The sequence below is a fragment of the Rhodococcus sp. P1Y genome, assembly GCF_003641205.1.
Classification (GTDB): domain Bacteria; phylum Actinomycetota; class Actinomycetes; order Mycobacteriales; family Mycobacteriaceae; genus Rhodococcoides.
In genome coordinates this window covers 2064530-2525902 of sequence record NZ_CP032762.1, presented here as the reverse complement: position 1 = coordinate 2525902, position 461373 = coordinate 2064530, and the positions used below count along the sequence as shown (strand labels likewise).

Here is a 461373-nt window from a genome sequence, read left to right as displayed (position 1 = left end):
GAGCTCCTGCGTCGGCTTGCCGCTGATGTCGACGTCGTCGTCGAGAATTTCAGCCCGGGCGTCCTTGCACGATGGGGGCTCGACTACGAACAACTCCGCAAGATCAACCCCCGCGTCGTGTTGGTGTCCATGGCCGGGACCGGCCAGACGGGACCGTGGCGCGATGCCGTGACCTTCGCCGACACCCTCGCAGCGATGTCCGGACTGACTGCAGAGACAGCACGGCCCGATCGCGATCCACAGGGGCTGACGTTCGGACTCGGCGACATGGTTGCTGCGAATTCAGCTGTCATCGGCGCACTCGAACTGCTGTATCGCGGTGAAGGCGGCCACGTCGACCTGTCGCAGCTCGAAGCGATGGCGTCACACCTGGGCTCCGCGGCACTCGAAAGCCAAATGGCAGAGGTAGTTCCGACCGATGCTGCCGCACGAATCCTGAAGTGTCTCGGTGAAGACCGATGGATAGCCGTCGGGGGCGGTACTACTCCCGACACACTGCGCGAGGCGCTCACTGCGATCGGGATAGACGCCGGGCACGATCCGTCGGACGCTCTCACTCGTGCAGCCGCGACGATGGACGCCGACGCGCTCGCGGAGCGCCTGCAGGGCCAGGGAATCGCCGCATATCCCGTACGTGACGGTCGCGAGCTGGTGGACACGGACGCACAGCTGCGGGCCCGCAATTTCTACCCCACCCTCGACCACCCCCTTGCCGGATCCGTTGCGCACGAGGGACTCGTGGCACACCTGTCCACGACTCCGGGAGCATTGCGCACAGCGGCACCACTTCTGGGCCAACACACGGACGACATCCTCGTCGAACAGCTTGGTCTCACTCCGGACGAGCTGGCCGACCTGCACAACGAAGGAGTTCTTTCATGAGCATCGAACCGACCGGTCACCGCTACGAGCGCGACGGCGACATCGTCACCGTCGTGATCGACCATGGGCCGATCAACATCGTAGATCCGGAACTCATCGAATCGATGATCACCCATCTTCCCACCGTCCTGGACGACCCGACCGTTCGATGCGTGGTAGTTCGCGGCAAGGACCGAATCTTCGTAGGCGGAGCGAATCTGCGCGTCATGCAACGACTCGACCCCGACACCTACCGCGACATGCGCCGGTGGGTCGTGGTGCAACGCCTTCTCGAGTTGGCTCCCAAACCTGTGATCGCAGCGCTGAACGGCCATGCCCTCGGTGGAGGTGCCGAGTTGTCGCTGGCCTGCGACTTACGAATATTGCACGCGAAAGCCTTGTTCGGATTTCCGGAGACCGATCTCGGGATCTTTCCCGGTGCCGGTGGATCGCAGCGTCTTCCCCGATTGGTGGGCGCACATCGGGCCAAGCGATTCATCATCGACGCCACCAAGTTCACCGCAGAGCAAGCTCTGCACGAAGGGTTGGTCGACCTGGTCGCGGGCGAAAACTTCGAGGACGTCGTTGCCCGCGAAGCACGTCGACTCGCCGATCGTCCGACTGCCACAATCGGGTTGGTGAAGTCCGTGATCGATCGCGGCCGACACCTGTCCATCGACGAGGCTATGGAGGTCGAGGAACAGCACGTTCTGGCCAACCTCGAATTGCGCGACGCGGCCGAGGGCATCGGATCGTTTCTCGACAAGCGCGCTGCGCAGTTCGAAGGTCGTTGATCTGTCGAATCAGTTGACCGCGCCGGTAGCAGACACGTTGTCGCTCAGCGACTTCACCAGCGCGGCCAACTGCGGCAGGTCCGCGCGGGCGGCCGACGCGGTCAACGACACTGCCGCCAACAGCAGGCCGGTGGGCCCGAAAATCGGTGCTGCAACCGAGCAGTAACCCGCGGTCATCTCTTCCCGCTCGGATGCGTACCCATCCGAGCGCGCTCGACGAAGTTGTTCGGCCAACATGCCCGGTAGGACGATCGTCGCCGGTGTCACCCGCTCCAGCGGGCCCCTGGCGAGCAGATCGTTGAACAGCTTCGGCTGCCCGAAAGCGAGCAGCACTTTCCCGGTGGCCGTCGAGTGCAACGGAAGCCGCCCCGCGATCCGTGACGGGCGCGCGGAAGTGGGACCGCCGGCGACCTTTTCCAGGTACAGCACTTCGTGCCCGTCGAGCACCGCCAGATGCACTGTCTCATGAGTGCGGTGATGCAGTGTCTCCATGAACGGCCGGACGGCGTCGCGCAGAACCCGCAATCTCGGGACACGGCTACCCAACTCGAAAGCTCGCATCCCGAGGCGATATTCGAGGCCGGACCGCTCCAGCATTCCCCACTCGAGGAGTTCACGGCTCAGCCTGTGGACCGATGCCTTCGATATCTGTGTGCGCTGCGCCAGTTCGGTCAACGTGAGACTGTCGTCGTCGAGTCGAAATGCTTCGAGAATCAACCGAGTCTTCCCCAGCACGGAGTTCGCGACGCTGGGTGTGGCGCAGTCATTCCGTCCGGGCACTGTCGGCTTTCGAAGGGAGAAGGAACACGGTCCGGATCAGAATCTCTGCCAACCGCGCCATCTCCCGGACGTCGACCAGGTTCATGCCGCGCGTGAAGTCGATGCTCGAACCATCCGGCACCGCAGCCACTTTCGGCATCCCGACCCTGGCGGTGGGCACGCCGCGCATGCGTAGAATGTTTGCGTCGGTTGCCCCGCTGTTGTCCATGACGACCTCGTGAGGTGAACCGGACACGGTCTCGAACGCTTCGATAGCCGCCGCGATCACCGGCGAGTCGGGGGACGTGCAGGTCGCAGGAATGGCCGCCACCGCTCGTGCGGACACCTCTACGCCGAGCTGCTCGCTCACACCGGCCAACATGGCGCGCACTTCCCGCAGCACCGTGGCCGGCGTCTGCTGGGTCGTCAGCCTCAGATCGAGCCTGAGCGTCACTGCAGCAGGGGTCGACGCCGCGAGTCGTCGCAGGCCGCCACTGATCGACGAAACCACTCCTTGCGGCGTCATCGTCGCGTATCGGTGGCGCTGTGCGTACCCCTCCAGCCAGTCTTCGAGGGCGATGGCCACGCGGCCGGCCGACGCGACCGCATTGCTGTACGGAATTCGATGGCGGCTGCCGACGTAGGTATGCCGCCCGTGCACGGTCACGTCGATCCACACGAGCCCGACCTCCTCGTGCAGAACCGTCCAACCGGGCTTGGCTATGACGGCGAAGTCGGTGGTGTAGCCGCGCTCGAGCATAAACCCCGCGCCGACCCCGTGACCGGTGTTCGTGCGGTCCGGCGCGCCGACTCCCGACACTGCGAAACTGGGCATTCCGCCGGCTCCGAAGCCTCCCACGACGTCTCCGGGCGGAGCGACGCCGGCTGCGTGCAACGCATGCAGCACAGCCAGCACCACAGCCCCGTGGCCCTTGGGATTACCGGCTCCGAGTCCCTCGACGATGTCGCCCGAGACCACCGACTGCGGTGCAAGATCCGGCCGCCACGACACCGCCGCGCCCGGGATGTCGAGCGAGGGGTCACCGGTGGTGAACGTATCGATCGGGGCGTAGAGCAGAAGGGACGGTCCGTCGCTGCCGGGGATGGTCGCGACGGCGTTCGCCTGGCTCGCGTCGATGCGTTGAACCTCGGCATCGACCCCGGCCGACGCCAGATTCGACGTGATCCACTCGGCCAACGGCGCCTCCCCGCCCGTGGGGCTGGCAATGTCCACCATCGCACGGACGGCAGCGAGCAGACGTTCTCGCGTGAGATGTGCGAGAACGCGCTCGATTGCGTCGTCGGCGGAGTCCCTTCTGCTCATTGTCGTCACTTGGGAATGACCACCGCTCGTCCACGGACCTTTCCTGCGCCGAGCTTGTCGAGCGCGATCCCGGTCTCGTCCAACGTGAAGCTCTCGTAATCGAGCGTCAGATCTCCCGCCGCCAACAGAGCAGCAAGTTCGGGAACTGTGGCACGCGCCGACTCCTCGCGACGAATCATGTTGACCGGCAACAGTGCAACGTCGTCGAGCAGCCAGTTCGACAGCCCGATCGACACGTCGTTGCCGGTGACGTATCCGATCGAAACCGCGCGGCCGCCGGGGCGCACCCAACGGGATCGGACGATGAGATTAGACCCGCCCAGCGTGTCCACCAGCAAGGTGGCCGGGCGTTGCTTCGCCAGTTCGGCGAACTGCTCGTCATCGTCGGCGACCAATGCGGTGGCTCCGTCAGCGACTCGCGAAGCCTGCTCGCGGTCGGCCACGAGGGCCGTCACCTTGGCTCCGTGTCGCAGGGCCAACTGAGTGACCATCGAGCCGACGGCCCCGGCGGCACCGGCCACGATGACGTGTTCCTCGGCCGCGCTGCCGACATCGGGCAACCACGAGCCGAGTCGGCCGACGTCGACGAGTGCAGCGTGGGCGGTCGTCGTCGGTACCCAGAACGTCGCAGCGACCTCGGGCGAGAGACCCTGGGGCACCTCGACCAACGCCTTGTCCTTGACGACGACGTACTCGGCCCAGGTTCCGTTCTTGAACAGTCCCAGGCCGCCGCCGCGCAGTACCACTTTGGTTCCGGGCTCGAAGACGGCCGACTCGACGACGACGCCGCTGCCCTCCACGCCTCCGGTGTAGGGAAGCGTCGGCTTGATACCGAACTCACCACTGGCGACGGTCACATCGAGGTGCGCCACCGATGCGGCCTCGACGCGGACGAGCGCCTCCCCCGGTGCCGGTACGGGTACATCGACGTCTTCGACGACAGGTGCCTGTCCCCACGCGTGCACACGGGCTGCGCGCATCGTTCCACTCATGCGATCGGGTGCTTCTCGAGGAACGCGAGACTGGCCGCGTTGTACTCGTCCGCGTGCTCACGCTGGGGCCAGTGTCCACAGTTGTCGAACAACAGAAGCTCGGATCCGGCGATGTTCTGGTGCATCGCGTTTGCTTCCGGGATGTCCCCGAACGGGTTGTTGCGACCCCAGACGACCAGTGTGGGAACTGTGATCTGGGCGAGGTCCTCGGGTGTGAGGATGTTCCGCAGCCGAGTCTCCATGTTCTGCAACGACAGGAGATTGTCGATACCTGCGACGAAATCAGGCTGGTGGTAGATGGTGTGACGAACCGAGATCAATTCCTCGCTCGCGTTGGCCGGGTCGTGCATGAGCAACTGCATCCGACGGCGTGTGAGCTCCACATCGTCGGTCTCGACGGCCTTTCGCGTGCTCGTGCGAATGCGATCCATGACCTCCGGGTTGGCCACGGTTCCACCGGCTGCGATCATCTGCAGCGAGGCGATGCGTTCGGGATTGTCGATTGCGGTCCTGCCGCCGACCCAGCCTCCCAGTGACTCTCCCCCGATATGCGCCTTGTCGATACCGACGGCATCGAAGTACGCGAGCAAATGATCGCGGTAACGCGGGATTTCGTACGGGTAGTCCGGCTTTCCGGTGTAGCCGTGGCCGAGCATGTCGATTGCGTGAACGGTGTAGCGCTCTGCGTGTGCCTTGATGTTCTGGGCGAACGCTTCCAGGTGACCGCTGGTGCCGTGTAAGAACACGACGTGCTCGGCACCGTTACCGGCCCGAAGCGATCGAGTGGGGATGCCACCTGCGTCGATGGTGCTGACACTGAAGTCCAGCCCCGCCAGTTCAGTCCAAATTGTTCGTGCGAGTTCCTGCGTCACGTTGGATGCTCCTACTCAGTCGATACGGTGCTATTGATTGATGCGATGTACTTGGGTGTTGACGCGAGCCAACGGGTTCGGGATCAGACGCTGGTGGGTGGCCAGGCGACCGCTGAAGTAGCGCAGTGCGCCGAGCGCCGAACCGATGGCAAGCGGTATGTACAGAATCTTCACGACGGTGTCCTCGTTCGCTCGATCAGGGATGTTGGCTGGCAGTGAAGAATCCATTGACCACGGCGTGGTACGCCGCGGGTCGCTCTTCCTGCAGATGGTGCGAGACGTTGTCCATGACATGCAGATTTCCGCGCTTGATCATGCGTGCGAGCATCATCGGATAGTCGGGCGTGAGGAATGCATCCTCGCGGCCCCAGATGAACAAGGTGGGTGCCTCGATCAGGCCCAACTGCTGTGTCAGGTCCTGCCATTCGCCGCGCGGGCTGTCCGACATCGCCGCCAGTGCCGTTTCCTCGGGATCGAGGCTCTGCTGGTAGCGCATGTCCAGGGTCTCCTCGGGGAGACGATCGGCGTCACACCATTCCAGACGAGTGATCAGTGTCCGCATCTTCTCCCGTGTAGGGCCCTCACCGCCGTAGTAGACGTCCCGTGCTGTCCGTCCGCGATGACCGCGCTCGGGGAGTGGGGCCAACGGACCGTAGAACACCGGCATACTGCCGGTGATGACCAGTGAGCGAACACGTTCGGGGTACAGCGCCGCCACGTTCAGCGCGATCGTTCCGCCCCATGAGTTACAGACGAAGTCAGCTTGTTCGATGCCGAGTGCGTCCATCAGCGCCACGGTCTTGGCCGCATGGAAGTCCCACATCGGGCCATTGATCAGGCACTTCTCCGACTGCCCGTATTGCAGGATGTCGACCAGGACACAGCGTCGGTCTGCCTCGAAATACGGTGCGACGGGACCGAAGTCACTCCACGCGGTGCATCCTGGGCCGCCACCGTGCAGGAAGATCGTGTCCTGCCCGGTGCCGATGTCGTAGTAGTGGTAGGTGGCACCGTCCGCTTGGATGAAGCGGCTTTCCGGGGGTGCCGAAGCGGCGGGCGACTTCTCGACCGCAACCGGTGATGCGACAGTCATGAGTTCTTCTCTCCTGGCAAGGATTGGGGTTCGATCACGGCCACGCCCATTCCCGTCAACCATTCGGGCATCGGCGAATACGCAAGAGTCTTGCCCGGCGCGAAGCCGAGAGCAGCAGCCATCATCAGCCACGTTCGTAGCTCTTGGCCACCGTTTCCTGCGTTTTCGGCGATCTGCTCGGATGTCCACTGGGTGTACTTCTGCAGATCGCCGTGTTCGAGGTCGCGCAGAAACTGTTCGTCGAATTCCGGGAATATGGTCGGTTGCGCACCGACGATGATCTCCCGTCGCCGCTTGTCGTATCGCTCCCACTCGCCGCGCCCGTTCAACCAGGCCTCGACCAGGAACTCCTCGTCCTCTCCCTCGGGAGCGGTCCAGTCACTGGGCCAGGGCAGCTGATGTGACAGTCCGCCCGACGCGACGACGACGACACGGCGATCACCGATGCTCTCGATGGCCCGTGCGATATTGCGACCGAGCTCAGCAACGCGAGGAAGTGTCGGCAGGGGCGCAGCAAAGACGTTGACCACCAACGGCACTACCGGAACGTCGATTCCGTCGAGTAGGTACTGGATTGCGTGGGACTGTCCATGGTCGATCTGCAGGCGTGCCGAAATGGCGACCTCGGTGCCGGCATCGACGAGGTGCTGCGCCAACGTACGAGCGAACTCGGGATCGGTCTTCTGCGGCCCCTTCGGTGTTCCGCCGTCACCTGCGGCAATCACCTCGCCGACGCCCATGGTGAACGACGGAATCAGGTCCAGCCAGAAACCCCGGAAGTGATTGGATCCCACCAGAACCACGACGTCCGGACGTGCTTCGACGATGCGGTCGCGGGCCGTCGCCAGTCCGTCCCGAAACGCCTCGGCGCGGTCGGTGTGAACCACCTTGTCCCAGTGGGTGTTCATCAACGTGGAATGAGACGCCCCGATTCCCAGCACGATTGACATGTTTTGCTCCTTCGGTCGAGCTCGGATCAGAGGATGAGATCAGTTCGGGGTCGGTACGTCGATGCCCTGTTCGGCCAAGGCATCGATGCGGTCCTCTGTCGTGTCCTCGGCGAGCTTGCGCCACTGCAGCAGCGAGTCGTCCGGCCGGTACAGCTTCTCCGGCGGCGCATCGGTCACCTCGACCATCCACTTGTCCTGGCTCGAGAACTGACCGTGGAACAGCCACCGGACCGCTCCGAGATACTTGAAGTAGAAGGGGATGGTCTTCCACCCCTTCTGGAAGTCCGCCATCACTCCTACGTAGAGGTGGTTGTCCTCGTCGACCGGCACGTAGAACTCGTAGTGAATGAAGGTGGGGTAGGCAATCCGCAGAACGCCCGGCATACTCACCGACGCGAAACCTGGGAACTCCTGTGCCGCAATCACTTCGTTCACCTCACGGTGCGAACCGGTGTTGCCGATGTTCGTGGTGGTCTTCGGCGGATTGCTCTTGAACCAGGCCTTACCGGTCCACTTGCCGAGCCCGGGGAAGTCCGCATCCCAGAACTGTTCCAGCTGGACTCGGTAGATCCAGCGACCTCGCTTGACGATCTTGGTGGTGTTCCACACCGGCATGGCCTTGAACAGTCGCCACAGCGCCGTTCGGTGCAGGTATTTCGCGTGCCCCTCGTCGTAACCGTTCTCGCAGGCGAAGCGCCAGTTACCTTCTCGCGGCATGATCCGCGAACCGATCACGGCCGCGTTGCTGACGAGTTCCTCGGGCAGCTGCTCGTCGATGGGGTGTGGCTCTTCACCGTCGCCGACGAAAATCCACACCATTCCCAGTCGTTCCTCGACGTGGTAGGTCGGTTGGGTGACCTTGCCGCAGATCGGCGACTTGGGACCATCGGTGATTGCGGCCTTGAGGTCGCCGCTCTCGAGGTCGAAGGTCCAGCCGTGGTAGACACACGAGATCGTGCCGGGAAACTGCTTGTTTCCGTAACTCAGCGGCACTCCGCGGTGGGGGCACCGGTTGGCCATTCCTCGAACGACGCCGCGGTCGCGGATGACGAAGATGTCCTCACCGAGCAGCTTGACCCGTACGGGACGCTCGCCGACCTTGGACGAGAACACCACGGGGTACCAGTAGCCTCGGAAGCCTGCTCCGGCTGCCTGATACAGGGGCCAACTCGACCAGTCCTGCCTGCCGGGCAGGTTGCCGTCCTTCTTCTTCTGGGCCGGCGTCTTCACTCGGTCCGCTTCTTTCGGCGGTTGCGCGACGGTAGGGCGCGATACCGTCGACGCCGCGCGGGGTTCCAGCGTCTCGCTCATAGGTGCTCTCCAGGTGCAGTTCACTCGTATCGTGGGAAGCGATCGACTTCTCGTCTGATCGCTCCGAGTCGGCACAGCACATCACTGCGCTGCGGACACCACAATCGAAGCGGTCCGCCTACCGGAATTTGTCTCCGCACCCGGCGTCCTCGGTCGAAGAAGACCTCCCTGTTCCGCTCAGCGGTCCAATCCACGTGATGTATCCGACGGTGGCTCCTACTGTCCGTTGGACACAACGAACTCGAAGGAGACCCGATGACCATTCAGCCCTCGGTCGTCACGACCGACGTCGCCATCGTCGGCGCTGGCCCGACCGGACTCTACGGCGCGTATTACGCCGGCTTTCGCGGGCTGGAGACCGTAGTCATCGACGCACTCCCCCAAGCGGGCGGGCAGGTGATGGCCCTGTACCCGGAGAAGCAGATTCGAGACGTGGCCGCCCTGCCGTCGATCCGGGGCCGTGATTTCGTCGCCAATCTCGTCGAACAGGCAGGTGCCTTCTCGCCGACCTACCTGCTCGGCCGCCAGGCAATCGAGCTCACTCACGAAGACGGCCTGCCGGTCTTGACACTCGACGACGGCACAATCGTTCGTGCCGGTGCCGTGGTGCTGACGGCCGGTATCGGTACCCCGACGCCACGGGCGATGGAGACCGGTAGCGAATGGCTCGGATCTGCGCTCTCCTACTTCGTCACCGATCCCACCGTTCATGCCGACCAGGATGTAGTCATCGTCGGTGGTGGCGACTCCGCGCTCGACTGGGCCGATGCTCTGGCTTCGATCGCCCGATCGGTCACCCTGGTCCACCGCCGAGCCACGTTCCGAGGTCATGCCGCGACTCTCGACCGCGTCCGTTCGGGCAAGGTCGCGATCCACACGGACACGGAAGTCCTTGCTCTGCTGGGCGATCTGGAAACGGGGTCTCTGTCGAAGGTGTCGCTGCGGGCGAAGAGCGGCGAGGAAACCGTCGTCGCGGCCGATCATGTGATCGCTGCTCTCGGCTTCATCAGCAATCTCGGCCCGATCCGCGAGTGGAACCTCGAACTGCGGGGTCGTTCCATCGCAGTGGACCGTTCGGGGCGAACCAATCTGCCGCGCGTCTACGCCGCCGGTGACGTGACCGACTACGACGGAAAGGTCAAGCTCATGTCGGTCGGATTCGGAGAGGTTGCAACCGCGATGAACCATGTTGCGGTCGACCTCGACCCCGACCTCGTGCTCTTCCCCGGACATTCGACCGACGGCGCTTGAGCGCCGCACTACAGCAGGAGGAACAACTATGTCGTACGTCATCGGAATCAATTGCATCGATCAGCTCGATCGGTCGTGCATCGAAGTGTGTCCTGTGGACTGCATCTACATCGGCGACCGCCGCAGCTACATCAACCCCAACGAGTGCATCGACTGCGGCGCATGCGAAGTGGAGTGCCCGGTCGACGCGGTCTTCGTAGACCGAAAGGCGCGCAAGGATCCCGAGCTCGCAGAATTCGTCGCGGATTCGATCGCTTTCTTCAATGAGCCGTTGCCAGGACGAAGCGAAGCGATCGGCGATCCCGGCGGATCTCAGAAATTGGGGCCGTTGGGAGTCGACACCGAATTCACGGCTAATCACTGATCGATCGGCTCGTCGCCAGGCGTCTGAGGACCTCTCGCAGCTGCTCCAGCAGCTGCGAGGTTCTGGCGTCGTCGGAGAACACCATATGCTGCATCACCAGTCCATCCAGCGCCGAGAACACCAGCTCGGAGATGCTGCCGTCGGGGTCGGGCACGCCGGCATTGTCGAGCGTGTTTCGGACTTGAGCCGCGTATCTCCGGTACAGCCCACGGACATTTTCGATCGGTAGGTTACCGCGGACGGCCTGAGTGGTCTCGTCGTATTGAAGCAACTGGCGTTTACGCGAAGTATTCAATGTTGGAACAAGATTGGAGGCGAACTCGTCGATCGAGTTCGCCTCCAGTCCTACTTCGTCCGAATCCTGCGTCGCCGCGCGACGAAATGCCTCGATCAGCAACTGCTCTCGGGTGCCGAAATGATGCCGGACCAATCCGTGCGCCATACCGACACGGGCTGCCACTGCTCGGTAGGTGACAGCCTGCACACCCGTCTCGCCGGCGATATCGATGGCTGCATCCAGCAGACGATCTCTGGTGGACTGATCGGATTCATGTTCCGTCGAGTCGTCGGCAACGTTCATACCCACAGCAAATCACGCCACCGACGACCGCGTCGCTACTGCCCGGCCAATCCCCACAGCGGTGGCCGATCGCCTCCGAGATCGATGTTGACCGACTTGACTGCGGAGTACTCACGCAGCGTCTCGAACGACAACTCACGTCCGAACCCACTGTCACCCCGGCCGCCCATCGGCATCCCGGGCGGCAGATCGAACCATCGGTTCACCCACACGATTCCTGCGTCCAATTGATCTGCGAACTGGTGTGCGCGGCGCAGGTTCTGTGTCCACACTCCGGCCGCCAAGCCGTACGGCGATGCGTTTGCGCGGGCAATCGCTTCCTCGTCGGTTCGGTATCGTTCCGCGACGGTGACCGGACCGAAAACCTCGGTTCGCACGATCGTGGCCTGGCCCTTCGGGTCGGCCAGCAGGACCGGCCGATGATAGAAACCGCCGCGCAGGGAGTCGTCGAGGTCCAGAGGTTCGTCTCCGACGACTACGGAGACCCCCTCCGCGCGCGCCCGTTCTACGTGCCCGCTGACCAGTTCGAGTTGACGACTCGACACGAGCGGCCCCATCTCGCTGCTCGGATCCGTCGCATCGCCCACCTTGATCTTCCGTGCCACGGCAGCGAACCGCTCGACGAATTCGTCGTGAATCTCGTCGTGCAGAAGAAGACGTGAGGCCGCGATGCAGGCCTGTCCGTTCGCAAGATAGATCCCCATGAGCGCGTCTTGAACCGCGAGGTCGAGGTCTGCGTCGGCAGCGACGATCATCGGCCCCTTACCGCCGAGCTCCATCAAACTCGGCCGCAATGTGCGGGCCGCAGATCCGAGAATTGCTCGCGCGGTTTCCGGTCCGCCGGTGAACGTGATCTTGGCTACATCGGGGTGCGAGACCAACGCCGCTCCGGTCTCGGGGCCGAGACCGGTCACGATGTTCAACACACCCGCCGGCAGTAGGTCCCCGATCAACCGGGTGAACTGCGAGAATGCTCGCAGACGCGTACTCCGAGGGCTTGACGACCACGGTGTTGCCGGCGGCGAGTGCGGGTGCCACCTTGTTGGCGAAGGTGATCAACGGCGAATTCCACGAGATGATCGCCGCGACCACGCCGAGGGGTTCACGCTTGGTGTAGAGCAGGGTATCGGCGTTCGCCAGCGGAATCTGCTCGCCGTTGAAGGCGCGGATGACGCCGGCGTAGAATCTGAAAATTGCTGCTACCGTAGGGATGTCGGCAATACCTGCTTCGCGGACCGGTCGTCCGTTCTCGGTCGCCAGCAAGGCGCCGAACCGTTCGCCGTCGGACTCGAAGCGATCCGCGATCGACAGCAGGATTGCCTGTCGCTGATCCTGCGTCGTCCTGCGCCACTGGCCGAAGGCACGGACGGCGGCCGACACGGCAGACTGCGCATCCGCGGCCGTTCCCTGCGGCAGGACAGCCCAGGCACTACCGACACTGGGGTCGATCGCGTCGAAGGTGCTGCGGCCACTGACCCAGTCGCCACCGATGAACTGCTGATACTCCCCACTGGGGACGAAAGCCGCGCGTGCGGTTTCCGAGAGGCGAATCGACGACATTGTTCTCCTTCTGACGTGACACGTTGTGAGTGCAACCCGCTCCCGGAGTTCGATACACGGAAAAGGGTTGTCCCGGTTTACTACTGGAAGGAAGCGCTCACCGATCCGAGGCCGCTCAGGGTTGCCGTGACCGACTGCCCTGCTGCGACCGCACGCATCGGACCCAGAGCTCCGGACAGAACGACCTGCCCAGCACGCAGAGGGCGGCCGAGATCGCTCGCGGTCTGCGCCAGCCACACCACGGCCGCAACCGGATCGCCGAGGCAGGCGGCACCTGTGCCCTCGGACACCTGAGATCCATCGATGGACATGGTCATCGCTACCTCGGTGAGGTCCAGATCCCCGAGGGGCACTTTCCGCTCACCGAGTACGTACGCGCCTGCCGACGCATTGTCGGCCACGGTGTCTGCAAAACTGATGTCCCAATTGGTGATTCGGCTGCCACAGACCTCCAGTGCGGCGACCACGTAGTCCGTGGCACGCCTGACACGATCTGCATCGAGGGGCCCGTCGGCCAGGTCTTCGCGCAGCACGAAGGCGATCTCGGCCTCGACACGCGGCTGCAACACCCGTTCGGTGGAAATGACGGAGTCGGCGCCGTAGGCCATGTCGTCGAACAGCATTCCGAAGTCGGGACGATCGACACCCAATTGCGCCTGAACAGCTTTCGATGTCAAACCGATCTTTCGGCCGACCACTACCGCTCCGGAATCCAGGCGCTGAGTGTTGAGAATTTCCTGTACCGCATAGGCTGCCGTCACGTCGTCGCTCCCGATCAGGTCGCGGACCGGTTGACAGGGCTCGCCGCTGAACGCAGCGTGAGTCAGCCGCTCGGCGGCGGCCTCGATGTTGTTCTGGCTCACAGTCACGACGCAAGCTTCGGACACGAGGGCGTCACCGGCAACAACCGCGTCTCGCTCAGCGGTCCTCGACGATGGCGTGGTGCCGACGAGAACCAGCACCAACGCTGCCGACGCCGCGAAGGCCATCATCGATGCCACTGCGAGGGCATCGTTGCCGAGCAGGCCGACGACGGGGGCAGCTGCCGCCGCGAACGCGAACTGGACTCCGCCGATCAAGGCCGACGCAGTACCGGCCACGGAACCGTAGCCGGCCAGTGCTTGCGCCGGGGCGTTCGGCAGCACCGAGCCCATCACGGCCAGCATCAGCAGCACCGGCACCGCGAACCCAGCCAACCCTCCGGCACCTGTCGCGGCCAGGATCACGAACACGACAGCCACGACGGCGCCGATCAGCAGCGCGAAGACCAGAACGGTTCGCGTTGTCCATCGACGAAGGACGACGACGTTGAGCTGCGACGCTCCGATCAACACGACAGCGCCTACCGCGAAGGCGATTCCGAACTGTTGTGGTGTGAGGCCGAAGCTTCCTTGCAGGACGAACGGCGATGCCGAGATGTACGAGAACATCACCACCCGGCCCAGGCCGCACACGAGCACCATCGAGACGAAGGCTCGATCCGTGCCGAGGTGGGCATAATTTCGCAGTACGGTGCGCGCACCGTTCTGCTGCCGGGCAGCAGGGGGCAATGTCTCGGGCATCGCGAACACCCCGATCGCGACAGCCGTCAACCCCAGAACTGCGAGAACCACGAAGATGACGCGCCACGTCGAGAGGTCGACGACCAGGCCGCCGATCGACGGTGCCAGGATCGGGGCCACACCCATCACCAACATCAGCCGAGACATCATGACCGCAGCCGCGTTGCCCTGGTAGAGATCTCGTACCACGGCCATGGCCAGGACGGCCCCGGCTGCACCTCCGAAACCTTGCACTACCCGAAGTACGGCCAGCACCTCGATCCCCGGTGCGACTACGCACCCGAGCGAGGCAGCAACGTGCAGCAGCGACGCCACGATCAGTGGACGCCGCCTACCGAGCGCGTCCGACATCGGACCGATCACCAGTTGGCCGACGGCGAACCCGATCAGAGTGCCGGTCAGGGTGAACTGCACCGCCGTCTCCGATATGGCGAATTCGGTTGCGATGACCGGAAAAGCCGACAGGTACATGTCGACGGTGAACGGGCCGAGCGCGGTGAGGGCACCGAGCATCACGACCAACCGGAGACGTCCCCGACCCGACGGTGCCGTCGCCGCGGACGCGGAAACTCCGGCGCCGTCGGCGCCGGAGTTTCCGCTGTCGCGCTCGGTCGCGGCGATGAATTCACTCACCGCTGGTACGCAATGCACGCACCGCTGCGCCCACTGCCAACAGGACCTGAACAGCTGCGAGGAACAACCCGGCCTGCATCAACAGCTCGAGCTGCCCTCCGGACACGACACTGCCGGAGCCTGCCATGTCCATCGCCCCGTGACCCACGGTCCCGTGACTCATCGACCCGTGACCCATCGAGCCCTGACCCATCGCCGCGTGATCCATTGCAGGACCCTCAGTCGCCATGTGGTTCGAGTGGCCCAGCGACGCCGACGTCAAAGCCCAGTGCGCAGCGAGCATGGCAACTCCGAACCCTGCGGTCACCGCGTAATCACGAACTCGGTGGCTATTGCCCTTCCCGCACGTGAACGCAACGCACAGGCTGGACAGCACGAGCATCGGCACGACCATGACGAGCATCGACGTTCCCGTGACGACAAGCAGAACGACGTGCACCACAAGGCACAGAATCGCAACAGCGGGGAGAGCTGTATCGACGAGATCGGTTCTGCTCTCGCTCCGTTCGCGTCCTACCGGCGCGTTCACGACAGACGAGGCCGGCCCCGCTGTCAGTGACATGACGGGCCGTCCGGCTGGTCGTCCGCAGTTTTCTCGCCGTGTGCAGTCGACGAGGCCGGCACGTCCAATGCCGGGTTCTCGTCGAAGAAGTTGACCGGCAGCAGATGAAATCCCACGACCTCGGTCGGCATGACCGGCCAGTCCTCGGCGCGCGGGATGTGTGTCACTCCCAAGGTGTGCCACAGCACCACGTCCGTGTTGTCGGTCGCGCGGTTTTCCGCAGTCCAACGGGGAAGACCGTCACCGGACCGGCTCTGGTTCGGGAAGTCACCCGAGGGGCGCATTTCTGCGGGCGAGTACGGCGTCACCCACATGTTGCGGGTGGCGAAGCCGGCTCGCTTGGCAATCAGTGACGGAGCCTGCGCCAGCATGGTCGCCGACGACCAACCGGGCAGGAACTTGTAACTGACCGGATTGCCCCACGCGTTCTGCTTGGAGGTGTTCATGACCGACCAGCTGCGAGACGACTGCGGGTTGGTGTGGTCGTCTCCGGTCAATTCACGGTCGATAACCGTTCGGTTGACACCGATTGCGTTGCCGTAGGGATTCTCCGGGCCGACCGGCACGCCGTAGGCATCGTTCTGAACGACAGTGTTCTGCCACCCGTCGATTTCGGGATCGAGCCGGAACGAGAACAGATGCTGGTGGTAGCTGGACACGAGGTTCTTGGCGATGCGGGTGCCGTGCGCAGAAGTCTCGCCCTCTTCGACGGAGCGGGTCTGCACGATACCGAGCAGCTTGACCTCCATTTGAATGGACGCGTCCTGGTAGAAGTTCCAGTAAAAGCCGTAGTGGTAGTTACCGACTGTTGCGATGAAGCTGACGACCAGGCGGCGTGAGCGACGTACGTCGACCTTGCCGGTCATCCAGTCGGTGTGCTTCCACAGAATGCCCGCGTCCTCTTCGTGGATGCAGATCGCGTTCTCGATAGTGGTCGGCTCACCGTTCTCGCCGGCGTTCTCCGCGTCCAGGTAAACGATTTCACCGAGGCAGTCACAGCCGAGTCGCAACGAGTTGGCAAGCTTTCCGAGTCCGAACTCGCCAGCATCGAATGCGCTGCGCCAGAAGTGCTCCTTGGAGGGATCGCCGTAGGGCACGACCATCTCTCCCAGAGACGCGCGGTGCAAGACCGAGCGGTAGTTGTCGCCATCGAGGTATTCCACCGCGTGGAGGACCAGCCCCTCGAGCGGATGCCAGTTGATCCGGAAGCGCCACTTTTGCCAAGTGAGTTCGCGGCCGTCGATCTTGAAGCCGACACCCTCGGGCTGAGTGATGACGAGCGGGGCGACGTCCGAGCGCATCGGCTGGTTCGCGTCCGCCGTGTAGTTGGCCTGCTCGACGTTCATCGGCCGCACGCCGAAGTCGTGGACGTCGACCACCTTCAGCGTCACCAGGTCGACCACAGCGATGACACCTTCGATGGGGTGCGCGTACCCGTTGTCGTCGGCGAAATCGCGGTAGTACGAGACCGAGCCTGCCAGGCGTCGACCGTCGACCGGGTAATCGAGCACACCGGGGACAGCCATGTTGCCGACACCCCACGGATCGATCTGAACCTTGTCCATGTCGGTGATGCCGCGCAGCGCCAGCGCCTCGACGTAACGTGGATCCTGTTTGATCAGGTCCGGAGCGAGGTCGAACTCCTCGAGCAGGACGGGTGCCGCACCGTCGGTGATCACCGAAGACGAGACAACCGCGTCGGCATCGAGATCGACGACGACATCGTGCGTCGCACCGGACGCGCGATCGACCAGCAAGACCCTTGCGCGACGTGCGATCTCGTGACCTTCACGGAGCAGTCGCTTGTCCGGCTCGTCGGTGTAGACCGCGGCGAACCCCGGCCTTTCCGCGATGGCCTCACGACGAACGACATCTGCGACGCGGCGAAACTCGTCGGATGTCAGGGAATCGAAGAGGGGATGACGCACGGGTGTTCCTTTCATAGCATTCGTCTGGTCGGGATCTTGATTCGCCAGCGTGTGCTTCACACACAACCAGCGCGCGGTCGAGCGCGCAGCTCTATGTTTTGCTCAGCGGTCCTCGAAACATTCGGGCATCTCTTTCGCGAGCTCCGCACGGGCCTTCGCCGCACGCAGTAACGCGGGAATTTGTCCGATCACCCTGCACGAGTTCGTTCACCGATACGCATACCGATTGTGCCTACCTCGGACTGCACCGAGTGGTTCGCTCACCGAGACCGCGGAGACCTGCGATCGACAACTGAGGTGAACACTGGCGCATTCTTACCCAAAGGAGTTCTGGTGCCTGTCGATTCCGCACAACCATCCTGGAACCGCCGTATCTTGGCCGCACTCTGCGACACCTTGGTTCCGCGAATCTCGCCGCCCGATTCGGCTTCGATCGACGAACAAGTGTTTTGGAGCACGAGTGCCTCCGATCTTGCCGTCGACCAGATTCTCGACTCCGTCCTTCCCCTCTGGGCCCCCCACGTGAAGATCCTCGTAGCACGGGCATTGGACGGTCTGTCGGAATCGTTCGCGGACAACCCCCCGGACCGCCGCGCCGAGCAATGGCTGACGGTGCTTGCCGACCCGTCGACTCGTCCTGGCGCTCTGATACTGCAGAGCACGGTGTTGGCAATGTTCTACACCGCGCCGGACGAGGCGTCGCAGAACCTGACGTGGCCGGCACTCGGCTTCCCCGGTCCGCTGCTCGAACCGCCGACTGCAGTGCAGTTTCCGAAGACTTTGAAACTGGCCGAGCTATCCGAACACGGGTCGACCACAATGCAGGTCGACGCGGTGGTCGTAGGTTCCGGTGCGGGCGGCGGCGTTGCTGCGGCACGTCTTGCGGCCGCGGGCATGAAGGTACTCGTCCTGGAGAAGGGGGCTTACCGGAACGAGCCCGATCTGCCGCAATTGGAGGCGTTGTCGTTTCCGAATCTGTATCTCGGCGGTGGCTTCGTCTGGTCCACCGATGCCAGCGTCGGCCTGTTGGCCGGCTCGACTGTCGGAGGCGGAACCACGGTCAACTCCATGGCATGTCTCGAGACACCCGAGTACGTACTGGCGGAATGGGCCGAGGAAGGCATGGAGGGCGCGTCCTCGAACGAGTTCGGCCCCCACATCGAAACGGTGATGCAGCGGATAAACGCTGTTCCCTCGAATACCGTTCACAACAGCGTCAACCGTATTCTCAATCGTGGCCTCGACGCTGCCGGTCTCAACCGAAACACCCTTGCACGCAACGCCAAAGATGATGACGACCGCTTCTGCGGCGAGTGCAATGCCGGTTGCCTCGTGGGATGCAAACAATCCACGATGAAAACCTTCCTTCAGGATGCCAGCGACTCGGGTGCCGAGTTGCTGCCCAACTGCGACGTACGCGAAATCGTTCACGCCGACGGTCGCGCCGTCGGCGTCCGTGCGGTTGTGAGTACTGCCGACGGAGACCGCGACGTAGTCGTCGAGGCACCGATCGTCGTCGTCGCCGCGGGCGCACTCGCCTCACCCGTCCTGCTGCTCCGTTCCGGGCTGGGCGGACCGAGCGTTGGTCGCAACCTGCACGTTCACCCCTCGTACTTCGTGAGCGGAGTGTACGACGAGGTCGTGAAGGGTTGGGCCGGACAGATTCTCACCAGTGTCAGTCATGACTTCGAGCACGTGGAAGGCAAACACGGATTCGTCGTGGAAGCCGCTCCCATGGGTCTCGGCTTCTGGACAGGTCTCACACCATGGCACTCCGGTGAGCAACACAAGAGAGAGCAGTTGCGCCTCGAGCACGTCTCCGGAGTCTGGGGCTTCGTTCGAGATCACGGTTCTGGACGCGTGGAGTGCGATGCAGACGGAATGCCTGTCGTCACGTGGGGTCTGGACGATCCAGTCGACTTGGCAGTCGTCCGTCGTTCGCATCAGGAACTCGCCCGCATTCTCCGGGCTTCAGGGGCAAAGGAGATCTTCACATTTCTACCGTCCGACCCTCGCTGGCGTCAGGGCGATGACTTCGATGCATTTCTCGATACGCTCGGCAGCCTGGAAGCCGCAGACATCCTGACGTTGTCAGCACACCAGAGCGGCTCCTGCTCGACCGGTTCCGACCCCGCGACGTCGGTGGTGAACGGCCGTGGTCGCCTCCACGATTGTTCTGGGGTATACGTCGTGGACGCGAGCGCACTACCCACTGCGCCTGGCGTGAACCCCATGGTGTCGATCGAAGCCTACGCAAGCCGAACCGCGCACTTCATCGTGCAAGAGTGGGATGCGGAGATTCCCCAGGGGTGACCTGAACCGATTCCTCGGAGTGCGGTGGGCGGGCACGTGCTCGCCCACCGACGTAAAGAAGCTGCGAACGCTGATGTGCTCTCCGCACACCAACGTTCGCAGCTTCTTTTGTTTACGGTCAGCGACCCTCGGGCGTGTGCGTATCGAGAAAGCCGATTACAGCGGCGGCAACAGGTGTCGGGAGTTGCTCCAACATGGGAATGGTGCCTCCCTCGACGACCACGATGTCGACCGTCGCTGCACGCACGAGGCTGTCTCGCACGACATCGACATCGGGGAAGGAGAACGGGTCTGCGTCTCCACCGAGGATCAGAACCGGAGCCGTCACCTGACCGATGCGATCTTCCATGACGTACCGCGAACAGGCGATATGCCCCTCAGCCGGATCCACTCCTGGCGCAAGCGCATCGCGTACGAAACGATCGAGTAGGTCCGGACGATTCGGCGGATAGTACGGTTCGCGCTGTCCCCACCACGTCGTGAGGTGGCCACCGTGCAGGTCGATTTCCGCGACATCAACCCCTGGGCCGTCAGCGTGGCCGGCACGATATTCGGACCCGGTGTACGACGGAGACGACAGGATCACCGACTTCACCCGACCCGGTGCGGCACTGGCAACCTCTACCGCGACCACGGCCCCGGTGTGGTGACCCATCACCGAGAAGTGTTCGAGACCCAACGCGTCGGCCAGGTGCAGCACGCCTGACGCGTACTGCTCGATCGTCTGCGGCCCGACGGGCTTGGCTGATTGGCCGAACCCGTACATGTCCATGGCGATGATGCGACGGAACGGCCCGACGAGGGGCATCAACTCAGCGAATTCGTCGCACGAGCGCGGGGTCTGGTGCAGGCAGATCAGCGGGATACCCTCGACTCCCGCTTCTGCGTAGTGCAGTTGTCCGAGCGGGGTATCGACGTAGCCGAAGCGCACGCGTGGTGCGGTGTCGTCGAGCACGGATTCAGTCGACAAGGGTTCGTCCCATATTCGCGTAGGTTTCCTGCCGGTTCTTGCGTGCATACAGCGCAACCCCGATTGCCACCACTATCGTCGCGAGATGCAGCAACGGCAGACCATTGATGATCACCGAATCGGTCCCGGTGATGGCCGGAAAATTGGAGAGCGCGAAATACGTGATTGCTCCGAAACCGATCAGCGCCAGGGCCGGCGCAACCGTTTTACCCCAACCGAATTGACGTTGCCGAGCGAAGAACACCAACACTGCCAGAGATGTCGTGGTGATCAGGACCATCAGACCGACCGCTCCGAAACCGGTCAGCGCGGACGTGAGAGTCGTCAAAGGGTTGAGCCCGGCGACTGCGAAGGCTATGACGACCACCGTCTCGATCACATAACTCGTCGAACCGGCAACCACCGGCGACTGATGGCGCGGATGCAGGGTGCGCATGGGCCGCGGCAAGAAACCATCCCGGCCCAGTGCGAACAGGTACCGTGACGCTGCGTTGTGGAAGGCAAGCACTCCGGCGAAGCAACTCGTCACGATCAACGCCTCGAGTGTTGTCGTCCACGCGGAACCGACGAACTCGTCACTGAGGTCGTAGACGAATGTGCCCGGGCTCGCGGCGGCCGCGGCGGTGGCGCCACTCGAACTGGCCAGGAAGGCCCAGGACGTCAGGACGAAGAAGAAGCCAATGCACCCCATCGAAATGTACGTCGCACGAGGAACGGTGCGTTTCGGATCGCGTGCCTCCTCCGCGTAGATCGCTGTTCCTTCGAAACCCTGGTAGCACGAGAAGGCGAAGATCATCGCGACGCCGATGGCTCCGGGAACGAAAACCTGACTGGGGCTGAACGATTCCAATGGAAGGCTGCCGAATCCGTTTTGCGCGATAATCGCGACGTCGAGCACCAGAATGACCACCAGCTCGACGACGAGGGCAACTCCGAGTACGCCTGCGGCAAGCGTGATCTTGCGATAGCCGAGCAGGAACACGATGACAAGACCCACCAGGGTGTACACCCACCACGGAAGATCGATACCGAAAATCTTGTTGGCACTACCGGCCGCGAAGAAACCCATCGCGCCACTGGTGGCGCATGCCAGTGCGATATAGGCACTTGTAGCAATGTAGGCACCGGCCAAGCCGACAGGCCGTCCCAGACCTCGCACGATGTAGGCGAAGAAGGCTCCGGCGTTCTGCACATAGGGAACCATCCGCGTGAAGCCGACGGCGAACAGGAGCATGATCACCAGCACGAAAACGTACATTCCTGGTGTACCGACACCTACCCCCAATCCGATCGCAAGGGGCAGAATCGCGACCGCGCCTCCGGCGGGCGCAACCGTGGCCATCACCATGAACACGATGTGCGCGACATTCAGGCTCCCCTGCGCGAGCTCGGTCTGCCCCTCAGTCGTGGATGCACTGTTCTGCGTACGTGGCACCATAGATTTCAACTCCTCCTGCGAACACAAAGGACGACGAGCGCCGTCGAATAGCAAACAGTGTGGGGAGATATTCACCTCATCGCCATGCGAAAGGTCCACTCAGCGACACCGAGGCCGACCTCGATCCACCTCGAACCCGCCATGAGCACCCGGTTTCGACGATTTCGAAAATTTCGGACCGTTTGCCAGCGGTTTGCTGACCGGAATTACGCCACCACGGTCACGCCCTCCTCGCTCGGGAGATGTTCACGCGTCAACCGTACGCCCGGCCTTCCGTGGCCCCGCGAATCGCCGCGCACCATCACGCGTCCCCGAATCCGACAAGCAGCCATCCGGGATGCCCTATGACAGGTCAGACCCTTGCCATGTCTTGGATGCACTGTGATGCCGGGAACGATCGGGGTGTGAGTCGAGTCCGCACCTTCCGGCAGGCTTTGGTTCGCGGACGCTTTTCGGATTCTCAGATTGCCGGAGACGGCTTCACTGTTTCCGCGAACAACGCTGCCACTCCAGTTCGACATGGAAGCGGCGTTCGTCCGGCGCGGTTCGCGGTGAACCGATGATGCTCAACCGGTCACCCTCGATTCGGACCGAGCGCTCTTGCGGCGCGCCCTGCCAATCGGTGAACAGTGCGACCTCGATGTGGTGCGTAACGGTGCCGCTGTCCGAGTCCACAGTGAATGGACCGGCGTACGCGATAAACCCCTGGGCCATGTGGACGAGTTGCGCGTCGGATGCTCGCTGCGGATCGGTTGCGCCGCTCCGTGGTCGCTCCATGTTTCCCAGGACAGCCAAGACGATCCCATTCGGGCTGTACGAGAGGTAACCGGCAGCATGCGGTCCGAACTCGGGTCGACGTTCACCGTCGTCGAACACTTCGACGGCACTTTCGAAGGTCCACGCGCCGATCAGATCTTTCTGGGAGAGCGCCATGTCATGCCTCGTTTCGAACGTAGTCGATGCTGAAGTCGGTGGTGCTGATCAGCCGGGCACCGAACCGAGGGATGCACTGACTCTTCCGTGCGAGCAGGCGGCCCGCTGTCCCATCGGTGGTGCCCGGAACTAGCTGTGTCGGCGACGGGCGTTCGTGCCCTCGGCGTCAGGCGTTGACGGACGCTTCGGCGGCGCGAGCCTTGGCGTAGTTGGCGATGCTCTGAGCGTAGTGCGGGGTTTCGAGTTCGCAATGCTGCCCCGAGGCCTTCTGGCGTGCTGCCGCTGCGTCTTCGAAGCTCTGGCCACTGGCGGTGATGAATTCGAGGAATTCCTCGGTGGGGTGGGAGGTGACGGTGTTGATGTAGCGCAGATTGTCACCGTCGAGCTGTTCGATGCCCAGCTCCCAAATCACCTGTGTCGTTGTCCATCCCGCGGCAGAGAAGACGTCGGAGATCGACACCATCTTGCAGTAGTGCTTGCTTGCGACCTCGAAACGGTACTGCTGGATGACCAGGCCGGTGCCGATCATCTCGACGTTGATCGACATCGGGGTGCCGTCGTCGTCGACGGTGTAGCCGGCTGCCTTGTGATCACCGGGGGCACAGCGCTGGTACTCGTGCGTGGGAAGGGTTTTGAGCCACTGCTCGATATCGACGTGCTCGTACGGTGCGGTGACATCAGCTGTGACCACCGCGTGCGAGAGCTGCAGGTCGGGACGGGGAGTTGCACTCATGATGTTCTTCTTTCTTCTGTTGTGCCGGATCCCCGGCGGAACAAGGTGACAAGAAGAACTTTGACGCAGCTCGGGCCCGGATGCATTGAAGGTTTCATGACATGTGCGTTACCGGTTGCGCTACTCGTTCACTACCAGTTGGCCGGTAGTGAACGTCAGGGCAGTTCGTACCATGCGTCCGTGAGAGGATCATGTGATGAGTGCAATTGTATTGGCACGTCACGGGCTTGACATGCGCCGCACATCTTGAAGGCGATCGCTGTCGTCGTGCTCTGCGCCATCGCCTGGGTGTCTTTCACGGGCCTGTCCACATTCGATACGTCCTTGTGGATTGCGTACGCGGTAATGGCCGCGATCGAACTGGTCATGGCCGTCGCGTTGATGTCCACTCGATGGAGGAACAGGCCGGCAGCGATTGTTCTGGCGATGCTGGCCGTGTTCCAAACCGGACAGAGTTACTACAACGAGCAAGTCCGCTACTCGCGGAACGATCCGGTTATTGCACTCGACAATTTCGGGGTACTTCTTCTGTGCGTGCTCGCCGTTGCGTTGATCGCAGTGGGGCTACCTTGGCCGATCCGTCGGCGTTCCTGATGGGCGAGCGCTCTGGCGAACGGTCCTCAGGCTAGCGCGGCCGGACCAACTGTGGGTCGTGGAACAGTTCGCTGAAAGGCCGCGATGATCGATCCGAGGACGGCCATAGGAAGAGCGAAGATAAAGAGACTCGTGTACGAGTCGGCGGTGATACGCAGTACACCGGCGACAAACAAGCTCACGAGAACGGCGACGGCCAACCAGGAAACCCACTTGCGCAGTGCGATCGCCGCCACCACCGGTGGCGACGCGAGCGTTAGACCTACGCCGACAAGTGGCCACACTCCCAGTACGTCGATGGCTCGGTCACTGCACTGGTAGGAGCTGCCCTCGCCGATTTTCGAGCATGACATCGACATGTCGAACATGGTCAACGACGTCGCGTTCCACGCGGTGAGGGCCACCGCGGCAACGGCCAATACCCACCATGCTGATCGCACCATGTCCGCAGCCTAACCCCCGGATGCGGACGAATCAGACCGCACACGCGCCGTTTCAATCCCACTTCACTGTAACTGTGTGATGGGGTCTTGCGGCAAGGCCCCCTGAAGCGTGCACAATCGCTCGGCACATCACTTTCATGAAGGGGTTTTCGATGGCAGACATGGCAGACACACCCCCGCAGTTCCAGGTGCATGAGTCGGGTGCGTATTTCCACGGCACCAAAGCCGACTTGCGGGTTGGGGACTTCCTCACCCCGGGGTATCGCTCCAACTACCGTTCCGAGCTCATCTCGAACAACGTCTACATGACGAAAGTGTTGGACAACGCGGTTCTTGCAGCCGAGATGGCAACCGGGACGGGACGTCCTCGCGTGTACGTCGTCGAACCTGACGGCGACGTCGAAGACGACCCAAATGTCACCGACAAGAAGTTTCCCGGCAACCCGACTCAGTCGTTTCGAAGCCCTCACCCAGTGAAAGTCGCTGGGGAGATCCATGATTGGGTCGGGCACTCCCCCGAGTATCTCCGCGAGTTCCGGGCAGGCCTGGAAGAGCTGCGGCGAACGGGAGCCGACGTCATCTACGACTAGTCCCCCCTCCTGTTCAATCCCTGTGTGCTGTAGGCACGTTCAGGCGCGCAGCGCCTTGGGGAATCCCGTCCATCGCAGATCTGGGCGGAGGTGGCTCATGTCGTTGAACATGACGACGCTCGGCGGCAGCTCGGGTCGGTTCTCGATCACGGTCAGCGCCGCGTTCGCGCTGTCGAGTCCGAGCCATCGCACCGCCGGGCTGCCCAGTGCGTGACGGATGAGCCACGCGATCGGGTATGCGTGGGTGATGAGAACTTCGTGAACATTGTCGTCACCATCCGGCGGTACAGCGAATCTCGCAGTGAGACTGTTCGCGATCTCGTGCCCTGCTGCTGCTTCCTTGGCGTCGTAGCCGTCGAAGAACGGCACCCACGACGGCGGAGTCTCCTCCACTGACGGTACGTAGGGCACGTGATCGATCAGCTCGGCCGCGTCGCCGACAGGGGCGCTGCCGCTGAGGAAGATGTTCAGCTCTCGGGCGCTGTCGGCTGCCCGCGAAAGCGGCGAATGCCATACGGCGTCGATGGGCAGATGCGCCAAGCGCTTGCCGAGCGAACGGGCCTGCTCACGTCCGATGTCGGTGAGGTTGCCGAACGCGTCGGCGTCGCCGTGGCGTGCGATGTAGAGATACCTCGTAGCCATGAGTGCGTCAGGGGCATCATGGCGATGCCCCTGCTCTCCTTTCTCTCGGGGTCAAGGTTCGGGTCAAAGGACGGTGATCGTTCCGGCTGTGCCGTTCAACGTGATCCGTGCGCCGTCTTCGATCCGAGTAGTGGCGCTGTCGACGCCGAGCACGGCGGGGATGCCGTACTCACGGGCGACGATCGCCGCGTGCGAGAGTGCGCCGCCGGTCTCGGTGACAACCCCGGCCGCAATGGTGAACAGGGGCGTCCAGGCCGGGTCGGTGTAGGGGCAGACCACGATGTCGCCTCGGTGGACGGAGGAGAAGTCCGAGGGGCTGCGCACAATCCGCGCTACCGCCGTGACCTGTCCGTGCGAACCTGGAGTGCCGTTCAAATCCTCCGCATGGTCGGCGGAACCGTGAACTCTGCTGGCGGGAAGCGCTGCTGTGATCGGGCGTGCCTGCAGAATCCATACACCGCCGTCTTCGACGGACCACTCGATATCTTGGGGCCCGTCGAGCATCGTGGCAATACGACCTCCCAGGTCGACCAAGGCTGTGATCGTGGCGTCGTCCAGGGCACGTGCGGTGCGCTTGTCAGGCGCGACCAGGCTCGTGGCGACACCGCCGCGCTCGTGATCCAGGTCGATCCGGGTCTGTTTGCTTCCCACTACACAGCGGATAGTTCCGTTCGAGGTGACCTCGTAGGTGTCCGGCGTAACCGTTCCGCCCACGACGGCCAGACCCAAGCCCCAGGATGCTTCGATCCGAGTCGGTCCCCCACGCTGCGGCGTGAACATGACTCCCGACGCATCCGCCTCGATCACCGGTTGCACGAGCACCGCCATGCCAGGCGTGTGGGGCGACGGGCCGAGCGCGTGGCGCGACGGGCCACCGGTTCGTCTCCAGTAGTCACCCACTCGTGCTGCGAGGGCCGATTTCCGACATGTCGCGATGGCCTGGCATACGTCATCGACGCTGTGAACGCCGATGATGCTCTCGTACTGACCCGCTGCCGAAGCATCCGCACTGTCCTCGCCGGCCGCCGAGGAGCGCACGGCCACAATTGGATTACCCAATTCTTGGAGCTCGAGAGCAACGACGTCACGAAAGGAGTGCGCGGCCACAGAGCTCACCGACTGATCGCCGTCTGACACGACGAACCCGTCGGGCACTGGCATGCCTTCGCGCAGCAACACACCGAGCACTGACGCTTTGCCACCCGAGGTCGGCCAAGTCGCTTCGGAGAGCTTCGTCAACATCGCACACCTATCAACAAAACATTGACAACATTATGTTGATCGTAACAGGATGAGTGGCATGGAACGCAAGCACGACGTCGACCGTGCCAACGGCGCCGACCACCCGCACGCTCGACGTGAGCGCGACGCGCAGGTCCGGCTTCTCGACAAGGGCGCCGACCAGATCGCACCGCGGCCGTGGCAGCCCGAGGCTGGGGCCACGCCTTCGGCAGTCGATCTGACGCAGTACGCGCTTTGGCGCGCTTCCGAGCTGACCCAGGATGAGCTTCTGGGGGCACTGTCTTTGCTCCCTTCGGCTCGCGCCGAGGTCGAGAACGTGGAGGTCGCACTGCTCTTCGTCGCTCGTAGCGAGGGGCTGACGTGGGCACAGATCGCCGAGGCCATGGGATTCCGCTCTCCCCAGGCCTGCCAGCAGTACGTGAATCGGCTCAGCGCCAGGCAGGATGGACGAGCATGACGCATCAGTCCGAGCCGGACATGCTCGTGCTGCACGCCGTGCGACTCGTCGGCTTCGCCGACAGTGGCGAGGTCGCGAAGCTGGCGGGAACGAGTCACGCAGAGGCGCTTCGGGTGCTGACCGAGTCGGAGCACGCAGGCTGGGTGCAGCACGACGCGTTCGCCGACCTCGACGGCTGGTCACTTACCGAATCCGGCAAGGTGGAGAACGAGCGACAGCTCGCGGCAGAACGCGTAGTTGCCGACCCCCACGACGTGGTGCCGGCCGTTTACCGCAATTTCCTTCCTCTCAATGCTCGACTGCTCCGCGCCGTCACCGACTGGCAGATCAAAGCCACCGATGCCGACCAATTCTCCCCCAATGACCACACCGACCTCGTATGGGATGAACGCGTTCTCGATGAACTCGCTGCACTCGGCCGCGAACTTGCTCCCCTGATCGAACGTCTCACAGAGGTGCTGTCGAGATTCGACGGCTACACGTCCCGGTTCGATGCGGCTCTGGTCAAAGCGAAAGCCGGCCAGCAGGACTGGGTCGACAAATCGAGCGTGGACTCGTGCCACCGAGTCTGGTTCCAACTCCACGAAGATCTGATCGCCACACTCGGCGTCGACCGAAGCAACGAAGGCCTTACGGGTTTCGAGTAGCCCGCCTGGCGGCACTGGCGACGACGCCAACCTGCTGTGACCTACTACTCATTTCGTTGTAAGTATGTTAAGACATATACACAACGTTTGATGTAGTCCGCTCCACACATCGCCAGCCACCGGTCTCGGAGGACCACATGTCTTCAACATCGCCCACGTCACGAAGTACTCTGCCCCCGGACGCTCCGGGAAGACACTCTCGCAGGCTGGGCGTCATCGCCGTCGTCGCGACGTTCGGCGGGCTGCTGTTCGGCTACGACACCGGCGTGATCAACGGCGCGCTCGAACCCCTCAAAGAAGACCTCGCGCTGACGTCCTTCACCGAGGGCTTCGTGGTCAGCATTCTGATTTTCGGCGCTGCGATCGGCGCGCTGGTCGGCGGCCGACTGTCCGACAAGTACGGTCGACGCCACAACATTCTGCTGCTGTCCGGCATTTTCGCCCTGGGCACGATGGGATGTGTGCTGGCGCCATCGTGGGAGGTACTCGCGGTCTTCCGCTTCGTTCTCGGGTTGGCGGTGGGCGGTGCATCCGCGACCGTGCCCGTCTACCTGTCCGAGGTCGCTCCGTACGAGCGCCGCGGATCACTGGTTACCCGGAACGAGGTGATGATCGTCGGCGGCCAGTTCGCTGCTTTCGTCATCAACGCCATCATCTTCAACGTGTGGGGTGACCACGACTCGGTATGGCGCTACATGCTGCTCGTCGCCGTACTCCCGGCAATTGCTTTGTTCATCGGCATGCTCCGCATGCCCGAGAGCCCGCGGTGGCTCGTGCTGCAGAACCGAGACGACGAAGCGCTCGCCGTGCTCAACCAGGTTCGCTCGCCCGAGCGAGCCAAGGCCGAGATGGCCGAGGTACACGCACTCGCCGAGGAAGAGCGACTGTCGCAGACGGGCGGCCCAGCAGACCTGTCCGTACGTTGGATTCGGCGGCTGATCTTCATCGGCGTCGGCCTCGGCGTCTTCCAGCAGTTCACTGGCATAAACTCGGTGATGTACTACGGCACACAGCTGTTGAGCGACGCCGGCTTCTCCGACAGCGCGGCCATCATCGCCAACACCCTCAACGGACTCTTCAGCGTTCTCGGAATTACTGTCGGCCTCCTCATCATGAACAAGGTCAACCGGCGGACGATGCTCATCGCAGGCTTTTCGTTGACGACCTTCTTCCACCTTCTGGTCGGACTGTCCGCGCTACTGCTGCCCGACGGCGATGCCAAGGCGTACTTCATCCTCGTCTTCGTCGTCCTGTTCGTCTTCTGCATGCAGGGCACGATCGGCCCTTTGGTCTGGCTCATGCTCGCCGAGATCTTCCCACTCAAGATCCGCAGCTTCGCCATCGGCGTCTGCGTCTTCATGCTCTGGATCGCCAATGCTGCAGTTGCACTGGCTTTTCCGCCTGTGGTGGCGGCATTGGGCATAGCACCGACATTCTTCATCTTTGTCGGGCTCGGCCTGTTTGCGCTCGTATTCATCGTGACGCAGGTACCCGAGACCCGCGGAGAAACTCTGGAAGGACTCGAAGCCAGGTTCCGTCGCGAATACTCGTGAACGGTAGGTGCATCGGAAGGAATTCGACATGGCCATTTTGGTAGCAGTATCCGACAGCGAAGAAGGACGCCACGCCCTGCGCATGGCAGTCGATGAGGCCGTCGGTGCGAAGACCGACCTCATCGCAGTGAACCTGACGCTCGGAGCACTCGACGTCAGCGAGCACGACAGCAAGGTCTCGATACGCGTCATCGACAGGGCAGGCCGCGCCGATCGGGACCCGGCAACCGCCGTACTCGACGAGATCGATGCGCACCCCGACGTGACGCGCCTGGTTATCGGCCTGAAGCGACGCAGCCGGGTAGGGAAAGCCCTGCTGGGCAGCGTCACTCAGCGCCTGTTGATGACCTCGCCGGTCCCGGTGTTGAGCGTGCAACCGAGCGCATGAGACCATGACTTCGACCACAGAGTTGCTGCTTCAGCCCTCGCGCGTCGCTTCGCCCGTCGACGCACCCGCACTGCGGTGGGGCATCCTCGGTCCGGGCTGGATCGCCGCTCGGTTCGCAGAGGCGCTGCGTCACCACACTTCTCAGAAGATTGCGGCTGTCGCTTCGAGAAACACAGAACGCGCCGCGGCATTCGCGGCCGACTGGGAGATCCCGTTCGTCCACAGCAGGTACGACGAGCTCGTTGCACGTACCGATGTCGATGTCGTGTACATCGCCACCCCGCACACTCTCCACTTCGAGCACGCCGCTCTGGCACTCGAAGCAGGCAAACACGTCGTGGTGGAGAAGCCACTCGCCCTCAACGCCCACCAGGCCCGCGGTATCGCCGAGCTCGCCCGATTCAAGGGTCTATTCGCAATGGAGGCCATGTGGTCTGCCTTCCTGCCGAAGTTCGACGTGATCGACCAGATCTTGTCGCACGGAATGCTCGGTGAGATCGGTACCGTCATGGCCGACCACGGCGAGTACTTCGACGCCGATCACCGCATCTACGACCCCACACTCGCCGGCGGGCCGCTACTCGACTTGGGGACCTACGTCGTATACTTCGCCCAGAAGGCGCTGGGTCAGCCGGTCGATCTCACTGCGGTGGGACAGCAGGCAAACTCCGAGCTGAACGGACAGATCTCGGCAATCCTGACCTCGCCGACAGGCGCTCACGCCGTTCTCAACACCACCATCCTGGCCGACACACCGAACCTCGGCGCAATCTGTGGCACGGCAGGCATGCTCCGCACGGAGGGCGTGTTCTACCGACCGGGCGACTTCACCGTGTCCCTGCGCGACGGCAGATCGGCTCGTTTCGTCGACGACATCAGCGGTTACCCAGCCGGACTTGCATACGAAGCTGCGGAGGCCGCCCGTCGCATCGCTGGCGGACAGCTCGAAAGCCCCAGTCGTACAATGGCTGACACTGTTTCCAACCTGGAAACACTCGACGAACTACGACGCTTACTGGGGATCGAGTTCCCTTCCTGACCACACTTGGGCAGGGCCGCCCGTGTCAGCGAATCATTTCCTCCGGCACTCTCAGAGAATCATGGAAGTACAGGTCTCGGATGGCGGCGATGTCGTTTGTCGCACACACGATGGCGAGCTCGTCCAGGAGCAAGTCGTAGTCCGGGCCAGTCTTTCCGTCGTACGCCTCGGTCATACGACCCCATTCGTCCCACGGCAACATCTCTACGCTATTGACTGCAGCGAGATCTTTGACTGCATTTCCTCGGATCTCGGCAGGTCCCCAATTTTGGGTCCCGTAGACGCCGAACTGGGTCCCGTCGATCTCACCACGACGATAGGCAGTCCAAGCTTCGCCGCCGCTCAGGAAGTCGCCGGGCATCAGATCATGCGCATGGGGTATGACATCTTTTCCGAGAACCTCGGAGTCGATTCGGATCCACCGCGCGCTGTCGTCGTCCCAATACTCGGTGATCCAGTGGTCGACTCCCTGCCCTGGTTGAAAATAGGTAGCGAAGCCGCAGCGGACCCGTGCTGCGAAACCTCGGTAGCGCAGCAGCGCGCAACTGATGACAGCGAAGTGCCGGCAGGTTCCGACAACGCGGTCGGCTGGTTGCCTGCCACTTGTCAGCGGCGACGGATCCATAGCGAGCAGTAGTCCAAGTAGCGCATCGGTCGATCGGATTTGGTTTTCGACAAACCGATCTTCAGGCAGTTTCAAAGACTGGGCATCGGTGGGCTGAATGACCAGTTCGGAGACAACTTCGCAGATGGCAACTGGATCGGCACCCAACGGTTCGAGCGCACGTACGTCGACGCCGTCGACGCGAGTCAGTGGGCCAGGCGCCGTGTAGTCGAGAACTTTCCCCATGGCAACTAAGACTAGTGCGAATTCCTGACGGCAGAGGCCGGATTTGCCGTGCCGAACCAACGACTCCGACCGTGGTGTGACAGCATTCCCCTGATGCGAGAGGCGCTGTGCGCTTGGAACGCTCATGGGTGAAGGAGAGCCATGTCCATCCAGCTAGTAGTCTTCGGCGACAGCTTGAGCGACTCCGGATCGTTCGGTCTCCGCTTTACCACTCAACCGGGCGTTACGTGGGCCGAGATGGTGGCTCGCCGTTTGGGATGCGAAGTCACACCGTATCTGTCGGCTCACTTGGACAACGCCGCCGACGGATCGTCGACATTGTTCACTGTTCGCGGTGGATACAATTATGCGCAGGGCGGTGCGCGGATAAGTCAACCTTACTCACTCGAAGCGGCCTCGGACTCGGTCTTTCCCTGGTCCACTGCGAAGCAAATCGACGCTTTCCTGCAAACGCACGGCGCTTTCTCTGAGGATCAAACCATGGCGCTCTTTGCTGGAGCGAACGACGTAACCTATCGATACGACCGTGCAATCGATCCAGCCCTGGCCGAGTCCTTGAGAGCTGACGTGGAACCGAATAGCGCTCTCCTACAAGACGAATTGGACCGGTTGAGTGAAGCAGCCCAGCATGCCGTCCAATTGGTCGAGCGCATGCGGGAGGCAGGCGCCCGCAGAATACTACTGTTCGAAGTATACGATCTTGCCCTCGCTCCGTGGTTCGATTCCAGCGCGTCTCGCCGGTACATATCCACCTTGAGCTCATCATTCAATTCTACTTTGCGACATTCGGTTCAGAATCTCGGAAGTTACGTTGAACTTGTGCATCTAGCGTCTGCGGTCGACGTATGGGCAAACCAGCCGGAGAGTTACGGACTCGAATTCGGGCGCGGGGCCGATGCCTGCCGGACAAGAGGTGAGAACTTTTGTAGCGTCGACGATCAAGTGTCAGCCACTGCCCACCACGACTATCTATTTGCCGGATCTGTACATTTCACCACTGCCGGGCACCGCCTGATCGCCGAATATGTGTACCGACACCACCTTCGAAATTCGACGAATCAACAATGAGAAGTTCGGGAATGTATGGCCGCGCGACGATCCGCGTGCGCCGGTTAGAAGTGGCGGTCGGCCTGCCGCGATTCGGCCAAACGAATGGATGTCTGCACGAACGACTTAGCCAGGGGATGAGGTCGTGCAGACGGCCATGCCACAACGACAGGAATGGTTTGAGCATCTATCAGTCGGATGTATTTGATACCCGGGTGGACATACAGCCGGCTGGTCGACTCAGCAGTCACCCCGATTCCGCGTCCGAGCGCGATCGCTTCCAGCCACTCCTCCAGGTTGTGCGTTCGCACTGTGGCACGGGACCCCTCACTGTCGGGCCATAGATCGGGGGTGGTCACCCCTGACACAGTATTGACGACTAGAGGATCGCTCTTGATGTCGTCCAGGGACAGCGAATGCCGATCCGCGAGAGGATGTGTGGGGTGGAGAGCGGCCACCCGTCGTTCCTCGAACAGGATGGTCGATTCAAGCGCAGGGTGACCCCGACCGCCCCGCAGGAAGGCAATGTGTGTTCGTCCGTCGATCAGCCCCGCGTAAGAATCGTCGCATTTGCGGGGTTCGACCTCGACGCCAGGATGTAGTCGCTCGAATTCGCGGATGATCAGTGGCGTCAGTTCGAGTGCCGCTGACCAGGTGAATCCAACGCGCAGCGTCGCATCGCCACGGACGGAGGTTACAGCCTCGCTGAACGAGAGCAGAGCATTGCGGCAGTACGGCAGGAATTCGATCCCACTCGGTGTCAGTTGGACACCGTGAGTGGTTCGATCCAGAAGCCGAACACCCAAGCGCCGCTCCAACTGAGCGATACATCGGCTCAAGGCAGGCTGTGTGATGTGGAGTCGTTGGGCTGCGCGCGTGAAGCTCCCGGACTGTGCAACCGCGTGAAACATGCTCAGGTGGCGAATCTCGATGTCGCCCGAAGCAATGCAAAGGGGCGATCCCGCTGCGTGCAGTGGCGTCTGCATGTCCGCTTCCCGTCTGCACCGGCAGGAGTTTCCTCGTAAGTGCTGCTTCCTCCAGGCTATGTGTCCTGCGGCGGCTCGAGAAGGATCCATGTGTGGCACAGATGGCAACGGCACTGCCCAACCTGGCCAGTACGACAAGAGTCCGCGCGACTAGAAGTCGTGATAGCGGTTCATCTGCGGCGCACGGACGATTGCAAGCGATCGAACTGCAACGTTGAGTCGGAGCCTTGTCTCGTGGTCCTCGAGGGACCTGCCCAGAATTTTCTCGATCTTCTCCAACCGGTAGTACAGCGACCGTCGGTGTACGAATAGCTTCGTAGCAGCGTCGCTCTTGTTTCCGTCGCAGTCGAGATAAACGGTGAGAGTCTCCAGCAAGCCCTTCTCGTTGGATGCTTCCGCGTCGAGCAAAGGTCCCAGTTCTTCTTCGACGTACTGGTCGAGCTCGGGGCCGCTCGCCAGCGACACCAGCAACCGGAGCAGGCCGAGATCGTCGAAGAACTGAACTGGTTGGCGGGTCGATGCAGCAGTACGTGCCTGATCTACCGCTGCAGGTAGATCACTGGCTTCAGCTACTTTGCTGAAGCCGATACATCGGTCTTGATCTCTCAGAAGTTCTGCGATGTCGTGGAGCTCTGTACCCTCCTTCAGCGCGATAACAGCAAGGAGTGACTGGCCCACATCGGCTATCACGGCAGGGAAATTCTCGTCCCGAAGCAACGTGACGATCTCGGGCTGGACCTTTGCCGATGACCGTGTCTTCGATCCAATGACCGCCACGACCAGCGCCTTACCGCGCAGGTCCTGTCCTATCTGCAGCGCACGCTGCACAAATCCAGTTCCCGACAGATCTCCGACCATGAGCCGATTGACCAGGACACTTTGGTGATGGGCAGACCGGACACGTGTGACTCGGGAATTCAACAGACTGATGGCAATCGCCGACGCGGCATGGTCCAGGGCGATGTGGTCCATACGGTTGTCTGCTTGCCCGAGTGATGGCAGGTGCAGCCAACCCCATTCCGTACCTTGTAGAACGATGGGTACCCTGCGGCAAGCAGACTCGGGTGCAGCGTCGCGCGAATGAATGTCGATCGCACGGCTGTGCGTTTGCCAGTCCGCGATGATGTCGCCGTGCGCACCCCCATCGTCTCCGCCGTAGTAGGCCTGTATTTCGTGAGCGATCGATTCGAGGACTACCGGCCGGTCGAGCAGTCCTGCGAAGTCGTGCACCAGTGCTACCGAATCGGCACCGGTCAGAAGCCGTTCGATGAGGAACCGATTGATCTCGTCCGACCGAGCATGTTGTTTGGTTGCGATGTCGGTCAGCTGTTGCAGAACCTGAGCTGATGCCTCGACGAAAGCAATCTTGATCGGCAGACCGATGATCGGGAGATCCAGCTTGTTTGCCTCCTCCACGACAGCGTGAGGCATTTCGGTGAACACGCGCCCGGCTAGCTCGATCGCCAAGGCCGAGACGCCGACGTCAGCCAGTGCCGCAATGAACCGTCGCTGCTCCGTGGGCGTCGAACCGATCCCCTGCCCCGAGGTGAGGAGCAACTCTCCTCCGCTGAGAAAACTGGCGATGTCGCTGCTTTCACCCGAGTGGACCCACCGAACCAAGCGGTCGAGCCCGCCTTCGCCGGCAGCTAGATAGGCTCCCGACCTCTGAAAAATCTCGAGTTCGAGGATGCTTGCCACTGATGCTGACTGCCACATGCCACTCCCGTAGATATTCGACACAGGGCCTCCCAGCAACGGCGCAAGCGCCCCGGATCGGTTGAACGCCGCAGACCGGACAGCTACTTCTTGCCTGCAACGAATGAAGTCCAACGTACTGCCCGTCGAAATTCGATCGACACACCGCACTCGCGGTGTCGCCGAGGCTGCATCGTCTGAACAGGTAGTCACCAGATCGATCATGCACAGATGGCATAGCCCCTGCGTTATCGGCATTTCCACCGGAGGCACGCGAACCGTCACAATTAGAACTCAGCAGCCGCCTACCGCACTCGCGATTGGTCGGTCGCCCGTGCGGCCACAGACGGTAGAGGTTTCGACCTCGTAACGAAGGAGTACATCGTGCCTACGAACACCACCCCGCAACGCGGCTTCGGAAATTCCGATTGGAACGCTATCGCAGCCCAGTACCCCGAGCTGGCTGGTAAGACGGCCGTGGTCACCGGCGCAGCACAAGGCCTCGGTGCGCAGTACGCCGAGGGCTTGGTCGCACGCGGAGTCAATGTGCTTGCCGTCGACGTCGCCGAGGAGACGCTTCGCGATCGGGTGGCGTTGATCAGCGAAACCTACGCAAGCGAGGACGGATCGTCGGGTCGTATCGTCGCCGATCGGCTCGATGTCACGGATCAGGCTGCTGCGCGTCGGGTCGCGCAATCGGCGTTCGACACGTTCGGCCGTCTCGACTACTGGATCAACAATGCGGGGATCTTCCCCACCGCCGCTGCGGAGGACATCACCGATGATCAACTTGCACGCACTCTCGGAGTGAACGTGCATGGAGCCTTGTTCGGCGCCCAGGCAGCAGCTCACATCATGCGTGAGCACGGCGGTGGAGTCATCATCAATATGGGTTCGGTAGCCGCCAACCGTGCCCGTCTGAAACACGCCGACTACTGCGCGGCGAAGGCGGGCGTGGAACACCTGACTCGCTGCCTTGCGGTCGAGTTCGGTCCCTACGGTATTCGAGTCAACGGCATCGGACCGGGCGACATCGACACCGACATGCTCCGAGATCTTCGTGCAGACGAGAAGGCTCTCGAATCCGTCATGTCCGGCATTCCACTGGGCCGCATCGGCTCTCCTCCGGAGGTGCTGGGCGTGCTGCTCTTCCTGCTCTCGGACGGGGCGCGCTACGTGACAGGACATGTCGTGTCGGTCGACGGCGGATCGAGGCTCGTCCGATGACAGCCGACGACCGTCGAATCGTCGTCATCGGCGCAGGAGTTGTCGGCCTGAGCGTCGGGTACAGCTTGATGAAGCGAGGGGCGAAGAATGTCGTGATCACCGACCGCGAGCACGTTGCCGCCGGTAGCTCGGCGCTCTCGGTCGGGATGGTCGAAACGCAGTTCTTCGATCCAGTCGACGTACATGCCCGGGTACTCGGTCGCGAGATGATCGATCGGTTGGTCGCCGACCACGAACTGCACTTCGTGCGTAACGGGTTCTTGCGCCCGACGACCAAGAACGAACACGTGGAACTCTTCGAGCGCAGCGTAGAGGTCCAGCGCGATTTCGGCGTCGACGATGCCCGTGTTCTGACCGCGCAGGAAATCGCCGAGGTCGCCCCGCCTGTCGACACCAGCAATCTGGTTGCCGGACTGTGGCGCCCGAGCGACGGCTATCTCGACGGATACCTCTACGCCTCTCTCCTCGCTCGCTTGACAACCTCCTTGGGCGGCAGAATTGCCCAGCAGCACCGGCTGGTCGGGGCCGAGAAGAACTCCGCTGGATGCTGGCAGCTGAGCTTCGAAGGAAAACCCGGTATGGAAGCCGACGTCGTCGTCAATGCAGCCGGGCCGTGGGCGGACTCCGTCGCCGAACTACTCGGCTCGACCGTCGAGGTCAAACCTGAACGGCACCAAGCGGTCACCATCGAGCTCGGCAGTACCCCGGATTGGCGACTGCCGTGTGTCGTCGAATACGTACCGGGTTCGACCGAGGACGGGCTGTCACTCCGGCACGAAGGCACCCACCAGTTGTTTGCGTGCTTGCACAACGAACGGTCGGTGTATCCGCGTACCGACCCCACGGAGTGCAACCCACGAGCCGACGAGGCATTCATCGAGGCGATCGCAGAGCTGATCATGGACCGGTGTCCCAGTCTCGACGAATGCGGGCTGGGGCACGGCTGGGCCGGCCTCTATCCGATGACGCCGGACGGATACCCGATCGTCGGAAGCACCTCGAGCGATCCATCTCTGGTGCACGTGGTCGGCGGCGGCGGCAGTGGAATTCAGTTGTCGACAGCCATGGGTGAGGTGGGCGCCGACTGGGTCCTCGACGGAAAGTCCACCCTCCTGACCGACGGTGAGCTGTGGCATCCAGAGCGAGCATCTCTGTCAGCAACTGGCAGATGAGCAGTTTCTGGGCGCCGATGGCTACCCAGTACGTCGATACACCAGAGCTTCCAAGCATTCGGCTACTAAATACGAGCTCGACATCTTTGCTCTCATCGATGTCGGCGTGAACAGACTAGGACGACATACACCGAAATGAATGAGCAAAAGATTGCGCTTGTGACCGGCGGAGGAACCGGCATCGGTTACGCATGTGCCCGAGCCTTGGCCGCAGAACACTTCACCGTCGTCATCGCAGGACGGCGCGAGGCGGTGCTGCAGGATGCGATCACTCGTATCGAGCAGGAGTTGCCCGCGGCACACGTTGTGGCGATTCCGGCCGACCTCGGTACCGCCGAAGGCCCTGACGATTTAGTGGAAACAGTGGTCGAACGATATGGACGCGTCGACGTCCTGGTGAATGCAGCAGGGACATGCAGTCCGGTGGCCACCGCGGAGATGACCGCTGCGGCGTGGGACAGCATTGTCAATGTCGCGATGCGTGGTGCCGCGTTGTGCTCGGTCGCCGCGGCCCGGCACATGAGCCCCGGCAGTCGAATCATCATGATCACATCGATCGACGAGGTCCAATCCGAACCCAACGTAGCGCACTATTGCGCGGCCAAAGCCGGACTCGGTGCATTCGCTCGTTCGTTTGCAGTCGACCTGTCCGGCTTGGGAATCGGCGTCAACAACGTTGCACCTGGATGGGTCCGAACCGACGCAGCATCCGTGCGTCTCGACAAAGCCACCGAAGAATCCATGGCACGTCTCAATCCGCTCGCACGCGCCGGCAGACCTGACGAAATAGCCTCGGTCGTAACCTATCTCGCGACATCCGCACCTGCGTATTTGACCGGCTCGACGATCACAGTCGATGGCGGCCAGACCGTCATGGCAACAATGCCCTGACCTCGACCAACACCCTGTCCTCACACCGTCATCTACGGAAAGCATCCAATCATGGAAGAGCACGAACGACGGCAGATCAACAGTCCGTCAGTCGCGGCACCCCGCGGACACTTCAGCCACGCAGTCGTCGCACAGGACACCATCTACGTATCAGGCCTTCTTGCGTTCGACGACAAGGGTGTGATCACAGCGCCCGGTGATGTCCGAGGCCAGACCCAGCGCATCTTCGAGATCCTGGAGCACATTCTCCACGAAGCTCGCGCAACCCTCGCCGACACTGTGCAACTCACCACGTATGTCACGGACATCGGCCAACGTGCACCTGTCAACGAAGTGCGCAAGCAGCTCTTCGGGACATGCAGGCCAGCCAGCACTTTGGTGGAGGTGAGCGCCTTGGCGGCCGAAGGCGCGGTCATCGAAATCGACGCTATCGCCGTTCGTACCCGGGCCTGAACGATCCGCACACCCTCCACAGAACCGACCTAGTGGGCGTAGTTCGGTTCGGTGGAGGGTGTGCGTCTCATCGATTTCGTGCGTGGGCGGAACCAACCGATGCCGATTACGGCGACCATAGCGGCAATACACAACCAGGCAAAGGCCATCGAAAGTGTGTGAGGCACGCTCGGCGCCCCGAGGACAACTTCAGAGACCGCCTGAATACTCGACAGTCTCTGACGAACCTGACGCCACGGAAGCCCTGGCAGCGAGGGTCACTGCGAGCGAAGCCACTCCATCCCCGCCAGTGGCCAGAGGCGTTCCGTGTCCGCGGGCAGCTGACGTGAATCGTTGCAGCGCGTACTCGTAAAGGCCGTGATGTTGCACATCCATCGCGCGCTCGCCACGATCGTCTACCAGTGTCACCGTTCCCACAGGTTGCTGCGTCAGAACATCGTTGGCTCGGATGGTTCCCCGAGTCCCGTGAATCGTCACGCCGGTGCCCCCGTAGGGAACATTGAACGTGTCGATTATGTGGGCAAGGACGCCGCTGTCGAACTTCAGCACTGCGACCATGCCCTGTTCTATCGGATAGTGACTGTCAGCCATGGCGCTGACCTCGACAACTTCTGAATCAAGTATGTATCGCAGAGTATCCGCGTCGTGCCCAACCAGATCGAACGCGACACCTCCGCCGGCGGCCGAGTCCTCCAACCTCCATCCACGAAGGTCCGGCGGAAGCTGACAAACATGAGCAACTTCCGCGTACAGAGGCGTTCCTACTGCCCCTTCGACAACGAGGTTTCGGATCTTCTGGATGGTCGCCGCACCACGAAGGTGGTGATTCGTGCCCAACACTACATTTCCGACTTCGGCCGCTTCCACCATCGATCGCGCATCATCGAGCGACATTGCCAGAGGTTTTTCACACAACACGTGCTTTCCTGCACGAATTGCTGCAAGTGCCTGACTCGCGTGATGCTGATTGGTGGTGCTGATGTAGACAGCATCGACGAGATCGTCTTCGAGCAATTCCTCCAGTGAGGTTGCGACTCTTGGTATGTCACATTGCGCGGCGAATCGCTCGCCTCTCTCGCGATCACTGCTGACCATGGCCGCGACATCCGATCCTGACTGGCTTCGAATAGCGTCGATCACGTACTCGCGAGCAATCGTACTGGCGCCCACGAGGCCCCAGTTCAAACCCTGTACGTCTTCCATAGCCGACCTCACTGCCAAGAGTTGATTTGTTCTAGGACGGTTGTCCGACGGGTCCGCGTCGGTGCTTGGAAGACGAGGAATCCAGCGCAACATCGATATCGCCGAGAACCTCGGCGAACACATCCACCACCAGGCGAACGTCCTCGTCGGTATACGGCGCAATCGGCCCGAATGTTCGGCTGCTGATGGCAAGTCCGCGGTTCGTGACACCCAGACACATCAAGCGCCACAGATGCTGGTCTGCGTCGCCTGCCACCCGTGCGTTCACGACCTCGTCCGAGGTGAAATGAATTCCACAGCAGGGCCCGTCACCCGTTACCTGAACATCCAGACTCAAAGACTCAGCTGCTGCCCGGATACCTTCGCGGATTGCGGTTCCTTGCTGACGTACCTGGACGAACACCTCATCGGTGGCCAAATCGAAGTTGGCAATCGCCGCCGCAATAGTAACGGGATTCTGGGCGTGCGTGTTCGAGGCACTGATCGGCTGTTCGAGATGGTCGGCGTTGCCGACCACGGCGGCTACTGGTAAACCCCCGCCGAGCATCTTGCCCAAGACCGTGAGGTCGGGTGGAGGCGTCAGACCCAGGTACGCGCTGGCGCCTCCAGCGGAGAACCGCCCACCGGCGATGACCTCGTCGAGGATGAAGGGCACGCCGTTTTCGAGTGCAAGTGTGCGAAGTTCTTGCACGAAGTCGTTACGTTGATGCACGGCACCAGGAATGGTCATGATCGGCTCGACGATCACCGCTGCCAACTTCGTGCCGTGCTTGTCGAAGGCTTGCCGCGCACTGATCAGATCGTTGTAGTCGATGTCTATTTGGTTCGTGGACGCAGCTGACGGTAAACCGCGCAACGATGATCCGCCCTGCAGCAAATAGTCGTTCTGTCCGTGAAATCCACCGGAGATCCGCATGATCAGCTGGTTGCCGGTAATGGACCGAGCCAGCCGCAATGCGTACGTGTTGGCCTCGGAACCCGAGGGCGCGAAGATCACTCGCTCGGCACCAGGGACCCGGTCGCACAGTCTTTCTGCGAACTCGTCACGGTTGGGCGACGGGTGCATCGCCCCTCCAGGGGCGCCGATCTGGCGGGTTGCCCGTGCGACCGCGTCGGCAATATAGGAATTGCCTCGCCCGAACATCGACGCGTTCCAGCCCGCGTTGCAGTCCAGCGCGCGATTACCGTCGATGTCGGTGAACCAAGCTCCCGAACCGGATTCGATGTAAACCGGATGTGGCATACCGGAACTGAACCGGGTGCGTTGTCCTGCCGCGATCGATCGCGCTGCAGCACGGTCAGCTGCAGCCGACGAACTGTGCTTGTCCTCGAACTCTACGCGCCAGGCGGATTCGAGATCCTGTAGTGACGCATGGTTGATTGTCATAGCCTGTTGCCCCTTGCGAAGGTGGAGAGAAGACGGAGTGATCAATCCTCGGAGATCACGGTGCGGCTCTGCTCGCGCAGATACTGCTGGAGGTAGTGCGGTCCGGCTGTGCCGCGGCCGGTGTTACCGGAGTGCTTCCAACCACTGATCGGTTGCCGGCCGGGCCATGCGCCCGTCGTCGAACCTGAACGTCGATTGACATAAACCACTGAAGATTCGATGGCATCGAGGAACTCGGCGATTTCCGCCTCGTCCTTGGTGAAGATTCCTGCAGTCAGTCCGTAGTCGGAGTCGTTCGCCTGCCTGATGGCGTCTTCGAGGGTAGAGACACTCTTGATCGCCACAATCGGCAAGAACAGCTCGTCTCGCCATGCACGGGCATCGCTCGGAGCCTCGACCACGGTTGGTCGGACGTACGTTCCCCGGTCGTAAGGTGCCTCGGAAATCACGGTACCGCCGGCCAGCACAACGCCACCGGCACCAACGATCTCGTCGACTGCTGCGGTGAAGCGTTCACCGGCGGCGGCGTTGATGACCGGACCGACAGATACGGCTTCGGTGCTCGGGTCGCCGACCGTCATGGCCTCCGTCCGCTCGACCAGCTTCTTCTTCAGCTCGTCGTAGACAGACTCGTGCACGAACACCCGTGAGCACGCCGAACACTTCTGCCCGCTGTATCCGAACGCCGAGCGAGCGATCCCTTCGGCGGCAGCATCCAGATCAGCCGACGCACCGACGATGGTCGGATTCTTGCCGCCCATTTCTGCCACAACCGGCTTGCTGTGCGGTGCGAGCGCGGTAGCAATTGCTGATCCGACTGCGTAGGAGCCGGTGAAAGTGACGCCGCCCAGCAACGGACTGCTCGTGATGGCAGCACCCACCTCGGCGCCTCCGGTCAACACCGTCAATGCGTTCGGCGGCAAACCTTCGGCGATCAGCGCATCACGCAACACGGTGGCAGCAAGCTGTCCGGCAGGCGAGGGCTTCACAACGACGGTGTTGCCAGTGACCAGTGCCGCCGCTGACGGTCCGGTCGCGAGGGCAAGCGGGAAGTTCAGTGGCGAGATCACAGCCCACACTCCGTACGGCCGCATCACACTCACGTTGGACTCGTTGTCCGCATCGGCCGGCATTTCGGTGCGGAATCCATTGGTGCGCTCGAACTCGTCGCAGTAGAGCCGCAGGAACACCGGAGCCTCGTCGGCCTCTGCCAGGGCTTCTGCTGGAGTCTTTCCTGCTTCCAACACGATCTGACCTGCGAGCACGAACCGATCTCGTTCCAGACGGTCGGCTGTCCGGCGGAGAATATCGATACGCTCCGCCACATCGACCTTCGACCACAACGTGAAGGCGGCCGACGCGGCTGTCAGCGCCCGCTGAGTCTGCTCGGCTGTTGCCCAGCCGAACCGTCCGATCAGCAGAGTGTTGTCGATAGGGGACCACTCCTCGTGCCACTGGTCGACTTCGGCGCAAATCTCGGTGCCGATGCGGACGGGATGATCCTTCCCGAGCCCCGCTCGGGCCTGCGCGATTCCCTTTTCGAGTTCCGACGCGTACGTGGCCGTTCCGTTGACCAGACTGGCATATGTGACAGGCATGTTCATCCATTCAAATCGTGTTTTTGTTTCGAAATTCTGGAGTTGCAACAGTTGCTGCGTGTCGCTCACCGCTCGGATATGTGTTCGATGCGTCTAGTTTTCTCGACCCAAGGGCACCTGGAGAGACGTGCCGCATATGCCGAACATTGTGTCCGGCCCGATCTTTCGATAACAGGAGCGTGAAATCGATTTTAGACCGGACGCCAACGGAACCTCAATCGGCAACGTGTGCAGACCCTTGCTTCGACATGCACGACGTGTGGTGGATGCCGACTTCCGACGGTCCATCGGATCAGCGGACTGGATTGTGGTTGACTCCAGTGAGCAGAAGATGTCCTGCATCTACGGGAATAGTGGCACCTGTAACGGATGACGCCAGAGCCGAATTGAGGAAGATCGCGGTATTCGCGATTGTCTCCGGCGGCAGGACGGTGTTTCCCTTCAGAGCATGGTAGCTGTAGCCCGCATTGATCATGTCGTCGGCGGTACCGCCCTCGTGACCGGCAAACATGTCCCAGGCTTTTTGCTGGTTCGTCATGGGAGTCAGAACCGAAGCAGGACAGACTGCATTGCAACGGACTCCATGAGGCGCGAGCTCCAGCGCGATGTTCTTCATCAAACCGAGCACACCGTGTTTGGCAGCTACGTAGTGCCCGTAATTCATACCTGGCTCGACTGCATTGACCGAAGCTGTGATGACGATCGAGCCAGTTTGACGCTCGATCATATGCGGCGCCAGTGCTTTCGCCGATTTCCAGACGCCAGTCAGGTTGACGTCGATAGTGTCGTTCCACGCTGTTTCCGACAACTCCCAGAACGGAGCGCGCGCCCAGATGCCGGCGTTCGCAATCAAGGCGTCGATCTTGCCGAATTCATCGATGCCTGCCGCTACCGCAGCGTCGAGTTGCGCCTGGTCGCGAACGTCCGCGTCGAACGTGAGAACCCGGCGTCCCAACGCTTCGACCTGGCTCGCGGTCTCGGCCATGTCGGTTGCGTTGGCCAACGGATACTCGACCGTTTCGATGTCTTCGGTGATGTCGAGCAGAATCACATCCGCACCGGCGCGTGCAGATTCGACCGCGTGAGCTCGACCCTGGCCGCGGGCTCCGCCGGTGATCAATACGACATGTCCCTCTAACAATCCCATGAACTTTCTCCGTATTCTCTTGTGTTCTCTGTGTACCGTTGTGCGTTACTCGTCATTCTACGAATTTTCGAGTTGTAGAATATGCGCGGCGCGTAGCCTCCTGCACCGACATACTGCGCACCTCGGCAGAGATCAGTTCGACTCCCCAAGGACCGCTGAAGCCAGTGGATTTGATCGCAGAAACGAACCCGGCTATATCGAAGGTTCCCTCTCCCGGGAATCGACGATGGTTTACGGTGTCATCGAGCAACGAACCGCGAATTTCGGCGTCTGCGTCGTCGATTTCGACTCCGACAATTCGGTGGCCCGGAATACTGCGAACGTACGAGAAGTCTATGCCAAGCCGTTCTGTATGCCAGATGTCGATATAAAGACCACCGGCTGGGTGGTCGGCAAGTTCGATCACGGCCATAGCTTGCTGGGGAGTCTGGATCTCACGGAACGGCGCCGGTTCGATCCCGACGACCGTGCCCGCGTTTGCCGCATCCTGCGCGAGTCGTGCGAAGTGTGGTGCGAGTAGTTCGGCATCGAACTCCTCTCGGTGGAACTTGCCGCCCGTCTTCAAGACTCGGGCGCCGAGAACTTCTGCCGCAGTGAGAAGTTCTCGGCGAGCAACATCGGACGCGACGCGTTCGGGGCCGTCGGTGAACCAGTCTTCGAGAAACTCGACCTCGACGGTACTGATCCCGTTTCCGTCGAGTACCTTCCGAAACTCTTCGTACCCGATGGTGTTACGCACGACTGCGAGATCCGTGTGCTGGATGCCGAAGCCGGTGAAACCGGCGTCACTGACGGCTTCCACACGCTCCCGAATCGATACCGGACTTCGCTCGTCGTCGGTGCAGGGTGCTGCGGCCCCAGCCGAGGTCCAACATGCGGCGATCAGATCCACACTCGTCATTTCCATGCCTTTCGAGAAGTAATGAGGTTCCACCGATATATTTTCGACCGCGGAAGCTCAGGCCACTATCTGGTGGTCGACTCCCGTGATCATCGCGATGATCTCCTCTGCGGTCGTCTCCGCTGCTGCTCGGCTTCCGACCATCTCACCGCGCCGTAAGACCCAAATCGTGTCCACGAGGTCGAAGACTTGGCGCAGATTGTGGCTGATGATTATCACCGCCATTCCTCGACTCCTCAGATCGCGAATGATGTCCTCCACAGCGGCAGTTTCACGCACGCCCAGCGCGGCAGTGGGCTCATCGAGGATGATCAACCGGCTCTCCCACGACGCACCCTTGGCGATTGCCAGACACTGGCGTTGGCCACCGGACATCGCACGCACCGGCTGGCGTAGATCGGGAATATTGACTCCCGTTTCAGCCAGCATTTCCTTGGCGCGCTTGCGCATCCCACGCCGGTCGGGAACGCTCAGCCAGCCCAGCGACAATCTGGCCGTTTCGCGCCCCAGGAACATGTTCTCGACGACGTTGAGATCGTCGCACAGGGACAGATCCTGGTAGACAGTTTCGATGCCCATAGCCCGGGCCTGCTGTGGTGTCGCGAAGTGCCGCGGCTCGCCTAGAACTTCCAGCACACCCGAATCGGGTTCGTGGACACCGGACAATGTCTTGATGAAGGTGCTCTTACCTGCGCCGTTGTCACCTACCACTGCTACCACTTCGCCAGCGCGAATCGAGATGCTGGCGTCACGGAGGGCCTGGACACCGCCGAAGCTCTTGGCGAGATTTCTGGCCTCCAAGATGATTTCTTGTGCCATGTGCGTTCTTCTTTCATGAGATGGGGAGGTAAACCACGCGCCCAACGCTCGAGTCGACACGTGGTGCAGATGTCGTCGGTCAGAGTTCAGGCTCGACTGAGTCGACATTCTCCTGCGTCACGGTAAGCAAAGGAAGATGGTCGTTCGGCGTCTTGACCGCATCTCTGTTGCACGAGAGCCAGTTGCCCACCGCTGTCGTGACTTCCTCGGCCTGCAGACCCATATCCTGCATTACCGTTCCCAGAACCTGTCCGTTCTGGAGCAGCGGGACAATGTCGTTGATGAGGTCACCGAAAACCCACTTCACTTCTGGGCGTCCACTGTCGATAGCGTTCTGGACGGCGGTTCCGGCGTGCGGCCCCTGGGTGACGATGACATCCAGTCCGCCGGCGGGGAACTTCGTCAACCAGTCGCGCGAGATCGACAACGACCTGGCACTGTCCCAGTTATCGGGTTCCTGTGCGACGATCTGGTAGCGGGGATCCTGGGCCGCGAGATCTTCGACAGCTCTGGTTCGCTCGATCTGCGCGGTGGTTCCCATCTGGCCCATCAGAAGTCCAATTTTTGCGCCGTTGGGGAAGTTCTTCTTCACCAAATCAACTTGGTGTTGACCGAAATCGTAGTTGTCCGGCCCGACGTAAGTCACCAAAGAATCTGTGTTCTTGAGCGCCAGATTCAGCGCGAAGACTGGAATCCCGGCCTGCCCGGCTTCGTTGAGTACCGGGGCCAGACTCTCGGGGTCGGGCGGGTAGACGATGATCGCTGCGCTCTGGTCAGCGATGAATCCGCGGATTGCCGCAATTTCTGTGTTGATGTCGTTCTTGCCCTGCTGGATATTCATGTCCAGGCCCAGCGCCTCGCCGCGTTCTTGGATCCGGTTCTGCATCAAGGCGGCATCCGGTCCGACCGCGGTGTCGAAGAACAGCACACCGACCTTCTTGTTGTCGGACGGTTCACAATCCGTCTTCGATGTCACCGCTTTGGCATCATCGGTGCTCGGCGTGGTGCACCCGACTACGAAGGTGGACAGAGAAATTGCTACGCCGAGCGTGATTGCACGCTTGATCCGTAGGCGGTTTCGTAAACTCATTGTTCCCTCTTTCAACGGTTCGGATAGCGGACGGTCAAGCTGCCTGTTTACGGGTGTAACTTTCGAATCCAACGGCGAGGAGGATGACTGCGCCGGTGACGGCCGGCACGAAGTACGGTGACAAGCCAAAGATGGTGAACGCGTTGGTCATTACTCCCAAAAGGAGGGTTCCCACTATCGCAGACCGGACAAAGCCGGCCCCGCCGCGTAGTGAGGTGCCGCCGAGAACCACAGCTGCAATGGCCGTCAAGGCCCACGTTGCGCCTGCCGACGGTGTACCGGTTCGCGACAACCCGACCGAGAGCACGCCTCCCAGGCCTGCACACAGTCCGCAGATTCCGTATACCGCGACGAGCATCCATTTGACCGAGATTCCCGCGCGGGCTACGGCTACCGGGCTGCTACCCACGGCGTACACGTACAGCCCGAAACGCGTTCGACGCAGAATCCACCAGATAGACACCATCGCGATCAGCCAGATGACAACAGGCATCGGAATGCCGAGCACCTTTGCGAAGCCGAGATTGATCCACGCCTCCGGTAGTCCGTAGATAGGAATTGCATCGGTTGCGATGAACAACGCGCCGGTGACCACTGACCCGACGCTGAACGTGGTGATGAAGGGGTTGATTCCGACGACGCCGATCAGGAATCCGGAAGCCATCCCCACCAAGAGAGAGACACCGAGAGCGACCACGATCGCGGTGGCAAGTCCGCTGCCGATGGACATGGCGCCTGCGATGCAGCCGGAGGCGGCTCCGACGGCTCCGACCGACAGGTCGAAGCCCGCGGTGATGATCGTCAGCAGCATGCCTAGTGCGACAATGCCAATTACTGCGCTCGACGAAAGTACGTTGAGGAGATTGGAGGTACTGCGGAAGGCCGGCGAAGTAGCGCATAGCACGACGGTTGCAACGATGAGCACCACCACCATCAGGTACTGAATCAAATTCTCTGGGTTCCAGACCAACCGGGATTTCCAACCACCCCGAACCGCGACATTCTCAGGTTGAGCGCTCGTCGTCGCCGGTGAGTCCGGTGCCTCTTGGGTGGTTTCCGCACGTCGGTGATGCGGCGGCCCGAGATTGGTTGTCGTGGTCGAACTGTTCTCAGTCATGTCTGAATTTACTCCGAATCCGAAGCCAATGGTGTTGTCGACGATCGCATTTCGTCGCATCATGTTCGATCTGCTCGATCAGGTCCGTCATCGGACTCCGCCTGCGAGGCCCGAACTTCGATATGGATCGGCTGGCTCGTACGCCGATGCATCTCTTTAGAGAGACTATGAGGAGCGTCACGCCGACGCGACCGGCACTATGTGAGATAAACCAGGAAAAAGGTGTCGCAGTGTGCACATCGGGCGCTGACCCTCCGTACCGCCTGGTCGGCTTCGGCGAAGCTCCTTAGCACGGATTCTCAAAACCGCGGCCGGAATTCCGACAAAGGAATTTTTCGGAGGCCGAAGTGTCCAGCCAAGGCGGGCTGCCACCTGGTGTAGAGGTCACCGTCGGGTGTCGAATCCCCGATGGGCGCATGCAGATTGCCACATGCGAGGGTGGCGCCCCGGTGCACAGATCGCGCTCTCAGCCCGTATCCGTTTCACACGATGACGGTATCGCCTTCAAGCGATGTCAAATATTGTCTAAAAATGGTCGAACACTTGAAAAGTGAGGAACGAATGAAACTGACTGGCGCAAAAATCATCGCTCGAACGCTGAAGGAGTTCGGTGTCGAGTACGTCGCGGGAATTCCCGGACATGGTGCATGGACATTCCTGGACGGATTCCTCGATGACGAATCCAAGATTCCCGTGATTCAGGTGTTCCACGAGCAGAGTGCTGTCCACCTCGCGGACGGTTACTTCCGCGCGACCGGTCGCCCCATGGCCGCCTTCACCTCGATCGGCCCGGGTGCTACCAACACTGTAATCGGAATGGCCACGGCCTACGCCGATTCCTCGGCAGTCCTGCTGCTGACCGGCGGACCGCATACCCACATGGTCGGCAACGGCATCATGCAAGAACTCGAGCGCAAACAGGACAACGCTTTCCCGGAAGTCCTGGCACCGGTGACGAAACGCCACTGGGTAGCGAACCGTGCAGACAAGCTCCCCTCGATTCTGCATCGCGCCTTCAGCGCCATGCTGACCGGCCGGCCGGGTCCGGTTCATATCGAAATTGCGATGGATGTGCAGGCCGACGCGGCTGACGTCGAGATTCCCAAGCTTCACGAGCGTCTTCCCGTCGGCAAGATCTACCCCGATCCCGAGGCAGTCAGCCAGGCGGTGGCGCTCCTCGCCGGAGCGAAGCGCCCTGTCATCGTCGTCGGTGGCGGTGCCCTTCTCGGAAATGCCTCCGAGGCTGTTTTCGAACTCGCCACAAAGCTGAAGATCCCCGTGGTCACCACCTACAACGGTAAGAGCACGTTCCCCGAGGACCACGAGCTGTTCGGCGGAGACATCGGATACATCGGCAGCACTTCTGGCAACAAATTGTCCGCGGATGCCGACGTCGTTCTATCCATCGGAAACCGCTTCACCGACTGGTCGGCTTCGAGCTACCGCAAGGGCGCAACGTTCTCCTTCCCACCCGCCAAACTGATCCAGATCGATATCGATCCCCACGAAATCGGCAAGAACTACCCAGTCGCGGTGGGCATCGTCGCCGACGCCGTACCAGCTGTATCGTTGATCGCCGCGCAGAGCGAAGCTGTGGCCAACCGTGACGATTACCTGGCCGAGGTCGTACGACTCCGCCAGGAGTGGAAAGAGAAGCTAGCACCGCGTCTCGACAGCGACGCATCTCCGATGACATCCCAGCGTCCACTCAAAGGACTTCGCGAGATCCTCCCGCGCGACGCCATCGTCGTGGCCGGCTCCGGAAATGCGCAAGGCACAGTCAAACAGACCTTCGAGGTGTACGAGCCCAAGACGCACTTCACGTCCGGTTCGTTCTCCCCTATGGGTTGGGCGGTACCAGCTGCAATGGGCGTGAAGCTGGGCCGACCCGACAAGACCGTCGTATGTATCGTCGGGGACGGGGAATTCCTCATGGGAATTCAGGAAATCGGTGTAGCAGTTACACACAACATCCCCGTTGTCTTCCTGGTGCAGAACAACTCCGGCTACATCTCGATCCGCGGCGGCCAACGTAAGATCACCGGTCGCTTTGTCGCATCAGAGTTCGCAACAGCCGACGGCAAGCCGTACTCCCCCGATTACTTGGCCATCGGCAAGGCCTTCGGACTCAAGACCTGGCGCGCAGAGACACCCGAGGAGGTCGATCGCTACCTCAAGGAGGCCATCGAATCAGGTGAACCAGCAATTGTCGAAGCAATGACAGCGCGAGATGCTGCAGGTCCGTTCGTTCCCGGATGGTGGGACCTGCCAGTCAGCGCCGACATCACCGACGAACGGCAGGATGAGTACTGGGAGGGCCGAAACCTCCAGCAGCACCTGTAACTTGCTGTGAAGCAGTCTGATTGATTCTGGAACGTTGCCCGGGCGGACGCATGATCGCACCTATCCGTCCGGGCAACTAGGTCAGCCGATGAGAAAGTTGCCTATCGTGCTTCCGTGTTGTCGGCTCGGTCGGTTGGGGCCCAGTCCGATATTGTCGATGTTGACCGAGGCCAACGACATTCTGCTCAACCACCCGCGCAACGCTCGTAACACCGAGCTCTGCCAGGCTCTCGTCGAAGAAGCGATCCGCCATCTTTCGGAAGCGGCGACACACGAACCTGATTGTTCGACAAGCAAGCTCACACGTCGCGAGAAAGAGATCGTCGAGGCAATCAGTGCGGGATTCTCCAATCCCGACATTGCGCAGACGCTGTTCGTTTCACGAAACACGGTCAAGTTCCATGTCGCCAACATCTGTCACAAACTCGGTGCCAGAAATCGAGCAGAAATAGCCGCCATGACCAGTCGATGCGACTGCAGCATGGTCAACGGCGCAGGACATCCAGAATGCCGACGAACAGTGCACGTTCGTCCTCAGTCAGTCTCCCGAGCGGACTGACAGATGCAAGCGCCCGTCCCAGGCGTCTCCGGGCACGTACACCTTCGGCAGTCAGTCCGACGAACTTTCGCCTTCCGTCTGCCGGGTCGGCTGTCCTTTCGACGAAACCGCGAGCTTCCAACTGAGTCACGATGAATGTGGCATTCGAGGCATTGCATCTCAGCTGTGCGGCAACTTCGGACATCGTCAGGTCGGTTCGATCTGGGTACACGTTCCAGAGGGCATGCGCTGTGACGAGTGTCAGGCCCTCTCTTGTGGCAGACGGCAAAAAGTCTTCGTTGATCCGAAGAGCAAGCTCCTGCATTCGAAGAGTCGCGTCGAGGATGTCCACATCTACAGATTAGCAGTAGTTCGAGTCTTGAAGTATCTTGATAGTTCAAGACTTGAAGGAGATGCGGATGTTGTTGGAACTGGGGCGACTCGACGGGCGCACAGTCGCCGTCACGGGCGCTACGTCAGGAATCGGGTACTTCATCGCGGAACAGCTCGCTGCGCTCGGCGCCGAGATCATCGTCGTGGCGCGTTCGGAAGAGCGAAGCCGACATGCCATCAGCCTCTTACCCCACTCCGGTGCTCACCGGTTCCTCGAGATGGACCTCGCTGACGTCGACTCCGTCCGTCGGGCGGGTGAAGAGTTACGGGATACGCCTCAGCTCGACGGTGTGGTGATGAACGCAGGCTTGATTGCTGCCCCGAAGTCATTCGAGGAGGGCCCTTTCGGCGTTGAGTTGACCGTGGGCACAAACTTTCTTTCACATGTCGAACTCCTGCGTCTCGCTCTCCCATCGCTGGAGCGTTCATCAGGCGGCGCCAGAGTCGTGAGCATGGGAAGCATGCTCACGCAACGCATTCCGTTCGATCCGAACAACTGGTTGTCTCAGGAGTCCTACCGCCCACGCGCAGCGTATGCCATGTCCAAACACGCGACGGAAATTCTCGGCTTCGAACTCTCCCGCGCACTTCGTGCCCGAAATTCTTCGGTCACGTCGATCGTTGCCCATCCAGGCGGAGCAATCGATGTGCTAACTGCCGATCGGCCGGGTATCCATACTCGGCCAGGCATTGTTCGAGCCGCTGCCCGGGTACTCAGGCCTGCATTTTCGTCGATCGTTCAGGGAAAGGATTCGGCGGCAGCTTCCGCAGTCGCGGCAATCGCGGCAATCGATCTACCAACCGGTGAGGTCTACATCGGTCCACGAAGCAATGCTGCAGGCCCACCGATGATCACAGAACCTGTCGCCACCAGCCGTGATCCTGAGCTCGGCAGACTCCTCTGGACCGAAACCGAACGCATCCTCGGGGCCCCCATCATCACGTGAAGGGCCCCCCGAGGATGCTCGTCCCGCTGGCTCAGCTTGCGGCGAGGGCTTCTGCGTCCGCAACCAGTGTTGTGGCTATCCAGAACGCGTCGTAGTTGTGCACGAACGCCGGATCACCGTAGGGCTCGTCTAGCAGCTCGGGCTGCGGTAGGCGGCGGTTGATGATGAAGGGGATCTGCAGTTCACCGAGAGCTCCGTGGGAGCGGAGCGGCGCATCCAATCCGCTGAGGTCGTGCCAGTCGGCATACCGGCCCACCGCTGTACCGGCTTCGGCGAGCAGAATGATGTCCCCGATCCGGTCAGCTGGCTGGTGGTAGACGTCGACCGCTTCCTCTCGGGTGTGGACTGACTGCACCCCGTCCAACTGTCGGAGTTGTTCGATGACCAGATCTCGGTCCGCGTCGCCGGGCAAATAGATGCTGGCGAACGAACCGAGAGCGCCGTGGTGCACTGTGTACGGGTCGGTGATCGGCAGGATTACACGAATACCATCTGCGCCCGCATTGCCGGCATCTGCCGGCGGGGCTCCCAGAATGCGGCGGACCTCGTCCTCGACGTAGACCACACGCGTGATACCGGCGTGGTCGGTCTTCGCACTCATGCCGTGGTCGGCAGTCAGCACGACAACTGCTCCCAGCGCATCCAACCGAGCGGCATAGGAATCGATCATGGCGTAGAAGTCATTCGCGACATCGGTCCCAGGGGCATGCTTGTGCTGAATGTAGTCGGTCAACGTCAGGTACATCAGGTCCGCACCTCGGGACTCGAGGATCTTGACTCCGGCCGCCAGCGCGAATTCGGACAAATCTGCCGAATAGACCTCGGGAAGCGGCTTGCCGACCAGTTCGAGTACGTTGTCGATTCCGTTGTCCGTCAATGTGGCCTGATCGGCCTTCTCGGCAGAGAAGCAGATCCCGGTCCGGGAGGGCATGTCGAACGTCGCGCCTCCGTTCATGCTGGGTCCCTCTTCGACAAGACCGGCACCCAGCAGGCGTCGTAGCTTGTCCTTCGCGGTGACTACGACGACGTCGAGGCCGGCTTCGTTGGCTGCCGCGAAGACGCTGGGCGCTCGCAGGAATCGCTTGTCGTTCATCAATACTTCTTCACCGCTTGCGGTGTCGAAGATGTAATTGCCGCTGATGCCGTGAACCTTGGGGGGATGCCCGGTGGCAATGGAGACGTTGTTCGGGTTGGTCAACGCCGGCATCGCGCAATGCGCGGGCCAAGAACTCGACTCACCGTCGAGAATGCTGCTCAGCCACGGCATCACCCCAGCCTTCATCGCCTCGACGTGGTAGTCGGGCTCGCTGCCGTCGATGCAGATCACCACCACCGGCGCCTGGGGTAGGACGTAAGTCCGAGAGTTGACGCTGAACGTACGTGACTTCATGGTGTAGCTCCTTTTCGTAGCTGTGCCGTCGGTGGAATGCCGTCGGCGACAAGGGCGAGAAAATGTTCTTCGACTCGGCTCAGGTGGCGGTCGTTGCGGTGAATCACGCAGACCGGCCGAGCCGGTGGCGGCGGGTCGAGGCTCAGCTCGGCAATCCTGCTCGACGTCAGAGCATCCTGGCACGCCACTCGGGGCAGACAGGATGAACCCAGGCCTTCCGCCACGGCGGCCACGATCGCGCCAGTACTTGCAAGAGTCCACGTGCGAACCGACGGAATCCTCCATTTTTCCAGCAATGATTCCTGGAATTTCCTTGTTGCCGAGCCATGTTCACGCAGAAGGACAACCGAGCCGCGCATCGCACGAGGATCGACCGACGAACCTGCCAAAGGGTGCGCGCTGGAGACGATGACGATTTGATCCTCCGGCGCGAGCGGAATGACGGTGAGCGCAGGACTGTCCACCTCGTCGGCGAGAACCGCAACGCCGACGTCGCCGTCGAATACATTGCGCAGCAGCGTCGTCGAGTTCTCAACCCGCAGATCGAGCGTGACCTCGGGGAAGGCAGCTGTGAAGGCGCGCAGCGCAGCGGGAAGGAACGAGCCTTCGGTGGTAGTCGTCGTTGCCCCTACTACGAGAGCTCCTGTCAAGGGCCGAAGACTCATCTTCGCCAAATCATCCACGGCTTCGTCGGCAATGGCGATCATGGAACGAGCGTGTGCGAGAAGGACGGCGCCTGCCTCGGTCGGCACGAAGCGTCGGCCGGTTCGATCGATGAGCAGTGATCCGACCTCGACTTCGAGCTGCCGGAGATGGGTCGACGCCGTGGATTGGGTGATTCCCAGAACACGCGCTCCGGCGGATACGCTTCCCGCGTCCACGATGCCCACGAACACCCGCAACCGGCGCAAGCTGGCGAGCGTCATCGCGACGACGAGACAGGTTGCGGATCCGGGAGAATAAATGCGTCGTCGAAAGCCGTCGGTTGGGGATTCAGTTCAGGAACGAACCCAGGTCGATGTCCGGCCATGATCGCGTGCACCTGATCTGGTTCGATTTCGCCCTGCCAGCGGGCGACAACAATGCCGGCCACTGCGTTGCCGAGCGAGTTCACCACCGCGCGACACTCGGACATGAACCGGTCGATTCCGAAGACCAGCATGACTCCAGCCACCGGTATCAGGTTCGTCGCGGAAACACTCGTGGTCAGCATCACGAATCCCCCGCCGGTGACCCCCGCAGTCCCCTTGGACGCCAACAACATCACCAACAGCAGGATTACCTGCTGACCCAATGAGAGGTCGATGCCGAGTGCCTGAGCGATGAATACCGTCGTCAAAGTGAGATAGATGCAGGTGCCGTCGAGGTTGAAAGAATATCCGGCGGTGACACTGATGCCCGCCGTGCCTTTCTCGACGCCGATATTCTCCAGTTTGCGCACAATTCCGGGTAGCGCGACCTCCGAAGACGACGCACCGAGAGCAAGTAGAACCTCGTCTTTGAGGTAACGCAGCACTCGCCAGGGACGTAAGCCGACCAACATGAGGATGCCGCCGAGAACGAAGACGACGAACACCAGGGACGTGGCGTAGAACGTCGCTATCAATTTTGCCAGCGCACCCAACGACGCGGCACCGAAATTTCCAGCCGTGAATGCCATGGCCCCGAAGACCCCGACCGGTGCCGCCCACAAGACGATCCTGACAACCTGAAAAAGTGCCTCACTCAGCCGCTCCACGCCGCGCGCGATGTCGCGACCGCGCTCCCCCATCAGCTGAAGGCTGACGCCGAAGACAATTGCGAAGAAGAGGACCGGGAGGATGGCTCCTTCTGCCAAACTCGCAATGATGTTGGACGGGATGATCTGGAGGATGTAGTCGTACCAGGACAGGTCCCCGCCGGCAGCGATTCCGTCTGCGACCTTGTCAGTGACCTCGAGCGAGTCGACGTCTGCATTGAGGCCTGCGCCTGGCTTGATGACGTTGACGGCCAGCAATCCGAGGCCGAGGGCAATCGAGGTTACGACTTCGAAGTAGATTATCGATCGCAAGGCCACTTTGCCGACGGAGCCGAGATTCGCGACGGCCCCGATGCCTGCAACGACCATGCACAGCACGAGCGGCGCGAGTGTCATCGTCAGGAGGCTGACAAATGCGTCCCCGAGCGGTTTGAGTGCCTTGCCGGTCGTCGGCCAGAGAAGGCCGACTGCGGTGCCCAGTGCCATGGCAGTGAGGACCCAGACGTACAGATGGCGGTACCACGGGGTTCGTTGCACCGCGGCGATTACCCGTTCCGTGTTCGGTGGGTGTGACATGGTCCCGTCCTCCTCGTGGCGATTCGGTACCGCCTAAGACCACCATCGTCTGAAGTGAATCGGGCGCTCTTGTGAACGAACTATGGCCGAAGCGTGAACGAGGCAACCTATCTGGCCGACGACCCGATGGTCCCCCATCGCTGAATCAGATGGGCACCGCTGGAACCCTGGAATATTCCACCTGTCGTCCCCGAAGCCGTCATCAGCCGGACCTCGCGAATACCGCTTCAGAGCGTGCTGCGCCGGGTGTCGCACCACACGGGTGAGGTCTTCTGATTGAATGTTGAAGTCACTGCGGGAGTAACGGGGTTGGCTCGGTAGTCCTACCGCGCCACGGTGGCGCTCCTTCTGATGCAACAAGGCGCACCCGAGAATGCACATGCTTCATCGATGGTGGACACAACCGTCCGATTTCGCGTGGACCACCGCCTATCACCGCACCAACCCGATACTGCAGCGCGCGCACATCGCCGTCGGTATCTGGTGCCTGCTCTACTCCGCACTCTGTGTGCTCGCAGCGCACACCCCGGCAGGGATCGGCGAGCCATCCGAATACGCCGCCGGGTATATGCTCGCCGGGATCGCAGGAATCGTCGGGGCGGCCTGGATACGGGGACCGTGGCCCAGTGAGACCGTCTCGAAGATGTTCGTGGTGTATCTCGAAGCCAGCTCTGCTGGAGCGTTGCTGATGCTCAGCGATCCGATGGTGGCGCTGCCCTGTGCAGCCGCGCTAGGCGTCAACGGCAGCTACATTGCGGCATTTCACAGCCCGAAACTGTTCTTCGGACATCAATCGTGGGCGATCGTGATCTCGGGGATCTTGTTCACCAGAGCGGTGACGGCGCCTGATGCCGATGTAGTACTGGCCAGCGCATACCTGGTCATGCTGACGTTGGTGTTGTTCTCCGCGCCGATCCTGACCCAGTCTCTACTGGTGTTGCTACGCCGCGACGCGGCCACTGCGTTCTTCGATCCGCTCACCGGATTGCGTAACCGGCGCGGGTTGGCCGCCGCACTTACCGAGACACTGCCCGCGGGAGGTTCGGCTGCGGTCGTGGTCATCGACATCGACAACTTCAAGAAAGTCAACGACCGATACGGACACGCCCAGGGCGATGCGGTACTGCGCCGAACTGCATCGGCGATCAGCGGCACCTTTGCTGCGCCGGCCATTACCGCACGCACCGGAGGAGAAGAGTTCGCTGTTCTCACCTTCGTCGAGCCCGCGGCGGCATTCGCCTTCGCGGACACATTGCGGATAGCACTGGCGGACGGCGTAGGTTCCGACCCAGCGGTGACGGTCAGTATCGGCATCGCCCACACAACGGCGAACACCCTCCCAGCTAGCTACGATCAGGTGTGCCGCTGGGCGGACACGGCGATGTACGCAGCCAAACGGGCTGGCGGAAACACAATCGTCACCAATACCAACCCGGAGGGCGCTTTCCCCTGCTGATCGACGATATCCACGGTGGCACTGACCTGTTCACCGATGTTGATCCCCAGCACCGTCGCCCACCATTGCTCACCATCCGGGTCATCGCGCCACAGGAACGAATCGATCACGTCCATCACCGACATTTCGCTCGCGGGCGGTAAGACCTCCCCAAATGCCGTACGGTTCATGAACCGCCACGGCATGCCCCAGGCAAGCTGCGCGCACCGGGCACGGCACGCACACCAACTTCGCCGCGGCTTCGTACCGTGTCAGCGAATGGCCCCGGAGCCCGTGCGGTGGGTAAAAGATCGACACGGGCATCGATCGACACTGTGCGCGGAGTTGCCACTCCCACTGATCCAGCCTTCCGCCGGGCAAAATCGGGTTGCGAGGGCTTCGATCCACCATCGTCTGTTCTCCTGTGCGTGGGCTACATCGTGGGCTCGAGCACGGGCTGCAGCTCCGGGAAACCTGTGAAGCGCTCGTCGTTCGAGAAGTTCGACAGCAGGTCGAGGAGTTCCTGGTTTTGCTCGATCTGGCCGAATCCGAGGCAGTCTTCGTACTTTCGAAACAGCTCGTCGCGACTCAGAGGATTGCGACAATCTCCCCGAGGAATGTCAACGCGTTCGACCACAGTCGATCCGTCACTCAATTGAACATCCACCACGGCATACGCCTGATCCCATTCGGCCTCGCCGGACGGCGGTACGGAGTCTTCTGCGACGGTCACTAGCTTCAGCATCCTCTGCACTTCGGACCGTTCGACCATATCGGTCGTGTAAGTATCGAGGTTTATTCGCTTGTCGAGCAGTGACGCCACGACCGCGTATTCCGCGCTGAACTTTCCCTCCAGGCCGGTGCTAGGACGGTGGTGAATCAATGGATCCAGGCCGCCCGGTTCGACCGTCAAGCGTACTGCGGTGACCTCTGAGGCTGCGCTGTGGATCCTTTCGGCCATCAACAATCCAGCATCTAAAGTTCGTTGTGTGTTGTAGCACGCGGGGTACTTCTTGACATTGATCCGATGCTGGAGGATCGATTGGCCTGGTGGGACTTTCATCGCCTGATCAATATCATGAAGTCGGGACTGATCGCCGAACAGCGCAAAATAGCCGAGCGGACCCTCTAGCTGTTCGGGATCCGCTGTGAACCCGTCGTGCGCGAGTGTCGCCGACATGACCGCGTCCCTGGCCGCAAGACCAGCATGCAGCGGTTTCGTCATACTGCCGAAGTTCTGGCGGCTACCGCCTGCCGCTGTGGCCGCGATGCCCAGCGCGTGAGCCGTTTGCTCCGCGGTGCTGCCTATGAGGCGCGATACTCCTGCTGCCGCTGCGACAACACCGAGTGTTGCTGTCGAGTGCCAACCCTGCGAATAGTGATCGCGCACTGTCAGGCCTGACGCAAGCCCGATCTCGATATCGAAGGCGATCAGGTACGCGTCGAGGAGTTGACGCGTCGAACTGCCGACATCTTCACCGACAGCTAGTAAAGCCGGCCACAAGACGGCACTTGGGTGGCCGTAGATGAAGTCCACGACGTCGTCGTAGTCCAGCGCATGGGCGGCAACCCCATTGACCAGTGCAGCATCGAGAGGGCTGACTTTCGTGCCGTCGCTGAGTACGGTGCTGCTTCCGTGCTGGTGCGTGCCGACGAGTTTCCGTACCTTGGCTACCGCGGCCTCGTTCCGTCCGCCGATCGTTACTCCGACGGTATCGATGAGGGTGCGCACCGCTTGTTCGATGGCCTCGTCGGGCGTGTCGCTCAGGTCGGTTTCGATCGCGTACGCGGCAAGAGTACGAGTGGTAGAACAGTTCATCGAAGTTGTATCCCTTCTCTGGTCAATCGGGTCTGTAGATCGAAGTGATCGGTGTTCGCCATGGCCGGATCGGGCCGGCATACGCGTCCCCGCCCAAACGGAAGTGCTGCGCCTGAGCCAAGGTTTCGATGAACGGAAGATCCATGGGATAACGGCGTTCGTGCGCAAGAGGCAGGGGCCCGGATTTCGATACGTGGCCATACAGCGAATGCCCGACGATTCGTTCGGCGAGCACGACCACGTCGATGAGTCGATCCATGTCGATGCCAGTCCGATATCCCATGCCCTCCAACAAATGAACTATGTCCTCTGTGGGTGACAACGTCGCTGCACGGCCGTTGCCGCAGTAGGGGCACCCCGCCATTCCACCGATACTGGTATCGACAACGGCGCGGCGACCGGCGCCCAACGCTTCCAAAGCTGCGTAAATCGAAACGGGCGCGCAACCGCGCGTGTTGTGGAGATGAAGGTGGAAGGTAGTGATCTGTGGCCAACGTTCCAGGATTGCCTTGATATCGCGGGCTACGGCGTTGGGTGTGTTCCAACCCATCGGGTCCCCGAGGAACACTTTCGTGACGCGGATACCTCGGGACTCCCACACGCGATGTTGTTGTTCCAAGAACTCGATACGTTCGTCTAGGTCGAAGGGGCCGAGCCAATTGGAACCCCACGCGGCGTTGACTCCGATTTCGGCCTCCGCCGCACCGGACTCGACAGCCCGGTCTGCTGTTTCTGCCCATGAGTCGATCTCGGCTTGACGTGTGCGGTTGGTGTTTCGCTGCGCGAACACGTCGCACAGGTGCAATCGTGTCGACGGGCGGTTGTCGTCGAGCGACAATGGAACAGGAATATACGCCGCCCGCCGTTCGACGCCAGTCTTGTTGAGGGCGAGCGCCGTGTACACCACGTCCGGGTTGGGGCTGAAACCTTCTACTATCGTGTCGATTTCGGCCATCTGTGGTGTCCATTTGGGGCTTACGAAGCTACCGACCACGATGCGCTTCAAGCCTGTCCAGGACAACTCGTCGAGTAGGTGGATCTTGTCCGCGACGGGAATGCGGGGGTTCTCGATCTGCAGCCCCTCTCGGAGGCCTTCTTCCACGAGAATCACATCCGGGAGACCCTGCGGGCCCTGCATTACATCAGGTTTCATCTCTCGAACCCGTCCGTGGAGTCAAGCCAACGAGGCTGATGCTCGCCCAACAATGGGGCGGGTAACCGTAGTTGCGGGTACCGTCCGTTGTTGCGCATCGGTAGTTTCACAGTGCGAAAATCCTCGATGTTCGGATGTTCGATCGCACCGAACGCCTCGATAGCTGCCACGTGTTCGTGTTCTGCGACCTGGTCGAGTGAATGAATAGGTGAGCAGGGCACCCCGGCGTGCGTCAGCGCATCTGCCCAGCACGCCGTGGTTCGACCGGCCAGGGCGGCGGCTATCTCGTCGGAAAGTTCATTCCTATGGGCAACCCTGGCAGGGTTGTCAATGAACCTCGGATCGACCGCGAGGTCCGGCCGCGCCAGGACCTCGCAGAGCGCGAGCCAGAGCGACTGATTACCTGCTGCAATCACCAGCCAACCGTCGTCTGTGGGAAACGCTGCGTACGGATAGATTCCGATGGTCCCCGACCCCAACCTTTGCGGAACTGTGCGGTCGGCGAAATAGTTGCCGAACTGCGCCGGTTGCCACATCAGCGCCGTATTCAACAACGAAACTTCGAGATGGGTCCCGACACCGGTACGCTCGCGGTCTCGTAGCGCATCGAGAACGGCGATCGCAGCCCACATACCGGTCCCCTGATCGAGGATGGAGACAGGTATCCGGGCAGGCTCGCCATGTTCGTCGCCCGTCATGCTCATGAGGCCGCTGAACGCCTGCATGAGGGGGTCGTATGCCGGGAGGTCCGACAGCGTTCCGCCAGATCCGAACCCCGTCATCTCGCAATAGATCAAGAGGGGATTGCGTTCCGCGCACGCGGCATAACCGAAGCCGTTGCGAGCGAGCGCCCCCGGCCGGAGATTCTGTATCAATACATCGGCCGTATCGACGAGCGACCCGAAGACCGACGCATCCGACTCATCTTTCAGATCCAGTGTGACACTGCGCTTGTTGCGGTTGAGTGCTGTGAAATGCGGGCTTTCACCGTTCCAGAACGGCGGACCCCAACGCCTTGTGTCGTCACCCGACACCGGCCGCTCCACCTTGATCACGTCTGCGCCTAAATCGCCGAGAATCAGAGTAGCGAATGGTCCGGCAACGCTGGTCGTGATATCGAGCACGCGCAGTCCAGTCAACGACGTCATCAGCCGAACACTCCCTTCTCGAGTACCTCGGGATCGTGGCTCGGTACGACTACGGCATCGAGCGTTTCGATCTTGGCGAAGCTGGCCATGTAGTCACTCAAGTTCACGAATGAACCTGACGGGATGTGCGCTGAGCGCGAATCCCCCTCCCAGTTCGCTCGCGTGTCGATGGTGTCTCCGGCGATCAGATGCTTACCGGTGTCGGTCTCCACGAGAACGCCTTGGGAGCCGGGCGTATGTCCAGGTAGCGAGATCAGACTTACTCCTGGAGCGACGGCTGCATCACCTGAGACCGTCCGGAAGCGATTGAGCATCGGTGACCAGGTAGGTGCGATCTCCTCGGTGTTCTCGAAGGCTCGGCGGGCGGGTTCCAGCGGATCGACAGCGAAGTGAAGCTCCGCCTGTTGCACGACGAAGTGGGCGTTATCGAACAGATCATTGTTTCCACAATGATCCCAGTGCAGATGCGTATGGATTACAAGGCCCACGTCAGCAGGGCTAACGCCGATATTGCGCAAACTTTCCCGCGGGTGTTCGCTCGGCGCGCGTTCGAAGTCGTAGCCGTGATGCTTGCGGACGAATTCCGGTTCGGGCGTTCCGCTGTCGACGACGATGGGAAACTCACCGCCGGTGATCACGAACATGATCATCGGCGTGTCGTGGGTGACACCGAAGCCGCGTTGGTACTGGACGGCTGAGACCGGAAAATCACGAATGACGCCGGCTGGCAGCGCATGAATCTTCAGACTCATTGTCTTCTCCTACGACTTGTCGTCGCCGCCGTCGGCGACCAGGATTGCGCCGTTGACGAACTTCGAGCGGTCGGACGCCGCATAGACGATGAGGTCGGCAAGTTCTTGCGCAGTTCCCCATTCCTTGTTCGGCCGAGCGATTCCAGGAGCCCACGACCTCATCTGAGCTCGAACGTCCTCGGGAGAGGAATCACCCAGCTCTGCTTGCCATTTCGCGAAGCGCTCGTCGGTGAGAACGTACCCCGGTACTACGGCATTCACTCGAATTCCGCGTTCGCCGAACTCGCTGGCCAGGATCTTGGTGAGCCTGTTCTCGGCCGACTTCGATGGTCCGGTACACGATGAGAGGAATGGTGGTGTTGTGACTCGAATCCCGGTCTCGCCAGTTACATTGACAATAACCCCCGCGCCGTTGTCGAGCATCAGTGGAACGACACGTTGGGTCAATCGGAACTGTGCGAAGAAATTGACGGCGGTGCCGTGAACGAGTTCTTCGTCGGTAACGTCCAGAAATGGTTTGTACACACCATCACCGGCGTTGTTGATCAGTACATCGATTCGTCCGTGCAGATCTATTACCGAATTCACGAGCCGATCGAGATCGGCTGGTTCACGCACATCGGTCTCCACCCAGTCGACCTGTGTTCCCGTCGATTGGGATATCTGATCCGCTGCCTCGATGAGCACTTCCTTGCGGCGTGCCGCAATGACGACGCGAGCGCCCTCTTCCGCAAAGGTCCGGGCGGTAGCCAGCCCGATACCACTGCTGCCGCCGGTGACGATGACAGACTTGTCTTTCAGATTGAGATCCATTGGTTTTCCTCTAATTCTTCAGTAAGACTTGGGCATGCCGAGTACTTGGTGGCCGATGTAGGCCAAGATGAGGTTGTTGTTTATCGGAGCGACGATAGGTAGGCGCGCTTCTCTGAACTTTCGTTCGATTCCGTACTCTTCGGCCAATCCGTATCCACCGAAGGTGTCCATGGCGGCGTTCGCCGCAGCCCAACTGGCCTTGGAGGCCAGTAGTTTTGCGGCGTTCGCTTCGAAACCCGGCTGCTGTCCGGATTCGAACAGGGCGGCAGCTTGAAATCGCATCAAACTGGCGGCACTGAGATCCGAATAGGCTTGTGCGAGTGGAAACTGCACACCTTGATTCTGGCCGATCGGACGACCGAAGACAACGCGTTCACGAGCATATTTCGAAGCCTGTTCGACGAACCAGAACCCGTCGCCGAGAACCTCGGAAGCGATGAGGATCCGCTCCGCGTTCATCCCGGACAGGATATATTTGAATCCCTTGCCTTCGACTCCGATGAGATTTTCAACGGGTACCCGCAGGTTCTCGATAAAAATCTCGTTCGTCTCGTGAGCAGTCATGGTCCGAATCGGACGGACGTCGATCGATTCCGTGGCGTCGCGCAGATCGACCAGCAACACGGAAAGCCCGTCTGTCTTCTTCACAACATCGTCGTACGGCGTTGTTCGTACGAGAAGTAGCATGTAGTCCGAGTGCTGGTACCGGGAAGTCCAGATTTTGGACCCGTTCACGATGTAGTGGTCACCGTCCCGTTTGGCAAAGGTTCTGATTCGAGTCGTGTCGGATCCTGCATCTGGTTCTGTTACCCCGAAGGCTTGTAGGCGGATTCGATTCGCGGCGATCTCGGGCAACAGCCGGTTCTTCTGCTCGTCGGTTCCATGCCGCAAGATTGTCCCCATGGTGTACATCTGGGCGTGCGCCGGAACCCCGGTCCCTCCCGATCGATTGATGGCCTCCAGAATGATGGAAGCGTCGGTCAAGGTCCCGCCTCCACCGCCGTACTCCTCGGGTATCAGCACGGACAGCCAGCCTGCTTCTCCGAGAGCGCGTACGAAGTCTTCTGGGTAGGCAAGTTCCGAATCACATTTCTGCCAGTACTCCGCTGGGAATTTGGCGCATAGTTCGGTGACGGCCGAGCGAATGGCGAGTTGGTCTTCATTCAAAGCGAACATTCGAATCTCCAGTGTTTCGGTTGTCAGCGGTTCTGCCAACGAGGTGAGCGTTTTTCGAGGTATGCACGGATCCCCTCTTCGCGATCGGCCGATGCGTAGGGGTTCGGCCCGACGTTCATGCGCAGCGCGTTGTGGACGGGGATCTCCCAGGTCTTGGTTGCCATTTCCTTGTAGCGGCGAAGTGTGAGCGGTGCATTTTCGACCAGCGCGGAGACGAAACTGTTCGCGGTCGACGCCAGTTCCGTGGCGTCCACGACCCGATTGAACAATCCGTAGGCGAGTGCTTTCTCGGCAGTGATCGGTTCACCCAGATAGAGCATCTCGAGGGCAACTGCCCGTGGCACGAGACGCGGAAGTAGAACCGATGCGAAATTGGCGCCCATTCCGCGTTTTGCCTCAGGCATCCCGATGGTGGCGTGGCGAGCGGCGATTCGTAGATCGCACGCCAAAGCGAGTTCGCATCCGCCGGCGATTGCGGGGCCGTTGAGGATGGCCACTGTGGGTTTGGTCGTTTCGAGAACGACCTCGTGCACGTTGCGTTGCGTTCCAGTCATCGGGGCGGGAATCTGACGTCCTGCGCGTGCGATGTCGTCGAACTCTTTCAGATCGGCGCCGGCACAGAACGCGTCCTGGCCACTGCCTGTGACCGTTATCGCCCACACATTGGTGTCAGCTTCGGCAGTGCCGAAGTATTCGATCAGGGTTCGACTGACCGACAGGGACATTGCATTACGACGTTCCGGTCGGTCGATGATGATGTGAGCCGTGTGGTTTCGGACTTCGTAGTGGACTTCGTTTGTGGTCATCGGAGTCCGAGGTCCTTGGTTTCGGGTGTGCACAGGGTGGCGATCAAGCCGATCAGTGCGAGAACTACGGTGTACACGCCGAAGACCCATTGCAGATCGTGACTGGACAGCCAGGTCAACAGGTACGGAGCGGTGCCTCCCAGGACTGCGATTGTCACTGATTGACTGACACCGACGCCTGTTGCGCGCACCTGGGCTGGGAACAACTCGGAGAAGAACGCGGGCATCGGTCCGACGAATGCTCCGATGAAGAACAGAGCTACCGCCATCAACAGGCCCAGTCGAAGCGCCGATGCGTTCAGCAGGGAAAGCAGTGGGTATGCGAGCACTGCCATCGAGACGGCGTACCCGATGAAAACTCGGCGCCGACCGTAGTGGTCAGCGAGCCAGCCCCAAAGCGGCAATGTCAGCATGAAGAATACGTTCGCGAATACAGTCGCCCAGAGAACGGCCTCGGCGTCCGCGCCCTTTGCGCTGATCGCAAACCCAGACGCACCTACGGCCCAGATGTAGTAGACAACCGTGACGCCTGCCGTCATTCCCATGATCCTGAACACGCTCAGTTTGCTACGCGCCAAACCTCTTCCGAGCTCACGCAATGTCTGCGGTTTGTGGTCCGCCTGACGGAACGAGTCCGTCTCTTCCAGCGATCTGCGGAGATACAAACTCACGACCCCAAGCAGGCCACCGAAGACGAATGGAATTCGCCACGCCCAGTCGCGGAGTTCGTCTACACCGAAGATCGACGACGCTGCCGCGCCGATGAGCGAAGCTCCCAGGATCCCCGCCGTGATCGAGATGTACACCGTTGTCGACCACAATCCGCGACGATGAGGCGGAGCGACCTCTGCTATGTAGGTGTACGCAGCAGAGATTTCACCCCCGTGCGCCAATCCCTGAACCAACCGGGCAAACACCAGAATCACCGCAGCCCACACTCCGACTTGCGCATACGTGGGTGCGACACCGACAAGAAGGCTTCCTGCTGCCATCAACAGCATGGACGTCGTCATTGCAAACTTGCGACCTCGCCGGTCGGCCAACGCCCCGAAAACGAAGCCTCCGATCGGGCGCATGAGGAATCCGACTGCGAATACGGCAAGAGCTGACAGAACGGCTCCGGTCCCGCCATCGTCGACGAAGAACTGGTGAGCAAAGAACGACGCGAAGATGGCGTAGACGCTCCAGTCGTACCACTCCAACATGTTCCCGACACCCGCACCTAGCAGGGTTCGGAGAGTCCCAGGCCGCTTGCGCGAGGCTTCCTCATTCCCGTTCAGGCCCGATTGTCGAGCTAGGTCCGGTCTGTTCATCTTGTCTCCATCGCAACGAGTGGTTTGGGCATGTTCACGACCTGAAAGTGAGCTAGGTCATGATCTGAAGCAAGCATGACCGCATGGGCCCAACCACAACATCCGTGTTAACCCCTACTCGTCTACCTAGTCGTTGTGCGCTCGTGCGAATGTTGACCTCACGGGATCATCGGCGTTAGGTTTTGAGGATTGTGAGCACATCCAGACGGTCACCTCGACGAACTGGAAACTTGCCCGCGGAGCTGACGAACTTCGTCGGCCGCCGTCGAGCCCTCGAATCCGTCACACAGCTGTTGTCGTCCAATCGGCTCGTCACCCTTACTGGCCCAGGTGGGGTAGGCAAGAGCAGGCTCGCCGTAGAGGTAGCGGAGGGCATACGACGGCGTTTTCCAGATGGTGTCTGGCTCGTCGAGTTAGCTGAAATCGACGACCCGCTTGGCGTATCGCGAACGATTGCTCGAGTGCTCGATGTGCGGGATCAGTCCCATGGCGACCCGATCGACACGCTCGGCGGCTACCTGCAATCACGACGGGTGTTGCTCGTACTCGACAACTGCGAACACTTGGCCGCCGCAACTGCCACCGTGGCTCACACCTTGTTACGATTCGCGCCACAGCTGAGAATCCTGACCACTAGTAGGCAAGCACTCGGGGTCAACGGTGAACACGTCCACGTTCTGCCACCCCTGACGAGCCCCGCCGGAGCAGAGGATGCAACGGTGGCCGAGTTACTCGAGTTCGAGGCGGTTCAGCTGTTTCTGGACCGTTCACGTTCTGTAGCACCAGATTTCGAGATCACTGACGAAAACCGGTCCGCTGTCCGGGTACTTTGCTCGTGTCTCGACGGCATTCCACTCGCCATCGAGCTGGCCTCAGCCCGCCTGCGCTCGATGACCATCGAACAGATTGCCAGCCGAGTAGAGGATCTGCCCGACCTATTGTCGAATGCACACGGCGCAACAGGGCGCCAACAGGCGCTGAATGCTCTCATGAATTGGAGTTTTCAGCTGTGTACACCCGCGGAACAGGAGGTATGGACGCGAGTATCGGTCTTCGTCGGATCCTTTGACCTAGCCGCTGCCACGGCAGTCTGCGAGCGCACGAACTTGACATGTCCTGACGTGCTGGCAGCTCTCGCTGGTCTTGTCGACAAGTCAGTACTGGTTCTGGCAGTGCACCCCGACGCGTCCTATCGTTTCTTGGAACCAATCCGTCAATTCGGACGCGCCGAACTGAACCACGGCGGCAAAGAATCCGAGACACGGCAGCTGCACTGCGGGCACTTTGCGAAGTTGGTCGCGCAGTCGCACTTGGAGGAATTTGGACCGAACCAGCTCCCGCATCTTCGACAAATGAGGCATCACCATGCCGATATATGCTCGGCGATGCAGTTCGCGATGCTCAGTGGTCGAGTTGAAGCAATAGTCATAGCGGGAGCCCTACGAATCTACTGGCACTCGACAGGATCGCTGACGGAAGGGCGAAGTTGGCTAGCCGCTGCGCTGGATCAACATCCAGACGCAGATTATGTCCGCGCACAAGCCCAATGGGCGGACACATGGCTGGCGCTGATGCAGGGTGACACCGATTCGGCTGTCGCCGAAACTGCTGCAGGGCTTGTACTTTCACAGAAAATTGAGAGTGAGCATCTCCGTCACAGATTCGGCCTGGCCTCCGGCGTTGCGTCACTTCATTCAGGTGACTTGACGACGGCAGCCGAGACGTTGCAGGCAGCCTATCTTGGATGTGAATCTCGAGATGACCTCGTTGGTATGTCGATTGCGTTGGTTCAACTTGCTTTGACATCGATAATGCTGGGTGATTACGAAGCCTCGAGTGCGTATGCGTCGAACTCTGTACAGCTGAGTGAACGTAACGGTGAATCATGGTACAAAGCTCACGCGCATTGGGCGCTGTCGATCTCGCTGTGGCGTCAGGGCAAACCAGAGTCAGCTGTCATCGAACTCAACACCAGCATAGAGTTGATGACCGAATTCGGTGAGCGATTGGTTTTGGCACGGTCGTTCGAAGTGCTTGGTTGGATCGCAACGGATTCGGGCGAATTCATCAGGGGCGCACAGCTGATCGGTATGTCCACTCGCTTGTGGGATGACACGGGTGCAGCGTTGTCAGCCTTCGGTCGTCTCGATTTTCTGCACGAAGAGTGTGTCGCGAAACTCGACGAAGAACTGGGGACCGCAGGCCTCCGGGAGGAGATGAGACATGGCGCCTCATCCAGCCTGCACGACGCAATCAATTTTGCATTGAATAGGGGCGCTGATGCACAAGACACCGCCGAATACGTCGCCAGCGGTCTCACAGCAGAGCCAGAAATGACCAAACGGGAGTCACAGGTCGCTGAACTCATCGCAATAGGAAAGTCGAACAAAGAGATCGCAACTGCTTTGTCGATCTCGATAAGGACGGTCGAGGCGCACGTCGAACACATCTTCAACAAGTTCGACTTCACCTCACGCACCCAAATCGCAGTCTGGCAGCACGCGCGCAAATAGGCTGGGAGGGTTATGTCTGGTTGAAGTCTGCATGGTGCATCCATTGACGACGTCGACCGCACCTGCCGCGCGGCCAGCAAGTTACAGCCAATCCATGAGCGCCGACGCAGGATTGACCCGAAGCTTCTGGCATTGGCGGGATACACGCTGGGCTGGCTGACCTCCAGCGGTACTGGTCCAGGGAACCACAACAACGGCAGTGCGACCGTCCACCGAGCAGGGATGAAACAGGCGCGAGAACGTTCACTGAACGGACGTAGATCGACCTATTAGTCCACGCAACGATCGATTCCGCTAGGAGGCTCGCAATAAAGCCCCAGTTCAAAGTTAACTGGGCGTATCGAGCTGCAGTTTGCTGAGTGGACACCAAGAGGAGAGCAAGTCGATGATCGAGAAGTCCGGAATCGAACTCGAGTGGGTTGTGTCGTGACCGTCTCTGTCATCGTCGCCGGGGCTCGTACCCCGGTCGGTCGACTGTCCGGATCGTTGAAGGACTTCTCGGGTTCCGATCTCGGCGGGATCGCGATCAAGGGAGCATTGGACAAGTCCGGTGTAGCACCCGAGCTCGTCGAGTACGTCATCATGGGCCAGGTCCTCACCGCAGGCGCCGGCCAGATCCCCGCTCGTCAGGCAGCAGTTGCCGCAGGCATCCCGATGGACGTCCCCGCCCTGACGATCAACAAAGTGTGCCTGTCGGGCGTCGACGCCATCGCCCTGGCCGATCAGCTCATCCGTGCTGGTGAATTCGAGATCGTCGTCGCAGGCGGTCAGGAATCGATGACGCAGGCACCGCACATGCTCGAAAAGTCCCGCGCCGGATTCAAATACGGCGACGTGACCATGAAAGATCACCTCGCGTACGACGGGCTGTACGACATCTTCACCGAGCAGGCCATGGGCGGGCTCACCGAATCCCGCAACGACGGCGCGGTCGCCAGCACCCGCGAAGAGCAGGACGCGTTCGCCGCAGCCTCACACCAGCGGGCAGCGACGGCCTGGAAGAACGGCAACTTCGACGACGAGGTCGTGCCGGTCGAAATTCCGCAGCGCAAGGGCGATCCGATTATCTTCTCGCAGGACGAGGGCATCCGCGCAGACACCACCGCAGACACCCTCGCCAAACTCCGCCCGGCCTTCTCCAAGACCGGCACCATCACCGCGGGCAATGCCTCGACCATCAACGACGGCGCCGCCGCCGTCGTCGTGATGAGCAAGACCAAAGCCGAAAGCCTCGGGCTCACGTGGATCGCCGAAATCGGTGCACACGGCGTCGTCGCCGGCCCCGACTCCTCGCTCCAGTCTCAGCCGGCACGCGCGATCGTCAAAGCCTGCGCGAAGGAAGGAATCGACCCCAAGGACCTCGATCTGATCGAGATCAACGAAGCCTTCGCGGCCGTCGGGATCGCCTCGACCCGTGAACTGGGAATCGACGACAGCAAGGTCAACGTCAACGGCGGCGCCATCGCAATCGGTCACCCACTCGGCATGTCCGGCGCCCGCATCGCGCTGCATCTCGCACTCGAACTGCAGCGCCGCGGCGGCGGAATCGGCGCAGCAGCACTGTGCGGCGGCGGCGGACAAGGCGACGCACTGATCGTGCGCGTTCCCAAGCAGTAAAGAGCCACCACAGCCAGCTCGGTCCCTACGCGGAGTCTGATCGTCTTTTTGACGAGTTCATGTCCAGTCGAGCCGTCGAGAGTCCGCCAGACTGTCGAATGGACAAAATCCAGTTACCTCCGCTGAAATCTCAGCCGTTCACCGAACGAACGTCCCCGCATTGCTCCTCGATGCCGAGGGCACCGAACGCCATGCCTCGGAGGACCGAACGCGCACCCCGAGATGGACTTCGTCCCGCACTGTACGGAGTGGAGTTGATCAGACCGAACAGCGCGTGAGCCTGCGTCCTGGCATCGGACTCACTCAAACTCGAATCGACTGAACAGAGCGTCGATACCCACAGCTCCACGTACTCGCGCTGCATTCTGCGGACTTTGCGCCGGGCGGATTCGGGCAGATTTTGCAGGTCCCGATCCTGGATTCGAATCAGAGCAGGCGAGCCGACCGCGAAGTCCAAGTGGAACTCGATCAAATCCCTCAGTGTCTGCCCGCCCTCACCTTCGTCGTCCACCACCCGCCGTCCTCCCGCAAGCAAGAACGCCGAAATATCGACCAGCAGTTCGACCAGAACCGCCTCCTTGTTCGGAAAATGCCGATACACCGCTGGCCCACTGACACCGACAGCTGCGCCCAAGTCCTCCAGGCGCACCGATGTGAATCCTCGGTCCGCGAACATCGATGCAGCTGCAGCCAGCAGCTGCTCGCGCCGCTCCGCCTTTTTCTGCTCTCGCAACGTCATCGGCTTGTCCTCGACGTCCGGCGTCGACTGCGTGGTCACGGCACTCCCCTCGTTCGATACTGGACTCTCGGTTAATCGTAGTTTACTATAACTTCAGTTAGTAACTGTTAACTCAAACGTCAACGCTCCGACGTTCCACTCGTAAGGCGTGCATCTCAATGGCGATCGAAACTTCTGCCAACCGAGCAGACCACGAACTCCTGACCGGCCAACTCGCCGAGAAGCTCGCGCTCGCAGCACTCGGTGGCAGCGAGAAATCCCGAGAACGGCACATCGCCCGAGGCAAGCTGCTCCCACGCGACCGTGTCGACGAACTGTTGGATCCGGGCAGCCCGTTTCTGGAAATCGCGCCGCTGGCGGCAAATGGTCTCTACGACGACGAATGCCCCGGCGCAGGTGTCATCGCCGGTATCGGCCGCGTCTCCGGTCGCGAATGCATCATCATCGCCAACGATGCCACCGTCAAGGGCGGCACCTACTATCCGATGACGGTGAAGAAGCATCTGCGCGCCCAGGAGATCGCTCTGCAGAACACGCTGCCGTGTATCTACCTCGTCGACTCCGGTGGCGCCTTCCTCCCTCGCCAGGACGAGGTGTTTCCCGACCGCGACCACTTCGGACGTATCTTCTTCAACCAGGCAACCATGAGCGCCAAGGGAATTGCTCAAATCGCAGCCGTGATGGGCTCGTGTACCGCAGGCGGGGCATACGTGCCGGCAATGAGCGACGAGGCCATCATCGTCAAGAATCAGGGCACGATCTTCCTCGGCGGGCCGCCATTGGTGAAGGCCGCGACCGGTGAGGTCGTCACCGCCGAAGAGCTGGGCGGCGGAGATCTGCATTCGAAGGTCTCCGGCGTCACCGACCATCTTGCAGAAGACGATCGAGACGCATTGCGCCGCGTCCGGAAGATCATCTCGACCCTTGGGCCCCGGACTACGCGGCCGTGGGACGTCGTTCCCACACGCGACCCGATCGCCGACCAGACGGAGATCTACGATGTCGTCCCCACCGACCCGCGCACGCCGTACGACGTCCGAGAGGTAATCACTCGGGTGGTCGATGCAGGCGAATTCGACGAGTTCAAAGCCGAATACGGAAAGACGCTCGTCACCGGATTCGCCCACATCCACGGTAATCCCGTCGGAATAATCGCCAACAACGGTGTGCTGTTCGCCGAATCTGCCATGAAGGGCGCACATTTCATCGAACTCTGCGACAAGCGCAGCATCCCGCTGGTGTTCCTGCAGAACATCACCGGCTTCATGGTCGGGCGCGACTACGAAGCGGGGGGCATCGCCAAGCACGGCGCGAAGATGGTCACCGCAGTGGCCTGCGCCCGCGTCCCCAAACTCACCGTCGTCATCGGCGGCTCCTACGGTGCCGGCAACTACTCCATGTGCGGCAGAGCGTATTCGCCACGCTTTCTCTTCATGTGGCCCAATGCCCGGATCTCGGTGATGGGCGGAGAACAGGCAGCCTCCGTGCTGGCCACCGTACGAAGCGAACAACTCGACGCCGCATGTAAGCCATGGTCCGACGAGGATCAAGAATCGTTCAAGGCACCGATTCGCTCGCAGTACGAAACCCAGGGAAACCCCTATTATTCGACGGCTCGACTGTGGGATGACGGCATAATCGACCCCGCCGACACCAGAACTGTCCTCGGGCTGGCCCTGTCGGCGTGCGCCAATGCGCCGCTCGAGCCGGTCTCCTACGGCGTTTTCAGAATGTGAGTGCCCCTTCATGAGCAGCCAGATCAAACATATCGACACCATCCTGATCGCCAACCGCGGAGAAATAGCCGTGCGAGTGGCACGCACGTTGCGGCGCATGGGTATTCGGTCGGTTGCCGTATACAGTGACGCCGACGCCGACGCCCGCCATGTCTCCGAAGCGGACATCGCGGTACGACTCGGACCGGCGAGTGCCCGAGAGAGTTACCTATCGATACCGAAGGTGATCGACGCAGCAAAATCAACCGGTGCACAGGGAATTCATCCCGGGTACGGGTTCCTCTCCGAAAATGCCGACTTCGCCGCGGCCTGCGCGGCAGCGGATATCGCATTCCTGGGTCCCCCAGCTCGAGCGATCGAGGTGATGGGCGACAAGATCGCCGCCAAGGCGGCCGTATCCGGGTTCGGTGTTCCCGTCGTACCCGGCATCTCCCGCCCAGGCCTGACCGACGCCGACCTCGTAGCGGGAGCCGAGGAGGTCGGGTTCCCTGTTCTCGTCAAACCGTCCGCCGGCGGCGGAGGAAAGGGAATGCGTCTCGTCGAGCGCACCGAGGACCTACCCGCCGCCCTCGCCAGTGCCCGCCGTGAAGCGGCCTCCTCGTTCGGCGACGACACGCTGTTTCTCGAGCGATTCGTGTTGCGGCCCCGGCACATCGAGGTACAGATCCTCGCCGACGGGCACGGCAACGTCATTCATCTCGGTGAACGCGAATGCAGCCTGCAGCGACGGCATCAGAAGGTTATCGAAGAAGCACCGTCCCCGCTCCTGGACGAGGCCACCCGTACTCGCATCGGAGAAGCAGCGTGTAACACTGCCCGCAGCGTCGACTACACCGGCGCCGGTACCGTCGAGTTCATCGTCTCAGCCGACCACCCCGACGAATTCTTCTTCATGGAGATGAACACCCGGCTCCAGGTCGAGCATCCCGTCACCGAACTCGTCACCGGGCTCGATCTGGTCGAGTGGCAGGTCCGTGTCGCCGCCGGCGAGCCACTGTCCTTGGCACAAGACGAGGTAACGATGACCGGTCACGCCATCGAAGCTCGCGTGTATGCCGAGGACCCGGGTCGGGGCTTTCTCCCCACCGGCGGCGTGGTGGTCGGATTGCGGGAACCCGAGGGCGACGGTATCCGCGTCGACTCGGGCCTCGCAGTCGGTACCGAGGTCAGCAGCAACTACGACCCCATGCTCTCGAAGGTCATCGCCCACGGCGCCGATCGCACGACCGCGCTACGTGCGCTCGACCGTGCGCTGGCAGACACCTCGGTACTCGGCGTCGTCACCAACATCGAATTCGCACGATTTCTGCTTGCCGACGTCGATGTCCGGGCCGGCCGACTCGACACAGGCCTTCTCGATCGCCGGCTCGAAGACTTCACTGCCGCGGAAGTTTCCGGCGAAGCCTTGATCGCCGCCGCTGCAGTGTCCTGGTTGACGACCTGGCAGTCCGGCACGGACGACATCTGGTCGACGCCCACCGGATGGCGCGTCGGTGCGCTGGCCCCCTACACGGTTCGTCTGGTTGCAGGTGAGCGATCGGAACACGTGGCGATCACCGGAACACCCGCCGCAGCCAAGGTGGAGATCGGCGACGGTTCGCCGTCTCTTCTCAGTGCGCAGATCGACGGGGACACGATCACCATCGTGGTCGACGGTAGGAGGGAAACCCTACGGTTCGCTCACGACGGAAACGCAGTGTGGGTATCGAGTGCACGCGGAACCTGGGCCGTACGAACCGTCGCCGAACCCAGTGTCCGCGAGGACGACACGCAGTCAGGTGACGCAGAGATCCTCTCACCGATGCCGGGTTCGATCATCGCGATCGGAACCACTTCCGGTAGCGCCGTGACCGCAGGCACGGCTGTCGTCGTCGTCGAGGCCATGAAGATGGAGCACACCTTGACCACGCCCATTGACGGCACCGTCGAACTCACCGTCGCTGTCGGGGATCAGGTTCGTGTCGACCAGGTCCTCGCCCGCATCGTTCCCACCGATACCGAGAAGGACAAGTCATGACCGAGCATCTTTCGTCGTCGAATCTTCCCGACGAATACCAGCAGCTGATCAAATCCGTTGCGGACTTCACCCGGACGGTGGTCGCGCCGGTGTCGGCGAAACACGATGCCGAGCATTCGTTTCCGTACGAGGTCGTCGCAGGCATGGCGGAGATGGGACTGTTCGGTCTGCCATTCCCCGAGGAGTACGGCGGCATGGGCGGCGACTACTTCGCACTGTGTCTGGCACTAGAGGAACTCGGCAAGGTCGATCAGAGCGTCGCGATGACTCTCGAGGCCGGAGTGTCGCTCGGTGCCATGCCGGTGTACCGCTTCGGCAACGAGGAGCAGAAGCAGCAATGGCTGCCCAAGCTGACTGCCGGCAAGGCCTTGGCTGCGTTCGGGTTGACCGAGCCGGGCGCGGGGAGCGATGCAGGCGGCACCAAGACCACCGCCAAGCGCGACGGCACCGACTGGATCATCAACGGAAGCAAGCAGTTCATCACCAACTCCGGCACCGACATCACCGAACTGGTGACCGTCGCCGCGGTGACCGGAGTGGACGAAGCAACCGGACGCAAACAGATTTCGTCGATTCTCGTTCCCACCGATACCCCGGGGTTCGTCGCCGAACCGCCGTACAACAAGGTCGGCTGGAATGCCTCGGACACCCACCCGCTCAGCTTCACCGACGTGCGCGTGCCACAGGAGAACCTCCTCGGACAGGAAGGCCGCGGGTACGCGAACTTCCTGCACATCCTCGACGAAGGCCGCATCGCGATCGCTGCGGTATCGGTCGGTGCCGCGCAGGGCTGCGTCGACGAGAGCGTGAAGTACGCCAAGGAACGTGAAGCGTTCGGCAGCCCGATCGCCCGCAATCAGGCGATCTCGTTCAAGATCGCTCGCATGGAGGCCCGCGCGCACACCGCACGGACCGCCTACTACGACGCGGCCGCACTGATGTTGGCGGGCAAACCGTTCAAGAAAGCGGCGTCCATCGCCAAGCTCGTGGCATCCGAGGCTGCGATGGACAACGCGCGCGACGCGACACAGATCCACGGCGGGTACGGCTTCATGAACGAATACGTGGTTGCCCGGCACTACCGCGACAGCAAAATCCTCGAGATCGGTGAAGGCACCACCGAGGTTCAGCTCATGCTGATCGCCCGGAGCCTGGGACTATGAGCAACAAGCGGATTCGCCAACGCGGCCTCTGGTTCGAGGAGATGGAACTGGGCACCGTCTATGAACACCGGCCAGGTCGTACCATCACCGAGGCCGACAACACCCTGTTCACCACCCAGACGATGAACACTCAAGCCTTGCACCTCGACGCGGCCTACAGCGAGACAACAGCGTTCGGGCAACGACTGGTGAACTCGATGTTCACCGTCTCCACGCTCGTCGGGTTGTCGGTGACGCAGTTGACCCAGGGCACCATCGTGGCGAACCTGGGCTTTTCGGAGGTGTCGTTTCCCAAGCCGCTGTTTCACGGCGACACGTTGTACGCCGAGACCGTGATCTCGGACAAGCGTGAATCGAAGTCACGCCCCGGCGAAGGCATCGTGACGTTCACTCATACCGGCCGAAATCAGCACGGAGACATCGTCGCAATTGCAGTTCGCAAGACGCTCGTCCGAATGCAACCACCGGAAGAGGCGTCGTGAATTGGGTTCCGCCGGGGCCGGCGTGGCTGTTCTGTCCTGCCGATCGGCGCGACCGGTACGACAAGGCCTCGGCCCGAGCCGATGTCGTCATCCTCGACCTCGAAGATGCTGTCGGTGCTGCGGACAAGGCCGGCGCTCGCGAGTCCGTGGTGTCGACTCCGCTCGACCCGTCGCGCACGATCGTTCGAGTCAACGCGCACGGCACCGACGATCAGGCCGCCGATCTCGAGGCCGTGAAACAGACCGAATACACGACGGTCATGCTGCCCAAATGTGAGTCCGCCGAACAGATCAACGCACTGGCACCACTGAATGTCGTCGCACTGATCGAGTCCCCGCTCGGTGCGATGACGGTGTTCGACGCCCTCGCCGCCGAGAATGCGATCGGTGCCATGTGGGGCGCCGAGGATCTGGTAGCCGCCATGGGCGGCAATTCGAGCAGACTGTCTGGCGGCCAGTATCGTGCTGTGGCGCAGCATGTTCGGTCGCAGACCTTGCTGGCAGCCAAGGCACGCGGGGTGTTTGCGTTGGACTCGGTGTTCCTCGACATCCCCGATCTCGACGGTGTCCGCGCGGAAGCCGACGATGCCGTGGCCGTGGGCTTCGACGGCAAAGTGGCCATTCACCCGAGCCACATCCCCGTCATTCGTGATGCCTACGCCCCGACGTCCGACGACATCGAATGGGCCACCGCCGTTCTCGACGCCGTCGCCCGGAACCGCGGAGTCTTCGCTTTCCGAGGGCAGATGGTCGACGCCCCGATACTGGCGCATGCCCGACGGATCGTCGCTCGTCAGGGCTGACCACAGTAGACACAACCAACTTCCGACGGCGGATGTAGCCCGCAGGGGGGGTCAACGCTCGGGCGGGTCTGTACATGACATCCGATCTATCTGGACTCCGGCGCGCCCACGGTCGTCGTCGGCGACGCGAACGTTGGTCAGACAGCCGTGCCGGGTCCGTCGAGGGTTAGGACCAGTTCCATGCACCGCATGCGAGCAGGGGAAATGTCGTAGGGCATCATCCGGACGGCCTCGGCCAGGCTCGTCGATCCGCACGCCGAGCCCGCGTCGGCACCGTCGTCGGCTGACGCTGGGTGCAGCTCGTCCCAGGCGTCGAACCGGGCGTCGTCGGCCTGCGCCAAGCCGGAGCTCTCGATGACTGCGCGGAGGGCAGTCTCGAAGGTGTGCCGTTCGACGGCCACCTCCGCCACGCGGGGGTCGTCGACGGCGACCGTGTCGTCGAGCGCATCTTCGGCGGCGTCGACCCGGTCGGAATCTTGCCGCAGATCCGGGTGGGTGGCCAGGGCAATGAAGCGCGACGCCTGGATGGATGCGCCCATCGCGCCGAAGATCCGCTCGGTCACGAGCAGGGTGTCCAGGTCGTCCTGCCGCAGCGACTCCTCGGGTAAGTCTGAGAGGCGGTCACTCACGACATCGGAGAGCAGTCCCAATCTGCTCCCTTGCGTACGCATACGCTGCACGTCGATCCGCTGCCGCTCGAGCTCGGCCTGCCGGGCGACGATTGACCCCTCCAACCGGTCCAGGATCCGCGCAACGTCGCTGTCGGCGGTGCCGGCCGCGTCCGCGAAGGCGTCGCGGATGTCGTCGAGGGCGATGCCGGCGTCGGCCATCCGGCGGATCCACAGCAGCCGGATCATCTCGTCGTAGCCGTAGCGGCGGCGGTCGTCGCTCCCCCGCTCGGGCTCCGGGAGCAGACCGATCTGGTGGTAGTGACGGATCGCTCGTGGCGTGGTGCCGACGAAGGCGGCGGCACCCCCGATCGTCACTCGGCGCGGTGGAATGAAAGACGAGAACATCTGCGGGCCTTCCTAGGTGGGCGGAATACGTCCACTGCACCACATGACGCTACGGAAGGTGCAACTCCGCCCTGCCGCCCTCTTTCGTTCGGTAGGTCATGTGCCACTTCACGATCGTGTCGTCGATAGTGCCCGCGATCGACGTCAGACTGTTCCCTTCAGCCGTCGTCAGCCGGTCAGGACTTATGGGGTGTTCGAGTGGAGTCGTGCGCTGACTGCCCTCAGCGAGGAAAGGTAAGCGACGAAGGCGTTGGCTGCGGTGACGCCGACTGCCAGCACCAGCGTTGCGGGTAACCCGATCGGCCCCACCAGGGCTCCGGCGATGCCTGCACCGATGGGCGCTCCGCCCCAGGCCAGCATGCGGGCTGTGGTGTTGACGCGGCCCTGAAGCTCGTCCGGGGTCACGAGATGGCGGACGGTGATGCCGTTGATGATGACCGTCGAAGCTGCAGCTTGGAAGACCACCAAGGCGCACACTCCCAACCTCGGTGAGGTGGCCAGCATCCAGACGCTGATGGCGCCTGCTTGTACGAGTAGCCCTGCGATGGCGATCGTGCCTGCAGTGAATTTTCGGGACAATCGCGGTAGCAGTGCAGTCGAGATCAATGTGCCTGCACCGAGGGCTGCGAAGAACAAGCCCAGTTCGCCGCCATGCTCGTCGACGCCGTATCGCTGGACGGCGGTGACGACGAGGAGTCCGGTCATGATGCCGCCGGCGACACTGTTGCCGGTGCCGATCAGGGTGAGCAGCCGTACCAGCGGGTGACCGAAGATGAACCGCACCCCGTGACCGATATCGCGCCACAGGTGAGGTTGTTCCGTCCGCGGCGCGGATGGAGGTTCGCGTACCCACAGGAGCAGGATGCCGGTCACCGCGAACGTGGCGGCGTTGAGGGCCAGTGCTGCGAACGGCGACGATGCGGCGATGAGCACACCGCCGAGCGCTGGCCCGGCCATGGTAATAGCCGTCGCCAACGCAGTTTGTTGCCCGACCGCGTCAGCGAGGCGCGCGCGTGGCACCAGCGAGGGCAGCAAGCCGAAACCGGCGGCGTCGAAGAACACCATTGCGGTTGCGCTGACGAACGCCGCAACGAACACATGTGCAGTCGATAGGGTCGCCGCCCAGTACGCCAGAGGTATCGATGCCGTTGCAGCGCACGCGACAAGAGCAGTGACGACCATCGTCGGACGACGCCGCCAGCGATCGGCGACGGCGCCGGCGAACAACCCGAACAGCAGGTACGGTGCCGATTCGACAGCAGTGAGAAGCGCAGTGGCCGCAGCACTTCCGGTGGTGCGGTAGATGACGAGAGGGAAGGCGACCAGCGCGACGGCGGTTCCGAACCACGCGACTGTACGTGCGAGCACCATCAGTCGGAACGCGGCGCCCAGCGACGTCCGAGCGGTCGTCGAGCTCACTTGCCGAACACGTTGTCCGCGGTGTTCTCGATGGCGTCGACGATGCGGACTCCGGCAGCCTGGAAGTCGGCTTCGTTCTGCGGGTACACCCTGGAGTTCCGCACCGCTGGTGAGTTCGCGAGCAGAGCCGATATATCTGTCACGGCCGTCGCGGCGTCCGCTTCCGATCCGGCGTACTGCACCAGGACGACGTCAGGTGCGGCGCTCAAGGCTGCCTCTGGGGTAATCTCGGCGAAATTGCCGTCGATGCCCGAGAATTCGTTGGTCATGCCGAGTGCGTCGACGACGGCGCTGTAGTAGGACCCGCTCAGGGCGTAGAGCTTGCCGTCGAAGCTCTGGACGACCGCTGCCGACAGCGGCGCAGTGTCGGTGTTCTTCGCTCGTGCTGCAGTGACGCGGTCGCGAAGCGAAGTCACGACCTCCGCCGCCGTGTCCGGGACGCCATAGATGGTGCCGAGGTGCTCCACGTCGGTGTAGACGGCATCGATTGTCGTGGGTGCGGGCGTGTTCTGGCAGTATTCGCCGAGGACGTAGAGGTTGCCTCCTGCGGTGTTCAGGTCGTCCGGGCTCGCCGATCCTTGGCCTCCGAGTTGTCCTTCGTCGTTGGACAGGAACAGATCCGGTGATGCGCCGATGAGAAACTCCCGCGAGGGCGCGTAGTCCTCGGTGTTGGAGGTCAGGCCCGAGAACTGGTCGATGCCGTCGAATGCGTAGCTGCCGTTGGTGTATCCGATCGCGCTATCGGCCACGCCGAGTGCATCGAGGGTGGCGATGACTCCCGGGGCCCCGAGCAGTACCCGCTCGGGTGGGGTGTCGTAGGTGTAGTCGACGCCGCAGCTGGCCACGGTCACCGGGTATGCCGCGGTGCCGCTCTCGGCCTCGGTGCCCGCGGCAGTGGTTTCGGTCTGTCCGCTCGAGCAGGCGGACAGCAGGAGAATGGTTGCAGCGGCGCAAGTTCCGGTACGTACGGCGATCTTCATGGTTGGCTACTTTCGGTGCGGGTATCGAAATTGGATCGAGTGTCGGTGCGGCTTCGGGTGGCGGGGCCGAAATGGACGCAGGGTCGGCCGGTGATCGGGTTGACGGCGATGACCGAGTCGACGCCGTAGACCTCGCGCAGCATGTCCGTTGTAAGAACGTCGGTGGGGGTTCCGTGGGCGACGAGGGCCCCGGATTTCATGACGAACAAGGTGTCGCAGTAGGCGGCGGCGAGGTCGATGTCGTGTAGTGCGACGACGACGGTGGCCTCTGTTGCGGTGAGTAGTTCGAGGAGGTCGATCTGCGCCGAGATGTCGAGGTGGTTGGTGGGTTCGTCGAGGATCAGTACCGGGGCTTGTTGTGCGAGGGCCCGAGCTACGAAGACGCGTTGGCGCTCGCCGCCCGAGAGAGTCGAGACCTGACGGTCGACGAGGTGCGCGACCCCTGCTGCCATCACGGCGGCGTCCACCGCGGCGACATCGACCGCACCGAAGCGTCGCAGACCGGTGTTGTGCGGGATGCGTCCGAGTTCGATGATCTCACGCGCGGTGAACTCGAATTCCGGTGAATCGTCTTGAAGCACTACCGCGGTCCTGGTCGCCGATTCGCGGGCGCTGAGGCGGCGAAGGTCGTCCTCACCCAGCACGATCGTTCCGGCCGACGGTGCGAGGGCTCGGTAAAGCGTGCGCAGCAACGTGGACTTTCCGCTGCCGTTCGGTCCGAGGAGGCCGACCACCGAACCTGATTCGGCGTGAACGACGCCGTCGGTCAAGATCGCGGTGCCGTCGATGGCAACGACGACGCCCTGTGCATCGAGTTTCATCGCGACGTGGCCGTCCGCCCGGATGAGACCAGCAGGTAAAGGAAGAACGGGGCACCGATGGCCGAGGTCACCACCCCGATCGGAAGTTCGGCGGGGGCACGGAGCACCCGGGCCGCGATGTCCGAGAGCGGTAGGAAGCACGCGCCGAGCAGTGTCGCGGTGGCGACGACGCGGCGGTGATCGGCGCCGACGAGGAGCCGCGCTATGTGCGGGATGACCAGGCCGACGAACCCGATGCCGCCAACTTCCGCAACGATGACGCCGGTCAGGATCGAGACCACGACCATCAGCGTCATCTGGAACCGTGCGACGTCGATGCCGAGGGAGTAGCCGAGGTCGGTGCCGGAAGCCAGAGCGTTGAGCCGGGCACTGTTCCACATCAACCACATCGTGGCCGCCCCGATGACGACCGCGGGTAGCAGGAGACTGTCCCACGATGCTCCGGCGATGGAGCCGAGGCTCCAGAACAACACGCGCTGAGACTGATTCGGGGTCGCGATGGTTTGGAAGAAGAAGGTGAACGAGGAGACGAGGTACCCGACGGCGACTCCCGCCAGCACGAGCCGGGTCGGTGGCCATTGCCCTCCGCGGCGGGCGAAAACGAACACCAGCGCGAACGCCAGGAGGCCACCGATGAAGGCTGCCGCGGACAGCGACACACCGCCGAGCACCCCAGCGCCGAAGACGATGACGATGACCGCGCCCAGACTCGCGCCCGGCACGATGCCGATCAAGTATGGGTCGCCCAGTGGGTTGCGCACGACGACCTGGATTACGACGCCGGCTATCGCGAGACCCGCGCCGACGACGATGGCAAGGATGGTGCGTGGGACGCGGACCTGCCAGACGATCTGATGGTTGATCGGCGTCGACGATTGTGTGTTCGCCATGCCGAGGTGTTGCGCGACCGAACCCCAGATGTCGCCGAGTCCGATGGTGACAGCGCCGATGCTGACCGACGCCGCCGCGATGACCACGACGACGCAGCCCAAGATCCCCAGCAACGCGCGGAAGCGCTGCGGCGAGGCGAAGGGCGGTGCGCCAGTGTTACGCACCGCAGTGGTCGGCGATTGTTTCATCCGAGCGACATCCCTGGAGTCTTGTTGTTAATGACAATCAGTGTCGATACTGTAGCGAACACAGTGCGGTGACGTCACCTCGGTCGGGTTGTCGCATTCGGAAACGAACAGTCGCAGGTGCAACGCTTCGGCGTAGGTCTTTTCCGCAGCGCGTACGGCGTCGGTTCCATCCCCATCCCGAGCGTCGGAACCCGGTGGAGAGGTCGCGCCCTAAAAACCCGAGTACCGGAATGCCGAAGTCGGTAGGTCCGCTACGAGCTCGAAACCATGTGTATCGACGGAGGACAGGGACTGGCTGCGGTTTTCGAGCGCACTGCGCCGTGATCAGGAGTCGCCGGTCGTCGAGTTCTCGCCTTCGATCGCGCCCGAGCAGCCGTATGCTTACGCAGATATGTGGATCGGATGGATAGAAGTAGACGTCCTCCTCGGCGACGTACATTCGCTCAAGGAGAAACGATCGGTGGTGCGCCCTGTCGTCTCGGAGTTACAGCGGAAGTTCGCGATTTCGGCCGCAGAAGTGGACTACCTCGACCTGCACCGCCGAACATGCATCGGAGCCTCGGTCGTAGCGGCGGACGCGAACCACGTCACCGACGTCATCGACCGAATCGAGAGATCCGTCTCGAGCCGACCCGAACTACAGGTAGTCGCTGTACGACGACGAATCATCAAAGCGGACGACGTCTAGCGCCCAGTTCGCGACTACCTTGTGATACCGAAGCTCGCCCGCAGCCAGCGTGCGATAGTCAATCTGTCCCTGAACTGGTGACATGCAACTATTGGACCCGGTCACCGACCTCGATACGCGGACCTGAAATCTTTTGCCTCAGTTGTCCACTTAGATCCTGGATCCTGGATCCAACGGGCTCCAGCGCCCCCACTGGGAATCGAAAAGGCGTACACTGCCGCGCACGAACGACGGCGTACTCGAGGGCACCGAGACGTCAGACAACGGGCGTACCAGGCAGGGTCAGGCGAACCCTGGGCAATGGTGGTGGCCGGTGTTCTCCGGGTGAGCCGCAAGCGCGGCATCGTCCGGGGTGACGAGGGTGTTTGCAGAATCTATGCACTTAGGTTGTAGCGTCCGCCGCACGCGGCGATGAACGGCACGCCGCTACTGGAAAGGCGCGCCCCACCCCATGACACCAACCACCTGGCGGACACGCTTGACCCGCACCGCTGCACTCGGCGCGCTGACCTTCGCGCTGACCAGCAGCCTCGCCGCGGCCCCCGCTTCAGCAGGCCCCACGAACGACTTCCTCACCGCCATCGACACTGGCTCGGCAGGTTTGTCGACACCGGGACCGACCACACCACCGACCGGCGCACCGCAGTCCTACACCTTCACGATCACAACTAGCCCCGAATACTCCAGGTTGAACATGATCGCGAACTTCTGCGCCGAGGTGACAAGAACGCTCAACGGACAGCCCATAAACGACTACACGGACATCCCACCCAGCTCGGTGACTCAGTGGACCATCGCACACGACTCGGATCCCGATTCGGGATGCACTTTCACCACTCCTTCGATCAACATCGCCTACACGCGACTTGGCGCGGCGGTCAACAAGCGTGCGAATCTCGACGTGGGCATCAAGTGGACAGGTGTCGGGTACGTCAAATGCGTTACGGGCGCCTGCACCGTCGGCCCCAACGGTCTGTTGGTCGGTTGGTGAACGGCGTTCGTTTCGCGAGCATCCATCTGAGCAGCACAGACGCTGTCAGTCCGGGCCGGTGCCCAGTGTCATGCATGGACGGTCGCACAATTACCGCACAACGATTACCGCGCGTGCTCTGAACTGTCCGTCAGCAGCTCAGCGAATTGTTGGTCAGATGGCGCTCGCGCGAGGCCAACGTGGAACGAAGCAAGGTGTGTCGACGGTGCTGGCGGGGTTCGCTCTGCGCTGGAACGAGAAGGCGTCCGAGCGGACGCGCGAAACGGTGCAGCTCGAGAGCTGTCCACGTTGCCGTCCGCTCAACCTCGGAGTAACAAGCTCTGGATTCCGATCGCTGTATGGCGGCGGTCTGTGATCATTCGGAGGTCGCCGATCCCGACGCTGACGAATGACCGATGGGGACAGGCTGTCGGGCAGCGTCGAATTGTGCTTGATGTGCCGACACGTCGTCGCGGTGGCTCTCGGACCAGAGCTTGAGCTGCCGGACCGTCTGATGCAGGGAGAGCCCGAGGTCAGTTAGTTCGTATGTCACGGTCACAGGAACGGTCGCGGCCGCAGTCCGGTCGACTAAACCATCGCGTTCCAGTGATTTCAGCGTCTGCGTCAGCATCTTCGGGCTGACACCGGCCAGAACTCTCGCCAGTTCGGAGTAGCGCATCGGTCGCGGCTCGCCGTCGCAATTCGGTCCGCTGCCCAGCGCGGACAACACCAGGGTGACCCACTTGCCGGACACCTGCGCAAGCAATTGTTGACTCGGGCAGGCAGCGAGGAACGCGTTGTACTGCGTCTTGGCGGCTGCCTTTTTATCTGCCGCTGTCATGGTCGCCACAATTCGCCCTCCGGGTATCAACGCACTTCTGAGTAACTACTTCCGATTAGATAGCAGCACATCCAGAATGGACCACGGCGTATTCATCCGCAAGCTCTGGAAGGCACACCCATGACCACCACGATCGAACTCCCCGGCGGAACCTGGACCCTGGGTGACCGAACTGTTTCCCGTTTCGGGTACGGCGCCATGCAGCTGGCCGGCCCCTGGGTCGTCGGCCCGCCGAAAGACCACGACGCCGCGGTCACGGTTCTGAGACAAGCTGTTACGAGCGGCATCACTCACATCGACACCGCCGAGACATACGGGCCTCGCGTCGTCAACGAACTCATCCGCGAAGCCCTGCACCCTTATGCACCCGAGCTCTTCATCGCGACCAAGGCAGGTGGGCGCCGGGATGCGAAGGGAGGCTGGCCAGCTGCACGCAAGCCGGACGAGCTCGAGACACAGATCGACGACAACCTTGAAACGCTCGGTGTCGAAACGCTCGACTTGGTGCACTTGCGCCTGGGCGACGCGAACGGTCCCATTCCGGAGGACATCAGCGAAGCGTTCGAGACGCTCGCAGGCCTGCAGCAGCAAGGGCTGATTCGGCACCTCGGCGTCAGTAACGCCACCGCCGAGCAAGTGGCACAGGCACAGTCGATCGCTCCGATCGTCTCTGTGCAAAACATGTACAACCTAGCCAACCGGGAGGACGACACGCTCGTAGATCGACTCGCCGGCGAGGGGGTCGCCTACATCCCGTTCTTCCCTCTGGGCGGATTCAGTCCGCTTCAGTCCGATGCTCTCTCCGCCGTCGCCGCCCGGCTGGGCGCATCCTCGATGTCAGTTGCGCTGGCGTGGCTGTTGCGGCGCTCACCGAACATCCTGCTGATCCCCGGCACGTCGTCCGTGGCGCACCTGCACGAGAATATCGCCGGAACCGCCCTCACCCTCTCCGACGACGACCTCACCGAACTCGACCAGATCGCCGAATAGTCAACACAGCTCGCATGACGGGTACGCCCGCTGCACCCGCCATGCACCCACCGAAGGATCGGCCTAGGGCATCTGAACAGCGTAGGGATCGCCGCAAAGGTCCGCTCGATGTCGTGGCCGGCGAGGAGCGAGAAAGCGACCGGGATGCGGGTCTCGGCGCGCCCACGCCAACGCGCTCGAGTCGATCACGGTGCGTGGGCGTCTCAGCGGACGATCGTTTACTGAGACAGGCACGGTCGCGGGACCTGACCCAACTGATGCGATACGCGGGTTGAACTGCGGAAATAGCGTGCCCCAGTCGGACTCGAACCGACACTGTGCGGATTTCCGGAAGGACGGATTCTGATGGACTCCCATGAGAATACATATTTTCCGCGTCACAACAGTTACCACACCGCCAAGAAACATGGCCCTTGTGACTGATGTGTGGGTCATCGGCGGCAGGGCAGCGACGGTCGGGATCCTCCCAGGGTGAGCATCAGCGTTAGGGTCGACTCGTGCGCTAACCGAACCCGGTGACGGTATGCGCTACGGTCCCGCCTTGTCTCAGACGGACAGCCTGACACAGGTCATCACAGCTAGCGGACGAAACCAGCACCACCTCGGGACAGTCTGGACGAACTGATAGCCGAGCCCTCGAGCAGTTCCAAGCCTTTGACTGTCAACAGCAAGCGCTGCCGAGTTTCCGGTTCGTCCAACGACTTTCCAAGGATTTTGGAGATTCGAGCGAGCCTGTTGTACAGCGTTCGGCGTTGCACGTACAACATCTCAGCAGACTCGGTCTTGCGGCCATCTACGCTCAGAAAGGCGCGCAACGTCGGCAAAAGCGGGGTCGAGGACTGAGCGTCTTTGGTCAGCAACGGACCCACCTCGCCCTCGAAAACGTGGGGGCCCTTCGGTAGCCCGGGGAGCTGTGACCATAGACGGGAAATTGTGTCGAACACCGACAGCGGTTGGTCTGCACACCGCACGCAAGTGTTTGCCTGTTCACCCCACCCGATCCAAGCGGACGGTCGTGGACCGTGGGGTGCGGAGGTGAACGAGAGGGACCGTACGTTTACTCGCTGGGCTGCCGGCGGACTTCGGCGAGGAACATTCCGACGACCCGACGCGCCTGCGCAACCCAGCGATCGCCACCGGGGTCGTTGGCCACTTGCTGGCGGGTCAGCCCTGCGCATATCGCGGTGAACAGATCGACGTCCTCCGCGCGGCTCACGCCGGCCACCTGCAGTAGCGCCGCGTACAGCGACGGCTGGCGCAGATCCACACGTTCGGCCAGATCGCGCATCGAGATTCCAGCCAACCCGTCTGTTCGGCTGAGCGCCCAGGTCTGATGAACGATCGTCGCGATCTTCGCGGCCCGGCGCAGGGCGCGACGGTCTGGTGCGGAGGGCTCGACCCCGACCGGTTCCGCTGCTGACGCGTCGACACCCTATCCACGATAGAAAAACTATGAGCGATCGAAACATCATACGAGCGCACGCTTCGTCCAGAACGAACACCTTGTGTACCTATCAGCGATAGATTTACGGTCCGTCGCGCAGCGATGTCGCCGATCGCCGATCGAAAGGAAGTTCAATGCCCGGAGCCGGATTGGACACTCGACCCGAGGATGTGCGCGTGCTCCTGCGGCGCTTCATCGGGGAGGTGATCAACGGGCGTGATCTCGACCGGGCGATAAAAGACATCGTCGCCGAGGACGACCGCATCATGGCGCACTCGACGTGGACCGGAACGCATCGCCGCGAGTTCATGGGTATCCCGGCGACGGGCCACTGAGATGACGAACACGAGAAGTCGAGCCGTCTTCGCGATCGCCGCGGTAGCAGTACTCGCCATGAGCGCATGCACGTCGCAGCAACCGACCACCGGCACACCGACGACGGCGACCGATCCCGACTACGCGGCCCAGCTGCGGAACGCCATCCCGACAGTCATGACTGACAACGCCATCCCGGGCGTCGTCGTCATGGTCCAATCGCCCTCCAAGGGGGACTGGACCTCGACGTTCGGCACGGCTGAGCTCGGCCAGGATGTGCCGATGGCAGTCGATGACTACCTGCGCATCGGCAGCAACACCAAGACCATGACCTCGACCGTTATCCTGCAACTCGTGCAAGAGGGCGCACTCTCACTCGACGACCCGATCTCGAAGTTTCGGCCCGATGTGCCGGGCGGCGACGACATCACCATCGCCGATCTTTCCGAAATGCGCAGCGGGCTCTACAGTTACACCTTCGACCCGGCATTCAATGCCACGCTGGATGCGGAGCCGCAGAAGGCCTGGACGGCGGATGAGTTGCTCGCCATCGCCTTCTCTCACCCGGCCAATGCGGCTCCGAATCAGGTCTTCGACTACAGCAACACCAACATCGTGCTGCTCGGGGTGGTGATCGAACAGCTCACGGGAATGTCGGCCTCGGAGGCGTTCGACAAACGCATCTTCGAACCACTCGACCTCACGCACACTCACCTGCCGGTGCCAGAGGATTCGTCGATTCCCGACACCCATCCGCAGGGCTACCAGTTCGGCACGAACGTCGAGACCATCGACTCGTACGCCGTTCCCGCCGCGCAGTTGCCCGAGGCACTCAATGGAACCCTGAAGCCGCTCGACCAGACGAATGCGAACCCGTCCTGGGCGTGGACGGCCGGCGGCGCCATCTCCACCCCCACCGACCTCGCTGCCTACGTGAAAGCCCTTGTCGGCGGCGGCTTGCTCGACGAGAACACCCAGAAGCTGCGCCTCGACAGCGTGCAACCGATGAGCTCCGGCTCACCGAAGGGCCTCGGCTATGGCCTCGGGATCGCACAGTTCGCACCCGGCATCTTCGGGCATGACGGTCAACTGCCCGGCTTCTCCTCGTTCATGGCGTACAACCTCGACACGGGCGACACCATCATCGTCGGCACGAACCTCTCGGCCTCCCCTGTCGACGGACAGAACGCCGCAGTAGTTATAGCGAAGTCAATCATCGGCACGCTCTACGGATCATCCGACGTACCTGGCGGCTCGGCCGCCACCGCGCCGACGTCGACCTCGGAAGCACCCAAGTGACAACGACACTCTGCAGCAACGCCGAGGCCGGTCCGCGTTCGAGCATGATCGGGCCGTTCGCAGTTCGGGTTGCCTGCCGGTTCGGTAGCGGACAGCCAACAAAATTGTCTGCCTCCCGACATCGCCGACGTCGTCGACGACCTCTGAAACGAATTGACCTCCCCGTAGCGCTGTCAGTCGGGTCTGCGAGTACCGTTGCCGTTCTCGTCAACGGCGCAGGCCCTCTCCCCTGCCTCGGTGCGGGAGTCGGCGACGACGACGAACGCGGCAAAAAAGTCAGCGCGGCGATGTTTCGACAACCCGGTGCGGTGCAATCAACCCAGCGCGGGAGGTACCTCGTTCGAGGAATTCCACGCGCTGAACGTCCGGTGTCCGGTAACGGACTTGTCGCAGGAGAGTCGTATGTCCCGTGTATCTGCATGGTTCGTCGCCATGGTTCTACTACTTGCAGCAGCCGTTGCGGCACTGATCTCGAAAGAGACGGTCCTGGCGTTGGCGTGCCTCGGGCTTGCGCTCTGCATGGCTGGCATGGGAGCTTCCGAGCGCAAGAAGAACCCGCGATAAAGTATCTACCGCACCGTCGAAGGGTCCTACCGGGCACCGCTAGCGGCAGTGACGCGCGGGAACCGACAGTCGAGGCGGTTGCGGACGTCGTCGAGCGCGCGGCGCTTCATTGCCGAGACCCCGGCGTTCCTGCTGGCCACGCTCCAGATCGGTGGCAGTGTTCAACAACTGCACGATCGGTGGCACGGTCATGAGAGCCGGCCCTACCGGCCGTCGAAATCGTGTGCGCGGGCGGCCCGCTCCAAACGCCCGCCAGGCGAGGTGCGCGTGGTCGGCCGGGAAGCCAGGATGGCCCAGTTCTGCTTCGTCGCCCACTGTTCGAGCGTGAAATCGACCCTCGAACTTGCGACACTCTCCTGGCACCGAACACCCGTCGACTTTGCGACTTTATTGCGCGGTTAGCCTCCGCAGTGACGTGCCACCTTGGAGTATTTTCGCTGGCCCTGGTCTGCCGCTCGACACCGCCAGCTAAATCTCATCGCCCAGTGTTCAAGTAGCTTGTGGCATTCGGTGACACTGAACCGAACATTCCGGCCGAAAGTGCTTCCACAGACGCGTCTCCACCAACCCTTTGAATCTGAACACGCCATTTCCGTGACACAGAGTCGAATCCGCTGCTCAACAAGGTCCATGCGCGTTCGTCCAGCACATCGACAACCGCCGAAACCCGCAGTGTTGCAGTCGGTAATGAATCCATATGGACTTACGTGCCCCCAGTCGGACTCGAACCGACACTGTGCGGAGTTTAAGTCCCTAGAAGTGGATTCACCTGAACGAAGCTGGACTCCCGGTCTATTTATTCGCAACGCTTTTCGTGCATCATCGTCCGGGCCAGTCCATGCCCGATCGTACCGACTTGTGACACTCTCGTGACACCAAACTGCCGCCGATTCTCCGACACCGGACAGTCCTGATCGGTGTCGGACAGCCACGGTATCGGGCGGACGGAGAGTGTCCTGGCGCACCGACGCTCCGTGCGGACTCGTGACAACGAGACTTATTCGTCGCGAACCAACATCACCCTCGAGTCAGTCGAAAAGTGCAACGGCGAACCCCACTGCATTGGTCCAACGGCTTGTTGGACAAATGCTGCTCCAGGCGAGGCGTTAGCCATCCGGCGATGATGCTGACAGAGGCGAACTATCGCCGAGTTGCCAACAGCAGACACGATGCCGCCGACCACATCGCGCGAAAACGAGTGCGGAGCGCAGCGGAGCTCGATTCGGTGGACACCGCAGGCGGCGGACTGATCAGAGCCGAACAGAAGCGCAATTCGTGAACATGCCAGGCGTAGGCTCCTGGCATGTCGTTCAGAATCCTTCACTCCGACCACGTCGGCTTCGCCGTCGGTTCCCTCGATGACGCCCTTCGGTTCTGGATCGATGGTCTCGGCGCGGTCCTCGAACGCACCGGTGAGATGGGTGGACAGTTTCTGGGAGAGGTCACCGGAGCGCACGGGGCTGCAGTCCGGATGGCGGTGGTATCCGTCGCGGGTCAGACGATCGAACTGCTGGAATATCGCAACGTCCAGGAAGAGCAGGGATACTCTCGACCCCACGATCCTGGTTTCGCGCATCTTGCCTTCGAGGTCGACAACATCGACGCGGTCCTGACGCGAATCGCGGACTTCGGGTGGACGGCGCAGGGAACTCCTCAACGTATTGCCGGCGGGGCAAAGGTGGGCACCCGCGTGATGTACGCGGTGGGTCCACACGGAGAGACGATCGAATTCATGGAGCCACCGCAGTGACACGATTACTGGCCTCTTGGGCGTGATTGCGTTGAGCGACAGCCTGTTCCCATCCCTGCCGCTGCTGTTAGTACATCGCCTGCGCTTGCTCCACAGCTGCGACATGGCGCTTTCGTCCCCCCAGTAGAGAGCCGAGACCCTCGGGTGCCGTTGGTTCGACGTAGACCGGCCCCGGCGGGAGCGGTAGAGGTAGAGGCGGGGTTGTCGGAGTAGTCAGATCCGGTCGATCGAACGGCGGATGCTCGATCCTCTGCCGCAAAGCGTCCAGGTCGACGTAATCGCCCACGTCCCGTGTGGCCGCCAGAATGCCATCGATCGCCTCGTACTTTCCGCCAAGGCGGCGTTGCGCACCTCGACCTCAGCGAGTTGAGCCTCCACGGTGCAAGCGGGCGCGTTCTTTCACCGCCGCTGCCGAAGCTTTATTCGCCGCGCGGTCAGCAGAGGCGCAGCGCGCTCCCAATCGCGCCGAGCCTTCTCCGACAACCGCACCGCGCGAGCAGTCGCCTGCGCGTGGGCCCGTGCTTGCTGGCGGTCACGTTGTTCGCGTAGCCGGTTCTGGTGCTGCATCTCCGCGAAAAAACCTCGACGCTTCGCCACCCATGCCACCTCCGTTTTGATCGTCGCGAGTACCTGCACTGTAACGACCCATCCAGACAAATCCGGTGCCCTTCGACGTCGTCCGGCGGCCCCTTCATCTACTCGAATGACACTTACGGATGACATGGCCGCGACGGATCGAGTTACCGGCAAAGCCAGTTACATGGACGGATGGACTCGTGCCGCACGCGTCCAGTTCGTGATGACTTATGACATTGGGTGACACCGAGCCATGACACTCGTGGCGTTGCCTACTCATACGAAAGCGCACTGAGCAGCACAGACTCGGCCGAACGCACGATTTCTGTGACAACGAACAGAATCCGCTGCTCCACGAGGTCCATACACATCCGCTAGCGTCCACCCAAAACACCGACGCTCATCGAAATATGCTGTGCCGCAATCGAGAATGGATCCACATGGACCGTGGTGCCCCCAGTCGGACTCGAACCGACACTGTGCGGATTTTAAGTCCCTAGAAATGGATCTACGTGAACTCTACTGGACTCGATATTCGTTTGTTTGCAACAGTTTTCGTTCATCACCGTCCGAACGAGTCCATGCCCGAACGTACCGACTTGTGACACTCTCGTGACACCGAACTGCCGCCGATCCTCCGACACCGGACAGTCCTGATCGGTGTCGGACAGCCACGGTATTGGGTGGACGGAGACCGTCCTGGCGCACCGACGCTCTGTGCGGACTCGTGACAAGGAGACTTATTCGTCGCGAACCCATATCGCCCCTAATTCAGTCGAAAAGTGCAACGGCGAACCCCACCGCATTGGTCCAACGGATTGTTGGACGTGCTCCTCCGGGCGAGGCGTTAGCCATCGGCGATGATGCTGACGGAAGCGAACAATTGCCGAGTTGCCATCAACAGACACGACCCCGCCGACGACATCGCGCGGAAACGGCAGTTACCGCACCGTCAAGGAATGGTTGACGCATGCCGTTACCGCCGCGGCGGGCCGATACGTAAGCAGTCTGGCTACCGCTTCATCGGCACGTGCCATGCGAGATCACGTGGATGTCGGCGAGGGGAGAGTGGCGCTTGCCCTTCGGCCCATCGTGGGCCAGTGGTCGACCGTGGACATCTCGGCCATGCCGGGGGCATAGGCAGCAACGTCTTCGGGTCTGGCCCGGCCGGCGCCGCCTGAGGTATACGCACCTCCGTCGATGCCTAGGTTCAACCCTGTGACCCATGAGGCCTCATCCGAGGCTAGGTACACCGCAGCGCTAGCGACATCTTCAGGTTCTCCGAGTCGCGGAATCAGGTTCGGCGTCAGTGTGACTCGGCGTTGTTCCGTACCGTGTGTGCCGTAGAACAGCAGGCCGTTCGGGGTTGCCACACAACCGGGAGAAATGGTGTTGACTCGAATATTGGCGTTCGCCAGTTCGTTGGTGAGGCAGCTGGCAAGACGGATGACACCGGCCTTGGCTACCGAATAGGCCTGGATGATAGGGAGGTTGGCCGGATAGCCGGTTCCGATGTTCGCTCCTGCTATCGAACCCATGAAAATGATGCTTCCACCACCACGTGCACGTAGATGCGGGATCGTGTGCTTGGTGACCAAGAAGGGCACCGTCAGGGTGTGATCGAGGGTGAATTGCCAGTCGGCGAGGCTCGAGTCTTCGACTGACCCCAGTCTCAGTTGCATTGCGCTGTTGTGCAGAATGTCGATGCCGCCGAATGTGTCGGTGGCAAATTCGGCTAGTGCGTGTGCGTCGTCTTCGTTGGTGAGGTCGATCGAGTGCAGTGATTCCATTCGACCGCCCGCTGCGCGCACGATCTCGAGTGTTTCCTGCGCAGCGTCGGCATCGATATCGCATCCAACGATCGACGCGCCCTCCGCTGCAAAACGTAACGCGACCTGGCGCGCCATTCCGCGGCCGGTGCCTGTGATTACTGCAACCTTGCCTTGCAATCGACCAGTCATCGTGGTCCTTTCATTCATCGAAGTCGAGTTCGGGGGTTACGGTGTTCGTCCGTCGAATGTTTGCGGGTGGGTCTTGCTGAGTCCGTGTGGGCGGCGACGGACGTAGACATCCATTTCGAGGGTCAATACGGGTCGTCCGTGTTCGGTCCCGAGTACTCCGTCGAGCGTGACTCTTCCCCATCGAGGGTGGTCATTGCCTACCTTCGTGATGGTCATCGACCCACGGAGGTGGGTTCCAGCCCGAACGGGTGCGAGGAATTGCACGTCGCGCAGGGCTCGACCGGCCACGATGTGCCAGCGTGCGAAAACAGCACTCACAGCCAGCCTCTGGAAGACCGCGAGTGTGTGCACGCCACTTGCGATGATCGATCCGAAGTGACTGCTGCTCGCGAGGGCGCCGTCGGTGTGGATATCAAGCGGATCCCAGTGAGAAGCAAAGTCGGTGATCTCCGTAGCGGAAACAAGATAGTCGCCGAGATCGTAGTCGGACTTCGCCGCAAGGTCCTCGACAAATTTGTGGTCGTCGTGGTGGGAATGGAGGTGTGTCATACGGATGTCTCAGGTCGCCAGATCGAGTTGGGCTCCGCCTCGAATCGCGCGTGGTGGCCGGTCACTGGTGCCTCACGCAATTTCAGTATGCCGCGACGGCTCGACGCTGGGTGCGGACTTCGACCGGGTTGCCCGGAGTAGTCCGTACGAACAGACGCCCGCGATGGCGAGAGGGACGAGGACGGCGATGTACAGGTCTTTGGGCGACATGAAGCCGATCGCGTATCCACCGAGAATCGGCGACACGATCGAGCCCACACGTGCGACACCGAGCATCGTTCCGAATCCTTTGGCCCGAACCTGGATCGGATAGACAGTGGTAGCGATCGCGGTGAAGGCGGTGAGAGAAACAAATACGAACAGCCCGAGCAGTAAGGCCATGGCCAACGCGATGGCCCCTTGAAGGGTCAGTGCGAACGCAATCAGGGCCGCGGATCCGAGCACCATCGATACCCACGAGATTTGAGCAGACGGCCGTCGAAGGCCGACTATCCCGTACAGAATTGCGCCGATCATTGTTCCGACCGACAGCATAATTCCTACCAGGGCCCCGCTTGCGGCGTCGCCGGTTTCGTTCTTGATGATTTGAGGCGTCCACGAGCCGATGAAATAAAATGCGGCCGTGCAGAAGCCGTAGCCGAACCACAACAACAGAGTCGTGGTCTTCAGTCCGGGCCCGAGCAGTTTGGTGTTCGGTCCACTGTCGGTCGCGCCGACCGGGATATCGCTGTCGCGCGGAATGCCTTCTTCCAGATTGACCCTCGCGGACAATGCGTCGGCCAGTTCCTGAGCGGTGTCGTCCGAAGTACCCCGAAGATATTCGACGGTTTCCGGGATCAGGGTGACGACGACCACGGTCACGAGCGCACTGAGTCCGAAGCCCAGCCAGAACAGACCCTTCCAACCGCCTGCCGCCTCGATCACCGATGCGCCTGCCAGCCCTGCCACGAAGGTGCCCAGCGGGTATCCGAAGAGTACGACGCCAACCGAAAGACTTCGGCGTGAGGGAGGTGACATCTCTTGCGCGACCACCATCGAGATGGCGCCGAGGACACCGATAGCCACACCGGTTACGAACCGAGATGCGATCAACACCGAGTAGTTGGGCGCTATCGAGGACACCAGAAGTCCGGCGGTGTTGAGGACCAGTGCACCGATCAAGATCGGTCGACGACCGTGAACGTCTGCCAGTCGGGCCAGAAAGAAGGCACCGACGCCGATACCGAAGAGGGCTGCACTGACCAGGTATCCCTTCGCGGCAGATGTTGCATACCCGTCAGGGATGTGTGGGAGGGCGTAGCCCATGACGAACAGGTCATAGCCGTCGAGTAAGTTGACCAACGAGCAGACGGCTACGATCAGAACTTGGTATGGCGTCATGGCCGTCATGACTTGAATTCGGTTGCGATTCACAATATCTCCTATCGATCAGCTAGGTAGTTGACGTCGATGCTCGATCATGATCGGCGTGTGTCGGGCGTAGGAGCTCGAGGGCGGTGATCTCCAGCTCCGCTTGCAACAAGGCATCGCTGTCGGCGAAGAATGCCTTCATGTACGGCTGCTCGAGGTGTTCTCGAATGGCGGCGCCGTGCGCATAGAGTTCGTAGAACGCGATGCAGTCGGGACGTGTTGTGTCGTGGTGTATTTCGTAGACCAGGATTCCTGGCTCTGCGCGGCTCGGTTCTCCGAGAGCGAGCATGCGCTCCAGGAGAACGTGCCGAGCGCCTTCTTTTGCCTGCGCGTAACCGTAGAACGCGACGGGACCTTCGCTGGACAGTAGTTCGGCGTCGACGATATCTGACACAGTTTGCCTTTCGTTCGGACGCAGCGGCTACACAAGCCGGTGTGGTGTTTGCAAATGTTCTGCGGGACAGAAATTTCGAGATCAATCAGGTGTCGGTTCATGCCTACAGAAGTGGGTAGCCGGCGGTTACCTCCAGTTGGGTACCGGTCACGTAGCGACCACTCTCCCCGACGAGGTACAGCACTGCGCGGGAGATATCGGCCGGATCCACCCAGGGTGTGTCGAGTGCTGCAAGTGTCTTGAACACAGGTTCCACGCTGCCGCGGTTCGGTTGGTCGACGTCGGGCGCGAAGAGGTCGTAGATCATCGAGTTTTGAATCATCGGCGTGTCGCAATTGGTCGGATGAATGACGTTCACTCTGATTTGATGACGCGCTAGTTCTTTCGCTAGAGCTTTGGCCACGCCGACGACACCGTGTTTGGAGGCGATGTAGTGAACCATCGATTCGACGGGCGTAAGTGTGCTGGCCGACCCGACGAAGACCATCGAGCCGCCTCGGCGTCCGTCGAGGATGTACTTCATTGCTGCTTGCGCGGAGAAGAACGCGCCCGACAAGTTGGTGCCGATCACCGTGTTCCACTGCTCGGGTGTGATTTCTGCCGCCGGGGTGATTTCGCAAACTCCGGCGTTGAGTACGGCGATGTCCAAGCGTCCGAGTTCCGCCACCGCCTTGTCGAGATGTTCCGCGATCGCGGCAGGATCACGAACGTCGCACTCGATGCGGTAGGCACGGCGGTCGTGTTTCTCGATAAGGGCGACGGTCTCGTCGAGGTCCTCAGACGTTGCTGTGGGGTATGGGACGGTGTCGACTTGATTGCAAATGTCGAGCACGATGACATCTGCTCCTGCTTCCGCGAGGAATGCGGCGTGTGATCGGCCCTGTCCCCGTGCAGAACCGGTGACGAATGCGACCTTACCTGTCAGATCGTGCATTTTTTCTCCTTGCGTGAATGGGTCTCGGTGACTGATTCGAATCGACTGGTCATGGGATAGCCCGTCTCGCGTGCGATGTCGTACGACCCCGGTGGCAGCTGGCGTTTTGCCGGGTCAGGCGATGTTGTTGGCTGTCAGCCCGGCCGACACGTGCAAAACCTCGCCGGTGACCATTCGTGCGTCGTTGGACAGCAAGTAGAGGTACGCGTTCGAGACGTCCTGCCAGTCGACTCCGGGGACATCGAGTGTGTGCATGAACTTCATGCGTTCGATCATCTGCTCGCGGGTGGGGTTTTCGATGTCCGGGCAGAAGAGTTTGTACGCCTCGGGGTTGTTGTTCATCGACGGTAGATCGCCTGAGTTGATGTTGGTCGGGGCGACGCAGTTTGCTCGAATGCCGTATTCGCCGTATTCGACGGCCAGGGTTTTCATCAGTCCGATGACGGCCCATTTCGAGGCGCCGTAGTCGGAGATGTTCGGGTATGCGGCACGTCCTGCGGTCGATGAGGTGATGACGATGTTGCCAGTGCGCCTCTCGACCATGTGCGGCAACACGGCTCGGCACACGTTGTATACGCCAGTCAGATTGGTGTCGATGACCGTGCGCCACTGTTCCGGTGAGATATCGGCGAGCTTGCCGAATTGCAGAATGATGCCGGCGCTGCTGACAAGATGATCGATTTTTCCGAGTTCGTCGATGCTGCGCTGGGCAGCATCGACCATCTCGTCGGCGGAGCGGACATCGGCGACAATAGTGATGCATCGACGGCCCGCGTCGGTAACGAGCTTGCGAGTGTGCTGGAGTTCTTCTTCGGAGCCTCCGGGGTAGTTCTGTCCCGGTACGTCGGCCACACAGTTGTCGACCAGCGCTATGTCTGCGCCCTCTCTGGCAAGGGTGATGGCATGAGAGCGCCCTGATCCTTTAGCCCCGCCGGTGATCAGTGCGACTGTTCCGTCGAGTTTGCCCATGATTCGATTCGCCCGTTCCCAAGAATGTGTGATGTGGTTCCCGTTCGACAAGCATTGCGCCGATCACCAGATGGCCTGGTCTGGGCGATGTCGGTCGGGATGGACTGGCGAGAAGTCGACTGGATGCTCCGGAGGAAGGCGCTCATCAGCCAGACTTATCGGTCGGAATATCGACTCTCCGGTTAACAAGCTAGCGCGGTCGGCCCTATGTGTCAATGGTCACAACATCACCAGATGCGGAGAATGGTGGCGAAACGAGCGTTCGCCGACGATCAGTGCAACGAAATACGCCGGGCGAATCCCTGCACGCGAATAGTTCTGTCACGTAGAGGGATTCGCCCGGCGTCTTGTTCGCCCGGATCCGACGGGGTGCCTCAGGTGGCGGACATACCGCCGTCGACGAGAACAGTTTGACCAGTTACATACCCAGCGGCTGGCGATGCCAGCCAAATAGCGGTCGCCGCTAGTTCTTCGGCTCTTCCGGCGCGTCCGAGCAGGAACCTGGGTTCGAGCGTGTCGGAGATGTAGTTCGGTGCGTACGACTCCGTCATCTCGGTTTCGAAGAAGCCCGGTGCAAGCGAGTTCACCCTGATGCCCGGGTTTCGCCCCCACTGTGCCGCAAGATCGCGTGTGAGACCGACCAAGCCTGCTTTGCTGGCCGAGTATGCGGCCTGAGGCAGGCCTGCGGTCGTGAACGCCAGCACACTCGAAATGTTGATAATCGAGCTGCCCTGTTTCATGACAGCAGCGGATGCTTGCGCAAGCCAGAAGCTACCACCGAGGTTGACGTCCACCACGGATCTGAAGGCTGCAGGATCCTCTCGCGTCGCAGGGACTGCACTGGCCAATCCGGCGTTGTTGACAAGTGTGTCCACTCGCCCGAACTTGCGCATCGCCGCGTCGATCACTTCGCGGCACTGCCGAGGATCGCCGACATCAGCGCTGTGTACCAACGCTTCTCGGCCCAGAGCGCGGACTGCATGGGCTGTGGATTCGAGTCGATCGGTTCGGCGTGCTGCGAGCACTACGTTGGCGCCGGCGCTGGCGAAGGCCTTCGCCAGAGACACTCCTAGTCCTGCGGAGGCGCCGGTGACGATCGCGACCCGGCCGTCGAGCCTGAACATGCCCGAGATGGCATCGGCGGTGGTCGATGAAGCGTGGTCGAGCATGCAGCTTCCTTCCCGTGAGGCTCCGGACGGAGGACCGATGGATGAATCACACTGCTGCAGCGGGCTCACCGCGCCGATCGAGGAGGCGTTTGACCTTACCTTCGCCGCCTAGTCCGGTCTGCGGTGCCAATGATCCCGCTGCGACGATCGTGACGTCGACGGAGACACCGAAGGTCGACTTCAGTCGTTGCTTCATGTCTTCCTGCAATGCGTGCGAGTCGTCCTCGCGCGCTTGTTCGATCAGCACCGTCATGCGTTCGCGCGAGCCGAGTCCTTCGCCGACGTTTTCCACCACACACAGGAATTCGCCTGTCGAGCGTGCGTCACCTTGGACAACGTCTTGTGCTGATCGCGGGTAGACGCTTGTCGCTCGGAGCTTGACCATCTCGTCGAGGCGGCCGAGGAACCCGGACAGCTTGGTGGTGCGCGCGCCGCATGAGCAGACTGTTCGCTCGGTGCTGCGCATGCGATCTTTGAGGTCGTACCTGATGATGGGTGGGACCGAGCGATGCAGGCTTGTGACGACGATGTCCCCGTCGTGTCCCGGGCCGAGGATGCGCCCGGTTTCGCTATCGGCGATTTCGATCAGTGCGGTGTCGTCGTTGACGTGCAAGCCGTTCTGGGCGACGCATTCGTACCCGATGAGGCCCACCTCGTGGGTGCCGTAGTTGTCGTACACGGGAACGCCCCAGGCCTCTTCGAGGAGCCTGCGTAGGTGTCCTTCTGTGTCGACGCCGAGATATGTGTGAATGAACCGGGTGGACAGATCCTTTCTCAAGTCGATTCCTGAGCGTTCGGCTTCCTGCGCGAGGATCTTGAGGTACTCGCCGAAGGCGACCCACCCTCTCGTCCCCCACTCTTTCGCCAGTTCTAGCTGTCGTCTGGAGCTGGTGACGGCCCCGGATCCTGTGGTCAACGGAATCATCCCGCACCAATTCATCGCTGCTGTGGACGAACACCAGGCAGTGTTGGCGAGGCTGTTGGTGAGCGTGATCTGCAGGATGTCGCCGACCTCGCCGCCCTGCGCGACGAACGCACGCGCGAATTGGATGGCCTGGACTTCCCACGCGATCGGATCGAACAGGGTCGGTCTGGGCAAGCCCGAAGTACCGCCGCTGGACTGAATCTTCAGCGGTGTCCGCATTGCATCGAACGCGAAATTCTGATGGTCGCCGAACGGAGGGTGCGCTTCGATCGATTGCTTGATGTCCTCGCTGGTGAAAGTCGGGATCTTCTCGAGATCGTCCATTCCTCGAATGTCTGAGGGCTCGAGTCCCGCCGCCGCCCATCGGTCTCTGTAGAAAGGAATCTTCCACGCATCGGCGATACGATCCAAGAATCGGGCATTCTGGATCTGCCGCATCTCGTCGTCGGAGCGTGCTGCCATCACGGAATCGAACAGCGGCGGAGGTGGGAAGTCCTCGGTAAGTTTACGCCAGTCGATACTCGACCAGTAGTAGGGGATTTCAGTCTTGGACATCGTGCTCCTGTGACGATAGAGGTGTTTCGTAGTGCAATTGGTTGGGGCGAATGCTAGATCGCGGCGAACTTGTATGCGTCGCCATCGCTGACGATCCGGCCGACGCTGTGCCCGGCGAAGTGAGTACCGAACACGACCACGTCAGTGTCGGCTACCGAGTCCATGAATTCCACGCGCCGCTCGGAGGACAGTTCGCGGTTCCAGTCACCGCGTGAACTCCAGGTCGGGCGCGCAGCTTGAATGGGGTGGTGAACGAAATCGCCTGTGATGAAGCCGGTCTGACCGCCAGATTCGATGGTCAGGCTCGAGTGGGACTTCGTGTGCCCCGGCGTGGAGGTGTAACGGACACCCTCGCAGATAGTGTGATTCTGCGGCACCAGATCCACAAGGCCCGCGTCGACGCATGGCTGCAACGACTGCTCGAACACCAGTGAGGTCTGTTTGTGAATGTCGGGGTCGGCGCCGTTGTAGGTGACCGCGTGCCCCAAGTCCTCTGTCACGGAGGCACCGTGCGTCAGACTCTTGTGGTACTCGAACTCGTCTTCGACGAACGTATATCTGGCGTTGGGAAATGTCGGTACCCACCGGTCGCCGTCGAGAACGGTGTTCCACCCCACGTGGTCGAGGTGTAGGTGAGTAATCGCCACGTAGTCGATCTGTTCGGGCTTGTATCCGGCGTCGGCGAGCCGATCGAGGTACGGGGTGTCGAGCCCGCCCCACGCGGGGATGAGCGGAAGGTCCTTGTGGTTGCCGCACGCGGTGTCCACGATCACCACCGACGATCCGGTGTCGACCACGAAAGAGTGTACGCTCCACAGCGTTTGCCCTTGGGACGTTGCGTAATCGGGATACAACCACGGTACGGACTTGACTGCATCCGGGGTTGCCTCCGCGATCAAGCCATCGAGTTCACCGACTGCGACGGCGAACTCGTTGATCTGGCTGACTTTGATGTCGCCGATGTTCCAGCTTTGCGTCATGAATGTCTCCTCCTTGTCGTTCCAGGTTCGTGGCGTCAGACGCCGCGTCCCGCCATTTCACCTTCGTAGATCGCCTCGTCGACCCGACGTGGCGCCAAGCAATCACCGATGACGGTGACATCGAATCGTTCTTGCAGGGGCGGAAGCAGCGCGGTTCGAGCGTCGCGGAGCATGACCGTCACCACCGAGTCGGCAGGAATGGTTCGTGACGCCCCGTCCCAGATGCGGCTCACCACGACACCGTCCGACTTCACCTCGGCCACGATGTGTTGGGGCGTCAGGGTGACCCCGAGCGCGTACAGGCGGGGGTACAGGTGCCCGACGTCGAGATTGAACAAGGTGTTGTCACCGAGGAATAGCTTCGAGGAAACCACTTCGACGTTTTTCCCCGCTGTCGCGAGAAGTTCGGCGAGTCCGAGCGCTGTGTACTCGCCCGTGTCGTCGACGATAACGACGTTGTCTCCGCAGGCATCCGGATCGTCGATCGCTTGAATCGGGTCGAGTACGCGAATGTTCTCCAGTCCTGGAATGGACGGGCGGGCAGCGATAGTGGCCGAAAAGCCGTCGACGCGCCACGTCGAGCCGGTGGCGAGGATGACGTGGTCGGGTTCGAGTGCGTTCACGGTGTGGATGTCTGCGGCGGTGTTGAGCCGGATGTCGACCTTGTATTTGTCGAGCATCTTCTCCATGTCGTGCACCATCACCGACCACCTGCCCCGAGTTGTCAGTCTGGCTGCTGATCGAAGTTGTCCTCCGAGTGCGCCGGACTGCTCGAGGAGTACGACATCGTGCCCGCGTGATGCTGCCACCTCCGCGGCCCGCATCCCTGCGGGCCCGCCGCCGATGACGAGAACCCGTCGTGGGTCGGTTGCCATCGCGAGAGTGCCGCTGCCCAGGCTCTTCTCTCGTCCAGCGGCAGGGTTCTGCGTGCAGGTGAGCTCCCACCCTTTGGACATGCGTCCTATGCAACCCTGGTTTGCGCGTACACAGTGGCGGATCTCGTCTTCTCGCCCGGTCAGCGCTTTCTGCACCAGATGCGGGTCGGCGATGTGCGCTCTGGTCATGGCGACCAGATCTGCCTTCCCCGAGGTGACGATCTCGTCGGCGACTGACAGTTCGGTGATTCCGTTCGCTGTCACCACTGGTAGATCGCCTACAACGGCCTTCGCCAAGGCCGCCAGTTCCACCAGTTGAGGACCGGGCATGCTCATCGGTGAGACGACGCGGTCGAAGGTCGAGGCATTGCCTGCGCTGATACTGAAATAGTCGAACAATCCCGAATCGGCCAGGTTCCGAGCGATCTCCACGCCTTCGTTTTCGTCGATTCCGCCGGGGGTGTACTCGGTGAGCGACAGGCGCACGCCGACCGCGAAGTCCGGCCCGCATTCGCGGCGAACTGCTTCGGCGCATTCCCGTACGATTCGACAGCGATTTTCGGTGCTTCCGCCGTACTCGTCGGTGCGTCGGTTTGTCAGCGGGGACAGGAAGCTACACAACAGGTATCCGTGTGCGGCGTGTACTTCCGCTCCGTCGATCCCGGCGATCTTGGCGTTCCTGGCGCTGCGGCCGAATCCAGCGATCAGCTGTTCGATGTCGTTGTGCGACATCGCCTTGCCGATCTCACCGTAGGTCGTAGAGGGCAGTCCAGACGGGCTCCACAGTGCTCGCCAGTTCTCCAGGAACATGCCGTTGTAGTCCTCGACACCGAAGTGCGAGAGGTCGACGAAGATTTTGGCGCCGTGCCGATGGACCGCTTTTGCCAGGCGCTCGTACACCGGAATGACCTCGGTCTTCCATCCCTGGTGCGTGCGGTATCCGAGGCCGCGGCTGGTGCTGTGCACCGCTTGCGCCTCGGTGAGGATCAAGCCGGCACCTCCTTTAGCGCGTTCTTCGTAGTAATCGACGCTCTGCTGGGTCATCAGATTGTCTTTGTCGCCGTACATCAACGCATGTGCGGTGACCACGATGCGGTTCTTGACGCTGACCGGGCCCAGTTCGATGGGCTGCCACAGCGCAGAGTGCTTGGTCATGTTGTTCCTCGTCTCGTCACGGTTCGACTGACAAAACCCGGGGGCTGACCGGGGAGTCGAAAACCCAACCGATGGTTCGTGTTCGATCATGGCGCAGGTCACACAGGAATGTCAACAGGTCCGTCTTTGGTTCGCCCTGTTCGGGCGCCGGTGCCTGCAATGTCCGCAATGCGTTCTGGCGCATCGCCGAGCACTCTCGACGCGGCGCACATTGGATAGCGGATCGGCGGACGACAGCAAGGCGCCGGTTCGAATCGTCTACTTCCGTGATCGAACGTTCCGATGATTGATTTGGGTGTGAACAGCTGCGTCTGAGCAGCTTCTTTCCGGGCTTCGCTCGGGACAATGCACCGATACCGCGGACATGTCTCCTGGAGGCGTGTTATCACCACGGCGCCGCTGACTGCGCACATCTGGCCTGGCAACATCCTCGACCATCGCGGCAGCCTCTACGACGGAACCACCGTCAGCGCTGTGCCGACGATCGACAGGTTGTCCGACGCATGAAGTCCGTCCCACATGGCGTTGTCCAGCCGCCTCGGTGCAAGGCAGTCGCCGATGCGCACCACTCGGTCGTCGGAGCCCAGCGCGTTGTACAGCCGATCGTCGACAGAGCTGCCCGTAGCAAGAACCACCGAGTCGAAATCCCCGAGATCGACGGTCTGCCCCGAGAAGACGTCATATGCCTGGACTGATCGTTCGCCGATGGCATCGAGCCACGTATGTGCCCGCAGTTCGACGCCGGCACGGCGCAGTCGTTTGTACAGGAATTCCTGACTGGCCCCGCTCCACACACCGACGGACGTCGACCTCGACACCAGGGTCACAGTGTGCCCGTTCTGTGCGAGAAATTCCGAGGCCGTGGTTGCGTGACCTTGGAATTCGTCTTCGGCGATCAGTACTCGGTGTCCAATGTGCTGTACGCGCTCGAACGCGTCCACGGCTGTGAAGACATGGGGGAGGTCGTGGCCGGGAATTGCATGAACGTCGGGGCGGTGTGTGGAGAAGCCTGTCCGCCATGGGATCGACCCTGTTGCGAGAAAAATGTGGTCGAACGGATCGAGATCGGCGACGGTCGCAGAAACCCCCAACCGTACATCGACATCCAGCGCAGCAAGCCGCCGTTTCAGATGCTCGACCAGCAAGCCGAACTCAGCCCGCGACGCGGCGCGGGAGGCCAGCTCTATCTGTCCTCCAAGAAGGTCTCTGGACTCGAACAGAACCACGTCGGCGCCGCGTTCAGCACTGACCACCGCCGCTTGCATCCCCGCCGGACCGCCGCCGACGACGGCCACGGACTGCCGACCAACGCGCCCCTGAATCGTTGTCCCTTCGAACCCGACCCTGGGGTTGACGGTGCATTCCATCTGACCGCCTGCCGCTGTCTTACCGACGCATCCTTGATTGCAGCTGATACAGGGTCGGACCTGACTGAGGTGGCCCGACTCGATCTTGTTCGGCATCGTGGGGTCGGCGATCAATGCACGGTTCATTCCCACCAGATCAGTTGAACCTTCCGCAAGAACCGACTCGGCGATGAGCGGATCCTTGATTCGCGTGGCGACCATCACCGGAATCGACACTTCGTCCTTGATCTTGCGTGCTGCGTCGACGAACATCGCTGTGTCGTGGCCCATGTCCGCGATCCAGAGCGGATAGTTCTCGTTGCTTGCTCCGCTGACATTGAGGTAGTCGACGCCGCCGGTCGCCTCCAGGAGCAGGGCCGTCGCAACGGCATCGTCCGGAGTGTTACCGCCGGCGATCATGTCGTCGCCGTTGATGCGGACTCCGACCAGGAAGTCTTTCGTCACTACGGACCGGATCGAGCTCACGATCTCGGTCACCACTCGCACTCGGTTCTCCGGGGTTCCTCCCCACCGGTCTTGTCGGTGGTTCATCTGAGGCGAGAGGAACTGCGCGAGCCCGTACCCCTGTGCCGCAAGCAGTTCGATCCCATCCCATCCGGCCTGTTCCAGCAGTGCTGCGGATCTGGCGAAACTGGAGATCATGTCGGCGATCTCGGATTCCTCGATCTGTTTGGGGATCTCGCGGACCACGGTGTCCGGGAGCGGCGAGGAGGACAGAAGCGGTAGATGGCTCGCGCGTGACGAGCCTTGGCGCCCCCCGTCCCATAGCTGCGCCAAAAGTAGTGTTCCGTGCTCGTGTACTGCATCGGCGAGTCGGCGATGGCCGTCCACTGCGTCCGGTGAGAACGCGTAGTTCTGTCCGCCGCCGGTCTTCGATCGGCTCCACGCGGACATGTTGCCCACGACGATCATCCCCACGCCGCCGGCAGCGCGTTCGGCGTAGTAGTCCACTTGCTGGTCGGTGACCCGACCGCCTGCAGCGAAATACGTGCCGTGCGGCGGCGACACTATTCGGTTCTTGACCACTCTGGATCCGATTCGCGTCGGGCTCATCAGCAGGGGAAGGCGCAGACCGTCCGTCCATGTATCGATCATTTATGGTGTCCCTTTCGAATCAGGTTCGTTCAACAGCGTTCTGGCAATTGCGACGTGTTCGACGACATCGTCGATGGATGCATCAGTGAAGGGGGAACGAGGAAGCTCGCCTTCGAGCAGTCGAACGTCTTTGAGCAGTAGTTCGACCTGGTTTTCGGTGAGTGTCGCGAGAGAGTCGCCCGCGACGGTGGATCCCGAAGAAGCACGGATGACCTGGTGGGCGAGACCGGTGTCGATTCCCGCCTCTTGGGCGGTCTGTAATGCAACAGAGGCGTTCAGTGCGCTATGGGCCGCGAGTGTGTTGTTGATCAATTTGACGAGCGATGGATGACCTGCCTGTTCGAAGGTGAACACCGTTGCGAACAGCTCCGCCAGCAGGGACGACTCGAAGGCGTCGGGTGCAGGGCCTGCGAGCAGACCCGTGAGTTCACCGTTTCTGGCTCTGACCTCGCCGCCCGAAACCGGTACCTCGAATCGCCGACCTTCGAGGTCGGCGGCGGTTATCCGCTGGGCGTCATTCGGGGTCAAGGTGGTGACGACGAACAGGGTCGCCCCGCGGCCCAGCGCCGAGCTGATGTCAACGTCGGCCAGTACGGCCTCGACCTGAGCGGCGGTGCGGACCGCCACCACGACGCATCCGACCGAAGTCCACTGAACTGCATCGAAACTCGAGACCGCCGTGCTGCCCGATTCAACCTCCCAGTCATCGGCTCGCTTCGAGTCGAGGTCGACGCCAATTACCGCACGGCCACGGTCGACAAGCCGATGAGCAATCCCTCCTCCGATTCCGCCTAGACCCACCACGACCACATGACCGTCCCGTTTTGACCGTTCATCGACCTGCGTCATTGTTGTTCCTCTCCGGTAGGTGAGCCCCTGTCTTGCGCGACATCTACACAGCTTTGGTCTGGGTATTGTCAACGCGCACAGCATGAAACGTCGATTGCGGCATATCCGTTCCATCCACGCCGAGCCGAGTATACGTCGACTACCAACTGTTGGGTCAGAAAATCAACCAACGAGTCGTTTCGTCGACGACCCCACTTCCATTCGCAGGACCCCCACGGACTCGGAGAACTTCAAAAATCGACCCACCTATTGAAATACTGACTCGACAGTCGGTATGGTCGCACAGAGCGGGCATCCGGCTCCCGCGCGGCGCTGCTGCCGACCACGGTCGGCGTCTGGTTGCGCCTATGGATCTTCGGTGGCGGAATTCCCGTACACCATTGTCAGAAGGAGCGAACGTGAGTCTTGCGGTCAACGGAATCAACATCGCGGTCGAGGATCTACCCGCGGCGACGACGCGCTACGAGCGCCTCTTCGGCGTCACGGGCGAACATGTGGGGCCGGAGGGGTTTGCGTTTCCCGGTCTGGAGGGAACGAGGCTGAACGTAGGTGGGTTCATCATCAGCTTGATCACCTCCACTCAGGACGGAACCTCGGTGGCGCGCTTCCTCCAACGGCACGGAGAGGGTGTATTTCTTTTCTCGGCGAAAGTCCACGATCTCGATGCGGCCACCGATGAGTTGAAGCAACAGGGACTGATCCCGCTGCTCGACGAGGCGGTACGCGGAGACTTCGGGGCGGTGAACTTCTACCATCCGAAGGCACTGAACGGCGTACAGCTCGAGTTGATCGAGCAGGCGTAATCGTCCGACGTAGGGGCCGGGCCGGCCGTTTTGCGTGCCACAGCCCAAGGCGGTGAGGGAAGGTGTTTATCCTCGGTGACTATGACAACTGCTTCTGAGCGTGCGGATGCGGCGACGGCCAAGAGCGCAGGCGGCTCTGTACGCAACTCGGTGATGCGCGAACGCATCACTGAGAGCGCCGCCCGCCTGTTCCAGACCCGTGGCATCAACGGAGTCACGATGCAGGAAGTCGCAGCAGAGGTGGGTTTGTCGAAGGCCTCCATCTACCACTACTACGACAGTCGTGACGATCTCCTACGTCACGTTTTCGGCGATTGGGCCCGTAGCGAGGTCGAGAAGGCGCGAGCGATCGCTGCGTCCGAGGACGATCCGGCCACGAAATTGGCTGCATTCATCAGATTCCACCTCAATTCCCTGGTCGATCACCTCGACTTGTACGCGCTCTCGTTCCGTGAAGAGAGCGAGTTGCCTGCCGATGTTCGCGACGAGTTCCGGGCGTTGAAGCGTGAGCACGATGTGCTGGTTCGTCAGATACTGCGTGAGGGTGTCGAGGCTCGCGTATTCGAGCCGGTGGACGAAACACTTACCGCTTTTGCCATCGACGGGATGTGCAATTGGATTTGGAAATGGTATCGACCAGGAACGGGCGGCAAGCCAGCCGACGACATCGCCGAGACATTTGCTCATCTGATTCTTCGTGGAGTGATGGCTGGCGATTCGTCCGTGAATGCTGGGTGGAACGACGAAGTCCGCGATACCGACGCCGCACTGGCCTATCACGCGCGTGAAATTCGCCATCACACAAGCCAACTCGAGCTCCTGCTGAAGGCTCGATAGAACCCGGGGAACGTATCGAAACCGCACACCATACCGAGCTGCATCCCACGCAGCGGGTTGCCCACTTGCATGTCCATCGGCAAGCGGTCGGCAGTCGGCGGTAGGCAGCCCTGTAGCTGCGGTCCTGCAGGAGCCTCCCGGTCGTCGCGCACGGCAATAGAAGCGTCGCGAGTCTGATTCCACCCTGCATCGGCAACATACGCGCGCCCCGCACCGTCAAGTGGGCCCGAGTGAAGAGCCGGCCGGCTCACGCGGCCACCCAGCGTCTTGCCTCGGCGCATTCAATTTTTGGCCTTTCTTTCGGAAATACCTCCCTACGGGCTCGTGTAACTGCCTGGTGCGCAACGATGCTTGCCTGCGCCGGCGTCTCCTCGTCGACACTTGACCGTCCGTCCTCACCCAGTCATACTGCGATAAGCAGACCCTCTGATCGAAAAACCGACTCTATGGTCGAACAACTTAGAATGGAATCCGAAAATCATGCCTGAAGCAGTCATTGTCTCCGCGGCTCGATCCCCCATCGGCCGGGCCGTCAAAGGTTCTCTACGCGAGATCCGTCCCGACGATCTGGCGGCACAGATGGTTCAAGCTGCGCTGGGCAAAGTCCCTGAAGTCGATCCGCGCACCGTGGTCGACCTCATGCTCGGTACTGCTCAGCCAGCTGGCGAAGGCGGTTACAACCTGGGACGCGCGGTCTCAGTCCTTGCCGGCATGGACCATCTGCCAGGTGTGACGGTCAACCGGTACTGCTCTTCGAGCCTGCAGACCACACGCATGGCGCTGCACGCAATCAAGGCTGGTGAGGGCGATATCTTCATCTCCGCCGGCGTCGAGACAGTCAGTCGATTCGGCAAGGGAATGGCAGACGAGAACCCCGACACCCACAACAACGTCTTCGCCGACGCAGAGGCTCTCACTACGAAGCGCGCCGAAGGTGAGGGTGACCGCTGGCAGGATCCGCGGACGGTGGGCGAGCTTCCCGACCTCTACATCTCCATGGGACAGACCGCGGAAAACGTCGCCGAACACAGCGGAATCTCACGACGCGAACAGGACGAATTCGGCGTCCGCAGCCACAACCGTGCCGAAGCTGCCATCGCACAGGGATTCTTTGCGCGTGAAATCACCCCTGTGAACTTGCCAGACGGAACCTTGATCGGTGCTGATGATTGCCCTCGCCCCGGAACCACGTACGACAAGGTCAGCACCCTCAAGCCCGTGTTCCGCCCTGACGGCACTGTGACAGCAGCAAACGCGTGCCCGCTCAACGACGGCGCCGCGGCATTGGTGATCATGTCGGATACCAAAGCGAAAGAGCTGGGCCTGACACCGCTGGCTCGCATCGTCTCAACCGGTGTCTCCGGACTATCCCCGGAAATCATGGGCCTCGGCCCGGTCGAAGCGACCCGGCAGGCACTCGGTTTCGCCGGTTTGACCATCGATGATATCGATTTGGTCGAAATCAACGAAGCCTTCGCCGCTCAAGTCATACCCTCGGCACGCGAACTCGGCATCGACGAAGACAAGCTCAACATCAACGGTGGTGCTATCGCTCTGGGGCACCCGTTCGGTATGACCGGAGCCCGGATCGCTACCACCCTGATGAATTCACTGCAGTTCCACGACAAGCAATTTGGACTCGAGACGATGTGCGTCGGCGGCGGACAAGGCATGGCCATGATCCTCGAACGGCTGTCCTGACAACCACCCCACGGGCGATCCGAAAGCAAGGAAATCAATGAGCAACATCTCGTACGACTTCACCGGCAAATCCGTGATCGTCACCGGTGCCGCCCGCGGCATAGGCCAGGCCATTGCCCGACACTTCGCCCAAGCGAACGCCACCGTGTACATGGTCGACTTCGACCAGGACGAACTCACCAAGTCAGCCGCCAACGTCGGCGCAGTCGGAATACCGGCCGATGTCGGCAACACCGATGACGTCGAGCGTGTCGTATCGACCGTCGTAGCCGACACCGGCCGGGTGGACATCGTCGTCAACAATGCAGGAATCCTGCGGGACAAGGTTCTGTGGAAGCTTACCGACGACGACTGGGATCAAGTGTTGAAGGTGCACGCGGGAGGCACATTTCGATTCACCCGTGCCGCTGTCCCCCACTTCCGCCAGCAACAGTTCGGTCGCGTCATCAACGTCACCTCCTACACCGGTCTGCGTGGCAACCGCGGACAGGCGAACTACGCCACCGCCAAGGCTGGAATCATCGGGTTCACCAAGACCTCTGCCAAAGAGCTCGCTGCGTTCGGGGTCACGGTGAACGCGATCTCACCCAACGCGGCCACCCGCATGACGGCCACGATCCCGGACGAGAAGCTCGCCGAACTTACCGGGCCGATCGCCCGACTTGCGGATCCATCCGAAATGGCCGACGCCATATGCTTTCTCGCATCGGAAGAGGCCGGATACATCACCGGCGTTGTTCTTCCCGTCGACGGCGGGGTATCGATGTGACGGCGCGACTCGATCGGAGTTCGCGATGACCGACGTCCTGTCACGACGCGACATGGACTTCCTGCTCTACGAATGGCTCGACGTCGAGTCCCTGACGTCCCGCACGCGATTCTCCGAACACTCGAAAGACACGTTCGACGCGGTGCTCGATCTCAGCGCGGACATTGCACACAAACACTTTGCGCCGCACAACAAGAAGTCCGACGCGAACGAGCCGACGATGCGGCCGGACGGATCGGTCGAGATGATCGGTGACATCAAGCAGGCGCTTGAGATCTACTCTGCCGCGGGCCTGTTGGCGGGACCATTCGACGAGCGGGTCGGCGGAATGCAGTTGCCGACGACTGTATCCCGCGCGGCGATGGCGTGGTTCCAGGCGGCCAACGCATCGACCGCGTCGTATCCGTTTCTCACCGCGGCCAACGCCAATTTGATCGCGGCATACGGCACCGAACAGCAGATCGACGACTATGTCCGCCCGATGATCGAGGGACGATATTTCGGGACCATGTGTCTGTCAGAACCGCAGGCCGGCTCATCGCTGGCTGACATCACCACTCGCGCCGTGAAGCAGGACGACGGTCGGTACCGGATCACCGGCACGAAGATGTGGATTTCAGCCGGGGACCATGACCTGACTGAGAATATCGTCCACCTCGTCTTGGCCAAGGTCCCGGGTGGTGGACCAGGTGTGAACGGGATTTCGTTGTTCATAGTCCCGAAGTTTCTGCCAGGCCCGGACGGTGGCACACGAAATGATGTGGCGTTGACCGGTCTGAATCACAAGATGGGCTTCCGCGGAACTGCGAACACTCTGCTCTCGTTCGGCGATGGCACCCATTCGCTGGATGGTGCGGCCGGGGCAATCGGGTTCCTCGTCGGTGACGAAAATCGTGGCCTGAGCTACATGTTCCACATGATGAACGAGGCACGGATCGGCGTCGGGTTCGTCGCTACCGCTTTGGGTTACGTCGGCTACCTCAAATCCGTCGACTACGCGCGCACGCGAACACAGGGGCGGCGAGTCGGCGCGAAAGATCCGTCCGCTCAGCCGGTCGCATTGATCGAACACGCCGATGTACGCCGGATGCTTCTTGCGCAGAAATCCTACGTCGAAGGCGCCCTAGCGCTGGGCCTGTACTGCTCCTTCCTGGTGGACGAGCAGGACAGCGCCGACAACGAGGCGGATGCGGTGAACGCAACGCTACTGCTCGATGTTCTGACCCCGATCGCGAAAAGTTGGCCGTCTCAGTGGTGCTTGGAGGCCAACAATCTCGCAATACAGGTTCACGGCGGGTACGGCTACACCCGGGACTACGACGTGGAACAGTACTATCGCGACAACCGATTGAATCCAATCCACGAGGGCACCCATGGCATCCAGGGCCTCGACCTGCTCGGCCGCAAGGTCACGATGCAGGACGGAGCCGGATTGAGGCTGTTGGACGCAAAAATCTCGGCAACAGTGGACCGAGCACAATCCGCCGGCGGGGATACTGAAGGCTACGCAGCCGATCTGACTTCTGCTTGGGCTCGCCTCGTGGACGTCACCTCCGTGCTTTGGGCGTCGGGAGATGCCGCTGTTGCATTGGCAAATTCGTCGATATACCTCGAAGCCGTCGGCCACACCGTCATCGCGTGGATGTGGCTGGAACAACTCATCGCCGCGGATCGCCGGACCGGCGATTTCTACGATGGCAAACGCCAGGCGGCCCACTACTTCTTCGCCTACGAACTACCCAAGGTCGGACCACAGGTTGATTTGTTGGCGAGTCTGGATCGGACCACACTAGACATGAACCCTGCGTGGTTCTGAGCCAACGGAGCGCAGCCAATGACTATTCTCGACAAATTCCGCCTCGATGGCCGAATCGCAATCGTCACAGACGGCGCGTCGGTGCTCGGTGGTGCCCTCGCCCGAGGGCTGGCTGAAGCGGGCGCGGATCTCGTTCTGCCCGCACGTCACACCGACGAAGTCGAGAGGACATCAGACCTGCTCGCTGGCATGGGCCGACGTGTAATGGTGGTCGAAGCCGATGTTACAAATCCAGCTGACTGCACCACCGTGGTCGAGGCAGCGGAACGCGAGTTCGGGAAAGTCGATGTCCTCGTCAACAATGCCGAAATAGCAGCCGCAGGGAAAGCCATCGACACGACCGTCCTTGACTTCCGGTCTGTGATCGACAACAACCTCCATGGCTCTTACTGGGCAGCGCAAGCATGTGCGCGTGTCATGCTCCCGGGTAGCTCGATCATCAACATCTCGAGCATATCGGGCCTTACAACGACCGGTATTCCTCAGGCTGCCTACAGCGCAAGCAAGGCCGCGATAATGGGGCTCACGCGAGACCTCGCACAGCAGTGGGGCATTCGCAAGGGCATTCGCGTCAACAGTATTGCGCAAGGGTTCATCGACGGGGCGAACAACGCGGGCGGTTGTCCTGCCGAAGGCCACCTCGAACGGACCTTGCTCGGACGTACCGGCGGCCCCGAGGAGATAGCCGGCACACTGGTATGGCTCGCATCCGAGGCAGGAGGCTACGTCACCGGACAGACCGTGGTTGTCGATGGCGGGGTGACCATCACGTGAGACCCGCAACAGCCAAGGACGGTTCCCGACGCCAGAGCGACGGGTACACGAAGATCACGTGCTTCTCGAACGCAGTCGCTCCTGCGTCCATGGTGACCTTCGGTATCACCAAGGCCGCCTTTGGCAACGGACTGGATGATTTTCGCGGCAGGCGGCGTCAGGGCCGTGACGGTCGGGTAGGGAGCGGTGCGACGAAAGACGCCATTCAGAGTGAACAGCAGGGGGCATCTGCCAAATCGCTCGATTGACATTGCCCTACTAGTTGGAGAGCCCCGGGAGACTGGGTATGCAAGGTTGACTTAGTAGGATCGGGTTTTTGAGGATGCACACGATGTTGATCCAGTATTGGCCCATTCCTGATGCAGACTTTGGTGGTCTGTGTCCAGCCTGTGGATGCTCATGTTCGGCTGAGACCGTTCGACGCATAGTCTCGAACGAAGAACACATTACGGCCGACTACGCGGCATGCCGCAAATGCCCATGGGAGGGATTCGCCGATATGACTCGAGGTCGAAGCGCGGTGTGAGTCAACGCAGTAGGCCCGTGCGGCACGGCCAGCTGCAAGTACCGGGATTGCGGGTTGTCTAGCGTTCCGCCATCGGTAGATGACATCAGTCCGCAGAGTTCGCCTGCTCTGGACGGTGAGAGCTGCGGGTCGGCTCAGGGTGTGAGGGGCACGGAGTCGGACGTTGAGTCATTCGAGCCGTGGCGCCCCTGTCCAGGCGAGATGTCAGTCGGATCGACGCGGGATTTGCTCTGGAGTACTGCGCGCAAGTTTCGGGCATTAGATACCGCCACGCTTCAGGAAGACGGGCGTGACGTACCCGCGCTTGGACGTACGGATCGAATCCATAATGCAGCCGTAGGTTTCCACTGCTTTCGAGGTCGTGGTGTGTGGCAGCGCGGGTTGTGCCAATTCGTTTCTACTGCAACACACGTAAGCTAGATTTCTGCATCGGTTCTGCGACTCTCGTTCGCCGCTTCTGCGGGTTCTGACTCCACGACCAGCAATCGCAACAAGCCTGGGAACCGCTGATCGATCTCTGCCCTGCGAAGGCTGATGCCCTTGCGGTTTCCGTAGTCGACGTAGTCGATCAGACCTGCGTCACTCAGGGTTCTGAAGTGATGCGTTTGGGTCTGCTTGCTCACAGGCAGCCCGAACGAGTTGCACGTCCGTTCGGGATCATTACTGTCCGCTGCCAACTCGGCTATCACTGCCCGGCGATTCTCGTCGGCGAGGGCGCGGAGAACCACACCCAGGTCGAGATCTCCAGTCGCGGAACCCTCGTTGGCCGTCATCGAACCACCTCCCTCGTGTACGACTTGCATAGTACCTCGTTCTCATGGTTTTCTGTGTACGAAATATTTCGTACCTAGGAGGTTTTGTGTCGACACCGGTGGCATCACAAGCGAGACAACCAGTTCCATCACGGCTGCTTGCCCCTATAGTTTTACTCGGCGTGTTCCTCATGCCCATCAACATTGCCGGAGCGGCAGTCGCGGTACCGGCAATCTCGGACGATTTGGGTACCGACGCGGTTGCACTGCAGGGAGTGGTGAATGGATTCAATATCGCACTCACTGTTGCGGTTCTGGTGTGGGGAAAACTTGCTTCTCGATTGGGTAGTCGCAGATCCTTCGTCGCCGGCCTGATGATCGTCGCAATTGCGTCGGCGCTCAGCACTGTGTCCGTGAATCTATGGATGCTTGATCTTGCCAGGGTGGTAGCCGGCATAGGAGCCGGTGCCATCGCGATTGGCGGTACGACCATACTGTCGCAATCGTATTCCGGCGCACAGCGTACTCGGATGTTCACGCTGCTCGGCACGATTGTGGGCGTGGGACTGGCAGCAGGGCCGACCTTCAGCGGCCTCCTCATCTCCGGTCTGGGCTGGCGGGGGTGTTCGGGGTGACGGCAGCGCTTTCCGTCCTCACTCTGGTTGCCACCGCGTTCAATACTCTGCCCGCATCCGAGCCCCCGACCCACGCCCAAGGAGGCAAAGTCCTCGACCTGTCACCGCTGAAGTACCCACGCTTCGTCGCACTGGTGCTCGTGCCAGTCGCGGGATCGATCGCGTTCGTCTCCGTGCTCACCTACCTACCCGTCGCATTGAGCGCAGTGCACGACATCGGTTCCGCCGGAGCCGGAATGGTCATGCTGCCGCTCACCCTGCCGGTACTCGTTGCGCCGATGGTGGCAGGGTTCTTCGTTGCTCGACTCCCTCGCGTAACTTCCGCCGAAGTCATCACGGCTTCTCTGATCATGCTGGTAATCGGTGGTGTGCTCTTCTTTCTGCTCTCGCCCGACGTTCCGGTCGCCCTGCTTATAGTTCCTATGCTGCTGCTCGGATTCGGATGGGGTTTGCCTCTTGGACTTGTCGACGGTGAGGCACTCGGATCAGTCCCCCACGATAAGGCGGCCGCGGCCGCAGGACTGCTCAACTTTCTCCGGCTGGGCAGTGAAGCAGTGGCCGTCGCGGCGTTCGGTGCAGCTATGAGCACCGTCTTGGTGACCAAGCTCGGGACCAGCGAACTGGCAGCGTCGGTGGCTGCAGGATCCGCCGGTCATGCGGACGCCTACGCGAGCGCCTTTCATATGGTCATCCTGGTGACCTCCGTCCTGACGTTGCTGATCGGAATCGTCATAGTCACTTTGGGCCGCACACGCGAACCAGCTCCGGCTGAGCAGTCCGTGAGCATCGATGGACAAGAACCCGCCGTCGTCACCGAATCGACGTCCTGACATGACCAAGAACCTCGGATTGCTCTCGTTCGGTCACTATCAGGATATTCGTGGATCACAAGCTCGAACAGCGCGTGACGCATTGACGCAAGCCATCGACATCGCGGTGGGTGCAGAAGACCTCGGACTGGGCGGCGCCTGGATCCGCGTACATCACTACCAGCGGCAATTCGCCGCACCGTGGGCGCTGCTCTCGGCGGCGGCAGCACGAACGAGTCGAATCGAGCTCGGCACGGCTGTCATAGACATGCGATACGAGAACCCTCTGATCATGGCAGAGCTCGCCGCGGCAGCTGATCTCATCAGTGGGGGCCGACTTCAACTCGGACTCAGCAGAGGGTCGCAGGAACCCGCATTGCGTGGATACGAGGCGTTCGGAGTACACCCGTCGTCGGAGACATCAGTGAGCGACATCGCCCAGCGGCACACTGCTCGGTTCCGTCAAGCGATTTCTGGTAAGCCGATGGCTGTGAGCGACCCGGAACAGACGAGAAGATCTGTGCCGCTGCCGATTGAGCCAAGATCGAAAACCTTGCCCGATCGGATCTGGTGGGGATCTGCCACCCGTCGCAGCGCGCATTGGGCGGGAACGCAGGGAATGAATCTCCTGAGCAGTACACTGCTGTCGGAAGACAGCGGTGCGCCGTTCACCCAACTGCAAGCTGAACAGATCCGCGCGTTTCGTTCCGCATGGAGCGAGGCAGGGCACGTGGGCGCACCGCGCGTTGCCGTGACCCGAAGCATCCTTCCTATCGTCTCGGTACGTGACCGCGACATGTTCGGCACTTCTGCCACCGAAGAACACGTCGGCATCCTCGGCGGTGCGGTGTCCCGGTTCGGGAAGAGTTATGTCGGATCGCCGGATGTGGTCATGGCGCAGCTAGCGGACGATGAGGCGGTTGCAGCGGCGGACACCCTACTCATCACAATCCCCAACCTGCTCGGAGTATCCGAAAACTTACGCTTGCTGCGCAACATCGTCGACCACGTCACACCAATCCTCGGGTGAGACCGGCGACGGGAGGAGCAACGCTGGACGGGAAGTATAGAAGCGAAGTCGAAGGCGAGACCGAGTATTTTTGGACAACCTTTGCAAAATCATCGGTCTCCGCACAGTTGTGGAGGTTCGATGTGTGAAGTGCTTGTCCCATAGCTCGGTGGTGACGTCCGGTAGCCGAGCCACTGCGTGGTGAGGCAATCGGTCTCGAGTCCACCTCTAGGAAATGGCGGTAATCAGCCGCATCTCCTCCTCGTTCAGACCAATACGTGCAGATTCGATATTTTGTTCGAGATGCGCCCTTTGTGCGGTTCCCGGAATGGGGACGATATTCGGTCTCAAAGCTAACAACCATGCGATTGCGATCTGCCCGACAGTGGCGTCGTGGCGTGCACCGATTTCCGCGAGTACCTTCACCGAGGAGGAAAGTTGCCCGGCTGCCATCGGAGCCCACGGAATGAATGCGATGCCAGCCGTGTAGCAATAATCGACGACACTTCGCGAGGAGCGATCGGTTACATTGAAACGATTCTGAACGGACTCGATGTTTGTGATCTTTTGTGCCTGAATTATTTGTTCGACGTTGACCTGGGACAGTCCAACGGACCGAATCTTTCCTTCTTCCTGGAGCGACTTCAGTTCTCCAACTTGATCGTCCAGAGGAACCTGCGGATCGACTCGATGCAACTGAAAAAGATCGATGTGCTCGACCCCCAACCTGCGCATACTCAGTAGTGCCTGCTGACGTAGGTATTCGGGACGACCGACCGGGGGCCACGCTTCAGGACCAACTCTCATCGGCCCTTGTGGTGTATCTATCACATCGGGGCCGTTGCGAGTGAGCCCAGCTTTGGTGGCAATCAGGATGTCGTCCCGGTAGGGGTGGATAGCCTCCCTGATGATCTCTTCCGAAACGTGGGGTCCATAGGAATCGGCTGTGTCTATGATCTGAACACCGAGTTCGACGGCTCGCCGCACAACGGCAACGCATTCGCTCCGGTCGGAGGGCGCCCCCCAAATACCGCGACCTGTCAAACGCATTGCGCCGAAACCTAGACGAGACACTGTTTTACCCGAGATTGTAATTTCACGACAATTATCGGTAGACCTGCCGGATTGGGTCATTACTAATCCTTTTCTTTTTGAGCCGCAAACGTGCTTCGTTGATTTCAGCGCTACCGGCAGTGGCAGTTCGGGCATTGTTACGGTACAAACAATGGAGGGTCGCCGCATTCATCATTTCGAACATTTTTAAGGTCGGGATGGTCCGTTCCCGCAACTACAGTTCACCGGTCGACTTCACGACGATTACCGGCGATCTCATATACGGACAGGTTCATCTGAGCCAGCGACAGAAGCGGCGTGTCGATTTCGAATCCACTTGCCCTGGCGGTGAGATCACCCAAAATCTGGTCTGCCTCCAAACGGCGGTTCTGTAGCAGATCGCGATAAAGCGAGGATGTGGTCGACGCATCTGGGTCGGTCAGCGCGTCCTGCATATCGCGAAGGCATTGCGGCCGAGGAGGGTTACCCGACGCGTTAGCGACGGTGACAACCTCATCGATGACTGCTTTTACCAGGTCTGTTCCTCCAGAGGTCGAGTTGACGTCCCCGATCGACCCTCGCATCAAGGTGCAGATTGCGCCCAGTGCGGCTAGAAACATCCACTTCTCCCACATATCCTGGTAGATCGTGTCTGAACATTCTGCGTCGAAGCCTGCTCCGGTGAGGGCGGTTCGGATGCTGGGAAGGCGGCCGTCGTTGCGGCCGTCGAGTGTCCCCCATCGCAGCGACTGCGGTGTTCCCAGCTGCACGATGTCGTTGCGGTCGTTCGTTTGGGTTGCAAGCCGACACGTCCCTCCGTAAATTTCACCGGTTCCGAGAGCATCGCTGATCTTGTCGAGGTGTGCGATGCCGTTGAGAAGAGGAACGACGACGGTATCGGTGCTGACCGCTGGTTCGACGTCTGCGAGAGCTGCGGGTAAAGCGAACGATTTGACGGCCACAATAACGAGGTCGTAGGCGCTGTCGATGTTATCGGCTGTAATTGTTCTTGCCGGCACAGTCTCGATACTGCCGTCCATCTTTACTATCCGGATACCGACGGAGCGGAGTTGTTCGGCGCGCCGCGCCCTGGCAAGAAAGGTGACGTCGCGGCCAGACTGGATAAGCCGCGCCCCGAAGTATCCTCCGACGGCCCCAGCGCCCAGGATCAGAACTTTCACGTTTTTACTTCCCATTTCGTTGGCAGCGACGCCCAGCGGTTCGCTTCACACTAGTTTCCGGCCTTTGGTTTCAGGGGTGAGGACGGTGGTGATCAGGCCGATCGCGGCGAGGACGATCGTGTAAAGGACAAATATCCATTCAAGATCTTTGCCGGCGAGTGAGGTGAGTACGTAGGGCGCTGTACCTCCGAAGATGGCAACGATGAATGAGTAGGGGACTCCGATTCCTGACGCGCGGACGGCGGTGGGGAATAATTCGGCAAAATAGGCAGGCATGATGCCGACAAAGGCACCGAGGAAGAACAGCGCCACCATCATGACGAGAGCGAGCCGGACCGGAGAGTCGTCGAGTGATTCGAAAAGGGGATACGGCAGCACAATGAACGCGATACTGAAGGTGATGAAGATCGGTTTGCGCCCGAACCGGTCGGACAGTAGGCCCCAGACCGGGAGGGTCAGCATGAAGAAAATATTTGCAATCACGCTGGCCCACAACGCTCCCGATGCCGGTACGTCCTTGGCGCTGATGGCAAAGCCCGATATGCCGATGGCCCAGGTGTAGTACACAACGGTCACACCGAGTGTGAGTCCCACGATCCGTACGAGACTGACTTTGTTCGCCGCGAGACCGCGTAGGAGGTCTCGGGTCGATTGGAGTGACTGCCCTGTCCCCTCGCCGGGCAGCTTGGCTTCTTCGGTGAATGCTTCTGTTTCCGGGAGCGTTCGTCGCAGGTACAAGCCGACGAGACCGAGCAGGCCACCGAAGAGAAACGGGATTCGCCACGCCCAGTCCCCGATAGCGGCGTCACCCAGGGTGCTTGTGATGCCTGCACCGATCAGCGTGGCGAGCACGATGCCAGCAGTGACGGACACGTACAGACTGGTCGACCAAAGCCCTCGGCGTGCTGGCGGAGCGATCTCGGCAATGTACGTGTAGGAGGCTGCGATCTCCCCTCCGTGCGCAAGCCCCTGCGAGAGCCTCGCGGCAACGAGAATTACTGCTGCCCATATGCCGATCTGGGTGTGATTCGGTGCGACACCGATGACGAGGCTCCCCGCCGCCATGAGAAGCATCGACGCGGTCATCGAGAACCGGCGCCCCCGACGATCGGCCAACCACCCGAACAAGAATCCACCGATCGGCCGCATGATGAAACCGACTGCGAAAACAGCGAGTGTGGACAACAACGCTGCGGTTGGGCCGGCGCCGACGAAGAACTGCGTTGCGAAGAACGGCGCGAAAATTGCGTAGACACTCCAGTCGTACCATTCAAGGGTGTTACCCACACCCGCACCGATCAAAGTGCGAAAGCGCCTTATGGGAGCACCGATCTCGGTCACTCGGGTCGAGTTCAAGCTGGACGATGGCACTGGGGCCTCCTTGCGAGGGTACTGGGGCACGTCACCGCGTAAATTGCAGCCGACGCTCGCGCTGCACTCGCGATACGCAGTGCGCGCGAAATAGTTCATTGGTGCGAACGAGGCAAATTTTGACTACCCAGAAAGTGACGTCGACGCGAAATCACCTATGCGCTACTGGTTTCAGTCAAGGACTCGAAGCCGTCGGTCTGTCAACTATGACGGTAGACACACCTGCAAGGTCGGTCAATCGTTTGATATCAACGGTACGTCCGTCGTAGATCGATAGTGCTCAAGGAACACGCGCCGCCGCGGTCGAATCGCGCAGTAGCAGTTTGGGAGGCTCTGGAACAACGATACGGCGGGGTCCCTCCTTCGGTGAGAACCACCGCCAGTTCGACTGCCTCGGCGCCCAGTTGCCGGGTCGGTAGGGCGACGGTCGACAAGCGCGGAGACAGAAAGTCAGCAAGCCTGTCGGTATGCAGGGCAAGAATGGAAAAATGTTCGGGGACACAAATTCCCGCATCTCGGGCCGCCGCGAGAGCGCCGACACCCATAGGGAAGGTGCCGGCAACGAGTGCAGTCGGCGCCGAGTTGTGGCGCAGCGCGCGCAGGGCTCCCTCGTATCCGGCGGCGTAGTCGCGATCCCTGACTTCGATTGGCGTCCCAATGGCTGCGTGCTTTGCGCAGGAGGCTACGAAGCCGCTTTTACGGCGAACCATCGTGTCGAGTGTGTGCGAACCAAAAATTCCGCAAATTGAGCGGTGACCGAGCTGGACCAGGTGGTTCACTGCCAGAGCAGCGGCATCACTGTCTCGTAGGACGACGCTGGCCGATACACCTCGAACCTGACGATTGACCAGAACGACTGACCTCGGTGCTTTTTCGACAAGTTCGCGTAACGACCCGTCTTCGATATGCCCGGAGGCAACCATTATTGCGTCCACGCGGCCGTGCATCAGCATGTCCGTAATGGTCTCGTGCGGATCCCCGGCAGCGTGGGTACCGAGGACAAGTCCGTACCCACGTTTCTTCGCCTGTTGTTCGACACCCTGTGCGATCGAGGCGTACACAGGGCTGGTGAACCCTGGCAGCAGCAAGCCGAACGTCTTCGTCCTGGAATTTCTCAGACCCCGCGCCGATGCGTTGGCGCGGTATCCGAGTGTCTCCGCGGCATGCTTGATTCTGGCGCGGGTGTCCTGTGATGCGAACCCCTTCGGATCGTCGCGGAGAACCCGCGAGACCAAACTGACATCGACCCCCGTCAGTCGAGCGACATCGGCCAGCGTCGGACGTCGTCGAGGGTCTGCGTCTTCGCTGGGTGGCACGGCTCCGATTCTTTCACTCACCAGAGAGGGTCGCTCCGCGCACGGTCACGGCTCGAATGGCAGCGCGGAGACAGCGCGGAAGGCAGGCGAGGTGGTGGGGTAGTCGAGGACATTGATCAACACCCCGTCAGGGTCGCGGACCATGGTGGATCTGAGTCCATCCGCCGACAGCGTCTGTATCTTCCATTCGAACTGTACGCTGCACGTTTCCAGATAGGCAGTGATGCCTTCGAGGTCGTCGGTGCGAAAAACGATGGCTTTGAGACCGCTGGTTTGCAGGTGCGGACCCGGAACGATCGGTGCGTCGGGATGCTCGCGTGCGCCTCGCTGTGCGAGCAGCTCGATTCGAGCCGCGCCTCGCTCGATGATCACGAGCTCTGCATCCACCACGGTGCTGAAGGTTCGGTAAACCACTTCGAATCCGAAGACGCGTTGGTACCATTCAAGCGATTTCGTCAGATCCGTGACGGAGACGGCGACGTTGTCGAACTCCAAGCCCTCGATAGTCATAGAACTACTCCACTCTGCTAGGTGCATCTGTTCCCCACCCGTCTCGGGTAGGTGTTTCACGTGATGGCTGCAACTTTTGCGGTGCGACGGACTCGAGTTGCTCGGCAGGCCATCTCCGGAGTTTCTGCCCCGGGCCGCACACTCTATGGATACCGCGAGCGATTGGGTGTGGTTGGACGCCTCCACCTGATCCTCGGCTGAGAAGAACACGCGGCTCCGGCACTGTTCTCCGACCCGACCACGTCAATCGCCTTGCTGCATGATCTGCGAGGCGCGCCTGACGCCGCGGACAAAGTTCTCGTAGCCGGTGCATCTACAGAGGTTTCCACTGAGAGTGTCTCGAATCTCGGCATCGGACGGTGTCGGTTGCCGATCCAAAAGTGTTGTGGCCGAGAGGATCATGCCCGGCAGACAGAATCCGCACTGAAACGAGTAGCACTCCATGAAGGCCTGCTGCACCGGGCTGGGATCGTCCACGGTGCCCAAGCTCTCGATGGTTCGGACCGATTGTCCGTCGGCTCGTCCAACGAAGATCAAGCACGTCTTCACACAGTCGTCGTCGACATATGCCGTGCATGTGCCGCAGTCACCGTTGCGGCAGCCAACGCGCACGCCCTTCAATCCGAGGTGCTCGCGCAGAACATCTACAAGGATGGCATCGCTGGGAACCGTGACCGCCTGCGCCTCGCCATTGACTATCAGGTTCACATGCTGGTCGGTCATCGTGTACCTCCTGGTGTTGTCAGTGCCGTCCGCAGAGCACGACGGGCAATCTCTGGTGCAACGCGGCACCGGTAGTCAGCTGAGGCTCTGAGATCCGACCAAAGATCGCCAGAAGGAACGCATCCGATCGCGGCGCGCACCTGTGCGATCGCAGTATCCTCGTCGAACGTCCCTTCATTCGCTTCGATGGGAATTACTAATGGAACCGTCGCCAACCCGCCCACCACCAACCGTCCAGCGGTGCCCGAGCCATCGACATCGGCTGGAGGAAGAAGGCACGACGCGGTGACCACCGGCCACGAGGATTCGGCAAACTTCAACTTGTAGTACGCGGCGCGCATTGTGCCGAATCGCCGCGGAAAGCTGATTCCGGACAGGACCTCGGACTTGCTCATGTCGTTGCTCTCGGCGCCGACAAAGAAGTCGGCCGCTGCGACGACGCGCTGCGCCGCAGCAGATTGCACGATCATTTGCGCGTCCAACGCGACCAACACCGCCGGTGCATCGGAATGTGGCCGTGCTGCGCACCCTGCACCACCGAGAGTTCCTTGGTTGCGGATCTGGATGCCGCCGGTGATACCGCTGGCCATCAGGTGCAGGAGGCGTAGTTCCCGGCGGACAGTCGGCGACACGATCAGTTGCTGGTAGGCCACCAGTGCGCCGACATGGATTTCACTGGCGCTCGCCCTGATCTCGCGGGCGTCGATCCGTCCGAGGTCGATGATTCTGGAAGGCGTCGCATAACCATGAGACAGAGAGGGAATGGTAAGCGTCCCGCCGCCGATCACCATCGTCGTATGCCCGACCGAGTGGTGTCGTTGCAGTAGCTGCGCAGCTTCTACGGCACTGCGAGGAAAGTCGACACGGCGCGTAGTCATCGTTCATCGCAATTGAAGTCGAGCATGTCCAACACCCGCGGGGGCGTGAGTGGGAAGGTCTTCGCCTCGACGCCCCATCGCGCAAGGGCATGATCGACTGCATTGGCCACTGCCGCCAGTGCTCCTCCTACTCCGGCCTCCCCCGCACCCTTCGCGCCGAAGAGAGTGTTGGGAGAGAGTGTTTCGAAGTGACCGACAGTAAACGGTGGTAGGTCGTTCGCCCGTGGAATCAGGTACTCCTTGAACGACCGCGACCGAGGATCGCCCTGGTCGAATTGGCTGTGTTCGAACAGCGCTATTCCGACGCCCATAGCCATCGCGCCCTGTAACTGCCCCTCTACCAGGGCCTCGTTGATGACGCGGCCGCAATCATGTACGGCAGTCAAGCCTTGCAGCGTGATCTTCCCAGTCAGCGTATCCACAGCCACGTGTGCGACGTAGGCGCCGCTTGAGAAGTATGGATAGCTGTACCGATAGGGCGCCGTCTCGTCGGGTCTGGTCGTATTGACGGGACGATAGGTCCGTTCGTGCCGCAACGCCGATGGATCCAACGAGAGTGCGTGTGCACTGATGGCCGCGAAGGGCAGCGGTGGGTGTTCCGCTAACTCGACGTGTCCGTCGACGAGTCGAATTCGAGAGACGGGAACACCCGTGAGAGCTGACGCATGTTCGGTCAATTCCGTTGCCAGGTCTCGTGCGGCGAGCACGACCGCTGCACCTCCGACCGCTGTGCCGCGGCTGCTGGCGTTACCGGTCCCGGCCGGGACGATGTCCGTATCGCCCTGCACTATTGTGACGTCACCTCGGGTAAGCCCGAGCACGTCGGCGGCTAGCATCGCGAGGGAGGTTTCCCCTCCCCCGCCAGGGCTGGTGACACCGCTGTACACATGGACGTGACCGTCTGAATCCATGGAAATCGTCGCGGCCTCATCTGCAGCAATGGTCGGCACCACATTCTCCGCGAGCCGACCCGACGCGTGCCCTCCTCCTTCCGGAGTGATTTCGAAAGCGATGCCGACGCCTTCGAGGATCCGGGTGTCGGTGTCCGTGCGAACGGCATCGCAGAGCCCGTCGTAATCGGCGAGCGACAGCACCTCGTCCAGAACGCCTGCGAAGTCGCCACTGTCGATGAGGTATCCGGACGGCATCCTGTGCGGAAAAGCGTCCTTGCTCAACAAATTCCGGCGCCGCACGACCACCGGGTCCAGATCGAGAGATCTAGCAATCAGATCCATGGTGCGTTCCATCACCAGAATTGGGCCTTCTTTGCCGAAACCACGCAACGACTGCCATGGCGGTTCGTTCGTCTCGACCACCAACGACTCGATCGCGACGTTCCCGATGCTGTACGCAGTGGGGAAGCTGGCTGCTGCGACGAACGCCTGGCGCCAGCCGGGCGAGGTCGATTCGGCACCGACCGGAATGACGATCTTGTCATCGAATACGGTAACGATGCCAGATTGATCGAAACCGACTGTGACGTCGTGCAATTGCTCGCGGCCGCCGCCCAGGAAGCATTCGCCGCGGCTTTCCATCCACTTGACAGGACGGCCGGTCAACAAACTCATCAAGCACACGAGCGGCTCCTCGACCGGTCCTGTCATCTTCAATCCGAACGAGCCGCCCACGGAGGGGACAACGACACGAATCGCACTCTCGTCTATACCCAGAACCGTCGACAACTGGCCCCTCAACTGGAAAGGCTGCTGGTGTGAGGCATGGACCGTCAAGCGTCCGTCGCCTTCGGACCAGGATGCGACGTAGCCGCGGGGTTCCATCGGCGCAGTCGAGCTTCGTTGCATCGAAAAGCGATAGTTCCTGGTGTGAACGGCCGCGGCGAGCGCCGCGTGCGTATCGCCGCACTCGAAGACGTTCTTCGCGATGACACGGTCCGCGAGTACCCGCGTCAGTCCACCAGCGGCGCCCCGCTGCTTCTGAAACACTGCGGCGTCGAACACGCCAGGTAACGCTTCGTACACGGCGGTGATTGCTGCGGCTCCCTCCGCGGCCGCGCTGCGAGTCTCGCCGACCACCACCGCGATCGCCTCGCCGACGAACCGAACTTTCTCGGTCGGTAGTGCAGTCATGACGCTTCGTCGTCCACCGATCAACTCGGGCTCACCGAAGCTGTACGGCAGAGGACCCAAGTACGTGGCAGCCTCTTGCCCCTCCAAGACTCGCACCACACCGGCGACCCGGCGCGCGTCCGCGACGTCGACAGCAACCAAGTTCGCGTGTGCCATTGTGCTTCGAGCAACCGCCATGTATAGCATGTTCGGCAGGCGCACGTCGTCGACGTAGGTAGAGGTTCCGCTAACGAACGAGAACGCGTCGGTCTTCGGATACGGTTGAGGCTTTTTCACCATCGAAATACGGCTTCCGGTTCGAATCGTCGTGGAAACAAGAGATGCTCAACCCTTCATTCGCGCGAGCCCTTCGAGAGCAAGTCCGTATCCGAGGAGTCCGTGTAGGCGAGCTCGTAGATCCTCGGTGAGCACGGTTCTGGTGTATCGACGGACCAGCCTGGGCTGGAGCATGAGTTGCTGCGCGAGAGCGCGGGCGCGATCCAGGACCTCCCCTTTCGGCAACACTTCGTTGACCAACCCGATCGATTTCGCCTCGGCTGCGTCCACTTTTTGCCCGGTCATCAAGAAGTAGCGCCCGCGAGTCATCCCCATCAGCAGGGGCATCACTATGTGCATGCCGTCTCCCGGCACCATGCCTCCGGCGAAGTGCGCGGTGTCCTGGAAGTACGTGTCATCCGATGCAAGGACGATGTCCGAGACGAGTGGTATTTCGGCGTGTCTGACTGCAGGACCGTTGATCGCGGAAATGATGGGGGCTTCGATCGACAGGAGGTTCGGCAGTAGGTGCTTGCCCTCGAAGTAGATGGGGTCGTACGCATCTGGGGTCATCGTGTTGCGGTTGGGGTGCTCTCCGGGTTTGATTGCCGGCCCGCTGAAGTAGTCGCCTACCCCGGTGAGGATAACGACTTCGTTGTCACGATCTCGGCCGATCTGCAGAAAGGCATCCTCGAGCTCATTGTGTGCGAGCAGGCTCCATTGCAATGGCCCACCGTTCGTCTGGAGGGTGACTTCGAGGACACCATCATCGGATCGGGCCATCGAGATGCTTCGATACTTGTTTTTGTAGCTGTCGAAATTCGACGCTGCTCGTTCGAGGTGGCTCATGCTCGGTGTGCCAACGGTCTCTGTCATGAAGGTTCGCTCCTTAGTGTTGTGCGGCGTCAGCTCTTGTCAGGGCTCGTCAAAAATCGCTACAGCGCGGGTCCAACCGCCCGAAGCGGCGAAGATCTTGACTGGAAATGCGGCTATCTGGAATCCGTGCGAAGGGAGCTGTTCGAGATACCGAAGCTTCTCGATCTGGCAATACTCGACCGTGCGTCCGGCTTTGTGTCCTTCCCAGATAATCGAGGGGTCACCGTCGCGGGCGTACCGTTCTGCCACATACTTGTATGGCGCATCCCACCCCCAGGCATCTGTTCCAACTACCCGCACCCCCTTTTCGCAGAGAAAAAGTGTTGCTTCTCTACCTACGCCACAACCACTTTCGGCATAATGTTCTGTTCCGAATTTCGCTGCAGCCGAGGTGTTGACCACCACGATGTCGAACGGTCGCAGCGAATAGTCGATCCGGGCGAGTTCCCGTTCGATATCTTCGGCAGTGACCACGTACCCGTCGGGTAGATGACGGAAATCGAGCTTGACACCTGGCCGGAAGAACCAGTCCAGTGGCATTTCGTCTATTCCACGGGGCTTGGTCCCGTCTTCGAGCAGCGAAGAATAGTGCCACGGTGAGTCGACGTGCGTCCCGTTGTGGGTCGAAAGATTGACAGTTTCCAAGGCGAAAGCTTCACCGTTGGGAAGATCGGAGGCTTGAAGACCAGGGTAGCGACGCTCGAGCGTCGGCACGGTATCTTGATGGCTCGTGTAGGCGATGGAGTACTCGTATCCAGGTGGGTCCGAGGGAACGTCGTTCTGCAGGGTCATCGACAGGTCGAGGATTCGTCGCATGAAAATCCGTTCATTGGAGTCGCATATCGTTGCAGGCGTCAACCTGCAGAGAAATAGGAAGACGGCGCCTGCCAAGTGGACTTCTAGCTTGGGGGTTCGACAGTCGCACGCCTGTTGACGTCGAGTCAAACGTTTGATATCAAATCGTCCGATGTGCATACGGATGGCTTCAGCCGAAAGTGAAAAGGACAACGAACGACGCATTTTGATGAACGAGTGGTTCCGCTCGCCATCGTGAACGCGGCGTTCGCAGCGTCGTTGCGACACAACACACGTGGTGCGCGAGCGACGGTGACACTCACTCTCAACGTGTTAAACGCCGCGATGCGAGCTGCGCGGCCGAATGCATAGTGTGACTGGAGCACGGCACCGATAGCGAATGTGCGATGCAATCGATGAGATCGTCGGCGCCGGCAGTGAAGCACCCCTGGGGGGGATCTCTCGTCCTCCCATCCGACAGCCGATCGGGTTGCTGCCGAACCGGGATTGGAAGGCGATCACGCTACAGCTGGTTGTCAGTGTCAACCAGCTGTAGTGTCGGTTGACACCGACAACCATGGAGGAAGAATATGCCGACGGTACTCATCACCGGAGGGCATTCCGGGATTGGGCTCGATTGCTCGAAGGATCTTGCAGCACGAGGGTTCGACCTTGTTCTCGCAGGCCGGAGCCCGGCACGGATGCAAATTGTTGCGCAGGAATTGCGATCAGCGCACAACGTCGACGTGCTGTTGGTCGAGCTCGACACCTCGTCGCTCGCGTCCGTTCGCACGGCTGCCGATGAATGCCAATCGCTCCTGCAGCGCGGCGAGATAGGCTCGCTGGTCGCCGTCATCTGCAACGCGGGCGGGCGCTTCGACGGGGATGTGCGATACAGCGAAGATGGTTACGAGCTGACATTCGCAACGAATTGCTTAGGGCACTTCCTTCTGGTTCAGCTCACTGTGCCACTGCTGGCCGCGCGCGGCCGTGTCGTCTTCACTGCCAGCGGCACCCACGATCCGGACACGATGGACGGCAGGATGGTCGGCGCCGCCATGAAGCCCGACGCTTTCGCTCTCGCGAATGACGGCAAGGACGGATCGAGGCCCCTCTCCGCTGGTAAGCGCTACTCGACGTCAAAGCTGTGCGATGTGATGTATGCTTACGAGCTCGCACGTCGTCTCGAACGTGCGGGCAGCTCCGTCTCGGCCATATCGTTCGATCCCGGCTCCATCCCGAGCACCGGCTTCCTACGGGACATGCCGAAGGCCATGCAGTGGCTAGCCAACACCCGGCTCTTCGGCTGGGTCAGTAGGCGTATGGGGGTCGTCACGTCGACCTCGAAGTTCTCAGGAACTTCGCTCGCGCAGATTGCGACCGAGGACCAATACCCGACTGGCTCGTACCTTCAGGCCAACGCCGGCACCCTGACGAAGGTACGGTCATCAACAGTCTCGTACGACGAACAGATCGCAGTGACCTTGTGGAATGATTCAAAGGACCTGGTTGGCCTCATCCCAGACGAGGAACCCGCTGAGCTGCGATGACGACTGGCAAGAAATTGGTATCAGCTGCTACCGCGTTGGTAGACGCCGGAGGGGAACAAGCCGTCACCCTTCGAGCCGTCGCGGCCGCAACAGGTCTCTCGCACAATGCGCCGTACAAGCACTTCGCGAGCCGCGACGCGCTACTCGCTGCAGTCGCAGCACAGGACTTCCGCGCCTTCCGTGGGATCTTCAGGGACGCTCAGCGGGCAAAGCAGGCCCCAGAAGGTCAGCTCACTGCGGCACTCGAGGACATAATCGCTTTCAGCGAACAGCACCCGGGTAGGTATCGTCTGCTGTTGAGCAATCCGATAGTCGCCTCCCAAGAAGGCGAACTACGAGACGCCGCCGGAGACGCGTTCCGGACGTTCACCGAGATCATCGATTCCTGTCAGACGGTGGGTGTGTTACCTGCCGCGCCGAACGAAATTCTCGCCGGGATCGTGTTCGCGACCATGCACGGGTTGATCGACGCACAGTCGAGCGGACGCTTACAAGCTGGGCACGGTGTTAACGACGTGCGAACAACTCTGCAACTATTCCTTCGACTTCTGCAGCCACGCGAGGTCTGAGATGGTCCGGCTGCCGAACCTCAACGACCAGCCGGAGCCGTTCGAACCTACGCGAAAAGGAGGGCGCTGCGCGACAGCAGAAGTTTGCTCATGAGTATGGGGCTGCTGGGCATCGCTATTTCGGGTCACCGTGAACCGGGGCTGTTCCTGACCACCGCACACGGCCCCGCACTCCTCACGGGCGGGACATTCGGACTCGAAGCCTCAATCATCCCCGTTTTCGTCGGCGTTACTTTGGCGATTCAAATGTTCATTGGTGCGCGTTTGCGAACTCAGCACGTCTGATCTCGGTGCAGACGCGACGCACCAATCTCCCACTACAGTGCATGCCGGTCCGACAGTCTTCTCGAGACGATCTCGTCCGTAGTGCTGCAATCATCTCTCTGTTCAAGTTCTAGGGTTACTACAGCCGAACCACCCACAGTAAGTCGAGTTGCGATCGACTAACGGTCCCGGTTCGGCCGTCCTGTCGCTACACCACCCAGCCCGCAGCGCTATCAGACCGACAGCGTTGGACGGGCCTGAGGCAGTGCACGACAGCATTCTCAAGCAGCCCTAATCAATTGGTTCAGGGCCCTGCTCGCACGTACCGCAAGGCCGCAGGTGCCGGATGCTGGCACCTAGCTCTTAGTTGATCCGCCCTACCATGTCCGGTTCTCTGCCAGAGCTCGTTCGAGGTAGTCGAGGTTTTCGCGAAGCATGGAGATGGCTCGCTCCGTACCCTCCTGTGCGGGAGCCGAGCTATCTGCCGACGCGACTGCTCGTACGGCCATGTCGGCCAATTGGACCGCCACCGCACGGTCGCTGTCCGAGTCTCCCGTCGGCTGCCACCAGGCGACCCAGTTCAGCATGCCGATGATTCCGAGTGCTGCGGTGCGCGGATCGACGGGCCGCATCTCTCCCGCCCGAATGCCGCTCTCGATGACGACGACGAACTCTTTGAGCACGTGCCGCCGGCTCAGTTGGTGAGTACGTGAGAGCTCGTCGGGTAGATCGGTCTCGGATCTGATGATCAGCTTGAACCGGTCGGAGCTCTGAGCTTGATTCAAGGCGATCGAGGCGGCCATCTTCCGTAGCTTCTCGGTCGGTCCGAGATCGGTACGGTTGTTTATCTCGTGTAGCACCGCCGCCGGGGTCTCCGTGGTCTCACTGAAGAGCTTGGACAGCAGTTCGTCCTTGTTTGCAACGTAGTGATACAGCGCAGGCCGCGTCAGGCCGGTGGCGTCGGCGACGTCCTGCAGCGTGGTGCTGGCGAAGCCCTTCTCCGCGAACAGACGCGTGGCCTGATCGAGGATTTGCTTCTCGACCAGTTCGCGCCGCGGGTTCTGCTTGGATCCGCGTGGTGCATCCTCGCGTGTCATGAACGAAGAATAACCGTCACGTCCGTCAACCTCCCACCGACACGAGGTGAGCGCGGCCGCTGACGAGTCCGGCGACCGCGTCGGGCAGGCAGGACTTGGGGACGTCGACGACGACGAGTGCATCAGAACTCTGCATCATCCGCTCGGCCACATCGAGCCGATCGAGGACGTGTGCGCGTTCCACCGGACCGGTCAGCCACACCGTGGCACTCGCCCGCGCCTCGTCGACGAGTGCCGTCGCTTTCTCGTTCCAGGCCGATTCGACGTCGACCGTCAAGACATTGGTCGTGGGGTCGTCGCGCAGGGCGTCGGGTGCCAGGCGTGTGTCGAACGATCCGCGTGCATGCTCGAGTTCGCGACCGAGGACCCAGGCCGAGACGTCTTCCGGAGGCCCGGAATCGACGTCGGCATTCCCGTAACTCGCGATGCCCTTCCACGCGACGTCGGGGGCCGACTCCAGGAACCTGTCGAGGCCGACCTTCCCTGCCCGGGTCATGTACGCGAGCATCAGCTGCTCCACTGGGAGGTCCATCCGGTGCGGGAAGGACTCCCACCACTGCTCGCTGCGCAGCGCAATCTGCTGCAGGTGATCGACCGCGGGACGCCTGACGCGCTCGTACTCCACCAGGGCGCCCTCGACGGTGTCCGACGACGACAGCGCCGCATCGAGCGCGATGGCGTCCTCCATGGCCAGTTTGGTGCCGGACCCGATCGAATAGTGCGCGGTGTGTGCGGCGTCGCCGAGCAGGACGACGTTGCCCGCGGACCAACTCCGGCACGTGACGGTCCGAAACTGCATCCACCGGGTGCGGTTACCGATGAGATCGTGACCCTGCAGCGTGTCGGCGAACGCAGTCTTTAGGTAGCGCAGTGACACTTCGTCGCTGTCGGCGGCCTCTGTCGCCTCTGTAGAATTGTCGAACCCTGCACGGCGCCACGTTTCGACGTCCGTTTCGATCAGAAATGTGCTGCGATCTACAGCGTATGGATACGCGTGGGCCACGAACGTCCCGTGCTCGGTGATCGCGGGTACGAAGATGGCACTGGGCAGCGCGAAATCGGTACCGCACCAGAGATAAAGACCTGATCCGGTAGTGATGTCCGCGCCGAACTCGGGGTTTGCCGTGCGCGTTGCACTGTTGATCCCGTCGGATGCGATGACGAGATCGGCATCGAGCTCGGCCGGCTCGCGGCGTTCACCGAATACGAGCCTGACCCCCGCATCCCGTGCCTGCCCCTGGAGGATGGACAGCAGGGTCGTACGGGCAATGGCCAGGAGATCGCCGTGCGCCAGACGCGCGGTTGCGTCCCCGACCTGCATCGACATCTCGTGCGAATAAGCCTGAGCAACAATTGCATCGAGCGATACCGCGTCGGCCAGGCGTAGGTTTCGCTGCGTACGTGAGGCGAGTCCGACGCCGAATCCGAACGTGGTGTCCGGTGAACTCTGCTCGTAGACAGTGATATCTGCGGCTGGATTGGACAGTTTGAGCAGCCGTGCGGCGTAGAGACCACCCGGGCCTCCACCGATGACAGCGACGCGATCAACTTTCATTCTTGCCTCTCGAGTTTCGCGGTGATATCCAGCCGCAAACTTTTCTTGTCTATTTTGTTGACGTTGGTTCTCGGCAGATCCGCCATCCATTCGAGGCGCTCGGGCCACTTGTACTTGGCCACCCCCAACTCGGTGAGATGATCCTGGATTTCGGCCATCGTCAGTGGCGTCCCGTCGGTGACGAGATATGCACATGTCTTCTCGCCGAGTCGGGGATCGGGCATCGCGACGACGGCCGCGCTCACGATCGCCGGATGGCCGAGGAGTAGGAGCTCGAGCTCCTCGGCGTTGATCTTCTCGCCGCCGCGGTTGATCAAGTCTTTGATTCGTCCCTCGATGGTGATGAATCGCTCGGATTCCACCACCGTGATCGACGCCAGATCTCCGGTACGGTAGAAGCCGTCCGAGGTGAAGGCGATCCGATTGTGTTCGGCCGCAGCGAAATACCCGGTGATCGTGTATGGTCCGCGGCAACACAGTTCGCCGACCTGACCGTCCGGCAGTTCGATCTCGGTGCCGGGGTCGAGGATACGAACCTCGTCGTCGGTGGAGACCGGAGTGCCGACGGTCGCGATCCTGGCATCCCGTGGTGACGGCACCGGCGTGACGGTGAGTAGTCCCTCGGACATGCCGAACAACTGCCCTGCCCAATGATTCTCGCCGTCGTCGACGCGATCCATGAGCTCGGGCGAGACCTTCGCGCCGGACAGGATGACGTGTCGCAATCGCCCACGGACACGGTCGAACTCCGGACCCATGACGGCCTGGTAGTGGCCGTGGCCGATCAGGACGTCGGTGGCCTCCGCTCGGTCCATGAGCTCGAACGCGGAACGGGCGTCGGCGGTCGCGAGAACCAGGCACGCGCCGACCGAATGAGCGGCGTGCAGGCCACACGCTATGCCCGCGTTGTGTACGATCGGGATCAAATGAGCGACCCGGCTGTCCGAGTTCCATTCGAGCCGCTGGGCATACATGAGCGCGTTGTTCCAGTACTCGGCATGAATACGCGGAATGACCTTCGGCACTCCCGTTGTTCCACCGGACAATTGGAAGGCCACCACGTCCTCGGGGTCGGTCTCGGCCTCGATGGCCTCGACCGCAGCCCTGGCCTCGGCTGGGTCGATACCGAGGCCGATGTCCTCGAGTCGGAGCTCGCCTTCCCCGCCGACGGTGATGACCTGTCGAACGGTCTCGCTGGTCGCGGCATGGCCCCGCGCGAACTCGACAAGATCGAACGACGGCAGACCTGCCTCGACGATGTGCAGGGCAGCACCGACCGCCGAACTGACGTGTCCGATCTCGTGCAGACGATGGGCGGCTAACGTCGCCACCGGGACCAGGCCGGCTTTGACGCAGCCGTACCAGGCGAGGACGGTCTCAAGTCGGTTCGTCAGCTGGAACAGGACGGGTTCCAGCCGCGCGAAGCCCAGCTCGATCAGTCCGGCTGCAATGGCGTCTGTGCGACGGTCGAGTTCGGCGAACGTCATCGAGCCCTCCGCACTGATGATCGCGGGTCGGTCGGGATAACGGAGTGCAACGTCGTGAAGTCTCGAGCCCGTGGGCTTCGAACTCCACGCCCCGCTCAGTCGATAGTGCTCGGCCCTGTCTCTCGGGTACGGCACAAGACGCCCACCCCAATCCGAACAGGTCGCTTCGGTGGTCACCGTCATCGCTCGGCCACCGCTGGAAGCAATCGAGAGATCTCCAACGAATGATCGGGGTGATCGGCAGGCACAATTCCCGAGTACACGGCCGTCCAGCACCCCGGGCAGCACAGCTGACGGAAGACGATGGGCGTATCGACGTATTCGGCAGGATCGGACGTCACCTGCGGTCCCGCTGCCGAGGACGGTCCCTCGTAGCGAGCCAGATCCAGCACACCGCTTGATTTTTCGTCACCGAGGAGTCGGCCGCATTGCGCACACGCGATGACGCGAACGTCGCCGACGGTGACCTCGGACAGGTTGTCGTCGAGCCGTCGTCCGAGCGAGAGATCCATGATGGGGGCATCGGAGTGCGCGGTCGACCGGGTTCGCCTGTCCTCGAACAGCTCCCGACGCCTACGTGCAGTGGCTGCGTTGTCGACCACACCGTCGCCGATGACGACGCCGTAGACCGCTTCGGCTCCCGCAGGGGTGACCTTTCCTTCCCGAAGGTCGACGACGACGGCATCGGGGTCACGGTGCAGCGGATCGCCGTATCCGCCGCCGCCCTGCCAGTGCATGTACAGAACTTCGCCTGGCGCGACGTAGCTCTCGGCGTAGCAGGCGCCGAATTCCTTTCCGCCGCCCAGCTCGTCGAGTGCTCCTGGAATCTTGCCCGCTGCGAATTGTTCGATGACATCGGTGCTGCGAGCGAGGATCTCGAGTCCCGTGTTGCCCGGGTACCCGCCCGCGAGACCGTTGTTCTGTGCGACGGCCTTGCCTGCCGAGGCGAGGACGAGGCCCATCGGTAGGGAGGTTCCGTACGGCGTGACGGCGAGTGATGCGCTGACGCCGCCTCGTTGGCGGCCTGGTCCGCCGGAGTCGGGCTCCTCGCGTCGCCACAGCGTGAGGAGTGGGTACAGGAACTCCGTCATCTCGGTGTCGGGGATGCGCCCCATCGGGATGCAGAACAGCCCGCCGGTATCCATGCCGTCGGCGGTAGGCCGAGCGCCATACCCTCCTGCCATCGGTTCCATCATGATGTTGAGGAATGGAACGGGCTGCTCACCGCGTTCGTCGAGTCCGGCGATGACCGCAGTGTCCCAGGTTCCACAGCACGCGGCCTGCACGCTCTTACCGAGGTCGACGGACCGATCGAGCATCTGCGACAGGCACTCCGCGATGAGTGTTCCCGTGAGCCAGGCTGGTCCGATCGGACCACGACTCACCGCCGCAGGGAAGCTGGCGTTGTTGATCGTTCCTTCTTCGGAAACCAGGTCGAAGCATCGCATCAAGCCACCTGCGGACCAGGGAATGTCTCCGGCGAGGATCGGTAGGAGGGCGAGCATGACGCCACCGCGCATGCCGGCGTACGTGCAGTTGATGACGCCGGTCTGCTTGTCGGTGCCGGTGAAGTCGAAGGTGAGGTGATCGGCGGTCTTGCTCATCGCGACGGTGATCTTGTGGACGCCGCGATCGCCCGCGTGTGACTGGTCCTGGTAACCGGTGGCCTTCCAGGTCCCATCGGGCAATGAGCTCAGCTTGCTGCGCAGGCGTCCTTCGGCGTCGGTCATCATGCGCTTCATCACGGCCTTGACGGTGTCCGCGCCGTACTGCTCGATGACGGCGAGCATCCGGTTGCGGCCTACGGTGTTCGCTCCGATCTTCGCCCGGAGGTCGAGACCGACCAGCATGGGAACCCGTGAGCGCCGCACCCAGAGATCGGAGACGTCACGCTGCAGCTCGTAGTCGCGAACGACCTTGACTGGAGGCGTCGGAAGCGACTCGGAGAACACGTCTTTCGCCGAAGGGTCGAACGATCCGAGTCCGGAGCCGCCGAGGTCCGGCTCGTGGCAGATCGCGCTGGTCCAGGCGAACAGCTTGCCCTCATGGAAGATCGGCTGGTAGACGATCACGTCGCTCTGGTGCAGTCCGCCGCCGACCCAGGGGTCATTGCAGAGGAACATGTCGCCTTCGGTGATTCCAGGGTTCGTGGCCCGGTGTTGCAGGGTCCAGTAGATCGCGAGGTCCACCGCACCGACGAGCATGGTGTTGTACAGACCGACCTGAACTTCCTGTCCCAGTTCGTCACTGATCGCGAAGTCGAAGTCGTTGGCGTCGGTGACGATGGGCGAGCCGGACATTCGTTTGAGCGCTTCGCCCATCTCGTCGGTGACCGACCAGAGCCGGTGACGAATGACCTCGTAGGTGAGTGGATCGAGATCGTCGATCTGCTGTTGGGTGACGGTGTGGACCGGCAGGGTCGGTGGGAGGGAACGGGCGAGTGCGTCGGGGTCTACGGGTCGAGAGGAGAAGATCTCGGACCCGGGTATGGCTGAAGTCATGCTGATGCTCCTAGGCGCAAAGAACTACTGGGCGACGATGTTGAGGTTGCCGAGGCGGTCGACGGTGCCGGTGGTGCCGTGGGGGACGACGACCGTCGTGGTGGGGACTTCGACGATCGCCGGTCCGGCGAGGACGTGCCCGGCGGCGAGCTTGCTGTAGTCGTAGATGTCGGTGTCCACGTAGCCGATTCGTCCGTCCAGATTCACCTTTCGGGTCCCGATACGAGCCACCGAGGCATCTGCGGAGTCGGCCGATTTCAGTTCGGGAAGTGTCGGCGAGAACGGCAGCACGCCCGTTGCGCGGACGCGGTAGGTGATGGCCTGAATACCGGCCTCGCGGAATCCGCTGTCCTTGCCGTACAGGTCGGCGTACCGCTGCTCGAACAGGTCGGAGGCAAGCGCGACGCTTGCCGAGTCCAGCGTGCCCTCGGGAATGGCAGTGGCAACCTCGGCCAACTGCATCGTGTACCGCATGTCGATCTCACGCTCGACCTCGACACTGGTGAACGACAGTCCCTGTCGGCCGAGGGCCTCACGGACGCGCTTCTCCAGGCCGTCGAAGTTGGCCTCCGCGCGGGCGGGGTCGAGTGGCATGGCGACCGGATCGGACAGTTCGGCGGCGAGCACGATGTTCGACGACGCGAGACCGTAGGCCGAGAATGCCGACGCAACCTGACCGAGCGGGACGATGACTTCCTTGACACCGACCTCGGCTGCGTAGGCGGCACAGTGCGACGGTCCTGCCCCGCCGAAGGCGTAGAGCACGAAGTTGCGCGGATCGTGGCCTGCCTCGACGACCGTCTTACGCAGCAGGTCTCCGGTCTGCGCGTTCTGGACGGCATAGATCGCGGCTGCCGCGTCCTCGATCGAGAGGCCGAGCGGCTCGGCGATTCGGCGTCGAATAGCCTCGCGGGCCAGCTCTTTGTCGAGTGGTTTGCGTCCACCGAGCAGTCCCCGTTCGGGCAGGATGCCGAGAACGAGATTGGCGTCGGCGTTGGTGGGCTCGGTGCCGCCCTGACCGTAGCAGGCAGGTCCTGGCACGGCCTGGGCGCTGTGCGGTCCGATCTGCAGGTTGCCGCCGGCGTCGACCCACGCGATTGCTCCGCCGCCGGATCCGATGGCGTGCACCTGCAGGGTCGGCACGTTGATCGGGTGGTGGTTGATGATGGTGCTGGACGCCCGTACAGGCTCTCCGTCGACGACAAGGCCGACGAGGAAGGTAGTTCCGCCGACGTCGGTGGCGATGATGTTCTTGTGACCGAGCTGCTTGCCGAGCGACACGGCGCCGACGACGCCGCCGGTGAGAACCGATCCGACCGTGCTGATCGCGTTCTTGGGAGCCTCCGCTGCCGCGACTGCGCCGCCGTTGCTCTGCATCACCAGCAACGGACCCTTCAGGTCGAGCGCGCGAAGCTTCGATTCGAGCGACCCCAGGTAGTCCCGCAGGCCGGGTCCGATCTGCGTACTCATGATCGTCGTCGCGTTGCGGGCGAACTCACGGATACGCGGGCTGACCTCGGAGGACAGCGATACGAACATGTCCGGGTCGATCTCGTGGACCAGTTCGCGAATCCGCTGTTCGTGCACGGGATTACGGAACGACCAGAGCAGCGAGACGGCGATGCCGGACACACCGTCGTCGACCAGGCTGCGGATCGCGACGCGGGCCGAGTCCTCGTCGAGCGCAACGACGACGCTGCCGTCGCGGTCGAGCCGTTCGGTGACTTCGAGTGCATGGCGCTTGGGGACGAGACCGTGGGATTTGCTTTGTCCGAGGACGTTCTGTAGTTGCTCGGGAGATCCGCCGAGGTAACGACCCTCGACATTCATGATGTAGATCGAATCCCGATGGCCCTTCGTGGTGAGGAAGCCGACCGGTGGGACGTTGCCCATCACCAGTGCGTTGAGCGACGACGTGGTGCCGTGCGCGATGTGGTGCGTGTTCGCAAGCATCTCCTGCACGGGGGAACCCAGCTGCTCGGCGAGAGCCTCGAGCACGTCGATGACCCCCTGCGAGTAGTCAGGAGGCGTCGAGGGGGATTTTGCGGCAACGACCGTGCCGGAACTGTCGTCGAGTACTGCGTCTGTGAACGTTCCGCCGACGTCCACTCCGATCACGTAGGCCATGCCGGTGTGCTCCTTCTAGTCCGAGTCGAAAAACTTCCTAGCGGCCGCGGGGTGAGACACCCTCCGGAACCGCTGACGTCTGTGTCGAGTATTCGACGTGAACGAAGACATGTCAAGCACAAACTGTGAGTGCCGTCACCACATTCTGTGCCGACTGCCGGGCGCATTGGCGTCGATCGGCTGGTCGGGGGGCGCTTGACGAATCGTCGCAAACGTCGAATACTCGTCATCAACGTCAAATACCCGAAGGGACCTAATGAGCAAATATCGAATCGGACTGGTCGTACCCAGTTCGAACGTGACCGTCGAAACTGAGATGCCTGCGCTTCTGGGCAGGCACTCGGACGCCGAGTTCTCATTCCACTCGTCTCGAATGCGGATGAAGGCGGTGTCGCCCGAGGAATTGCGCGCCATGAACGCCCAGCGAGAACGGTGCATCCTGGAGATCGGTGACGCAGGCGTCGACGCGATTCTGTACGCGTGTCTGGTTGCGTTGATGGCGGCGGGTCCCGGAGAGCATCAGCGCGTCGAGGGCCTGGTCGCCGAGCAGCTTGCGACCGGCGGATCCGATGCCGCCGTCCGTTCGAGTGCCGGCGCGCTCGTCGAGGGCCTGCGTGCGCTCGGCGCGTCCAACGTCGTGCTCGTCACCCCGTACATGCGGCCGCTCGCCGAGAAGGTTGTCGAGTACATCGAGGCCGAGGGCTTTCACGTGCTCGATTGGCGCGCGCTGGAGGTGTCCGACAACGCCGAAGTGGGGTGCATCCCAGGGGACCGTGTGATGGCTGCGGCGCGCTCGCTGGACCTCACAGGCGCCGACGCGCTCGTCATCTCGGCGTGCGTACAGATGCCGTCGTTGCCTCTTGTGCAGGCGGCTGAGGACGAGTTCGGAATGCCCGTGCTATCTGCGGCCACTGCAGGCGCGTACAGCCTGTTGCGTGCTCTCGGTTTGTCCATCGATCTACCCGACGCCGGTTCGCTGTTGCGGACCGACGCCGCAGTCACTCTGTAGGAAGGAAGTTTCATGTCCGACTTGCCACACAAGGTTCGCGGCGTCGACCACGTCGCCTACCCGACGTTTGATCCGGCCGGCACCGTCGAATTCTACCGCGACGTCCTCGGATTCCCCGTCGTTCATTCCATCTGCGCTGCAGGGTGGGGTCCGGAGAAGCACCCGGACTTCATCCACTTTTTCTTCGACATCGGTAACGACGATCGTCTCGCGTTCTTCTACTACTTCGGGCTCGAGCCGTTCGAGGGTGGCCCGCAGGGCGATTCGTACTCCAAGTTCGCCGAGGACGTTCCCGTCTTCTTCATCAGGTCGCGGCACCTGGCCATCCATGTAGACAGCGAAGAAGATCTTTTGGAGTACCGGCGTCGCCTCGACGGCAGTAGCTGGCCTGTGGAGATGCAAATTCAACACGAGACGATCGAATCCATCTACACGCACGATCCCAACGGCTACATGATCGAGCTCACCCGCGCGATGCGGCCCGTCACGCCGCAGGAGGATCTTGACGCCAACTTGACCATCGACGCGCTCATCGACGTCGTCCGTGGCGCGGACCCCTCCATGGCGAGCCTGTTGACGCGCAAAGCAGAGTTGATCGTCGAGCGCGCAGCCGACTGGTCGGCAGAGCACGAGGTCGGAGTCTCGTGACAATTTTGTACGTACTCGACATTCCGGAGAACACCACCATCGCGTCCGTCGCCGAGATCGATCCCGCCGTACGTGTAGATCACGTCGGACCCTATTTCCGCATCGTCTCGGACGGGGACATCGTGATCGACCGTCGGGCCACTGGATGCCGACACGCGGTGTGGTACAGCAGCGTCTCGGGTCTCACCGACTCACAAATTTTGCAGTGGGACAAAGACGCGATGCGTGTAGTGGGCTCATGACGGAGACGAAACTGGGTGCAGGTCGGTATATCGACGCGGCTGAAGCACCGTCGAACACGGTGACGTCGGTGCACGAGCTGACGACCGCCGACGGCGCGAAAGTCACCGGCGTGCTCCGGACCGTCCCGGGCGCCGCAGTCGTCGTCGCGTTGATGCATCCACGGCAGGATCTGACGCATCACGTTCTCGTACCCGAGTTGCTCGCGCGCGGGTACGCGGTCTGGACGCAGGGCACCCGCTCGGTGAACAACGACATTTCTCTGGTGCATGAGCAAGCGCTGCTCGACGCGGCCGCCGGCCTCGTCTTCCTCCGGAATTACCCCTTCGATCACCTTGTAACGCTCGGGCATTCCGGCGGCGGCACCTTGTATGCCTTCTATCACGAGCAGGCCGGGTTGGCAGCCGAGAATCGATTGGCTCGCACCCCCGCCGGTCGGCCCATCGATCTTGCATCGGCCGAGATGCCGGTCCCCGACGGCGCGATCTTCATGGCGCCGCACCCAGGCCAGGGTGCACTTCTGCTGCGGTTGATCGACCCATCCGTCGTCGACGAATCCGATCCGATGTCGGTCGATCCGGCGCTGAATGCGTTCGATCCGATAAACGGATTCGCAGAGGCGCCCAAGAGTTCCTCGTACAACGAGAATTTTGTCGAGCGATACCGCCGCGCTCAGCACGCCCGAATCGCAAAACTCGACGCTGTCGCACGCGAGCGAGTCGCCGACGCGACAAATGCCCGCCGCCGGTTCGGGGCAACCGCCGATCCGGTCGACCGTCGAAGTGCACTGGCACCCCGAATCATGACGGTATATCGCACCGACGCAGACCTCAGGTTCACCGACCTGTCGCTGAGCCCGAACAAGCGGCCCTACGGCTCGCTGTTCGGCCGCCGACCGGATCTGACCAACTACGGGCTCGTCGGCTTCGGACGGTTGTCCACTCCCGACGCCTGGCTGTCGACCTGGTCGGCGGTGTCCACGAACGCAGACTTCCTGCGGTGCGCACCTGCCGTCGTGGCGCCGTCACTATTCATCGAACTGACCGGTGACCAGGCATGTTTCCCCGAGGATGCACAGCGCATGTCCGACGCCCTTGGAGCCACCGACACGACCCGCATCGCCGTGGAAGGCACCCACTTCGGCGGGCCCATCGCCGACGGTGCGCCTACCGGTGCGTCACTGGCCGCCGCCGACATCGGCGACTGGTTGTCCGAACTGTTCACCTGACCCTCTCCCGAGCGGAAGATCATGTCACCTCGTCTGGCTCTGTCACCTCGCCTCGCTCTGTCGCCCGTTGTCGTCCTTTGCCTCCTGGCATTGACGCTGGAAGGGTACGACCTTCTGATGTACGGGACGGTCGTGCCGTCACTACTTACGTACGAGCCGTGGAATCTCGACCCCGCGACCGTTGGTGTGCTCGGATCCGTGGTTGGGGTCGGAATGCTCTTCGGAGCGTTAGCGGCCGGAAGTATCGCCGATCGATGGGGTCGGCGACGAACCTTGATCGCCGCGGTCACGGTGTTCTCGGCGGCGATGGGATTCTGCGCCGTCGCACCTAGCCCAGAAGTGTTCGGAGTGGCGCGTTTCGCGGTCGGGGTCGGGGCGGGAGTTCTCATGCCGACGGCGGCGGCGATGCTGATCGAATTCTCTGGTCAAGAGTCCAGAGCCCGTACGGTAGCAATGGGATTCGTCGGCACCAGCGTGGGAGGTATCACGGCGGGACTCCTGTCCCTATGGCTCGTTCCACCCTTCGGCTTCCGGGCCATGTTCGCAGCAGGAATGATTCCAGCACTGTTCATTCTGCCGCTGATGGTCAAATACCTCCCCGAATCTCCGGCATTTCTCACGGCGCGTGGGCAGGCTGAGGCAGCAAAAGGAATATCAAAGCGGTACGGACTCGAACAGCCACACAACGCGAGCACCGTCCAGGAGTCGTCCGATCGCGGATTAAAAGCACTCTTCACCGCGAACCGCGCCAGGGTAACGCTGACCTTCTGGGCTATGACACTCTCTTGCTTGCTAGTGCTGTTCGGCGTCGCGACCTGGCTTCCAGCGTTGATGAGGTCGGCCGGTTATCCACTCGGTGCGGCTCTGTCCTTCTTGCTCGTGCTCAACGTCGGCGGTGCCATCGGAGCGCTCGGGGGCGCGTCCCTGGCGGATCGATTCGGCATCAGGCCCGTCACGGTGATCGGATTCATCTGTGCAGCAGTGTCGTTGACGCTGCTGACCACCACGCCGCCAATCGGAATCGTGTACGTCCTGGTTCTATTCGCCGGAGTTGGCACCACCGGGACCCAGATTCTGCTCAACACGTTCATCGGCGGCTACTACCCAGCCTCCTGCCGGACTACGGGATTGGGGATCGCGCTCGCGGTGGGCCGCCTGGGCGCCATTGTCGGACCTACATACGGTGGCCTATTCGTGGCTGCTGGTGCGGGTACTACTACTCAACTGCTGGCGTTCGCACTACCGGCAATCGCTGGCGCGGCCGTCACAGTGTCGGTGCCTGCCGGTCGAAGGATACGGTCCAAGGCCTCTTCAACATCAGACAAGTCGACCGCGCTGAGCTGACGCGGGGCACAGACACTGCACCCCCACGACATATTGACGAGGCCGCTGCCGATAGGCCGGTTTTATGTCAAGCCGAGGCGCCGTTGAGGAATCGCTAACAGCGGCTGCGTCCCCAGCGTCGGAGCGCGGAACGCTACGGTCACTCTTGATATGTAGGATCACCAGTAGCAGCGAAAATCGTTGTCCCTGGGGCACTTACGCGAAGTGACATCGTGGCGCGAATGCAGTTCGGCGTTGTCGACGTAGGCTGCAGGCTACGAGTTGACATCCTTACCGTCGCCGACCGAACCCCGACGCAAGGACTGAGTCAGGTACTACCCTGTAAGCGCATCCTGTACGACTTGCGCACGACGGAAGAGTGGCCGACGTGGGTTCTGTCAGTCAAATGGCGATCGATACCGGCCCTGGTCTCTCTGTCGCCTCGTACGGAAACCTGCTCGACACCATCCGCCCGCACACCGAAGAACATCGCGCCTACGTGGTGCTCAAGTTCCCGCAATCCGATGCGTTCGACACTTCGAGGTCATAAGACCAACCTGCAGCCCGTGATCTCCGAGATCGGAGGCATTCCCGTCCAGAGACTGGTCAAGGGTGACGTCGACAATTTGGTGAAGGCACTTCGCAAAGGCGGCCTTCCGCTGTCCAATGGTCGAGTTCGAAAGCCTTGGTCGGCCCGCACAATCAACTACATGCTGAGCTTGTTGACGGCGATCCTCAACGACCAAGTCAAGCAGGGAAGCATCGTCCGCAACGTGGCGGCGATGGTTGACCGTCTTCCCACTGAAGCCACCGAGATGCAGACTTTGTCGCAAGCTGAAGCCACCCGCCTACTGAAGCACGTCGACAAGGATCCGATGGCGCACGCTTGGCATCTGGCCCTATCCGGCCTGAGGCGCGGAGAGATCGCCGGCCTCCGCTGGTCCGACGTCGACTTCAAGAAGAACACCGTCAACATTGCCAACAGCAGGGTCGCAGTCGGGAGCAAGATTGTCGAAGGCACTCCAAAAAGCCGTCGCTCCAAACGACGCCTACCGCTTCCAAAACCCCTCGCCGCGGCATTGAAGGCTGCAAGTGCTCAACAGGCGCAGGACAAGCTGCTGCTGGGCGTCCACTACGTCGATTCGATTTACGTTGTGCGCCTCCCCTCGGGTGAGCCCGTACATCCGAACCTGTTGACATTCCGATGGGGGAAGGTTCTGAAGGCTGCGGGCCTCAAAACCGTTCGACTGCACGACGCCCGACATACGTGTGCGACCCTCATGCACCTGCAGGGAGTGCCAATCGCCGTGATTGCTGCGTGGCTAGGGCATGCGTCTGCGGCCTTTACCCTCAGCGTGTACGCCCACTCGCAAGAAGACGCGTTGTACGAGGCTGCAAAAAGCTTCGACACCGGAACAATGTGAGGTAGCGGACCGCGAGTGCTCGGACCAACCGCGCGGTTGGGTATGGTTCCTTCACAACGGCAACCTGACGAGATTGGCGCACGCTACGAATGACCATCCCCGACCTCGATCCGGGCACCGGCCATTTGCCCCTTGGCCGACATGTCTGCGCCATTTCTGACGTACGTGAACACTTCGTCGACCACCCTCGGTTCGCGTCCTCCACACGGCGAGCCGGGCTCTTCACAAGGCTCGGCAGATACTTGCTCGACTGGCAGTACGCACAATCGCTCGTGGGGGCAGACGACATCCTGCGATCCATCTGGATCGCCGGCAGCTTCGCGAGCGGCGAATTGGATCCCGACGACATCGATGTCTCGCCAATTCTCGACGGGCCAAAGCTTCAGGAGATCAAAGGACGAGTGGGAGCGGGGCGCATCGCCGAACTGCAGGGGGCACGACGCGAACGTATGGTTAAGGAGTACAGCGTCGAACCCTTCCCGATTACGTGGTGGCCAGTGACCACATTGCGTCGAGGCGATCTGTCGCTTGTCGAACATGATTACATTGGAACCCGCGGACTCATGGACGATGTATGGCAGAGAACGCATTCGACGGGGCCAAAGGGCGCGTTTACAGTGGATACAGCGGTACCCCGACGCGGCTACTTGGAGGTGGTCTTGTGAACATCGCAGACCAATTTCCTGAGCTTCACGGTAGGAAACTCCCTAGCTGGCTTGGACAAGAAGTTGGTGATGATGTCGACTTGGTAGCAAGTGCCAGGAAGTCTCTAGCAGAGTCACTTCGTGGTCTCGACCTGGCCGCCACGCTTCCCGGTTTGATCGACGTCCGGTTCTCCGGCGGAGCGGTCCTTGAGGGCGGCTCGCTCAGTGCCGATATGAGCGGCCTGATCAAGAAGTTCCAAGCTGAATTGCAAGCTGCGATGCCTACCGCGCACGCCGAGGCTGGGCTCGCTGACCTCAATATCTCAGGGATCAGCGAGGGCAGCGTTGTTGTTCACCTCAGGCCTCGTGTCGCGGGTCCGGCCGATCAATCGCTTGTACCTCATCTGCAGCCGGATGCATTCGAGGAAGCGTTGAGCACGATCCTCAGCCTGCACGACGATTTCGAGCATGGAGACGCATGGGGGCGTCTACTGGAGCAACCCGACGCCTTGCTTGATTCCGTCCGAAAGTTCGTAGTCGCCCTCGACGAGTTCCACGCTGATGTAGAAGTTGATGCATACGTCACGAACGGTGACCGGTTGCATTCGTCGCTAACGGAACGCGGTCGTGCGGACGCAATCAGATTCTTTGCGCACCGCGAAAAGCTTCTTGACGATCAGGTCATCGCCGGGAACGTCCGAGGTTTGAGCGACGCCGGCTGGATTGAAGTCGTAAGCCAGGGCAAACGTGGAAAACGACGGATCAAAGATGTTCCAGCCGAACTACTTGATAGTGGACAGCTAGCGTATGGAAAATATGTCCGCATCAGAGTCTCAGAGCAGACCGCACCTCAAAAGAAGACAATCTACAGGTTCAAGGAGCTACTGAGACACGACGCGACAGGTAGTGCTGGGGCGCAGTAAACCTTCGCCGTTCGGGAGCGACTACGAGGAAGAGCGCGATTTCACAGCATCGATCGGCTCCTGGCCGATAGGTGAAAGGCTCAATTCCCGTCACAGCGATCGGCCAGGAGCACGATCTGGGTGGAACCATGAGGGACCACCCACATCCAGAACTGGCAGTTATTCTGAGTTGTGTCAGTTTGTGTCACTCTTGCGAATGTTCGAACGTCCACTCGCGTACACCACCACCTCTGACCTGCGAAAACATGGTGCCCCCAGTCGGACTCGAACCGACACTGTGCGGATTTTAAGTCCGCTGCCTCTGCCAATTGGGCTATAGGGGCGACCGCGGGAACCTTCGGCTCCAGCGGTGACGATCATATCGGTCGCGCGCTACCCCGGGATCACCGGCGGCACGAAGTCGAAGGTCGTACCGAGCAACCACACCAGAAGCAGGACCACAGGGAAGTGGAAGATGAACTGCAAGAACGTGAATCCGATCAGATCACGCGCCCGAAGGCCCAACACAGCGAGCAACGGAAGCATGAAGAACGGGTTGATCAGGTTCGGTAGAGCTTCGGCGACGTTATAGATCTGGACGGTCCAGCCGAGGTTCATCTGCACGTCGGTGGCGGACTGCATCACGTACGGCGCCTCGACCAGCCACTTACCGCCGCCCGACGGCACAAAAAGTCCGAGAATCACGGTGTAGACCGCAATGACCACGGCGAATCCGCCGCCGCTCCCGATGTCGGTGAAGAAGTTGGCGAGGTGCTCGGAGATCGTGACGCCTCCCCTGCCCTTTGCCTTGGTCAGGATTGCCGCCATCGATGCATACAACGGGAACTGCACAAGTATGCCTGCGGTCGCGGGGACCGCCTTGCTGACGGCGTCGAGGAATCGTCGGGGCGTCCCGTGCAACACCAGCCCGAGAATCAGAAACACCAGCAGGTAGCCGTTCAACGAGCTCACCACGGACAGCACCGGCAGCGTCAACAGTTGCGAGACAAGCCAACCCAGCGTCATGGCGCCGATCAACAAGGGAAGAATTCGGCTGTACTCGAGCCACTCACCGGGCCGCGAGCGCGGCGCCGGTTCTTTGATGGTGTCGTCGAGGTCGATCCCCATGCTTTCGGCGGTCTTGATCGCTGCACCCTTCGGCGCCGACAGGTGCGCGATGACGACGGTGATGACGATGAGAATCAAGCACGTCAGCAGCGACTGCCACGTGAAGATCGTCTTGCCGAAGTCCAGCACTCCGGTGATCTGCAGGAGCGGCCCGGGAAGTGAACTCGCCGTTGCCTGCAACTGCGCCGCGGACGACGACATCCCCAGCGCCCACACCGCCCCGAGGCCCATGAACGCAGCAGCACCGAGCGCGCGGTAGTCCGCTCGGAGATCCGACCGTCGTGCAATCGCCCGAGCCAGCAAACCGCTGAACACAAGGCTGAGTCCCCAGTTGAGGAACGAGACCGTGCACGACAGCAGGGCCACGAAACTCACTGCACTACTGGGACTTTTCGGCAGCAAGGCCAGCTTCGTGATCAGCCGGGCCACGGGAGGCGACGTCGCAACCACATAGCCCGTCAGCACCACCATCGCCATCTGCAGCGTGAATGCAGTCAGGTCCCAGAACCCATTGCCGAACGCGTCGACCACGTTCTGCGGAGACGAGCCGTTCGCGAACGCCGCCACCGCAACGACGATGACGCCTACCAGCGCGAAGATGTACGCGTCGGGAAACCATTTCTCGGTTGCTTTGGCCAACCCTTGCGCCAGCCGCGCCAGACCCTTCTCAGCGGGTGCCTGCGTCGTCGTCATCGGTGATCCTCGTTTCGGCGTCAGTGACCCAGCCCTGCCGTGTCTCACGTCACAGAGTTCACCGAGTCGGACACCGATGCAAGGCGCATCGCCGCAGGTGGGACCTGCGATTCTGCAGAAACCGCAGGTCACCCTCGGTGAGCGCGTAGTTACGTCGGGCGGTAACTACGCGCGCACGGGCGGCGGAGCCGCTACACGCTCAGGGCGATCCCGTCGAGAATGTCGTGCTCACTGACTACAAGAGTGCTGACAGCCCCGCGACGCTCGAACTCCTCGGCCAACACGCTACAAACGATCGATCCGCCTCCGATGACATCGACCCGTCCAGGATGCATGGGGCCCAACGCTGCTCGCTCCGCGCGGGTCATTCCGACGAGTCGATCGCACACCTCGAACAGGTCCTCGAACGACACTCGCGTCAGGTGCACCTTCTCCGCGTCGTACTCCGGCAGACCCGACGCAATCGCCGCGATAGTGGTCATGGTGCCCGCCACGCCGACCCAGCTGGTCGCGTCGCCGATGGGGACGTCCTCGAACGCTTCCTCCAGCTTTTCGCGGGCATACGCACGTGCAGCGGCGATCTCGTCGGCGGCGGGAGGGTCGCTGTACAGGAACCGTTCGGTCAAGCGGACGCAGCCGATGTTGGCGGAGTATGCCGCTCGAACACCCTTACGGTCGCCCAGAACGAGTTCGGTCGAGCCGCCTCCCAAGTCCACGACCACGAAAGGTGCACCGGCAGCATCGAGTTCGCCGACCGCACCGGCGAACGACAGTCGCGCCTCTTCGTCGCCGGTGATGACCTCGGCGACCGAGCCCGGCACGATCGGATCGAGAATGTCGCGCGTCATCGCGAAGAAGTCGTCGCGGTTGGACGCATCGCGAGTGGCCGAGGTGGCCACCATGCGCAGCGCGGACGCACCTGTCTCACGGATGATCCCGGCGTATTCTTCCAGCGCCACTCTGGTGCGCTCGATCGCCTCGGGTGCAAAGGCACCCGTCGCGTCGACGCCTTGGCCGAGCCGCACGACGCGCATCTCGCGGGCCACATCCGTCAGGACACCGTCTTTGATGTCGGCGACGAGGAGCCTGATGGAGTTGGTACCGCAGTCGATGGCTGCTACCCGAGTCATGAATTCTCTCCGCGTAGTTCGGCGATGGTGGGCCAGTCGGCCGGAATAGCGGTGCCCCGCAACGAGTTCTCGGCGGCCAGCGCCACCGATTCGTCACCGAGCGGGTTCAGACCCGGGCCCTTCGCGAGCGAATGCGCGATTAGAACGTGCAGGCATTTCACTCGATCGGGCATTCCGCCGCCGGTGAAATCCGTTCCGAGGGATTCTATGTCGTTACGCTCGGCCAAGTACGACTCGTGTGCGCGCCGATATCCGGCCGCCAATTCCTCGTCCTCGGACAACCGCGACGTCATCTCCCGCATGACACCGGCAGATTCCTGACGGCTCGCCTCGGCCGTCAGCCGCGGATCGGTCAGGTAGAACAGCGTGGGAAACGGGGTGCCGTCGGGCAGCTTGGGGGCGGTTTTCACGACGCCGGGGCGACCGTCGGGAGACCGGTACGCGATCTCCAGCACGCCGCGAGGTTCACGTCCGAGTTGAGCCGCTACGGCGTCGAGATCTTCCTTCGAGACTGCCGAGCTCACCCGACCGGTCCTCCTTCGATTTCGGGAGCCGGCTCGGGAAGTACAGCCCGGTCCGGCACCAATTCTGGTTCTTCGACTGGTCCTTGCGGTTGCACCGCGGATTCCCACAGGTCCCGGTACCAGGGACCCTCGGACTTCTTGGCAGCGTCGGCCTCTTCTACGGTCGGTCCGACGTCGCCCGGCAGCTGAACCGTGTACGGCGTCTCCCCCGGCATGACCCACCGCAACCGAGTACGAGCCTCCGCGGCAATGCGCGTCGGGTCGTTGAGTTGAGTCTTTTCGAGCGCGAGCGCGTCGACCTGAGCTTGAAGGTCTTTACGCTCGGCAGCCACCTGATCCAATTCCGCCCGCTGCGAGAAATACGTCCGGAGTGGCATTGCCAGGGTCAACGCCAACGCGCACACCACCACCGCGAGGATGACGGCACGAGCCGTCGAGAGCCCGAAGAATGTGCGCTCGCCTCCGCCGGAGGAATCGCGGGCTGCGACACGCCTGGGTGCTGCCTTACCCCCGACGACGGCGTCGCGCGCCTGGTCGGAAGGTTCGGGAGCCGGTTGACCGGAGCTGGGTTGGTTTCCCGACGCAGCCCAGGCCGACCGATTCCGCGAAGCCGAGCGGCCACGAGGCCGAGGATCAGGTCCGTTCGGACTTGTTCCTGGTCTTCCTCGTCGTGCCGCCATGACCCACCTTCGCGCATCTCACTTCAAAGCCGAGCTGAAAACTATCCCTCGTAATTGAACCGGGGGAAAGCCAGCTCGCCCGAGTAACGCGCCGCGTCACCGAGAGCTTCTTCGATTCTCAGCAACTGGTTGTACTTGGCGACGCGCTCGGAGCGAGCGGGTGCGCCGGTCTTGATCTGGCCGCTGCCGACGGCAACTGCCAGGTCAGCGATGGTGGTGTCCTCGGTCTCGCCGGACCGGTGGCTCATCATGGTCTTGTAACCGTTGCGGTGAGCGAGCTCGACTGCGTCGAGGGTCTCGGTCAGGGTGCCGATCTGATTGACCTTCACCAGCAGTGCGTTGGCCGCGCCCTTGACGATGCCGTCTTCGAGGCGCTCCGGGTTGGTGACGAACAGATCGTCGCCGACGAGCTGAACCTTGTCGCCGATTGCCTCGGTGAGGGCAACCCAGCCGTCCCAGTCGTTCTCGTCGAGCGGATCCTCGATGGAGACGAGCGGGTAGGCGTCGACGAGTTCGCCGTAGAACGCCGACATCTGCTCGGCCGACTTGGTCTCACGCTCGAAGGCGTAGCCGGTGCCCGCGGTGTAGAACTCGGTGGCCGCGACGTCGAGAGCCAGTCCGATGTCCTGACCCGGCTTGAGACCGGTCTTCTCGATGGCCTCGAGGATGAGGTCGAGTGCTGCCCTGGTGCCTGCCAGATCGGGAGCGAAGCCGCCCTCGTCACCGAGACCGGTCGACAGCCCCTTGGCCTTGAGGACGCCCTTGAGCGAGTGGTACACCTCGGCGCCCCAACGCAGGGACTCCTTGAAGGTGGATGCACCGATCGGCGCGATCATGAATTCCTGGACGTCCACGCCGCTGTCCGCGTGCGCGCCGCCATTGATGATGTTCATCATCGGGACGGGCAGGATGTGCGCGTTCGGGCCGCCGAGGTAGCGGAAGAGCTCCAGACCTGCGGATTCCGCAGCAGCCTTGGCGACGGCGAGCGAGACACCCAGCAGGGAGTTCGCGCCGAGACGAGACTTGCTCGGGGTGCCGTCCAGATCGAGAAGAACCTGGTCGACAGCGCGCTGCTCGATGGCGTCGAGGCCGATCACGGCGGGCGCGATCTCGTCGAGAACCGCATTGACTGCCTTCTCGACGCCCTTGCCGCCGTAGCGATCGCCGCCGTCACGAAGCTCGACGGCCTCGTGCTCACCGGTGGATGCGCCGGAGGGTACCGCCGCGCGGGTCAGGGTGCCGTCGTCCAATGCGACCTCGACCTCGACCGTGGGGTTGCCACGGGAGTCGAGAATCTCGCGAGCTCCGACCTGCTCAATGATGGCCACGAATGCTTCTCCTAAAAACCGGGGACGGGCGGGTAAGTGCCGGTTGTCAGACTAGCCGCTCTGCCGTCACGCTCGCGCCTCGCGGGAGCGGAGCCTGCGGAGTGACCACTTTTTGTCAGGCGCTGGTTCCAACAGAGTAAGCGGCTGCCGCGTCGCGCACATCTCGGAGATAGACGCCGGATTGGTTGTAGGCCAAGAGGGCCCGCTCCCAACCTTCCGCTGTCTTCAGGTCCCCGCCGCGGGCGCACAGGTATCTCGCCGCTGTGAGTGCTGCGTCGTCGAGGTTGTCCGGATTGGCGATGCCGTCGCCGTTGGCGTCGACGCCCCATTTCTTCCAGGTCTCCGGGATGAACTGCATCGGCCCCATGGCCCTGTCGTGGACTGGGTCGCCGTCCATCGCACCGCCGTCGGTATCCGGAATTTCGGCGACGCCGGGGCCGCCGTCGAGCGGGATTCCTCGAATAGGAGGAGCGACGGTGCCGTCGGGCGCGACGGACGAACCCTGGTACGTGCCGTGCCTGCTCTCGATGAAGCCGATCCCGGCGAGGGTTGTCCAGGCGATGCCGCAGCCAGGCGAAGTATCGGACATGATTGCTGCCGCGTGGCCGTAGGCCGCCAGGGCCGGTGTGGAGATGTTCAGCGCGTCCCCTTGCGGTTCCGCCCAAGCCAGCAGTAGATCAGCCGTCCGGCCCATCGCGTTGAAATCGATCTCGGGGACGGGCGTTCCTGCCCCCGGCGGAATGCCCTCGGGGATGACGCGAGGCGGCTCCGACGACCCGCAGGCGGCGACCATCAGTCCCGCCGAGAGCACAGCGATCATCCAGCCAAGACGGTTCTTCACTCCACCCATCCTGCACACCAAAGGTAATAAGAACCTAAAGAGCCGTGTAAGAGCAGGTCAAACCAGGTTTGCACTTCAATCGAGGGTGTATGTTTTCAATCATCCACATGAGGGTCGCCTACCCTTGTTTCCATTTTCCAGGAGCACTACCCGTGTCCGTACTCGCTGCCGGTTCGGCGCCTTCGATCGCCACTCAGATGTTTGGAAGTGGGTTGATCGGGCTCCGCGAAGGACTCGAGACCGGGATCGTCGTCATGATCCTGGTGGCGCTTCTCGTCAAAGCCGATCGTCGCGACGCTCTGAAATGGGTCTGGCTGGGTGTCGCAACCGCCGTCGCGATGGTCGCGCTGATCTTCTTCGTCATCCACTACGGCACCTCGACGGTCACCGGTCTCACCGCAGAGATCATCGCGGGCCTCGCCTCACTGGTTGCGGTCGCGATCGTCACCGCCATGGTCCTGTGGATGCGAACGGCAGCCAAGGACATGTCGGGCGAGCTTCGCTCGGGCATGGAGCGAGCGTTGACCGTCGGGCCGATCGCGGTACTGTCGCTCGCGTTCTTCGCCGTCGGCCGCGAAGGCGTCGAAACCGCATTGCTGATGGTCGGGTACGCGGAGAACGCGAACGGCAGCCTGTGGCCACTGCTCGGACTTCTTCTGGGAATAGTCGTCGCCGCAATCTTGACGGTCTTTCTGTACTTCGGCGCCATCCGCATCAACTTCGCCGTGTTCTTCAAGTACACCGGCATCTTCTTGATCGTCGTAGCGGCGGGCATCCTCGCGTACGGAATCCGTGCGTTGCAGATCGGCGGTTTGCTGCCTGGCGGCAGTTCCATCGCGTTCGACATCACCGCGCATTACGACGCCTCGAGCTGGTACGGAACCGTGCTCGCCGGCATCTTCAACTTCCGGCCCGAGCCGACAGCGCTCCAAGCCGTCGGCTGGTTCTTCTATCTCGTCATCGTTCTCTTCCTGTTTCTCCGACCGGTTCGCGTTCCAGCGACCGTCTCTTGAAAGGCATGTCCCCGATGCGTCGTACCACTTTCGCTCTGGCCGCAGTAGCGGTCCTGCCGCTCGCACTGGCCGGTTGTACCGAGAAGTCCTCGTCCGAGGCGAGCGCGGAGGACATTGCCGTCACCGCGACGGACACCACGTGCGATGTCGCGAGCGCCGAGGGTGTCACCGGCAACTCGACGTTCCAGATCACGAACAACGGCAACAAGGTCACCGAGTTCTACGTCTACGGCGAAGGCGACCGCGTCATGGGTGAGGTCGAGAACATCGGACCCGGCCTGACGCGTCAGCTCATCGTGGCACTTCCCGACCCGGGCACGTACCAAACCGCCTGCAAGGCAGGCATGGTCGGCGACGGCGTCCGCGCGGACTTCGTCGTCACCGGCGACGCAGTTCGCCAAGCCGACGACGACGGCTTGCTCGAGGAGGCGGCGTCCGGCTACAAGCGCTACGTCGTCAGCCAGGTCGACGCACTCCAGGAGACCACCGCGCAGTTCGTGGCGTCGGTGAAGGAAGGCGACATCGAATCCGCCAAGGCTCAGTTCCCCGTCGTTCGTAGCTACTACGAGCGCATCGAGCCTGTCGCCGAGAGCTTCCCGGACGATCTCGACCCGCGCATCGACCTCCGCGAGCCCGATGTCGAGCCCGGTGCCGAGTGGACCGGCTTCCACCGCATCGAAAAGGACCTGTGGACGCAGGGACTTCAGCCCGATACCAATGCGATGGCCGATCAGCTTCAGGCCGACATCACCGAGCTGGCCGACAAGGTCAAAGCCGAAGACTTCACGGTCGACCCGATTCAGGTCGCCGGCGGTGCCCAAGGGCTGCTCGACGAGGTCGCGAAGACCAAGATCAGCGGCGAAGAGGACTTCTTCTCCCACACCGACCTCTGGGACTTCCAGGCCAACGTCGACGGCTCGCAGGCAGCGGTCGCGGCAGTCCGACCCATCATCGACCAGAACGACGCACAACTCGGCACCACGATCGACGCCCGCTTCGCCGAGCTCGACGCCGAACTGGCCAAGTACCGTAGTGGTGACGGCTTCGTGTTCTACGACACCGTGACCGAGCCACAGCGCCAAGAACTTTCAAACAAGATCGACGCATTGTCCGCCGAAGTGAGTCAGGTGCAGGGTGTCGTTGCAGGACAATAATTCTGAGTCAGGTCCAGCCGGAGAGCCCAGCTCTCCGGCTGCGACTTCGGGCTCCGGTTTTTCTCGGCGACGCCTGTTCGGAGCCCTCGGGACCGGGGCGGCTCTCGTCGGCGTCGGGGCCGTCGCAGGTCACGCGGTGGCGTCGGGATCCGAGCCGCCGGCAACCGACGTCGTCGAATTTCGGGGTGCCCACCAGGCCGGCATCGTCACGCCCGCCCAGGACCGGATGCACTTCGTGGCCTTCGACATCACCACCGATTCTCGGGACGACTTCGTCGCTCTCCTGAAGGAGTGGACCGCGATGGCCGAGCGGATGGTCCGTGGCGAAGAGACATTCGACGACGGTGCCATCGGGGCAGGCGAATACAAACCGCCCACCGATACCGGTGAAGCACTGGGGCTTTCGGCGTCATCGCTGACACTGACGATCGGGTTCGGGCCGGGGTTGTTCTCGCGGTTCGGTTTGGAATCTTTCAAGCCTGCCTCGTTGGCCGATCTCCAACACTTTCCAGCCGACAACCTCGATGCGCGACGCTCCGGCGGTGATCTCTGCATCCAGGCGTGCGCCAACGATCCCCAGGTCGCCGTACATGCCATTCGCAACTTGGCGCGCGTCGGGTTCGGAACCGTGTCGGTAAAATGGTCGCAGCTCGGGTTCGGGCGGACGTCGTCGACGTCGACAACGCAAGCCACCCCCCGAAATCTCTTCGGATTCAAGGACGGAACGGCCAACCTCAAGGCCGAGGACCCCTCCCTGCTCGACGACTTCGTGTGGGTTTCGGAAGCCGACGACCAACCCTGGATGGCAGGCGGCTCGTACCTGGTTGCTCGACGGATCCGCATGCTGATCGAATCCTGGGACCGAACGACTCTGAAAGAGCAAGAACGAGTCATCGGGCGTAGCAAGGGAACTGGTGCACCGCACGGACTGAAGGACGAGTTCGAGCCGCTCGATCTGGAGTCCAAGGGCCCGGACGGCCTGCTGATCGACAAGGACGCACATGTGAGGTTGGCGTCGAAGGAAGAACTCGGCGGCATCCAGATCCTGCGTCGGGGTTACAACTTCACCGACGGATCCGACGGTTTCGGCCACCTCGACGCCGGGCTGTTCTTCATCGCCTACTGCCGGGATCCATTGACGCAGTTCGTGCCTCTGCAGTTGGCGCTGGCGCGCAAAGACCTGTTGAACGAGTACATCCAGCACGTGGGGTCGGCTGTCTTCGCCTGTCCCCCGGGGTTGGGCGAATCGGACTACTGGGGTTCGACGTTGTTCGAGTGAGCGCTGCGTGTGTTCCGCATCAATGTCATATTGCAACGGTTAGACAGTTGCGATGCCGCATTCATGCGGGAGGGGCGATGAGTTTACGACGTCGGCCCGGTCTACCCTCGGACAAGCAACGTCGACGGCGGGAGCACACGTGGAACAGCTACTTCGGGTACAGAATTTCACCATTTCCAGTGACGGGATCGCGGCCGGGCCCGACCAGAGCTTCGAGAGTCCGTTCGGCCTGGACCATCTGCGATTGATGGAGTGGTTCTTCGCCACAGCGAGCTTCCCTGGTAACGCCGGGTCCGGTGGTTCCCGTGGTTTGGACGACCACTTCGCGCGCGATTTCGGAAACAACATCGGCGCCGAGATCATGGGCCGGCACAAGTTCGGACCTCAGCGTGGTCCGTGGGCCGATCACGAATGGCAGGGATGGTGGGGAGATGAGCCACCCTTCCACACACCGGTCTACGTACTCACTCACCACGAGCGCCCATCGATCACATTGTCCGATACGACGTTTCACTTCGTCGACAAGGACGCAGCACAGGTTCTCGCGGATGCGAAGATTGCGGCAGACGGTAAGAACGTACGTCTCGGCGGCGGCGTCACCACCATCCGAGAGTTCCTCGACGCCGACCTCGTCGACACCATGCACATCGTCGTCGCACCTATCGAGTTCGGGACCGGTCTGAAGCTCTGGGATGCGCCGGACGAACTGAACGATCGCTTCGAACACGAAGCCATCCCTAGCCCCAGTGGCGTCACCCACCACCTTTTCTGGCGGAAGTAGGGCGTCGCCGATCGCTTGAATGGTCCATTCATACGAACAGATGGCTTGAATGTGACGTTCAAGCGATCGGAGCCCGGTCCGCTGATCGCTTGGATGGTCCATCCATACGATCAGATAGTTACAACGGTCCATTCAAGCGAACAAACCACCCAACCGCGAAAACTACCGCCGACCCCAGTTCTCGATCCACTCGATGGCAGTGAGATTCCCCGGCCGAGCCCCGTGCACGATGGCCGACTTCTCGGCTTCGCGGATGCGGCCGGCGAAGGACAGAACGTTGCGCCGCAACAGATCTTCCGCGCTCTCACCGCCGTGGCTGTGATCGACACCGATGTGAACGACCCGCAGGTCGTCGGGAACGAGCTCGTCGGGCAGCCCGGCCTTACTGGCGCGCGAGATCACCTTCTGCGTCAACGCCAGTGCCGGCTGCGCCAAGGCTATTCCGTCGAGGCAGGACCCTCGCGCCTTCTCCGACGCCTTCTTCTCTTCCCACGCTTTCTCTTGCGCCACAACATCGATCGGGCCGGTCGAACCGTCGCTGAGGTGCGGACTCCGATGGGTCAGTTTCGTGACCAAGCCGGCGGCGACACCGTCGATGTCGAAGGAATCCACGGGATAGTCCTGCGCAATCCGCGAGTGGAACAGCACCTGCAACAAGATGTCGCCGAGCTCCTCCTTCAGGTCGACGAGATTGCCGCTGTGGATGGCGTCGAGGAGCTCGTACGTTTCCTCCAACAGGTAGCCGCTCAAGGAGGCGTGCGTTTGCTCGCCCTCCCATCCGCCTCTGGTACGCAGCCGATCCATCAGCACCACTGCAGCGATCAGGTCGTCACCGGGCAATTTGGGCGACGAGATGACGCGCTCGCCTCGTCGAACACGTTCTTTCACGTCTGGATTCGATGGATCGGTACTGACCAGCACCTCGGTCGAACCATCGGTGCCCGAGAACAGCCACCGAGTCCGCACGGGAACCTCCTCGGTGAACTGCACTACACCACTGAGGAATTCGATCGCCTCGGCTGGCACCATTGTCGGCCGGACAGGATCGAGCAGCACAACCGTCATCACACCCCCACAGTCTGCTCCAACAACACCGAACGAGACGGCTTGCCGTCGAGCGACAGCATGAGGTCGGCGATGTACTGAATCAACTCCACATCGCGCACACGGGCAGCCCCGACGCCACCGCCTTCGACACGCGGGAGCGGCAGCTGAACCACTCCGGTGGTGGCACGGTAGGCCGCGTTCGGGTAGAGCCGCTTTAGCCGGATCTGCTTGGAATCGGGCAGATCCATCGGCGCGAGCTTGATCTGAGTACCCGAGACGTTGACGTCGGTGAGGCCGTACTCCTTCGCGATGAGTCGCAGTTTGGCCACCGACACGAGACGCCCGACTTCCTCCGGTAGCGGACCATAGCGGTCGACCATCTCGTCGATGACCGCGGTGATGCCATCCGAATCCACTGCGGCCGCCAGCTTCCGGTAGGCCTCGAGCCGCAGGCGATCACTGGTGACATAGTCCGGCGGGATGTGGGCGTCGACCGGCAGATCGATGCGGACCTCCTTGGGAGCCTCATCCGTCGTGATGGGCTTGCCGTCCATGACCGCTCGATACGCCTCGACTGCCTCGCCGACCAATCGAACGTACAGATCGAACCCGACGCCGGCCACGTGGCCGGACTGCTCGGCGCCGAGAACGTTACCAGCACCGCGGATTTCGAGGTCCTTCATTGCAACGGCCATACCTGCGCCCAGGTCGGAGTTCTGCGAAATGGTCGCGAGCCGGTCGTACGCCGTTTCGGTCAGCGGCTTCTCCGCGGGGTACAGGAAGTACGCGTACCCACGTTCGCGGCTACGTCCGACTCGCCCGCGCAACTGGTGCAGCTGCGACAGGCCGAGCGAATCGCTGCGTTCGACGATCAACGTGTTGGCGTTGGAGATGTCGAGACCGGTCTCGATGATGGTGGTGCACACCAGGACGTCGGTCTCCCGCTCCCAGAATCCCGACACCGTGCGTTCGAGGGTCTCCTCGTTCATCTGACCGTGCGCCGTGGCCACCCGAGCCTCGGGCACCAGATCACGAATCTTTTTGGCTGCCTTGTCGATCGAGCTGACCCGGTTGTGCACGAAGAAGACCTGGCCGTCCCGCAACAACTCACGTCGAATAGCGGCCGCGACCTGCTTGTCGTTGTACGCACCGACGTACGTCAGGACAGGGTGACGCTCCTCGGGCGGGGTGAGGATGGTGGAGAGCTCGCGGATACCGGCGAGGCTCATCTCCAACGTACGAGGAATTGGCGTCGCCGACATCGTCAGGACGTCGACGTGCGTACGAAGCGACTTGATGTGCTCCTTGTGCTCGACGCCGAAGCGCTGTTCCTCGTCGACGATGACAAGCCCGAGGTCTTTCCACGTCACACCGGTCTGCAACAGCCGGTGGGTGCCGACGACGATGTCGACGGTGCCGTCGGCGAGACCTGCCATGACCTGCTTCGAATCGGCGCCGTGCGTGAAGCGCGAGAGCCCCCTCACCGTGACCGGGAAGGACGCCATGCGAGCAGTGAACGTCTGCAGATGTTGTTGCGCCAGAAGGGTGGTCGGCACGAGCACTGCGACCTGCTTACCGTCTTGGACGGCCTTGAATGCGGCACGGACAGCGATCTCGGTCTTGCCGTAGCCCACGTCACCGAGGATGACTCGGTCCATCGGTACCGGTTTCTCCATGTCGGCCTTGACTTCGGTGATAGCCGTCATCTGGTCCATGGTCTCGGTGAATCCGAACGCGTCTTCCATCTCGAGCTGCCATGGGGTGTCCGGTGCGAACGCATGACCTGGCGCGGCCTGCCGTGCGGCATACAGCTGCACCAACTCGCCGGCGATCTCCCGAACAGCCTTGCGCGCTTTACGTTTGGTGTTCGCCCAATCGGATCCACCCAGTTTGCTCAGCGAGGGCAATTCTCCGCCGACGTAGCGGGAGAGCTGATCGAGCGAATCCATCGGCACGAACAAGCGGTCGCCCGGCTGCCCGCGCTTGCTCGGCGCGTACTCGATGACCAAGTACTCACGACGAGCACCGCCGACGGTGCGTTCGATCATCTCGACGAACCGACCGATCCCGTGTTGATCGTGCACGACGCTGTCGCCGGCGACCAACGCGAGCGGATCGACTTGATTGCGCCTCTTGGCGGGCAACTTTCGACCCTCGGTCGCCGACACTCGGTTGCCGGTGAGATCACTCTCGGTGACGACGACGAGCCCGGCGTCGCGCAGAATCAAACCCTCGTGCAGCGAACCGCACAGCACGCTGACGACGTCGGGGAGCGGCTCTGCCCCCGATTCGATATGTGTCGCAGGCACTTCGGCTTCACCGAGACGCTCGATGATCCTCGTCGCGGTTCCCGCTCCTGCAACTGCAATGACCGCACGGCCGCCGGTGGACACGTGGGCCCGCAGCATTGCGAAGACACCGGTCAACAATTCCTCGGAGCCCCGGACTTCCGGAACCGACTCGACCGCGAGTTCGACCTCGGTCTCGCTCCCCGAGGCGAGCGGACTGATGGTCCACCACGGCCTTCCCAGTGCCTGGGCCGATTCACGAATTTGACGCAGCGAACGATACGCAGACGCACCTAGATCCAGGCTTACTCCCCCGAGGCTGTCGGTGTTGACTGTCGCCGTGTCCAGAGGGGCGGCGCCGCCGACAGACGCAGCCGTCCACGACGCCTCGAGGAACTCTTGACCCGTACGCACCAAATCGGTTGCCCGCGTGCGGATTCGCTCCGGATCACAGAGCAGGACGTGAGCCCCGGCCGGAAGCACGTCAGCGAGCAACTGTAGCTCACCCGGCTGCAGCAGCGGAAGGAGCGCTTCCATGCCCTCCACCGGTATACCTGCCGACAGCTTGTCCAGCATTTCCACGAGCGCAGCGTCTGCCTGATTGTCGCCCGCGAGGATGGCGGCACGGTCGCGGACGGTCTGAGTAAGTATCAGTTCACGGCAGGGAGGTGCGATGACCGAAGTGATGTCGATGTCGGGGATCGATCGCTGATCGGACACCGAGAAGGCGCGGAGCTCAGTGACCTCGTCACCCCAGAACTCGACGCGGACCGGGTGATCGGCCGTCGGCGAGAAGATGTCGAGGATGCCGCCTCGGACGGCGAACTCGCCGCGCTTGCCGACCATGTCCACCCGCGTGTACGCAAGCTCGACGAGGCGATGGATCAAGCCGTCGAAATCGATCTCGACGCCCACCTTGAGCCCGATCGGCTCGATCTCACCGAGACCGGGCGCCATCGGCTGGACGAGCGAACGGACCGTGGTGACGATGACCTGAAGCGTCGGGCCGTAGTCCGTGTCGTCCGGCCGTGCGAGCCTTCGCAACACTTCCAACCGGCGGCCGACCGTGTCGGCGCTGGGCGAGAGGCGCTCGTGCGGAAGCGTCTCCCACGACGGAAACTGTACGACGGTATCGCCGAGTATCTGCTGCAACTCCGTGGTCAGGTCGTCGGCTTCGCGGCCCGTGGCTGTGACGACGAGAACCTGGGCGCGCTGCGCGATGGCCGCCGCGACGAATGGCCGGGATGAATTCGGTGCCACGAGGGTGCGCTCGGCGGCTCCAACAGCCTCCGTCACCGATGTCAGCGAAGAGTCCGACAGTGCTACGCGCGCAAGGCCCGACAGGTGAAGCGAGGAATCGGAAGACAACGGCGAGGCTCCTGAAAGAAATCGGCACGACTTATGCCCGGAAACTACCCGCAGACGCGGACCAGAAACCGGCGGTCGCGATCGATCCTATCCGGCTGCACCGACAAAGGTCAGTGGCGGATGACGCGCCGAGCGGCGAACTCGCGGAAGTACTCGACCTTGCCCGCGGTGACGAGCGAGGGCAGCAGGTAGTACCAGAGACGCTCCATGCGCGACGGCAACTCGTTGGTGGTGGCAGTTGCAACGGCAACCATGTGGACACCGGTGAGAATCTCGAGCACCAGTGAACCGATGATCGAGGGATCGGCGTCGGCAGCGAGGTCACCCTGTTTGATCGCCTTGGCCGCGAGCGAATTGAACGCTTCGCTCCACCCGGCCATGACGTTGCCCTGGGTGCCTCGGTAGTCGCCGATCTGGTGGCTCAACCGCAGCATCGCCGACACCATGGGGTCGCTGACCGACATGTCGACCACGATGTAGGAGATACCGATCGCAGCTTCGAGCGCCGGAATGCGTCCGTCGTTGAACTGCTGGCACGCAGCGGTGAGACGGGCGTTCCCCTCGTCGATGACCGCGCGAGCCAGTTCTTCCTTGGAGCCGAAGTGGAAGTACAAGGCGCCCTTGGTCACCTGAGACTGAGAAATGATCTCGCTGAGACTCGCGTTCGCATAACCGAGACGCAAGAACACGTTCGCGGCACCCGACAGCACGGTGTCGCGTGTGATTTCAGCGCGTGCCTGTCTGACCATTGGATCCGCCTTCGCAATACTGGACTGCCACTGCGCAAATTACGAGCGAACGGTACCACCCAGTGGCATTCACACCTCGGTCAACGTGCGCACGGTCCGAACAACTTCGGTAGGACCGTGTGAAGTAAGTCTCACAACAACAAACCAAACTCTACCCGCTCTTTCCCCAACAGGTGTGGAAATCGTCGGCTCATTCGCGACCCAATTGGGGCGCGGCCTCCAGATTGGTGAGTCCGTTCCAGCACAGGTTGACGACATGAGCTGCGACAACTTCCTTGGAAGGTTCTCGCACGTCCAGCCACCACTGCGCAGTCATGGACACCATCCCGACGAGCGCCTGCGCGTAGAGCGGTGCAAACCCTGCATCGAATCCTCGGCGGGTGAAGTCACCCGCCAGGATGTGCCCCACTTGCCCGACGGCCTCGTTGAGTAGCGACGAGTAGGTCCCGTCGGGAGCTGCCACGGGGGAATCGCGCACCAGGATGCGGAACCCGTCGGTCCGCTCCTCGACGTAGGTCAGCAGCGCCAGCGCGACCCTCTCGACCCGCACGCGCGAGCGATTCTGGGACAACGACGAGGTAATCATCTGCAGTAATGCCGACATCTCGCGGTCGACGATGACTGCGTAGAGGCCCTCTTTACCGCCGAAATGTTCGTAGACGACGGGCTTGGACACATTGGCCCGTCCGGCGATTTCCTCGACCGATGCTGCCTCGTACCCTCGTTCGGCGAAGAGCGATCGACCGACCTCGATGAGCTGTTCGCGGCGCTGCGTACCGGTCATACGAACGCGCGGCGCTCGCTCGGGCTCCGACATGGCGTACCTCCCACTGATCTCGCGTGCACCGCGGTCCTGCCTGCACTGCTGGGCGAACCCTCACGCGGTCCCCGACCGCCGAGCCTAATGGGACGAATGACACCGATCGGATGGAGCGGTTCGACCTACGGCCACATCTCATGCGAGACTCGTTGCGCTCGGTGGGAGAACCGTGGCCGTAGTCTTGTGTACCGAAGACTCGACCGTCGGTGAAACCGCTGGTCACACAATCCGCCGTGGTGTAATGGCAGCACCTCTGATTTTGGTTCAGATAGTTCAGGTTCGAGTCCTGGCGGCGGAGCGAGAGATTTCTGCCTTGAAGTAGTAGTCACGCGAATGTCGCCCGAGGAGCTCAGTTGCCGTTGCACACCGCCGTGGTCGTTCTCGCAGCCGGGGCAGGTACCCGGATGAGATCGAAGACCCCGAAGGTTCTGCATCCTCTCGCCGGGCGCACGATGCTCGCCCACGCCCTCCACGCAGCTGCCGATCTGGGACCCGACCACCTCGTCACCGTCGTCGGACACGATCGTGAACGCGTCACCGAAGCGATTGCCGAACTGAGCGTCGAACTCGGACGAACCATCACCACGGCCGTCCAGAACGAACAGCTCGGAACCGGCCACGCGGTTCAGTGCGGACTGGCCGCACTTCCCGACGACTTCGACGGCACCATCCTGGTCACGGCTGCCGACGTACCGCTGCTCGACGGCCACACGCTCAAAGCACTGCTCGACGAGCACCTCAGTGCACCGTTACCCGCGGCCGCCACCGTCCTCACCTTCGTTCCCGACGATGCCAACGGATACGGGCGCATCGTGCGAACCGAGGACGATCAGGTCGCCGAAATCGTCGAGCACGCAGACGCCAGCCCAGAGCAAATCCTGATCGACGAGGTGAACTCCGGCGTGTATGCCTTCGACGCGGAGGCCCTCCGGTCGGCGCTCGGCAAGCTCAGCACCGCAAATGCACAGCACGAGCTGTATCTGACCGACGTCGTCAAGATCAGCAAGTCCAGCGGTCTGCCCGTGTACGGCACGCAGCTCGCCGATCCCGATCTGGTGATCGGCGTCAACGACCGCGTCCAGCTCGCACACGTCACCGGAGTGCTCAACCGCCACATCGTGGAAAAGCACATGCGCGCCGGAGTCACCGTCGTCGATCCGGCGACCACGTGGATCGACGTCGACGTCACGCTCGGTTCCGACGTCCGCCTCGAGCCGAGCGTGCAGCTCCTCGGCAGCACGCACATCGGTGAGGACGCAGTCGTCGGACCCGACACGACCCTGCGGGACACCATCGTCGGAGAACGCGCATCCGTCGTACGTACCCAGAGCGAGAAGTCCACCATCGGGCCCGGCGCTACCGTCGGGCCTTTCGCATATCTTCGTCCAGGTTCGGACATCGGCGTCAGCGCCAAGGTCGGAACGTTCGTGGAAACCAAGAACTCCACCATCGGCGATCACTCGAAGGTCCCGCACCTGACGTATGTCGGGGACGCAACCATCGGTGAGCACTCCAATATCGGAGCGTCGAGCGTGTTCGTCAATTACGACGGCGTCAGCAAGAGCCGAACCGTGGTCGGATCCCATGTTCGAACCGGATCGGACAACATGTTCGTCGCGCCGGTCCGTGTGGGCGACGGCGCATACACCGGAGCAGGCACCGTGCTCCGCAACGATGTACCACCGGGGACGCTGGCCGTCTCCGCTGGTTCCCAGCGCAACATCGAAGGCTGGGTGGAGAAGAAACGTCCGGGCACGGCAGCAGCGGAAGCTGCGGCACGTGCTCAGGCAGCCGAGTCGGCACACGCGCACGAATCAAAGGACGGCGAACAGCAGTGACCACCCCGAACTGGATCGACAACCAGAAGAACCTCATGCTCTTCTCGGGTCGAGCGCACCCCGAACTCGCCGAGCAGGTGGCGAAGGAACTGGGTATCGAGGTAACCCCGCAGACCGCACGTGACTTCGCCAACGGAGAGATCTTCGTTCGCTTCGAGGAGTCGGTTCGAGGATCCGACGCATTCGTGCTGCAGAGTCACCCGTTCCCGCTCAACACCTGGCTGATGGAACAGCTCATCATGATCGACGCGCTCAAGCGCGGGTCGGCCAAGCGCATCACCGCGATCCTGCCGTTCTACCCGTATGCACGCCAGGACAAGAAGCACCGCGGACGCGAACCCATCTCGGCCCGCCTCGTCGCCGACTTGCTCAAGACCGCAGGTGCCGACCGCATCATCACCGTCGACCTGCACACCGATCAGATCCAGGGCTTCTTCGACGGCCCAGTCGATCACATGCACGCGCACAGCCAGCTCGCCGAACATATCCGCGGCAAGTACAGCCTCGAACACATCACGGTTGTCTCCCCCGACTCGGGGCGTGTGCGTGTCGCCGAGAAGTGGGCCGACAGCTTCGGCGGTGCACCGCTGGCCTTCATTCACAAGACGCGCGATCCACTGGTGCCCAACCAGGTCAAGTCCAACCGCGTCGTCGGCGATGTCGAGGGCCGCACCTGCATCCTGATCGACGACATGATCGACACGGGCGGCACCATCGCAGGCGCCGTCAAGGTCCTCAAGGAGGCGGGCGCCGGAGACGTCGTCATCGCCGCCACCCACGGCGTGCTCTCCGACCCTGCAGCCGACCGGCTCGCGAACTGCGGTGCCAAGGAAGTCGTCGTCACCAACACGCTGCCCATCACCGACGAGAAGCGCTTCGACACGCTCACCGAGCTGTCCATCGCACCGCTCCTCGCCCGCACCATCCGCGAGGTCTTCGAAAACGGTTCGGTGACAAGCCTGTTCAACGGTTCAGCGTAGGTCACTCCGCAGGCTCCGCTCCCGCGGCTCTGCATAGGTCACTCCGCAGGCTCCACTCCCGCTCCGCCACATCTTCCCGACGCAATGAGTTCGGTCACTATCACGACCGTAGAACGCAGCTCGTCGGGGAGGGGTGTGCGGAGCGGGTTGCGTTGTAACCTAAGATGACTCGTCGTGATCGACGCACAAACTATGGACAGTCCTGCCACTACTTCTACCGTCCGTATCGCACGTTGGACCCCTGGTGGGTGCGTCTGGTGCGGGAGCACCGACTCGATCGAGACTTATCGCAACGAGCCGCGCTGCGGCTTGTGCCGCGAGAAGGAAGCCGTCATCGACGAGGCCAAGCACTTCATCGGGATGTACGGATTGCGCCCACTCGGCGGAACCCTTGCGTCCGACGACGAGGAAGAGCGCGAGTACCGCGTGACCGCTCGTGACGCCCGCGAGGTCCTGAACCGCATCCGCCTCGAAAAATTGCCCGACCCGGCCGTCGTCCGCAAAGCATTGCGCCCCAGGGCTGCTGCTGCAGTAGCCGCACCCGCGACTCCGCGCCCGGCCAGCGCGTCGGCTCCGGCAAAGGCCGCACCGACGAAGAAGTCGCAGGCGGGTGTCACCGGGATCGACGCCATCGAACTGCAGTCGCGGGTGGAAAAGCTTCTCGGCCAGCTCACCGCCGTCGACGAACAGATCTCGGCTCTCGACGGCGCACAGGGCCTTCCCGCGCGTGCCCGACTGAAGGACCTCGACAAGCAGCGCACGACGGTCCTCTCCACCCTTGCGGCTCTCGAGAAGGCGCGTCGCCGGCAGTAACCTGGTGTGGTGGCATGGAAGCGACTCACCTCACGTCAGGCGGTCGACACCGCCTATGCGGTCGTCTTCGTGCTGGTTCTGTTCCAAGCCACCGTTCGCGGCGTGTCCGGATCACCTGGTCTCGCCATCCTTGCCGGGTTCGGCCTTGCCCTCGCGATCCGGCGTCGATCGCCACGGCTGTCGCTCGCGCTGGCCTGGGCCCTGGCCGTCGTGCAGATGGCCGGCTCGGTACTCGTACTGTCCAGCAACGTCGCAGTCTTCGGCATCCTGTATTGCTCGGCTGCATACGGCGATCGACTGCTTCGACGGCTCGGTCTCGCATCCGCGGTCGTCGGCGGAATCGTGGCGGCGTGGTATCTCACCTACGTCAGCCATGACCCGTTCGTCAGCGGCGACGAAGCCGTCGGGAACCTGCAGCAGTTCGTCATCGTCCTTGCCGCCCTGTGGGCGGTTCTCGGATTGTCGTGGGCACTCGGTCGTCTCTCCTACGCCAGACGCAGTGCCATCGAGGCGGCGCACGCGCAGGAGCTCGCCGAATTGGAGCAAGCGCGAGCGCAGAACGACATCGCAATCGAGCAGGAACGCAACAGAATTGCCCGCGACATGCACGACATCGTCGCGCATTCCCTCGCGGTGGTGATCGCACAGGCAGACGGTGCCCGGTACGTCCGCGCGGTCGATCCCGAAGCCGTGGACACAGCGCTCACGACGATTTCGGCCACGGCCCGAGATGCGCTCGGCGACGTACGAATACTTCTCGCGCAGCTGCGTCACAGCGAAGACGATCTCCCGACGCCTGCGCTGACCGACATCGGCCGCTTGCTCGACCGCATGCGCGCCGCCGGCCTCCGCATCGACGCCTCCCTGTCCGACGCTCCGGTGACCATCGGCGCCGCGGCTCAGCTCGCGCTCTATCGCATCGCGCAAGAGTCGTTGACCAACGCGTTGCGTCACGGCGACACCGAGCGACCGGTCTCCTTCACCGTCGAAACCGATTCCACCGGCGTCGAATTGATCGTCGTCAATTCGCTGACCACGTCGAGTCATACAGAGCACCACGGTCACGGCGTCGTCGGGATGCGTGAGCGGGCGGCACTGTCCGGCGGCGTGTGCACTGCAGGCGCCGCCGACGGTCGATGGACCGTCCGAGTTCGGATTCCAGCAACGAAGGGAACGTAAGTGAACGAGACCCCCATCCGGGTGGCACTTGTCGACGACCAACAGTTGTTCCGAGCGGGAATCCGAATGCTGATCTCCTCGCAACCCGATCTCGAGTTCGTCGGCGAAGCGGGCGACGGCGCCGCCGGTGTGGAGCTGGTTGCGCGCGAGCATCCGGACGTCGTGTTGATGGACATCCGGATGCCCGAGGTCGACGGCATCACCGCGACGGCTCGCATCGTCGACGAGATGCCGTCGCCGCCCAAGATCTTGGTGCTGACCACATTCGATCTCGACGAAAGTGCAGCGCGGGCGATCCGGGCAGGTGCCAGCGGCTTCGTACTGAAGGACGCCGACCCCGAGTTCCTCCTCGCCGCGATACGCACTGTTCACGCCGGAAATTCGGTGATCGCGGCGTCGGCGACAACAGCGTTGCTTGCGCACTTCACCGAGACACCTGCCGAACCCCACGCTCCGGCAACATTTTCCCGCCTGACCTCTCGCGAGAACGAAATCTTCCTACTTGCCGCACGAGGGCTCAGCAATTCCGAGATAGCGGCACAGGAGTTCCTCAGCGAAGCGACCGTCAAGACCCATATCAGTCGAATTTTCACCAAGCTCGATCTGCGTGATCGGGTGCAGCTGGTGGTCTACGCGTTCGAGCATGGGTTGGTGCGCTGAACAGGGCATTCGTACAGCGCGATCAGGGCAGCGGCACGGTCGTGCAACGCGGACCGCAATGATCGAGGGCCGAGAGCTTCGGCGTCGATGCCGAGTTGCCACACTGCCCACTCAGCATGCCTGGCGTCCTGGAACGTCACCTCGAGACGAAGCCACCCGTCTGCGTCGGCGATCTCGGTGAGAACCGCCAATGCAGTACCGACCAGTTCCTCGCGCCGCTTCGGGTTCAGCCGAACCTGCACCAGGACTTGCGAATCGCCTGCTCGAAAACGAGCACTACGCTCATGCCACAGTCGTTCGAGTTGAACTCGATCCGGTCGCTCTGCCGGTTCGGTCAGCGACTCGGTGTCGGCGATCCGGGACAGTCGATACGTGCGATCCTCACCATCGCGCATCGCCAGGAGGTACGCCCGTCCGCGAACCGTGACCAATCCGACTGGATCGATAGTTCGCCATTGTGGCTCTCGGCCTGCCGGCGTGTAGAGGATGCGAAGCTTGCGGCCGTCCAACACTGCGCGACGAACGTTCCGCATCACCGAGGCCGGTACGTCCTCTGTGGTTGATCGACGCGCCAGCAAGTCCGCTTCGGGTTCTATGAGAAAACGCGACGCCGCATCGTTCGCGGTGACTCTACTGCCGTCGGGAAGCGCGTCCATGACTTTGCGCAGAGCCGAGGCCAATGCAGAACCGAGACCGAATACCTGCTCACCTGCCCCCGCTGCCGCCACCAACGCCAGCGCCTCGTCGTGATTGAGCCCGGTCAGTTCGGTTCGGAAGCCCGGTAACAGTGCGAAACCGCCGTGACGGCCGCGCTCCGCGTAGACCGGAACGCCCGCCGACGACAACGCCTCGATATCGCGGACGACCGTTCGCGTGGACACCTCGAGTTCCTCAGCCAGGACTTCGGCCGTGGTCAATCCGCGCTGGCGCAGCAGAAGTACCAGCGAGACCAGCCTGTCGGCGCGCATATCCGTAACGCTATCCGAATACATGACAGGAGATGTCGTCTTTACCTGTGAGGCTCACCGAGTACTCGACACACGACGAAAGCGGAGCACCATGGCTATCGAACGAACAGCAGTGAACCCCGTGACCTGGTCTCAGGAACTGGGCTTCAATCAAGGCGAGGTGGTGTCCGGGCACACCCGAACCCTGTACATCTCCGGTCAGACCTCGACGAGCGACGCCGGCTCGCCCGTGCACGGCGACGACATCTCCGCTCAGCTCGCGCGCAGTATCGACAACCTCGAAGCCGTTCTCGCCGCGGCGGGTATGTCGCTGGCGAATCTTGTCAGGCTGAACGTCTACACCACCGACGTCGACGCGTTGTTTCCCCACTACGGCGTGCTGGCATCACGGCTGGGCGCCGCCGAAGTTGCACCCACCACCACCATGCTCGGGGTGACGAGACTCGCAATTGCGGGCCAACTCGTCGAATTGGAGGGAACGGCCGTCGGGTAAGGCCTCGCCTGTGAGTGGAAAGTCCGCCCAGACCCGGACTTTCCACTCACGAGAAGTCATCCTCGAGGTGTACACGGACGAGACTCCAGCCTGATTCTTCTGCGGCCTAACGCTCATAGCGTCTACAGACATGACCAACACACCTCCCCCAGTTGCCCGTGTGCACCGGGTACGCAAGAGCTACGGCGATACCTCGAACATCGTTCACGCTCTCGACGACGTCTCGCTGGACGTGCGCCGCGGCGAGTTCACCGCGATCATGGGCCCGTCCGGTTCCGGCAAATCCACCCTCATGCACGTCATGGCCGGTCTGGATTCGGTCACCTCGGGCCAGGTCACGCTCGCCGACACCGACATCACGGCCCTGGGTGACGACGCCTTGACCGAACTTCGGCGACGGCAGATCGGATTCATCTTCCAGGCGTTCAATCTTGTTCCGACGCTCGATGTTCGGTCCAATATTCTGCTCCCGTTCGAACTGGACGGGCGCCCGCCGACGGATCTGGAGTCTGCGTGGGTGGAACAGTTGATTTCCACGCTCGGCCTCGGCGGACGCGTGAACCACCTCCCGCACCAGCTGTCGGGCGGGCAGCAGCAGAGGGTTGCGATCGCCCGGGCACTCGGTTCGCGGCCGCACCTGATCTTCGCCGACGAACCCACCGGAAACCTCGATTCCAGAACGGGCCGCGAAGTTCTCGCACTTCTCGCTGCAGCCGTTCGAGAGTACGGCCAGTCGATCGTCATGGTCACCCACGATCCAGTGGCTGCCAGCTATGCGGACCGCATCGTCTTCCTGGCCGACGGCCACATCGTCGACGAACGACGCCGGTCGACCCCGGAACAGATCTCCGGTTACATGCTCGCCATGGAGCAGGTCGCATGAGCGCCCTCACCGCATCTCGGCGCAGTGAACACGGTGCGAGCATCCTGGTGACGGCATTGGCGTCGTTCTTCGGAGTGGTGCTGATCCAGGCGACGGCCTTCCTGCTCGACATCTTCGGCGACGACGGCCAAGGTGCTGTTGCCGTTGCGCTGTACTGCGTCGCGATGGTGTTCATCCTGCTCGCGTTGTACGTCGCCTCGGTCGTCACCGCTAACACCTTCGGAACCATCGTCGCGGGGCGAACGAAAACAATTGCGCTGCTGCGACTTCTGGGGGCCTCGGGACGTGAGCTGCGAAAGTCCGTGGCCCGCGAGGGCCTCACGGTCGGATTGTTCGGCGCTGCGGTGGGACTCGTGGTCGGCATAGCACTGAGCCATCTCGCGCGCGCACTCGCAGTATCGGCAGGCAAGCTCCCCGAGGTCGCTTATACGACGGTTCAACCGCTGGTCGCGCTGCCTGTCGTGATCGTCGTCGGGACCACGTGGGCGGCGTCGCACATCGGTGCGCGCAGGGTACTCGAGGTGACGCCGATCCAGGGCGCCGGCGCCGCGATACAAGCCCCCGACAGTGTTCGTCAACGGAGAACTACGATGGCCGTGGTGCTGATCTCCTCGGGCACGGCGCTTCTCGGGCTCGGGGTGATCGTCGGATCCGTGACTCCCGCGGGCGTTCTCGTGGCGTTCGTCGGCGGTGCGGTGTCGTTCACCGGAATCATGGTGGGAGCACACCGGATCGTGCCGTGGACTCTCCGCGTCGTCGGTCGAGCGTTCGGTTCCGGTCCTTCGGCCCGACTGGCTGCCGCGAACTCGACCAGATACCCCGAGCGCAGCACACGAACCGCTCTCGGCCTGCTCATCGGCGTGACACTCGTCGTGACGTTCGCGGTCGCGATGTACAGCTACCGAGCCATGCTGCAGAACGAGTTCAGCGAAGAGTCTCTCGATCAGGTCTTGACGGTGACGGTTGGAATCATGACGGGGCTGATCGGCTTCTCCGGTGTCATCGCGGCAGTCGGCATGGTCAACAACCTCTCGCTGAGCATCATCCAACGCACACGCGAACTCGGGTTGTTGCGTGCATTGGGCTTCACTCGCAAACAGATTCGGGGAATGATCGTGTCCGAAAGCGCTCAGATGGTGATCGCATCGATGGGATTCGGGCTGCTACTCGGCATCGTCTACGGCTGGGCCGCCGCACAGTCGTTGCTGGGTTCGATTGCGCAGTCGGGGTTTCAGCCTCCGACTCTGCCGTGGGCAATCATCGTCGGCACCGTTCTGTGCGCCGCACTCCTTGCCCTCATCGCGTCGCTGGTCCCCTCACGCCGGGCCAACGCCATCTCCCCGGTAGTTGCGCTGAGTGCGACTTGATCGCCCGTGCGTGCGTAGTTACGGCAGAACGTAATTACGCACGCACGGGTTGTACCTATCGGCGAGCAAGAATCAGCGCGAATCTCTCCTCCGGATCGGTCCAGAACTCGTCGACGCGAAAGCCTGCGTCGGCGAGTTCGCGGGCGATGCCGTCACGTCGGAACTTCGCCGAGATCTCGGTACGGAGTTCTTCGCCCTCGTCGAACGACACATCGAGATCGAGATCGGCGATATGGACCTGCTGCGGAATGGTGGCGCGCAGGCGCATCTCGATCCACTCCTCCTCGGCGTTCCACAGCGCAACGTGCTCGAACTTCTGAGCGTCGAAATCGGCACCGAGCCTTCCGTTGAGCACAGAGAGCACGTTCGCGTTGAACTTCGCCGTGACACCCGCCGCATCGTCGTAGGCGGGGACCACGACGCTTTCGTCGACGACCAATCCGACACCCAGCAGCAGAAACTCACCCTCGACCAAAGCTTCCGCGACGTCGGCGAGGAACACGGCACGCTCGTCGGGAATCAGGTTTCCGAGAGTCCCGCCGAGGAAGGCGATGGTGCGACTGCCGTCGGCGGGTAAATTCTGGAGCGTGTCGGTGAAATCGCTGACAATTCCTTGCACTTCGAGTGATGGGAACTCGTGCGAGATCTGTGCGATCGCCCCTTCGAGGGCCGACGGCGACACGTCCTGCGGCACGTACTTGTGCAGCGACCCGTATTTGGTTCCGGCTTCCAGCAGCAAACGTGTTTTTTCCGAAGAGCCCGAGCCTAGTTCGACGAGGATGGCCGCGTCGGTACGTTCGGCGATGTCGAGCGCGTGGGCCTCGATGAGCGCCCGCTCGGTTCTCGTCGGGTAGTACTCGGGCAGTTCGGTGATCTGCTCGAACAGTTCACTACCCGTCGCGTCGTAGAACCATTTGGGCGAGAGCCACTTCGGCGTCGCCGTCAATCCTTGCCGGACATCCGACCGTAAATCCTCCAGCAACTTCTCCGGCGAAATGTGAACGTCCAATGCGATGTCGGACACGTGTGTCTCCCTTAATCGAGGTCGGTGATGTCGACGTGCCCGGGGCTCGCGACTACGAATTTTCGGTCCGATACCGCAACCCATGCGGGATCGTCATCGAGCGGTTCGGACGCAACGAGTACCGAATCGTCCGTCTTCAGAACGGAAAGCGAGTGATACAGCGTTGTCGCGTACAGCGTCGTGCCGTCGCCGAGCAGGAGGTTCAGACGCGGGCCGGGCGACGATTCTTCGACACGAGCGACGAGCATGCGCAGAGCCTTTTCCGGTTCGTGCTCAGTGAGTAGATGCTGCAACACCACCCACAAGGCCGCGGAATCAGTCGGCGCTTGTAACGCCAGCAGGTTCTTGGTCGGAACCTCGGAAGCTACATCGACGAGAGCGTCCGGCCATCCGAACACGACGCCGTTGTGACTGAAGGCCCAGGTGCCATCGGTGAACGGCGCACACGCACTGCGTTCGACCGGCATGCCTACCGTCGCCGAGCGAACGGCAGCCACGACAGCCGTCGACCGGGCGCCCGTCAGCACCTCGTCGACTGCAGGATCCGACCAGATCGGCATCGAGTTGCGGTAGCTCACCGCACTACCGCCATCCCACCACGCCGCACCGAATCCGTCGGCGTTGATGGTGCCCCCGCCGCGCATCTCCTTCGGCGCCCACGATTGCACGCGCAGAGAGTTGGCACCTCTGGTAAGCACGTCACCGACACTGCGCGACGGGCCGAGATAGCCGAGATGCCTACACATCTGCCACGTCTCGGGCACATCTGAAGCCGGCGAAGATCTGCCGACGAATGGGGTGATCCCAGTTGCGGAACGTGCCGCGGCACGCAACCTCGTCGGTTCCGAACGAGCCGCCGCGCAATACCTGGTAGTCACCACGCAGAAAGACCTCGGAGTACTCGGCATACGGAAACGCCTCGAACCCCGGGTACGGCCCGAAATCCGAGGACGTCCACTCCCAGACATCACCGATCAACTGCTGAACCCCCTGCGGCGACGCGCCTGCCGGGTAGGCACCGACGTCGGCGGGCTCGAGGTGACGCTGACCGAGATTGGCGTGCCTTTCGGTGGGCTCGGAATCGCCCCACGGGTACTTGCGAACAGTGCCCGTGGACGGATCGAATCGCGCGGCCTTCTCCCATTCCGCCTCAGTGGGAAGGCGTTTGCCCGCCCACTTCGCGTAGGCCTCGGCTTCGAAGAAACAGACGTGCACGACGGGCTGGTTCGGTCTGATCGGTTCGGTAACCCCGAAAGCCCGACGCCACCAGCTCCCGTCGACGTCGCGATCCCAGAACTGTGGCGCCCGAAGACCTTCGGCGGTGCGGTGTGCCCAGCCGCGTTCACTCCAGAACTCCGGGCGGTCGTAACCGTCGGCGTCGATGAACTGCTGGTACTGACCGTTGGTGACGGGTGCGATGTCGATGGCGAAGGTCGGAACGTACGCCGGGTGGGCAGGGCGTTCGTTGTCGAGAGCCCACGGGTCGAGCGTGGTTCCCATCGAGAACTCACCGCCCTCGATGACGGCCTCACCCTCGGCGGCCACGCTGGGCCCAGGCGGTCGCGGCGCATGAAGAACCGCAGGGCCGGTACGTAATTGGTGGGTGGCGAGCATCGTCTCGTCGTGCTGCTGCTCATGCTGCGCAACCATTCCGAATGCGAAACCGTCGCGTTCGAGCCTACGACCGTCGAGCGGACTCGAGCTGAGGATGTCCCAGACCTTGTCGCGCACGGTCGACACGTAGTCGCGCGCCTCGTCGGGGGTCAGCAGCGGCAAGGACCGCCTGCTCGACCGAGAGTGCTTGAAGGCGTCGTACAGCTCGTCGATGTCTTGACGCACGGGTTCGCGGCCACCGACGTCCCGAACCAGCCAGAATTCTTCCTGGTTGCCGATGTGCGCGAGGTCCCAGACGAGCGGGCTCATCAACGGTGAGTGCTGTGCGGTGAGATCGGTGTCGTCGACGCTCTCAGTGAGGACCGCACTTCGGGCTCGACTGCGGGTGAGAACGGATTCGACCTTTTTTCTGAGTTCTTCGGTGCTGGTCACGCCGGCTCCTTCTCGGTCGACTCGACCGCGGCTGTGGGTGGTTCTGCTCTGCGACATCGGTCTGCGGCCTGCGCCAATTCGTCCGCGTGGTCGAGCGACGTGGACGCGGCGAGATGCAGCAACTCTTCGGCGGTGGACCGAAAGTCGCTGTCGGCCAGACCGTCACGTGCGGCGTCGATCCATCGGCCGCTCGTGCTCTGCGCGATTGCCGACGCCTGTGCGGTGGTCAGCGGGTCGGCGAGCAACGCGTCGAACGCCGCTGTGGGTACGACCCACTGTCCATCGGGTTGAGCGTCGAGATAACGAATCTCGAGATGCCCGCACGCCCGTACATGGGGGAACAACGTGGTCAGGTGATACTCGAGATCTGCTGTCGTGGCGGGGCGGCCGACGACGGCGTCGTCGTCGAGCCAGTCCGCGAACGTCGTTCCTGGTGGAGCCTCCCAGTTGTCACCATCACGGCGAATACACAGCAGCGGCACGTCGAGGGCCCACCGCGCGTAGTCGGAGATCGGATCGCCCGTGTTCGGGACTTCCGTTCGGCTGCCGTCCAATTCGAGCCAGGTCCGCATGCGCTGTGACGCCCATGCGCCCTCAGGTGCTCCGCGCAGCGTCGGCGAGCAGGCGAAGGCTGCCACGAACGCCGGGCCGACGGCGTGGAGCATGTCCCACCGCCTGGCCACCTCGGCTCGGTCTCGGCCGGCATCGACGCTGACCTGGTCGGACGCGGTGTTGCACATCATCAACTTGCCGAACGGCCCGATGGCGGTGAAGCGGTTTTCCATTGCGCAATAACGCGGCAAGACCAGCAGCCGTTGCGGGTCCCGCTCGCGGTCGGCCGGAGCGGACAGCAGTCCGATGCGGGCCGCGGCCATCAACTGCGTCAGGGCTCGGGCGTCCGCGTCGACTGCTCGCTGGAGTTCCGGCACCGAGGCGAAGGGGGCACTGGATATTTCGATTTGGCCGCCCGGTTCGATCGTGACGGCACTTCCGCCCGGTAGCGACAGGGCGGGTGAGCTGGGGGCGATGCTTTTCGGGGCGTACTCACCGAGCGCGACGGCAACGCTGTCGAGTGAAGGCCTGTCACCGTTCTCGGTGTGCGTCAGCCATTCCAACTCGGCTCCGATGAGTTGCGGCGGCCCGAGCTTGAAACACACCTTCGACACAAATGCCTCGGCGGCTGGGCGTGAGCTCAGCTCCAAGGACTTCTCGTTGGACGACACAGTTGCCTCCTCAGGTCTCGGCCACGCGTACCCGGGCTGGTTCGCGCCGAAACGGTCTGCCTATGACAGCCTTGCTATCGACAGTAACCAGTAGTCCAACACAGCGCACCGACAAATTTCTTCCAAGGAAGGCGCCGACATGTTCGACCTCGACCGAGTCCGCCGCGATACCCCAGCCGCAACCGCGACTGTGTTCCTCGACAGCGCGGGATCCTCGCTCCCACCGGATCCCGTCGTCGACACCGCCGTCGCGCATTTGCGTCGGGAATCGGTCGTCGGTGGATACCGCGCTGCGAACGAGCGGATGGCCGATCTCGCTGCCGTCAAGAGCTCGATCGCGAGATTGGTCGGGGCACAGGCGTCGGACATTGCTTTGAGCGACAGCGCAACTCGATCGTGGAGCGACTTCTTCTATTCCCTCCCGTTGGCCGCAGGCGACCGCATCCTGCTGTCCGAGGTCGAATATGCGTCCAACGCAATCGCGGCGTTGCAACGAGCCGCTGCCGTCGGAGCCGTCGTGGAATTCGTACCGAGCGACCCCTCGGGGCAGATCGACCTGCACGCGCTCGACGAGATGCTCGACGACCGCGTCCGAATTGTCTCACTTGTCCACGCCCCCACCAACGGTGGGCTGATCAACCCGGCACGAGAAGTGGCGGAACTCGCGCACCGATACGGCGCCTTGGTACTGCTCGACGCGTGCCAATCGATCGGACAGATACGTGTCGATGTGAGCGAACTCGGTGTCGACGCCCTGAGCGCAACGGGCAGGAAGTGGTTGCGCGGACCACGGGGAACCGGTTTTCTGTACCTGCGCCCGGAGTTGGCCGCGACGCTCGAGCCACCCGCGCTCGATCTGCACAGTGCACAGTGGGTCGGCGAGAAGGAGTTCCAACTCGCGGCCGACGTGACGCGGTTCGAGTTCTGGGAATGCGACGTCGCTGCCCGTCTTGCGCTCGGCACAGCCGTCGACTATCTCCTGGATATCGGAATCGACGCCGTCGAAGACGCCGTGCGCGAGAGGTCCGAGTATCTGCGGACTGCGTTACGCGGCGTCGACGGGGTGACCGTGCACGATCTGGGTGCGCGCAAAAGCGGCATCGTGTCCTTCACCGTCGACGGCATGCTCCCCACCGACGTGCGCGACGCCTTGGCCGAGAAGGACATCACCGTCACCGTCAGTCATCGCCGTTCGACACTGAAGGATATGAACCGGCGTGGGCTCGACTCGGTGATCCGGGCGTCTCCGCACTACTTCGTGACGTTCGAGCAGCTGGATCTGATGGTCGCCGCGCTCCGCGCCCTGTGAGCGAAAATACATAGCGAGATATGTATTTCCATTCGCATACGGCGGCCAGGGTGACGGCAAGACCGAGCACGGCCAGCCAGGTGACGGGCTCGCCGAACTTCAACAACGCCCACACCATCGTCGTTGCGGGTGTCAGATACAGAAGCGCGCTGACGCGCGTGGCCCCGCTGCGCCGCAGCACGAACATGTAGGTCCCGTACGCGCCGAACGTTGAAAGCCCGATCACCCACGCGACCGCGGTCCAGAACGCCGTCGTCATCGGCGGCCGGACGTCCCCTGCGATCAGAGACCAGCCCGTGAACAGAATTGCCGACACGACGCTCTGGATGCACAACGCGAGCGCGATCGGCTCCGTCGTGCGCAGCTTCCGTTCGAGGACAGTGCCCGAGGACAGTGCCACCATGCCTGCGAGCGGCAGCAGATAGGCAGCCCACGAGGCAGACCCTCCGCCCATGTCCCCCGACACCACGATCACGACGCCCGCGAAGCCGACGGCGAGAGCAACCCTCTTCCCTGCGTCGAACTTCTCGCCCAGGAAGCGACTGGCCAACGCGGCGACGACGAGGGGCTGCATCGCCGCGATCAATGCCGCTGTTCCCGGCGAGACCCCCAGTCCGACTCCGGTGATGAGAAGCCCGAGGTACAGGAACTGACAGAAGAATCCGAGCACCGCCTGTCGCTTGATCCCGGCAATTGTCGGACGCAAGCCGCGGTACCAGCACCAGGCGATCAAGATCATCGACGCGGCGAGATATCGCCAGGCCAGCAACGTGTGCGCAGGCGCTTGCGCGGTTCCCAGTTCGGCGCCGATGAATCCCGAGCTCCACAGGACGACGAGAGCTACGGCTGCGACGGTGTCGGTGCGCTTCATGACGAAGACGTAACCATACAGGTCTGTATACTCGCAGTAGACCTGTGATCGGAGACACATGAAAACACTGACACCCGCCGGCGAACGTCTACTGACCGTGGCGAGCGCACTGTTCTACGAGCGCGGCATCCGAGCAGTCGGCGTCGACCTCATCGCCGAGGAAGCAGGAACGACCAAGAAGACCTTGTACGACCGCTTCGGATCGAAGGACGGCCTGGTCGTCTGCTACCTGGAACGTCGGTACGAGCGGTGGTGCGCCTTCGTCCTCGCGCATCTCGAGGGTTACCCAGCGGGTCGCGGACGGATCTTCGGCGTCTACGACGCACTGGAAGCCTGGATGCGCGCAAACGACCGCGGCTGCGGTTTCGTCAACGCCTACGCCGAATTCGGCGGGACCGACCATCCTGCGCTGGAGATCATCCGCTCCGAGAAGGAGTGGACTCGAGCTCTGTTCGTCAGGCTGGTCGCGGAAGCGGGTCTCGGGGATGCCGACGATGGGGATGCTGACGAACTCGGGACGAAACTGTCCCTGATCCACGAGGGAGCCGTGATCATGAGCACCGCCGGAGACCGCGCCGACGCGATCGACATGGCTCGGTCGATCGCTCGGACCCTGGTGGTGTAAAGTCTTGCGGGTTGTCTCGGCGAGGGTAGATCTGCACAGGATTTACCGTGATCGACGCGGCTCGGCCCCTGGCCTTGCTCGTACGTGTCCGCCCCGACGAGCCGTGTCCACCACAGATCCAGGAGCTCATTCTCAATGGCTAACGAAGTAAACAACCTCAAGGCACTCGTCCGCACCGAATTCGGCAAGGGCGCTGCACGCCGCACCCGTCGTGACGGCCAGGTCCCTGCCGTTCTGTACGGACACGGCAGCGACCCCCAGCACCTCGCACTGGACGCTCGCGCATTCGCTGCCGTCCTGCGTAACAATGGCACCAACGCTGTCCTGACGCTGGACATCGACGGCGCAGAGCAGGTCGCACTGACCAAGTCGGTCGTCGTCCACCCGATCAAGCGCAGCATCGAGCACGCCGACCTCCTCGTCCTGAAGAAGGGCGAGCGCGTCACCGTCGAGGTCAACGTCATCGTCGAAGGCGACGCGGCACCCGGCACCCTCGTCACCACCGACTCGACCGCTGTCGAGATCGAGGCCGACGCACTGTCGATCCCCGAGAACATCACCGTCGACATCGAAGGCGCCGAGATCGGCACCCAGATCACCGCATCCGGCCTGGCTCTTCCCGAGGGCGTCACCCTGATCTCCGATCCCGAGCTGCTCCTCGTCAACGTCGTCGAGGCTCCGTCCGAGGAAGACCTCGAAGCAGACGGCGAAGGCACCGAGGACATCTCCGAGACCGGCGAAGCCGAGACTCAGGAAGAGGCGTCCGAGGAAAGCTCCGACGAGAGCTGATCTCCCCCTTTCCACACGAGAACGCGTCGCTCCCTCTCACAGGGGCGGCGCGTTCTTCGTTTCGCCCCCGAATGGAAGAATCCAGCTCGTGAACGCAACGCCAGATTCGACAACCGGGCCAGCTCTGATCGTCGGCCTCGGCAACCCGGGACCTCAGTACGAGACGACGCGCCACAATGTCGGATTCATGGTCGCCGACGCCCTTGCCGGCCGAATCGGCGCGAAGTTCTCCTCGCACAAGAAGTCGAACTCCGACATAGTGCAGGCACGCTTGGCCGAGCGCTCTGTGATCGTCGCGAAGCCTCGTACGTTCATGAACCTGTCGGGTCAACCCATTGCTGCGCTCGCACGGTTCTTCTCGGTGGAGCCCGGGTGCGTGGTCGTCGTACACGACGAGTTGGACCTCGACTTCGGAACCATCCGGCTCAAACTCGGCGGCGGCGAAGGCGGACACAACGGATTGCGCTCCACCACACAGCATCTGAGCACCAAGGACTACCTGCGCATGCGCGTCGGGATCGGGCGTCCTCCCGGCCGGATGGATCCAGCGTCGTATGTTCTGAAGCCCTTCTCGGCCGCTGAGCGCAAAGACCTGGGCGTCATCGTCGAGGAAGCAGCGGACGCAGCCGAACTGGTCCTGCGCGTGGGTCTGGAGGCTGCGCAGAATCAGGTTCACTGACCCCGCCCGTGCGCGATGAATTACCGCCGAACGTAACTACGCCCTCACGGGGGCTGACCTGCCCCTCAGCCCAACAGCGACGCCGAATTCGCCCGACGCAATTTGCCCGACGACGTCTTGGGGATCGACCCCGGCCCGAGGACTGCGACGGTGCGAGGACGAACACCTACCTCCGAGTGCACTGCGTGTACCACCTCGTGCTCGATACGCTTGACCTCGTCGGGGTTCTGGAAGTCGTTGGTTTCCACTGCCACTGCGAAGCTTTCCCGTTTGTCGCCCGCGTCGAGTCGGATAGCGACGGCGTTGCCGGGGCGCACACCCGTCACCGATCCCGCCGCACGTTCGATGTCCGTCGGATAGATGTTGCGGCCGCCCATGATGATGACGTCCTTGATCCGGCCGCAGACGACGACGAGACCGTCCTCGGTGAAGTATCCGACGTCGCCGGTGTCGAGCCAACCCTCGGAGTCCTGAGTCTCGACGGGGCCGTCGACGGTGATGTAGCCCGGCGTCACGGCCTTCCCGCGCACCTCGATGATCCCCACACCACGGGCGGTGAGGACCTGACCTTCCTTGTCCACGACCCGCCCTTCGAGATTGGGCACCATCTTGCCCAGCGTCGCCAACCGTCGAACGTTGCCCTTGGTCGCCGGTACGGCGCGGCCCATGGCTTCGAGCAGATCCGCGTCGACGACGTCGAGAACCTGGCCCTGATCCGGGTCGGGAATGGACACGGCAAGCGTCGTTTCCGCCATTCCGTACACGGGGGCGAGCGCGAGTGGATCGAGCTTGTACGGCCTGCCTGCCTCGGCCAACGTCGTCATCGTGTCGGGGTCGACGGGTTCGGCGCCGTTCCATGCGTACCGCAGTGAACTCAGGTCGAGATCCAGGTCGTCGTCGGCCTGGGACAGTCGGCGAGCGAGCAGCGAGTACGCGAAATTCGGTGCTGCCGTGACGGTTCCGCGGTACTTGTGAATCAGCTTGGCCCACAGCAGGGGTGAACGCAGGAAGTCGAGCGGCGTGATGGAGACGACCTCGGCACCGACCTGCATCGGAACCGTCAGGAACCCGACCATCCCCATGTCGTGGAAGAGCGGCAACCAACTGATCATCACGTCGGAGTCGACGTCGAACTTGATCCGGTCGATCATCGCGTACGCGTTGACGTAGAAGTTCTCGTGGGTGATCCGCACAGCCTTGGGTGAGCCGGTCGACCCGGAAGTCAGTTGCTGCAAAGCGATGTCGGACTCCGAGGTCTCCACGGGGTCGATGTCGCGGCCCGCGCGCATGTCGTCGACCTTCAGCACGGTGATTCCGCGCTCTTCGAGAATCGGAGCGGCAACATCGAAGGGCGCACCGAGAATGACGGCCTTCGCCTCGATCATGTGCACGACCGTCTCGGTGTCCTCACCCCACACCGCAAGATCGGTTCGCGGCGTCGGCTGATGCAGCATCGTCACCGACCCACCGCGCATCCACGTCGCCTGACACGCAGGGGCGATGTCGACGGGCTGGCCGGCCAGAATTCCGATGGCGTCACCGCGGTCTATGCCTGCATCGGCGAGCGCTCCTGCCATGTTCCGCGCAACCTGGTGAATTTCGCCCCAGGACTGGCGCAGCGCAGCGTCGGGCTCCCCCGTGACGAGCCCGCGCTCACTGCTGCGAGCCGTTGCGAACATCTCTTCGGTGAACTTGCTCAATGCTCAACTCCTGTGCGAAAGACCGACCCGCGTCCACGCTATTCAATCCGGACTTCGGCGGTGACCGTTACCGCCGAAAAGGTCCGAGTACCCTGGTACCGGCAACATTGCCCCCATAGATGTAGAAGAGGTTCCCTTGAGCACGCCCGATTCGGTAGACGTCAGCACTACCCCCGCCGAGTCGGTACCGCGGAACGCTCACAAGGAACTCGGCAGTGAGGTTGCCCGCCGCCGCACCTTCGCCGTCATCTCGCATCCCGACGCCGGCAAATCGACGCTCACCGAGGCACTCGCACTCCACGCCCGTGTGATCTCCGAGGCCGGCGCCATTCACGGCAAGGCGGGTCGACGCTCCACGGTGTCCGACTGGATGGAGATGGAGAAGGCCCGAGGAATCTCGGTCAGTTCCACTGCGCTGCAGTTCAACTACCAGGTAGATCCGACGGCCGAGACGGTCAACGTCATCAACCTCGTCGACACCCCCGGTCACGCAGACTTCTCCGAGGACACCTACCGCGTTCTGACGGCCGTCGACGCAGCCGTCATGCTCATCGACGCCGCGAAGGGCCTCGAACCGCAGACACTCAAGTTGTTCCAGGTGTGCCGGCAGTTCGGCATTCCGGTCATCACCGTCATCAACAAGTGGGACCGTCCGGGTCAGTCGCCATTGGAACTTCTCGACGAGATCGAGCGGCGGATCGGCCTGACACCCACTCCCCTGTACTGGCCCGTCGGTATCGCCGGTGACTTTCGCGGATTGCTCGACGTCCGAGAGGGCAACTACATCCGCTTCACCCGTACCGCGGGCGGCGCGACCATCGCACCCGAAGAACTGCTCGACGCCGACGCCGCTGCCGCGCGCGAGGGCTCCGAGTGGGAGACCGCGCTCGAAGAGAGCGAACTGCTCGTCTCCAGCGGTCAGGGGCACGATCAGGAACTGTTCCTCGCCGGTCAGACCTCTCCGGTGATCTTCGGATCTGCGATGCTGAACTTCGGTGTCCGCCAGATCCTCGACACTCTCGTCGCGCTCGCGCCGGCACCCGGCCCACGTGACGACATCAAAGGGACGGTTCGTGAAGTAACCGACCCCTTCAGCGCCGTGGTGTTCAAAGTCCAGGCCGGCATGGACACGGCGCACCGCGACCGGCTTGCGTTCATGCGCGTCGTGTCCGGGGTGTTCGAACGCGGCATGGTCGTCACGCACGCCCAAACAGGAAAGCCCTTCACGACGAAGTACGCGCTCACTGTGTTCGGCCGTGAGCGCACCACCGTCGAGAACGCCTACCCCGGCGACGTAGTCGGCCTGGTCAACGCGACCGCCCTCGCGCCGGGACACACGCTCTACACCGACAAGAAGGTCGAGTACCCGCCGATTCCGTCGTTCGCGCCCGAGCACTTCGCCGCGCTGCGCGTCGACAGCGCCGACAAGTACAAGAAGTTCAGGCGGGCCGTCGAGCAGTTGGACTCCGAAGGAGTCGTTCAGGTGTTGCGCAACGACATTCGAGGCGACGCCTCCCCCGTGCTCGCCGCGGTGGGACCGATGCAGTTCGAGGTGGTCACGGCCCGTATGAAGACCGAGTTCGGCGTCGACGCGCGGCTGGAGCCACTCGGGTACTCGGTGGCACGCAGGACCGACTCCGAATCGGCCGTCGAACTCGGCCGTCAGCGCGGCGTCGAGGTGTTCACCCGTACCGACGGTGCGCTGCTCGCCCTCGTCAGCGACAAGTGGCGCTTGCAGTACCTCGAGAAGGAAATGCCGGAACTGACGCTCGAGCCGCTTGTCGCCGCGGGCGAATAGTGCTTGCCGCACTGCTCGACGCGCAGATCTCCATCGCGGGCCACCCGATTCTGTGGCGAGAGATCGTCGGCAACGGCTTCGGATTGGCGTCGGCGATCGGCGGAATGCGGCGAGTGGTCTGGGCGTGGCCGGTGGGAATCGTGGGCAACGCGCTGCTGTTCACGGTGTTTCTCGGCGGCGTGTTCCACACTCCGCAGGCCCTCGACCTCTACGGGCAGGCCGGACGGCAGCTGCTGTTCATCGCCGTCAGCACGTACGGGTGGGCAAGGTGGCTGCAGACTTCCCGAACCCGCAGTTCGGCAGTGCTTCCCCGGTGGGCAACTCCGCACGAGCGGTTGCTCATGGTCGCCGTGATGGTCGTCGGCACCCTCGCGTTTGCGCAGTTGTTCGACTATCTCGGGTCCTACGGCAAGTGGGCCGACGCATGGATTTTCACCGGATCGTTGCTGGCGACATTCGGTATGGCTCGCGGTGTGACTGAGTTCTGGCTGATCTGGATCGCGGTCGACATAGTCGGAGTGCCGCTACTCTTCCGAGCCGGCTTCTACCCTTCCGCGTTCCTCTACCTGGTCTACGCAGCCTTCGTGATCTGGGGTTTCACGGTCTGGGTGAAGGTGCAGAAAAAGACAATCTCCATTAAATAGCGGCATAAACAGGTGGAGTGTTACTCTTCGTTGGTCCGAACGGACTTCGAGTAGGTTTTTCGATGACGAATCGAAGAGAGACACAGGGTTCGCTATGACGCAGGGATCCAGCTATCCGCTGGCAGGAATCAAGATCGGTCAGACACCGGCTCATCGCCTGACCACGCAAACACCGAAGTTGGCTGCCGGGGTGTTTCCGTCCACGTCCAACGCACCTTCGGAGAACGCCACGTCCTCAGCCGCGGAACCGGCCACCGTCACCGGATCGGCATCTGCAGTCGAGCCCACCGCGAAGAACTCGAAGTCCGCAACGAAGCAGGACCCCGAAAGCACCACTCCGAAGCAGCCCTCCCAATCTTCGAACGAGGTTGAAGTGACTACCAGCGATCAGATCTCCGAGCACGGCCTGCCCACCAACGGCCGTTCCACTCATGCGTCGAGCACGAGCCCTTCCGCTACCGGCGGCGGACGCAGCGGCACTCCGGATCGCCGCACCGCCATGGGTGTCGCGTCGGTTCGCATCGCCGGACGCCTCACCCAGAACGAGCTCGGCAGCCGCACCGGGGACATCCGCACGCCGGACACCTCCGTCGGTCCCGACGAACTCCTGCAGCTCCTCGGCGAGTACCTCGTCTCCGGTGGACTGCAGAACCCGGAGATCCACGTCCGGTCCAACGGCCAGACCATCGTTCTCGATCTGCTCAACCCCGCCAAGGGCTACCGCTGATCGTTCGTCACCCACCCGTGTGTGCATGTTCTCGCGCACACGGGTCGATTCATTCTCGCTCCACGACCTTGGACGGAATCGCATTCTCGGGGATGTCCGATACCGCGCACGGTCGATCTTCTGCTGTGAACCACCCGTGATAGTGGAACAGCGTGCCCAACAGTCGACTGGTCACCTCGATCTGAATCCGGTGTCGCTGCTCGTCCTCATCCCACCACTCACGCGCTGACGTGAGCGCGGAGGCCAACTGCGGGATCTTGACACCCAGGACCCGAGGCGCATCACTCTCGAGTACAAGGCCGCCTTCTGCATCGACACTGCACGTGGTGTGCACAGCCATGTCCGAAGCGAATCCCAAGTAGTCGATCGCAAACTCGGGATCCGTTGTCTTCGCGGGCGTCACCATGATCGAGTTCATCCCCTGCGGCTTGCCGACGAACGCGAACCTGCGCACGAAAGCGAGTGTCTCGCGGCCGATGTCGTCGACGTACGCATAGTTGGCGATGGTGAACGGCACGTCGACACCCTTGCCGCCGGGAAACAATCCCCGCCGGGCGCCGAGCCACAGGATTGGCGGCGGAACGAGCGCGGAGTGGCGCATCTCCTCCATCACGCCCACGCCCAGCTGGCAACGGTTGTCGCCCGACGACAGACCGAAGCGCCACTGAACTTTCGGATGCAAGTTCTCGAACTCCGACCCGAGCGCGGCACGGACTACTGCGGTTCCCATATTTACACCGTACGGACTACAGGCTCTTGCGCATGTGGATCGACGTTTCACGGTAGTCGAGCGAGTCGTAGAGGGCCTTGGCGACGTGGTTGCCGCCGAACACATTCAGCCCCAACGAGGCCGCCCCCTCCGACCGCGCGCGCTCTTCGGCAAGAAGCATGGTGGCGCGACCCAACCCCCGGCCGCGGAACTGTTCGTCGATCTCGATATCCCAAACCCACCAGTGCGCGGGTTCGGCGTCGTCACGCGGGGCGATCCAGAGTAAACCAACCACGGTTCCGTCGACGAGCACGTCGAAGATGCGCTGACTTGGCGTCGGAATTCCGCCGGGGAACGTTGTCTCGTACGAACTAGCAGCGTTGGCCTCGGCCTCGGCTTTCGTTTCCCCGGCCTCCATCCGCTCTGCCACGTACTGGACCCTGGCGGCGGCAAGCCACCGGCGCATCCGTTCGGGTTCCATCGTGACCAGCGTGGGCGTCATGAGGACCACCCTATGGGGCCTAGTCCAGCTCGGCCGCCAATTCCATCCACCGCTCCTCGGCGACGTCCTTGTCCGCAACGACCTTCTTGAGCTCGGCATCGAGGTCCTGCAGCTTGCCCGAATCCGTCGCCGCTTCCAGCAGTTCGGCATGGAGGGCGATTTCGCGATCGGACAGCCGGACGACGAGCTTTTCGAGCTTGCTGAGTTCCTTCCGTGCCGCACGCTCGGACGCCGCGTCACGTACGGCCTTCTTGGCTGTGCCGCCGGTAGTCAGGGAATCCGGTGTCGCCTCGGCCGCCATCACAGCGCGCCTCCGCAAGTAGTCCTCGATACCGCCGGGCAAGTTGGTCAACTTCCCGTCGCCGAAGAGCGCCCACGTCGAATCGCAGATGCGCTCGATCAGGTACCTGTCGTGCGAGATCACGACGAGCGTGCCTGCCCAGCCGTCCAAAATGTCTTCGAGTTGCTGCAAGGTGTCGATGTCGAGATCGTTGGTCGGCTCGTCGAGCAGCAGAACGTTGGGCTCGGCCATCAGCACACGGGTCAACTGCAAACGGCGTCGCTCACCACCGGAAAGATCGCCGACGGGTGTGCGCTGGCGAGCGGGCGTGAAGCCCAACCGTTCCGCGAGCTGTCCAGCCGAGATCTCCTTGTCCCCCAGTGTGATCCGCTCGGCAATCTCCTTGACGGCATCGAGGACTCGGAGCTTCTTGGGGAGATCGTCCAATTCCTGCTTGAGCCAACCGATCTTGACGGTTTGGCCCTGGATGCGCTTACCTGCGGCCGGTTGCAGTTCGCCGGCGAGTGTACGGAGCATGGTGGTCTTGCCGGAACCATTGACGCCGACGAGTCCGACTCGCTCACCCGGCGCGAGTCGCCACGTGAAGTCCTTGACCAACTCACGGCCGTCGGGAGTCTCGAGACGAGCATCCTCTAGTTCGATGACCACTTTGCCCAGTCGACGTTGAGCAAAAGAGGACAGCGCGACCGAGTCGCGAGGCGGGGGAACGTCCGCGATGAGGGCCTCGGCGGCCTCGATGCGGTACTTGGGCTTGGACGTTCGCGCCGGCGCGCCGCGGCGCAACCACGCGAGTTCCTTACGGGCAAGGTTTCGACGCCGCTCTTCGGACGCATCCGCCTGACGGGCGCGTTCGGCGCGCGCGAAGACCCAGTCGTTGTATCCGCCCTCGTACGTTTCGATGCCGCCGCCGACGACCTCCCAGGTCTGATTGGCAACGGTGTCGAGGAACCACCGATCGTGGGTGACGACGACGAGCGCGCTTCGTCGCGAAACAAGGTGCGCTGCAAGCCATTGCACGCCTTCGACGTCCAGATGGTTGGTGGGCTCGTCCAGAACCAGCAGGTCGAGATCCTGAACCAGCGCCGCCGCCAACGCAACACGGCGACGCTCACCACCGGACAGGTTGTCGATCGGAGCGTCCAGGCCCGAGCTACCGATCGGACCGAGATCGGCGATGCCGATGCCCGTCAGGATATTTCGAACTCTCGAGTCGCCGGCCCATTCGTGCTCCGCCATGCCCAGCGGATCGAGAACGACCTGCCCGACGGTCGATCCGGGTGGCAGCACTCCGCGCTGGGTCACCACGGCCATCCGCAGCCCGCCGACTCGCGACACACGGCCCGAGTCCGGTGGTTCGAGACCTGCGAGCACTTCGAGTGTCGTGGTCTTACCGCCGCCGTTGAGGCCGACCATGCCGATGCGTTCACCCTCCTGGACGCCGAGGGACACACCGTCGAGCAGGGGTTTGACGCCGAAGGACTTCGAGACGTTTTCGAGGTTGACGAGATTGACCATCAGGAGAAACCAATCGATTCACTAGTAACCACGCGAGCACCGGGAACGGGACCGCTCGCAACACGCACGGTGCGGCAGACGCCTGCACCGGACAATTCAGCGCCGACGGACACCGCAGCGTCGGCGTCGGCGCACAGGAACGCGCAGGTGGGGCCGGAACCCGACACGATGCCCGCGAGGGCACCGGCCGCCACACCGGCCCGCAGCGTCCGACGGAGTTGTGGGAGCAACGACACTGCGGCAGCCTGGAGATCGTTGCCGAGCAGCGGGGCCAGCGCATGCGGATCGCCGCTGGCGAGAGACTGCATCAGCGCATCGGGCTCGCCGAGCCTGGGCGGCGAACCCTTGGCCCTGAGTTCGTCGAGTTCGGCAAACACCGCCGGGGTCTGCAAACCACCTTTGGCCAGCGCGAGTACCCAGTGAAAGCTGTTGCGTGACAACACCGACAGCAACTTCTCTCCGCGACCGGTGCCCACGGCGGTACCGCCGTGCAGGACGAACGGAACATCGCTGCCCAACTGCGCTGCCAGGTCGGTCAACTCGGCGCGGGATAGGTCGAGCTTCCACATCGCGTCGAGCGCAACGAGCGTCGCTGCAGCATCCGAACTGCCACCTGCCATGCCGCCCGCAACAGGAATACCCTTGTCGATGGTGATCTCGACCAGCGGCTCACGTCCTACCGCGTCGGCCAGAAGAACCGCAGCCTTCCACACGAGGTTCCGCTCGTCGGTCGGCACGGACTTGGCATCGCCGCCCTTGACGATCACACGCAGACCCTGAGACGGAACCACCGAGACTTCGTCGGACAATGACAGAGCCTGAAACACCGTCGTCAGTTCGTGGTAGCCGTCTTCCCGGAGGTCACCGACCGACAGGTGCAGATTGACCTTGGAGGGCGCCCGAACGACGACGGGACTGTGGACGACTGAGAGCACGATAGTCAACAGTAGTGGAGGACCCGTTCGAGGACAGCATTCGTCCGCGATAGCTGGGATCATCGGTGGTATGCGGGAAACTTCGGCACGGCTGCTCACACTGCTGTCCCTGCTCCAGACGCGCCGCGACTGGGCCGGGTCGGATCTGGCGGATCGTCTGAACGTGACGCCTCGCACCGTTCGGCGCGACGTCGACAAACTTCGCGAGATCGGCTATCCGATCAACGCGACACCGGGTGTGGGCGGCGGGTACCAGTTGGGTGCCGGTGCCGAAATGCCGCCCCTGTTGCTGGACGACGACGAGACCCTCGCTGTCGCCTTCGGGTTGCAATCTGCAGCGGGTGGGTCGGTGGCGGGCATCGGAGAGGCGTCGCTGCGCGCGCTGACCAAGCTGCGCCAGGTGATGCCGTCGCGCATACGGCACCGGCTCGACGCCCTGCGCGTCGACGTCGTCGAACGCCCCGCGCGCTCGGCGGTGGACGCCTCCGTCCTGTCGACCATCGCGGGCGTCTGCCACGGACGCGAGCGCCTACGGTTCGACTACCGCACGCACGACGGCACCGAGGCACGCCGGGAGGTCGAGCCGTACAGCCTCGTCCGGGCAGGCGCCCGCTGGTACCTGCTCGGATGGGACGTGATGCGGGAGGACTGGCGATCGTTCCGCGTCGACCGGATGGAACCGAAGATTCCCACGGGACCACGATTCACCCCGCGCGAACTCCCCGAAGGCGGAGCAGCGGCATTCGTCGCCACGGGAATCAACAGCACCTTCAACCGCGTGCAGGCACGAATCCAGCTGCACGCGTCCATCGACACCATCGCTCCGATGGTCGACGAGCAGTGGGGAACATTGGAGTCCGGCCCAGGGGGCACGTGCACGATTGTGCTGGGCGGTGACTCCCTCCCTTCCATCGCACACTGGTTGTCGGCCTTCGACACCGATTTCACTGTTCTCGATCCGCCCGAATTGCGCGACGAGTGCACACGAGTGGCGCAGAAGCACGCACTGATCAGCGAGCGGTACCTGGCGAGCGTCCGTCGTACACCGTCTTGATGCCCGATCGTTACCCGGACTACATAGTTGCGCGCTTAGGCTGACCCGATGCCTCGTACTCGAAACAGCCTGCTGCGTCGAATGTTCGGTGTTCTGCTCATCTCCCTGATGATGTCTGTCGGACTGCTGAGCGGCGGCGGTACCGCCTCGGCAGCGTTGGTGAACGTCGCCACACCGAGCCCGTACCCCTGGGAAGCGCCGATTCCGCTCGACTTCAACGGCTACAGCGCCCAGCTGTCGGTTGCCGAAGGACCGTACGTAGCCAAGCTGGGCATCAGCGTCGCGCCACCCACCACCGATCCGATCTACTCACAGCAGTTCCGACTGCTCACCTACTCCTCGCACACCGAGATCAATTGGCGTAACGCATCCACCGGCGCCTCGGGTACAGCATTCTCCGACGAGGGCGGCCGCTACCCGTCGGCCTCTGCTCTGATCGACACCGGACTCGGGTGGGTCGACTACACCATCGTCATCACGACAGGCGCGTTCATACCTCAGTTGAATCCGCAGACGGTGTCCGTATCGGGATCGGTGGAAGTCGTGCCGTGGCCGTACGGACCTGCTTGAATGTCGCCCGCTAGCTATCTGATCGTATGAATGGACCATTCAAGCGATCGGGAAAGTACCCTCAGGGCGTTGTGCCCGCCAACCGGACGAACGCCGCGGCGTCGATGGTCTCCCCCCGCGCCGAGGGGTCGATGTCGGCTTCCCTGAGGCGACGTTCCGCTTCGACGGGAGAGCCGGCCCAGCCGGCGAGTGCTGCGCGCAATGTCTTGCGGCGCTGCGCGAAAGCTGCGTCGACGACGGTGAACACCTTTCGCCGGTGCGCGTCGTCCATCGACCACGGCGGCTCGGGGTAGCGGTCGATTCGGACCAATCCGGACTCCACTTTGGGAACCGGCCAGAACACCGAACGCCCCACCGAGCCCGCGCGTTTGACCGTCCCGAAGAAGTTCGCCTTGACGCTGGGAATGCCGTAGATCTTGCTGCCGGGATCGGCGGCCAGCCGATCGGCGACCTCTGCCTGCACCATCACCAAAGCCGTTCTCAGCGAGGGCAGTTCGGAAAACAGGTGCAGCAGAACGGGTACTGCCACGTTGTACGGCAAGTTCGCGACGAGTGCCGACGGCTCGCCGGGGATGTCCGATGCCTTCACCCGAAGTGCGTCGGCTTCGACCACGGTGAGTTGATCTGCGTGCGACGGTGCTCGCTCGGCTACGGTTTGCGGCAGCCTATCGGCGAGCTTCGGGTCGATCTCGACGGCGATGACCGCGTCGGCGACGTCGAGAAGTGCCAGCGTCAGCGAACCGAGACCGGGGCCGACCTCGAGAACAGTGTCCGCTCCCCCGACACCGGCCGAGGCGACGATCCGTCGCACGGTGTTGGCGTCGTGCACGAAGTTCTGTCCGAGCTGTTTGGTGGGTCGAACGTCGAGTTCGGCGGCGAGAGATCGCACTTCCGCGGGCCCGAGCAGCGCCGCGGGTTCCCTCACATCATCAGGCACTGTGAAAACACTACGCACCAGGATCGGAGCCGGTGAAAGGACCTGGTCGATGTTCACCGGTAGCCGAGTCGGGAGGTGCATGCAGGCCAGGCGCCCCAGCCCTGCGAGCGCTGAGTGACCGACCCGATGGCGATCTGCTCTTCACGCGTCGCAAGGTCCGCGCGCGGCGCGTACTTGAGGCCGCCCTGGCGTTCCCAGGTGTTCTGATCGAACTGGATACCGCCGTAGAAACCGTTGCCGGTGTTGATGGCCCAGTTGCCGGTCGCCTCACACTGCGCGAGGGCGTCCCAGGTTGCACCGTTCTCGACCGGCGGGACCTCGGTGCCAGGCTTGGCGCCGACCCGAACCACCTTGGGCTGCGCGGGCACCTTGACGACCTCGTCGACCTGCTCGCGACCGACCTCGGCGCCGTTGACGGTGTTGACGTTCCAGGTGATGTCGGAAATACCCGGTGCACCTGGATTCTCGACGACAGTACGGCTCATGTTCATCGTCGGATCCTCGATGCGCTGCTCGGGTGGCGCGACATCGGTGGTTTCGGTCTTGGTCTCAGTGCGGTCGCGAGTGACGACGATTTCGACGCCGTCGGTGACGGTTGCGTCCGGCGCCGGGGTCACGGTGTCTGCCTGCTCGAGTGGCGCGCCCGCTTCTGCGAGGAACTCGCGAACCGTCGGGGCAGCCAAGGTGACCGGCGCGGGTGCAGTCGATCCGTCGACGAGCGAGACCTGCTTGGGCAGGGCTACGTCGAGTTCGGTGCCTTCGAGGGGAAGCCGCTCGCCTCGGGAAGCGCTGACGTGCACGTCCTCGGCGAGGTCCATCTGTTGAAGCGCCTCGTCGACGGTCAACGCCGTAGTCCAGATCTGCTGGGGCTGGCCGTCCACCGTCACGCTCAATTCGCGAGCGCGCCGAAGGACGACAGTTTCGCCATCCGACAGCGACGAGTCTGCAGACGGCGCCACGAGATCCTTGTCACCCGGTTCGTATCCGGCCGCCTGCAGTGCGCCGTTGACGTCGGACGTCATCGTGCTGAGCGTGATCATTTCGCCATCGACGTCGATTGTCACGGTTTTGTGACGAGCAACGGCGACGGCGCCCCCGACGATCAGCGTGGCCAGCAGCGCAGCTACCACCAGGTAGAGCGTGAGCGACCTGGTGGAGTTGAGTCTGGCAATACTGGACACAAGTGATTCCTGAATTCGTGGAGCGCAAAACGCCCGTCGGCTGGATCACGGTACGGTAACGAATCGGTGGACATCCTGCAACTCTGGCAGCTTTGCCGCCCGTGCGTGCGTAGTTACCGCCGGCCGTAACTACGCACTCACCGGGGCGAGGGCCTGCTCGTGAGCGCGTAATGACACTGGGGCGTCATCACTCACGCACGGGCGCGAAGCGCGTAGACCCTTTCGGCATTCGCAGTGACCTGCGCAGCCAGTTCGACCGGGTCCTGTCCACGGATCTCGGCCAACGCCCGGGCGGTGTACGGCAGGCAGTACGGCTCGTTGGGTGCACCGCGGAACGGATGGGGCGTCAAGAATGGGGCGTCGGTCTCCACCAGCAACTGATCGTCGGGGATCAGCACAGCGGCCTCACGTAAGGCGTGGGCGTTCTTGAAGCTGACAGTCCCAGACAGACTCAGCACGTATCCAGCGTCGATACATGCTCGCGCAGTCTCGGGTCCCGACGAGAAGCAGTGGAAGATAACCGTCTCGGGCGCACCCTCCTCCTTCAGCACCGAGAGCAAGTCTTCGTCGGCCTCGCGGTTGTGGATCATCAGCGGCTTACCGAGCCGTTTGGCCAGGTCGATGTGCCAGCGGAAGCCGCTCTGCTGCTCGTCGATGCTCGCGCACCCGTCGAGCTTGCCAGGCCAGTAGTAGTCGAGCCCGGTTTCCCCGACGGCAACGACCCGCGGATTCGCCGCCAGCCGCTCGATCTCGGCCTTCACCTCATCGGTCAGCACGTTGGCCCGCGTCGGGTGGATTGCGACGGCAGCCCACACCCTCGCGTCCCAGCCTGCGGCGTCGACGGCGAACCGAGCGGCGTCCAGGTCGTCGGCGACCGTCACCACTCTGCCGACTCCGACGGACTCGGCACGATCGAGGATTTCGGCCACACTCGCGGCGTCGGATGCCCCGCAGGCATCGAGGTGCGTGTGGGCGTCGACGAGGCTGTGCAGGGGCTCGGGCAAAGGTGGTGCGGGACGTTCTCTACTCACGCCGATAGAGTAGGCGAACCATGACTGCGCCAGCTGATGCCTCACGGCCCTCCTTCTATGTCACGACCGCAATCGCGTACCCGAACGGCGTCCCGCACATCGGACACGCGTACGAGTACATCTCGACGGACGTGATCGCCAGATTCAAGCGACTCGACGGATTCGACGTCATGTTCCTGACGGGAACCGACGAGCACGGCCTGAAGATGCAGCAGACGGCTACCAAAGAAGGCATCGACGTCCGCGATCTCGCGACGCGCAACTCGGACGTGTTCAAGAAGCTCGACGAGGTCCTCGACATCTCCTACGACCGGTTCATCCGCACGACGGACGCCGATCATCACGCGGCCAGCCAAGCCATCTGGGACAAGATGGTCGAGCGCGGCGACATCTACCTCGACGCGTTCGCCGGCTGGTACTCGGTTCGCGACGAAGCCTTCTACACCGAAGGCGAAACGACGCTGACCGAGGACGGTTCCCGGGTCGCGACCGAGACGAATACGCCGGTCGAATGGACGGAGGAGGCGTCGTACTTCTTCAAGCTCTCCGCGTACCAGGACAAACTTCTCGAGCTGTACGACGCCAATCCCGGCTTCATCGCGCCGAACACTCGCCGCAACGAGATCGTCAGCTTCGTCAAAGGCGGTCTACGGGATCTGTCGATCTCCCGGACGACGTTCGACTGGGGCGTCCAGGTGCCGAACGATCCCGCCCACGTCATGTACGTCTGGGTCGACGCCCTGACCAACTACCTCACCGGCGTCGGGTACCCGGACGGTTCGTCGGAGAAGTTCGCCAAGTACTGGCCTGCCGACCTGCACATCATCGGCAAGGACATCACGCGTTTCCACACCGTGTACTGGCCTGCGTTCTTGTTGTCCGCGGGCATCGAACTTCCCAAACGGGTGTTCGTGCACGGATTCTTGAACAACAAGGGCGAGAAGATGTCCAAATCGGTCGGCAACGTTGTCGACCCGTTCGCACTCGTCGACGAGTTCGGCCTCGACCCTCTCCGCTTCTTCCTGCTGCGTGAGGTCTCGTACGGCCAGGACGGAAGCTACAGCGCCGAGGCCATCGTCACGCGTATGAACGCGGACCTGTCCAACGAACTCGGCAACCTCGCGCAGCGCTCGCTGACGATGGTGGCCAAGAACCTCGAGGGGAAGGTCCCGACGCCTGGGCCGTTCACCGACGACGACGAGGCGTTGCTCGCCCGCGCCGACGCCCTGCTCGACATCTGCCGTCGCGAATTCGACGTTCAGGCGCTGCACACTGCTCTCGAGGCGATTTGGTCGGTGCTCGGCGAGACGAACCGCTACTTTTCGCAGCAAGAGCCGTGGGTGCTGCGCAAGACCGACCCCGACCGCATGGCCACCGTGCTGTACGTGACGCTCGAAGTCCTGCGCATCGTCGGCATTCTCGTGCAACCGGTGATGCCAGGTTCGGCAGCGCGCATCCTCGAACTACTCGGCAACCCGGCCCGCGAGTTCGTCGACATCGCGACGCGCATCGTGCCGGGCGTCCAGCTGCCCGCGCCGTCGCCGGTGTTCCCGAAATACGAGCCGAAGGACGTCTAGCCCCATCGCTTGAATGATCCATTCATACGATCAGATAGCTACAGAGGCCCATTCAAGCGAGCAGGAGCCACCCCAGCCAACCCGGGGCGGCTCAATTCGACGCCAGCACTGCCTTTTCCAACTCCTCCAACGTGTTTTCCAGGTGCGTGAGCATGCGCTGGAGGTGCGGGACGCTGCGGCGGCAACCGATGAGCCCGAAGTTCAAGGAATCACCGTTGCTGGCGACGGTGATGTTCAGGGCCATGCCGTCGCAGACGATGGACGCGGGGTAGATTCCGTCGAGTTTTGCTCCGTTCCAATACAATTCCTCTTTCGAGCCCGGAACGTTGGAGATGATGACGTTGAACGGCGGCGGAGTGTTGTTGACGAACCCAGGTACCGGTCCGAACAGCAACGGGAGCATCGTAACCGCGCCGATGGCAAGGGATTCGAGAGTGTTGAGTTCTCGCATCATCTCCTTGCCCTTGTTGGTGGAATCGGTGATGCATGCCAGACGGTCCAGCGGATCGGACTCGTGTGTGCCGAGATTGCACAAAATCGTCGAGACCGAGTTGCCCGGCCCGCTGTCCTCCCCCGGCTTACGCAGCGACACCGGAACCATTGCAATCAAAGGCGATTCGGGTAGGGCGTCCTGGTCGATGAGATAGCCGCGCAATGCGCCGGAACACATGGCGAGCACGATGTCGTTCAACGTGACGTCCAACGCTTTGGCCACGGTGGTCATTCGCTCGATCGACCAGCTTTCGGCGGCGAACCGTCGGGCGCCTCCGATGGGGACGTTGAACATCGTTCGAGGTGCACGCAGGGGCAACTGTGCGCCCTCGTTCTTCAACGCGCGCACGCCGATACGGGCAGTGGCGGGGACGAAATCGGCCAGGTCTCCGGCGATCTTGCGTCCCAGGGACAAGCCCCCGGTCACCTTCTCCAGGGTCGACAACTCCGCCGGGGCCGACTTCTTCTTGAACAGCGACGGATCCCACGTCGCAACTCCGCTGCGATCCTCGGGATCGGGCGAGAGGGTGTTCAGCATGAGCTTCAACGCCGACACTCCGTCGACCAGCGAGTGGTGCACCTTGGTGTAGAGCGCGATTCTGCCGTCGGCGAGTCCCTCGATGATGTGCAGTTCCCACATGGGTCGGTAGCGGTCGAGTGGGGTGCTGTGGTTGAGCGAGATGAACTGGAACAGCTCCCTGATGCGACCCGGCGCGGGCAGCACGACGCGGCGCACGTGGTACTCGAAGTCGATGTCGTCCTCCCGCGACCACGCGAGAGAGCCCATCACGTTGACCGGACGGCCCGGGCGTTTGCGAAAGAGCTCATGGACTTCACCTGTTGTGAACTGTGTGTGGATCGACTCGGCGAGGTCGTGAGGTTCCCCAGCAGGTACGAATAACTGCAGTCCCCCGACATGCATGGGGTGTTCTCTGGACTCCGCGATCAAGAACATCGATTCGGTAACGGGCATGAGCGCCATGTGCGATCACCTTTACGCCTAGTTTCGATCACGGTGTGACATCGAACACGATCCCACGTTTAGACAACCTAGGTCACCGGTTATTGTCCGTTACAGAGAGTCCCAAGTAAGCGTACGAGAGGAGGCGAGGACGATGACCACCGTGCTCTCCGCACCGAGTCAGCCGTCTACCAGCAGCTCGACCAGGCTGGACGTGCACGGCAGAAGCCTCGGCTCCCGCGCACTCGCTACATACCTGCAGCTCACGGTCCGACCGTTTCTCACCGTGTGGTCCAAAGCGCCCGATCTGCCGTGGCCGATGGGGCTCGTCGACTACGCAGGAATGCTGGTCCCCCCGCTCAAAGGCACCAAGGTCAGCACGGTGATGCTCGCCGATTGCAAGGCCGAATGGATCCGCGCCGAGGGCGTGAGCAACGACCGGGTCGTGCTCTACCTGCACGGCGGCGCCTTCGTCTGTTGCGGCCTGAACACCCACCGTCGCCTCACCTCGCGTGTCTCACAGAGCGTCGACGGGCCTGTTCTGTCGGTCGACTACCGGATGATGCCGCGAAACCCCATTGCCCACGCGGTGGAGGACGGCGTCGACGGCTACCGCTTCCTGCTGGACTCCGGGTACCGGCCGGATCAGATCTTCATCGCGGGTGATTCTGCGGGCGGCTATCTGGCCTTCATGGTCTCGTTGATGCTGCGCGATTTGGGCTTGCCGACGCCGGCGGGCATCTTCACGATGTCGCCGCTGACCGACATGGATCCGACGAACAAGATCGAGCACGACAACGCATCCCGGTGCGCGGTTTTCCCATCGGGCGCGGTTCCCGCACTGACCGTTCTCGCCGACCGAGTCGACGCGAAAATAGTCGTCGACGGTGTACGCGGACCTCGGGTGTCGCCGGTCGATGCAGATCTGACCGGCCTACCGCCGGTGCTGATTCAGGCCGGGTCCTCCGAAATGGTGCTCGCCGACGCCGAACTGATGGCCGATCGACTCGACGCCGCCGGTGTCGACTGTGAACTCGAAGTGTGGGAGGGCCAGGTCCACGTCTTCCAGGCGGCGGATTTTCTACCCGAAGCACACCGCGCTCTGCGAAAGATCGGACGATTCGTCAAGTCCCGTAGGGCGATTCCCGTTGCCCAGGACTCGGCCTGAGCTACGTTTGTTCTCATGGCAGTCACCGCAGATACAGAGGTCGATATCGCAGCCGAGCCGGCAGCGGTACTCGAAGTGCTCATGGACGTCGAAGGGCTACCCGCGTGGTCGCCCGTCCACAAGAAGATCGAAATCGTCGACACGTTCGAGGACGGCAAGCCCCACCACGTGAAGATGTCGGTGTCGATCCTCGGCATCAACGACGAGCAGACCGTCGAATACACGTGGGCGGAGAACAAGGTCATCTGGGATCTGGTCGAAGGGTCTCAACAGAAGTCGCAGCACGGTGAATACACCCTCACCCCGACCGACAAGGGAACGCACGTGAAGTTCTCCCTGACGGTCGAGCCGAAGATCCCGATCCCCGGCTTCCTCGTGAAGAAGGGGACCAAGACCATCCTCGCCGCCGCGACCGAAGGTCTACGTCAGCAAGTCGTCGGCTGAGCTTCTCGAGGCCAAGACGGCCTCGTACAGCTCACGCTTGCTGACGCCGTCGACCGCCAGCTGAGCGCATGCGTCCTTCAACCGCATGCCCGACGCCACCAGCTCCTCGACGTCGTCGATGAGGTCCTCCGGTTCCGACGCCACCGCGACGGCTCCGGCCAGCACGACGGTGATCTCTCCGCGGACGCCCTCCGCGGCCCAGGCAGCGAGCTCGCCCAGCGTTCCGCGCTTGACCTCTTCGTAGGTCTTGGTGAGCTCCCTGCACACCGCGGCTCGGCGTTCCGGCCCCAGTACCGCCACGGCGTCGTCCAAGCTGGCAGCGAGGCGGTGAGGCGCCTCGAAGAACACACAGGCGCGGGATTCCGTTTTCAGCGACTCGAAGAACCGGATGCGCTGGCCCTGCTTGCGCGGTGGAAACCCGTCGAAACAGAAGCGTTCCACCGGCAGACCCGACAGCGCGAGGGCCGTCGTGACCGCCGAGGGCCCAGGTAGGCAGGTGACGGGGAGATCAGCCTCGACGCACGCCGCGACCAGCCGGTATCCCGGATCGCTCACCGACGGCATGCCGGCGTCGGTGACGAGAAGGACCGATTTGCCGTCGCGAACCGCCTCGACCAGCCCGGGGAGACGAGCGGTCTCGACCTGGTCGTAGAAGCTGACCACCTTGCCGGTGATCGTCACCCCGAGTCCCGACGCCAACTGTTTGGTCCGGCGGGTGTCCTCGGCTGCGACGACGTCGGCCGTGGCCAATGCGTCGCGCAGTCGCTGGGACGCATCGCCGACATCGCCCATCGGGGTGGCGGCAAGGATCAACATCTCTACAGTCTCTCGTACTCCCGTCGCCTGGAACCTGGGGCCTGCCCCTACGATCGGTACGTGGCCTTGTTGACCGAGCGGTTCGTCGTCAGTCCCGGCCCGAGTGCACCTGCGGCCGACTACTACCGCGACACCGATCGCCGACGGGGTTGGATCGTCACACTGGTGATCACTGCGATCGCGGCAATCACGCGTTTCGCGATGCTTCGGTATCCGACCGATGCGGGTACCCCGGTGTTCGACGAGAAGCACTACGCACCCCAGGGCTGGCAAGTGCTGACCGGCGGAGGAATCGAGGACAACCCCGCCTACGGACTCGTCGTTCACCCTCCGGTCGGCAAGCAACTGATCGCGGTCGGCGAAGCGATCTTCGGATACAACGGCTGGGGGTGGCGATTCTCGGCCGCGCTCGCGGGAACTCTGTTGGTGCTGATCGTCATTCGCATCGTGCGGCGCCTGGCTCGTTCGACTCTCGTCGGTGCCATCGCCGGAATTCTGATGATCGCCGACGGTGTTCTGTTCGTGTCGTCGCGGATCGGAATGCTCGATATCTTCTTGGCGTTCTTCGTCACGGCTGCAATGGGCTGTCTCGTCGTGGACCGAGACGATGTTCGACGACGAATGGCGATCGTTCGCAGCGAAGGCCGTATGGCGGCAAGCGGATTCGGTCCTCGTCTCGGCATTCGGTGGTGGCGGTTCGGCGCGGGTGTTCTGCTGGGCCTCGCCTGCGGCACCAAATGGTCCGGCCTGTACTTCATTGCATTCTTCGGACTGCTGTCCGTGGCTTTCGACGTCGCTGCCCGCCGCGCATACGGTGTGCAGCGGCCGTGGATCGGGACCGCCGTTCGCGATGTCGGTCCTGCCCTGTACGCGCTCGTCGTCATTCCGGTGATCGTGTACCTGTGCAGCTATTCGGGGTGGTTCGCGAGCGAGAACGGTGTCGACCGCCATGCCGTCGGGAATCAGATCGGCACCGGCGGGCCGTTCTCCTTCGTGCCGGGCGCGCTGCGATCACTGTGGTACTACAGCGGCAATGTCCTGAAGTTCCACGAGGGGCTGACGAACTCGGCCGGCAACGTCCACCCGTGGGAGTCCAAGCCGTGGACGTGGCCGATGGGCCTTCGCCCGATGCTGTACTACTTCGCCGAGGGCGACAACGTGCAGGGCTGCTCGGCAGGCTCGTGTGTCAAGGCGATCATGCTCATCGGCACACCTGCGATGTGGTGGCTCGCGGTCCCGATGCTGCTGTGGTGCATGTGGATGATGCTGGTGCGTCGGGACTGGCGATTTGCCGTGGTGCTGACCGGCTACGGTGCCGCCTACCTCCCCTGGTTCGCCACGCTCGATCGCCAGATGTACTACTTCTACGCCGTTGCGCTCGCTCCGTTCATGATCATGGGCTTCGCACTGATCCTCGGCCAGATAATCGGCCGGGCACGCGCGTCGGCCGAGCGCAGAGGCACCGGACTTCTCCTGGTGTGCCTCTACCTCGGCCTCGTCGTCGCGAATTTCGTGTGGTTGTGGCCCATCCTGACCGGGATGCCCATCACACCTGATCTGTGGCAACGCCAGCTCTGGTTGCCGAGCTGGCGCTGATGCCCGACTAGGTGTGCTTGACCTTGCCTCGCAGCTTCTTCGGCTTGGCCACGCTGACCACCAGTGGATCCTTCGACAGATCCTTGTAGAGCGAGACACACAATCCGATCATCACGAGGACGAACGGTGCGGCCGCGATGATCGTCATCGTCTGAAGTCCGTTGAGCGCATCGGCACCACCGGTCCAGAGCATCAGCGCGGCGATACCGCCGGTGAGGATGCCCCAGAACACCACTACCCACCTGCTCGGTTCCATGGTGCCGTGCTGGCTCAACGTTCCCATGACCATCGACGCTGCGTCGGCACCCGAGACGAAGAAGATCGCAACGAGCACCATCACCAACACGCTGGAAATGCCTGCGATGGGCAGGTTTTCGAGCATGCCGAACAATTGGGATTCGCTGCTGTCTCGTCCGGCGAGGTCGATTCCGTTCTGCTGTTCCGCGATTCCCGCACCACCGAAGATGGAGAACCACACCAGGCTCACCGTGCTCGGGACGAGGATGACGCCGATGACGAACTCACGGATGGTGCGGCCACGGCTGATGCGTGCGAGGAACATGCCGACGAACGGCGTCCAGGAGACCCACCACGCCCAGTAGAAGATGGTCCACGACGACAACCAGGTTGCCGTTTCGCCGCCGTCTCCCGACGCCGCCGACCGAGCGGACATGTGTACGAGCTCGGCGAAGTAGTCGCCGATGGTGGTCGGAATCAAGTTCAGGATCAGCACTGTCGGGCCGAGGACGAACACGAAGACGGCCAGGACGAGCGCGAGAACCATGTTGATGTTGGAGAGCCACTGAATTCCCTTGGCGACGCCCGAGACCGCAGACGCCACGAACGCCAGCGTCAGCAGTGCCACGATCGCCACGAGGAGCAGCGTGCCGGACTCACCGAGCCAGCCGAGAACCTCGAACCCGGACCCGATCTGCAACGCTCCCAGCCCGAGAGAGGCTGCGGTACCGAACATCGTCGCGAAGATCGCCAAAATGTCGATGACCTTGCCGATCGGACCGTCGGCGCGACGCCCGAGCAGCGGAATGAACGCTGAGCTGATCAGCTGTTTTCTGCCCTTGCGATACGTTCCGTACGCGACGGCGAGCCCGACGACTGCGTAGATCGACCAGGGGTGAAGACTCCAGTGGAACATCGTCGTTGCCAGCGCGGCACCGATGGTCCCGTCGGATCCGGGCGGTGGGCTTACGAAGTGCGACAACGGCTCTGCGACACCGAAGAACATCAAGCCGATGCCCATGCCCGCACTGAACATCATGGCGATCCAGCTGATGGTGTGGAACTCGGGCTTCTCGCCGTCTTTTCCGAGTGGGATCTGACCGAATTTGCTGACGGCCAGATAGATCGAGAAGATGACGAAACCCGAGGCTGCGATGATGAACAGCCAACCGATGTTCGTCACGAGCCAGCCGAGTATCGAGGTGGTGGTCGATTCGAGTGAGTCTGCGGCGACCAAACCCCAGATCAGAATTGCAGCCGTGATCGCTGCGGTGATACCGAAGACGATGAAGTCGGTACGGGGGCCTTGCCCGTCGGGAAGAAAATTCTTGTCGGGACCTTCTCGACCGAGTGAACCCTGAGATCGTTCGGTATTCGTAGCCATACGTAACCTAAGCACTACCGAGCGAATGTTTGCCCGGTAACGGGTACATATTTACGGCAACGCAATCCAGCGATCCCAGGGTTCATCTGCGAAATGGGTTATGCGCGCGCCTTCGCGAAGCTGGTCTTGCCCCCGAACACGCCGTCGAGGCTGAAGCGTCCGGCACCGACGGCTGCGAGCAGAAGCGAACCGACACCGAGCGCGACCACGAGTTCGTATCCACCCTCGGACACGAAAACACCCAGGTCGTAGTGCACGAAGAGGAATGCGCCGAGCATGTCGAGGAACAGCAGGATCCCGATGATCGGGGTGAAGATACCGAGAACGAGAGCCACACCGCCGACCAGTTCGACGAACGTGGCGAAGTACGCCGAGACGATAGGCAGCGGGACACCCATGCCTTCGAAGCCTGCTTTGGTCGCCTCGAGGCCGTTGGTGTTGAGCTTCTGCCAGCCGTGAGCGATGAAGACGACGCCGAGGCCGATACGGGCCACGAGGGTTGCGATGTCGCGGAAGATGGTCGAGTTCATGGATGATCCTTCGGGCACGACAATGGGACGAGGACACCCTGACACATCACGGTTGAAGCGTCAACTTAAAGCCGTGTCGACGTACCCTCGAATGCGATCGTCCGACAGGCCGAGGGCCCGCAGTTCTGCCACGTACGCCACCGCCGCCCTCGCCGCGCTGTCCTCCGTCGGGTCGCCGCCCGACGCGATGAACGTCCCCAGTCTCCCGCGAGCGGAGATGACGCCCTGCGCTTCGAGCTCCTTGTAGGCCTTCGCGACGGTGTGGGGCGCGACCCCGAGCTCTTCGGCCAGACCCCTCACCGTGGGGATCTTGGTTTCGGCAATCAGCTCTCCCGTGCGCACGAGGTCGAGAATTCCAGCACGGAGTTGTTCGAACAGCGGCGTCTTCGACGCCGGATCGATGTGAATACGCATGCTGGAATGTCTACACTCCGCTGCTGCCTAGATTGCGGCGATCGCATCCTCGATGGTCGTCTCGCCCGACGTCAACATCACGGTCTTGCCGATCGTCGACGGTGCCTCGAGCAGCGCCGCGATGACGGCAGCGACATCGGCGCGCGGTACGGTCCCACGATCCAACGGCGGTGTCGACAGTGCGATGTGACCGCTCGCTTCGTCGTCGGTCAGTCCGCCCGGTCGCAGAATCGTCCACTCCAACTTCGTTCGAGCCTTCAGATCCTCTTCCGCCGCGGTTTTCGCCTCGATGTAGGCCTTCCAGGTGTCCCCGGCGTCGTCGGCCACGGGCTCCCCCGCTCCGAACGAACTGACCTGGACGAACCGCGCCACGCCTGCCTTCTCGGCCGCATCCGCGAGCAGAACCGACGCACCGCGATCGACGGTGTCTTTCCGCTCGATCCCGCCTGATGGGCCTGCACCCGCCGCAAACACCGCACCGTCGGCGTCGTGCAGCAGCGCCGCGACGTCGTCGACCGACGCCGTTTCGAGGTCGATCACCTCCGGCAACGCGCCGAGGGCGGCAACAGCGTTGGCGTGCTCCGGATTTCGGATCAACGCAACCGCGCGGTCACCCTGTGCGGTCAACACCCCGATGAGGTGTTGCGCGATTTGTCCGTGTCCACCGGCAATTACAATTCTTCGATCAGTCATCGAAAACGCCTACCCTCGCGGCGCCGTCGACAAACATGACGGTGCGCTGTCGCTCGACCGACAACTCACAGGAGCGAATCCCGCGCCACCGGGCACGACATGCACCTCGGGCCGCCGCGGCCCGAACCGAGTTCCGAACCACTGATCCGCAGCACCTCGATGCCCGACGCCTCCAGCCGCGCGTTGGTCTCGACGTTGCGCTCGTAGGCGACGACGACTCCCGGGGCCAACGCGAGCGTGTTGTTGCCGTCATCCCACTGCTCACGTTCGGCGGTGACGGTATCGAGGCCGGTGTCGATGACGCGCAACTTGCCGATTCCCATCGCGTCGGCGGCCGCTTCGAGAAACGGGTCGGCGCCCCGGATGCTCACTGTTGCGTCCTCGCGACGAATGGTGAAGGCGGACAGGGTGTGCGCGATGTTCGGGTACATCACGACGGCGTCGGTGTCGACCATGGTGCAGACGGTATCGAGGTGCATCGACGCACGCTCCTGCGCGATCGGGACCGCGAGGACAGTATGCGCGAGTCCGTCGTCGAACAGACTGCGCGCCAACGCTTCTGCTCCCGCCGGTGTCGTACGCTCGCCGACTCCGACTGCAACCACCCCCGGTGCCAGCAACAACACGTCTCCACCCTCGACAGGCGCGGTGCGTGATTCGTACGCGCGCCGCGCACCACGAAAACGTGGGTGGAACGCGTAGATGAGGTCGGTGAGCGTGGTTTCTCGTAGCCGCGCAGGGAGCGCCAACGACGTGATCGCAACCTGATTTCCGATCCAGAACGACGAGTCCCTCGTGAACAACAAGTTCGGCAGCGGCTCGACGACGAAATCCCCGCCGTGATGCATACGCCGAACCAACGACGCACCGCCCAATTCGGGTTCTCCGGACTCCGCCTCCAGCAGCTCGTCGAACGTCATTCCGGCCGTCAGAACAGAAGTGAGCTCGGAGGCAGGCACGCCGCGAAGATGCGTCGACAGATCACGCGCCAACGCGCTGCCGAGCCTGCGTTCGTTCACCGCTGCCGAGATCGCCTGTATCCGCGCAGCGCCGCTGACCGTCATGGCCTCGGTGAGAAGATCGGCCAACAGCAGAACTTCGACGCCGCGCCCGCGCAGCAACTCGGCGAACGCGTCGTGCTCCTCCTGCGCCCGAGCAACCCACGGCAGGGCGTCGAACAGCAGTTGATCGTTGTTGCGCGGAGTGAGGCGCCTCAGCTCGTCTCCGGGCCGGTGGAGCATCACGGTGCGGAGCGTCCCCACTTCGGAGTCCGCGCCGAGTTCTGCGGTCATCGCTCAACCGTAGTGCGCCGGTCGCCAGCAGTGTCGGCAAGATTCAGGGTGCGGTGTAAATCAACGGGCGGCATAAACTGTGCCGATGCCCGACTGGAAGGTCCGAGAGCTCACACCCGCCCAGCTGTCCGAACGAAGCGGAGTGGCGGTGTCGGCGCTGCACTTCTACGAGAAGCAAGGCCTGATCACGAGCCGCCGCACGTCCGGTAACCAGCGCCGATACCAGCGCGAGACACTGCGTCGGGTTGCCTTCATCCGCATCTCACAAAAGGTCGGCATTCCGTTGGCGCGGATCAAGGATGCGCTGACCGACCTACCCGAGGGCCGGACTCCGACGAAGCGCGATTGGGCCAAGTTGTCGAGCCACTGGCATTCCGATCTCGACAACCGCATCGCCCAGCTCATTCGTTTGCGCGACGACCTGACCGGATGCATCGGCTGCGGATGCCTGTCGCTGTCGAGTTGCGCGCTCGCGAACCCCGCAGACGCCTTGGCCGAGGCAGGGCCGGGCGCGCGCCGTCTCGACGTGGACCTGTGATTACTTCTTCAGAAGCCTGCTGAACTGGTCGTTCGCTTTCTGCAGCACGAACTCGTAGGGGGGCGCGAACTTGCGGGCCATCCAGTAGCCGAAGCGAATGTCGTTGGACGAGTAGACAAGATAGTGATTCTTCTGGATGCCGACGAGGATGGCGTCGGCGACCGTCTCCGGTTCGACTGCTCGTTCCTCGAAGCGGTGCTGCAGTTTCTGCACCCGCGGGTCGTCGCGGTCGACGCCTGCGATCTCCAAGGTGTTCACCAAGCCCGTTTTCACTCCGCCCGGAACCACGAGACTGACGCCGATGCCGTGCCTCTTCAGGTCGTATCTCAGCACTTCCGACGCGCCGCGCAGGCCGTATTTGCTTGCGCTGTAGGCGGCGTGCCACGGCAGCGGGATCAGGCCTGCGGCAGAGGAAACGTTGACGATGCGGCCTCCGCGTCCGGCTCTCACCATCGGCGGCACGAAGTTCTCCATCACGTGTATCGGTCCCATGAGGTTGACGTCGATCATCGACTTCCAGTGCCGGTGCTGAAGATTCTCGATGGTTCCCCACGCGGAGATTCCTGCGATGTTCATGACGACGTCAAGGCTGTCGACGCCGCCGTGGACATCGGACGCGAAGGCGCAGACGGCCTCGAAGTCCGATACGTCGAACGCAGAGGACAAAGCAACGGACGAGCCTGCTGCGTCGACGGTTTCCTTGAGTCCGGTCTCGTTGATGTCGGTCAGATACAGCTCTGCGCCTGCGCGCGCCGCCGCGAGGGCGGTCGCACGCCCGATGCCGCTTCCGGCGCCGGTGATGAGCGTCTTCTTACCTCGTAGATCCCAATTCTTGCCCCGCTGAATACTGATGGCCATCGAACGTCTCGTCCCCCGGAAGTCGAAGATTCTGTAGTTCTTCGCACCTTACGCGTCGTCCGAGTTGTCGCAGGTCGGGTTCGCGAGGAGACTGTAGCGATGGCGATCGTCTCGAAGGGGTTCACCGGTAAGCGCCGCGGAAACGACGCGCGTACCCCGCCCGGCCAGTACCTGACCGAGGATTTCCCGGTGTTGTCCGTCGGCCCGACGCCTCGAGTTCGCACCGAGCAGTGGCAGTTCAGCATCGTCTCCGAGATGGGCGAGACGCAGCGGTGGAACTGGAATGAGATGCTCGCGCTTCCCGCGGAGAAGCCGACCGTCGACATCCACTGCGTCACGAAGTGGTCCAAGTTGGATACCCAGTGGCGCGGTGTATCGCTCGATACGCTGCTCGCCGGCGTCGCGACCACGGCAACGCACGTCATGGCGCACAGTCACGACGGATACACCACCAATCTCCCACTCGACGAGCTTCGTCACGGAAAAGCCTGGCTTGCATACGAATACGGCGGCAAGCCGTTGCATCCCGAGCACGGCGGACCGGCCCGACTACTGGTGCCGAATCTGTACTTCTGGAAATCCGCCAAGTGGGTGGAAAAGCTGACGCTCCTCCATCGCGACGAACCTGGATTCTGGGAACGCAACGGGTACCACGATTACGGGGATCCCTGGCAAGAGCAGAGGTATCAGGGAGATTGAACTGGCTTGTAGCGACCCTGGTCGCCAGCTACGCCGAGACGTCGACCGCGAAGACACTTGTTTTCGACGTGGAGGGCTGGCCCGGTCACAAACCCGGACAGCATGTGGACGTTCGCCTGACGGCGGAGGACGGCTACAGCGCCCAACGCAGTTACTCGATAGCTACTCCAGTAGCCGGTAACACCGTCGCCCTGACGATCCAGACAGTCGACGACGGTGAGGTCTCCCCGTACCTGACCGGGGTTCTCGAGGTCGGCGAGCAGGTCGAACTGCGCGGTCCAGTCGGCGGTTGGTTCGTGTGGGAGACGACGAACCCAGCGCCGGTGCTGCTGATAGCTGGCGGCTCCGGCATCGTGCCGCTGATGTCGATGATTCGGGCACGCGTCGACAGCGGCCGACGGACGCCGTTCCGATTGGTCTATTCGGTGCGTTCCCCCGACGAACTGCTCTACGGCGACGAACTACGCGACCTTCCGGAAGGCATCGACGCTGCACTCCGGTACACCCGAAAAGCGCCACAGCAGTACAAGGAACGAGTCGGACGTCTGGCGCCGACTGATCTCGTATCCGAAAGCTGGTCCGCCGATCGCGCGCCCGCCTGCTTCGTCTGTGGGCCGACAGGTTTCGTCGAAGCCGCGGCCGACATGCTCGTCGCCGACGGCCACCTGCCGTTCCGCATCAAAACGGAACGATTCGGCCCGTCAGGCTCATGACTCCTGGCGTCGACTGAGCCTTGCCTGTCGACGCCCTAGTGCCGCGTCGACATCTCGTCGCGATAGTCCGAAGCCGTGCGCTCGATGCGCACCGCATCGTCCTCGAACCCGCGACGACGGGCGTCGTCGGCACGGCTCTGTAGCGTCTTGATCGCCTTGCGGAGTTCGGCGTCGGACATCCGATGCTCGGTGACAGTGTGGTTCATATCACACAGTGTCCGCTCGAAGCTCTCGCTCCGCAAGCACGTGCTCAGACGTGAACGGACTCGTCCAGCAGTTCGGACGACGGAATGAAACTCGACAGGCTCCGGGCAGCGAACTGACGGAAGTAGCCCAGCTTGTCCGGTGGCACGAGTGAGGGAAGGACGGTGTTCCAGACCTTCTCCATGCGCGACGGGGCCGATTCGAGCGTGGACTGCGCCTCGGAGACCATCAACACCCCGGCCAGCATCTCGCACACGAGCAACGCAGCATTGGCCGAGTCGAGGTGGTCGGCGACGTCTCCGTGCTCGATGGCGCGGCCGAAAAGGTGCTCGAAGATGTTGCCCCAAGTGCCGAAAACGCTTCCGCGCGCGGTCTCAGAACCGTCGATCTCCATCTGGAGGCGGTACATGACACGTACAAGCGGATCCGACGCCGCCAATTCCAGCACCGAATAGGAGATGCCGATGACCGACTCGAGCGCTGGCGACCTGCTGTCGACGAGACCGGCACATGCGGTGGAGACACGCTCGTGACCCTCGTCGACGATCGCGCGAGCAAGTTCTTCCTTGGAGGCGAAGTGGAAGTACAGCGCACCCTTGGTCACGCCCGACTGCGCGGAGACCTGACTCAACGTCGCGTTGGCATGTCCGACCTCCAGAAAAAGATCTGCGGCCGCGCGCAGTGCTGCTGCACGTGTTGCTTCTGCCCTCAATTGCCTAACCATGAACTCTTCACCCCTGCTCCAGTTGTCCACCGATGACACCGACGCCGCCTGCTGGGACTGCGCTTGGTGGATCGAAATCCGTGTCTTCGAATTCGTGAACCACCGTCAGTCCGGTTGCGCAGGCTAATACTAACCCGACACGTATCCCTATTGTGATCCTCGCGTGACAAATAGGTGATGGGTTCGGCGAATCAGATAACTATGGATATATAAAGTTCCACTTCGCCGGAATTTGTAACGACTTCGATGTCCTCTTTGTACGCACGGAACAGCTCGCCGTTTGCGGTGGCGTCGTCCACCTGGGACCAGACGTCCTCGACCGGATCTTGGATCAAACCGCTGGGTACGAACACTGCAAACACGCCGCTCGGAACATGAACGAACACATCGCCGACGGGTACTTCACTCGGCGACGCATACGGCGCAGCAATTATCGCGTTGTAGTCCCCGGCCGAATCCGGAACATAAACGGTACTGATATTTGCACCATTGTGTGGGTCACGATCTCGAATTCTCTCGCGCAGAAATCGACACAGCTCGCTGGTGCTGGTTTCGGCACCCGGAACTACGCGCGGAGCCACGAGCCCGCCGAACAATTCCGCACTTCTCGCGGTGACACGATGACTCACGCGGACAGCCTCGACTGCTCGATCGACAGATACAAATCGATCTTGTAAGCGTGCGGATAGCACTCGTAGTCCGCGGTGAAGATTCGGGTGATTTCTTGCTGTTGCTCGGCATGCTCGATCTGTTGCCACAAGCGCACCATGACGTCAGGGAAGTGCCCGACGGCGGAGAACTTGGCGTAGCGGGCACGCGGCACCTTGGCCACCAGGTGACCCCTGGCCACCTGACTCAGCGACGAGCATTTGTACCCGACGATTTGGATGTTGTAGGAGCCGATGCCCGGTGCGTAGTCCGTATAGATCGACGCAAGCGGCCCACTGGTTTCCTGCTTGAGAACCGAGGACCACGCCTGATCCAACGCGGGATCGTTCAACCGTCCCAACGCGCGTTTAGGACTACGGACGGGCAAACCTGCAACCCACGTTTCTTCGAGGTCGACGATCTCGAAAGTCATACACCACTCCATACAACTCGGGGCCGCAAAAACTACCCGCGGCCGGGGTGACGTTTCCCCAGCAGACGTCGACCATCAATTCAAGATTCTTCAACTGCTCAGCAAGACTACCGGCCTACCTGGAACCTGATGCACGCACAGGAGCATCCCGTGGAGACCGGAGTTCCTGCAAAATCGCGATGGAGCAACCGTACGACCGGACATACCGCCGAATACAGGACGTCGCCCACACTGAGATCCCGAAAACGTAGACAAAGACCGCTTGTGTCCGGTAACAATACTTCGGGTCGTCGTCGAGACGACCTGATCGTCGAAGACACCCCTCGAATCAAGGAGCACCACCAATGGACGTCGCCGCCTTCATCTCCAGCCTGCTGTCGACCGGAAGCACCACCGGAAGCTCCGCTTCCGACATTCCGATCCTCCAGCTGCTGTCTGCAGGCTCCGCCAACTGATTTTTGCTCTCGTAGCTTTCAGGGCCCGGTCAGCTGACGCTGATCGGGCCCTGAAATGCATCTACGACCATCCCTGACCTCTGCATTACGATGGCCGAATGGTGCTGAGCGCTCGCGGGATCGGCCGTCTCGGACTCGGACGAATCAGCCGCACCGACATCACGTCGACCCTGTTCTACATGCGCCAGTCGCTGGTAGTCGGAATCGCCGATTCAGCGATCGTGCCCGCAATTGTCCGCGGCCGCGTCCTACGCGCCGCGCGAGTCCGCACAGCGGGCCCGTCCCTGCTGTACCGGGGAGTCGTCGTTCAAGGCCCCGGTCGCCTGACTCTCGGAAACGGAGTGTTCGTCAACTACGGCTGCTACTTCGACACCGTCGGTGATATCGAGATCGGTGATGGAGTATTCATCGCCGACCACGTCCGAATCTTGACCAGCACCCACGAAGTTGGGCCATCGTCTCATCGAGCATGGACGCTGACCGGCGCACCGGTTCGCATCGGCGCCGGGTCGTGGATCGGATCCGGGGCCACGGTCCTCCCGGGAGTCACCATCGGCCCCGGATGCGTCGTTGGGGCGAACTCTTTGGTGACCAAAGACTGCGAAGCCGATTCGGTCTACTTCGGCAGTCCCGCGGTCAAGCAGCGCTCCCTCGACTGATGTCGAGTTCGGGACCGACGAACCACACCGCCCGCGACTATCCGACGGTTACGGGTTGCGGCTGTTGATCCTGACGAACAGGCAAGGGTCGGGACGCGCCCGTGCCGACTAGGCGGCAGACGGGCCAACGCAATGAATGCATCAGCCAGTCGACGAAGACGACACGACGTAGAGTCGCGCTTTCCAGGCCGTGACGCTTGTATGCCCGATAACCTGCACGCGCGTAGAAGTAGTAACGGGCGGGTGAGGTAATTCCCCGCCTGCCAGACAGTTCGACCCGCATTTCGGTGTACTGCGCCAACGGCAGCTCCTTCGCACGCAGGCACAACGACAAGTCGATGTCCTCGTGTAGATCCACCCGGCAGCTCGCGCTGTCACGTACCGCTTCCCACGCCGAGCGTCGTATCGCGAAGTTGTTGCCCGAAGCCGCAACCATGCTCCGCACCGGTCCCCATTGGGCAACCTCACGATCGTGCAACTTGTGCTGCGCACTGGCCCAGGGCGACTCGTAGAGGTATGCCGTGCCTGCCACCGCCGCATACGACGGATCGTTCTGCAAGAAGCTCTTCACCGAGCGCGCCCATCCCGGGCGAACCCTGGTATCCGCGTCGATTCTGCCGAGAACATCCCCACTGGCGCGTTCGAAACCGGCATTTCGCGCATGGACGACACCGCGCTTGGCCTCGTGAATGAGTACGATTTTGTCGGTGCGCTCTCGATAACTCTCGACGAGCTCGCAGGTTCCATCGCTCGAGCCGTTGTCGACGACGATGATCTCGTCGATATCGCCTTCTTGGTCCAGTAGATGATCGAGGCAGGGACCAAGGTAATCCACCTCGTCCAGAACTGGGATTACCACCGACAGTTCGAGCATGCGTAAAGCCTCCGTGCATTCAATTCCCCGGAATTTCATGAACGCGCACGACCATACCGCAACATTGAAATGAAATTGCAACCGTCAAATCGTAAAATACTGGCCGCAATGACAATTGGATTTAATTCGGCGAATAGCCGGGTTACGCCGCCGGAAATGGGATCAATAGGGAAATGTCCGATTTCGGAGGAATGATCACTAAATACGATTCGCGAGATCGCGCGTACGGTACCGATTCACAGACGGTCGGTTCCCGGTGGTGGAGCTGAGGGGAATCGAACCCCTGACCTTCTCGATGCGAACGAGACGCGCTACCAACTGCGCCACAGCCCCTTCTTGCGACCCTTGCGGGCCGCTGCCAAACCATATCAAAGCGCTCGTGCGCTCAGGCCCCCGAGGCCCGTCGGATGTCGTCGCCGACGGGTGCCTGATGCTGGAACGGCTCGTCGTAGTGGTCGAGATGCTCGAACTCCGGGTCCTCGTCGTCGATTTCGAGAACAACCGCGCCCGGACGCCTGAGCCGCTGCGGAACGAGTTTGAGTTCGTCGTCGGTACGCGATTCGACGCCCAGCCGTGAGCGGCCCATTCGCGTCAAACGCCTACGGCGGATCTCCTGCTCGATCTGAACCTGCCTGCGCAGGTAGTACATGTACCCGGCCAGCGAGGCAACGGCCAGACCGCACACCCACCACAGCATCGCAGTGACGATCACGGCGAGCGCGGCGAAGGTGATGGCGGCGAACACCAACCCGAGTACGGCGCGTTGGCGGAACGAGTACCTGGCGGCGCGGGCTATGGCGTCGGCCTCGGGGTCGAATCCGCCCCGTCCGCGACGATTGGGGACGTACTCGCGCTCCGAACCTGCGTCCCTGTCCATGACGTCCGTCTCGGTGTCTGCGTGAGTGTCCATCTGGTCCTCCGCCTTCGCCCTCGGGGTTTCATTCCCGAGGTTGTCGAAACTCGGTGCTGTGCGCCCGAATACAGCGCGTGCCGGCGCTGACGTGCGCTCGTCGTATTCGGGTCGCCAATCGGGGTCACTCGCATGTCCGGCAGCGGGTCCGCGTGCAGTTCTCTTGGTTCCGCCGCGGTGAAGCACACGGGTAGCAAGCGCTACATCGGAGGTCTGCATGATTCGAGGGCGCTTGCTCATCATCATCGGGAGCAGCACGAACAGCCAGATGGCGACCAGGCCGATCCAAATGATCGAATTGGGCATCGTCTCGCGCTCTCCTTCCGAAAGTCAGCTGGTACATCGGTGACGTGATCAGGCTATGTCGAAGCTGGGGCCGAACCGCGGAGACGCGCCGACCCGAATTACACACACGTCACTTTAGTCACATCAGCCTCGAGAGTTCATCGCCGATGGGCATGCTGCACCACTTGCGCATTCTCCAGGCGGGAACCCGCGTCAGATCGACGCGAGTGGGGCGTCTTGCTCACCCACCGCTACGCCCAGGCAGCGCGGCCTGTTCGCACGAGACGGTCCGCGACGGATCCTTGGACCTCGTTCGAGGTCATTGCAACCAACACGTGGTCGCGCCACCGACCGTCGACGTCGAGGTAGTTCTTCAGCAGACCCTCTTCGCGGAATCCGACATTGCGCAGTACTGCCTGACTGGCAAGGTTCTCCGGACGAACCGTCGCCTCCACGCGGTGAAGACCGACGCCGCCGAAACAGTGATCCAATCCGAGCGCGAGCGCAGCGGTCGCGACGCCGCGCCCATTGACGTCCTTGGCCACCCAGTAGCCGATCCACGCCGACCGCAGTGCGCCGCGAACGATGTTGCCGACGGTGAGTTGACCGCAGAAGTCACCGTTCAGTTCGATGGCGAGCGGCAGCATGTGCCCCTTGCGCGCCTCCGACTTGAGACCCGACACGAGCCCGGGCCACGCCGAGATGTGGTGACGGGCAGCCCATGCGCCCTCGCCGGTGGGTTCCCACGGTTCGAGGTGCGTACGGTCGGCGAGCCGGATCCTGCTCCAGGCCGCACCGTCACGCAGCCGCACCGGGCGGAGAGTTACGTTGCCCGCGGCAACGGTCAGAGGTCCCAGCTTCGCCGGCCAACCAGGGTGGCTCGACCACGTGCGCGGCATCTGTCGAGATTAGCGCCTCCGGAGCAGTGGCATGGTTGAGTACCCCCTAGGGCACTTAACCGTGCCACTGGCGCGGAGCGCCCTAGCCTCGCTGAGCGAGGAACGACACGTCCACTTCTTCCCCGGTACGGATCTCCGTGACGCCGGGATCGATGACGACGAGGCAGTTGGCCTCGGCGAGTGTCGCGAGCAGGTGCGAGGACGATCCGGGTGCGCCGCCGAGCGCTTGCACCAGGTATTCGCCCGTCTCTTCGTCGCGCATGAGCTGCCCGCGCAAGTACCCTTTGCGATCCTCGATGGACGTGATCGGCGCGACGGTCCGCGCGGTCACGGTGCGCCGCATCGGCTGTCGACGACCCAGCGCGATCCTGATCAACGGGCGGACCATCACCTCGAACACCACCAACGCGCTGACGGGGTTGGCCGGGAGCAGGAACGTCGGGACTTCGTCGCGGCCGAGCTGACCGAATCCTTGGACCGAGCCTGGATGCATCGCCACGCGTTCGACTTCGAGCTCGCCCAGTTCCGACAGCGCTTCGCGGACACTGTCCGATGCCCCGCCGCCGACGGCTCCGGCGATGACGACGATTTCCGAGCGAATGAGCTGGCCTTCGACCACCTCGCGAAGACGCTTGGGGTCGGTGCTGACGATCCCGACGCGGTTGACGTCGGCGCCTGCGTCTCTCGCGGCAGCGGCAAGCGAATAGGAGTTGACGTCGTAGACCTGCCCGGGACCCGGTGTGCGATCGGTGTCGACGAGTTCCCCGCCCACCGAGATCACCGACAGACGCGGACGCGGATGCACGAGCACTTTGTCGCGCCCGACCGCGGCAAGTAGTCCGACCTGGGCCGCGCCGATGATCGTGCCGGCTCGCACAGCGACGTCACCGGGTTGAACGTCGTCGCCGATCTTGCGAACGTAGTCACCCGAGCGGACAGGCCTGAGGACTTTGACGCGGGCACGGCCGCCGTCCGTCCGGTCCAGCGGCAGAACCGCATCGGCGAGCGTCGGCAGCGGCGCACCCGTATCGACGCGGACAGCCTGCCGTGGTTGCAGCCGGATCGGCTGCCGGGAGCCTGCGGTGACCTCCCCGACGACGGGCAGCGTCAGTTCGATGCGCTCGTCGTCCTCGTTTCGCAGGTCCTGACCTGCGTCCGCCACATCGACGCTTCGTACCGCGTAACCGTCGATCGCTGCCTGATCGAACCCGGGCAGCGGGCGCTCGGTGACGACTTCTTCGGCGCAGAGAAGGCCCTGCGCTTCCGAGATCGCAACCCGGACAGGCCGTGGTGCAACCGCCGCAGCAGTCACCCTGGTCTGCTGTTCCTCAACCGAGCGCATCTGGCCCTTCCTCTAAATCCTCTTTGTGCAGCGGGCCTACTCGTACTTGGTGAGCTGCGGAGCCCAGTCGTCGCTGAGACGCTCGGTCAACCACTCACGCAACGCTGGGCCGTAATCATCACGTTCGAGTGCAAAGTCAACCGCAGCGCGGAGGTATCCCCCGGGATTTCCGAGGTCGTGTCGGGGTCCGCGGTGAACGACGACGTGAACCGGGTGGCCCTCCTCGATGAGCAGAGCGATGGCGTCGGTGAGCTGAAGCTCGCCTCCGGCGCCCGGCTCGATCCGGCGCAGAGCGTCGAAGATCGCGCGGTCGAGCAGGTAGCGCCCTGCCGCCGCGAACAGTGACGGCGCGTCCTCACGCTTCGGCTTCTCGACCATCCCGGTCACCTTCAAGACGTTCGGGTTCACCGCGTCGGGAACCGTCTCCACCTCGAAGACGCCGTAGCTGGAGACGTTCTCCTCCGGGACCTCGAAGGCACACAGAACGGTTCCGCCGCGCTTCGCGCGCACTCGGGACATGACGTCGAGGACGCCGCGGGGCAACACGAGGTCATCCGGAAGAAGTACGGCGACGGCGCTCTCGTCGTCGTCGAGAACTTCTTCGGCACATGCAACGGCGTGCCCGAGTCCGAGCGGCTCCTGCTGAACAACGGACTGGACATCGAGCAGCGCGGGGGCGACGCGTACCTTCTCGAGCATCTTGAGCTTGCCGCTCTTCTCGAGCTTGGTCTCGAGGACGAGGTCCTCGACGAAGTGCGCGACGACGCCGTCCTTACCCGGGGAGGTGACGATCACGAGGCGCTGCGCACCCGAATCGGCCGCTTCTCCGGCGACGAGTTCGATTCCCGGAGTGTCGACTACCGGAAGCAACTCTTTCGGGACGGTCTTGGTTGCAGGCAGGAATCGGGTTCCCATTCCTGCGGCGGGAACAATCGCAGTGCGAAACTGCCGTACCGGTTCTGTCACGCCTTCTGTCATGCTGCCTACCCTATCCATGCTTGCTGCGGATGTCAGTTTCAGAAGACGACTGCACTAGTTCAGAAGACGACTGCACTTACCCACCACACGGGAGCGCCGGTCAGTAGCATTCATCCCGCCGAGCTACGCGTACAACCACCATATAGAACAGCTTCTGTGATCGAAAAGTCCTCGATCTACCAGTGAACATGATTGCCCTCGACACGTCGTGTGTGTTCCCTTGGAGTCTTTGACTTTGACGTAGCTCGTCACCGGTATGTTGAGTGCGCTTGTGCGCCAGACGTTCTATGCGTTCGATTCGAAGTATCCCGATTCACTCTCGACCTACTGCAGTGGGGTTAAATTGGGTGGCGCAGTTCATGTTCGAGTGTGGTCTAGTCGACTGCGTGTCGATGCGGCGTGGCAATGAACCTCGGTTCCGAGCCTGGTGCCCGCTCTGAGTTCGACGACAATGCTGTGTTCGGCGAAATGTTCAGCGTCTTGGTGACGCCGTGTGCCACGTACCCGTGTTGAGAAGATCGCGGTGGTCGGCGGATCGGGAATACCGGGCTTGATACGCGAACACAGGTGTCCAATCCGACCCGTTGCACGGCCGGTGCCGTCGTGGCCGGTGCCGTCGTGGCCGTTAGTCGAGCTCAACAACCGGGTTCGGTTGTTGAGCTGCAGCGCTGGCACATAGACACCTCGGCCTGCTGACCGAGAATCTCGAACGTACATCGGATCTGCTTGGGTCGATCCCTGGTCAGGCTATAGTGGTGTCCGGCGATGGATCTCCGCCGAGACCGCCCCGTAGGGGGTTGTCTGAACCGCCCCAACCCTGGGGCTGATGGCTCCTTTCCCTGAGTGGAAGGAGTCTGTCCATGAACGGCCATCACGACCCGAATCCGACCCTACCGGTCGATCCCGACAGTGCGCCCCCAAGCCCGCTGCATGCGCGAGCGTCCGCGATCGCCGCCGTCGGTGTCGGTGGATTGGTCGGGGCCCCGCTCCGATACCAACTCGGACTGTGGTGTTCCTCTGCCGCGAGTGGCTGGCCGGTGACGACCTTCGCTATCAACATCGTCGGGGCGTTCCTGCTCGGAATGCTGCTGGAGGGATTGGCTCGCCTGGGCCCGGACACAGGGTGGCGGCAGCGGGTCCGGCTGTTGGTGGGCACCGGGATGCTCGGTTCGTTCACTACCTACAGCACACTGGCCGTCGATACCGATCTGTTTCTGCGCAGCCATCAGTGGTGGGCCGCCGGCAGCTACGCGGCCGGCACCGTACTGGTGGGTCTGGTCGCCACCACCGCCGGAATCGCGATCGCCGCGCGACTGCGGACACGGCCCGCGGAGGCAACACAATGACGACACTCTGGATCGCCTGCGCGGGCAGTGCAGGGGCGATCGTCCGTTTTGTGCTCGACGGGGCCATCAGGCACCGCCGGGCGTCGGATTTTCCCTGGGCGACAGCGATCATCAACGTGACCGGATCACTGCTCCTCGGATTCGTCACCGGACTGATCCTTTTCCACGGACTACCCCAGGAACTTCAGCTGATCGTGGGCATCGGTTTCTGCGGCGGGTACACCACCTTCAGCACCGCCAGTTTCGAGACGGTGCGGCTGATCCAACGTCAGAAGTACATCGCTGGCGTGTTGAACGCGGTCGGCACCCTGCTGGTGACTGTCGTCGCCGGCGGTGCCGGTCTCGTCCTGGCTTCCGTATGAGGAGAAAACAATATGAGGAGAAAACAATGACCGAGGACGATCCCAGCCACGCCTCCTGCGACGACCTAGGGGACTGGCGCGCTCCGCTACAGGTGGACGGCCCCGCCGCCTCGGTAGAACCGGTGTGCCACCTGGTCGTGGGGTTCGACCGGCACCCAGCAAGCCACGCTGCCTTGACCTACGCGATGGACCTTGCCGGTCGACTGAACGCGTTCCTGCATGTAGCGCACATCGTCGACACCGATGACCTGCCGATCGACCCGGACAGCGACGACTGGGAACAACGCATCGCCGACGCTGTCGAACAAGAGCGCCGCGAGGCATGCGCGATGCTGGCCGCCATCCCCGGGAACTGGGCGTTCTACTCGAGGCGGGGCAACCCGGCTCGACTGTTGACCACGATCGCCGACGCCAACGACGCCCTGATGATCATCATCGGTACCACCCGCGGCGGGATGATGTCACTGGTGGAGAGGGCCGTCGGCGAATCGGTGTCCGCGACACTCGCCCGCCACGCCCACCGCCCGGTCCTCCTCGTCCCCGCTACCGATAGGCAGCATAGTGACGCAGCCCAAACACGCCGGTGACCCATCCGCCGCACCGGGTTCCCGCCGCGCGCTTCCAGAAAGAAATCCACCGAACCGCCACGACCATCGATGGGGGGCGTGTCGGTTCGTTGTCGCGTTCGGGACGGTCAGCATGCTCGCGGACTTCGTCTACGAAGGTGCCCGCTCGATCACCGGCCCCCTCGCCTCGCGGGGGGCTACCGCCTTCGTCGTCGGGGTGTGGTCACCGCATCCGACGAGGTCGCAGCGCTGATGGTGCGCTCGGTCTCCGGCCCGGTGGCATACACCAAGCCGCCGCTTCTGGGCGTCGACGTTTCCGGTTACGCCCACCCCGTCATCGCCGTGCACTTCCTCTGGATCGCCGGCGCACTGGCGCGTCTGCGTTCTCGTGATCGACGAACGGAGCGGCAAAGCCATCCGTTCCCCAGCCGAAAACCGATCTGCTCTACGACATTCGATTCCCGCGTCGCTCACCGTCGTTCCCGCAATCCAGGTCATCGCAGTGGCCGCCCTACTCGCCACCGGTCGTCGCCGCACCTGGCACCCCACCGTCCATCCCACGCAACCCAACCAAGGAAAGTCACCTATGTTTCCTGCTCGTCCGTGGATTCGGCCGTTTGCCGCCGCTCTGCTCGCATTTGCCGCACTGCTCGCCGCCGGCACTCTCGCCTCCACCACTGCTGTGACAGAGGCGGGTCTGCGGTTCCACGACCGTATCGCCCTTCATCGCGCCGGCTGGGCCACTGCCCTCGCCGAATTTGTCACGGACTGCGCACAACCGGTCGTCGGAATCGTGGTGGCGATCGGTATCGCCGCATGGCTCACGTGGAGAGGCCGACGGGTCGACGCGGCATGGGCCCTGGCAGTGATGGCATCTACCCTCGTCGTGTCGACAATCGCGAAATACAGCATCCGCGAACCCCGTCCCCCGCAACGGTTCTGGCTGATTCCTCCCGACACCGTGTGGTCGTTCCCGTCTGGACATACAGCGGTGGCTGCGGCCATGATCGGGCTTGTGGTCCTGCTCACCGCTCGGGCGCACGTAATTGTCCGGCGGTTGGCCCGCACGACATCAGTGCTGTTCGCGCTCGCCGTCGCTGCCTCCCGGCTGTACCTCGGCGTACATTTCCCGCTCGACGTCGCCGCGAGCATTCTTGCCGCCAGCACTGCGCTCCTCGCACTGTGGACCATGTGGTCGATCCCTCCGGTCCGACACTGGGTCAATGTCCGGCTCGGACCGACCCCTCAGGCAGCCTCACCCGACTGATCGCGGACCCACTCCGACTCCGAGCACTACGTGACGGGAAGGTGAATACAAGTCCGCCGTCGACCGTCCGCGGCTGGTAGCGCAGGTGAGGATCGTTGCCCACAACTCGATACCCTCAGGTTGGTCAGCCGTTGAGAGCGTGCACGCCGACGGGGCCTTCATCTCGCTGAGAGGCGTCAGGTCTAGACGGATGAGCGCCCGGACGTCCGGGCGCGGTCTCGCTGGGAACATGGCCCGACGTTAGCCCCAGCACCTGCGTGGAAGGTCAAGGATTTGACCTTCCACCCGACTCGAAGGTTTATCCTCGTGCGCATGTCCGCTCTGCGCATTTCACAGCTGTCATCGGCGACCGGCGTCCCGGCGACCACGCTACGGTTCTACGAAAGCGAGGGCCTGCTCCCGGCGGACCGTTCGGCGAACGGTTACCGCGTTTACGACGACCGCGCTCGGCAACGCTTGGCGTTCATCACCGCCGCCAAGAGCCTGAACCTGTCGCTGCCGGAGATCAAACTTCTCCTTCGTGTCTGGGAGAAAGACTCCTGCGCAGCAGTCAAAGCCGAACTCGGCCCCGCCATCGAGTCCCACATCGCGCACGCCAACGAATCGATCGCTCAATTGACCGCTCTGCGTGAGAGTTTGACCGACGCGCTGGCCCGGCTCGGGGACACACCCGACGCGCCGACGCCATGCAATCCGGACTGCACCTGGCTGATCTCAGCGAACACCGCGGTGGGCACCGCATGAACATATCGAGCACCACCTCGGTGGTGGCGTGGCTGGAGAAGTTCCAGATCCCGCTCTACCTGCTGGCCCTGCTCATCGGTGGCGGTGTCGGTTTGGGTGCGCCGTCGTCGGCGCATGCGTTCGAGATTGCTATCAATCCGGTACTGATCGTGTTGCTCTACGCTACGTTCCTCGCGGTTCCGTTCTCCGCCATCGGCGCATCGCTGCGCGACGGCACATTCTTGCTCAGCGTCGTAGTACTGAATTTCGTGCTCGTTCCAATCGTCGTATTCGCTCTGACCCGGTTCGTTGCTGCTGATCAGGCGGTACTCGTCGGTGTGCTGTTGGTGTTGTTGGCTCCCTGCATCGACTACGTCATCGTCTTCAGTGGGTTGGCCGGTGCAGCGTCGGAACGGCTCCTCGCGAGCGCGCCGCTGTTGATGTTGTTGCAGATCGCGTTCCTGCCGCTCTACCTGTGGTTGTTCGTCGGGTCCGAGCTGGTGGAGATCATCGACATTGCACCGTTCGTCGAAGCGTTCGTGCTGTTGATCGTTGTTCCTCTGGTGTTGGCGGCCCTGACGCAAGCACTTGCGCGTCGTCGGCGTATCGGCACCCAGATCATGGATGTGATGGCCGCGGCGATGGTGCCGGTCATGATGGCCACTCTTGCCGTCGTCGTGGCGTCGCAGATCGACGCAGTCCGCTCCGAAGGCTCCCAGCTGTTTGCCGCGGTGCCGATCTTCGTCGCGTTCCTGGTCATCATGGCGGTTGTCGGATGGGCGACGGCCAGAGTGACCCGCCTGGACGTCCCGGACGCTCGGGCCTTGATCTTCTCCGGTGCCACCCGAAATTCGTTGGTCGTTCTGCCGCTGGCGCTCGCGCTGCCACCAGCACTGTCTCTTGCTGCCGTGGTCGTGGTGACGCAGACACTGGTGGAGCTGATCGGAATGGTCGCCTACGTCCGACTCATCCCCTGCCTTGTCCCAGCTCACGCTGCGAGAGCACCGGTGAAGTTCGAAACAACTCGCACGAACCAAGGCAATCCTGGGTGACGAGAACTGGATAAAAGCAGGTGGCGTCAGTGAGGGTGAACGAACCACGGGATCCAGTGCCGCGACCCCGTTCCACTTCCCGCGAGCATTGAGCATCGAATGGGGACTTTTCCGGCAAACGCGCCTGTGGGCTCCGCGCCCGCTACGACTGCAGTCTCTACGCTGGCACCGTGCCCCTGCCGACCCATGTGACCGACCTGATCAGCTACGAATTATTGCTGTCCGTCGCCGAGCTGGGAAGCATCGGACGCGCAGGGGAGGCGCATGACATGTCGCAGCCAGCGGCGAGCGCACGCCTGAAAGCACTCGAAAGCCGCATCGGGGTAGCACTCCTGCATCGCGGGCAGCGAGGTGCCACCCTCACCGCAACCGGCGAACTGGTCGCCGGCTGGGCCGAGCGCGTCATCGCCGAAGCCGCCGAGCTCGCCACGAGCATCGCAATGCTGCGCACCGACCGCCACAGCCACATTCGTATCGCCGCAAGCCTCACCATCGCCGAATACCTCATACCGCGATGGCTCATCACACTGCGCTCCCACGACACTTCCATCACACCGACTCTCACCTCCGGAAACTCTGTCGACGTAGCCGCATCGGTGCTCGACGGCCGCGCCGACATCGGATTCGTCGAAAGCCCCGATCTGCCCAGCGGACTCCACTCGAAGGACGTTGCCCGCGACGAACTCGTCGTCGTCGTCGCCCCCGATCATCAATGGGCTCGACGAACGATCACGGCGAGCGAACTGGCCGCGACACCGCTGGTCACCCGCGAACCCGGGTCCGGCACACGTCTCGCGCTCGAACGTGCGCTCCGGACTGCGGGCCCACTCGCCGCGCCACTGCTCGAGGTGTCCTCCACCACTGCCATCAAAGCTGCCGTCATCGGCGGCCTCGCACCGGCCGTACTCAGCTCCCTCGCGGTATCCGCCGAGATCGCCGCCGGAACGCTGGCCCGCGTTCACACAGAGGGGCTCGACCTGCGCCGGTTCCTGCGTGCCGTGTGGCCCGCGGGCCGTGAACTGCGAGGACCGTCGAGCGACCTGCTCGTCGTCGCCCTCAAATCCCCGCAGTCATAACCTGAGGTTGGGACCGGCCAGGTAATCGGTGTCTACCGGTGACGACTGTGTGCGAGGACGCTGGAAGTCATGACCACGACAGCTCTGCACCGCTCCTCCATCACGTCTCGGCGCGGCGACGATACCGAGCGGCCGCGCAAGTGGCCGGTGCTCTCCGACCTCGACCACCCGAGCCAGATCTTCGAACACATCACCCCCAACTGGTTCGCCTCGGTCATGGGCACCGGTATCGTCGCCAACGCCGCCGCCACCCTGCCCGCCCACATCCCCGGACTGCACGTGTTCGCAACGATCGTGTGGATCGCAGCGTCGGTCGCCTTGATCACACTCTCCGGTGCCTTCGCAGTGCACTGGATCCGACACCGGCAGTATGCGCGTGAGCACGCCGCGCATCCGGTGATGGTGCAGTTCTACGGCGCACCCCCCATGGCGCTGCTGACCGTCGGTGCCGGGACGATGCTGCTGGGCAAAGACGTCATCGGAGCGGCGCCCGCAACCGTGATTTTTGCCGTCCTGTGGACCGCTGGCACAGCCCTCGGGCTGATCACCAGCATTCTCGTGCCCTACCTGATGATCACCGCCCACGATCACCAGACCGCCGTCGCACTCCCGGCGTGGTTGATGCCCGTCGTACCGCCGATGGTGTCCGCCTCCACCGGTGCGCTGCTGCTCCCTCATATCGCGGATGGGCAATGGCGCCTGGCCATGCTGTCCGGTTGCTACGCGATGTTCGGGCTGTCACTGATCATCGGAATGCTGACCATGACGCTCATCTACGGACGGCTCGTCCACGGCGGAATCCCGCCGGTCCAGGCAGCACCGACGGTGTGGATCACCCTCGGCATGATCGGTCAATCGATCACCGCCGCGAACCTGCTCGGCAACGATGCACCCTTGGTGTTCACCGGCGAGACCGCCTCCGTCGCAACCGGCCTGCACGTGTTCGGCATTCTGTACGGACTGACGATGGGCGGCTTCGGCGTCTTGATGTTCACCCTCGCAACCGCCCTCACCATCCATGCCGCCCAGAAGGGACTGACATTCTCACTGACCTGGTGGTCGTTCACCTTCCCCATCGGCACCTGCGTCACCGGTGCCACTGCCCTCGGCGGCGCTCTGGGGTCGGCCGCGGTCGAGGCCCTTGCAATCGGACTGTATGCGGCCTTGCTCGCAGCCTGGGGCACAGTCGCCGCCCACACTCTCCGCGGCAGCGTGCAAGGAAAACTTTTTCAACCCAGCTGAACCGACCGCCGGGTAGTACCCACTCGGAACGCTGATACCGAACGAACAGCGTTGATCCAATCGACCACTGACCCCGGAAAGGACTCACGATCACGATGAACACACCGAATGCAGACACACCGACTTCCGATACCCCGAGACGGGGCAGCCGCGGACGCGTCTGGGCACGAGTCACCGAAAATTATCTGACCTGGCTGTTGCTGATGGCGGGAACAGCTGCTGCGGGGGCCTTTCTCACGGCCCTCGCCGGCGGGTTCGAGGGCTGGACCGTCGTCGCAGCGATCGTGACAGTGGTGCTGTTCGCGGGATGTTGGTTCTCATATCGAGACGGTGCACGCCGGGGTGCCGCCGAACCACACATCATCCAGTACCACCCCGACAGCCCGGACGAGGTGATCGACATCGACACCGACACCGGCGAACGCCAGCCCCACCAGGACTGACCGGTCGGAGGCAGCAGCAGCACGATCCGCCCTACCTCAGCACAGTGCGGGGTTCAGGTGCCTTCTCCAGGTGCGTTGCGACCGACAGTGCTGCGTTGATCAACCGCTGGCGAGCAGCCGCCGGTGCGTGTGCGTTGCGAGCCGAGGGGTGCGGTGCCGCTATCACCGGGAGGAGGCGGGTGGGAGCAGATGCAGTGATGACGCGCATGTAGCCATCGAGAGCCTTCGCACCAAGAACGAAAACCACCTCCAGTTTCGGCAGCAAGGCCATAAGCTCGCCGACATATGGGCCCGCCTCACCGAGAACGGATGCCGTCGGCGATACCGGATGACCGGCGTCATCGAGCACTGCCCACGGCACAATATTCCACTTGACGCACTGCACCCGGTCGATACCCGCGTCGGCGAACACCGATTTCAGCACGGGGTTCGTTCGATCTGGATTGTCGAACGAACACATGTTGGTCCCGCCCGGACGTATCGTTTTCGGCCCCGGAGACTCCAACAGCACCAGACAGCGAGCCGCGTCGCCGCCGTCGTCGGGATCGAACAGTGGAATGGACCGTGCAGTGTCGATCCTCCATCGCAACACCGACGCATTGAGTGAGCGGACCGGGGCATCGTGCGCTCGGGCGTGCTTTCCGGACCACACGTCATCATCTGTCATACGCCGCACTCACTGCTGACCCACGCCACACGTACTGCTGGCCATGGGGAAACGCACCGTGAGCCGTAGACGCCAGCTCTCGGTGGCTCGCCTCGACGACCACTGCTGAGCGTTTGACGACTCCGCTGCCTGAACACACCTATGAGATAACCACGACAGGCCGTGTGGTGCCTATTGCACCCGTCTTCTCATCGACTTCGATTCCAGATCAGGTCGGATACCCCCTAGGGTACTTACATACCCCCCTTGGTATATGCCACAGTGGGTACCGAACCGACCGAAAGTATGCACGACTTTTCTGGAATGAGTCCGGAAAACGAGCGACGGACCGATGCGGTGCGGCGAACGCAGAGCCAGCGCGTTCGGACTCGGATGTCGATCCGGGGTACGTCGTCAGCGTCCCGATCTCACTCGACCGCGGTCCAGCCGTTCGGGCGGCCACGCGACCGACACGCTGTCCGAGGCACCGCATCGAAACCTGCCCGTGTCCGTGACGACTCGGTCTCAGCGAGAGGCCCGCGCGATCGTGTTGCCCGCCGGATCGTCGATCACGATCGAGTGGATGTCCTCGACAGAAAGGGACGTTGCGCCGGTCACCGCTGCTGCTCGGCTCGCGGTGACCGACCATTGAGCTGCTTGTTGTCGAGTCCCGTCGTTGCCGACCACTTGCAGAGTGAGGATGCCTGCGCCGGGGAGTTGTTGAACGTCGACGTCGATCGATGTGCCCCAGGCTTTCGTGGTGAGCTCGAGGTCACCTGTGGCCCCGACGGTGCTCGACAGAACGAGCGGGCGGGCACCCGCATCGTTCACCGTTGTCGAATCGTCGGAGCGGGCGAGGGTACTGAGCGGGACGATCGCCGCAGCGACTCCCAGAACGAGGGTCGCCGACACCGCAGTCCACACTCGCCGCCGCCTCTTCTCGGAGGTCCGTTGATGCCTCATCGCGCTCAGCAGGTGGTCGAGTCGCTGGTCTGCACCGGCCGTCGAGTGCACCGGTGAGAGATCTGCTGGCTGCCTGCGACGTCGAAGCACTCCTGCGACGGGTGCCAGGACGTCGATTTCGGTTCGGCAGGCAAGGCAGTCGTCGAGGTGTCGTCGTACCGCTGCTCGGTCGTCGCGCTCGAGTCCGTCGAGTACGTACGCCCCGAGCAGTGGTCGGATCTCGTCGTGCGCTGAGCTCATGGAATCAATCCCAACTCGTCGAAGATCCGGCGTAGGGCACGCACAGCGTAATAGGAGCGGGACTTGACCGTGCCGACCGCGATATCGAGGTGCGCGGCCACTTCGGAGACGGTTCGACCCTCGTAGTAGATGAGCACGATGACTGCTCGATGCTCCTCGGACAACCGACGCAGCGACTCGTCTATGAGCCACCCGTCGAGGACCCCGCCCAATTCGTCGTCGATGCACTCGGCGGCGAGTGCGATCTGATCGTGGACGAGAGTCGGCCTGCTCGTGCTCGCCCGCCACTGATCGGTGAGTACGTTTCGCGCGATGGTCATGAGATAGGACCGCGTCGATGCTGCCGTCACATCGATGCGGTCGATCCCGCGCCACGCGCGCAACATCGTCTCCTGGACGATGTCCTCACACTGCTCGCGGGTCTGGGTGTAGCGGCTGACGAATCGAGTCACTGCGTGCTGGTGCTCGCGGAAGAGCGCCGACATGGCGACTTCGGACGCATCGACGAGCTGGTGGTTGTGCTGTGAGCCGGATTCGACACCGTCCACCTAACTGCCCGAGCCGGAAGCGGCATCGGTGAAACCGGTCGTGGCGGCGGCGACCATGTCGAGAACAGGATTGGTCGGCGAGATCGAATGCCGAGCGGCGAGTACACGGATATCGGGGTGAGCCACGTGAACGATCCCTTCGGCATCCTGCCACGCCACGTATCGGGCGGGGAGGTCGATCCCCATGGTCTGCTGCGCTCCGACCAGCGCAGTCGAGACCGCAGGATTACCGACGTAGGTGACCATGGTGGGCCTCAGAGGTGTCTCGGCAGCGGCGGACGCGAGATCGACGGTTGCGACTGTGGGCTGATTCTTGGCCGCGAACGCTGCCTCGTATCGGGCAATGGACGCTGCAACCGATGCATCACTGGTCTTCTCGACCAGGTATCCCGGCGCTGCGGACACATCGGTGCCCTCTGCGGCGGCCGCCGAGGATCCCGTCGCATCGGACGCGGTCGATGCCGAGCCGGCCCGGAGTCCGTCGAGGGCGTCGGACGAGACCGGGATGCCTGCGAGCGTCGCGATGTACTCGGCGGAGTTGTATGCCAGAAACACCGTTCCGTTGGCGGCCTGCCAGACCAGGTACTTCTGTGGAAGGTCGATCGCGGCCCGTTGGTCCGCGGCGATCAACGGCGACGCCGCTTTCGGATTCCCCCCGATCACCACGGTGGTCGGGCGGATCGTCTCACCTGCTCCCTGTGCCAACTTCTCGAAATCCACAGTGGCTGCCACAGCTCCCGCCGTCTCCAGCGCGCGCTGTACCCGAGAGACCGTGTCACTCACAGAGTAGTTACTGGCGTACACCACCAGTCCGGGTTCGGACGGTGCCACATCGGGTGTCGCAGCCTTCGCGTCCGCCGACGTGGACACCGGAGTGCTCGACACCGCCACCGAACCGGTGGGTTCGGTGGAACCGCACCCGGCGAGGGCGATCACCGCCGCCGACGCGAGCAGCGACGTTGCCATACGGAACCTTGAAGTGCTCATCACGTGTCCTGTCCTCGTGCCCACGCCAGCGGTGGGCTTCACTGTGGTGTACGCACACCGAGCCTGAGGGGTTCACCCGAACCGAAGTTCCCTCCGGCGATTGCTCCCGGAATGTCGGTGCACCGGAGGGCGACACAGTCGAGTTCACGCAAGCGGAGATCTGATCGATCGGTTCACCCCGGTCTCGTCGAGCGTCTCCACGCCACAGAAGCGGCCTGAACGGGTGCAGGGACCATCTTCGCGGCACGAACGGCCGACCTCACGGCGGCACTTCTGCCTCGACGAATTCGAGAAGCCGCTTCAACAGTGAATCCGCACGCTCTTCGACGTCGTCGAGCGTCGAATCGACGCCACCGAGTAGCTGGTGTGCGTCTCGGCGTGCCCGAGTCCCGTGTTCGTAGTAGCCGGGGTCGAGTAGCGAAGCCGAGGCGGGCTTGGGTACGAGATCTGTGCTCGGCTGCCGTGCCTGCACCGAATGGTGTCGGTGCACAGGTGCTCGTCCGTCCAGGTGCGCTCGAACGATGTCGGCGACCGCATGGGCGGTAAGTGCAGTCGCAGTCAGCGGGGTGTGACCCCACCGGTCGATTGCGGTCGACAGCGGCTGTCGACCGGCCGGATCGACGTACCGGTCGAATCCGCTGAGCCCGGTACCGCCCACGGCATCGAGAGCGTCGGCGAGCATTCGAGTGTTCGGGTACCGCGTGTGATGGCCCAGCACCTCCAACCAGCGCTGGAACACCGTCCGCGGCGAGATACCCGTCTCCATCAGTGCGAGAGGAGTGACGGTGCGAACGCCGCGGCCTGTGTCGATACGAAGGGCATCGATCCTCGGATCGGCGGTGACGTCGCAGGGCCGCAGGGCCGCGATCTGGGTGTACGGCAGACCGGTCGAGGCAAAGACCAGGACGAGGGCGTCTCGCCGCGCGAACAGTTCGGACGGCCAACCGGATTCGGGGAGGCGCGCGATGACGCCGCCGATCACGGCTGCCAGCTCGTGCAGGCGCGCCGTACGCGCCACGTCCAGCGCAGCCCGGACGACCTCCGCACGGCCCGGCTGGGGTAACAGGTGCCGGGAATGGGCGGCGTCGATCACCGCGATCCGGCGGCGCTGGGTCGTGGACGCCGCGGGGTGCGCCGAGAGGAACCGAGCAAGTGAATCCGGGGAGGCCGCCAGTGGTGTTTCGTCATGGGCGGTGCACCAGTCCTCGAACAGTGACCACGTGTGCCGATCCCGCTTCGGCACCGCCACGTTCGTGATATCCGCTGGTCGAATCGAACCGGTGCAGTCGTCGTGGTCAGCATCTACCCCGGTCGCCCTATCGGCGTTCACGGGTGAAGTCACACGCCCGGTCATAGACCGAGTTCGGTGACCGCGTTGCCGACCAGAGGGGCGTGCTCGCGGGCATATGTCTCGACCATTGCGGGTGTGGTGTGCCCGGTCTGGCGCATGATCGCATGTGCATCGGCACCGTTACGGAAGGCTTGGGTGACGAATCCTGCCCGCAGGGAATGGCCGCCGAGCTGCATGACAGTCTCGGGGTCGTACCCGGCGTGAGCTGCGCGGCGGCGGATCGCCGCATGGACCGCTGCCCCGGACAACACAGTGTCGGAGAGGTTGCCGTTCTTGCGGACAGACCGGAACAGCGGCGACCGTTTCTCGGCGGTCGGCAGGGTGCCGCGGCAGAGATGGGAGTCGAATTGTGCTGCGCGAGAAAGCAGTCGAATGACGGCGGCTCTGCCCCCGGTGTCGAACGCGGCGACGATCTGCAGCCATCGCACCCACGCGCAGACCGGGCAGGATTCGTGGCAGTCGGTGAACGGAAGCGCTTTCACCGTTCCGATGCCGGTTCCGTCCTGGTCGGTCTTCGATCTTCGGATCCGTACGTGCGCACCGTCGAGACGGTCGCGGCGCACATCGCGGCATTCCAGCGCTACGAGTTCGCTGCGTCGAAATGCGCCGGTGTATCCCATCAGCAGCAGCGCGGTGTCGCGGCGTTCGAGCACCTCCGACGCCCACCCCGCTGTAGTGCGTCGGGCGTGGTCGACGATCGTGGTGATGTCGGAGGTCAGCAGCGGTGCGCGCGGGTTGCGGGGCCGCTCCCCCGCCGACGCGTAGTCCCGCCGGATACCGGCGAGGGTGGCGCGCACCATCTCGTGCCCGCACGGGTTGTCGTGTCCGGTAGCGCGGTGGCGGTCGGCGATCGCCGCAATCCACTTGCCGAACGTCGCGGCCGCGTACGCCCGCGTCCCGTCGACGGTGAGCGTGTCGGCCGCGGCGACGAGGTAGGCCGCCACTGTCGCGGGATGCGCCGGCAACGCGTGGTGCCCGGCGACGGTGCACCAGGTCTCGAAGCGTCGCCACGCCGAGGTGTAGGCCCGGCGGGTACCGGTCGAGCGGGACGCGGCCATGGAACGCTCGATCCGAGCAGCAACCTCGGGCGGTAGGTCTGGAAACACCGCCGCGGCACCCGGCACGACAGCCGGGATCGTGGTCGGGCCGTCTACGAGCTGGCGATCTGTCATGGCTGGACTGTAGCGGGCCCTCCCGACAGACTTCTCAGGCCGAAAGCACGCTGAGCAGGCGTTTCCGCGGAGACGGTGCGGGAAGGAAAATTCTCGTCGGTCACCGCACAAATAACGTTGGTGACTATGACCCCGGCGCGAAAACGGGCTCCTCTGCTATCGCCGCGTGTGCGTCGCGTGTGAAGTGACACGCTGGTTGTCCAATTGACAGCCTTTCTGTCCAATCGTGACCAGGGCATGTCCACTCCTGAAGACCGCCCGCATGAAAGCTCCCCACGGCCGCGCTAGCTTCCTTGTCATCGCCGCAGGTCCAGACCCCCTCATCGCCAACACGAGGACGGGCTCCGGCTGGTCTTCACGTTGGACAACTTCACTGACAACACGCGCAGAGACCGAAGATTTTCGATCATTGGACAGGTTATTTGGCACCCGACCAGGCATTCCCCCAGCAACGCGGTGGACAACTACCTGGTCCGATTGGACAACTTCGGTGTCACTTCACATCGCGGACGACCCCGCTCCATCGGGCGAGAGCTATGTCGGCGGATGGTGCAGCGGGATCCCGTGGTCAAGGAACAGTTGCACCGTCTCATCCAGCTCCGCCGCGGTGCGGCACCCCATGCGCAGGAAGTTGTACAACGAACTGGCGGATGCGGGATCGACACGCGCCGCCGCGATGGCGGCCTCGGCCGCAGCGTGCGCGTCAGCCCACAGGTCGCGCTCGGGTGCGGGATAAGACGAGCGCGTCGGAGCTGTCCCGGGATCGACCGGCTCATAGGGTCGTGGGCTCAGCAGAGATGCGTGCGCACCGCCGGCATCGATCTCACCGCTCTCGACCAACGCAATGGCGATCGCCGCGGCCTTGAGGACTTTCGCCTGCTCGTCCCAGTGCAGGTCCTCGAACGGAACCCACGCGGTCCGCAACGGGCGAGAACGACCGGCGGCCTTCCAGATCGCAACGAGCCTCGTCGCCCACCGTCCGGTGCGAACCAGTGGCGAGGACACTTCGTCGACGACGGTGCGCAGAAGCCGGAACCACACTGCGGCATGTACCCGGCCTGGGCCGAGTTCCACCCATCCCGTCGTCAGGGCCTCGGTGCTGCGCCGATCGAGGTCCGTGACCGCCGAGGGAACCGGAACGGGCGAGACCCGTTCGTCCGAACCGAACCGGACCTGATCCCAGAAGATCGCATGACCAGGGAAAACAGAGCAGGGTTCGAGTCGACAACGGTGGTCGAGGCAGCTGCTCAGCACCGGATATTGCTGCAGCAGAGCCATGTTGATACCAGCAGTGGATTCGAGGCTGTCGACACATGCCGGGCATGCCCGACTACGCGGAGTGCTCGCCCACGGCAACCATGCCTCGCTCGTGGGTGTGCGACGTCGTCGATCCTCCCTCGCGAGGTCGGCCGGTAGCAGGATCGAGAACTGGTGGACGTAGGTGTCGAAGTCGCAGCCGGCGGGGTCGGTGCTGTCGAGCAGCCACGGTGTCCACCCCGCCAACGTCATCATCCGCACCCTCTCTACCGGGACTGCACCGCGACCGGCCAGCTCGGCAAGTATCGGCTCCGGTGTGTAGCGGTCGAGATCTTCGACAGCACAATCGATTTCGAGTTCTGCAAGAAGGTCAGAGGGCCTGATGTGCGGATACAGCTCGCATATCCGGGCCAACCATGACGAGAGGACCTCACCTGGCAGTGGCTGCGGGTGCAGCGGCCACGGGCGAACGTACGCATCACCGGGCATCGGTGCGAGCCGCGCGTTCACGCGAGGTGGCGTTCGAACTGGCGGCGTCGCTCCGTGGGGCCGAGGTACGGAGTGCGCGTGAGCACCGATGAGGTCATCGCTTCCTCTCCGCTGTCGACGGCGGTCACTGCTGCGGCAGTGAGCAACGTTGCCAGTTCACCGATGGTGCCCTCGGAGCGAGTAAGGAGGTAGTCGGTCATCTCCAGTGATGTCACGTGCGAGGGTTTGCGGAGGGGGAAGCTCGTGCTGAAGCTGGCCAGCAGTGATCTGGTGTCGGCAGTGTTGGTCCAGACCGGCAAAGTCATGGGATGGAATCGATTCTCCAACTGGGGATCGGTCCGGATGGCGAGGTAAGCATCACGGGTGCCGACAGCGACAAGAGGAATGCGTAGTTCGTTGCCCAAAAACCGCAGCACGTTCAAGAATTCGCGGCGCACGTTGTCGCGGCCGGCGAGAACATTGTGGAGCTCGTCGATGATCAACATCCGTACGCCGGTGACGCGGAGCAGCATCAATGCTTGCTGTTCGAGTTCGTGGACCCGATTGCGGGGCCTGGTCGGTGTTCCCAACGCTGTGAGCAGTGCGAGGTAGAACCGGCCGGGTGACGGGTCCGGGGGCATCTGCATGCACAACACCGGTATCTGCTCGCGATCGGACAAGCTGATCGGCGGATGAGTGCGCCGGAACTTTTCGATGATCATCGACTTGCCGTTGTTCGTCGGACCGAGCAACAGTAGGTTCGGCATACGCTGTCGGTCCGGCCACGACAACAACGTCTCCAGATGGTCGATGACCGTACGGGCCTGCGGATACCCAATCCACCTCTCCGACCGGATCAACCGGATCCTGTCCGCGTCGTCGAGTGCGGCGAGCGGACGAACCGACTCCCGCAGGTGCCCCAAATCCTCACCGGACGACTCGGTGGCTTCGTCGCTGCTTCCTGTCGATGCGGTCATCGGCTCACCATTCCTCGATATCGCTGAAGACCGGCGTTGCGGTGCCGCCGTCCGCTCGAGGCTCCACCGGCGGGTAGATCGCCGGGATCGGCGCAGACGCGGCGCCGGTGAGATGCATGCGGCGGGCACGGTTGCGCCGGGCTTTGCGGGTGGCTTTCTGCGAGCGGTCGGTGACCTCGCGCATCTGCTCGATCATCGAAAACAGTGCGCCCTCATCGACGTTCGACCGACCTTGTTCGCGGAGACGGGTGATAGCAGCTCTGTGCTCCCACAGTGTCACCGCGGGATGTGACATCGTCCGGTACGGCACCTCGACATAGCCGGCACCGTCTGGTTCGAGGACCCAGATTCTGCTCAAATCGCGTGGGTCACGTCGTATCACGAACCGCCCCAGATCCTCTCGCCGCGCAACCCACGGTTTGAGCGCGTTCGAGAAGTAGTGCACGTGATCGAGAACGAAGCCCGTACGCGTCAGACGTCGCCGGATGACGGGAAGAAAGTCCACCAGGAACGCGGTTTCGCCGAGCACCACACGAGGGGCATGACCAACTGCGGCGACCCCGCCGGCCCACACCGCGGCCGGAGTGTTCCCGATCCCTGCGTGAACACTCGCGTGATACGAGGCTATGGCCAGGACCAGCCAGCGTTCCAACTCACGCAATGTCAACGCCGCATGCTTGTCCGAGTCGTAGCTTCCTCGGTCCGCTGGGTTCGAGAAGGTGGTCCCAGGCAGCTCGTGCACCGCCGTCATCGCCGTCCCGATGATGCGTTCGACGATCCCGCCGTAGTGCGGTCGGCCCGGAGGACGGTATTCGAGGGTGATGGCGTGCTGGGCGCATCCGCGGCGCAGCGCTTCGCTTTTGAACTCGGAGGCGTTGTCGAGATACAACTGCTTCGGCTTCCCTGCCATCGGCCACTGCACCTGCTCAGCGAGCTCGCATGCCTCCAGCCATGTCTGCTTCTCGCAGCACACGCGGCCCAGGCACAACCCGACCGATATCGACGACGGCGGCTCCAAAGTGACGACGAACCCGAGTACGGAACGGCTGAAGACATCAATGGCGATCGTCAGGTAGGGGCGACCGATCGGTTGCCGCTCGTACTCGTCGACGATCATCACATCGACGACGGTGTGGTCGATCTGGACCTGATCGAGAATCCCCGCAACTGTCGGTGGACTGTCGCCGGCGGACTGACGCGGGCGGGCGGCATCGGGTCCTCCGCGGGACCTGGCCACCGATGCCGGATGGAGGGCGGCGATTCGTGCGGTGACGGTGTTTCTGGCCGGCACTGGCAGACCCGCGCGGTGACACGCCAGCGCGATACGTCGATGCAGCGCAGCGACACTCAACTTCTGGCGATGAAGAAAATATCGGGTGAGATGGTCGCCGATCAATTCCTCAACCTCAGCCGCTACTCGGCTGCGGCCACGCCCACCCGACGAGACCTTCGTCAGAAGATCGGTGACTGTCCCCGTCCCGTTCCTGAGCCTGCCGATCAACGTGTAGACCCGCCGCCTGGATAGTCCCAAGCGCTGCGCTGCAGCGTCGACCGCTTCCGAACGCACCGGATGCATCTCCAGCAAGGGAGCCAGGACACCGAAACGGGCCTCGGCCTGGGACCACCGCTCCCCCGACGCTGTCAGCACACCGGTCTCCACGATGGCGAGCTTGTCGGGGTCCATCACAAGCCTCCCCTATCACCGAGAGCCGAACGCGACCGTGCACCGCACTTCTGACATCAGAATGTCAGAAGACACGTGCACTCACCCTCGAAACGCCTGCAAAGAGTGCAGCCGTCTTCTGAAACTGACAGCGGATTCGCTCCGCGTGTGGTGGCTGTGGTCCATCAATGCATAAGCTCGAATTCATGACGCGCGAAGATTCCGTGACGCCGGTCTCCAAGGATGAGTGGCGACGCTATGTCCTGACTCGGCGTCGCTGCATCGATCCCGACGAGCGGGCCATGGAATCTTCGAGACTGTGTCATGCCGCAGCCGAATCGGCGCGCGGAGCAACAGCGGTAGCGGCGTACGTGCCGGTCGGAAGCGAGCCGGGCTCACTCGATCTGCTCGACGCACTTCGCTGCGAAACCCCCGCGGTCCTGGTGCCCGTGGCTGGAGAACCAGGCCCATTGCACTGGGCAGAGTACACAGGCAGAGACAATCTGCGCGGCGCTCCGTACGGATTGATGGAACCGACGGGTTCGGTACTGGACCCGGAGTCCGTCTCCGAGTGCACTCTCGTGTTCGTTCCCGCTCTGGCCGTAGATTTACGGGGAGTTCGCCTGGGACGGGGTGCGGGCTTCTACGACAGGACTCTCGATCTCGTCGGCCCGGAAGTTCCGATCGTCGCGATCGTGCGGGACGGAGAACTCGTAGACGCGTTGCCCGAGGAACCGCACGACCGTCGGTGTACTCACGCGCTGACGCCGAACCGTGGCCTGGTCGCGCTGAACAGGGAATAGTCCGCCGAATAGCTGCGTTGGCAGTCATGACTGTAGAGTGCTAATGCTCTCTCCATATCAGGAGTTGACCAGCGCGGAGGAACATCGATGCCCACCTATTCGTACGCCTGCACCGAATGCGACAACCGATTCGACATCGTGCAGTCGTTCAGTGACGACTCGTTGACTGTGTGCCCGCAGTGCACGGGCAAGCTTCGTAAGCTGTTCAACTCGGTTGGAATCGTGTTCAAGGGCAGCGGATTCTACCGGACCGACAGCCGCGGCGGATCGAGCACAGTAAGCGAAAGCGCAGGCGAGTCCAAGAGCGACTCGGCGCCCGCCAAGACCGAGTCGACGCCGGCGAAGGCCGCCTCGAGCAGCGATTCTTCGTCTTCGAGCAGCTCGTCTTCGACGACGAAGGCTGCCGCCAGCTCGTAGGTTTTTCGCACTTTGTCCACAGGCCCCGGCTTTATCCACAGCCGGGGCCTGTTCGGTCGGTTGCCGAGGCCGGAGCCCCGCTAGTTTCTGCCCATGCCCCGCACTCCCAGTTCGCCTCGCACTTCCGGTTCTCGGACAACCACCAGCAACAAGTCCTCGCGTCTCGACGCCACGCTGTTCGACCGTCTTTCCGCCCGTCCGGCTTGGGCGCGGCCACTGATGTTGCGCCGGATTGCCGCCGGAATTCTCGCGGCTGCGGGGATCGTCGTTTTCGCCCGTGACTCGGTCGTCGAGGATCAGGTACCCGTCGTGGTCGCAGCGCGTGATCTGACGCCGGGAGTTCAGCTGGCCGCTGCCGACATCGGTGTCAAAGAGTTCTCGCCCTCGACGGTTCCCGACGGGGCGTCGAGCGATACCGGTGACGTGCTGACGCACACCGTCGCTGGACCGGTGCGGGCGGGCGAGCCGCTCACCGACGTTCGGATTCTGTCCTCACGACTCGCGCAGGCGACGATCGACGTTCCCGACGCCCGCGTGGTCCCCATCCGCCTCAGCGACGCAGGAGTCACGGACCTGCTCCGCTCGGGCGACACCGTCGACGTCCTGACGGTCGGCGAAGGAGACGACGACCGGACCGCACGGGTCCTGGCGTCCGACGCAGTGGTGGTCCTGGTCTCGTCCGACGGGGATCGGCAGCGGAGTCAGGATCGAGTGGTGTTGGTAGCCATGTCGGCCCAGGATGCAACAACCGTCGCCGCCGCATCCCTCGTCAGCGCCCTGACCGTGACGCTCCGTTAAGTAGAGATCTCGCTAGACGGTGATCTCGCTAGACGGTAGCTGCGAGGCCGTCGTCGGAGGCTTTGACTTCTTCGTCGTCCTCGGCCTGCTGTGATGGGTTGTCCAACTGGCCGACGAACGTCGCGAAGTTGGTGAACACCAACGCACCGATTGTGTCTGTGAACACGATACGAAGAGCGAAAACATCGGCGTCGCCGTCGCACTCGTGCGTTTCGATGAACACGTCACTGTGCAGGACGTCGTCGGACCGCATCGGGCGGTGCTCGACAACACGCTGGTCGGACAGCCTCAGCACGTAGGAATCGAAGTCCGCGAAGACGTTCCGAAGGACATGTAGAGCCGCGGACGTACCCAGGTTGCGATACGCCTCGTCCCGGTGCGCGTAATCCTCGACATCGGTCTGGGTGGGAAAAAGTAGCAGCAGCGCGGACCGATCTTCCGGTGCGACAATGGGATCGTGAAAGACCGACAGGCGGTGACGCCTACCGATTTCGGCGTCGATCCAGTCGCCTGACGGTGCAGCATCCCCTGCTCTGTGACGTCCCATAGCGGAGATACTATCCTGCCAGGTCGTCGAGCACTAACTCTGTTGGAAATCACAATCAGCTTGTTTGTGCTACGGAAACACTTCCGGCGACGATGCGTATCGCATCGTCGCCGGAAGTGTTCAGGAGCCTTACGTATCAGCCGATGCTGAAGGGCTGTCCCCACAGCGTCACGGTAGAGGTGACGGCATCGTTGTCGATGGTGACGTTGACGTACGAGCGAGCTTCGGCGAAGCCAGCACAACCGGAGACACTCAAGGTTTCGTCGGCGAAGGTGAAACCGCCTCCGTTGCCGGAGAAGTCGAAGCTGTTCGACACCTCGGTCGCGACGGTCACGCCGTCGATCTTGGCGTCGGTTTCGTCCGCAACGAGCTTGACGTCGTTGAGCTGGCCGGGAGCGAGGTCCAAGTTGACTCCTGCACCGATGTCGTACGTGTTCGGCTGCGTGCGAGTGATTCCGAGATCCAAAGTTCCGGGCTCGAGGCTGATGGTGTTGCCCTGCCCGAACGAGCCTTCAACGCCACCGCTGATACCGGCGGCGAAATCGACCTGGCATCCGACGAGGAAACCGGGCTCGATGGATCCGCCGCCGGGGTTGGACGTCTCGACGGTGTAGTTACCGGTCACCCACACGTTGCGCTGAGTCGGCGTGGCACCCATCGACGGTGAGATGAGGCCGCTCTGACCGAATCCCTTGATCGTCACCGTAGTTCCGTCGACGAGCGTCTTAGAGATCTCATTGTCGGCCAACGGCACGAACGTATCGGCGCTTGCTGCACCTGCCGACCAGAATCCGATCGCAATGGCGCCAACGGCGCCCAGAGCCGCAATGCGGGCGGCTGCGCTCTTGTTGTTCTTCAACTTGACTGTTCCCCTCGTGATGTCCTGCGAAGTATTCATCGGCCGGCGTCGTCTCAGCCGATGCTGAACGGCTGGCCGTACAATGTGCCCTTGTAGCGGTAGTCGCCGGTGAGCTCGAGGGTCGTGTACGAGCGGGCCTGGGCGTAGCCTCCGCAGTTCTGAACCGAGATCGCGACGTCCTGGTACTGGATCGCGGTGATCGGCCCCTTCACGTCCTTCGACGCGACCTCGACAGCTGCCACTTCACGATCCTTCAGCGGAACGTCGAACGAGACACCGCCCTCGATCTTGTTGGTGGTCTCACCCTCGCCACCGATGAGGAAAGGAATGGGGAACAGCGTGATGATGTTGGTGTTGCCACCTTCGATTCCGGCGCCGAGGTCGAGCCCGAAGCTGAGGTCGTCCATGTCGAGCTGGCAGCCGACGAGGTAGCCGGTCTTCAGGGTGCCGGTAGCGCCCTCGGGCACCTCCGACAGCGCGGTCCCGGTGGCCCAGGCGTTCCGGTTGAGGCCGTTGAACGCGATCTGCGGCGCGACCTTGGCGGACTCGTCGAAGTGCGCGATCTTGTACGGTCCGGCGACCTTCTCTCCGTTGGGGAGAGGGACGAAAGTTTCGGCGTTGGCGGCCCCGGTGGACATCAGCCCGACAGCGACCGATCCCACTGCACCGAGCACAGCGATTCGACCGATCCTGCGCAGCGCGGAAAAGCGAGACTTGTTCATGGTTCCCCTCGTACAACAATGAATTAAGGCCGCCTCGACATACGTCACCGAGACTCATTCTTCGGGAAGGATACATCGGCATTGCGCCGTAGTCATTAGCGAGGTCGAATGAAAATATGTGTACCGCGGACGCACACGCAGTTTCGAATTCCTCGCAGGTCCACCAGATTGCCGCCGAGGTCGACTAGCCTCGACGCTCGAAGCCACACACCGTCCGACCGATCAGCCCAAGGAGGGCCCATGCTCAAGGGTTTCAAGGACTTCCTTCTCCGCGGAAACGTTGTGGATCTCGCCGTCGCGGTGGTCGTCGGCGCAGCGTTCACCGCAATCGTCACAGCCTTCACCACTAACATCGTCAACCCTCTCGTGTCCGCGATCGGCGGATCGAACGAGTACGGCTGGGGATTCCAGATCACCTCCAGCGCAGAGACTTTCATCAATCTCGGCGCAGTGGTCACAGCCATCATCAACTTCGTGATCATCGCCGCGGTGGTCTACTTCGTGCTCATCTTGCCGGTCAACACCGCGAAGAAGCGCTTCGTGAGCCAACCCGACAAGGAGTTGAGCGACGTCGACGTTTTGGTCCAGATTCGCGACATTCTGGCGGGCGGAACCACCGTCGGCCAGAAGCTGTCGACGCCTGCCGACGACACGGGTGGCAGCGGCGAGGCCATCGGCGATTCGGACGACTCCGGTAGCGGGCAGCACAGCAAGCCGTAGATCGTAACAATCGAAAGGCCCGCCGTTACCTGAAATCAGGAACGGCGGGCCTTTTCTCTTGCTATACGAACGCGCGCGCTACGCAGATGGCGGCCGTAGGCAGGTCACGATGTGCAATTCACTGCAAGAAATACCGTGTATTCATCGTCGTCGGAGAATGTGCCACTGGTCTCCGAGTCCTCGACCCACTGGTTGTAATCGGTGACGGACACCTGATTGAACACGACGCATTCGGCGCCACCTCCGTGACGGGAGATCACGTACGGACTGTAGCCGGCATCTTCCAGTTCCGCTTCGGCCTCCGACTCACCCAGCCCTACGGTCGACTCGGGCGGCAGCGTGGGCACTGCCGCTGTCGCCGCACCCGCAAACCCGATCGCCATTGCACACACACTCAACACAACCAACGAACCCTTGCCGAACATTTTCGCTCCAATACCCGACCCAGGTGGACAGAGCTCTAGAACGACCGAAGTGTAACCCACATCACATTCGCGGGCGGGTGATCCGAGCGGTTAGAAAGCCTGAAGAGGAAATTCAGCGAGGGTGATAGCCGTGCCGTCGCTCTCGCACGAGGACGCAACGGCAGCAGAGTTGTCCACGAACGCCTGACCCGATTCGCTACCCGGCTCGGCCAGTTCCAACGAATCCTGCGGCAGTGCTGCAGTAAGTGATTGGATGGCGGATTGCACGTCGCCGCTTGCCTGATCGGCGAGCGGCGTGAATTTCGCGATGGCGGCATCTTTGTCAGCAGTCCATTTATCGACGTCGCCGTCGACGGGCCCGGCTGCGCTCAGCTCGGTCAAGTCGTCATGGGCGGCCGCAAACTGCGTGCATACGTCCGCATTGGCGCTGCTCGCTTCGCTACCGGAGTCACTACTACAACCGGACAGTGCGATCAGTGCGATCACGGCGACTGCGGAGATCAGTGTGGGGCGCATCGATGTTCAACCATTTCTCGCGCCGACGTCGCCACTGACGTTCGCCCGCGCGTTTGTCGAATATGAGAGTGGGACAACGAGATCGGGCCCGGCCGGAGTAATCCGGACGGGCCCGATCGTGTTCAGCGCGCTAGCGCTGGGTGAAGCTAAGAGCTCAACCGATCTAGATCAGTTGAAGACCCAAGGGTTGCCGTAGGTCACAGCAACGTCACCGGTGGAGCTGGTGACCATGACGTACGGGCGAACGCGGACGTTACCGAGGATGCCGGTAGCGGTGCCGTGAACGTTGGCGATCTGGATGGTGCCCGAAGCGCCAGCAGCGTCACCCTCGGTGCCCTGGACGTTGCCCGAAGCGCCGGTGGCGTCGACGATGCCGGGTCCGGGAGCGATCTCGGCCTCGAAGCCGAGCGACGGCAGGAGGTCGTTGGTGGAGAAGGAGCTGCTGTTGGTTCCATCGGTAAGGCCGGTCTCGTCGAAGTTGAGATCCGTGCCGCCACCGATGCTGAAGTTCGGGGTCGAGTAGCCGAAGGTGATCTTGCCACCGAGGCTGGCCGGGTAGCCGACCTGGTAGCCAACTGCGACGGTGCCTTCGAAGTCGTCGGCGTCAGGCCCGGTAACTTCCCAGCCTGCAACGCCGTTGGCGAACCACTCACGCGTGAGTGGGTTGCCGTCGAGCGGCGGGACGCTGTTGATGAAGGTGTCGGACAGCGTCACGGTGATGAGGTTGCCGTTGGCATCCACAACCGAGTTGGAGCTGTCAACAGCTGCGGACGCGGTACCCGTGCCGAGCACCAGGCCGACAACCGAAGCGCCGGCTACAACTGCAGCGCTCATGGACTTCAGTCCACGGCTACGCCGCGGCTTCTGGATCTCCGTCATTTACTTCCTCATCATGTTCAGTCCCAGCGCATTCGCACGGGAAGCTTGTGGCTTTCACCCCCGGGTCACGACGGCAGCAATGCCGAAGATCCCCGAGCAGAACTAGATCCTTGGATCAGGTTCGTATTCAGTTCCACCCGATCCGCCCCGGAGCGTGTCGCCCGAGTCCGTGCCGTTGGAAGCTGAGGGGAACATTAGAGGAGTTGCCGGATCGTGACAATCCCTACGATTGCCCGTCGTAGTTGTCTGAATCGTGATGTGTTTCGTACGTGTGAACGCCTGTCACACCCTACTTGACGGTAACCCGGATCACACCTATCGGCGTCGTTGCGGTTCCGTTACAAACCTCACCGCGCCGTAAAAGCGCCCTGATGTGGGCAGACGTTCCGGTAACTGACGGCGTACCCCCATGCCTGATGCTCTACTCCTCGTTTGCAATCACGGTGATTCGAAGTCGTCAGGTAGGAAATGGGGCGCGCGGTCCGCTAACGGCGGGTAAACGAACTACTAACAAACCTGTGATTCAGGGCCCAATAATGTGTTGTGGATCACACTAAAAATGGTGTGGGGGACGTTCCCGCTCGAACCAGTCGGTCGATCTGCGATCGCTGCCGTCGCCGAGATCGTCGGACGTCTCCTCCGGCAGTACCTCGCCGAAAATGCGAGCGAGCCGGGCCCGTTCTGCACGGGCCCGGCTCGCTGCGTCGTTCTCTCCTTCTTCGTCCTCGGACATGGCCCTGGCTCAGGCGTCCAAACCGGACAGCTCGGAGATGACCTGGCTCGCCAACGGCGTCAGCGTCGCCATTCCGTCGCGGATTGCTGCCCGCGAGGATGCAAGGTTGACTACCAGCGTGCTGCCGGACACGCCGACCAGGCCGCGGGATAGACCGGCGTCGAGCGAACCCGCAGCGAGCCCGGACGAGCGCAGCGCCTCCGAAATGCCGGGGATCTCGCGGTCGAGAACCTCCGCCGTCACATCTGGCGTCACGTCCCGTGGGGACACTCCGGTCCCCCCGATCGAGACGACCAGATCGACGCCGCCGATCACAGCGGTGTTGAGGGCATTGCGCACGTCGACCTCGTCCGACGTGACGGCGACCACCCCGTCGACCAGAAATCCGGCTTCGGTGAGCAGTTCGGTCACCAGAGGACCGGTCGAATCGTTCTTGTCGGCGCTGTGCGCAGTTTTGTCGTCGACGATTACAACCAACGCGCGCCCAGCCAGAGGTGCCTCGAGTTCCATACTGCTTACCGTAGTAGTAAGGCCCTGCTGGGACTCACGCTGTGCGTAAATCGTTGCAACGGTCGCGAGACGATCGGTGTCGACCGGCATCAACGACCCCCGGGGAAGCCAGGGATCTGGAACGGGGACTGCGACTCGGAGCCGGACCTGGACGGCGCCTGGACTGGTGCGGTCTGCGGTTCCGCGGTACCGAGCTTCACGTCAGCGGTCTTCTCGCTTCCGCCGTCGGTGTAGGTGATGGTGACGGAATCGCCCGGTGCGTGCGAGCGGACAGCGGCGATGAGCGCGTCCCCGGAGGAGACGACTCGGTCGTCGACCTTGGTGATGACGGCGCCCTTGGGGATGCCGGCCGCGGCAGCTGGGCCACCCTCAGTGACCTCGACGACCGTTGCGCCGTTGGCATCGTCCTTCGACGGCACCTGCACGCCGATCATGGCCTGCGTCGCCTTGCCGGTTGTGCTCAATTCGTCCGCGATGCGCTTGGCCTGATCCACCGGGATGGCGAACCCGAGTCCGATCGAGCCGCTCTGCGAGCCCGAGGACTCACTGCCGCCGAGCGTCGCGATGGCCGTGTTGATGCCGATGAGCTGGCCTTCGGTGTTGACGAGCGCGCCGCCCGAGTTACCGGGGTTGATGGCTGCATCGGTCTGGATCGCGTCGATGACGGAGTTCTGGTTGCCCGACTCTCCGCTGGTCGACACGGGCCGGTTGAGCGAGGACACGATGCCTGTGGTGACCGTGCCGGCCAGACCGAGCGGTGATCCGATCGCGACGACCTGCTGGCCGACCTGCAAATTGGACGAGGAACCGAGCTCGATGGGCGTCAGGTCGGTCCGGCCCTCCACCTTGATGACGGCCATGTCGGACACAGCGTCGGCGCCGACGAGGGTGGCCTGAGCAGTCGAGCCGTCGTTGAAGGCAACCGTCAGCTTGCCGTTGGCCCCCGCTCCGGTCGCGACGTGATTGTTGGTCAGGATGAGACCGTCCGAGGAAAGGATGACTCCAGAACCTTCACCCTCGGCCTGGCTGCCGGTGACCTGGATCTGCACGACACTCGGCAGGACCTTGTTGGCCACAGCCTGAATGGAACCGTCGGGGATATTGGCCGCGGGCTGCGCTGCCGTCACCGTCGAGTTGAGCGAGTTGGTCGCAGCGCCTGAGCCGTTACCACCACCGGCTGCGAGAACACCTACAGCGCCACCGATTCCGCCACCGACCAGTACAAGAGCAATCGCGCCTGCCACGAGAGTTGTTCTGCCGGGTCGACTCTTCAGCGCAGCCGGTGCCTGCACAGGCGCCTCGTGATGCGTCGGGGTCGCATGCTGCGAAGGCGCGTGCTGCTGGCTGTAGCCGTAGCCCTGCTGATACGGGTTCTGCCCGTACGCCGGACGCGCATATTGCCCTGGCTGACCGTACGCCGACTGGGGCGAATTCTGCTGCGTCGGGAACTGCTGCGTCGCGTGCTGATCCGACTGCTGAGCAGGACCCTGAGGGCCTGGGTTCTGCTGGCCTGGGTTCTGCTGGGTCGAGTCTTGCTGGGCTGAATGGTCCTGCGTCGGCGAAGAGTCATCTCGCTCGGAGCCATTACGATCGTCGGTCATCTGCAGTCGCTTCTTTCACTTTGAAGCCTCGCGTCCACGAGGTCACCCGCTTTGTTAACGACTACATTGCCCGGTGGTACTGAGAGCGTGCTGAGACGTACCTATCAGTTTCCCGTGACTATCAACCGAGTTCGGTCGCGGCTTCACCGGGCAAGATGATTCGAATCAACGTGCCTCCTCGTTCGGACACTTCGACGCCGATCGTTCCGCCGTGTTTGACGACGACCTGGCGCACTATTGCGAGCCCGAGGCCGGATCCTGGCATCGAGCGCGATGCCGTCGACCGGTAGAAGCGCTCGAAGACCAATTCGCGATCTTCTTCGGGGATACCGGGACCGGCGTCGTCCACGGTCAGTTCCATCAAGCCTTCGCCGATCTGGCGCATACCGATGCGCACTTCACCACCGGTAGGGCTCCATTTGGCGGCGTTGTCCAGAACGTTCAGGACGGCCCGCGACAATCCCGCGTGATCGCCGTAGACAAACCAGGGTTCCAGCGTTGCGTTGAAATCGATTTCGTTTCGACGACGCCGCGCCCGCTCCAGACTTCGCTCGACTGCATCGGCTAGATCGACTCGTTCGAACACCGTCTCGGGTGCATCCTCGCGAGCCAGATCGACGAGATCGCCTACCAAAGTGGAGAGCTCCTGAATCTGCGCGACGACGTCGTTACGAAGCTCGGCCATGTCCTCGTCGGGAATCGACGGTGCACCGGGCCTACCCGATGCGATCAGCAACTCCATGTTGGTTCGCAGCGACGTCAGCGGAGTTCGAAGCTCGTGGCCCGCGTCGGCGACGAGCCTGCTCTGACGCCCACGCGACTCCGCCAGCGCCCTGAGCATCGTGTTGAAACTCTCGGTGAGACGCGCCAATTCGTCGTCACCCGTCACTGGAATCGGCGTCAGATCATCGGTTCGAGCCACCCGTTCGGCCGCGGCCGTCAGACGCGCGATCGGCCGCAACCCGGTTCGCCCGACGGCCATACCCGCGCCCGCTGCCAACACCACGCCACATCCACCAACGATGAGAAGCACCCACGCCAGCCTGTCCAGGACTGCGCCCGTCGGCGAAAGACGTTGAGAGATAACGATCGCACTGCCGTCCTGCGCACGCTGACTGAGCACGCGTTGGTCGTCGACCGTGCGAAGCGACAGCTCCGATGCGCCTGTGGCCACCGCGATCTCGGGTTCGCCGATGGGGACTTTCGAGCCCGGCGCAACGTATTTGGTCAGATCCGGGTAGATCAACGCCACCGACACGTCGGTGCTGTACAGCGTTGCGCCTGCGACATAGCGAGGATCGAAGGTCACCAAGTTGCTGTTGATCAGCGCATCCGCGCGGGATCGAAGTTGAGCGTCCACGTCGGCGTACAGCGCGCGCGAGACCACCGCATAGGCAGCAATGGCCATGACGGCCACAGCGATTGCCACCACCGACGCAGCCAGCAGCGTCACCCGCCAACGCAACGACACCGTCCGTGTCAAGGGCATGGGAGGGCGCATCACCGTAGGGTCCACCGTGGTGGGCTTGCGGCCGAAGGGAGCAACCATCACGGGGGCGTCTCGCGCAGCACGTACCCCACTCCGCGAACGGTGTGGATCAGACGAGACTCACCCTCGGCCTCGGTCTTGCGTCGCAGATACCCGACGTAGACCTCGAGTGCGTTCCCCGAAGTCGGAAAGTCGTATCCCCACACTTCTTCCAGGATTCGGCTACGAGTGAGCACCCTGCGCGGGTTCGTCATCAGCATTTCCATCAGCGAGAACTCGGTGCGTGTCAGGCTGATCGAGCGCTCCGCCCGGGTCACCTCACGGGTGACCGGATCGAGCGAGAGATCGGCGAACGTGAGCGCCTCCGACTCCCCCTCGGCGTCCATGGCTGTGCGCCGAAGAAGGGCACGCAGCCTCGCGAGGAGTTCTTCGAGCGCGAAGGGTTTGGGTAGATAGTCGTCTGCACCGGCGTCGAGTCCGGCAACACGTTCCGATACCGAGTCCCTGGCGGTGAGGACCAGGATGGGGAGATCGTCGCCGGTGCTTCGGAGCCGCCTGCACACTTCGAGCCCGTCGAGCCTGGGCATCATGACGTCGAGAACAAGAGCATCGGGGCGAGCCGCGGCGACTTTCTCCAGGGCGTCGAGCCCGTCGACCGCCAGTTCCACCGTGTACCCGTTGAAGGTGAGAGACCTCCTGAGCGAGTCCCGAACCGCTCGATCGTCGTCGACAACCAAAATGCGCATTGTCCTAGTTTGGACTGACGGACTGAGATATGTCTGAGAAGGGTCCTCCGCGTGTCCTAATCGTCAACCGGCAATCGTCTGGCGATGGGCAGATTCCAGCGTCGCCACAGAGCGAGCACGCGTAGACCTGTCGCCGCTACAGTGCCGATGACCAGGCCGACGTTGTCCGGCCACCCCGTTCCCTCCACTATCGCGACCACCGACGAGCCCAGCAGTGCGGGCACCGCGTACAGATCGCGGCGAAGCAGCAGCGGCACCTCGTTGACGAGAATGTCGCGGATGACACCACCTGCGACGGCCGTGGTCGCGCCGATCAGGCACGCCGACAGCGAGCTCCCGCCCGCAGCAAGCGCGATGGTCGCGCCCGTGGACGCGAACAGGCCCATCCCGAACGCGTCGAACAGCAGCACTCCACGCCAGATGCGATTCATGATCGGATGCGCACGGAAAACCACGAGTGAGGTGATGAACGCAACGGTCAGGTTCGGCCACTGATCCAGCGAGGTCGGAGGATGAATGCCGAGCAGGACGTCGCGAATGATGCCGCCGCCGATGCCCGTGGTGATCCCGACGACACAGACCCCGAACAAGTCCAGACGCTTGCGCACACCGATGAGCGCACCCGACGCCGCGAACGCCACGATCCCCACATAACCCAGCACATCGACCAGCACGGGTACAGGGTCGCACGTGGCATCGGTGGCGCCAACCGGCTCCGATCGCTCCCGCGATCGCCTTGCGTTCCCGCGCCTCCGATCGGGGTAGCGGGAACGTAACCCGACCGCGGGAAGGACCTACAGCTCGGCCAACCTGACGGTTCCGTCGTCGTCGACGCTCCACCCTGGGTTGTGACAGACCTCCCAGATAAGGCCGTTGGGGTCCGCGAAGTGCCCGTGGTAGCCGCCGAACTCCGCCTTCTGTGGCGGTTTGATCACCGTCGCACCGGCACCGACGGCAGCCTCCATCGCAGAATCCACCTCGGCAGGCGAATCGACGTTGTGCGACAGCGTCAGACCGCCGACGGTTGCGGGTTCGCCCTCGTGTCCCAGGTCTGCGGTGAACTTCTGCGCGTCGAACAAGCCGAGAACCAGGCCAGGCCCGATCTGGAAGAAGATGATCTCGCCCGGCACGTCGAGCAGTGGTGTCCACCCGAGGCCGCCCTTGTAGAACGCACGCGAGCTGTCGAGGTCAGGGGTCGCGAGCGTAAGAAAATGAACGCGCTGATCCATGCACCCATTGTCCATACGTAAGACCAATCTGGCAGGCTTTCGTCGTTGGACTTCTACGCGAGAGGTTGGGTGCCACGTTGACGATCGTCGACAACGCTGTCTACGTCGACGGCAAACGAACCATCACACCCGACACCCTCGAGAGCACCTACGAGGCAGTTCGCGAACACCACGGTATGGCGTGGATCGGCTTGTATCGACCCGATACCGACGAGATCAACTCGGTCGCAGCCGAGTTCGGTCTCCACCGGCTCGCAGTCGAGGACGCCATCGAGGTGCATCAGCGCCCCAAACTGGAACGCTACGGCGACCAGCTGTTCGTGGTGTTGAGACCGGCCCGCTACATCGACGAGACCGAGAAAGTCGAGTTCGGTGAACTCCACGTCTTCGTCGGCCCACAGTTCGTCGTCACGATCAGGCACGCCGAGAGGCGTGAACTGCACGTCGTCCGCAAGCGCCTCGAAGACACACCGGAACTGCTGAAGCTGGGAACCGAAGCGGTCCTGTACGCCATCCTCGACCAGACCGTCGACGAGTACGAACCCGTCGTCGAGGGCCTGCAGAACGACATCGACGAGATCGAGGATCAGCTCTTCTCACGCGACCCTGCGGTCTCCAAGCGGATCTACACGCTCTCTCGTGAGGTCACCGAGTTCGAGCGGGCAACCGGGCCGCTCGTCGCGATGATCGAACAGCTCAAACGCGGCGGGGACAAGTACGACGTCGACATCGAACTGCAGCGAAACCTGCGGGACGTCCTCGATCACTGCGTGCGGATCGCCGAGCGCGTCGAGGCGTTCCGAGTGAACCTACAAAATGCGTTGTCCGTCAACGCAACCCTCGTCGCGCAGCAGCAGAACGAAGAGATGCGCGCGATGACCCAAGTTTCGTTGGATCAGAACGAGCAGGTCAAGAAGATCTCGTCCTGGGGTGCAATACTTTTCGCGCCGTCGTTGATAGCCGCGATCTACGGCATGAACTTCGAGGACATGCCGGAACTCAAATGGCACCTAGGTTATCCGCTCGCCATCCTCGCGATGGTGTTCTGCTCGAGCGTTCTCTACACCGTGTTCAAGCGTCAGAAGTGGTTGTGACCCTGCGGTTGTGCACCGCGAACGCGCACACTGTCGATCCAACGAAAACGAAAATGACCACAGGCAGCGCCACCGGCCACGGAATCGAGGAGTTCCCGGCTGCGAGGAGCGCTCCGAACAGGGCGAGCGGCGCGCCCACGTCGCTCAGCAAATCCTGTCTGCGTGGACTGTTCGGCGGCGGTCCAATCCACGGAATGCGAACCCCTGTGTGTTCGTCGAACGTTCTACGACACGACAGAGCAAACAAGACCGCGCCCGAGACCGACACCGCGACACCGATCGAAATCGTCCACGGTGAGCCATTGTCGACCAAGAACGCCATCAGGCCGACCAACGCAACGAAGCCATAAGCTGACACACGCTTCCACATCGGCGCGGCCTGTCGCTCGTCCGGTTGCACACTCACAGGCCGCATCGGTTGCAGATCGTCCATGCTTTCGACTCTCTCATACCGGATGGTCTGTTGCGGCCCAGTGGCACGGATAAGTGCGCTTCCTGGCGCTTATCCGTGCCACTGGCGGTCACGTCCCCTTGACGTTGAGGATCTGACGCAACTCGTGCTCGATCGTCACCAGGTCAACGGCGTCGGCCAACACAGTGTCGATCGACGTGTATGCGTTCGGAATCTACTCGACGAGCTTAACTCCTTCAGGAAAGCCAGGGACAGCAAGTACTTCGGTTTTCTAACTGAACTACGTTCCGCGGAGTGCGTTCCGCAGGCGCCAGCGACGAAGCTGGATAGATCGTTCTGTTCGGCCTAAATGTTGAGCTGCACCCCGAATAGACGTTGACCCCACGATCACATCTTCCTCTGCCGTCCACGGTCGTCGGCCAAGGATTGGGTAAGCCCGCATACCCGCCGGCCTACCCCATCGCGAAACATCCGTCGCTGCCAAACGCTTGCGGTCCAAAGCTAAACATCCGGGCGGATAGGCCCATCCAGCAAGTTTCGCGGCCGGGTCACTCGCAACCATCAAATTGAAGACGTTGTCTCTGGTGTTGCGTTTCGCGGTGCGCACCGCGCCTGTGATCGCCTCGACGGTCACGCAGAAGTAATCTGCCAGGTGCGACGATGCCGTGACAAAGCTGACAAAGGGCAGGCCTGTCCGTGTGAAACCGACACTGCCATCTCCGTCTAACAGTCCACGAAAATAGCCCCGTTCATGAAACGGACCACTAGGCAGTCCCACATCCCTCGACTTGCGCCCGACAGGGACACCGCAATGCTCGAGTTCGCGCCGGAATCCGAGGTTGCAAATTCGCCACGTCGCGCTCGTATAGACGTCGACGAAGTTCGTTGATCGTGTACGAGTCGATATCGTCGAGTTCAAGCCTGGAAAAAGAGCCGGGAGTTGCAACAAAAGCTCAACATCTCTCGCGCCCAACTCGATCGTAGCTTTGCCCTTCTGCCCAGTCCCGCCCTGGAGGTGACCATCTGTTTGAAAAAGCCCAAAGAAGTAGGCGTGGTCTTCCCTAGTCAAATCAATGATTGGCATTGCAACACTCCCGATGGTTTGGCCCCACCGTCTAGGACGGCTGCGCCCTATGTGGACGCTGGTGAGACGAACCCTAAGAGAGTGGTCCGACATGATCGGCAGACCGAACTATCGCAAAAAACGTTGCGGTGCTTGTGATCTAACCCGCCAAGTAGGTCACGGCTCCCAAGATGAGGCGCTATTCGAAGAGTTGCTTCACGAACGGAATGGAATCCACCCGTGACTGAAGTAGTGCACCGCTGTGATCGGTGGGATAGGTGTGCAACGTGACGTCCTGACCGTTGGCTTTCAGCTGAGCTACCAACGAAAGTGCAGCAGGCGCGGGAACATCGGTGTCCGTCAGACCTTGCCCGATGAACAGCGGTCGGTCGTAGCCCGAGGTGGGAACGCCCATGTAGTCGTTTAACAATCCGTAGAAGTTCGGAATCTGGTTCAGCGGTCTGCTGAACAGATCACCGGAGATCGTTCCAGCAAATTCTTCCTCGGCATCCAGCACACAGACCGTTTCCGCGCGGTCGACGAGTTGTCTCCCCTGCTCGGTGAGGTAAGAATTCAGATCGATCTCCGGATGCGCGTATCGCAGCCCGGCCAGGATGTACAGCAGATACGTCGTCAACCCTTTACCTGCGGCGACGGGAAGCACACCCGGACCGAGAGGCAGCAAGGCAAGCTCGATGTTCGCCGGAACACCGGTCCCGACGGCTCCTCGGTAATCCAGCTCGGAGCCACCGAATTCCGTTGCGTATCTGGCCGTGGTGATGGCCGCGCCGCCGCCTTGGGACTGGCCGATGACCACCCACTTGTTCGACAGCGAGGCGTCGACCTCGCGTGAGGCTTTCACCGAGTCGACCACACTGTGCGCCGATGCCTTCCCGTCGAGATACGGCATCAGGCCGGGCGTGCCGAGGCCCGCGTAATCCGTCGCGGCGATCGCGTAGCCCTGATCGAGCCAGGTCCCGAGGTACTGACGGTCCCGACCCGCATCGGCGGGGCCGACCAGACTGGGAGCACAGTCGTCGCCCAATCCGGACGTTCCGTGTGCCCACCCGAGGACGGGCCAACCGCCCTCTGGTGCTTCACCTTCGGGGACGAAGAATGCGCCGGTGCTCAGCGCGGGCTTACCGTCGAATCCAGTTGTCCAGTATGTGATCCGCTTGGCATCCGCGGCGCCGGGAAGGACGAGGCCCGGTGCCAGTTCTTCCACGTCGACGACGGTGCCCGGCGTCGTATCCACCTCGTCCGCGGTCGCGACCGACACGCTCAGCGCGGTAGCACCGAGCGTCAGGGATACCACCGACACTGCGGCAACGAGCGAACGGGAGAGAATCGACATGCCTGACACACTAACGCGGCGCGTTGTGGAAACGCCGCTGATTTTCTCAGATCCCGCCGCTGCCGAAGAGCGCACCCAGCAGATACGTCGCACCCGCCGCCCCGTAGCCGATGGCGAGCTGGCGCAGTGCGCGACGAACGGGAGGTCCGCCGCTGAGCAGCCCGACCACCAGCCCGGTTCCGATCAACGCGATGCCGACGAGGACTGCAGCAACCACCAGCGCTACAACACCTTCCAAGCCGGCGAGGTAGGGCAACACGGGTATCACTGCGCCGGACGCGAAGAAACAGAAGCTCGCCAAGGCCGCGCCGATGCCGGTCCCGACGGATTCGTGCGTCTCGGGATCGGTTTCCATGGGGTCGTCCGGCGCGATGCGCCCCAGCACTCCCGACGCTTTGAGCTCGGCTTCTTCGGCTGACATGCCGCGGGCTCGATACACCAGGGCTAGTTCGTTGGCGTCGACATCGAGGTGCCTCACAGCCTCGCGCGCCGAACCCGCGGGTGACGACGCCTCGAGCAACTCACGCTGGGAACGGACGGATACGTACTCGCCTGCTCCCATGGACAAAGCTCCGGCTAGCAGACCTGCCAGGCCTGTGACCAGGATGATGTGGTTGGACACTCCGCTGCCGCTGATCCCGAGCACGAGCGCGAGGTTGCTGACGAGCCCGTCGTTGGCTCCGAAGACCGCGGCTCTGAAGTTGCCGGACAGTCGGTTTCGCCCACGGGTGGCGAGCCCTCGCACGACTTCGGCGTGGATCTGCTCGTCGGCGATCATGGCCTCGGTAGCACCGGACTCCGAGGTGTAGGGACTACGAGTCTCGGCGCGCTGCGCAAGTGCGAGCACGAACACCGATCCGAAGCGTCGAGCAAGCAGACCGAGGAGCCGGGTGCGGGCACTGCCTTTGAGCGGCATTCCTACGCGATCACCGAGTGCCCGTCGCCAATGTTCTTCGTGACGGCCCTCGGCGTCGGCCAGAGCGAGCAATATCTCCCGCTCCTCACCGGTGCGACGCCCGGCCAGATCGCGGTAGACCGCGGCCTCTGCCCGTTCGTCGGCCAGGTACCTGCGCCAGCGCTTGACGTCCTTGACGGAGGGCTCGGTCATGAAAACAAACGTACAACCGCCGAGATCGAAGTTATGTCCGGAAAACGCGGAAAATACGGACACAACTTCGATCTCGGCGGAGAAGCGGACTAGCTCGGGTCGTATACGCCCGTCTGCACAGCCTTGACGAGCCGGCGAGGCACCCGGAACTCCTGTCCACCGACGCGGACGGTCACCAAATCGGGAGCCGTGGCCTTCCACTGCGCGCGGCGACTACGAGTATTGGAACGCGACATCTTCCGTTTCGGGACGGCCATGACTCAGCTTTCCTTCCGGGTGCGGCGCCCGTAGCGCTTCTCGAACTTCTCGACGCGACCCTGGGTATCCATGATGCGAGTGGCACCGGTCCAGAAAGGGTGCGATTCGCTGGTCACGTCGACGATGACGAGTGGGTACGTGTTGCCGTCCTCCCACTGCACCTCGCGGGTCGCGGTGATGGTGGAGCGGGTGAGGAACTGCGTTCCCGTGCCTGCGTCCTGGAAGACCACCGGGTGGTAGTCGGGGTGTATTCCTTGTTTCATTCCTGAGCCTCTCGCCGGGTGTCCTGATATGGGGATTCTGATGTCTCACATGGGTCTTCGTGCCATTGGCCGAACGGATCGTTCCACTGCGCCCATGCGTCGCGGTCGTTCATCTCGTCGTCGGACACGAGCGCCCACCGCAGGGTCCGATCGATCTCCGACGGATCAGCGGCGTGCACGAGTACGACGAGCGAGGTGTCACGATCTCCGAACGTCTCGTCCCACCGAAGCGCAGCCATTGCTCGACGGGAGGTGTCGACGCGGTCCTGCTCCTGCGGAGCCATCGCCGCGAGCCACTTGCCTGCGCTGGCGACGCGTAACCCTCCGCCTGCCGATTCGATCCACAGCGCTTCGTCGGGTTGCGTTGCCACCCAGGCACGTCCGCGCGCGGACACAACACCGTCCAACAACACGTCGATGGCCTCGTGCAACCGTTCGGGATGAAAGGGTCGGTCTGCGGCGAATTCGACGAGCGTCACCCCGCAGTCCGCGGTGAGTGGTGGCTGACCACGAAGCAACGGTGAGTGAGCGTCGGTGACCTCGCCCCGTCGCGCGTCGAAAGGTACTGCAGCGATGAGCGCTTCGATGTCGAGCACATCCCCTGGGCCGACCCAGGCAACGGGTGCACCCGGCGCCAACCTCGACAGCACCGCGGCAAGTTTCGCGCGCTCCCATCCGCCGACGTCCGGTCCCGCGCTGACGACGAGTGCATCGGCGTAGTCGACCTGACCGACGACGACCTGAGCGACGGTTCGATCGTCGTCGCCGCTGGCAACGATGCCGCGGTCGGCGAGCGCATCGTCACCGGTGGCGTCAGTGAGCCACGTTGCCGCGTCGAGGCAATCGACGACGGCCGTGATCGAGACGTCACGTGAGGCGGAGCCGTCGACCTGACCAACTACGCCCGCGACGATGACGTTCTCCACTGCCCAACACAGCGCTTCGGGCTCGAGTGCCGGGTCCATCGCCAGCACGATTCGATTCACCGAACTCCGGTGGGCCAGCTTCCGCAGCAGCGGTAACAAGTCCTCACGCAGAGTGCACGAGACGCACCCGTGCGCGAGTTCGAGGATCGTCTCGCGCGGAGCTTCGCCCGGAGCGAGGATCGTCCTGCGGACCACCCCCTCGTACACGCGGCTGAGATCGTGACGGACCGCAACGGTTCCGTCGGACAGTAGGGACGTCACCACATCGTCCATGGCTCCCGTCCAACCGGACACGAGCACGAGTGGCGTGCGACCGTCCACGAGAATTCCCTTCTATCGACAATGATTGTCATTCCGTACGGAAGCACGCTACATTCGGAACACCGCTTTGTCGAAAACGATTGTCATAACAGCTAAGGAGGAGCGCGTATGTCCGCGCACTGCCAGGTGACCGGAAGGAAACCAGGATTCGGCAAGTCCGTTTCCCACTCGCACGTAAGAACCAACCGCCGGTGGGACCCGAACATCCAGAAGAAGACGTACTTCGTCCCCAGCCTCGGACGACGCGTCACGCTGACGTTGTCGGCGAAAGGCATCAAAACCATCGACCGTGACGGCATCGACGCCGTGGTCGCGAAACTCTCCGCGCGAGGGGTGAAACTCTGATGGGCAAGAGCACCGACGTACGTCCGATCATCAAGCTCAAATCGACGGCCGGGACCGGCTACACGTACGTGACCAGGAAGAACCGGCGCAACAACCCCGACCGGATGGTCATGAAGAAGTACGACCCGGTCGTCCGTAGACACGTCGACTTCAGGGAGGAACGCTGACATGGCCAAGAAGTCCAAGATCGCCAAGAACGAGCAGCGCAAGGTCGTCGTCGAGCGTTGGGCAGCGCGGCGCAGCGAGCTGAAGGAGATCATCCGGAAGCCGTCGACACCCGATTCCGAGCGGGCCGAGGCCCAAGCGGCACTGCAGCGTCTACCGCGCGACGCGAGTCCGGTACGATTGCGCAATCGTGACGCTGCGGATGGACGTCCGCGCGGTCACCTGCGGAAATTTGGTCTGTCACGCGTGAAGGTGCGCGAGATGGCTCACCGTGGGGAGCTGCCAGGCGTCCACAAGTCGAGCTGGTAAGGAACAGGGAAATACAGATGGCAGTCAAGAGAGCACCGTCGAAGAAGGTCCGCGCAGAGGCAGGACGTCGACCCAAGAAGAACCCGTTGAACGCCGCCAAGGTAACCACGGTGGACTACAAGGACATCAACCTTCTTCGTCAGTTCATCTCGGACCGCGGCAAGATCCGTAGCCGCCGCGTCACCGGCCTCACCCCGCAGCAGCAGCGTCAGGTTGCTGTCGCAGTGAAGAACGCTCGTGAGATGGCACTGCTGCCGTTCACCAGCCGCTAGACCCAGCTTTTCAAGGAAAGGCCACGCACCTGGAGTGCGTGGCCTTTCTGCGTGAGCACTAGAGTTACGGGCGACCAGCCTTCCCAGAGAATCGAGACGTCCCGCTTTATGTCCGGAGTTCTCGAAGGTTTCACGGTCATCTTCATCGTCATCGCTCTCGGGTACGTGCTGGCGAAGTACAAGGTGCTGGGCGAGCACGGCCAGTTCGTGTTGAGCCGCCTCGTGTTCTTCGTCGCGACACCCGCCCTGCTCTTCGTGACGCTCGCGCAGTCGGATCTCGCGGTGATCCTCTCTCCGATCCTCGTGGTTGCAGGCGTCACGGCCCTCGTCGTCGGCGCGATCTACTTCCTCATCGCCAAGTTTCTACTGAAACGAGACGTCCCCGAGGCAACCATCGGTGGACTTGCGTCCTCGTACGTCAACGCCGCCAACCTCGGTATCCCCATCGCGGTTTTCGTGCTCGGCGACGCCAACTTCGTCGCACCCCTGCTGCTGTTTCAGATCATGGTCTATTCGCCGCTTGCGCTGACGATCCTCGATCTGTCGACGATGCGCGAGAAGGCATCCATTCGCAACATCGTGATCACGCCGTTCAAGAATCCGATCGTGCTTGCAGGCGCCGCAGGGCTGTTGCTCTCGATCACCGGCATCGAACTGCCCGAGTCGATCATGCAGCCGTTCGACCTAGTCGGCGGCGCCGCGGTCCCGGGCGCACTGCTCGCCTTCGGCCTGTCGCTCTACGGTGCGCGGGTCCTGCAGAAGGGACCGAGTCCGCGTCGCGACGTGCTCATTGCTTCGACGCTCAAGATGGTCCTGCAGCCGATTCTCGGATTCCTCATGGCGCTGGCGATGGGCCTGGAGGGTCACGAGCTTTTCGCCATCACAGTCATTTCTGCGCTTCCGACCGCACAGAACGTGTTCGTCTTCGCCAATCGCTACAACCGAGGCGTGGTGATGGCACGAGACACAGCCTTCGTCACGACGATCATCTCGATCCCGGTGATTGCGATCATTACTGCACTGCTTGCCTGATGCAGCCGGACGTTTTCTTGGGCTGCCCAAAGGTTCTCCTCAGCTCACACGGTTACCTTGGAGGAATGAGGTTTCTGGCTGCAGGAGTTCTGCTGTGCTTCCTGCTGGTCGGCTGCGGTAGCGAGATGGCCGACAGTAGTGAGTCTGTAGAAACCACCGAAACTACCGCCCCCGCTGACATGATGCACAACCCGAGCGCACCGCCGGTGCCCGTCGAAGTTCCGGTCGGTGAAGTGGGGACGATGTTCGAGTCCACGCCGACGCTGGTACGCGCGGCACCGACCCCGTTCGAATCGTGGAGTCAGATCTCCCCCAACACCATCGCCATCCACTTCGTCACCGGCACACCCGAGTGCTACGGCGCGCACGTCGACGTCACCGAGTCCGCCACCGAGGTGGTCGTCGCGCTGCGCACCGGCACCTTGCCGGAGGCTGCGGACAAGGCGTGCATCATGGTCGCCGTCTACGGAACGATGCAGATGACGCTTCAGTCACCGCTCGGAGACCGAGCCATAGTCAACGCCGCCTAGTAGCCTGACTCGGGTGAGCGATCAGCTACCCGAACAGCACAGGGCGAACATCCGAGCCGCCGACGCCGACCGCAACCTCGTCGCCAAACTCCTCAGCGACGCGCTCGCCGACGGACAGCTGAGCGTGAGCGAGTACGACGAACGCACCACAGCCGCCTACAAGGCCAAGACGTACGGCGAACTCGACCTGTTGACCACGGACCTCGCGTTGTCACCGCCGACCGGAATCGACGATTCGCCCGGCCGCGTCGGGAACGATCGCGCGATCGCGATCATGAGCGGCTTCACTCGCAAGGGCGAATGGACTGTCGCCCCGCGTATCGACGCAATCGCATTCTGGGGCGGCGGTGAAATCGACCTATGCCAGGCACATTTCTCCGCTCCCGTGGTGACGATCAACTGCGTTGCGATCATGGGCGGCATTGAGATCACGGTGCCGTCGAACATCGCCGTTGAGGTGCGCGGCGCCGGCATCATGGGCGGCTTCGATCATCTGAGTCAGACCGGAGCGCCCGGAGCGCCGCGCGTCATTGTCACCGGTTTCGCGTTCTGGGGCGGAGTCGGAATCAAGGTGAAGAAGTAACCTCAGTGGTGCGGATAAGTGCCCCAAGCTGCACTTGACCGCACCACTAGCCTTTGCGACGACGCTTCAGATAATCGGTCACCACTGCAGCACCGAGACCGTCGAGATCCGGTGCAATGACGCGGCCGCCCACTCTCTCCGCCATTCGATCCACGACCCTCGCAAGACCCGGGTCGTCCCCCAGCCGGAAAATGGTCACCTGCGCACCGAGTTTCGCGATGGTGTCGAGCTCTCTCACCGTCAACCCCAACGTGCGTGCCGACGGCGGATAGTCGAAGTACGCGTGCCCGTCGGGTTCGAGATGAGCCGTCGGTTCGCCGTCGGTCACGATCAGCACCACAGGTTGCGCATTGGGGTGCCGACGCAGGTGCCGTGCTGCCAGCAGCAGGGCATGATGCAGGTTGGTGCCCTGATCGTAGGCTCCGTCCAGTCCTGCCAATTCCGACGCGGTCAGTTTCTGCGCATGGCGTCCGAACCCGATCAGCTGCAGATCATCGCCTCGAAACCTGGTACTGACAAGGTGATTGAGCGCCAATGCCGTGCGCTTCATCGGCACCCATCTACCGTCCATCACCATCGAGAACGACGTGTCGACGAGCAGAGCAACCGCCGCCTGCGTGCGCGTTTCGGTCTCGCTGATCTCGACGTCGGTGACCTGTAGCTGAACCGGGAACGCTCCCCCGCTCGCCGCTGTCCTGAGCACTGCGTTGTTGACAGTTCTCGTCACGTCCCACGGCTCGGTGTCACCGAACTCCCATGCACGCGACGCACCCGTCGGCTCCCCCATCGCGCCGGCCTTGCGTGTGTCTCTCTCGCCCCCGCGTCGGGAAATCTTGCCCGCCACGTCCTTGAGCGCAGACTGACCGAGCTGACGCATCGCCTTGGGCGACAGACGCCATTGACCGTCAGCGCCCTTGTCCATGAAACCCTGCTGTTCCAGAGCCTTTTCGAGCTCGGACAGCATTCGGGCGTCGGCTGCCGCTTCGGGACCGAGTTGCTTGAGCAGAGCCTCGGCGTCGATGTCGTCGAGAGCGGCGCCGTTGTACTGCTGCGACAGCTGATTTCCCAGGTTCTCCAGATCCGCGATGTCCTGCAGAGCGCCGGTGCCATCGCCGAGACCCATTCCGTTCTCGCCGCGGAAGTTCTGCGACCCGTCCCAATCCTCGCCGGGCCTGGCCTGCTGGAGGTTCTGATCGAGCTGATCCAACTGACTCAGCAAGTTAGAATCCCCGAACGCCTGCTGCGCCAACGCATCCAGCTCTGCGCGCTGTTCCGGGCTCAGAGAATTTCTGAGACGCTGCGCTGCTGCTGCTCGTTGGGCAAGCGAGTCGAGGAGCTCGTCCACATTCTGCGGGTTCTCGGGGAAATGCTGGCCGTGCTTGGACATGAACTCGGCAAAGTCCTGCTCGGTGTCCGCGCCTTGGTTGTGCTTGGCAAGAAGCTCGTTCAGGTCCTTCAGCATCTCGCTGATGGCCTGACGGTCCTCGTCCGTCGCATTCTCGAGCGCGTTCTTCATCCCCGCGAACCGCTGATCGAGCATTTCGCGTCCGAGCAGATCCTTGATCTTCTCGTAATTCTCGCGCGCCTCGGACGAGCGCCAGTCGTAATCGGCGAGCTCCTGTACAGCCTGCGCAGTGGACGGCGACAAGTCACCGATCTGCATTTCCTGGAACCTGGCGTCGTCGTCGAGAGCGCGAGCGAGGGTCTTGCGCTCCTCGAGAACGGCCTTGTCGAGCAGCTCACGAACCTCCTGCAAGGTTCCGTCGAGATTGTTCTTGCGCAATAGATCTCGCCGACGACGGTTGGCGTCGGCAGCGAGCTCGTCGAGACCCCTCATGTTCTGCGTTCCGCGCCTGAGCATTTCCTGTAGCGCACGACGCGGAGAAGCTCCCTCGAGCACATCGTTGCCGATGGATTCGAGGGCTTCCCTCAGGTCGACCGGCGGCGCCAGCGGATCGGGACCGTCGTGGTACCGCCCGTATCTACTGGCAGGCATCAGCTGTACACCGTCTGGCCGTCGTCATCCGGATCCTTCGAGATTCGACGCGCGAGGTACAGACCTTCGAGTGCGAGTTCGGTCGCAGCGGCTTTCTCGCCGTCGGAGGTTGCCTCCAACCGGTCGTCGACCTCCTGCAGCACTACCAGGTCGGGCAGCTCGCCGATGAGTGTCTTGGCAGCGATCCGATCGCCCGTCACCACGGGCTCTCCCTGCTCGATCGCGGTGACCAGGGGCGCCAGGTTGATCCCACCGAGGCGATCGCGGACGGTATCCGCGGTGGCACGCCTCAGCAAGTGCTCGAGGACCTCGGTTTCGCGGCCCTCCTCGCCCGATTCGAATTCCACCTTGCCTCGGAGTACCTCGATGATGGTTCCGAGATCCACCGGCCTGGCCACCGCTTCGGCCTCACCGAGCACGGCAGCGCGGTGAACTGCTGCGGCAGCAATGGTTTCCGCCGCTGCGATCGCGAATCGAGCGGAGACACCCGATCGCTGGTCCACCGACGGAGATTCACGTAGCAGCCGCGTGAATCGCGCCAGCACCTCGAGCAGGTACGACGGCACGTTCGCCGGGAGGTTTGCCTCCTGCTCGATCACCGAAATCTCGTCGGCGAGCGCGTGTGGGTAGTGCGTGCGGATCTCGGCGCCGAACCGGTCCTTGAGCGGGGTGATGATGCGCCCGCGGTTGGTGTAGTCCTCAGGGTTCGCGCTGGCTACGAGTACGACGTCCAGTGGTAGTCGCAACGTGTAACCGCGGACCTGAATGTCACGTTCTTCCATGACGTTGAGCAGGGAAACCTGGATACGTTCAGCAAGGTCGGGCAACTCGTTGATAGCGACGATGCCGCGATGACTGCGCGGAACCAGGCCGAAGTGGATGGTCTCGGGATCGCCGAGGCTTCGACCTTCGGCGACCTTCACCGGATCGACATCGCCGACGAGGTCCGCCACCGACGTGTCCGGAGTAGCCAGCTTCTCGGCGTATCTGGCGTCGCGATGACGCCACGAAATGGGCAGCTGATCCCCGAGTTCCTTCGCCCGCCTGATACTTGCAGGCGTGATGGGGTCGTACGGATGTTCGCCGAGTTCGGAGCCCTCGATGACCGGGGACCACTCGTCGAGCAGCAGGTTGAGTGTGCGGAGAAGACGCGTCTTGCCCTGACCACGTTCGCCGAGCAGAACGACGTCGTGACCGGCAAGAATCGCACGTTCGAATTGTGGGAGCACGGTCTTGTCGAAGCCGAGAATCCCCGGCCACGCGTCTCGGCCCTCGCGGAGCGCGTCGAGCAGATTCTCCCGGAGTTCGTCTTTGACCGAACGCTGCACGTGTCCGGATGCGCGCAGTTCGCCGACGGTGGTGATGCCAGGTTGGGTAGAGGTCACTTCACCAAGCTACGAGCGTTCGCACGTTTGTGCACCCCCGCCCGATTTGTACTTGTGCAGACGGACTCCGGCGTGGCGTCTGCACAAGTACAAACTCCTCAGACCGGAGCGCCAGCTGCCCGCAACTTCTGCCGAACACGCTCGACCACTTCGCCTGGTCTGGCTCGCAACTGCTCGGAATTGACGCGCACCACCAGCCAGCCTGCGCGTTCGAGCCTCTCGTATCTCTCGATGTCCCACGTGCGCTGTTTCTCGGACGTCCAGTGCTGGACGCCGTCGTACTCCACGACAACCTTCCACTCCGGCCACCCCATATCGCAGCGAGCGAACACTCGCCCGCTGGCGTCGGCAACGCGGATCTGAGTTGTGGGGCGAGGCAAACCCGCGTCGATCAAGAGCAACCGGGTCTTCGTCTCCTGAGGCGACTCGGCGCCTGGGTCGACCAACTCCAGCACTCCTTGCGCGGCGACGCCTCCTCGAACTCCAATGGAGCGCTCAGCCAAAGACAGCGCACCCTTGGCCGAGCCACCGGTCGCGCGGGCAAGGGAGTCGAGGATTTGAAGCGCTTTCAGCCTCGGCAACTGTCGAGCAAGATCGAACATCGTCCGCGGCACCGACGTCGCCAGCACTCCGCCCACCATCACGGTATCTGCGGCGAGCACTTTGTCGAACCTGATACGAAGGCCGCTCAGTTGTCGAGTCCGTGCCGGCCAGATCAACTCGGCCAGTTCATCAGGGTCAATCCACTTCGCACCGTGTAGCGCCGCCGCAGACAATCCGCACGACACCGCGCCGCTACCAGCCAACGTGTGCGACGCATGTGCACGAACCACCGCGTCCACCACGACGTTCTTTCTGATGTACACGTCACGATGCAGGCGATCGAAATCGTGAGCGAGCCGATGTCGGGTCACGTGGCCGGCGCCTATGGCCCGGGAACCCCTGAACGGCATGTCGAAGTGCACTTGAACACGATTGCACCGCCAAGCACCCTGAGAAGTGGCGAAACCGAATCTGTGGATAGCCGGAAAAGTTATCCACAGACTGCGAATTTGTAGTTATGCAGCCAAAAGCGCGGTAAACGGCTGCATAACTACAAATTCGAAGGTAAGGATCAGTGCGCGAAGTGACGCGAACCTGTGAGGTAGAGAGTGACACCCGCGTCCTGAGCGGCTGCGATGACCTCGTTGTCGCGGACGGATCCGCCAGGCTGAACGACGGCCTTGACGCCGGCGTTGAGCAGTACCTGTAAACCGTCGGGGAACGGGAAGAATGCGTCCGAGGACGCTACCGACCCCTCGACACGATCACCCGCACGCTGGACTGCGAGATGCGCGGCGTCGACGCGGTTGACCTGGCCCATGCCGACACCGACGGATGCGCCGTCCTTGGCAAGCAGAATGGCGTTCGACTTGACGGCTCGACCTGCGCGCCAAGCGAATTCGAGATCCTTCAACGTCTGCTCGTCCGCTTTCTCGCCCGCGGCGAGGGTCCAGTTCGCTGGATTGTCTCCGTCGGCATCGATCGCATCGCGCTGCTGCAGCAACGTGCCACCGGAGATCGGCTTGAGCTCGATCCCCGTCGCGGACGGCGGAGTTGCCAGAAGTACACGAACGTTCTTCTTGCGCTGCAGAACTCCGAGTGCACCGTCCGCGTACGACGGGGCGACGATCACCTCGGTGAAGATTTCGGCCACCTGCTCGGCCATCTCGACGGTGACCTCACGGTTGGCCGCGATGACGCCGCCGTACGCACTGACCGGATCGCACGCATGCGCCTTGCGGTGCGCTTCGGCGATATCCGCCCCCACTGCGATGCCACAGGGGTTGGCGTGCTTGATGATCGCGACGGTCGGGGCATCGTGATCGAACGCTGCGCGCCAGGCAGCGTCGGCATCGGTGAAGTTGTTGTAGGACATCTCTTTACCGTGCAACTGCTCCGCCTGCGCGATGCCGTCAGCAGACGGCGACTTGTACAGCGCCGCAGCCTGGTGCGGGTTCTCGCCGTAGCGGAGGACAGCCGAGCGCTCCCAGGTTCCGCCGATCCACGCCGGGAACTGCTCGTCGGAATCCACGAGCACACTGCTCATCCACGACGCCACAGCGACATCGTAGGCGGCCGTATGCTGAAAAGCCTGTGCTGCAAGAGAAATGCGCTCAGAAAGGGTGAACCCACCGCCTGCGACAGCCTCCAGAACCTCGGAGTAACGCGCCGGATCGACGACCACCGCGACAGACGGGTGATTTTTCGCTGCGGCGCGCACCATCGAGGGTCCACCGATGTCGATCTGCTCGACGCATTCGTCGGGCGTCGCACCGCTGGCGACGGTGTCGGTGAACGGATAGAGGTTGACCACCACGAGCTCGAAGGCCTCGATACCGAGTTCCTCCAGCTGCGAAAGGTGTTCGGGCCGACGGGTATCGGCCAGAACACCCGCATGCACTCGCGGGTGAAGGGTCTTGACACGACCGTCGAGCGTTTCGGGGAAGCCGGTGAGCTCCTCGACCTTGGTGACCGGGATTCCTGCGTCGGCGATCTTCGATGCCGTCGATCCGGTGGAGACCAGAGCCACTCCAGCGTTGTGCAGGCCGGTGGCGAGCTCGATCAATCCGGTCTTGTCATAGACGCTGACCAGCGCGCGGCGCACAGCTTTACGTTCACTCATGGTTGAATCTGAGCCTTTCGTCCATCGGAGACAACACCTCGGGTAGCCACAGCGGCAATGACGTCGACCAGCAGTCGGCGTTCCACGGTCTTGATTCGTTCGTGCAGGGTGCTCTGGTCGTCGTCGGCCAGTACCGGCACAGCTTCCTGAGCGAGGATCGGTCCGGTGTCGACGCCTTCGTCGACGAGATGGACCGTCGAACCGGTCAGTTTGACGCCGTATGCGAGTGCGTCCGCAACGGCATGAGCTCCTGGGAACGACGGGAGCAGAGCAGGGTGAGTATTGACGATTCGTCCGGCGAAAGCGGAGAGGAAGCGTCCGCCGAGAATCTTCATGAAACCAGCCGTCACGACGAGGTCGGGGCGATGGGCGACGACCCGATCGGTCAAGGCCGCATCCCATTCGTCCCGATCGGCATGATCGCGCAGTCCGACGCGGAAGTGCTCGATACCTGCAGCGTGTGCGTGACGGGCTGCGTCGCAGTCGCGATCGACGCCGACAGCGACGATGCGCGCCGGATACGAACTCTCCCCGGCAGCCGCGATGAGCGCCTGCAACAGCGACCCCGTACCGGATGCGAGGACAACAACCCGAGCGGGTGTCTCACGCGAGGCAGTCAGCGCACTTCTCCTGAAATATCGGGACGGATCGCCCGTCGGGGCCGAACCTGGGGCCAGCAAGCAGACTAGTCGCTGCCCCCCACGACCTTCTCAAGCAGGTCCGTTTCGACCCCGGTCAGCCCTTGGAGCTCTCGTCTGTCTGGGTCACTCCGCCGGCTGCGCTCTCGTCCCCCTGGGTCACTCCGCCGGGCTCGTCGTCTGACGGGGGGTCCACGACTTCGGCATCGACGACATCCACGATCTCGGCATCGGCCTCCGCGCTCACCACCGGAGCATCCGTCGCCGAATCGTCGACGCCTGGCTCCTCGACCACCTCGGCCTCGACGGCACGGTCTTCGTGGACGACACCCTCACGTTCGACGGACTGCTGTTCGACGGGTTGGGCGATGGCCGCTACGGGTTCGAAACGGACGGGGTCGGTTTCGTCGACCGCCTGCTTCGAGCCGCCCCGCCATGCCGTCACCGCGGCAGCGACGGATCCGACGACGGCGACCAGGGCGAATACCAGGAGGCCGAGCGACCACACCGTCACCTGAACAGTCCCGAAGGTCCCGAGAGCGCCCCCGGCTGCGAAACCGAGAATCAACGCCGTCACGCCGAGGACCGCGGAACCGAGCCAGACCGAGGACAGTGCGTAGTGCACGTCGACGGTCCTGCGCGCGCAGTCACGGCCGAGGAACACGCCTGCCGCGACAGGCACGATCAGCATCGCCATCCAGACCGTCTGTGCCGGACCCTCAGGGAGAACGGACAGAATCGGCAGCGGAGGGACGGGGCCGCCCGCCGTGCGAAACAGGCTGACCGACACGTCGCCTACGTGCGCCGAGGACCCGACAGCGACGGCGAGGGAGCCGAGAATCACGTTGGGAAGATAGAGAACAGACAGGACGGTAAGGCCGAGGAAGCCGACGAAGCCGTTTCCTGCGTCGAGCAGCATCTCCAGCGTCGACCACGAGGCAACCATCGCGACGAGGACGATTGCCGCGCTGCCTGCCACCAGTACCGACGCAGCGCGGACCGTCGGAGCAGCGAGTTCTCGGATCCACGTCGGCACTCGTCGGGACACGGGCTCGAGGTTCCACGCGCCGTAGACGAGCCCGGCGGCAGCGGAGATCGCGTGCACACCAGCAACCCACGCGAACGCCAGCAAGGCGTGTGGACTTTGTAAGCCGATCGCCGCCGAGGCATCCGCGGCGACCGCAAGAGCCACGGCCGTCACGACCAACGGGCCGAGCACAGCGGCGCCGAGGGTCCACCCGGCTTCACGACGGGTGGTCGACTCGCTCACTGTTCGCGCGACCCCACGCGCGACAGCCACCGCCAACACCAAGGTAGGCAACAACGGGAACACACCGAGAGACGTGCCCGCGATACTCAGCGGAACCTGATGGATGGCAAACCACAGACCCGCGATCGCGCCGAACGTGCCGGTCAGTTCGCTGTTGACCGACACCAGAGTCACCAGAACTACCGTCGCAATGATTGCGATAAAGATTCCGGGGATTCGGAAGGCGACGCCGACCAACGTTCGGGACTCGGCGGGCGACAGGATCGGTCGACGCTGCGGCGGACGGGTCGTGCGTCGGCCGCGTCTTTCCTGGTTCAGTACGGCGCTCATCGGCTACGAGCGTTTCATCAACCGGCGAACCCTTCCATCAGGCGCGCCGAGTAGGCCTCACTTCTTGTCGTCGTCCGAGGGTGTTTGTCCGAACGCCTGTGTCGGAGCGCTGTACGGAGGAGTGTCGCCTTCCGACTCTTCCGACTCGGGCGGAACCGCGTGCTGGGGCGCGCCGTAGCCGGCAGACCCGACCGGAGGCTGCCCGTAGTGCGGCTGGCTGTACGGCGAGTTCTGGCTCGCCGGGCCAGTCAAACCACCCTGCGGCGCGTCCGGCTTGGAGGTCCCGACGGGGTAGCCCAGGCTTCCCGTCGTGTTCTGGTTGGGCTGGCCCTGCGACGGACCGGTGTATGCAGGCGGTACATAGCCCTGATTCTGGGGCGCCTGGTTCTGGGACGCTTGATTCTGCGACGGCTGACTCGGGGACGGCTGACCGTACTGTTGCTGGCCGTAGCCTGCGTAGTTCGGGTTTTGCTGACCGTAGCCGGCGGCCTGCTGACCGAAGGCACCGCCGAAGTTCTGCTGGCCGTACGTTGTGGGCTTCGGCTGCGGGGCCTTGAGAACTCCCGCGTCGAACAGCGTGGCTGCAACAGCGAGCACCGACTGTACGAACCCGAGGACCAGCACCACGAACGCGCCTGTACCCAGTTCGATCGACGTGCCGACGGGTCCCGCGTCGCCGGTGTTGAACGACTGGAAAACCAGAACCAGCCATCCGGCCACCGATAGGGCCGCCGCGATACCGATCGTGTTCGTCTGCTTGGGCAGTAATCCGAAAGCGGCGACCAACCCACCGGCCAGTAGCAGCGCAATGGACGTCGGATCGCCGGCCTGGACGAAGAAGAAGTTGACGACGTCTCCGAAGAACTCGAACTGACCAGCGAGACCGACCAGGAAGTTGACGACACCGAGTACAACGACCACGAGCGTCAGAATTCTAGGAAGCTGCGTAGGCCTGTCCGAGGCGAGCGGAGGGTTGTACGGCTGCCCACTCGGCGACGAAGAGCCAGGCTGATTCACCCCGAACTGAGCCTGTTGCGCCGGTCCGCCGTACGACGGTGAGGTCTGACCGTAACCGGAGTATCCCGGAGCCGCAGACCTGGCGTTGTCCGGAGAATAACCAGCGCCGTAGCCGCTCGTCCCGGCCTCGGGAGGCCGAGCGCCCTCAGGCGAGTACGGGTTGCCATAACCGCCGGAATCGGGCCCCGACGGACGCGGGCCTTCTGGTGAAAAGGTCATGACACACTCCTGGTAGCAATGAGATCGGGTCCGCAGACCACGCTAGTCTACGGACCCGACTCGTTGTCTTGGCTCAGACAGCGTCGACCAATTCAGTCGCGGACTCCAACTCTCGTACGAGCGGCAGCACCTTTGCGCCGAAGTACTCGATCTCCTCCTGGAAATGCAGGAAACCGCCCAGAATCAGATCGACGCCGCGCTTGCGGTACTCGACGATGCGGTGTGCAATCTGCTCGGGAGTACCGATCAGCTGGCTCTTGAATCCGTCGTTGTACTGAACGAGGTCTTCGAACGACGAATCGGCCCACATGCCCTTTCCGTCCTTGGTGGACGACCCCGCCTGTTGGACAGCACCCTTGAATCCCTCGACCGCAGGCTTGTTGGCCTTCTCGATGATCTCTCGGAGGGTGTCCTTGGCCTCCTTCTCGGTATCGCGGGCAATGATGAAGCCGTTGAGACCGAACTTGACCTCACGCTGATTTTCCCGAGCGACGCGCCTGATGTTGTCCAATTGCTCCGTGACGCCGTCGTAGTCCTTGCCGTTGCTGAAGTACCAGTCCGAGTAACGTCCCGCGTTCTCCTGTGCCGCAGACGAATTGCCGCCCTGGAAGAGTTCGGGATTGGGCCGATCGGGTGTGTTGAGCGGCTTCGGCTTCAAGGTGAAATCGTGGATCCGATAGAAGTCGCCGCGGAAGTCGACGTCGTCCTCGGTCCAGATCTTTCGAAGCACCTGAAGGAATTCGGCGCTGCGCCGGTATCTTTCGTCGTGCTCGAGCCACGGCTCACCGAGGTGGGTGAACTCGTCCTTGAACCAGCCGCTCACGACGTTCACCGCGAACCGGCCATTCGACAGATGGTCGGCCGTAGCACCGAGTTTGGCCAGCACTGCCGGTTGCCACAGCCCGGGGTGCACTGCCGCAATGACTTTCAACCGCTCGGTTGCCAGAAGCAACGCAAGACTGAAGCTGGTGGACTCGTGCTGGAACTCGGCACCGTAGCTGGCCTCGTACCGCACCTGACTGAGCGCGTACTCGAATCCGTTGTTCTCGGCCGTCTGCGCGAGCTTCTTGTTGTACTCGTAGTCCCAGCTGGTGCGCTGTTCGATATCACTGGTGACCAACCCGCCACTGACATTGGGAACCCAGTAGGCGAATTTAATTGCGTCGGCGATTTTTTCGGTGCTCATCGTTCTCCTTGTGTGGCTACGCCTCCCGTGCGTGCGTAGTTACGTCGGGACGTAACTACGCACGCACGGGAGGTAAAAGCGCGGTTACGAATACCAGGTCGGTTCGGGAAGTTCCCCGGTCAAGACCCAACGCCCGACCTCACGACGCTTGTAGGCGACGGGATCGTGCAGGGTGTGGGTGCGCACGTTGCGCCAGAAGCGGTCGAAGCCGTACTTACTCGCTGTTGCACGAGCACCCAACGCTTCGAACACCGTCGAGGTGATTTCCAGTGACACCTCGGTGGCACGAGCCTTCACAGCGGCGACTCTAACCTCGTGGTCACCGCGGTCCTCGGCCGTCACGTCCCACGCGTTGTCGTGAATCTTCTGCCCCTCCAACGCAACAGCATCAGCCAGTGCCTCGACGGCCCACAACTTGGAGGTCAAATCGCCGTAGACGTCGATGATGTACGGCTCGTCGACAGCCTTGTCGACCGTGCTGTGCAGCCAGGCCCGAGTCTTGTCCTTGGTGTACGACGCCGCCTCTTCCAGCGCGCCCCGCGCGATACCGAGGTAGAAGTTGACGAACACCAACTGAATGGTCGGCACATTGAGGGTGTTGTACACCCGCGGCTGAAATTGCTTGTCGACGAATCCGGCTGCACTCGCCCAGTCGACACGCACCTTGTCGATGGTGACGCTTCCGCTCTCGGTCTGGCGGAGACCGATGTTGTCCCAGTCGTCGTGGAACGTCAGACCCTCGATGTTCGACGGCACGATGGCGAAGACATGAGCATCACTGCCGGTCAGTGCGCCTTCGAGAACCGTTACGTCGGACACGCGGCTTCCCGTCGAGAAGGACTTGGCGCCGTCGAACACGATCGTGTCGCCCTCGTCGGTGACGGCTACGTCGTTGTCACGCGGGTTGACCGCGCCTCCGAAGAACCACTTGTTCGTCGTCGCATCGGCTTCGACGGCCTGGATCTGCTCCTTCGTACCGACGAGACGGGCAGCCCAGAACCACAGCAGGTGGTAGCCGAGCAGCTGTCCGATCGATCCGTCGGCTGCAGCGACGCGACGGATTACCTGGTAGGCCGTCGGCCAGTCCTGACCTGCTCCGCCGTGCTCGACCGGCCCCAAAAGGGTTACCAGGCCCGAGTCTTTGAGCAACTGCACCTCATCGTGCGGTGCGGCGTTGCCCTTGTCACGGGCGACGGCGTCGACAGCCAGCAGCTGCGCCACCTCACCTGCACGGGCGATCCAACCTTCGGCGGACGTCGGCGCATCGGGCCAGTCCTTGGTCAATGCTGAGCGGTTCTCGGTCGTAGTCATGAGAGCCAGTGAATCTGTTACGCGGAGTAATGAACACCTTTCGCCTCACGATGATTCTGAGAACTTCCGGCCGCATCGCTTGATTGGTCCATCCATACGATCTGGTAGCTACCGGGGTCCATTCAAGCGAAGCCAGGGCACGAAAAAGCCCGCCACTCCTCGAGTGACGGGCCTTTTGCGGGAGTACTTACTTGACCGAAAGCGATTCCAGGATCTCGCGAGCCAGAGCAGCGGTCTCGGACGGCGTCTTGCCGACCTTGACGCCTGCGGCCTCGAGAGCGTCCTTCTTCGCCTGAGCCGTTCCGAGCGAGCCGGAGACGATGGCGCCTGCGTGGCCCATGGTCTTGCCCTCGGGAGCGGTGAAGCCTGCGACGTAGCCGACAACCGGCTTGGTCACGTTGGCCTTGATGTAGTCGGCTGCGCGCTCTTCTGCGTCGCCGCCGATTTCACCGATCATGACGATGACCTTGGTCTCGGGATCGTTCTCGAACGCCTCGATGGCGTCGATGTGCGTCGTACCGACGACCGGGTCTCCGCCGATGCCGATGGCCGTCGAGAAGCCGAAGTCGCGGAGCTCGAACATCATCTGGTAGGTCAGCGTGCCGGACTTGGAGACCAAGCCGATGGGGCCGGTTCCCGAGATGTTGGCAGGCGTGATGCCGACGAGAGCTTCACCGGGGGTGATGATTCCGGGGCAGTTCGGGCCGATGATGCGGGTCTTCTTGCCCTTCTCCACGTTGTAGGCCCACGCGTACGCGGAGTCCTGCACGGGGATGCCTTCGGTGATGACGACGAGCAGCGGGATCTCCGCGTCGATCGCCTCGACGATGGCGTCCTTCGAGAATGCAGGCGGCACGAACGCGATGGAGACGTCGGCGCCGGTCTTTTCCATTGCTTCTGCGACCGAAGCGAAGACGGGGAGCTCGATGTCGTTGCCGTCGGCGTCGACGTGCTTGACCGTGGTTCCGGCCTTGCGTGCGTTGACGCCGCCGACGACCTGCGTTCCGGCCTTGAGCATCAGGGCGGTGTGCTTGGTGCCTTCGCCGCCGGTGATGCCCTGGACGATGACCTTGTTGTCCTTGTTCAGAAAGATAGACATGGTTTCCTCTACTTCGCTGCCAGCTCGGCGGCCTTGTCGGCGCCCTCGTCCATGGTTCCGGCGAGCGTCACCAGCGGGTGCGCGGCGTCGGCGAGAATCTTGCGGCCCTCTTCGACCTTGTTGCCGTCGAGACGGACAACCAACGGCTTGTTTGCGTCGTCGCCAAGCTTCTTCAGTGCGCCGACAATGCCGTTGGCAACGGCGTCGCACGCGGTGATTCCACCGAAGACGTTGACGAACACGCTCTTGACCTGCTCGTCGCCGAGAATGACGTCGAGGCCTGCTGCCATGACCTCAGCCGAGGCGCCGCCGCCGATGTCGAGGAAGTTGGCAGGCTTGACGCCACCGTGAGCCTCGCCCGCGTAGGCGACGACATCGAGCGTGGACATGACGAGTCCGGCGCCGTTGCCGATGATGCCGACCTGTCCGTCGAGCTTGACGTAGTTGAGGTCGTTCTCCTTGGCCTTCGCCTCGAGGGGATCAGCTGCATCCTTGTCCTCGAATTCGGCGTGGCCCGGCTGACGGAAGTCTGCGTTGGCGTCGAGCGTGACCTTGCCGTCGAGGGCGAGGATCTGATCGTCCGGGGTGCGAACCAGCGGGTTGACCTCGACCAGGAGAGCGTCTTCGTTGATGAAGACCTCCCACAGCTTCTGGATGGTCACCGCAGCGGCGTCGAGCACCTCGGCGGGAAGCTTGCCCTTTTCGGCGATTTCACGAGCAAAAGCAAGGTCGACGCCCTTGACAGCGTCGACCGGGATACGTGCGAGTGCGTCGGGGTTTTCCTCCGCCGTCACCTCGATTTCGACTCCACCCTCGACCGAACACATCGCGAGGTAAGTGCGGTTGGTGCGGTCGAGCAGGAAGGAGATGTAGTACTCCTCGGCGATGTCGGAGGCTTCTGCAACGAGAAGCTTCTTGACGACGTGGCCCTTGATGTCGAGTCCGAGAATCGCTTCTGCGTTCTCGGTGGCTGCTGCGACGTCCTTGGAGTACTTGACGCCACCGGCCTTGCCGCGGCCGCCGACCTTGACCTGCGCCTTGACCATTACTGGCTTGCCGATTTCTTCGGCAATCTGTGTTGCTCCGGCGACCGTGTCGGTGACACGACCGGCGGAGGTGGGTACGCCATGCTTGGCGAACAATTCCTTCGCCTGGTATTCGAAGAGATCCATCAGCTCACCGTCTCGTCTACGTTGACGCCCGCTCCAGGGGTGTGAGCGGGTCTGATGATCGACTTTATCCAGGTGCCCCGCGGCCGCATCGGGCGCATGGATGGTATGTGGTCTATCTCACCGGACCGCGGCGTGTGTCCTACGCCTCACTGCGAGCGGCGACGCGCCGAAAGTATCGCCGCCACAGCGAGAATGACGGCTCCGAGCGCTCCGGCCGCCACACCAGGCCCAACCGAAGGGTCGAGCGCGCGCCCTTGCGTCAGCGGCCAGCCGAGCAGATAGATCACCACAGCGACCACGCATCCGGCGAGCAGCGCCGCTCCCCGTGCCGGACGCGAACGCGCGGCCACGACGACGGAAATCAGCACGGTCACGGCCAGCACTGCTTGGCCCCAGGCGTCCCACCCCAGCGGGAACTCCGCGAACGACGCGGCGGACACGTCGGCGCCTCGGTACAGGGGCAACCCGAGTCCGACTGCGGAGACCAGGCCACCGATCGAGGCGACCCATGCCAGGGGCCGGTCGACAACCGGGTCGGAGGTATCGACGTCGTCCCGTTCTGCACTGCCCGCGACCAGGACCGCGAGGCCGCAGACCGCCGCTGCAGCTGCCCCGACTCCGATCGCGAACCCACCGATGCCGACCCCGATTCCGTCGATGTCGGTGGCCAGAACGAGCGACTGCAGAACACCCGATGACGCCATCAATGCAGCCACCGAAATGACGCCGAGGGCGGGGCGGACAACAGCGGCGAACAAGGAGAAGAACAGCGGTACGGACGCGATCACCAGCACGAACGCTGCGATCGCCACCGTACGAGTCGCCAGAATGCGCGGATCAGGGAGTCCTGTAGGGAGCTCGAGAATCGGTAGCAGTGCACCCGCACCGAGCGCGAGCGCTGCCACGACGCCGCAGGCCCCTGCCAGAACGTGCCACCTCATGAAATGAACGGCATCCGACGATCGACCCCGCGTTGGTCCCTCGACGCCGCCTCGACGATCACGGACGGCTGAAACCGGGAGACCAAGAATCCCGACCATGACGAGCACGGCCCCGGACACCGCGCCGACCCACGCTCCCGTCGAGACATCGATGCCGGCCCCGGACGCCGCCCCAGCAACGACCCTCGACCCGAAGAGGCCGAACACTCCAGCACCGACCCCCACCACCGCGGCCGACGCCACGGCTGGAGAGATCGAGGCGAGCGCCGCGGTGACGACGACCAGGACACTCAGCGCGACCAATCCCGATCCGATCGCGATGGTCAGAGGCGATTCGACGACAGCTGGGACCAGGACGATCGAATCCGACGAGATGTAAGGAGGTGCGAACATCGCCGCGGCCGCCGCCAGCGCAGCGACGACTGCGATGACGGACAGGAAGCCGCCGAATCGGACGGCAGATGCTCGACCGGTCAGGTCGGCGCGTGGTGAGTGGCCGTACCCGTCCTCGAACGAGGCTCGCCCGATCGCGACGAGACCGAGGATGCCGCCGACGACGGCTGCACCGTGCGCACCGAGCAGGACGTACGCGCCGATCGCGGGGTCGAGGGCTTCGGCCGTGGTCGGCCGAAACAGTTCGAGGCGGTTGGCGTCGATCGGCGAATCGACGAGACCGAGATCCAGCATCACCTGACCGACCGACACGGCGCCGTAACCGGCCGTGAGCGCTCCGGCCAAGGCCGGGCGAGCGAAGACCGTGAGGACCGCCAACAGAGCTACAGAAGCGAACGGGCCCACTGCAACGATCGCCGCGAGTACGACGCCAGGGCCCGGGTCGCCGCCGTCCGTGGACGAAGCCGTATCGAGGCCGAGGGCAGCGCACGCCGCCACTGCGGACAAGAGGGTCACCATCGTTGCCGCAAGAGCAGCAGGACGGGCGCTCTTGCCGTCTTCGAAACGACCCTCGATCGAGCGAGGAGGGACTTTGCCTACTTGCGATGGAGACGCCACGTCTGACGACGCTATCGTTCTCACGCCCATCCGCAGAGCATCACGCGCCGAATAGGAGATGCCGAGCGTCGCTGTAACGATGCGTTGCAATGCCGAGGTTTCAGCACAAGTGTCGGGGGTAGTCGAGACCTGTTGGAGATCACAGGCGATCTCAGCAAAAGCCCTGCTCGGCTTGTGAGCCATCTCACATATGCCGCGGGTTAGGGCGATTAACTTGCGCGCACCGCAATCGTTTCGTTACCGTCTGCCGAGTCTTAAGTCACGAGCAGATCACGGAAGCGGGAGGTTGCAAGTCTTGTCGCAGCACCGCGCGTCATTCACCACCAGCCGGTTCGTCAAGCCGGCCACGGCAGTTGAAAGCGCACCCACGGTGTACTCGACTCAGACCAGCTGGAACGCCGAAGCAGATGACTTCGAGACAACCGGCTACGACTACTTCGCCAGCAACTACGGCTCGGCCGAGACCTACCACGACAGTGAGCTGCACAGCACTCCTGAACTGGACGTCACGGCGGGGCCTGATTTCGTTTCCGGCTCGAATATAGTCACCGACATCATCCCGGCCAACGAGATCGCCGTTGCTCGCAAGGGTGGTGCACACCGCATCCCGATGCCGCCCGCCGCCATGAAGGGCCGCGCGGCCGTCCTTGCAGTCGCTGCAGGAGCCGTCGTCGCCGCAGGCCAGGCAGTCATCGATCACGGGCCTGCTACACCGAGCACTTCCGAGGAAGTTGCACTCGCTGCGGGCGCAGCACCTGCAGCACCGGGAATTGCTGCAACGGCTGTTCCTCAGGCCGCCAGCTTCGCCGCCGACACCACCCCGGATGTTTCGCCCTCGTCCGCACCACAGATTCTGAACGTCGCGAACCCGGTCGATCTCAGCCAGTTCAGCGACCTGCTCGCCAAGGGCCAGCGATTCAGTGAAGAGCGAGCTGCCCGCGAGGCTGCAGCACGTCGCCCACTGTTCGTTCTCCCCGCGGTCGGCACGTACACCTCCAACTTCGGTCAGCGCTGGGGCGTCCTGCACGCAGGCGTCGACATCGCGAACGCAATCGGTACTCCGATCCTCGCAGTCGCCGACGGCAAGGTCATCGACGCCGGCCCCGCCGCAGGCTTCGGAATGTGGGTTCGCCTGCAGCACGCCGACGGCACCATTACCGTCTACGGTCACATCGACAGCGCTACCGTCTCCGTCGGCCAGGAAGTCATGGCAGGCGATCAGATCGCACGCATGGGCAACCGCGGCTTCTCCACCGGCCCGCACCTGCACTTCGAGGTCCACCTGCCGGGCGAGAACAAGATCGACCCACTGCCGTGGCTCGCATCCCGGGGCATCGGCCTCGGACCTGAGTCGGACTGAGACTCACCCTTCATCGGACGCCGCGGCGTGCGAAATCTCGAAGCACCAGGAGCTCGCCTGATCTGCTGGGCACTCATCGAACCTGCCGAACGCACTTCTGTGTGCCAGACGCACGTTCAAGTGCTAGCACTTGGGCGTGCGCCTGACACGTAAGAGTGCATCTGCACCCACCTCTACGTTGCCGTCAGAGCTTGGTCATCGGAACTCCGCCGATGAGCATCATCTTCACCCGGCCGGACGTACCGAAGTCCACGAGCACCATGGCAGAGGTCCCACTTCCCGTGGACTCCAACACCGTTCCGAGGCCGTACTTGTCGTGATTGACGCGGTCGCCCACTGCGAGCACCAAAGTGTTGTTGCGCGCGCGTGCGGACCCGAAGCTAGGTGTCGATTGCTGCCCACGACGCTCTCCGAAACCACCACCGCCGAAACCACCACCGCCATAGCCACCGCCGCCGCCGAAACCACCACCACCGAAGCCGCCGGATCTCGGTCTCGCACCGACGCCTGGGTCTTCACGCTTCCAGTCGATCAGCGACTGCGGAATCTCTTGCAGGAATCGTGACTCGGGATTGTTGATGGGCTGCCCCCACGCGGACCGCATGATTGCGCGTGTGACGTACAGACGGTGGCGTGCGCGGGTGATCCCCACGTATGCGAGCCTGCGCTCCTCCGACAGTTCGGCCGGATCGCCCAGCGCACGCATGTGCGGGAATTGCCCGTCCTCCCAACCGGTCACGAACACCACCGGAAACTCCAGACCCTTGGCGGTGTGCAGCGTCATCAGCGTCACGACGCCCGTGCCCGAGTCGGGGATTTGGTCGGTGTCGGCGACGAGCGAGACCCGTTCGAGGAATGCTGCGAGCGAACCTGGCTCCGGTGTCCCCTCTTCCACTTCGACCTCGACCTCGGATTCCGCCTCCACAGCAGCGAGGTTGCGTGCTTCGGAAGTGAATTCTCTTGCGACACTGACCAGTTCGTTGAGGTTGTCGAGCCGCGCACCGTCCTGCGGGTCACTGCTGGCTTCGAGCTCCGCCCGATAGCCGGTGCGATCGAGGACGGCTTCGACGACCTCCCCGATGTCCCCGATGTCGTTGCCGTCGTCATCCGTGCTGCCCAGAACCGCACGGAGCTCGTCGAGCATTTCGAGGAACTGGCCGATCAGCTTCTGCGAACGCGAGTTGAGCAGAGCCACCTTGCCTGCGGCGGCGTCGTGCAAGGCCTTGGAGAAGCTGATGTCGCGTTGTTCGGCGTGCACCGCTACGCATGCTTCGGCGCGATCGCCGATCCCCCGCCGCGGCGTGTTGAGAATGCGGCGCATGCTCACCGTGTCGTCCTCGTTGGACAGCACTCTCATGTAGGCGACCATGTCGCGGACTTCCTTGCGCTCGTAGAAGCGCACCCCGCCCACGACCTTGTAGGGCAATCCGAGCCTGATGAATATCTCTTCGAGTGCACGCGACGAGTTGTTGGTGCGATAGAAGACCGCCACCTCGTCGTACCGCACGTCGTGGTTGTCGACGAGCCGATCGATTTCCGACGCGACGAACGACGCCTCGTCGTGCTCGTTGTCGGCGACGTATCCGACGATGAGCTCGCCCTCACCCGAGTCCGTCCAGAGCTTCTTGTCGCGTCTGCCGGTGTTGCGCGAGATGACCGAGTTGGCGGCGGAGAGGATGTTCTGTGTCGACCGATAGTTCTGCTCGAGCAGAATGGTCCGAGCGTCCGGGTAGTCACGTTCGAACTCTTCGATATTGCGGATGGTCGCGCCGCGGAACGCGTAGATGGACTGGTCCGCGTCACCGACCACGCAGAGCTCACCCGGTGAGATGGTGCCCTGGAGCGCCCCGTCCGAATCCTCACGGCCGACCAACTCCCGGACCAACATGTACTGCGCGTGGTTGGTGTCCTGATACTCGTCGACGAGCACGTGCCGGAACCGGCGCCGGTAGTACTCGGCAACCTGCGGAAACGCTTGGAGCAGCCCGACGGTCTCGCCGATCAGGTCGTCGAAGTCCATTGCATTGGCCGCGCGTAACCGCTGCTGGTAGATGGCGTACACCTTTGCCACGAGCTTGGGCAGCTCGACCATCTGCTTCTCGGCGTCCGACGCCGCATCGTCCGGCCCGATCAGCTCGTTCTTGAGGTTCGAGATGGCAGTCGACAGCAGACGCGCGGAGAACTTCTTGGTGTCGATCTGCAGGTCTTTGGAGATCATCGTCAGCAGGCGGCGTGAGTCGTCGGCGTCGTAGATCGAGAAGTTCGAGTTGAGCCCGGGCAGCAACGAAGCCTGGTTGCGGAGGATGCGTACGCAGCTCGAGTGGAACGTCGAGACCCACATGCTGTTGGCCCGGGGACCGACGAGGCCGGCGACGCGCTCGCGCATCTCCGCAGCGGCCTTGTTGGTGAACGTGATGGCCAGAACCTGGCCCGGCATGACCCCGCGCTCGGCCAACAGGTACGCAATACGACGTGTCAGAACAGCCGTCTTGCCCGACCCCGCGCCGGCCACGATGAGGAGCGGCGATCCCGAGTGCATCACAGCCTCGCGCTGCTGGGGGTTGAGACCCTCCAGCAGGGCTTCGGACTTGGACTTTCCGGGCGCGGGTACAGCAGTGAGGTTCGTGTTCATCGCCCGTCCAGGTTACCGGCGTGTACTGACACCCGATCACACGATCCCATCGGCACGACGGCCACTGATACCGTGCCGATGTGAACCGGAGGGGGTCGCTGAGTTCGTCGCTGTACCCACCACTCGGCTTCGTGACGTCGAGGTGGCCGTGGCGAGCGCTGTTGTACTGCGCTTCGACAGTGGTAGTCGGTGGCACGGTTCTGATCTTGTCGATTCCGCTGCTGATCGTGATGTCGGTGCCCGGGTGGCGCGATGCGGCTGCGCGGACGATCGTGACCGCAGAGGTGTCGCGACTGAGCGTCATCGAACCCGTCAAGGCCCAGGCGTGGAAAGAGAGCAACACCGCTGTCCTACGCCACGCTGCGTACTCGCTGGTTGCCGCGGCTGTTCTCGCTCCTGTTGCAGCCGCGGTGCTGGTGGGTGGAGCAATCGCCGTCCCAACCTTGCTTGCCGCACCGGTTCTGGTCCGCAGCGACCCGATCAGTGTGTTCTCGCTTCAGGTAACCACCATGCCCGCTGCATTGGCATTGCCGGTGATAGCGCTGCCGACTGCTGTACTGATTCTCTACCTCTGCGCAGCGATAGCTACTGCCAACAGCGAACTGGCACACACGGTTCCGATGCGATCGACGGCGGAACTCGAGGTCGAGGTCGACCGTTTACAGACCTCGAGGACCGGACTTCTCGACGCCTTCGACACCGAACGAGCCCGGATCGAGGGGATGCTGCACGACGGTGTCCAGCATCGGTTGGTCGCCGTCGGTCTGAGTATCGGGCTTGCCGAGCAATCGGCCCGCGACGACCGAACCCGAGAACTGCTCGAAACGGCTCATCGCCAAGTGGACGAGTCGATGCGTGAGCTTCGGCGCACCATCCGCGGTATCCTGCCGCAGGCCTTGACCGAGTCGGGGTTGCTAGCAGCTACCGAAGATCTGCTCGGTGAACTGCCGATCGAGGTGAGTCTCAACCTTCCAACGGACTACCGGCCGCCCTCTCGCGTCGAGCAGGTGTCGTACTTCGTCATCAGCGAAGTCATCACCAATTCGATCAAGCATGCCCAAGCCGACGCGGTATCGATCACCGCTGCTGTGATCGACGGCACCTGGAGACTCGTGATCTCCGACAACGGGATCGGCGGGGCCGACCCCGCCTCGGGGCGGGGGCTCACCGGATTGTCGCACCGCGTCGACGCGCTCGGTGGCACTATCTCCGTGTCGAGTCCGCTTGGCAGAGGAACCACAGTGGAGATGAGATGCCCCATTCCAGCCTGAAAATTGTTCTTGCAGATGATCTTCCACTGTTACGTGAGGGCATAGCCGCGGTCGTGGAATCAGCCGGCCACAGAGTGTGCGCATCGGTGTCGAGCGTCGCCTCCCTTCACGACGCGGTGTCCGCCCACGACCCGGACCTCGTGATCACCGATGTCCGCATGCCGCCGACGTTCACAGACGAGGGTCTGGCCGCTGCAGTCGAATTACGTAGGACGAAACCGGGTCTGAGCGTTCTGATCCTCTCGCAGTACACGTCGGTGGCGTACGTCTCCGACCTGATCGACAACCCGGCTCCCGGCGGCATCGGATATCTCGTCAAAGAACGCGTCGGCCACGTCCGCGAGTTCGTCGAGGCGCTGGAGAAGGTGGCGGCGGGTGGGACCGTCATCGATCCAGAAGTCGTGCAGGCCTTGGTCGGTAGCTCGCGGCGGCAGGGATCGCTGGCCGTCCTCACCGCGCGCGAACTCGAAGTGCTGTCGCTGATGGCCGAGGGACACACGAACGCACGCATCGCCGAAACACTCGTCGTGTCCGACGCTGCGGTACGTAAACACATCGGAAACATTTTCGCCAAACTGCCGCTCGGATCCGACACCGACCGCCGGGTGACAGCCGTCCTCACCTATCTACGCGGAATCTCCTGACCGACGCGATGGTGGCGTACGCGCTACCTAGGAAGTAGCCTTCAGCCTACTGATTCGTAGCGCCTTGAAGGCTTTCATGAGTACATGCCCTCCAACGCGCAGTACGAACGTTCCCTCCCACCGTCTCGCGGCATCACCGCAGCCCAAGGATTGGTGAAGCGATTCGACAAGAAGTCGGTACCAGTTCTGGGCGGCATCACTCATAGTTTCGCCCCGTCGTCGTGGACGGCGATCATGGGCTCGTCCGGTTCGGGGAAGTCGACTCTACTCAACTGCCTGAGCGGGCTCGAGCAACCAGATCAAGGCATGGTGACTCTCGACGGAATCCCACTCGGCGGGCTCGACGACGACCAACTCGCGGAGCTCAGGCGTGACCGTTGCGGTTTCGTATTTCAGGATTACAACCTGTTCGATGCGCTCGATGTCGCAGAGAACGTCGCTCTGCCTGCGCGGCTCGCGGGCGCACATTCCCCCGTCCGCGGTCATGTCACCGACGGTCGTGTTCGCGAGGTACTGGGCAGGGTAGGTCTTGCCGATCGGGCACGAGATGCGATCGACACGTTGTCCGGAGGGCAACGTCAACGGGTGGCGATCGCACGGGCGATGTTGAACCAACCGTCGGTGGTGTTCGCGGACGAGCCGACCGGGGCCCTCGATGTGCGCACAGCCCACGATGTCCTGGTACTGCTTCGGCAGGTTGCATCCCAGTTCGGCTCGACGGTGGTGATGGTGACCCACGACGCCTGGGCCGCGTCGTGGGCGGACGAGGTGATCGTTCTGGCGGACGGAGTGGTGGTCGACAGGCTCCCCGGCGGGGATGCAGACCGCGTCTCGCGCGCTGTGAACACGGTGCACGACAACGCTCGACGGAAAGGTAGGTGAGTGAATATGTTGCGGTTGGCAACGGCAAACCTCCGACATCACCGCGGCCTGTTTCTCGGCGCGTTCGCCACACTGGTCGTCGGCGGCGCGATGATCGGCGCATGTGCTCAGCTTCTGGTCACGGCGGTGATGGCGCCGGACGAGGGGTTCGATGTACAGATCAGTGGGTCTGGTGTTCTCGATGGCGACGGCGCACCCACGACCGCGACCGAGCACTACACCCCGCTCGGATCCGGCGCCGAGGATCTCATGTCCGTGGCCGGGACGGTGGGCGTGATCGCATGCTTTCTGACCGGCGTCACGTTGTCCACCACGGTGGGCTATGTGATCGCCGCACGCAGACGTGAGTTCGGCATTCTCCGACTTCTCGGTACCACCGCTCCGATTCTGCGTCGCCTGCTGGTCTGGGAGATCGTCGCTCTCGCAGCCGTCGCCGGCCTGGCAGGCGCGGCCGTATCCCTCCCTGCAGCACCGATGATTCTCGGCATTCTCATCGATACGGGATTCGTCTCGGAGAAGTTCGACATCAGTGGTCGTGCATTTGCGCTTGTACCTACCGTTGCGGCGACTATCGTCGTCGCGCTGGCCGGCGCCCGTGTCGGCTCCAAGCGGGTCCTCGGGGTGTCGCCGCTGTCGGCAACACGCTCCATCAACGTCAGTCACCGGATCCGGGCTCGCCGCTGGGCTCTCTCGGGCGCGGCTCTCGTGCTGGTGGTCCTCATCGGAGCCCTGGGCGCCGGGGCTCCCGGAGACGGAGCCGTGGGGCTGGGGCTACTTCTTCCGATGATTCTGTGCGGCGCGCTCGCCGCTGTCGGTCCCGTTGTGATTCCGATCGTCGTCGGACTGCTGTCTCGAAGCGTCGATCTCGTCCGAGGCAGGCGGGGCGGCGTCGTTCACCTGGCGACTCGCACGGCGCGGTCGGCGCGCGACGCGACGACCGTGCTGGCAGTCCCTGCTCTGCTGTTCGTGGGGATCGCGGGTTCGGTGCTGGTGACCATCGGCGCGGACAACACAGCAGTCGCCCGCGCAACACGCGACGAAGTCCGCGCGGACTTTGTGGTGACGAATCCACCCCAGGACACCGACTGGGCATCCGTCGAAAGCGGTCTCGTGGACGCGTCGCTGTCCACGGAACTGATCGCCACCGATCGCGACACAGCAATCGGCTTGGACGCTGCGGGAATCGACCCGGTCGCGTTCTTGGCAACACGCTCGGTCGACGTCACGGACGGCCGACTCGAGGACGTGACCGACGGACCGGTCCCAGGGGTGGCGCTGAGCGCACAGGCTGCCTCGGACGACGGATACTCCGTCGGTCAGGATCTTCGATTCGCTACCGGCGACGGGATCTCGCACACACTGCCGATCGTCGCGATCGTCGCGGGGAGCCCCACGCTGGTTCCGTCAATTCTGGTTTCTCGCGACTGGCTCGCCCAGAATGCGCCCGATGCCGTTACCGGGGACGCGTTCGTGGCAGCCGATCCGGCCGACACCGACGCCGTGCTGTCCTCGCTTCGATCGATCGCCGGAGACGGAGAAATCGTCGCGGTGTCCGACTGGTTGGACTCCTCGGAAGCGGAGTATGCGTCCAATAGCCTGGCCAGCGTCATCGTGGTGCTCGCGCCCGCCGGGTTGTTCTGCTTCCTCGCCACCGTCAACGCGACACTGATGTGGTCGACCACCCGGTCCGGGACACGACGCGGCCTGACTCGAATCGGCGTCTCGTCCGGCGTCGGGCTTCGGATCGAACTGCTCAGTGGAGCCCTGCTGATGGGCGGGGGGCTGGCGCTCGGCCTTGCGGTTACCGCGGTGACCGGAGTGATGGTCCGTACCGCGCTTTTGGGTAGTCCGCTGGCTGCTCCCACATCACTGCCCGTGGTGTCGCTGTTCGTTGTCACCGGGGTTCCGATCGCTGCTGTCGCTCTTCCTCTACTGCTCACGTTGGGGCGACGGTCGGGACGCGGACGGAAATCCGAGGTCGAAGACTGCGGCAGTCCTGCCGAGATGTTCAGCTCATCGATCGACTTTTCAGGACCGCATCCAGGTGGCACACTGGATCGGTGATCGTAAAAAGCGTTCATCGACATCCGCCTCACACAGTCGGTTCTCCGTACCCCGGAGGCGCGGACTGTCGATAGCCAGTCGACGCCCCAGGCTTCTGCACGCAGAGGTGAGGGGTTGTTCGCTGTGACTCGCCGCACACTGACTCATCGTGTGCGTGCACCCGTCCGAACCATTACCGGGTAGTAACGGTGTCGAGCCGGGCAGCGATCCAACTTTGTGACACGAGGAGAAGAAATGGCATCCACGACCAAGATCGATTCCGATACCGCGTTGCCGACGTCCGAGGCAGAGATCGACTCACTCCGTCAGGAGATCGATCGCCTCGACTCCGAGATCCTCGCTGCCATCCAGCGCCGGTCCGAGGTCTCGCAGCTCATCGGCCGCACGCGCATGGCTTCCGGCGGACCCCGCATGGTCCACAGCCGCGAAATGAAGGTACTCGACCGTTTCAGCAGCCTCGGCCAGGAGGGACACACCCTCGCCATGCTGTTGCTTCGTCTGGGTCGCGGCCGACTCGGACGCTGACTCACCGGCTCGTTGTGCAGGGCAATTCCCACGCACAACGAGCCGACTTGTCTGTGCAGGACCTCGCTCAGGTCAGGGCGATGTACTTGGTCTCCAGGTACTCCTCGATGCCCTCGCTACCGCCTTCGCGGCCGAATCCTGAGGCTTTGACTCCGCCGAAAGGCGCTGCCGCGTCCGAGATCACTCCGCGGTTGACGCCCACCATTCCACTGTCGATGGCGTCGGCGACACGCAGTGCACGGTCGAGGCCACGGGTATAGATGTACGACGCCAATCCGTACTCGGTGTCGTTGGCCGCGTCGATGCCCTGTTCTTCGGTGTCGAAGCCGACGATCGGCGCAACCGGCCCGAACACTTCCTCCTTCAGGATTCGCGCATTCGGTGGCACATCGGTAAGCACTGTTGCCGGGTAGAAGTAGCCGTCGCCTCCGGGCGCCGTGCCACCGAGTGCGACGGTTGCTCCCGCGTTCACAGCGTCGTCGACGAGCGCCTGCACCGTTTCGAGCTGGTCCGCATTGATCAGCGGACCGAGCTTGGTGTCGGGGTTGGAGCCCGGCCCCAGGGTGAACGCTTTCATCTTCTCGACGAGCTTGGTCGTGAATTCCTCGCGTACAGCGTTGGCGACGTAGAACCGGTTGGCCGCGGTGCACGCCTCGCCACCGTTGCGTAGTTTCGCGAGAATTGCGCCCTCGACCGCAGCATCGACATCGGCGTCGTCGAACACGACGAACGGTGCGTTTCCACCCAACTCCATCGACGTACGAAGCAGACCACCCGCGGACTGCTCGACGAGCTTCTTGCCCACGCCCGTCGACCCGGTGAAGGTCAGTTTCCGAAGACGCGGATCCTCGAGGATCGGCGTGGATACCGCGCTCGATTTCGACGTGGTGAGCACGGACAGCACGCCCTCGGGCAGCCCGACCTCGGACAGCAGTTGCGCGAGAAAGAGCATCGTCAACGGGGTCTCACTCGCAGGCTTGACGATGATGGTGCATCCGGCTGCCAGTGCCGGGCCGATCTTCCGAGTTCCCATCGCCAGCGGAAAATTCCACGGGGTGATCGCCAGGACCGGTCCGACGGGAACCTTGGACACCAGGATTCTCCCGTTGCCTGCAGGGGCCGGCGCATATCGACCGCCGATACGTACAGCTTCCTCCGCGAACCATCGGAAGAATTCCGCCCCGTACTTGACCTCCGCCTTGGACTCGGCGAGAGCCTTGCCCATCTCGGCAGTCATGATCGCGGCGATGTCGTCGGAACGCTCGGTGATCTTCTCGAACGCCGCCCGCAGAATTTCGCCACGCTCACGAGCGGGAGTCTTGCCCCAAGACTTCTGCGCCGCCGACGCGGCATCGATTGCCTTCTTCGCGTCCGCCGGACTGGCGTCGGCGACAACCGCGATCGCTTTACCGGTGGCCGGATCGTTGACCTCGAAAGTTGCGCCGTTCTCGGCATCGACAGCGCGGCCGCCGATCCACAGCTTGGGTTGAATGGATTCGATGAGTTGCGTGATCTCCATGCCACCGAGTGTGCCCTTGTCCGCTACCCGACAAACGAGAAGGTGCGCGCAACCAGGCGTCGAGCATTAGTGTTGGCAGATATGAGCGGCGACATCACGGGCACCGAGGCCTGGAAGAATCTGACGGCACATCACAGCGCGATCAGCGAAAAGAAGCTTCGAGACCTGTTCGCCGACGACCCGAACCGCGGACGCACGTTCACGCTGTCGGTCGGCGATCTGCACATCGACTACAGCAAGCACATCATCGACTCCGAGACGGTCTCACTCCTCGTGGACCTGGCCCGCGCTGCGGATGTCGAAGGTCGACGCGACGCGATGTTCGCAGGCGAACACATCAACACCTCCGAGGACCGTGCGGTCCTCCACACTGCTCTGCGGTTGCCCGCCGACGCCACCCTGGAGGTCGACGGCCAGAACGTCGTCGCAGATGTTCACGAAGTTCTCACTCGGATGGGCAATTTCACCGATCGGGTGCGTTCGGGCGAATGGCTCGGCGCGACCGGCGAGAAGATCACCACCGTCGTCAACATCGGCATCGGCGGATCCGACCTCGGCCCCGTCATGGTCTACAACGCTCTTCGTCACTACGCAGACGCGGGAATCTCTGCGAAGTTCGTCTCCAACGTGGACCCTGCCGACCTGGTCGCCGCCCTCGACGGCCTGACTCCGGCGTCGACGCTGTTCATCATCGCGTCGAAGACGTTCTCCACTCTCGAGACTCTGACCAACGCCACCGCGGCCAGGCGCTGGCTCGTCGACGCCTTGGGCGAGGATGCCGTCGCGAAGCATTTCGTCGCGGTATCCACCAACGCCGAGCGAGTCTCGGAGTTCGGCATCGACACCGCCAACATGTTCGGATTCTGGGACTGGGTCGGTGGACGCTACTCAGTCGATTCCGCGATCGGGCTGTCGGTCATGGCCGTGATCGGCCGGGACGCCTTCGGGGAATTTCTCGACGGTTTTCACCGTGTCGACGAGCACTTCAGGACGACTCCTTTCGAGCAGAACGCCCCTGCACTGCTCGGACTCCTGGGGCTTTGGTACAGCAGCTTCTTCGGCTCGGAAACTCGTGCGGTACTTCCGTATTCGAACGATCTGTCGCGATTCCCTGCGTACTTGCAGCAGCTGACGATGGAGTCCAACGGCAAATCCGTCAAGGCTGACGGCAGCCCGGTGACGACCTCCACCGGTGAGATCTTCTGGGGCGAGCCCGGCACCAACGGTCAGCATGCGTTCTACCAGCTGCTGCACCAAGGAACGAGGCTGATCCCCGCCGACTTCATCGGATTCGCCGAGCCCACCGACGACCTGCCGACGCGCGACGGCACCGGCAGCATGCACGACCTGTTGATGAGCAACTACTTCGCGCAAACCAAAGTACTGGCCTTCGGCAAGACCGCGGACGAGATCGCCGCCGAGGGCACCGCCGCCGACGTCGTACCGCACAAGGTGATGCCCGGCAACAGGCCGTCGACATCCATCCTCGCACCCAAACTGACACCGTCCGTTGTGGGTCAACTCATCGCCCTCTACGAGCATCAGGTATTCGTCGAGGGCGTCGTGTGGGGTGTCGACTCGTTCGACCAGTGGGGGGTCGAGCTCGGCAAGACCCAGGCACTCGAACTGACGCCGGTACTCACCGATTCCGAAGCGCCTGCGCAACAGGGGGATTCGTCCACCGACGCGCTCGTTCGGTGGTACCGCGACCAGCGGGGCCGCGCGAAGTAGTCTCGTCGCCGCGCCGGCTGTTGCTGAGTCGGCAGCGCGAGTCGGCAGCGCGAGCCGGCTGCGCTAGTCGGCAGCGCGAGTCGGCAGCGCGAGTCGGCAGCGCGATCTACCCCGCTAATGTGCGTCGTCGAGGCCCGGAACCGCACATTGCGGGGGTAAATCCGGCACCGAGGGATCCGTCGACAGGTCCGACGCGTCCAAGAGGGTATGGATTTCGACGGATTGTTCTTCCGCCACCAAGCATTGGCGTCCGGCGTAACCGACGGGCAACTACGCCGCGCACGGTTGCGAGGGGAACTGCTCGCGGTGCGTCCCGGGGCATACGTCACCGCCGAGCATTTCTGCACGCTCGACTCCGAAGAACAGCATCTGTTGCTCGCGCGGGCGATGTCGGAAGAGCGTTCCCTGGTGCTCAGCCATCAGTCGGCAGCGATCGCATGGGGCATGGACGTGTGGGGTCTACCACTGGCGCGCGTGCACTCGACCAGTGGCCGGAGCATCACAGCCAAAACCAGTCGGCGACGGATTATCCACGGCACCGCCCTCGATGATTCCGAATCCACCGTGCATCAGAACCTTTCGTTGACTACACCCGCGCGAACCGTCGTCGATATCGCCCGCACGACCGACTTCGAACGCGCGGTGTGCGTTGGCGATTCGGCTCTTCGCCGCGGCCTCGTCACCACCCGGGAGTTGAACGACGCCGTCACTCGTGCCCGGCACCGCACCGGCGTCCAGCGCGCAGCCGATGCGGTTGCAGCCATGTCGGACCGCAGCGACAGCGTCGGCGAAACCCGCAGTCGGCTGATACTGGTCGCCGCCGGCCTGACCCCACACCTCAACCAGTCCGTGTTCGATGCCATGAATCGATTTGTCGCTCGCCCCGACTTCTTGTTCAGCGGTCCGTGGCTGTGCTGTGAGTTCGACGGCGAGGGTAAATACGGCGAACGGCCCCTCGATGTTCGGAATAATCTGATGGAGGAGAAGCGCCGAGAGGATCGGACACGCGACATCGGCTGGGCCTTCACGCGATTCGGGTGGAGCAATCTGGCCGACCCGGCTGCTCTTGTGCACCAAGTACAGCGTGCGCTGGATCGGGTGGCTCGATATCCCAGGCCGGAGGGCACATTTCGGGCCGATGTACTCCCCCGTTATGCGTTCTGACGGTATGAATGCGCACAACACGGGGGTAAATCCGAACCCACATCCGAACCCGATCCACTCCCCCGTTATGCGTTCTGACGGCGTGAATGCGCACAACACGGGGGTAAATCCGACCCCACGCCCGAACCCGGCGCAACCAAAATCGAGCCGACGGGAGCCAAATGGTCGGCCCGCGCGTCCAACTCAGTATGGACTTCGAACAGACTGAAATGTTTTCCCGGGTCGAGGCGCTAGCACGAGGTCACACCGACGACGATTTGAGGCGTGGACGTGCAAGCGGCTTGCTCGTCACCGTGAGGCGTGGGTACTTCATCCGCGCGGACGTGTATCGAACGCTCGATCCCCATCGCAGGCATTCGATGCTCGCCGAAGCAATCTACGCGGAGTCGAGCGCCGACACTGTCTTCAGCCATGTGTCCGCAGCAGTGTTGCACGGGATGGAAACTTGGGACATTCCGCTGGACAAGGTCACTTTCACGATCGGACGTTCGTACGCGGGCAAACGCGGTCGACAGCGGATATTGCACGGTACTCCCGTACCGGAGGGCGATCTGACGGTGAAAGACGGTTTTCCGGTCACCACCCCTGCCCGGACTATCGTCGACCTGGCGAGGTCGCTGCCGCTGGAGCCCGCTGTGTGTATCGGCGACTATGCCCTACGCACCGGCCTGACCACACAGGACGAGCTGTCGCATGCGCTGGGTGACGCGCGAACGAGAACGGGTGTCGCGAAAGCCAGGCAGGCTGTGTCGTTCATGACTGCGAGCAGCGCTAGCGCGGGTGAATCGCGCAGTCGAATGCAGCTCGACACGCTGCCGCTTCCACCCCCACTTCTCGGCCGCACGCTGTACGACGAGTTCGGTGTCGCACTTGCATCGGTACCCTTCCTCTATCCGGATCACGGGGTCGTCGGAATATACGAGGGGCAGGGGTTGTACGGCAGCGAAGCAGTCGTGACGGATCTACAGGACAAACGGATCAGAAATCACATGCAGGACCTCGGATGGGTTGTAGTCCATTGGAATTGGGAGGACCTGTCCTCACCCCGAGAGCTCACCGATCGCATTGCGCGCGCGTTTCTACTGGCTGCAAACCAGCACAAGCCGCGTGGGTCCTTCGCCGCACATCCGAGCTAGATCCAGCTCAGATTCGGGACAGAACCGCCGCGGTGTCCACCCCCGTCGGCAGGGTCCCGAAGGCACCACCCCAGTCCTCACCCAATCTGCTGGCGCAGAACGCATCTGCCACGGACGGGTCACCATGACGTACGAGCGACGCTCCTTGGAACACCAATGCCATCAGCTCGACGACGCGTCGGGCGCGATATTCGATGTCGGACCGGTCGGCGAGCTCCTTGCCGAGGCGCGACACGGCGTCGTCCAGGCGTGAATCCGCCCCCGCAGCGCGTCCGACCTCGGTGAAGTACGCCTCTACGGCCTCGGGTTGCTTCGCGAGCGCCCGCAATGAGTCGAGCGCGGCCACGTTGCCCGAACCCTCCCAGATCGACATCAACGGCGACTCGCGGTACAGACGGGGCATGCCCGATTCTTCGACGTAGCCGTTACCGCCGAGGCATTCGAGCGCCTCGGCCACATGCGACGGTGCGCGTTTGCACACCCAGTACTTGGTGACCGCCAGCGCAATGCGTCGCAGTGCGCTTTCCTCGGCGTCCCCACGCACAGCACGATCGGTCGCACCCGCCAGGCGCATCATGACAGCCGTTGCGGCCTCGGATTCGACGATCAGATCCGACAGCACATTTCGCATCAGAGGCTGATCCGCCAGGGATGCCCCGAACGCCGACCGATGGCGCGCATGATGGACGGCACGGACCGTCGCGTTGCGAATTCCGGCCGCCGATCCGATGACACAGTCGAGTCGGGTCATGTTGACCATCTCGATGATGGTCGGCACCCCACGTCCTTCTTCGCCGACGAGCCAGCCCGTGGCTCCCTGGTACTCGAGCTCACCGGACGCATTGGACTTGTTGCCGAGCTTGTCCTTGAGTCGTTGCAGTGCAATACGATTGCGAGTTCCGTCCGGGAGCACTCGTGGTAGCAGGAAGCACGAGAGCCCGCCCGGCGCCTGGGCCAGGGTGAGGAACATGTCGGACATCGGCGCGGAGGTGAACCACTTGTGTCCGACGATCGTGAACGAACCGTCCGAGGACGGCACAGCGGTGGTCGTGTTCGCCCGAACGTCCGACCCACCCTGCTTCTCGGTCATCGACATACCCGCGATGAGTCCACGTTTCTCCGTCGGAGTCCGAAGACCGAAGTCGTAATGCGTCGAGGCGAGCAACGATTCGTACATCGACGTCAATTCCGAATTGTGCCGTAGCGCAGGCACTGCTGCGTACGTCATCGAGATCGGACACATGTGGCCTGCATCGGCTTGACCCCACGCGTAGAACTTCGCGGCCCTGGCGACATGCGCACCGGGACGGTCGCACTGCCACGGCGTCGCGTGCAGTCCGTTGGCAACAGCGACCGACATCAAATCATGCCAGTGTGGGTGGAACTCGACCTCGTCGATGCGATTTCCGTACCGGTCGTGCGTTCGCAGAACCGGAGGATTCTCGTTGGCGAGCCTGCCCCACTCCTGCACTTCGACGCTTCCGGCGAGATCTCCGAGTTCGTTCAGTTCACCGAGAGACCATCCCGCACCCTCACGATCGAGGCCCTCGCGCAATGACCGATCCTGGGATGTATTGTACGGCAGCAGGTCCGGAACCTGGTTGAACACCTCGTGGGTGACTGGAAAGGTCATGGCGTGACTCCTAACGATCGGAGGGCGAAAGCAACGAGATCTGGGATGACTTCGGGGCCCGATGCGCGATCCGGACCGAGCGGCCCGACAAGAATTTCTCCGACGGCTCCAACCAACCCGGCAGCCGCCAGCTCGACGTTCTGCTCGGGAATTTCGCCCGCTGCCACGCCTGCCACGATCGCCTGGGAGATGGCCGCGGTGAAGCTGCGCCGAAACACCAGCCGCTCAGCGTCCACCGCAGGATCGACCGGTTCGGCCAACAGGGCATACGCCATGGTCCGGTTCTTCATCGCGCGCCCGGCGAAGGTCTCGACTATCGCCGTGACGCGCTCGACGACATCACCCGAGGACGACGCGGCTGCGACGGCATCGACTTCCCGGCTGCAGACCTCACGGAAGATGGCTACGACCAGGTCCGACTTGCTCTCGAAGTGGGTGTAGACGCTACCCGCGGACACTCCGGCCGCTGCGGCAACCGAGGCGATGGACAACCCGCCGTAACCCCGTGCGGACAGAACCTCGATCGCCGACGCGAAGAGTTTCTCGCGTCCAGCGTCGAGTCGGGCTTGCACGGCCGTGGTGCGGCGATACGGCATGACAAGAAGTGAACCATCGATTCATTGCTTCCCGCAAGCCCCCTCGAGTACCGTCGAGGGATGGCAGTCAGGATCGAACGCTCGGGACCCGTCACCACAATCGTTCTGTCACGCCCCGAATCGAGAAACGCGGTCGACGGCCCTACCGCTGCCGAGTTGGTGTCGGCCTTCGAGGAATTCGACGCCGACGACAACGCTGCCGTCGCAGTGCTGTGGGGTGAGGGCGGTACCTTCTGCTCGGGCGCGGACCTCAAAGCACTGGGAACGGAACGCTCGAACCACGCAACCGAGCACGGTGACGGCCCGATGGGCCCGACCCGGATGCGCCTGTCCAAACCGGTCATCGCCGCGGTGTCCGGATATGCCGTGGCCGGTGGACTCGAACTCGCGCTCTGGTGCGATCTACGAGTTATCGAGGAGGACAGCACCTTCGGGGTATTCTGTCGCCGCTGGGGTGTCCCTCTGATCGACGGGGGCACCGTCCGGCTGCCCCGGCTGATCGGCGCATCGCGCGCAATGGATCTCGTTCTCACCGGCCGTGCCGTCGACGCCGACGAGGCGCTGGCCATCGGACTGGCGAACAGAGTCGTTCCAGTCGGCCGGGCTCGCTCCGAGGCGGAAGCGCTCGCAGCGCAGCTGGCTCTCCTTCCACAAACCTGCATGCGCGAAGACCGACTGTCCCTCCTCGAACAGGACGGCCTGGACGAAGAATCGGCGATCACCAACGAGTTTCGCCACGGCGCGATCTCGATGGCAGCCGATGCCCTCGGCGGCGCGCAACAATTCGCTTCCGGCGCAGGCAGGCACGGCAGCTCGACGCCGTGATCGATCGATTGAGCGTCGTCGACGACATCTTTCTGCGGACGCACCGAGGTTACGGACTACCGATCATCCTGCAGGGCATCTGGCGCAGCGACGAAATCGTCGACGTGGTCGATTTCGCTGCGGTGCATGCCAATCTCGCGTTGGGGCACCTCGGACGACGCGTCGTGACTCCCCGTATCCGCGGCGCACGTAGGCGATGGAGACCGTGCACCGACGCCCTCCCTCTGGCCTATGAACCAGATCCCATAGCCGACGTCGATGTGCTCGACTGGGCCGACGCACAGGGCGACGTCGACCTCGATCCTGAGCTCGGTCCCGGATGGCGTATGTCTTTGGTGCACACGGACTCCGGCGGAACAGTCATGTCCCTGGTGTGCTCGCACGCGCTGGCCGACGCGGCCGGACTGGTGCGGGCTGCGGGCGCAGCGTTCGACGGGCGCGCACCCAGACCTGCTCCCTCGAAATCCACCTCGGATCTCGCCGACGCACTGTCGCTTGCCGCCCGGGTGAGCGTCGCGTCGATCCGTGCCACGGCCGGGCTGATCTACACCCGTTCGGCACGCCGCGAACTAGGCGCGTATCGAAGCGCCGCTCGCTCCCTGAAGAAGCACGACGTGCACATCAGTTCTGCGGTGTTCGACATCGATGCCACACTGTCGAACTCCGAGTTCATCTCCGTCGTCGCACGAGTCGCTGCTGCGCTCGGTGAATCCGAACCCGTCACGGTCAATGTTCCGTTCCGTTCGAAGATCAAGGGATCCAATCGGATCGGCATGGCGACCGTCGAAGTCTCTGCCGCCGACACAGCCCTCCAGATCAAGTCGGCGACCAAAGCTGCGTTCGGCAGGCCCGCGGGTGCACCGAGCGGATTTCCCGCAGAAGCGGTGCAACTGATGTCGGACGAGAAAGCAGCGTCGTTGACAGCGTCGCCCGGTACAGCTCGGGTGCTGTGTTCCAACATCGGCCCGATTCCGGCGGCACTGGAGTCCATCGCCGGCCGTCGCGCACGCTCCCTCGCGACACGGGCGATACATCCAGGCGCCGAGGGCAAAACCACGGCGACGGCTCTCTCCGCGTACGTCTCGAGGACGGAAGCGACGACGACTCTGTCGCTCGTCGCTACCGAGAAACAGTACGCACCGATTCTCGCCGACCGCGCTGCCACCGTGCTCGAAGGCTGCGCGTTCGAGTACAAGTCGTGGTAGCAGGGGGGCGCGTAGGCCGAGAAAGTTCTACCGTGGACCCATGAGCGAGCACGACATCTACAGCAAGATCGAGCAACTGGTGGCCACCGAGCACAAGCTGCGGTCACAGACCGAGGCCGGTGAGCTCGACCCCGTCGACGAGCAGGCGCAACTGGCGTCGATCGAGCACGCGCTCGATCAGTGCTGGGACCTCCTCCGCCAGCGCCGAGCACGTCTGGACGCGGGACAGAATCCTGACGAGGCGACGGCCAATCCCGTCGAGCAGGTCGAGCACTACCTGCAGTAGAGACGGTCAGACGAGGCGGTTGGTGACCTCGTTCGGCAGGAACCGCAGTGCCGCATCGATCCCGCGCCACTTGAGCCCAGGCAACGCTGCGCGCCGCGGTTCCTTTTCGATGGCCGTGACCATAGCCGAGACGCCCTCGTCCAGGGTCGCGGTCAGAGCCTTGTTGTCGCCTGCCTTCGAGGACATGTCGGTGGCGATGAAGCCTGGCAAGAGTGTGGTGACGACGATGTCCGTCTTGGCCAGTTCGGCCGAGAGAGCCTCACCGAGCGCCGCGACGCCTGCCTTGCTGGCGGAGTAGACGGCCTTCGCTCCTGGCAATCCTCGGTCGGCGCTGATCGAGGATACGAGTACCAGGTGGCCGTACTTCTGCGCCCGGAAGATCTCCAGCGCCGCCTCGCACTGGGACAGCGCGCCGATGAAGTTGGTGCGTGCCGTCGCAAGGTTTGCGTCGGCACGTCCACTGCCGATCTTGGCGCCCTTACCGAGTCCGGCGTTGACGATCACCCTGTCGAGTCCTCCGAGCTCGTCCCGCATCTCGGCAAAAACACGCACGACGGCATCGTGGTCGGTGACGTCGAGGCTGCGTATCGCAATGGAGATTCCCGGGTTGGCGATGATCAGTTCGTCGCGCAGCGTTTCGAGCCGGTCCAGGCGCCTGGCACAGAGCGCCAAGTCTTTGCCCTGCGCAGCGAAACGCCTGGCCATCTCTTCGCCGAGGCCCGAACTCGCGCCGGTGATCAGAATCTTGTTCCTCGTCTTCCCCATGACCTTGGACCCTATGCCACTCTGGTGTGATGACAGAGCAGAGTAGGGACGAATTCGATGTCATCGTGATCGGCGGCGGTCCCGTCGGCGAGAACGCCGCGAGCTACGCCATCGCCGGGAGCGACCGCACCGCGGTGATCGTCGAACACGAACTGGTCGGCGGCGAATGCTCGTACTGGGCGTGCATGCCGAGCAAGGCACTGTTGCGGCCGAGCGAAGTCCTGGAGACGGCACGCAACATGCCGGGCGTGAAGGAACTCGTCGGCGAGCGCACGCTCGACGTCGACGCCGTCCTGGCACGTCGGGAATCCTTCACACATTCGCTCGACGATTCCTCCCAGGTCGACTGGGCAGAATCCGCAGGTATCTCGGTGGTCCGCGGCCACGGCAGACTCAGCGGCGAGAAGACCGTCGAGGTCGGCGACCGGACGCTCACCGCGCGTCATGCGGTGATCCTCGCTACCGGCACCACAGCATCGGTTCCGAACACGCAGGGACTACGCGACGCACTGCCGTGGACCTCCCGCGACGCCACCAACATCCACGAGATCCCCAAGCGAGTGGCCGTCATCGGGGGCGGGGTCGTCGCCTCGGAAGCGGCAACCTGGCTGCTGTCGTTCGGATCCGAGGTGACGATGATCGTCCGAGGATCCCGACTCCTGGCGAGCAGCGAACCGTTCGCAAGCGATCTGGTCGCCGAGGCCCTGCGGAAACGCGGCGCAAAGATCATCTTCGACGCCGACCTGACGGCCGTTTCCAGGCCGTCCGCCGAGGACACGGGCATCGGCAAGGTTCACGGAGGGCCCGCGGAACTGACCGTGGGTGGCGAAACGATCACGGTCGACGAAATCCTGGTTGCGGCGGGCCGAAAGCCCGCGAGCACCGACCTCGGCCTGTCGCTGGTCGGCCAGGAGGACGGGAAGTACGTCGACGTCGACGATCATCTGCAGGTACCGGGCGCCCCGTGGCTGTACGCGACGGGCGACATCAACGGCCGTGCGCCGCTCACCCACATGGGCAAATACCAGGGCCGCGTTGCCGGTGACGTCATCGCCGCTCTCGCAGACGGAAAACCGTTGCACGGCAAGCGCTTCACCGCGAGCGCGGACCACGGGCAGATACCCCAGGTCGTGTTCACTCCGCTGCAGGTAGCCGCCGTCGGGCACACCGAGAAGCAAGCACGGGACGCCGGAATCGACGTCGAAATTCTCGGCGTCGACATCGCAGTCGCGGGGTCGTCGCTGTATCAGGACAACTATTCGGGCCACGCACAGTTGGTGGTCGACAAGGCGGCGGACGTCATCGTCGGCGCGACCTTCGTCGGCCCCGGCGTCGACGAGTTGGTCCATGCCGCCACCGTCGCGCTGGTCGGCAAAGTGACCCTCGACGATCTGTGGCACGCTGTGCCGTCGTACCCGACGGTGAGCGAAGTGTGGTTGCGGCTGCTCGAATCGCGTCGTCAGCAGTAGGGACATCGGTGGAGACTCAGCGAGGTTTCGAGCGGCTCGTCAATTTCAGCGACGCCGTGGTGGCAATAGCGGCGACGCTGTTGATTCTGCCGTTGGTGGACATCGCCGAACCGAGCGCGGACCTCACCACGTGGGATCTGGTCTCCGAGCACTTCGTCGAGATCCTCGCATTCGTACTCAGTTTCGCGGTGATCTTCCGGCTGTGGCTCACCCATCACTCGATCTTCAAGGACCTGACGGGCTACACGATGCCGTTGGCGTGGGCCAACTTTCTCTGGCTTCTCAGCATCGTGTTTCTACCGTTTCCGACCAAGTTGATCGCCGAGAAGGACGGATTCGATCCGAGCGCGACGTCGTTGTACGTCGGCACGATCTCAGTCTCGGTGATCGCGATTGCCCTCATCGAATGGGTCATCGAGCGCAACCCGGACATCGCACCCTACAACTCAGGACGAAGCCTCGTGGGAGGGATCATCACCGCCGCCCTCATGCTGGTCGCATGCGCACTGTCGTTCACCGTTGTCGGGCTGTGGTCATTGGCAATTCTCGGCCTCGAGTCCCCCGTCCGTCGCATCATTGCGTCCCGGACGGCTAAGTTGAAGAGGTGAGCCAAGAGAACGGATCCAAGCAGCAGCCACTTCTGGTGCTGGGCAAGATCACCGAGATTCTCGACGCTTTCTCCTTCGACAAGCCCTCGATGACCCTTGGCGAACTCCAGCACGCGACGGGTATTCCGACCTCGACGGTTCAGCGACTGGTGACAAACTTGGTCTCGCAAGGGTTTCTGGACCGCAGTGGCGACGGAATCCGAATCGGGGTCAGGATGGCCTACTGGGCCGCGACGGCAACCAAGGACCTCGATGTGCTGTCGATCGTCAACCCAGTACTCAAAGAGGTTCGGGATCTGACAACCGAAACAACCTGCTTCTTCCGCCCGGAACAGAACTACCGCGTCTGCGTCGCGATCGCAGAGACCAGGCATGCGCTACGCCGAGACATGTACGTCGGCAAAGTGATCCCGTTGAATGTCGGCTCGGCGAGCAGGGTCCTCCTCGCGTACGACGACGCACTCGCCGAACGGATACTGTCCGGCACACTCGAATCCATGACCGACGCCTCGATCACCGAGGCGGACACCCTGCGTGCGACCTTGGTCCAGGCCCGCGCCGACGGGTACGCCATCACAACCGGTGAGCGAGAGTCCGGAGCGTCGGGCTTGTCGGCACCGGTGTTCGACTCGGCGGCCGATGTCATCGGGGCGCTGACCATCAGCGGCCCGACCCTCCGAATGCCGTTGTCACAGTGCGAGGAGTGGGTGGACCTGCTCGTGTCCCACGCCGAGCAGATAACCCGAACCCTCGGCGGCCGTTACCCTTCCTGAAAGTTGACGGGATGGAGTGGGCGCGAACCCGTCGCCATCGCCGCGGCATTCTCTGCGCACAGACGAGCCATCTCGGACCGGACCGAGACCGTCGCACTCCCGACATGGGGCAACAGAACTGTATTGGGCAGTCCCGCAAGACCGGGCTCCAGCGCGGGCTCGCGCTCGTACACATCGAGCCCGGCGCCTGCGATGACACGCTCACGCAGCGCTCGCACGAGTTCGGCCTCGTCGACCACAGGCCCGCGAGCGGTGTTGATCAGGATCGCGGAATTCTTCATCGCCCACAGCGCACGTTCGTCGACCAGGTGGTGGGTGGATTCACTCAGCGGAACATGCAGGGACAGAAAGTCACTCGTCGCGACCAGCTCTTCCCACGACACGTGTTCGACGCGTCCCGCGAACTCACCCAACTCCTCGTCGGTCACCTCGCGATCGGACGGCGGACGGGGACAGAACTTGACCGTCATACCGAAGCCGAGTGCACGAGAAGCGGTGGCACGTGCAATCCGGCCGAAGCCGGCGAGGCCCAGCACCTGGCCTGACACGTCGCTGCCGAGCAGCAGTTCCGGTTCCCAGCCCGTGAACGCACCGGACCGAACGAAGTGATCTGCCTCGATCGCACGCCGGGCAGTGGACAGGATCAGCAGCATCGCGATGTCGGCCGTCGAATTGGTCAGTACACCGGGAGTATTGGCGACGGTGATGCCACGCGCAGTAGCTGCATCGACATCGATGTTGTCGAATCCCACTGCATAGTTGGAGATTCCGGTGATCTTGGCAGAGGCGAGCAGTTCCGCATCGAAACGGTCGCGGAGTTGGGACACGACCACCGAGTACTCCCCCGACGCGCACCGCTCCACCAGACCGTCGTGGTCGAGTTCGACGACGTCGACCTCGCCCGCCGCAGCAAGAATGTCCATGCCGGGAGCGGGAATCGGCGTCGTGACGAGAATTTTGCTCATATGACCCACTCGAAAGCCCGGGCGGCAGGAGTGGAGCCCGCGGAATGACCAGATTGGCTTGAACGTGCACCCTGGACGGTTTTGGAGCGCATGGGCTCACCGAGTTCGGCGAGGAGCTTCTCGGAAATCTCGACCATGCCTGCCAGCGTATCGGGTGTGAACCAGTCCGGGCGGGTGGCAAACAAGATGTCTTCGCTCGAGGTGTTTCCACTTGCACCGGGCGCGAAGGGGCAGCCGCCCAGACCACCGAGGGAACCGTCGACCATCGTGGCGCCCGCCGTGATCGCGGCAAGGGTGTTGGCGACGCCGAGTCCCCATGTGTCATGACCGTGGAACACGATGCGCCTGGCGGGCGATTCGGCGGCCACGCGGGACACGAGGGAGGACACCTGAGCGGGTACAGCCTGGCCGAGCGTGTCGCAGATGACGATATCGCTGGTGCCGGTTGCTCGTTCGTCGTTGGCGATCGCCAGTACTCGCTCCTGCGGGACCTGACCTTCGAACGGGCAGGTGAACGACGTGGCGATGCACAGTTCGATCTGCCCGCCGACGGACTGGGATATCTGCACTGCGTCGGGCATCGCGGCGAGGGATGCCTCGGTGGTTCGCCCGATGTTGGCCTCGTTGTGCGAGTCGGAGGCCGAGAAACAGTATTGGAAGTTGCGTGCGCCTGCGGCAGCGGCCTTTTCGACGTGTCGCGGCGTCGCAACCCACACCCAGCAGCGTTCGAGCTCCTCCGCAGAGAGTTCTCCGATGACCTCGAGGGTGTTCGCCATGGGCGGCACCAGATCTCCGCGCGCCATCGACCCGATTTCGAGGGCGGGCACGCCCGCCTTCAGCAAGCCGCGTGCGACCTGCAGTTTCCGATCGACGTCGAGAAGCTTCCCGGTCAGTTGCAATCCGTCGCGCAGCGTGACGTCACGCAACTGGGCTTTGGGTACGAACTCGTACATCAGGCGTCCTCTCTGCCCAGTAGGTCTCTCAATACTTCCGCGGTGTGTTCACCGAGATCGGGGCCGACCGACCTGATGGGAATCGACTTCCCGCCGATCACCGGCACGATACCGACGAATCCCACATCGGCCGGTTCGTCGCCACCCGTGTCGACCGGGAAATGCTGAATCATGTCCCGGGACGCGTACTGCTCGTCGGCGACGACATCGGCCGCGGTGTAGATCGGGCCTGAGGGCACACCTGCGTCATCGAGAATCTTCAATGCCTGTTCACGCGAACGCATTCCGGTCCAGGCGCTGATCGCGGCGTCGAGTTCGTCGCGACGCTTCCAGCGGCCTGCGTTCGTCGCGAGTTCCGGGTCGGCCCCGAGGTCCGGGCGCTCGATGGTGTCCATGTAGCGCTGAAAGATCGCGTCGCCGTTCCCAGCGATGACCACCGAGTGACCGTCGTTGCACATGTATGCGTTCGAAGGCGCAATACCTTCCATCCGTCCGCCGGTTCGCTCGCGCTCGACGCCGTAGGCGAGATAGTCCGGGATGAGTGATTCCATCATCGACAGAATCGACTCGTTCAGTGCGACGTCGATGGATCGTTGCTCCAGCGACAAACCAGCTTTCGCGGTCTGTCGCTGGAAAAGAGCCATGACGCAACCGAATGCGGCATACAGCCCCGCGATGGAGTCGCCGATCGAGACCCCGACGCGTACAGGCGGCCGATCCGGATCGCCGACGAGGTTACGGAATCCCCCGTAGGATTCGGCCACTGCGGCGAAACCGGGGCGCTCGGACATCGGGCCGGTCTGACCGAATGCGGAGATGCGCGTGATGATCAGGTCGGGATTCTTCGCACTGAGCGTCTCCGGAGACAGGCCCCACTTCTCCAGCGTTCCAGGCCGAAAGTTCTCGAGCACGATGTCGCTCTTGGCGGCAAGATCGATGACGTCCTGACGGCCCTGCTCGGTGCGCAGATCGAGGACGATCGACTTCTTGTTCCGGTTGATCGTGCGGTACAGCATCGAGGTCGTCCCGGAGTAGAGACGCCAATTGCGCAGTTCGTCTCCGGTACCGGGCCGCTCGACCTTGATCACCTCGGCGCCGAAGTCTGCGAGCATGCGCGCCGCTGTGGGTGCGGCGATGTAGTTTCCGAGTTCGAGCACTCGGACGCCATCGAGGGGTAAGGACATCGGTTCCCTTTCGGTACTACACACGCCTGTGTGACGGGCCACACTTCTACTCACATTATGGGCACAGATTCACTTCATGAGCAATCCCTCGGTGAGTGCGTAGTTACGTTCGGCGGTAATTACTCGCGCACGGGCGCGAAGCGCATTACAGGGGCTGCGCCCGCTTCACCTGGTCCGCCGCCCGAGAAGAATCCAGTTCCACCGGTGAGCGCACGATAACTTCCCCCACCCTGAGAACTCCGGTGGTCAGCGGTTCCGCGCGAAGCCCACCCCGGCCGATCAACGCTTTCCGAGCTCCTTCGACGACCATCGTGTCCATCCAGACACACGGATGAGCGGTCCTACCGCCGCGAAATCGCACCGGCCCATCGCCGGAATCGAGCTCGAATTCAAGACCGCGCAACGGATCGAGCTCGAGCCCACGGACGACGATGTTTCTCCTGGCCACGGCGGTATCCGGAACGTCGACGCCCAGGATGTCCCCGACGGCTTCCCACGCCTCCACAGCCAGGAACGTCACTGCGGCCTCGGTGTGCGCCTTGACCCCGAAGAAGCGATCGCCGCGAATACCCTTGTTCGCCACGACGTCCACCGCGTCGACCAACGACGTGGCGACATGGCCTGCGGGACCGTCCTTCGCACGGCCGAAGTAGGCATGCTCGGGCGAGACCAGCAGTTGGAGGATGTCGGCTCGGTATTCGAAGTCCATGCCGACGATTCTCCATCCTTCCAAAAACCTACCCGCCGGTAAGTTCGATCCGTAGACTCGCAAACATGTCAGCGAACACCACTGTGAAGACCTCGGACGGCATCGTCGAAGGAAAGCCGGTCGGCGACCTCATTACGTGGCGGGGCATCCCGTATGCGGCTCCACCGGTGGGCCCTCGCCGGTTGCGGGCACCTCAACCGGTGCAACCGTGGCATGGCGTGCGGGACGCAACCGAATGGGGCAACGCGTCGGTTCAGCACAAGCGGGGCACGATGCTCTCGGTCGGCAAGTATCAGCCGTCGAGTGAAGACTGCCTGACGCTCAACGTATTGGCGCCGAGCCGTCCGAGCAGCAAGCCGCGTCCGGTCATGGTGTTCATCCACGGCGGTGCGTACACACTCGGCACGTCGGCGACGCCTCTGTACGGCGGAGGATCTCTCGTGCGGCGCTCGCTGCGCGACAGCGACGGGATCGTGTACGTCTCCATCAACTACCGACTCGGCGCTCTCGGCTACCTCGATCTGACACAGTTCTCGACGCCGACCAGGACGTTCGATTCCAACCTCGGCCTCCGCGACCAGGTCGCGGCACTGGAGTGGGTGCAGCGCAACATCGCTGAATTCGGCGGCGATCCGTCCAACGTGACGGTATTCGGCGAATCGGCTGGCGGGAACGCCGTCACGACGCTGATGGCGACGCCCGCGGCCGAAGGACTCTTTCACCGCGCGATCTCGGAAAGTTCGGCTCCCGGACTGGTCGCGACGCAGGATCGTGCGACGGGGTGGGCACGAGAATTCGTCGGATTCCTCGGCGACGGCGGCAACGTCGCCGACACGCTCGATCAGGCGGACGTCGCTCGATTCGGCCGGGCTGGAACGAAGCTCGCGTTCTCCGTCCTGAAGAACACTCCTGGATTGCATCCTTTCGGACCTGTCGTCGACGGTGACTACCTTCCCAAGAACCCGCTCGACGCCTACCAGGACGGCTCGGCTCATCAGGTTCCGTTGATCATCGGCACCAACGGTCGCGAAGGCACCCTCTTTCCGAAGTTCCTCGATGCGCTACCGACCAACCCCGCGCGTATCGACACGCTCTTCTCGCTGACCGACCCGGCCGCCAAAGATGCTGTCACCGACGCATATCCGGGCTACCCGAGCCAGTCGACTGCAATCGACATCGGCGGCGATTTCACATTCTGGAAGCCGTCGCTCGAAGTGGCCGAAGCGCATTCGAGACGGGCACCCACCTTCAGCTACCGATTCGATTTCGCACCGCGGGTGATGAAGTGGCTCGGACTCGACGCAACCCATGGTTTCGAATTGTTCGCGGTCTTCGGAATCAACGAAACCCTGTTCGGCAAGGTCATGACCGCCCCAGGGGGACGCAAGGCGTTCGCGGAGGTCACCGAGAAGGTTCAGTCGAACTGGTTGCATTTCGCACGCACCGGCACGGCACTGCCCGAGTGGCCTGCCTACGACGAAACTGCAAGAGAGACCATGATTTTCGACGCCCGCACCCGAGTCCAACGTGATCCGCGGCGTGACCGTCGCCAAGCATGGGAGGGATACAAGGGCTACGCGAGCCAGAAAACGGAACCTTCGGCTACTTGAGCAGTCGGGACATCCGGCGGTCGGCCAAGATCTTGCCGCCGGTCTGGCAGGTTGCGCAGTATTGGAAGGAACGCTCCGCGTAGGAGACTTCGCGCACAGGATCACCGCACACCGGACACGGAAGTCCCGTTCGCGCGTGCACTCGCATACCGGAGCGCTTCTCCCCCTTCAACCGTGCGGCGTCCTGGCCAGCCGAGCGGGATACGGCATCTGTGAGCACATCTCGCATCGTGCGGTACAGAAGAGCGACCGCCTCGGAGTCGAGGCCCTTCGAGGACGCGAACGGCGATAATTTCGCGACATGCAGGATCTCGTCGGAGTACGCGTTCCCGATGCCGGCGAGCAATGACTGATCGACGAGAGAGGTCTTGAGCCGCGCCGTCGTCCCACCGAGGATCTCGGCGAATTCGGCCTCGGTAACTTCGAGGGCGTCGGGACCGAGCCGTGCGATGCCTGGCACGTCCTGCGGATTTCGTACCACCCACACCGCCAGGCGCTTCTTGGTCCCGGCTTCGGTCAGGTCGATCGCCGGCGTCAGACCTTCGGGCGTGAAGAAGTGAACGCGAAGCGCGAGCGGGCCTTTGCCCGGCTTGGGCGGAGCGGCGGACGGATTGTCCGTCCATCGCAGCCAGCCACCGCGGGACAAATGGGTGATCAGCCACAGGTCACCTGCCTGTAATGCGAGGTGTTTGCCGAAACGCGCGGCGTCGGTGACGTCTCGGCCCTGCAGATAGGTGATCGGCGGGTCGAACGTCTTGAGCACACTCAGCGCAGCGATGTCGATGCGGCCGATGACGGAACCGACCGCGTGCTCGCGCAGGAAGCCCGCGAGCGCTTCGACCTCGGGTAACTCGGGCATGAAACCATTATGGGGGCAAACCTGCTGTAAGAACGGAGGATGGCCGCACAACGAGTACTGATCACCGGCGCCAGTGTCGCGGGACCCACCTTGGCATTCTGGCTCGACCGAGCCGGATTCGACGTCACCGTTGTCGAACGGTCCCCCGAACTTCGACTCGGTGGGCAGAACGTCGACATCCGCGGAACGGGCCGCGAGGTAGTGCGTCGTATGAACCTCGAAGCCACTCTGCTCGCGAACGGCACCACCGAACAAGGCACCCGGTTCGTCGACGACGCCGGGAGGACCATTGCGGAGTTCCCGGCGGGCACCGACGACAGCAGCGGAGCGACCGCCGAACTGGAGATCCTGCGCGGTGAACTGGCCCGGATCCTCGTCGAATCGGCAGGTCCGACGACCACCTACCGTTACGGCGATCACGTCGCCGGGGTGACACAGGATGCCGCCGGAGTCGACATCGTCTTCGCGAGCGGAGCCGCCGAGCGTTTCGATCTCGTGTTCTTTGCCGACGGAATCCGTTCCAGCAGCCGCGAACTGGTCTTTGCCGGCGAGGCAGACATTCGCGATCTTGGGCTGTACACCGCGTACGGAACGATTCCGAGGATCGACACCGACGACTCCTGGTGGAGGTGGATGAACGCCGACGGCGCCCGCGTCGTCGGCCTCCGCCCGGACAACCTCGGCACCACCCGGTTCAGTCTGTCGTGGATGTCTCAGTCGCGTGGCTACGAGAGAGCGGACCCGGACGACGTCGTCGCGGCGATCCGCGCCACGTTCGGCGACGTCGGCGGCGAGGCCCCTCGCATTCTGGGGGCTGTGGGGAGCGGCTCCGAGCTTTACGTCGACTATTTGTCCCAGGTGCGTGCGCCGCGATGGTCGAACGGGAGGGTTGCGCTCGTCGGCGATGCAGCGTGGTGCGCGACGCCGCTGAGCGGAATGGGAACGACACTGTCGGTCACCGGCGCGTACATCCTGGCCGGTGAGCTAGCACGCGCGAGCGACCATCGCGCTGCTTTCGCGCAGTACGACGCGGTGATGAGGCCCCTCGTCGACCGCGCCCAGAAGCTCCCGCCGGGAACTCCGAAGGTTGCCCACCCATCGACCCGAGTGGGGGTCGCCGTGATGCGGAGCATTCTTCGCCTCGCCGGGTCCAAGCCCGCCCGCGTCCTGGCCAGCAAGTTCGCGAGCCCGGACGCCGAGGCGACCGCGCTGCCCGACTATCGCGAGCTCGACGCTTAGAATAACTTCCGTGATGGTTCCTACCCCGTACGAGGACTTACTGCGGCACGTGCTCGAGACCGGCACGGCGAAATCGGACCGCACCGGAACCGGAACGACGAGCGTGTTCGGGCACCAGATGCGCTTCGATCTCAGTGAGGGCTTTCCGCTGATCACCACCAAGAAGGTGCACCTGAAGTCCATTGTCTACGAGCTGCTGTGGTTCCTGCGCGGTGAATCGAATGCGACGTGGCTGCAGGAACGCGGCGTCAGCATCTGGGACGAGTGGGCGGCCCCGGACGGTGAACTCGGCCCCGTGTACGGCGTTCAGTGGCGGTCGTGGCCGACGCCGTCGGGAGAGCACATCGACCAGATCTCTCAGGTGCTCGAGACGCTGCGCACCAATCCGGATTCGCGCCGCATGATCGTCTCCGCGTGGAACGTCGGTGAGATTCCGCAGATGGCGCTACCTCCATGCCACGCTTTCTTCCAGTTCTACGTCGCCGACGGCAAGCTCTCGTGCCAGCTGTACCAACGCAGTGCCGACCTCTTCCTCGGGGTTCCGTTCAACATCGCGAGCTATGCGCTGCTGACACACATGGTTGCCGCGCAGGCCGGCCTGGGCGTCGGCGATTTCGTGTGGACCGGCGGCGACTGCCACATCTACGACAATCACCGCCAGCAGGTCACCGAGCAGCTCGCGCGTAAGGCATTCGCATACCCCACATTGAAACTGGCACAACGAGATTCGATCTTCGACTACGAGTACGAGGACATCGAGATCGTGGGCTACGAGCACCACCCGGCGATCAAGGCCCCGGTCGCGGTATGACGCACGTCGGCCTGATCTGGGCACAGGCCAGGGGCGGTGTCATCGGCGACGGCAATTCCATTCCGTGGCACGTTCCCGAGGACACCGCTCACTTCAAGTCCATCACTCAGGGGCATCCGGTGGTCATGGGCCGCAGGACGTGGGATTCGCTACCCGAGCGTTTTCGGCCTCTGCCGGGTCGTCGCAACATCGTCGTGACGCGTGATTGCGACTGGTCTGCGGACGGCGCCGAGTCTGCAGGCAGCGTCGACGACGCGTTGAACCGGGTCGACGACGGCACGGTCTGGGTCATGGGCGGCGGCGAGATCTACCGGGCGGCATTGCCCTTCGCCTCCGAATTGCAGGTGACCGAGCTCGACATCGATGCCGACGGCGATACGACTGCGCCGACCATTCCCGACGGATGGACAGCGACGGCTGGCGAGTGGCAGACGAGCCGAAAAGATGGCGTTCGATATCGGTTCCTGAAGTACGGCAAGGCTTACCGAACTCCCTGATTCGCACCGACTTTCGTCGAGTTGAGCCTCGGCACACGAACCGTTGGGCCATACTGGGCGCATGGACAAGAAGTCACTCACCGCCCTTGCCCGACAACAACTGAAACTTGCTGTGGGGGCCTCGAGTGGCCGCAGTTCTCAGACCGTCTACGGCGGCCACCAACGACATCTTCGTCAGACCGTGGTGGCATTGGCAGCTGGCAACGAGCTCGCCGAGCACGACCTGTCCGGGGAATCGACGGTGCTGGTACTCAGCGGACAACTGAAGCTCGTCAGTGGCGAAAAATCGTGGAAGGGTTCCGCCGGGGACCTGTTGGTGATTCCTGATGCCCGCCACAGCGTCGAAGCAGTCGAAGACGTGGCGTTTCTGCTGACCGTCGCCGTCTAGGTAATCGCCGTCTAGGTAGTCGCCGTTCAGACAGTCGAACCGCGGACGACGAGGACCGGGCAGTCGGCGGTGTGGATCAACGCATAGCTCGTCGAGCCGAGCAACATCCCACTGAAGCCACCACGACCCCGGCTACCGACGACGATCAACGACGCCTGTTCCGACAGTTCGGAGAGGACGCGAACCGGGCGATCCTGGGCGACGACGCGTCGCACCTCGACGTCCGGGTACTTCTCCTGCCAGCCGGCAAGGCTTTCCGCAAGAAGTGCCTCCTCCGACGCGGCGACGTCGTCCCACCCGAGCGGTACGGCAGCGATCTGCCCCAGTGAAACGTCCGACCACACGTGCACGGCGATCAGCGATGCACCTCGGTGTGACGCTTCGTCGAACGCGGCTGCCAAGGCACCTTGATTGACGGCCGAGCCGTCGACGCCGACGACCACTGGCCCCAGCACCGGTGGACGCCCGTCGATACTTCGGCCGCGCACCACCGCCACGGGCGAGGAGGCATGCGCGGTGAGTCCGATCGACGACGAGCCAAGGAGTCCTGCACCGGATTCGCCCAGCCCGCTCGCGCCGAGCACCACCATCGCGCTGTTCTCCGACTCCGATAGCAGGACGTCGACGACTTTGCCCGTGCGCGCATCGGTTTCGATCGTCTGAGGTCCATCGATGCTCTCGCGCGCGAGCGTTTCGGCGGCGACGAGACGCGATCTCGCGACCGCTTCGAAGTCGGCATTCTGGGACGCATCGAGATGCGGGGGTGCGTCGATCGCCGTCACTATGCGCAGCGAGAAATCACGACCGAACGCTGTGTGCGCGGCCCAGACGACGGCAAGATCGGATGCGTCAGAACCGTCGATCCCGACGACGATGGTGCTGTTGCTGCTCACGTTGGCCGCCTCCGCTCGGTGTGCGCCCAAGCGTAGACGACGCGCCGGATGCTGCGGGTCTTATCTTCGCGTGCAAGGACCCTCTCTCCGGTTCCCGATCGAATGAATCGATCGATAACCGGAGAGAGGGTGCTCTCCCACAGACCCCCCGGGGGTTCGAGTGCGCGCGTCCGGTCAGGACGCGCGGAGTTTTTCGGCGTCGTGCGCCCGCGCACGCATTCGCACTTGTTCGAACGCAGTTGCCTGCGTCTCCAGATCGCCGAGGAAGTCCGACAGAATTCGCCGATTCCGATCTCCGACGCCGAAGTCCGTGCGTTCGAAGATCTTCCACGCTCGGATGGCAGGCAGAAGAACCTCGTCGAGATGCCTGCGCAGGTCGTAGATCCCGTCGCGGGCGATGAGCATTGCACTTCGCTCGAAGCCGGGCAGCCCGCTGCCCGGCATCTGAAAGTTCATCACGACCTCGGTGATGGCCTTGAGCGTCTGCGACGGAGCAATGTCCAACGCTGCGGCCACCACATCGCGATGGAACTCGACGTGCAGTTCTTGATCCGCAACGATTCGCCCCAGGACAGTCGAGGCAACCGGGTCTGCGCATTCGATCGCGGTGTTGCGGTGGCTGACCATGGTGGCCATCACATCGACGGTGCCGTGCACGATCGACCTCAGCAGGTCGTCACCTTCCATCGAGGAATCGATACCGATGGTCGTGCACTGAAAACGTGCTCGGTCCAACGCGATTGGATCCACACTGCGGGTGGCGACGAGATATTGCTGGATCGCGCCGGCGTGCAGACGCTTCTCCCCGGTCCACTCGTCAAGCCACGCTGCCCACGACCCGCCCACAGCGGAACTGTGTACGCCGTGGTCACGCGCAGTGTTGTTGTGCGTCAGCAGTGTTGTGATCAGAGCAGCTTTGGCTGTCTCGGTGAGAGAGGATCGGCGCTGACCCCAATACTGTTCCGGCCGAACGATCAGCGCGGGATCCCAGGTTCGGGCGGATGCCAAGTGACGTTGTAGGCACCGCTCGATCACCGGTTCGAGATCTCGTAGTACAGCGCGTCGGTCCGATGCTCTGTTCACTGACGCCACCCCCTCGAGACCGGTGATCCGAAACTGACCAGCCGACCTTCGGATCGGCACGAACACGACGCTAGGCCCACGGCCCACCTCGCGAGAACCTTCTGCGCATTGTTTAGGCAATGTCGCAACTGGTCCGACGGCGCTGTTGAGAACCTTCACAAACTTGTTGCTCGAAACACTGGATAACGCGTTGATAACATCCTATGATCAAGTCTGTTAGCAGCCCGGAAACAAACTTCTGGTCTGAAACTGACGCGTTTCTTGCGGGTTTTCAAGCTTAACTTGCGTGGATGCGCAATAATACGCATCAGTAACTTTCTTTCCGTCAGAGCCGAAGTTCCTACACGAAGGGCTGATCTGTGACCGTTCACAACACGACGAGCCTCGGAATAATGGTTGCAGGACAGCCTGCATCCGCACCGCTACGAGACTTCCGCGCTGTGGCCCGGCTGCTCGTCGGCCACTTCGCCGCCAATACACCGTGCGGATCCCTTCCAGGCGAACAACTTCACGGCGACGTCACCGAATTCACTGTCAAATGCATCAGCATCGCCGTGCAGATGCTCGACGAGCGGCGTGCGCCCAACGACAGCGATCTCGCCGAACTTCGCGCGAAAGCCAGTCAGTGGGCTCGCGAAGGTGTCCCGCTCGAATCGGTTCTGACGGTGTACCACGAAGGAATTCAGATCGGTTGGAATCTCGTCTCCAAGCGAGCAGGTGCGGGTGACACGCACGACCTGATCGAAGCAGCACGCATGTTCGTTCTGCTATCCGAGAAGGTGTCCATCGCCGCATCCAAGAGCTACGTCGAAGAATTGCAGTCGGTGGCCAGTGAGCACCACACTGCCGCACACACCTTGGTGTCCTCACTTCTGAGCGGACACAACGCGGTGTCCATCGCCCGCCAGTCCGGAATCGAGCTCGCCGACAGTTACCTCGTGCTCGCCTTGTCCGTACCGTCGCACCCCGACGAGAACGATCCGGCGATTCAGAAGACCGTGGCAGCACGACGCAAGTTGCGCCGCGTACAAGCCGAGTTGGCAACCATCTGCGGTCGCACTCCCCTGTCGATGCTCAGCACCGAAGGCGGAACCGTCCTCATCCCTGGAGTCCACGACGAGGAGTGGGTGGAAGCACTCGTCCACCGTCTGAGCACGGCAGCCGAGGTTCCGCTGACGGTCACCGCGGAACAAGCAGCAACCGCCGGCATCCCGACGGCGGCAGACCAGGTCCACGAACTGCTCGCGCTCGCCCACCAACTCCATCGTCCATCCGGTTTGTACCGAATGGACGATCTGGTTCTCGAATACCAGCTCACCAGGCCGGGACCCGGCCGTCGCCACCTGCGTCAGATCCTCGAACCACTCGACGCTTCACCTGAGCTGCTGGAAACGTTGGAGATCCACATCTCACACGATCTCAACCGTCAGCGCTCGGCCCGGCAACTTCACCTGCACACCAACACGGTGGACTACCGGCTCAAGAGAATCGCGCAGCTCACCGGATTCGACCCGACGAGGCCGTCGGGGATCCGTCATCTGCAGGCTGCGCTCGTCGCCCGTCGGCTCGAGTCCGCACAGGGCGCAGCGTAGGGAATTATTCGTTCGAGGTACTAGTTACACCCGTCGACAGTGTTCGATCCATGCCCCGGGTACCAACACATTTGCCGCTTCGAGCGGCCACTTGCCGAGAGGCGCACTGGCGGACGCTGTCGCTGTGAGAACCGCCCACACTCGTGTGGGCGGTTCTTCAGGTAAACAGGAGTCTGAAATGACTACCGCAGCACTGACCGTGCACCTCAACGATGTCGTCAAGGAATATTCCACCGGCGAACTACCCGTGCGAGCGCTCGACGGGGTGAACCTGACGATTTCGGGCGGGCAATTCGTCTCCCTCGTCGCACCCTCCGGGGCAGGCAAGAGCACCCTTCTGCACATGCTCGGTGCTCTCGACGTCCCCGATTCCGGGTCGATTCTGTTCGACGGCGTCGACATCACCGGGCTCAGCGACAACCAGCAGTCCGACTTCCGGCGCCACCGCGTCGGGTTCGTCTTCCAGTTCTTCAACCTGCTGCCGACGATGTCCGCGTGGGAGAACGTCGCAGTACCCAAACTGCTCGACGGCACCCCGATGTCCAAAGCCAAAGTCGACGCGCTTCGCCTGCTCGATCTGGTCGGATTGGCCGATCGCGCCGAACACCGCCCTGCTCAATTGTCGGGTGGCCAGATTCAGCGTGTTGCCATTGCTCGGGCCCTCGTCATGAACCCCGCTCTGATCATCGCCGACGAGCCCACCGGAAACCTCGACTCCAAGACGTCGCACTCCGTGCTGGAGATTCTCGCCGACATCGCGCACGACAGCGGCGAAACCAGGGCAGTCGTCATGGCGACACATGACATGGAAGCCGCTCGGACGACAGACCGCGTGATCTCCATGCTCGACGGACGAATCGATACCGACGTCCTGTCAGGAACGGGGCTTTGATCCGAACCGCGTTCAGCCGATTTCGCGTCCTCGGGCTGCGAGATCTGCGTGCGCACTGGGTTCGGTCACTCGTCTCGACGGGTGTCGTCGCCGTCGCAGCTGCGCTTCTGGTGGCCGTCCTCGGAACGTACGGATCGCTCACCGGGTCGGTCGAAAAGCTCGCTGTCTCGATCGCAGGCAATGCCGACCTGGAAATCGTCGGCGTTACCGGCACCGGTTTCGCCGCAACCGAACTCGACGTCATACGCGCTGCGCCTGGAGTGGACGCAGCAGTTCCGTTGCTGCGCAGCGAGATCGTCACCGACGACGGACCGCTGACCGTGGTCGGAGTCGACGCCTCCATCACCGCGCTCGAGTCCGATCTGACCAGCGCGGTCTCGGGCTCGATCACCGATCTTGCGCGTCCAGGAGCCGTCCTCGTCGGCCCGGATACCGGATACTCCACAGGCCAGACCTTCGAGCTGGGCGGAACTTCCCTCACGGCGGTCGGAGTCGTCACCGGCGAAGGATCGCAGCGAATCGGTGGCGGCAACTTCATCGTCGCACCGCTGCCGGTCGCCCAGGCTCTCACCGATCGTGCAGGCCAACTCGATTCCGTCTTCGTCCTCGGTGACGCCGCGGACTCGGTCAGGGCAGCGGTAGACGGGCGAGTTGCCGTGATGAGCCCGGACTTTCGAGCAGACCGCGCCGACACAGTCATCAGCCTGACGCGAAACTCGACGCTGATGGTCTCGCTCATTGCGTTCGTCGTCGCCGGGTTCCTCGTATTCAACGTCATGAACATGGCCATCGCGAAACGACGACCGACCATCTCGGTGCTGCGATCCATCGGAGGTAAGCGGGGCACCATCGTCCGTGATCTGTTGGCCGAAGCGGCGTTGATCGGACTTGTCGCCGGCCTCGTCGGGGTGCCGCTCGGGATCGTCATGGGCCGCTACGCGATCGGGAGTCTGCCACCCTTCCTGGTCGAGTCGCTCGACGCCGAACTCGAGTACTCGCTTCCGGGTTACGCCATTCCTTCCGCAATCGTCATGTGCGTTCTTGCCTGTGTCGCGGCGTCGGCGCTCGCCGCAGTTCAGGTTTACCGAATTTCGCCGGTCGAGGCCCTGGCCGTCGGTGGATCGGAGACCACCGCCGGACCATCGGGGGCGTTCGCGTCGACCGCGGCAGTCCTCGGCGCCGGCGCCATCGCCGGTTCCGTCCTGCTCGCAGTGACCGTCGACGGACAGGCCGCACTAGCAGCAGGTGCGCTCTTCCTGGTCGGTGTCGTCGCCCTGTGCGTGGGAGGTACGCGCGTGATCGTCGGACTCGCAGGCGCTATCCCGCTGAGGTGGGGCGCCGCCGGCCGACTCGCAACAGCCACCATCGAACGCGCACCCGGCCGGATCTGGGCGACCGTCATGACGATCGTCATCGCCGTCGCCGTCATCGTCGGCGTCTCCGGCGCCTTGAACAACCTCACGCGATCGGCAACGACGTCGCTGGCGTCGCTCAACCGCACCGACGTGTACGTCGCGTTGACCTCCAGCGACGCCGTGCCTGCCGGAGCCACCCTCGATCCTTCTGTCGTACAGAGGGTTCGCGATACCCCGGGCGTCACCGACGTGGTCGAGGGTCAGTGGGCCTACGCCGATTTGGGCGACGAACTCGTCGCGATCCAAGGCGTCGCCGAGGGCAGTAACGCCGTGACTTTGTCCGTCCTCGACGACGCGGTCAAGGCCGCCGTCCTGCGGGGGGACGGCGTTGCAGTGTCCCGGAGTCTCGGCCTGGCGCTGGGTGTTTCGGCGGGAAGCACGATAGAACTACCCACCCCGACCGGCATTCGACCGGTGAAGGTGCTCGCGGTGGTCGACTACCTCAACGCAGCGGGCGGAACGATGGCCATCTCGGTCGCGTCGATGCAGGATTGGTTCGATAGACCTGGAGCGACCTATCTGGAGGTCACCGTCGACGACGACGCCGTCCAGGCAACCCTGGACGAGGAGCTTCCGCCCGAGGTCTACGTGTATTCCGGTCAGCAGGCTCTCGACGGCGCGAGCGGATCGATTGCGCAAGCCGGTGCTCTCGCCGTTGCGCTGCAATGGATCGTGGCTGTCGTCGCTGCGGTCGCATTGTTGAACACACTGATGCTGTCGGTTCTGGAACGACGACGAGAACTCGGCGTGCTTCGAGCGATGGGCGCGAGCCGCGGAACCCTCGGCAGGATGGTGCTCAGCGAGGCCCTGGCGGTCGGCGTCGTCGGCGGCGTACTGGGCCTGGCGATCGGAGGTGCCTTGCAGTACCTGAGCACCCTCATTCTCGGGGCGAGCACAGGGATAACGATCGACTACTCCGTGAGCCCGTCGATCCTGCTCTTCGGGCTCGTCGCACTGGTCCTCGCCCTGGTCGGGTCGCTCCCACCCGCTCTGCACGCGTCGAGGTCGACGATCGTCGACGCTATTGCAGCGGACTGATGCCACACCGGTACACTCATCCGTGCACTACACGCCTTCGTAGCTCAGGGGATAGAGCAACCCTCTCCTAAAGGGTAGGTCGCAGGTTCGAATCCTGCCGAGGGCACCACCAGCCGCCGTAGAATTCGCTGACATGACGGCCTACGTGCTCCTGCTGCGCGGCATCAATGTCGGTGGGAAGAACAAGATCCCGATGGCCGAACTTCGCGGCTTTCTCGGTGACCTCGGGTTCGAAGACGTTGCTACGTACATTCAGAGCGGCAATGCCCTGCTGACTTCCGATCACGGTGCAGATGCGATCCGAGAACTCGTCGAGGACGGTCTTCCTACCCGGTTCGACCTGGACAGTTCGATCATCAAGGTTCTTGTATTGTCCGCCGCGCAGCTTCGTGCCGTCGAGACGAACAAGCCCGAGGGTTTCGGCGACGAACCCGACAAATACCACAGTGATGCCATCTTCATGATGGGCATTGGCGTCGACGAGGCGATGGCAGTGTTCAACCCTCGCGAGGGGGTCGACGCGGTGTGGCCGGGCGACGGCGTCATCTATTCGCGTCGGGTAACCGCGCTGCGAACGAAGAGCCGACTGAGCGCAATTATCGAGTCTCCCCTCTACAAGTCGATGACCATCCGCAGTTGGAGTACGACGACCAAGTTGCTGTCGCGGATCGACGACATCGATGCCGCGAGAACCTGACCGCGGAGTCCGTGAGGCGCCTACTCTGCTGCAATGGGGAAGAAGAAGGTAAAGAAGGTCGAGTCGTACACCACTGTTCTGACGAAAAACGAGTACGAGACGGAGCTGGCTCGCCTCCAGAGGGAGCTTGTTCGTATGCAGGAGTGGGTCATCCGCGAGGGTCTTCGCGTTATGGTCATCTTCGAAGGCCGCGACACCGCAGGCAAAGGCGGCACCATCAAGCGGATCGTCGAACGGCTCAACGCTCGGTATGCGCGCGTCGTTGCGCTGGGTACGCCGTCGGACAAAGAAAAATCGCAGTGGTACTTCCAGCGGTACGTGGCCCAGCTCCCCGCCGAGGGTGAAATCGTGCTCTTCGATCGCAGCTGGTACAACCGCGCAGGCGTCGAAAAAGTCATGGGCTTCTGTACCGACGAGCAGTACGACGAGTTCTTCCGCACGTGCCCGGACATCGAGCGCGCACTGGTACGCGACGGCATAATCCTAATCAAGTACTGGCTCTCACTCAGCGACGACGAGCAGGAGAAGAGGTTCACGTCGCGAATGAACAATCCGACCAAGCGGTGGAAACTCAGCCCGATGGACTTGGAAGCGCGTGCCCGCTGGGTCGACTACGCGGAAGCTAAGGACTACATGTTCGAGCGCACCGATATCCCCGAGGCACCCTGGCACGTTGTCGACGCAGACAACAAGAAGGCAGCGCGCCTCAACGTCATCAGCCACCTCCTCTCCCTCGTCCCGTACGCCACGATCGAACACCCCGAGATCGACCTGCCGCCGCGTCAGAAACGTCCATATTCGCGGCCTCCGCTCGACTCTCAGTCATGGATTCCGAAAGCCTTCGCGCTGAAGTAGGCGGCTCTGCTCTGAGCAGAATCGCCCTGGCCGACCCGCGGAGTCGGACTAGGGTTCGAAACATGGGTCAGGTCATCAGCATCGAATCGCGCCGAGCAGTCGAACCTCGAGCAGCCGTAACTCGAGCAGCCGAATCGCCAACTGTCGAGCCGCTGTGGCGAGAGGTGGTCGGACATCGGTTGCGTGAGCGTAGACAGCATCGCGGTGAAACCCTGAACGACACAGCAACCCGCGCCGGTATTTCGCCTCAGTACCTGTCCGAGGTCGAACGAGGCCACAAGGATCCGTCGAGCGAAATCCTCGCGGCCGTCGTCGGCGCCCTGGGAACGTCCATCGGCGAAATCGCCGGTCTCGCGCACCATGACCTGACACGTGGTGGCGTGACAATGCTGGCTGCGTGATGGTGCTGGCTGCGTGACGATGCTTGCCGCCTAACGCCGTTCGAGTACTTGGTCGACGATTCCGTACGCGAGCGCGGCCGGCGCCGTCAGCACCAGATCGCGATCGGTGTCGTGGCGCAGTGTCGCGGCGTCGCGGCCGGTGTGCTTGGCCAGAATTGCTTCCATCTCCGACCGCACCCGCAGCACTTCATCGGCGGCGAGAATGAGGTCGGGAATCGTGCCGCGGCCCTGCGCAGCCGGTTGATGCAGAACCACACGACTGTGTGTCAGAGCAGATCGACGCCCCGGTGCCCCGGCAGCGAGCAACACCGCTCCGGCTGCAACCGCTTGACCCACACACGTCGTCGCGACCGGTGAGCCGACGAACTGCATGGTGTCGTACACCGCGAGCATCGCTGCGGTATCACCTCCCTCGCAGTTGATGTACATCGAGATCTCCTGGTCGGGAGAATCAGCCTCCAGATGGAGCAGCTGCGCGATTAGCGCGTTCGCGACACCCGCGTCGATACCGGTGCCGAGATACACGATGCGCTCGCTGAGCAGGTGCGAGTAGACGTCGACGACGCGTTCCCCGCGCGAATCGCGGGTGATGACGTTGGGAATGGTGTACGAGCTCATCACGCCACCGCCATTCCGAAGGTTGTCCGACGTGCGGGCATGACCTGATCGAACGAGTCGACGATCGCATCGACGAACCCGTACTCGCGGGCAGCGTCGGCGGTGAACCATCGATCGTGAAGCGAGTCCTCGAAGATGCGCTCGCGTGATTGGCCCGTGTCGTCGGCTATCAATCCGAGTACGGTGTCTCGGGTGTGCCGCAGGTCGTTCGCCTGCACCTCCACCTCGACGGCCGATCCACCGATGCCGGCGGAGCCCTGATGCATCAGAATCCTCGAATGCGGCAACGCAAAGCGCTTACCGCGAGCTCCGGACGAGAGCAGGAATTGCCCTGCACTGCATGCCAACCCGAGCGCCAACGTGGAGACGTCGCACGGAATCAGACGCATGACGTCTCGGATGGCGAGCATCGCAGGCACCGAACCGCCCGGCGAGTGAATCCACAGGGCGATGTCGGCCGACGAGTTCTCCGCCGCAAGGGTCAGAAGATGAGTGGTCAGAACGGTTCCGTTGTCGTCGTCGAGAGCGCCGTCGAGCACGAGGACGCGATGACGAAGCAGTTGGTGGCGAATGTCGGACGAGAACATGCGTGGCGTCGAATCGGTCATGGAACCACTCTGCGCTACGAATCCGACTGTGTACCAATAAATCTGCTCGAAGCAGATCCGCTAGGAGCAGTGGGACGCAATCCGTCGCGGGAACTTTGAGGCCGAGTCGATCAGGGGTTGCGCCGAGTCGTCGGTATTGTTATTGTCGAACACACGTTCGATGACTGGGGGGTCTCGTGGAAGCATCAGAGGTACTGGAGTTCGTAGCGCGCCTGCAACACATCACCGAAGTGCCCGATACGAGGAGCGCGATCGATCTGATCGAGGCGTTGGAAACGGTCAAATCCGCGTCTGCAGCCCTCCAGGCATCCGCCAGTGACGCGGTCGCGACAATGACCTCCGCCGAACGCAAGGCAATGGGCAAACCAAAATCCGCATGGCGCACCGGAGTTGCTTCCCAGATCGGACTCGCTCGACGAGAATCACCGAACAAGGGCGGCCGATACCTGAGGCTTGCACGCGCGCTGGTTCACGAGATGCCTCACACGCACGCCAGATTGCTAGCCGGTGATCTCAACGAATGGCGCGCGTCGATTCTTGTCCGCGAGACGGACTGCCTGACCGCCGATGACCGACGCGAGATAGACAAGCGCATGTGCTCCGATCCCTCGGTCCTGAAGAACAAGGGCGACAACGCTATCGAAGCGACAGCTCGCGCGTTGGCAGCCGAACTCGATGCGTCCGCGGTCGTCGAGAAGAGAGCAAAAGCGTTCCGTGAACGACGCACCGGCAGTCGGCCACTTCCCGACTGCATGGGTGAGTTCAGCACTCTGACCTCGATGGACCGAGTCCTCAGCATGTGGGCGACGCTGCGCCGCGATGCCGACTCCATCGCGGGTGTCGGCGACGAACCACGCACCCGCGATCAAATCATGGCCGACCTCGCGTACGAGCGCATCACGGGCGCTGCCACTGCGACTGCCGGAGCACCGGTAGCCGTAAACCTGGTGATCTCCGACGAAACACTGCTCGGTGCAGGCACCAAGTCGGCACACCTCGACGGCTACGGCGACATTCCGGCAGCGATAGCTCGGCATCTCGTCAGCGAGGCCTGCACAAACTCGAACGGCAAGAAAGACGTCACCACCCTGACATTGCGCAGGTTGTATGCGAATCCCGACTCAGGAGCGTTGACCGCGATGGAATCGAAGTCACGGCACTTCCCTACCGGCCTGGCTCGACTGATCGATGTGCGAGACCGGAGCTGCCGGACACCGTGGTGCGACGCACCGATTCGCCACCGTGACCACATCCTCCCCCATGCACGCGGCGGAGAGACCAGCGCCCACAACGGGGCGGGATTGTGTGCCGCGTGCAATCAGGCCAAGGAAGCGGAGGGGTGGAAGTCCGAGCCACGGCCGAAGAAGGCGGGAGTCGTTCACATCTACGACTTCGAGACCCCGACCGGCCACGGTTACACCTCGGAGGCGCCGAGGATGCCGGTGGCGAGGAGGTACCCCTCGTTCGTCGAGGACGATCTGGTCCTGGAGTTGGGCTGGGCGGCGTGAGTGCCTGATGCGTCACTCGGGGAAGGTTTACGGGGAGTGTGCGGTTACACTCGTTGACGATGTGCGTAGCTGCACGTCAGACGTCGTGGAATGCTTCTACTTCCGCCCGGCTTCGGCCGCGTAGTCCATGTGCACCCTGCACAGGCTTTTCTTACGGCGATCGAAACTGCCCACCGGCAGTCTCGCCACCTTTGCATTCTCGGGCCATAGCCCATGGGTGCAACACCCTGCCCGAAAGGCGCAACCCATCACTATGACTACCTTTGCTTCACTCGGCGTGCCGCACGCGCTCGCCGACGTACTCAGCTCACAGGGCAAGAACGAGCCCTTCCCCATCCAGGCCGACACCCTCCCCGACACCCTTGCAGGACGCGACGTCCTCGGGCGCGGAAAGACCGGCAGTGGCAAGACCCTCGCCTTCGCCATCCCGATGGTCGCCAGGCTCGCCGGACAGCTCCCCGGCAACCGCAAGCCAGGTCGTCCGCGCGGCTTGATCCTCGCGCCGACCCGTGAACTTGCAACCCAGATCGCCGTCGCCATCGAACCTCTGGCTGCCGCCTACAAGCTCAAGGTCACCACGATCTTCGGTGGCGTCTCGCAGAACCGTCAGGTCTCCGCGCTCAACGGAGGCGTCGACATCGTCGTCGCTTGCCCGGGACGCCTCGAAGACCTGATGAAGCAGCGCCACGTCACACTCGACGGCGTCTCGATCACCGTCCTCGACGAGGCCGACCACATGGCCGACCTTGGCTTCCTCCCCGTCGTCACGCGCATCCTCGCCGCCACGCCGGCGAAGGGACAGCGTCTGCTGTTCTCGGCAACACTGGACAACGGCGTCGACAAGCTCGTCAAGCGATTCCTCACCGACCAGGTCACGCACTCGGTCGACGAGGCCACCTCACACGTCGAAGCCATGACCCACAGCGTGTTCGAGGTCGACGGCGTCGAAGCCAAGAAGAAGCTCGTGCAGCACCTCGCGTCGGGAACCGGTCGCCGGATCCTGTTCATGCGCACCAAGCACCAGGCGCGCAAGCTTGCCAAGCAACTCACCGACGCCGGAATCCCGTCGGTCGATCTGCACGGCAACCTGTCCCAGGCCGCGCGTGACCGCAACTTGCTCGCGTTCTCCTCGGGTGACGCTCGCGTGCTGGTCGCCACCGACGTCGCCGCTCGTGGCGTTCACGTCGACGACGTCCAGCTCGTCGTGCACGTCGATCCGCCTGCCGAGCACAAGGCCTACCTGCACCGCTCGGGTCGTACCGCGCGCGCCGGAAGCGCCGGAGACGTCGTCACCGTCGTCCTGCCGGAGCAGCGCAAAGACACTGCAATTCTTCTGCGCAAGGCCGACATCAAGGTGACGCCCATCCGTGTCACCTCGGACTCGCCGCAGGTCGCCGAGCTCGTAGGCGAGCAGGCTCGCTACGTCGAACCCGCACCCAAAGCAGCAGCCCAGCCTCAGCGTCAAGGGACCCCACGTCGCAGCGGTGGCGGTGGCGGTGCCCCTCGCGGTGGCGGCAACGCTCGCAATGGAGCATCACGCCGAAACAGCAGCCAAGGCACGGGCAGTGGTCATAGCAGTGGCCACAGCAGCGGTCAGGCAAAGCCGGCCGGCCAGGGCGGCGGAGCGCCGCGCCAGCATGCTGCAGGCGGAGGCCGCAGCCGTCGCCCCGCAGGACCTGCGTCGAGCAGGACCCGCTAGCCTGTTTCACCCCGAGAACGACGAGCCGGAAGTGCCTGCTGCACAGGTGCTTCCGGCTTCTCTCTGTTGGGTACAGGTTCGAAGCGAATTCAGAGCACTCGGGCGTAGCAAAGCGAGGTCGGCTCGTCGACGTACGGTCCGAAGGGATCGATCTTCGAGTACCCTTCGCGCTCGTAGAACCGCACGGCATCTGGCTGTCCGGAACCAGTTTCCAGCTTCAGAACCCGGATGCCCAGACTTCGCGCACAGCCTTCCAGCTGACGCAGGATCGCGACGGATGCGCCTCGGCCTCGCTCGGCTGGGATGACGTACATGCGTTTGATCTCCGCTTCGCCCCGGTCCAACAGCCGCAAGGCCCCGCAGCCGATTCCGACGGCGTTGTCGTCCCGAGCTACGACGAACACGGCGACGTCGTCCATCGAGGGAGCATGACCGGGCTCATGGTTGCTGTTTCCGTACCTGGCGTCGAGTTCGGCTCGCTGCGCAGCGCGAAGCTGGGCACCGACCGGGGTATCCCAGCTTTCTTCGTCCACGGTGATCACTGAGGTACGCCTCTCTGATGACAGTTGGCGTGAGTCTAAGTCGCGTGCTGGCACACTGGACAAGTGACCGACAGCTCCGCCGACCATCGCACGTCAAAAGCCCTGACACCCATGGAGCTGGCGACGGCGGCCGTGATGAGCAGCTTCGCTGTTGCACTCTCGGTCGTGGCGATGGTCGTGCCGATGGCAACCGCGTTGCAGATCGTTGCGGCGGTACCCATGGCCGTCGTCGTGCAGCGTCACCGGACCCGCGCACTGGTAGCCGCAGCGATCGCAGGAATACTTGTCGCATTCGTGGCAGCAGGCACAACCACGGCGTTCACCGTCGCGATGTCGGCGCTCCTCGGCGGCATCGTCGGCAGAGCGAAACGCAAGAAGCAGGGATTGCTGTCGGTTCTGCTCACCTCGTTCGTCGTCGGGCCGTCGATCGGCCTGATCACCGTGGCAATCCTGTTCGTGCTGACGCCACTTCGCGAACTGTTCCTACGCACCATCGAGAACACGATCGAAGGCGTCGCAAGGCTGATGTCGCGAACGGACGTGTTGGTCCCCGCCGCCGACTTCCTCCGATCGACGGTCGGGACCATCTTGGACAACTGGTGGTGGTGGATCCTCGGTACGACGACGTTCACCATCATCGTCAGCGTCGCCCTGACCTGGCTGATTCTCGGCGCGGTTCTCGACCGGCTGGCGACGATCCCCGTCGGCGACAACCTGCCCACATCGACCGTCGGCACTGTGGGCCCACTTCCGTTGCGGCTGACCGGGGTCGGCTATCGCTACGACGGAGCACGCTCGAACGCACTCGATGGAATCGACTTGACCGTCGAGGTCGGCGAATTCATCGCGATCGTCGGACACAACGGATCCGGCAAGTCCACCTTGGCGCGAATCCTTGCGGGCCGAGCGCCGACATGGGGCACGGTCGACAGACCCGGCGCGGCGGGACTCGGCGTGGAGGGCGGAACAGCAGTCGTGCTTCAGCGTCCCGAAACCCAGGTTCTGGGAAGCCGCGTCGCCGACGACGTCGTGTGGGGTCTGAGTCCGGACGTTGAACTGAACCTCGATGCACTGCTCGCCGAAGTCGGCCTCGATGGAATGAATACGCGGGAGACAGCATCACTGTCCGGCGGCGAACTGCAGAGGCTCGCGGTGGCGTCGGCGCTCGCACGACGCCCTGCGCTCCTCATCGCGGACGAGGCAACGGCCATGGTCGATGCCGAAGGCCGCGCGTCTCTGGTGGCACTGTTGTCGTCCTTGCCGAAACGACACCCGATGTCGGTCGTACTCGTGACGCATCAGGAATCGGAGACTTCCGCTGCCGACCGCGTCGTTCATCTCTACGAAGGTGTTCAGGCTCAGCACAGTCCCGAATGGATGCGCGCACAGTTCACCACACCGCGCTCGGTAGATTTCCGCGTCGGCAAACCGCTGATGGAATTGAGCAAGGTCGAGCACACCTACAACCGCCGAACTCCGTGGGCGCAGCGCGCACTCGACGGTGTCGATCTGTCGATCTCCGCGGGTGACGGGATCTTGATCCTCGGCGGCAACGGCTCGGGAAAGTCGACGCTCGCCTGGATCCTCGCCGGTCTGACCACCCCGACGCGCGGTACGGCACTGTTCGAGGGCAAGCCCATTTCGCAAGACGTCGGCGCCGTCGGCTTGGCCTTTCAACACTCACGCCTGCAGTTGCAACGCCGCACGGTGGCCGAGGACATCGAGTCTGCCGGTGGCCCGGAGGTCGGATCCGCGAAAGTCTCTCGCGCGATGGATGCCGTCGGATTGGACCGACTGCTCGCAAGCCGCGAAATCGACTCACTGAGCGGCGGCCAGATGCGACGTGTCGTGCTCGCCGGGCTCGTCGTCAACAGGCCACGTTTGCTCGTTCTCGACGAACCCCTCGCGGGTCTCGATCCACCTGGACGCAACGAAATCATCGAAGTTCTCGCATCCCTTCGCACTCAGGGGATCACGATCGTCGTGATTTCGCACGACGTGGACGGAATGGACCGGGTGTGCGACCGCGTCGTCACCCTCGACACAGGTGTTGTGGTCCGAGACCACTCGACGAGAGGAGTGGCGTCGTGACCACCGTCGTATTGCGTCAGGTTCCCGGCAGCTCGCCGATTCATCGACTGTGGGCCGGAACCAAGCTGATCGCGGTGCTGCTGATCAGCGTCACCATCGTCGTCGCACCCTCGTGGATTTCGATCGGGACCATCGTCGGTCTCCTGCTCGTCGCCGCGATCGTCGCCCGGGTACCACCCACCGCGATTCCTCGTCCACCGGTGTGGATCTGGTTCCTGTTCCTCGTCGGCGCACTCGTCAACTTGCCCATCGGAGTCGACGCTGTGCTGCTGTTCGCACGCTCGGTCGTCTTTGCATTCGTGCTACTCGGGGCGTCGTTGATGATCGGGTGGACGACTTCGATGAGCGATATCGCCCCCGCCGTCGCCACGCTGGGGGCTCCACTGAAAAAGCTGAGACTGCCCATCGACGAGTGGGCAGCGACGATGGCTCTGTGTCTGCGCTCGCTTCCGCTTCTCATCGAAGAAATGCGCACGATGCTCGCCGCTCGAAAGCTACGGCCCAAATCGGTGCTCAACAGCGCAGCGGACAACTCGATCATCGACCTCATCACCGCGGTCATGTCCATCGCGATCCGCCGCGCGACGGAAATGGGAGAGGCCATCACAGCACGAGGCGGAACCGGGCAGATTACCGCGTACCCGGCACGACCCCGGCTCCCTGACGCCGTCGCCCTCGCAGTGGTAGCGCTGTCCTGCACCGCAGCCGTCGTTCTGACGTTCGTGTAGCTGCGGTTACTCTCCGCCGATCCGCTGTGTCCTGCTGTTGAGGGCTTGGACGAACACGTCGGGAATGTCACGTGGGTCTTCGGCGACGTAGCTGGTGCCACCGGTCGCTGCTGCAATCCTCTGCAGCGCAACAGGGTCGGCATCGGTGGTGATCCCCACCGTGACGATGACAATGGGCCTGACCGGGTCCTGCTCACGTTCGAGTGTGGCGATCAATTGGTCGAGGCTCGGGCTACCCTGGTCTTCGTTCGTGCCGTCGGTCAAGAGGATCACACTGTTGACGAACTTCGGGTCGTATCCCTCCTTGACTCGTCGGAACGCCGCGAGCGTCGTGTCGTAGAGTCCGGTCCCGCCGTTGACGAGTGCAGGCAGACCGCGAATCGCGGTCAGGATGGCCTCGCGCTGAGGAAGCCCGTTGACCACGTTGGTCACCGGTCCGAGCGGCACCAGCTCGCGGTAGTCCTGGCTGCCGCCACCGAGTCCGATCGAGAACGCCCACAAACCCATCTCGGTTTGGTCGCTGAAGAGGTCGTTGGCTCCGACGCTGGCCTCGACGGTCAGCGCGATTCGGGTGGAATCACCCGATTTCGCGGCCATCGAGCCCGAGACATCCTCGACGACAAGGGTTCGCAGCGGCAACGCGAGAACGGACCAATCTCGCAGTGTCGTTTCGATCGCCAACGGGTTCTTCAACTCGAGCGCAGCGGACGGTCCGACCCCTCTGCCGTCGGACAGCGGGATGGCACTCGCAGGGCGAAAACCTGCTGCGGACAACGCATCTGCGCTTGTCGCGTTAGCCAGCACCGATGACAGTGCAGCGCCTGCATCCTTCACGCGGTCGTAATCCGGTCCCGCAGCCGCGGTCACCGCCAGCGGATAATTCAGAAAGTAGCTTCCGGTCGGCGGAACCACCGGAGTCAGCGGAGTCGCTGGATTGGCGGCGTTGTACGCGACCACGCTCTGCTCGGTCGCGACGCTCGTACCGCCCTCGGCAGCAACTTGATTCACCAAGTCAGCTGTGTCGTGAGGCTGATCCGCGATTCGCCCGAAGTCCTGCGCTTTCGGTACGAGCGCGGCGGACACCGCCTTGGCGTCCGAGATCGCGACCTCCGATTCGGCGAGCGCTCCCAGGATCGACGCGAGCGACGCACTGCTGGTAAGTGGGTCGCCGATCCGCTGGTCAGGAGCTTGGAGTACCTGAAGCCAGGTAGCCGGCGGAGGCGCGTCACCCTCACGTGCAACCACGACGGGCAATGTATTCGCTACGGAGGACTTGGCAACCTCGGGCAGGGCGCCGGTGGACCTCAGCGTCTTGAGCAACCACAGCGTCGAGTCCGGGATCCAGAGGTCCGGCCGAGTTCCGGCAGTGCCTGCCAACTCGGTGGCAGTATCGGTCGGTGCCTCGGCGCGAACCTCGAAGTCGGTGCACCCTCGATCGACCACATCGGTCGCCGAGAGAACATCCGACACGACTGGAGCAATGGTGGGATCGACGGCGAGCGAGACCTGACCGACGGAATCGCAGCCGGCCCCGTTCGCGCGGAAAGCCTGGACCCCGAAGTAGCCGCCCGCCACCACGACGACCGCCACGATCACGATCGCTGCACCGGCGAACACCGGACTTCTGCGAGTCCCTACTCCATGATGACGCCCCGACATTGTCTTCGATCCCCCGTCTCCTCGCGCCGAGCAAACGGCAGAAACCAAACTAGCCGTTCATTCAGCGACCTGCGCGGCTTTTGAGAGCATTCACAAACACATTGGGTATTTCGGCCGGATTGCGCGCCAAGAAGCTGGTTCCGCCGGTGGCGGCGGAAATCTGCTGGAGAACTCCGGCGTCGGCGTCCTCGGTGATTCCGATCGTCACGATGATGACCGGCTTCGTCGGATCTTGCTCGGCGCGCAACGTGGCCAGCAACTCGTCGAGGGAAATACTGCCCGGGTCCTCGTTCGAGCCGTCCGTGAAGACGATGACACTGTTGATGTAATCGGGGTCGTACCCCTCTTTCACCGTCCGAAATGCAGCCAGTGTCGTGTCGTAGAGGCCGGTACCGCTACCGACCAGGCCAGGGAGAGAACCCGTTGCACGCAGCAAGAGGTCCCGCTGCGTGGTGCCGCCGACGGTCTCGTCGAGTCGCCGGATCGGAACCAGCTCCCGATAGTCCTGGTCGCCTCCGCCAAGTCCGACCGAGAATGCCCATAATCCCAGTGCAGCATTGTCGGGAAACAGACGATTGCCGGTATTGCTCGCCTGCACGGTCAATCCGATTCTCGTGTCCGCGCCTGCGCTGTAACCCATCGAACCGGAGACGTCTTCCATCACCAGCGTTCGAGAAGGAAGGGCGAGAACCTGGTAGCGACGAAGCGTCGTCTCGGCCGTCTGCTGATCGGAAATGACGAGCGGAGTGGTCTCGCCGAGCCCACGTCCGTCGCTCAGAACTGCGTTGTCGGGCCCACGAAAACCTGCCTCGGAGAGTGCCTGCAGGCCTGCTTCGGACCCGAGCGCATCGGCAACCGCGCGTCCAACGTCCTTGGCGCTGTCGTGCCGCTCCCCGGCAGGCTCGGTCACCGCGAGCGGATAGTTGAGGAAGAAGCTACCGGTGGGAGGCGCGGTGACTCCCAGGTCGGTACCCGTCGACTTCTCGTAGTCGACGAGTGTCTGCTCCGAGACGACGGCTACACCGCCCTCCGACGACATCTCGTCGAGACGGACGACTGGATCGGCCTCACCTCGGGTCGCGGCTTGGGCCTGGGCAATAGGCACCAACGCCGCGGACACGGAATCTACCGCGTCGGCGTCGGTTCCCGCCTCCGCGAGCGCACCGAGGATGGCGGCGTCGGAGACGGTATTGGTGAGCGGATTACCGATCCGCAGACCTTTGAGTTGCAGCGCAGTCAGCCAGGTATCGAAGAACGGCACCTCGTCCGTGCGTGCGGCGATGACCGCAGGCGAAGTGGCGACGGACTGACTGGCGACGTCGACGAGCGCCCCGGTTGCCCGGACCGTCTTGCCGACCCACAGCGCCGAATCCGGAATCCACAGCGCCGGCACATCGGCGCCCATCGACACCGATGCCGACACCGCACCCGAATCCGTGGCCGTGACCTCGACGTTCGCGCAGCCGAGATCCTCCGCCGAGGTATCCGCAACGACTTGCTCGACCACACCCGCGATGGACGGATCCGCAGCCAACTCGTATGTCGACGGGTCCTTGCATCCCGAACCGAATGCCTTCTGAGCGGCGAACACACCACCGGCAACGAGGACGAGAAGTACAACGGCCACCGCCGCGTACTTTACGAAACCGGATCTGGGCGACGCCTGTCCCGCACTGTGTCTACTAGGTGCGCTATGTCTACCTGGCATTGCAGAACCTCTCCGTCATGCAGCCTAGGTATACAAAGACTCGAAAGTCTTCATCGAATTCTCGATGTCGCCTTTGAGTGCTCGCGCAACGCCCGATCCGATGGGACCGAAGAGTGGTGCTCCACCGAGTTCGATGTCGAGCGTCAGGTCGGACCCACCGTTCTTACCTGCAGCAACGGACAACACGAGACCGATCTTGACACCGCCTTTTCCGCTGCCCTTCAACTTCAGCTTCTTCGGCGGATCGTAGTTTTCGATGGTCCAGCGCACCCTGTTGCGCATCCCCTTCACCGACGCCACCGACTCCAAGGTGGTGCCCACGGACAGTTGCTCGGGTAGGTCGCAACGCCACCCTTCGTGGATCGACAGCCACTTGTCGTAGTCGGCGAGATCGGACGCATGCGTCCACGCCGCCTCCGGGTCGAGGGGAACATTGACGGAAACCTTGAGCTTGGCCACGGTAGGGATCGTAACCACCCGAGTCAAGCATTCAGTGTGAGGTGGGCCTCATTCGCAGCTCATCTGCTGTGATACGTCCTAGCTCGCGCCGGTCTGTGGCGTCGTTCGCGCACCCTCCCGGCCGAAGTGGCGTTCGCACCCCTTGCAGCCAGGTCCAGTGGCGTTCGCACACTTTGCAGCCAGGTCCAGTCACAATCGCACAACTTGCAGACAACCGCACCGGTTGCTGCCTGTGCGGATGTATGGAACTTGTGCGAGTATCGCTGCCTCACTACGAAATTGGCGCACAATACACGAATTTCGTTTATCCACAGGTTGGTTATCCACATCTACCGCGCCGGGACGAATTCGTCCACGCTCATCGCATGAACTCCGACAAAGATCCGCTATTACTTCGACGCGAGCTCGTTCGGACGGGCACGACCGACAGCGACATTCGCTCCGCCACGAGGAAGGGGACACTCGGACGAGTACGACGAGGCGTATTCGTCCCGACCGACGTCCTCAGCGCATCGAGCCCGGAAGAGCTGCATGCGTTGCAGGTTCGCTCACACGCCGCCGCAGCGGGAAACCGCCTCGTCGCCAGCCATCAATCTGCGGCAATCCTGCATGGTCTGCCGATGTGGTCGCCGAACCTGGAACGTGTGCACTTCACGATCGACCGGCCGAACGGAGGGAGAAAGTCCCGAACGCGACACGTTCACCCTCCGAACGGAGGGAGAAAGTCCCGCACGCGACACGTTCACCCTGGGGTGCTGAAGTCGAACGATGTGGTCCACATCGGAGGGCTCGCGGTGACATCACCGAACCGGACCGTCGCCGACTTGTGCAGGAGCCTCGACTTCGAGGCCGCGGTATGCGTCGGCGACGCCGCGCTGGCCCAGGGTGTTGCCACAGCTGATGGTGTGGCCGACACCCTGAACCGCAGCGGCCGGCGAAGCCTCGCCAAAGCACTCCGTGCCCTCGAGTTTTGCTCCCCGCACAGCGAAAGTGTCGGAGAATCGCGCACCCGTGTGCAGTTGAGCCTGGCCGGAGTACCGGTCCCCACCCTCCAGGTCGACGTGTACAGCCCGAAGGGCGACTTCCTTGGACGGGTCGACTTTCTTTTCGAGGAGCTGGGCGTGATTTTGGAGTTCGACGGCAATGTCAAGTACTCGAAGTTCGTCCCGCTGGGGCAGACGCCCAGTAGCGTCGTGATTGCAGAGAAGAAGCGCGAAGATGGTCTGCGGTCATTCGGGTGGGTGGTCGTTCGGGTGTACTGGTCGGACCTCGAACACCCCGAGCGCTTGGTGGAGAAACTGCAACGCGCGTTCGATACGGCCCGAACCCTCCCGCGGCCGCAGACGATCCTCCGTCATGCAGCGTAAGTTCCAGTCCAGCAAATCTTCTCGCAGCACAAACAGGCAATCGCACACCTTCCAGACAACCGCACTGGTTGCACCCGGTGCGGTTGTCTACAACCTGTGCGGCAACACCCAGCAGACCCCGCAACCTGTGCGGCAACACCCGTCGGACACTGCAACCTGTGCGGCAACACCCACGAGCACCATCGACACACCTTTCATACAACCGCACACGGTGCAACCAATGAGGCTGCAACGTGTGCGGTCGGTAATCAAGCAAAACTCAGTGCGCAGACGCTTTCTCTGCACCGATGCCGGTGAGCGAACGAACTTCCATCTCGGCCTGCTTGGCTTTGCTCTCCGAATCCTTCGAGACATAGGTCCCGACGATGCCGAGGATGAAGGCCAACGGGATGGACACGATGCCCGGGTTGGACAACGGGAACCAGGCGAAGTCCGACCCCGGGATCATGGCGGTCTTCGAACCGGACACGGCCGGGGAGAAGATGATCAGCACGATCGTCGAGATCAGACCGCCGTACATGCTGAAGAGCGCGCCGGTGGTGTTGAAACGACGCCAGAACAGCGAGTACACGATGGTCGGGAGGTTGGCCGCTGCCGCTACTGCGAAGGCGAGGGCAACGAGGAACGCGATGTTCTGACCGTTGGCCAGGATGCCGAGGCCGATGGCGAGCGCGCCGATGACGACGGCCGTGATGCGGGAAACCTTGACCTGCTTCTTCTCGTCGACCTTGCCCTTCTTGATGACGCTGGCGTAGATGTCGTGAGCGAACGATGCCGATGCCGTGATGGTCAGACCTGCGACCACCGCGAGGATCGTCGCGAACGCGACTGCCGAGATCACTCCGAGCAGGATCACGCCGCCGAGTTCGAACGCGAGAAGCGGTGCGGCGGAGTTCTGTCCACCCGCCGATGCCAGGATCCGGTCGGGTCCGACGATGGCTGCGGCGCCGTAGCCGAGCACGAGGGTGAAGAGGTAGAAGGCACCGATGAGCGCGATGGCCCAGACGACGCTGCGACGGGCTTCCTTGGCGGTCGGAACGGTGTAGAAGCGCATCAGCACGTGCGGCAGACCGGCGGTTCCGAGCACCAGGGCGATGCCGAGCGAGAGGAAGTTGATCTTCGAGGTGGCGCTTCCGCCGTACTGAGCACCGGGCTCGATGACGTCGCGAGCTGCAACAGCCTGGTCGGCCGATCCCGCGACCATTGCTTGCGCGCTACCGAGCAGTTCGGAGAAGTTGAGGCCGAACTTCGCGAGGACGAGGACCGTCATGAATGCAGCGCCGGCGATCAGCAGGACTGCCTTGATGATCTGCACCCACGTGGTGCCCTTCATGCCGCCGACGAGAACGTAGACGATCATCAGAACACCGACGACGGCGATGACGATCGACTGTCCGGTGCGGTCGGAGATGTCGAGCAGGAGCGCAACGAGGCCACCTGCACCCGCCATCTGCGCGAGCAGGTAGAACAGCGACACCGTGAGCGTCGAGAGCGCAGCCGCGGTGCGAACCGGGCCTTGCTTGAGCCGGAAGCTCAGCACATCGGCCATCGTGAATTTACCGGTGTTCCTGAGCAATTCGGCGACGAGAAGGAGTGCGACGAGCCACGCGACGAGGAAGCCGATGGAGTACAGGAAGCCGTCGTAACCGTACACGGCAATGGCACCCGCGATACCGAGGAAGCTGGCTGCCGAGAGATAGTCACCGGCGATGGCGACACCGTTCTGCGGCCCGGAGAATCCGCCTCCGGCGGTGAAGAACTCGGACGCCGTGGCATTCTTCTTCGAAGCCCGAATGACGACGACCATCGTGATGATGACGAAGGCGGCGAAAATGGCGATGTTGACGAGTGGTTCGCCGACTGTCGTGTCGGCTGCTTGCGCGAGGACGTCGGAGCCCGCGGAATGAATGAGAGACAAGCTCATCTCTTGGCCTCCTGCGACGCGATCATTTCGTTGCGCAGTGCCTCTGCGCGCGGGTCGAGCTCACGGTTGGCGAACTTCACGTAGATGCCGGTGATGGCGAACGTGGTGACGAACTGACCGAGACCGAGCAGCAGCCCGACATTGATGTTTCCCCAGACCGGGGTGGACATGAAGCCGACAGCGTAGGTACTCAGCAGGACGTACACCACGTACCAGATCAGGAAGAACGCTGTCATCGGAAATACGAAGCTGCGCAGGCGTCGTCGTAGCTCTTGGAACTCCGGGCTTGCCTGCATGTCGATGAATGCCTGCTCGTCCGGTGGCGGAGACGTATCCGGTGTACTCACGTCGTATTGCTCCCTTGCCGTCATGTCACGGTCTGTGACTTGTAACCGAGAGCTGACGTTAGTGAGATCGACGTCACAAAGATACGAGGTGGTGCCGGTCACACGCCGGACTGTCGGACCGTGCGCCGAACGGTCGGCTGATGGCGACGAACGGGACTACAGCTCTCGCTCTCGGTCGCGACCGACTCCTAGTCGTTCCGGTACGTGCAGCCTGGTGAAGATGCCGCCGACGTCAGCTGGAATCGATTTCGCCGTCGCCTTGCTGACCACGTACATCAACCCGAACGCGAGCGGCACGCTCACCGCAGCCGGATAACCCAGAATCGCGGCAGCCCAGCCTCCCCACCACGACTCCGGGACGCCGAACACCGACAACGACGCAGCAACGAGGGACACCGTTCCGCCGCCGATCAATCCGGCTGCAGCGCCCGCAGGGGTCAGTCCGCGCCACCAGATTCCGAGGACGAGCAGCGGGCACAGCGTCGACGCCGCTACCGCGAACACCAGTCCGACCGTCCGCGACAGATCGAGAGACACCAAGCCGAGCGACAACGCCAGTGGCACGGCACCTGCGAGCACCGCTGCGATACGGAAGTCGCGGACCCTCCCCGCCAGCACGTCGGTGCTCAGCACCCCGGCGATGCTCACCAGCAACCCCGACGACGTGGACAAGAACGCGGCAATCGCACCTGCGGCGACCAGTGCGGCCAGCAACTGACCGGGGATGCCGGACAGCACCGAACCGGGTAGCAACAGAACAGCGGCGTCCGACGCACCGGTGATCAGCAACTGCGGCACGTATAGCCGCGCGAAGACCCCGAGCAGAGTGGGAAACAGGTAGAAGATTCCCAGGAGGCCGAGTACGGCAAGGGAGGTCAAGCGCGCAGCCCGGCCGTCGGGATTGGTGTAGAACCGCACCAGCACGTGCGGCAAACCGAGAGTGCCCAGGAACGTCGCCAGGATCAACGAATACACCTGGTACAGCGGGTGCATCCCACCGAGCCCCCGCCCGGGCTGCGCCCATTCCGCATCGGTCGTGGGCGCTCCTGCGACGACCGGCACAGCGGAGCCGGCGTCGAGTATCAACGACGTGCCCTCGCTGAGCTCGTGGGTGCCGCCGCCGAGGCGTTGCCTGCCGTCGACGCTCACTCCGTCGACCGTGCCACGGACAGTGACGTCGATGGGCGAATCGACTTGCACCAGAACGTCGGTGGTGATGTCGACGGTGGTCGACCGATCCACCGTCGGCGGCGCCGGGCTACCGACAGCGCGGTCGTCGGCGAAGAAGTGCAACGCGAGGACGAGTGCAGGGACGGCGACGGCCGTCAACTTCAGCCAGTACTGAAACGCCTGCACGAAGGTGATCGAGCGCATTCCGCCGCCGACGACGTTGGCGATGACGATGAGGCCCACCACCGCTGCACCCACCCAACCCGGCACTCCCAGGAGGATGTTGAGCGTCAGTCCTGCGCCCTGGAACTGCGGAACCAGGTAGAGCGCACAGATGATCACGACGACCAACATCGCGAGGGTACGTAGTCGCCGTGAACCGAGCCGGAACTCGGCGAAGTCCGGAACGGTGTACGCGCCACTTCGACGTAGCGGGGCTGCCACGAACAGCAGTAACCCTAGGTATCCAGCGGTGAATCCGATCGGATACCACAGGGCGTCGGCGCCGTACTTGGCGATCAGACCTGCAACCCCGAGAAACGATGCAGCAGAAAGGTACTCCCCTGATATCGCAGCAGCATTCCATCTCGGGCCGACACTGCGCGACGCCACGAGGAAATCCGAGGTGGTTCGGGCGAGCCGGACTCCGTAAATACCGATGGCGACGGTCGCCGCAGCTGCCAACAGCAGCGCGACCACCGTCACCACGGGTATGGACTGGCCGTTCACCTCGGGTGGAACCCCTCTTCCTCAAAGCGCGGTGCTTCACGCGGACATTACGTCACGAGCGCACCGCGCTACCCGAGATCAGAGCAACGGGGGTAGGGCAGGCGGATCGGACGCTAATCGTCCACCAACTCCACGAACTGGTGCTCGATTCGCTCGGCCTGCCGAATATAGATCCACCCGACACCGATCAGAAGCGGGTAGACCAGAACGCCGAGCACGATCCACGGCAACCTGACTCCGAACAGTGTCGAGTCGCCGAACGCGGGAACCAGCAACGCCAACAACGGAATCGAGAACAGAACTGCCAACGTCAGCAACGCCAGGCGAACCGACAGCCACAGCTGAGCCCGCACGAGTGAGCGGACCATGGCGTCCCCGACCTCGGTGTGCTCCTGGACTTCCACCCGGGTCCTGACGATTCTCGCGCCGCGCCGCGAGGCCAACACGACGCGCTCACGTCGAGGGCTCGTCATCTGTTGGACCAGGACTGCAGGGGTCCGCGGACGAGACGTTCCTTGAGTTCACGAGTGTGCCTGCGACTCACCGGAAGTTCCACCGCTCGTAGATCCCCGGTTCGCCGGAGGCACACCACCAGCCCCGACCCGACGCTCTTGATTCCGGTCACCAACGCCAACGAGACCAGATACGAACGGTGCACACGGAGGAATCCGGCGTCGGCCCAGCGACTCTCCAGCGTCGAGATCGGGATTCGAACGAGGTGCGAGCCGCTGCTCGTGTGCAGCCTGGCGTAATCGCCGTCGGCCTCGACCCAGCCCACGCTCGCACGCTGCACCAGTGTGGTGGTTCCGCCGAGTTCGACGGGGATGATCTCGTCGGACGCCGGGGTTTCCTGAGGTTCGGCGCGCCGACCCGCTGCGAGGATGCGTCGCAGCGACTCGGCCAATCGGTCTTCGCGCAGCGGCTTGAGCAGGTAGTCGACAGCACCGAGGTCGAAAGCCGCTACCGCGCGGTCGTCGTGTGCCGTCACGAACACCACCGCGGGAGGTTTCGCGAAGTTCGACAGAATTCCCGCCAGTTCCAACCCGTCCAGGCCCGGCATGTTGATGTCGAGGAACACTGCGTCGATCACGGGTGCCGACGGACCAGCAGGCTGCTGCAGACGACGCAGAGCCGTCGTCGCGTCCAGTGCCGTATCGACCTCGGCGACGCAAGCCTGCCTGCTCAGAAGAAACGCGATCTCGTCGAGCGCCGGCCGCTCGTCGTCGACGGCCAGCACCACGAGGGGCCTATCCGCAGAATTGCTCACAACGTGCTTCACTCTGCCAGACCTCCCGTCATGCCCGTATCCCTGCCTTGAACTTCGGCACTCGCATGCTGACCTTGGTGCCTGCGCCAGGAGCGGTGTCGACCACGAGACCGTAGTCGTTCCCGAACGCGGCCCGCAGCCGATCGTCGACATTGGACAAACCCACATGGGCTGCCTCGTCGGAGTCGAGTGTTCCCGAGCGCAGAAGCTCGGGGTCCATCCCGACCCCGTCGTCCTCGACGCTGATAAGGCAGTCGGTGCCCTCGTCCGCCGCGACGATGGTGATGGTTCCGCCGCCCGAACGCCCGGCGATACCGTGGCGGACGGCGTTCTCGACGAGCGGTTGCAACGCGAGGAAAGGCAAAGCCACGTTCAGCACCTCGGGTGCCACCTGGAGGGTGACCTGCAACGTGTCGCCGAACCGCGCGCGTTCGAGCGTGAGATAGCGATCGATGTTGCGCAGTTCGTCGGCGAGCACGGTGAACTCGCCCGAGTTGCGAAAGGAGTACCGCGTGAAGTCCGCGAACTCCAGCACGAGTTCGCGGGCTCGATCGGGATCGGTTCGAACGAACGACGCCACGGTTCCCAGCGCGTTGTAGATGAAGTGCGGACTGATCTGCGCGCGCAAGGCCCGGACTTCGGCCCGGTCGAGACGGGCGCGGGAGGCGTCCAGTTCGGCGAGTTCGATCTGCCCGCATGCGTACCGTGCGACCTCGGTGATGGCGCCGAGCATCCCCGGGCCCGGTGCGGACCTGGCCACTACTCCCAGCACACCGACGACCCCCACATCGTCGACGAGCAACGGTTGGGCGATCAAAGCCCGCACGGGGTCGTCTTCGCCCAGAGGCCGCATCAGCAGTACACGTCGTCCGCCCTCCACGGCCCGTGTAGCGGCCGTACGAAAGGTCTCGATCAGCTCTTCGTGCGGACCGCTCCACGTGAGCAGCTGTGCATTGGCGTCGGCAATTCCGAGCGCATCGCCCCCGGTGAGAGCGTGCAGGTGGGGCGCGGCCTCGGCCGCTGAATCACGATCGAGTCCTCGGCGCAGCGGCCGCGCTGCCAACGACGCCGTGTGCAGAGTCGAGTGCACCGCGCGCTCCTCAGGAGTGGTCAGATCACGTCGTCCTCGCAGACTGATGACGGCAACGGCGACGACTGCGCACGCGACGAGTACCGCGAACCACAGGAGAGCGGAGGTCATCTACGGCTGCCGCTCGGCATCGAGCTGCAACACAAGTGATCTCGGTGCGACGGTGCGGTAGGCATCCTCGACGATGTCGGCGACATCCTCCCAATCCTGCTCGACGTCGAGGTAGACGCCGATCCAGCCGCGTCCACCGAAGTACGGAGGCGAGAAGAATCGAGTGGGGTCGCGATCGATCCAATCCTGCTGCGCCCCTGCAGGTGCCGCTGCATAGAAGCCGACCCGGTCATCGTGATGCTGGTCTGCGAACATGACGAATTGCGGGGCCTTACGAACGAACCAGGCAGGCTCCCCGTGACTGACGCGCTCGGTCGCCTCGGGTAAACCCATACACAAGGCCCTCACCATGGCCAGTGGATCCTCGGTCACGTTCTCACCCTCTTCCGCAGGTGTTCGGAGCAGAAACGCCCGCGAAACGGTCGGTCACCCAGTCCACTCCGACCTGGGTGGCGGCCTGATCGGAATGTCCCTGGGCCCGTTCGGTCCGCAGGTCCACGACGTCACCCATCGAGCATGCCCTCCCTACGGCGTCTTGTGTCCATTTCGGATCGACCAGCTGGTCCAGATCGCCGACAAGTGCCATCAGCGGCACCGTCGTCGACGTGCGCGGGAGTGCGACGGACTGCAACCAGTCGACCATCGCGATTCGGGACGCCTCGGTCTCGGGAGCAGCGTCGCGAGGCAGCAGACGCGTCGCTGCTTCGGCCTTCTGAACGCCGAGGAGGTCGGTGCATGCAGTGAGCGCCCGCTTGTCGATCTCGAGCGCACCCCGGATGTACTCGGACTCCTCCACATCCGGCTGCCGGTGCTGCAGACCTTCCACGAGGAACGGCGTCAACAATATCTGCGGAAGCGTAAGTGATTTCGACAGATCGAACATCGGAGCCAGATCGAGTACAGGCGACAGCGCAGCAGCACCCGTCAACTGGAGGCCGTCACCGTAGTCGACGTCCTCGGCAGCAGCCCAGACCGCATGTCCGCCCTGTGAATTACCGATCCCTGCCCATCTGGATCCGGCCCCGGGAACGACGTTGCGTGCGGCTCGAACGGCATCGACGACGTTGTGAGCCGCGGCGTCGGGATCGAGGTAGGGATGAGGTCCGGGCGTGCCGATGCCTTCGTAGTCGGTCACGGTGACGACCATTCCTCGTTCCAGGAACGGTGCGACGACGCCGATGGTTCCGAGCAGGTTGGGATACAGCGACGGTGCACATTCGTCGGTGACACCGGTGGTGCCGTGACCGACCGACACGATCGGCCAACCGCCGACTGGCGCTTGCCCCCTCGGCGTGAAGACCACTCCCGACACCTCGGTTCCGGTGGCGCCGTCACCCGAGGTGGATCGATAGAGCACGCGTGTCGCGGTGGCGCCGAGGTAACGCACAGCGAAATCGGTGTGGCCCATCTCCACCTGCTCGATGATTGCGCCGCGTTCGTCTCCAATGGGTGCCCGTGGTGCCGTCTCGGTGGGTGTTGTCTCGGCCTGTGGCTGAGCACAACTCGCAACAAGAAGCGCAGCGGCTACGGCGAGAACTTTCCTCACTACCGATTCCGCCGTTCGATTCGGGCTTCCGCGGCCGCCTCTTCGACGTCGAGGCCACTCAGAACCGCACGCAGAATTTCGTCGTCGAGTTCGCCGGCGTCGCGGGCGGCGACAAGCGCGCTGCGCTGGGCACCGAGAACGTTCCGGCGCAGCGTGTCGAACAGAGCACCGGCAGCGGCGATTCTCTCCTCGTGGTCCTCTGTCTCGTCGGCGTCGAGTCTGGCTCGAACCGAGCGTCGGACACGTTCGAGAACGGCTTCGACGGATTCCTTGCTCACGCCCGCAATACCGTGCGCTGCGGCGTCGGACAGGTAGGTTTCGGCCGCCGATCGCGAAATGGACCGTGCGAGTGCTTGCTGAGCGTCGGTCTGCTGCTTTTCCAACGGGTCCGCGACGTCGAGCCTTCTGATCAGCAGCGGCAACGTCAGACCTTGAATCACCAAAGTCCCGACGGCGACGACGAACGCAACGGCTTGAATGACGGCCCGCCCCGGGAACGGATCGCCGGCAACGGTGGCGAGCGGCACACCGGACGCGGCGGCGAGCGTCACCACCCCGCGCATCCCCGCCCAGGACAGGACGAGATTCTGCTTCCACGTCAGGCCCATGGCGTCGGAAGTCTCGGTGCTCTTGCGCCGAAGAGATTTTCGTACTGCTGCCCGCCTGCTGGTGTTGACGAAGATCCACGCAGGCCGAATCGCGATCACCACCGCGAGTATCAGCAGGGCGTAAGCGAAGATGTGCAGCACGGGCAGTCCGTCGCGTTCGACTTCCTGAATCACCGACTTCAGCTGCAGGCCCATGTACGCGAACACGAAGGCTTCGAGCACCAAGTCCATCAGCGGCCAGACCTGACGTTCCTGAATGCGTGTCGTCACCGCGACGTCGGCAGTGACGCGTCCCAGCACGAACCCAGCGGTGACAACCGCCAGCACACCGGACGCATGAATTTCCTCGGCCGCGAGATAGGCAGCGAACGGGAGAACGAGGCCGAGAACGGTTTCGAGCGCCGAATCCTGGATGCGAGACCGCACGAATCGGACGATGCGCGAGAGGATGAGTCCGACGATCACGCCGCCGAGAATTTCGTAGGCGAAGAACAGCACCGGCGAGTGGATCTCGATCCTCTTGCCTGTCACCGACGCCACTGCCAGCGTGAACAGGGTCAGCGCCGCGGCGTCGTTCACCAGGCTTTCGCCGGTCAGAATGGCCATCATGCGTGAGGGGAGGCCGAGTTTGCGGCCCACGGCGATGGCCGCAACCGCGTCGGGAGGAGCAACAACCGCGCCGAGTACGAGGGCGGCGCCGAGGGTGAGCTCGGGGACGAGCCAGTTGGCGAAGTAGCCGACGGCAACGGCCGTCACGATGACCATGACGATCCCGAGCCTCAGAATATGGCCGAGATTCTTGCGGAAGCTGACGAACGAGAAGTCCAGCGCCGCGGAGTACAGCAGCGGAGGTAGAACGACGCCGAGGATGAGCTCGGGGGCAAGCGTCACCTGCGGAACGCCCGGAACGAACGACGCAATCGACCCGACTGCGACGAGCACGAGCGGGACCTGCAGGTCCAAGCGCTTGGCGAAGCCCGCGACCGCGACAGCCGCGATCACGACGAGAAGTAGTACCGGTCCGTCCACGAACTAGATCATGCCGTCAGCTGCGTCCCCGCGCGCAGCTGACTCGCACATGAGTCTTCAGGGCTTGTCCGGAATTGCCTTCTTGGCGGCGTCCTGGACCTTGTCGACTTTGTCCGCGTACTTGCCGCCGGTCTTGTTGTCGATGAAGTCGCCCGCCTTGTCCACGACGTCTTCGATCTTGTCGGAGTTCTCGGCTGCGAGCTCCTTGCCCTTGTCGACGATCCCCTTGAGGTTGTCTGCGAAACCCATGATCGCTCCAATTTTCGCGTGATTGTGATGGCGAGAAGTAGCTTACTTCGCACCGGCAGCGAACAGGGATCGCTTCTCACCCTTCACCGCTGCGCTGATCCACCAGGCGGCTTCGACCAGCGCGATCCCGATGGCTCCGATGACGAGGGCCGACGTCGTCAGCGCGATGTTCGACGGGTCCAGCTTGAAGAAGGTTCGGCAGAACGGGATGGTGAAGAGCGCGAGATACCCGACGACCGATCCTGCGATCAGCACGATCTTCCACCACACGTACGGCCTTGCGACCACCGCGAGAACCCACACCGCGATCATGATCAGCGTGATCAGTGCAGTGGTGCTGGCTTGCGTGATCTGCTGCTCGGTTGCCCCTGGTCCTTGGTAGGCGAGCAGGAAGGACACGAAGGTCGCGACGCCGACTATCAATCCCGACGGCACAGCCAGGCGCATGACGCGGGGGACGAACCCGGTCCTCGCCCGCTCGTTGTTGGGCGCCAGCGACAGCACGAAAGCTGGAATACCGATGGTGAACCATGCCGCGATGGTGACGTGGCGCGGGAGGAACGGGTACGGCAACGGATCGAAATGGAAGACCTGGGACAGCACGCCCGACACACCGATCAGGAACGCAAGAAGCACCGAGTAGACAGTCTTGGTGAGGAACAGATTGGAGACGCGTTCGATGTTGCCGATCACTCGTCGGCCCTCGCCGACGACGTACGGCAAGGTGGCGAACTTGTTGTCCAGCAACACGATCTGCGCGACGGCGCGCGTCGCCGCGCTTCCTGATCCCATGGCGACGCCGATGTCGGCATCCTTCAGAGCAAGTACGTCGTTGACGCCGTCGCCCGTCATCGCCACCGTGTGACCGCGTGACTGCAGGGCACCGACCATGCTGCGTTTCTGGTCGGGCCGTACGCGACCGAAGGTGGTCGAGTTCTCCACGGTGTCGGCGAGTTCCTCGCTGTCCTCGGGGAGGTTCCGCGCATCGATCGGGTTGCTGTCGAGACCGAGCGAACCTGCGACGGCACCGACCGACACTGCGTTGTCGCCCGAGATGACCTTGACTGCAACGGATTGACTGGCGAAGTAGTCGAGTGTCTCGCGAGCGTCCGAGCGCACCTTCTGCTCGAGAACGACCAACGCCCTCGGCGTCACTGTCGCTGGCGCATTGTCGTCGTCGACGGGCTTGTCGCTGCTGGCAAGCAAAAGCACACGAAGTCCAGCCGAGCCGACTTCCTCTGCCTGACGGGCGATGTCGGAATTCGGATCGAGCAGAACGTCCGGCGCTCCGAGGAGCCAGTTTCCGTGCTCGCCGTAGGACAGGCCGCTCCATTTCTTCGCCGACGAGAACGGCGCGACGGCGGTCTCCGTCCAGCCCGGTTCGTCGGGAAACGCCTCGCCGATAGCGAGGACGCTTGCGTTGGGGCGCGGGTCGTCGTGGGCGAGTGCGGCGAGCACCTTCGTCAACGTGCTCGTGTCGCCGTCATCGGTGACCCGCAATTCCGACAAACGCATACCGTTCTCGGTCAGCGTGCCGGTCTTGTCGGCGCACACCACGTCGACCCGGGCGAGACCTTCGATGGCGGGCAGTTCCTGTACGAGGCACTGGCGTTGGCCGAGCCGAATGACACCCACGGCGAACGCGATCGACGTCATCAGGACCAGACCCTCGGGAACCATCGGCACGAGTGCCGCGACCATCCCGTTCAGTGCAGGCCCGAGTGACTGTCCGGACGAGAACAGCTGGTTGTAGATGATCAGTGCTCCGGCCGGAATCATCAGGTACGTGATGAATTTGAGGATCTTGTCGATCCCGCTGCGCAGTTCGGAATGTACGAGGGTGAACTTGCTGGCCTCCTCGGCCAGTTTGGCTGCGTAAGCGTCCCGACCGACCTTCGTCGCGCGGTACGCACCACTGCCTGCGACGACGAAACTTCCGGAAAGTACCTGCGCGGCAACAACTTTGTGCACTGCATCGGCTTCACCGGTGAGTAGAGACTCGTCCACTTCGAGGCTCGACGCCTCGACCACTTCCCCGTCGACGACGATTTGATCGCCCGGGCCGAGCTCGATGAGGTCACCGAGAACCACCTCGTTCGGCGCAACTTCGTGCGCCACTCCATCGCGCCTGACGACAGGTTTGCTCTGCCCGACGATGGCGAGTTCGTCGAGCGTCTTCTTCGCACGGATCTCCTGGATGATGCCGATGCCGCTGTTCGCGACAATCAAGAGACCGAACATGCCGTCGACGATCGATCCCGTCGACAACACGATGATCAACAGAACACCGAGAATCGCGTTGATGCGGGTGAAAACATTCCCCCGAACGATGTCCTTGACGGACCTACTCGCGCGAGCCGGTACGTCGTTCGACTTTCCCTCGGACCGAAGCTGCGCTACCTCCGCTTCGGTGAGCCCGCTCTCCCGCTGTGCGTCCGTCTCGATCGACATACAGGCAGCCTAATCGGGGTCATTCCGCAGGCTCCACTCCTGCCTAATCGGGCCTCACCCGAGTCGTGCCCACCATCGATCGTCGACCGCGCCGCGAGAGGCGTCGATTCGCTGGCCAGGCATCGGGACAACCGTCGTCACCCCGACGTTCTCGGCCGCAGCCTTCAAGCGCACGATCGGCTCCGACCACGGGTGGAACGCCAGATTGAACGTCGCCCAGTGAACCGGTACCAACACGTTGCCTCCTAGATCGCCGTGCGCACGGACGGCTTCCTCGGGGTTCATGTGAATGTCGGCCCACCGCGGGTCGTAGGCGCCGACCGGCAGCAACGTCAGATCGAACGGCCCGTACTTGGCGCCGATTTCGGCGAACTTGACGGTGTAGCCGGTGTCGCCGCCGAAGAACACGCGGTGCTCCGGACCTGCGAATGCCCACGACGCCCACTGCGTCAGGTCGCGCTTGAGCCCACGGCCGGAGAAGTGCCTGGCCTCGGTGCAGGTGATGGTGAGGCCAGCTACCTCGGTCTGCTCGTCCCAGTCGAGTTCGATGATGCGGTCCTCGGGAATTCGCCAGTGCCGCAGATGTGCGCCGATGCCGATCGGGACGACGAACGGCGCGCTCTGCAGGCTCGCCAGAGTCTGAATCGTCGCCTTGTCGAGGTGGTCGTAGTGATCGTGCGAGATGACGATCGCGTCGACCTGCGGCAGTGCATCGAGCGGCACCGGTGTCGGATGAAGGCGCGACGGTCCGACGGTTTGCGACGGCGATACACGGTAGCTCCATACCGGGTCGGCAAGAATGCGCCGTCCGTCGAGTTCGATGAGCACCGACGAATGGCCGTACCAGGTAACGGCGGTTTCCCCGGCGTCGACCGGCGCGATGTGCGGCGCAAGAGGAATCGGTTGCTGCGGTTTCCCCTGAGCCCGACGCTTGAGGAAGGACACCAGAATGGACTCGTCGCCGCCGCCGGTGAAGCTCGAACTGGCCTCGGTGTTGTGGAACCGTCGATTGCGATAGCGCGACGACGCACCCGCATACGGTGCGATCTTGGCGCTCGTCGCACCGATCTGAGCGGGCAGTCCCCATGTCGCTCGTGCCAACCACGCGGCACCTGCAAGCCCGAGGGCGATCGGCACGATCTTCGAGTTCGTCACCCCCGCCAGAGTAGGTCAGCCGAAGTGGTCGGGCAGCGCGCTCGGACGATCGTTAGGCTGCCCTCATGAACCTTCGCCGCTGCGCTGCCGTAGTCGCAACCGCCTCGGTTGCGCTCCTGTCCGTCGTTGCCTGCTCGACCGAGCGCACTCCGGTCGAGCCCGGCACACCTCCGTCGAGCAGCGCTTTTCCCGTGTCGGTGCCCGGCGCGCTCGGTTCCGCCGAGATTACGGAGCAGCCGAACCGTGTGGTCGCGCTGACCTGGACCGACGCCGATATCGTGTTCTCACTCGGCGTAACGCCGATCTCGGTCCAGAAGGCGCAGACCGACTCGGGCTATCAGCCCTGGTTCGAAAGCGCCGTCGGGGCGGGCGACTTGCCGCCCGTCTGGGACGGCACCGACGGCGGCGTCTCCGTCGAGGAGATCGCCGCGTTGCAACCCGACCTCATCGTCGCGACGAAGGCGTTCAACCTGGATCGAACGTACGAGCAGCTTTCGCAGGTCGCCCCCGTAGTGCACTTCGCAGACACCCCGTCTTCGGAGACCTGGCAGAGCGCCACGACCACGGTTGCCGCTGCACTCGGGAAGTCCGAGAAAGGTGAGCAGGTCGTCGGCGACACCGAATCGCGCATTGCAGACGCCGCCCAGCAGAACGGCGCGCTGGATGGAAAGCGCTTCACGTTCTTCGTCGGACCCACGGCCGAGTCGGTGTACGTGGTCAACTCGTCTCAGGACGCCGGGGCGAGCTTCCTCGACCAGTTGGGGATGGCGCCGACCGAGTTCGCGACGTCGCAACCGGTGAGCACCATCCCCGGTCGTGCGCAGATCAGCTACGAGCTCCTGTCCCAGACGGACGCCGACGTGGTGATCGCAACCGGGCGTCCGGGCACGGTCGAGGAGCTTGCCGCAAGGCCTGCTGCGGCGGCACTACCTGCTCTCGTCCGGGGCGCCGTCGTGGAGCTGTCACCGACGCAGGCACAATCGATCGCGTTCCCATCTCCACTGAGTCTCGGCTGGGCCCTGGACGAGATAGTCCCCCGGCTGGACGCCGCCGCGCAGAAGTAACCTTGCACTACAATTTCTGCGACGGTTTTGCCCTAGAAGGAGATCGCACACACTCATGACCACCGAACAGCGGGAATTTCAGGCCGAGACGCGCCAGCTCTTGGACCTGATGGTTCACTCCATCTACTCCAACAAAGACAGCTTCCTTCGAGAGCTCGTGTCCAATTCATCCGACGCGCTCGACAAGCTGCGACTCGAGTCCTACCGAAACAAGGACCTCGACGTCGATGTCTCCGACCTACACATCGAGCTCGACATCGACAAAGAGGCGCGGACGCTGACCATCCGTGACAACGGCATCGGCATGTCGCGCGAGGAGGTCATCGACCTCATCGGCACGCTGGCCAAGTCCGGCACCGCCGAGGTGCGCAAGAAGCTGAAGGAAGCCAAGGACGCCGCGGCGTCGGAGGAGCTGATCGGCCAGTTCGGTATCGGCTTCTACTCGACGTTCATGGTCGCCGAGAAGGTCTCGCTTCTCACGCGCAAGGCCGGGGAGTCCACCGCCACTCGGTGGGAATCGTCGGGTGAGGGCACCTACGAGATCTCGGACGTCGACGATGCACCGCAGGGCAGCTCGGTGACGCTTCATCTCAAGCCGGCCGATGAAGAGGACCATCTCCACGATTACGCCAACGAGCGCAAAGTCAAAGAACTGGTCAAGAAGTACTCCGACTTCATCGCGTGGCCCATTCGCATCGACGTCGAGAAGCGGGTCAAGTCCGAGGAAGAGGGCGGCGAGGACACCGTCACCATCGAGACGGAGACCGTCAACTCGCAGAAGGCGCTGTGGACTCGCTCGAAGGACGAGGTGTCCGACGAGGAGTACAAGGAGTTCTACAAGCACGTCAGCCATGCGTGGGACGAGCCCCTCGAGGTCATCCCGTTCAAGGCCGAGGGCACCTTCGAATACCAAGCGCTGCTGTTCATTCCGTCGCAGGCACCATTCGACCTGTTCATGCGCGAGGGCAAGGGCGGCGTGCACCTCTACGTCAAGCGCGTCTTCATCATGGACGATTCCGAGGAGCTGTTGCCGGAATACCTGCGGTTCGTCAAGGGCGTGGTCGACGCAGCCGACCTCTCCCTCAACGTCTCTCGCGAGATCCTGCAGCAGGACAGGCAGATTCGCGCAATCCGCCGGCGCCTGACGCGCAAGGTTCTCTCGACGATCAAGGAACTGCAGAGCGAGAACGCCGAGAAGTACGCCACCTTCTGGTCGCAGTTCGGCAAGGCGCTCAAGGAAGGCCTGATCTCCGACTCGGACAATCGCGAGACCCTGCTGACCGTGTCGTCGTTCGCCTCGACCAACAGCGAGGAGGGCGTGACCACCCTCGCCGAGTACGTCGATCGGATGAAGGACGGACAGGAGCAGATCTACTACATGACGGGTGAATCTCGTCAGCAGATCGAAAGCTCCCCGCACATGGAGGCGTTCAAGGCCCGCGGCATCGAGGTCCTGCTGCTGACGGACTCGGTCGACGAGGTGTGGGTCGGCAACGTCCCCGAGTTCGACGGAAAGTCGTTCCAGTCCATCTCGAAGGGCGAGGTCGACCTGGACACCGAGGAAGAGAAGAAAGAAGCCGAGTCCAAGCGCGAGGAGCAGGACAAGGACTACGAGGAGCTACTGAAGTGGCTGACCGAGACGTTGAGCGAAGACGTCAAGGAGGTTCGCTTGTCCACCCGTCTGACCACCTCGCCCGCGTGCGTCGTCGGCGATGAATTCAGCTTCTCCCCGCAGCTGGAGAAGATGTACAAGGCGTCGGGCCAGTTCGTTCCGACGTCCAAGCGCATCCTCGAACTCAACCCGACGCACGATCTGGTGACCGGGCTCAAGAAGGCTCGCGAGGATCGCAGCGACGATCCCAATCTGGCAGAAACGGCCGAATTGCTCTATGCGACGGCTCTTCTCGCCGAGGGCACCGAGCTCAAGGATCCGGCTAAGTTCTCACGGTTGCTGGCTGATCGGTTGACCAGGACGGTGTAGGCGGCTCCGCCGCCAGTGGCATGGTTAAGCGCCCTCTGGGGCACTTAACCATGCCACTGGCGCGTGATGATCGGCGCGGGTTGGTGGTCCACAGACACCGGAAGGTGGTGCGCGCCTCGTCCTCTTCGGAACCGCAGCGTGTTGCACTGTAGGAATGACCGACACACTCTTGATCGACAGGCGCGGCGACGTCGTCGTCTGGACCCTGAACAACCCCGAGGCGCGCAATCCGATCTCCGAGGGCGACACAATCGATGCGCTGGAAGACGCCGTAGCGGCAGCCAACCGCGATCCCAGCATCCGAGTCGCGATCCTCACCGGTGCCGGATCCGCGTTCTCCTCCGGTGGCAACGTCAAGCACATGCGCGACAAGCAGGGCATGTTCGGCGGTAGCCCGGCTGAGCTGCGACAAGGGTACCGCCACGGCATCCAACGCATCCCGAAGGCGTTGTACCACTGCGAGATTCCGACGATCGCAGCCGTTAACGGTGCCGCAATCGGGGCCGGATGCGATCTGGCGCTGATGTGCGACCTTCGAATTGCCTCGACGACAGCGAAGTTCGCCGAGAGCTTCGTCAAGGTCGGCATCATCCCCGGCGACGGCGGCGCGTGGCTTCTCCCCCGCGCGGTCGGCATGGCGCGAGCGAGCGAAATGGCCTTCACCGGCGAAGCGATCGATGCCGCGACCGCGCTCGACTGGGGACTGGTATCGCAGGTCGTCGAACCCGAAACCCTGCTCACCGCAGCACACGCTCTAGCCGATCGAGTCGCCGTAAATCCACCCCAGGTCCTGCGGATGACCAAGAAGCTACTGCGTGAGGGCCAACATCAGAGCCTGGAGTCACTGCTCGAACTATCGGCCGCCTACCAGGCCATCGCGCACACCACCGCCGATCACACCGAGGCCGTCAATGCCATGCTCGAGCGCCGCGATCCGAATTTCGAGGGCCGGTAAACGCTGGCCGGCCGGTAAACGCCTAGTGGCATGGTTGAGTGCCCTACAGGGCCACAACCATGCCACTAGGTTACTTCTGTTCCGGCAGAATATGCTCGCCGGTCTTGTCCGTACTGAGTGACAGCGAGCTGATGTAGAGAATCTCCCCTTCCGACCCGATCTTGTTGGAGCGGATCATGTCGGGCCGCTCGAACTCCATGCCGGATACGTGGCACAGCAGTGTTTCGTCCGACGGGTTCCCGTGCTCGTCGAACATGGGCAGGTCGATTCCGTCGTCGGTGCGCCGGAGGTAGTACTTACCCTTGGTTGCCACAGCGATCACGGGCGGCAACACGATTGCCAGAACCAGTGCGACCATCGGAGAGTAGGGCTTGATTGCATCGCCGAAGCCCCCGAAGAACACCAGGATCGACAAGCCTGCCGCGACCAGCATGGACACGAACCCAACAGGGTTGAAGTTGTACAGCATGCCCCGCCGGAACTCGGGCACCTTGGGCGAGAGCTTCAGGATGTACTTGTTGAACACGATGTCCGACGCCACCACGGCGATCCAGGCGATACCGCAGTTCGCGTAGAACCCGAGGATGTCGTTGAGGAAGCTGAACATGTTGGCTTCCATCAGGATCAATGCGATCGCAAGGTTGAACAGTACGAAGACCATGCGCCCCGGGTACGTCTTGGTGATGCGGGTGTACGAGTTGGTCCAGGCAAGCGAGCCCGAATACGCGTTGGTGACATTGATCTTGATCTGGCTGATGACCACGAGGATCACGGCGAGCGTCATGGCCAGCCAGCCAGGCATGAAGTTCTCGTAGATCTCGAGGAACTGATGCACCGGTTCGTTGGCGATGGATGCGCCGTCCGCGACGTTGGCGATGAGGTACACCGCGAGGAACAATCCGACGACCTGTTTGATTGCGCCGAAGATGACCCAACCCGGTCCGGCGAGAAGCACTGCCGTCCACCACCGTCGCGAGTTCTCAGGGGTCTTGGGCGGCATGAATCGCAGGTAATCGATCTGCTCGGCGATCTGCGCGATCAGCGACAGACACACACCTGCGGCGAGCATGACGGACCCGAAGTTGACGCCCTTGCCGTCGGCACCGTCCTGACCACCGAACGCGAAGAATTCGCCGACGGAATCAGGGTGACTGAAGACGAGGTAGACGAACGGAAGCACCATCAGTACGAGCCACAACGGCGTCGTCCAGACCTGCAGTTTCGCAAGCGCTTTCATGCCGTAGATCACCAGCGGAATCACCATCAGGGTCGACACCGCATACCCGATCGGCAGTGGAATGTTCAGACCCAGTTCCAGGCCCTGCGCCATGATCGAGCCTTCGAGCGCGAAGAAGATGAAGGTGAAAGTCGCGAAGATGACATTGGTGACGACAGACCCGTAGTATCCGAATCCGCTTCCACGCGTGATCAAATCGAGGTCGATGTTGTACCGGGCCGCGTAGTACGCCAAGGGCAGACCCGTCAGGAAGATGACGACGGCGAACACGAGGATGCCCCACAGAGCATTGCCGGTGCCGTAGGAGATGCCGATGTTGGCGCCGATCGCGAAGTCGGCGAGGTAGGCGATTCCGCCCAGTGCGGACGTGGCGACGACGCCTGTGCCCCACTTGCGGTAGCTACGCGGCGCAAAGCGCAGCGTGTAGTCCTCTAGCGTTTCCTTCAGTGCCGTATCTGTCGGCGCGGGCTGCACAGCGGTCATGGGAAGAAGGTAGAAGCGTCACGTGTCGCCCACGTCACGCAAAGTACAGGTGCTGTTACGCAGACCGACAAACAGGATTAATCGGGCGCTGCTAGCCGTCGCGGACCCCCACCCGAGGCATCTACCAGCAACTGAAGGAACCAGCCGAGAATCGGCGCGCGCATGATCCAGCCAAGAAGCGCCCACCCGAGGGATACGTGTTCCAGCGCCCCGCCGATCGCACGTGTCCCGGTGAGCGTGACCGCCCCCTCATACTGGATCCGGCGCAATTCGTCGGGGTGATCCTCGGCAGGCCGAACGACGAGTCCGACCGGTTCGGTCCGCTCGAACCACGGCCCGACCGTCGAGCAGGGGTCGCAGGTGACCGACGCGTACAGCGTGCCCGACGCCTCCGCGGTGGGTGACCATCGCGGAATCCAGTCCCGCACCGACGCGCGATAGTCGATCCACGCCGAACCGAACCGCTCCGACAGTTGCTCGTGCTCGTGCCAGGCCGCAAGACCCGCACTGAATGCCGCGCCGACGACCGCCGCGGCGGCGATGACGGGTTCACGAAACACCACGGCAGCGATCAGCAACAGGGCAACCGCGGATATCTGCATGGGGTTGGCTACGTACGCGTACGGACCGGTGGTCACCAGCTTCTTCGGAGGATCCCACGGGTAGGGGGTTCCTCCCCCGACAGCTGCGAAATCGGCAACGGCGCGCAGCGCGACGATCGCGATCACCACCCCGATCTGAATCATCACCGAGTCGAGCACACCGCCCACGTCGCGGATCCGGTCGAACCAGCCGAGTCCGTCGACCTCGAACGCCACTGTCGGGATGCCGAACCCGAGCACGGCGCCGAACAGAACAACCTGCATGCTCGCCCGCACGCGAAGCGCGCGCTCCGCCGCGGTCGAGACACCGAGAACCACGCCGGGGATCAACGCACACACGACCGCACTCAGCTCGCCCCACCACCACGTCGACGTCAATTCGACCAGCGGCTGCAGACTTCCCATGGCAACAACGTCCGCAGCCACGAGAACTCCGACCGTCAGCGGCGGTCTGATCCATTGCATCAGCAGGATCGGTACCGCTCCCCACAACGCCGCCCATCCCAGAATCACGTCAACGGGCACCGCTGCCCACATCAGGCCGTCGGTTCCGAAGCTCCACCAATGCTGCTGCACTGCAAGCGCATTCACCAGAAGCAAAGTCAGGAAGTTCCACAGCAGCGCGAGAAACGCAGCGCCCTTGACCCTCGGCGTCGCAGTGAGCCACAACCCGCCGGTGACCACGATCGGCACCAGTACCGCACCGGAGCGAAGCACCTCGATCGACAGGCCAGTCTGGTGGTTCACCGCGGCAAGTCGAGCGAATCGAGGAGATATGCCGCGGCTCGCTCGGCGACGAACTTCTCGATCGGCCCGAAGTACCACGCGGGTGCCAGTTCTCGGGTGTAGGACAGGTCGAGCTCGACGGCGGTATGCGAGGGATCGACTGTGTGCCAGCTGATATCGGCGACGTTCCAGGTCAACCACGACGCGATGGGCGTGGAGTCGTCGACAACACGCAGTCGCGCTGAATTCGGTGTACGGCCTTCGACTTCGAAGGTCAGCTCGGTCGAGTCCTCTCCCCAATGATGCTCGGACAGAAAAGGAAGCCGATGATGCGCACCCGAGAACGCGACAGTGCGGCGCGCACCGACGTCGAATGCACCGCCGCTGTCGTTCAACGGCTGCGGAAACCCCCAGCTCAACACACCAGGCAGGTCGGCGTCGAAATTCACGGGCCGTTCCCAGGCCGACTCGACAGCAGCAGGACTCGCCGCGACCACCCGATGCGCAGACACGGTCGTGGCGCCGGGCAAGGTCGTCGCAGGTACGACGCCCTCCATCGACGCCAGCACGACGAGCACGGGAATCGCCATCACTTTCAGACCGTCGTGTCTACGTACCTTGTCCACCGCCACGGCGACGATCGCACCGACCAGATAGAAGATCGGCGCCGCCAGAATGACGCAGATGAAGCCTTCGCCCAGCAGCATCATCGACATCAGCAGCAGAACCGTGATCACCTTCATGACGATTCCCACAGCGCTGCGACTGGGGGCCGAAAGCACGACGACAACGGCGATGACCGCAGGAATTCCTACGTAGAACGCTGCCGACTGCGTCGTGCCGGTTTCTTGCAGCACATATCTGACGAACACGGCGGCCGCGAACGCCAGGACAATGCCCACGAGAATGTATTGAGCGGACGTGGGCTTCCGCTTCACCGGACCCGATTCGACCTCGTCGCCGTGCTCCATGGGAAGAGCGAAGCACACCGACCGATCGTTACTCTCTCCGGGTCTTCATGCAGTGAGCAGGGAGAAGTTGGTCAATTCTGCGCGCAACTGATTCATCGCTCGATGCTGCGCGACGCGCACTGCACCGGCGCTCATACCGAGGGCGCGACCTGTCTGCGGTGCTGTCATCCCCCACACCACGCGCATCAGCACGATCTTCCGGTGCCTCGGTGGGAGGGTGTTCATCAAAGCCTGTGCATGGCTCCGAAATTCGCCCTCGATTGCGTGTACCTCGGGAGAATCGGCGGTGAACGGCTCCTCGGTCACCATATCGAGCGAATAAGCGCGGCGCAGTGAGGCTTTTCGGCCCGCATCGGCCAGCTTGTGCGCTGCAATGCCGTAGACGAAGGCCATGAACGGTTTACCGAGATCACGGTACTTGGGGATCGCAGACACGAGCGCCAAGCACACGTCCTGTACGACATCGTCGGGCGCGACCTCCGAATTGATCAAACGTGTTGCGCAGTAACGCTTCAACTTCGGTCGGACCAATGCGATCACGTCGGACAGCGCCGCTTTGTCCCCGCCCACGGCCAGGGGAACCCGCGTCTGAAGCATCTCCACGATGTCGATCTCCGTCATCGCCATGTCCTCCTTGGCTCGCCCTGCGCCTTGTGTGTGATTCGATCCTGCGGCGTCCTCGGTTTGGCCGGTACCCACCTCAGGGTGAAAGAACCCACCCCCTCGGCAGCGGCACGCCACCCCTCGGGGAGGGTCGCACTACTTCCACGAGACCGGATGATTCAAGGGGAGTAACGCCAGGACCAGCGCAGACGAAACTCCTTACACATCTGCAGGCAGCATCGGAGACGACCATGAACTATCGGAACCATGGACGAAGCACCGTCGTCACGGACGACGGCACAGCCCTCGCCGTGTACGAAACCGGCGCGCCCGACGCCCCGATGACCGTCGTCTTCACCCACGGGCACTGCCTGGCCAAAGAGTCGTGGTTCGACGTCCGTAGCCACCTGCAGCGCACGTGGGGCGACGACGTTCGCATGGTGTTCTACGACCACCGCGGGCACGGTGCGTCCGAGGCAGCGGCCACCGATTCCTACACGATCGAACAGCTCGGGCGCGATCTCGGAGCCGTCGTGCGCACCATGGTCCCTACCGGACGCTACGTCGTCGTGGGTCATTCGATGGGCGGCATGACGATCATGTCCTTCGTGCGGCAGCACCTCGGTGAGCTGGGAGGACGCCTGGTCGGGGTGGGCCTGGTTGCGACAGCGGCCCACGGTATCGCCGAGGAGGGCCTCGGCTCCTGCCTCGCGCACCCGGTGGTCTCGATGTTCCGATCCGTTGTTCGGCGCGCACCGCGCGTCATGAGCACATCCAAGCGCTTGAGCAGGGGAATCTGTGCGCCGATCGTGCGCGCAGCCGGCTGCGGATCGCGCAGAGTGAGTCCCCGCGTCGTCGCATTGGCGTCCGCAATGCTCAACGAGACGTCCGTGGTGACGATGGCAGGCTTTCTCGGTTCACTGCACGAATTCGACGAGTCGAAGTCCTTGCCGGCTCTGGCCGTGGTCCCGACGATGGTGCTCTGCGGGTCGGACGATCTGATGACGCCGCCCAGGCATTCGCAGGCGATCGCCGACTGCCTACCTGCAGCCCGCCTGGTCACCGTCGAGAACGCAGGTCACATGGTCATTCTCGAGCGCGCCGCCGACGTCGCCGATGCCATCGCCACTCTCGTGGCACAAACGGGCCTCACAGCTCGGAGGGATCTCACAGGTCGCACGCATCTCACAGCGCAGCTAGAGGTCGCGCTGTGAGATCACGCCGCTCTGCAAGGCCCGCTCGGCCAATCGGACGCGCTTGACGTTTTGCGGGAGGTCCTCGACGCCGAACTTGGCGAACAGAACGCGCAGATGCGTCTTGACGGCGTCGACGCTGAGGAAGAGTTCTCCCGCGATCTGCTGATTCGACGACGGGTTCGCGAACGTGGCGTTGTGCTTGTACGGTCTGCACAGAGCGACGAGAACCCCGCGCTGTGTGTCGGTAAGCGATCTGGAGCTCGGCATCTCGGCGGCGATTCTGGTTGCTTCGTCCCCGACTCCCGCAAGATCATGGAACGTGAGCAGCGACGATCCGATTCTGATGGTGTCACCGTGCCGCAGCCGTCGTCTTCCCGTCAGTCTGTCGCCGCCCACGTAGGTACCGTTGCGCGAGAGTCCGTCGTCGACGATGGTCCAGTGCCCGCTCATCCATTCCACGGCCGCGTGTAGTCGCGACACCTCGCTGTCGCCGGGAAACGAGACGTCGGCATGCGTCGATCGTCCCAGTGTGTAGCGCTCACCGGCGGGCGACAACGGAATCTCGCACCGTGTGCCGTCGACGTCGGTGTACTGCAGACGCGGCTCTTCGGGCGGTGTCACGTCCCCTCCCTCCGACAGGTAGAGGTCATCATAACCGCGAAAATCGGCCCCGCTCGCGAACTGCGCGAGCGGGGCCGATTTCAGTGAAAGCGGTGTTACTTCTTCACGGGCGGTGCGTTGAGCAGGGCGATGAAGGGACCTGCGTTGGCAGCGATCGCACCGAGTCCGCCGATGGCGGTACCGGCGAGCGAAGCGGTGGAGCCGAGCAGCAGTGCGCCGCCGATGCATCCCGCGATCGGACCCGCACCGAACAGCAGTGCCGCGGGTGCCGAGACGACGCCGGCAGCGAGTCCGCCGAGAAGGCATCCGCCGACGATTCCTGTTGCGGCACCGAGGAACCCGCCGACCGAAGCAGTCAAGCTGAGGTTGTCCTTGACACCTGCGACCGCGGCCGGAAGATCGACCTGCTGCAGACCCGGCAACTGGGTCGAGACAGGCGTCGCAGCGGCAGGCGAAACGTCGGCCGTCAGAACAGCGTGGTTGCCCTCGATCTCTGCAGCGACCGGGTGCGCGAGGCCCTCGAACGCGATGGTCAGCGGCACCGAATCGACAAGTGCGCCACCGGCGTCACGGACGACGAGGTGGTTGTTCTCGTTGCTCAGCGTGCCCGCGGAGGTGTCGACGATGACCTGCTGGCCAGCGGCGGTGACGTTCCAGCCCACGGGAGCGGGTGCTGGTGCCGGGTCCGCATAGGACGTCCCCATCGCGGTCGTCATTGCTGCGATGACCAATGCAGACGTTGCTGCGAATTTTCCGATCTTCATGTTCCCCGTCTTCCGGTGTATGCGTATGCCGCACCCATTCGGGCGCCGGGCAAAGATACGTCGGCGAAAAGGACCGAACACTGGCCGCGCGGGGCACAGAACACGACCGGAGGGTTAACATTGCAGCATCTCTACCCGTAACGGACAGAACGGAATTCGGACATTCAAGAGCTCGTAACGGGCACCCTACTTCTTGCCGAACAACCCTGGCCCGTTCGACCCACCGTGCGAGGCGGCGAAGTCGTAGGCCGACTCCGCGTGCTCGTGTTCGTCGAGGCCATCGGCCTCGTGCTGAGCATCGGCTCGCACGCCCATGACCGCTTTGATCGCGAACGCGATGAGTGCCGTGACCACTCCCGTGTACGCCATCACGACCACCACGGCGACGAATTGGACCCACAGCTGATGGAGTCCTCCCCCGTACAGCAGACCGTCGACTCCGGCCGGCATCTCGGAGCTCGCCAACATACCGATCAAGAGGGTGCCGACGATACCGCCGACGAGGTGGACGCCGACGACATCGAGAGAATCGTCGTAGCCGAAGCGGTATTTCAGCCCGATCGCCAACGCGCACAACGCACCTGCAGCGATCCCGATCACGGCCGCGCCGATAGGTGTGACGGCGGTGCACGACGGTGTGATTGCGACGAGCCCAGCCACGACGCCCGATGCCGCGCCGAACGAGGTGGCCCTGCCGTCACGAATCTTCTCTACGACGAGCCACGCCGCCATGGACATGGCACCCGCGCCGAGGGTGTTGACCAAGGCGACAGCCGCCACACCGTCAGCCGCCAGAGCGGATCCGGCATTGAACCCGAACCATCCGAACCACAGGAGTCCGGCACCGAGCATGACGGCAGGCAAGTTGTGCGGGCGCATCGCTTCGCGCGGCCATCCCCGACGGTTTCCGACGACGAGCGCGAGCACGAGGCCTGCCATGCCCGCATTGATCTCGACAGCGGTCCCACCGGCGAAGTCGATGGCCCCCAGCTTGTTCGAGATCCATCCACCGGACGCGGAGGTGAGTCCGTCCAACGAGAAGACCCAGTGCGCGACCGGAAAGTACACCAGCGTCGCCCACAGTGCCGCGAAGATCACCCACGGCACGAAACGCATGCGATCGGCCACCGCACCCGAAATCAGTGCGACGGTGACCATGGCGAAACCCGCTTGGAAAGCGGCGAATACGAGAGCGGGAACAGTACCGACGAGCGGGATCGAAATCTCGTCGCCCGAATACGTTCCGCCGAGCAGTTCCCCCAGGCCGGCGAACTGTAGCGGGTCCCCGATCCACCCGCCGGCCACGTTGTCGCCGAACACCATGCCGAATCCGAAGAGCAACCACAGCAACCACACGACGGCGATGGCCGACAGGCTCATCATCATCATGTTCAGCACGCTCTTGGAACGAACCATGCCGCCGTAGAAGAATGCGAGTGCCGGCGTCATCAGCAGTACCAGTGCCGTGCAGACCAGCAGCCACGCAGTGTCGCCCGTATCGGGCGCCCCGGAGATCACCGGCCCATAAATTTCGGCTTGCGCTTCTCTTTGCGGGCCAGGCGCGCCTCTTTCATGTCCTCGCTCGTCCATGCCGCCCCGAACGCAACCCATTGTTCCGTCGTCGGCTCGTCCTGGGTGCCGTCGTCGTTGAACACGAGCTTGAGATGGCGAAGCGCCAGTGGCGCGAGTTCGGTGATCGCCGACGCCCATTCCTGCGCAACCGCGAGATCGCCCCGCTTGTTGGCGAGGCCGCTCGCGTAGGCGCGGTCTGCGTCGAGCCGCTCTCCACCCATGAGGATGGTTCTGGCCACGCTGCCACCGGCGAGCGAGGCCAACCTCTTGATTGTCCAGTTGTTCACTGCGATACCCAGGCGTGTCGACGGAATCTCGAAGAATGCGCCGTCGGCGACGACCCGAAGGTCGCTGGCGATGGCGAGCTGCGTCCCGGCTCCGACAGCCGGGCCGTTGATCGCCGCGACGATGGGGATCGGTGCGCCGTCGACCGCTCGAAGCAGCCGCTCCAACGATTCGGGGAACTCCTCGGGAAAGTCGTCGCCGCCCAGGTCGGCGCCTGCGCAGAAACTCGATCCCTGGCCGGTGATCACGATGACCCGGGCGTCCGCTGCGACGGCATTCTCGATGCCTTCTCGCAGCGCCACGCACAGCTCGGTGTTCAGAGCGTTGCGCCGCTCGGGACGCTGAAGTTCGAGGGTGACGACGTCGCCGTCACGGGTCTGTCCGATCATGCAGACAGACGTTACTCATGGGTACGGTCAGCCGTCACCTGCGGGCTGATCTACTGGTGACCGTGATCGAGACAGACGTGGCCGTCATCGGCGCTGGACAAGCGGGCCTCTCTGCGGGCTATCACCTTCGTCGGGCCGGGTTGGAGTCCGGGAGGGGCTTCGTGATGCTCGATCGATCGCCCGCTCCTGGCGGAGCCTGGCAGTATCGGTGGCCGTCGCTGACGCTCAGCACGGTCAACCGCGTCCACGACCTCCCCGGCATGGAGTTCGCGGAGACTCTGGACGAGACGCCGTCCGACGGCGTGATCGCGGCCGAGGCCGTCCCCAAGTACTACGCCGCCTACGAGGAGAAGTTCGACCTACGGGTGAGGCGGCCGGTGACGGTGACCGTCGTGTGCGATCGCGAGCCCCGGTTTCGGGTCGAAGCGGGCGACGTGATCCTGTCGGCGCGGGGCCTGATCAACGCCACCGGAACGTGGGAAAAGCCTTTCATTCCTTGGTATCCCGGAGCCGAGACGTTTCGCGGTCGCCAGATTCACACGAAGGACTACCGGTCCGCCGACGAGTTCGCCGGGCAGCATGTCGTGGTGGTCGGCGGCGGCATCTCGGCTGTGCAATTGCTCGACGAGATTTCGCTCGTCACGACGACGACATGGGTGACCAGGCGCGAACCGGAGTTCCGTGACTCCGATTTCGGTCCCGATGCAGGCCGCGCGGCGGTCGCGATGGTGGAGGAACGGGTGCGGGCTGGGTTACCGCCGGGGTCGGTCGTGTCGGTGACGGGCTTGTTGCTGACCGACAGGCTGAAAGCTGCGCGCGATCGCGGCGTGTTAGCGCGTCTCCCCATGTTCACCGAGATCGTCCCCGACGGTCTTCGATGGGCCGACGGAACGACGGTGAAGGCAGACGTGATCCTGTGGGCCACCGGTTTTCGCAGCGCTCTCGACCACTTGGCGCCGCTCCGGCTCCGCGGCCACGGCGGCGGCATCGTCATGGACGGTCGGCTCGCGACACGCGTCGCCGCCGACCATCGGGTACACCTGCTCGGATACGGACCTTCGGCCAGCACCATCGGCGCGAACAGGGCAGGCCGAGCCGCTGTGACGGAGCTCCTGGAGACGCTCGACGTTCGGTAGCTCGCCGAGTCTCTACTTTGCAGGCGAAAGGGGTGTGCACTTTTGTCTGCCATGAACAAGTTCGCCGACTCGGTACTGTGACGTCGATGATCACGCTTCCGGTACCACCGTCCCTGATCGCCCCGAGCACTGCCGTCAAGACGTCGTATCTGGTCGGTGAACAGGCGGACATGCTCTATCGGGAGTCCGACACCGCATGGCTTGCCGAGGCCAGTATCGACTTCGACGCCTATGTGGCAGAGCGCGTCGGAATCCGCGAGCGATGGGGAGTTCCTTCCGAGCTCTTCTGGTTCACGTCCGGGGAGTACTACATCGGCTCGCTCGTCATTCGGCACCGGCTTACCGACGACGAAGGCGGCGGCCATATCGGTTATCACGTCGTATACCCCTGGCAGCGGCAAGGTCATGCAACACAGATGCTTCGACTCGGATTGGCGAAGTGCGCGGCTCTCGGGATCGAGACAGCTCTGCTGACCGTCGAACCCGAGAACGTCGCGTCGGTGGCGGTTGTTCGCAACAACGGCGGCATCGACGACGGGATCAACCATGAGGGTGAACGTCGCTTCTTACTCGAGACCTCCGGTAACAGATAGAAACTTCAAGCAAATCGCCCACTTCTGCACTGAGTGTCAGATAGGTTTCTTTTCATGTCCTCCACCTTGGACATCCTGCCGCTGAATTTCGAACGCCCAGCGGGCGAACGATTCTGCGCTCGTAGGAGATTTCACTCGAATCGACCAAGGAAGTTCGATCATGGGAAAGCTCGACGGGAAAGTTGCATTCATCACCGGAGCAGCGCGCGGCCAAGGCCGCAGCCACGCTCTGAGACTGGCGCAGGAGGGCGCCGACATCATCGCGATCGACATCTGCAAGCAGGTCGACAGTGTCGGCTACCCGCTCGCCACCGAGGACGACCTTGCCGAAACGGTCAAGCAGGTCGAAGCCTTGGATCGACGCATCGTTGCGTCGAAGGCCGACGTTCGTGACACCGCACAGTTGAAGAAAGCGGTCGACGACGGAGTGGCCGAACTCGGACGCCTCGACATCGTCCTGGCCAACGCCGGAATCGCCACGTTCGGCCCGCTCGAGGATCTCACCGACGACGTCTGGGATGAGATGATCGACATCAACCTCACGGGCGTCTTCAAGACTGTTCGCGCTGCGGTCCCCCACCTCAAGGCAGGCGGCCGAGGCGGCGCGATCGTCCTCACCAGTTCGACCGCAGGCATCAAGGGGATGGCCAACCTCGCGCACTACGTCGCTGCCAAACATGGCGTCGTGGGACTGGTCAAGACATTCGCAAACGAGCTGGCACCGTTCAACATTCGCGTCAACTCGGTTCATCCCACATCGGTGGACACCGACATGATCCACAATTCGGCGACATACAACCTATTTCTGCCGGACACACCGAACCCGACGAAAGAGGATGCAGGCGCAGCATTCAAAACGCTCAACGCGCTACCGATCGAATGGGTCGAACCGATCGATATCTCCAATGCCATTGCCTTCCTCGTCTCCGACGATGGTCGCTACATCACAGGTGTCCAGCTTCCCGTCGACGCCGGATCGGTGATCAAATGACCGGAAAGCTCGAAGGCAAGGTCGCATTCATCACGGGAGCTGCGCGCAGCCAGGGCCGCAGCCATGCGCTCCGGCTGGCCCAGGAAGGCGCGGACATCATCGCCGTCGACCTCTGCGGACCAGTCGACACCATCGAAATGTATCCGGGCGCAACGGAGGAAGACCTGGCCGAAACAGTCCAGCAGGTCGAGGCCCTCGATCGACGCATCGTCGCGACCAAGGCCGATGTTCGTGATTCGGCGGCATTGACGAAAGCCGTCGACGACGGAGTGGCCGAGCTCGGCCGCCTCGACATCGTCCTGGGCAACGCCGGAGTTTTCGAGATCGCACCTGCTCTCGACATCACCGACGAGGCTTGGCAGAACATGATCGGCGTCAATCTCACCGGGGTCTGGAACACGTGCCGGGCCGCGCTGCCTCATCTGATCGCGGGCGGACGAGGAGGGTCGATCGTGCTGACCAGTTCCACCGCTGGACTCAAAGGCACGCCGAACACGGTGCACTACACCGCAACCAAGCACGGTGTCGTCGGCATCATGCGCGCGCTTGCCAACGAATTCGGACAGCACAGTATCCGCGTCAACACCGTGCACCCCACGGGGGTCGACACTGTGATGATCCAGAACCCCAAGACATGGGGGCTCTTTCTGCCCGACGACCCGAACCCGACGAGGGAGAAGGCCGAGGCGATCTTTGCGACGACCAACACGTTGCCGATCCCATGGGTCGAACCGATAGACATCTCCAACGCGATTGCGTTCCTCGTCTCCGACGAAGCCCGATACATCACTGGTGCAACGCTTCCTGTCGATGCGGGGTACACGATCAAATGACGTCTCTACTGTCGATCACGGAAGTACGCAGCCGCATCGCGACCCGTTTGGTCGGTCGGGATCGCGAGCTCGATCTACTCCTGGCGGCGGTCGCAGCTGGGCGGGACCTTCTAATCGAAGGTCCGCCCGGCACCAGCAAATCCACCTTGCTCGGGGCCATCACGGCCGAGTGGGGTATCCCGTTACTGTTCGTCGAGGGCAACGCAGATCTGACCCCCGCTCGAATCGTTGGACATCACAACCCTTCTCGGGTACTGAGGGAAGACTACAGCGAGGACAACTTCGTCCCAGGTCCGCTCGTCGAGGCGATGCGGACCGGTGGATTCCTGTACGTGGAAGAATTCAACCGCGCACCCGAGGACACACTGAACACACTGTTGACTGCCATGGCCGAACGGCGCATCGCTATTCCACGGGTGGGAACCGTCGAGGCGGTGCCCACGTTCCGGGTGGTGGCGTCGATGAACCCGTACGACAACGTCGGGACCACCCGACTCTCGACTAGTGTCCACGATCGACTCTGCCGGCTGGCCGTCGGCTATCAGGATGCCGAAGCCGAGCGCGGGATCGTCGCATTGCGCACGGAAGCCGACTCGATGCGGCTCATCGCGGATTCCGTGTCGCTCACGCGCGCGACTCGCGAGCACGAGGACATTACGCAGGGCAGCAGTGTGCGCGGCGCAATCGACCTGACGTTGGTCGCGCAACAACTGGCGTCCCTGCGCCAGGTGCACATTCCCGAAGTCGTCGACATCGATCCGCCACGGGACCTGCCGGAGGACTACCGGCAGGTGATGCTCGACGCGTTGTACGTCGCTCTGTCGGGCCGGATTCACCTCGACGGCACCGCTGACCTGACGGCCGAGCAGATTCTGCACGGGATCTGGCAGGATCACTTCGTACTGAAGCCGGCCGCCGCAGCGCCCGGTTGAAGAGCCGTCCCAGCCGACTCTCCCGTTCGCACACCTGGTAAGCAGTCGGGCACGTTGAAGCCGTTGCGCCGCAAACCGAAACAACTGAACGACTCCCCCTCGCTCTATCGACCCGGCGGTGGTGGCGCGGTCCTCGTCGTCGACGGTCGCCGCCGGGCCGGCAAAGCCAACGGCGAGAACAACCCGTCTGCGCCAGGATTCACCGATGAGTCCGCCGAGGTGATATCCCTACGGGAGGCGAGCGATCACGAGTCGACGACAGATGCAGCCACCCGCGCCCGCGCTCGAAAGATCGCGTCGCGGTTGGCGGTTCGCCGCCCACGGCGTGACGACCGTGCGCGGCGCGGGATCGGCGAACTGACCTCGCTCCGGTACCGCGACGGCTCCGACGAGCTCGACATGGACCGGACCGTCGACGTTCTCGCGGCCAACCCGTTTCCCGAGGACGACGACATCGTCGTACGCGAGCGGCTGCGCACGTCGAGGTCGGTCGTTCTCGTCGTCGATATCTCGGGTTCGATGAAAGGTGAACGCGTTCGAACAGCCGCGGCCACGGTCGGTGCCCTCGCCGGAGAACTGAACTCCGACGACCTCGCGGTTGTCGCGTTCTGGTCCGACGCGGCGGTGCTGACCACGTTCGGCGATCCGACGACTCCGCTGGGAATTCTGGACACGGTGCTGAGCATTCCGGCCCGCGGACTGACCAACGTGCAGTTCGCGCTCGAAACCGCGGCCAGTCTTCTCCGTGGGGTGTCTTCGCCCGATAAACGGGTGCTGCTTCTCTCGGACTGCGTGCACAATGCCGGACCGGATCCGCGGTACGTCGCGTCGGCGATCCCCCGGCTCGATGTTCTGCTCGACACCTCGGGTGAGAACGACACCGATCTCGGCCGCGATCTCGCGCGTCTGGGACACGGCCGCATCCGGACCGTCCGTACCTACCGCGATGTCGGACCTGCACTGACTGCGTTCTTCGACGGGTGACCGTATACCCGTCGATAGTCGGCCTCGAATTTCCTCTTGCCTAGGAGTTTCCACGCCAGGCGTGCGGCAAGAGGGTTCTGCGCCAGGAAAAATGTTCGCTGATCGGGTGTCGCGCTGTGCAGAATGTAACCCAGAATTACCAGCATCCTGTTCTTCGGTATGGAGGCATGGCCGATCTCACCGACGAGCGCCCACTCCTCGATCGTCAGGTGCCGCTCGGCCAACGGCAACGCAATGGCCTCTTCGTCGTCGAGATGCTCGTTCAGTGCTGTCGACAGAGAAGTCAACGTATCGGCGAGTGCGTCTCCGCGTCGACTACGCGCGGAGGTGCGGAACGCCGACGCCTGACCGAGGGCTAGGTCGATCAACTCTCCTATCCGCTCGTGTTGCTCCTCCATCGACAGGATCGCCGACGTGTCCTTCACCCGGCCCAAGAGCACAGGCCACAGCGCCTCGTCCTCGGCGACGTGATGGTAGTGCAGCGCCGTCGTGAGTTCGGTCAAAAAATCGACGACGACGCCTGCCCGGGTGGCGTCCCCATCCGGAATCGAGTGAATCAGTGTCGGCAGCGCCGCGAATTGGTCGCGGAAGCACTGGTGGATGATGACCATGTTGTTGGTGTCGGGTTGTGTGTTCGTCATGGCCGTAACGCTCGCCGACTGCTCTAGTAGTCCACTAGTGGCGTACTAGCTGTTCTAGTCTGTTCGCGTGCAGGTGAGCGTGCTCGGTGCGATCAGCGCGGAGGGAGCGTCGGGATCCATCGATCTCGGCGGCCCCCGCCAGCGCAGCGTGCTCGCGATCCTCCTCATCGCCCGCGAAAACGTGGTGTCGATGGACCGGATCGTCGACGACCTCTGGAACGGCGAACCTCCTGCACGGGCAATCGGCGCCTTGCAGGCATATATTTCGAATCTCAGACGGGCTCTCGAGCCCGGCCGAGCGCCACGGACGCCGTCGTCGATCTTGATCAGCAAGGCGCCCGGTTATGCACTCCGACTGCCGGTCGAGTCGGTGGACGCGTGGCAGTTCGACGCCCTGGTGCGCGGCGCCACCGGTACCGATCGCCGTGAGATGCTGACCGACGCGCTTGCTCTCTGGCGCGGAGATGCCTACGCCGAAGTTGCGGGGCAGCCGTGGGCACAGGCCGAGATCGCTCGTCTGACCGAGCTGCGTACGGTCGCGAGGGAGCGGCTCGTCGCCGCCATGCTGGACGACGGATCCGCCGCGGATGCAGTGCTCGATGCCACCGATCTCACCCGCGAACACCCTCTGCGCGAGGAAAGTTGGCGTCTTCTCGCGCTCGCGCTGTACAGGGCCGGAAGACAAGCCGATGCTCTGTCCGCACTACGACGGGCACGGACGACGCTCGGCGACGAACTCGGACTCGATCCGGGGCCCGCTCTGGTCGAGCTCGAAGCAGACGTTCTCGCCCATCGGGTGTCGATCCCGAAACCCGTTACTGCACTGGGCATCTCGACCCCTGCTGTAACTCACGCCGAATTCTTCGGCCGGATCGACGAGATCCACGCGATCACGGAGACGACGTCGAGCATCGTGCTCGTCTCCGGCGAGGCCGGTTCAGGGAAGTCGGCGCTGTTGGCGCAGGCGCGAGCGCGCCTCGAATCTCGCGGGTGGTCCGTATTCACCGGACGCTGTCCAGAATCCGGCGGTGCGCCGCCTGCATGGGCATGGACCGAGATTCTTCGTACGGCGACGGCGCGTGTCGACCCCGGCGTCCATGCGGATGCCCTGGCGCCCCTGTTGGACGTACACCTCTCGAGAGCCGAATCCCGGCCTCACGGCAGTTTTCTACTTCGGCGCGCAGTCGTCGACTACCTGTCCGAGATATCCGTGAGCACCCCGCTCGCGCTCGTGCTCGATGATCTGCACCGAGCCGATCCCGACACGCTCTCGTTGCTCGTCGCGCTCGCGCGTGAGTCTTCCCCTCGGATGCGTATTGTCGCCGCGTACAGGCCGGACGAGACCAATCCCGAACTCGACGAGACGATCGGCTCTCTTGCCGCGCAGTCACCGACACGACTTCCTCTCGGTGGTCTGAGTGCCGAACACTCGGCGGCGCTCGTCGCACACGTATCCGGCCGGGCTCCCGACGACCACACGATGCGGACGCTCGACGAGCGCACGCAGGGAAATCCCTTCTACCTTCGTGAGAGTGCACTGCTGCTGGGCAGCGAGGGTGACGTTGTCGCCACCTCCGAAGTGCCGGAGGGGGTTCGAGACGTCCTCCGCCGACGGTTCGCACGACTGCCGGAGTTGACCGTCGTAATGCTCAGGCTTGCAGCGATGTTCGGACGCGAGGCAGAGCTGGATATCGTGCTCGAGGCAGCCGAACTCGACACCGATACCGCCCTTGACGCACTCGACGTTGCAGTGGTCGCGGGTTTGATCGACGACAGCGATCCGGAACGAATTCGGTTCACGCACGTACTCGTGCGCGATACCTTGTACTCCGACATGACGCTACTCCGCCGTCGCCGGTGGCACACCCGCATCGGCGCGCTGCTGGAGCGGCAGGCGGAGCCGGATTATCCCGCTCTGGCACTGCACTATTCGCAGTTGTCAGCATCCACCGATATTCGCAAGGCACTCGATTTCTCGGTGGCTGCCGCCGCCGAGGCAGACAGCAGATACTCGCATGCATCCGCGGCCCGCTTCTACACCGACGCGCTCACCGCCTGGTCCCGGCTGCCGCACGGCTCCGTCGAGGAACATATCGACTTGCTCGCACGACGCATCTCCGCCCAGGTCGCAGGCGGCGCAAGTATCGGGGCCGCAGTGACGCGTCGGGAAGCGGTGTCCATCGCCGAACGCTCCGGCCGCACCGATCTTCTCATCCGCACCCTGACTGCAGGCGAGCTGCCGACGACGTGGCTCAAGCGCGAATACGGCGCGTACGACGCCGGACTCGTGGAGCTGATCGAACGAGCCCTCGCCAGGGATGATCTCGACGACGCATCGGCGTGCCGACTACTCTGCGCGCTCGTCGACGAGATCCGGGGAGAGCTCGACGACCGGGCGATGGACGCTGCCGAGCGGGCGTACGCGCTGTCACTGAATCTCGGCGAGCCGGAAATTCGCGGGCTTGCGACGAATGCCCTGTGGAATCTGGTCGCGTCCGACCTCGATCCCGAGCGGCGAATGACGCTCTCGGTAGAGCTGATCGAACTGGGGACATCGAACGACATGCCGGTGTTCACGATGATCGGTCATCACGGCGCGTTTCTGGTCGACGCCGCAGAACACAGATTCGAGTCGATGCGTGCACATCTCGACGCAGAGTCTGCACTCGCCGAGAACTACAGCTGGCAGCAGGCTTCTGCAACGTGTCAACTCGCCCGCGGAATGCTCGCACACGCGGTGGGCGAACTCGACGACGCCCACCACTATTTCGACGTCGGAGGTGCCGCGTTGCGGGCAAGCCTCGCCGTCAACGCCGACGTCATACACGCTTTGGCGTATGTCACTACCGCGGTGACGTCTGGGACGCTGGGGACGTTCGAGGCCGAGTTGCGGATGCTCTACGCGCAATACCCGGACGTTGCCGCGGACCTGCTGGCCCTCGTCCTCGTCGAACGCAATGAGCTCGACGAAGCGATCGAGGTGAGGCGCTCTGCGGGCCGGATACGCCACGACTTCTTCGAATCTCTGTTCCTGACGCTGCGCGGAATGGCAGTGGTTGCGACGGACGCAGTCGACGAAGCCCGGCAGGTGTACTTGTCGTTGGCCAGATTCTCCGGACGCCTGGCAGGGATTGCCACCGGGACCTACGTGATCGGTCCCGTCGACACAGTGCTGGCCAGTCTGGCTGCAGCTCTCGGCGAGACCGATCTCGCGGTCCGTCACCAGGTCAAGGCGTTGGAGCTTGCACATGCGTGGGGTAACCCTCGGTGGATCTCCATGGCGACTAGAAAGCCCCAAGAAGACTCCAAGTGAGTCGGCTCAGTCTGTGTGGACCACACACATGAAGGAGCTTCCACATGAGGATCTTGCTCGGCAGAATCGGCGCTTCGTGCGCTGCCCACCCCTGGCGAACCGTCGCCGTCTGGGTCGTGTTGTTCGCGGCAACGATGAGTGCCGCAGGAGCATTCGGCGGACAGATGCACGACAACTACCACGTGGAGGGCCTCGATTCGATCGCGGGCAGCGACATGCTCGCAGAGCGGTTTCCCGACCTCGCCGGGACCGATGCTCGGGTCGTGGTGCACGACGACGTGGCACTGGATCCGGTTGTTCTCGACGGCCTACGCGGCAGACTCGAAGCGCTGGACGGTGTCGGCACTGTCTCGCCTGCACGCGTCTCGTCCGACGGCGACACTGCGCTGGTATCGGTCCAGTACCGAATCCCGGTCACCGATTTCGAGGGCACCGACGGTATCGATGCGCTCCGCTCGGCCACCGCACCGCTCGAGCGCGAGGGACTTCAAGTCGAACTCGGCGGACAGGTCGCCGAGAACATCAGTAAGCCGGGAGGTGCGGCAGAGGCCGTCGGCATCGTCGTCGCACTGGTGATCCTGCTGCTGGCCTTCGGATCCGTTGTTGCCGCCGGGCTTCCGATCGCGGTAGCTGTCATCGGAGTCGGCATCGGCTCGGGGACAGTCGTGCTGTTGGCCTCGATCACCGAAATCAGCCCCATGGCACCGACGATCGCCACCATGGTCGGCATCGGCGTCGGGATCGACTACGCGCTCTTGCTCGTCACTCGCTTCGCCGACGGCCTTCGATCAGGTCTGTCGTCGAAAGAGGCTGCATTTCAGTCGAACTCGACCGCAGGAGTGTCCGTGGTATTCGCCGGGAGCACGGTGTTGCTGTGCCTGCTCGGTCTCCGACTGGCTGGGCTTCCGGTCTACGCGTCGATGGGGTACGCAACGTTGGCCGTGGTGGGCGCAGTGATGCTCACGTCGATCACCCTCGTGCCCGCGCTGTGCGGGCTGGCCGGCAAGCGGTTGCTGCGCAAGAAAGTGCCCGTTTCCGCAGGTCCGTCGCGTACCGAACGCTGGGCGCGCATGGTGTGCCGCAAACCCGTCGTCTTCGGTCTTGCCGCTCTGATGTTGCTGGCCGTGCTCGCGGCGCCCGTGCTCGACATGCGCATGTGGCCACAGGACGCGGGGACTCAGCCGACGTCGAACACAACCCGTCTCGCCTACGACCTTGTGGACAGCGAATTCGGGCCGGGCGCGAACGGGCCGTTCATGTTGGCTGTGGATCTCAGTCGGACATCTCCGATTGCATTGATTGACAAACTTTCTCGCGAGCCAGGCATTATGTCGATCAGCGCCCCGCTGACAAATGCTACAGGCGACACGGCCGTCGTGACGCTCGAACCCACGACAGGACCGAGCGACGAAGCGACAGCGGCACTGCTGCAACACCTTCGGTCAGAGGTGCTGCCCGATGGTGTTATCGCCACCGGCGTGACACCGATCTTTTCCGACATCACCGACAAGGTCGCCGAACGCATTTGGCTCGTCGTGGCCTTCGTCGTCGCCTTGTCGGTCGTACTGCTGACGGTGGTGTTCCGGTCGATCGTCGTAGCTCTCAAAGCCGCTGCGATGAACCTATTGTCGGTTGCCGCCGCATACGGCGTCATGGTGGCGGTCTTCCAGTGGGGCTGGGGCGCTTCGGCACTCGGCCTTCCGCATGCGGTACCGGTGTCGAGCTGGGTTCCGATTCTGATGTTCACCATCCTGTTCGGGCTGTCCATGGACTACGAGGTGTTTCTGCTGTCCAGGGTCCGCGAACTGTGGTTGCGCACCGGTGACGCCCACTCCTCGGTGGTGGACGGGGTCGCGTCGACCGGACGGGTGATCACCAGCGCTGCAGCCATCATGATCGCCGTGTTCCTCGGATTCGCAATGGACGCCGACGTGACCATCAAGATGATGGGTGTCGGACTTGCCACCGCGGTCCTCGTCGACGCGACGATCGTGCGAATGGTACTGGTCCCCGCGACCATGACGCTGCTGGGACAGTGGAATTGGTGGATACCGTTCAAGAACCGAGCTCGTCGACCACATACTTCGCCAACGCACCCAACCTCGCCCGCTCCGGCATACGCGTCGGAACATCGAGGACATCCAGTGGCGCCGAAGTGACCGGCCCGACACAGATGGCGGAGACGGGACCTCGTAGTGCTGTGAGGAATTCGTCGAGCAGGCCGTTGTCCTTGGCTGTCGACAGAAGCGAGGCGACGGCGGGCGCACTCGTGAACGTGACGGCGTCGACCTCGTGGTTCAGAATTTTGGCCAGCAGGTCGATGAGGGGGCCCTGGTCCACCGGCCGGATCCAGCGGTAGACGGGGATCGCTCGAACGTCGGCGCCGAGTCGTTCGAGCGACTCGCCCAGGTGAATCGTCGGCTCCCATTCGGTAATGGTGCCGTGCAACTGGACCGCGATGTCGACGCCGACGATTCCTTCGGCTTCGAGGTGATCGGCCACCTCCTGGGAAGCCTCCGTAGCGGGAGACCACACCTCTCGTAGGCCGACGCCACGAATTGCACCACGAGCCTTGGGGCCTCGCGCAATGATGCGCGAGGCCTCGAGGGCGTCCAGAAGTTCCTGGCGGGAATCCCAGGTTTCGGCGGCATCGAGCCAGCCTCGGAAACCGATACCGGTGCTGATGACCACGATCTGCGGAGGCCTGGCGATGAGTTGGGCCGTCTGCTCACGCAGGTCCGAATCGTCGATCAGCGGCAACACGTGAATGGCGGGAACGTGAATCGTCGTGGCCCCGCGGCGTTCGAGAAGAACCGCGAATTCGTCCGCCCGGCGCTCGGCGGTCAGTGCAATCGTCTTGCCCGTCAGCGGTCCCATGCCCAGGATTATGCGCTGCGCGCCCGTGCGCGCAAAAGCACCGCCCGCCGTAACTACGCGCTCACGACCTCGACCAGCACGTGCGTGCGTAGTGACACTGGAGTGTCACTACGCACGCACGGGGGGTTACGCCGAAAACTTGTCCGGATCCGGGCCGGTACGGCCGTCGGCGGAGTCCAACGCGTTGATCGTCTGAATCTCGTCGTTCGAGAGCTCGAACCCGAACACGTCGAAGTTAGTCTTGATCCGCTCGGGGGTGACGGACTTGGGGATCACCACGTTGCCGAGCTGGATGTGCCAGCGCAGGATGACCTGGGCCGGCGTGACGCCGTGAGCTTCGGCGATCGGCGCGAAGGCCGGGTCATCGAGGACGGTGCCGGATCCAAGAGGACTCCATGCCTCGGTGGCAATGCCCTTCGAGGTGTGGAATGCCCGCAGCTCTTCCTGAATCAGGCGCGGGTGAAGCTCGATCTGGTTGATAGCCGGCGTCTCGCCGACGGCGTCGATAAGTTTCTCCAACGTCGGGATCGTGAAGTTCGAAACGCCGATCGAACCGACGCGTCCATCGGCCTTGAGCTTCTGAAACGCCTTGAATGTGTCGATGTACTTGTCGCGGTCCAGCTGCTGCCAGTGGATGAGGTACAGGTCGAGGTATTCGAGACCGAGGCGATCCATGCTGGCGTCGAATGCCTTCAGCGTCGAGTCGTAGCCCTGGTCGTCGTTCCACAGCTTGGTAGTGATGAACAGCTCGTCACGGGCGATACCCGACTCCGCAATAGCCTTGCCGGTGCCTGCTTCGTTCTCGTACACCTTGGCGGTGTCGATGCTGCGGTACCCGACCTTCAAAGCCTCCGCCACTGCAGCCTGTGCACCGTCGTCGGGAACCTGCCACACGCCGAAGCCGAGCTGGGGGATCGCGTGCCCGTCATTGAGCACGATTGTCGGAACAGTACTGGTCTCGGGTGAATACGTCATACAAGTGCCAACTCATGGCTGACGGCGTGTGTTCCCCACTAGGCAGGGAATACTGTCGCAGGTGACTGCAACGCTCCGTATCGATGACCTTGCCGCTTTCCACGGTGACCGCACACTCTTCTCGGGTCTCGACCTCACTGTCACCGAGGGCGACGTCATCGGCCTCGTCGGAGCCAACGGTGCAGGTAAGTCGACGTTACTGACGCTTCTTGCGGGCGTCGGAACCGCCGATTCCGAGGGCGAGATCTACACCAGCCCGCCCGACGCCACCGTCGGCTATCTCGCGCAGGAACCCGATCGGATCGACGGGGAGACGATTCTCGACTTCATCGGGCGCAGGACGGGTGTCACCGGCGCTGAGCAGGCGATGAACGACGCAGCCGAGGCACTGGGAACGGACGACGGTGAGGATCGCTACACCCCCGCGCTCGAGCGATGGCTTGCCCTCGGAGGAGCAGACCTCGCCGAGAGGACTGCCAAGGTCCTTGCCGACCTGGGTCTCGACGTCGCCGGTGACGCGTTCATGACGGCCCTGTCGGGCGGCCAGGCCGCACGAGCGGGTCTCGCCGCCATCCTCCTCGCCCGGTACGACATCCTGCTGCTCGACGAGCCCACCAACGATCTCGACCTCGCCGGACTGGAGCAGCTCGAGAGATTCGTGGTCGAGACCCGGGCCGCGATCGTGGTCGTCAGCCACGATCGCGAGTTCCTGAAGCGGACCGTCACCGGCATCGTCGAGTTGGATCGCGCGCAGCACCGCATCGATGTCTACGACGGCACCTACGAGTCTTACCTCGCCGAACGTGAGATCGCCCGGCAGCATGCGCGGGAGAAGTACGACGAGTTCGCCGACACCAAGTCCTCACTCGAATCCCGCGCCCAGATGCAACGCAACTGGATGGAATCCGGTGTCCGCAATGCCCGTCGCAAGGCAACGGACAACGACAAGATCGCACGCAAGACCCGAGCCGAATCGACCGAGAAGCAAGCCGCGAAAGCCCGTCAAACACAGCGCCGCATCGAACGGCTCGAAGTCGTCGAGGAGCCCCGCAAGGAATGGGAGTTGCGGATGGAAATCGCGGTGGCGCCTCGCAGCGGGACTGTGGTATCGGTCCTGAGCGGCGCGGTAGTTCGGCGCGAGGGCTTCACGTTCGGACCTGTCACGACGCAGATCGAATGGGGTGACAGAGTACTGATCACCGGCGAAAACGGTTCGGGGAAGACCACTTTGCTGCACGTGCTCCTGGGGAAACTGCTTCCCGACGACGGATCCGCGTCCCTGGGTTCCGGAGTCGCCGTCGGTGAGATCGACCAGGCGCGCGGACTGTTCACCGGTTCGGCCACCGTCTCGGAGTCCTTGAGCGCCGCGGTGCCCGACTGGCCCGACGCCGAGGTCCGCACCTTGCTCGCCAAGTTCGGGTTGCGCGGCGACGATGCGCTCAGACCTGCTGAGTCCCTTTCCCCCGGTGAGAGAACTCGTGCCGCCCTGGCCCTGTTGCAAGCCCGTGGGGTGAATCTTCTGGTGCTCGACGAACCGACCAACCACCTCGATCTACCCGCGATCGAGCAACTCGAGCGCGCGATGGAGAACTTCGAAGGGACCCTCCTGCTGGTCACGCACGACAGGCGGATGCTCGATACCGTCCGGGCGACGCGTCGGTGGACCATGCGAGCGGGACAACTGACCGAAAGCTGAGATGCGCCAGTGGCGCGGTTGAGTGCCCACTGCGGCACTTGACCGTGCCACTGGGGCGAAGTCTGGTGTTGACAGATCGTTGGGTTTATACAACACTTTGTTCCATGAGCCCCGTAAAGCGTGGGAACACGCTCCCGATCTTCAACCGGGTGGGAGTTCTGCGGGCCGAACGAAAGATGAGCCGCGCGCAACTAGCCGAACTCATCGAAGTCAACCCACAGACGGTGGGCGCCCTCGAGCGGGGCGACCACTACCCGAGTCTCGACCTCGCGTTGCGAATCTGCGAAGTCTTCGACCTTCCCGTCGAAGCAGTCTTCTCACGCAAGGAACTCGGACCACTCTCCGCCGAACTGTTTCGAAGGGAACCATGAGTACCTCCGACTCGAACATCCTGACCCGCTACCAGGCCTACCGCACGCGTCGATTCCTCGAGAACGACGCCAAAATGCGTCACCGGCTACCGAAGTGGCGCAACCAGAAGCGCCGGCGGATGCTAGCGGTCGCCGTCGTCGTCATTCTTGTTGTACTGCTGGCAATTTCGATACTGTCTCTGTTCTGGCATTGGGCGCCGATTCTTTGGGTCGTCGCCACCGTGGGTTTCCTGGTGTCGTGGACAATGCTGCAAACGGTCTCCGGTCGTAAGAGCGACGCTCCGATGGGCGCACTCGACGAATGGGAGATTCAGCAGCGCAACGAGGCCCGCTCGATCGGTTTGACCATCACCCAGGGACTGGTCATGGCCTCGGTGTTCGTGTTGATCTTCCTCGCCACCGGATACGACAACGAGCGTCTCGCCTACGCCGGAGCTCTCTGGACGCTCGTCGGTCTACTGGCCGGAATCTGCTCCCCCGCCGTCATTCTCGCCTGGATCACGCCTGATCCCGAACCCGAAGACCTCGATTAACGAAAGGGCACCATGAGCACCCTCACGATCGACAACATATCCAAGAGATACGGCGACAAGATCGCCCTGGACTCCCTGAAATTCGATGTTCATCCCGGCGAACTGTTCGGCTTCGTCGGCAGCAACGGCGCAGGCAAGACGACCACCATGCGCATCACTCTCGGCGTCCTGTCGGCAGACTCAGGCCAGGTATTGCTCGGCGGCAAGCCCGTGGACCTCGACGTCCGACGCACCATCGGCTACATGCCCGAGGAACGCGGCCTGTATCCGAAGATGAAAGTCGGCCCCCAGCTTGCGTATCTGGCCGAGCTACACGGACTGTCGGCGAGCGATGCCAAGACTGCCGTGCAGCGGTGGACGGAGCGACTCGGCATTTCCGAACGACTGAACGACACCGTCGACGCCTTGAGCCTCGGCAACCAGCAGCGCGTTCAGCTCGCCGCCGCGTTGATCCACGACCCTGCAGTCCTTGTACTCGACGAACCGTTTTCCGGCCTCGATCCTGTGGCAGTCGACGTCATGAGCGAGGTCTTGCGCGAGAAGGCGTCGTCCGGCGTGCCGGTGATCTTCTCCAGTCATCAACTGGACCTCGTTCAGCGCCTGTGCGATCGAGTCGGAATCATCGCGGCAGGTTCCATGAAAGCCGTCGGCACGGTCGACGAGCTCCGCGGCACCGGCGATTCCCAACTCGAAGTCCACGCACCACAGGCACCCCAAGGCTGGGCCGACGGCATCCCGGGCGCCCGAGTGATCAGTCACACCGGCGGACGCACGATCCTGAGCATCGCACCGGGCACCGATGACCAAGCCATCCTCCGCGGAGCACTGGCCACCGGACCGGTGCACGAGTTCTCCTTCCACAAACCGTCGCTGAGCGACCTGTTCAGAGAGGCCGTCGCATGAGTACCGCAGTCTCCTCCAGCCGCGCGATCGGCTTGATTGCCAAGCGCGAGTTCACCGTCCAGGTGATGAAGAAGAGCTTCGTCATCTCCAACGTCATCATCCTCGCCGTCATCATCGGTGGCATCATCGCGTACTCCATCTTCTCCGGAGGGGACGACGAGGACCGTGACGTAGTCGGAATTGTCGGCGATCAATCCATCGCCAGCGTGATCAGCGCCACCGGCGACACCGTCGGGAATCCCGTGGAGATCAGAGAGATCTCCGATGCCGGTGCCGCGCGCTCCGACGTCGAATCAGGCGATGTGGCAGTCGCTCTCGTACCTGGCGACGCCGGGGCGTACACCGCGATAACCGACTCTGAGCTCACCGGTGCGCTTCGGGCCGTCGTCGAAGGCAGCGTCTCGTCGCAGGCAACCGATGCGGCACTCGCAGAACAAGGTGTCGACCGCGCGTCGTTGGCAGAAGCGGCAGCAAACGCGGTGGTCACCGTCGAGGCCATCGATCCGCCGGATCCCGAAGCGGGACAACGGGTCGCACTGTCCCTTGCAGCGGTGTTCATTCTGTACGCCCAGATAATCGGGTTCGGAATGTACGTCGCGATGGGTGTGGTCGAGGAGAAGTCGTCTCGCGTCGTCGAGCTGTTGCTCTCCACCGTCAAGCCTTTGCAACTGCTGTGGGGCAAGATCATTGGCATCGGCGCCGTCGGAATTCTGCAGCTTGCGCTGTACGGCGCGGCCGGTGTGGGGGCCGGGCTCGCAACAGGGACACTGACCGTCACCGGCACCGCGCTCAGCGTCTTCGCCGGGACACTGGGGTGGTTCGTTCTCGGGTTCGCGTTCTTCGCCGTCCTGTACGCCGCAGGCGGGTCGATGGTCTCCCGCCAGGAGGACGTCAACTCGACGACCATGCCTCTCCTGCTGTTGATCATGGCAATGTTCTTCGCCGCGTTCTATTCGGTCGGCGATCCGGAGAGCACACTGAGCAACGTGTTGAGCTGGATCCCGCCGTTCTCCGCAGTCATGATGCCGCTGCGCATCGCGGCAGGAGTCGCGCCGATCTACCAGATCGTCGGCACCGCCCTCATCATGGCAGCCACCACCGCAGGGCTCGCCGTCATCGCGGCGAAGATCTATCAGCGCTCGATCCTGCGCATTGGCAAGACCGTGACGTGGAAGGAAGCCTTCGCTCGTTGAGGCAGGAGTAGAGCCTCCGATTAAACTTCCACTATGACCGAACGAACGTCCGCCGCCGAGATACTCGATGCAGTTCTCGACGGCGGATCGTTCGTGTCGTGGGACCTGCCGCCGATCGACGTCTCGCCTGGTCCGAAGTACGCAGCCGACCTGGCGAAAGCACGCGAGAAGAGCGGCGTGGACGAGTCGGTGGTCACCGGAACGGGCCTGATCGACGGCAGGCCGGTCGCCATCATCGCGTGCGAGTTCGCCTTCCTCGCCGGATCGATCGGCGTCGCGGCAGCAGAGCGCATCGTGACCGCCATCGAACGAGCCACCGCCGAGAAGCTGCCGTTGATCGCCTCTCCCACCTCCGGCGGCACTCGAATGCAGGAAGGCACTCTGGCCTTCGTGCAGATGGTCAAAATCGCCGGAGCTGTCACTCTGCACAAACAGGCCGGCCTGCCGTATCTGGTCTATCTCCGCAACCCGACGACAGGCGGGGTCTTCGCGTCGTGGGGGTCGCTGGCCCATGTCACGTTCGCCGAACCTGGCGCACTGATCGGCTTCCTCGGCCCCCGGGTCTATCAAGCGTTGTACGACAAACCTTTTCCCGGCGGCGTTCAGACGGCCGAGAATCTCTATCACCACGGCGTCATCGACGGGGTGGTTCCGGTGGACAGCCTCCGGCACCTACTCGTCCGGGCTCTGCGCGTCGTCAGCGGAGAATCGGAGCCTGCGCAGGACCTGGAGCCGGCACCGACAGCCGCCGATATTCCGGACCGTTCCGCATGGCATTCGGTCGAAGCGTCCCGACGAACCGACCGCCCGGGCGTGCGAGAGCTACTCGAACATGCTGCAACCGAACAAGTTCCCCTCAGCGGCACGGGACAAGGCGAATCCGACACAACAATTCTGCTCTCGTTGTGCAGGTTCCGCGGCATCTCGTGCGTGGTGTTCGGCAACGATCGCAGTAGCCACAGCGTCACGGCGACGATGGGTCCAGGTGCCCTTCGAGAAGCTCGCCGAGGAATGAAGCTCGCCGAGGAGCTGGGAATTCCCTTGGTACTGGTGATCGATACGTTCGGTGCGGCACTGTCCAAGGAAGCCGAAGAGGGCGGTATCGCGCCCGAGATCGCCCGCTGCATCAGCGATCTCGTCACCGTAGACATACCCACGGTCTCGGTGCTTCTCGGGCAAGGCACCGGCGGCGGAGCGCTCGCGCTGCTTCCGGCCGACCGAACCTTGTGCGCGCAGAACGCCTGGCTTGCACCGCTTCCACCCGAGGGAGCCAGCGCGATCGTCCACCGGGACACCGCTCATGCCGCAGACATGGCCGAAGCTCAGGGTATCCGCTCGGTCGACCTCCTTCGAGACGGAATCGTCGACGCTGTAATTCCGGAACATCCCGACGCCGCAGAGGAACCCGTCGAGTTCTCGACGCGCGTAGCAGGTGCGATCGCCCGAGAACTTCGCGAGATCCAATGCGCAGAAGGCAACCGCCTCACCCGACGGATGGACCGCTACCGCCGGCTAGGACTTCGGGACAATCGCTAGGACGTCGCCTGCCCGCACATCGGACGGCAGTTCGATCTTCGTATCACCGAGGGCAAAGAACTGACGCGGCCCGACCGAATGTCTGCCCGCGATTTCTCCCACCTCCGGGATGCACTCGCCGTCGATCCGCACGATACCGACAATCACCGACCGCACTCGGGTGACGAATACGCCGTCGAGCATGCTCGGGGTGCCGTGACAATCGGCGTAATCCTCGACGAAGACGTCGCCTATGACGATTCGCCCCAGGTGATAGTGCGTGGACGACGGCCAGATCGCGGGATCGAAGCGAGGTCGACACGCGGACTTCAATGACGGAAGAAGTTCGAAAAGGGTCACGGGTTCAAGTCTCGTGACGCCCGATCGCCTGCGCCATCACTTTGACGGAACTCTTACGCTCGCGTCCACTCCCCGAACGGTGTGCTGACATCTGCCGCCGGAATTGCTGTCCGGAAAGTGAGTGCCACCTGCACCGTGCTGGGTATCTCAGGCCTCCAGGGAGCTACGGCACCGATTCGACGCGGCTTCGCTGGGCGTCATTGCCCAATATTTCGGGATCGACCGGGATTCCCCGGGAGATCCTGAAGTATTGGGCAATCAGTCCCGATCACCCGCGGGGCAGGGTGCGCGACGTGGCTCGTACCGAATCTCGCCGTTTGCGAACCACGGTGATGATCTCGTCCACCACACGATCGAGGTCGGCCTGGACTGTCGCCACCGAATACCGAAGCACCAGCCATCCCTCCAGTACCAACTGATTCTGACGTCGCCGATCATTGGTGAATACGTCAGCTGCAGTGTGAAAAGCCCGACCGTCGATTTCGATGATCACCCGGGCCCGAAAATCGACGAGGTCGCCGTAGAACTGGCCAACGCGTGCATTGATCTCCAACGCGAAGTTTCGAGCAGACAAAGCGCGAGCAACCATCCGCTCGGGTTCCGATCGCGTACCAGGGCAGCACCGTCGGAGCTGTTCTCGAAGGGCTGACATCCCTTCCATTCCTTTGCACGTATCGACGACCTGAGCGACCCGTCGCCAGGGCAGATGATTGTCGACGGCATCATCGAAGAACTTCTCCAGTTCCGCCTTGGGTAAGTCCTCTGCCAGGTCCACGAACGCCTCCTCTATCGAGACAACCCGTAGTCCGCAGCGGACGCTTACTTCGGGAAGAGCACGTCGCCGGAACACGACCCAGTCGGGCGATCTGTCTTGTGCGTTGCGCGCGATAGTCGCATCGACGACCTCCGGCTCGACCTCGATCAGTCCCCACAACCAACCGGCCGTCGAGTGACTGAACACTGCATCCGGCTTCCACTTTGCAACAGCTCGGCACAGGTCCATGAAGTCCGGCTTGTCCGTCGCGTACACCCCCGGTAGAAGCCTTGTCAGTTCCCCTGTACGCGCGCGGCGCGAAATTCCACTCGCACTCACGCCCTGCGCTATCAACTGCGCTCTCGTTGTTATCCCCATCGGCACACAATCGTCGAGACCACCGACAATTTTTCAGGTGCATGAACGGTTCTGGTGGGACTCGTTGCCCGATATTGCGCGAGATAGCGGGGAAACCCGTCAGTTGTCGAAGTGTGGGGCAACCACTGCCGCTGCAACCACGACCAGACCGATCCCGCCGAACGGTACCCCCTTGCAACATGCTCCGCACTAGGCTGCAGACATGAGTGGCGAGTACCGGAAAGCATTCGACGACAGCATCTCCGACCGAGAGAACTTCTGGCTGAACGCAGCCGCCGGAGTCGACTGGACGACCCCTCCCACCACGGCTTTCGACGACAGCAGGTGGTTTCCCGACGGCCGGCTCAACACGTGCGTCAACGCTCTCGACCGCCATGTCGACGCCGGTAACGGTGACCGAACGGCGCTGATCTACGACTCGGCGATGCTCGGCACCCAACGCTCCTATACCTACTCAGAGCTTCTCGCCGAGGTCGCACTGTTCGCAGGAGTTCTGACGAAGAACGGCGTCACCACCGGCGACCGCGTCGTGCTGTATCTGCCGATGATTCCCGAGGCTGTAGTCGCAATGCTGGCGTGCGCGAGGATTGGAGCGGTGCATTCCGTCGTGTTTGGCGGATTCGCTGCCAAGGAACTTGCTGCGCGTATCGACGACGCCCAACCACGCCTGATCGTCACCGCTTCCGGCGGGCTGGAGCCTGGCCGGGTCATCGAGTATCTGCCGATCGTCGTCAAGGCCCTTGCTCTGACGACGGCGCCGCAGCCCACCGTGATCGTCAAGGCGCGCCAGGAAATTGCCGGTGAGCACACGTGGCTCGACTGGGACACAGAAACCTCCGAAGCTACACCGGCTCAACCGGTTTCGGTGCAGGCCACAGACCCTCTGTACATTCTGTACACCTCCGGCACCACCGGAAAGCCCAAGGGCGTCGTCCGCGACAACGGTGGGCATGCGGTTGCGCTGACGTGGTCGATGCACAACATCTACGACATCGGTCCGGGCCAGGTCATGTGGACTGCGTCGGACGTCGGGTGGGTCGTCGGGCACTCCTACATCGTCTATGGTCCGCTGTTCGCCGGCGCGACCACCGTTCTGTACGAGGGCAAACCCGTCGGGACGCCCGACGCCGGTGCGTTCTGGCGCGTCATCTCCGATCACGGCGTCCGAGCGTTGTTCACCGCGCCCACGGCGCTGCGGGCAATTCGTAAAGTCGACCCGCACGCCGCCGAACTCGAGAAGTACGACGTCTCCAGTCTCGAAACCTTGTTCGTCGCAGGGGAAAGACTCGACCCCGATACGTACGAGTGGATTACCCGAACGCTGAACAAACCGGTCGTCGACCACTGGTGGCAGACCGAGACCGGCTGGGCGATCTGCGCCAATCTCCGCGGCCTCGAACCGCTTCCGATCAAATCGGGATCACCGACCGTCGCAGTGCCCGGATTCCAGGTCGAGATTCTCGACGCCCACGGCAACCGCGTCGACGCCGGGACCGAGGGAAACATCGTCGTGAAGCTTCCGCTTCCTCCAGGGACCCTCGTCGGCCTGTGGAACGACGAGGACCGCTTCCAGCGCTCGTATCTCGAGACGTTCCCCGGCTATTACCTCACCGGCGACTCGGGGTACATCGACGCCGACGACTACGTCTACGTGCTCGGCCGCAGCGACGACGTCATCAACGTTGCCGGACATCGACTTTCGACGGGATCGATGGAAGCAGTCGTCGCGAGCCACCCGGCCGTCGCCGAATGTGCGGTCATCGGAATTCACGACGATCTCAAGGGGCAGCGTCCCAGTGGGTATGTCGTATTGAAAGCGGGTGAAACCATCACCGAAGACCAGCTTCGCGAAGAACTGGTCGCGATGGTGCGTGACCAGATCGGCGCGCTCGCCACCTTCCGCGACGTCACGATCGTCGGCGCGCTTCCCAAGACACGCTCCGGAAAGATCCTCCGCAAGACGATGCGTCAGATCGTCGCGGGTGAGGAGTACGGAGTGCCGTCGACCATCGAGGATCCGGCGGTGCTCGACGCCTTGGAAAAGCTGCTCCGCCGCTAGTGGCGCGGTTAAGTGCCCAACTGAGCACCTAAGCGCACCACTGGCGGCAGTAAGTCGCGCAACGTTGTCCGAAATCCGCGCGCCCAACCGGCCCCCGGAAGGATAGCGTCGACGCCATGACACAGCTCGATGCCGTGAAGAAGACAGACTGGCTCGCCCTCGGCGCCGTCGCGATTACCGTCGTGTCGTGGGCGTCGGCGTTCGTCGCGATCCGCGGCGTCGGCACGTCGTTCGGAGCCGGTCAGCTTGCGCTCGGAAGGTTGCTGATCGGAACGCTGGCACTTGGACTGATCTTGCTGGTACAGCGGAAGTGGGTCAAGCCGAACAGAACTCAGTGGCTGCAGATTCTCAGTGTCGGTGTGTTCTGGTTCGCGATCTACAACGTCGCGCTCAATGCCGCCGAGCAGCGCGTCGATGCAGGCACAACTTCGATGCTGATTCAGATCGGGCCCATCCTCGTCGCCATCTTCGCCGGCCTCCTTCTGGGCGAGGGATTCCCACGCTGGCTCGTGATCGGCGCAGCGATCGCCTTCAGTGGTGCTGTCCTGGTCGGTGTCGTCACCGCTGTCACCACCACCGACACCACCAAGACCGACGCAGATTTCCTCGGCATCGCCCTGTGCCTCGTATCCGCTGCCACCTACGCCATCGGCGTGCTGAGCCAAAAACCAGTTCTCCGAACCATTCCCGGTCTCCAAGTCACATGGATCGCCTGTGCGATCGGGGCGCTGTGCACATTGCCGTTCGCTCCTGCACTCGTCGACGACCTCGGCACCGCGTCGATGCAGGCAACCGGCGGATTGATCTATCTCGGGCTCGTACCGACCGCACTGGCGTTCAGCACGTGGGCCTATGCGTTGACGAGAATGAATGCAGGCCGCCTCGGAATCACGACGTATGCCATTCCACCACTGACGATCCTGATGGGATGGCTCCTCCTCGGCGAGATCCCACACATCCTCGCTGTGCTGGGCGGTGTCATCTGCCTGGTCGGAGTCGGGCTTTCCCGACGACGCTGAAGGTCACAGCGCTTTGAACCTGGCGATCGCGACCTCACGTTCGTGCTTGTGATCGACGATCGCATCAGGGTAGCCCTTCGGACGCCCGAACTTGAGCGTGTGCACCGCTTTGCCTTCCTCACCACGCAGTTCCGGAACCCAGCGGCGTACGTAATCGCCTGTGGGGTCGAACTTCTCACCCTGAGTGATCGGGTTGAACACCCGGAAGTACGGCGATGCGTCAGTTCCCGTTCCCGCCGTCCATTGCCATCCGTGCTGGTTACTTGCCAGATCGCCGTCGACGAGTCGGTCCATGAAGTATCGCGCTCCCCACCACCACGGGACGTGGAGATCCTTGACGAGAAACGACGCCACAATCATGCGCACGCGGTTGTGCATCCAGTTCTCCGAATTCAGCTGGCGCATACCTGCATCGACGATGGGGAAGCCGGTCTTGCCTTCCTTCCACGCGTCGAACAACTCGTATGCGTGCTTGCTCGTATCGAGTTCGATCTTGTCGAACTTCTTGTCGTAGTTCTCGCGCGCACTGTCCGGACGCTGAAACAAAATGTCCGCGTAGAAGTCTCGCCACGCTATCTGGCGTCGATACGATGCGGACCCCTCACTGCGCAGTGCAGCAAGGTCTTTCAGCATCGTTCTGGGGTGAATGGTCCCCCATTTGAGATGCACGGACATGCGCGACGTCGAGTCCAGGTCCGGCCGGTTCCGCTCGTCGTCGTACACCGACACCCGCTCCAAGAACTCCGCCCAGCTCTCGGACGCTGCCTTCTCGCCGGCTGGGGCGTCGGAAGCATCCTTCTCGGTGGGGATCTTTGACCGTCGCGGAAGGCCTTTCACGTCACTGGGGTCCAGCCAGTCGACGGTCTTCGCCGACGTGTCCGCCGGTCCTCGCCATCCGTGCTCCATCCACTGGCGAAAGTACGGCGTGAACACGCGGTACGGCTCACCGTCGTTCTTCGTGACGCGGCCGGGCGCGATGGCATAGGGCGAACCCGTCTCCACCAACGTCACATGCTTCCCGACGCGTTGATCGCGGTCCCGGCCGTAGGGGCCGTAGTCGGCGCTGATGTGCACTTCGTCGGCATCGACTGCCTTTGCCACCTTGGGGACGACGGTCTCGGGATGTCCCTTGACCACGAGAAGTCGCCCGTCGAGTTGTTCGTTCAGTGCGTCCAAGCTCCGGAACAAGAAATCCCGACGTGGTCCACCGGAGGCCTTCAACAACGCGTCGTCGAGAACGAACAATCCCAGAACCGGCCCATCCGAGTCCGCCGCGGCGGTCAGCGTCGGGAGATCGGCCGTTCGAAGGTCACGTCGAAACCACACCACAGTCATGGAACCAGTCATACCCGACGGGCCTCGACACAATCCACGAGCGCTGACCCACCGGTACGGTACTCCCCATGCCTGAGCCGCACGTCACGTCCGGACCCGGATTCGCCGGGCAACTGGCCGGCGACATCGCACGGATATGGCGCACACCCCACCGGTACGACGCCTTTCCCGAATATCTCGTCGAGCGCGGGCTGATGTCCGTCACGAGGGTGGCGGTGGTTCTCGCAATCCTGGTGATCGGCACTCAGCCCCTGTTCTTCGAGCTCGGATTCGGTGCGAATGCCGAGCGGTCGGCCCTGCTGGTCGCTGCGGTCGTGGCAGGAATCGACCTAGCGTGGGCAACTCTCTTCTGGCGTGCGAACCCGTGGCTGGGGAGGTGGCCGTCTCTACTGTTCGTGGCCACGACCTGCGTGTTCATGGCCAAGACGGCATACATGATGAGCATTCCGTATCTGGGACTCGCCGAATGCACCGGCTACGCCGCGATCTGTGGATACGTCGTCTTCTTTCACGGGCCGCGGGTGTTCGCCGCGGTCACTGGGGTCGCTTTGGTGGCCATTGCAGCGGTGGCCGTCAGAGAGGTCGCTGACGGCGCATCGCCTGTCCAGGTAGTTGCCCTGTCCGCGACTGTTCTCGTGATCGTCGGCACCGTCCCGGTTATGACTCTCCTCGTCACCTCACTCCTCACGGCTGACGCCGAGGCATCCGGCGTCGACGGATTGACCGAAACGCTGAATCGCCGCGGGTTGGACAACGAGCTCCGCCGAATGACCCGCGACGGAGCCGAAGGCTTCACCGCGTTCGTTCTGGATCTCGACAGCTTCAAGTCGATCAACGACACCCATGGTCATGCCACCGGCGATACCGTGCTCGTGTCGGTGGCCAAGTCTCTGAGGGAAGCCATCCCCGGCGCGGCGGTCGCCCGTCTCGGCGGTGAAGAGTTCGTCGTCGTCCTCGTCGGCCGCGACTCCGACCCGACTGCAACAGCCGAGCAGTTGCGCCTGGCCGTACGTACATCGTCGACGCCACGCGTCACCGCGAGCATCGGCACGGCGTCACTGACCATGTCGTCGAACACCGACACCGGTGTCGCTCTCGCCGGCGTCGACCGAATGCTCACCGCTGCGGACCACGCGATGTACCGCGCAAAGAAGGCGGGCGGTGACCGCGCCCATGCCGCCTCCCCCGAAGTCTCATGATTCCCCCATACTTGCCTCACCAGTTGCCCAAAATGGCCTTCTACCTTGGGATACATGAGAAAAACAGCAACCCCAGTCTTCCCGGGCGCCGCGTCTTTGGTGAACAGCACGTGCACCTTCGAGTCGTACTACGCCAAGCTCTACGCCAACGCGCCGACGGTGGCATGGACCCTCGACGCCGACCGCAGCCGCCGCGAGGCGCTGGAAGACTTCTTCGCCAAATCGCCCGAAGAACGTCAGATGACGGTGGACAGCTGGGCGGCGTAGGAAACTGAAAGGCGTGCCCGAATCTGCCACAGTCCTGGTCGTCGACGATGACGCAGACGTGCTCGCCTCACTGCAGCGCGGACTCCGCCTGTCCGGCTTCACCGTCATCACTGCGGTGGACGGAGGACAAGCGCTCGCTGTCGTATCGCAGCGAGCACCTGACGTCGTCGTTCTCGACATCAACATGCCGGTTCTCGACGGGGCAAGCGTCGTCAAGGCACTCCGCGCGATGGGCAACGACGTCCCCATCTGCGTGCTCAGCGCTCGAAGCTCGGTGGACGACCGAATCTCCGGCCTCGAATCAGGCGCCGACGACTACCTGACCAAACCGTTCGTGCTGGCCGAGCTGGTTGCGCGGATCCGCGCCATGCTGCGGCGCCGAACTGCCGTGCCTGCCCTTCCAGAAACGGGATCGGCCATCGTGGTCGGCGGACTTCGTGTCGACATTCCCGGCTACCGCGCACACGTGAACGAGCGCGAGCTGGACCTGACCAAACGAGAGTTCGAACTCCTCGCCATCCTCGCGCGCAACGCCGGGGTGGTACTCACGCGCGAACGACTCCTGGAACTGGTGTGGGGCTACGACTTCGTCGCCGACACCAATGTCGTCGACGTGTTCGTCGGATATCTCCGACGCAAGATCGAGATCGACGGCCAGCCGCGCGTTCTCCATACCGTGCGCGGTGTCGGCTTCGTCCTGCGTGCCGCTTCATGAGGTTCTCGCTGCGTGCGCGGGTCGCTGCCGCGACCGCTCTGGGCGCAACGATCGTGGTTCTCACGCTCGGCGTCGTCGCCTCGGTGATCATCTCGCGCAACAACGTCAGCAATCTGGACGAACGATTGACGACGGCATCCCAGGTGCTGATTCCGAGTGCCGCAAGTCTCGAACTGTTTCTCGACCAACTCGGCAGCTCCGGAGCGTTCGCGGTGACCATCCGCACCGGCGACATCGTCATTGCGTCGACACCGACCCAACTGCCCGAGCTGGACGAAGGATCCGAAACGGTCGACGTCGACGGAAACAGGTTCCGTGTGTACACCTCAGAGGCGGTGTCGGCGACGAACATCGTCATCTCCATCGGCGTGCCTGCAATCGAAGCGCAGCAGGTCACCGACGATCAACAACGGTGGGTAATCTTCGGCGGTCTGGCGGCGATCGCGGCGTCGACCGGCCTCGGTTGGATCTTCGGCGGCCGTGCCGTCAAGCCGCTCGTGACGCTGACCCGCCAGGTGAGCGCCCAGCCACCGATGCCGCCGGAGACCAAGACCGGCGTGAAGGAAGCCGACGAGCTCGCCATCGCGATTGCGGGAATGCTCGAACGCCTCGGCGATGCCCAAGCCCGGACCAACGAGGCCCTGGGGACGGCCCGGGACTTCGCGGCCGTGTCCGCGCACGAACTGCGCACTCCGCTGACCGCCATGCGGACCGACATCGAAGTTCTGCGGACCCTCGATCTGGAACCTCCTCAGAGGCGCGAGATTCTTACCGATCTGCAGCGCACCCAGGGGCGGGTCGAGGCAACGCTCTCGGCGTTGGAGCGTTTGGCGTCCGGTGAACTGTCGAGTGAGAACGACCGAGCGCCGGTCGATGTCGTCGAAATCTGTGATGTCGCAGCCCAGGACGCGATGCGTCAGAACCCCGAACTGAACGTGCGTATCGACTCGGATCACTCGTTGGTGATGCAGGCCCTTCCAGCAGGATTACGACTGGCGCTGGACAACGCCATCATCAATGCTGTTCGACACGGAAACGCCGGTCATGTGGTGATCTCCGTGGCCGAGGACGACGCACATGTGACGATCACCGTCGACGACGACGGGACCGGCATACCTGTCGCCGAACGCGAATCGGTATTCGATCGATTCTACCGCGGGGCGTCGGCGACCAAGGGCGGATCGGGACTCGGTCTCGCTCTGGTCGAGCAACAGGCCGAACTACACGGTGGCCGGGCCTATTTCACCGACAGTCCGCTCGGCGGAGCGCGCCTGGTTTTAGAGCTGACGCGCCCGTGAGTGCGTAATGACCGCCGAACGTAATTACCCACTCACGAGCCGTAGCCAGGGTCGTGAGTGGGTAGTTACGTCGCTCTGTCACTACGCGCGCACGGGCGGCGAAGCCGCGATTACTACTTGACGTCCAGCAGATCGATCACGAAGACCAAAGTCTTACCGGACAGCCGGTGGCCCTGACCTGCGGGGCCATACGCCAGTTCCGGCGGGATGGTGAGCTGGCGGCGCCCGCCGACCTTCATGCCGGGAATGCCGTCCTGCCAGCCCTGAATAAGGCCCTGGAGCGGGAACTTGATCGACTCGCCGCGGTTCCACGAAGAGTCGAACTCCTCGCCTGAGTCGAACTCGACGCCGACGTAGTGAACCTCGACATTGCCGCCGGGAACAGCTTCTGCGCCGTCACCCTCGACCAAGTCCACCACCACAAGATCGATGGGCGGGGGGCCTGCTTGAAACTCGATAATTGGCTTCGTCACGCCCTCCACCTTACGTCGGCGACGTCAGCCGATCGGGGCAGGCATGAGAATTGTCCGGTATTCGCAGGTCAGCTCGTTGCCGGTGGCCGGATCACGCATTTCGACCTTCCAGGACTCGGCGAACTGGTCGACGCCCGGGTGCATGGAAATCGTGCCGGAAATCAGGATGGTTCCCCGCTTGAACAGACCGCGCTCACGAAGGACGTCGAGCCAGTACTTCGGGGCCAGAAGATCGCCGAGGGAACCGGTCTGAATCGGCGTGTCCCCGACCCACGCTTTGAGCGTGATCTCGTCCAGACGGTCCGCGACGTCCGACAGCCGCCATGCACCTGTTCCCAGAATGTCGGGCGACGCGTTCTTGCTCCACGCGACACTGTGCACCTCGAGATCGCGGTCGGTGTGGTCACACGCGACGGTCAGGAGAACATCGTCGTCGCCTTCTCCCAGGATGACCAGCGCCCACTCGGCTTCACCCGAGGTGCGCCCGTGCTGGACGTGGACGGTGTCGGTCTGCTGCGCGAGGTACGGCGAGATGGGGTACAGCGCGGGGGTGACCGTGGGAGCGGGGACGCCGAGCTCGGCCAGTTCGGCGATGTGGTGAGCCACTTCCTCCTGGTTGCGACCGGCGTAGCCGGCGTTGAGCAGATTGAGCGGTTCGACCGTTTCGGTGGATCCGTCGTCAAGCGTGAACGTCAGCATCGTGGAGGCCCTCTCGTTAATTGATTGTTTCCAATACGCCGAAACACTTGCGCATACGTCTTGTATACAGCAAGTATGGAGACCGTACAACGGATAGAGTGATCCAAGGCACAGACGAAGGAGTTGCCATGACTGCGCAGACAGTCGACAAGAAAGGCCTGGCCAAGGCATTCGCAGCCAGCCTCACCGGCACGGCATTGGAGTGGTACGACTTTGCCGTCTACTCCGCCGCCGCAGCCCTGATCTTCCCGATCATCTTCTTCCCGGGCAGCGATCCGCTGACGGGGACACTGCTCGCCTTCTCGACCTACGCCGTCGGCTACGTCGCTCGCCCGGTGGGCGGGTTCGTGTTCGGACGCCTCGGAGACGTGATCGGTCGCAAGCAGCTTCTCGTCATCACACTTCTGCTGATCGGTGTGACGACGTTCGCGATCGGCCTCATCCCCGGCTACGACACCATCGGAATCGTCGCGCCGATACTGCTCGTCACCATGCGATTCGCTCAGGGCGTCGCGGTCGGTGGCGAGTGGGGTGGCGCCGTCCTGCTGTCGAGTGAGTACGGAAACCCCCGTCAGCGCGGATTCTGGTCCTCGGCCGCGCAGATCGGTCCACCTGCGGGCAACCTGTTGGCCAACGGCGCCCTAGCAGCACTGACGCTCGCCCTGACCGAGGAGCAGTTCGAGTCCTGGGGTTGGCGCGTGGCATTCCTCTTCTCGGCCGTCCTCGTCGGATTCGGCCTGTGGATTCGCCTCAAGCTCGAGGACACACCGGTCTTCAAGGCACTGCAGGAAAGCGGCGACCGCTCGGAAGCTCCGATCAGCGAGGTGTTCAAGACCCAGCGTCGCCCCCTGATCGCAGCCATTCTGTCCCGAATCGCGCCGGACGTTCTCTACGCGCTCTTCACCGTCTTCTCCATCACGTACGGAACGCAGAAACTCGGCTTCGAACGCAGCGAGGTGCTCATCGCGATCCTGATCGGATCTGCCTTCCAGCTCGGATTGATCCCGCTGGCAGGCGCGCTGTCCGACCGCATCAACCGTCGGCTCGTCTACGGTGTCGCCGCTGTCGGAGGCGTCGCATGGAGCGCGATCTTCTTCCTCATCATCGGCGGAAGTTCGCTGCCGCTGCTCATCCTGGGCGTCGTCGTCGGGCTCGCGTTCCACTCGTTCATGTACGGCCCGCAAGCAGCCTTCGTGACCGAGCAGTTCACCGTTCGACTCCGCTCGACCGGCAGCTCGCTCGCGTACACCCTCGCCGGTGTCCTCGGCGGCGCGATGGCCCCGTTGATCTTCGTCTTTCTACTCGACAAGACCGACAGCTGGGTGCTCATCGTCGGCTACGTGACGATCGTCGGAATCCTGACGCTGATCGGACTTGCGTTGGGCCGCAACCCTGATCGCGCCGAGGAAGAGGAATACCACGTCATGATGGGCGCTACGCCCGCAGCAGAATCTGCAGTGTGACTTCCAGGTGATCGTCGATCGCTCGATGCACGAGGCCCTCGTCGCCCCCTTCCAGGGCCGTGACGATGGCTTCGTGCTCGGCGCAGACGTTGCGCTGACGGTCCGCGGCCGCGAAGAGAGCAGTGAGACCGACTCTCAGCTGGCGAGCTCGGAGTCCGGCATAGGTGCGCGAGAGCAGTTCACTACCCGCCGCGTCGATCAGAATCTGATGGAACACACCATCGAGATCGATGAATTCCTTTGCCGCCTCGGCAGTTCGCGTGTCGGCAAGGCCTTCCTGACGCCGCAGCGCATCTCGCATCTGCGGAACCGGCGGCACACCCGCCTTCAACGACGCGCTACCGGCGTGCCGCTCGAGCACGCCCCGCAGATCCATCAGTTCGCCGATCTGGCGGCCCGACATCGCGGGAACGTGAGCGCCACGCTTGGGTACCATTTCGACCAGACCCTCGGCCTGGAGCATCAGCAGTGCCTCACGAACCGGCGTGCGGGACACACCGATTCGAGTCGCAAGCTCCTGCTCGTTGAGGAACGTCCCCGTCGCCGCCGGCGAAGTGAGCACCTGATCGCGCACGAACGCATATGCCTTGTCCCGCCCCGACACCGATTGCATACGCTATGTATACCTCCCATTGCGACACTAAACCAGGAGATCAGCCGATGAGCACCACCCTTCGCATCAGCCTCGCGCAGGTCACGAGCGGAACCGACCCGTCCGAGAACCTGAAGATCATCGACACACATGCCAAGGCCGCGAAGGAGGCCGGATCGTCGATCGTCGTCTTCCCCGAAGCCATGATGCACTGCTTCGGCGGACCCATCCGCGGCGTCGCCGAACCAGTCGACGGACCGTGGGCCGACGCCGTCCGCGACACCGCCAAGAGCATCGGAATCACCATCGTCGCAGGCATGTTCACTCCGGCGGACGAAGGACGCGTAGCGAACACCCTGCTCGTCACCGGGCCGGGCGTCGAGGCGAGCTACGACAAAATCCACCTGTTCGACGCATTCGGATTCGCCGAGTCCGACACCGTCGCACCGGGCACGGATCCGCTGACCGTCGACGTCGACGGGGTTACCGTCGGCTTCGCCACCTGCTACGACATCCGCTTCCCAGCGCTGTTCCAAAAGCTGGGCGACCTCGGAGCGCAGCTGATCGTGGTTCCGGCGTCGTGGGGTTCAGGTCCCGGCAAAGTCGAGCAGTGGTCCTTGTTGGCGCGGGCGCGTGCTCTCGACTCCACTGCATTCGTCGCGGCGTGCGACCAGGCCGAGCCCGCCGACGCCCAGGGAACCGCGCCGCTGGGCGTCGGGCATTCGGTTGTCAGCTCCCCCACCGGCGAGATTCTGGGCGAACTCGACGCAACGCCGGGTCTGCTGACCGTCGATATCGAAACCGGACTCGTCGACGCGGTTCGTCAGAAGTTGCCTGTGCTCGCCAATCGTCGCCAGTTCTAAGTCCGAAGACGCACGAAAAAGGCCGCCGGCCCCTACTGGGACCGGCGGCCTTCTGCCTGTAAAATTGATCAGCGCGAGCTGACGTCCTGGTAGTCGCGCTCGGTGTAGCCGGTGTAGATCTGGCGCGGACGGCCGATCTTGCCGGTCGTGTCCTCGTTCTGCTCACGCCAGTGCGCGATCCAGCCCGGGAGACGGCCCATCGCGAACAGCACCGTGAACATGCGCGGCGGGAAGCCCATCGCGCGGTAGATCAAGCCGGTGTAGAAGTCGACGTTGGGGTAGAGCTTGCGCTCGACGAAGTAGTCGTCGGTGAGTGCGGTCTCTTCGAGCTTGAGTGCAATTTCGAGCAGTTCGTCGCCGTTGCCCAGCTTGCCGAGGATCGTGTGCGCGGTTTCCTTGACCAGCGTCGCGCGCGGATCGAAGTTCTTGTACACCCGGTGTCCAAAGCCCATGAGCTTGACGCCGTCTTCCTTGTTCTTGACTCGACGCAGGAAGTCCGTGGCGTCGCCGCCCTCGGCCTTGATCTTGTCGAGCATCTCGAGCACGGCCTGGTTGGCGCCGCCGTGCAGCGGGCCCCACAGCGCGTTGATGCCGCCGGAGATCGACGTGAAGAGGTTGGCCTGCGAGGACCCGACGAGGCGGACCGTCGACGTGGAGCAGTTCTGCTCGTGGTCGGCATGAAGGATGAGCAGCATGTCGAGTGCCTTGACGATCTCGGGATCGACCTCGTAGGGCTCGGCGGGGAAACCGAACGTCATACGCAGGAAGTTCTCGACGAGGCTCTTCGAGTTGTCCGGGTACAGGAACGGCTGACCGACGGACTTCTTGTACGCGTAGGCCGCGATGGTCGGCAGCTTCGCCAGCAGACGGATGGTGGAGAGCTCGACCTGCTCGGGGTCGTTGGGATCCAGCGAGTCCTGGTAGTACGCCGACAGGGCGTTGACCGCGCTCGACAGCACCGGCATCGGGTGCGCATTACGCGGGAACCCGTCGAAGAACCGCTTGAGGTCCTCGTGCAGCAGCGTGTGACGACGGATCCGGTCGGTGAACGTCTCGAGCTGATCCTCGGACGGCAGCTCCCCGTAGATCAACAGGTAGCTGACCTCGATGAACGACGACTTGCCCGCGAGCTGCTCGATCGGGTAACCGCGGTAGCGCAGGATGCCCGCGTCACCGTCGATGTACGTGATGGCCGACTTGGTGGACGCGGTGTTGACGAACCCGCCGTCCAGCGTCGTGTAGCCGGTTGTGGCCAGCAACTTCCCCAGCTCGATGCCGTTGTTGCCTTCACTGGCCTCGGCAATCGACATGGAATATTCGCCACCGGGGTAGGTGAGGGTGGCTTTGGCATCATTCTCAGCGGGCACGAATGGTCCCTCTCGAACTCATGTAACGGACTCGTACATATTCGGATACTTCTTACGTCGATAGAGAAACTAGTCTCTCGGCGCCTCGGACGCCCACGGAGGGTCTGCACCCGGGCGCGAAACCGTGATGGCAGCGGCCCGTGCGGCGAACCTCAGTGCTCGCTCCCAGTCTGGCTTGCGCATGTCTTTCAGGTCACGCGTTGTGAGAATGGTCTCGTTATTCAAAAACTCGAGTAAAGCGCCGTGCACGGTGTCACCTGCGCCGATGGTGTCGACGACGTCTACCTTCACGCCGGCAACCGCGATTTCACCCGTCGCCGTGAACACCGAAATACCGTCGCCACCTCGCGTCATCACCACGGCGGTGACGCCGGCCTCCAACCAATCGTCGACGCTCGTGCCCTCGGGACCGAGTCCCAACCAGTGGGAATCATCCTCGGACACCTTGAGGATGTCGACCGACGGAAGCCATGTCTTGAAACGAATCCTGAAACCGTCGGCGGTGATGTCACCACTGGGACTGTCGATCGCAGCCGGACGAATGTTCGGGTCGAGCATCGTCAACTTGCCCGCTTCGTGCGCGCGGTGCAGAAGCGAGGCGTACACCGACGCTCCCGGCTCGTACAGGAGAGACAGGGTTCCGAAGGACAGGGTCGTGATGTCGTCCGGCAGATCGCCCGGATCCGTCACCAGACGGTCGGCCGTTCCGTCGGCGTAGAACGAATACTGCGCACTACCGTCCTCGGCGAGTGACGTCATGGCCAACGTCGTCGGTTCCTCGCCGCGTTGAACCCGTGATACGTCGACCCCCGCATCGCCGAGCGAGGTGAGAATCCGTTCGCCGAACGGATCGGTCGACACCCGAGACAGGAACGACACATCAGCGCCGAGCCTGCCGAGTGCAATCGCCACGTTGAACGGGCCGCCACCGAGCTTGGGCGACAGCAGCGGTCCCTCGTGCACCGGTACGAGGTCCACCAGCGCTTCGCCGCACACCAGAATCGTCATGCCGATCGGTACTCCATTCCCCAAGTGCCCGTCCACGATTCGCCCGGCTTCAACACGATCAGATCGATCCCCGAGTTGAAGGCGTCGGGTGGACAGGTCATCGGTTCGACAGCGAGCGCTCTGCCACGGTCGGGGTAAGCCTGATCGTGGCCCGGATCGGCGGTGAACACCTGAACCCAATCGAATTCGCGATCGGTCCACAGCACCGATGCCGCGCCGTCGGGGGCTCTCAGGATATGCAGCGCCCTGCCGTCGGCGTCGGGCAGTTCCGCGCTGAACGGCGTGTCGAGCCAGACGTCCTTCAGTATCCGCGGCGACGAGAAGTCGAAGCCCGAACCCGCGGTCGGCACCGACGGTCCATTCGGGAGATTTCGCACCGGATCGAGTTGCAGCCGAGTTCCGGCCGAGAATTCGAGCGTGCACTCGTCGAGCGGAACATCACCGACCCGCACGAACGTATGGAAGCCCATCCCGTACGGCGCATCCGTGTCGCCGTCGTTGGTGGCCGAGGCAGTGACGACGAGTCCGTCGTCGGTGAGTTCGTGCACGACGGTCACGGTCAGCTGGAAGGGCCATCCGTCGTGCGTGCCCACCTCGACCGATTGTTCGACGCGTGAGGCCGTCTTGGTGACGAGTGTCCACTCGGCCCGGCGCACGAAACCGTGGCTTGCGTTGCCCCGCGACGGCTCGGTGATCTCGAGCTGATGCTCGGTGCCGGCGAACGTGAACCTGCCGTCGGCAACGCGGTTGGGCCAGGGCGCCAACACCAGCCCGGCCGACAACGGCGGCTTCGTGCCCACGTCCCAAGTTTCCGTCAGCGGCGAGCCGTCGTACTCGAGTACGCGCAGCCCTGCTCCGGTCGACGCAACCTCGGCGCGGTACTTCCCGCTTGCGAGCGAGTAACTCTGCGGTTCAGCCATGGCTGCCATTGTCCACCACTCGTGCGACTCGGTAGCGAATGAACGCCGGAAGAGCGAGCGCGGCGATCGATACGCCGATGACAACCAGAATTCCGCCGCCCGCCGCCGCGACTGCCGTCCCCATCGAGGCGGCAGCGGCGCCGTGCACGACGTCGCCGATTCGAGGCCCGCCCGCGACCACGACGATGAACACGCCCTGGAGCCGTCCGCGCATCTCGTCCGTCGCCACCTGCTGCAGCATCGTCGAGCGGAAAGCCGCCGAGATCATGTCGGCGCCGCCGCCGAGCGCGAGGAACGCAAGCGCGAACCATAGCGCCACCGCCGTCGCACCGTCGGTTGCCAGGCCCACGGCGACACCGAACCCGATCATCGCGGCACCCCACACCACGATGCACACCAATACTGCGAGCCCCTGGCGCCGCACTCTCGGGAGCCAACCGGAGAACACACCGCCGATCACCGCGCCGGCGGACATAGCAGCGAACAGCATGCCGAGAACTGGCCCTCCCGACGCGGGATCACCGAAACTCTCGTGCGCGATCTGCGGAAACAGTGCGCGCGGCATACCGAACACCATGGCGATGATGTCGACGACGAACGACGCAAGCAGAACCTTCTGCGTCGCCAGGTAGGCGAAACCGTCGAACACCGACCGAAATCCGGCACGCTGTCCGCTCTTGGCCGGCGGGATGGCCGGCAGCCGAATGACCGCCCAGAGCGTCGCGAACAGGAAGATCGTGTCGATGAGATAGAGGGTTTCGAGCCCGATCTTGTAGATCAGGATGCCTGCGCTCAAGGGTCCCGCGATGGCCCCGAAATTGAACACCGTCATGTTGAGCGAATTGGCCGCTGGGAGTTGGTTGCCCGGCAGAATACGCGGCAGGATCGCGCTGCGTGTCGGCTGGTTGACGGCGAAAAAAGCCTGCTGAACAGCCAAGAGCACCAATATGATCCACACGTTGTTCAGATTCAGGAACGCTTGCAGCCAGAACAAGGCCGAGGTTCCGATCAGTCCGAACGTGGTGATCGTCAGCAGCACACGTCGATCCATCACATCGGCAAGTGCGCCACCCCACAGACCGAAGACGATCAGAGGAACCAAGGCGAACACACCGGTCAATCCGACGTAGGCAGAACTGAGGGTGATCTGGAAAACCTGCTGCGGCACAGCGACGATGCTCAACTGCGCGCCGATCACCGTGACAATGTTGGCGAGCCACAAGCGGCGATAAGCAGGAGTCTTCAGAGGGGTCGTATCGGCGAGAACGCCGCGTATCTTGCTCACGGCTGCAGGCGCTCCACCTGCTGAGTCGGTATCGTGAGCCGAATCCTGTTGTGCAGACGAGACGTTCGACCTTGCCAGAATTCCACTGTCTCGGGCTCGATACGGAAGCCGCCCCAGTTCGGCGGTACCGGCACGTCCTGCCCGTCGAACCTCTCCGTCATCTTTACGAGCGCCTGCTCCAGCTCTTCCCGTGACGCGACCGGCCTCGACTGCTGCGATGCCCATGCACCCAGCTGCGATCCGCGGGGCCTCGACGCGAAATACGCCGCGGTCGCCTCGGTGGACACCGTGGACACCGTGCCACGGATCGTGAGCTGACGCTCGATACCGATCCACGGGAACGTCACCGACGCATACGGGGTGCGGCGCAGGTGAGTCCCCTTGTCGGAGTCGTAGTTGGTGTAGAACACCACTCCGCGGGCATCGAGTCCCTTGCACAGAACAGTGCGGCTCGCAGGGCGTCCGTCGGCGTCGACGGTGGCGAGAACCATCGCGTTCGGCTCGGGGATCCTGGCTTCGATCGCAGCAGCAAGCCACTGCTGAGCGACAGGCAGCCAGCCGTCCCGGAGGTTCGCGACGTCGAGATCGGCGTCTTCCTTGTAGTCGACTCGCATGTCGGCGAGGAGGGGTTCGTCGTTCGGCACGATCCCAGACGCTACTCCCGGGTACGACCCGCTAAAGTTCGAGGCAGACTGGCCCGAGACGTGGCTGAAGATCGGGCAGTGCTTTCGATCATGCATGTCCCGAGCAGGGAAACAGCGCTACGAGGAGAGTCCACAGGTCATGGCCCCACAACTGGTACCAGAAGATTTCGTCGGCGGCCTCGAGGGCGTCGTAGCCTTCACCACCGACATCGCCGAACCCGACAAGGACGGCGGTGCACTGCGTTACCGCGGTGTCGACATCGAGGACCTCGTGTCCAAGCACGTCACCTTCGGCAATGTCTGGGCACTACTCGTAGACGGCCGGTTCGGACCGGGACTCCCGCCAGCCGAGCCGTTCCCGCTGCCCATCCACACCGGCGACGTGCGGGTCGACGTGCAAGCAGGCCTGGCGATGCTCGCACCGATCTGGGGTTACCAACCACTGCTCGACATCGACGACGCCACCGCACGCGACCAACTCGCGCGCGCGTCGGTCATGGCACTGTCCTACGTCGCCCAGTCTGCTCGCGGTATCTACCAGCCCGCCGTACCGCAGAAGAAGATCGACCAGTGCGAAACCGTCACTGCCCGCTTCATGACGCGATGGAAGGGCGACCCCGACCCAGCGCACACCGAAGCCATCGACGCGTACTGGGTCTCCGCTGCCGAACACGGCCTCAACGCCTCGACGTTCACCGCCCGCGTCATCGCCTCCACCGGCGCCGACGTTGCCGCAGCTCTCTCCGGAGCGATCGGCGCGATGTCCGGCCCGCTGCACGGCGGCGCACCCGCACGAGTCCTGCCGATGATCGAGGAGGTCGAGAAGTCCGACGACCCGCGCGGACTCGTCAAGGGCATCCTCGATCGCAAGGAAAAGCTCATGGGCTTCGGGCACCGCGTCTACCGCGCAGAAGACCCGCGTGCTCGTGTATTGCGCGCAACAGCCAAGCGTCTGAACGCCCCTCGCTACGAGGTCGCTGCTGCCCTGGAACAGGCCGCATTGGCGGAACTGCGCGAGCGTCGCCCCGACCGCCCCATCGAAACCAACGTCGAATTCTGGGCAGCAGTCATCCTCGACTTCGCCGAGGTTCCCGCTCAGATGATGCCCGCCATGTTCACCTGTGGCCGCACCGCAGGCTGGTGCGCCCACATCCTCGAGCAGAAGCGGCTCGGCAAGCTCGTCCGCCCCGCCGCCATCTACACCGGACCGTCACCTCGCAAGCCCGAATCCGTCGACGGTTGGGGACAGATCGTCTAGTGCCGCTCGTGCGGCTGGACCTTCGAACGCCAAGCACCGAAACCTGCGCGTAACGCCGCGACATGCAGCGACTACCCTGTAGTCCGAATACGCCCATTACCACTCGACGCTTAGGATGCGCTGCTCAATGGCCGATTTGCCGATCATTCCCGCCGATCTTCTGCCCGCCGACGGACGATTCGGCTGCGGACCGTCCAAAGTTCGCCCTGAGCAGCTGCAGTCCCTGGTCGACGTCGGTGCATCCGTGTTCGGTACGAGTCACCGCCAGAAACCGGTCAAGGATGTCGTTGCGCGCGTGCGCAGCGGCCTGAAAGATCTGTTCTCCCTGCCCGACGGCTACGAAGTGGTTCTCGGCAACGGCGGAACCACCGCATTCTGGGACGCTGCAGCGTTCGGCCTCATTCGCGAGAAGTCGCTGCACCTGACCAACGGCGAGTTCAGCTCCAAGTTCGCATCGGTCGCCAAGAACAATCCGTTCATCGGTGACCCCATCGTCGTCAAGGCAGAGCCCGGTAGCGCTCCCGAGCCGACGTCGGATCCGTCCGTCGACCTCATCGGGTGGGCGCACAACGAGACCTCGACGGGTGTGGCCATTCCGGTGAGCCGTCCCGCAGGCTCGGAGAACGCCCTCATCGCGATCGACGCCACCTCCGGTGCAGGCGGCCTCCCGGTGAATGTCGCCGACTCCGACGTCTACTACTTCGCGCCGCAGAAGAACTTTGCTGCCGACGGTGGCCTCTGGGTCGGTCTGTTCAGCCCAGCTGCGCTCGAGCGCGTCAAGGAGATCGACGCGTCCGGCCGTTGGGTCCCCGACTTCCTGTCGCTGCCGATCGCGATCGACAACAGCAGCAAGGACCAGACCTACAACACCCCGGCCGTCGCAACTCTTCTGCTGTTCCTGAACCAGATCGAGTGGCTGAACAACCAGGGCGGCCTGGACTGGGCGACCAAGCGCACGGCCGATTCCAGCTCGCGCCTGTACGACTGGGCCGAGAAGAGCGAGTTCGCGACGCCGTTCGTCGCCGACCCTGCACACCGCAGCCAGGTCGTCGGCACCATCGACTTCGACGAGAAGGTCGACGCAGCTCAAGTTGCGAAGGTTCTGCGTTCCAATGGCGTCGTCGACACCGAGCCGTATCGCAAGCTCGGACGCAACCAGCTGCGCGTCGGAATGTTCCCGGCGATCGAGCCGGACGACGTCACTGCGTTGACCAAGAGCATCGATTGGGTCGTCTCCACACTGAGCTGACAGTTCGCGCACAGTTTGGGCGCTTCCTTCGGGGGTTAAACTAGTTTGCACATGCAACTACCTCGAAGGGGGCGCCCAATGCGCGTTCTGGGTTACCTGTCGAGGCTGCGCGTCACTGCCGTTTACCTCCCGCTCGCCGCGGCGGCCGCGATCGTGGTGGACCGACTCGGACCCCACACTCAATCGCACGTCCTCCGCGAGGCCAGTACGAACCTGCACAATCTCGGCGACGGACACATCGTCACGCTCGTGACGAGCGCGTTTCTCACCAACGGCGAACCGAACTGGCTCTGGTTCGCCTCCGTGGCCGCATTGTTGGGGACGGCAGAGTGGTTGTCGGGATCGCGCAGGTTCCTCCTCACCTTCGTCGTCGGGCATGTAGGGGCCACGGCTTTGGTCACCGCGGGACTGTTCGTCGGCATCCACGCGGATTGGGTCGCCGAATCACTGGCAAGGGCGGTCGACGTCGGCGTCAGCTACGCCGCCGCAGCGGTCGCTGGATCGATGATTCGGTACCTCCACGGCCACTGGCGCACGGCATGGGCGACGGGATGGATCGCCACTGTTGCCATCGCTGCTGTCTCCGACCCGTCGTTCACGGCGTTCGGCCACGCGGCCGCGCTCGGCATCGGTTTCGCCCTCGGCGCCGTGTACCTACGCCGCGATGCAAAACCCTTGATTTCCAACGAATTTCGCACCGAACCAACCGAACGTGTGCAACCGCCACACTCGATGACTAGTCTTTGACACGAGTGGATCACATGCGTGTCGGAGACGCGCCGAAGGTCACGAGTGGATTACTGTCGAGGGACGATATCGCGAGCCGGCGCGATGAGGAGGTCAAGGTGCGAGATCTACGCGTGGTCGGTCTCGAACCGGACGGGCAGTACGTAATCTGCGCAGATCCCAAAACCGGCGACAAATTCCGGCTTCCGGCCGACGACAAGCTCCGCGCAGCCTCCCGCGGCGACATCGCTCGACTAGGACAGATTGAGATCGAAATGGACAGTTTGCTACGCCCCAAGGAGATCCAAGCTCGAATTCGAGCGGGAGCCACCGTCGAGCAGGTTGCCAGCGATTCCGGAATGGCGCTGAGCCGTGTCGAGGTCTTCGCCCATCCTGTTCTTCTCGAACGATCGCAGGCTGCCTCGATGGCACAGGCAGGCCACCCGTTGCGACACGACGGTCCCGCCGTTCAAACCCTCGCCGAGGTCGTCGCATTGGCCTTCCGCGCCCGCGGGCACCACCTCGACGAGGCGACGTGGGACGCGTGGCGCGACGAGGACAACAAGTGGGTCGCGCAGCTCCAGTGGCAAGCGGGACGCACCACCAACAAAGCACATTGGCAGTTCCTTCCCGACGGTCACGGCGGAACGATCACTCCGCTCGACGACGCAGCATCCGAACTGGTGGACCCGGACTTCGGCCGTCAGCTCCGCGGTCTCGCCCCGGTGCGAGCTCTCGAGGTCGCGCCTGAGGAATCCCAGCAGACGTTCGACGAGTACTACGGCGTAGAGGCGGACAGCGAGCTAGAGGCCGACGCCGTGGAGGACGCACCCGTCGTTGTGACAGAACCCAAACACGATGCTGCCCCGGCACCGAAAAAGGACAAGAAGGGTAAACCCGCGATGCCGTCGTGGGAGGATGTTCTGCTGGGTGTCCGCAGCAACGGTCACAACTGAGCACGATTGGCTAGGGATGATCAAGAAGGGTGCCGAGCGTGGGGGCCAAAGCATCGACCATCTGGTACATCGACGCACCTGATCCGATTTCGTTGTTGCGGCACACGACGACGTCCGACTGGGACGCCGCTACCGCACTGGTTGGAAGACTGTTTCCGGACCGAATCGCTGTGCCGAAGGGTCAGGGGCCGATAGCCCAGGCTGCGGGGGTCTCCCCCGACGAGATATTCGTCGGCTGTTATCCGGGTGCAACGGTGATCTGCGGTTCGAATCTGTCCATTGCCAAACCGTCGTTGATTCCCGAGGTCTGGACCAGGCCACTCGCGTCGGAGTCCACCTACCTCGTCGCGACCGATCCCGACACTGCGTGGGGCGCATTCGCCTACTGGGAACGCGGCACACTGCGACGATCGTTCAGCGCGACCCCGATATACATCTACGAGGACACCGGCCTACCGTTGGTGTGGGAGCGACCGTTCTGGGCCGGCGAGCGTCCGCTGGTCTACCCTCCCGGTGTCATGCCCGATCCGCAGTCGTTGCCGTTCCACCCTCAGGAGTTCGCGGAGGCGGCCAACTCCGAGTGGCTTGGATTTCGGTACACCGGCGCCCCTCGAGGCGACGAATTCGACCCGAACACGCTGCCCGTGTGCGGATTCACCTTGTACGTGCCCGGAGAGCAGCCGGTTCCCGAGGTACCGGTCGTTCAGGCCGAGCCGCAGGACCGCAAATTCATGCGTTGGTTGCGACGGAAATCCCCAGAACCACAAAGCTGAGCACCCCGCCGACGCAGGCCCCGTACACCGGCCATCGCCATACCGGAGTATTTCGCCACCGCAGGACGGTCGGGGCTGCGCCGCCGACAACGATCAGATTGATCCCTACGGCCAGAAACACATTGATGTCGGCCAGCTCGCGCCCGAAAGCAGTGAGTGCGGAGCTGACGAGAACGGCCGCGAAGATCGCAACCGGAATGCCGGTGAACAGAACGTCACGATCCGTTGTCACAGGAGTGGATCCTGCGGGAACGACCCGGTCGGTTGCAGTCGCACGCGCTCGTAGAAGGCCATTGCGGCGGCGGTGGCTACATTCAGCGAATCAGTTCCGGGGGCCATGGGAATGCGCGCCCGGACATCGGTGGCCCGCATGGCGTGTTCGGTCAGTCCCGGCCCTTCGGCCCCGAGGAGCAATGCGACCTTCTCGCCGGTCATTGCCTGCGCGAGCGGAATTGCGGACGGGTTGGGCGTCAAGGAGATGGTCTGAAAACCCTTCTCTCGTAATATTTTCAGGCCACGTGGCCAGTCCGGAACCCGCGCGAACGGAACGCGGAGGACATGCCCCATGGACACGCGGACAGCGCGACGGTAGAGCGGATCCGCGCACGCTGCGCCGAACAGGACTGCGTCCGCGCCCAATCCTGCGGCATTGCGAAACATCGATCCGAGGTTCTCGTGATCGTTGACGCCTTCCAGCACGACGACGGTGCGAGCACCGTCCAACACGTCGGCGAGGTCCAATTCCGGCGGGCGATGTGCCGCGGCGAGTACTCCTCGATTGAGATGGAAACCGACGGCCTCGGCCATGACCTCAGCCGTGGCGCGGTAGAACGGCACATCGACGTCGTCGAGTCGCTCGCCGAGTTCCTTCAAGCGCCGATCGACACCGAGAAGACTGATCGGCGCGAACCGCGACGAGAGCAGCCGCTCGGCGACGAGAACCCCCTCGGCGATGACCAAGCCCTTGCCTTCGGGGAGATCGGGGCGCCGGTCGGACGAATTGAGGTCGCGGAAGTCGTCGAGCCTCGGATCGGAGGAGTTGTCGATGTCGATTACGTGTACCACGTGTCCATCTTGGCACCTGTATGAAAAGCTCGACTGTGATGACTACCGACGACACGATCTTGATCAGGACGGCCACCGACGACGACTGGAATGCCGTCGCTCTTCTGGACGCGCACGCGTTCGGCGAGCACCAGAACTCCGAGGACCTTGCGGAGACGCAGATACTCACGAGCTCCAAGCACGTCGTCATGGCGTGGGACGGGGAGACACCCGTCGGAGTCGCGATGCATTTTCCGATGTCGGTGACGGTCCCCGGCGGAGCTCAGGTGGAGGCATCGGGAGTCTCCTGGGTCTCGGTGGCACCTACCCACCGCAGGCGTGGGATTCTGCGCCGCATGTTCACCGAGCAGCATCGTAAGCTCGACGCCGCCGGCGCACCCTTGTCGCTGCTGACCGCGAGCGAAGCCACCATCTACGGACGCTTCGGATACGGGCCGGCGACCGAGGAACATTCCGTCGTGCTCGACCGTCGGTTCGCGCAGTTCCATCCCGGCGTTCCCCCGGTGACCGGCGTCCGCCTCATCGAGTCGGCCGAGGCGTCGACGCTTCTTCCCGATATCTACCACCGTTGGCAACGCGCAACAGCAGGTGCGCAACCGAAGCCGCCGATTCGATGGGAACGGTTCTTCGCCGACCGCGAGAATCGTCGACACGGATTGACCGAACTGTTCTTCATCGCGCATGTCGACGGGTACGTCGCGTATCGGCGCAGCCCCACCGAGAGCAAGATCGTCGTCCAGGAATTCATTGCCGTCACCGACGAGGCGTACGCCGAACTCTGGCAGGTGTTGGCGGGCATCGACCTCGTCGACACGATCGAGGTCGAACAGGCCCCCGACGAGGCGCTTCCGTTCCTGCTCACCAACAACCGACTACCCAAGGTCACCAGTCATCACGACGCTCTGTGGTGCCGCATCATGGATGTGAAGGCAGCACTGGAGGCGCGCACCTACAGCGTCGACGCGCAGTTCGTGCTGGGGGTCGAGGATCCGTTCCTCGATGCGGGTGGCACCTTCGAGGTGACGATTTCCGGCGGCAGCGCGGTCGTGACCCGGACCGACGCAGCACCGGACGCGACATTGAAATTGGACGTCCTGTCGGCGCTGTACTTCGGAACGCACAGTGCAACGAGGTTCGCCGCGGCGTCGAGACTGTGGGCCCGCGACAAGGAGGCGCTTCACACCGTGAATATCGCCTTCGCGACCGATCGCGCCTCCGTCATGGGTTGGGGTTTCTGACGAGCTGCTGACATTTGTCATGGCCGATCGATGACAACGTCAACGGAGTCGATGACACGCTGCACTACTGGTCACGGCCTGATCCGACGACGCTGGAGGCATGAGACAACCAGATGAAGGAAACCTGTTCACCGACCTGATGGAGCTCGGGCCTGCCCCCACCATGGCCCGTGAGATCGTCGTCCTGATCATCACCGTCGCGTTGTTCGCTGTCGTCCTGGCTCTCGTCGGCCCGCAGCTGCCAGTGATCATCGTTGCTGCAGTGGGCCTGGTGTTCATGGCTGGACGGTTCGTGTTCGGCCTGCGCGAGTGGAACAAGCGATGAGCATCATCGAGGTGACGGGCATGACCCGTCGATACGGAAGCGGAAAGTCGGCATTCGAAGCTGTCAGCGATCTGAATCTGAGCGTCGACGAGGGTGAGCTCTTCGGCCTGCTCGGCACGAACGGTGCCGGCAAGACGTCGTCTCTCGAAGTGATACAGGGCCTTTCACGACCGAGCGACGGCACAGTATCGATCATGGGTCTCGATCCGGTCCGAGACCGCCGAGACGTCCGACCGAACCTCGGGGTCATGCTGCAGAAGGGCGGCTTGCCGTCCGATCTGACCGCGAGGGAAAGCCTCGAGATGTGGGCCGGAACGTGCAGTGACCCGTTGCCTGTCCTCGACACTCTCGCCAGGGTGGATCTTGCCGATCGCGCCGATACACGCGTCAAGGTCCTCTCCGGCGGTGAGCAGCGCCGACTGGATCTGGCATGCGCGATCATCGGCCAACCTCGCGTGCTGTTCCTCGACGAACCCACCACAGGTCTCGATCCCGAAAGTCGCCGCAACACATGGGTTCTGATCGAGGAGCTCCGCAACTCAGGCGTCACGATCATGCTCACCACTCACTATCTCGACGAAGCCGAGCGGCTCTGCGATCGTCTCGCAATCATGCACAAGGGACGCGTCGTGCGCAGCGGAACGGTGGCCGAAGTGGTGGCGGACCACCCCTCGAGGATTCACCTCGAACTGCCCACCGCACCCCTTCCCGAATTGCCGTCGTGCAGCATCGGTGTGGAGGACGGCACACTCCTCATCGACACTCCCGATTTGCAGGCCACCCTGACCGATCTGTTGGTGTGGGCACAGCGCGCGGGTGTCCGCATCGAGGGCCTCGATGCCCGCGCGGCCTCACTCGAGACCGTGTTCCTCTCCATTGCAGACGAATTCGACGACCGTAAGAAGGTTGCAGCATGAGTACGCTCACCACCCTGTCCCGTTCGGAGTTCACACTTCTACTGCGCAACCGCGTGCTTTTGGTCAACGCACTCGTCATGCCCTTGCTCTTCCCCGTCGTCATCCTCGTCATCGGGAGGCGTAGCGAGGGCGGACTGACGGACGTGGTCGTGTCCTCGGCGCTGGAGATTTTCGCGCTGTTCCTGCTCGTATTCCTGGTGTATTACAACCTTCTGTCCGCATACACGACACGACGTGACGAGCTCGTGCTCAAACGACTCCGAACGGGCGAGGCAACCGACAATCAGATCCTTCTCGGACCCGCGGTTCCCTCCTTCGTGTTGACTGCGATCCTCATCGTCGTGGTGGGAGCAATAGTTGTAGCACTCGGCGGCGGGCTTCCGGTCAACCCGCTCCTCCTTGTGGTCGGGCTCCTCGGTGGGGCCGTGATGTTCGCGGCGCTCGCGTTGATCACCTCCACCTTCACTCGCAACGCGGAAGCAGCACAGATCACGAGCCTTCCGATCATGTTGCTGGCGATGGCGGGCAGTTCGTTCCTGCGCGGAGTGGTCCCGGAGTCCGCCGACTCGATCATCGAATTGACGCCGATGGCCGCGGTTCTCGACCTGGTGAACCTCGGATGGATGGGTACGATCGACCCGGAGTCGAGCCCGCTTGCCTTCGCGGATACGTTCTCGCCCGCTCTGAAGCCGGCGCTCGTCGTAGCAGCATGGATCTTGGGATCCATCGTCATCGCCAAGACACACTTCCGCTGGGAACCACGGGGCTGAGCCCGCCGCACCTAAGGGTCTGGGAGGCTGGAGCACATGGAACTGCGGCGCTATCTCGACCCACGGGCCACGTGGCGGGACACATCCGAAGTCGACAAGGTGCGGCTGTACACCAGGCAGTCGTTCCTGTGGATCATCGTGACGTTCAGCTTCGCCGGCCTTCTCGAAGCCGTCGCGCGCGACGCCTGGATCTCGGCACCCGCGATGATCGTCTCGGCGGGGCCGGAATGTTGGTCCTTCTCCGCACGCCGGGGATCGGCGGCACTGTTGACGGCCCGATCCGGTGGCCGCTTGCAGTAGCGATCGGCGCGGGAATTCTGGCGGGGCTGGCCGGCGGCGATGCAATCCCCTTCTGGGCCCTCATCATCGCTTCGGTTCCCGTGTGCGTCGTCCTTCCGCTTCGCTGGTCACTTGTGTTGTCCGTGGTCCTCGGTGCCGCGACGCTGATGACGCGATACGGGGCTCTCGGAGCCGCCGCGGCGTTGTCTGTCGTGGTGTTCGTCGCGATGACCGCCGCGTTGTCGATCTGGTTGCTGCGGATCGTCACCGAACTCGATTCGTCCCGTCATGCCGCGGCTCAATTGTCTGTCGCCGAGGAGCGACTCCGATTCTCGCGTGATCTGCATGACGTCGTCGGCCGCGCTCTCTCGGCCATTGCCGTCAAAAGCGAACTGGCTGCGACACTCTCGCGCCGAGGTGACAATCGCGCCGCCGACCAGATGGACGAAGTCCGCGAGCTGGCTCAGCAGTCGATGACCGAGGCGCGACAACTGGTACGAGGCTACCGATCGATCGACCTGGACGCCGAACTCAGCGGAGCAGCGTCTCTGCTGAAAGCAGCGGGCATCGACACCGAGATACATGGAGACGCCGATGCCGTTGCACCCCGGTTCGCGGAAGCGGCAGCCTGGGTCGTGCGCGAAGGCGCCACCAACATCCTGCGTCACTCCGACGCCACCCGCTCTCGCATCGAGGTCAGCGAGCAGACGCTCCGCATCGTCAACGACCGCCCACACACGATGAGATCGTCCGACGGAACCGGACTCGACGGCCTCGGCGAACGCCTCGCCGCTGTCGGCGGGCACCTCGAATCGACAAGCACAACCAGCGAATTCATCCTCACCGCAACGTTCGAGCTTGGAGATCGGTCATGATCCGCGTACTGCTCGCCGACGACGAAAACCTCATTCGCACAGCCCTCGCAACCATGCTCTCCCTCGAGGACGACATCGAGATCGTTGCTCAAGCCGAGTCGGGTGAGGCCGCAGTCACCGCAGCGAAGGAACACTCCCCCGACGTGGCGGTTCTGGATCTGCAGATGGGCGCCGTCGACGGAATCGAGGCCGCGGGCCTGATCTGCGAAGCGCTTCCGTCGTGTGCAGCCATTATCGTCACCAGCCACGGTCGTCCGGGATATCTCAAGAAGGCGCTGTCCGCTGGTGTTCGAGGCTTCCTGCCCAAGACGACGTCGGCGTCCACACTCGCCGAGGTCGTGCGCACAGTGCACGGCGGAGGGCGGTACGTCGATCCCACGCTCGCAGCCGAAGCGATCGGAGCAGGCGACTCACCGCTCACGCCACGCGAATCGGATGTCCTCGAATTCGCTGCGGACGGCGCAAGCATCGCCGAGATCGCCGTTCGCGCCCACCTGTCACCGGGCACCACGAGGAACTACTTGTCCTCGGCGGCCGCGAAACTCGGTGCAGCCAATCGGCACGAGGCGTCAGCGATAGCGCGACGCCACGGTTGGATCTGACGACTTCATTCTGCCCGCGTCAGGACATCGAACGCCGGGAGTCGACGCCCCGGCTTCGGCCGGGACAGCCGTAGCCGCAAATTGTTGTGCCGCAGCAGGTAGATCCCGGCGAACAACCCTGTCGAGACCGATACGACTCCCCCGAACAACAATGGGGCGCGTGGGTCGACCACGTCGGCGAGCCACCCCAACACCGGGCTTCCGATCGGTGTGCCTCCGAGGAAGCACAGCATGTAGATGCCCATCACGCGCCCTCGCATGTCCGACGGCACCGACATCTGGAGGATGTTCATCGCCGATGTCGAGAACGTGAGGTTCAGAGCACCCGTCGGAATCAGTAGCAGCGCAACGAGAAGATAGCTCGGCATCAGACCGACGAGCAGTTCGAAGACTCCGAACGCGATGACGGCTCCGATGAACAGTCGCAGTCTCGGTGTCGTCACACGCCGAGCGGCCAGCGTCGCACCCACCAAGGTTCCGACCGCGAGCGTCGTCGACAACAAGCCGTAGGCGTCGGCACCGCTTCCGAACGTGTTACGCGCCAGCACCGCAAGACTGAGCGGGAAGTTGAGCCCGAACGTCGACACCATGAAGACCGTTGCCAGCATCACTCGAAGATCGGGCCGACCCCACACGTACGCGAAGCCCGCACGCACCTGACCTTTGGCTCGTGGCGCCGGTTCGACCGTGAACAGATCTTTCGCCCTCATGGCGAGCAACGCACCGAACACCGCAGCGAACGACGCGGCGTTGATGAGGAAGACCCAACCGGTGCCGATGAGCGTGATCAGCACACCGGAGATGGCCGGACCGATGATGCGGGCAAGGTTGAACGTCATGGAGTTCAGCGCGATGGCGTTCGAGAGCGCTTCCTTGCCGACCATTTCGATGGTGAAGGACTGACGCACGGGCGCGTCGATCGCCGACGAGCACCCGAGGATGAACGCGATGACGTAGACGTGCCAGAGCTCGACGACGTTGCCCACGTCGAGCAGACCGAGCACGAGTCCGCAGACTGCCGCGAATATCTGGGTGATCATCAGCAGCTTGCGTTTGTCGTACCGGTCGGCGAACACGCCTCCCCACACGGACAGGAACAGGGTCGGCCCGAACTGCAAGGCCATGACGATTCCGACGGCAAGACCGTTGCCACCGGACAGCGTCAGGACAAGCCAGTCCTGGGCGACGCGCTGCATCCAGGTGCCCACCAGCGAAACGATCTGTCCCGATGCCCACAACCGGTAGTTGCGCGTTCGCAACGCGGCGAACATCGGAGACGCAGTGGGCACGACACAAATATTAACCTAGGTAACGACCACGGTTCTGTGGCTACTCGGAGTCACTCACCAGTGCGCTGATGATGCCGACCGCATCCCGCAACGTGGCGAGCTGGGTCTCGTTCAAACCTGCGAGCTGTGCGGTCATCCATGCCTCACGCGCGCTTGCCTCGTCGGCGATCAGAGTCTGCCCTGCGGGCGACAACGACACGATGACCTGACGTCCGTCGGTGGGGTGAGCGGTGCGCACGACCAATCCGAGCTCGGCGAGCGACGCGATGACCCGAGTCATCGACGGTGGCTGGACCCGCTCGCGCGCAGCGAGTGCCCCGGGTGTCATGTCGCCCTCGCGGCTCAGTGTGGCCAAAGCCGACAGCTGAGTCAGCGACACTTGCGAATCGACCCTGCGGCCTCGCAGGTGCCGAGTCAGTCGCACCACGGCGAGCGACAGGTCGCTGGCCAATTCACGGTTGTCCTTAACGCTATTTCCCGACGTCACAGCGCAGAGACTACGCCTAGCTACACCAATCAGCTCAGGTAACCGCGTCGGTGATCGGTCCGAGGGCAAAATAAGCAACGAATAGCAGCGCAACAACCCAAAGCAAGGGATGAACCGACTTTGCCTTACCACGACCGACTGCGAGTACGACCCATGCGATGAAGCCTACGCCGATACCGTTCGCGATCGAGTACGTGAACGGCATCACGAGGATCGTCAGGAATGCGGGGAGCGCGATCTCGAACTTGGTGAAGTCGATGTCGCGGACCTGACCGATCATCAGCGCACCCACGACGACCAGAGCCGGAGCCGCAGCTTCGATCGGCACGATCGCCGTCAACGGCGTCAGGAACATCGCAGCGAGGAACAACACGCCCGTCACGACGTTGGCAAGACCGGTCCGGGCGCCCTCGGCAATTCCCGACGCCGACTCGACGAACACCGTGTTCGACGACGCCGATGCGCCGCCGCCCGCGATCGCGCCGGTGCCCTCGATGACGAGTGCTTTGCCGATTCCGGGCAACGTGCCGTTCTTGTCCACCAACTCGGCTTCCTTGCCGAGGCCGGTCATCGTTCCCATGGCGTCGAAGAAGTTCGCGAGCACGAGGGTGAACACCAGCAGGCTCGCGGCGAGCACACCGATCCGCGTGAACGCACCGAACAGGTTCACGTCACCGACGAGCGCCAGGTCCGGGATCTGGAAGAGCTTCTCCGGCAGGATCGGGACACTGAGGTTCCATCCCTTCGGATCCACGCCGTTCGACGGGCCCACGTCGGTGATTGCCTCGACGATTGCCGCGACCACGGTGGTCCCCACGATGCCGATCAGTAGGCCGCCCCTGACCTTGCGCGCCACGAGTATGCCCATCAGCAAGAGACCGAAGACGAACACCGCCGTCGGCCACGACGCGATCGATCCGTCGATACCGAGCCCGACCGGCACCGTCGTGCCCGCAGCATCGGGAATCCGACGAACGAAGCCCGAATCGACGAGGCCGATGAACGCGATGAACGCGCCGATTCCTGCCGCGATGGCCGCTTTGAGTTCGGCAGGGATCGCGTTGAACACCGCGGTGCGGAAACCCGTCACCGCCAGCAGCACGATGATGATGCCGTCGATGACCACGAGGCCCATCGCCTCGGGCCAGGTCACCTGCGGCGCGATGGTTACCGCGAGCAGCGTGTTGATGCCGAGGCCCGCCGCGATTCCGAACGGGTAGTTGGCCACGATGCCGAACAGGATGCTCATGAAACCGGCGACCAACGCAGTGACCGCCGCGACCTGGGACACGGGAAGGATGTTGCCGAGCACGTCGGTCTTCGCTGCGGCATCGGATGCCGAGAAGCTTCCGAGGATGAGCGGATTGAGGACGACGATGTAGGCCATCGCGACGAACGTGACGACGCCGCCGCGCACTTCGGATCCAACTGTGGATCCTCGTTCGGTGATCTTGAAATAGTTGTCCAGGAGCCGGGACTGGAAAGCCATGGGGGTAACCTACATTCGTGGAGCGCGGTCAGGAAGCCAGCGAGCTCAGCCCGAGGCTGACCGACCCGGCGCCCGCCCTCGCCCTCGGCATCGCTGCGTGGGTTCTTGCGACCGTGGTGGTACTGATCGTCGGCGATCGATGGAGTGCGGCGCTACCGGTCTGCATCGCGGGCATCGGCCTCGGAACCCTCGGTTTCGTGCTGTTTCTCGTGCAACGGGCCGCCGCCAGGCGCGGCAGCAAGACTGCGCAGCGCGGACTCAACTGAGCTGACGCCTCTGCCTTAGTGGCACACGTAAGTGCCCTGGAGGGCACTTAACCGCACCACTGGCGGTAACGGCGATCACCCTGGCCGCGTGTAGTAACCGTCGTCACGACGAAAACCCCGCTGACGTGCGACAACTCACCTCTGGATCGGTTGAGTTACACAGATTTAACGTGGACCATGGGTTATGTCAGTTACACGAAACCTTTGAATATACGAAAGCAAGGCCATGAAGCTCGTTCAGCAGATCCGTACCCGTCGCAACCACGCACGTTCACTCCGCGCCCTCTACGCCCGCGCACATGCAGTCAGCAGCCCGTCGATGCGCGACGAGCTTCTCGTCATTGCGCAGCGCTCCGACTTCGTGCGCTGATCTTTCTCGACGCGTAGATCCACAACAGCCCCCACAGGGCACCGAACACCCAGCCCGCCAGCACGTCCGTCACCCAGTGCGCGCCCAGGTAGATCCGTGAGAATCCGATCACCAGGCTCAGCACTCCAGGTACGGCCAGCACGGCAGGGCGATGCAGCCACGGAGTGGTCGAGCGCAGCATGACTGCGATCGCCACCGTGGCGAGCAGGGCCGACATCATCGCGTGGCCCGATGGAAACGAGTGCGACGAGATCTCGACGAGTCTGTCGGGTAACGGCGGTCGATCCCTACCGAAGATCAACTTCGCGAGGCTCATGGCGCCCCAACCCGTCAACATCGCGCCCCCGACCATGATCGCGTCTGCTCGACGTCCCGACCGCACCAAGGAAACGCAGCCTGCGATGGACCAGATGAACATCGACACCGTGTTTCCGAGCGTCGTGATCACCCAGAACATCGAGGTCACCCACTGGACTCGATGCGCAACCATCCACTGCATCACGTCGTGATCCACGTCAGTGTTCTCCTCGGTCGCCGACGTGAGTGTTCCCGTCCGCAGTGACCCACCACCGGACGTTGTGCTCGCCTGTGACCGCCCCTGCGAGCCGTACGACGAGCTCGCGATGCACGATCACCTGCCCTACAGGCAAATCCAGTCCCAGCGCCGCACAGCCGAGTACTGCACCCGGCTCTCGGTCCCACGAACTCACCCTCCCCACACCCACCACGTCGGCGTCGATCGATTCCGAGGCAGTTCGGACGTCGAGAACCGATGCGAGCGTCGCTGCGCTTGCCATGGAAGACAGCACGGCGAGATCGGTCGGGACCACACTCGCGAACCATGGGCGATCGATCACCACCGCGTCGGCCGGGTCGACGAGCACTCCGGAGATGGCCCGGACCTTCGGCGGCAGATCGAGATCGTCGAGCGCGACACGACGCGACGCAACGGCGTCGGCAACGAGGCTGTGAGCCCGCGCTATCACCGCAGGCGTGGGCGAGTACTGCGGGTCGGCCAGACGATCCAGGATCAAGGACGTGAACCACGCGTTCTCGAGGCGGCCGGGCGCGAGCGCCGCCGCGAGATCGTCCGCGTACGGGTGGTCGAGGACATCGAGCAGACCCTCGAAGGTGCGATCGGACGGCGCGCGGAAGCTCCCCAGACGGTCCCCGTCGACCTGTGCGTGCGTGCGCAGCCACCACGCCGTATAACCCCGTCGATCCTGCAGTGCCGCATGTGTCTTCGGGTCCGTGGCAAGGGTTGTGAGGGCTTCGGACCATTTGCTGTCGTCCACCAGGTCGAGGTCACGGACAGCAACGATCGTCTCGGGATCCTCTTCGGCGGCGTCCCACCACGATTCCTCGTCGTCGAGGTCGTGGTCGGGACCGGTGGGCAGGTCGTCGCTGACGATGCCGAATCCCCACCCCACGCCGACCGCGCGGAGCGAGTCGGCGCCGAATTCGGACACGGTCTCCGCCGCCACGATGCCGAACGGCGAATCGTCCGTCAACAGTGCCGCAAGCGGCGCGTCGGGCATCAGCAATTCGTCCGCAGCACGCAACTGGCCCTCGGAATCGACGAGCGGTAGCGACCCGATCCAGGACGGCACCTCCCGCGCACCCGCGGCGAGACGAAGAACGGATTCCGTCAGTTCCTCGACCGATTCCTCATCGTCCCAGTCGAGATCGTCGAGCAACGCCTCCAGCGCCGGATCAGCCAGCAGATCCTCACGACTCGCTTCTGCAGCGCCCAGCCTCGTCAGCAAAGGGCGCGCGGCGTCGCCGTGAACGAGCCTGGCCCACTGCACTTTCCCTTCGGTTCCGACCTGTTGACCGAGAACCACGGTGCGCGGGCCCGTGACGGTTCGGCCGTCGGCGAGGGGAACTGGAAGCGCGGCAAGCTCTTCCGCGGTCACACCATCGACGACCAGTGGAGACAACGCATCGTAGAGCGATCCCCACCAGCCCGGCTCGCGGTCGACGCCGGTGAGCATCTCGGCGATCCTGGCGAGGCCGAGGCGGTGGACGCCGACCGCTGCGAGCGCGGCCGCATGGCGCGGACCGGATAGGGACGGAGCAACGAGGTCGGGGAAGACCTCGCCGAGCACCTGAGCGAGATCGTCGGTCAATCCTGTGAGTACACTTGCCCGAGTCGGAACCAGATCCTTCCCCGAGCACCCGAGAAGCCATGCAGTGCTCGATGATTCAGCGAGAATTCGATCGCGAAGCACACCGTCGACCGCGCTGCGCGCGAACCCAGGGACGGGTACGAAAGACGGACGAACCCGAGCCGGAAGTGCTGCGAGGAACGCGCCGTAACCGTCGGCGAGGCGCTCGATGTCTGCTCCCGGAAGGATCCGTCGACGGTCGGGCGCCATCGCGATCTCGGCGACGAGAAGTGCAGGCAACGACAGTTCCTCGTCCGATCGAGTCGGCGCACGAAGAACATCGGAGGTCACGGGGCGAGGTGTCCCGTCGACGAGCGGAATCAGCCAGCGAGCGTAGTCGGTGCGGTACTGCCACCACCGGTGTTCACCGACGGCTACCTCCTCGACCCCACCGCCGAGGCTGCGCTCGATCCGTTCCAGGCGCTTGCCCGCGATCTCTATGGAGCCGAGTGCACTCAGTTCGAGCAACAGGTCGACCGCCTCGGCGCGGAAAGCCTGCAACAACGCTTCGCCGTCGTCCTCTCGCAGGCGAAGGACGATCTCCGAGGCGAATCCGGCGGCGGGCAGGTGCGCCGACGGCCATACGAGACGGAGAACCGGGACTCCCACCGGCGGAACCGTCAGGCCCGCGGACTTCATGGCCTCACGAGTCGCCTCGCCGCTGAATTCGACTCCGCCTGCACTGGAACGGAATTCGATCTCCTCGCTGACAGCACGCACGGCGGTGAAGCCGACACCGAACCGCCCGACGCCGCCGGTCTTCTCCGACACCCGCAGTGCCGTCAGCGCGTGGACACCGCCGATATCCAACGGAGCGCCGGTGTTCGCGATGTGAAGATCGTTGCCGGACAGCCACACTCGCAACGAACCGGTAATCCCCGCGCGGGAGGCCGCATCGGCGGCATTCTGCGCGAGCTCGGTCAGCAGACGATCGCGGTATCCGCCTCGGACGAGGTCGTCCTCGGTCGCTGCGTCTTCCCGCAGCCTGGTAGGCGACGATGCCCACGCCGAGAGCGTGGAGGCTCTGAGCGAGGACGTATCGAACGGATCGCTCAAGTCGTCGATTGTGCGTCCTGCAGCGCCGCGTCGCCTTGCGTCTCGGTCACCACGTGCGCCTCGGCCTCGGACTCGGCCACCGTCGCTTCCTGGTCCACCGCCGCTTCCTGGTCCACCGTCGCTTCCTGGTCCACCGTCGCTGCTTCGGGTGCGGGGACCGGCTCTGGGGCCTGCACCGTCACCTCGAGAACAGCGTCGTCGTAGGGCTCGAACTGCGGTGACCCTGCACCCGTCGGCAACTCTGTGTCCGAGTGAGCGCCGCAGCCGTATTCGACGTGAACGACGCGTCCGTCGGCCGCGTACTCGTTTCCGCACACTCCGAACGCCGCTTTCAACGATCCGGCGATGGGCAGGAAGAAGCCACACAGCCCACAGGTCGACGGCGCAGCCTTGGCCATCTCGCTGTCCGGGCCGAAGTCGCCGTCGTGCCAGCGTTCGGCCGCGTCGAGACGACCCTCTCGGCTGGGCACCTGGGTGCGCCCGAGACCGAGTTCGTAGGCGACGTCGTCGACCTCGGGGTCGCCGGTGGCGACATAGCCGGGTACGAGGCGCGGGTCCTGGTGACGCGGCGGAAGTAGGTCTCCCGGGCCCAGGTCACCGGACCGAATGCGTTCGTCCCACGGCAACCAACCGGGTGCGACGAGCGCGTCGGGGCCCGGCAGCAGGACGATTTCGCTGATGGTCGCGACATCCGCACCCTCTGGGGCAGCGACGACCACTGCCCACTGCCAACCGCGGTAGCCCGGCAGCTCGGCGAGGAAACGATGAGTGGCGGCAGTGTGATCTTCCGCCGAGACGCCGAGGTAGTCACCGACACCGCCCTCAGCCGAATCGATCAGCGCCGCACGGGCCAACTCCTTGGCATCGGCTAGGACAGGTCGAATCTGGTCGAGCTCTGGAGAAGATGTGAAACTCACACTGCCATTTTGCCGTATCACTTCGAAAGCGCCCAGTTCGGGCTGCCATGATGGGCGGATGTCGGCCTCGTTTCGAATCCTTACCGGCCTCCTCGCGTCGGCTGCACTGCTTACAGCGTGTTCCTCCCCAGCTCCGGCCACGTCGAACTCTCCTGCGGAGACTCTCACCGCGAATGTGGTTCGGACACTTCCCCACGACCGCGAGGCGTTCACCCAGGGTCTGGAGATATACGACGGGAAGCTGTACGAGAGCACCGGCCGCAATGGTTCATCCTTCGTCACCGTGTCCGATCTCGAGTCCGGTGCCGAGCTTCGCCGGGTGGATCTGTCGGCCGAATACTTCGGGGAAGGGTTCACCGTCGCCGGCGACACTGCGTGGCAAATCACCTGGCGCGACGGCGTCGCATTCGCCCGTGACCCGCAGACCCTTCAGGAAGTGCGCCGCGTTCGGTACGACGGTGAAGGTTGGGGCCTGTGCGAGTCGCCCGAGCACGGCCTCGTCATGAGCGACGGGTCCTCGACACTCACCTTTCGCGACCCGGCGACGTTCGAGGAGACGTCCAGCACGGAGGTGACCGTCGACGGCAAGCCCGTATCGAACCTCAACGAGCTCGAATGCGCGGAGGACGGCTCGGTCTACGCGAACATCTGGCAGACCTTCGACATCGCCCGTATCGACCCGGACACCGGCGCCGTGACCGCGATGATCGACGCCAGGCCGTTGTGGGACGCGATGACAGCTGACGAGAGGGCAGGTGCCGACGTACTCAACGGCATCGCGTCGATCCCTGGCAGCGACCGGTTTCTGGTGACCGGCAAGCTGTGGCCGACGATGTACGAGGTGGAGTTCACACAGTCGAAGTGAGTCGGTGTTCTCCCCCGCCGCCGATGTAGAGCAGAATTGAACTCGTGACCGATTCCCGTGACTCCGACGCCCCCACGGGTGAGGACCATCCAGGGTTCGGCAACTACCCGCCGAGTGAGCATGTGCCTGCCAGGCGCACCCCGTTGCCCCCGTTGCATCCGCCCACAACGCCTATCGCGTCCACCTCTGCATCCGGTTCATCCCCCGAGAAACCTCAGGGTCCCAAGCCACCGCCGATGCCCCGCAAGTTGACGGTCACACGCGTCGCGGCGATGCGAAGCCGTGAACTCACAGGCAAGGGCATAGCGACGTTCCAGCGTGCCGCGAAGGCCGACGGCGCGGACAAGTCCGGCCTCACCGCACTGACTTACGCAACGATGGCCAATTTCGCATCCGACGCGGCCATCGCCGTAGCGCTGGCGAACACGTTGTTCTTCTCTGCCGCCACAGGTGAGGACAAGATGAAGGTCGCGCTGTACCTCGTCATCACCATTGCTCCGTTCGCGCTGATCGCCCCGCTCATCGGACCGATGCTCGATCGCCTTCAGCACGGACGTCGTATCGCCCTGGCGGTCTCGTTCCTGCTGCGTACCGTGCTCGCGGTGGTGCTGGTCTTCAACTTCGACACGTGGCTGCTCTATCCCGCTGCCCTCGGGATGTTGGTGCTCAGCAAGTCGTTTGCCGTACTCAAGAGTGCCGTGACCCCGAGGGTGCTGCCGCCGGAGATAGACCTTGTCCGCGTCAACTCGCGGCTGACCGTCTTCGGGCTGCTCGGCGGGACCATCGTGGCCGGTGGCATCGCAGCAGGCATCGCGTTCGTCGCCGATTCGCCCGGTGCATTGTGGTTCGTCGCAGCTGTCACCGTGTTCGGTGCATGGCTGAGCATGCGCATTCCGTCGTGGGTCGAGGTCACCGAGGGAGAGGTTCCCGCCACACTCAGCTACCACGGCGACGATGCCCAAACCGAGGTCATCAGGCCTGGAGGACCGACTACCGCGCCGGCGAAGTCTCGACGCCAACCTCTCGGCAAAGCCGTCATCATCGGGCTGTGGGGCAACGGAACCATCCGCGTGCTGACCGGGTTCCTGACGCTCTACGTGGCATTCGTCGCGAAAGCGCAGACCGAGCACGAGCCGATCAAGCAGGCCGCCATGCTCGGCCTCGTCGGCGCGGCGGCAGCGATCGGAAATTTCGCAGGCAACGCGTCCGGCGCGCGGTTGAAGCTGGGTAAGCCGGCAATCGTCGTGCTGCGGTGCACATCAGCGGTGACGTTCATCGCCATAGTCGCCGCGATCACCGACAGCTTGCTCACCGCGGCACTCGCCGCTCTCGTCGCGTCCTGCGCGAGCGCGTTGGCCAAGGTGTCGCTCGACGCGTCGCTGCAGTCGGACCTACCGCCCGAATCGATCGCGTCGGGCTTCGGACGATCCGAGACCGTCCTCCAGCTCTGCTGGGTCCTCGGCGGCACGATGGGTGTGCTGCTGCCGACGGAGTTCTGGATCGGTTTCACGGCCGTGTCGGTAGTGCTTACTATCGGTCTCGCACAAACCTTCCTGACCTACCGCGGTCGGTCACTGCTCCCAGGGTTCGGCGGCAACCGCCCCGATCACGCAGACCAGGAAGTTCCCGACTCCCGAACTCGACAGAACGTGAGCTAAGTGAACCTCGCACCGAAGACCAAGAAGATACTGGCCATCGGAACCGCCGGCCTCGTCGTGCTGGCGGTGGCGTTCGTCGCCGTTCTCGCCGTGCTGATCCAGAACGCTCCGACGCACCGGCCCACGATCACCGCGTTCGCCGACGGCAGGAGCGTCACGGTCGAGCCGTACTTGTACTGTCCCGTCGACGCGCCGCTGTGCGAGAACGACGGCACCAGCTCCAGCGTTCCGGTCCGCAAGGGATATCCGCTGCAGCTCTCCCTCCCGACGGAGATCACGTCGGCGCCGTGGATCGTCGCCGCCGTGTATTCGAACGACGGCGGCGACGCCGTGGAGACGGACACGCTGTACCTACCCGACGAAAAGCTGGGCCTGACGGTCGAGCCTGTCGACGCCGAAGGACGTGCGCTCCTCGGCGTCGAGATCCGGCTTCCGTCGGGAGTGATCGACGCCGGCACTCAGCAGGAAGAGATCATCAGCCACGCGATCTGGTCGATCGCCACGAGTCAGCGTCAGGGGAGCTAGCTGTCGAGCTCGCGAGCCACGGCGCGGACGACCTCGGAGATCTTCTGCGCCGTCTTGCGATCCGGGTACTTGCCCTTGCGCAGCTCCGGCTGGATGGTCGCCTCGAGCAGCGTGATCATGTCCTCGACCATGCCGTGCAGCTCATCTGGGGTGTGCTTGCGCTCGACGGGCTCGCGGCGGTTCGCGGTGTTCTGACGCACGGTGGGAGCAGGTTCGATCACCTTGAGGCTCAGCGCCTGCGGCCCACGCCGTCCTGCAGCCATGCCGAATTCGACGCGCTGGCCCGCCTTGAGGCCTTCGACACCCGCGGGGAGTGCAGACGAACGCACATAGACGTCCTCACCCTCCTCCTGCGCGAGAAAGCCGAATCCCTTGTCGACGTCGTACCACTTCACCTTGCCGGTAGGCACTGCGCTCACCCGTCCATTTGTCTCGTTTGGTCTTGCTGGCACAAAATTTCGCGCCCCGCACAACTCGGCAGGACGCGAATACGACAGTCTACCGCGCGGGAGAGGTCCGAAGCACCTCGGTTTTCGGCGCGACTACCGTTGACGTCGTGACCGATCGACGACACCGGACCAATTCCTTCCTTCTGCGTAGTGCGCTGACGCTGTTCGGGGCAGGCATCCTCGCCATCGCGGCAATTTTTCTCGTTCCTGCCGTCGGTGGAAACGAGCCACCCCTGTGGCTGTATCTGACGGCGATGATTGCCGCTCCCCTCGGGTTCGTCCTGGCACTAGTGTTTGCGTTGATATCCGGTCGACGAGCGCGGTAGGAAGTAAGGAAGCGACGATGAGACTGATCCTGAACGTCATCTGGTTGATCTTCGGCGGCCTGTGGCTCGCCTTGGGCTATTTCGCCGCCGGCATCATCTGTTGCATTCTCATCGTCACCATCCCCTTCGGCATCGCTTCGTTCCGCATCGGCGTCTACGCGCTGTGGCCGTTCGGGAAAACCGTCGTCGAGCGGCCCACCTCAGGTGTGGCCTCGGTCGTCGGAAACGTCATCTGGTTGATCGTTGCCGGAGTGTGGCTCGCGATCGGGCACATCGCTACCGCGATCGCGATGGCGATCACCATCATCGGCATCCCTCTTGCAGTCGCCAACCTCAAGATGATCCCGATCTCGCTCATGCCGCTCGGCAAGGACATCGTCGACGCCTGACGGCAGGGCACCATCGGCATTGTGGAACGACACGGGAACCTTTCTGTACGGCCGGAACATCCAACTACCGGTGGAGGTAAATTCCTTCCCGGCCGGGGCACCTCGATGCTCGGCCGATGCGAGAAGGGTGGATGGACTGTGTACGGATGCTCTGTGACGGCGTTATGCCGAGGATGCATGCTCGGCTCTCGCCACGAGGTTCGACGGTGATGGCTGCGCGCGATTGGGTACTCGCGATCGATTTCGGCACCTCGAACACCGCTGCAGCGCACACGAGCCCGATCAGCGGTGCGGTGGAGGCGCTGACCCTCTCGCACAATCGCACGACGATGTCGTCGTCGGTGTTCGTCGAATCGCCGGACCGCATTGCGGTCGGCGACGTGGCCACCGACCGGGCCGAGTCGAACCCTGCCGCATTCATTCCGGCCCCGAAACGCGCGATCGGACAGGGGGTGGTGACGGTCAACGGGTACACCATCCCCGCGGCCGTGCCCGTGGCCGCTGTCCTCGCTTCGGTGATCGCACGTGCCACGGCTGCCCACGGCGGTGCCGCGCCGTCGAAGTTGGTTCTCACGCACCCCGAAGCGTGGTCGAGACGCGAGATCCAGGTGTTGCGCGACGCCGCGACCCAGCTCGGTCACGATCCGTCGCGGGTGACCACGGTGTCCGAACCGCGTGCAGCCGCGCACTATTACACCCGCGCGCACACGGTGACGCCGGGAACGAAGATCGCCGTCTTCGACTTCGGCGGAGGCACCCTCGACGTCGCGGTGCTCGAAGCGAACAGTCGTGGCAGCTTCGACGTCGTCGCCGCCCGAGGTGACAACGGACTGGGCGGAAAGAATCTGGACGCGCACATGCGCCGCTGGGTGGATCAACAACTCGATGTCCGCGACCCCGACCTGCTGGACTTTCTGCGCACTCGGGCCCCTCTGGACGCGCGGTACGCCCTCGACGACTCGATCCGCCGAGCGAAGGAACTCCTGTCGGAGGCACCGTCTGCGACGATCGCAGTCACCGGTGATGGACGCACCGAACGTTTCCAGATCACCCGGGACGAGTTCGAGGAGCTGATCTCGCCGGTTCTGGACAAGGCAGTCGAGTTGGCCAGGTCGACGCTGCTCGACGCCCGCATCACCGATCCAGGCCAACTCGAAGCCCTGTACCTCACCGGCGGATCGTCGAGGATCCCGGCAGTACACGAACGCCTGCGGCCCCTCGGACCGATCGCAACGCTGGACGATCCGAAAACTGTTGTGGCGCAGGGAGCATTGGCTGCAGCCGCACCAATCGCCCACAGCCCGCAGGGCCCGACCAACAGCCCGCAGGGCCCGACCAACAGCCCGACACACACTCCTGGACCACAGCCGACACGGCCGGGTCCAGCGGTGCCGAACCCGCCTACCAGGGCAGTCGCCGAGTGGCCGAGTCCGCCGACCGGAACACCTGCGCACCCCGACCCCACTACGGGTGGGAACAAGAAGTTGGTGATGGCGGGTGTCGCAGTCGCGGTCGTGGCGATCGCAGCCTTGGCAGGATTCTTCGTTCTAGATCGAGGCAGCGATTCGGACGCCCCGACTGCAGGGGGGCCGCGCTCGAGTGTGGCGGAGGGCGTCGATCCGGCTGCAGCGTCGGGAGGCGGAGATGCCGGCGAAACACCGCCGACGACGAAAGAGGCTGTCCTCTCGGGTCTTCCGCCTGCGTTGCGCTCGGAGCTCTCGGAGTGCAAACAGATCGGAGAGACCGACAACGCCGGTGCGGCGCTGCAATGCCAGATCGCGGCGGACAGCTCGTTGACGAGCGGGATAGTCGAAGAGAACAGTGGGGCGTCGTACATCACGGTCTCGGTGGACGTCCGTGAGGCGAAGAAGCAGGTCCTGCGGCTCCGGCAGGGCATTCAGAACGACACCGCGGCCGCCGACAATCAGATCGTGGAGAACGTCGCTCGCACTGCCGCGGCACACCTGTCCGCTGCAGAGATCACCGGCGCTTACTCCATCGCTTACGCGAACGGCGCGACCGGTGTGATGGTGGGCTACTACGACGCGGTAGGAGCCGACGGCGCGAAGACCTTCCTCAGCCGCGCAGGACTGATCAACTAGTAATCCGAAGATTCTCGGCGACAACGTTCACGAGCTGCAGGACTCGCGCTGTCTGTGCGGCTATTTCGCCCAGCAGGCGGCGGCACGTCCAGAGTTCGGATACGGGAAGCCGGAATAATCCAATGGACCTTCTAATGGACTCCACTACCGCACGAAACGCGACGTCACTCGACGCTCAGAGGCCGCTCACCACCGTCCGGTATGACGATTGGTCAAAATGCACACTCTGACGCACACGGGTCGACTCAGCCGGTTACGCGGGAAATTGCCAATCTGACGAGTTCTCGCCTACTTTGCGGCGCATCGTCGACGTTGTCGGCCAGGTCGTTTAGGGTCACCACCTGGTCGAAACCACCAGATCGACCCAATGTCGTCGTCGGACTTGAGGCACACTTCCCATGTGACGATCTACGACGAGCTGGGATTCCGCGACGCTATTGAGAAGGAACTCAAGTCGAAATCGGGCCTTCTGCCACCCGCCCCAGATCTGTTTTTCTGGAGCGACGGTCAATTGACGATGTCGAACGCCTGCTTGGAGCAGAAATACGGTCATCGAGGTCACGCGGAAGCCGCGCCGACGTCATATTTGCCGACAAGGTTGGTAGAGGAACTCGCCCCTTAAGCGTGATGACGTTGTCCGACAGGGTCCTATACCGAGCGTTGGTCACTCGGATCAGTGGCAGGCTTCCCCAGCATCTTCTAGAACGAGAGACGTTCGGCGAGTTCGAGGCGGCTCCGAACGCGGTCGACCGCTCCGGCTATGTCGTGGTCCTCGATGTTTCGGCCTACTACGTCTACGTCGACCACGACCTCCTGGCGCAGGAACTGATCGCCCAAACGGGGGACGGTTCTGCAATCGATGTCCTCGTCGATTTTCTTGGGAACGTGATGGGCCGACGTGTGGGTCTGCCCCAGGTGAGTCCAGTATCTGACGTCCTGGGAGATACACACTTGGATGTGGTACGTCGCACACTCGTGCGCCGTGGGTACCAAGTGACGCGCTACGCCGATGACTTTCGGATATTGACGTCGACTCTTGGTGATGCCCGAGCCGCATTGGAAGAATGTGCTGCGGAGCTGTACAGGCTCGGTCTTGTCCTCAATGAGGATAAGACGCGCATTCTCACGAGTGAGAACTACGCACTATGGGCTGCGCGCTTTCGCGACGCAGAACGCCAGATGTTCCTTGGGGACGACCCAGACACTCCTGCGGACGGTGATGCGATCGCGCAATTCTTCAGCTCGACAAGTATCTACGGCAGTGCTGACACCCCCTACACGAAGAGATTTCAGACACCGACGAAGAGGACACCGTGTCGGACGCCGAGGAGTCCCTTCTTCTACACCCGCCGGACAGCCGAGCAGAAGACAAAGCTCTTGAGCACCCGACGGCCGGTACAGATAGCGAACCGAGCGAACTGAGCGAAGGAGTTACCCGAGCCGCTCGACGCGCCTGGGGTCTGTGGGCATCCGGTGAGACGGACACCCGTTATGACGCAGCCACCAAACGAAAACTCGCTTCCCGTGCCCTTCGGGTTCTCGGCCGAGCGGACGACAACTCGCCGCTTACGTCATTGGATCGCCTCTTGAGCCAGGAACCTGGATTGACCCCCGACTTTGTCGCTTACCTAACGTCCATCCCCAGAGGGGATACGAGGATCCAGGCGCGGACTGCGCTCAATGAGCTCCTCGAGAACAAGCACCTATTGAGCACATGGCAGAAAGTTTGGATCGCCGACGCAGTCGGAAGGGTACGTCCCACGACACTGGTGCGTGACGGCAGCTCTTTAGGCAAGAACCACTACACCAGATGGCTTCACGAATGCCTGAACGCGGACAACGACGCTCTCGCCGCGACAGCCGCACACAGTCTCGGTCGACTTCACGCTGGTGATGCAACCGAACTTGCAGCCGTAGTCGGAAAGGTGACAGATCAGTGGAGGCCGCTGGCGCTGCTGGGGCTTGCCCGTGTCGACGAACCAAAGGCGTTGGACTGCGCAGGCGGCGCTCTGGACCGTCTGATGCTAGGGCCCTCATGATCCCACCCTCGGTAGTAAGTCAGGCAGCGGAAGATTCCTGCCGACTCATCAACCAGACCCTGGCGACCCATGAGATATCTGCGAGCGCCTTGGCGTCGTCGCGTATTGCACCGCGCATCAGAGGCGGATTCGACGGTGAACAGGTACAGCGCCAGGCCACGTTGCTACGCCTGGTCTCGATCGCGGAAGCGTTCGTCACGGAAACACTCCGAGCAATAGCAGAACCATGGGCGGTAGGTAACGAGTCGCAAGTCCAAGTCGCGTGGACAGCTCAACTGGACAAAGAACTGTCGGGCTGGGCCGACTTCCCGAATACGTACCAAAAACGTCTTACCGTTAAAGCCGGTGACGCCGAGTGGAACCGGATGCACGGTTACACAGACGCTCGAAACACCATCGCTCATGGCCTGGGAAAACTCACTCCGCGACAGCGTAATCAAGGCACTCTCAACAAGTTGGCAGCAGTCGGCATTACTCCAACCGTCGACGATCGTATCGAGGTAGACGAGCATGTTGTAGTGGCCACCGCGGTGGCATGCCGACAATTCATCGAACATCTAGATCTGACCGTGACACGAATTTACAGGAACACCCATTGATGCACCCGACCTGCACAGACTCGCGGTTGATACCTGAGCAAGCCCAACCAATGGCCCTGGCCAGACAGTGCACTCCACTTCTGAACACAGAATTTCAGAAGACGAGCGCGCCCAAGGTTAAATCCCCAGCAAACCGCGCCAGCGACTTCTAAAAGTGACATTTGGGGTACGCGAGGGTGTCGACGGCCGAGCAGAGTGTCGGCGCGCAGAGAGACGCGCTGAGCGCTGCGGGATGTTCGCGGGTGTGGGTGGAGACCGCGAGCGGTGCGACCACGTCGCGGCCTGAGTTGTCCCACCTGTTCTCGCACCTTCGGCGCGGCGAGACATTAGTGGTGCGGCGGCTCGACAGATTGGGGGCGGTCCCTCCCCCATCTACTGCAGACTGTCGAGGATACCGAAGCCGGCGGTATCGGGTTTCGGACGTTGTCGGAGTCGGTCGACACAACGACGTCGGGCGGCAAGCTGATCTACGGTAACGCCGCACAGCTGGTGCCGTGGGTCGTGACGCGGCGGCGGTGTCGTTCCGCGAGTTGGCGTGGCCGATCCGTCGTCGGAAGTCGGCCGCCCGCCAAGGTCACGTCCGTCACGAGCGTCGACGCATTCTCGACGATCTTGCACTGGCGGATGGGAAGGGTGTGCAGGTGCCGCCGAACATCTCCGGTGTAGACAGCTAGGCGTTGATGCAGATCGCGGCCGACCAAGGTATCGAGGGCATCTTATGTGCCGCACTTGTAACTGTCCGTTGTTCGTCGAGACTAGCTGAAGTTTAAACGCGCCGAGGAACGTCTAGCGGTTCGCCAGGGGGGCTGCGCAGAAGGCCGTGCGAACATCCAAGGCGCAGATGACGGTCAGCCGCCTTCGGAGTGCCACCAGGCGAGCACCCTCGTCCCAATCAAGGTCAACCACCTCGAAGGTTCGCCCGCAGGTGCGTCCGTCTCGAACCACACTCGTCCAGGCTGGCGCCCAGCCTGTAACCAAGTACCATCGGGTTGCCTTGCAGCACGGATTATTTCGATGGCTTCGCTCATACGCGAGTCGGGCTTTATGCCGTCGAATAGCGCGGCCTCGCGGAAATAATCCGCCGCGTTGAGAGCGCTGTAGGTCCAACGGAAGGGATAGGCGAACCGATCGACCCACGGGCCAACCGATTCCCCGGTCGAGAGGGAACGCCAAAGATTTCGCTGCAGGAGATATTCCGAACCCGCATGCCGCGCTTCGCGGGTGGCGTCGGTTCCACCGGTCGCGGCCTCGTAGGCGAGCAGTCCCTTAAGTGAATTCAGCGTCGAATGGAACGACGAACGCGTGGAGCCCTCCACCCACTCACAGTTCCAGCCTCCGTCGGGTAGTCGATGCTCGAGGAACCAGCCGATGAGTCCGGTGATGTCAGCGCCGAGCCACGCACCGTTGGCGACGGTCCAGGCGTTGATGCAGCAGTCGACCTCGCCGCTCCAGTAGGGCAAGTTCTCGTATTCCCAGCGGCTGTTCTCAGCGAGCAACTCGGCGGTGCGACGCTCGCGCAGGATCGCAGGATCAAGGCCCCATTCCCGCAGCGAATTGAGCGTCCACGTTGTTGCCGTCCACGGCATGCCTTCACCTTCGGCCTCGGGGCAATCGAAATCGTAATCCACCGGGAAGAACGCGCCACCTGCCCATTGTCCGTCCGAATCCTGTTGTGCGAGAACATCCATACCCCAGCCTTCGCTGGCCACACGTGCACGTGTGGCTTCCCAGACGACTGCAGGTTCGCGCAGAACGTCGCGTTCGACCTGCCAACGCAATGCCGGATCGGAGTCCAATAACCACGCAATCGGGACCTCGGGTGTCATGGCAGCGGATTCTAAGCGAGACCTACGACGATTCCGTCTCCTCACCGAGTGTTCCGATGCACCGTGTGGTCTAGATAAGGTCCTCGGCGTTCGCGGAGACTGGCATCGTCGCTTCGGTGGGCAGCCGACAACGGTTATGAGATCAGCGATCGCGGCTGAATTCCGGCGGCGATCGTCGAGGCGTTCGAAGCGGCCCACTGGGGTGAGACGCCCGATCTTGGCGGTGGGCCTGTGGGCGTGTGCTCGATGTCGGTGATCCACTTTCCGGCACCCTTGGGCAGCGTCTTGCGAGTCAGGAATTTGGTGAGGTCCGTGGAGTGTTCGGATTCGCATGATGTCGAGTATTACGGGTGCCACCGACAGGTTCGGCTCTGCTGCAACGGTTCTGCTCTACCCTCAATGAATTTCGGTGCGGCGCTCGGCGTTCAGTTTGGGGAACGCGTGCAGGGTGGCCGGCCAGCAGCCAGGCGGATGCAGGGCGGCGGCCGATCTGGTCGGCGCAGCCATCTCGGTGCCGTGGAGTGCTCTCGGATCTCAATGCGCAGGCAAAGGCAAAACACGCGTTCTATCATGACGGCGAGCCTTGGTTCCTCGATCTTTCGACGCTGCTGTCAGCGGCAGGTCAGTCTCTCTTGGGATCCGCGTCGTTCGGATGAATGAAAAAGCACTCTGTCGGGTGTGCCTGGGATACGCGCTGGATATGCTGCTCACGTTCATGTCAACGAGTTCATCGCAAGGTAACAGCTGGAGCACAATACCCATGCGCAAATATGGTCTATCGGTTCCACTCTTGGCTTGTACAGCACTGGCCGTATTGCTGACCGGCTGCGGTACCGATCGAGTATCGCCGGGCAATACACCCGGGGGATCTGATCCTGCGGCCGCCGTGAATGGCCTGCAATCGTCGGGCGGGATGCCGACACCTACATGCGATCTGCCGGAGTACAAGTGGGAACCAAGCGACTATGAGCAGAATCCTTCGGCACCTGGGTACAACCTCGAAGACGCGTTCCTGTTTGACCTGGTAGACAATGTGTATGGAGGCGGTTACTGGTGCGGTGAGACATCACCGGAGGCACTAGCCTCGGTCGGTCGACAGCTCGTTGTGATGCACCCCAACTTGTGCGATAACTACGACGGCGGCGCCTCTCAGGGCCTGCGCCGCAATATTTTGGACGTAGGCAACTCGGATTTGGCCGTGCAAGCGCGTCAGCCGGCTCGTCAAACGTTGCTCGAATTGACAGAGGGAGGGCCGACGCGGTCAGTGGAGGAAATGGGCAATGCGCCTGACAGCGCTGTCGCTCGAGACACGATAGTGGGTGAGTTCGTCGACTACGCCTCGCTGTGGTTCTGCCCTGCTGAGTAACTGACCGTTGCCGGAGATGGCCCACAGCACCTCGGCACGTACGACACGCACCCTGCCAGCACAAGCAATCTGGGTGAATGTTAGGTCAGTCAGTATACATTCATGCGTTCCAGCAGGCGGTATAGGGCAAAGTATCGGTAAAAGTATACATACTTCTTCCCACCAAGGAGGATAGTTTGCTACGGTTTCAGCATGACGACAAGCGAAGACACGGTTGCAGTGTTCACCGGCAAGAGCCTCGACTCGATCCTGCGCGAGGGCGGCTCTCAGTCGTGGAAGCTGGATGCAGGTCGGGCCAGGAAATGCCATTACGTGGTCTGCACGCAGAACGCACACAACGTTGAGGCGTACGCGGACGGCACCGAAGATCACGGCAGCGCCTTCTTGGTTGGGCGGATCTCTCGGATCGTTCCCGCGACTGCCGGCGAACCGAGCCGGTGGAAGATTCAGTTCAGCGAGTACGCCCGGATCAGCATTCCCAACGTCTGGACGGGTGACCGAAATCCAGTGCGTTACACCACGTTGGTCGATCTGGGGATAGATCTGCGCGGTGCAAAGTTCGAGAAGTTCGAGGACCAGTCCACGAGTGCGCAAGCACCGACGATCGCGGTCGCCGGGTTGACAATCCGGCAGGCGAAGGCCGGTCTGGCGCGAACGTACGACGTAGATGTCGATGCAATCGAGATCGTCATCCGCGGATAGATCCGCAGCCGGTGACGCAGTGCAGTCCCCAGACGGTGGCCCCGTGACCGAAATCGGTCACGGGGCCATGGTCATGAGGCAACAGTCCTATCGCGCGCGCTGCTTCGGCGGCCATTCTGCGTGGCCGTGCCTACACAGGAGTTCGTTCTCGACGGCACGATAGATTCCGCCCCACTCAGTGTCCAGACAGCCTGCACGGGTCGCCAACTGCTCTGCCAAGGCGATCGCGCTCGCGTCTTCGAGACTGGTGTCTGTAATTCTCGATGGAATCATGGTCGTCCCTTTTCTCTGTCCGCACACCGCTCTGGTGAACGACGTGTCCATTCATTTGGTCGTGAGAGCGGTGAAATTAGAGGGTCGTTACGAGAAGTTTCTCGGCGTGACTACTGGGGTGGCTTTTCGAGCCCAGCGACGGCCACGGCGACGAGGACGTACGCGACTTGCCGCCGACGAGTGAGGCGACGGATCCATCTCATCGCCACAACCAGGAATAACGTGTGACTGTGGAGCGCATCGGCACCCGTTCCGTCCGGCCATCGGGCCCGCGGTGATCGCGGGGTAGGTATATCGATACCAGGTTGTCGAGGTCATACGCGTGTGCCGCCTAGCTCGATCGAACCGAGATTAGTCGTCATGGATGGGTGACGGGTTCTGGGTTCACGCTGTCGCCGTCAAGAATAATTCCAGCGAGCCCGCAGCCCACGGGGGACAGCTGCTGGTTCTGGCGTGCTCGCCGAAATAGACATCGGCTGGTGTATTGGGGGGCTCGATCTCTGGGTGCCGCTACGGCAGCAACTAATCCAAGACCCTTGCCTCTAGGCGGACCAGAACCAACGAGGGTCAAGTGCGTGATGTCCTCGACGACCCGTGCATCGTCGGAACCGACGACGTAGTCGCGACCACGCAATGACTGTTCCTCGGGTCGCGACATTCTTTTTAGTCAGGCGGGAACCTTTCGCCCGCCCGGGTGCATCCAACTATCGACCGCAACAACGAGAGCAGTTTTCAAGACACACCCGAAAGAGGACATGCCATGCAGAACGACGACAAGACCGTCTACGACAGCACCGACTCCGCTGAGTACAAGGCGAAGCTCGACGCGATCGCCAACGATCCGACCATGAGTGTCGAGGAGAAAAGCGATGCCATCACCAACGCGATGGAGGACGAATTGAACGAAATCTCCTCTGCCAGCATCACGTCCGACAACACGGCTACCGCGTCCGAGCCGGCATCGGGATCGGCATCGGCATCGGCAGAGGTGACCGCCGACCCGTCGACCGCGACCTACGGCGACTCCTCGGCCACCGTATCGGAGTCAGTGCCCCCTGCCGAGGCACCCACCTCGTCGACGGTCAACGACGCCATCGGAGTGGACGGTCAGGTCGACTACGTCTCACCGCGCGACGTGGACGGTGACGGTCTCATCGATCTGACGCATTCACGAGTCGACGGAATCGACACCACCACGCACTACAACGAAGACGGCACGATCACCTTGATCGAGCAGGACACCGACTCGAACGGCACCTACGAGACGGCCGCAGCGCAGCAGTCCGACGGCACCATCCGCGTCGCCGAGGATCTCGACGACGACGGCAACGTCGACCTGGCGACGTTCCTCGACCCAGTCAGTGGCGCTCCGGTCCGCCAGGACACCATCGAGGGCAATGCGATCACCGAAACACTGATCGATTCGAACGGCGACGGCGAGGCCGACGTGGTGCTGATCGACTCGGACGGCAACGGCCGGTTCGACACCGCGATGCTCGACTCCGATGCGGACGGCCGCACCAACGCCACCCTCGTCGACACCGACGGTGACGGCCGATTCGATCTGGGCGAGCTCGACAGCGATGGCGACGGCAACTTCGACACCGTGGCCACCAGCGCCGACACAGACCTCGGCACCATCGAGAGCCTCGAAGCGGCCATTCCCGCCGACGACAACTACCACGCGCAGGCCGGCACTTATCCAGCCGAATCGCCGAGCGACCTCTGACCGAACATTCCTCGACGACATCCTTCGATCGAAAAGGGGGCTGACCGATGCACGAGTTCGACACGACCGCGATGTGGCCGTCCGATGCCGCAGACGATCTCACCGACGAGAGCGTCGAAGCGCAGGTCACCGCGGACTTCTCCGATGACAGCATGGCAGTCGCCGAGCTGATCGGTGCACCGGCCGGCCCCCACCACGAGGACCAGCACGAACCCGAAGCCGTCTACACACGACCCGAGCCGGCTGCATCCTCCGCAGCCGATGTACTGGCGACGGGCAACCCTGCACTCGACATAGACCTGTCCGACATCGACACCCCCGACATCGATACCTCCGACACCGACACCTCGGGCGCTGATACCTCGGGGGCTGATTCCGATGGCACCGAAGATGCTTCTACGCCACCTGATGACGCCGACGCAGTACACGGAAACCCCGCGCAGTGGACAATCAACTGGTTCTACCAACAGCTCGACGGGTACTGCGGCCCCGCGGTCGTCGGACAACTCGTCGCCGAATACACCGAGGCCGACATCAGCGATCCCCGGCATCTCGTCGACCGCGCAGTCGAATTGGGCCTGATGGCCGGAGATGATCCTGCCGGCGGAATGACGCTGCCCGACATCGAGATCCTTCTCGAAGATCAAGGTGTCCCAGCCACCATCAGCTCGGGGTCTCTCGACGATCTGCGCTCGGCCCTCGACAACGGGCAAGGCGTCGTCGCGATGGTCGACTCCGGAGAGATCTGGAAGCCCGAACACGAAGGCGTCGAAGACAACCGCCCCGACCACGTCCTTGTCGTCGCCGGTATCGACGATGCACGCGGCGTCGTCGTACTCTCCGACCCAGGAGTACCGAACGGCAATCAGCTCGAGGTTCCGATCGAGCAGTTCGAGCAGGCCTGGGCCGACTCCGGAAATCAGATGCTCGTGGCCGACGATTCGGATCCGGACTTGATGCCGGCCGACACCGACTCGACCGCCACGGCGTCACCCGTGTCCGACACGCGGACGGCCAGAACGACGGTCATCTCGCTACGCTCGTGACCCACCAGGCACAATGGACACACAGGACCTCAGGGCGCACCATTTTCAGCCCGCGGCCGAGTCGACCGAACAGTAGCGAGCGAGGTGAACGATGACCGACGACCACATGGCGTTGCTGCGTGAGCTCGCCGGCGACTTGCCGCCGCTTCCCGACGAGGTCTGGAGCCGCGCCCTCGATGCCGCGTTCGATCCAGATGCAACCGTCGACTCCGACCTCGTCCCCGAGATGGACGATCGTCCCCTCGTCCCTGACGACGAGGACCTCGTGCTGGACGACACCATGCTCAACGACATCGCGCTCGACGACGACACAGAGCTGCACGACGACGCGATCGACGACACACCTCACCCCGCCGACGGCGACATAGACAGCGACGAGCTCCTGCCCGACCTGGGGATCGCCCCCGACGACACTGGATCGGGCGACGACAGCGGCGACCACCTCGACATCGATCTCGAACGCTTCGACGAGCCGGGCGACGACCTGCTTTGACGCAACCCGCCGCTGGGCCCTGCAACGCTGTCGTGGCAGCTCGGTGCCGCCGCGGGCATGCTCACCTCCGCCCGGGTTCTTACCGGTGGGTACTATCTCTCCGCCGGGGTGGACACGGCGGGGGTTCGCAGCATCGATCGGGGGTGGAATGAGCGAGTCAGAGCTGATCGCGGCATGCCGTCTCGGTGATCACCGTGCATTCGCCGACCTCGTCGGCCGGTACCGCACCAATGCGTGGCATGTCTGCCTGCAGATCACCGGCAACACCCACGATGCCGAAGACGCCTTCCAGGACACCGTCACTGCCGCCTGGCAGAATCTGCACAGGTTTCGCGGCGAGGCGCGCTTCAACACCTGGCTGCACCGCATCGCCGTCAATGCCGCCCTCGCTCTCGTACGCCGCCGCAAGCCGACCTCGAGCCTCGACGACGACACCACCGACGAGCCGGGCATCGACCTCGGCCACGACCAGCCTCGAATCGACGACCGTCTCGTCACCGCATCGCTCGTTCACCAAGCTTTGAACGAGCTGCCCGAGGACTTCCGCGTCGCGATCGTGCTCGCCGAATTCGCCGATCTGCCTTACGCCGACATCGCCGAGCATCAAGGTGTGTCGGTGGCGACGGTCAAGACCCGCATCCACCGTGCGCGCAAACAGCTCGCCGTCCTGCTCGGTCCCCGTACCGACCTCCACTGACAATCGGCTTGCCGGGCACACGGACATAGGAACGCGCCAAGCCGTCCGGCCCACACCCATGCGCTGGGGTGTGGGCCGGACGGCTTCGGCCGAGCTAGCCACGTTCTACTCTGCGTTCTGGTCGGCCTGCTCGAGGATCAGATACTGGGCGCTGATCTTCTGGTCGACGTCCTTCTTGTCGTCCGTCCCATACGCTTCGCCGACGTATCGCCCGTTGACGACCAAGCAGTAATCGGTCGTCCCGTCCGTGGTGTCCTTGCTCAGGCACACGGCGTCGGGAAGTCCCTGTGGCGACGGCGCTTCCACATATCCCTGTGAGGTGAGGTCGTTGCCGAATTCCTCGACGATCATCTGCGCGCCTGCGTCGTCGGACGCCCGGTAGACGTTCGTCTTGTACACAGCATTGTGGTCGGAACCGGCCTCGGTGAGGACGCGGTAGGTCAACGGCGGGTTGATCGAGCGGTGTGCCATCCCACGGGGGCCGTAGGAAGCCATGTCGTTACCGGAATCTGCCTGCTCGTCTTCTTCGGGAATGGCATAGAGAAGGATCTTGTCCTGGTCGATCATGGGCAGTTCGGCGGGCTCGCCCCCGTTTTGGGCCAGGGTCGGTTGCGCCGGGAACTGGTCGATCAGCGGGCCCTGCAGATCGAGCGCGCGGGCCACGGCCTGAGCCGTCCATTCCTTCTCGTCGACAGGCGCTTTGGCCCACGTGTACAGCAGGTAGTTGTTGTGCGCGGTGAACGCGTTGACGGACACCTCGGGACCAGCACTGTAGGAGTATTCCGACGTCGAGACCAAGGTGTTGGGCAGAATGCCGATCGTCTCGGGGGTCTCGACGCCGGTGCCGTCGGTATCGACGGTGGTCAACCCGGCGTGCATCTCCTGAGCTGCTGCGGAAGCGTCGTCGGCATTCTCGAAACGCAGGACCATCTGCACGAGTGAGCGGGACGGGTCGGTGATGGCCGTCGTCGAGGTTGCTGCCGTGGAGACGTACCCGTAGAGCATGCCGTGGGTTTTCGCGACATCGGCCGCATTTCCGCTGAGGACCGAGTTGAGGTTCTCATGGCTGCGGATGACCATCGTGGGCATTTTCGCCGTGACCAAGTTCGGGTCCACCTCGAAGGGCACCACGACGAACTCGGCCAGTCGTTGGGTCTCCACATCGAGAATGTTGTCCTTGGTGGCACGACCGAATTCCGGAGCCGGACTGGTGGGATAGCTCCCGGTATCGAGTGCAGCCGGGTCGACCGTGCTCGCCGAACTCGCATCTCCCCCAGACTTCGCGACGGGTAGGCCGTCGCTGGTGTCGGTGCCGCATCCGGCCAGTACCGCACCAGCGCAGGCAATCGCCCCTGCACGCCTCAGCCATGTTCTCGAACGCACGCGAAGATCCTCTCGGTTGAAGCCCGGCCGCGCAATGACTGCGCCGGGCTCGTTGTCGGTGTCACTGACTGTTGGATGCATCCGGCACCGCAGAAGGTTCCCGCACCGGCGCCATCAATTCCTCTCCACCGATCGACGATGGCACCGACCGCACACCGTTCCGCACATCGACGGTGGCCGGGGTTAGAGTCGACACCCGCGCAGATCCTGGCGCACGGGTGGCGATACAACGAGGGCGAACGAAGCGGAGGGGCAGCAAAACGTGAGTGACACAGGAGCGCCTGCTGCCCCGGCGACAGATCGCGCCGCGGCACTACTCGAGACGATCACCACCAAGATTCTGCGCCCGTTCCAGTACGACGCGGTCGCCGACCTCGCCGCTCGTCGCGCGTCACAGGACCTCGCCCGCACTGTCGTTGTCGTCGGAGAAGTCAAGCGCGGCAAGAGTTTCCTCGTCAATGCTCTCGTCGGGTTCCGAGACGCCTCCCCTGTCGGTGTCGACGTGACCACCTCGACCACTCTGTCGTTCACCGACACCGACGCAGGTGCACCGGGCGGGGGCGCGAAGTTGATCTATCCCGACCGCACCGAGTCGATCGCCCACGCCGAGCTGGAGGACTGGGTCTCCTGCGAAGGCGCGCACGTCCGCGATGCCCGAGCGGTGGAGCTGCCGACGCGTGCAGTGGTCTCCGTGCCCGGCAACCGGATGGGGACCACCACGGTCATCGACACCCCCGGTGTCGGCGGCCTGGACCCCTCGTACGCGGCTCTCGCAGCCGACAGTGCAGCGCGCGCCTGCGTGGTGCTCATCGTCTGCGATGCCTCCACCCCGCTCACCGCACCGGAGATGGAGTTCGTCTCCAGTGCCGGCGCCGGTGTCGAGGCACTGATCGTGGTGGTGACCAAGACGGATAAGAACGTGCGTCGATGGAGGCCGATCGTCGAACAGAACACAGCCCTTCTGCGCGAGCACCTCGGTCGTGAAATCCCGGTGCTCGCGGTCTCGAGCCTGCGGGCCGTCGTCGCCGCGGAGATGCCACCGGGCACAGCCCGCGACGCGGCCGAACATCGTTCCGGAATCACTGCGCTTCGCGCGTTGATCGAAACGAAACTCGCTGTCGCCGGAGAGCTTCCAGCGGCCAGCGGACTCCGGGCCGCAGTAGGTGGATTGAACAGTCTCGCTGACGACCTCGCCGTTCAGATCGCGGCGATCAACGATGCGGCCCGGGTGGTACCGGACCTGAACGCACAGCTCGACGAACTGAAAGAGCTCAAAGAACACTCCCAGCAGTGGGAGCAATATCTCCAACGCGATCTGACGCTGATCCGGCAGAACGCCACCGCCGAACTCGACCGACGTCTGGACGGCATCCGCGAGAAGTGGACGAGCAGGATCAACAAGAACGGGATGGAAGTGCTGCGGAAGAACCCACAGCACTTCACCGCCGAAATGGAGAGAGACTTCCAGTCGGCGATGGCCGAGTCGATGACGGTCTTTCTCGAGCAGCTCTACACCACCATCGTGAAACCACGATTCGATTCCGACGTGGTGTGGGAGGAGATCTACGAGCAGGTGGTGGCCACCCTGTCCGGCCGCACGCTCGATACGCACTCCGTCGCCGGCAAACGTCAGGGCCTTCTCGATCCCTCGATGCTGACCATGGGGGTGATGGGATCGTCGATGCTCGGCGGCATCGTCGGACTTTCCACGGTGGTGGGAGTCGGAGCAGTGGTGGGCATCGCCTGGGTGGGGTTCAACCTGGGATTTCGGGCCATGCGTGCCGGAAAGACGAATTTGCTGACCTGGATGCGGGAAACGATTGCGGCGACCAAGACAGCAACCGCCCGCACGTTCGAATCGACCATCGCGCTGGCCCGCCCGGAGATCGTGATTCGCTATCGCGAGCATCTCAAGACCTCGATCGCACAATTGCAGACCCAGGTCAAGGACGCCGAAGAGAGTGCTCGGTCGGATGCTGCCGTTCGGGAGAAGAAGCGCGACCGCCTGGAGAACAATCTGAAAGTGGTCAACGGCAACATCGCCCGCGCGGAAGCACTCATTGCCGAACTCACGGGAGCGGGTCGATGACTGCGTCTTCGATGCCGCTCGATCCGGTCCGAGCAGGACTCGACCGCGCCCTGCACTCCCTCGCGGCCCTCGGCCCGGATCTCGCCGGTCACGCCAACCGCATCGGCGCCATCTTGTGGTCTCCGCCGCGGATCGTCATCGTCGGCCGGCTCAAGGCCGGGAAGTCAACGTTGGTGAACGCCTTGATCGGCGCCAAGATCGCCGACACCGCCGCCCTCGAAGCCACCAATGTTGTCTCGGTGTACCAAGAAGGTGCACCAGCCCGCGCCGAGGCAGTGCTCCTCGACGGCACCCGGGCACCGGTACGCACCGACCGGGGGCAGATCCACGGCCTCGACGTCGCGCCGCACGACATCGCCTACCTACACCGGTGGTTGCCCTCCGCCGCAATCCGCGACTACACCCTCGTCGACACCCCTGGTCTTGCGACGTTGACGGCCGAGAACGAAGCTCGAACCCGTCGGGTCCTCATCGACGGATACGACCAGACCCGCACCGCGTCCGTCGATGCCGACGCCGCAGTGTTCTTGTTCGACGGGGCTCCGCGGGCGGACGAGATCGATTTCCTCCGCCAGCTCGGGTTCACCCCGTTGACGACCCTGGGAGTGCTCTCGCGCGCCGACGGCTTCGGCGAAGGTGCCCTCGGAGCCCGCGATCCGCTCGCACATGCGGCCGAGCACGCGACACGGCTGTCGTCCCAGCTCGCCGACACCGTGATGACCGTCGTTCCGATCGCAGGTCTGCTTGCCGAAACCTCGCACACCGGAGCTCTCACCGAAGCCGACGCCCGCGCGCTGCACGCCTTGCACGGAATCGATCCGTTCGATCTGATCGACCTGCTCGACTCCGACGACGACGCGCTCGTCCCTCCGCATATGCGCGGCCGTTTGGTCGACCTGCTCGGCGAATACGGCACGATCCACGGCCGGACCATTGCTGCGCAGGGCGCTGCAACGCTGAACGACTGGCTCGTCACGCATTCGGGTGTGCCAAGACTGCAGAATCTTCTTGCCTCTCATCTGGGTGTGTTCGCGGCGGTGAAACGGGCCAACCGCATCCTCGGCGAGCTCGACCGCCTCGCCTACAGTCGCCCCGAACGCGAGCACATTCGCGACATCGTCGATCGACTGCGGTCCGACCCGGCGCTACACACCGTCGTCCTGTTCGGACACCTCGAAGCGATGCTCGGCGCCGATCCGGCATCCCCGGTCACCCACGAATTGCGTCGTCTCGTCGAACACCGCACACCGGCACTGAAGCTTGGTCTTTCCCCTACCGCCGGGCCCGACCACGTGCGGGCCGCCGCGCAGGGCAAGCTCGCCTGGGCGCACAGCCAAGCCCTCGTCACCCTCACCGCGGCCGAAGACGCCGCGCTCGTCGCCCTGATCCACACGTACGGACATCTGAGCCGTTGACGGCAGGTGCGTCGGAAGCTGAACACTGTCGTCACTTTCGTCACTTCAGCCCCACCGGTTCTATGTGACTTCCATCACATAACGGTGAGATAACGGAAGGGCAACAGACGGGCGTCGCACGCCCTCCAACCCTGCTAGCTGCACGTTCGTTCGTGACCGAAACACCCGTTCGAAGACGTACCAACAGGGACTGGAAAAGCAACAGTTACCAAATGGTGACACTTCCGGGGAATTTCAGTACGGTCAGTGGCGGCTGAGAAACTTCGGCCGAATCCGTACCCGCAGCGCCAAACCTCGTCCCGCGGGAACGGACCCCCACCAGAACACCCAGGGGACGAGGACGGGGGACCCACACGTCCTCTCGGATAACCGGAAAGCTCTGCTCACGCAGCACTTTCCTTGGGGTGAAGCCCGATTTCGATCGGGCCGGGCTACCTCTCAGCCCGAACCCGACAGCTGACCTCGCAGGCGCCAGTGGAGAGGATTTTTACTCGTATGAGCGGACGTCATCGCAAGCCGACCACCACCGGCCGCACCGTAGCAAAGGTCGCCGTGACCGGCGCGATCATGGGCACAGCGGGCATCGCCTTCACCGGCACAGCCAACGCAGCACCCGATTCCGACTGGGATCGTCTCGCTCAGTGCGAGGCAGGCGGCAACTGGGGCATCAACACCGGCAACGGATTCCAGGGCGGACTGCAGTTCTCACCCAGCACCTGGAACTCGCACGGCGGCGGACAGTACGCAGCCTCGGCCAACCAGGCCAGCCGTGAAGAGCAGATCGCAGTCGCCGAGAAGGTTCTCGCTTCGCAGGGTTGGGGCGCATGGCCGTCCTGCTCGTCCAGCCTCGGTCTGAGCAGCTCACCTTCCGAGCGCAGCGTCCCGGTGGCGCCGAAGACCACTCCCGAAGCACCGAAGCTCCCTGACCTCACCAGCATCCCGACCGTCGACGGCACCGCAGAGGTCATCGACGGCATCACCGGTGCAGTTCAGACCATCACGAACGACCCGCAGATCGCGACGCTCATCAAGAACGCGACGCAGGGAATCCAGCTCGATCCGCAGTTGGTCGACTTCTACCAGGCGAACAAGGCGTTCCTGCCTCAGTAGTCGCGAGTACCTGAAAAACCCCGATTGCCCTGTGCAATCGGGGTTTTTTACGTACTCGCACATGTGAACGAAAATACATAGCTCCGTATGTATTTTCGTTCACATGCGCGTCAGCGTCTAACGGTTGACGACGGTCACGGGGTGGGCATACAGCAGGTCTGCCACAGGAAGTGGGAACTCGGTCTCCTCACCGTAAGGCGACAAGCCTCCCGCGCGAGTGGACGCCAATTCGCTCACCGCATGGTCACCGCGAGCGGTTTCCGGCCAGCCTGGATCGACATAGGGCTTCTTCGACTTGTTCACCATGCGCCTATTTTGACACCTGCGCTGCGCAGTACACCAGCCCAGGTCTCTAATCTGATAGACGATGACCGAAACAGCAGCGCCACCGGACCTCGCGACGTGGCTGAAGTCGCGTAGCGATACCGAACTCGTCGGCACCCTCACGCTGCGTCCGGACCTGACCGTCCCACCACCGTCGACCATCGATGTGCTGGCTGGACGGGCCGAGCAGCGTGCATCCATCCTCCGAAGTGCGGACACACTCGACACCCTGGCTCTGACGATTCTCGAGCTTCTGTCGATCGAAGGCGCTCACGAGATGCCGGTGACACGCGCGCAACTCGATTCCGCCGTCGACAAGCGCGCAAGCGTCAAAGCCGTGGACCGCGCGCTCGTCGCGCTGCGGGAACGCGCGCTCGTGTGGGGAACGAAGTCGCTGCGGATGACACCCGCGGCTCGCGACGCCGTTCCGTGGCGAATCGGCCGAATTCTCGACGCAGGCGAATCGCTCACTCCGGATCAAGTCACCGCGGCCCTCGCAGGCATCGCCGACAGCGAACGCGGGTTGCTCGACACTCTTGCGCGCTCGTCCCCCACTGGCCGTACCCGCGATGCGGCACCGGGGACCTCTCCCGATCGGCCCGTTCAGAAACTCCTTCGTGCCGGTCTGCTCACCTGGCTCGACGAGCAGACCGTCGAACTCCCCGCGCAGGTCGGCCAAGCACTGCGCGGCGAACCGATTTCGGACCCGACATCGCTGACACCGCCGAAACCGTCGACCACCAAACTCACGGTTGCCGACGTCAATTCGGCGGCTGCCGGTGAAGCGCTCGAGCTGATCCGTCATTGCACAGCGATCATCGACGCACTGTCGGCCGCGCCTGCTCCTGCGCTCAAAGCCGGGGGCCTCGGCGTGCGCGAGATCAAACGGATCACCAAAGCGGCAGGACTCGACGAGCACCGAGTGAGCCTGCTCGTCGAACTCCTCGCCGCAGCGTCGTTGATCGCGAGCGGCACTCCCGACCCGCTGCCCGCCAACGATTCCGGAGACGACTACTGGGGCCCGACGGCAGCCGTCGAATCGTGGGCCACGGCCACTCCTGCCGCTCGGTGGCTCGCCATCGCGTCGGCATGGCTCGACCTTCAACGCGCACCCTGGCTCATCGGAATGCGTGATTCGAACGACAAGCCTGTCGCAGCGTTGTCGGAGGAAGTGCGCTCGCCCGCTGCACCGCGTGACCGCCGCACCATCCTCGACTATTTGGCCGAACTCGGATCGGGCGTCGCGACGACACCCGTCGACGTCTCCCGCGGTCTCGGATGGCGACGGCCGCGCTCGTCGGCGCGTTTCGCCCTGCGCCCCACCTCGAAGATGCTCGACGAGGCCACCGCCCTCGGCATCGTCGGCCGAGGTGCCCTGTCGACACCGGGTCGAACGCTGCTGCACGGAGGTGACGCCGAGGGCGCCATGCGCACCGCGCTCCCTGCGCCGATCGACTACGTCCTCCTTCAGGCCGACCTGACATTGGTGGCACCGGGACCACTGGAACCGGACCTGCAGGATCGCATTGCACTGGTAGCCGACGTCGAATCCGCGGGCGCAGCAACGGTGTATCGCGTCACGGAAGACAGCCTGCGCCGCGCTCTCGATGTCGGCATGACCGCAACCGAACTGCACTCGTTGTTCGTCACCCATTCGCGAACGCCGGTCCCGCAGGGTCTGAGCTACCTGATCGACGACGTGGCACGACGGCACGGCCGGCTTCGCGCAGGCGTCGCAGCGTCGTTCGTCCGTTGCGAGGACCCGGCATTGCTCGCCGAGGTGCTCTCGTCGGCAGCAGCGGAGCACTTGGCTCTACGCGCCCTCGCGCCGACCGTCGCGATCTCGCAGGCCCCGCTCAACGAGGTCATGAACGTCCTCGGAGCCGCGGGATTCGCCCCAGCCGGCGAGGACGCCAACGGGACGATTGTCGACCTTCGCAGCCGAGGTGCTCGGGTTCCGCTCCGCCGCACCCGAGCCAACTACCGCAATCCTGCCGTGCCGACCGACGAACAACTGGGACGTCTGGTCACCGAACTACGTGCGGGCGATCGGGCATCGACGGCAGGCGGACAGGCCGTTCGTTCCGACGGCACAAGGGCTACCGGTACCGCCACGTTGGCACTACTGCAGACTGCGGTGAAGGTGCGCCGCAGCGTGACCATCGGCTACGTGGACGCCCAGGGAACAGCGTCGCAGCGGGTCGTGGACCCCGTCGGTATGGGCAGCGGGCAGCTGGAGGCATTCGACCCGGCCACAGGCGAGATACGTCGATTCACCCTCCACCGGATCACCTCGGTCGCGTTGGTCGACTAGTCGCACGTGGCGCATGCGGGCCGAAGTCTGGACAATGGAGAAGTTGCGCACTTTCTCGGTGCGCAAGGCAAGTTCTCTAGGAGGAACAAGTGACCGACGGACCGTTGATCGTCCAGTCCGACAAGACGCTGTTGCTCGAGATCGACCACCCGCTCGCAGGTGAGGCCCGCGGCGCGATCGCCCCGTTCGCGGAGCTCGAACGCGCCCCCGAGCACGTACACACCTACCGCATCACCCCGCTCGCTCTGTGGAACGCGCGTGCCGCCGGTCACGACGCCGAGCAGGTCGTCGACGCCCTCGTGAATTACTCGCGGTACGCGGTTCCGCAGCCATTGTTGGTGGACATCGTGGACACCATGGCCCGGTACGGCCGCCTTCAGCTCGTCAAGAGCCCGGTGCACGGATTGGCGCTGATCAGCCTCGATCGCGCAGTCCTCACCGAGGTCATGCGGCACAAGAAGATCGCACCGATGCTCGGAGAGAAGGTCGACGAGGACACCGTCATCGTTCACCCGAGCGAGCGGGGCCACCTCAAGCAGATGCTCCTCAAGATCGGATGGCCTGCCGAGGATCTCGCCGGATACGTCGACGGGGAGGCCCACCCGATCGAACTCGACACCGAGGGCGGCAAGTGGACCCTGCGTGACTACCAGGAGATGGCAGCCGACTCGTTCTGGGCCGGCGGCTCGGGCGTCGTGGTCCTCCCCTGTGGCGCAGGCAAGACGATGGTCGGCGCTGCAGCGATGGCGAAAGCGAAGGCGACGACACTGATCCTCGTCACCAATACCGTCGCAGGCCGTCAGTGGAAGCGTGAACTCATCGCGCGGACATCGCTCACCGAGGAGGAGATCGGCGAGTATTCGGGCGAGCGGAAAGAAATTCGCCCTGTGACAATCGCCACGTACCAGGTGATCACCCGTCGGACCAAAGGTGAATACAAGCACCTCGAATTGTTCGACTCCCGCGACTGGGGTCTGGTCATCTACGACGAGGTCCATCTCCTCCCGGCGCCGGTGTTTCGCATGACAGCCGATCTGCAGTCTCGTCGGCGCCTCGGTCTCACCGCGACGCTGGTGCGCGAGGACGGCCGCGAGGGCGATGTGTTCTCGCTCATCGGTCCCAAGCGGTACGACGCCCCGTGGAAGGACATCGAGGCGCAGGGTTGGATTGCTCCCGCCGAGTGCATCGAAGTGCGTGTGACGCTGACCGACGCCGAGCGCATGGCCTACGCGGTCTCCGAGCCGGAAGAACGCTACAAGCTCTGTTCGACGGCCCACACCAAGGTCGCGGTCGTGAAGTCGATCCTCGCCAGGCACGAGAACGCACCGACGTTGGTCATCGGCGCCTACCTCGACCAACTCGACGAGCTCGGTGAGGCGCTGAACGCTCCGGTGATCCAAGGTTCGACCAAGAACAAGGAACGCGAAGTGCTGTTCGACGCCTTCCGAAAGGGCGAAATCCAGACTCTCGTGGTGAGCAAGGTCGCCAACTTCTCCATCGACCTTCCGGAAGCATCGGTGGCAGTGCAGGTTTCGGGCACGTTCGGTTCACGCCAGGAGGAAGCCCAACGGCTGGGCCGCCTGCTCCGACCCAAGCACGACGGCGGCCAGGCTCACTTCTATTCCGTCGTTTCACGGGACACCCTCGACGCCGAGTACGCAGCTCACCGACAGCGATTCCTGGCCGAGCAAGGCTATGCCTATCGCATCACCGATGCGGACGACATGCTCGGACCTGCTATCTGACGTCACGTGCTACTAATGAGCGTGTGCGCCCATTCCAGTTTCCTGTCGATGTAGCCCACGCCAAGTCGGTCAACGAGACGATGGCCGATGTTCGCAGGCTTCGTGTCTCGGCGATCGTCACCGCGGTGGTGTTGATCGGTGCTGCCGTCTGGTTCTTCTGGCTCGCGCACCCGTGGTCGTACATTCTGGGCGCGGTATTCGTGATCACTGCCGCGACTTCGCTGTGGGTGACGGTCTGGGCGCCGCGCAAGGTCGGAACGGTCGAAGATCTGTACGCGAAGGGAAGCCTGGTCCCGGCAGTCATCGCCGAGACCAGGGCCCGGGGGGTCACGCTGCTCGCTCTGATCGACATCGCCAAGCCCGACGCCGAGTCGCCTCACTACGCACTCGTGACACGCAGCATCCGGTCTTTGCCCGGACACGAGCTCGTAGAAGGCGAACTCGTTCCGTCCATCTCGGTGCTGTCGGATCGAAGCAAGAACACGATCAGCGAGACCTGGCAGATGGTCTCGCCCATGCCCATCGCCTGGGGAACGACCGATCACTCGGTGATCGAGCGAGCAATCGCCGAGATCACCGAAGCCGAATGGTCATTGTTGGTGGCCAACATCGGCCTGTCGGAGAAGGTGCGTGAGGCCGACAATCAGCAATTACTGGTCGACCCGCACGACCTACCCGACAACCTTCAGTAACTCGATCAACTGAGCGCGGGAATGACCTCACGCTCGAACAGTTCGATCCCTGATCGGTCGTAGGCCGCCTCGGGGAAGTAGAAGATGCCGTATTTCAGACCCTTTTCCTTCACTGCGGTGAGCTTCTCGATGATCTGTTCGGGTGTCCCGACGCCAGGCAGTCCGCGGAACGCACCCATCGCGCCTTCGGCCTTCTCCGCACCGACGTACTTCGTCAGCCGATCCTGCAGCTGCTTCAGCCGATCCTCCACCTCGGCCTCGGTGGTACCGATTGCGACGTTGTAGTTCGACGAGCGCACGATGGCGTCGAAATCACGGCCGAGAGTGTCGCAGTGTCCTTTCAGGAGCTCCGACTTGCGAGTGAACCCCTCCAGGGTGCCGTCGAAGTTGGTGTAGTCCGCGTACTTGGCCGCGATCTTCAGCGTCACCTTCTCACCGCCGCCTGCGATCCAGATGGGAATACCGCCTTCCTGCAACGGCTTCGGCCACACGCGAGCACCGTCGACCTGGAAGTACTTGCCGTCGAGCGTCGCCGAACCTGTTTCCCAGGCCTGCTTGAAAATCTGCACGCCTTCGTCGAGTGCACCGAGCCGCTGTCCGGCCGGCGGGAACCCGTAACCGTACGCTCGCCACTCGTGCTCGTACCACCCTGCGCCGATACCCATTTCGACGCGACCGCGGGAGATGAGGTCGACGGTAGCGGCGACCTTGGCCAGGTAGGCAGGATTGCGATAGGCGATGGCGGTGCACATCTGCCCGAGCCGAATACGCGAAGTCGTGGCCGCGAACGCCGACATGAGCGTCCACGCCTCGTGGGTAGCTTCCTCGGTAGGCGCGGGGACGGTGTGGAAGTGGTCGTACACCCACAGCGACTCCCATGGTCCTGAATCGGCTGCGGTGGCCAGGCCTTGCATCACATCCCACTGCTCGGAGGGGTCGATGCCGACCAGATCGAGGCGCCAACCTTGGGGAATGAAGAGTCCGAATCGCATAGCTGACAATCCTACCGATTCGGTAGGCAATAGACTGCAAGGCTATGGCCACGAGCTCGCTCGCAGAACGGTTCCAGTCGCACCGCAGCCACCTCCTCGCCGTGGGCTACCGAGTGACAGGAAGCGTCGCCGACGCCGAAGACGCCGTGCAGGACAGTTGGATCCGGTTGTCGACCGCGGACTCCGACGCCATCGAGGACTTACGAGGTTGGCTCACCACGGTCGTCGCGCGCTTGTGCCTGGACCGCCTCAAATCGGCCGCCGTACGCAGGGAAACGTATGTAGGACAATGGCTTCCGGAACCGGTGGTCGGAACATGGGGAGAGCAACCTCGCACGCCCCTCGAACTCGTCGTACATCGGGAGGATGCCAGGTTGGCTGCCCTGGTCGTCTTGGATGCATTGTCACCCGCGCAGCGAGTGGCCTTCGTGCTGCACGACGGTTTCGCCGTCCCGTTCACCGAGGTTGCCGCCATTCTCGACGTGACCCCCGCAGCCGCACGCCAGTTGGCGGCGCGCGCCCGCACACTTCTCGACGCGACGCCAGCTCCTGTGGAGGATTCAGCGCACGCGGCTGCGGTCACACGACTGTTGGCCGCGATGGCCAGCGGGGACGTCGACCAGGTAGCCGCCGCGCTTCACCCCGATTGCCGGATGATCGGCGACAGCGGCGGCACGACTCGCACCGCCGCTCAGGTCGTCCGCGGACCGCACAAATGCGCCCGATTCTTCCTGGGACTGGTGGCGATGTACGGACCGGATTCGTTGTCGTCGATGATGCCCGCCCTCGTGAACGGCCAGCTCGGGTACTACTCGCGCGGCATCACCGGCGAACGCAGCTTCCCCGCCCGGGCCGGCGGTTTCACCGTCGTCGACGGATTGGTGTGGGCGTCCTACGATTTCGCTAATCCAGCAAAGCTCAGCGGCGTCACACAGGAGTTGAACTCGCCCACGGAACCCGGCACGCATCTCCCGAGCTGAAGCCCTGCTCGGTGATGCCGAGCGACGAATTGATTCGCGCCCGCATGTTTTCCAGCCCGATCTGATAGGTCAGCTCGACCACCCCTGCCCGGCCGAACCGTCGCTCCAGATCGGCGACCTGCTCGTCGGTGACGACATCGGGCGACTGGGTCATCGCATCCGCGTAGGCGATCGCGGCGCGCTCGTCGTCGCTGTATTTCGTTGACGTCTCGTACTCGCCGATGTCTTTCAGTCTGTCGACGTCGAGGCCGTCGAGCCGCTGCATCATCGTGCCGAAGTCGACGCACCACGAACACCCGAGAGTCCACGCGACCCGGTAGACCGCGAGCTCACGGACGCTGACCGGAAGCGTCGTCGATGCCTTCCCTGCGGCGAATTCCTGGGTGAGCGAGGTGAAGAACAACTTCGGGTGATGCGCGAACACCGCGAACGGCTCGGGCACTTCCCCGACCATCTTCGCCGCAGCACGGTAGGCCAGACGCACGGCGAACGATGCGTCCTCGGGTGCGACGGGAGGAATTCTGGTCATCAGCTCTCCTGCAGGTAGTAGGTGGCTTCACTACCTGGACGAGATGGGCGCCCGAAATGTGACACCGGCTAAGCTGCAGTAATGTCCGTGGAACGTCTGAATCGAACCGTCGATCGGCTGCGACCTTTCGGATCCACGATCTTCGCCGAGATGACGGCACTCGCCGTTACCAAGGGCGCGGTCAATCTCGGACAAGGCTTTCCCGACACCGACGGGCCGGCCTCGATGCTCGCTGCGGCGCAGGACGCCATCGCAGGCGGCCTCAATCAGTACGCACCGGGGCCGGGAATGCCGGTGCTGCGCGACGCCATCGCCGCCGACCGGGCCCGCAACTACGGTATCGAGTACGACCCTGCTGCCGAGGTGTTGGTGACCGTCGGCGCCACCGAGGCGATCGCGGCCACCATCCTCGGGCTCGTCGAGCCAGGCGAGGAGGTGCTGCTCATCGAGCCCTACTACGACTCGTACGCAGCCGCGGTGGCCCTCGCCGGTGCTCGCCGGAAAACCGTCCCCCTCGTCGCCGACGGCACCGGGTTCTCCCTCGACGTCGATGCCCTCGAGCGTGCGGTGGGCCCGTCGACCAAGCTCCTGATCGTCAACTCGCCGCACAACCCGACGGGTACTGTCCTCTCGCGCACGGAGCTCGTCCGGATTTCCGAGATCGCGATTGCGCACGACCTCCTCGTCCTCACCGACGAAGTTTACGAGCGGTTGACGTTCGACGACGGTGAACACCTGCCTCTTGCGACCCTGCCGGGGATGTTCGAGCGCACCGTCACCGTGTCGAGTGCGGCAAAGACGTTCAACGCCACCGGATGGAAGACCGGGTGGGCGCTAGGTCCGTCGAACCTCATCGATGCTGTCCGTGCTGCAAAGCAGTTCATGACCTTCGTCGGCGGCACACCGTTTCAGCCTGCCGTCGCACACGCGCTGAACTTCGAAAGCGACTGGGTCGCCGAGTTACGGTCCGCACTCGAAAACAAGCGCGACTTCCTCTCGACCGCCTTGTCGAAAGCCGGCCTCGATGTGAAGTCCAGCGCAGGAACATATTTCGTGTGCGCGGACGTCGCTGCCATCGGTGAAACCGATGCGCTCGAGTTCTGCCGGTCACTTCCGGACCGGATCGGCGTGGCTGCTGTACCGGTTACAGCATTCGTCGACCATCCCGAACCATGGAAGACGTTGGTCCGCTTTGCTTTCTGTAAGAAGGACGAGGTACTGAGCGAGGCAGCCGAGCGGCTGCGCACGCTCTGACGAGTCGATGACACCCAGGACCATCCCCGTCGACTTCGTCGTCAAAGCCGTCTCTCTCGCCGCGAGCGGCGGCGTCGACCTCACCTATCCGTTGTCGATCGCGGGCATCGGACCGGAACTGCTGAAGGATGCGCATTCACGTCTCACCGCTGAGCAGGTGACACTGTTCACCCAGGCCGCATGGCAGTTGACCGATGACGAACTGTTCGGGCTGGCATCGACGCCCATGCGCCGCGGTAGTTTTCGGGTGATCTGCCTGACGCTGATCCACACTCCCGATCTTGCCGCTGCCATGGAGCGGATGTCGGAGACGACGCGCGTTCTGTCGGGAATGCCGCCGATGCTGATCAGCCGCGGCGACGACTCCACGCGACTGACCATCCCGCCGGCCGACAACTCTCATCTACCTGCCGCTGCCCGACCGATCGCAGGGCAACTTCTCACCGATTTCCGCATGGTCCTCGTACACCGATTCGCCGCGTGGCTCATCGGGGGTCGGGTGAAGCTGCACTCGGTGGAATTGCCGTACGAGATGTCCGACCCCGCCACCGGCAAGCTGTACGACCGAATGTTCGGCACCCACGTGACGTTCGGAGCACCTGCCGCAGTACTGGAGTTCGACAATTCGGCGATGCGAGCGCCGATCGTCCAGACCGAGGACACGTTGGCGGACTACTTGCGCGAGTCGCCGAATTTGCTCTTCACCGCGCGAGATTACGACAGCACCGCGTCGTCGCAGGTTCGCCGAGCATTGGAGCTCGGATTGCAAGGCGAGGCGCCTGGCACGGACGATATCGCCGAGATGCTCTCGGTCAGTACCGCTCACCTCCGACGGTTACTCCGCCAGGAAGGCACGTCCGTCAACCAGATTCGCGAAGAAGTTCTACGAGACGCGGCTGTGTCCGGACTCAGCCGCGGCGATTCCGTCGACGACATCTCGAACAAACTGGGCTTCTCGGAGCCGTCAGCCTTCCGGCGTGCGTTCAAGCGGTGGACCGGACAGACTCCGGGAGCGTATCGCTAAGTGATGCAGAATTCGTTGCCCTCGGGGTCTGCCATCGTGATCCAGTCGAAGGGTCCCTGCGATTCGCGGTAGAGAATCCTCGCCCCGGCATCGACGAGCGTCGCGGCCACACCCTCCCTGTCGTCGCCCCCTCGAACATCCAAGTGGATTCGGTTCTTGACTGTCTTGGGCTCCGGCACAACCTGGAACAGGACCCTCGGCGATGCGGGCGAGCCGGAATCAATGATGGCGGCACCGACCTTCCACACGAGTTGCCCGTCGAACTCGAGTGTGTCTTCCTCTTTCGCGTGACCGGCAGCCACCAGGCCTCGAATGAAGTCCGAATCGGTCGGTTCGACCTGCCAGCCGAGAGCCGCTGCCCACCATTTCGCCTGCTCGTGCGGGTTGACGCTGTCGATGACGACCTGAATTTCGTGTCCCATTCGGACACCATAAAGGCAGAGGCGGCTACGCCGCACGTGAACGTTTTTACATAGTGGGCTATGCATTACCGTACACATGGGGTGGAACATACGTTCGAACCGAGCTACGCTTGCACGCATGAGCGTGGAGTTGCAGGGTTCACTCTTCACCGACATGGACGAAAACTTCGGACCTCTCGGATCGAGAGTCTCTCGGCGCGTGTTGTCCCATGGCGCGTGGGTCGACGTACGTCCAGGTTGGGCAAGTTCGACCGATTTGTTCGACCGACTGGTCGACAGGGTCGACTGGCGAGCCGAGCGACGTCAGATGTACGACCGAGTGGTGGATGTCCCGAGGCTGGTGCGGTTCTACTCCGAGACCGAAGCATGGCCGGACCCAGCGTTGACCGAGGCGAAAGAAGCACTCGACGCGCACTACGGCCGTGAGTTGGGTGAAACGTTTGCGACTGCCGGATTGTGTTATTACCGAGACGGATCCGACAGTGTTGCGTTCCACGGGGACAACATCGGTCGTAGTGCAACCGAGGATACGATGGTCGCGATTGTCTCTCTCGGCGCGACGCGCCAGTTGATGCTACGCCCGCGGGGAGGCGGCACATCACTCAAATTCACTCTCGGACACGGAGATCTGATTGTGATGGGCGGCTCGTGTCAGCGGACCTGGGAGCACGCGATTCCCAAGAGCAGCCGCGCGACCGGCCCACGCGTCAGCGTGCAGTTCCGGCCGCGCGGGGTGCGTTAGCTCCGCCGCTTCTCCACTGCCGCAGCCAGAACGTCGAGTTGTGTTGCAGTGGTGTCCCAGTCGAGGCACGCGTCGGTGATGGACTGGCCGTAGGTGAGCTCGTCCTTGTGGCCGAGCGTCAGGTCCTGACGACCCGCTTCGATGAAGCTCTCCAACATGAGCCCGACGATCCCGTGCTCGCCCGCCGCGACGCGCGCCGACAGATCGGTCACCACATCGACCTGCTTGTTGTGGTCCTTACGGCTGTTGCCGTGGCTCGCGTCGATGACAACACGCTCCGGAAGCGAAGACTTACGCAGCCGAGCAACGGTATCTGCCACGGACGCGGCGTCGTAGTTCGGTCCATCGGTGCCGCCGCGCAGGATGACATGGCAGTCGGGGTTGCCGGTGGTCCGGATCAACGCGGCCTGACCGTCGAGGTCGGTGCCTGGGAACACGTGGCTCGACGCCGCCGCGCGGGTGCCGTCGACCGCGACCTGGATGTCCCCCTCGGTGGAGTTCTTGATCCCCACCGGCATCGACAGCGCGCTGCACAGTTGACGGTGCACCTGGCTGGCCGCCGTGCGGGCACCGATTGCTCCGTAGCTGACGAGGTCGGCGATGTACTGAGGGGTGATCGGATCGAGGAACTCACACCCCACGGGAAGACCGAGCGCCGAGATGTCCACCAGGAGCTTGCGCCCCACGCGTAGGCCCTCGTTGATGTCGAAGGAACCGTCGAGGTGCGGGTCGTTGATCAACCCTTTCCAGCCCAGCGTCGTACGCGGCTTCTCGAAGTAGACGCGCATGACGATGTGCAGTCGGTCGCCCAGCTCGGTGGCCTTCTCCGCGAGCCTGCGGGCGTAGTCCATTGCAGCGTCGGTGTCGTGGACCGAGCACGGTCCGACGACGACGATCAGTCGATCGTCACGGCCGTCGAGGATGTCGACGACGCCGTCGCGGCCACGGCGTACCGTCGCCGATACTGCGTCGTCGGCCGCGTGTTCGCGGCGCAGCAGCGACGGCGCGACGAGTGGCGAGATGCTGATCGTCCGCTGATCGTCGAGATCGGTGTCCACAGGGTTTACGTCGATAGTCATGAGAGAACTTTCTGTTCCTCAGACCGACTCTGTTCGATGCTCCACGCACACTTCGAGCCGGTCCGAATCCGGCTCGTGGGGTGGGGTCTCAGCGCATGGCGTCGCTGGCTGACCCACCCGGGGCCGGCCTGCTAAACCAAAAATACGTGCGCTGCATGTCGACGACGGTAGCACGCCTTTCGCCGGAGCCGTCGGTGCACCTATATGCACGCGGCACTTATCCGCGCCGCTGAGCCCGGAGGGCGTCGTTCAATTTCGCCAATGTGGGCAATGCTCTCTCGACGGCCTTTCGTTCCGCGGCGGAAAGCTTGGCGATCTCGGCCGAGAGCACCTCGACACGACGATCAGTCCGACGTTCGCGTCGGGCCGCCCGTTCATCGTTCACGCGCACCACGACGGCTCGGCCGTCGGACGGGTCGGGACGGCGCTCGAGCAGGCCCTTCTCGACCAGCGTGCGTACCAGCGTGCTGACCGTGTTCTGCCTGAGCTTCAAACGGTCCGCGATGTCGCCGATGCGGCTGTCTGGAAATGCGGCGACGGTTCGAATCACCTCGGACTGCGCGAGCGGGAGAGTTTCGTCGGTCCCCGACTCGTCGAGATGCAGCCTGAGGACTCGGCGCAGATCGAACGCCGTGTCGAGCAGACCGCGGGCAACCGGCTCGAACGGCGTGGTCATCCCGCGATATTACATCTGACACAGATGTTGTCGCTTCGGCGTTAGTCAGGATAGCGTGGCCTCACTTGCAACCAATCCGATCCAAGAGGCACACCTCGTGAAACGCGCACCGATCTTTCTGTCCCTCCTTGCAACGACGGCACTCCTCACGGCATGCGGATCAAGCGAGACACCCGCCCCGAGCGCGTCGACGCCGGCTACCGTCGATGCCCTCTCCGAGACACCGGGCCCGATCGGTGTCCCCGACGGCATGGGCTCCCCCGGTGTCGGTGACGGCGAATTCCCCCGTACCGTCGGACATTTCGGAGGCTCGACCGAGATTCCAGCGGAACCCACACGCATCGTCGTGATCGCAACCGGCCAACTCGATGCGGCACTGACGCTGGGCGTCGTCCCGACGGGTGTGGCATACGGTGACGGGGCAGCGCTGATTCCGGAGTACATCGCAACCGAATTCCCGCAGTACAGCGACGAGATGGCTGGATTCGTCGACGTCGGCAACCGCCAGGCCCCGAACCTCGAAGCCATTGCGGCACTGGAACCGGATCTCATTCTCGCGAACAAGGCTGGGTCGGAAGAGAATTACGGAACACTGTCGGCGATCGCACCGACCGTCCTGACCGAAGGTACCGGAGTCAACTGGAAACAGGACTTCCTCCTCCTGGCCGACGCCCTCGGCAAGACCGAACAAGCGCAGACGTTCCTGGACGATTTCACCACGCGCGCATCGCAACTCGGATCCCAGGTCGAGCCAGGAACCACGGTGTCGTTCGTCAGATTCACCGCCGACCGTGCGCGGGTGTTCGGAGTGCCGTCGTTCGCGGGGTTCATCGCCTGGGATGCCAAGCTCGCACGCCCCGAAAGCCAGCAGTTCGACAAAACCTCCCAGGACTTCAGTGAGGAAGAGATTCAATTGGCGAACGCCGACTGGGTGTTCGTGGGCAGCCAGGACGCCGGGCCGAACTCGCGCGCGGAGACCTACACGAGCAATCCCCTGTGGACCGGAATGAGCGCCGCAACCGAAAACCACATAGTGACCGTCGACGATGATCCATGGTACCTCAACGCCGGACCGACCGCGGCGACCCTCGTGCTCGACGGCTTGACGGAGACTCTGACGCGCTAACGCCCGTGCGTGCGTAATGACGGCCCACCGTAATTACGCACGCACGACCAGGTCGCGGCTCGTGAGCGCGTAGTTACGCCCCGCGGTAATTACTCGCGCACGGGTGGCGCAGCCACATATAGGTTGCGCACAACTGAAACGTGCACTACCGTTCACAGCGTGACCAACGAACTCGCACTCGATCGCCAGGTGTGCTTCGCGCTGTATTCCGCATCGCGGGCTACTACTGCGGCGTATCGCCCGATGCTCGAATCCATGGGAGTCACCTACCCGCAATACCTCGTTCTATTGGTGCTGTGGGAGAAGGACGGACGCGGCGTGCGTGAGATCGGCGCTGAACTGGATCTCGACACCGGGACCCTGTCTCCGCTGCTCAAACGGCTCGAAGGGCTAGGTTTCGTCGAACGTCGACGCCTCACCACCGATGAGCGTCGCGTCGAGATTCACCTGACCGAAGCCGGTAGCGCGCTGCGCACTCGGGCTGTCGACATCCCCAAGCGACTCGAGGGCAAAACAGGGATGACGGTGGAAGACCTCGAACATCTCCGAGATTCGTTGGCCAAACTGACCATCGCTCTACACGACACAGAAGGGTAAACACCAGACATGAAGACCATCTACACAGCCGAGGCGCTCGCGACAGGCGAAGGCCGCAACGGACACGCGCGCAGCTCCGACGGGCGTCTCGACCTCGAACTCGCCATCCCCGTGGCCATGGGCGGAAGCGGCGAGGGCACCAACCCCGAGCAGTTGTTCGCAGCCGGCTACGCAGCGTGCTTCCACTCGGCGCTGCAGATGGTTGCTCGGCAGGCAAAAGCCGACATCACCGACTCCACCGTCGGCGCGCGCGTCGACATCGGACCCAACGACGCAGGCGGCTTCCAGCTCGCCGTCACGCTCGAGGTGACCCTTCCGAGCCTCGGCCACGACGAAGCACAGACTCTCGCCGACAAGGCGCACCAGGTCTGCCCGTACTCGAACGCGACGCGCGGCAACATCGACGTCACCGTTACCGTCACCGAAGACTAGGAATCAGGTAATTCACGTGCAAGCCAAAGAAATTCATCTCGCGTCCCGTCCCAGTGGAGAGCCGGTAGCGGACAACTTCCGCACCGTCACCACCGACCTCCCACCCCTGGAGGACGGTCAGATCCTGGTACGCAACATCGTTATGTCGGTCGATCCCTACATGCGCGGCCGGATGAACGACGTCGAGTCCTACGTGCCTCCGTTCGCCCTCGACGCGCCGCTCGACGGCGGCGCTGTGGGTGAGGTCGTCGAGTCTCGCAACGACAAGTTCAAGGTTGGCGACGCGGTCAGCCACGGAAAGGGCTGGCGCGACGTTGCAATCGTCGACGGGAAGGGCGCTCGCACAGTAGACCTGGATCAGGCGAAGGCGTCGTCGTACCTCGGCGCACTCGGAATGACCGGTCTCACAGCCTATTCCGGCCTCACGTCGGTTGCGCAGTTCAAGGAGGGTGACACCGTCTTCGTCTCCGGCGCTGCCGGAGCAGTGGGCTCGCTTGTCGGACAGATCGCCAAGGCTCTCGGCGCATCGCGCGTCATCGGCAGTGCTGGATCGCCGGCCAAGGTCGCTCGCCTACTCGAACTCGGATTCGACGCGGCATTCGATTACCACGACGGTCCCGTCAAGAAGCAACTCGCAGAGGCCGCACCCGACGGCATCGACGTCTACTTCGACAACGTGGGCGGCGAACACCTCGAAGCTGCCATCGCCTCCGCCAACAAGTACGCCCGATTCGCGTTGTGCGGAGCAATTTCTCAGTACAACTCGACCGAGCCGACGCCTGCTCCTCGCAACCTGGCGCTCGCCATCGGTAAGGAGCTGACGCTGAAAGGATTCATCGTCGGTTCCTACAGCCACCTCGCTGGTGAGTTCTCCGAGAAGATGGCGCAATGGCTCGCAGCCGGCACCGTCGAGTGGGACGAAACCGTCGTCGACGGTCTCGAGAACGCACCGCAGGCATTCATCGGCCTCCTGCGCGGTGAGAACACCGGGAAGATGGTCGTCTCGATATAAGTAGCACCTCGCCCGTGGGTGGAACGTCGTCTACGACCTTCCACTCACGGTGCGTTAAGCGTCTTGTTTACGACGCGCGATTCTCCGAGCGAATCTGCCGCATCGGGGGACGATCACCCTGCATCAGCTCGGCGATCACGCCGCCGAACGGGTCACCGTCGACACCGAACTGCATCAGCCCGACAGCCGAGTCGTCGATGCCGAGCCGAGCGAACATCGCCGCCATGATCTGCCTGCTCATCACCGCGAGCTCTGAGGTCGTACGGTTCCGATGCTCGCGGACGCCCAGGTTGACCTGACCTATCGCATCGATGCCGAACCGATGATAGGTATCGAGAAGAATCCCGATCTCGACGCCGTATCCCGGCGCGAACGGGAGCGAACTCAAGAGTTCTCGAGTTCCGCCGTACTCACCTCCGAGTGGCTGAAGAATCCCAGCGAGCTCAGGTCGCAATGCGCTCAGCAAGGGGCGCGCAACCAGTTCGGTCACACGGCCACCGCCCTCACCCATCGACACTCCGTCGATCCGCAACGGGCGCCGGTAGTAGCCCTTGACCAACTGGACGCCACCGACCGACAGCAGCGGCCCCAGCAAGTACGGCACGAAGTTCGGACTCGGGGCAACGAGGTCGGAATCGACGAAGATCACGAAGTCACCGTCGGTGGCTGCCAACGATCGCCACAGTACCTCTCCTTTACCCGGCCTCGGCGCGACCGACGGAACAGCTTGCTCACGTGAGACGACACGCGCCCCGGCCCGACGTGCTTCGGAAGCCGTCGCGTCGACGGACCCCGAATCGAGTACGACGAGATCGTCGACGAGGGTGCCGAGCAGCGGGGCGATCGACTCGACGACGCCCGCTACCGTTGCCTCTTCGTTCAGCGCAGGCAGTACGACCGAGACGGTTCTACCGCGTTTGGAGTCGATGAGTGATTCGATCGTCCACGTGGGGTCCTGCCACGAGTTTCGGATGGTCGTCACGTCACTGTCCACCCATCGCCGACGCCAGTAGTGGCCACGAATCGTGAAGGTCGCCTTGCCAGTAGCCCCACGAGTGGGTTCCGTTGTCGCGGAAACGGTATGTAGCTGGTATCGACAAGGATTCGAGTCGCTGCTGCATCTGTCGTGAGCACCGGTCGGTCGCGGATTCGATGAATGCGCCGACCGCCAGTTGTTCGACGAGCTTGGTCGGGCTTCCGGCCACATCGGGTCCGTCGATGACGTCGAGCGGACCCGGAACTCCGGTGCCGCTGGAGATGTAGATGTCGGTGCCACGCAGTTTTTCGGCATTGACGTACGGATCGTTGTCGATCCATGCCGGATCCGAGTCGGGACCCCACATGTTGACGGTGTTTCCCCCGCCGCGCATCTCGACGACCGACTTCACGTAGGCCCGGCCGAGCGGATCCGACGTGCTCGCACAACCGCTGTACGACGCCACTGCGGAGTAGACCCCGGGGTTCGCGATTGCCAACTGCAATACCGACGTGCCTGCCATCGAGATTCCGGCAATCGAGTTGATCCCGTTACCGAGGAATTCTGCATCCATGACGGGAGGCAGTTCGTGCGCGAGAAACGTGGACCATTGATTTCTGCCGAGTACCGGATCGTCCCGGTACCAGTCCGTGTAGTAACTGGCCGCACCGCCGACGGGTACCACGATGTTGACCTGCTTGTCGGCGAAGAATTCTTCGATGTCGGTCCTGTCGAACCAACTACTCCCACCGTCTCCGCCTGCCGCGCCGTTGAGCAAGTACAGAGTCGGTGCGGGGAGGAGCGGATCTGCTGCGCGGAACACGGTGAGTTCGATGGGTCTTCCCATCGACGGTGACCACACGTGCACACCGTAGGTCCGCTCGGCGACGACAGTGGAATCGACGACGTGCGCCTCGTTCGGCGGTGCTGCGGCAGCGGTGTTCACCGAGATCGCACACACACCGACCATCACGGACACAGCGAGACGGACAGCGCTGGCAAGCAATCGATTCCGGCGGGCAGTGCTGTGGGGCATTTTGGAAATGCTATGTCTGCTGGCGCTCGGACACCCACCTGTACCTGCTTCTCTGTCAGAAGTCAGAGAATTCCGATCCCTTGTTTGGTCCGATTCACAGGGGCAAACCATCCCGGTCGAGCTCCGAGCCCGACCATGATTATCTATCGATCGGCGCAACGTGTTGTGCGCATCTGGAGGACACTGCTCGAGGAAGAGGGATACACGTGGTCAGCTTCGGTCTCATCGGCGATTGGAAGCCCGAACCAGGACTGGTGACGACGTGGAAACCCTCCGCCGACACCATTGCACGGGTCCATGCTGCTCCGCCGCATCCTGTTCCGGCGTCGCACATCCAAGAGGAGTATCTCAAGTCGGCATACCGAAACCGCGACTCCGGATTTCGTTTCTCCCGTCTGTGCCTGGTTACTTTCGACATCTTCGAGCCTCTCGATTCCGAGGCGATGACGCAGGCGGTCAACGCTTTCGTCCGACGCCACGACACGTTCGCGAGTTGGTTCGACGTCGACGACGACGGAGTGGAACGTCACGTCACGGATGTGGAGACGATCGAATTGGTGCCGACCGAACATGGACGGTTCGACGATCAGGAATCGCTTCGTGAGCACGTCCAGAACACCACACCAGGGCCGACGAGTTGGGACTGCTTCTCGTTCGGAGTCGTCGACCGCGGTTCGGAGTTCACGGTGTACGCAGCCGTCGACCATCTCGACACCGATGGAATTTCTCAAGCGCTCACGGTATTCGAGTTGCGGTGGTTGTACTTGGACGCTGCGAAGGGTGCGCTCGACGCGGGACCGTGTCTCGGCAGCTACCTCGAATACTGCAGGCGCGAGCGCGAGGCCAGCAGCGTGCTGACGCTCGAGTCCCCCGAGATTCGCCAATGGATCGACTTGGTGCGTTCCAATGGGGGTGACCTGCCGAGTTTCGCGCTACCGCTCGGCGCCGGCACCGAGAAGTACACGCGGTCCGAAGTCACCATGCTCCCACTGTTCGATCACGACGAAGCGCAGAAGTTCGACGAGGCGTGCGAGCGAATCGGAGCGAAGTTCACCGGAGGAATCTTCGCCGCCGCCGCGATAGCGGAGTACGAATTGACCGGGCAGGAAAGCTATCTGGGACTCACACCCAAGAGCACCCGGTCCACGCCAGGGGAGTTCGGCGCAATCGGCTGGTTCTCGAGCCTGGTACCGGTGCACTTCGCCGTCGGCGGGGCACTGGCGTTCTCGCATCTCGCGGGATCTGCTCAGCGCGCATTCGAGACCGGAAAGCTCCTGGCCGACGTGTCGTATCACCGTGTGCTGGAACTGATCACGCCCGAGAGCGGTATCACGACGCAGCCCGGGTGGTCGGCTCCGATGATTTCGTACGTCGACGTTCGCAAGCTTCCGGGGGCCGATGTGGTGTCGAGCATCAACGGTGGCCTGTTCGGCAATCAGGGCAGTTCCGACGAGGTCTACATGTGGATCAACCGCTTCGAGGAACAGACCGGCATCACCTTCATGTACCCGGGAACCGATACCGCACGCGAGTCGATCCGTCGCTACTACGACAAGATCAGCGAGATCTTCCTGTCCGTCGCCAGGACCGGCGAGTACTCGTTCGCCGAATCCGTCGCCGGACGGACCGCGTAGCCGCTCGTGACATCGACAGAGCGCGTCGCCCGTCGCAGGCTGTGCGCGTGTCTACTGGCCGTGTTCATGCTGATGATCGACGTGACGATCGTCAACGTGGCACTCCCGTCCCTTGCCACCGACATCGGTGCAAGGGCCAGCGCCCAGACCCTCATCGTCACCTCCTACACCCTGGCGTTCGCGTGCACTCTGCTCACCGGCGCATGGCTCGGCGGCCTTCTCGGTCGGCGCACCGTGTTCGTGGGCGGCATGGCTGCCTTCGTCCTTGCATCGGCACTGTGCGGCTCCGCAGCATCGCCCGAGCTCTTGGTGGGCGCGCGCGTTCTCCAGGGGATAGCAGGCGGGTTGGTCTCGGCGCAGAGCGTTGCCGTCATCGCGTCGTCCTTCCCGCGTGCGCGGCACAGCGTCGTGTTCGCGATGTACGGTGCGACAGCAGGCGGAGCAGCGATCCTCGGCCCGTCCGTCGGTGGCACGCTGGTGTCACTGGATCTGTTCGGATGGGGTTGGCGAACAGTCTTTCTCGTCAACGTGCCGCTAGGATTGCTCGCTTTGACGATCGCCGCGGTGTACTTGGCGAACGATCGCCCCGCCGCGATGCCACGGCTGGACCTGATCGGCGTCGCGTCGTCCGCCCTCGGTCTGCTGCTGCTGATCTATCCACTGGCTCGAAGCTACGAACACGGATGGACCGTGTGGACGACGTGTTCGCTCGCAGCGTCGATTGTCGTTCTCACCGGATTCGTTCTGCACGAATTTCGTTGGGCACGAGCAGGGCACGAGCCGATGCTTCGATTGGAGCTTTTTCGGCACAGGACGTTCGCAATCGGATGTGCACTGTCGATTCTGATGTTCGGATCGTTCACGGGATTCTTCTTCACCGTGTCGCTGACGCTGCAATTCGGACTCGAGCTCTCCCCGATCAGAACCGGCGTGGTCACCGTCCCGTTCGCTGTCGGCGCAGCCGTGTTCTCGGTACTGTCGCCGAAGCTGTTCGCCCTCATCGGAACCCGCATGCTTGCACTCGGCTTCGTACTGTTCGGGCTGTCGATGATGTGCTTCGCCGTGCTCACCTACCACGAGTCGACTGCTCGCAGCCTCCTCGCCCTCACCGGGCCACTCTTCCTGGGCGGCGCGGGAATCGGCGTGTTCGTCGCGCCGCTCCAGACGACGATCGTCTCCGAAACCGATTCACGCACCGTGGGTTCTGCATCCGGAATCATTCCGACGGTGCAGCAGGTGGGCCAGGCCGTCGGGCTGGCACTGGTCGGTCTCTTGTTCTTTCATCAGATGTCCGAGATCACCGGAGCACTCGCCCCTTCCTCGTCGGGTTGGGACGCAGCCCAGCCGTACATCGTCGCGCAGCGTCATGTGTTCTTCGTCCTGTCCGGAGTCGTCGCGGGCGCAGCCGTCCTGGCTCTCGCGCTACCCACCCGAGTCGCAGCTCCCCCGCCCATACCCGTGTCCGTGTAGTACACACCCCTATCGAGAAGGACCATCGTGCGTAGAAGCTTCGTCGCTGTACTCACCGCCCTCGCTGCACTCGGCGGTGTGCTGGTCGGCGCGCCCACCGCGGGTGCGAATCCCGTCCCGTTGGTCGCCGACCCCGACCCGTTCTACGCAGCGCCCGCCGACATCGGTGATGCGGCACCCGGTGACGTCTTGGACAGTCGACGCAAGGACTCCCCCGCCTATCCGAACACCGATATCTGGCAGATCAAGTATCGATCGACCAACTCGGCCGGGGACCCCATCGCGTCCGTGACCACTGTGCTGATGCCGCGCGGACGCGGCGCCGGGACACCGCTCGTCTCGTATCAAGCTGTCGTCAACGCACTCGGCACCAAATGTGCACCCTCGCACGGACTGTTCACCGACGAACTCGTCGAAAAGCCAGCGGTATACCTCGGAATGGTCGCCCGCGGATGGGCCGTAGCAGTGCCGGACTACCTCGGTCCGACGGCAGCCTACGGCGCAGCACGGATGTCGGGTCAGATCACGCTCGACGGGATCCGTGCAGTACAGCGCTTCAGTCAGCTGCCACTGGCCGACTCACCCGTGGGATTGCTCGGCTACTCCGGCGGAGGCCTGTCCACCTCGTTCGCCGCCGCACTTGCCCCGAGCTACGCGCCGGAACTGAAGATCGCCGGCATCGCCGAGGGCGGAATTCCGTCGGATCTCGCTCAAATCGCCCAGAACCTCGCGTACAGCCCGCAACCACACCCAGGATTCGGAATGGCCATGGCCGTCGCACTCGGCCTGGAACGCGAGTATCCAGGCCGCTTCCCCATCACCGAAAACCTCAACGACCGTGGTATCGCGCTGCGCAACAAAATGTTCAACGAGTGCCGACGCTCGATCCTCATCGACGGTGCGTTCAACAGTGGGCGCGATCTCACCACGGCAGTGTCACTCGCGGAAACACCGAGCGCACAGGAAGTGTTGCGGGAGAACAGCGTCACGTTCTACGAGGGGGTTCCGACTGCACCGCTGTTCGTGTGGCAGGGCGTCAACGATTTCATCGCGCCGTTCCAGCCCGTCAAGGATATGGTCGGGCGGTACTGCGCCGCCGGTGCGACGGTGCAGTTCCGGGGATATCCCGCCGCAGAGCATTTCTCGGCGACGGTCATCGGCCTACCGGAGGCGTACCTCTGGCTCGACGCAAGGTTCCGCGGCGAGCAGGCGCCGAGCAACTGCTGAGTCAGGCAGCCTCGGACACCGCGGCACGTTCGACCGTCAGCAGCGATTCTGCACTGTGTTCGTCTGCATATGCAGCGCCACCGCCGCGGATTCCGAACAGTCGTTTACTCCAGATCAACCACACGACGGCCGCTACGTTGATCGCCAGCAGGCATGCCCGAAGAGCGGTGACCTTCTCGGTGAGTTCGTAGATTTCGAGAGGGAGGAAGGCGCTGGTGGCGACGACGGCGAAGTATTCGCCCCAGCGTTTCATCAGCCACAGCCCGACTGATTCGACCACCTGAGACAGTCCGTAGACCGCAACCGCCACTGCAATCCACACCAAGGTCGTCTCGGACAGATCGAACGCCTTGTCGATCCACTGGACGGCCTTCGAATCGTCGATGTTCCACCCGATCTGGCTCGCGAGTGGTCGAAGCAACGGCAACTCGGCGTCGAACGCCTGCTGGATGGATCCTCGGTCGTCGCGGAATCGGAAGATAGCGGCCGCAGCGGCGAAG

447 protein-coding genes, 4 tRNA genes, 3 pseudogenes and 1 riboswitch (2 of these 455 only partly in view) are annotated in these 461373 nt (G+C 63.0%); of the genes and pseudogenes, 216 read left to right on the top strand and 238 right to left on the bottom strand.

Translation table 11 applies throughout. The annotated features are described in order from the left end of the window. Both D8W71_RS11870 and D8W71_RS11865 read left to right on the top strand, forming a co-directional pair. Window positions 1-882, top strand: the 3' portion of a protein-coding gene (locus tag D8W71_RS11870) for a CaiB/BaiF CoA-transferase family protein (RefSeq protein ID WP_161965457.1). The gene continues 1404 nt to the left of window position 1, outside the view; only the last 882 of its 2286 coding nucleotides appear in the window; the start codon falls outside the window, past its left edge; its stop codon occupies window positions 880-882. Continuing rightward, window positions 879-1655: an enoyl-CoA hydratase/isomerase family protein gene (locus tag D8W71_RS11865; protein ID WP_121113718.1), complete on the top strand. Its 777-nt coding sequence runs from the start codon at window positions 879-881 to the stop codon at window positions 1653-1655. The genes D8W71_RS11870 and D8W71_RS11865 overlap by 4 nt, the downstream gene beginning before the upstream one ends. 9 nt (window positions 1656-1664) lie before the next feature. Here the strand turns inward: D8W71_RS11865 and D8W71_RS11860 are convergent, their stop codons facing one another. The 8 genes from D8W71_RS11860 to D8W71_RS11830 are packed head-to-tail and all read right to left on the bottom strand — an operon-like array spanning window position 1665 to window position 8956. Then, window positions 1665-2390: an IclR family transcriptional regulator gene (locus D8W71_RS11860; RefSeq protein WP_161965456.1), complete on the bottom strand. Its 726-nt coding sequence runs from the start codon at window positions 2388-2390 to the stop codon at window positions 1665-1667. Window positions 2391-2418: 28 nt separating this feature from the next. Then, window positions 2419-3738: a M20 family metallopeptidase gene (locus D8W71_RS11855; protein ID WP_121113714.1), complete on the bottom strand. Its 1320-nt coding sequence runs from the start codon at window positions 3736-3738 to the stop codon at window positions 2419-2421. Between the two features lie 5 nt (window positions 3739-3743). After that, a complete protein-coding gene (locus D8W71_RS11850; protein WP_236077848.1) occupies window positions 3744-4730 on the bottom strand; it encodes a quinone oxidoreductase family protein in 987 nt (328 codons plus the stop codon). Continuing rightward, window positions 4727-5602 (bottom strand): alpha/beta fold hydrolase, encoded by an 876-nt coding sequence (locus D8W71_RS11845; RefSeq protein ID WP_121113712.1) that lies wholly within the window; start codon window positions 5600-5602, stop codon window positions 4727-4729. Before D8W71_RS11845 ends, D8W71_RS11850 begins: the two co-directional genes overlap by 4 nt. Window positions 5603-5632: 30 nt before the next feature. Continuing rightward, window positions 5633-5776, bottom strand: coding sequence for a hypothetical protein (locus D8W71_RS27360; RefSeq protein ID WP_153275372.1), 144 nt, complete (start codon window positions 5774-5776; stop codon window positions 5633-5635). Between the two features lie 22 nt (window positions 5777-5798). Further along, complete coding sequence (locus tag D8W71_RS11840) at window positions 5799-6695, bottom strand: alpha/beta fold hydrolase (protein ID WP_121113710.1); 897 nt, start codon at window positions 6693-6695, stop codon at window positions 5799-5801. Beyond that, window positions 6692-7645, bottom strand: a complete 954-nt coding sequence (locus D8W71_RS11835; protein WP_121113709.1) for a catechol 1,2-dioxygenase — start codon at window positions 7643-7645, stop codon at window positions 6692-6694. Before D8W71_RS11835 ends, D8W71_RS11840 begins: the two co-directional genes overlap by 4 nt. A gap of 39 nt (window positions 7646-7684) precedes the next feature. Next, entirely contained in the window at window positions 7685-8956 is a 1272-nt protein-coding gene (locus D8W71_RS11830; protein WP_121113707.1) for a Rieske 2Fe-2S domain-containing protein, read from the bottom strand. A gap of 255 nt (window positions 8957-9211) precedes the next feature. On the opposite strand from D8W71_RS11830, the gene D8W71_RS11825 reads away from it, so the two are divergent. Together D8W71_RS11825 and D8W71_RS11820 are read left to right on the top strand one after the other, a co-directional pair. Further along, window positions 9212-10207, top strand: coding sequence for an NAD(P)/FAD-dependent oxidoreductase (locus D8W71_RS11825; protein WP_121113705.1), 996 nt, complete (start codon window positions 9212-9214; stop codon window positions 10205-10207). Window positions 10208-10235: 28 nt separating this feature from the next. Beyond that, the gene (locus D8W71_RS11820) at window positions 10236-10571 is read left to right on the top strand and encodes an indolepyruvate ferredoxin oxidoreductase subunit alpha (protein WP_121113703.1); all 336 of its coding nucleotides are present in this window, start codon (window positions 10236-10238) and stop codon (window positions 10569-10571) included. Here the strand turns inward: D8W71_RS11820 and D8W71_RS11815 are convergent. The 6 genes from D8W71_RS11815 to D8W71_RS11795 form a co-directional block, all read right to left on the bottom strand. Next, entirely contained in the window at window positions 10561-11151 is a 591-nt protein-coding gene (locus D8W71_RS11815; RefSeq protein ID WP_121113701.1) for a TetR/AcrR family transcriptional regulator, read from the bottom strand. The genes D8W71_RS11820 and D8W71_RS11815 overlap by 11 nt on opposite strands. Before the next feature lie 35 nt (window positions 11152-11186). Further along, a complete protein-coding gene (locus D8W71_RS28175; protein WP_442972047.1) occupies window positions 11187-12032 on the bottom strand; it encodes an aldehyde dehydrogenase family protein in 846 nt (281 codons plus the stop codon). Next, window positions 11914-12711, bottom strand: a complete 798-nt coding sequence (locus D8W71_RS28170; protein WP_442972029.1) for an aldehyde dehydrogenase family protein — start codon at window positions 12709-12711, stop codon at window positions 11914-11916. The genes D8W71_RS28175 and D8W71_RS28170 overlap by 119 nt, the downstream gene beginning before the upstream one ends. 80 nt (window positions 12712-12791) lie before the next feature. After that, complete coding sequence (locus D8W71_RS28250) at window positions 12792-14906, bottom strand: Bcr/CflA family efflux MFS transporter (RefSeq protein WP_161965455.1); 2115 nt, start codon at window positions 14904-14906, stop codon at window positions 12792-12794. Further along, window positions 14899-15468, bottom strand: coding sequence for a hypothetical protein (locus D8W71_RS11800; RefSeq protein WP_121113699.1), 570 nt, complete (start codon window positions 15466-15468; stop codon window positions 14899-14901). The genes D8W71_RS28250 and D8W71_RS11800 overlap by 8 nt, the downstream gene beginning before the upstream one ends. Continuing rightward, complete coding sequence (locus D8W71_RS11795) at window positions 15459-17396, bottom strand: primary-amine oxidase (RefSeq protein ID WP_161965454.1); 1938 nt, start codon at window positions 17394-17396, stop codon at window positions 15459-15461. Before D8W71_RS11795 ends, D8W71_RS11800 begins: the two co-directional genes overlap by 10 nt. Before the next feature lie 333 nt (window positions 17397-17729). On the opposite strand from D8W71_RS11795, the gene D8W71_RS11790 reads away from it, so the two are divergent. Continuing rightward, the gene (locus D8W71_RS11790; RefSeq protein WP_153275370.1) at window positions 17730-19709 is read left to right on the top strand and encodes a GMC family oxidoreductase N-terminal domain-containing protein; all 1980 of its coding nucleotides are present in this window, start codon (window positions 17730-17732) and stop codon (window positions 19707-19709) included. 118 nt (window positions 19710-19827) lie between these two features. On the opposite strand, the gene D8W71_RS11785 is transcribed toward D8W71_RS11790, so the two are convergent. From D8W71_RS11785 to D8W71_RS11770, 4 genes are all read right to left on the bottom strand, one after another. Further along, window positions 19828-20664 (bottom strand): alpha/beta fold hydrolase, encoded by an 837-nt coding sequence (locus D8W71_RS11785; RefSeq protein WP_236077847.1) that lies wholly within the window; start codon window positions 20662-20664, stop codon window positions 19828-19830. A 4-nt stretch (window positions 20665-20668) separates the two neighbouring features. Further along, entirely contained in the window at window positions 20669-22117 is a 1449-nt protein-coding gene (locus tag D8W71_RS11780) for an APC family permease (RefSeq protein ID WP_121113691.1), read from the bottom strand. Window positions 22118-22597: 480 nt separating this feature from the next. Beyond that, window positions 22598-23050: a lipocalin-like domain-containing protein gene (locus D8W71_RS11775; RefSeq protein WP_121113689.1), complete on the bottom strand. Its 453-nt coding sequence runs from the start codon at window positions 23048-23050 to the stop codon at window positions 22598-22600. A 166-nt stretch (window positions 23051-23216) separates the two neighbouring features. After that, on the bottom strand, window positions 23217-23783 hold the full coding sequence (locus D8W71_RS11770) for a hypothetical protein (protein ID WP_121113687.1): 567 nt from the start codon (window positions 23781-23783) through the stop codon (window positions 23217-23219). Between the two features lie 246 nt (window positions 23784-24029). On the opposite strand from D8W71_RS11770, the gene D8W71_RS11765 reads away from it, so the two are divergent. Further along, on the top strand, window positions 24030-24377 hold the full coding sequence (locus tag D8W71_RS11765) for a hypothetical protein (RefSeq protein WP_121113685.1): 348 nt from the start codon (window positions 24030-24032) through the stop codon (window positions 24375-24377). 26 nt (window positions 24378-24403) lie between these two features. Here the strand turns inward: D8W71_RS11765 and D8W71_RS11760 are convergent, their stop codons facing one another. Continuing rightward, complete coding sequence (locus tag D8W71_RS11760) at window positions 24404-24820, bottom strand: ABC transporter permease (RefSeq protein ID WP_236077846.1); 417 nt, start codon at window positions 24818-24820, stop codon at window positions 24404-24406. A gap of 161 nt (window positions 24821-24981) precedes the next feature. Here D8W71_RS11760 and arr point away from each other — a divergent pair, with 161 nt between their 5' ends. Continuing rightward, complete coding sequence (arr, locus tag D8W71_RS11755; protein WP_121113683.1) at window positions 24982-25410, top strand: NAD(+)--rifampin ADP-ribosyltransferase; 429 nt, start codon at window positions 24982-24984, stop codon at window positions 25408-25410. A 39-nt stretch (window positions 25411-25449) separates the two neighbouring features. Here the strand turns inward: arr and D8W71_RS11750 are convergent, their stop codons facing one another. Together D8W71_RS11750 and D8W71_RS11745 are read right to left on the bottom strand one after the other, a co-directional pair. After that, entirely contained in the window at window positions 25450-26052 is a 603-nt protein-coding gene (locus D8W71_RS11750; RefSeq protein WP_121113681.1) for a histidine phosphatase family protein, read from the bottom strand. A 63-nt stretch (window positions 26053-26115) separates the two neighbouring features. Continuing rightward, entirely contained in the window at window positions 26116-27294 is a 1179-nt protein-coding gene (locus D8W71_RS11745; RefSeq protein WP_121113679.1) for a PEP/pyruvate-binding domain-containing protein, read from the bottom strand. A gap of 58 nt (window positions 27295-27352) precedes the next feature. On the opposite strand from D8W71_RS11745, the gene D8W71_RS11740 reads away from it, so the two are divergent. The 5 genes from D8W71_RS11740 (at window position 27353) to D8W71_RS11720 (ending at window position 31378) form a co-directional block, all read left to right on the top strand. Beyond that, the gene (locus D8W71_RS11740) at window positions 27353-27751 is read left to right on the top strand and encodes a DNA-binding protein (RefSeq protein ID WP_121113677.1); all 399 of its coding nucleotides are present in this window, start codon (window positions 27353-27355) and stop codon (window positions 27749-27751) included. Then, entirely contained in the window at window positions 27748-28398 is a 651-nt protein-coding gene (locus tag D8W71_RS11735; RefSeq protein WP_121113675.1) for a transcriptional regulator, read from the top strand. The genes D8W71_RS11740 and D8W71_RS11735 overlap by 4 nt, the downstream gene beginning before the upstream one ends. 137 nt (window positions 28399-28535) lie before the next feature. Further along, complete coding sequence (locus D8W71_RS11730) at window positions 28536-29951, top strand: sugar porter family MFS transporter (protein WP_121113673.1); 1416 nt, start codon at window positions 28536-28538, stop codon at window positions 29949-29951. A 28-nt stretch (window positions 29952-29979) separates the two neighbouring features. Next, the gene (locus tag D8W71_RS11725; RefSeq protein ID WP_121119017.1) at window positions 29980-30339 is read left to right on the top strand and encodes a universal stress protein; all 360 of its coding nucleotides are present in this window, start codon (window positions 29980-29982) and stop codon (window positions 30337-30339) included. Window positions 30340-30343: 4 nt separating this feature from the next. Further along, window positions 30344-31378, top strand: coding sequence for a Gfo/Idh/MocA family protein (locus tag D8W71_RS11720; protein ID WP_121113671.1), 1035 nt, complete (start codon window positions 30344-30346; stop codon window positions 31376-31378). Between the two features lie 25 nt (window positions 31379-31403). Here the strand turns inward: D8W71_RS11720 and D8W71_RS11715 are convergent, their stop codons facing one another. Next, entirely contained in the window at window positions 31404-32228 is an 825-nt protein-coding gene (locus D8W71_RS11715; protein ID WP_121113669.1) for a transglutaminase-like domain-containing protein, read from the bottom strand. A 141-nt stretch (window positions 32229-32369) separates the two neighbouring features. Between D8W71_RS11715 and D8W71_RS11710 the strand changes: the two genes are divergently transcribed. Beyond that, the gene (locus D8W71_RS11710) at window positions 32370-33296 is read left to right on the top strand and encodes an SGNH/GDSL hydrolase family protein (protein ID WP_121113667.1); all 927 of its coding nucleotides are present in this window, start codon (window positions 32370-32372) and stop codon (window positions 33294-33296) included. 44 nt (window positions 33297-33340) lie between these two features. Here D8W71_RS11710 and D8W71_RS11705 read toward each other — a convergent pair whose 3' ends face one another. Next, window positions 33341-34261, bottom strand: coding sequence for a LysR family transcriptional regulator (locus tag D8W71_RS11705; RefSeq protein WP_161965453.1), 921 nt, complete (start codon window positions 34259-34261; stop codon window positions 33341-33343). 150 nt (window positions 34262-34411) lie between these two features. Further along, window positions 34412-35959: a PucR family transcriptional regulator gene (locus tag D8W71_RS11700; protein ID WP_161965452.1), complete on the bottom strand. Its 1548-nt coding sequence runs from the start codon at window positions 35957-35959 to the stop codon at window positions 34412-34414. Window positions 35960-36340: 381 nt separating this feature from the next. On the opposite strand from D8W71_RS11700, the gene D8W71_RS11695 reads away from it, so the two are divergent. From D8W71_RS11695 to D8W71_RS11680, 4 genes are all read left to right on the top strand, one after another. Further along, window positions 36341-37183: an SDR family NAD(P)-dependent oxidoreductase gene (locus tag D8W71_RS11695; protein WP_236077845.1), complete on the top strand. Its 843-nt coding sequence runs from the start codon at window positions 36341-36343 to the stop codon at window positions 37181-37183. Next, entirely contained in the window at window positions 37180-38355 is a 1176-nt protein-coding gene (locus D8W71_RS11690; protein ID WP_121113661.1) for an NAD(P)/FAD-dependent oxidoreductase, read from the top strand. The genes D8W71_RS11695 and D8W71_RS11690 overlap by 4 nt, the downstream gene beginning before the upstream one ends. Before the next feature lie 135 nt (window positions 38356-38490). Beyond that, window positions 38491-39246, top strand: a complete 756-nt coding sequence (locus D8W71_RS11685) for an SDR family NAD(P)-dependent oxidoreductase (RefSeq protein WP_121113659.1) — start codon at window positions 38491-38493, stop codon at window positions 39244-39246. Between the two features lie 51 nt (window positions 39247-39297). Continuing rightward, window positions 39298-39699 (top strand): RidA family protein, encoded by a 402-nt coding sequence (locus D8W71_RS11680; protein ID WP_121113657.1) that lies wholly within the window; start codon window positions 39298-39300, stop codon window positions 39697-39699. 189 nt (window positions 39700-39888) lie between these two features. On the opposite strand, the gene D8W71_RS11675 is transcribed toward D8W71_RS11680, so the two are convergent. The 8 genes from D8W71_RS11675 to D8W71_RS11640 form a co-directional block, all read right to left on the bottom strand. Beyond that, window positions 39889-40902 (bottom strand): Gfo/Idh/MocA family protein, encoded by a 1014-nt coding sequence (locus D8W71_RS11675; RefSeq protein ID WP_121113655.1) that lies wholly within the window; start codon window positions 40900-40902, stop codon window positions 39889-39891. Window positions 40903-40933: 31 nt separating this feature from the next. Beyond that, complete coding sequence (locus tag D8W71_RS11670) at window positions 40934-42289, bottom strand: aminotransferase class III-fold pyridoxal phosphate-dependent enzyme (RefSeq protein WP_121113653.1); 1356 nt, start codon at window positions 42287-42289, stop codon at window positions 40934-40936. A gap of 41 nt (window positions 42290-42330) precedes the next feature. Then, complete coding sequence (locus D8W71_RS11665) at window positions 42331-43887, bottom strand: aldehyde dehydrogenase family protein (protein ID WP_161965451.1); 1557 nt, start codon at window positions 43885-43887, stop codon at window positions 42331-42333. Between the two features lie 292 nt (window positions 43888-44179). Continuing rightward, the gene (locus D8W71_RS11660) at window positions 44180-45034 is read right to left on the bottom strand and encodes a mycofactocin-coupled SDR family oxidoreductase (protein ID WP_121113649.1); all 855 of its coding nucleotides are present in this window, start codon (window positions 45032-45034) and stop codon (window positions 44180-44182) included. Window positions 45035-45086: 52 nt separating this feature from the next. After that, window positions 45087-45935 (bottom strand): sugar phosphate isomerase/epimerase family protein, encoded by an 849-nt coding sequence (locus D8W71_RS11655; protein ID WP_201265327.1) that lies wholly within the window; start codon window positions 45933-45935, stop codon window positions 45087-45089. Between the two features lie 57 nt (window positions 45936-45992). Then, complete coding sequence (locus D8W71_RS11650; RefSeq protein ID WP_121113647.1) at window positions 45993-46754, bottom strand: ATP-binding cassette domain-containing protein; 762 nt, start codon at window positions 46752-46754, stop codon at window positions 45993-45995. A gap of 79 nt (window positions 46755-46833) precedes the next feature. Continuing rightward, the gene (locus D8W71_RS11645) at window positions 46834-47844 is read right to left on the bottom strand and encodes a sugar ABC transporter substrate-binding protein (RefSeq protein WP_121113645.1); all 1011 of its coding nucleotides are present in this window, start codon (window positions 47842-47844) and stop codon (window positions 46834-46836) included. A 34-nt stretch (window positions 47845-47878) separates the two neighbouring features. Then, the gene (locus D8W71_RS11640) at window positions 47879-48961 is read right to left on the bottom strand and encodes an ABC transporter permease (RefSeq protein WP_161965450.1); all 1083 of its coding nucleotides are present in this window, start codon (window positions 48959-48961) and stop codon (window positions 47879-47881) included. A gap of 561 nt (window positions 48962-49522) precedes the next feature. On the opposite strand from D8W71_RS11640, the gene D8W71_RS11635 reads away from it, so the two are divergent. Further along, window positions 49523-51304, top strand: a complete 1782-nt coding sequence (locus D8W71_RS11635) for a thiamine pyrophosphate-binding protein (protein ID WP_121113641.1) — start codon at window positions 49523-49525, stop codon at window positions 51302-51304. 157 nt (window positions 51305-51461) lie between these two features. After that, complete coding sequence (locus D8W71_RS11630) at window positions 51462-51863, top strand: helix-turn-helix domain-containing protein (protein WP_236077950.1); 402 nt, start codon at window positions 51462-51464, stop codon at window positions 51861-51863. Here D8W71_RS11630 and D8W71_RS28410 read toward each other — a convergent pair. Continuing rightward, window positions 51790-52167, bottom strand: coding sequence for a helix-turn-helix domain-containing protein (locus D8W71_RS28410; protein WP_236077948.1), 378 nt, complete (start codon window positions 52165-52167; stop codon window positions 51790-51792). The two genes, D8W71_RS11630 and D8W71_RS28410, sit on opposite strands and share 74 nt — an antisense overlap. A 94-nt stretch (window positions 52168-52261) precedes the next feature. On the opposite strand from D8W71_RS28410, the gene D8W71_RS11620 reads away from it, so the two are divergent. Continuing rightward, window positions 52262-53182, top strand: a complete 921-nt coding sequence (locus D8W71_RS11620) for an SDR family NAD(P)-dependent oxidoreductase (RefSeq protein WP_161965449.1) — start codon at window positions 52262-52264, stop codon at window positions 53180-53182. Between the two features lie 31 nt (window positions 53183-53213). Here D8W71_RS11620 and phnA read toward each other — a convergent pair whose 3' ends face one another. From phnA to D8W71_RS11605, 3 genes are read right to left on the bottom strand one after another with little or no spacing between them, the layout of a single operon-like run. Beyond that, on the bottom strand, window positions 53214-54572 hold the full coding sequence (phnA, locus tag D8W71_RS11615; RefSeq protein ID WP_121113633.1) for a phosphonoacetate hydrolase: 1359 nt from the start codon (window positions 54570-54572) through the stop codon (window positions 53214-53216). Further along, window positions 54569-55498, bottom strand: coding sequence for a LysR family transcriptional regulator (locus D8W71_RS11610; protein ID WP_121113631.1), 930 nt, complete (start codon window positions 55496-55498; stop codon window positions 54569-54571). The genes phnA and D8W71_RS11610 overlap by 4 nt, the downstream gene beginning before the upstream one ends. Then, the gene (locus D8W71_RS11605; protein WP_121113629.1) at window positions 55495-56886 is read right to left on the bottom strand and encodes a cation:dicarboxylate symporter family transporter; all 1392 of its coding nucleotides are present in this window, start codon (window positions 56884-56886) and stop codon (window positions 55495-55497) included. The genes D8W71_RS11610 and D8W71_RS11605 overlap by 4 nt, the downstream gene beginning before the upstream one ends. Before the next feature lie 373 nt (window positions 56887-57259). Here D8W71_RS11605 and D8W71_RS11600 point away from each other — a divergent pair, with 373 nt between their 5' ends. After that, window positions 57260-58342 (top strand): GGDEF domain-containing protein, encoded by a 1083-nt coding sequence (locus D8W71_RS11600; protein ID WP_121113627.1) that lies wholly within the window; start codon window positions 57260-57262, stop codon window positions 58340-58342. Between the two features lie 81 nt (window positions 58343-58423). Here D8W71_RS11600 and D8W71_RS11595 read toward each other — a convergent pair whose 3' ends face one another. Genes D8W71_RS11595 through D8W71_RS11555 form a run of 9 tightly spaced genes read right to left on the bottom strand, consistent with a single transcriptional unit; the run spans window position 58424 to window position 67193 of the window. Then, window positions 58424-58732 carry a WhiB family transcriptional regulator gene (locus tag D8W71_RS11595; protein ID WP_121113625.1) on the bottom strand — a complete coding sequence of 103 codons (309 nt, stop codon included), beginning with the start codon at window positions 58730-58732 and terminating at the stop codon, window positions 58424-58426. 22 nt (window positions 58733-58754) lie between these two features. After that, a complete protein-coding gene (locus D8W71_RS11590; protein ID WP_161965448.1) occupies window positions 58755-60140 on the bottom strand; it encodes an MmgE/PrpD family protein in 1386 nt (461 codons plus the stop codon). A 22-nt stretch (window positions 60141-60162) separates the two neighbouring features. Continuing rightward, complete coding sequence (locus tag D8W71_RS11585) at window positions 60163-61293, bottom strand: citramalate synthase (RefSeq protein ID WP_201265326.1); 1131 nt, start codon at window positions 61291-61293, stop codon at window positions 60163-60165. Beyond that, on the bottom strand, window positions 61290-62441 hold the full coding sequence (locus D8W71_RS11580) for a CaiB/BaiF CoA transferase family protein (protein WP_121113622.1): 1152 nt from the start codon (window positions 62439-62441) through the stop codon (window positions 61290-61292). Before D8W71_RS11580 ends, D8W71_RS11585 begins: the two co-directional genes overlap by 4 nt. After that, window positions 62441-63193: an N-acyl homoserine lactonase family protein gene (locus tag D8W71_RS11575; protein ID WP_121113620.1), complete on the bottom strand. Its 753-nt coding sequence runs from the start codon at window positions 63191-63193 to the stop codon at window positions 62441-62443. Before D8W71_RS11575 ends, D8W71_RS11580 begins: the two co-directional genes overlap by 1 nt. Before the next feature lie 9 nt (window positions 63194-63202). Further along, the gene (locus D8W71_RS11570) at window positions 63203-64006 is read right to left on the bottom strand and encodes an SDR family NAD(P)-dependent oxidoreductase (RefSeq protein ID WP_121113618.1); all 804 of its coding nucleotides are present in this window, start codon (window positions 64004-64006) and stop codon (window positions 63203-63205) included. 18 nt (window positions 64007-64024) lie between these two features. Next, on the bottom strand, window positions 64025-65182 hold the full coding sequence (locus D8W71_RS11565; protein WP_121119009.1) for an acyl-CoA dehydrogenase family protein: 1158 nt from the start codon (window positions 65180-65182) through the stop codon (window positions 64025-64027). 23 nt (window positions 65183-65205) lie between these two features. Beyond that, entirely contained in the window at window positions 65206-65988 is a 783-nt protein-coding gene (locus D8W71_RS11560; protein ID WP_121113616.1) for an enoyl-CoA hydratase/isomerase family protein, read from the bottom strand. Continuing rightward, complete coding sequence (locus D8W71_RS11555) at window positions 65985-67193, bottom strand: MFS transporter (protein WP_236077844.1); 1209 nt, start codon at window positions 67191-67193, stop codon at window positions 65985-65987. Before D8W71_RS11555 ends, D8W71_RS11560 begins: the two co-directional genes overlap by 4 nt. Window positions 67194-67492: 299 nt before the next feature. On the opposite strand from D8W71_RS11555, the gene D8W71_RS11550 reads away from it, so the two are divergent. Both D8W71_RS11550 and D8W71_RS11545 read left to right on the top strand, forming a co-directional pair. Next, on the top strand, window positions 67493-69814 hold the full coding sequence (locus tag D8W71_RS11550; protein WP_161965447.1) for a LuxR C-terminal-related transcriptional regulator: 2322 nt from the start codon (window positions 67493-67495) through the stop codon (window positions 69812-69814). Between the two features lie 426 nt (window positions 69815-70240). Then, complete coding sequence (locus D8W71_RS11545; protein ID WP_121113610.1) at window positions 70241-71431, top strand: acetyl-CoA C-acetyltransferase; 1191 nt, start codon at window positions 70241-70243, stop codon at window positions 71429-71431. 130 nt (window positions 71432-71561) lie between these two features. Here D8W71_RS11545 and D8W71_RS11540 read toward each other — a convergent pair whose 3' ends face one another. Continuing rightward, window positions 71562-72170 carry an SACE_7040 family transcriptional regulator gene (locus D8W71_RS11540; protein WP_121119007.1) on the bottom strand — a complete coding sequence of 203 codons (609 nt, stop codon included), beginning with the start codon at window positions 72168-72170 and terminating at the stop codon, window positions 71562-71564. 158 nt (window positions 72171-72328) lie between these two features. On the opposite strand from D8W71_RS11540, the gene D8W71_RS11535 reads away from it, so the two are divergent. From D8W71_RS11535 to D8W71_RS11515, 5 genes are read left to right on the top strand one after another with little or no spacing between them, the layout of a single operon-like run. Next, a complete protein-coding gene (locus D8W71_RS11535; RefSeq protein ID WP_121113608.1) occupies window positions 72329-73906 on the top strand; it encodes a carboxyl transferase domain-containing protein in 1578 nt (525 codons plus the stop codon). A gap of 10 nt (window positions 73907-73916) precedes the next feature. Further along, complete coding sequence (locus tag D8W71_RS11530) at window positions 73917-75923, top strand: acetyl-CoA carboxylase biotin carboxylase subunit (RefSeq protein WP_121113606.1); 2007 nt, start codon at window positions 73917-73919, stop codon at window positions 75921-75923. Further along, window positions 75920-77086, top strand: a complete 1167-nt coding sequence (locus D8W71_RS11525; RefSeq protein ID WP_121113604.1) for an acyl-CoA dehydrogenase family protein — start codon at window positions 75920-75922, stop codon at window positions 77084-77086. The genes D8W71_RS11530 and D8W71_RS11525 overlap by 4 nt, the downstream gene beginning before the upstream one ends. Then, the gene (locus D8W71_RS11520; protein ID WP_121113602.1) at window positions 77083-77568 is read left to right on the top strand and encodes a MaoC family dehydratase; all 486 of its coding nucleotides are present in this window, start codon (window positions 77083-77085) and stop codon (window positions 77566-77568) included. Before D8W71_RS11525 ends, D8W71_RS11520 begins: the two co-directional genes overlap by 4 nt. After that, window positions 77565-78371, top strand: coding sequence for an HpcH/HpaI aldolase/citrate lyase family protein (locus tag D8W71_RS11515; protein ID WP_121113599.1), 807 nt, complete (start codon window positions 77565-77567; stop codon window positions 78369-78371). The genes D8W71_RS11520 and D8W71_RS11515 overlap by 4 nt, the downstream gene beginning before the upstream one ends. Window positions 78372-78508: 137 nt before the next feature. Here the strand turns inward: D8W71_RS11515 and D8W71_RS11510 are convergent, their stop codons facing one another. From D8W71_RS11510 to D8W71_RS11490, 5 genes are all read right to left on the bottom strand, one after another. Then, a complete protein-coding gene (locus tag D8W71_RS11510; RefSeq protein WP_121113597.1) occupies window positions 78509-79387 on the bottom strand; it encodes a MerR family transcriptional regulator in 879 nt (292 codons plus the stop codon). A gap of 183 nt (window positions 79388-79570) precedes the next feature. Then, on the bottom strand, window positions 79571-80806 hold the full coding sequence (locus D8W71_RS11505) for an MFS transporter (RefSeq protein ID WP_121113595.1): 1236 nt from the start codon (window positions 80804-80806) through the stop codon (window positions 79571-79573). Beyond that, a complete protein-coding gene (locus D8W71_RS11500; protein ID WP_121113593.1) occupies window positions 80803-81786 on the bottom strand; it encodes an ABC transporter substrate-binding protein in 984 nt (327 codons plus the stop codon). The genes D8W71_RS11505 and D8W71_RS11500 overlap by 4 nt, the downstream gene beginning before the upstream one ends. Further along, window positions 81783-82607, bottom strand: coding sequence for an ABC transporter ATP-binding protein (locus tag D8W71_RS11495; RefSeq protein ID WP_121113590.1), 825 nt, complete (start codon window positions 82605-82607; stop codon window positions 81783-81785). The genes D8W71_RS11500 and D8W71_RS11495 overlap by 4 nt, the downstream gene beginning before the upstream one ends. Then, complete coding sequence (locus D8W71_RS11490; RefSeq protein ID WP_121113588.1) at window positions 82604-83686, bottom strand: FecCD family ABC transporter permease; 1083 nt, start codon at window positions 83684-83686, stop codon at window positions 82604-82606. Before D8W71_RS11490 ends, D8W71_RS11495 begins: the two co-directional genes overlap by 4 nt. Window positions 83687-84077: 391 nt before the next feature. Here D8W71_RS11490 and D8W71_RS11485 point away from each other — a divergent pair, with 391 nt between their 5' ends. Together D8W71_RS11485 and D8W71_RS11480 are read left to right on the top strand one after the other, a co-directional pair. Continuing rightward, the gene (locus D8W71_RS11485; protein ID WP_121113586.1) at window positions 84078-84374 is read left to right on the top strand and encodes a DUF503 domain-containing protein; all 297 of its coding nucleotides are present in this window, start codon (window positions 84078-84080) and stop codon (window positions 84372-84374) included. Window positions 84375-84825: 451 nt separating this feature from the next. Then, complete coding sequence (locus D8W71_RS11480) at window positions 84826-85365, top strand: hypothetical protein (protein WP_121113584.1); 540 nt, start codon at window positions 84826-84828, stop codon at window positions 85363-85365. 355 nt (window positions 85366-85720) lie between these two features. Here D8W71_RS11480 and D8W71_RS11475 read toward each other — a convergent pair whose 3' ends face one another. Then, window positions 85721-86194, bottom strand: coding sequence for a winged helix-turn-helix transcriptional regulator (locus D8W71_RS11475; RefSeq protein WP_121113582.1), 474 nt, complete (start codon window positions 86192-86194; stop codon window positions 85721-85723). Window positions 86195-86305: 111 nt separating this feature from the next. Between D8W71_RS11475 and D8W71_RS11470 the strand changes: the two genes are divergently transcribed. Beyond that, on the top strand, window positions 86306-87175 hold the full coding sequence (locus tag D8W71_RS11470) for an oxidoreductase (RefSeq protein WP_121113581.1): 870 nt from the start codon (window positions 86306-86308) through the stop codon (window positions 87173-87175). Window positions 87176-87753: 578 nt separating this feature from the next. Here the strand turns inward: D8W71_RS11470 and D8W71_RS11465 are convergent. Beyond that, window positions 87754-88035, bottom strand: coding sequence for a helix-turn-helix domain-containing protein (locus D8W71_RS11465; RefSeq protein WP_236077843.1), 282 nt, complete (start codon window positions 88033-88035; stop codon window positions 87754-87756). Window positions 88036-88232: 197 nt separating this feature from the next. Then, window positions 88233-88463: a hypothetical protein gene (locus D8W71_RS11460; RefSeq protein ID WP_236077842.1), complete on the bottom strand. Its 231-nt coding sequence runs from the start codon at window positions 88461-88463 to the stop codon at window positions 88233-88235. Between the two features lie 290 nt (window positions 88464-88753). On the opposite strand from D8W71_RS11460, the gene D8W71_RS11455 reads away from it, so the two are divergent. From D8W71_RS11455 to D8W71_RS11440, 5 genes are all read left to right on the top strand, one after another. Next, entirely contained in the window at window positions 88754-88954 is a 201-nt protein-coding gene (locus D8W71_RS11455) for an ester cyclase (protein ID WP_121113577.1), read from the top strand. 1 nt (window position 88955) lies between these two features. Beyond that, window positions 88956-90233 carry a serine hydrolase domain-containing protein gene (locus D8W71_RS11450; RefSeq protein WP_121113575.1) on the top strand — a complete coding sequence of 426 codons (1278 nt, stop codon included), beginning with the start codon at window positions 88956-88958 and terminating at the stop codon, window positions 90231-90233. Window positions 90234-90635: 402 nt separating this feature from the next. Next, entirely contained in the window at window positions 90636-90797 is a 162-nt protein-coding gene (locus D8W71_RS27355; protein WP_153275367.1) for a hypothetical protein, read from the top strand. A gap of 1120 nt (window positions 90798-91917) precedes the next feature. Continuing rightward, a complete protein-coding gene (locus D8W71_RS27350) occupies window positions 91918-92076 on the top strand; it encodes a hypothetical protein (RefSeq protein WP_153275366.1) in 159 nt (52 codons plus the stop codon). A gap of 24 nt (window positions 92077-92100) precedes the next feature. Continuing rightward, on the top strand, window positions 92101-92547 hold the full coding sequence (locus D8W71_RS11440) for a VOC family protein (RefSeq protein WP_121113570.1): 447 nt from the start codon (window positions 92101-92103) through the stop codon (window positions 92545-92547). Between the two features lie 399 nt (window positions 92548-92946). On the opposite strand, the gene D8W71_RS11430 is transcribed toward D8W71_RS11440, so the two are convergent. The 13 genes from D8W71_RS11430 to D8W71_RS11365 form a co-directional block, all read right to left on the bottom strand. Further along, complete coding sequence (locus D8W71_RS11430; protein WP_153275365.1) at window positions 92947-93144, bottom strand: hypothetical protein; 198 nt, start codon at window positions 93142-93144, stop codon at window positions 92947-92949. A 1022-nt stretch (window positions 93145-94166) separates the two neighbouring features. Then, the gene (locus D8W71_RS11425) at window positions 94167-95084 is read right to left on the bottom strand and encodes an SDR family NAD(P)-dependent oxidoreductase (RefSeq protein ID WP_161965446.1); all 918 of its coding nucleotides are present in this window, start codon (window positions 95082-95084) and stop codon (window positions 94167-94169) included. Window positions 95085-95120: 36 nt separating this feature from the next. Next, window positions 95121-95633 carry a MaoC/PaaZ C-terminal domain-containing protein gene (locus D8W71_RS11420; RefSeq protein ID WP_121113562.1) on the bottom strand — a complete coding sequence of 171 codons (513 nt, stop codon included), beginning with the start codon at window positions 95631-95633 and terminating at the stop codon, window positions 95121-95123. Between the two features lie 72 nt (window positions 95634-95705). Beyond that, window positions 95706-97046, bottom strand: a complete 1341-nt coding sequence (locus tag D8W71_RS11415; protein ID WP_236077841.1) for an MFS transporter — start codon at window positions 97044-97046, stop codon at window positions 95706-95708. 19 nt (window positions 97047-97065) lie between these two features. Continuing rightward, window positions 97066-97437 carry a putative quinol monooxygenase gene (locus D8W71_RS11410; protein ID WP_121113560.1) on the bottom strand — a complete coding sequence of 124 codons (372 nt, stop codon included), beginning with the start codon at window positions 97435-97437 and terminating at the stop codon, window positions 97066-97068. 103 nt (window positions 97438-97540) lie between these two features. Next, on the bottom strand, window positions 97541-98371 hold the full coding sequence (locus D8W71_RS11405; protein WP_121113558.1) for a mycofactocin-coupled SDR family oxidoreductase: 831 nt from the start codon (window positions 98369-98371) through the stop codon (window positions 97541-97543). Window positions 98372-98485: 114 nt separating this feature from the next. After that, window positions 98486-99340: a mycofactocin-coupled SDR family oxidoreductase gene (locus D8W71_RS11400; protein WP_121113556.1), complete on the bottom strand. Its 855-nt coding sequence runs from the start codon at window positions 99338-99340 to the stop codon at window positions 98486-98488. A 374-nt stretch (window positions 99341-99714) separates the two neighbouring features. Further along, entirely contained in the window at window positions 99715-100464 is a 750-nt protein-coding gene (locus tag D8W71_RS11395; RefSeq protein ID WP_121119003.1) for an SDR family NAD(P)-dependent oxidoreductase, read from the bottom strand. A gap of 91 nt (window positions 100465-100555) precedes the next feature. Next, window positions 100556-101989, bottom strand: a complete 1434-nt coding sequence (locus tag D8W71_RS11390; RefSeq protein WP_121113554.1) for a phenylacetate--CoA ligase family protein — start codon at window positions 101987-101989, stop codon at window positions 100556-100558. 53 nt (window positions 101990-102042) lie between these two features. Then, window positions 102043-102969, bottom strand: coding sequence for an MBL fold metallo-hydrolase (locus D8W71_RS11385; protein ID WP_121113552.1), 927 nt, complete (start codon window positions 102967-102969; stop codon window positions 102043-102045). Window positions 102970-103004: 35 nt separating this feature from the next. Further along, window positions 103005-104999, bottom strand: coding sequence for an oxidoreductase (locus tag D8W71_RS11380; protein WP_161965445.1), 1995 nt, complete (start codon window positions 104997-104999; stop codon window positions 103005-103007). A 449-nt stretch (window positions 105000-105448) separates the two neighbouring features. Then, on the bottom strand, window positions 105449-107461 hold the full coding sequence (locus tag D8W71_RS11370) for an oxidoreductase (protein WP_121113546.1): 2013 nt from the start codon (window positions 107459-107461) through the stop codon (window positions 105449-105451). Beyond that, window positions 107462-108310: an NAD(P)-binding domain-containing protein gene (locus D8W71_RS11365; protein ID WP_161965444.1), complete on the bottom strand. Its 849-nt coding sequence runs from the start codon at window positions 108308-108310 to the stop codon at window positions 107462-107464. A gap of 398 nt (window positions 108311-108708) precedes the next feature. On the opposite strand from D8W71_RS11365, the gene D8W71_RS11360 reads away from it, so the two are divergent. The 7 genes from D8W71_RS11360 to D8W71_RS27345 all read left to right on the top strand — a co-directional run bounded on the left by D8W71_RS11360 (window position 108709) and on the right by D8W71_RS27345 (window position 115258). Further along, window positions 108709-109113 carry a VOC family protein gene (locus tag D8W71_RS11360; RefSeq protein WP_161965443.1) on the top strand — a complete coding sequence of 135 codons (405 nt, stop codon included), beginning with the start codon at window positions 108709-108711 and terminating at the stop codon, window positions 109111-109113. A gap of 81 nt (window positions 109114-109194) precedes the next feature. After that, window positions 109195-109950, top strand: a complete 756-nt coding sequence (locus D8W71_RS11355; RefSeq protein WP_121113540.1) for a TetR/AcrR family transcriptional regulator — start codon at window positions 109195-109197, stop codon at window positions 109948-109950. 480 nt (window positions 109951-110430) lie between these two features. Next, the gene (locus D8W71_RS11350; protein ID WP_121113538.1) at window positions 110431-111651 is read left to right on the top strand and encodes an acetyl-CoA C-acetyltransferase; all 1221 of its coding nucleotides are present in this window, start codon (window positions 110431-110433) and stop codon (window positions 111649-111651) included. 37 nt (window positions 111652-111688) lie between these two features. Continuing rightward, a complete protein-coding gene (locus D8W71_RS11345; protein ID WP_121113536.1) occupies window positions 111689-112420 on the top strand; it encodes an SDR family NAD(P)-dependent oxidoreductase in 732 nt (243 codons plus the stop codon). A 25-nt stretch (window positions 112421-112445) separates the two neighbouring features. Further along, a complete protein-coding gene (locus D8W71_RS11340; protein ID WP_121113534.1) occupies window positions 112446-114236 on the top strand; it encodes an acyl-CoA dehydrogenase in 1791 nt (596 codons plus the stop codon). 18 nt (window positions 114237-114254) lie between these two features. After that, window positions 114255-115010, top strand: a complete 756-nt coding sequence (locus tag D8W71_RS11335) for an SDR family NAD(P)-dependent oxidoreductase (RefSeq protein WP_121113532.1) — start codon at window positions 114255-114257, stop codon at window positions 115008-115010. Next, the gene (locus tag D8W71_RS27345; protein WP_153275364.1) at window positions 115007-115258 is read left to right on the top strand and encodes a hypothetical protein; all 252 of its coding nucleotides are present in this window, start codon (window positions 115007-115009) and stop codon (window positions 115256-115258) included. Before D8W71_RS11335 ends, D8W71_RS27345 begins: the two co-directional genes overlap by 4 nt. Window positions 115259-115952: 694 nt before the next feature. Here D8W71_RS27345 and D8W71_RS11330 read toward each other — a convergent pair. Beyond that, on the bottom strand, window positions 115953-116309 hold the full coding sequence (locus D8W71_RS11330) for an ArsR/SmtB family transcription factor (protein ID WP_121119001.1): 357 nt from the start codon (window positions 116307-116309) through the stop codon (window positions 115953-115955). A 44-nt stretch (window positions 116310-116353) separates the two neighbouring features. On the opposite strand from D8W71_RS11330, the pseudogene D8W71_RS28405 reads away from it, so the two are divergent. Together D8W71_RS28405 and D8W71_RS11315 are read left to right on the top strand one after the other, a co-directional pair. Then, window positions 116354-117753: pseudogene (locus D8W71_RS28405) on the top strand (MFS transporter). Window position 117754: 1 nt separating this feature from the next. After that, the gene (locus D8W71_RS11315) at window positions 117755-118762 is read left to right on the top strand and encodes an LLM class flavin-dependent oxidoreductase (RefSeq protein WP_121113526.1); all 1008 of its coding nucleotides are present in this window, start codon (window positions 117755-117757) and stop codon (window positions 118760-118762) included. A 207-nt stretch (window positions 118763-118969) separates the two neighbouring features. On the opposite strand, the gene D8W71_RS11310 is transcribed toward D8W71_RS11315, so the two are convergent. From D8W71_RS11310 to D8W71_RS11265, 10 genes are all read right to left on the bottom strand, one after another. Continuing rightward, entirely contained in the window at window positions 118970-119875 is a 906-nt protein-coding gene (locus D8W71_RS11310; RefSeq protein WP_121113524.1) for an aldo/keto reductase, read from the bottom strand. A gap of 161 nt (window positions 119876-120036) precedes the next feature. Further along, window positions 120037-120975, bottom strand: coding sequence for a ketopantoate reductase family protein (locus tag D8W71_RS11305; protein WP_161965440.1), 939 nt, complete (start codon window positions 120973-120975; stop codon window positions 120037-120039). Between the two features lie 45 nt (window positions 120976-121020). Continuing rightward, window positions 121021-122262, bottom strand: a complete 1242-nt coding sequence (locus D8W71_RS11300; protein ID WP_236077839.1) for an MFS transporter — start codon at window positions 122260-122262, stop codon at window positions 121021-121023. Window positions 122263-122594: 332 nt separating this feature from the next. Next, window positions 122595-123662, bottom strand: coding sequence for a LacI family DNA-binding transcriptional regulator (locus tag D8W71_RS11295; RefSeq protein ID WP_236077838.1), 1068 nt, complete (start codon window positions 123660-123662; stop codon window positions 122595-122597). Between the two features lie 45 nt (window positions 123663-123707). Then, window positions 123708-124172, bottom strand: coding sequence for a VOC family protein (locus D8W71_RS11290; RefSeq protein ID WP_201265325.1), 465 nt, complete (start codon window positions 124170-124172; stop codon window positions 123708-123710). Window positions 124173-124415: 243 nt separating this feature from the next. Next, entirely contained in the window at window positions 124416-124895 is a 480-nt protein-coding gene (locus D8W71_RS11285; RefSeq protein ID WP_121113516.1) for a (2Fe-2S)-binding protein, read from the bottom strand. Beyond that, window positions 124892-125773: an FAD binding domain-containing protein gene (locus tag D8W71_RS11280; protein WP_121113514.1), complete on the bottom strand. Its 882-nt coding sequence runs from the start codon at window positions 125771-125773 to the stop codon at window positions 124892-124894. Before D8W71_RS11280 ends, D8W71_RS11285 begins: the two co-directional genes overlap by 4 nt. Then, entirely contained in the window at window positions 125770-128139 is a 2370-nt protein-coding gene (locus D8W71_RS11275) for a xanthine dehydrogenase family protein molybdopterin-binding subunit (RefSeq protein ID WP_121113512.1), read from the bottom strand. The genes D8W71_RS11280 and D8W71_RS11275 overlap by 4 nt, the downstream gene beginning before the upstream one ends. Before the next feature lie 45 nt (window positions 128140-128184). Further along, window positions 128185-128991 (bottom strand): enoyl-CoA hydratase/isomerase family protein, encoded by an 807-nt coding sequence (locus D8W71_RS11270; protein WP_236077836.1) that lies wholly within the window; start codon window positions 128989-128991, stop codon window positions 128185-128187. A 39-nt stretch (window positions 128992-129030) separates the two neighbouring features. Further along, window positions 129031-130074, bottom strand: a complete 1044-nt coding sequence (locus D8W71_RS11265; protein ID WP_236077835.1) for a cyclase family protein — start codon at window positions 130072-130074, stop codon at window positions 129031-129033. Between the two features lie 302 nt (window positions 130075-130376). Between D8W71_RS11265 and D8W71_RS11260 the strand changes: the two genes are divergently transcribed. From D8W71_RS11260 to D8W71_RS11250, 3 genes are all read left to right on the top strand, one after another. After that, the gene (locus tag D8W71_RS11260) at window positions 130377-131336 is read left to right on the top strand and encodes an SDR family NAD(P)-dependent oxidoreductase (protein ID WP_121113506.1); all 960 of its coding nucleotides are present in this window, start codon (window positions 130377-130379) and stop codon (window positions 131334-131336) included. Further along, window positions 131333-131905: a TetR/AcrR family transcriptional regulator gene (locus tag D8W71_RS11255; RefSeq protein ID WP_121113504.1), complete on the top strand. Its 573-nt coding sequence runs from the start codon at window positions 131333-131335 to the stop codon at window positions 131903-131905. Before D8W71_RS11260 ends, D8W71_RS11255 begins: the two co-directional genes overlap by 4 nt. A 90-nt stretch (window positions 131906-131995) precedes the next feature. Further along, window positions 131996-132190: a hypothetical protein gene (locus tag D8W71_RS11250; RefSeq protein WP_153275363.1), complete on the top strand. Its 195-nt coding sequence runs from the start codon at window positions 131996-131998 to the stop codon at window positions 132188-132190. Between the two features lie 356 nt (window positions 132191-132546). Here the strand turns inward: D8W71_RS11250 and D8W71_RS11245 are convergent, their stop codons facing one another. The 5 genes from D8W71_RS11245 to D8W71_RS11225 are packed head-to-tail and all read right to left on the bottom strand — an operon-like array spanning window position 132547 to window position 140936. Further along, window positions 132547-133266 (bottom strand): TetR/AcrR family transcriptional regulator, encoded by a 720-nt coding sequence (locus D8W71_RS11245; protein ID WP_121113500.1) that lies wholly within the window; start codon window positions 133264-133266, stop codon window positions 132547-132549. A 25-nt stretch (window positions 133267-133291) separates the two neighbouring features. Then, window positions 133292-134821 carry an FAD-dependent monooxygenase gene (locus tag D8W71_RS11240; RefSeq protein ID WP_121113498.1) on the bottom strand — a complete coding sequence of 510 codons (1530 nt, stop codon included), beginning with the start codon at window positions 134819-134821 and terminating at the stop codon, window positions 133292-133294. After that, window positions 134818-136491, bottom strand: coding sequence for a (2,3-dihydroxybenzoyl)adenylate synthase (locus D8W71_RS11235; RefSeq protein WP_121113496.1), 1674 nt, complete (start codon window positions 136489-136491; stop codon window positions 134818-134820). The genes D8W71_RS11240 and D8W71_RS11235 overlap by 4 nt, the downstream gene beginning before the upstream one ends. Then, window positions 136488-138809 (bottom strand): hydantoinase B/oxoprolinase family protein, encoded by a 2322-nt coding sequence (locus D8W71_RS11230; RefSeq protein ID WP_121113494.1) that lies wholly within the window; start codon window positions 138807-138809, stop codon window positions 136488-136490. Before D8W71_RS11230 ends, D8W71_RS11235 begins: the two co-directional genes overlap by 4 nt. Window positions 138810-138833: 24 nt before the next feature. Continuing rightward, on the bottom strand, window positions 138834-140936 hold the full coding sequence (locus D8W71_RS11225; RefSeq protein WP_121113492.1) for a hydantoinase/oxoprolinase family protein: 2103 nt from the start codon (window positions 140934-140936) through the stop codon (window positions 138834-138836). Window positions 140937-141192: 256 nt separating this feature from the next. Here D8W71_RS11225 and D8W71_RS11220 point away from each other — a divergent pair, with 256 nt between their 5' ends. The 9 genes from D8W71_RS11220 (at window position 141193) to D8W71_RS11185 (ending at window position 148375) form a co-directional block, all read left to right on the top strand. Next, window positions 141193-141945: a maleate cis-trans isomerase family protein gene (locus D8W71_RS11220; protein WP_121113490.1), complete on the top strand. Its 753-nt coding sequence runs from the start codon at window positions 141193-141195 to the stop codon at window positions 141943-141945. Between the two features lie 12 nt (window positions 141946-141957). Further along, window positions 141958-142593 carry a VOC family protein gene (locus D8W71_RS11215; RefSeq protein WP_121113488.1) on the top strand — a complete coding sequence of 212 codons (636 nt, stop codon included), beginning with the start codon at window positions 141958-141960 and terminating at the stop codon, window positions 142591-142593. Continuing rightward, the gene (locus D8W71_RS11210; RefSeq protein WP_121113486.1) at window positions 142590-142835 is read left to right on the top strand and encodes a hypothetical protein; all 246 of its coding nucleotides are present in this window, start codon (window positions 142590-142592) and stop codon (window positions 142833-142835) included. The genes D8W71_RS11215 and D8W71_RS11210 overlap by 4 nt, the downstream gene beginning before the upstream one ends. After that, the gene (locus D8W71_RS11205) at window positions 142832-144061 is read left to right on the top strand and encodes an alpha/beta hydrolase (protein WP_121113484.1); all 1230 of its coding nucleotides are present in this window, start codon (window positions 142832-142834) and stop codon (window positions 144059-144061) included. The genes D8W71_RS11210 and D8W71_RS11205 overlap by 4 nt, the downstream gene beginning before the upstream one ends. A gap of 21 nt (window positions 144062-144082) precedes the next feature. Beyond that, window positions 144083-145405: an MFS transporter gene (locus tag D8W71_RS11200; RefSeq protein ID WP_201265324.1), complete on the top strand. Its 1323-nt coding sequence runs from the start codon at window positions 144083-144085 to the stop codon at window positions 145403-145405. Between the two features lie 385 nt (window positions 145406-145790). After that, entirely contained in the window at window positions 145791-145934 is a 144-nt protein-coding gene (locus D8W71_RS27595) for a hypothetical protein (protein WP_153275362.1), read from the top strand. Between the two features lie 16 nt (window positions 145935-145950). Next, the gene (locus D8W71_RS11195) at window positions 145951-146808 is read left to right on the top strand and encodes a tyrosine-type recombinase/integrase (protein WP_161965439.1); all 858 of its coding nucleotides are present in this window, start codon (window positions 145951-145953) and stop codon (window positions 146806-146808) included. A gap of 89 nt (window positions 146809-146897) precedes the next feature. After that, window positions 146898-147473, top strand: a complete 576-nt coding sequence (locus D8W71_RS11190; protein WP_121113480.1) for a DUF6932 family protein — start codon at window positions 146898-146900, stop codon at window positions 147471-147473. Then, window positions 147470-148375: a hypothetical protein gene (locus D8W71_RS11185; protein WP_121113478.1), complete on the top strand. Its 906-nt coding sequence runs from the start codon at window positions 147470-147472 to the stop codon at window positions 148373-148375. Before D8W71_RS11190 ends, D8W71_RS11185 begins: the two co-directional genes overlap by 4 nt. A gap of 246 nt (window positions 148376-148621) precedes the next feature. On the opposite strand, the gene D8W71_RS11180 is transcribed toward D8W71_RS11185, so the two are convergent. The 7 genes from D8W71_RS11180 to D8W71_RS11150 all read right to left on the bottom strand — a co-directional run bounded on the left by D8W71_RS11180 (window position 148622) and on the right by D8W71_RS11150 (window position 154687). Beyond that, window positions 148622-148698 (bottom strand) — tRNA-Leu (locus D8W71_RS11180). Window positions 148699-148747: 49 nt separating this feature from the next. After that, the gene (locus D8W71_RS11175; RefSeq protein ID WP_121113476.1) at window positions 148748-150175 is read right to left on the bottom strand and encodes a short-chain fatty acid transporter; all 1428 of its coding nucleotides are present in this window, start codon (window positions 150173-150175) and stop codon (window positions 148748-148750) included. Between the two features lie 191 nt (window positions 150176-150366). Next, complete coding sequence (locus D8W71_RS11170) at window positions 150367-151305, bottom strand: Ppx/GppA phosphatase family protein (protein WP_121113474.1); 939 nt, start codon at window positions 151303-151305, stop codon at window positions 150367-150369. Beyond that, the gene (locus D8W71_RS11165; protein ID WP_121113472.1) at window positions 151302-151829 is read right to left on the bottom strand and encodes a DUF501 domain-containing protein; all 528 of its coding nucleotides are present in this window, start codon (window positions 151827-151829) and stop codon (window positions 151302-151304) included. The genes D8W71_RS11170 and D8W71_RS11165 overlap by 4 nt, the downstream gene beginning before the upstream one ends. Further along, window positions 151826-152509, bottom strand: coding sequence for an FtsB family cell division protein (locus D8W71_RS11160; protein WP_121113470.1), 684 nt, complete (start codon window positions 152507-152509; stop codon window positions 151826-151828). Before D8W71_RS11160 ends, D8W71_RS11165 begins: the two co-directional genes overlap by 4 nt. Window positions 152510-152550: 41 nt before the next feature. Then, complete coding sequence (gene eno, locus D8W71_RS11155) at window positions 152551-153837, bottom strand: phosphopyruvate hydratase (protein ID WP_121113468.1); 1287 nt, start codon at window positions 153835-153837, stop codon at window positions 152551-152553. Window positions 153838-153952: 115 nt separating this feature from the next. Further along, window positions 153953-154687 (bottom strand): lytic transglycosylase domain-containing protein, encoded by a 735-nt coding sequence (locus tag D8W71_RS11150; protein ID WP_121113466.1) that lies wholly within the window; start codon window positions 154685-154687, stop codon window positions 153953-153955. 143 nt (window positions 154688-154830) lie between these two features. Between D8W71_RS11150 and efeU the strand changes: the two genes are divergently transcribed. From efeU to D8W71_RS11130, 4 genes are all read left to right on the top strand, one after another. Continuing rightward, the gene (efeU, locus tag D8W71_RS11145; protein WP_121113464.1) at window positions 154831-155691 is read left to right on the top strand and encodes an iron uptake transporter permease EfeU; all 861 of its coding nucleotides are present in this window, start codon (window positions 154831-154833) and stop codon (window positions 155689-155691) included. Window positions 155692-155696: 5 nt separating this feature from the next. Continuing rightward, window positions 155697-156845, top strand: coding sequence for an iron uptake system protein EfeO (efeO, locus tag D8W71_RS11140; protein WP_201265323.1), 1149 nt, complete (start codon window positions 155697-155699; stop codon window positions 156843-156845). Continuing rightward, the gene (gene efeB, locus D8W71_RS11135) at window positions 156826-158124 is read left to right on the top strand and encodes an iron uptake transporter deferrochelatase/peroxidase subunit (RefSeq protein ID WP_442972028.1); all 1299 of its coding nucleotides are present in this window, start codon (window positions 156826-156828) and stop codon (window positions 158122-158124) included. Before efeO ends, efeB begins: the two co-directional genes overlap by 20 nt. A gap of 139 nt (window positions 158125-158263) precedes the next feature. Next, window positions 158264-158905, top strand: a complete 642-nt coding sequence (locus D8W71_RS11130) for a dihydrofolate reductase family protein (protein WP_121113460.1) — start codon at window positions 158264-158266, stop codon at window positions 158903-158905. Between the two features lie 162 nt (window positions 158906-159067). On the opposite strand, the gene D8W71_RS11125 is transcribed toward D8W71_RS11130, so the two are convergent. The 4 genes from D8W71_RS11125 to D8W71_RS11110 form a co-directional block, all read right to left on the bottom strand. Further along, complete coding sequence (locus D8W71_RS11125) at window positions 159068-159970, bottom strand: MazG family protein (RefSeq protein WP_121113457.1); 903 nt, start codon at window positions 159968-159970, stop codon at window positions 159068-159070. Further along, window positions 159970-163608 carry a transcription-repair coupling factor gene (mfd, locus tag D8W71_RS11120; protein ID WP_121113455.1) on the bottom strand — a complete coding sequence of 1213 codons (3639 nt, stop codon included), beginning with the start codon at window positions 163606-163608 and terminating at the stop codon, window positions 159970-159972. The genes D8W71_RS11125 and mfd overlap by 1 nt, the downstream gene beginning before the upstream one ends. A 110-nt stretch (window positions 163609-163718) precedes the next feature. Beyond that, window positions 163719-164357, bottom strand: coding sequence for a ScbR family autoregulator-binding transcription factor (locus D8W71_RS11115; RefSeq protein WP_121113453.1), 639 nt, complete (start codon window positions 164355-164357; stop codon window positions 163719-163721). 190 nt (window positions 164358-164547) lie between these two features. Beyond that, window positions 164548-165174, bottom strand: coding sequence for a TetR/AcrR family transcriptional regulator (locus tag D8W71_RS11110; protein WP_121113452.1), 627 nt, complete (start codon window positions 165172-165174; stop codon window positions 164548-164550). A gap of 230 nt (window positions 165175-165404) precedes the next feature. Here D8W71_RS11110 and D8W71_RS11105 point away from each other — a divergent pair. From D8W71_RS11105 to D8W71_RS11080, 6 genes are all read left to right on the top strand, one after another. Further along, window positions 165405-165475, top strand: a tRNA-Gln gene (locus D8W71_RS11105). A gap of 55 nt (window positions 165476-165530) precedes the next feature. Continuing rightward, entirely contained in the window at window positions 165531-167015 is a 1485-nt protein-coding gene (glmU, locus tag D8W71_RS11100) for a bifunctional UDP-N-acetylglucosamine diphosphorylase/glucosamine-1-phosphate N-acetyltransferase GlmU (protein ID WP_201265322.1), read from the top strand. Then, window positions 167012-167995, top strand: a complete 984-nt coding sequence (locus tag D8W71_RS11095) for a ribose-phosphate diphosphokinase (protein WP_121113450.1) — start codon at window positions 167012-167014, stop codon at window positions 167993-167995. Before glmU ends, D8W71_RS11095 begins: the two co-directional genes overlap by 4 nt. Window positions 167996-168169: 174 nt before the next feature. Further along, on the top strand, window positions 168170-168808 hold the full coding sequence (locus tag D8W71_RS11090; RefSeq protein WP_201265321.1) for a hypothetical protein: 639 nt from the start codon (window positions 168170-168172) through the stop codon (window positions 168806-168808). Between the two features lie 9 nt (window positions 168809-168817). After that, on the top strand, window positions 168818-169987 hold the full coding sequence (locus tag D8W71_RS11085; RefSeq protein ID WP_121118993.1) for a sensor histidine kinase: 1170 nt from the start codon (window positions 168818-168820) through the stop codon (window positions 169985-169987). Next, window positions 169988-170647: a response regulator gene (locus D8W71_RS11080; RefSeq protein ID WP_121113446.1), complete on the top strand. Its 660-nt coding sequence runs from the start codon at window positions 169988-169990 to the stop codon at window positions 170645-170647. On the opposite strand, the gene D8W71_RS11075 is transcribed toward D8W71_RS11080, so the two are convergent. Then, window positions 170617-171615 carry a helix-turn-helix transcriptional regulator gene (locus tag D8W71_RS11075; RefSeq protein WP_121113444.1) on the bottom strand — a complete coding sequence of 333 codons (999 nt, stop codon included), beginning with the start codon at window positions 171613-171615 and terminating at the stop codon, window positions 170617-170619. The two genes, D8W71_RS11080 and D8W71_RS11075, sit on opposite strands and share 31 nt — an antisense overlap. A 97-nt stretch (window positions 171616-171712) precedes the next feature. Between D8W71_RS11075 and D8W71_RS11070 the strand changes: the two genes are divergently transcribed. The 3 genes from D8W71_RS11070 (at window position 171713) to D8W71_RS11060 (ending at window position 174358) form a co-directional block, all read left to right on the top strand. After that, window positions 171713-172108, top strand: coding sequence for a RidA family protein (locus D8W71_RS11070; protein WP_121118991.1), 396 nt, complete (start codon window positions 171713-171715; stop codon window positions 172106-172108). Window positions 172109-172238: 130 nt separating this feature from the next. Then, on the top strand, window positions 172239-172991 hold the full coding sequence (locus D8W71_RS11065; protein WP_121113442.1) for an ABC transporter ATP-binding protein: 753 nt from the start codon (window positions 172239-172241) through the stop codon (window positions 172989-172991). Continuing rightward, complete coding sequence (locus tag D8W71_RS11060) at window positions 172988-174358, top strand: ABC transporter permease (protein WP_121113440.1); 1371 nt, start codon at window positions 172988-172990, stop codon at window positions 174356-174358. Before D8W71_RS11065 ends, D8W71_RS11060 begins: the two co-directional genes overlap by 4 nt. 55 nt (window positions 174359-174413) lie before the next feature. Here D8W71_RS11060 and egtD read toward each other — a convergent pair whose 3' ends face one another. From egtD to egtA, 4 genes are read right to left on the bottom strand one after another with little or no spacing between them, the layout of a single operon-like run. After that, window positions 174414-175382 carry an L-histidine N(alpha)-methyltransferase gene (gene egtD / locus D8W71_RS11055; protein WP_121113438.1) on the bottom strand — a complete coding sequence of 323 codons (969 nt, stop codon included), beginning with the start codon at window positions 175380-175382 and terminating at the stop codon, window positions 174414-174416. 11 nt (window positions 175383-175393) lie between these two features. After that, complete coding sequence (gene egtC, locus D8W71_RS11050) at window positions 175394-176128, bottom strand: ergothioneine biosynthesis protein EgtC (RefSeq protein WP_121118989.1); 735 nt, start codon at window positions 176126-176128, stop codon at window positions 175394-175396. Beyond that, on the bottom strand, window positions 176121-177485 hold the full coding sequence (gene egtB / locus D8W71_RS11045) for an ergothioneine biosynthesis protein EgtB (protein ID WP_121113436.1): 1365 nt from the start codon (window positions 177483-177485) through the stop codon (window positions 176121-176123). The genes egtC and egtB overlap by 8 nt, the downstream gene beginning before the upstream one ends. Continuing rightward, on the bottom strand, window positions 177425-178651 hold the full coding sequence (egtA, locus tag D8W71_RS11040; protein WP_121113434.1) for an ergothioneine biosynthesis glutamate--cysteine ligase EgtA: 1227 nt from the start codon (window positions 178649-178651) through the stop codon (window positions 177425-177427). The genes egtB and egtA overlap by 61 nt, the downstream gene beginning before the upstream one ends. A 139-nt stretch (window positions 178652-178790) precedes the next feature. Between egtA and D8W71_RS27955 the strand changes: the two genes are divergently transcribed. Beyond that, entirely contained in the window at window positions 178791-179960 is a 1170-nt protein-coding gene (locus D8W71_RS27955; protein WP_121113432.1) for an aminotransferase class V-fold PLP-dependent enzyme, read from the top strand. A gap of 49 nt (window positions 179961-180009) precedes the next feature. On the opposite strand, the pseudogene D8W71_RS11030 reads toward D8W71_RS27955, so the two are convergent. Continuing rightward, a pseudogene (locus D8W71_RS11030) lies at window positions 180010-180831 on the bottom strand (DMT family transporter); the annotation flags it as partial. Window positions 180832-180889: 58 nt separating this feature from the next. Here D8W71_RS11030 and D8W71_RS11025 point away from each other — a divergent pair. The 3 genes from D8W71_RS11025 to pth all read left to right on the top strand — a co-directional run bounded on the left by D8W71_RS11025 (window position 180890) and on the right by pth (window position 182924). After that, window positions 180890-181456: a TetR/AcrR family transcriptional regulator gene (locus D8W71_RS11025; RefSeq protein WP_121113428.1), complete on the top strand. Its 567-nt coding sequence runs from the start codon at window positions 180890-180892 to the stop codon at window positions 181454-181456. Between the two features lie 135 nt (window positions 181457-181591). Then, window positions 181592-182245, top strand: coding sequence for a 50S ribosomal protein L25/general stress protein Ctc (locus tag D8W71_RS11020; protein WP_121113426.1), 654 nt, complete (start codon window positions 181592-181594; stop codon window positions 182243-182245). Window positions 182246-182333: 88 nt separating this feature from the next. Further along, on the top strand, window positions 182334-182924 hold the full coding sequence (gene pth / locus D8W71_RS11015; protein WP_121113424.1) for an aminoacyl-tRNA hydrolase: 591 nt from the start codon (window positions 182334-182336) through the stop codon (window positions 182922-182924). A gap of 65 nt (window positions 182925-182989) precedes the next feature. Here the strand turns inward: pth and D8W71_RS11010 are convergent, their stop codons facing one another. Then, entirely contained in the window at window positions 182990-184624 is a 1635-nt protein-coding gene (locus D8W71_RS11010) for a fatty acyl-AMP ligase (protein ID WP_121113422.1), read from the bottom strand. A gap of 136 nt (window positions 184625-184760) precedes the next feature. Between D8W71_RS11010 and D8W71_RS11005 the strand changes: the two genes are divergently transcribed. From D8W71_RS11005 to D8W71_RS10995, 3 genes are all read left to right on the top strand, one after another. Next, window positions 184761-186422, top strand: a complete 1662-nt coding sequence (locus tag D8W71_RS11005) for a peptide chain release factor 3 (protein ID WP_121113420.1) — start codon at window positions 184761-184763, stop codon at window positions 186420-186422. Then, window positions 186422-187066 carry a nicotinamide riboside transporter PnuC gene (gene pnuC, locus D8W71_RS11000; protein WP_121113418.1) on the top strand — a complete coding sequence of 215 codons (645 nt, stop codon included), beginning with the start codon at window positions 186422-186424 and terminating at the stop codon, window positions 187064-187066. Before D8W71_RS11005 ends, pnuC begins: the two co-directional genes overlap by 1 nt. Window positions 187067-187160: 94 nt before the next feature. Next, the gene (locus tag D8W71_RS10995) at window positions 187161-187793 is read left to right on the top strand and encodes a hypothetical protein (RefSeq protein WP_121113416.1); all 633 of its coding nucleotides are present in this window, start codon (window positions 187161-187163) and stop codon (window positions 187791-187793) included. Window positions 187794-187842: 49 nt separating this feature from the next. Here D8W71_RS10995 and D8W71_RS10990 read toward each other — a convergent pair whose 3' ends face one another. From D8W71_RS10990 to D8W71_RS10975, 4 genes are read right to left on the bottom strand one after another with little or no spacing between them, the layout of a single operon-like run. Next, window positions 187843-188523, bottom strand: a complete 681-nt coding sequence (locus tag D8W71_RS10990) for a DUF4166 domain-containing protein (RefSeq protein WP_121113414.1) — start codon at window positions 188521-188523, stop codon at window positions 187843-187845. A 16-nt stretch (window positions 188524-188539) separates the two neighbouring features. Next, window positions 188540-189004, bottom strand: coding sequence for a GNAT family N-acetyltransferase (locus D8W71_RS10985; protein ID WP_121113412.1), 465 nt, complete (start codon window positions 189002-189004; stop codon window positions 188540-188542). Window positions 189005-189023: 19 nt separating this feature from the next. Then, window positions 189024-190820, bottom strand: a complete 1797-nt coding sequence (locus D8W71_RS10980) for an ABC-F family ATP-binding cassette domain-containing protein (protein ID WP_121113410.1) — start codon at window positions 190818-190820, stop codon at window positions 189024-189026. Next, window positions 190820-191755 (bottom strand): 4-(cytidine 5'-diphospho)-2-C-methyl-D-erythritol kinase, encoded by a 936-nt coding sequence (locus D8W71_RS10975; protein WP_201265319.1) that lies wholly within the window; start codon window positions 191753-191755, stop codon window positions 190820-190822. The genes D8W71_RS10980 and D8W71_RS10975 overlap by 1 nt, the downstream gene beginning before the upstream one ends. Before the next feature lie 70 nt (window positions 191756-191825). Between D8W71_RS10975 and D8W71_RS10970 the strand changes: the two genes are divergently transcribed. Together D8W71_RS10970 and D8W71_RS10965 are read left to right on the top strand one after the other, a co-directional pair. Then, window positions 191826-192809, top strand: a complete 984-nt coding sequence (locus D8W71_RS10970) for a helix-turn-helix transcriptional regulator (RefSeq protein WP_121113406.1) — start codon at window positions 191826-191828, stop codon at window positions 192807-192809. A 48-nt stretch (window positions 192810-192857) separates the two neighbouring features. After that, window positions 192858-193379: a hypothetical protein gene (locus D8W71_RS10965; RefSeq protein ID WP_153275361.1), complete on the top strand. Its 522-nt coding sequence runs from the start codon at window positions 192858-192860 to the stop codon at window positions 193377-193379. Between the two features lie 61 nt (window positions 193380-193440). Here the strand turns inward: D8W71_RS10965 and rsmA are convergent, their stop codons facing one another. The 3 genes from rsmA to D8W71_RS10950 all read right to left on the bottom strand — a co-directional run bounded on the left by rsmA (window position 193441) and on the right by D8W71_RS10950 (window position 196528). Further along, on the bottom strand, window positions 193441-194316 hold the full coding sequence (gene rsmA, locus D8W71_RS10960; RefSeq protein WP_121118987.1) for a 16S rRNA (adenine(1518)-N(6)/adenine(1519)-N(6))-dimethyltransferase RsmA: 876 nt from the start codon (window positions 194314-194316) through the stop codon (window positions 193441-193443). A gap of 53 nt (window positions 194317-194369) precedes the next feature. After that, a complete protein-coding gene (locus D8W71_RS10955) occupies window positions 194370-195497 on the bottom strand; it encodes a resuscitation-promoting factor (RefSeq protein WP_121113402.1) in 1128 nt (375 codons plus the stop codon). 191 nt (window positions 195498-195688) lie between these two features. After that, a complete protein-coding gene (locus D8W71_RS10950; RefSeq protein ID WP_121113400.1) occupies window positions 195689-196528 on the bottom strand; it encodes a TatD family hydrolase in 840 nt (279 codons plus the stop codon). 20 nt (window positions 196529-196548) lie between these two features. On the opposite strand from D8W71_RS10950, the gene metG reads away from it, so the two are divergent. Continuing rightward, on the top strand, window positions 196549-198105 hold the full coding sequence (gene metG, locus D8W71_RS10945; RefSeq protein ID WP_121113398.1) for a methionine--tRNA ligase: 1557 nt from the start codon (window positions 196549-196551) through the stop codon (window positions 198103-198105). A gap of 91 nt (window positions 198106-198196) precedes the next feature. Here the strand turns inward: metG and D8W71_RS10940 are convergent, their stop codons facing one another. Beyond that, window positions 198197-199579 carry a WS/DGAT/MGAT family O-acyltransferase gene (locus D8W71_RS10940; protein WP_121113396.1) on the bottom strand — a complete coding sequence of 461 codons (1383 nt, stop codon included), beginning with the start codon at window positions 199577-199579 and terminating at the stop codon, window positions 198197-198199. A gap of 133 nt (window positions 199580-199712) precedes the next feature. Between D8W71_RS10940 and D8W71_RS10935 the strand changes: the two genes are divergently transcribed. Then, the gene (locus D8W71_RS10935; RefSeq protein WP_121113394.1) at window positions 199713-200726 is read left to right on the top strand and encodes an alpha/beta hydrolase; all 1014 of its coding nucleotides are present in this window, start codon (window positions 199713-199715) and stop codon (window positions 200724-200726) included. A gap of 15 nt (window positions 200727-200741) precedes the next feature. Beyond that, a complete protein-coding gene (locus tag D8W71_RS10930) occupies window positions 200742-201170 on the top strand; it encodes an SRPBCC family protein (RefSeq protein WP_121113392.1) in 429 nt (142 codons plus the stop codon). Here D8W71_RS10930 and rsmI read toward each other — a convergent pair. Continuing rightward, the gene (rsmI, locus tag D8W71_RS10925) at window positions 201147-201986 is read right to left on the bottom strand and encodes a 16S rRNA (cytidine(1402)-2'-O)-methyltransferase (protein WP_121113390.1); all 840 of its coding nucleotides are present in this window, start codon (window positions 201984-201986) and stop codon (window positions 201147-201149) included. The genes D8W71_RS10930 and rsmI overlap by 24 nt on opposite strands. A 60-nt stretch (window positions 201987-202046) precedes the next feature. Here rsmI and D8W71_RS10920 point away from each other — a divergent pair, with 60 nt between their 5' ends. Then, window positions 202047-203582: a dolichyl-phosphate-mannose--protein mannosyltransferase gene (locus D8W71_RS10920; protein ID WP_121113388.1), complete on the top strand. Its 1536-nt coding sequence runs from the start codon at window positions 202047-202049 to the stop codon at window positions 203580-203582. 7 nt (window positions 203583-203589) lie between these two features. Here the strand turns inward: D8W71_RS10920 and D8W71_RS10915 are convergent, their stop codons facing one another. The 5 genes from D8W71_RS10915 to D8W71_RS10895 form a co-directional block, all read right to left on the bottom strand. Next, window positions 203590-205203 carry a BCCT family transporter gene (locus D8W71_RS10915; protein ID WP_236077834.1) on the bottom strand — a complete coding sequence of 538 codons (1614 nt, stop codon included), beginning with the start codon at window positions 205201-205203 and terminating at the stop codon, window positions 203590-203592. Window positions 205204-205301: 98 nt separating this feature from the next. Beyond that, the gene (locus D8W71_RS10910) at window positions 205302-205733 is read right to left on the bottom strand and encodes a DoxX family protein (RefSeq protein WP_121113386.1); all 432 of its coding nucleotides are present in this window, start codon (window positions 205731-205733) and stop codon (window positions 205302-205304) included. Between the two features lie 60 nt (window positions 205734-205793). Continuing rightward, window positions 205794-206147 (bottom strand): GntR family transcriptional regulator, encoded by a 354-nt coding sequence (locus D8W71_RS10905; protein WP_121113384.1) that lies wholly within the window; start codon window positions 206145-206147, stop codon window positions 205794-205796. A 27-nt stretch (window positions 206148-206174) separates the two neighbouring features. Then, entirely contained in the window at window positions 206175-206840 is a 666-nt protein-coding gene (locus tag D8W71_RS10900) for an SDR family oxidoreductase (protein ID WP_121113382.1), read from the bottom strand. 65 nt (window positions 206841-206905) lie between these two features. Continuing rightward, window positions 206906-208132, bottom strand: a complete 1227-nt coding sequence (locus D8W71_RS10895; protein ID WP_121113380.1) for an arginine deiminase — start codon at window positions 208130-208132, stop codon at window positions 206906-206908. 79 nt (window positions 208133-208211) lie between these two features. Between D8W71_RS10895 and soxR the strand changes: the two genes are divergently transcribed. After that, window positions 208212-208670, top strand: coding sequence for a redox-sensitive transcriptional activator SoxR (gene soxR, locus D8W71_RS10890; RefSeq protein WP_121113378.1), 459 nt, complete (start codon window positions 208212-208214; stop codon window positions 208668-208670). On the opposite strand, the gene D8W71_RS10885 is transcribed toward soxR, so the two are convergent. Continuing rightward, on the bottom strand, window positions 208671-209528 hold the full coding sequence (locus D8W71_RS10885; protein WP_121113376.1) for an SDR family oxidoreductase: 858 nt from the start codon (window positions 209526-209528) through the stop codon (window positions 208671-208673). A 99-nt stretch (window positions 209529-209627) separates the two neighbouring features. Between D8W71_RS10885 and D8W71_RS10880 the strand changes: the two genes are divergently transcribed. Then, window positions 209628-210227 carry a sulfite oxidase-like oxidoreductase gene (locus D8W71_RS10880; RefSeq protein WP_121113374.1) on the top strand — a complete coding sequence of 200 codons (600 nt, stop codon included), beginning with the start codon at window positions 209628-209630 and terminating at the stop codon, window positions 210225-210227. Continuing rightward, window positions 210224-210940: a ferredoxin reductase gene (locus tag D8W71_RS10875; protein ID WP_121113372.1), complete on the top strand. Its 717-nt coding sequence runs from the start codon at window positions 210224-210226 to the stop codon at window positions 210938-210940. The genes D8W71_RS10880 and D8W71_RS10875 overlap by 4 nt, the downstream gene beginning before the upstream one ends. Window positions 210941-210975: 35 nt before the next feature. Here the strand turns inward: D8W71_RS10875 and D8W71_RS27590 are convergent, their stop codons facing one another. The 4 genes from D8W71_RS27590 to D8W71_RS10860 all read right to left on the bottom strand — a co-directional run bounded on the left by D8W71_RS27590 (window position 210976) and on the right by D8W71_RS10860 (window position 212949). After that, the gene (locus D8W71_RS27590; RefSeq protein WP_201265317.1) at window positions 210976-211146 is read right to left on the bottom strand and encodes a hypothetical protein; all 171 of its coding nucleotides are present in this window, start codon (window positions 211144-211146) and stop codon (window positions 210976-210978) included. Window positions 211147-211190: 44 nt separating this feature from the next. Next, window positions 211191-211856 (bottom strand): ScbR family autoregulator-binding transcription factor, encoded by a 666-nt coding sequence (locus D8W71_RS10870; RefSeq protein WP_236077833.1) that lies wholly within the window; start codon window positions 211854-211856, stop codon window positions 211191-211193. Between the two features lie 203 nt (window positions 211857-212059). Continuing rightward, window positions 212060-212497 (bottom strand): GyrI-like domain-containing protein, encoded by a 438-nt coding sequence (locus D8W71_RS10865; RefSeq protein ID WP_121113371.1) that lies wholly within the window; start codon window positions 212495-212497, stop codon window positions 212060-212062. Then, the gene (locus tag D8W71_RS10860; protein WP_121113370.1) at window positions 212494-212949 is read right to left on the bottom strand and encodes a GyrI-like domain-containing protein; all 456 of its coding nucleotides are present in this window, start codon (window positions 212947-212949) and stop codon (window positions 212494-212496) included. The genes D8W71_RS10865 and D8W71_RS10860 overlap by 4 nt, the downstream gene beginning before the upstream one ends. A gap of 553 nt (window positions 212950-213502) precedes the next feature. Here D8W71_RS10860 and D8W71_RS10855 point away from each other — a divergent pair. Next, entirely contained in the window at window positions 213503-214063 is a 561-nt protein-coding gene (locus D8W71_RS10855) for an acyltransferase (protein WP_201265315.1), read from the top strand. Between the two features lie 37 nt (window positions 214064-214100). Here D8W71_RS10855 and D8W71_RS10850 read toward each other — a convergent pair whose 3' ends face one another. From D8W71_RS10850 to D8W71_RS10825, 6 genes are all read right to left on the bottom strand, one after another. Continuing rightward, complete coding sequence (locus D8W71_RS10850; protein ID WP_161965437.1) at window positions 214101-214937, bottom strand: glycosyltransferase family 2 protein; 837 nt, start codon at window positions 214935-214937, stop codon at window positions 214101-214103. A 257-nt stretch (window positions 214938-215194) separates the two neighbouring features. Beyond that, a tRNA-Ala gene (locus tag D8W71_RS10845) sits at window positions 215195-215270 on the bottom strand. Between the two features lie 52 nt (window positions 215271-215322). Then, window positions 215323-216153, bottom strand: a complete 831-nt coding sequence (gene sepX, locus D8W71_RS10840; RefSeq protein WP_121113366.1) for a divisome protein SepX/GlpR — start codon at window positions 216151-216153, stop codon at window positions 215323-215325. A 230-nt stretch (window positions 216154-216383) separates the two neighbouring features. Further along, window positions 216384-217031 (bottom strand): GNAT family N-acetyltransferase, encoded by a 648-nt coding sequence (locus tag D8W71_RS10835; RefSeq protein ID WP_121113364.1) that lies wholly within the window; start codon window positions 217029-217031, stop codon window positions 216384-216386. 82 nt (window positions 217032-217113) lie between these two features. After that, window positions 217114-218373: a molybdotransferase-like divisome protein Glp gene (glp, locus tag D8W71_RS10830; protein WP_121113362.1), complete on the bottom strand. Its 1260-nt coding sequence runs from the start codon at window positions 218371-218373 to the stop codon at window positions 217114-217116. Between the two features lie 36 nt (window positions 218374-218409). Further along, window positions 218410-219351, bottom strand: a complete 942-nt coding sequence (locus tag D8W71_RS10825; protein WP_121113360.1) for a UTP--glucose-1-phosphate uridylyltransferase — start codon at window positions 219349-219351, stop codon at window positions 218410-218412. Between the two features lie 860 nt (window positions 219352-220211). Between D8W71_RS10825 and D8W71_RS10815 the strand changes: the two genes are divergently transcribed. The 9 genes from D8W71_RS10815 (at window position 220212) to D8W71_RS10770 (ending at window position 227428) form a co-directional block, all read left to right on the top strand. Then, window positions 220212-220697, top strand: a complete 486-nt coding sequence (locus D8W71_RS10815; RefSeq protein WP_027494245.1) for a fluoride efflux transporter FluC — start codon at window positions 220212-220214, stop codon at window positions 220695-220697. Next, window positions 220694-221059 carry a fluoride efflux transporter CrcB gene (gene crcB / locus D8W71_RS10810; protein ID WP_027494244.1) on the top strand — a complete coding sequence of 122 codons (366 nt, stop codon included), beginning with the start codon at window positions 220694-220696 and terminating at the stop codon, window positions 221057-221059. The genes D8W71_RS10815 and crcB overlap by 4 nt, the downstream gene beginning before the upstream one ends. 26 nt (window positions 221060-221085) lie before the next feature. Continuing rightward, window positions 221086-221646 carry a universal stress protein gene (locus D8W71_RS10805; protein WP_027494243.1) on the top strand — a complete coding sequence of 187 codons (561 nt, stop codon included), beginning with the start codon at window positions 221086-221088 and terminating at the stop codon, window positions 221644-221646. Window positions 221647-222013: 367 nt separating this feature from the next. Continuing rightward, the gene (locus D8W71_RS10795) at window positions 222014-222892 is read left to right on the top strand and encodes a phosphatase PAP2 family protein (protein ID WP_051364869.1); all 879 of its coding nucleotides are present in this window, start codon (window positions 222014-222016) and stop codon (window positions 222890-222892) included. Window positions 222893-223204: 312 nt separating this feature from the next. Continuing rightward, a complete protein-coding gene (locus tag D8W71_RS10790; protein ID WP_027494242.1) occupies window positions 223205-223636 on the top strand; it encodes a MerR family transcriptional regulator in 432 nt (143 codons plus the stop codon). Continuing rightward, entirely contained in the window at window positions 223633-224667 is a 1035-nt protein-coding gene (locus D8W71_RS10785) for an arsenic resistance protein (RefSeq protein ID WP_051364866.1), read from the top strand. The genes D8W71_RS10790 and D8W71_RS10785 overlap by 4 nt, the downstream gene beginning before the upstream one ends. 170 nt (window positions 224668-224837) lie before the next feature. Next, window positions 224838-225743 (top strand): LysR family transcriptional regulator, encoded by a 906-nt coding sequence (locus tag D8W71_RS10780; protein ID WP_230074817.1) that lies wholly within the window; start codon window positions 224838-224840, stop codon window positions 225741-225743. Window positions 225744-225812: 69 nt separating this feature from the next. Continuing rightward, window positions 225813-226985, top strand: coding sequence for a TDT family transporter (locus D8W71_RS10775; RefSeq protein WP_080729195.1), 1173 nt, complete (start codon window positions 225813-225815; stop codon window positions 226983-226985). 95 nt (window positions 226986-227080) lie between these two features. Continuing rightward, window positions 227081-227428: a hypothetical protein gene (locus tag D8W71_RS10770; protein ID WP_051364864.1), complete on the top strand. Its 348-nt coding sequence runs from the start codon at window positions 227081-227083 to the stop codon at window positions 227426-227428. A 31-nt stretch (window positions 227429-227459) separates the two neighbouring features. On the opposite strand, the gene D8W71_RS10765 is transcribed toward D8W71_RS10770, so the two are convergent. From D8W71_RS10765 to D8W71_RS10725, 9 genes are all read right to left on the bottom strand, one after another. Continuing rightward, on the bottom strand, window positions 227460-228095 hold the full coding sequence (locus D8W71_RS10765; protein WP_051364861.1) for a uracil-DNA glycosylase: 636 nt from the start codon (window positions 228093-228095) through the stop codon (window positions 227460-227462). A 504-nt stretch (window positions 228096-228599) separates the two neighbouring features. Then, on the bottom strand, window positions 228600-229277 hold the full coding sequence (locus D8W71_RS10760) for a zf-HC2 domain-containing protein (RefSeq protein WP_027494239.1): 678 nt from the start codon (window positions 229275-229277) through the stop codon (window positions 228600-228602). Further along, window positions 229274-229825, bottom strand: a complete 552-nt coding sequence (locus D8W71_RS10755) for a sigma-70 family RNA polymerase sigma factor (protein ID WP_027494238.1) — start codon at window positions 229823-229825, stop codon at window positions 229274-229276. Before D8W71_RS10755 ends, D8W71_RS10760 begins: the two co-directional genes overlap by 4 nt. Then, a complete protein-coding gene (locus D8W71_RS10750; RefSeq protein ID WP_080729192.1) occupies window positions 229826-230812 on the bottom strand; it encodes a DUF302 domain-containing protein in 987 nt (328 codons plus the stop codon). Window positions 230813-231071: 259 nt separating this feature from the next. Beyond that, the gene (locus tag D8W71_RS10745; RefSeq protein WP_052059180.1) at window positions 231072-232061 is read right to left on the bottom strand and encodes a hypothetical protein; all 990 of its coding nucleotides are present in this window, start codon (window positions 232059-232061) and stop codon (window positions 231072-231074) included. A gap of 101 nt (window positions 232062-232162) precedes the next feature. Next, on the bottom strand, window positions 232163-233335 hold the full coding sequence (locus D8W71_RS10740; RefSeq protein WP_027494235.1) for a site-specific integrase: 1173 nt from the start codon (window positions 233333-233335) through the stop codon (window positions 232163-232165). 534 nt (window positions 233336-233869) lie between these two features. Then, window positions 233870-235102: a TniQ family protein gene (locus tag D8W71_RS10735; protein WP_229745858.1), complete on the bottom strand. Its 1233-nt coding sequence runs from the start codon at window positions 235100-235102 to the stop codon at window positions 233870-233872. Next, the gene (locus D8W71_RS10730) at window positions 235099-236037 is read right to left on the bottom strand and encodes a TniB family NTP-binding protein (protein WP_121113358.1); all 939 of its coding nucleotides are present in this window, start codon (window positions 236035-236037) and stop codon (window positions 235099-235101) included. Before D8W71_RS10730 ends, D8W71_RS10735 begins: the two co-directional genes overlap by 4 nt. A gap of 4 nt (window positions 236038-236041) precedes the next feature. Beyond that, a complete protein-coding gene (locus tag D8W71_RS10725; protein ID WP_094648402.1) occupies window positions 236042-237721 on the bottom strand; it encodes a Mu transposase C-terminal domain-containing protein in 1680 nt (559 codons plus the stop codon). A gap of 185 nt (window positions 237722-237906) precedes the next feature. On the opposite strand from D8W71_RS10725, the gene D8W71_RS10720 reads away from it, so the two are divergent. The 3 genes from D8W71_RS10720 (at window position 237907) to D8W71_RS10710 (ending at window position 239718) form a co-directional block, all read left to right on the top strand. After that, a complete protein-coding gene (locus D8W71_RS10720; RefSeq protein ID WP_121113356.1) occupies window positions 237907-238503 on the top strand; it encodes a 5-formyltetrahydrofolate cyclo-ligase in 597 nt (198 codons plus the stop codon). Window positions 238504-238590: 87 nt separating this feature from the next. Continuing rightward, complete coding sequence (locus tag D8W71_RS10715; protein WP_121113354.1) at window positions 238591-238920, top strand: FmdB family zinc ribbon protein; 330 nt, start codon at window positions 238591-238593, stop codon at window positions 238918-238920. Window positions 238921-239013: 93 nt separating this feature from the next. After that, on the top strand, window positions 239014-239718 hold the full coding sequence (locus D8W71_RS10710) for an SAF domain-containing protein (RefSeq protein ID WP_121113352.1): 705 nt from the start codon (window positions 239014-239016) through the stop codon (window positions 239716-239718). Window positions 239719-239746: 28 nt separating this feature from the next. Here the strand turns inward: D8W71_RS10710 and D8W71_RS10705 are convergent, their stop codons facing one another. From D8W71_RS10705 to D8W71_RS10695, 3 genes are all read right to left on the bottom strand, one after another. Then, window positions 239747-240265: a hypothetical protein gene (locus tag D8W71_RS10705; RefSeq protein ID WP_121113350.1), complete on the bottom strand. Its 519-nt coding sequence runs from the start codon at window positions 240263-240265 to the stop codon at window positions 239747-239749. 136 nt (window positions 240266-240401) lie between these two features. Then, window positions 240402-241163 (bottom strand): MspA family porin, encoded by a 762-nt coding sequence (locus D8W71_RS10700; protein ID WP_328588822.1) that lies wholly within the window; start codon window positions 241161-241163, stop codon window positions 240402-240404. Between the two features lie 14 nt (window positions 241164-241177). Further along, on the bottom strand, window positions 241178-241846 hold the full coding sequence (locus tag D8W71_RS10695) for an MspA family porin (RefSeq protein ID WP_121113348.1): 669 nt from the start codon (window positions 241844-241846) through the stop codon (window positions 241178-241180). Between the two features lie 240 nt (window positions 241847-242086). Between D8W71_RS10695 and mscL the strand changes: the two genes are divergently transcribed. Continuing rightward, entirely contained in the window at window positions 242087-242566 is a 480-nt protein-coding gene (gene mscL / locus D8W71_RS10690; protein WP_121113346.1) for a large conductance mechanosensitive channel protein MscL, read from the top strand. 104 nt (window positions 242567-242670) lie between these two features. Here the strand turns inward: mscL and D8W71_RS10685 are convergent, their stop codons facing one another. The 10 genes from D8W71_RS10685 to D8W71_RS10640 form a co-directional block, all read right to left on the bottom strand. Then, a complete protein-coding gene (locus D8W71_RS10685; RefSeq protein WP_153275360.1) occupies window positions 242671-242949 on the bottom strand; it encodes a hypothetical protein in 279 nt (92 codons plus the stop codon). A gap of 132 nt (window positions 242950-243081) precedes the next feature. After that, window positions 243082-243507, bottom strand: a complete 426-nt coding sequence (locus tag D8W71_RS10680) for a hypothetical protein (protein ID WP_121113342.1) — start codon at window positions 243505-243507, stop codon at window positions 243082-243084. Between the two features lie 168 nt (window positions 243508-243675). Further along, a complete protein-coding gene (locus tag D8W71_RS10675; protein ID WP_121113340.1) occupies window positions 243676-244386 on the bottom strand; it encodes an MspA family porin in 711 nt (236 codons plus the stop codon). 553 nt (window positions 244387-244939) lie between these two features. Further along, entirely contained in the window at window positions 244940-245119 is a 180-nt protein-coding gene (locus D8W71_RS10670; protein WP_121113338.1) for a hypothetical protein, read from the bottom strand. A 9-nt stretch (window positions 245120-245128) separates the two neighbouring features. After that, the gene (locus D8W71_RS10665; protein ID WP_201265314.1) at window positions 245129-245629 is read right to left on the bottom strand and encodes a MogA/MoaB family molybdenum cofactor biosynthesis protein; all 501 of its coding nucleotides are present in this window, start codon (window positions 245627-245629) and stop codon (window positions 245129-245131) included. An 89-nt stretch (window positions 245630-245718) separates the two neighbouring features. Then, entirely contained in the window at window positions 245719-247230 is a 1512-nt protein-coding gene (locus D8W71_RS10660) for a S1C family serine protease (protein WP_121113335.1), read from the bottom strand. 121 nt (window positions 247231-247351) lie between these two features. Next, window positions 247352-248779: a HAMP domain-containing sensor histidine kinase gene (locus D8W71_RS10655; protein WP_121113333.1), complete on the bottom strand. Its 1428-nt coding sequence runs from the start codon at window positions 248777-248779 to the stop codon at window positions 247352-247354. Next, window positions 248779-249465 (bottom strand): response regulator transcription factor, encoded by a 687-nt coding sequence (locus D8W71_RS10650; protein WP_121113331.1) that lies wholly within the window; start codon window positions 249463-249465, stop codon window positions 248779-248781. The genes D8W71_RS10655 and D8W71_RS10650 overlap by 1 nt, the downstream gene beginning before the upstream one ends. A 56-nt stretch (window positions 249466-249521) precedes the next feature. Continuing rightward, the gene (locus tag D8W71_RS10645; protein ID WP_121113328.1) at window positions 249522-250139 is read right to left on the bottom strand and encodes a trimeric intracellular cation channel family protein; all 618 of its coding nucleotides are present in this window, start codon (window positions 250137-250139) and stop codon (window positions 249522-249524) included. 120 nt (window positions 250140-250259) lie between these two features. Further along, entirely contained in the window at window positions 250260-250694 is a 435-nt protein-coding gene (locus tag D8W71_RS10640; protein ID WP_121118973.1) for a VOC family protein, read from the bottom strand. A 77-nt stretch (window positions 250695-250771) separates the two neighbouring features. Between D8W71_RS10640 and D8W71_RS10635 the strand changes: the two genes are divergently transcribed. Together D8W71_RS10635 and D8W71_RS27335 are read left to right on the top strand one after the other, a co-directional pair. After that, window positions 250772-251788: a magnesium and cobalt transport protein CorA gene (locus D8W71_RS10635; protein ID WP_121118971.1), complete on the top strand. Its 1017-nt coding sequence runs from the start codon at window positions 250772-250774 to the stop codon at window positions 251786-251788. 53 nt (window positions 251789-251841) lie between these two features. Next, window positions 251842-252138 (top strand): hypothetical protein, encoded by a 297-nt coding sequence (locus D8W71_RS27335; RefSeq protein WP_153275359.1) that lies wholly within the window; start codon window positions 251842-251844, stop codon window positions 252136-252138. A 171-nt stretch (window positions 252139-252309) separates the two neighbouring features. On the opposite strand, the pseudogene D8W71_RS27950 reads toward D8W71_RS27335, so the two are convergent. The 6 genes and pseudogenes from D8W71_RS27950 to mrf form a co-directional block, all read right to left on the bottom strand. Continuing rightward, window positions 252310-252414: pseudogene (locus D8W71_RS27950) on the bottom strand (RtcB family protein); the annotation flags it as partial. A 1048-nt stretch (window positions 252415-253462) separates the two neighbouring features. Continuing rightward, window positions 253463-254617: a lipase family protein gene (locus D8W71_RS10625; RefSeq protein WP_121113324.1), complete on the bottom strand. Its 1155-nt coding sequence runs from the start codon at window positions 254615-254617 to the stop codon at window positions 253463-253465. 46 nt (window positions 254618-254663) lie between these two features. Continuing rightward, complete coding sequence (locus tag D8W71_RS10620) at window positions 254664-255725, bottom strand: VIT1/CCC1 transporter family protein (RefSeq protein WP_121113322.1); 1062 nt, start codon at window positions 255723-255725, stop codon at window positions 254664-254666. An 89-nt stretch (window positions 255726-255814) separates the two neighbouring features. Continuing rightward, window positions 255815-255982, bottom strand: a complete 168-nt coding sequence (rpmF, locus tag D8W71_RS10615) for a 50S ribosomal protein L32 (RefSeq protein WP_121113320.1) — start codon at window positions 255980-255982, stop codon at window positions 255815-255817. A 3-nt stretch (window positions 255983-255985) separates the two neighbouring features. Beyond that, a complete protein-coding gene (locus D8W71_RS10610) occupies window positions 255986-256246 on the bottom strand; it encodes a type B 50S ribosomal protein L31 (protein WP_121113318.1) in 261 nt (86 codons plus the stop codon). Continuing rightward, window positions 256243-257493 (bottom strand): ribosome hibernation factor-recruiting GTPase MRF, encoded by a 1251-nt coding sequence (gene mrf / locus D8W71_RS10605; RefSeq protein ID WP_121113313.1) that lies wholly within the window; start codon window positions 257491-257493, stop codon window positions 256243-256245. Before mrf ends, D8W71_RS10610 begins: the two co-directional genes overlap by 4 nt. 108 nt (window positions 257494-257601) lie before the next feature. On the opposite strand from mrf, the gene rpmB reads away from it, so the two are divergent. The 7 genes from rpmB to D8W71_RS10570 all read left to right on the top strand — a co-directional run bounded on the left by rpmB (window position 257602) and on the right by D8W71_RS10570 (window position 260729). Further along, a complete protein-coding gene (gene rpmB, locus D8W71_RS10600; protein WP_121113310.1) occupies window positions 257602-257838 on the top strand; it encodes a 50S ribosomal protein L28 in 237 nt (78 codons plus the stop codon). Beyond that, entirely contained in the window at window positions 257835-258005 is a 171-nt protein-coding gene (gene rpmG, locus D8W71_RS10595) for a 50S ribosomal protein L33 (RefSeq protein WP_201265379.1), read from the top strand. Before rpmB ends, rpmG begins: the two co-directional genes overlap by 4 nt. A gap of 1 nt (window position 258006) precedes the next feature. Continuing rightward, window positions 258007-258312 carry a 30S ribosomal protein S14 gene (gene rpsN, locus D8W71_RS10590; protein WP_121113306.1) on the top strand — a complete coding sequence of 102 codons (306 nt, stop codon included), beginning with the start codon at window positions 258007-258009 and terminating at the stop codon, window positions 258310-258312. Window positions 258313-258329: 17 nt separating this feature from the next. Continuing rightward, complete coding sequence (rpsR, locus tag D8W71_RS10585) at window positions 258330-258584, top strand: 30S ribosomal protein S18 (protein ID WP_008719028.1); 255 nt, start codon at window positions 258330-258332, stop codon at window positions 258582-258584. Between the two features lie 108 nt (window positions 258585-258692). Further along, window positions 258693-259616 carry an AEC family transporter gene (locus tag D8W71_RS10580; RefSeq protein WP_121113304.1) on the top strand — a complete coding sequence of 308 codons (924 nt, stop codon included), beginning with the start codon at window positions 258693-258695 and terminating at the stop codon, window positions 259614-259616. Between the two features lie 65 nt (window positions 259617-259681). Then, entirely contained in the window at window positions 259682-260146 is a 465-nt protein-coding gene (locus D8W71_RS10575; RefSeq protein WP_121113302.1) for a hypothetical protein, read from the top strand. 13 nt (window positions 260147-260159) lie between these two features. Next, window positions 260160-260729: a DUF1707 SHOCT-like domain-containing protein gene (locus D8W71_RS10570; protein ID WP_121113298.1), complete on the top strand. Its 570-nt coding sequence runs from the start codon at window positions 260160-260162 to the stop codon at window positions 260727-260729. A gap of 46 nt (window positions 260730-260775) precedes the next feature. On the opposite strand, the gene D8W71_RS10565 is transcribed toward D8W71_RS10570, so the two are convergent. The 12 genes from D8W71_RS10565 to D8W71_RS10510 all read right to left on the bottom strand — a co-directional run bounded on the left by D8W71_RS10565 (window position 260776) and on the right by D8W71_RS10510 (window position 276969). After that, complete coding sequence (locus D8W71_RS10565) at window positions 260776-262725, bottom strand: vWA domain-containing protein (protein WP_121113296.1); 1950 nt, start codon at window positions 262723-262725, stop codon at window positions 260776-260778. Beyond that, entirely contained in the window at window positions 262725-264110 is a 1386-nt protein-coding gene (locus D8W71_RS10560) for a sigma 54-interacting transcriptional regulator (protein WP_201265313.1), read from the bottom strand. Before D8W71_RS10560 ends, D8W71_RS10565 begins: the two co-directional genes overlap by 1 nt. A 98-nt stretch (window positions 264111-264208) precedes the next feature. Further along, entirely contained in the window at window positions 264209-265024 is an 816-nt protein-coding gene (locus tag D8W71_RS10555) for a DUF559 domain-containing protein (RefSeq protein ID WP_236077832.1), read from the bottom strand. Between the two features lie 200 nt (window positions 265025-265224). Further along, entirely contained in the window at window positions 265225-266775 is a 1551-nt protein-coding gene (purH, locus tag D8W71_RS10550) for a bifunctional phosphoribosylaminoimidazolecarboxamide formyltransferase/IMP cyclohydrolase (protein WP_121113292.1), read from the bottom strand. After that, on the bottom strand, window positions 266772-267395 hold the full coding sequence (purN, locus tag D8W71_RS10545; protein ID WP_236077935.1) for a phosphoribosylglycinamide formyltransferase: 624 nt from the start codon (window positions 267393-267395) through the stop codon (window positions 266772-266774). The genes purH and purN overlap by 4 nt, the downstream gene beginning before the upstream one ends. 115 nt (window positions 267396-267510) lie before the next feature. After that, window positions 267511-269013: a cell division protein PerM gene (locus tag D8W71_RS10540; RefSeq protein ID WP_236077831.1), complete on the bottom strand. Its 1503-nt coding sequence runs from the start codon at window positions 269011-269013 to the stop codon at window positions 267511-267513. A gap of 57 nt (window positions 269014-269070) precedes the next feature. After that, on the bottom strand, window positions 269071-270249 hold the full coding sequence (locus tag D8W71_RS10535) for a DUF5336 domain-containing protein (protein WP_121113289.1): 1179 nt from the start codon (window positions 270247-270249) through the stop codon (window positions 269071-269073). Window positions 270250-270322: 73 nt separating this feature from the next. Then, complete coding sequence (gene sfnG / locus D8W71_RS10530) at window positions 270323-271435, bottom strand: dimethylsulfone monooxygenase SfnG (protein WP_121113287.1); 1113 nt, start codon at window positions 271433-271435, stop codon at window positions 270323-270325. A gap of 84 nt (window positions 271436-271519) precedes the next feature. Then, window positions 271520-272746 (bottom strand): acyl-CoA dehydrogenase family protein, encoded by a 1227-nt coding sequence (locus D8W71_RS10525; protein ID WP_236077830.1) that lies wholly within the window; start codon window positions 272744-272746, stop codon window positions 271520-271522. Window positions 272747-272933: 187 nt separating this feature from the next. Continuing rightward, entirely contained in the window at window positions 272934-273845 is a 912-nt protein-coding gene (sucD, locus tag D8W71_RS10520; RefSeq protein WP_121113285.1) for a succinate--CoA ligase subunit alpha, read from the bottom strand. Window positions 273846-273853: 8 nt separating this feature from the next. Further along, window positions 273854-275017, bottom strand: coding sequence for an ADP-forming succinate--CoA ligase subunit beta (gene sucC / locus D8W71_RS10515; RefSeq protein ID WP_027496014.1), 1164 nt, complete (start codon window positions 275015-275017; stop codon window positions 273854-273856). A 146-nt stretch (window positions 275018-275163) separates the two neighbouring features. Next, a complete protein-coding gene (locus D8W71_RS10510) occupies window positions 275164-276969 on the bottom strand; it encodes a hypothetical protein (RefSeq protein ID WP_236077829.1) in 1806 nt (601 codons plus the stop codon). Between the two features lie 295 nt (window positions 276970-277264). On the opposite strand from D8W71_RS10510, the gene D8W71_RS10505 reads away from it, so the two are divergent. Next, window positions 277265-278329, top strand: a complete 1065-nt coding sequence (locus D8W71_RS10505) for a M23 family metallopeptidase (protein ID WP_121113283.1) — start codon at window positions 277265-277267, stop codon at window positions 278327-278329. 184 nt (window positions 278330-278513) lie between these two features. Here D8W71_RS10505 and pcrA read toward each other — a convergent pair whose 3' ends face one another. Next, window positions 278514-280961, bottom strand: a complete 2448-nt coding sequence (gene pcrA / locus D8W71_RS10500; protein ID WP_121113281.1) for a DNA helicase PcrA — start codon at window positions 280959-280961, stop codon at window positions 278514-278516. A gap of 80 nt (window positions 280962-281041) precedes the next feature. Here pcrA and D8W71_RS10495 point away from each other — a divergent pair, with 80 nt between their 5' ends. From D8W71_RS10495 to D8W71_RS10475, 5 genes are all read left to right on the top strand, one after another. After that, the gene (locus tag D8W71_RS10495) at window positions 281042-282232 is read left to right on the top strand and encodes a sensor histidine kinase (RefSeq protein WP_153275358.1); all 1191 of its coding nucleotides are present in this window, start codon (window positions 281042-281044) and stop codon (window positions 282230-282232) included. After that, on the top strand, window positions 282214-282876 hold the full coding sequence (locus tag D8W71_RS10490; protein ID WP_121113277.1) for a response regulator transcription factor: 663 nt from the start codon (window positions 282214-282216) through the stop codon (window positions 282874-282876). The genes D8W71_RS10495 and D8W71_RS10490 overlap by 19 nt, the downstream gene beginning before the upstream one ends. Window positions 282877-282960: 84 nt before the next feature. Continuing rightward, window positions 282961-283758, top strand: a complete 798-nt coding sequence (locus D8W71_RS10485; RefSeq protein WP_121113275.1) for an ABC transporter ATP-binding protein — start codon at window positions 282961-282963, stop codon at window positions 283756-283758. A gap of 6 nt (window positions 283759-283764) precedes the next feature. Then, window positions 283765-285822, top strand: a complete 2058-nt coding sequence (locus D8W71_RS10480) for an FtsX-like permease family protein (protein WP_121113273.1) — start codon at window positions 283765-283767, stop codon at window positions 285820-285822. Between the two features lie 234 nt (window positions 285823-286056). Continuing rightward, complete coding sequence (locus tag D8W71_RS10475) at window positions 286057-286347, top strand: chorismate mutase (RefSeq protein ID WP_121113271.1); 291 nt, start codon at window positions 286057-286059, stop codon at window positions 286345-286347. Between the two features lie 67 nt (window positions 286348-286414). On the opposite strand, the gene D8W71_RS10470 is transcribed toward D8W71_RS10475, so the two are convergent. Continuing rightward, the gene (locus tag D8W71_RS10470) at window positions 286415-287866 is read right to left on the bottom strand and encodes an NAD-dependent succinate-semialdehyde dehydrogenase (protein WP_121113269.1); all 1452 of its coding nucleotides are present in this window, start codon (window positions 287864-287866) and stop codon (window positions 286415-286417) included. An 81-nt stretch (window positions 287867-287947) separates the two neighbouring features. Here D8W71_RS10470 and pgi point away from each other — a divergent pair, with 81 nt between their 5' ends. From pgi to D8W71_RS10455, 3 genes are all read left to right on the top strand, one after another. Next, window positions 287948-289597: a glucose-6-phosphate isomerase gene (gene pgi / locus D8W71_RS10465; RefSeq protein ID WP_121113267.1), complete on the top strand. Its 1650-nt coding sequence runs from the start codon at window positions 287948-287950 to the stop codon at window positions 289595-289597. A 207-nt stretch (window positions 289598-289804) separates the two neighbouring features. Further along, entirely contained in the window at window positions 289805-290761 is a 957-nt protein-coding gene (locus tag D8W71_RS10460) for a hypothetical protein (protein WP_121113265.1), read from the top strand. Between the two features lie 209 nt (window positions 290762-290970). Further along, window positions 290971-291897 (top strand): hypothetical protein, encoded by a 927-nt coding sequence (locus D8W71_RS10455; RefSeq protein ID WP_236077828.1) that lies wholly within the window; start codon window positions 290971-290973, stop codon window positions 291895-291897. Between the two features lie 7 nt (window positions 291898-291904). Here D8W71_RS10455 and D8W71_RS10450 read toward each other — a convergent pair whose 3' ends face one another. After that, the gene (locus tag D8W71_RS10450) at window positions 291905-293530 is read right to left on the bottom strand and encodes an acyl-CoA dehydrogenase family protein (protein ID WP_121113263.1); all 1626 of its coding nucleotides are present in this window, start codon (window positions 293528-293530) and stop codon (window positions 291905-291907) included. Then, window positions 293527-294126 (bottom strand): TetR/AcrR family transcriptional regulator, encoded by a 600-nt coding sequence (locus tag D8W71_RS10445; protein WP_121113261.1) that lies wholly within the window; start codon window positions 294124-294126, stop codon window positions 293527-293529. Before D8W71_RS10445 ends, D8W71_RS10450 begins: the two co-directional genes overlap by 4 nt. Before the next feature lie 60 nt (window positions 294127-294186). Here D8W71_RS10445 and D8W71_RS10440 point away from each other — a divergent pair, with 60 nt between their 5' ends. From D8W71_RS10440 to D8W71_RS10430, 3 genes are read left to right on the top strand one after another with little or no spacing between them, the layout of a single operon-like run. Beyond that, window positions 294187-294951 (top strand): crotonase/enoyl-CoA hydratase family protein, encoded by a 765-nt coding sequence (locus D8W71_RS10440; RefSeq protein ID WP_121113259.1) that lies wholly within the window; start codon window positions 294187-294189, stop codon window positions 294949-294951. Then, the gene (locus tag D8W71_RS10435) at window positions 294948-296156 is read left to right on the top strand and encodes a hypothetical protein (RefSeq protein ID WP_121113257.1); all 1209 of its coding nucleotides are present in this window, start codon (window positions 294948-294950) and stop codon (window positions 296154-296156) included. The genes D8W71_RS10440 and D8W71_RS10435 overlap by 4 nt, the downstream gene beginning before the upstream one ends. A 40-nt stretch (window positions 296157-296196) precedes the next feature. Beyond that, on the top strand, window positions 296197-296442 hold the full coding sequence (locus D8W71_RS10430) for a DUF2630 family protein (RefSeq protein ID WP_121113255.1): 246 nt from the start codon (window positions 296197-296199) through the stop codon (window positions 296440-296442). Between the two features lie 6 nt (window positions 296443-296448). Here D8W71_RS10430 and D8W71_RS10425 read toward each other — a convergent pair whose 3' ends face one another. Continuing rightward, a complete protein-coding gene (locus D8W71_RS10425; RefSeq protein WP_121113253.1) occupies window positions 296449-297207 on the bottom strand; it encodes an SDR family oxidoreductase in 759 nt (252 codons plus the stop codon). 29 nt (window positions 297208-297236) lie between these two features. Here D8W71_RS10425 and D8W71_RS10420 point away from each other — a divergent pair, with 29 nt between their 5' ends. From D8W71_RS10420 to D8W71_RS10410, 3 genes are read left to right on the top strand one after another with little or no spacing between them, the layout of a single operon-like run. Beyond that, window positions 297237-298676 (top strand): dihydrolipoyl dehydrogenase family protein, encoded by a 1440-nt coding sequence (locus D8W71_RS10420; RefSeq protein ID WP_121118952.1) that lies wholly within the window; start codon window positions 297237-297239, stop codon window positions 298674-298676. Between the two features lie 8 nt (window positions 298677-298684). After that, entirely contained in the window at window positions 298685-299284 is a 600-nt protein-coding gene (locus D8W71_RS10415; RefSeq protein WP_161965436.1) for a TMEM175 family protein, read from the top strand. Then, on the top strand, window positions 299281-300057 hold the full coding sequence (locus tag D8W71_RS10410) for an IclR family transcriptional regulator (protein ID WP_121113249.1): 777 nt from the start codon (window positions 299281-299283) through the stop codon (window positions 300055-300057). The genes D8W71_RS10415 and D8W71_RS10410 overlap by 4 nt, the downstream gene beginning before the upstream one ends. Here the strand turns inward: D8W71_RS10410 and D8W71_RS10405 are convergent. The 4 genes from D8W71_RS10405 to D8W71_RS10390 all read right to left on the bottom strand — a co-directional run bounded on the left by D8W71_RS10405 (window position 300045) and on the right by D8W71_RS10390 (window position 303868). After that, window positions 300045-301022, bottom strand: a complete 978-nt coding sequence (locus tag D8W71_RS10405; RefSeq protein ID WP_121113247.1) for a 2-hydroxyacid dehydrogenase — start codon at window positions 301020-301022, stop codon at window positions 300045-300047. The two genes, D8W71_RS10410 and D8W71_RS10405, sit on opposite strands and share 13 nt — an antisense overlap. After that, a complete protein-coding gene (locus tag D8W71_RS10400) occupies window positions 301019-301975 on the bottom strand; it encodes a hydroxymethylglutaryl-CoA lyase (RefSeq protein WP_121113245.1) in 957 nt (318 codons plus the stop codon). Before D8W71_RS10400 ends, D8W71_RS10405 begins: the two co-directional genes overlap by 4 nt. Then, a complete protein-coding gene (locus D8W71_RS10395) occupies window positions 301975-303159 on the bottom strand; it encodes a CaiB/BaiF CoA transferase family protein (RefSeq protein WP_121113243.1) in 1185 nt (394 codons plus the stop codon). The genes D8W71_RS10400 and D8W71_RS10395 overlap by 1 nt, the downstream gene beginning before the upstream one ends. Before the next feature lie 145 nt (window positions 303160-303304). Next, window positions 303305-303868: a molybdenum cofactor biosysynthesis protein gene (locus D8W71_RS10390; protein ID WP_121118950.1), complete on the bottom strand. Its 564-nt coding sequence runs from the start codon at window positions 303866-303868 to the stop codon at window positions 303305-303307. A 65-nt stretch (window positions 303869-303933) separates the two neighbouring features. Here D8W71_RS10390 and D8W71_RS10385 point away from each other — a divergent pair, with 65 nt between their 5' ends. Continuing rightward, window positions 303934-305478: a carboxylesterase/lipase family protein gene (locus tag D8W71_RS10385; protein WP_121113241.1), complete on the top strand. Its 1545-nt coding sequence runs from the start codon at window positions 303934-303936 to the stop codon at window positions 305476-305478. Here D8W71_RS10385 and D8W71_RS10380 read toward each other — a convergent pair. Further along, complete coding sequence (locus tag D8W71_RS10380) at window positions 305471-306337, bottom strand: DNA-formamidopyrimidine glycosylase family protein (protein ID WP_121113239.1); 867 nt, start codon at window positions 306335-306337, stop codon at window positions 305471-305473. The genes D8W71_RS10385 and D8W71_RS10380 overlap by 8 nt on opposite strands. A 39-nt stretch (window positions 306338-306376) precedes the next feature. Here D8W71_RS10380 and D8W71_RS10375 point away from each other — a divergent pair, with 39 nt between their 5' ends. The 4 genes from D8W71_RS10375 (at window position 306377) to D8W71_RS10360 (ending at window position 309272) form a co-directional block, all read left to right on the top strand. Then, entirely contained in the window at window positions 306377-307576 is a 1200-nt protein-coding gene (locus D8W71_RS10375) for an FAD-dependent monooxygenase (protein ID WP_121113237.1), read from the top strand. 10 nt (window positions 307577-307586) lie between these two features. Continuing rightward, window positions 307587-308387 carry a thymidylate synthase gene (locus D8W71_RS10370; RefSeq protein ID WP_121113235.1) on the top strand — a complete coding sequence of 267 codons (801 nt, stop codon included), beginning with the start codon at window positions 307587-307589 and terminating at the stop codon, window positions 308385-308387. Then, a complete protein-coding gene (locus D8W71_RS10365) occupies window positions 308384-308884 on the top strand; it encodes a dihydrofolate reductase (protein WP_121113233.1) in 501 nt (166 codons plus the stop codon). The genes D8W71_RS10370 and D8W71_RS10365 overlap by 4 nt, the downstream gene beginning before the upstream one ends. A 61-nt stretch (window positions 308885-308945) precedes the next feature. Beyond that, complete coding sequence (locus D8W71_RS10360) at window positions 308946-309272, top strand: cupin domain-containing protein (protein WP_121113231.1); 327 nt, start codon at window positions 308946-308948, stop codon at window positions 309270-309272. Between the two features lie 26 nt (window positions 309273-309298). Here the strand turns inward: D8W71_RS10360 and D8W71_RS10355 are convergent, their stop codons facing one another. Both D8W71_RS10355 and D8W71_RS10350 read right to left on the bottom strand, forming a co-directional pair. Further along, the gene (locus D8W71_RS10355; protein ID WP_121113229.1) at window positions 309299-310165 is read right to left on the bottom strand and encodes a universal stress protein; all 867 of its coding nucleotides are present in this window, start codon (window positions 310163-310165) and stop codon (window positions 309299-309301) included. Between the two features lie 174 nt (window positions 310166-310339). Further along, window positions 310340-311248, bottom strand: coding sequence for an acyl-ACP desaturase (locus D8W71_RS10350; protein ID WP_121118948.1), 909 nt, complete (start codon window positions 311246-311248; stop codon window positions 310340-310342). A 359-nt stretch (window positions 311249-311607) separates the two neighbouring features. Here D8W71_RS10350 and D8W71_RS10345 point away from each other — a divergent pair, with 359 nt between their 5' ends. From D8W71_RS10345 to D8W71_RS10315, 7 genes are all read left to right on the top strand, one after another. After that, a complete protein-coding gene (locus tag D8W71_RS10345) occupies window positions 311608-312840 on the top strand; it encodes a PucR family transcriptional regulator (protein WP_121113227.1) in 1233 nt (410 codons plus the stop codon). A gap of 193 nt (window positions 312841-313033) precedes the next feature. Next, a complete protein-coding gene (locus D8W71_RS10340) occupies window positions 313034-313732 on the top strand; it encodes an ABC transporter ATP-binding protein (protein ID WP_121118946.1) in 699 nt (232 codons plus the stop codon). Then, window positions 313729-316185 carry an FtsX-like permease family protein gene (locus D8W71_RS10335; RefSeq protein WP_121113225.1) on the top strand — a complete coding sequence of 819 codons (2457 nt, stop codon included), beginning with the start codon at window positions 313729-313731 and terminating at the stop codon, window positions 316183-316185. Before D8W71_RS10340 ends, D8W71_RS10335 begins: the two co-directional genes overlap by 4 nt. 33 nt (window positions 316186-316218) lie before the next feature. Next, window positions 316219-316294 (top strand) — tRNA-Arg (locus D8W71_RS10330). A 24-nt stretch (window positions 316295-316318) separates the two neighbouring features. Further along, the gene (locus D8W71_RS10325; protein WP_121113223.1) at window positions 316319-316882 is read left to right on the top strand and encodes a DUF1697 domain-containing protein; all 564 of its coding nucleotides are present in this window, start codon (window positions 316319-316321) and stop codon (window positions 316880-316882) included. 33 nt (window positions 316883-316915) lie between these two features. Next, window positions 316916-317737: a polyphosphate kinase 2 gene (ppk2, locus tag D8W71_RS10320; protein WP_121113221.1), complete on the top strand. Its 822-nt coding sequence runs from the start codon at window positions 316916-316918 to the stop codon at window positions 317735-317737. Window positions 317738-317799: 62 nt separating this feature from the next. After that, window positions 317800-318138: a helix-turn-helix domain-containing protein gene (locus D8W71_RS10315; protein WP_121113219.1), complete on the top strand. Its 339-nt coding sequence runs from the start codon at window positions 317800-317802 to the stop codon at window positions 318136-318138. A gap of 30 nt (window positions 318139-318168) precedes the next feature. Here the strand turns inward: D8W71_RS10315 and D8W71_RS10310 are convergent, their stop codons facing one another. Beyond that, window positions 318169-318756, bottom strand: a complete 588-nt coding sequence (locus tag D8W71_RS10310; protein ID WP_121113217.1) for a ClpP family protease — start codon at window positions 318754-318756, stop codon at window positions 318169-318171. Then, complete coding sequence (locus tag D8W71_RS10305) at window positions 318756-319364, bottom strand: ClpP family protease (RefSeq protein ID WP_121113216.1); 609 nt, start codon at window positions 319362-319364, stop codon at window positions 318756-318758. Before D8W71_RS10305 ends, D8W71_RS10310 begins: the two co-directional genes overlap by 1 nt. Window positions 319365-319540: 176 nt before the next feature. Between D8W71_RS10305 and D8W71_RS10300 the strand changes: the two genes are divergently transcribed. Together D8W71_RS10300 and D8W71_RS10295 are read left to right on the top strand one after the other, a co-directional pair. Beyond that, window positions 319541-320872 carry an HNH endonuclease gene (locus tag D8W71_RS10300; protein ID WP_121113214.1) on the top strand — a complete coding sequence of 444 codons (1332 nt, stop codon included), beginning with the start codon at window positions 319541-319543 and terminating at the stop codon, window positions 320870-320872. Between the two features lie 253 nt (window positions 320873-321125). Continuing rightward, window positions 321126-322571, top strand: a complete 1446-nt coding sequence (locus D8W71_RS10295; RefSeq protein WP_121113212.1) for a DEAD/DEAH box helicase — start codon at window positions 321126-321128, stop codon at window positions 322569-322571. 89 nt (window positions 322572-322660) lie between these two features. On the opposite strand, the gene D8W71_RS10290 is transcribed toward D8W71_RS10295, so the two are convergent. After that, on the bottom strand, window positions 322661-323113 hold the full coding sequence (locus D8W71_RS10290; RefSeq protein WP_121113210.1) for a GNAT family N-acetyltransferase: 453 nt from the start codon (window positions 323111-323113) through the stop codon (window positions 322661-322663). 63 nt (window positions 323114-323176) lie between these two features. On the opposite strand from D8W71_RS10290, the gene D8W71_RS10285 reads away from it, so the two are divergent. Both D8W71_RS10285 and D8W71_RS10280 read left to right on the top strand, forming a co-directional pair. Beyond that, window positions 323177-325204: an ATP-binding cassette domain-containing protein gene (locus D8W71_RS10285; RefSeq protein ID WP_236077827.1), complete on the top strand. Its 2028-nt coding sequence runs from the start codon at window positions 323177-323179 to the stop codon at window positions 325202-325204. Continuing rightward, window positions 325201-325932 carry an energy-coupling factor transporter transmembrane component T family protein gene (locus tag D8W71_RS10280; protein ID WP_121113208.1) on the top strand — a complete coding sequence of 244 codons (732 nt, stop codon included), beginning with the start codon at window positions 325201-325203 and terminating at the stop codon, window positions 325930-325932. The genes D8W71_RS10285 and D8W71_RS10280 overlap by 4 nt, the downstream gene beginning before the upstream one ends. Window positions 325933-325938: 6 nt before the next feature. Here D8W71_RS10280 and D8W71_RS10275 read toward each other — a convergent pair whose 3' ends face one another. The 3 genes from D8W71_RS10275 to D8W71_RS10265 all read right to left on the bottom strand — a co-directional run bounded on the left by D8W71_RS10275 (window position 325939) and on the right by D8W71_RS10265 (window position 329758). Then, a complete protein-coding gene (locus D8W71_RS10275; RefSeq protein ID WP_121113206.1) occupies window positions 325939-327591 on the bottom strand; it encodes a VWA domain-containing protein in 1653 nt (550 codons plus the stop codon). Window positions 327592-327652: 61 nt separating this feature from the next. Next, on the bottom strand, window positions 327653-329218 hold the full coding sequence (locus D8W71_RS10270; protein ID WP_236077826.1) for a substrate-binding and VWA domain-containing protein: 1566 nt from the start codon (window positions 329216-329218) through the stop codon (window positions 327653-327655). A gap of 105 nt (window positions 329219-329323) precedes the next feature. Then, window positions 329324-329758 (bottom strand): type II toxin-antitoxin system Rv0910 family toxin, encoded by a 435-nt coding sequence (locus D8W71_RS10265; protein WP_121113202.1) that lies wholly within the window; start codon window positions 329756-329758, stop codon window positions 329324-329326. 365 nt (window positions 329759-330123) lie between these two features. Here D8W71_RS10265 and D8W71_RS10260 point away from each other — a divergent pair, with 365 nt between their 5' ends. Next, window positions 330124-331125 (top strand): hypothetical protein, encoded by a 1002-nt coding sequence (locus D8W71_RS10260; RefSeq protein WP_121113200.1) that lies wholly within the window; start codon window positions 330124-330126, stop codon window positions 331123-331125. A 259-nt stretch (window positions 331126-331384) separates the two neighbouring features. Here the strand turns inward: D8W71_RS10260 and D8W71_RS10255 are convergent, their stop codons facing one another. The 12 genes from D8W71_RS10255 to D8W71_RS10200 all read right to left on the bottom strand — a co-directional run bounded on the left by D8W71_RS10255 (window position 331385) and on the right by D8W71_RS10200 (window position 344801). Next, entirely contained in the window at window positions 331385-333049 is a 1665-nt protein-coding gene (locus tag D8W71_RS10255; RefSeq protein WP_121113198.1) for a solute symporter family protein, read from the bottom strand. Continuing rightward, entirely contained in the window at window positions 333046-333420 is a 375-nt protein-coding gene (locus tag D8W71_RS10250; protein WP_201265312.1) for a DUF485 domain-containing protein, read from the bottom strand. Before D8W71_RS10250 ends, D8W71_RS10255 begins: the two co-directional genes overlap by 4 nt. Window positions 333421-333552: 132 nt before the next feature. Continuing rightward, window positions 333553-335295, bottom strand: a complete 1743-nt coding sequence (locus D8W71_RS10245) for a sodium/solute symporter (protein WP_121113196.1) — start codon at window positions 335293-335295, stop codon at window positions 333553-333555. Window positions 335296-335408: 113 nt separating this feature from the next. After that, window positions 335409-335768, bottom strand: coding sequence for a hypothetical protein (locus D8W71_RS10240; RefSeq protein WP_121113194.1), 360 nt, complete (start codon window positions 335766-335768; stop codon window positions 335409-335411). Beyond that, window positions 335765-336574 (bottom strand): LytR/AlgR family response regulator transcription factor, encoded by an 810-nt coding sequence (locus D8W71_RS10235; RefSeq protein WP_236077825.1) that lies wholly within the window; start codon window positions 336572-336574, stop codon window positions 335765-335767. Before D8W71_RS10235 ends, D8W71_RS10240 begins: the two co-directional genes overlap by 4 nt. Window positions 336575-336590: 16 nt before the next feature. Beyond that, complete coding sequence (locus tag D8W71_RS10230) at window positions 336591-337763, bottom strand: sensor histidine kinase (RefSeq protein ID WP_121113192.1); 1173 nt, start codon at window positions 337761-337763, stop codon at window positions 336591-336593. Next, on the bottom strand, window positions 337764-338114 hold the full coding sequence (locus tag D8W71_RS10225) for an MmcQ/YjbR family DNA-binding protein (protein WP_121118938.1): 351 nt from the start codon (window positions 338112-338114) through the stop codon (window positions 337764-337766). Between the two features lie 25 nt (window positions 338115-338139). Continuing rightward, a complete protein-coding gene (locus tag D8W71_RS10220; RefSeq protein ID WP_121113190.1) occupies window positions 338140-339309 on the bottom strand; it encodes a lipase family protein in 1170 nt (389 codons plus the stop codon). Further along, window positions 339309-340946, bottom strand: coding sequence for a Na+/H+ antiporter (locus tag D8W71_RS10215; RefSeq protein WP_121113188.1), 1638 nt, complete (start codon window positions 340944-340946; stop codon window positions 339309-339311). Before D8W71_RS10215 ends, D8W71_RS10220 begins: the two co-directional genes overlap by 1 nt. 57 nt (window positions 340947-341003) lie before the next feature. After that, window positions 341004-341195 carry an antitoxin gene (locus D8W71_RS10210; RefSeq protein WP_121113186.1) on the bottom strand — a complete coding sequence of 64 codons (192 nt, stop codon included), beginning with the start codon at window positions 341193-341195 and terminating at the stop codon, window positions 341004-341006. 42 nt (window positions 341196-341237) lie between these two features. Beyond that, window positions 341238-343646, bottom strand: coding sequence for an HAD-IC family P-type ATPase (locus D8W71_RS10205; RefSeq protein WP_121113184.1), 2409 nt, complete (start codon window positions 343644-343646; stop codon window positions 341238-341240). A gap of 54 nt (window positions 343647-343700) precedes the next feature. Continuing rightward, window positions 343701-344801 (bottom strand): MBL fold metallo-hydrolase, encoded by a 1101-nt coding sequence (locus D8W71_RS10200; protein ID WP_121113182.1) that lies wholly within the window; start codon window positions 344799-344801, stop codon window positions 343701-343703. Between the two features lie 65 nt (window positions 344802-344866). Here D8W71_RS10200 and D8W71_RS10195 point away from each other — a divergent pair, with 65 nt between their 5' ends. The 3 genes from D8W71_RS10195 to D8W71_RS10185 all read left to right on the top strand — a co-directional run bounded on the left by D8W71_RS10195 (window position 344867) and on the right by D8W71_RS10185 (window position 348801). Beyond that, a complete protein-coding gene (locus D8W71_RS10195) occupies window positions 344867-345865 on the top strand; it encodes an ABC transporter substrate-binding protein (RefSeq protein WP_121113180.1) in 999 nt (332 codons plus the stop codon). A gap of 55 nt (window positions 345866-345920) precedes the next feature. Beyond that, complete coding sequence (gene htpG, locus D8W71_RS10190) at window positions 345921-347846, top strand: molecular chaperone HtpG (protein ID WP_121113178.1); 1926 nt, start codon at window positions 345921-345923, stop codon at window positions 347844-347846. Window positions 347847-348000: 154 nt separating this feature from the next. Continuing rightward, window positions 348001-348801 (top strand): crotonase/enoyl-CoA hydratase family protein, encoded by an 801-nt coding sequence (locus D8W71_RS10185; protein ID WP_121113176.1) that lies wholly within the window; start codon window positions 348001-348003, stop codon window positions 348799-348801. 70 nt (window positions 348802-348871) lie between these two features. Here the strand turns inward: D8W71_RS10185 and D8W71_RS10180 are convergent, their stop codons facing one another. From D8W71_RS10180 to shbA, 4 genes are all read right to left on the bottom strand, one after another. Next, window positions 348872-350521 (bottom strand): purine-cytosine permease family protein, encoded by a 1650-nt coding sequence (locus D8W71_RS10180; RefSeq protein ID WP_121113174.1) that lies wholly within the window; start codon window positions 350519-350521, stop codon window positions 348872-348874. Window positions 350522-350598: 77 nt separating this feature from the next. After that, on the bottom strand, window positions 350599-351870 hold the full coding sequence (locus tag D8W71_RS10175) for a methyltransferase family protein (RefSeq protein ID WP_121113172.1): 1272 nt from the start codon (window positions 351868-351870) through the stop codon (window positions 350599-350601). Further along, window positions 351867-352820: a hypothetical protein gene (locus tag D8W71_RS10170; RefSeq protein WP_236077824.1), complete on the bottom strand. Its 954-nt coding sequence runs from the start codon at window positions 352818-352820 to the stop codon at window positions 351867-351869. Before D8W71_RS10170 ends, D8W71_RS10175 begins: the two co-directional genes overlap by 4 nt. Before the next feature lie 45 nt (window positions 352821-352865). Then, window positions 352866-353441: an RNA polymerase sigma factor ShbA gene (gene shbA, locus D8W71_RS10165; protein WP_121118934.1), complete on the bottom strand. Its 576-nt coding sequence runs from the start codon at window positions 353439-353441 to the stop codon at window positions 352866-352868. A 233-nt stretch (window positions 353442-353674) separates the two neighbouring features. Between shbA and D8W71_RS10160 the strand changes: the two genes are divergently transcribed. Further along, complete coding sequence (locus D8W71_RS10160) at window positions 353675-354637, top strand: alpha/beta fold hydrolase (RefSeq protein WP_121113170.1); 963 nt, start codon at window positions 353675-353677, stop codon at window positions 354635-354637. Here the strand turns inward: D8W71_RS10160 and D8W71_RS10155 are convergent. The 4 genes from D8W71_RS10155 to D8W71_RS10140 form a co-directional block, all read right to left on the bottom strand. Further along, window positions 354620-355240, bottom strand: a complete 621-nt coding sequence (locus D8W71_RS10155; protein WP_121113168.1) for an FHA domain-containing protein — start codon at window positions 355238-355240, stop codon at window positions 354620-354622. The two genes, D8W71_RS10160 and D8W71_RS10155, sit on opposite strands and share 18 nt — an antisense overlap. 95 nt (window positions 355241-355335) lie before the next feature. Continuing rightward, window positions 355336-356004, bottom strand: a complete 669-nt coding sequence (locus D8W71_RS10150) for a hypothetical protein (protein ID WP_121113166.1) — start codon at window positions 356002-356004, stop codon at window positions 355336-355338. Window positions 356005-356190: 186 nt separating this feature from the next. Beyond that, a complete protein-coding gene (locus D8W71_RS10145; RefSeq protein ID WP_121113164.1) occupies window positions 356191-357522 on the bottom strand; it encodes an ammonium transporter in 1332 nt (443 codons plus the stop codon). Then, window positions 357519-358250 carry an enoyl-CoA hydratase gene (locus D8W71_RS10140; protein ID WP_121113162.1) on the bottom strand — a complete coding sequence of 244 codons (732 nt, stop codon included), beginning with the start codon at window positions 358248-358250 and terminating at the stop codon, window positions 357519-357521. Before D8W71_RS10140 ends, D8W71_RS10145 begins: the two co-directional genes overlap by 4 nt. Before the next feature lie 17 nt (window positions 358251-358267). Here D8W71_RS10140 and D8W71_RS10135 point away from each other — a divergent pair, with 17 nt between their 5' ends. From D8W71_RS10135 to D8W71_RS10110, 6 genes are all read left to right on the top strand, one after another. Next, a complete protein-coding gene (locus D8W71_RS10135) occupies window positions 358268-359386 on the top strand; it encodes a flavin-containing monooxygenase (protein WP_201265311.1) in 1119 nt (372 codons plus the stop codon). Window positions 359387-359472: 86 nt separating this feature from the next. Continuing rightward, window positions 359473-359979 carry a GNAT family N-acetyltransferase gene (locus tag D8W71_RS10130; protein WP_121118930.1) on the top strand — a complete coding sequence of 169 codons (507 nt, stop codon included), beginning with the start codon at window positions 359473-359475 and terminating at the stop codon, window positions 359977-359979. Window positions 359980-360139: 160 nt separating this feature from the next. Continuing rightward, entirely contained in the window at window positions 360140-360970 is an 831-nt protein-coding gene (locus D8W71_RS10125; protein ID WP_121113160.1) for a mycofactocin-coupled SDR family oxidoreductase, read from the top strand. Beyond that, a complete protein-coding gene (locus D8W71_RS10120; protein ID WP_121113158.1) occupies window positions 360967-361803 on the top strand; it encodes a mycofactocin-coupled SDR family oxidoreductase in 837 nt (278 codons plus the stop codon). Before D8W71_RS10125 ends, D8W71_RS10120 begins: the two co-directional genes overlap by 4 nt. Further along, the gene (locus D8W71_RS10115; RefSeq protein ID WP_121113156.1) at window positions 361800-362735 is read left to right on the top strand and encodes an AAA family ATPase; all 936 of its coding nucleotides are present in this window, start codon (window positions 361800-361802) and stop codon (window positions 362733-362735) included. The genes D8W71_RS10120 and D8W71_RS10115 overlap by 4 nt, the downstream gene beginning before the upstream one ends. A gap of 63 nt (window positions 362736-362798) precedes the next feature. Then, on the top strand, window positions 362799-363719 hold the full coding sequence (locus D8W71_RS10110; RefSeq protein ID WP_121118926.1) for a vWA domain-containing protein: 921 nt from the start codon (window positions 362799-362801) through the stop codon (window positions 363717-363719). Here D8W71_RS10110 and D8W71_RS10105 read toward each other — a convergent pair. Next, window positions 363674-364360: a hemerythrin domain-containing protein gene (locus tag D8W71_RS10105; RefSeq protein ID WP_236077823.1), complete on the bottom strand. Its 687-nt coding sequence runs from the start codon at window positions 364358-364360 to the stop codon at window positions 363674-363676. The genes D8W71_RS10110 and D8W71_RS10105 overlap by 46 nt on opposite strands. A gap of 67 nt (window positions 364361-364427) precedes the next feature. Between D8W71_RS10105 and D8W71_RS10100 the strand changes: the two genes are divergently transcribed. Together D8W71_RS10100 and D8W71_RS10095 are read left to right on the top strand one after the other, a co-directional pair. Beyond that, window positions 364428-367673 (top strand): BTAD domain-containing putative transcriptional regulator, encoded by a 3246-nt coding sequence (locus D8W71_RS10100; RefSeq protein ID WP_121113154.1) that lies wholly within the window; start codon window positions 364428-364430, stop codon window positions 367671-367673. Between the two features lie 44 nt (window positions 367674-367717). Beyond that, on the top strand, window positions 367718-369832 hold the full coding sequence (locus D8W71_RS10095) for an MMPL family transporter (protein ID WP_121113153.1): 2115 nt from the start codon (window positions 367718-367720) through the stop codon (window positions 369830-369832). Here D8W71_RS10095 and D8W71_RS10090 read toward each other — a convergent pair. Both D8W71_RS10090 and D8W71_RS10085 read right to left on the bottom strand, forming a co-directional pair. Continuing rightward, entirely contained in the window at window positions 369729-370550 is an 822-nt protein-coding gene (locus D8W71_RS10090) for a uroporphyrinogen-III synthase (RefSeq protein WP_201265310.1), read from the bottom strand. The genes D8W71_RS10095 and D8W71_RS10090 overlap by 104 nt on opposite strands. Window positions 370551-370676: 126 nt before the next feature. Further along, the gene (locus D8W71_RS10085; protein WP_121113149.1) at window positions 370677-371525 is read right to left on the bottom strand and encodes an aldo/keto reductase; all 849 of its coding nucleotides are present in this window, start codon (window positions 371523-371525) and stop codon (window positions 370677-370679) included. Window positions 371526-371586: 61 nt separating this feature from the next. On the opposite strand from D8W71_RS10085, the gene D8W71_RS10080 reads away from it, so the two are divergent. From D8W71_RS10080 to D8W71_RS10055, 6 genes are all read left to right on the top strand, one after another. Then, complete coding sequence (locus tag D8W71_RS10080) at window positions 371587-373221, top strand: ABC-F family ATP-binding cassette domain-containing protein (RefSeq protein WP_121113147.1); 1635 nt, start codon at window positions 371587-371589, stop codon at window positions 373219-373221. Window positions 373222-373325: 104 nt separating this feature from the next. Continuing rightward, window positions 373326-373592 (top strand): helix-turn-helix transcriptional regulator, encoded by a 267-nt coding sequence (locus tag D8W71_RS10075; protein WP_121113145.1) that lies wholly within the window; start codon window positions 373326-373328, stop codon window positions 373590-373592. Then, window positions 373589-374125 carry a hypothetical protein gene (locus D8W71_RS10070; RefSeq protein WP_121113143.1) on the top strand — a complete coding sequence of 179 codons (537 nt, stop codon included), beginning with the start codon at window positions 373589-373591 and terminating at the stop codon, window positions 374123-374125. The genes D8W71_RS10075 and D8W71_RS10070 overlap by 4 nt, the downstream gene beginning before the upstream one ends. A 12-nt stretch (window positions 374126-374137) precedes the next feature. Continuing rightward, window positions 374138-375028: an ABC transporter ATP-binding protein gene (locus tag D8W71_RS10065; protein WP_121113141.1), complete on the top strand. Its 891-nt coding sequence runs from the start codon at window positions 374138-374140 to the stop codon at window positions 375026-375028. Further along, window positions 375025-376221 (top strand): ABC transporter permease, encoded by a 1197-nt coding sequence (locus D8W71_RS10060; protein WP_121113139.1) that lies wholly within the window; start codon window positions 375025-375027, stop codon window positions 376219-376221. The genes D8W71_RS10065 and D8W71_RS10060 overlap by 4 nt, the downstream gene beginning before the upstream one ends. 33 nt (window positions 376222-376254) lie before the next feature. Beyond that, entirely contained in the window at window positions 376255-377757 is a 1503-nt protein-coding gene (locus tag D8W71_RS10055; protein ID WP_121113137.1) for a carboxyl transferase domain-containing protein, read from the top strand. Here D8W71_RS10055 and D8W71_RS10050 read toward each other — a convergent pair. Then, window positions 377734-378096, bottom strand: coding sequence for a hypothetical protein (locus tag D8W71_RS10050; RefSeq protein ID WP_121113135.1), 363 nt, complete (start codon window positions 378094-378096; stop codon window positions 377734-377736). The two genes, D8W71_RS10055 and D8W71_RS10050, sit on opposite strands and share 24 nt — an antisense overlap. A gap of 268 nt (window positions 378097-378364) precedes the next feature. Then, on the bottom strand, window positions 378365-379228 hold the full coding sequence (locus D8W71_RS10045; protein ID WP_121113132.1) for a DUF559 domain-containing protein: 864 nt from the start codon (window positions 379226-379228) through the stop codon (window positions 378365-378367). 202 nt (window positions 379229-379430) lie between these two features. Between D8W71_RS10045 and D8W71_RS10040 the strand changes: the two genes are divergently transcribed. Both D8W71_RS10040 and D8W71_RS10035 read left to right on the top strand, forming a co-directional pair. Continuing rightward, window positions 379431-381287: a propionyl-CoA synthetase gene (locus D8W71_RS10040; protein ID WP_121113130.1), complete on the top strand. Its 1857-nt coding sequence runs from the start codon at window positions 379431-379433 to the stop codon at window positions 381285-381287. Window positions 381288-381403: 116 nt separating this feature from the next. Further along, window positions 381404-382306, top strand: coding sequence for a DMT family transporter (locus D8W71_RS10035; protein ID WP_121113128.1), 903 nt, complete (start codon window positions 381404-381406; stop codon window positions 382304-382306). A gap of 3 nt (window positions 382307-382309) precedes the next feature. On the opposite strand, the gene D8W71_RS10030 is transcribed toward D8W71_RS10035, so the two are convergent. Further along, window positions 382310-383641: a cryptochrome/photolyase family protein gene (locus D8W71_RS10030; RefSeq protein ID WP_121118924.1), complete on the bottom strand. Its 1332-nt coding sequence runs from the start codon at window positions 383639-383641 to the stop codon at window positions 382310-382312. Window positions 383642-383709: 68 nt separating this feature from the next. Between D8W71_RS10030 and D8W71_RS10025 the strand changes: the two genes are divergently transcribed. Genes D8W71_RS10025 through D8W71_RS10010 form a run of 4 tightly spaced genes read left to right on the top strand, consistent with a single transcriptional unit; the run spans window position 383710 to window position 387120 of the window. Then, window positions 383710-384840: a GGDEF domain-containing protein gene (locus tag D8W71_RS10025; protein ID WP_121113126.1), complete on the top strand. Its 1131-nt coding sequence runs from the start codon at window positions 383710-383712 to the stop codon at window positions 384838-384840. 54 nt (window positions 384841-384894) lie between these two features. After that, window positions 384895-385107: a hypothetical protein gene (locus D8W71_RS10020; RefSeq protein ID WP_121113124.1), complete on the top strand. Its 213-nt coding sequence runs from the start codon at window positions 384895-384897 to the stop codon at window positions 385105-385107. Window positions 385108-385120: 13 nt separating this feature from the next. Further along, window positions 385121-385822, top strand: a complete 702-nt coding sequence (locus tag D8W71_RS10015; protein WP_121113122.1) for a response regulator transcription factor — start codon at window positions 385121-385123, stop codon at window positions 385820-385822. Then, on the top strand, window positions 385819-387120 hold the full coding sequence (locus tag D8W71_RS10010; RefSeq protein WP_121113120.1) for a sensor histidine kinase: 1302 nt from the start codon (window positions 385819-385821) through the stop codon (window positions 387118-387120). The genes D8W71_RS10015 and D8W71_RS10010 overlap by 4 nt, the downstream gene beginning before the upstream one ends. Before the next feature lie 113 nt (window positions 387121-387233). Here the strand turns inward: D8W71_RS10010 and D8W71_RS10005 are convergent, their stop codons facing one another. Then, window positions 387234-387593 (bottom strand): FKBP-type peptidyl-prolyl cis-trans isomerase, encoded by a 360-nt coding sequence (locus D8W71_RS10005; protein WP_121118922.1) that lies wholly within the window; start codon window positions 387591-387593, stop codon window positions 387234-387236. A gap of 24 nt (window positions 387594-387617) precedes the next feature. Then, window positions 387618-388292, bottom strand: coding sequence for a DUF2848 domain-containing protein (locus D8W71_RS10000; RefSeq protein WP_121113118.1), 675 nt, complete (start codon window positions 388290-388292; stop codon window positions 387618-387620). 128 nt (window positions 388293-388420) lie between these two features. Here D8W71_RS10000 and D8W71_RS09995 point away from each other — a divergent pair, with 128 nt between their 5' ends. Continuing rightward, window positions 388421-389755: an MFS transporter gene (locus tag D8W71_RS09995; RefSeq protein ID WP_121113116.1), complete on the top strand. Its 1335-nt coding sequence runs from the start codon at window positions 388421-388423 to the stop codon at window positions 389753-389755. Here the strand turns inward: D8W71_RS09995 and D8W71_RS09990 are convergent. Beyond that, window positions 389727-390368, bottom strand: a complete 642-nt coding sequence (locus D8W71_RS09990) for a GntR family transcriptional regulator (protein WP_121113114.1) — start codon at window positions 390366-390368, stop codon at window positions 389727-389729. The two genes, D8W71_RS09995 and D8W71_RS09990, sit on opposite strands and share 29 nt — an antisense overlap. 47 nt (window positions 390369-390415) lie before the next feature. On the opposite strand from D8W71_RS09990, the gene D8W71_RS09985 reads away from it, so the two are divergent. Then, a complete protein-coding gene (locus D8W71_RS09985) occupies window positions 390416-391210 on the top strand; it encodes a carbon-nitrogen hydrolase family protein (protein ID WP_201265309.1) in 795 nt (264 codons plus the stop codon). Between the two features lie 68 nt (window positions 391211-391278). On the opposite strand, the gene D8W71_RS09980 is transcribed toward D8W71_RS09985, so the two are convergent. From D8W71_RS09980 to pdxH, 5 genes are all read right to left on the bottom strand, one after another. Beyond that, window positions 391279-392577 carry a citrate synthase gene (locus D8W71_RS09980; protein WP_121113110.1) on the bottom strand — a complete coding sequence of 433 codons (1299 nt, stop codon included), beginning with the start codon at window positions 392575-392577 and terminating at the stop codon, window positions 391279-391281. Between the two features lie 69 nt (window positions 392578-392646). Continuing rightward, window positions 392647-393585, bottom strand: a complete 939-nt coding sequence (locus D8W71_RS09975) for a carbohydrate kinase family protein (RefSeq protein ID WP_121113108.1) — start codon at window positions 393583-393585, stop codon at window positions 392647-392649. Next, a complete protein-coding gene (locus D8W71_RS09970; RefSeq protein ID WP_442972027.1) occupies window positions 393582-394505 on the bottom strand; it encodes an aldose 1-epimerase family protein in 924 nt (307 codons plus the stop codon). Before D8W71_RS09970 ends, D8W71_RS09975 begins: the two co-directional genes overlap by 4 nt. Next, a complete protein-coding gene (locus tag D8W71_RS09965) occupies window positions 394498-395790 on the bottom strand; it encodes an MFS transporter (protein ID WP_121113104.1) in 1293 nt (430 codons plus the stop codon). The genes D8W71_RS09970 and D8W71_RS09965 overlap by 8 nt, the downstream gene beginning before the upstream one ends. After that, window positions 395787-396404: a pyridoxamine 5'-phosphate oxidase gene (pdxH, locus tag D8W71_RS09960; RefSeq protein WP_121118920.1), complete on the bottom strand. Its 618-nt coding sequence runs from the start codon at window positions 396402-396404 to the stop codon at window positions 395787-395789. The genes D8W71_RS09965 and pdxH overlap by 4 nt, the downstream gene beginning before the upstream one ends. A 169-nt stretch (window positions 396405-396573) precedes the next feature. On the opposite strand from pdxH, the gene D8W71_RS09955 reads away from it, so the two are divergent. The 5 genes from D8W71_RS09955 to D8W71_RS09935 all read left to right on the top strand — a co-directional run bounded on the left by D8W71_RS09955 (window position 396574) and on the right by D8W71_RS09935 (window position 401396). Beyond that, window positions 396574-397692, top strand: a complete 1119-nt coding sequence (locus tag D8W71_RS09955; RefSeq protein WP_121118918.1) for a citrate synthase 2 — start codon at window positions 396574-396576, stop codon at window positions 397690-397692. A gap of 127 nt (window positions 397693-397819) precedes the next feature. Beyond that, window positions 397820-398941 carry a phosphoserine transaminase gene (serC, locus tag D8W71_RS09950; RefSeq protein ID WP_121113102.1) on the top strand — a complete coding sequence of 374 codons (1122 nt, stop codon included), beginning with the start codon at window positions 397820-397822 and terminating at the stop codon, window positions 398939-398941. 78 nt (window positions 398942-399019) lie between these two features. Next, window positions 399020-399688 carry a rhomboid-like protein gene (locus tag D8W71_RS09945; protein WP_121113100.1) on the top strand — a complete coding sequence of 223 codons (669 nt, stop codon included), beginning with the start codon at window positions 399020-399022 and terminating at the stop codon, window positions 399686-399688. A gap of 98 nt (window positions 399689-399786) precedes the next feature. Beyond that, entirely contained in the window at window positions 399787-400623 is an 837-nt protein-coding gene (sepH, locus tag D8W71_RS09940) for a septation protein SepH (protein ID WP_121118916.1), read from the top strand. 38 nt (window positions 400624-400661) lie between these two features. Continuing rightward, window positions 400662-401396, top strand: coding sequence for a DUF6928 family protein (locus D8W71_RS09935; RefSeq protein ID WP_121113098.1), 735 nt, complete (start codon window positions 400662-400664; stop codon window positions 401394-401396). Here D8W71_RS09935 and D8W71_RS09930 read toward each other — a convergent pair. Both D8W71_RS09930 and D8W71_RS09925 read right to left on the bottom strand, forming a co-directional pair. Continuing rightward, entirely contained in the window at window positions 401353-401628 is a 276-nt protein-coding gene (locus D8W71_RS09930) for a DUF2537 domain-containing protein (RefSeq protein WP_121113095.1), read from the bottom strand. The genes D8W71_RS09935 and D8W71_RS09930 overlap by 44 nt on opposite strands. Next, window positions 401625-402461, bottom strand: coding sequence for a TrmH family RNA methyltransferase (locus D8W71_RS09925; RefSeq protein WP_121113093.1), 837 nt, complete (start codon window positions 402459-402461; stop codon window positions 401625-401627). Before D8W71_RS09925 ends, D8W71_RS09930 begins: the two co-directional genes overlap by 4 nt. A 38-nt stretch (window positions 402462-402499) precedes the next feature. Between D8W71_RS09925 and D8W71_RS09920 the strand changes: the two genes are divergently transcribed. From D8W71_RS09920 to D8W71_RS09895, 7 genes are all read left to right on the top strand, one after another. After that, the gene (locus D8W71_RS09920; RefSeq protein ID WP_121118914.1) at window positions 402500-403699 is read left to right on the top strand and encodes a GNAT family N-acetyltransferase; all 1200 of its coding nucleotides are present in this window, start codon (window positions 402500-402502) and stop codon (window positions 403697-403699) included. Between the two features lie 100 nt (window positions 403700-403799). Then, window positions 403800-404024, top strand: a complete 225-nt coding sequence (locus D8W71_RS09915) for a hypothetical protein (RefSeq protein ID WP_121113091.1) — start codon at window positions 403800-403802, stop codon at window positions 404022-404024. Next, entirely contained in the window at window positions 404021-404941 is a 921-nt protein-coding gene (locus D8W71_RS09910) for an ABC transporter ATP-binding protein (protein WP_121113089.1), read from the top strand. Before D8W71_RS09915 ends, D8W71_RS09910 begins: the two co-directional genes overlap by 4 nt. After that, a complete protein-coding gene (locus D8W71_RS09905; protein ID WP_121113087.1) occupies window positions 404938-405711 on the top strand; it encodes an ABC transporter permease in 774 nt (257 codons plus the stop codon). The genes D8W71_RS09910 and D8W71_RS09905 overlap by 4 nt, the downstream gene beginning before the upstream one ends. Before the next feature lie 36 nt (window positions 405712-405747). After that, window positions 405748-406011, top strand: coding sequence for a hypothetical protein (locus tag D8W71_RS27945; RefSeq protein WP_236077822.1), 264 nt, complete (start codon window positions 405748-405750; stop codon window positions 406009-406011). Continuing rightward, entirely contained in the window at window positions 405939-406865 is a 927-nt protein-coding gene (locus D8W71_RS09900) for a sensor histidine kinase (RefSeq protein ID WP_236077821.1), read from the top strand. The genes D8W71_RS27945 and D8W71_RS09900 overlap by 73 nt, the downstream gene beginning before the upstream one ends. Beyond that, entirely contained in the window at window positions 406862-407467 is a 606-nt protein-coding gene (locus tag D8W71_RS09895) for a response regulator transcription factor (protein WP_121113085.1), read from the top strand. Before D8W71_RS09900 ends, D8W71_RS09895 begins: the two co-directional genes overlap by 4 nt. A 5-nt stretch (window positions 407468-407472) precedes the next feature. Here the strand turns inward: D8W71_RS09895 and D8W71_RS09890 are convergent, their stop codons facing one another. The 3 genes from D8W71_RS09890 to D8W71_RS09880 are packed head-to-tail and all read right to left on the bottom strand — an operon-like array spanning window position 407473 to window position 410732. After that, window positions 407473-408738: an MFS transporter gene (locus D8W71_RS09890; RefSeq protein WP_201265376.1), complete on the bottom strand. Its 1266-nt coding sequence runs from the start codon at window positions 408736-408738 to the stop codon at window positions 407473-407475. 58 nt (window positions 408739-408796) lie between these two features. Beyond that, window positions 408797-409243, bottom strand: coding sequence for a MarR family winged helix-turn-helix transcriptional regulator (locus D8W71_RS09885; protein WP_121113081.1), 447 nt, complete (start codon window positions 409241-409243; stop codon window positions 408797-408799). Between the two features lie 34 nt (window positions 409244-409277). Further along, window positions 409278-410732: an NCS2 family permease gene (locus D8W71_RS09880; RefSeq protein WP_121113079.1), complete on the bottom strand. Its 1455-nt coding sequence runs from the start codon at window positions 410730-410732 to the stop codon at window positions 409278-409280. 17 nt (window positions 410733-410749) lie between these two features. On the opposite strand from D8W71_RS09880, the gene D8W71_RS09875 reads away from it, so the two are divergent. Both D8W71_RS09875 and D8W71_RS27330 read left to right on the top strand, forming a co-directional pair. Next, on the top strand, window positions 410750-410998 hold the full coding sequence (locus D8W71_RS09875; protein WP_121113077.1) for a DUF2530 domain-containing protein: 249 nt from the start codon (window positions 410750-410752) through the stop codon (window positions 410996-410998). A gap of 226 nt (window positions 410999-411224) precedes the next feature. Beyond that, the gene (locus D8W71_RS27330; protein ID WP_153275357.1) at window positions 411225-411368 is read left to right on the top strand and encodes a hypothetical protein; all 144 of its coding nucleotides are present in this window, start codon (window positions 411225-411227) and stop codon (window positions 411366-411368) included. Here the strand turns inward: D8W71_RS27330 and D8W71_RS09870 are convergent. The 3 genes from D8W71_RS09870 to D8W71_RS09860 are packed head-to-tail and all read right to left on the bottom strand — an operon-like array spanning window position 411337 to window position 415530. Beyond that, the gene (locus D8W71_RS09870) at window positions 411337-411882 is read right to left on the bottom strand and encodes a phosphatase PAP2 family protein (protein WP_121113075.1); all 546 of its coding nucleotides are present in this window, start codon (window positions 411880-411882) and stop codon (window positions 411337-411339) included. The genes D8W71_RS27330 and D8W71_RS09870 overlap by 32 nt on opposite strands. A 1-nt stretch (window position 411883) precedes the next feature. Then, window positions 411884-414592 (bottom strand): sacsin N-terminal ATP-binding-like domain-containing protein, encoded by a 2709-nt coding sequence (locus D8W71_RS09865; RefSeq protein WP_121113073.1) that lies wholly within the window; start codon window positions 414590-414592, stop codon window positions 411884-411886. Further along, window positions 414589-415530 (bottom strand): DUF3027 domain-containing protein, encoded by a 942-nt coding sequence (locus tag D8W71_RS09860; protein ID WP_121113071.1) that lies wholly within the window; start codon window positions 415528-415530, stop codon window positions 414589-414591. Before D8W71_RS09860 ends, D8W71_RS09865 begins: the two co-directional genes overlap by 4 nt. Before the next feature lie 37 nt (window positions 415531-415567). Here D8W71_RS09860 and D8W71_RS09855 point away from each other — a divergent pair, with 37 nt between their 5' ends. Genes D8W71_RS09855 through D8W71_RS09845 form a run of 3 tightly spaced genes read left to right on the top strand, consistent with a single transcriptional unit; the run spans window position 415568 to window position 418557 of the window. Beyond that, window positions 415568-416374, top strand: coding sequence for a glutaminyl-peptide cyclotransferase (locus D8W71_RS09855; protein ID WP_121113069.1), 807 nt, complete (start codon window positions 415568-415570; stop codon window positions 416372-416374). 44 nt (window positions 416375-416418) lie between these two features. Continuing rightward, window positions 416419-418032 carry an MFS transporter gene (locus D8W71_RS09850; protein WP_236077820.1) on the top strand — a complete coding sequence of 538 codons (1614 nt, stop codon included), beginning with the start codon at window positions 416419-416421 and terminating at the stop codon, window positions 418030-418032. Beyond that, entirely contained in the window at window positions 418033-418557 is a 525-nt protein-coding gene (locus D8W71_RS09845) for a DUF2771 family protein (RefSeq protein ID WP_121113068.1), read from the top strand. Here the strand turns inward: D8W71_RS09845 and D8W71_RS09840 are convergent. Next, on the bottom strand, window positions 418554-418967 hold the full coding sequence (locus tag D8W71_RS09840; protein ID WP_201265374.1) for a cold-shock protein: 414 nt from the start codon (window positions 418965-418967) through the stop codon (window positions 418554-418556). The two genes, D8W71_RS09845 and D8W71_RS09840, sit on opposite strands and share 4 nt — an antisense overlap. 146 nt (window positions 418968-419113) lie before the next feature. On the opposite strand from D8W71_RS09840, the gene D8W71_RS09835 reads away from it, so the two are divergent. From D8W71_RS09835 to D8W71_RS27930, 9 genes are all read left to right on the top strand, one after another. After that, entirely contained in the window at window positions 419114-419332 is a 219-nt protein-coding gene (locus D8W71_RS09835) for a hypothetical protein (protein WP_121113064.1), read from the top strand. 17 nt (window positions 419333-419349) lie between these two features. Continuing rightward, window positions 419350-419721 carry a YccF domain-containing protein gene (locus D8W71_RS09830; protein ID WP_121113062.1) on the top strand — a complete coding sequence of 124 codons (372 nt, stop codon included), beginning with the start codon at window positions 419350-419352 and terminating at the stop codon, window positions 419719-419721. Window positions 419722-419930: 209 nt separating this feature from the next. Continuing rightward, window positions 419931-421823: an Hsp70 family protein gene (locus D8W71_RS09825; protein WP_161965435.1), complete on the top strand. Its 1893-nt coding sequence runs from the start codon at window positions 419931-419933 to the stop codon at window positions 421821-421823. Between the two features lie 400 nt (window positions 421824-422223). Then, window positions 422224-422445: a hypothetical protein gene (locus D8W71_RS09820; RefSeq protein ID WP_153275356.1), complete on the top strand. Its 222-nt coding sequence runs from the start codon at window positions 422224-422226 to the stop codon at window positions 422443-422445. 5 nt (window positions 422446-422450) lie between these two features. Further along, a complete protein-coding gene (locus D8W71_RS28400; RefSeq protein ID WP_153275355.1) occupies window positions 422451-423245 on the top strand; it encodes an RNA-directed DNA polymerase in 795 nt (264 codons plus the stop codon). A 182-nt stretch (window positions 423246-423427) separates the two neighbouring features. Then, on the top strand, window positions 423428-423862 hold the full coding sequence (locus D8W71_RS09810) for a hypothetical protein (RefSeq protein WP_153275354.1): 435 nt from the start codon (window positions 423428-423430) through the stop codon (window positions 423860-423862). Beyond that, complete coding sequence (locus D8W71_RS09805; protein WP_121113052.1) at window positions 423859-424461, top strand: hypothetical protein; 603 nt, start codon at window positions 423859-423861, stop codon at window positions 424459-424461. Before D8W71_RS09810 ends, D8W71_RS09805 begins: the two co-directional genes overlap by 4 nt. A 176-nt stretch (window positions 424462-424637) precedes the next feature. Then, window positions 424638-424937 carry a recombinase family protein gene (locus D8W71_RS27935; RefSeq protein WP_328588820.1) on the top strand — a complete coding sequence of 100 codons (300 nt, stop codon included), beginning with the start codon at window positions 424638-424640 and terminating at the stop codon, window positions 424935-424937. Between the two features lie 18 nt (window positions 424938-424955). Further along, on the top strand, window positions 424956-425135 hold the full coding sequence (locus D8W71_RS27930; protein ID WP_236078178.1) for a hypothetical protein: 180 nt from the start codon (window positions 424956-424958) through the stop codon (window positions 425133-425135). 174 nt (window positions 425136-425309) lie between these two features. Here the strand turns inward: D8W71_RS27930 and D8W71_RS09795 are convergent, their stop codons facing one another. Then, window positions 425310-426287, bottom strand: coding sequence for a squalene cyclase (locus D8W71_RS09795; RefSeq protein WP_121113050.1), 978 nt, complete (start codon window positions 426285-426287; stop codon window positions 425310-425312). Between the two features lie 652 nt (window positions 426288-426939). Here D8W71_RS09795 and D8W71_RS27325 point away from each other — a divergent pair. The 6 genes from D8W71_RS27325 to D8W71_RS09760 all read left to right on the top strand — a co-directional run bounded on the left by D8W71_RS27325 (window position 426940) and on the right by D8W71_RS09760 (window position 432593). Further along, complete coding sequence (locus D8W71_RS27325) at window positions 426940-427653, top strand: hypothetical protein (protein WP_153275353.1); 714 nt, start codon at window positions 426940-426942, stop codon at window positions 427651-427653. Between the two features lie 192 nt (window positions 427654-427845). Further along, complete coding sequence (locus tag D8W71_RS09785; protein ID WP_121113046.1) at window positions 427846-428355, top strand: hypothetical protein; 510 nt, start codon at window positions 427846-427848, stop codon at window positions 428353-428355. Between the two features lie 1033 nt (window positions 428356-429388). Further along, window positions 429389-430357 carry a hypothetical protein gene (locus D8W71_RS09775; protein ID WP_236077818.1) on the top strand — a complete coding sequence of 323 codons (969 nt, stop codon included), beginning with the start codon at window positions 429389-429391 and terminating at the stop codon, window positions 430355-430357. Between the two features lie 47 nt (window positions 430358-430404). After that, window positions 430405-431403: a C39 family peptidase gene (locus D8W71_RS09770; RefSeq protein WP_236077817.1), complete on the top strand. Its 999-nt coding sequence runs from the start codon at window positions 430405-430407 to the stop codon at window positions 431401-431403. 91 nt (window positions 431404-431494) lie between these two features. Next, window positions 431495-431896 carry a hypothetical protein gene (locus D8W71_RS09765; RefSeq protein WP_121113042.1) on the top strand — a complete coding sequence of 134 codons (402 nt, stop codon included), beginning with the start codon at window positions 431495-431497 and terminating at the stop codon, window positions 431894-431896. Window positions 431897-432044: 148 nt separating this feature from the next. Beyond that, on the top strand, window positions 432045-432593 hold the full coding sequence (locus D8W71_RS09760) for an RNA polymerase sigma factor (RefSeq protein ID WP_121113039.1): 549 nt from the start codon (window positions 432045-432047) through the stop codon (window positions 432591-432593). Window positions 432594-432698: 105 nt separating this feature from the next. On the opposite strand, the gene D8W71_RS09755 is transcribed toward D8W71_RS09760, so the two are convergent. Further along, the gene (locus tag D8W71_RS09755; protein WP_201265308.1) at window positions 432699-434057 is read right to left on the bottom strand and encodes a DUF7373 family lipoprotein; all 1359 of its coding nucleotides are present in this window, start codon (window positions 434055-434057) and stop codon (window positions 432699-432701) included. A 181-nt stretch (window positions 434058-434238) separates the two neighbouring features. On the opposite strand from D8W71_RS09755, the gene D8W71_RS09750 reads away from it, so the two are divergent. From D8W71_RS09750 to D8W71_RS09735, 3 genes are all read left to right on the top strand, one after another. Further along, entirely contained in the window at window positions 434239-436065 is a 1827-nt protein-coding gene (locus D8W71_RS09750) for a dynamin family protein (RefSeq protein WP_121113037.1), read from the top strand. Next, window positions 436062-437480 (top strand): GTPase, encoded by a 1419-nt coding sequence (locus D8W71_RS09745; protein ID WP_121113035.1) that lies wholly within the window; start codon window positions 436062-436064, stop codon window positions 437478-437480. The genes D8W71_RS09750 and D8W71_RS09745 overlap by 4 nt, the downstream gene beginning before the upstream one ends. Before the next feature lie 306 nt (window positions 437481-437786). Then, window positions 437787-437967: riboswitch (cyclic di-AMP (ydaO/yuaA leader) on the top strand. Between the two features lie 8 nt (window positions 437968-437975). Beyond that, window positions 437976-438590, top strand: a complete 615-nt coding sequence (locus D8W71_RS09735; protein ID WP_121113033.1) for a transglycosylase family protein — start codon at window positions 437976-437978, stop codon at window positions 438588-438590. A 117-nt stretch (window positions 438591-438707) separates the two neighbouring features. Here D8W71_RS09735 and D8W71_RS09730 read toward each other — a convergent pair whose 3' ends face one another. Continuing rightward, on the bottom strand, window positions 438708-438896 hold the full coding sequence (locus tag D8W71_RS09730) for a hypothetical protein (protein WP_121113031.1): 189 nt from the start codon (window positions 438894-438896) through the stop codon (window positions 438708-438710). A gap of 61 nt (window positions 438897-438957) precedes the next feature. Between D8W71_RS09730 and D8W71_RS09725 the strand changes: the two genes are divergently transcribed. The 3 genes from D8W71_RS09725 to D8W71_RS09715 all read left to right on the top strand — a co-directional run bounded on the left by D8W71_RS09725 (window position 438958) and on the right by D8W71_RS09715 (window position 443665). After that, window positions 438958-441228 (top strand): helicase-associated domain-containing protein, encoded by a 2271-nt coding sequence (locus tag D8W71_RS09725; protein WP_121113030.1) that lies wholly within the window; start codon window positions 438958-438960, stop codon window positions 441226-441228. A gap of 89 nt (window positions 441229-441317) precedes the next feature. Continuing rightward, on the top strand, window positions 441318-442973 hold the full coding sequence (locus D8W71_RS09720) for a DNA repair helicase XPB (RefSeq protein ID WP_121113028.1): 1656 nt from the start codon (window positions 441318-441320) through the stop codon (window positions 442971-442973). Window positions 442974-442996: 23 nt separating this feature from the next. Further along, the gene (locus D8W71_RS09715) at window positions 442997-443665 is read left to right on the top strand and encodes a DUF3239 domain-containing protein (RefSeq protein ID WP_236077816.1); all 669 of its coding nucleotides are present in this window, start codon (window positions 442997-442999) and stop codon (window positions 443663-443665) included. Between the two features lie 5 nt (window positions 443666-443670). On the opposite strand, the gene D8W71_RS09710 is transcribed toward D8W71_RS09715, so the two are convergent. Beyond that, window positions 443671-444657, bottom strand: a complete 987-nt coding sequence (locus D8W71_RS09710; RefSeq protein WP_121113024.1) for an LLM class F420-dependent oxidoreductase — start codon at window positions 444655-444657, stop codon at window positions 443671-443673. A 44-nt stretch (window positions 444658-444701) separates the two neighbouring features. On the opposite strand from D8W71_RS09710, the gene sigJ reads away from it, so the two are divergent. Further along, entirely contained in the window at window positions 444702-445637 is a 936-nt protein-coding gene (gene sigJ / locus D8W71_RS09705) for an RNA polymerase sigma factor SigJ (protein WP_121113022.1), read from the top strand. On the opposite strand, the gene D8W71_RS09700 is transcribed toward sigJ, so the two are convergent. Continuing rightward, window positions 445585-446166 (bottom strand): carboxymuconolactone decarboxylase family protein, encoded by a 582-nt coding sequence (locus D8W71_RS09700; protein ID WP_121113020.1) that lies wholly within the window; start codon window positions 446164-446166, stop codon window positions 445585-445587. The two genes, sigJ and D8W71_RS09700, sit on opposite strands and share 53 nt — an antisense overlap. A gap of 81 nt (window positions 446167-446247) precedes the next feature. Between D8W71_RS09700 and D8W71_RS09695 the strand changes: the two genes are divergently transcribed. After that, window positions 446248-447420: a pyridoxal phosphate-dependent aminotransferase gene (locus tag D8W71_RS09695; RefSeq protein WP_121113018.1), complete on the top strand. Its 1173-nt coding sequence runs from the start codon at window positions 446248-446250 to the stop codon at window positions 447418-447420. Window positions 447421-447427: 7 nt separating this feature from the next. Then, on the top strand, window positions 447428-448444 hold the full coding sequence (locus D8W71_RS09690; protein WP_121113015.1) for an AraC family transcriptional regulator: 1017 nt from the start codon (window positions 447428-447430) through the stop codon (window positions 448442-448444). Here the strand turns inward: D8W71_RS09690 and D8W71_RS09685 are convergent. Beyond that, window positions 448441-448866, bottom strand: a complete 426-nt coding sequence (locus D8W71_RS09685) for a VOC family protein (protein WP_121113014.1) — start codon at window positions 448864-448866, stop codon at window positions 448441-448443. The two genes, D8W71_RS09690 and D8W71_RS09685, sit on opposite strands and share 4 nt — an antisense overlap. A gap of 118 nt (window positions 448867-448984) precedes the next feature. Between D8W71_RS09685 and D8W71_RS09680 the strand changes: the two genes are divergently transcribed. Then, the gene (locus D8W71_RS09680; RefSeq protein ID WP_121113012.1) at window positions 448985-449608 is read left to right on the top strand and encodes an alpha-ketoglutarate-dependent dioxygenase AlkB; all 624 of its coding nucleotides are present in this window, start codon (window positions 448985-448987) and stop codon (window positions 449606-449608) included. Here D8W71_RS09680 and D8W71_RS09675 read toward each other — a convergent pair. Beyond that, window positions 449605-450687, bottom strand: a complete 1083-nt coding sequence (locus D8W71_RS09675) for a 3-deoxy-7-phosphoheptulonate synthase (RefSeq protein WP_121113010.1) — start codon at window positions 450685-450687, stop codon at window positions 449605-449607. The two genes, D8W71_RS09680 and D8W71_RS09675, sit on opposite strands and share 4 nt — an antisense overlap. A 217-nt stretch (window positions 450688-450904) precedes the next feature. Further along, on the bottom strand, window positions 450905-451363 hold the full coding sequence (locus D8W71_RS09670; protein ID WP_121113008.1) for a MarR family winged helix-turn-helix transcriptional regulator: 459 nt from the start codon (window positions 451361-451363) through the stop codon (window positions 450905-450907). A gap of 55 nt (window positions 451364-451418) precedes the next feature. Between D8W71_RS09670 and D8W71_RS09665 the strand changes: the two genes are divergently transcribed. From D8W71_RS09665 to D8W71_RS09650, 4 genes are all read left to right on the top strand, one after another. Continuing rightward, a complete protein-coding gene (locus D8W71_RS09665; protein WP_236077815.1) occupies window positions 451419-452489 on the top strand; it encodes an ABC transporter substrate-binding protein in 1071 nt (356 codons plus the stop codon). Window positions 452490-452648: 159 nt separating this feature from the next. Further along, window positions 452649-453086, top strand: coding sequence for a MarR family winged helix-turn-helix transcriptional regulator (locus tag D8W71_RS09660; protein WP_121113006.1), 438 nt, complete (start codon window positions 452649-452651; stop codon window positions 453084-453086). A gap of 9 nt (window positions 453087-453095) precedes the next feature. Then, window positions 453096-453518, top strand: a complete 423-nt coding sequence (locus tag D8W71_RS09655; RefSeq protein ID WP_121113004.1) for an organic hydroperoxide resistance protein — start codon at window positions 453096-453098, stop codon at window positions 453516-453518. Window positions 453519-453534: 16 nt separating this feature from the next. Next, entirely contained in the window at window positions 453535-454530 is a 996-nt protein-coding gene (locus tag D8W71_RS09650; protein ID WP_121113002.1) for an NADP-dependent oxidoreductase, read from the top strand. A gap of 67 nt (window positions 454531-454597) precedes the next feature. On the opposite strand, the gene D8W71_RS09645 is transcribed toward D8W71_RS09650, so the two are convergent. Both D8W71_RS09645 and D8W71_RS09640 read right to left on the bottom strand, forming a co-directional pair. After that, entirely contained in the window at window positions 454598-455512 is a 915-nt protein-coding gene (locus D8W71_RS09645) for a glucosyl-3-phosphoglycerate synthase (RefSeq protein WP_236077814.1), read from the bottom strand. Between the two features lies 1 nt (window position 455513). After that, window positions 455514-456542 (bottom strand): alpha/beta hydrolase, encoded by a 1029-nt coding sequence (locus D8W71_RS09640; RefSeq protein ID WP_121112998.1) that lies wholly within the window; start codon window positions 456540-456542, stop codon window positions 455514-455516. A gap of 206 nt (window positions 456543-456748) precedes the next feature. Between D8W71_RS09640 and D8W71_RS09635 the strand changes: the two genes are divergently transcribed. The 3 genes from D8W71_RS09635 to D8W71_RS09625 are packed head-to-tail and all read left to right on the top strand — an operon-like array spanning window position 456749 to window position 460873. Then, window positions 456749-458176, top strand: coding sequence for a condensation domain-containing protein (locus D8W71_RS09635; RefSeq protein WP_121112996.1), 1428 nt, complete (start codon window positions 456749-456751; stop codon window positions 458174-458176). 6 nt (window positions 458177-458182) lie between these two features. Then, on the top strand, window positions 458183-459646 hold the full coding sequence (locus D8W71_RS09630; RefSeq protein WP_236077813.1) for a DHA2 family efflux MFS transporter permease subunit: 1464 nt from the start codon (window positions 458183-458185) through the stop codon (window positions 459644-459646). Between the two features lie 24 nt (window positions 459647-459670). Beyond that, complete coding sequence (locus tag D8W71_RS09625) at window positions 459671-460873, top strand: lipase family protein (protein WP_201265373.1); 1203 nt, start codon at window positions 459671-459673, stop codon at window positions 460871-460873. Window position 460874: 1 nt separating this feature from the next. Here the strand turns inward: D8W71_RS09625 and D8W71_RS09620 are convergent, their stop codons facing one another. Then, window positions 460875-461373, bottom strand: the 3' portion of a protein-coding gene (locus D8W71_RS09620) for a DUF2127 domain-containing protein (RefSeq protein WP_121112993.1). 263 nt of this gene lie beyond the right edge of the window; the window shows 499 of its 762 coding nt (coding positions 264-762); its start codon lies beyond the right edge, outside the window; its stop codon occupies window positions 460875-460877.

Bases quoted from the DNA above. Each gene is read 5' to 3' on its own strand.
- D8W71_RS11865 (WP_121113718.1), top strand. From the start codon at position 879: ATGAGCATCGAACCGACCGGTCACCGCTACGAGCGCGACGGCGACATC.
- D8W71_RS11855 (WP_121113714.1), bottom strand. From the start codon at position 3,738: ATGAGCAGAAGGGACTCCGCCGACGACGCAATCGAGCGCGTTCTCGCA.
- D8W71_RS11850 (WP_236077848.1), bottom strand. From the start codon at position 4,730: ATGAGTGGAACGATGCGCGCAGCCCGTGTGCACGCGTGGGGACAGGCA.
- D8W71_RS11840 (WP_121113710.1), bottom strand. From the start codon at position 6,695: ATGACTGTCGCATCACCGGTTGCGGTCGAGAAGTCGCCCGCCGCTTCG.
- D8W71_RS11835 (WP_121113709.1), bottom strand. From the start codon at position 7,645: ATGTCAATCGTGCTGGGAATCGGGGCGTCTCATTCCACGTTGATGAAC.
- D8W71_RS11830 (WP_121113707.1), bottom strand. From the start codon at position 8,956: ATGAGCGAGACGCTGGAACCCCGCGCGGCGTCGACGGTATCGCGCCCT.
- D8W71_RS11825 (WP_121113705.1), top strand. From the start codon at position 9,212: ATGACCATTCAGCCCTCGGTCGTCACGACCGACGTCGCCATCGTCGGC.
- D8W71_RS11820 (WP_121113703.1), top strand. From the start codon at position 10,236: ATGTCGTACGTCATCGGAATCAATTGCATCGATCAGCTCGATCGGTCG.
- D8W71_RS11815 (WP_121113701.1), bottom strand. From the start codon at position 11,151: ATGAACGTTGCCGACGACTCGACGGAACATGAATCCGATCAGTCCACC.
- D8W71_RS28170 (WP_442972029.1), bottom strand. From the start codon at position 12,711: ATGTCGTCGATTCGCCTCTCGGAAACCGCACGCGCGGCTTTCGTCCCC.
- D8W71_RS11800 (WP_121113699.1), bottom strand. From the start codon at position 15,468: ATGTCACTGACAGCGGGGCCGGCCTCGTCTGTCGTGAACGCGCCGGTA.
- D8W71_RS11780 (WP_121113691.1), bottom strand. From the start codon at position 22,117: ATGGTGCCACGTACGCAGAACAGTGCATCCACGACTGAGGGGCAGACC.
- D8W71_RS11775 (WP_121113689.1), bottom strand. From the start codon at position 23,050: ATGGCGCTCTCCCAGAAAGATCTGATCGGCGCGTGGACCTTCGAAAGT.
- D8W71_RS11770 (WP_121113687.1), bottom strand. From the start codon at position 23,783: ATGAGTGCAACTCCCCGTCCCGACCTGCAGCTCTCGCACGCGGTGGTC.
- D8W71_RS11760 (WP_236077846.1), bottom strand. From the start codon at position 24,820: ATGGTGCGATCAGCATGGTGGGTATTGGCCGTTGCCGCGGTGGCCCTC.
- arr (WP_121113683.1), top strand. From the start codon at position 24,982: ATGGCAGACACACCCCCGCAGTTCCAGGTGCATGAGTCGGGTGCGTAT.
- D8W71_RS11750 (WP_121113681.1), bottom strand. From the start codon at position 26,052: ATGGCTACGAGGTATCTCTACATCGCACGCCACGGCGACGCCGACGCG.
- D8W71_RS11745 (WP_121113679.1), bottom strand. From the start codon at position 27,294: ATGTTGACGAAGCTCTCCGAAGCGACTTGGCCGACCTCGGGTGGCAAA.
- D8W71_RS11740 (WP_121113677.1), top strand. From the start codon at position 27,353: ATGGAACGCAAGCACGACGTCGACCGTGCCAACGGCGCCGACCACCCG.
- D8W71_RS11735 (WP_121113675.1), top strand. From the start codon at position 27,748: ATGACGCATCAGTCCGAGCCGGACATGCTCGTGCTGCACGCCGTGCGA.
- D8W71_RS11730 (WP_121113673.1), top strand. From the start codon at position 28,536: ATGTCTTCAACATCGCCCACGTCACGAAGTACTCTGCCCCCGGACGCT.
- D8W71_RS11725 (WP_121119017.1), top strand. From the start codon at position 29,980: ATGGCCATTTTGGTAGCAGTATCCGACAGCGAAGAAGGACGCCACGCC.
- D8W71_RS11720 (WP_121113671.1), top strand. From the start codon at position 30,344: ATGACTTCGACCACAGAGTTGCTGCTTCAGCCCTCGCGCGTCGCTTCG.
- D8W71_RS11715 (WP_121113669.1), bottom strand. From the start codon at position 32,228: ATGGGGAAAGTTCTCGACTACACGGCGCCTGGCCCACTGACTCGCGTC.
- D8W71_RS11710 (WP_121113667.1), top strand. From the start codon at position 32,370: ATGTCCATCCAGCTAGTAGTCTTCGGCGACAGCTTGAGCGACTCCGGA.
- D8W71_RS11705 (WP_161965453.1), bottom strand. From the start codon at position 34,261: ATGCAGACGCCACTGCACGCAGCGGGATCGCCCCTTTGCATTGCTTCG.
- D8W71_RS11690 (WP_121113661.1), top strand. From the start codon at position 37,180: ATGACAGCCGACGACCGTCGAATCGTCGTCATCGGCGCAGGAGTTGTC.
- D8W71_RS11685 (WP_121113659.1), top strand. From the start codon at position 38,491: ATGAATGAGCAAAAGATTGCGCTTGTGACCGGCGGAGGAACCGGCATC.
- D8W71_RS11680 (WP_121113657.1), top strand. From the start codon at position 39,298: ATGGAAGAGCACGAACGACGGCAGATCAACAGTCCGTCAGTCGCGGCA.
- D8W71_RS11675 (WP_121113655.1), bottom strand. From the start codon at position 40,902: ATGGAAGACGTACAGGGTTTGAACTGGGGCCTCGTGGGCGCCAGTACG.
- D8W71_RS11670 (WP_121113653.1), bottom strand. From the start codon at position 42,289: ATGACAATCAACCATGCGTCACTACAGGATCTCGAATCCGCCTGGCGC.
- D8W71_RS11665 (WP_161965451.1), bottom strand. From the start codon at position 43,887: ATGCCTGTCACATATGCCAGTCTGGTCAACGGAACGGCCACGTACGCG.
- D8W71_RS11660 (WP_121113649.1), bottom strand. From the start codon at position 45,034: ATGGGATTGTTAGAGGGACATGTCGTATTGATCACCGGCGGAGCCCGC.
- D8W71_RS11655 (WP_201265327.1), bottom strand. From the start codon at position 45,935: ATGACGAGTGTGGATCTGATCGCCGCATGTTGGACCTCGGCTGGGGCC.
- D8W71_RS11650 (WP_121113647.1), bottom strand. From the start codon at position 46,754: ATGGCACAAGAAATCATCTTGGAGGCCAGAAATCTCGCCAAGAGCTTC.
- D8W71_RS11645 (WP_121113645.1), bottom strand. From the start codon at position 47,844: ATGAGTTTACGAAACCGCCTACGGATCAAGCGTGCAATCACGCTCGGC.
- D8W71_RS11640 (WP_161965450.1), bottom strand. From the start codon at position 48,961: ATGACTGAGAACAGTTCGACCACGACAACCAATCTCGGGCCGCCGCAT.
- D8W71_RS11635 (WP_121113641.1), top strand. From the start codon at position 49,523: ATGAAACTGACTGGCGCAAAAATCATCGCTCGAACGCTGAAGGAGTTC.
- D8W71_RS11630 (WP_236077950.1), top strand. From the start codon at position 51,462: ATGTTGACCGAGGCCAACGACATTCTGCTCAACCACCCGCGCAACGCT.
- D8W71_RS28410 (WP_236077948.1), bottom strand. From the start codon at position 52,167: ATGCAGGAGCTTGCTCTTCGGATCAACGAAGACTTTTTGCCGTCTGCC.
- D8W71_RS11620 (WP_161965449.1), top strand. From the start codon at position 52,262: ATGTTGTTGGAACTGGGGCGACTCGACGGGCGCACAGTCGCCGTCACG.
- phnA (WP_121113633.1), bottom strand. From the start codon at position 54,572: ATGAAGTCACGTACGTTCAGCGTCAACTCTCGGACTTACGTCCTACCC.
- D8W71_RS11610 (WP_121113631.1), bottom strand. From the start codon at position 55,498: ATGACGCTCGCCAGCTTGCGCCGGTTGCGGGTGTTCGTGGGCATCGTG.
- D8W71_RS11605 (WP_121113629.1), bottom strand. From the start codon at position 56,886: ATGTCACACCCACCGAACACGGAACGGGTAATCGCCGCGGTGCAACGA.
- D8W71_RS11600 (WP_121113627.1), top strand. From the start codon at position 57,260: ATGCACATGCTTCATCGATGGTGGACACAACCGTCCGATTTCGCGTGG.
- D8W71_RS11595 (WP_121113625.1), bottom strand. From the start codon at position 58,732: ATGGTGGATCGAAGCCCTCGCAACCCGATTTTGCCCGGCGGAAGGCTG.
- D8W71_RS11590 (WP_161965448.1), bottom strand. From the start codon at position 60,140: ATGAACTGTTCTACCACTCGTACTCTTGCCGCGTACGCGATCGAAACC.
- D8W71_RS11585 (WP_201265326.1), bottom strand. From the start codon at position 61,293: ATGAAACCTGATGTAATGCAGGGCCCGCAGGGTCTCCCGGATGTGATT.
- D8W71_RS11580 (WP_121113622.1), bottom strand. From the start codon at position 62,441: ATGACGTCGTTGACTGGACTGCGCGTGCTCGATATCACGACCAGCGTT.
- D8W71_RS11575 (WP_121113620.1), bottom strand. From the start codon at position 63,193: ATGAGTCTGAAGATTCATGCGCTGCCAGCCGGCGTCATTCGTGATTTT.
- D8W71_RS11570 (WP_121113618.1), bottom strand. From the start codon at position 64,006: ATGGATCTCAATCTGAAAGACAAGTCTGTCATCGTCACCGGCGGCAGC.
- D8W71_RS11565 (WP_121119009.1), bottom strand. From the start codon at position 65,182: ATGTTCGCTTTGAATGAAGACCAACTCGCCATTCGCTCGGCCGTCACC.
- D8W71_RS11560 (WP_121113616.1), bottom strand. From the start codon at position 65,988: ATGACCACAAACGAAGTCCACTACGAAGTCCGAAACCACACGGCTCAC.
- D8W71_RS11555 (WP_236077844.1), bottom strand. From the start codon at position 67,193: ATGTTGGAGTGGTACGACTGGAGCGTCTACGCCATCTTCGCGTCGTTC.
- D8W71_RS11540 (WP_121119007.1), bottom strand. From the start codon at position 72,170: ATGACGTTGCGAGAGCAGAAAAAGGCGGAGCGGCGCGAGCAGCTGCTG.
- D8W71_RS11535 (WP_121113608.1), top strand. From the start codon at position 72,329: ATGGCGATCGAAACTTCTGCCAACCGAGCAGACCACGAACTCCTGACC.
- D8W71_RS11530 (WP_121113606.1), top strand. From the start codon at position 73,917: ATGAGCAGCCAGATCAAACATATCGACACCATCCTGATCGCCAACCGC.
- D8W71_RS11525 (WP_121113604.1), top strand. From the start codon at position 75,920: ATGACCGAGCATCTTTCGTCGTCGAATCTTCCCGACGAATACCAGCAG.
- D8W71_RS11520 (WP_121113602.1), top strand. From the start codon at position 77,083: ATGAGCAACAAGCGGATTCGCCAACGCGGCCTCTGGTTCGAGGAGATG.
- D8W71_RS11510 (WP_121113597.1), bottom strand. From the start codon at position 79,387: ATGTTCTCGTCTTTCATTCCACCGCGCCGAGTGACGATCGGGGGTGCC.
- D8W71_RS11500 (WP_121113593.1), bottom strand. From the start codon at position 81,786: ATGAAGATCGCCGTACGTACCGGAACTTGCGCCGCTGCAACCATTCTC.
- D8W71_RS11495 (WP_121113590.1), bottom strand. From the start codon at position 82,607: ATGAAACTCGATGCACAGGGCGTCGTCGTTGCCATCGACGGCACCGCG.
- D8W71_RS11490 (WP_121113588.1), bottom strand. From the start codon at position 83,686: ATGAAACAATCGCCGACCACTGCGGTGCGTAACACTGGCGCACCGCCC.
- D8W71_RS11485 (WP_121113586.1), top strand. From the start codon at position 84,078: ATGTGGATCGGATGGATAGAAGTAGACGTCCTCCTCGGCGACGTACAT.
- D8W71_RS11480 (WP_121113584.1), top strand. From the start codon at position 84,826: ATGACACCAACCACCTGGCGGACACGCTTGACCCGCACCGCTGCACTC.
- D8W71_RS11470 (WP_121113581.1), top strand. From the start codon at position 86,306: ATGACCACCACGATCGAACTCCCCGGCGGAACCTGGACCCTGGGTGAC.
- D8W71_RS11460 (WP_236077842.1), bottom strand. From the start codon at position 88,463: ATGCGCGATCTGGCCGAACGTGTGGATCTGCGCCAGCCGTCGCTGTAC.
- D8W71_RS11455 (WP_121113577.1), top strand. From the start codon at position 88,754: ATGCCCGGAGCCGGATTGGACACTCGACCCGAGGATGTGCGCGTGCTC.
- D8W71_RS11450 (WP_121113575.1), top strand. From the start codon at position 88,956: ATGACGAACACGAGAAGTCGAGCCGTCTTCGCGATCGCCGCGGTAGCA.
- D8W71_RS27355 (WP_153275367.1), top strand. From the start codon at position 90,636: ATGTCCCGTGTATCTGCATGGTTCGTCGCCATGGTTCTACTACTTGCA.
- D8W71_RS27350 (WP_153275366.1), top strand. From the start codon at position 91,918: ATGATGCTGACAGAGGCGAACTATCGCCGAGTTGCCAACAGCAGACAC.
- D8W71_RS11440 (WP_121113570.1), top strand. From the start codon at position 92,101: ATGTCGTTCAGAATCCTTCACTCCGACCACGTCGGCTTCGCCGTCGGT.
- D8W71_RS11425 (WP_161965446.1), bottom strand. From the start codon at position 95,084: ATGACTGGTCGATTGCAAGGCAAGGTTGCAGTAATCACAGGCACCGGC.
- D8W71_RS11420 (WP_121113562.1), bottom strand. From the start codon at position 95,633: ATGACACACCTCCATTCCCACCACGACGACCACAAATTTGTCGAGGAC.
- D8W71_RS11405 (WP_121113558.1), bottom strand. From the start codon at position 98,371: ATGCACGATCTGACAGGTAAGGTCGCATTCGTCACCGGTTCTGCACGG.
- D8W71_RS11400 (WP_121113556.1), bottom strand. From the start codon at position 99,340: ATGGGCAAACTCGACGGAACAGTCGCACTGATCACCGGCGGGGCTAAA.
- D8W71_RS11395 (WP_121119003.1), bottom strand. From the start codon at position 100,464: ATGTTCAGGCTCGACGGCCGGGTCGCGATCGTCACCGGCGCCTCCGCA.
- D8W71_RS11390 (WP_121113554.1), bottom strand. From the start codon at position 101,989: ATGTCCAAGACTGAAATCCCCTACTACTGGTCGAGTATCGACTGGCGT.
- D8W71_RS11385 (WP_121113552.1), bottom strand. From the start codon at position 102,969: ATGACGCAAAGCTGGAACATCGGCGACATCAAAGTCAGCCAGATCAAC.
- D8W71_RS11380 (WP_161965445.1), bottom strand. From the start codon at position 104,999: ATGACCAAGCACTCTGCGCTGTGGCAGCCCATCGAACTGGGCCCGGTC.
- D8W71_RS11370 (WP_121113546.1), bottom strand. From the start codon at position 107,461: ATGATCGATACATGGACGGACGGTCTGCGCCTTCCCCTGCTGATGAGC.
- D8W71_RS11365 (WP_161965444.1), bottom strand. From the start codon at position 108,310: ATGACGCAGGTCGATGAACGGTCAAAACGGGACGGTCATGTGGTCGTG.
- D8W71_RS11355 (WP_121113540.1), top strand. From the start codon at position 109,195: ATGACAACTGCTTCTGAGCGTGCGGATGCGGCGACGGCCAAGAGCGCA.
- D8W71_RS11350 (WP_121113538.1), top strand. From the start codon at position 110,431: ATGCCTGAAGCAGTCATTGTCTCCGCGGCTCGATCCCCCATCGGCCGG.
- D8W71_RS11345 (WP_121113536.1), top strand. From the start codon at position 111,689: ATGAGCAACATCTCGTACGACTTCACCGGCAAATCCGTGATCGTCACC.
- D8W71_RS11340 (WP_121113534.1), top strand. From the start codon at position 112,446: ATGACCGACGTCCTGTCACGACGCGACATGGACTTCCTGCTCTACGAA.
- D8W71_RS11335 (WP_121113532.1), top strand. From the start codon at position 114,255: ATGACTATTCTCGACAAATTCCGCCTCGATGGCCGAATCGCAATCGTC.
- D8W71_RS11330 (WP_121119001.1), bottom strand. From the start codon at position 116,309: ATGACGGCCAACGAGGGTTCCGCGACTGGAGATCTCGACCTGGGTGTG.
- D8W71_RS11315 (WP_121113526.1), top strand. From the start codon at position 117,755: ATGACCAAGAACCTCGGATTGCTCTCGTTCGGTCACTATCAGGATATT.
- D8W71_RS11310 (WP_121113524.1), bottom strand. From the start codon at position 119,875: ATGACCCAATCCGGCAGGTCTACCGATAATTGTCGTGAAATTACAATC.
- D8W71_RS11290 (WP_201265325.1), bottom strand. From the start codon at position 124,172: ATGACTATCGAGGGCTTGGAGTTCGACAACGTCGCCGTCTCCGTCACG.
- D8W71_RS11285 (WP_121113516.1), bottom strand. From the start codon at position 124,895: ATGACCGACCAGCATGTGAACCTGATAGTCAATGGCGAGGCGCAGGCG.
- D8W71_RS11280 (WP_121113514.1), bottom strand. From the start codon at position 125,773: ATGACTACGCGCCGTGTCGACTTTCCTCGCAGTGCCGTAGAAGCTGCG.
- D8W71_RS11275 (WP_121113512.1), bottom strand. From the start codon at position 128,139: ATGGTGAAAAAGCCTCAACCGTATCCGAAGACCGACGCGTTCTCGTTC.
- D8W71_RS11270 (WP_236077836.1), bottom strand. From the start codon at position 128,991: ATGACAGAGACCGTTGGCACACCGAGCATGAGCCACCTCGAACGAGCA.
- D8W71_RS11260 (WP_121113506.1), top strand. From the start codon at position 130,377: ATGCCGACGGTACTCATCACCGGAGGGCATTCCGGGATTGGGCTCGAT.
- D8W71_RS11255 (WP_121113504.1), top strand. From the start codon at position 131,333: ATGACGACTGGCAAGAAATTGGTATCAGCTGCTACCGCGTTGGTAGAC.
- D8W71_RS11250 (WP_153275363.1), top strand. From the start codon at position 131,996: ATGAGTATGGGGCTGCTGGGCATCGCTATTTCGGGTCACCGTGAACCG.
- D8W71_RS11245 (WP_121113500.1), bottom strand. From the start codon at position 133,266: ATGACACGCGAGGATGCACCACGCGGATCCAAGCAGAACCCGCGGCGC.
- D8W71_RS11240 (WP_121113498.1), bottom strand. From the start codon at position 134,821: ATGAAAGTTGATCGCGTCGCTGTCATCGGTGGAGGCCCGGGTGGTCTC.
- D8W71_RS11235 (WP_121113496.1), bottom strand. From the start codon at position 136,491: ATGACGGTGACCACCGAAGCGACCTGTTCGGATTGGGGTGGGCGTCTT.
- D8W71_RS11230 (WP_121113494.1), bottom strand. From the start codon at position 138,809: ATGACTTCAGCCATACCCGGGTCCGAGATCTTCTCCTCTCGACCCGTA.
- D8W71_RS11225 (WP_121113492.1), bottom strand. From the start codon at position 140,936: ATGGCCTACGTGATCGGAGTGGACGTCGGCGGAACGTTCACAGACGCA.
- D8W71_RS11220 (WP_121113490.1), top strand. From the start codon at position 141,193: ATGAGCAAATATCGAATCGGACTGGTCGTACCCAGTTCGAACGTGACC.
- D8W71_RS11215 (WP_121113488.1), top strand. From the start codon at position 141,958: ATGTCCGACTTGCCACACAAGGTTCGCGGCGTCGACCACGTCGCCTAC.
- D8W71_RS11205 (WP_121113484.1), top strand. From the start codon at position 142,832: ATGACGGAGACGAAACTGGGTGCAGGTCGGTATATCGACGCGGCTGAA.
- D8W71_RS11200 (WP_201265324.1), top strand. From the start codon at position 144,083: ATGTCACCTCGTCTGGCTCTGTCACCTCGCCTCGCTCTGTCGCCCGTT.
- D8W71_RS27595 (WP_153275362.1), top strand. From the start codon at position 145,791: ATGGCGATCGATACCGGCCCTGGTCTCTCTGTCGCCTCGTACGGAAAC.
- D8W71_RS11190 (WP_121113480.1), top strand. From the start codon at position 146,898: ATGACCATCCCCGACCTCGATCCGGGCACCGGCCATTTGCCCCTTGGC.
- D8W71_RS11175 (WP_121113476.1), bottom strand. From the start codon at position 150,175: ATGACGACGACGCAGGCACCCGCTGAGAAGGGTCTGGCGCGGCTGGCG.
- D8W71_RS11170 (WP_121113474.1), bottom strand. From the start codon at position 151,305: ATGACTCGGGTAGCAGCCATCGACTGCGGTACCAACTCCATCAGGCTC.
- D8W71_RS11160 (WP_121113470.1), bottom strand. From the start codon at position 152,509: ATGGCGGCACGACGAGGAAGACCAGGAACAAGTCCGAACGGACCTGAT.
- D8W71_RS11150 (WP_121113466.1), bottom strand. From the start codon at position 154,687: ATGGGTGGAGTGAAGAACCGTCTTGGCTGGATGATCGCTGTGCTCTCG.
- efeO (WP_201265323.1), top strand. From the start codon at position 155,697: ATGTCCCCGATGCGTCGTACCACTTTCGCTCTGGCCGCAGTAGCGGTC.
- D8W71_RS11125 (WP_121113457.1), bottom strand. From the start codon at position 159,970: ATGACGGTTGTGCTGCTCGATCCTGTCCGGCCGACAATGGTGCCAGCC.
- D8W71_RS11115 (WP_121113453.1), bottom strand. From the start codon at position 164,357: ATGGTCAGACAGGCACGCGCTGAAATCACACGCGACACCGTGCTGTCG.
- D8W71_RS11110 (WP_121113452.1), bottom strand. From the start codon at position 165,174: ATGTCGGAGCCCGAGCGAGCGCCGCGCGTTCGTATGACCGGTACGCAG.
- D8W71_RS11075 (WP_121113444.1), bottom strand. From the start codon at position 171,615: ATGCGCGCCGACAGGCTGGTCTCGCTGGTACTTCTGCTGCGCCAGCGC.
- D8W71_RS11065 (WP_121113442.1), top strand. From the start codon at position 172,239: ATGACCAACACACCTCCCCCAGTTGCCCGTGTGCACCGGGTACGCAAG.
- D8W71_RS11060 (WP_121113440.1), top strand. From the start codon at position 172,988: ATGAGCGCCCTCACCGCATCTCGGCGCAGTGAACACGGTGCGAGCATC.
- egtC (WP_121118989.1), bottom strand. From the start codon at position 176,128: ATGTGTAGGCATCTCGGCTATCTCGGCCCGTCGCGCAGTGTCGGTGAC.
- egtB (WP_121113436.1), bottom strand. From the start codon at position 177,485: ATGTCGCAGAGCAGAACCACCCACAGCCGCGGTCGAGTCGACCGAGAA.
- D8W71_RS27955 (WP_121113432.1), top strand. From the start codon at position 178,791: ATGTTCGACCTCGACCGAGTCCGCCGCGATACCCCAGCCGCAACCGCG.
- D8W71_RS11025 (WP_121113428.1), top strand. From the start codon at position 180,890: ATGAAAACACTGACACCCGCCGGCGAACGTCTACTGACCGTGGCGAGC.
- D8W71_RS11020 (WP_121113426.1), top strand. From the start codon at position 181,592: ATGGCTAACGAAGTAAACAACCTCAAGGCACTCGTCCGCACCGAATTC.
- D8W71_RS10995 (WP_121113416.1), top strand. From the start codon at position 187,161: ATGACGCAGGGATCCAGCTATCCGCTGGCAGGAATCAAGATCGGTCAG.
- D8W71_RS10990 (WP_121113414.1), bottom strand. From the start codon at position 188,523: ATGGGAACCGCAGTAGTCCGTGCCGCGCTCGGGTCGGAGTTCGAGAAC.
- D8W71_RS10985 (WP_121113412.1), bottom strand. From the start codon at position 189,004: ATGACGCCCACGCTGGTCACGATGGAACCCGAACGGATGCGCCGGTGG.
- D8W71_RS10980 (WP_121113410.1), bottom strand. From the start codon at position 190,820: ATGGTCAATCTCGTCAACCTCGAAAACGTCTCGAAGTCCTTCGGCGTC.
- D8W71_RS10970 (WP_121113406.1), top strand. From the start codon at position 191,826: ATGCGGGAAACTTCGGCACGGCTGCTCACACTGCTGTCCCTGCTCCAG.
- D8W71_RS10965 (WP_153275361.1), top strand. From the start codon at position 192,858: ATGCCTCGTACTCGAAACAGCCTGCTGCGTCGAATGTTCGGTGTTCTG.
- metG (WP_121113398.1), top strand. From the start codon at position 196,549: ATGACTGCGCCAGCTGATGCCTCACGGCCCTCCTTCTATGTCACGACC.
- D8W71_RS10940 (WP_121113396.1), bottom strand. From the start codon at position 199,579: ATGGCGCTCATGCCCGTTACCGAATCGATGTTCTTGATCGCGGAGTCC.
- D8W71_RS10935 (WP_121113394.1), top strand. From the start codon at position 199,713: ATGACCACCGTGCTCTCCGCACCGAGTCAGCCGTCTACCAGCAGCTCG.
- D8W71_RS10930 (WP_121113392.1), top strand. From the start codon at position 200,742: ATGGCAGTCACCGCAGATACAGAGGTCGATATCGCAGCCGAGCCGGCA.
- rsmI (WP_121113390.1), bottom strand. From the start codon at position 201,986: ATGTTGATCCTTGCCGCCACCCCGATGGGCGATGTCGGCGATGCGTCC.
- D8W71_RS10915 (WP_236077834.1), bottom strand. From the start codon at position 205,203: ATGGCTACGAATACCGAACGATCTCAGGGTTCACTCGGTCGAGAAGGT.
- D8W71_RS10910 (WP_121113386.1), bottom strand. From the start codon at position 205,733: ATGAACTCGACCATCTTCCGCGACATCGCAACCCTCGTGGCCCGTATC.
- D8W71_RS10905 (WP_121113384.1), bottom strand. From the start codon at position 206,147: ATGCGTATTCACATCGATCCGGCGTCGAAGACGCCGCTGTTCGAACAA.
- D8W71_RS10900 (WP_121113382.1), bottom strand. From the start codon at position 206,840: ATGACTGATCGAAGAATTGTAATTGCCGGTGGACACGGACAAATCGCG.
- D8W71_RS10895 (WP_121113380.1), bottom strand. From the start codon at position 208,132: ATGACCGCAGAACTCGGCGCGGACTCCGAAGTGGGGACGCTCCGCACC.
- D8W71_RS10885 (WP_121113376.1), bottom strand. From the start codon at position 209,528: ATGGCCATCAGTATTCAGCGGGGCAAGAATTGGGATCTACGAGGTAAG.
- D8W71_RS10880 (WP_121113374.1), top strand. From the start codon at position 209,628: ATGGCGATCGTCTCGAAGGGGTTCACCGGTAAGCGCCGCGGAAACGAC.
- D8W71_RS27590 (WP_201265317.1), bottom strand. From the start codon at position 211,146: ATGAACCACACTGTCACCGAGCATCGGATGTCCGACGCCGAACTCCGC.
- D8W71_RS10860 (WP_121113370.1), bottom strand. From the start codon at position 212,949: ATGACTTTCGAGATCGTCGACCTCGAAGAAACGTGGGTTGCAGGTTTG.
- D8W71_RS10855 (WP_201265315.1), top strand. From the start codon at position 213,503: ATGGTGCTGAGCGCTCGCGGGATCGGCCGTCTCGGACTCGGACGAATC.
- D8W71_RS10850 (WP_161965437.1), bottom strand. From the start codon at position 214,937: ATGCTCGAACTGTCGGTGGTAATCCCAGTTCTGGACGAGGTGGATTAC.
- sepX (WP_121113366.1), bottom strand. From the start codon at position 216,153: ATGCCCAATTCGATCATTTGGATCGGCCTGGTCGCCATCTGGCTGTTC.
- D8W71_RS10835 (WP_121113364.1), bottom strand. From the start codon at position 217,031: ATGCCGCGCACGTGGTCGAGCCACCCTGGTTGGCCGGCGAAGCTGGGA.
- glp (WP_121113362.1), bottom strand. From the start codon at position 218,373: ATGCGCTCGGTTGAGGAACAGCAGACCAGGGTGACTGCTGCGGCGGTT.
- D8W71_RS10825 (WP_121113360.1), bottom strand. From the start codon at position 219,351: ATGACAGAAGGCGTGACAGAACCGGTACGGCAGTTTCGCACTGCGATT.
- D8W71_RS10815 (WP_027494245.1), top strand. From the start codon at position 220,212: ATGAACGGCCATCACGACCCGAATCCGACCCTACCGGTCGATCCCGAC.
- crcB (WP_027494244.1), top strand. From the start codon at position 220,694: ATGACGACACTCTGGATCGCCTGCGCGGGCAGTGCAGGGGCGATCGTC.
- D8W71_RS10805 (WP_027494243.1), top strand. From the start codon at position 221,086: ATGACCGAGGACGATCCCAGCCACGCCTCCTGCGACGACCTAGGGGAC.
- D8W71_RS10790 (WP_027494242.1), top strand. From the start codon at position 223,205: ATGTCCGCTCTGCGCATTTCACAGCTGTCATCGGCGACCGGCGTCCCG.
- D8W71_RS10785 (WP_051364866.1), top strand. From the start codon at position 223,633: ATGAACATATCGAGCACCACCTCGGTGGTGGCGTGGCTGGAGAAGTTC.
- D8W71_RS10775 (WP_080729195.1), top strand. From the start codon at position 225,813: ATGACCACGACAGCTCTGCACCGCTCCTCCATCACGTCTCGGCGCGGC.
- D8W71_RS10770 (WP_051364864.1), top strand. From the start codon at position 227,081: ATGAACACACCGAATGCAGACACACCGACTTCCGATACCCCGAGACGG.
- D8W71_RS10765 (WP_051364861.1), bottom strand. From the start codon at position 228,095: ATGACAGATGATGACGTGTGGTCCGGAAAGCACGCCCGAGCGCACGAT.
- D8W71_RS10760 (WP_027494239.1), bottom strand. From the start codon at position 229,277: ATGAGCTCAGCGCACGACGAGATCCGACCACTGCTCGGGGCGTACGTA.
- D8W71_RS10750 (WP_080729192.1), bottom strand. From the start codon at position 230,812: ATGAGCACTTCAAGGTTCCGTATGGCAACGTCGCTGCTCGCGTCGGCG.
- D8W71_RS10740 (WP_027494235.1), bottom strand. From the start codon at position 233,335: ATGACAGATCGCCAGCTCGTAGACGGCCCGACCACGATCCCGGCTGTC.
- D8W71_RS10730 (WP_121113358.1), bottom strand. From the start codon at position 236,037: ATGACCGCATCGACAGGAAGCAGCGACGAAGCCACCGAGTCGTCCGGT.
- D8W71_RS10725 (WP_094648402.1), bottom strand. From the start codon at position 237,721: ATGGACCCCGACAAGCTCGCCATCGTGGAGACCGGTGTGCTGACAGCG.
- D8W71_RS10720 (WP_121113356.1), top strand. From the start codon at position 237,907: ATGACGCGCGAAGATTCCGTGACGCCGGTCTCCAAGGATGAGTGGCGA.
- D8W71_RS10715 (WP_121113354.1), top strand. From the start codon at position 238,591: ATGCCCACCTATTCGTACGCCTGCACCGAATGCGACAACCGATTCGAC.
- D8W71_RS10710 (WP_121113352.1), top strand. From the start codon at position 239,014: ATGCCCCGCACTCCCAGTTCGCCTCGCACTTCCGGTTCTCGGACAACC.
- D8W71_RS10705 (WP_121113350.1), bottom strand. From the start codon at position 240,265: ATGGGACGTCACAGAGCAGGGGATGCTGCACCGTCAGGCGACTGGATC.
- D8W71_RS10700 (WP_328588822.1), bottom strand. From the start codon at position 241,163: ATGAATACTTCGCAGGACATCACGAGGGGAACAGTCAAGTTGAAGAAC.
- D8W71_RS10695 (WP_121113348.1), bottom strand. From the start codon at position 241,846: ATGAACAAGTCTCGCTTTTCCGCGCTGCGCAGGATCGGTCGAATCGCT.
- mscL (WP_121113346.1), top strand. From the start codon at position 242,087: ATGCTCAAGGGTTTCAAGGACTTCCTTCTCCGCGGAAACGTTGTGGAT.
- D8W71_RS10685 (WP_153275360.1), bottom strand. From the start codon at position 242,949: ATGGCGATCGGGTTTGCGGGTGCGGCGACAGCGGCAGTGCCCACGCTG.
- D8W71_RS10680 (WP_121113342.1), bottom strand. From the start codon at position 243,507: ATGCGCCCCACACTGATCTCCGCAGTCGCCGTGATCGCACTGATCGCA.
- D8W71_RS10675 (WP_121113340.1), bottom strand. From the start codon at position 244,386: ATGACGGAGATCCAGAAGCCGCGGCGTAGCCGTGGACTGAAGTCCATG.
- D8W71_RS10670 (WP_121113338.1), bottom strand. From the start codon at position 245,119: ATGTCCGAGGACGAAGAAGGAGAGAACGACGCAGCGAGCCGGGCCCGT.
- D8W71_RS10665 (WP_201265314.1), bottom strand. From the start codon at position 245,629: ATGGAACTCGAGGCACCTCTGGCTGGGCGCGCGTTGGTTGTAATCGTC.
- D8W71_RS10660 (WP_121113335.1), bottom strand. From the start codon at position 247,230: ATGACCGACGATCGTAATGGCTCCGAGCGAGATGACTCTTCGCCGACG.
- D8W71_RS10655 (WP_121113333.1), bottom strand. From the start codon at position 248,779: ATGGTTGCTCCCTTCGGCCGCAAGCCCACCACGGTGGACCCTACGGTG.
- D8W71_RS10650 (WP_121113331.1), bottom strand. From the start codon at position 249,465: ATGCGCATTTTGGTTGTCGACGACGATCGAGCGGTTCGGGACTCGCTC.
- D8W71_RS10640 (WP_121118973.1), bottom strand. From the start codon at position 250,694: ATGGATCAGCGCGTTCATTTTCTTACGCTCGCGACCCCTGACCTCGAC.
- D8W71_RS27335 (WP_153275359.1), top strand. From the start codon at position 251,842: ATGACCACAGGCAGCGCCACCGGCCACGGAATCGAGGAGTTCCCGGCT.
- D8W71_RS10625 (WP_121113324.1), bottom strand. From the start codon at position 254,617: ATGTCGATTCTCTCCCGTTCGCTCGTTGCCGCAGTGTCGGTGGTATCC.
- D8W71_RS10620 (WP_121113322.1), bottom strand. From the start codon at position 255,725: ATGACCGAGCCCTCCGTCAAGGACGTCAAGCGCTGGCGCAGGTACCTG.
- rpmF (WP_121113320.1), bottom strand. From the start codon at position 255,982: ATGGCCGTCCCGAAACGGAAGATGTCGCGTTCCAATACTCGTAGTCGC.
- D8W71_RS10610 (WP_121113318.1), bottom strand. From the start codon at position 256,246: ATGAAACAAGGAATACACCCCGACTACCACCCGGTGGTCTTCCAGGAC.
- rpmB (WP_121113310.1), top strand. From the start codon at position 257,602: ATGTCCGCGCACTGCCAGGTGACCGGAAGGAAACCAGGATTCGGCAAG.
- rpsN (WP_121113306.1), top strand. From the start codon at position 258,007: ATGGCCAAGAAGTCCAAGATCGCCAAGAACGAGCAGCGCAAGGTCGTC.
- rpsR (WP_008719028.1), top strand. From the start codon at position 258,330: ATGGCAGTCAAGAGAGCACCGTCGAAGAAGGTCCGCGCAGAGGCAGGA.
- D8W71_RS10580 (WP_121113304.1), top strand. From the start codon at position 258,693: ATGTCCGGAGTTCTCGAAGGTTTCACGGTCATCTTCATCGTCATCGCT.
- D8W71_RS10575 (WP_121113302.1), top strand. From the start codon at position 259,682: ATGAGGTTTCTGGCTGCAGGAGTTCTGCTGTGCTTCCTGCTGGTCGGC.
- D8W71_RS10565 (WP_121113296.1), bottom strand. From the start codon at position 262,725: ATGCCTGCCAGTAGATACGGGCGGTACCACGACGGTCCCGATCCGCTG.
- purH (WP_121113292.1), bottom strand. From the start codon at position 266,775: ATGAGTGAACGTAAAGCTGTGCGCCGCGCGCTGGTCAGCGTCTATGAC.
- D8W71_RS10540 (WP_236077831.1), bottom strand. From the start codon at position 269,013: ATGAGCGCCGTACTGAACCAGGAAAGACGCGGCCGACGCACGACCCGT.
- D8W71_RS10535 (WP_121113289.1), bottom strand. From the start codon at position 270,249: ATGACCTTTTCACCAGAAGGCCCGCGTCCGTCGGGGCCCGATTCCGGC.
- sfnG (WP_121113287.1), bottom strand. From the start codon at position 271,435: ATGAGCACCGAAAAAATCGCCGACGCAATTAAATTCGCCTACTGGGTT.
- D8W71_RS10525 (WP_236077830.1), bottom strand. From the start codon at position 272,746: ATGACTACGACCGAGAACCGCTCAGCATTGACCAAGGACTGGCCCGAT.
- sucD (WP_121113285.1), bottom strand. From the start codon at position 273,845: ATGTCTATCTTTCTGAACAAGGACAACAAGGTCATCGTCCAGGGCATC.
- sucC (WP_027496014.1), bottom strand. From the start codon at position 275,017: ATGGATCTCTTCGAATACCAGGCGAAGGAATTGTTCGCCAAGCATGGC.
- pcrA (WP_121113281.1), bottom strand. From the start codon at position 280,961: ATGAACACGAACCTCACTGCTGTACCCGCGCCCGGAAAGTCCAAGTCC.
- D8W71_RS10490 (WP_121113277.1), top strand. From the start codon at position 282,214: ATGCCCCATTCCAGCCTGAAAATTGTTCTTGCAGATGATCTTCCACTG.
- D8W71_RS10485 (WP_121113275.1), top strand. From the start codon at position 282,961: ATGCCCTCCAACGCGCAGTACGAACGTTCCCTCCCACCGTCTCGCGGC.
- D8W71_RS10480 (WP_121113273.1), top strand. From the start codon at position 283,765: ATGTTGCGGTTGGCAACGGCAAACCTCCGACATCACCGCGGCCTGTTT.
- D8W71_RS10475 (WP_121113271.1), top strand. From the start codon at position 286,057: ATGGCATCCACGACCAAGATCGATTCCGATACCGCGTTGCCGACGTCC.
- D8W71_RS10470 (WP_121113269.1), bottom strand. From the start codon at position 287,866: ATGGAGATCACGCAACTCATCGAATCCATTCAACCCAAGCTGTGGATC.
- pgi (WP_121113267.1), top strand. From the start codon at position 287,948: ATGAGCGGCGACATCACGGGCACCGAGGCCTGGAAGAATCTGACGGCA.
- D8W71_RS10460 (WP_121113265.1), top strand. From the start codon at position 289,805: ATGGATTTCGACGGATTGTTCTTCCGCCACCAAGCATTGGCGTCCGGC.
- D8W71_RS10455 (WP_236077828.1), top strand. From the start codon at position 290,971: ATGTTTTCCCGGGTCGAGGCGCTAGCACGAGGTCACACCGACGACGAT.
- D8W71_RS10450 (WP_121113263.1), bottom strand. From the start codon at position 293,530: ATGACCTTTCCAGTCACCCACGAGGTGTTCAACCAGGTTCCGGACCTG.
- D8W71_RS10445 (WP_121113261.1), bottom strand. From the start codon at position 294,126: ATGCCGTATCGCCGCACCACGGCCGTGCAAGCCCGACTCGACGCTGGA.
- D8W71_RS10440 (WP_121113259.1), top strand. From the start codon at position 294,187: ATGGCAGTCAGGATCGAACGCTCGGGACCCGTCACCACAATCGTTCTG.
- D8W71_RS10430 (WP_121113255.1), top strand. From the start codon at position 296,197: ATGAGCGAGCACGACATCTACAGCAAGATCGAGCAACTGGTGGCCACC.
- D8W71_RS10425 (WP_121113253.1), bottom strand. From the start codon at position 297,207: ATGGGGAAGACGAGGAACAAGATTCTGATCACCGGCGCGAGTTCGGGC.
- D8W71_RS10420 (WP_121118952.1), top strand. From the start codon at position 297,237: ATGACAGAGCAGAGTAGGGACGAATTCGATGTCATCGTGATCGGCGGC.
- D8W71_RS10405 (WP_121113247.1), bottom strand. From the start codon at position 301,022: ATGAGCAAAATTCTCGTCACGACGCCGATTCCCGCTCCCGGCATGGAC.
- D8W71_RS10400 (WP_121113245.1), bottom strand. From the start codon at position 301,975: ATGTACGAGTTCGTACCCAAAGCCCAGTTGCGTGACGTCACGCTGCGC.
- D8W71_RS10395 (WP_121113243.1), bottom strand. From the start codon at position 303,159: ATGTCCTTACCCCTCGATGGCGTCCGAGTGCTCGAACTCGGAAACTAC.
- D8W71_RS10390 (WP_121118950.1), bottom strand. From the start codon at position 303,868: ATGGACTTCGAATACCGAGCCGACATCCTCCAACTGCTGGTCTCGCCC.
- D8W71_RS10385 (WP_121113241.1), top strand. From the start codon at position 303,934: ATGTCAGCGAACACCACTGTGAAGACCTCGGACGGCATCGTCGAAGGA.
- D8W71_RS10380 (WP_121113239.1), bottom strand. From the start codon at position 306,337: ATGCCCGAGTTACCCGAGGTCGAAGCGCTCGCGGGCTTCCTGCGCGAG.
- D8W71_RS10375 (WP_121113237.1), top strand. From the start codon at position 306,377: ATGGCCGCACAACGAGTACTGATCACCGGCGCCAGTGTCGCGGGACCC.
- D8W71_RS10365 (WP_121113233.1), top strand. From the start codon at position 308,384: ATGACGCACGTCGGCCTGATCTGGGCACAGGCCAGGGGCGGTGTCATC.
- D8W71_RS10360 (WP_121113231.1), top strand. From the start codon at position 308,946: ATGGACAAGAAGTCACTCACCGCCCTTGCCCGACAACAACTGAAACTT.
- D8W71_RS10325 (WP_121113223.1), top strand. From the start codon at position 316,319: ATGACGGCCTACGTGCTCCTGCTGCGCGGCATCAATGTCGGTGGGAAG.
- ppk2 (WP_121113221.1), top strand. From the start codon at position 316,916: ATGGGGAAGAAGAAGGTAAAGAAGGTCGAGTCGTACACCACTGTTCTG.
- D8W71_RS10315 (WP_121113219.1), top strand. From the start codon at position 317,800: ATGGGTCAGGTCATCAGCATCGAATCGCGCCGAGCAGTCGAACCTCGA.
- D8W71_RS10310 (WP_121113217.1), bottom strand. From the start codon at position 318,756: ATGAGCTCGTACACCATTCCCAACGTCATCACCCGCGATTCGCGCGGG.
- D8W71_RS10305 (WP_121113216.1), bottom strand. From the start codon at position 319,364: ATGACCGATTCGACGCCACGCATGTTCTCGTCCGACATTCGCCACCAA.
- D8W71_RS10295 (WP_121113212.1), top strand. From the start codon at position 321,126: ATGACTACCTTTGCTTCACTCGGCGTGCCGCACGCGCTCGCCGACGTA.
- D8W71_RS10275 (WP_121113206.1), bottom strand. From the start codon at position 327,591: ATGTCGGGGCGTCATCATGGAGTAGGGACTCGCAGAAGTCCGGTGTTC.
- D8W71_RS10260 (WP_121113200.1), top strand. From the start codon at position 330,124: ATGAACTCCGACAAAGATCCGCTATTACTTCGACGCGAGCTCGTTCGG.
- D8W71_RS10255 (WP_121113198.1), bottom strand. From the start codon at position 333,049: ATGAGCTTGTCTCTCATTCATTCCGCGGGCTCCGACGTCCTCGCGCAA.
- D8W71_RS10250 (WP_201265312.1), bottom strand. From the start codon at position 333,420: ATGACGGCAAGGGAGCAATACGACGTGAGTACACCGGATACGTCTCCG.
- D8W71_RS10240 (WP_121113194.1), bottom strand. From the start codon at position 335,768: ATGACGAGCCCTCGACGTGAGCGCGTCGTGTTGGCCTCGCGGCGCGGC.
- D8W71_RS10230 (WP_121113192.1), bottom strand. From the start codon at position 337,763: ATGACCTCCGCTCTCCTGTGGTTCGCGGTACTCGTCGCGTGCGCAGTC.
- D8W71_RS10225 (WP_121118938.1), bottom strand. From the start codon at position 338,114: ATGGTGAGGGCCTTGTGTATGGGTTTACCCGAGGCGACCGAGCGCGTC.
- D8W71_RS10210 (WP_121113186.1), bottom strand. From the start codon at position 341,195: ATGGGTTTCGCAGACAACCTCAAGGGGATCGTCGACAAGGGCAAGGAG.
- D8W71_RS10205 (WP_121113184.1), bottom strand. From the start codon at position 343,646: ATGTCGATCGAGACGGACGCACAGCGGGAGAGCGGGCTCACCGAAGCG.
- D8W71_RS10195 (WP_121113180.1), top strand. From the start codon at position 344,867: ATGAACCTTCGCCGCTGCGCTGCCGTAGTCGCAACCGCCTCGGTTGCG.
- htpG (WP_121113178.1), top strand. From the start codon at position 345,921: ATGACCACCGAACAGCGGGAATTTCAGGCCGAGACGCGCCAGCTCTTG.
- D8W71_RS10185 (WP_121113176.1), top strand. From the start codon at position 348,001: ATGACCGACACACTCTTGATCGACAGGCGCGGCGACGTCGTCGTCTGG.
- D8W71_RS10180 (WP_121113174.1), bottom strand. From the start codon at position 350,521: ATGACCGCTGTGCAGCCCGCGCCGACAGATACGGCACTGAAGGAAACG.
- D8W71_RS10170 (WP_236077824.1), bottom strand. From the start codon at position 352,820: ATGGAGCACGGCGACGAGGTCGAATCGGGTCCGGTGAAGCGGAAGCCC.
- shbA (WP_121118934.1), bottom strand. From the start codon at position 353,441: ATGACGGAGATCGACATCGTGGAGATGCTTCAGACGCGGGTTCCCCTG.
- D8W71_RS10160 (WP_121113170.1), top strand. From the start codon at position 353,675: ATGAACTATCGGAACCATGGACGAAGCACCGTCGTCACGGACGACGGC.
- D8W71_RS10150 (WP_121113166.1), bottom strand. From the start codon at position 356,004: ATGAAGATCGGAAAATTCGCAGCAACGTCTGCATTGGTCATCGCAGCA.
- D8W71_RS10140 (WP_121113162.1), bottom strand. From the start codon at position 358,250: ATGATCGGACAGACCCGTGACGGCGACGTCGTCACCCTCGAACTTCAG.
- D8W71_RS10135 (WP_201265311.1), top strand. From the start codon at position 358,268: ATGGGTACGGTCAGCCGTCACCTGCGGGCTGATCTACTGGTGACCGTG.
- D8W71_RS10130 (WP_121118930.1), top strand. From the start codon at position 359,473: ATGATCACGCTTCCGGTACCACCGTCCCTGATCGCCCCGAGCACTGCC.
- D8W71_RS10125 (WP_121113160.1), top strand. From the start codon at position 360,140: ATGGGAAAGCTCGACGGGAAAGTTGCATTCATCACCGGAGCAGCGCGC.
- D8W71_RS10120 (WP_121113158.1), top strand. From the start codon at position 360,967: ATGACCGGAAAGCTCGAAGGCAAGGTCGCATTCATCACGGGAGCTGCG.
- D8W71_RS10115 (WP_121113156.1), top strand. From the start codon at position 361,800: ATGACGTCTCTACTGTCGATCACGGAAGTACGCAGCCGCATCGCGACC.
- D8W71_RS10105 (WP_236077823.1), bottom strand. From the start codon at position 364,360: ATGACGAACACACAACCCGACACCAACAACATGGTCATCATCCACCAG.
- D8W71_RS10095 (WP_121113153.1), top strand. From the start codon at position 367,718: ATGAGGATCTTGCTCGGCAGAATCGGCGCTTCGTGCGCTGCCCACCCC.
- D8W71_RS10090 (WP_201265310.1), bottom strand. From the start codon at position 370,550: ATGGGACCGCTGACGGGCAAGACGATTGCACTGACCGCCGAGCGCCGG.
- D8W71_RS10085 (WP_121113149.1), bottom strand. From the start codon at position 371,525: ATGACGTATTCACCCGAGACCAGTACTGTTCCGACAATCGTGCTCAAT.
- D8W71_RS10075 (WP_121113145.1), top strand. From the start codon at position 373,326: ATGAGCCCCGTAAAGCGTGGGAACACGCTCCCGATCTTCAACCGGGTG.
- D8W71_RS10070 (WP_121113143.1), top strand. From the start codon at position 373,589: ATGAGTACCTCCGACTCGAACATCCTGACCCGCTACCAGGCCTACCGC.
- D8W71_RS10065 (WP_121113141.1), top strand. From the start codon at position 374,138: ATGAGCACCCTCACGATCGACAACATATCCAAGAGATACGGCGACAAG.
- D8W71_RS10060 (WP_121113139.1), top strand. From the start codon at position 375,025: ATGAGTACCGCAGTCTCCTCCAGCCGCGCGATCGGCTTGATTGCCAAG.
- D8W71_RS10055 (WP_121113137.1), top strand. From the start codon at position 376,255: ATGACCGAACGAACGTCCGCCGCCGAGATACTCGATGCAGTTCTCGAC.
- D8W71_RS10045 (WP_121113132.1), bottom strand. From the start codon at position 379,228: ATGGGGATAACAACGAGAGCGCAGTTGATAGCGCAGGGCGTGAGTGCG.
- D8W71_RS10040 (WP_121113130.1), top strand. From the start codon at position 379,431: ATGAGTGGCGAGTACCGGAAAGCATTCGACGACAGCATCTCCGACCGA.
- D8W71_RS10035 (WP_121113128.1), top strand. From the start codon at position 381,404: ATGACACAGCTCGATGCCGTGAAGAAGACAGACTGGCTCGCCCTCGGC.
- D8W71_RS10030 (WP_121118924.1), bottom strand. From the start codon at position 383,641: ATGACTGTGGTGTGGTTTCGACGTGACCTTCGAACGGCCGATCTCCCG.
- D8W71_RS10025 (WP_121113126.1), top strand. From the start codon at position 383,710: ATGCCTGAGCCGCACGTCACGTCCGGACCCGGATTCGCCGGGCAACTG.
- D8W71_RS10020 (WP_121113124.1), top strand. From the start codon at position 384,895: ATGAGAAAAACAGCAACCCCAGTCTTCCCGGGCGCCGCGTCTTTGGTG.
- D8W71_RS10010 (WP_121113120.1), top strand. From the start codon at position 385,819: ATGAGGTTCTCGCTGCGTGCGCGGGTCGCTGCCGCGACCGCTCTGGGC.
- D8W71_RS10000 (WP_121113118.1), bottom strand. From the start codon at position 388,292: ATGCTGACGTTCACGCTTGACGACGGATCCACCGAAACGGTCGAACCG.
- D8W71_RS09995 (WP_121113116.1), top strand. From the start codon at position 388,421: ATGACTGCGCAGACAGTCGACAAGAAAGGCCTGGCCAAGGCATTCGCA.
- D8W71_RS09990 (WP_121113114.1), bottom strand. From the start codon at position 390,368: ATGCAATCGGTGTCGGGGCGGGACAAGGCATATGCGTTCGTGCGCGAT.
- D8W71_RS09985 (WP_201265309.1), top strand. From the start codon at position 390,416: ATGAGCACCACCCTTCGCATCAGCCTCGCGCAGGTCACGAGCGGAACC.
- D8W71_RS09975 (WP_121113108.1), bottom strand. From the start codon at position 393,585: ATGACGATTCTGGTGTGCGGCGAAGCGCTGGTGGACCTCGTACCGGTG.
- D8W71_RS09970 (WP_442972027.1), bottom strand. From the start codon at position 394,505: ATGGCTGAACCGCAGAGTTACTCGCTCGCAAGCGGGAAGTACCGCGCC.
- pdxH (WP_121118920.1), bottom strand. From the start codon at position 396,404: ATGCGAGTCGACTACAAGGAAGACGCCGATCTCGACGTCGCGAACCTC.
- D8W71_RS09955 (WP_121118918.1), top strand. From the start codon at position 396,574: ATGGCCCCACAACTGGTACCAGAAGATTTCGTCGGCGGCCTCGAGGGC.
- serC (WP_121113102.1), top strand. From the start codon at position 397,820: ATGGCCGATTTGCCGATCATTCCCGCCGATCTTCTGCCCGCCGACGGA.
- D8W71_RS09945 (WP_121113100.1), top strand. From the start codon at position 399,020: ATGCGCGTTCTGGGTTACCTGTCGAGGCTGCGCGTCACTGCCGTTTAC.
- D8W71_RS09920 (WP_121118914.1), top strand. From the start codon at position 402,500: ATGACTACCGACGACACGATCTTGATCAGGACGGCCACCGACGACGAC.
- D8W71_RS09915 (WP_121113091.1), top strand. From the start codon at position 403,800: ATGAGACAACCAGATGAAGGAAACCTGTTCACCGACCTGATGGAGCTC.
- D8W71_RS09910 (WP_121113089.1), top strand. From the start codon at position 404,021: ATGAGCATCATCGAGGTGACGGGCATGACCCGTCGATACGGAAGCGGA.
- D8W71_RS09905 (WP_121113087.1), top strand. From the start codon at position 404,938: ATGAGTACGCTCACCACCCTGTCCCGTTCGGAGTTCACACTTCTACTG.
- D8W71_RS27945 (WP_236077822.1), top strand. From the start codon at position 405,748: ATGGAACTGCGGCGCTATCTCGACCCACGGGCCACGTGGCGGGACACA.
- D8W71_RS09900 (WP_236077821.1), top strand. From the start codon at position 405,939: ATGTTGGTCCTTCTCCGCACGCCGGGGATCGGCGGCACTGTTGACGGC.
- D8W71_RS09895 (WP_121113085.1), top strand. From the start codon at position 406,862: ATGATCCGCGTACTGCTCGCCGACGACGAAAACCTCATTCGCACAGCC.
- D8W71_RS09890 (WP_201265376.1), bottom strand. From the start codon at position 408,738: ATGTTCGCCGCGTTGCGAACGCGCAACTACCGGTTGTGGGCATCGGGA.
- D8W71_RS09880 (WP_121113079.1), bottom strand. From the start codon at position 410,732: ATGGCTTTCCAGTCCCGGCTCCTGGACAACTATTTCAAGATCACCGAA.
- D8W71_RS27330 (WP_153275357.1), top strand. From the start codon at position 411,225: ATGAAGCTCGTTCAGCAGATCCGTACCCGTCGCAACCACGCACGTTCA.
- D8W71_RS09855 (WP_121113069.1), top strand. From the start codon at position 415,568: ATGTCGGCCTCGTTTCGAATCCTTACCGGCCTCCTCGCGTCGGCTGCA.
- D8W71_RS09830 (WP_121113062.1), top strand. From the start codon at position 419,350: ATGAGACTGATCCTGAACGTCATCTGGTTGATCTTCGGCGGCCTGTGG.
- D8W71_RS09825 (WP_161965435.1), top strand. From the start codon at position 419,931: ATGGCTGCGCGCGATTGGGTACTCGCGATCGATTTCGGCACCTCGAAC.
- D8W71_RS28400 (WP_153275355.1), top strand. From the start codon at position 422,451: ATGACGTTGTCCGACAGGGTCCTATACCGAGCGTTGGTCACTCGGATC.
- D8W71_RS09805 (WP_121113052.1), top strand. From the start codon at position 423,859: ATGATCCCACCCTCGGTAGTAAGTCAGGCAGCGGAAGATTCCTGCCGA.
- D8W71_RS09795 (WP_121113050.1), bottom strand. From the start codon at position 426,287: ATGACACCCGAGGTCCCGATTGCGTGGTTATTGGACTCCGATCCGGCA.
- D8W71_RS27325 (WP_153275353.1), top strand. From the start codon at position 426,940: ATGAATGAAAAAGCACTCTGTCGGGTGTGCCTGGGATACGCGCTGGAT.
- D8W71_RS09785 (WP_121113046.1), top strand. From the start codon at position 427,846: ATGACGACAAGCGAAGACACGGTTGCAGTGTTCACCGGCAAGAGCCTC.
- D8W71_RS09775 (WP_236077818.1), top strand. From the start codon at position 429,389: ATGCAGAACGACGACAAGACCGTCTACGACAGCACCGACTCCGCTGAG.
- D8W71_RS09770 (WP_236077817.1), top strand. From the start codon at position 430,405: ATGCACGAGTTCGACACGACCGCGATGTGGCCGTCCGATGCCGCAGAC.
- D8W71_RS09765 (WP_121113042.1), top strand. From the start codon at position 431,495: ATGACCGACGACCACATGGCGTTGCTGCGTGAGCTCGCCGGCGACTTG.
- D8W71_RS09760 (WP_121113039.1), top strand. From the start codon at position 432,045: ATGAGCGAGTCAGAGCTGATCGCGGCATGCCGTCTCGGTGATCACCGT.
- D8W71_RS09755 (WP_201265308.1), bottom strand. From the start codon at position 434,057: ATGCATCCAACAGTCAGTGACACCGACAACGAGCCCGGCGCAGTCATT.
- D8W71_RS09745 (WP_121113035.1), top strand. From the start codon at position 436,062: ATGACTGCGTCTTCGATGCCGCTCGATCCGGTCCGAGCAGGACTCGAC.
- D8W71_RS09735 (WP_121113033.1), top strand. From the start codon at position 437,976: ATGAGCGGACGTCATCGCAAGCCGACCACCACCGGCCGCACCGTAGCA.
- D8W71_RS09730 (WP_121113031.1), bottom strand. From the start codon at position 438,896: ATGGTGAACAAGTCGAAGAAGCCCTATGTCGATCCAGGCTGGCCGGAA.
- D8W71_RS09725 (WP_121113030.1), top strand. From the start codon at position 438,958: ATGACCGAAACAGCAGCGCCACCGGACCTCGCGACGTGGCTGAAGTCG.
- D8W71_RS09710 (WP_121113024.1), bottom strand. From the start codon at position 444,657: ATGCGATTCGGACTCTTCATTCCCCAAGGTTGGCGCCTCGATCTGGTC.
- sigJ (WP_121113022.1), top strand. From the start codon at position 444,702: ATGGCCACGAGCTCGCTCGCAGAACGGTTCCAGTCGCACCGCAGCCAC.
- D8W71_RS09700 (WP_121113020.1), bottom strand. From the start codon at position 446,166: ATGACCAGAATTCCTCCCGTCGCACCCGAGGACGCATCGTTCGCCGTG.
- D8W71_RS09695 (WP_121113018.1), top strand. From the start codon at position 446,248: ATGTCCGTGGAACGTCTGAATCGAACCGTCGATCGGCTGCGACCTTTC.
- D8W71_RS09690 (WP_121113015.1), top strand. From the start codon at position 447,428: ATGACACCCAGGACCATCCCCGTCGACTTCGTCGTCAAAGCCGTCTCT.
- D8W71_RS09685 (WP_121113014.1), bottom strand. From the start codon at position 448,866: ATGGGACACGAAATTCAGGTCGTCATCGACAGCGTCAACCCGCACGAG.
- D8W71_RS09680 (WP_121113012.1), top strand. From the start codon at position 448,985: ATGAGCGTGGAGTTGCAGGGTTCACTCTTCACCGACATGGACGAAAAC.
- D8W71_RS09675 (WP_121113010.1), bottom strand. From the start codon at position 450,687: ATGACTATCGACGTAAACCCTGTGGACACCGATCTCGACGATCAGCGG.
- D8W71_RS09670 (WP_121113008.1), bottom strand. From the start codon at position 451,363: ATGACCACGCCGTTCGAGCCGGTTGCCCGCGGTCTGCTCGACACGGCG.
- D8W71_RS09655 (WP_121113004.1), top strand. From the start codon at position 453,096: ATGAAGACCATCTACACAGCCGAGGCGCTCGCGACAGGCGAAGGCCGC.
- D8W71_RS09640 (WP_121112998.1), bottom strand. From the start codon at position 456,542: ATGCCCCACAGCACTGCCCGCCGGAATCGATTGCTTGCCAGCGCTGTC.